Below are 461,373 nucleotides of genomic sequence, written 5' to 3'. Positions count from 1 at the left end.
CGCAGGGGAACCCGTACGGTCAGCAGCCCGGCCCGTACGGCCAGCCGCAAGGCTTCCCCGGTGCCCCGGTGCCGCCGCCGGCCCCGCGTCGCTCCAAGCTCAAGAAGATTCGCATGATCGGTCTGCCGGTCGTCTTCGTCATCATCGCGGTGGGCGGCTACATAGCCTCGCGTGACGACGCGGATACCGCAGCCGTCGGTGACTGCGTCATGAACTCCGGCACCACCACCAAGCCGGACGTCGAGGTCGTCGACTGCAAGGACGCCAAGGCGAAGTACAAGGTCATCAAGAAGGTCGACGGGGCGAAGTCGGCCATGGCCACCTGCTCCTCCGTGGAAGGCGCCACGGGCGGCTACGAGCAGTCGCGCGGTAGCGACTCCTTCGTTCTGTGCTTCAGCGACAACAAGGAAGCCGGCACCAAGTAGCCGGATACGACGGAGCCGGGTGATGTTTCACGTGAAACGTCACCCGGCTCCGTCATGTTTCACGTGAAACATGTGCCGCCGCTCAGGCCTCCTGTGCGGCCCACCACTCCTTGAGCGCCGCGGCAGCCGCGTCGTGTCCCATCGGGCCGTGCTCCAGGCGCAGCTCCAGCAGGTGCTTGTACGCCTTGCCGACCTGCGGGCCGGGGCCGACGGCGAGGATCTCCATGATCTCGTTGCCGTCGAGGTCCGGCCGGATCGAGTCCAGCTCTTCCTGCTCCTGCAGCCGGGCGATGCGCTCCTCGAGCCCGTCGTAGGCGCGCGAAAGCGCATTCGCCTTCCGCTTGTTCCGCGTCGTGCAGTCGGATCGCGTCAGCTTGTGCAGCCGGTCCAGCATCGGGCCGGCGTCGCGGACATAGCGGCGCACGGCCGAGTCGGTCCACTCGCCCGTGCCGTAGCCGTGGAAGCGCAGGTGCAGCTCGACGAGCTGGGAGACGTCCTTGATCAGCTCATTGGAGTACTTGAGCTTCGTCATCCGCGCCTTGGTCATCTTCGCGCCCACCACCTCGTGGTGGTGGAAGGAGACCCGGCCGTCCTTCTCGAAGCGACGCGTCCTCGGCTTGCCGATGTCATGCAGCAGCGCGGCGAGGCGCAGCACGAGGTCGGGACCGTTCTCTTCGAGGTCGATGGCCTGTTCCAGGACGGTCAGCGAGTGCTCGTAGACGTCCTTGTGCCGGTGGTGCTCGTCGCTCTCCAGACGCAGGGCCGGCAGTTCCGGCAGCACGAGGTCGGCCATGCCGGTGTCGACCAGCAGCCGCAGGCCCTTCCGGGGGTTCTCGGAGAGGAGCAGCTTGTTCAGCTCGTCACGGACCCGCTCGGCCGAGACGATCTGCAGACGGTCGGCCATGGCCGTCATCGCCTCGACGACCTCGGGCGCAACCTCGAAGTCCAGCTGCGCGGCGAAGCGCGCGGCCCGCATCATGCGCAGCGGGTCGTCGGAGAAGGACTCCTCCGGGGTGCCCGGGGTGCGCAGGACGCGCGCGGCCAGGTCCTCCAGGCCGTTGTGCGGGTCGATGAACTCCTTCTCCGGGAGTGCCACGGCCATCGCGTTGACGGTGAAGTCACGGCGGACGAGGTCCTGCTCGATGGAGTCGCCGTAGGAGACCTCGGGCTTTCGCGACGTCCGGTCGTACGCTTCCGACCGGTATGTCGTGATCTCAATCTCAAAGTCTGATTTGCGGCAGCCCACGGTCCCGAAGGCGATGCCCACCTCCCAGACCGCGTCGGCCCAGGGGCGGACGATCTTCAGCACATCGTCCGGGCGGGCGTCCGTCGTGAAATCCAGGTCATTGCCGAGCCGGCCGAGCAGCGCGTCCCGCACCGATCCGCCGACCAGGGCAAGAGTGAACCCGGCCTCCTGAAATCGGCGGGCGAGGTCGTCGGCTACGGGGGATACCCGCAGGAGCTCACTCACGGCACGTCGCTGCACCTGGCTGAGCTCGTTCGTCGACGGCGGGGTGAGGCTGTCATTGTTGGCATTCGACACAACAGAAGAGGGTACGTGGCCGCGCGCGCGAGGGCCTCTTCGTTCCCGGGCACCGGCCTTCGGCCCCCGCAAACCAGGCGCAGCCAGGACATCGGGCCATGACAGCGATCTTGTACAGCGGTCCGCAGCACTTCGTCACAGCGGGCCTCGTTACCATTCGTGGACGCACAACCGACGACCACTGACGACGACGAGGGACGGGCGAGCGCGTGGCCGAGGCGGCAGAGTTCCAGGGGACGAGGTCCGCTCCTGCCTGCCGGTGGTTCCGGCACACCGCGACACTGCTCCTGGGAGTGCTGCTGGTCCTCGGGCTCGTACAGCTGCCGGCGGCCCCCGCCGCGCACGCGGACAACGGCGGTTCCCGCACGGTCGACGTGGCCGTGGACTCGATGACTCCGGTGGTCCCGAAGCAGGGCGACACGCTCACCATCTCCGGCACGGTCACCAACCACGGCAAGTCCACGATCTTCGGCGCCCATGTGGCCCTGCGGGTGGGCCCGCAGATCAGCGGACGCAGCGACATCGACGATCTCGGCCAGCGGACCGGGTACTCACCGGGCACCGACGGCAACGAGGTCGGCGGCAACCACCGGCAGAAGATCGACAAGCTGTCCCCTGGGGTCAGCCGGGACTTCACCCTCTCCGTGCCGGTGAAGGATCTGGACCTCAGCCGCGACGGCGTCTACCAGCTCGGTGTCTCCCTCTCCGGCCAGTCCAGCGACCAGCCGTACGAGCGGGTGCTGGGAATACAGCGGACCGTGCTGCCCTGGCAGCCGTCCGCCACCGAGGGCAAGAAGACGCAGGTCACCTTCATGTGGCCGCTCATCTCCGCCACCCGTCTGACCGCGCGGACCGAGTCGGACCAGCAGCAGACCCCCATCTTCCCCAACGACGACCTCGCCGCGGAGCTGGCGCCGGGCGGCCGGCTGTACCAGCTCGTCACACTGGGCAAGAGCCTGCCGATCACCTGGGTGATCGACCCGGATCTGCTCGCCACGGTCGAGGCCATGACGAAGAACTACGAGATCGACGCTCCGGAGGGCAAGAGCACCCCCGGCAAGGGGCAGGCGGTCGCCAAGCAGTGGCTCAACAAGCTCCAGGACGCCGTGGCGGGCCACCAGGTGGTGGCGCTGCCCTTCGGTGACCCGGACCTGGCCTCGCTCGCCCACCGCGGCAAGGACGTCTCGGGCATCCTGAGCCATCTCCAGTCCGCCACCGAGCTGGCCTCGACCACCGTGGAGACCATCCTCGGCGTGAAGCCGCGCACGGACTTCGCCTGGCCCGTGGACGGCGCGGTCGACACCTCGATCGTCGACGTCGCCACCTCGGCCGGTGCCCACAACGTCATCGCCCGCAGCGACAGCCTCCGCGACCCCGCCGGTACTCCCTACACCCCCTCGGCCGCCCGGCAGATCGGCAGCGGCAACACGGCCGTCGTCGCGGACGCGCGGCTCTCCACCGTCTTCCAGGGCGACATGCTCCGGGCCCACGACGCCTCGCTCGCCGTGCAGCGGTTCCTCGCCCAGAGCCTTCTGATCAACAAGCAGGCCCCGGACGACGAGCGCAGCATCGTCGTGGCGCCGCAGCGGATGCCCACGACCAGCCAGGCACAGGCGATGGCCACCGCGATCGGCGCGCTGTCGGACGGCCGCTGGACACAGCCCCGTGACCTCGGGGACGCCGCGAAGGCCAAGCCGGACGCGTCCGCGAACCAGCAGGTGCCCGGCCCCGGCTCGTACCCGGGCTCGCTGCGCTCGCAGGAGCTGACCACCGAGGCGTTCCAGGAGATCCAGCGGACCCAGAACGCCTTGGACAGCTTCAAGGTGATCCTGACGTCCCAGGACCGGGTGGTCACCCCGTTCGGCAGCGCGATCATGCGGGAGATGTCCACGTCCTGGCGCGGCGACCGCCGGGGTGCCGCGGACTTCCGCAACGCCGTGCAGTCCTATCTGGCCCAGCTGACCCGCACGGTCAACCTCATCAGCAAGTCCGACATGACCCTCTCCGGACGCAGCGCGACGATCCCGGTGTCGGTCCACAACGGTCTGCTGCAACGGATCGACGGCCTGAACCTGGTCCTGAAGTCCAGCCAGCCCAATCGCCTCAAGGTCGACGAGTCCCAGGACGTCAAGATCGAGGGCGGGCGCAGCCAGACCGTCAAATTCGAGACCCGTGCGAACGCCAACGGTCCCGTCCAGGTCACCGCCCAGCTCTACACGGACGACGGTGAGCCCTACGGCGACCCGGTGAAGTTCACTGTGCATGTCACGTCCATCACCCCTATGGTGCTCCTGGTCATCGCCGGTGGTGTGCTCCTTCTGGTTCTCGCCGGGCTCCGTATCTACCTCCAGCGCCGCAAGCGGTCCGCCGCTCGCGGCGGCGAGGGCGACGGACCGGACGGTGACGCGGGAGACACCGGGGACAGCGGGCCGGACGACGGCCGTCCCGAGCAGCCGGGTGACCCGGACCCGGACACCGGATCGCAGAACAGTGACCCATCCGGCTCAGGTGAGAAAGTGGACCGTTGACGTGTAGTGGGGCCGGACGGCCGCGGACGATGAGGTGGGGTAGCGATGAACGCGCCGTACGACGGTGACCGCGGTCAGGGCGCGGGTGGTGAGCAGCGGGACCCGTACCCGCCGCGCCAGCCTGCCCCGGGCCGCCAGGGGCGGCCGTACGCCCAGGACCCCTACCTCCAGGACGCGTACTCCTCCAACCCCTACCCGGAGCACGACCCGGCCGCGCAGGACCCGGTGACCGACGCGCTCTACGACCGGGCCGCGAACCCGCCGGCGCCCGGCCCCTACCAGCCGACCCAGCCGCTCTACCCGCAGCCGCCCGCGTCCCAGCAGGGCCCCGACCCCCGGCAGTGGGCGCCGGCGCCCCCGCACCAGCCGGAGGCTCCGGCGCGGCCGTACGGCGGCGAGCCCACCACCCAATTCGCCGGAGTGGGCGGCCTCGTCGGCCAGGCCTCGGACGAGCGCCCCGAGCGCGACGCCTTCGCGCACCTGTACCGCGACCAGCAGCAGCCGTACGAGCCGCCGCGCCCGTCCGGCCAGCAGATCCCCGCCCCCGGCCAGTGCACGCCCGCGGCGGCGCAGCTCCCCACCCCGGACCCCGAGCCGGAGCCGACGGCCCCGCCCGCGGCGAAGCCCAAGGGCGGCGGCAAGGCCTCCAGCCTGCTGAAGTCGAGCGCCCTGATGGCGGCGGGCAGCCTGGTCTCCCGCATCCTCGGCTTCGTCCGCAACCTCGTCATGGCGGCCGCGATCGGCGTGGCCACCCTCAGCGACACCTACCAGGTCGCCAACACCCTGCCGACGATGATCTACATCCTCGTCGGCGGCGGCGCGCTGAACGCGGTCTTCATCCCGCAGCTCGTGCGGGCGATGAAGAACGACGAGGACGGCGGCGAGGCCTACGCCAACCGTCTCCTCACCCTGGTCGTGGTCCTCCTGGGTGCCGTGACCACCGTCTGTGTCCTCGGCGCACCGCTCTTCATCCGGATGATGTCGCCGAGCATCGCGTCCCACCCGGACCAGATGGACGTCGCCGTGGCGTTCGCCCGCTACTGCCTGCCGACCATGTTCTTCATGGGCCTGCATGTGGTCCTGGGCCAGATCCTCAACGCGCGCGGACACTTCGGCGCGATGATGTGGACCCCGGTCCTCAACAACATCGTCATCATCGCCATCTTCGGATCCTTCATCTGGGTCTTCGGCACCGCCTCCGCCAGCGGCATCGGCACCGCCTCCATCACCCCCGAGGCCGTCCGGCTGATCGGCATCGGCACGCTGCTGGGCCTCGCCGTCCAGGCCCTGGCGATGATCCCGTACCTGCGTGACGCGGGCTTCCGGATCCGGCCCCGCTTCGACTGGCGCGGCCACGGCCTCGGCAAGGCCGCGGGTCTCGCCAAGTGGACGTTCTTCTTCGTCCTCGCCAACCAGCTCGGCATGGTCGTCGTCACCCAGCTCGCCACCCGCGCCGGTGACATCGCCGACAAGGCCGGCCACCCCGGCACCGGCATCACCGCGTACAACTTCGCCCTGCAGCTCTGGCAGATGCCGCAGGCCATCATCACGGTCTCGGTGATGACCGCGGTCCTGCCCCGGATCTCCCGCGCCGCCCACGACGGAGAGGTCAGCGCCGTCCGCGACGACATCTCCTACGGGCTGCGCACCTCGGCCGTCGCCATCGTGCCCTGCGCGTTCGCGTTCCTCGCGCTCGGCCTCCCCATGGCCACGCTGATGTTCTCCGGCTCCGGATCGGACGGCGCCACCAACATCGGCTACGTGCTGATGGCCTTCGGCCTCGGGCTCATCCCGTACTCGATCCAGTACGTGATCCTGCGCGGCTTCTACGCCTACGAGGACACCCGGACCCCCTTCTACAACACGGTGATCGTCGCCGCCGTCAACGCCGCGGCCTCGACCCTCGCCTACTTCGCCCTGCCCGCCCGCTGGGCCGTGGCCGGCATGGCCGCGTCCTACGGCCTGGGGTACGCCATCGGTGTCGGTGTCGCCTGGCGCCGGCTGCGTACCCGCCTGGGCGGCGACCTGGACGGCTCGCACGTCGTCCGTACCTACGCCCGCCTGATCGGCGCGTGCATCCCCGCCGCTCTCATCGGCGGAGCCGTCGCGTACGGAATCGGTCAGGTTCTCGGCAGCGGTGCTCTCGGATCGCTCGCCGCCTTGGCCGGTGGTGGTCTCATCCTGATCATCGTGTTCTACATCGCCGCGAAGCGGATGCGCATCGAGGAGCTGACTGCCATGGTCGGTATGGTCCGTGGACGGCTCGGCCGCTGACGGGAGCACAACCATCGCCCGCCGCCGCGTGTCGTGCATAGCGCCGGACTGTGGGCACAATTGTCGTGGCTGTGGACGGCGTGCAACGGATGGGGAGGCAGGAACGACGGTGGCGGAACGGAGCACGGCTGCCGTCGACGTGGCTGACAACAGCGGCGACAAGCCGCTGACCGCCAAGGCGGACCAGGCCACGACCGACGGGGTGGAGGCCGAGAACAAGGTCGGCACACACAAGGACACCGAGCGCGCGGAGCCCGAAAGCCCCGCGCGCGCCGCACAACCGCCCGAGCTGCACAGCGGTCACAAGCTCGCCAAGCGGTACCGCCTGGAGGAGTGCGTCACCCGTCTGGAGGGATTCAGCAGCTGGCGTGCGGTCGACGAGAAGCTGCGCCGCGCCGTCGGCGTCCACCTGCTGCCGGCGGACCACCCGCGAGCCCGCCCGGTGCTCGCCGCGGCCCGCTCGGCCGCACTGCTCGGCGACCCGCGCTTCGTGCAGGTCCTCGACGCCGTCGAGGAGAACGACCTCGTCTACGTCGTCCACGAGTGGCTGCCCGACGCCACCGAACTGACCCCCCTCCTCGCCGCGGGCCCGATGGAGCCGCACGACGCCTACCAGCTCGTCAGCCAGGTGTCCCAGGCCATGGCGGCCGCCCACCGCGAGGGCCTCGCCCATCTGCGTCTCCACCCCGGCTCCGTACTGCGTACCGAGTCCGGGCAGTACCGGATCCGCGGCCTCGCCGTCATGGCCGCCCTCCGGGGGATCACCTCCGAGCACCCCCAGCGCACCGACACCGAGGCCATCGGCGCACTGCTCTACGCCGCCCTCACCCAGCGCTGGCCCTACGAGAGCAACGCCCACGGGCTGTCCGGGCTGCCCAAGGGCGTCGGCCTCATCGCCCCCGACCAGGTCCGCGCCGGCGTCCACCGCGGCCTCTCCGAGCTCGCGATGCGCGCACTCGTCAATGACGGGGCCACCGCGTCACGGCAGGAACAGCCGTGCACGACTCCGGAAGAACTGGCCAAGGCGGTGGCCGCGATGCCGCGCATCCGGCCGCCGGAATCGGCCTTCGCCACTCCTCCGGCGTATCAGCGCACGAACTATCAGCGCGGCACGTACGGTCAGCCGCCGCAGCACCACGGCCGCGCCACCCAGCCCGTACCCGTCCCCCCGCCCCCGCTCCAGAGCCGCACGGGCAGGGCGCTCAAATGGAGCGTCTCGGCCCTCCTCATCGCGGCCCTCGGTCTCGGCAGCTGGCAGCTCGCGGACACGCTCCTGAAGGACGGGAGCGAGTCGAAGGACGACCAGCATTCGCGGTCGACCGGTGACGGTCTGCCCAAGAAGGGTCCGCTCAAGCGGCTTCCGATCGCGGCCGGCACGGAGTTCTCGCCCCTGACGGCTCCGTTCGCCGGGGGCAAGGCGCCCATGGCTGTGGACAAGGACCCCAACACCGCTTGGGTCACGGGCGCTTTCTACGGTCACGCAAACTTCGGCAACCTGGACAACCGCGCGGACGGCAGCGGCATCGTCGTCGACCTCGGTAGCGTCAAGGACGTCTCGCGCATCGAGGTGGCCATGTACCGGCAGGGCCAGACCGCGGAGATTCTCGCAGCCGACCCCTCGTCGGACTCGGCTCCGACCACCCTCAGCGGCTTCCCGCAGCGTGTGACCAAGCTCGACCGGGTCGACCAAGAAATCAAGGTAGACATCAAGAAGCCCTTGAAGACACGCTACGTATTGATTCACATCACCGAGCTGCCCCCGGACATCAACGGCAACGGGTACCGCGGCGGCATTTCGGAGATCAAGGTTTCCGGCTAGCGCATCCCGGGGTCAGGGGGAGGGACTCGACGTTGGACGACGTCACACGTGGCGGTGCGAGCGACGCCGATCTCCTCACCATGCACGTCAAAGGCGACCCCGACGCGTTCAGCGAGATAGTGCGGCGCCACCGCGACCGGCTCTGGGCGGTGGCGCTGCGTACGCTCGGCGACCGGGAAGAGGCCGCCGACGCCGTGCAGGACGCACTGGTCTCCGCCTACCGGGCCGCGCACACCTTCCGTGGGCAGTCCGCCGTGACCACCTGGCTGCACCGCATCACCGTCAACGCCTGCCTGGACCGGGCCCGCAAGGCCGCCTCGCGACGTACCGCGCCGCTCGCCGAGACCGAGCGGCTCGAGCAACTCCTCGAACCCCATGAGTCCGCGGCCGCCCCCGCCGAGCGCGGCGATCTCCACCGCGAACTGCTGCAAGCCCTGGCCACGCTGCCCCCCGAGCAGCGTGCCGCTCTCGTTCTCGTCGATATGCAGGGCTATCCCGTCGCCGAGGCGGCGAAGGTCCTGGACGTCCCCACCGGCACGGTGAAGAGCAGATGCGCTCGGGGGCGGGCCCGGTTGTTGCCGATGCTCACCCATCTGCGCCCCGATGGCAGGGGTAGCCCACCTGTCGAGGGGGGAAGGAACCGGTCGCAGGGGACGTCCGTCCCACCACCGGCAGGACAGAACGACGCGGATCCAGTGAAGGGCGGAGGTGGGCGAGCGTGACTTCAACGACCGGCACGGATGAGCACCCGGAGGTCGCGGAGATCTCCGCACTCGCCGAGGGTGTCCTCTCCCCCTCACGGACCGCTGACGTGCGGGAGCACTTGGCCGACTGCGAGCTGTGCGACGACGTACGGAACTCGCTGGACGAGATCCGCGGGCTGCTCGGGACCCTTCCCGGCCCGCTCCGGATGCCGACGGATATCGCCGGCCGGATCGACGCGGCACTCGCGGCCGAAGCGCTTCTCTCGGCCACCGCTCCCGCGACCACGTCCGCCGCGCAGGGCGCGGCAGTCGCGGAAGCCGCGGCGAACGCGGAAAGCGCGGCGAGCCTCGTTTCACGTGAAACCGTGATGAGTGGTCGTCCCGTGTCCGTTGATCCCGTGGCCGTTTCACGTGAAACGGGCGATCGACCCCCGGCCCGGCCTCGCGCCACCACCGGGCCCGGTCGGCAGACGCCCTCGTCTTCCGGGCCGCGCGGCCGTCGGGCCCGCCGCTGGCCGAGGGTGCTGCTCGGCTCCGCCTGTGCGGCGGCCGTGCTCGGTGCGGGCAGCTTCCTTCTGCTGAACAGTGGCAGCGACGATCAAGCGGACACTCCCCGGGCCGCGCCGTCCCCGACGGCGATCGTCCTCGGCTCCGGTGAACTGAAGACACGCGTTCATGAGCTGCTGGAGAAGCAGAAGGGCGCCGAGAACGCCGAGACGCGGGGGATGAGCGCTCCGAACTCCCCCAACGCGACGCTGTTCGGTTCAGGCACCACCGCCCCCGCCTGTGTCCAGCAGGGCACCAAGCGCTCGGAGGCGATCCTCGCCGCGCATCCGGAGCAGTACAAGGGTGAGGAGGCGTACGTCGTCGTCCTCCCGCACCCCGGGAACGAGGCGCTCGTCGACGCTTATGTGGTCTCCGCCACCTGCGTCACCGCCTCGCCATCGTCACCCGGAAAGGTACTGGCGGACCAGACCGTGCCGCGTGGTTGAGCCGTCTCTCCATGTGAGCTGTCGCCTGTCGGGAATGCTCGCCCCGTAGGATCCGTTGGGTGGGGTGAACCCCATCAGGACCCCAGACAGCAGTCGGCAGAGACAAGGAAGACACCCGTGAGCGACGTCCGCAACGTGATCATCATCGGTTCCGGGCCTGCGGGCTATACGGCCGCGCTCTACACCGCCCGTGCCTCTCTGAAGCCGCTGGTCTTCGAGGGCGCCGTGACAGCCGGTGGCGCGCTGATGAACACGACCGATGTGGAGAACTTCCCCGGCTTCCGTGACGGCATCATGGGTCCCGACCTGATGGACAACATGCGGGCCCAGGCCGAGCGCTTCGGTGCCGAGCTGATCCCGGACGACGTCATCGCGGTCGACCTCAGTGACGAGATCAAGACGGTCACCGACTCCGCCGGCACCGTCCACCGTGCCAAGGCCGTGATCGTCACCACCGGCTCCCAGCACCGCAAGCTCGGTCTGCCCCGCGAGGACGAGCTGTCCGGCCGCGGTGTCTCCTGGTGCGCCACCTGTGACGGGTTCTTCTTCAAGGACCAGGACATCGCCGTCATCGGCGGCGGCGACACGGCGATGGAGGAGGCCACCTTCCTCTCCCGCTTCGCCAAGTCCGTCACCGTCGTGCACCGCCGAGACACCCTGCGCGCCAGCAAGGCCATGCAGGAGCGTGCCTTCGCCGACCCCAAGATCTCCTTCGTCTGGGACAGCGAGGTCGCGGAGATCCACGGCGAGAACAAGCTCTCCGGCCTCACCCTGCGCAACCTCAAGACCGGTGAGACCTCCGAGCTGCCGGTGACCGGTTTGTTCATCGCGATCGGCCACGACCCGCGCACCGAGCTGTTCAAGGGCCAGCTGGACCTGGACGACGAGGGCTACCTCAAGGTCTCGGCCCCCTCGACCCGCACGAACCTCACCGGCGTCTTCGCCGCGGGTGACGTCGTGGACCACACCTACCGCCAGGCGATCACCGCTGCCGGCACGGGCTGCTCCTCCGCCCTGGACGCCGAGCGCTACCTCGCCTCCCTCTCGGACAGCGACAGCGTCCGGGAGCCCGAGCAGACCGCCTGACCCACTCTCTTCCCCCTCCCCCCGCCCCACGCAGAAAAGACGTAAGGAGACCTCCGTGGCTCTCAAGACCGTTACCGACGCCACCTTCGACGAGGACGTCCTCAAGAGCGACAAGCCCGTTCTCGTGGACTTCTGGGCCGAGTGGTGCGGCCCGTGCCGTCAGATCGCCCCGTCCCTGGAGGCGATTGCCGCCGAGCACGGTGACGACATCGAGATCGTCAAGCTGAACATCGACGAGAACCCGGGCACGGCCGCGAAGTACGGCGTCATGTCGATCCCGACCCTCAACGTCTACCAGGGCGGCGAGGTCGTCCAGACGATCGTCGGTGCCAAGCCGAAGGTCGCCCTCCTGCGCGAGCTCGACGCTTTCATCAGCGCCAAGTAAGCAGCCCTGTTTCACGTGCCCGCTGTTTCACGTGAAACGGGCCGCAGCACGCCGATGGGCCCGCATCTCCCTCGAGGTGCGGGCCCATCGGCGTCTTCGCCGACTTGAGCGATCAGCTCTAGAGCGGCCGCAGTGCGGGTTCCTTCTGCACCGCCCCGAGCAGCCGGTCCAGGGCCAGCTCGACGTCCTCCTTCCAGGAGAGCGCCGTTCGTAGCTCCAGCCGCAGCCGGGGGTAGCGCGGGTGCGGCCGTACCGTCTTGAAGCCCACGGCCAGCAGATGGTCGGCAGGCAGCACACAGGCCGGCTCCGACCAGTGGGCGTCACCGAAGGCCTCGATCGCCTTGAAGCCACGCCTCAGCGCGTCCTTGGCGGCAGTCTGCACCATCACCCGGCCCAGGCCCTGCCCCTGGTAACCCGGCATCAGCCACGCGGTCATCAACTGCACGGCGTCCGCAGAGACCGGACTCGTGGGGAAGGCGGTCGACCGGGGCACATAGGCCGGCGGTGCGTAGAGGACAAAGCCCACGGCCACATCGTCGACGTACACCACCCGACCGCAGGAGCCCCACTCCAGCAGCACGGCGGAGATCCAGGCCTCTTTCTCCAGCTCCGGACGTCCGGCCCTCAGCGCGGCTTCGCCGCTGACAGGGTCCAACTCCCAGAAGACACAGGCGCGACAGCGCTTGGGGAGATCCGGGAGATTGTCCAGCGTGAGCGGTACGAGCCGACGCCCCATGGAGCCAGAACCTCACTTCCTTCGCGAGCCATACCCCGGGCTGCGTGCAACGCAATGCGTTCCCAGAGGAAGCTGCCGACGAAGCCGCCGACTGCCCCCAGGCCCAACCCTGTTGCCACCAGTCCGGCCCGGTTCACCGTTCGCATGGCGCCGTCCCTCCGTGAACTGTGTCCAACGTGGATGTGCCATACCTCAACGCATGGTATCCGCGCGGCGATTGACCGGATAGCCGGACATGGCAAAGGGCGGGTCGTGTTCCACGTGAAACACGACCCGCCCCTGAAACGATCGTCGAAGCGACGCCCGCGAAACGGCCCTACTCCGCGTCGTCCTCTTCCGCGCCCGTGAGCTTCTGCTCCAGGACGCGCCCCTCACCGGGGGCCAGCGTGCCGAGGATCCGCTCCAGATCGTCCATCGAGGCGAACTCGACGACGATCTTTCCCTTCTTCTGCCCGAGGTCCACCTTCACCCGGGTCTCGAAGCGGTCCGACAGCCGCGAGGCCAGATCGGTCAGCGCCGGGGAAACCCGGCCCCCCGCCCGGGGTCCCTTCGCCTTGGTGGAGCTCTTCGACCGAGAGCCCATCAGCGTCACGATCTCCTCGACCGCGCGGACCGACAGTCCTTCGGCGACGATGCGGTGGGCGAGCCGGTCCTGCTCCTCCGAGTCATCGACCGAGAGGAGCGCCCGGGCATGTCCGGCCGACAGCACCCCGGCCGCGACCCGACGCTGCACGGCCGGCGACAGCCGCAGCAGTCGCAGCGTGTTGGAGACCTGCGGACGTGAGCGACCGATCCGGTCCGCCAGCTGGTCATGGGTGCAGTTGAAGTCCTTGAGCAGCTGGTCGTAGGCGGCGGCCTCTTCCAGCGGGTTCAGCTGGGCCCGGTGCAGATTCTCCAGGAGTGCATCGAGCAGCAGCTTCTCGTCGTCGGTCGCCCGGATGATGGCGGGGATCTTCTCCAGCCCGGCTTCCCGGCACGCCCGCCATCTGCGCTCACCCATGATGAGCTCATAGCGCTCCGGGGCCAGCTGCCGCACGACAACCGGCTGAAGAAGCCCGACCTCACGGATCGAGGTGACCAGTTCAGCGAGCGCGTCCTCGTCGAAGACCTCCCTGGGCTGCCGAGGGTTCGGCGTGATGGAGTCGAGGGGAAGCTCGGCGAAGTGCGCCCCGGCCGCCTCCTCCACCGTGGGCACCTCGGCTGCCGCAGGGGCCCGATTCTCCGTTTCACGTGAAACGGACGCACCCCTCGGTGACCCGCCGGAGACCTCGTCCATCGGAAGCGTGGTCACCTTCGCGGCGGCCACCCCCCGCTCGGCCGTCAGCACCGGCACCGCGGTCGGCGACGTCGTGCCGGGCACCACGGCCGGACCGCCGTTGTCCGATCCCTTCGGCGCCGGCGGAATCAAGGCACCGAGCCCTCTGCCCAGTCCCCTACGTCGCTCACTCACTGAAGCCCCTCCGACATGCTGTGCTGGTCTTGCTGATGTTGGCGGCCCACCAGATGGGCCCTGCTGCCGTCGTAGTGCACGCCGATCCCCCGCAGCGCGATCTCCCGGGCCGCCTCCAGATAGGACAGCGCACCACTGGAACCCGGGTCATACGTAAGAACCGTCTGCCCATAGCTGGGCGCCTCGGAGATACGGACCGAGCGCGGGATGCTCGTCCGCAGCACCTCCTTGCCGAAGTGGGTCCGCACCTCGTCGGCCACCTGCGAGGCAAGCCTCGTCCGGCCGTCGTACATGGTGAGCAGAATCGTCGACACATGGAGCTTGGGGTTGAGATGCCCCCGCACCAGCTCGACGTTCCGCAGCAGCTGGCCCAGGCCCTCCAGCGCGTAGTACTCGCACTGGATCGGGATGAGTACCTCGGCTCCGGCGACCAGCGCGTTGACCGTCAGCAGACCCAGCGAGGGCGGGCAGTCGATAAGGATGTAGTCCAGCGGCTGCTCATAGGCCTTGATCGCCCGGTCCAGCCGGCTCTCCCGGGCGACGAGCGAGACAAGCTCGATCTCGGCGCCGGCGAGGTCGATCGTGGCGGGCGCGCAGAACAGGCCCTCCACATCGGCGACCGGCTGCACCACATCGGAGAGTGCCTTGCTGTCCACGAGAACGTCGTAGATCGAGGGCACATCGGCATGGTGGTCGATCCCCAGCGCCGTGGAGGCATTGCCCTGGGGGTCGAGGTCGACGACCAGCACCCGGTTGCCGTGCAGCGCCAGGGAGGCCGCCAGATTGACGGTGGTGGTGGTCTTGCCCACCCCGCCCTTCTGGTTGGCGACCACCATCACCCGGGTCTGCTCCGGCCTGGGCATCGGGGGAGGTGGCGTTTCACGTGAAACGACCTCCCCGGCAGTCAGGGGACCGGTGGCAGCCCCTGGCTCGGAGTCGGCGGGGCGGGGACCGGGGACCGGGTCGGCCATCGGCCCCGCGATGTTGGCGTCGGACCGCAAGGATTCACTCTCCTCGACATCAGGCTCGCAATGAACAGAGCCTGCCATGCTTTCGGGGTCGTGAACCAGCGAGGCCCGTTCTCCTGTGGATGAATCCACGTCTCCTGTGGACAAACCCGCGTCGTGGGCCGGATGGCGGTCGCGCGGTGCGGCCGCACGGCCCCGGCCGATGATTCCTTTGAGCAGGGAGCGGCGTTTCACGTGAAACACGATGCACCGCACGAAGCGCCACCCCGCGACGACACTCCGTTATGCGTAGTTTTGGCAGCTTGTATGGAGCATTGCCCGGGTCACCGCACGGCGACCCGGGCAACCGACTGCCCTCCGATCAGAGAGACCAGAGAGGGTCAGCGACGGCGCCGCGTCCGGCTGACCCGCGCCGCCTTGGCACGCTTGGCCGCGAAGCGCACACCGCCCGGGCTCTCCCCGACCTCGACCCGCACCACGGTGGACAGCGGATCCACGATGCCCTCACCGACCTGCAGCACCGACGTACGGACCACGCCGAGCTTGCTCAGCGCCGCACGGGCGCCCTTGAGCTCCTCCTCGGCCGTATCGCCCTTGAGGGCGAGCATCTCGCCGTAGGGGCGCAGCAGCGGCACTCCCCAGCCGGCCAGCCGGTCCAGCGGGGCCACGGCCCGCGCCGTCACCACATGCACCGGCTGCACCTTGCCGAGCATCTCCTCGGCCCGGCCCCGCACGACCGTGACATGGTCCAGGCCCAGCAGCTCGACGACCTCCTGGAGGAAGGTCGTACGACGCAGCAGCGGCTCCAGCAGCGTGATCTGGAGGTCGGGGCGGACCAGCGCCAGGGGAATGCCCGGCAGCCCGGCGCCCGAGCCCACGTCGCACACCGAGACACCGTCCGGCACGGCCTCGGAGAGCACCGCGCAGTTCAGCAGGTGCCGCTCCCAGAGCCGCGGGACCTCACGGGGGCCGATCAAGCCGCGCTTCACGCCCGCGTCGGCAAGCAGTTCCGCGTAGCGGACGGCCTCCGGGAAGCGGTCGCCGAATACCGCCTGCGCCTCGGGGGGCGCGGGGGGGAGCTCCGCTGCCTCTTCCACGGGGAACCGTCCTTCCGTACGACGTTGTCTAAGGGGCCCCGCACACGGTCGGGAAGCCCCTGCACACCAAAAGCTGCTGCACACCCATGATGGGTGCGCAGCGAAAGTCTCTGAAGATCAGTGTCTGACGTGACGACCAGAGTCCGACTATCAGCCTGACAAGGATCGGCCCCGCCTGCGAGCAGACGGGGCCGTACACACCTGGAAGTGGGACCTGGTCAGGCCGGGAGTACGACCACTCGGCGCTGGGGCTCCTCGCCCTCGGACTCGCTGCGCAGTCCGGCGGCGGCCACGGCGTCGTGGACGACCTTGCGCTCGAAGGGAGTCATCGGGTCGAGCTTGACCGGCTGACCGGTGCTCTTGGCCTCGTCGGCGGCCTTGGCGCCCAGCGCGGAGAGTTCCTCGCGCTTACGGGCGCGGAAGCCCCCGATGTCGAGCATGAGACGGCTGCGGTCACCGGTCTCCCGGTTCACCGCGAGCCGGGTCAGCTCCTGGAGCGCCTCCAGCACCTCACCGTCACGGCCCACCAGCTTCTGGAGGTCACGGCTGGTCGAGTCGCTGATGATCGACACCGAGGCGCGATCGGCCTCGACGTCCATGTCGATGTCACCGTCGAGGTCGGCGATGTCCAGCAGACCCTCGAGGTAATCGGCCGCGATCTCGCCTTCCTGCTCCAGGCGGGACAAGGTGTCGGTGCCCTCAGCAGCGGCCGCACCGGTCTCACGCTGTGTGTCCGTCACAGTGGACTCCTTCATCACTTCTTGGTCGGGTGCTTGGGCCGCTGCGGGCCGCCCTTGCGCTGCCCGGACTTGGCGCTGCGCGAGCCGCCGGCCGGCTTGGGCTTGGTGCCCTCGGGCTGCTTCTTCTCCAGCGAAGTCTTCTCGGCTCCGGTGGACGTCTGCGTACCGGTCTGGCCCGCGAGCTGGCGCTTGGCCTTCGGCTGCCGCTTGGGCTGCTGACGGTTGGCGCGCGCGGCCTCGGCGGCCTTCTTCGCCTCGATCTCCTCCGGGGCCTCAACGATCTTGCCCTTGGCCCGCAGCCGCTCCTGGCGCTGGGTGAAGGCGATGCTGCCCGGGGTGGGGTTACGGCGGATGATGAACATCTGCTGGCCCAGGGTCCACACGTTGGTGGTCAGCCAGTAGACCAGGACACCGACGGGGAAGTTGATACCGAAGACGGCGAACATGATCGGGAAGACGTACATCAGCATCTTCTGCTGCTGCATGAACGGCGTCTTCACCGTGAGGTCGACGTTCTTCGTCATCAGCTGGCGCTGGGTGAAGAACTGCGAGGCCGACATCAGCACGATCATGATGACCGTGACCACGCGGACATCGGTCAGGGAGGCACCGAGGGCCTCGACCTTGCTCGCGCTGTCCATGAACTTCACGGAGAGCGGGGCACCGAAGATGTGCGCGTTACGGGCGCTCTCCAGCAGGTCGGCGTTGATGACACCGACGACCTTGCCCTGTGCGATGTGGTTCAGCACCTGGTACAGCGCGATGAAGAAGGGCGACTGGGCCAGAATCGGGAGACAGCTCGAGAGCGGGTTGGTGCCCGTCTCCTTGTAGAGCTTCATCATCTCTTCGGACTGGCGCTGCTTGTCGCTCTTGTAGCGCTCCTGGATCGCCTTCATCTTCGGCTGGAGCGCCTGCATGTTCCGCGTCGCCTTGATCTGCTTCACGAAGAGCGGGATCAGGCAGATACGGATCAGTACCACCAGCGAGACGATGGACAGACCCCACGCCCAGCCGCTGTCCTTGTCGAAGACAAGGCTGTACAGCGAGTGGAACTGGACGATGATCCAGGAAACAACGTAATAAAGAGGACCGAGGATCGTGTCCAACATTCAGGCTCCTTGGGCGTTGGGCTGAGTCTCGGGCTGTGCGGCGGGATCCACAGCGGGATGCCCACCCAGGCGGCCCCTCAGCCGCTGATGCCAGACCGGACGCTTCCGGGGAGGGACGTGGTCGACGCCACCGAGCGACCACGGGTTGCAGCGCAGGATGCGCCAGGCCGTCAGCACCGTCCCTTTGACCGCGCCATGCACGTCGATGGCCGTGTAGCCGTAGTGCGAGCACGATGGGTAGTACTTGCAGACCGGGCCCAGCAGGGGGCTGATGGTCCACTGGTAAATCTTGATCAACCAGAGCAGCGGGTACTTCACTGTGCGCTCCCTCCCGGTTCGGATCCGGGGCTCCGGGGGTCGCCCCCCGGGGGATTGCTTCGCGGTGCCCCTCCCAGCAGCCGCTGCAGCGCAGTGTCGAGATCACGGGCCAATTGGCTGTGGTCCGCTTCACCCGCACCTGGCAGAGCCCGCACCACCACCAGGCTACCGGCGGGCAAAAGATCCAGCCGGTCACGCATGAGGTGGCGCAGGCGCCGCTTGACCAGATTGCGGACGACGGCACCGCCGACGGCCTTGCTCACGACGAAACCCGCACGCGCCTGAGGAGCATTCTCCCCAGGCGGGTGCGGGTCCGTTGTACCGCTACGAAGGTGGACGACGAGGAGCGGGCGCCCGGCCCTGCGTCCTCGGCGAACCGCGGTCGCAAAGTCCTCGCGCCGCCTCAGCCGAGACTCGGAAGGCAGCACGTCATGGACCTTGACGTCAGGCTGATCAGGCCGACAGGCTTGCGCGACCCTTGCCACGGCGAGCCGCGAGGATCGCGCGGCCGGCACGGGTACGCATGCGCAGGCGGAAACCGTGGGTCTTCGCGCGGCGGCGGTTGTTCGGCTGGAAGGTGCGCTTGCTCACTCGGGGGCTCCAGAAATGAATCGTGTGATGGCGGGACACCGCCTGGCTGTCACCGTGCGCCCACGAGAAGCTCGCAATACGCCCAAGTGCACCGCTTCATGACCACGATCCCGATAAGAACGCGGCCCTTGCCCATCGGAGGCAGGCGGCAGCAGCCATCGACAACTCGACCTGGTCACGGTACGCGCGGTTACGCCATCCGGTCAAACCGGCAGCGCACCAGGGATACACCGTAGCCTCCCGCGAGCCGGAAGCTCGCCAGGCAGGCCTCATGCCGCGCGAGGCCCCTCCTCATGGCACATTTGTACACACCCTGTGGACAACGACTTGAACCACGCACCTCGCCCTGACTACCGTGACTGAACTCCGAATCCTTCCCGCCCGTCCCGAGAACCACACATTCGTGGGACTCCAGGGGCGCCCCCAGTGACTGAGAGAGCGTGCCCTGTGGCTGACCTGCCTGCCGATCTTGCCGCAGTGTGGCCGCGCGTGCTCGAACAGCTCCTCGGTGAGGGGCGGGGCCAGGGCGGCCAGGGAAGCGTGGAGAGCAAGGACGAGCACTGGATCAAGCGGTGTCAGCCGCTCGCGCTGGTTGCCGACACGGCGCTGCTCGCCGTCCCCAATGAATTCGCCAAGGGCGTCCTCGAGGGACGGCTCGCCCCGATCGTCAGCGAAACCCTCAGCCGCGAGTGCGGCCGCCCCATCCGGATCGCGATCACCGTCGACGACTCCGCCGGCGAGCCGCCCGCCCAGGCACCGGCCCCCCAACAGCACCAGCAGCATCAGGACCGGCAGGACCGGCAGCAGTCGCGCTACGACGACTCCGCGGACCGCGTCCGCGACGCGTACGACGGGCGGGACGGGCGTGACAGCCGCGACGGTCGGGACAGCCGGGACAGCCGTGACGGGCGCGATTCCTACGAGAACTACGACAACCACGGCGGCTACGACGGTCGGGAGAGCTACGGCCGCCAGTCCCCCGCCGACGAGCTGCCGTCCGTCCGGCCCGCCTACCCGGACTACCAGCAGCAGCGGAGCGACCCGGGCGCCTGGCCGCGCCACTCGGCCCCGCCCGGCCCGCCGGCGCAGGACCGCGGCGACTACGGCTGGCAGCAGCCGCGGCTCGGCGGTTTCCAGGAGGCCGAGCGCGATCCGTACGCCTCGCAGCACGGCCAGCAGCACTCCCCGTCCCCCTACGAGCAGCAGCAGTCGTCGTACGAGCAGCAGTCGGACTACCGTTCCGCCGCGCCCGAGCGCCCGTACGAGCCGCAGCGCCGTGAGCTGCCCGACAGCCACTCCCGCGGCGGCGGCCAGGGCGGCCCGCCCAAGCCCGGTCCGCTCTCCGCCCAGCCCGCGCCCGCGACGGGCCCCGGCGAGCCGACCGCGCGACTGAATCCGAAGTACCTCTTCGACACCTTCGTCATCGGCGCGTCCAACCGCTTCGCGCACGCGGCCGCGGTGGCCGTGGCCGAGGCGCCGGCCAAGGCGTACAACCCCCTGTTCATCTACGGGGAGTCCGGGCTGGGCAAGACCCACCTGCTGCACGCCATCGGGCACTACGCCCGCAGCCTCTACCCGGGCACGCGGGTGCGCTATGTGAGCTCGGAGGAGTTCACCAACGAGTTCATCAACTCCATCCGCGACGGCAAGGCGGACGCGTTCCGCAAGCGCTACCGCGACATGGACATCCTGCTGGTCGACGACATCCAGTTCCTCGCGAGCAAGGAGTCGACGCAGGAGGAGTTCTTCCACACCTTCAACACCCTCCACAACGCCAACAAGCAGATCGTGCTGTCCTCGGACCGCCCGCCCAAGCAGCTGGTGACCCTGGAGGACCGGCTCCGCAACCGCTTCGAGTGGGGCCTGATCACCGACGTCCAGCCCCCCGAGCTGGAGACCCGGATCGCGATCCTCCGCAAGAAGGCCGTGCAGGAGCAGCTGAACGCCCCGCCGGAGGTGCTGGAGTTCATCGCCTCCCGGATCTCGCGCAACATCCGGGAGCTGGAGGGGGCGCTGATCCGCGTCACCGCCTTCGCGAGCCTCAACCGGCAGCCCGTCGACCTCGGCCTCACCGAGATCGTCCTCAAGGACCTGATCCCGGGCGGCGAGGACGCCTCGCCGGAGATCACGGCCCCCGCCATCATGGCCGCGACCGCCGATTACTTCGGGCACACGGTCGAGGATCTGTGCGGAGCCTCGCGCAGCCGGGTGCTGGTGACGGCACGGCAGATCGCGATGTACCTCTGCCGGGAGCTGACGGACCTGTCGCTGCCGAAGATCGGCGCGCAGTTCGGCGGCCGTGACCACACGACCGTGATGCACGCGGACCGCAAGATCCGCGCGCTCATGGCCGAGCGGCGCTCGATCTACAACCAGGTCACCGAGCTGACCAACCGCATCAAGAACGGCTGACCGACAGCCACAGCCGCAACGAGGGCCCGCTGACGCGCCCGTAGGCATCTACGGGGGCGTCAGCGGGCCCTTCGCGCTGTCGCGGGCAGTCGGGAGCGGGAAGGGCGGCCGTGCCGGGCGATGCCGAACGGTGAATGTTCTGTGGGGAAGTGCGGTGAGGAGTTCTGTCAGACGCCCTCAGCCGAACGCCGGCGCACCCGGAAAAGGGCGCCGAAGACGCCGTCGGGGAGGTCCGAAAGCGCCGTTCCGCCGTGCCGGAAGCCCTCCGGAGGCCCTCGGGAAGCCTTGTGGAAGCCGTCCGGAGGCAGCCCGCGCCCCTCGATCTGTTCGATTACGTGCCCCTGAGTGCCGGTTCTCCACAGATTCGCCCCCGACCCGGCGTCCACACCCTGGGGACTCATGAGTTATCCAGATCATGTCCACAGGCAGCCCTGTTGATAGGCCATCAGGGGAGGTCAGAGGGTTGTGGATTTGTGGCCGACGGGATTCCACAGCCTGTGGACGACGGGATCACCCACAGGGGGCCGGTTCGTTGTCCACCGGCCACCCACAGGAAGATCAATGTTGTACACAGGGTTTCCACACCCCTGTCCACTGTTCGGCAACGAAACGCCCGAGGTCACCGCGCCGAGTGAAAGGCGTCACACCAAGGTGCCGGGTTGGGCTGTGGGGAACGTGGGTAAAACTGGGGACGGCCCTGGGGAGAAGTGGGCCCTGCCTGTGCACCGGGTGTGCAGAACTTTCCGCGGTCCACAGACGACCCTGTTTATCCACCGCCTCCACCCACAGGCCCGGTGGACAAAAAATCCGGTCTGACCTGCGCAAAGGCAGTTTTCCACCGTTTCCACAGCCCCTACTACTACGACCACAGAGATCTAGCGGGGGAATGGTTTCGAAGTGGGTCCTGTGCACAACTCGGCCGCGGACCGTGGCACGGCCCTCGGCTCGACTTGACCCCGAGCCGCACCGACTGTCGGTGGCGTGCGTCAGACTGGTCTCCGGCAACTCAGCCGACGAACGACGCCAGCAGGGCGAGCCAGCAACAAGCAGGAGGCGGTTCCGGTGAAGATCCGGGTGGAGCGCGATGTACTCGCGGAGGCAGTGGCCTGGGCGGCCCGCAGCCTCCCGGCCCGTCCGCCGGTGCCCGTCCTCGCGGGCCTGCTGCTGAAGGCGGAGGAGGGCTCCCTGAGCCTCTCCGGCTTCGACTACGAGGTCTCGGCCCGCGTCTCGGTCGAGGCGGATGTGGAGGAGGACGGCACCGTCCTCGTCTCCGGCCGGCTGCTCGCCGACATCTGCCGCGCACTTCCCAACAGGCCTGTGGAGATCTCCACCGACGGCGTGCGGGTCACCGTCGTCTGCGGCTCCTCGCGATTCACACTCCACACACTGCCTGTGGAGGAATACCCGGCGCTGCCGCAGATGCCGACCGCCACGGGCACCGTCCCGGGTGAGGTCTTCGCCTCCGCCGCCGCCCAGGTCGCCATCGCGGCCGGCCGTGACGACACCCTGCCGGTGCTCACGGGTGTGCGGATCGAGATCGAGGGCGACACCGTCACGCTGGCCTCCACCGACCGCTACCGCTTCGCGGTCCGCGAGTTCATGTGGAAGCCCGAGACCCCGGACATCTCCGCTGTCGCCCTGGTGCCCGCCAAGACGCTGCTCGACACCGCCAAGTCCCTCAGCGGCGGCGACACGGTCTCGATCGCCCTGTCGGGCTCCGGCGCGGGCGAGGGCCTCATCGGCTTCGAGGGCGCCGGTCGCCGTACGACCACGCGTCTGCTCGAGGGCGACCTGCCGAAGTACCGCACGCTCTTCCCGACCGAGTTCAACTCCGTCGCGGTGATCGAGACGGCCCCCTTCGTCGAGGCCGTCAAGCGTGTGGCCCTCGTCGCCGAGCGGAACACCCCGGTGCGGCTCAGCTTCGAGCAGGGCGTGCTGATCCTGGAAGCCGGTTCCAGCGACGACGCACAGGCTGTGGAGCGCGTCGACGCGCAGCTCGACGGCGACGACATCTCGATCGCCTTCAACCCGGGCTTCCTGCTCGAAGGCCTGTCCGCGATCGACTCGCCGGTCGCCCAGCTGTCCTTCACCACCTCCACCAAGCCGGCGCTGCTCAGCGGCAAGCCCGCGCTGGATGCCGAGGCGGACGAGGCGTACAAGTACCTGATCATGCCGGTGCGGCTTTCCGGCTGAGTCGGATCAGCCGGCTGACGGGCCCGGCCCGGATGCCTGTCGGCCGGGAGCGCGAGGGTCGCCCCTCGCAACGGCGCAGTATGCCGGTGCGGCTTTCCGGCTGAGTCGGATCAGCCGGCTGACGGGCCCGGCCCGGATGTTTTTCGGGCCGGTGGTGACGGGGTCTGCCGTCGCCACCGGCCCGCTTCATCCGGTGAGCGGCTGAGCCCACAGGTGTGCACGGACCCTCGGGCGTAGGCTCGGGCTCAGGTCAGGTACGAAACGCAACGACTACGGCATAGAGGATCATGATGGAGCTCGGTCTCGTCGGTCTCGGCAAGATGGGCGGCAACATGCGCGAGCGCATTCGCCGTGCAGGCCACACCGTCATCGGATACGACCGCAACGCGGACCTCGCGGATGTCCACAGCCTCAAGGAGCTTGTGGATTCGCTGAAGGGTCCGCGCGTCGTCTGGGTCATGGTTCCGGCCGGTGCCGCGACCCAGTCCACCATCGATGAGCTCGGCGAGCTGCTGTCGCCCGGCGACGTCGTCATCGACGGCGGGAACTCCCGCTGGACGGACGACGAGAAGCACGCCGAGGAGCTGCGCGCCAAGGGCATCGGCTTCCTGGACTGCGGTGTCTCCGGCGGCGTCTGGGGTCTGGAGAACGGCTACGCCCTGATGTACGGCGGCGACGCCGAGGACGTGGCGAAGGCTCAGCCGATCTTCGACGCGCTCAAGCCGGCGGGCGACCTCGGCGCGGTCCACGCGGGCAAGGTCGGCGCTGGCCACTTCGCCAAGATGGTCCACAACGGCATCGAGTACGCGATGATGCAGGCCTTCGCCGAGGGCTGGGAGCTGCTGGAGGCGGTGGACTCCGTCACCGACGTGCGCGAGGTCTTCCGCAACTGGCAGGAGGGCACGGTCATCCGCTCCTGGCTGCTCGACCTGGCCGTCCGCGCCCTGGACGACGACGAGCACCTGGACCAGCTGCGCGGCTTCGCGCAGGACTCCGGCGAGGGCCGCTGGACGGTGGAGGCCGCGATCGACAACGCGGTGCCGCTGCCCGCGATCACCGCGTCGCTCTTCGCCCGTTTCGCGTCCCGCCAGGACGACTCCCCGCAGATGAAGATGATCGCCGCGCTGCGCAACCAGTTCGGCGGCCACGCGGTCGAGAACAAGAAGTAAGCGGTAGCCGGGGGAGGTCGGCTCGCAACCATGCACGTATCGCATCTGTCGCTGGCCGACTTCCGCTCGTACGCCCGGGTCGAGGTCCCGCTCGACCCGGGCGTCACCGCTTTCGTGGGGCCCAACGGCCAGGGCAAGACGAATCTCGTCGAGGCCGTCGGCTATCTGGCGACCCTCGGCAGTCACCGGGTCTCCTCCGACGCGCCGCTGGTGCGGATGGGGGCCGAGCGGGCCATCATCCGGGCCGCCGTCACCCAGGGCGAGCGGCAGCAGCTGATCGAGCTGGAGCTGAACCCGGGCAAGGCCAACCGGGCCCGAATCAATCGATCCTCGCAGGTGAGACCCCGTGACGTGCTCGGCATCGTGCGCACGGTGCTGTTCGCGCCCGAAGACCTCGCCCTCGTCAAGGGCGACCCCGGCGAGCGCCGCCGCTTCCTCGACGAGCTGATCACCGCGCGCTCCCCCCGCATGGCGGGCGTGCGCTCCGACTACGAGCGCGTCCTGAAGCAGCGCAACACCCTGCTGAAGTCCGCGGCCATGGCCCGCCGGCACGGCGGCCGCGGGCTGGACCTCTCCACGCTCGACATCTGGGACCAGCACCTCGCCCGGGTCGGCGGGGAGCTGCTGGCACAGCGGCTCGACCTGATCACCACCCTGCGCCCGCTCGCCGACAAGGCGTACGAGCAGCTGGCGCCCGGCGGCGGCCCGGTCGCGTTCGACTACCGCGGCCCGGCCGGCGGCGAGGGCGCGCACACCCGCGAGGAGCTCTACGAGGTGCTGCTCGCCGCGCTCGCCGAGTCCCGCAAGCAGGAGATCGAGCGCGGGGTGACGCTCGTCGGCCCGCACCGCGACGATCTGCTGCTGCGCCTGGGGCAGCTGCCCGCCAAGGGATACGCGAGCCACGGCGAGTCCTGGTCGTACGCGCTGGCGCTGCGGCTGGCCTCGTACGAGCTGCTGCGCGCCGAGGGCAATGAGCCCATCCTGGTACTGGACGACGTCTTCGCGGAGCTGGACGCCAGACGCCGGGAGCGGCTGGCCGAGCTGGTCGCTCAGGGCGAGCAGGTGCTGGTGACGGCCGCGGTGGACGACGACGTGCCGGGTGTCCTGGTGGGCGCGCGGTACGCGGTCTCGGAAGGTTCGGTCGAGCGGGTATGAGCGAGCAGCGGCCCCAGGCGCCGGGGGAAGGGGCACCGGGGCAGCCGAAGACACCGGAGCACTCCGGCGTCGATCTGGCGCGGGTGGCGCTGCGCGCCGCCAAGGAGCAGGCACGGGCCCGGGGCAACGCGGCCCAGCAGAAGAAGCAGGCGCGCCGTGGGGGCCTGCGCTCCGGCGCCCGCGCCGACGGCCGGGACCCGCTGTCACTGGGTGCCGCCATCAACCGGCTGATCACCGAGCGCGGCTGGGAGACGCCCGCGGCGGTGGGCGGGGTGATGGGCCGCTGGCCGCAGATGGTGGGCCCGGAGGTGGCACTGCACTGCGAGCCGCAGAAGTACGACGAGGACGCCCGGGTGCTGACCGTGCAGTGCGACTCGACGGCGTGGGCGACGCAGCTGCGGCTGCTGGCCCCGCAGCTGGTGGCCCGGCTCAACGCCGATCTCGGGCAGGGCACGGTCAAAATGATCAAGGTGCTGGGGCCGGGCGGCCCCACTCGCCGGTACGGGCCGCTGCGCGCCCCCGGGAGCACCGGCCCGGGCGACACGTACGGCTGACGGGCCCCCGGGACCACTGCCGGACCCGCGGTATTCAGCCGCCGGCCGCCACCGCCCGGACGGGTGGGGCGGCGAGCCGCATTGACGTTCGCGTTGACGCTTGAGGCCCCTGATATCGGGCGGGACGAGCGGTGCCCGGGGGATGCCGTCGCCGCCCGTCCGCGGCCGAACCGCCGCACCCCGCCCTGAGACTGCGCTCACGGTAGCGGGTGGTTGACACTCGGAAGCGCTGAGTGCCGCTGTGAGCCTCTTGGAGCCCCAGGGCCCATATAGGGAGTCGGCTGATGCCGGTTCAGGGCGGCACATGCGGACTCAGGCACCGCCAAACCCCCATTCATGTCAGCGCTACCGGTAGACTGGTAGCAATCCCGCCGGCTCGCGGGACATGCCGACCAACGCAGAACGACGCAGCCTCTCCTGCCTGCCCAGGGTGGGGTCTCCCCGCCGTAGGCAGGGGAAGCCTGTGCTGTGCCAGAAAGGGCGCTTCGTGGCCGATTCCGGCAACCCCAACGAGAACACCACCCCTTCTCAGAGCGAGGGCGCCCCAGCGGGCGCCCCCGGCGGTGAGACGGTGTCGTACGACGCCAGCGCGATCACCGTCCTGGAAGGCCTGGACGCGGTCCGCAAGCGGCCCGGTATGTACATCGGCTCGACCGGTGAGCGCGGCCTGCACCACCTTGTGTACGAGGTAGTGGACAACTCCGTCGACGAGGCGCTGGCCGGTCACGCGGACACCATCGACGTGACGATCCTGCCCGACGGCGGTGTGCGCGTCGTGGACAACGGCCGAGGCATCCCGGTGGGCATCGTCCCCTCCGAGGGCAAGCCCGCCGTCGAGGTCGTGCTGACCGTGCTGCACGCGGGCGGCAAGTTCGGCGGCGGCGGCTACGCCGTCTCCGGTGGTCTGCACGGCGTCGGCGTCTCGGTCGTCAACGCCCTGTCGACGCGTGTCGCGGTCGAGGTCAAGACCGACGGCTACCGCTGGACGCAGGACTACAAGCTCGGCGTCCCCACGGCCCCCCTCCAGAAGAACGAGGCGACCGACGAGACGGGCACCTCCGTCACGTTCTGGGCCGACGGCGACATCTTCGAGACCACCGAGTACTCCTTCGAGACGCTGTCGCGGCGCTTCCAGGAGATGGCGTTCCTCAACAAGGGTCTGCGGATCGCGCTGACGGACACCCGCGCCGATCACGTCGACGAAGAGGGCAAGCCCCTCATGGTGGACTACCACTACGAGGGCGGCATCGTCGACTTCGTGAAGTACCTCAACTCGCGCAAGGGCGAGCTGATCCACCCCACCGTCATCGACATCGAGGCCGAGGACAAGGAGCGCATGCTCTCGGTCGAGATCGCGATGCAGTGGAACAGCCAGTACAGCGAAGGTGTCTACAGCTTCGCCAACACCATCCACACCCACGAGGGCGGTACCCACGAGGAGGGCTTCCGCGCGGCCCTGACCGGTCTGATCAACCGGTACGCCCGCGACAAGAAGCTGCTCCGCGAGAAGGACGACAACCTCACGGGTGAGGACATCCGCGAGGGTCTGACCGCGATCATCTCCGTCAAGCTCGGCGAGCCGCAGTTCGAGGGCCAGACGAAGACGAAGCTCGGCAACACCGAGGCGAAGACCTTCGTCCAGAAGGTCGCCCACGAGCACCTCACGGACTGGCTCGACCGCAACCCCAACGAGGCCGCGGACATCATCCGCAAGTCGATCCAGGCCGCGACCGCCCGTGTGGCGGCCCGCAAGGCCCGCGATCTGACCCGCCGCAAGGGGCTGCTGGAGTCGGCGTCGCTGCCGGGCAAGCTCAGCGACTGCCAGTCCAACGACCCGACCAAGTGCGAGATCTTCATCGTCGAGGGTGACTCCGCCGGCGGCTCGGCCAAGTCCGGCCGCAACCCGCAGTACCAGGCGATCCTCCCGATCCGCGGCAAGATCCTCAACGTGGAGAAGGCGCGGATCGACAAGATCCTGCAGAACACCGAGGTCCAGGCGCTGATCTCCGCCTTCGGCACCGGTGTGCACGAGGACTTCGACATCTCGAAGCTCCGCTATCACAAGATCATCCTGATGGCGGACGCCGATGTCGACGGCCAGCACATCAACACCCTGCTGCTCACCTTCCTCTTCCGCTTTATGCGGCCGCTGGTCGAGGCCGGGCACGTCTATCTCTCGCGCCCCCCGCTGTACAAGATCAAGTGGGGCCGGGACGACTTCGAGTACGCCTACTCCGACCGCGAGCGCGACGCGCTCATCCAGCTCGGCCGGGAGAACGGCAAGCGGATCAAGGACGACTCGGTCCAGCGCTTCAAGGGTCTCGGCGAGATGAACGCCGAGGAGCTGCGCATCACCACCATGGACGTCGACCACCGTGTGCTCGGCCAGGTCACCCTGGACGACGCGGCCCAGGCGGACGACCTGTTCTCGGTGCTCATGGGCGAGGACGTCGAGGCACGGCGCTCCTTCATCCAGCGCAACGCCAAGGACGTCCGCTTCCTCGACATCTGAGCCTGTCGGCCCACGAGAAACAGCCGCAGCGCGAAAGGACTTTGAACAGCAATGGCCGACGAGACTCCCGATACCCCTGCCTCCCCCGCCCCCGCTCCCGTGATCCCCGAGGTGACGCCCGAGGGCGCGCCCGCCCCGCTCGAGGGCGTGGGGATGCGCGTCGAGCCCGTCGGGCTCGAGACGGAGATGCAGCGCTCGTACCTCGACTACGCGATGAGCGTGATCGTCTCGCGTGCGCTCCCCGATGTGCGGGACGGCCTCAAGCCGGTCCACCGCCGGGTGCTCTACGCGATGTACGACGGTGGCTACCGGCCCGAGAAGGGCTTCTACAAGTGCGCCCGCGTCGTCGGTGACGTCATGGGTACGTACCACCCGCACGGCGACTCCTCGATCTACGACGCCCTCGTGCGCCTCGCCCAGCACTGGTCGATGCGCATGCCGCTGGTGGACTCCAACGGCAACTTCGGTTCCCCGGGCAACGACCCGGCCGCCGCCATGCGGTACACCGAGTGCAAGATGATGCCGCTGTCGATGGAGATGCTCCGGGACATCGACGAGGAGACCGTCGACTTCCAGGACAACTACGACGGCCGTAACCAGGAGCCGACGGTCCTGCCGGCCCGCTTCCCGAACCTGCTGATCAACGGCTCGGCGGGCATCGCGGTCGGTATGGCCACCAACATCCCGCCGCACAACCTGCGCGAGGTGGCCGAGGGCGCCCAGTGGTTCCTGGCGAACCCCGAGGCGTCCTCCGAGGAGCTGCTCGAGGCGCTCATCGAGCGGATCAAGGGCCCCGACTTCCCGACCGGCGCCCTCGTGGTCGGCCGCAAGGGCATCGAGGAGGCCTACCGCACCGGCCGTGGCTCGATCACCATGCGCGCGGTCGTCGCCGTCGAGGAGATCCAGGGCCGTCAGTGCCTGGTCGTCACCGAGCTGCCCTACCAGGTCAACCCGGACAACCTCGCGCAGAAGATCGCCGACTTGGTGAAGGACGGCAAGGTCGGCGGCATCGCCGACGTCCGCGACGAGACCTCCTCCCGGACCGGCCAGCGCCTGGTCGTCGTGCTCAAGCGCGACGCCGTCGCCAAGGTCGTGCTCAACAACCTCTACAAGCACACCGACCTCCAGACGAACTTCGGCGCGAACATGCTGGCGCTCGTCGACGGGGTGCCGCGCACCCTCTCGATCGACGCCTTCATCCGCAACTGGGTCACCCACCAGGTCGAGGTCATCGTCCGGCGCACCCGCTTCCGGCTGCGCAAGGCCGAGGAGCGCGCCCACATCCTGCGCGGTCTGCTCAAGGCGCTGGACGCGATCGACGAGGTCATCGCGCTGATCCGGCGGAGCAACACGGTCGAGATCGCGCGCGAGGGCCTGATGGGCCTGCTGGAGATCGACGAGATCCAGGCGAACGCGATCCTGGAGATGCAGCTGCGTCGCCTGGCCGCCCTGGAGCACCAGAAGATCACCGCCGAGCACGACGAGCTCCAGGCGAAGATCAACGAGTACAACGCGATCCTCGCCTCGCCCGAGCGGCAGCGGATGATCATCAGCGAGGAACTCAACGCGATTGTCGAGAAGTTCGGCGACGACCGGCGCTCCAAGCTGATCCCCTTCGACGGTGACATGTCCATCGAGGACCTGATCGCCGAGGAGGACATCGTCGTCACCATCACCAACGGTGGCTACGTCAAGCGCACCAAGACCGAGGACTACCGCTCGCAGAAGCGCGGCGGCAAGGGCGTCCGGGGCACGAAGCTGAAGCAGGACGACATCGTCGACCACTTCTTCGTCTCCACCACGCACCACTGGCTGCTCTTCTTCACCAACAAGGGCCGGGTCTACCGCGCCAAGGCGTACGAGCTGCCGGACGCCGGCCGGGACGCGCGCGGTCAGCACGTGGCGAACCTGCTGGCCTTCCAGCCGGACGAGAAGATCGCCCAGATCCTCGCCGTCCGCGACTACGACGTCGCGCCGTACCTGGTGCTGGCCACCAAGTCCGGTCTGGTGAAGAAGACCCCGCTCAAGGACTACGACTCGCCCCGCTCCGGCGGTGTCATCGCGATCAACCTCCGGGAGACGGACAGCGGTGCCGAGGACGAGCTGATCGGCGCGGAGCTGGTCTCCGCCGAGGACGATCTGCTGCTGGTCAGCAAGAAGGCCCAGTCGATCCGCTTCACCGCCACGGACGAGGCGCTCCGCCCGATGGGCCGCGCCACCTCCGGCGTCAAGGGCATGAGCTTCCGCGAGGGTGACGAGCTGCTCTCGATGAATGTCGTCCGGGCCGGTACTTTCGTCTTCACCGCCACCGACGGTGGATACGCGAAGCGGACGAACGTCGACGAGTACCGCGTTCAGGGTCGAGGTGGCCTCGGTATCAAGGCCGCCAAGATCGTGGAGGATCGTGGCTCGCTGGTGGGTGCCCTGGTGGTCGAGGAGACCGACGAGATCCTGGCCATCACGCTCGGGGGCGGTGTCATCCGCACCCGGGTCAACGAGGTCAGGGAAACGGGCCGTGACACCATGGGCGTCCAGCTGATCAACTTGGGCAAGCGCGATGCCGTCGTGGGTATCGCGAGGAACGCCGAGGCCGGTCGCGAGGCTGAAGAGGTCGAAGAGTTGGCCGACGCAGCCGCAGGCGACGGGCCCGAGGTGGCCGAGGGCACGGAGCCCCCGGCCGAGGACACCGAGGAGTAATTCGTGAGTCGAGCCACGGGCGCCGCGGCAGGCGGTGCGGGTGCCAAGCGGCGCAGTCCCGCCGGACCCGCAACCGATAAAGCCGGCGCCCGTGGCTCCGGCGTATCCGCGGAAACCTCCGGGGCCAAGGGCAAGGCCGTCCCCGCCCCCAAGGGCGCGGACACCGCTGCCAAGAGCACCACTGCCAAGGACACCGCCTCCAAGGACGCGGGTACCGCGGCCAAGGGTGCCGACACCGCTGACACCGCTGGCAAGGCCGCTGACACCACCGCCGACACCGCTGCCACGGACGTCGGCACCGCCGAGGCCGGGGAGACACCTGCTGCCGAGGGCGGCACCATCGCCGAGGCCGAGGGGGGCCCTGTGACGGACACCAAGGAGCCGAAGCCCTACCACCCGCCGAAGGCCTACGAGCCTCCCGCGGAGCGTGCTGCTTCTGCTTCCGTTTCGGCTTCCGCTTCTGCCTCGGGCGCCGCTGCGGGCTCCGAAGGGGCCTCGCCGGCCCCCAAGGGCTCCGTTTCTCGGGGCGCCGCCCCCAAGAGCGCCGGCAAGGCCGCCATGAACCCCGCCAAGGCCGCCGTGAAGGCCGAGCGGCCCGCCGGGCCGCAGCCCGGCGCCTCGGTGCCGCAGCAGCGCTCCGCGCCCCGTCCGGCGCCGCGTACGCGCAAGGCACGGCTGCGGGTGGCCAAGGCCGATCCGTGGTCGGTGATGAAGGTCAGCTTCCTGCTGTCGATCGCGCTGGGCATCTGCACGATCGTCGCGGCCGGGGTGCTGTGGGGCGTCATGGACGCCATGGGCGTCTTCTCGGCCGTCGGCGGCACGATCAGCGACGCCACGGACTCCAGCGAGGGCGGCGGCTTCGACCTCCAGTCCTTCCTGTCGCTGCCGCGCGTCCTGCTCTTCACCTCCGTGATCGCTGTCATCAACGTGGTGCTGGCGACCGCCCTGGCGACGCTGGGCGCCTTCATCTACAACCTCTCCGCCGGCTTCGTCGGCGGCGTGGAGCTGACGCTCGCCGACGACGAATAACGTCCACCCGGACCTGGGCCCGGCCGATTTTGGGACTGGGCCCAAGGTGCGCTAATCTTTCGGTGCAGCGCGGGGCTATAGCTCAGACGGTTAGAGCGCTTCCCTGATAAGGAAGAGGCCACAGGTTCAAGTCCTGTTAGCCCCACCGGCACGATCGGCCCGGACGGAGAATTCTCCGCCCGGGCCGATCTGTTTTCCCCGGAGGGGGAGTTGAGGCCGTCCGGCCCTGGTACCGGCGATGGTGTTTCAGGTCACAACGGACCCGACAAGGCTTCGGCACAGGTAACCGATCGGTATCGGCCGGTGTGTATCATCGGCCCCCAGAGGTCCCCTCACGTCAAGGAAAGACGAGGTCGCGCGGTGAAGAAGCTGCTCCTGGTCGCACTGGCCGCCATCGGCGGACTCCTCGTGTACCGCCAGATCCAGGCGGATCGCGCCGAGCAGGATCTGTGGACGGAGGCGACCGACTCCGTGCCCGCAGGTTCGGGTGTGTGAGACAAAAGAGTCCTCAACGGGGCCCGGCCGCTTCAGCGGCCGGGCCCCGTTGTTTTATTCGCTAACGCAAATAAAATGATTGCGAAAGTGAATCAGCTGACGGTGAGTGCCCAGATGCCGACCGCCAGACACAGCAGCGCGAAGAGCAGGACCGGGACCGCCACCTTCGGGGGCGGTCCCGGTCGCTTCGACGGCCCCGGCGGTGGCGCGGGGGCGGTCCCGCCGCCGGAACGGCCGGAAGGCCGGGTGACGGGCCGCGGGAGCTGCTGCGGGGCGGTGTAGGGCCGGGTCGGGGGGTAGGCGGGCGGAGGGGGCGCCAGGGCCGCGGGACGTGGCTCCGGGCGGGGCTGCGGCCGGGATTCCGTAACGGGGCGTACGCCGGATTCCGCACCGGATTCCGGATCGGTCTCCGCGGGGGCCGCCGCGGGGGCTTTGCCGTCCGCGTCGGGCGCCGGATCCTCCACCGGGCAGGGCCCGTTCGGGCCGAAGCCCGGCGGCAGCGGGCCGAGCTGGTCGAAGACCTCGATGGGCTCCTCGTCGGCGGCGGGCTCGGGGAGCATCTCCACTGCGGACGCGAGGGCCTTGCGGGCGCCCGTGGCCGTGCGGAAGCGCGCGTACGGATCGGGTTGCAGCAGATTCGCGATCACCTGCCAGAGCGGCTCCGGGACGTCCTCGGGGGCGTTCGGCGTGCCGTGCTCGGTGAAGCGGCGTACGAGCGCCTCGGCGTCGGGTTTGCGGCCCGTGATGAGATACAGCGTCACCAGGCCGACGGCGAAGAGATCGGCCGGGAAATCGGGCTCCTCGCCCAGCATTTGCTCCGGGGCGAAGTAACCGGGCGTGCCCATCACATAGTTGGTGTCCGTCAGCCGCGGCTCACCCTTGCGCATGGCGATCCCGAAATCGGAGAGCCGCAAATGCGGACGCCCCGTCCCGGTCGCCTCCAGGAGGATATTGGCCGGTTTGATGTCCCGGTGCACCACGCCCTCCGCGTGCACCGCCGTCAGCCCGGACAGCAATTGGTCGAGCAGTACGCAGACGAACCGGGGCGGCAACGGCCCGTAGTCACCGATGAGATGGGCGAGCGAGCCACCGCTCACCACGTCCATGGTGAACAGCACCTTGTCGTCGTCCGCCGCCCAGCTCATCGGCGCCAGCACATGGGGATGGTCGATCCGCAGCGCCTGTTCCCGGACGAATCTCAGCAGCGTGTGGGCGTCGCTCTGCTGGAGCACCTTCGCCGCCACATACCGCCGGCGGCGCTGGTCCCACGCCCGCCACACGGCCCCCACGCCGCCGCGTCCGATCGGGTCCACCAGCTCGTACCGACCGGCGAAGACCTCACCCATCGCGCCGTTTCGCCCCCGCCCCACCAGCCCCGATCGGTCCCACCCCCGGCACGGTCAGCTCTGGTGCGCCTCGTAGTGGGCGACGGCTTCGGCGGTCCGTCCCGCGCCGTAGACACGGAGGAACTCGGCGAGTTCGGGGTGGGTGGGGGCGAGCGTTCCGGCGGCGTCGATGATGTCCCCGGCGCCGGCCACGGACCGCAGCAGCGACTGGATCTCGCGCACCACCCGGCGGACGGTCGGCGCACCGCTGCTGGCCGTCGTCTGGGTGGAGTTGAGGACCGAACCGCCGGAGGTCTTCTTGACCTCCTCCATGCGCTCGGCGGCCTCGGCGGCGCTCACACTGCCGTCCGCGACCTGGCTGGAGAGCTCCTGCAGCGCCTGCACCCGCTGGACCACCGCGGGGTTGCCGATCTTCGCCCGCTGACCGCTCATCAGCTGGGAGAGCATGGGCGCGGACAGGCCGAGGACGGACGCGAGACGGGCCTGGTTCAGGCCGAGATCGTCGATGAGACGGCGGAAGAGCGCCCCCAAAGGCTCCCCGTACCAGCTGCGCTGTAGCTCCCGTGCACGGGCGGTGGCTTCCTGCTGTGCTGCGTCCATCTGCGCTCTCCCCTTCGCTTCGCTGCCGCGAATCTTGCGGTGCATCCTACGGAGAGTGGTAGGCCCCGGCGATACCCGGTCGGGAAAGAGCGCCGGTACCGGGTATCCTGATCGGCGAAGGGGCCTTAGCTCAGTTGGTAGAGCGCCGTCTTTGCATGGCGGATGTCAGGAGTTCGACTCTCCTAGGCTCCACTCGACAAACCCCCTGGCCTGCGGAAACGCGGCCAGGGGGTCTTTTTGTGCCGTTTTCCGGGTTTTCTGGGCCCATCGGTGGGCCCATCGATGGGCCACCGATCCCCATGGAGCCGCCGACGTGACGCAGCGCCCCGCGGCCCGCTCACCGGCCGGGGCCGCGCGCCTCGCGCCCGGATAGCGGTCGGATAGCCGGCCGGGCAGGGCTCGATAGACGGCCCGGGAAGAGTGGTTCTCGCCAGGCAACCCCGTTGGAATGGTGAGGACTCGAAATGATCACAGCTCGTTCGCGCCCGGTGTCCGAGGAGGTGACGTCCCCGGATGCCGTCCGGCTCAGCTCGGTCGTGAAGCGGTTCACCGATGCCAAGGGGGAACGTTTCAGCGCCGTCGACGGCATCGATCTGCGCATCCGGCGCGGCGAGGTCGTGGCGTTCCTCGGACCGAACGGCGCCGGCAAGACGACCACCATCGACATGCTGCTCGGACTGACCCGGCCCGACGAGGGCTCGGTCGAGCTGTTCGGACGCGAGCCCCAGCAGGCGGTGCGCTCCGGACAGGTCGCCGCGGTGCTCCAGACGGGCGGGCTGCTGCCCGATCTGACCGTCGAGGCCACCGTGCGGATGCTCGGCTCGCTGCACCCGGGCTCCGACGCGGACGCGGTGCTGGCGCGGGCGGGACTCGACGGGCTGCGGAGCCGCCGCGTCGTGGAGTGCTCCGGCGGCGAGCAGCAGCGGCTGCGGTTCGCCCTCGCCCTGCTCTCCGGGCCCGAGCTGCTGGTCCTCGACGAGCCGACGGCCGGCATGGACGTCGTCGCCCGCCGGGACTTCTGGGCCACGGTCCGCGAGGACGCCGAGCGCGGCATGACGGTCATGTTCGCCACGCACTACATGGAGGAGGCGGACCGGTTCGCGGACCGGGTGGTGATGATCGACCGCGGTCGTGTCGTCGCCGACGGATCGGTGTCCGAGGTGCGGTCCGCGCTGAGCGGGCGCACCGTTTCGGCGCGGATCGACGAGCCGACCGCCGCCGCTCTCGCCCAGTCCCCGCTGGTGCGGTCGTGCGCGCTGCGCGGCGGCCGGTACCACTTCGACACCACCGACTCCGACGCGCTGCTGCGCCTGCTGGTCGAGCGGACCTCCGCCGCCGAGATCGAGGTCACCCCGCGCAGCCTCGAAGAGGCCTTCATGACCATCACCCACCAGGGCCGTACCGTCGAGGAGGGCACCCGATGAGCGCCGCCTCCACCACCCACGGGGGACGGACCTCGCCGTTCAGCGGCGTCAACCCCGTCTTCATCGGCTACGAACTGCGCCGCCGCTTCAACCGGCAGACCACGATCTTCACGCTGCTGCTGCCGGCCGTGCTGTACCTGGCGCTGTTCCGCACCGCGCCCGACAAGGCCACGCTGCCGCACGGCAATTTCGCGGCCTGGATGATGACCGGCATCGCCGTGTACGGAGCGGCGACCGCGGCCGTCAGCTCCGCGGCCACCATCTCCGTGGAGAAGGCGTCCGGCTGGATGCGCACGATGGCGCTCACCCCGCTCGCGCCGCCCGGCTACCTCTTCGTCAAGGTGCTGTGCTCCGTGCTGATGGCGGCGGTGCCCGTGAGCATCGTCGGCGTGCTCGGCGCGTTCACCGGCGTGGAGGCCACTGCCACGGTGTGGGTGACGTCGCTGCTGGTGGCGTGGCTCGGCGCGGCCGTCTTCGCCGCGCTCGGCATCACGCTGGGGCTCGCCCTCAAGCCCGAGACCGTGATGCACATGCCGGGCCTGACCATGACGGCGCTCGCGTTCCTCGGCAATCTCTTCATCCCGCTGTCCGGCACGATGCTGGAGATCTCCCGCTACTCGCCGATGTTCGGCGTCTCGACGCTCGCCCGCTACAGCCTGACCGAGGGCTACTCCTTCAGCGGCGAGCACTCCAGCCTCGCGATGGCGGTGGTCAACACCGTTGCCTGGTTCGCGGCCTTCTCCTTCATGGCCGTACGCCGGTTCCGCAAGAGCACCGGCCGCAACTAGCGCCTCGCCCCTCCGGCGGATCCTCGCGGCTTCCCGCGCGGATCCGCCGGAGAGACCCGGTCGCCTCTCTTCACCCCTTCCCGTTCCCCGACACCGGGCCCCGCACCGGTCGATGACACCTGACACAAGGAGGTTCGAACTCATGTACGCATTCGTGGTGCCGGGGCAGGGTTCCCAGACCCCGGGCATGCTGAGCGGCTGGCTGCGCGACCCGGTGCACGCCGAGCGGCTGCGGGCCTGGTCCGAGGCCGCCGATGTGGATCTCGCGCATCTGGGCAGCAAGGCGCCGGCCGCCGAGATCGCCCGTACCGAACACGCACAACCGCTGCTGGTCGCCGCCGGGCTCCTCGCCCACGCGGCGCTCAGCTCGGCCGAGCCCGGGGGGCCGGTGGTGGCCGCCGGGCACTCGGTCGGGGAGCTGACCGCGGCGGTCTACGCCGGAGCGCTCGACCCCGCCGACGCCGTACGCCTCGCCGCGGTGCGCGGCCGGGCCATGGCCGCCGCCTGCGCCGAGGCTCCCACCTCGATGGCGGCCGTGGTCGGCGGCGACGAGACGGTAGTCCTCGAGCGCATCGCCGAACTGGGCCTGTACGCGGCCACGTTCAACGGCCCCGGCCAGATCGTCGCGGCCGGAGCCGTGACGGACCTGGAACGGCTCGCCGCCGCCCCGCCGGCCTCCGCCACGGTCAAGCCGCTCCCGGTCGCGGGCGCCTTCCACACCCCCTACATGGAGTCCGCGCGGCAGGCCGTCGCGGTGGCGGCCGAGCGGACCCCGTTCCTGCGGCCGACCGGGGTGCTGCTGTCCAACGCCGACGGCACCGTCGTCAGCGAGCCGGACGACATCCGCCGCCGCCTCGTCGAGCAGGTGGTCAGGCCGGTGCGCTGGGACCTGTGCCTGGAGACGCTCGGCCGGATCGCGCCCGAGGTGACGGTCTGTCTGCCGCCCGCCCGCACCCTCGCGGGCATCCTCAAGCGCCAACTGCCCCAGCTCGCCGTCGTCTGCGTCACCGCGCCCCGCGACCTCGACAAGGCGCGCGCCCGGCTCGACGCCGCCGCCCCCCGGAAGGAGGACCTCGCCCATGCCGGTGTCTGACCTCTTCGCACGGGCCCGTGCCGAGCGCCCCGGGCACACCGCCCTCATCGACGCCGAAGGGCCGCTGACCTACGCCGAGCTGGGCGACCAGGCCGACCGCGCGGCCGGCTGGCTGCGCCGCCAGGGGGTGGGCGCGGGGGACCGGATCGTCCACGCGGGCCCCGGCGACCGCACCTTCCTCGCCCTGCTGTGGGCCGCGTTCCGGATCGGGGCCGTCTTCGTCCCCGTCCACCCCGACCTGACGGACGACCAGATAGCGCACATCGTGGGGGACTGCACGGCCGCCCTCGCGATCTGCCCGCCCGCCGCGGGCACGGCCGCCCGGGCCACCGTCGAGGTGGAACGGGCCGCGCGGGAGATACCGCAGGCACCGGCCGACCTCTTCGCCGCCGAGCCGGCGGACGACGCGGTCGCCCTGCTGATCTACACCTCCGGCACCACCGGCCGCCCCAAGGGTGTCGTCTGCCCCCACCGGCAGATCCTCGCCGCCGTCCGCGCCGTCAACGACCGCCTCGGCTACCGCGCCGACGACGTGGTGCTCTGCCGGCTGCCCCTCTCCTTCGACTACGGGCTCTACCAGGCCCTGCTGTGCGCGCTCACCGGTTCCACCCTGGTCCTCGCCGACCGGGGCGGCGACCTCGCGCTGATGCGGGCCGTCGACCGCCACGGCGTCACCGTCATCCCGCTCGTGCCCTCGCTCGCGCAGATCCTCACGCTGCTCCAGAAGAAGCTGCGCCGCCCCACGAAGGTCCGGCTGTTCACCAACACCGGCGCCCGGCCCAGCCACGCCGTGATGGGCGAACTGCTCGACGCCTTCCCCGGCTCGGTCTTCGCCTCCATGTACGGCATGACCGAGTGCAAGCGGATCTCGGTCCTCGACCCCGCCCTGTACGCGGACCACCCCGACTCGGTGGGCAGGGCCATCCCCGGGGACCACATACGGATCGTCGGCCCGGACCGGCGGACCCTGCCACCGGGCGAGGTCGGCGAGATCGTCGTGTGGGGCGAGACCGTGATGGCCGGGTACTGGGGGATCCCGCTGGAGCGGCAGAGCCGGTACGTGCGCCGCGCCGACGGTTCGCTGGAACTGCACACCGGCGACCAGGGGCGGCTCGACGCCGACGGACTGCTGTACTTCGTCGGCCGCGACGACGACATGATCAAGCGGCGCGGCGTACGGATGGGCCTGTCCGAGATCGAGCACGCCGCCGAGCGCGTCCCCGGCGTGTACGCCGCCGTCGCCCCCCGCCCCGCCGACGAGGGCGAACCGCTGCTGCTCGCCGTGCAGACGGCCCTCACCCCGCACGAGGTCCGTACCGCCCTCGCCCGCCACCTGGACCCGGCCCGCCTCCCCGACCGGATCGTCCCGCTGGAGACCGTGCCGCTGACGGCCAACGGCAAGCCCGACCGCGCGGCCGTCGCCCGGCTGCTCATGGCCGAGGCCGCCGCCGCCCAGGCCACCGACACCACCGCACTCACGAGGAACACCCATGAACCAGTCGCAGTTTGACCAGCTCGTCGAAGAGATCTGCGCCGTGCGGGTCATCGACTCCGAAGCGCCGCTCGTGGACCTCGGCGTGGACTCGCTGCACACCGTCGCCCTGGTGATGGCCGTCGAGGACCGGTTCGGCATCGAGCTGGACCCCGACGCGCTCGCCGACCTCTCGCTCGCCTCGTCGGCCGGTCTGCTGAAGATCGTGAACGAGCACCTGTCGGACAAGGCGTCCGACACGTCGGGGAGTTGACGGCCATGTGGACCGACGTCAGACCCGCGGCCGAGATGCCGCAGCTCTTCGAGCGGGGCGGTGACCTGATCTCCTTCGCCGGCGGCCTGCCGGACCTGGACCTGCTGCCCCTGAAGGAGATCTCCGAGCAGATGGGCCGGCTGACCCGGCTCGGCGGACGGATCGCGCTCCAGTACAGCACCCCGCACGTGGCCAAGGCCCTCGTCCCCGCGATCACCGACCTGATGGCCCGCGAGGGCGGCCGCACCGACGCGGAGAACCTGGTGCCGACCGCGGGCTCCCAGATGGGGCTGCTCGCCATCGGCCTCGGTGTCGCCGCACCGGGTGAGACCGTGCTCTGCCAGACCCCCGCCTACCCCGGCGCGGCCGCCGCCTTCCGCACGGCCGGACTGCGGCTGCACGGCGCCCCCGAGGACGCCGAGGGGCTCGACCCGCAGGCGCTGCGCGCGACCGTGGCACGGCTGCGGGCCGAAGGGCAGCGGGTGCGGATGCTGTACTGCAACCCGACCTTCCAGAACCCCACCGGCGCCACGCTGTCCGACACGCGCCGTCACCAGCTCCTCGACGCCGCACGGGAATCGGACCTGCTGATCGTCGAGGACAACCCGTACGGGCTGCTCGGCTTCGACGGGCGTACCGCCCGGACCCTCCAGGGCCTCGACCCGGAGAACGTCCTGTACCTCGGGACCTTCTCCAAGGTCTTCGCGCCCGGTCTGCGCTGCGGCTGGATCGCCGCGCCCGCGACGCTCGCCGAGCGACTGCGCCGCACGACCGAGGTCATGGCGCTGTCCCCGTCGGCGTTCACCCAGGCCGCGCTCGCCGCTTTCCACGCCCGCAGCGGCTGGGACGCGCTGATCGACGCCTACCGGGAGCGCTACCGGGAGCGGTGCGGCCTGATGGCCGACGCGCTCGAGGACGAGCTGGGCACGGACGGACCCTGGCAGTGGCAGCGGCCGGACGGCGGCTTCTACCTGTGGCTGCGGCACACGGCCGGCGCCGACACCCGGCGCCTGGCACTCGCCGCCGCGGAACAGGGCGTCTCCTTCGTGCCCGGCAGCCACTTCGGACTCGACGGGGAGAACGAGGACGCGCTCCGGCTCGCCTTCAGCAACGTCCCCCGCGGTCGCATCGCCGAAGGCGTCTCCCGCCTCGCAGCCGTGCTGCGCGGCGCGGACGCGGACATCGAGAGGCGGCCCTCGTGACCGGCACCCGGGCAGCGCTGCGCGCGCACGACTGGGCCGACTTCCGGCCCACCCGTCGCCTCGGTGACAGCGAGTGGCACATGTGGGGCATCGGGCTGCTGCGCAGCGCCGGCTTCCCCGCCTCCGGTCTCGCCCTGCTCGGCGGGCCGGACGCCGCCGCAGCAGCCGACCGCGGGGACCGCGACGCCTTCGCCGCCGCCTACCGCGCCGACAGCGAGGCCGAGGCACGCCGCCTGGCCGTCCTCGCCCGCGACGAGAAGGTCCGTACGGCCATCGCCTGGCAGAACCGGACCGTCTACCGGATCCTCGACGCCCTCGCCCTGGGCACCGGCAAGGAGTCCAAGCGCAAGCAGCGCGAACGCACCCTCGCCATGTACTGGCTGCGCTACTGCGCCAAGGCCGAGACGATCGGCTTCTTCGGGCCGGCCGCCTGGATGTCCGTCGGCCGCACCCCCGAGGCGCTCGCGGTGGACCACGGCGAGCGGCTCGTCGCCCGGAGCCGTACGTTCTTCGAGCGCTGGGCGCTGGCCGCCCTCGCGGACTGGATGGTCTCCCGGCCCGGTGCCCGCTGGTGGTTCCCCCCGCTGCCGCGCCCCGACGTCCACCTCGACGGCGACCGGCTGCTGCTGCCGGGCGGCCGCGTCATGCGGCTGCGCCCGGAGGACCGCCAGGTCCTTGCGTACGCGGACGGCGAGCGCAACGGCGCGGCGATCACCGAGGCCCTCGTACGCGAGGACGGCTGGCCGGCGGACGAGGCGCGGGCCCGCGTCGAGAAGATCCTGACGCGGCTGCTCAAGCAGCGCGTGCTGACCTGGGACGCCAACATCCCGGTCGACGTGCGGGCCGAGCGGATCCTGCGGCGGCGCGTGGCCGCCGTCGCCGACCCCGAGCTGTCCGTCCGCTTCCAGGCGGTCCTCACCGACCTCGACCGGCACCGCGACGCCGTCGACGCGGCGGACTCCGCCGACGAGCTCGCCCTGCGCCTGGACGAGTTGGACACCTTCTTCGTCCGGACGACCGGACTCGACGCGTCCCGCGACGAGGGCAAGGCCTACGCGGGCCGCACCCTCTGCTACCAGGACGCGGAGCGCGACTGCCGGGTCGAGGTCGGCACCGACTTCCTGGACGCCGTCGCCCGCCCGCTCGCCCTGGTGGCGGACGCGGCGGACTGGTTCGGCAACCGGCTCGTGGAGCTGGTCGAGACGGAGATCGCCGCGCTCGTCCGGGCCGCCGCCGCGCGGCGCTCCGGTGTCACGCTCGCCGACGTGTGGCCGCAGGTGCTCGGCATGTTCTGGGGTGACGGCGCCGCACCGGTGCACACCGCGACCCGGGAACTGGCCGAGAAGTGGCGCGAGGTGCTGGACCCGGTCGGTGCGGAGCGCGTCGACCTCAAGGTCGAGGACATCGAGGAGAGGGCGCGCGTCGCCTTCGCCACCGGACCGGTCCGCTCGCCCCATCTCGCCCTGCACAGCCCGGATCTGCAAGTGGCCCGGGAGGCGGACGGGAGCCTGACCGTCGTGCTCGGCGAGCTGCACGCCTGCCTCGCCACCTGTGACCTGCCGTTCCTCGACTGGACCGGCGACACGGGCTCCCTGCGCGACAAGGTGAACGCCGCGATCGACGCCCCGCGCCTGGTGCCGCTGCTCCCGGTCGACTGGAAGCGCAACAGCGGCCGCATGGTGCCCGCGCCCATCGGCGCGGGTGACCGGCTCATCGGCTTCACCCGGGCGCCCTTCGACGACCGCTCCCGGATCGACGCGGCCGTCGCGATCACCCTGGCCGACCGGGACGGCACGGTCACCGCCACCACGCCCGACGGGCGCGAGTGGAGCATGGCCGAGCTGCTCGCCGTCCCGGTGTCGATCATCGCCGCGGACGCCTTCAAGATCGGGCTCGACCGGGCGCACGCCCCGCGCGTCACCCTCGACGGGCTGGTGCTGTTCCGGGAGACCTGGCGGGTGCCGGCCGGGGAGATCCCGCTCGCCGCCAAGCCCGACCGGGAGGGCGACTACCTGGCCGTACGGCGATGGCTGCGCGAGCGCGGGCTGCCCGACCAGGCGTTCGTGAAGTTCCCGCAGGAGACGAAGCCGTCCCTGGTCGACTTCACCAGCCCCACCCTCGTGCTCTCCTTCGCCAACCTCGTCCGCCGCGCCCGGCGCCTCGACGCGGCCGCCACCGTGATCCTCAGCGAGCCGCTGCCCCACCCGGAGGACTCCTGGCTGACGGACGCCGACGGCGAGCGCTACGTCAGCGAACTCCGGGTCCAGATCAGCAGAAAGGTACCGGCATGACCGTGGTCTCCTCCGCCGCGGCGATCGGCGCCGTCCCCGCGGCCCGCCCCCGCGATCCGGACATCCTCGCGACGATCGGCGCCACTCCGCTGGTCGCCCTCGACCGTCTGTTCCCGCCGACGAGTTTCCAGGTGTGGGGCAAGTGCGAGCGGTTCAACCCGGGCGGTTCCATCAAGGACCGCGCCGCCCGCTCCATGATCGAACGTGCCCTGTCCACAGGGGAGCTGGTGCCCGGCGTCTCCACCGTCGTGGAGTCCTCCTCCGGGAACCTCGGCATCGCCCTCGCCCAGCTGTGCAACTTCTACCGGCTCCGACTGATCTGTGTCGTCGACCCGCGGACCACCACCCAGAACGCCGCGATCATGCGGGCGTACGGGGCGACGGTCGAGGTCGTGGACCGTGATCCGGAGACCGGCGAGTACCTGCCCTCCCGGCTCCGGCGGGTGCGCGAACTCCTGCGCACGGTGCCCGACGCCTACTGGCCCGACCAGTACGGCAACGAGTACAACGCCCGTGCCCACCACCACACCATGCGCGAGATCCACGAGGCGCTCCCGCACGCCCCCGACTACCTCTTCGTCGCCGCCGGAACCACCGGCACGCTGCGCGGCTGCGCCGAGTACATCGCCGCCGAGGGCCTGCCCACCCGGCTGGTGGCGGTGGACGCGGTGGGCAGCGTGATCTTCGGCCCGCCCGAGCCCTGGGAGCGCGCACACCGCCGCACCATCCCCGGGCACGGCGCGGCCGTGGTCCCGCCGCTGCTGCGCCCCGGTCTCGCGGACCGGGTGGTGAAGGTGACCGACCTGGACTGCGTACGCGGCTGCCGCAGCCTCCTGGCGAAGGAGTCGATCCTCGCCGGCGGCTCGTCCGGCGCGGTCACGGCGGCCCTGCTGGACGCCGGGTCCTGGATCGAACCCGGCGCCACCTGCGTCGCGATCCTTCCCGACGGCGGCGACCGCTACCTCGACACGATCTACAGCGACGCCTGGGTCAAGTCCCGCCTCGGCTGACCGCCGCCCTCCCCCGCGCCGCACCCACTCACTCTTCGTACGAAGGAATCGACCAGTCATGAGAATCCTCGGTCGCGAGGACGTCGCCGCCGCGCTCACCGGCCTCGACGCCACCGTGCTCGACGCGGTCCGCACCGCGTATGTGCTGCACGGCCAGGGCAGCTCGGAGGTGCCGTTCTCCGGCTTCCTGCGCCCGCCCGGCACCTCCGGTTCCCGCGTGATCTCCCTGCCCGCCTACCTGGGCGGATCCGAGCCCGTCATGGGCCTGAAGTGGATCTCGTCCTTCCCCGCCAACGTCGAGCGTGGTCTTCAGCGCGCCTCGTCGGTGCAGATCCTCAACGACCTCGACACCGGCTATCCGACCGCCGTCCTGGAGGCCAGCCAGATCTCGGCGTCCCGCACCGCGGCCTCGGCGGCGCTCGCCAGCCGGGCGCTGCACCGTGACCGCCCGGTCACCACCCTCGGTCTGATCGGCTGCGGCACCATCAACCGGCGCGTCCTGGACTTCCTCGCGCTGATCCACCCCGAGCTGCGGACCGTCACCCTCCAGGACGCGGTGCCCGGCCGCGCCGAGACCCTCGCCGCCCAGCTCTCGGCCGAGCGGCCGGCGCTGGACTTCACGGCCGGTGACCTGGACGACGCGCTGCGCGCCGACACGGTCTCCATCGCCACCACCGACTCCACGTACTGGCTCGACCTCGCCGCCCACCCCGACCGGCCCGGGCACCAGGTGATCCTGCACCTGTCGCTGCGCGACCTCAGCACGGCCTCCGTCCTGAACGCGTACAACGTGGTCGACGACATCGAGCACGTGATGCGCGAGCAGACCTCGCTGCACCGTGCCGAGCAGGAGACCGGGCACCGCCGCTTCGTGGACGCCGAGATCGCGGCCGTCCTCGGCAGCGGTGAGGCCCCGGTGACGGAAAGGACCGTCGTCTTCTCGCCGTTCGGCCTCGGCATCCTCGACCTCGCCGTCGCCCAGGCGGTCCTGGAGGCCGCCACCCGCCACGGCATCGGCAGCGAGGCCGCGGGCTTCGACCCCGGCCGGCACCAGGTCACCGCGGCCATGGCGGGAGGCGCGGCATGAGCTTCCTGTTCCCCGAGGGCACCCGGGCCCTGGTCACCGGGGCCTCGCGCGGCATCGGCGCGGCCACCGCGCTCGCGCTCGCCGAGCACGGCTGCGACGTCGCCCTCAACTACCGGTCCGGCGCCGCCAAGGCGGAACAGGTCGCGGAGCGGATCCGCGCCCTGGGCCGCCAGGCGCTCCTCGTCCAGGCCGATGTGGCGGACGAGGAGCAGGTCAGCGGCATGTTCAAGCGGATCCGCACCGAATGGGGGCCGGTCCAGGTCGCCGTCCTCAACTCCGGGGTGACCGCCGACGGCCATCTCGCCGCCATGAGCAGCGGCAAGTGGCAGGAGGTCATCAACACCAACCTCACCGGTGCCTTCCTCACCGCCCGCGAGGCCACCAAGCAGATGTACACGGACGGCGGCTCCATCGTCATGATCGCCTCCACCAGCGGCATCGCCGGGCGGGCCGGGCAGGCCAATTACGCCGCCAGCAAGGGCGGCGTGATCTCGCTGGCCAAGACCCTCTCGCTCGAAGTGGCGCCGCGCGGCATCCGGGTCAATGTCGTGGCCCCCGGCTTCATCGACACCGACATGGTCAAGAAGGTCCCCCCGGCCCGGCTGAAGGAAGCACTCCAGGCGATCCCCCTCGGCCGCACCGGGACCCCCGCCGAGGTCGCCCAAGCCACCGTCTTCATGGCCTCTCCCGCCGCCTCGTACATCACCGGGAAGGTGCTCACCGTCGACGGCGGAATGATCCCCAACTGAGCCCTTTTATCAAGCCACTTAGGAGAACACCCTTATGTCCACCGCCACCTTCGAGGACGTCCGCACCCGGGGCGAGGCCCGTCTCGCCAAGAACATGAAGATCAAGTCGATGATCATCGACCGGCTCGGGCTCGATGTCGAGCCGGCCGTCGTCTCCGACAACCAGCCGCTGTTCGGCCGGGGCCTGGAGATGGACTCGCTGGACACGCTGGAGATCGTCGTCATGGTCAACAACGAGTACGACGTGCTGATCAGCGACGACGACTTCGAGGCCTTCGGCTCCATCAACGCCCTGGTCGACTTCATCGAGGACCGCGAGGCCGCCGCGTGAGCCCCGCCCCCGGCCTCCTCGACGCCCCGGACAAGGCGCGCAAGGGCCTGAGCTACTCGTCCGACGACATCAAGCGGATGCTGCCGCACCGCTGGCCGATGCTGATGATCGACCGCGCCTACGACGTCGTACCGGGCGTCTCGGGACGCGGCGTCAAAAGCGTCTCCGTCAACGAGCCGTTCTTCGCCGGGCACTACCCCGACCACTCGATCATGCCGGGCGTGCTGATCGTCGAGGCGATGGCCCAGCTCGTCGCCGTCGTCTACGTCGCGGAAATCCTCGAGAACACCGAGAGCGACCCGGGCACCGACGGCACCGCGGAATCCGACGCCTCGCGGAGCGTCGGCTACCTCGGCTCGATCAGCAACATGAAGTTCTCCCGGCTCGTCGTCCCCGGCGACCAGCTCACCCTCGAGGCCAGGCTCGGGCAGCGGCTCGGCGGCCTGCGCCAGGTGAAGGTGCGGGCGAGCGTCGGCTCCGAACTCGCCGCCGCCGGAACCCTCGTCGTCACCACCGGCCGCAAGGGCTGAACCCCACCGCACCTGAGACAGAAGGAGGTGTGTCCATGACTCTCACGATCCGCCCGTACCAGGAGGGCGACGCCCACGTCATCGCGGAGCTCTACAACCGCCACCGCGACAACCCCAACCCGGTCGCCGGGGGCATCGGCGGCGCCGAGCTCGCCCGGGAACTGGCCGAGCGGGAGACGGCGATGTTCCTCGTGGCCGTGGACGGCGAGCGGCTCGTGGGTACGTTCGGCCTGTTCCACAACACCGGCCGGCGCTCGGCCCGGGCCGGCGAACTCATCGCGGACATGTTCTTCGTCCACCCCGCCCACCGGGGCGGCATGGTCACGGGACGGCTGTTCACCGAGGCCGTCGAGTGGATGATGCGCTCCGGCTGCCTGGTGCTGCGGCTGACCGTCAACCCGGCGAACACCGTGGCGTTCCGGCTCTACCGGCGCGTCGGCTGCGTCTCGGTGGGCCGGGCCGTCCCCGGCGAGGACGGCAACGTCGAACTGCACAACTACATCCCGCTCGTCCTGCGCAGCGTCTTCGCCGACCTGGGGGAGCGGGCCACGGCGGCCCTCGGCAGCCTGACCAGCTTCGCCTCCGTCAGCGAGTCCCGCGACGACGAGCTCAGCTCCGACGTTCGGGTGGTGGACGGGGTCCGCACCATCGACTACTGCCTGGCGCTCGGCGAGTTCCGGCTCGACGCCACCGTGGACGTCGGCCGGGGGGCCGTGCGCGAGGCTCGCCTGACCGAGCCCGGCGGCGAGGTGCGCGCGCTGCGGATCACGCGGCCGCCGTACCGGGTGCGGGACGTGCGCGGCATCGCGCCGTACCGGTTCACCCAGGGCGCCCTCACCTGTGAGGTGGACGGCGAGGACGGCACGGTGCGCGTCCTGGCCGACGGGCACCTGGGCCCGGTGTTCGTCTCGACCTGGCCCAGTTGCCGCGCCGACCGCCCGGCCGGCTGGCGCGAGGGCGAGCCGCGCGACCTCACCCTGGAGCCCGTCGAGGGCGGCGTCCGGGTCACCGAGCGGCACGGCGACGACACGGTCACCGGCACCTTCACCCTCGACGGCACGGCCCTGGTCCAGGAGTTCACCCGCACCGGCTCCGCCACCGGGCGCGTCTTCCAGACCGTCGGCCTGCGCCAGGGCGTCTTCACCGACGCCGAAGGTCAGACGTACCCGATCGGGCTCGGCCTGGGGGTGCGCGACGCCTCCGAGGTCGTCGCCGCGTCCCATGTCGTCCCCGACGGCGGCGTGCTGACGTGGCAGGGGAACGACGTACGCCTCTCGCTGCCGGTCGACGGCCGGGTCCGGCTCGTCCACGGCACGCTCCTGGAGCGCGGCCTGACCCCCGGCCCGGACGGCGTCGCCCGGATGCGCACCGAGATCCGTCCGTGCCGTGCGGTCCCCGCGCGCACGCTGGAGCTGCGCGCCGAAGCGGGGGGCGTCACCGCCTGGCAGGAGAGCACCACCAAGGTGCTGCGCAGCCCGTACCCCCGGACCCGCTCCTACGGCTACCACCCCCACTGGTCCGCGGGCCTGTGGGTCACCCGTGAGAACAGCCGCCACGACCGGGCCGCCGGACTCGGCTGGGGGGTGCCGGACACCGGCGCCTGGGAGGAGAAGCACCCGCTCGGGCTGTACGCCCCGGGCACCGGCCTCGGCTGGGAGATCACCCCCGCCGACGACGGCATCCGCGTCGACGTCCGCGCACCCGGCACGGACCGCGAGAGCGTCCTGTGGCTCACCCCGTACGCCCCCCTGAGGACGCCCGTCGTCCTCGAATCGGCCGGGGAGCGCTGGGAGGTCACCTCCGCCGACTTCCGCCAGGTGTGGGCGCGGCGGGCCTCGGTCCGGCTCTCCGACGGGCGCTGGCTGCACTGCGCGCCCGCCGCGTCCACGGGCGACGAACTCGTGCTGCGCGCCACATCGTCCGGCCTGCTCGTCGGCGGGGTCTCCGCCGCGGAGGAGAGTGCCTGGCTGCTCTCCGTGCACGACGGGCCCCTTTCTTCCTGAATCGTTCATCCGAAAGGCAATACAGATCATGACCGCCACCACCATCGCCCCGGCCGACCGCACCGCCACCGACGACTACGCCACCCTGCGCACCGCCGTCGGCGCCTACCGCGTCACCGCCCCGCTGGTCCGGCTGACCGGTGACGACCGGCTGACCTTCCTGGACGGCTTCCTCGCCAAGTCCGCCGACTACGTGGAGCCGGACACGGTCCGCGAGGTGCTGGCGCTGAACGCCGACGGGACGCCCTTCGCGATCCTGCTGCACTTCGAGATCGGCGACGAGTCGTGGCTGCTGCCGCGCACCGCCGTGACGGCCGACGAACTCGGCGGCTACCTGGCACAGTTCGAGGCGTCCGGTGTCACCGTCGAGGTCTCCCCCGAGGGCTGGGGCGCCACCGCCTTCGAGGGCCCCGTCGCCTGGTCGGTCGCGGCCGGCTTCGTGGACTTCGACATCTCCGGCCTGACCCTGCACGCCGTCACCGAGTCCACCCCGGACGTCCCCGGCGCCACCGCCCACCTGGCCCGCGTCGGCTCGACCGGTGAGTACGGCTACCTGCTGCTGTCCGACGCCCCGCAGGCCCTCCACGAGGCGGTGCTCGCCGCCGTCGCCGAGAAGGGCGGTGCCGAGGTCGGCACCGAAGCCCTGGCCCGGATGCAGGCCGAGGCCGGGATGGGTCTGTACGGCGCCGGGTTCGGTGCGCTGACCGTCGGCCAGGCCGATGTGGCCTGGATGATCGACTGGAACCGGATCGGCGAGTTCCATGGCTCCGACGACCTGACCGCGCCGACCGAGGCCGACGCCCGCCTGACCGCGCTGGTCGCCCCCGTCGGCAGCCGTTTCGCCGCGGGCACGCCGCTGACCGCGGGCGATCAGCAGGTCGGCACCGTCCTGCACCAGGCGCCCGCCGCCAACCCGGAGGAGGAGCTGGTCCTGGCGCTGCTCGACGCCCCCTTCTGGGTGCCCGGCCTGGAGCTGACGGCCACGGACGAGCCGGGCGACGCCCGCCCGCTGCGCACCGCGACGCTGCCCCGGGTCATCGCCCGCTCCCTCACCAGCAAGATCGCCTGAGAGGCGGCCATGACACCACCGCGTATCGCCCTGACGGGGCTCGGGCTGATCACCGGAGCCGGTGACGACCTGGAGAAGGGCTGGTCGTCCATCGCGGCCGGTACCACCGGCATCCGCACCAACACCCTCTTCGACACCTCCGAGCTGCTCACCGACTGGGCGGGCATGGTCACCGCCGAGCAGCCCGCCGACCTGGACCGCTGCTACGCCCTCGCGGCCACCGCGATCCGCGAGGCCCTGCACGGCAGCGGCCTCGACCTCGACACCGTGGACCGCGACCGGGTGGCCGTGGTGGTGGGCTCCAGCCTCGGCGCCATGCCGACCCTGGAGGCCACCCACCGCACCTTCGTCCAGGAAGGGCGGCTGGACGCCGCACAGGCGGTGGCCTCCCAACTGCCGTGCGTCGGCGACTACATCGCGGCCGAGTTCGATCTGCGCGGCCCGCGCGTGGTTCTCTCCAACGCCTGCGCGGCCAGCGCCGTGGCGCTCGGCTACGCCGCCGAGCTGCTGTGGAAGGGCGACGTCGACCTTGTCGTCTGCGGCGGCGTCGACCCCCTGGCGGAGCTGTCCGCGTACGGCTTCAGCGCACTCGGCGCCCTGGACGCCGAACCCTGCTCGCCGCTGTCCGCCTCCACCGGCCTCACCCTCGGTGAGGGCGCCGGGTTCATGGTCCTGGAGTCGGTGGAGCGGGCCGCCGCGCGCGGCGCCCGCGTCCTCGCGGAGCTGGGCGGATACGGCCTGTCCTGCGACGGCTACCACCAGACCGCGCCCGACCCCAGCGGCAAGGGCGCCAGCGCCGCCATGGCCCAGGCCCTCGACACGGCGGGCCTCACCCCGGGCGACGTGGACTACCTCAATCTGCACGGCACCGGTACCCCCGCCAACGACGCCTCCGAACCGAAGGCGCTCAAGCACCTGTTCGGCCAGGAGATCCCGCCGGCCAGTTCCACCAAGTCGATCCTCGGCCACACCCTCGGCGCGGCCGGTGCGGTGGAGGCCGTGGTGAGCACCCTCGCCATCGACCGGGGCACGCTGCCGCCCACCATCAACACCCGCGGTGTCGGCTCCCCTTCCGGCCTGGACGTCATCCCGGACACCGGCCGCGAGGCGCACCCCGACGTGGTGGTGTCGAACTCCTTCGCCTTCGGCGGCAACAACGCCTCCGTCGTCCTCAACCGGTCCGGCCTCACCGGCTCCCGGCCCCCGCGCCGTGAGGCCGTCCGGGAGGTCGTCGTCACCGGGATCGCGGGCCTGGCCGGGTCGGCGGGCGGCACCGACGCGCTCACCGCGGCCTTCACCGAGGGGCGGCCCTGCTTCGAGACGTACGAGGAGATCGCGGGCATCGGGCGGGTGCCCGTCGGCCGGGTCGACATCAAGGCGGCCGCACGCGGTACTAACCCCAGCCGCGCCCGTCGCATGGACCCGCTGAGCCTGCTCGCCGCGTCCGCCGTGGGCGACCTGTACGCACGCCACGGCAAGCCGTCGCGGGCCGAGGCCGAGGCGACCGGCATCGTCTTCGCCACCGGGTACGGCCCGGTGACCTCGGTCCTCCAGTTCCACGAGGGTGTGGTGCGGTCGGGCATCACCGGGGCCAATCCGTCCCTGTTCGCCAACACCGTGGTCAACGCCGCCGCCGGCCACGTCGCGATGCTGCACCGCTACCGCGGCTACACCGCGACCATCGCCAACGGCGGCACCAGCTCCGTGCTCGCGCTCCAGCTCGCCACCCGGGTCATCGCCCGCGGGGCCGCCGAGCGGATCATGGTCGTGATCGCCGACGAGTTCCCCGAGCAGGCCCTGGCCACCCAGGCCGCGCTGCCCGGCTACGCCCGGTCCGCGCGCATCGTGCCCGGCGGGCGCACGGGCACCGTCCTCAGTGAGGGCGCCGCCGCGATCCTGCTGGAGAGCCGGGACGCGGCCCGGGCCCGCGGCGCCGACGTCCTGGCGCGGGTCCGCGGCTTCGGCGCCAGTGGCGAGGCGGCGGGCATCGGCCGGATCGCCCGGGACGGCGCGGCCTGGGGTCGCTCGCTGCGCGGCGCGCTCGCCGACGCGGAGCTCGACCCGGCGGGCATCGCCACGGTCGTCTCGGCCGCGTCCGGTCACCCGCTGGTCGACCTGGCACAGCAGGCGGCCCTGCGCCTCTCCGGCCTCACGGACCGCCCGGTCCTCGCCCCGAAGGCCCTGCTCGGCGAGACCTACGGCAGCGCGGGCGCCCTCGGCCTGGTCGCCGCCCTCACCGGCGCGCACACCCCCGGACCCGTCCTGCTGTCCAGCTTCGCGTACGGCGGGAGCTACGCGGCGGCCGTTCTCGACACGGAGGCGTGATGGGCGCCTCGATGGGCCTGCTCCTCGACCCGGGCCTGACCGGGTACACGCTGACGCCCGACGGCCCCGCGGCGCCGGGAGAGACGGTGAACGTCCTGATCTCCCGGCACCGCCGGCTGCCCCGCGACCGGATGGGGCAGCGGCTCAGCGCCTCGGGCCGCTCCCTGATCGTCCAGGCGCTCGCCACGACCTACGGGGCCGAGGTCACCCCCGGTGACCTGGCCCGGGACGCCCACAAACGCTGGTCGGTGCCCGCCCTGGAGCTGACCGCGTCGGTCACGCACTGCGGCGAGCACAGCGCCGTGGCCTTCGCGCCCGCCGGCCGCGCGATCGGCGTGGACCTCCAGGACGAGCGCGACCGGCCGCACGCGCTGCGCTGGCTCGGCGATCTGCTGGGCCGCCAGGAGCAGGCGACCATCAGGGACTTCGCCGAGTGCGAGGCGCTCATCAAGGCCTCGCACCTGACCAAGGAAACCTTCGCCGGAACCCGGCTGCCCGAGTGGCGGCCGGGCTGGCGGCCCACCGGCACCGGCACCTACCAGGTGCGCTCCCTCGTCCTGCGGGCCGAGGACACCCCGCCCCTGCACCTCGCCCTCGCCTGCGACACACCCTCCCCGGTGCGCTTCCACCTCCTGGAGCAGGAATGACCACCACCGCCGTACGGCCGTACACCCGCCGCATCTCCCCGATCGAACGCGGCTATCTCAACGCCGCCGCCACCGGCACCCCCCAGCTGATCCAGATGGTGCTCGAGGGGGAGGGCACGCTGGAGGCGGACGCGCTGCGGCAGGCGGCGCGCGCGGCGACCCTGGCGAGCCCCGGTCTCGCGGTCCGCCGCAGCGGTTCCTTCTGGCGTGCCACGGGCACCGTTCCCGAGGTCGTGGAACTGCCCGCCGGCACCGGCCCGGACGACCCGTTCTTCCACCGTGACCTGTCCGTGGTCACCGGCCCCGTCTGCGAAGTGGGCCTGATCCCGGGCGAGCGGCCCCAGCTGATCGTCCGGGCCAGCCACATCGTCACCGACGGGCGCGGTCTGCGTCAGTGGATCGCGGACCTCTTCCGGGCGCTGCGCGGCGAGGACCCGGTCGGCTGCCCGGACACGGTGGACGACACTCACTTCCGCGCGGCGGCGGGCGAGGTGCCCCCGTCCCCCGGGGCCACCCGGCTCACCGGACTGCCCACGATCATCGGCCGGGGCCCCGCGGGGGCGCGTCCCCTGTGGCTGCGCCGCCGGGTGCCCGCCGGCCCGTCCGGCGTCACGGCCCGCGCCGCCGCCGCGCTCTCCCGCCACCTCGCCACGGACACCGGCCGTCTGATCGTCCCCGTGGACCTGCGCCGCCACGACCCGGCGGTGCGCTCCACCGCCAACCTCACCTCGCAGATGGTGCTGGACCTGCGGCGCGACGACAGCTGGAAACGCGTCCACTCCACGCTGGTCCGCGCCCTGATCACCAAGGCCGAGGTCGCCGTCCTCGACCGGGACTTCCTGCGCGACAACCCCTTCGCCAACAACCTGAGCGAGGCCCGGGAACTCGACGGCACCCGCTTCCCCTGCACGGCGATCATCACCGACCACGGCGAGGTGGACCCGGAGACGTACTCGACGCCCGCCTTCCGTCTCACCTCCTTCTCCACGCTGCCGATGCTGGTCCCGTACGCCGAGATGTTCCTGAGCGCCTGCCGCGTCGGCGACTCCACGGAACTGACCCTCTCCTGCCGCGACCGCCCCGGCGCACGCGAGACGGCCGACTCCCTCCTGACCGACGTCGCCGAGGCACTCAGGTCCCGCTAGGGCCTGTCCGGCGGATCCTCGCGGGCTCCCGACGCCGCTTGCCGATCCACGAAGGTCCGCCGGACGGGCCCTGGGCGGGCCGAGATCCCGGGCGCACCACCAACACCGCCAGGGGCGCGCGGCCGGGTCGGCACGCGGCCACGGCCGCGTGCGCGCGAGCGACCACGACACCCCCCGCACCGGGCCCGACCAGCGCCGACACCCCGACGGCGCCACCCACCCGAAGGACGACCCCGCATGACCCTGACCCAGCAGACCGAGCCCCCGGCCCCGCCGGCCGGCCCCACCCCCGCGGCGGCGAAAGCCACCCGCACAGCCGTTCTCACCATCGCCGTGTCCATCGGCGGGGCCTTCCTCGCCCAGCTGGACACCACCATCGTCAACGTCTCCCTGGCCGACACATCCGCCCGTTTCGGTGCCTTCACCCAGGTCCAGTGGGTCGTCACGGCCTATCTGCTGGCCCTGGTCGCCCTGATGCCCGCCGCGGGCCGGCTGGCCTCCCGCTTCGGCCCCCGCCGCACGTTCATCGCGTCCCTCGCCGTGTTCACCGTCGGCTCGGCGGCCTGCGCCGTCAGCCGGACGCTCCCCGAACTGATCGCCGCGCGCGGCCTGTCCGGCGCGGCCGCGGGTGTGCTCACCCCTGTCGCCACGATCCTGCTCACCAGCGGCATGCCGCGCGAACGCCTGGGCCAGGTCCAGGCGCTGAACGGCAGCGTCATGCTGATCAGCCCGCTGCTCGGCCCCACCGTCGGCGGACTCCTCGTCAACGCCTGGGGCTGGTGGGCCGTCTACGCCGTCAACCTCCCGCTGTGCGCCGTGCTGCTCCTGGCCGCCGTCCTCCGCGTCCGCAAGGACACCCCGGGCGGGGAGCCGTCCGGTGCCCGCTCCTTCGACTTCCTGGGCCTGGTGACCGCCGCCGCCTGCACGGTCTGCGTCGTGCTCGCCGTGCACGCCTTCGCCGACACCGGCCTGTCCGCCCACCCCGCGTTGCTGGTGCCGCTGGTCCTGGCCGTGCTGAGCGGCGTCGTGTTCGTACGGCACCAGCTCCGCACCACCGCACCGCTGCTGGACCTGCGCCTGTTCACGCACCGCGTCTACCGCACGGCCGCGACCAACATCTTCTGCCTCGGCTTCGTCCTCTTCTCGCCGATGATGCTGATCCCGCTGTACTTCCAGTCGGCCCGCGGCGAGAGCGCGGTCACCACGGGCCTGCTGATGTCGGCCGGCGGCATCGGCGTCGTCGTCGCGGGCCTGGCCTGCCGCCCGATCATGAAGAAGATCGGCGGCGGCACCACCGTCGTCATCGGCATCGTCCTCACGATGCTGGCGACCGTGCCGCTGACGATGCTCTCGTCCACCACGCCGTACCCGCTGCTCTGCGCCGGACTCGCCGTCCGGGGCCTGGGCACGGGCCTGACCATCGTGCCGGCCATGACCCGGGCCTTCGAGTCGATCGAGCCGCGCTCCATCCCGGACGCCTCGGCGCAGCTCAACCTGATCCAGCGGATCGGCGGCACCGTCGCCCTCGCCGTGGTCACGGTCGTCCTCGACCGGGCCGCAAAGGCCCACCACGGGCTCGTCCCGGCCGCGTTCGCCGACTCCTTCGGCTGGCTGCTCGCCGTCTACGCGCTCACCCTCGTCCCGGCGATCGCCCTGCTGGTCGCCGACCGCCGCGAACGCGCCGCCCGGGCGGCAGCGGCTCAGTAGCGGCGCGGCGGGTGCATCCGGTTGACCGCGTCGAGCCGGGACGTGGCGCCGAGCTTGTCGAAGATGTTCCGCAGATGGCGCTTGACCGTGCCCTCGGTGATGCCGAGGCGGCTGCCGATCTGCCGGTTGCTCAGTCCCTGCGCGACCAGCTCCATCAGCTCCCGCTCGCGGAGGGTGAGGGCATCGGCGGGGTCCGGTTCCCGGTCCCGGTCCGGCCCGGAGCCCGACGTACGCGGCAGGAACATCATCGTGCCGCCCGCCATGGCGCTGCGGATCGCGGCGACGAGGACCTCCCGGTCGGTCTCCTTGTGCAGATAGCCCATCGCCCCCGCGGACAGCAGCGAGTCGATGAGCCGGCGGTCGTCGTGCATCGTCAGCATGATGATCCGGGCGTCGGGCGCCGCCTGCCGGATCCCCCGCAGGTTGGCGAGCGGGCCGGGGCCCGGCATCTCCACGTCGAGCAGCACCACGTCCGGCCGGTGCAGGCCCGCCATGCGGACCCCGCCGGGCCCGTCGTCGGCCTGGGCGACCACGGTCAGCCCCTCGTACAGCTCCAGGAGCTCGCACAGTGCCTCGCGCAGCAGCCGGTGGTCGTCCACGGCCAGGATCCGGATGTCGCCGCCGACGGGCGCTCCCGCGCTCATCGTCCGCCCGCCTCGGCCCCGTCGAGCGGGATGCGCAGCCGCACCCGGGTCCCCCGGCCGGGCTCGCCGACCAGCTCCAGCGTCCCGCCGAGGGCGGCCGCCCGCTGTCGCATGGCCCTCAGGCCGGTGCCCTCACCGTCGCGCCGGTCCGGCAGCCCGACCCCGTCGTCGGTGACCGTGGCGTGCACGGCGTCGGGGTGGATCCGCACGGCGACGTCGATCCGGTCCGCCCGCGCGTGCGTGAACGCGTTGCGCAGGGCTTCCCGCACGATGAGGAACAGCTCCTGGCGGGTCCGCTCGGGCAGCCACGACTCGTCGCCGTCGATACGGGAGCGGACCTCCGCGGGGCGGTCGGAGGAGGCGGCGCTGTAGGCGTCGATCTCCTCCTTGAGACCGTCGTGCAGTTCGTTGACCCGCAGTCCGCTGACCATGGAGCGGGTGAAGCCGAAGACGTCGCGCAGCGCCTGCCGCGCGTCTGCGAGCCGGTCGCGCGGCGGGGCGGCCCCGCTCGCCTGCTCCATGGCGTAGAGGTCGAGGCAGCGCAGCGCCAGGCTGATGCTGCTGCCGATGTGGTCGTGCAGATCGCGGGCGATCCGGTGGCGGCTCGCGGTGCTGGCCTGCCCCACATCGCGCAGGGTCGCCGACTCGTAGCCGATGGCGGCGGCGCTGACCCGCGTGAAGATCGCCTCGTGCAGCATCCGTACGGCGGTCAGGCTCCGGGCCAGGGCGATGTCGGCGGGAAGGCGCGCGGCGGCCTCGGTCAGCGTCCCGACCGCCACGTCGAACAGCACTCGTGCCGCCTGGACCGAGTCGATCGGCGGGACCTTCTCGAAGGAGCGCTGCACGCCGAGCGCCATCGAGGCGAGCTCGGCCTCCTCGGCGACCTGCACCTGGGTGCCGTGCAGGGTGTCGATGCACTCGCCGAGGATCTGCCGGGCCTGTCTCTCGCAGGTCAGCCACAGCTCCGGGCGGAGCGCGAGCGCGTTGCCGGCCTCCCGCAAGCCGTCGGCATAGCGGGCGACAGCGGCTTCAATGAGACAGGACCGATCGGTCGCCGAGTCAGCGGAATGTCCCACAGCGTGCCCCCACGTGGGGAAAAGTCGAGACCGGGGCGGCGTGATTCCCCACACTCACCCGCTCTGCGGATCATAACAACGCGCTTCGAATATGCCATCGAACGGACAAGGTGGCCCATAGCGGATGGCGGGCTCACGCCCACGCGAGCGCGGCCAGCGCGGCCAGATGGACGGCGTACTGGGTGACCATCCAGGCCCGGTACGGGGCCCGGGGCCGCTCCCGCTCCTCGCGGACGGGCAGACAGCGCGCGGCCACGCACAGGGCGCCCACGGCGAAGACGGCGGCGGCCGCCTCCAGCGGCAGCTGATGCACCCACACGGCACCGGCCGTGATGGCCAGGGTCAGAGCCACCCCGGCCGTGGCGCAGAACCGCCGGGCGCTGCGTTCGCCGCGGACGACGGCCAGGGTGCGGCGGCCCGCGAGGGCGTCACCCCGGGTGCTGCCCAGGTCCTTGGCGACGGCGGCGATCAGACCCACGCCGAGCGAGAGCACCACGGCGAAGACGGCGGCCTCGGCGGTGAGCCCGCTGCCGGAGGCCGATACTCCGGCGAAGTACGTCGCTCCCGCGGCGGCGCAGGTGACCGCGGAGGCGGACCAGGAGCGGCACTTCGCCGCGATCGACGGCGCCGAGTAGGCGTACCCCAGGGCGAGGAAGACGGCGGTGGACTCGGCCACCTCCCAGCCCGCGGCGCAGCCGAACAGCAGCCCGGCCAGGGCGGTCACGGCCACGGCCCGCCGGGCCGCCGACTCGGTCAACCGGCCGCTGGCGAGCGGCCGCCGGGATTTGTTGGCGCGGTCCTCGCACAGGTCGCTCACCCCGTTGAAGACGTAGACACTGACGGTCGCCGCCCACCAGGCGAGGGCGCCGAGCAGCAGATGCGGGGCGTTCGGCCGGTGGTGCGCGGCGGAGGCCGTCAGCAGCGCCCCTGTGACGAATCGCAGTACGAACATGACCTGCACGAGCGGGCGCGCCTCGCGCAGGCAATTCCCGACGGTGCGCGCGGTGGAACGAATAACGGAATTCGGTCCGTCGAAAACCGCGGTGGCAGGATGGGGCGAATCGGGGAGAGGCGCAAGAGCCAGGGTCATGTTGCGAACCTATGGCTGGAATACGCGGTTCCGGTGTGTGTCTTTGGAGGTACGGCATGTCCCGTCAGGAGTACGCGCGTTGAATACGTACACCCCCCGCACCTAGCGTCAGCAGCATCGTCATCACGCTGCACAGTGCGGAACGTCGGGGGTGAGGGGCAATGGAGTTTCTGGTTCTGGGCCCGCTGGAGGTACGCGAGTCAGGAATACCGTCCCGACTCAGAGGAATGCGTCAACGGCGACTTCTGGCCCTTCTTCTGCTCAACGCCCGGCGTACGGTGGCGATGGACACCCTGGTGGACGAGTTGTGGCAGGACCCGCCTGCCTCCGCCCGCCATCAGGTGCACAACGCGATCCGTGATCTGCGTGCCTCCCTCGCCCCCTCCGAGGGCGGCGGTCTGGTCACCACGGACGTCGGCTACCGCCTGGACGTACCGGCCGACGTCGTCGACGCGCACCGCTTCACCGCGTGGACCCGCGCCGCACGCGCCGCCCGCCGCGAGGGCCGTGACGCCGAGGCGATGCGGCTGTTCCAGTCGGCGGTGGACCTGTGGCGCGGCGACGCCTTCACGGGCATCGACTGCCCGGCGGTGACCGCCGCCGCGGCGGGGCTGGACGAGCAACGGCTCACCGCGGTCGAGGAGCTGATGGAGCTGCGCCTCGCGGCGGGTGAGGCCGCGTCCCTGGTGGCCGAGCTGTCCGCGCTGAGCGCCGCGCACCCGCTGCGCGACGCGCTGCGCGGCAGCCTGATGCTCGCCCTGTACCGCAGCGGACGGCAGGCCGACGCGCTCGCGGTCTACGACGAGGGCCGCCGCCTGCTCGACGACGAACTGGGCCTGGAGCCCGGCCCCCGGCTGCGGCGCCTGCACAGCGAGATCCTCGCGGACGCACCGCAGGCTCAGCGCGAGGAGCCCCGGCCCGAACGGCCTGTCAGCTTCCGCCCCGGCCAGGGCAATTACCTTCCGCGCGACCTGCCCGACTTCACCGGCCGCACCGCCGAACTCGCCCTGCTGGACCGGGCCGCCGATGACCGGCACCCCGGCTCTCCCCGCACGGTCACGATCGACGGCATGGGCGGCATCGGCAAGACCGCCCTCGCCGTCCACTTCGCCCACCGCCGCACCGCGGACCACCCGGACGGCCAGTACTACATCGACCTGCACGGCTTCAGCACGACCCGCGCGCCGCTCGACCCCGAGGAGGCGCTGGGCGTCCTGCTGCGCTCCGACGGCACGGCCCCCGAGGCCATCCCGACAGGCCTGGCCGAACGCAGCGCGGTCTGGCGCTCCCGCCTCGCGGGCCGCCGCGCCCTGCTGGTCCTCGACAACGCGGCCGACGCGGCCCAGGTGGCCCCGCTCCTGCCCGGCACCGGCGACACCCTCACCCTGATCACCGCCCGCGGCAAGACGACCGCCCCGGACGGCGCCCGCTCATTGCCGCTGGGAGCGCTGGCCCCCGCGGACGCGGAAACGCTGTTCCGCCGCGTCGCGGGCGACGCCTGCGCGGGCTCACCCCTGACCCAGACGGTCACCCTGTGCGGCCATCACCCGCTCGCTCTGCGCCTCGCGGCGACCCGGCTGCGCGACCGCCCCTCGTGGACGGTGCCGGACGTGACGGCGCGCCTGCTCACGACCGCCGGCCGGGCCGCGTTCCTGCGCACGGCGGACCGCGACCTGATGTCCGTCCTGGCCCTGTCCCACGCGCAGTTGCCGCTCGACGTACAGCAGTTCAACCGCACCCTCGCCCGCCACCCGGCGACCACCTACGACGTCCCCCAGGCCTGCGCCGCCACCGGCCTCGCTCCCACGGAGGTGGAGCGGCTCTTCGACACCCTCCTCGACCACAACCTCGCCCACGAACCGAGCCCCGCCCACCTCACGATCCCCCTGCTCCTGCGGGACTGCGTGCACGCCCTCACGCCCCCGGCCCCCGACGTCGTCCGCCACCTGACAGCGGTGGCCTGAGGCCCCGGGCCCACCGCAACAAGCCGCGAGGCGGAAGACCGTAGGGTCTTCCGCCTCGCGGCTTGTGAGTGATCGGGCGGGCAGGTCAGTGCTGGTCGCCGCGCTCCTCGGACGGGCCGTTGCCCGCCTCGGCCTCGGCCTGCTTGGCCTGCACCTCGGGGTCCAGGGCCGCGCCGCTGCCGTCGACGGAGCTCAGCGGGGCGCGGTCGGCGATCTCGGTGGGAGCCGGGGGCTCGACCAGCCAGTCGGGGTTGGCCTGCTTGTCCCACCACTTCCATACGGCGAAGGCGCCACCCGCGAGCAGCCCGAGCACCGCCAGCCGCTTGGCCGCCCGGCCCATCCGGCAGCGCCGGTCGCGCCGCCGCACGAGCCGCTCGACCTCGGCCGCCGAGACCTGGCCGCGCAGCGCGGCGAGGGTGGCCGCGCCACGGGAGACCGCTTCCTCCCGGACCGGCTCGGCGGCGGCGCGGGCGCGCACGGCGGCCTGGTCCACCTTCGGCGGGAGGGAGCCACGGGCATGTTCGAGCCGCGGTGCCAGGTGGGCGTGGTACTGCTCACCGGCGCTGATCCTGGCCTGCCGGGCGGCGGCCTCCATCTTCGGCGCGAGCTGGGCACGAGCTTCGTGCGCGAAGTGCACGGCCGCGTCCTTGGCCGTGCCGGCGTAGGGCGCCACCACCTCCGCGGCGTGCCGCACGCTGTCCTTCGCCGTGCTGGTCGCGGCGAGCACGCTGTCCTTGCGGGTCACGAGAACCTCCTCCTCGGTGGCGTACGGTTTTCCGCCTTTCCACCCAGTGGAAAATCATGCCTGGCCATGCGTGGTCCGGCATGTGAGGGCGGGCATTCGGGTCATGGGGGAGCTTCGTTCGACAATGCCACCTTTCGGCGCCGCGCGCGGCCCTTTGGTGGCTACTCGCCGCGATCCCGTCCGTGCGAGGATCGGTGGCTGTCAGCGAAGCCTATGGAAGGTAGATCGTGGCCGAGCAGCTCTACGCCACCCTGAAGACCAACAACGGGGACATCGAGGTCCGGCTCCTGCCGAACCACGCCCCGAAGACGGTCAAGAACTTCGTCGAGCTCGCCCAGGGCGAGCGCGAGTGGGTGAACCCGGAGACGGGTCAGAAGACCACGGACAAGCTGTACGACGGCACCGTCTTCCACCGGGTCATCGAGGGCTTCATGATCCAGGGCGGTGACCCGCTCGGCAACGGCACCGGCGGCCCCGGCTACAAGTTCGCCGACGAGTTCCACCCCGACCTGGCCTTCACCAAGCCGTACCTGCTGGCCATGGCCAATGCCGGTCCGGGCACCAACGGCTCGCAGTTCTTCATCACCGTCTCGCCCACCACGTGGCTGACCGGCAAGCACACCATCTTCGGCGAGGTCACCAGCGACGCCAGCAAGAAGGTCGTGGACGCGATCGCCACCGCCCAGACCAACCCGCGCACCGACCGCCCGGTCAACGACGTCGTCATCGAGTCGGTCGTGATCGAGACCCGCGAGGGCTAGGAGCGACGACGCGCTCCCGTACGGGAACCCCGTGTCCCGCCCGTCCGTATGACGGGCGGGGCCGCGTCTCGCATACCGGTCCGCCGACCGGGGCAAGGGGAGAGCATGAACGACCAGGTTGTCGGTTGTTACCGGCATCCGGACCGGGAGACCGGTATCCGCTGCACCCGCTGTGAGCGGCCGATCTGCCCGGAGTGCATGGTCAGCGCCTCGGTCGGGTTCCAGTGCCCGGAGTGCGTGGCCAGTGGTTCCGGCACCGGCCACCACCCGCGGGCGACGGCACCGCGCACGATCGCCGGCGGCACGCACGTCGCCGATCCGCGCCTGGTGACCAAGATCCTGCTGGGGATGAACGTCGCCCTGTGGATCGTGGTGCTGGCCGTCGGCGACCGGGTCGTCGACGACCTGGAGCTCTTCGGCCGGGCGGCGCTCACCCCCTTCACCCCGTTGGAAGGGGTCGCCGAGGGGCAGTGGTACCGCCTGCTGACGGCGACGTTCCTGCACCAGGAACCGATGCACCTCGCCTTCAACATGCTCTCGCTGTGGTTCCTCGGCCCGCCGCTGGAGGCCGCGCTCGGCCGGATCCGCTACCTGGCGCTCTACGTACTGTCCGGTCTGGGCGGCAGCGCGCTGGCCTACTTCGTCGCCGCGCCGAACCAGCCCTCGCTGGGTGCCTCGGGTGCGATCTTCGGCCTGCTGGGCGCGACGGCCGTGCTGCTGCGGCGGCTGAACTACGACATGCGCCCGGTCGTCGCGCTGCTGGTGCTCAACCTGATCTTCACCTTCACCTGGTCGAACATCTCCTGGGAGGCGCACGTCGGCGGCCTGGTGGTGGGTACCGCGGTGGCCTTCGGCCTGGTGCACGCCCCCCGGCACAAACGGGCGCTGGTGCAGTACGTGACCTGTGGAGCGGCGCTGCTGGTGATCGTCGCGGCGGTGGCCGTACGGACGCTCCAGCTCGCGAGCTGAGCGGGCCGGCGCCACCCGGAAGGGGCCGTGGCCTCACAGATGAGCGACGGTTGTCCACAGCGAGCGCCGGATCTTGTGCACGATGTGGGGAACGCGTGTTCCCCACTGCCCCGGGCCGCGTTTCCGCTGGAAGACGCCGGTGCGACGGCGATACGCAGTGCTTGCGATCAGTCACACCGGCGTCAACGCCGAGGAAGTTATCCACAGATCTTCTGAGTTTTTCCCCACTGTGGACGAGGGTGTGGATAACTCGCTGGAAGGCTCAGGGGAGGGCTTGCGCCAGGGCGTCCCGAAGGGTCACGCCACGGGCTCCCCCAGGAAGCCGGTCCGGCGCTACTTCCACTGCGTGGAGACCACGAACCCCGCCGCGATGAAGCCGAAGCCCACCACGATGTTCCAGTTGCGCAGCGACTCGATGGGCATGTCGCCGCTCGTCACGTAGAAGAGCACGATCCAGGCCAGCCCGATCAGGAACATGGCCAGCATCAGGGGGGCCACCCAGCCGCGTCCGCTGGTGCCCAGCTTCAGATTCTGTGTCTTCACCGGCGGTGGAGTGAAGTCGTCCTTCTTGCGGATCCGTGACTTCGGCACGAGGAACTCTCCTGTCGATGCGCTGCGTAACCGCGCTGGGGATACAAGGCTGGCTGCCGGGGCGGGAGCGACGGGAGCTCTTCGTTCCCCCGGGCGTCCGTTAGCGTAGTGCTTCCGCGGCGTCGGAGAGGATAAGGGTACGTTGAGTAATTCTGCGGACTCCACCAGCACGCCTTCCCGGCGTTTCCGACCCGTGCGGCTGCTGACCGCCGGAGTCTTCGCGCTGGCCGGTCTTCTCTTCTTCACCAGCTTCAACACCGCCCGTGGCACCGACATCCGCACCGACGACTCGATGCTGCGGCTCTCCGACCTCATCCAGGAACGCAGCCGCAAGAACGCCGACCTCGACGAGAGCGCCGCGGGCATGCGGTCCAAGGTCGACGCGCTCGCCCGGCGCGACAACGGCAACACCGCCGCCCAGGACAAGAAGCTCAATGCCCTGGCGCGGGCCGCCGGCACCACCGAGCTCAGCGGTACGGGCCTGACGGTGACGCTCACCGACGCGCCGCCCAACGCCACGGCCCGGATCCCCGGCATCCCCCAGCCCCAGCCCAATGACCTGGTGATCCATCAGCAGGACCTGCAGGCCGTCGTCAACGCCCTGTGGCGCGGGGGCGCCAAGGGCATCGAGGTCATGGACCAGCGGCTGATCTCCACCAGCGCGGTCCGCTGCGTCGGCAACACCCTCATCCTCCAGGGTCGCGTCTACTCCCCGCCGTACAAGGTGACGGCCGTCGGCGACCGCGGTCTGCTGCGCAAGGCGCTCGACACCTCCCCCACGATCCAGAACTACCTCCAGTACGTGAACGCCTACGGGCTCGGCTGGAAAGTCGACCAGCACGACGCGGTGACTCTTCCCGGCTACTCGGGCACAGTGGATCTCCACTACGCGAAGCCCATGGGGTGACCCGGGAGGGGGCCGGCCGGTGAGGACACGCCTGGTCGTCCGCACGCTCAGCGAGCTCTGCGTCACCGTCGGCACGGTGATCGTCCTCTTCGTCGTCTACGTCCTGTACTGGACCGGCGTCCGCGCCGACAGCGCCATGAAGGACGAGATCGGCCGGCTCCAGGACGAGTGGTCCACGGGGCCGGTCACCGGGCCCGGGGGCGAAGCCGCCGCCGGAGCGTCCCCGCCCCCGGCGAAGGCCCGCCCGCCCGGCACGTCCTTCGCCGTCATGTACGTCCCGCGCTTCGGCGCCGGCTGGGCCAAGCCCGTCCTGGAGGGCACCGGGCCCGAGCTGCTCAAGAAGGGGCTCGGGCACTACGCGGGTACCGCGCGCCTGGGCGCGACGGGCAACTTCGCCGTCGCCGGCCACCGCCGCACCCACGGCGACCCCTTCAAGGACGTCCCCCGGCTGCGCCCCGGCGACGCGGTGGTGCTCAACGACGGGACCACCTGGTTCACCTATCGCGTCGACCGCCCCCCGTACCGCACCCGGCCCGACGACCTCGGCGTCATCGACCCGGTCCCGGCGAAGGCCGGCTACCGCGGACCGGGCCGCTATCTGACCCTCACCACCTGTGAACCCGAGTGGGGACACAGCCACCGGCTGATCGTCTGGGCGCACTTGGACGCCACCTCGCCCGTCGCCGACGGCAGGCCCGCGGCTTTGTCCGGCTGACCACCCACCGGCGGTGCGGCCCTTTAGTCTGGTGCTGCAATCGACTCGTCATCGGCAAGTAGGGACAGCATGTACGTCTGGATCTGGCGTCATCTGCCGGGCAACGCATGGGTGCGGGCGCTGATCTCGCTGCTCCTCGTGCTGGCGATCGTGTACGTCCTCTTCCAGTACGTCTTCCCCTGGGCGGAACCGCTGCTGCCGTTCAACGATGTGACGGTCGACAACGGAATGGCGGTGAACCGATGAGCGCGCGCATCCTCGTCGTGGACAACTACGACAGCTTCGTCTTCAACCTCGTCCAGTACCTCTATCAACTGGGCGCCGAATGCGAGGTGCTGCGCAACGACGAGGTCGAGCTGCGCCACGCGCAGGACGGCTTCGACGGGGTGCTGCTGTCCCCCGGCCCGGGCGCGCCGGAGCAGGCGGGCGTCTGCATCGACATGGTGCGGCACTGCGCGGAGACCGGGGTGCCGGTCTTCGGGGTGTGCCTGGGGATGCAGTCGATGGCGGTCGCGTACGGCGGCGTGGTCGGCCGGGCCCCCGAGCTGCTGCACGGCAAGACCTCCCTGGTGACCCACGAGGGCACGGGCGTCTTCCGGGGGCTGCCGACGCCGTTCACCGCCACCCGCTATCACTCCCTCGCGGTCGAGCGGGAGACCTGGCCGGACGAGCTGGAGATCACCGCCTGGACCGAGAGCGGGGTCGCGATGGGGCTCAGACACCGCGAGCTGCCGGTCGAAGGGGTGCAGTTCCACCCCGAGTCGGTGCTCACCGAGTGGGGGCACCGGATGCTCGCCAACTGGCTGGTCGCCTGTGGTGACGCGGGGGCGGTGGACCGCTCGGCGGGGCTCGCCCCGGTGGTGGGCAAGGCCGGGGCGTGACCTCGCTCCGCCCCGAGCGGGACCCGTGGCGGACACCACAAGGCTCCGAGCAGAGCCCCTGGCTGACGCCACAACAGCACCAGGAGCCTTCCTGGTACCCAGCAAAGCCCCTGGGCCCCACGGAGCCCGTAGCGGCCACGGAGGGCCCCGCACGGGTGGTTTCCCAGCCACTGCCCCCCGAGGACCACGCGACGTTAACGCTGCGCCGGGTCCGGGAGCCGACCGCGGGGCCGCCCACCGGGGGGCGTGCGGAGCGGCGCAGAGCGGCCCGACGGGCGCAGCGGGCGCGCAAGGACAGCGTCGGGGTGATCGTGAGCCGGCTGACGGGCGAGCTGTTCATCACCGTGGGCGCGCTGATGCTGCTGTTCGTCGCCTACCAGCTCTGGTGGACGAATGTGATCGCCCAGCGCCAGGCGGGCGGGGCCGCGAACAGCCTCCAGCACGCGTGGGAGGAGAGCGGCGGCGAGGACCGGGCCGCCGGGGCGTTCTCCCCCGGCCAGGGCTTCGCGATCCTCTACATCCCGAAGCTGGATGTGAAGGCGCCCGTCGCCGAGGGCATCGGCAAACAGAAGGTGCTGGACCGGGGCATGGTCGGGCACTACGCCGAGGGCCCGCTCAAGACCGCGATGCCGTGGGACGCGCAGGGCAATTTCTCGCTCGCCGGTCACCGCAACACCCACGGAGAGCCGTTCCGCTACGTCAACCGGCTGCGTCCCGGCGACAAGATCGTTGTGGAGACCAGCAGTACCTTCTACACGTATGAAATGACGAGCCGCCTGGACCAGACATCGCCGGCGAACGTCGGGGTCATCGCCCCCGTGCCGGTCGGATCGGGCTTCACGGGGCCGGGCCGCTACGTCACTCTCACCACCTGCACTCCGGAATTCACCAGTACGTATCGAATGATCGTCTGGGGCAAGATGGTCGACGAGCGGCCCCGGAGCAAGGGAAAGCCGGACGCCCTCGTCGAGTGAGACAGCAGAGCGAAACGGGGTACGACGCGGTGGCACGGATCGACGACGACGGGCCCGGCCGCCCGGCCCGCCCACGGGGGAGGATCGCCGCCGCCGTCAGTCTCTTCGGTGAACTGCTGATCACGGCGGGCGTCCTGATGGCCCTGTTCGTCGTCTACTCCCTGTGGTGGACGAACGTGCTGGCCGACCGCGAGGCGAAGAAGCAGGGCAACCACGTGCGCCAGAACTGGGCCAAGGGCCCGGGCGCCCTGGACACCAAGGACGGCATCGGCTTTTTGCACGTGCCGTCCATGAGGAACGGCGAGGTGCTCGTCAGGAGCGGCACGAGCAGCTCTGTCCTCAACGAGGGCGTGGCCGGGTTCTACCGCGCGCCGGTGAAGTCCGCGATGCCGTGGGACGCGAAGGGCAACTTCACGCTGGCCGCCCACCGGGACGGCCACGGCGCGAAGTTCCACAACATCCACAAGGTCAAGGTCGGTGACGCGGTCGTCTTCGAGACCCGCGACACCTGGTACGTCTACAAGGTCTACTCGGAGCTGAAGGAGACCTCGAAGTACAACGTCGAGGTCCTGGACCCGCTGCCGAAGGAGTCCGGCGCGAAGAAGCCCGGCCGCTTCCTCACCCTCACGACCTGCACGCCCGTCTACACCTCCGACTACCGCTACATCGTCTGGGCGGAGCTGCAACGCACGGAGAAGGTCGACAGCGAGCGCACTCGCCCGAGGGAATTGCGTTAGCTCTGTCCTCAATCGCCGGACGGGCTGCAAATGCAGCCCGTCCGGCGATTGAGGACGCGCCCGCAGGGCGCCCGCCGCCGCAGGCGGCAGGACAAGCCCGCGGAGCGTCTAGTGACGCCGGCCGAAGGGGCCGCCGAAGAGGCCGCCTCCGTTGTCACCGCCGGTGGAACCGGGGGTCCCGGTCGTGCCCGGGGTGCCGGTGTCACCGGGGACACCGGCGATGGTGGTGAGGTTGACGGGCGTGTCCTTCGGGACCTGCGTGCCGCCCACCGGGTCGGAGACCATCACCATGGCGTTGTCGTCCTGCGGGCCGGCGATGTTGCCGACCTTCAGACCCGCGTCCGTCAGCGTCTTCTTGACGTCCTTGAGCTTCTGGCCGACCACACCCGGCACGCTGATCTTCTGGCCCGCCTTGGCGACGAAGAGGGTGACCGTGGAGTTCGGCTGCGCGGTGGTGTTGCCGTCGGGGCTCTGCCGGACGACGTTGCCGGGCGGCTGGTCCGACTCCTCCTCGTCCTTCACGACCTTGAAGCCGAGGTCGGTGAGCTGCTTCTTCGCTGCGTCGAAGGGCTGACCGACGACGGACGGGACGGTCTTGGAGGCGGGGGTCGAGGCCACGGAGAGGGTGATCTCGGTGCCCTTCTCGGCCTTCGTGCTGCCCTTGGGGTCCTGGTCGATCACGATGCCGGCGGTCCGGTCGGACTCCACCTGCTTCTGCCGGACGGTGAAGCCCTTGGCCTTGAGCTCCGCCTCGGCCTCTTCGAACTTGGATCCCCGGACATCCGGCACGGAGACCTTCTCCGCGCCCTTGGACAGCACGACCTTGACCTCGGAGCCGCGGTCCACCTTGGCGTTGGCCTTGGGGTTCTGGTCGCAGACCTTGCCCTTGGGCTGGTCGCAGAAGGTCTCGCCGTCCTGGGTGACCTTGAAGTCGCCGTTCTCGCCCATCTTCTGGGCGGAGGCCAGCGTCTCGCCGGTCAGCGTCGGCACGGTCACCTGGTCGTTGTTGCCGCTGCCGCCGAAGAGCGACTTGCCGATGAAGATCGCCCCGACGAGCACCAGAATGCCCGCGACGACCAGCAGGATCGTCGAGAGATTGCTCTTCTTGGCACCGCCGCGCCGACCGTCGCGGTCGTCGTAGCCGTAACCGCCGTCGTCGTCGCGCACCGGCGGCATCATGGAGGTCGCCGGGTCCTGCGGGCGCAGCATCGTGGTCGGCTGGTCCTCGCCGTAGCCGCCGGGGGCGCCGTAGCCACCCGCGGCGTGCGAGGCCGTGGCGGCCACGGGCTGGCCGTCGAGGGCCGCCTCGATGTCGGCGCGCATCTCGTCGGCCGACTGGTAGCGGTAGTCCGGGTCCTTGGTCAGCGCCTTGAGGACGATGGCGTCCATCTCGGGCGTGATCTCGGGGTCGTGGACGCTCGGCGGGTTCGGCTCTTCCCGGACGTGCTGATAGGCGACCGCCACGGGCGAGTCGCCGACGAAGGGGGGCCGGACCGTGAGCAGCTCGTACAGCAGACAGCCGGTGGAGTACAGGTCGGACCGCGCGTCGACCTGCTCGCCCTTGGCCTGCTCGGGGGAGAGGTACTGGGCGGTGCCGATGACGGCCGCGGTCTGCGTCATGGTCATGCCGGAGTCGCCCATCGCCCGGGCGATGCCGAAGTCCATGACCTTGACCTGGCCGGTGCGCGTCAGCATGACGTTCGCCGGCTTGATGTCGCGGTGGACGATGCCGGCGCGGTGGGAGTACTCGAGCGCCTGGAGGACGCCGATGGTCATCTCCAGCGAGCGCTCGGGCAGCAGCTTCCGGCCCGAGTGCAGCAGCTCGCGCAGCGTGGACCCGTCCACGTACTCCATGACGATGTACGGGATCGAGACCCCGTCGACGTAGTCCTCGCCGGTGTCGTAGACGGCGACGATCGACGGGTGGTTGAGCGAGGCGGCCGACTGGGCCTCACGGCGGAACCGGGCCTGGAAGGACGGGTCCCGGGCGAGGTCCACCCGGAGCGTCTTCACGGCGACGGTGCGGCCGAGCCGGGTGTCGTGGGCGAGATAGACCTCGGCCATGCCACCACGGCCGAGCACCGAGCCCAGCTCGTACCGGCCGCCGAGGCGACGCGGCTCTTCCATAGCTCCAGCCCTTCCGTTTTCCTGACCGCACCGGCGTGGGTCCGGCGGTGTGCTGTCCGGGCATACCGTACCCGGAGCACCGTGCGCCTCCTGGGCGCCACCGTCACCTGATATACGACCGGTACCGTCGCGGGAGCCGGACGGCCACGGAGGTGAGCGGTGTCACTTCTCCGTGCTGAGTACCGCCTCCATGACGCCCTTCGCGACCGGCGCGGCGAGCTTGCCGCCCGCGATGTCGTCACGGGTGGTCTCCGAGCCCTCGATGACGACGGCCACGGCGACCGGCGAGCCGTCCTTCCCCTTGGCGTAGGAGATGAACCACGCGTACGGGTTGCCGCTGTTGTCGACGCCGTGCTGGGCGGTACCGGTCTTGCCGCCGACGGTGACGCCGTCGATCTGGGCGTTGGTTCCGGTGCCCTTCTCGACCACGGTCTCCATGATCGACTGGAGCTTCTGCGCGTTGTCGGAGCTGAGCGGCTGGCTCAGCTGCTTCGGCTGGTGCGTCTCGATCACATTGAGGTTCGGGGCGCGCAGCTTGTCGACCATGTACGGCTCCATGAGCTTGCCGTTGTTGGCGACCGCGGCGGCGACCATGGCCATCTGCAGCGGCGTGGCGCGGTTGGAGGCCTGGCCGATGCCCGCCATGGCGTTCTGCGGGCGGTTGTCCTTGGGATAGACGCTTTCGGCGGCGCGGACGGGCGTGTCGAGCTTCGGGTTGTTGAAGCCGAACTTCTCCGCCTGCTCGATCATCTTCTTGTTGCCGAGGTCGGCGCTGACCTTGCCGAAGACCGTGTTGCAGGAGTACTGGAGGGCGACCCGCAGCGAGGCTTCCTTGCAGGGGATGTTGCCCTCGTTCTGGAGCTGTACCCGGGTGTCCGGCAGCGTCCAGGGCAGCGGCGAGTCGGTCTTGGAGTCGACGTCCTTGTACAGACCGTTCTGCAGCGCGGCCGCGGCCGTGACGACCTTGAAGGTGGAGCCCGGCGGGTAGGTCTGCTTGAGCGCGCGGTTCAGCATCGGCTGGTTCTTGTCGCTCGTCAGCTCCTTCCACGCCTTCTCGTCGTCGCTGCCCGCGATGCGCGAGGGGTCGTACGAGGGCGTGGAGGCGAGAGCGAGGATCTTGCCGGTGCGCGGGTCGAGCGCGGCGACGGCACCGCGCTTGTTGCCCAGGCCCTTGAAGGCGGCCTCCTGGGCCTTGGCGTTCAGGGTGGTGATCACGTCACCGCCCTTCTTGCCCTTGCCGGTGATCATGTCGACCGTGCGGTTGAAGAACAGCCGGTCGTCGTCGCCGGTCAGCACCGGGTCGTCGAGCTTCTCCAGCTGGTTCGCGCCGTAGACCTGCGAGGCGTAGCCCGTGACCGGCGCCCACATCTCGCCGTTCTTGTACGTGCGCTTGTACTTGAAGTCGGTGTTGTCCGTCTCCTTGGACCCGGTGACCGTCTGGCCGTCGACGATGATGTTGCCGCGCGGCTGGCTGTAGCGGGCGATCAGGACCCGGCGGTTGTTCTCGTGGGTCTTGAGCTCCTCGGCCTGGACGAACTGGATCCAGTTGTCGCGCATCATCAGGGCGAGGACGAGAAGGCCACAGAAGATCGCGATCCGGCGCACGGGCTTGTTCACGGGCGGACCACCTGGGTCATCTCGGCGTCGGGGGACGGTGCGGGGGCCGGGGCCGGGCGGCGCGCGGTGTCGCTGATCTTGACGAGGATGGCGACGAGGGCCCAGTTGGCGAGGACGGACGAACCACCCTGCGCCATGAACGGCATGGTCATACCGGTCAGCGGGATCAGACCCATGACACCGCCGGCGACGACGAAGACCTGGATGCCGAAGGCGGCGGACAGACCACAGGCCAGCAGCTTGCCGAACGGGTCACGGGCGGCGAGGGCGGTGCGCAGACCGCGCTCCACGATCAGCCCGTAGATCAGCAGTATGGCCATGACGCCCGCCAGACCCAGCTCCTCGCCGACGGTGGCGAGGATGAAGTCGGAGTTGGCGGCGAAGCCGATGAGGTCGGAGTGGCCCTGGCCCCAGCCGGTGCCGAAGACGCCACCGGAGCCGAAGGCCATCAGCGCCTGGGCGATCTGGTCGGAGGAGCCGTCCTTGAACGCGTCGAACGGGTGCAGCCAGGCGTCGACGCGCTGCTGGACGTGCGGCTCGAAGGTGTTCACGAAGACCGCGCCGCCGGCCGACATCAGCAGACCGAAGACGATCCAGCTGGTGCGCTCGGTCGCGACGTAGAGCATCACGACGAACATGCCGAAGAACAGCAGCGAGGTACCGAGGTCGGTCTCGAAGACGAGGATCAGGATGCTGACCGCCCAGACGACCAGGATGGGACCGAGGTCCCGGCCGCGCGGCAGATAGAGCCCCATGAAGCGACGACTGGCCAGGGCCAGGGCGTCACGTTTCACCATGAGATAGCCGGCGAAGAAGATCGCCAAGATGATTTTCGCGAACTCACCCGGCTGCAGCGAGCCCAGACCCGGGATCGTGATCCAGATGCGCGCACCGAACTTCGCGGGGAAGAACATCGGCGCGACGAGCAGGATCAGCGCCACGACCATCGAGATATAGGTGTAGCGCTGCAGGATGCGGTGGTCCTTGAGGAAGATCAGGACTGCCACGAAGAGAGCGATACCGAGGGCCGAGAACAGCAGCTGGTTGGGCGCGCTGGGGTGGAAGAACTTCTTCGCCATCAGCCGTGGCGCCTGGTCCAGCCGCCAGATGATGACCAGCCCGATCCCGTTGAGGAGGGTGGCCAGCGGCAGCAGCAGCGGATCGGCGTAGCGGGCGAACTTCCGCACCACCACATGGCCGACACCGGCCAGCAGGCCGAGGCCGAGGCCGTAGCCGAGCATGCCGGAGGGCATCTCGCCGTCGAGGGCGAGACCGACGTTGGCGTACGCGAAGCACGGGATGAGCACCGAGAAGGCGAGCAGCGCCAGCTCGGTGTTGCGCCGGCTCGGCGGACCCGCGGTGCTGATCGTCGTCGTGTTGGTGGTGCTCGACGACATGGATGGCATGGATGGCATTGATGGCATGGCTTTGATGGCCCCCTACGGCTTTACTGCTGAGCGCTGCTGCACTGCGGGACCAACTTCTGCTCTTCCTCGCTGAGGGTGGGACCCGGGGACGGTACCGGGGTGGCCCGGACGTCGGCCCGCTCCCCTGTCTTCGGATCCTTCGGGGCCTTCGGGTCGTCCTGGGCGGCACCGGGCGCGTTGCCCGTCTTGTCGCCGTTCTGCTTCTCGGTCTCCCGCTGCTGCTGCTCGGCCTTGCGCCGCTCGTCCGCCTTCTTGCAGGCGCCGGCGAGCGTGCCGAGGTCCTTGACCTTCTGCCGGGCCTGATCGAGGCTGCCGACCGCGATCGTGTCCTCGACACGGGTGCGCTGGTCCACGGGGAGGTACTTGAGTTCGATCTCGCGGTGGTCCTCGTAGACCTTGCTGAGGCCCACCCACGCCAGATCCTGGTTGATGCCCTGGTAGACGGCCACGTGGTCGTTGTCCTTGGCGCCCACGTAGTACTGCGTCTGGGTCCATTCGTAGCCGGCGTAGAGACCGCCGCCGACGATGCCGAGCACCACGGCGATGATCAGCGACCGCTTGAGCCACCTGCCGCCGCGGGGCGGCTTGACGAAGTCCTCGTCGGAGAACGAGCCGAAGGCACCGTCCGGCGCGCCGCCTATGGCCGGGTCACCGCTGCCGGGCGGGCCGAAGCCGCCCGCGGCCGCCCCGGGGCCCTGCGGCGGCACGGGCCGGTTGGCGCGGCCCAGCTCCGCGGCACGGCCGGCCGGGGTCTGCATGGCGCCGTCGTCACCGAGCTGGAGCTGGTTCTCGGCGACCGCGCCCACGATCACCGGGGTGTCGTTGAGCTGTGCCGTGAGGGTGTCGCCGCCGTCGATCTCCAGCACGTCCGCGACGATGCAGGTGATGTTGTCGGGACCGCCGCCGCGCAGCGCGAGCTGGATCAGGTCCTGGATGGTCTCGTGCGGGCCCTGGTAGCTGGCGAGCGTCTCCTCCATCGTCTGATGGCTGACGACGCCGGAGAGCCCGTCGGAGCAGATGAGGTAGCGGTCGCCCGCCCGGACCTCGCGGATCGACAGATCGGGCTCCACGTGGTCACCACTGCCCAGCGCGCGCATCAGCAGGGAGCGCTGCGGGTGGGTGGTGGCCTCCTCCTCGGTGATCCGGCCCTCGTCGACGAGCCGCTGCACCCAGGTGTGGTCCTGTGTGATCTGGGTGAGCACGCCGTCGCGCAGCAGATACGCGCGCGAGTCGCCGACGTGCACGAGACCGAGCCGCTGACCGGTCCACAGCAGCGCGGTCAGGGTGGTGCCCATGCCCTCGAGCTGCGGGTCCTCCTCGACCATGGCGCGCAGCTGGTCGTTCGCGCGCTGCACGGCGGTGCCGAGGGAGGTCAGGATGTCCGAGCCGGGGACGTCGTCGTCCAGCGACACGAGGGTGGAGATCACCTCGGAGCTGGCGACCTCGCCCGCGGCCTGGCCGCCCATGCCGTCGGCGATGGCGAGCAGCCGGGGGCCGGCGTAACCGGAGTCCTCGTTGCCCTCCCGGATCATCCCCTTGTGAGATCCGGCGGCGAAGCGCAGTGACAGACTCATGCGCACCTCGCCCGACGGCTCCGGGTACATCCGCACGGTGCCCACCCTCCGGTCGTCATGGTCCTACTACTTCCGCAGCTCGATGACGGTCTTGCCGATGCGGATCGGCGCGCCGAGCGGGATCGGTGTCGGGGTGGTCAGCCGGGTCCGGTCGAGATAGGTGCCGTTGGTGGACCCCAGGTCCTCGACGATCCACTGGCCGTCGCGGTCGGGGTAGATCCTGGCATGCCGGCTGGAGGCGTAGTCGTCGTCCAGCACGATCGTCGAGTCATGGGCGCGGCCCAGGGAGATGGTCTGGCCCTGGAGGGCGACCGTGGTCCCGGTGAGGGTGCCCTCGGAGACCACCAGCTTGGTGGGGGCGCCGCGTCGGCCGCGCTCCGCACGTCGACCGCCGGACTGTTGCTGCTGTCGCTGCTGCGGCGGCGCGGTCTGCTGCGCACGCTGCGGCTGGCGGTCCTGGCCACCGCGGCGTGAGCCGCGCTGCGTGACACGCGTGCCGAACAGGTCGCTGCGAATGACCTGGACGGCCACGATGACGAACAGCCACAGTACGGCGAGGAAACCCAACCGCATGACCGTGAGGGTCAGCTCTGACATTGCCCCCGCTTCACCCTTCGGCTTGCCGATAAACGATGGTGGTGCTGCCCACGACGACGCGCGAGCCGTCGCGGAGCGTAGCGCGCGTGGTGTGCTGCCCGTCCACCACGATGCCGTTTGTCGAACCCAGGTCCTGGATGGTCGCGGGGGTTCCGACCCGGATTTCGCAGTGCCGGCGGGATACGCCGGGGTCGTCGATCCGTACGTCCGCTTCGGTGCTGCGGCCCAGTACGAGGGTGGGCCGGGAAATCTGGTGACGTGTGCCGTTGATCTCGATCCAACGGCGGGTCTGGGTGCCGGGGACGGCGCCCGGCCCGGGGCCGCCCGCACGGGGCGCGGGGCGGCCGGGAGCGCCGGGCGGCGGGGAGGTGGGCATCGGCGGCGGACCGGCCGGCTGAGCCGGATAGCCCGCGCCGTGCGTGACCTGGCCACCGGCCGCGCCGCGGGGTGCGGCGGGCTGCTGGCCCTGCGGGTCCTGCGATTCGCTGGAGGCGAGGGTGCGGCTGCGCACCCGGTACAGCCCGGTGTCGAGGTCGTCGGCCTTCTCCAGATGGACCTTGATGGTCCCCATGAAGGTGTACCGCTGCTGCTTGGCGTAGTCGCGGACCATGCCGGAGAGCTCGTCCCCGAGCTGCCCGGAGTACGGGCTGAGCCGCTCGAAGTCCGGGGCGCTCAGCTCGACGATGAAGTCGTTCGGGACGACGGTCCGGTCACGGTTCCAGATGGTGGCGTTGTTGTCGCACTCGCGCTGGAGTGCGCCCGCGATCTCGACAGGCTGCACCTCGGACTTGAACACCTTGGCGAAGGTGCCGTTCACGAGACCCTCGAGTCGCTGCTCGAAGCGCTTCAGTACTCCCACGGGGCACCTCCTTCCCTCAGTGACGTTCCTGATGCTCAGTGTCGTTCCTGATACTGCTTACTGATCGTATCCACGCGTCGGGAAAACGGCTGGTTCCCCTTCGGCGCCAGGAGTGACGAGTGTCGCCTTCACCGCCGCCCACTGCGCGCTCCACTAGGGATCGTAGAGGCGGCCGTGAGCCAGTGTCCCGCAACCGGTGCGGTCCCCGCCGGACCGACGGACCGGGCGGCAGGGAAGTGGTGTGAAGGCACCCTCCACAGCGTGCTAATGTTCTGCATGTCGAAAGGCGAACGCACAAGACCCGGGCGGACAGTCCGAAGAAAGTGCGAGAGTCCAAGACAGCACCCATGCGCGGGTGGCGGAATAGGCAGACGCGCTGGATTCAGGTTCCAGTGCCCGAAAGGGCGTGGGGGTTCAACTCCCCCCTCGCGCACAGAGCGGGAACGGGTCTCTCCCGGTGATGAGAATCACCGGGAGGGGCCCGTTTCTCGTTGTCCGGAAGCATGTTCTGCAGCACGGTCCGGCGACGTGACATGCGGCACCACGACGGATGCGCCGGGCATGCGCCGCGGATGCGGCACGGGTACGACGTCGGGCCCGGCGTGAGGCGTCCGGGCCCGAGGATCGCGCGCAGTGCGCCGTGGGAGCGGTGTCAGCCGGCGAGACGGGCGACCAGGGCCTTGGCCTTGGCGGCGGCTTCCTCATTGGCCTTGGCCCGGGAGGCCTCGGACTTGCCGACCAGCTCGGCCATGGCGGGCACGGTGGCGGCCAGGGTCAGCTCGGGGACGATGAAGTCGACCTCCAGGCCGAGCATGCCGGTCAGCACCTTCTCCAGGTAGTTCGTCACGAACTCGAAGGACTCACGCGGCGTCCCCGGCGCGTACGAGCCGCCACGGCTGGCGACGACGGTGACCGGGGTGCCGGCGGCGGAGGGCTTCTCGCCCGCCGTGCGACCCATGATGATCACCTGGTCCAGCCACGCCTTGAGGCTGGAGGGGATCGTGAAGTTGTACATCGGGGTGCCGATCAGCACCGCGTCCGCCCGCTCCAGCTCCTCCGCCAGCTCGACGCGCAGATCGTGGGCGGCGCGCTGCTCGGCGGTGAACTCGGCCGGGTCGACGGAGCCCACGCTGAGCGCGGTGGCGGTTATGTGCGGCAGCGGGTTCGCGGCGAGGTCGCGGTAGACGACCGTGCCCTCGGGGTGCTGCTCCTCCCAGGTCTTACGGAAGACGGCGGTGACATCGCGGGAGGCGGAGCCCTGGGGGAGGGCGGACGAGTCGAGGTGCAGCAGCGTGGCCATGGGGTCTCCAAACAACGGGCTGTAGTGCCGACGTCGCCGACGGCGAACAGAGGTGTAGTTCTGTATGCAACTAGTATTAGCACAGTCACTTACTTTTTCGCAGCACCTAAGAGGAACGCAGTACTCTGGTCTCATGGCGGACCACAGCGAGCAGGCGTGCAAGAAGGCGGACGAGGGCATGACGCGCGTCTTCGAGCTGTTCGGCAAGCGTTGGACGGGTCTGATCGTGGCGACCCTGCTGCCGGGGCGGGCGCACTTCGCCGACCTGCGACGGGCCATCCCGGGGATCAGTGAGCGGATGCTCTCCGACCGCCTCACGGAGCTGGCCGCGGCCGGTCTGCTCGTACGGGAAGTGGAATCAGGGCCTCCGCTTCGTGTCTCCTACCGGCTGACCGAGGCGGGGCTGGCGATGGAGCCCGCACTCAAGGAGCTGGGACGGTGGGCGCAGCGCTACCTGGGAGACAGCGCGCAGTGCCCACGAGAGTTCAGCTGACCCCCTGGCCACCACCGCCGGTGGGTGTCCTGTGGAGAAATACCGGGACGTCCCTCGCCGTCGACACCGCGCTGTACGGTCAGGGCAGTTGACGCTTGCCGCTTGACGCCGCGTGACGCTGCGCCATGGGTGGAGGGGGAGGTGGCGCGCGATGACGCGACTGCCGCACGTGCCGGGTTTCGCGCGATCGGTGACGGGTGGGGCCAGGGGTTCGGGAGGTGCGGGAGCCGGTGAGGCGTCCGCCCCCGGACCTTCGCCGAAGGCCGCCGGGAAGGCGCTGCGGGCGCGGGTGCCGCGTTCCGCGCACGCCGAGTGGGAGGCCGGTGCGGGGCGGCCCGGCGCGGTGGAGACGGTCGAGGCGGCCAACGCGGGACGGCTGCCCGAGCTCACACCGATCCGCGTCGGCCGGATGGCGGCCTCGCCCTTCGCCTTCCTGCGCGGCTCGGCCGGACTCATGGGCTACGACCTGGTGGGCACCGCCGTGACCGGGGTGGGCGCGCAGATCTGCGGCGACGCGCACGCCGCGAACTTCGGCCTCTACGGCGACGCCCGCGGCGGCCTCGTCATCGACATGAACGACTTCGACGAGACCCTCCACGCGCCCTGGGAGTGGGACGTCAAGCGGCTCGCCGCCTCGCTGGTGCTGGCGGGCCGGGAGACGGGTGCGGACGAGGACACCTGCCGGGAGGCGGCCCGGGACGCGGTGGGCGCCTACCGCCGCACGATGCGGCTGCTGGCCAGGATGCCGGCGATAGAGGCGTGGAACGCGATCGCCGACGAACGGCTCGTCTCGCACGCGGACGCCAAGGACCTGCTGGGCACGCTGGAGCGGGTGGCGGAGAAGGCCCGGCGGAACACGAGCGCGCGCTTCGCGGCGAAGGCGACCGAGCGGACCGACGACGGCGGTCTGCGCTTCGTGGACGCGCCTCCGGTCCTGCGGCGGGTGCCGCACGACGAGGCCGCGTCGGTCGCCCTGGCCCTCGGCGCGTATCTCCGGACGCTGCCGGAGGACATGGTCCCGCTGCTCGCGCGCTACGAGGTGCAGGACGTGGCGTTCCGGGTGGTGGGCACGGGGAGCGTGGGGCTGCGCTCGTACGTGGTGCTGCTGCTCGACCACCGTGGCGAGCCGCTGGTGCTCCAGGTGAAGGAGGCCCGCCCCTCGGCCCTGCTGCCCCACGCGGCGAAGGCCGGCTTCGCGGCGCCGGAGACCCGTCACGAGGGGCAGCGCGTGGTCCTGGGGCAGAAGCGGATGCAGGTCGTCAGTGATGTGCTGCTCGGCTGGGCGACGGTCGACGGGCGGCCCTACCAGGTGCGGCAGTTCCGCAACCGCAAGGGGAGCGTCGACCCCGCGGCACTGGCCCCGGGCGAGCTGGACGACTACGGGCGGATGACGGGCGCGCTGCTCGCGCGGGCGCACGCGCACAGCGCCGATCCGCGGCTGATCGCCGGGTACTGCGGCAAGGGGGACGAGCTGGACGACGCGGTCGTGCGGTTCGCGGTGGCCTACGCGGACCGCACGGAGGCCGACCACGCGGAGCTGGTGGCGGCGGTGCGGGGCGGCCGGGTGGCGGCGGAGACGGGGATATAGCCGGGCTCAGGGGCACGGAAGGGGCGGGGGACAGACCCTCGGGCATGCGGGGGCCCGCGGGGCGGGTGGGAACTCGTAGGCTGGGCTGGTGACGAATCCGGAAGCCGAGCAGAGTCAGAACACCGAGCAGCCGGACACCCGGCGCCTGGAACAAGCCGTGCGGACGGCCGAGCAGGCGCTGATCGAATTCGAGATCGCGGTGGAGACCTTCCGGGTGGAGGTGGAGAACTTCTCCCGGCTGCACCACCAGCGGCTCGGCCCGATGTACGCGCGGCTCGACGAGCTGGACGCGCGGATCGCGGAGGCCGTCGCGGCCCGGACCGGCGACGCCGAGGACCTGCGGCGGGCCCGGGAGGCGCGGGCGCTGGTGCAGCCGATGCCCGGTGTGGAGGAGCTGTTCGGCGGCTGGCTGGACTCCGAGGGGCTCTCCCCCGAGGCGTCGGCGATGCTCACGGAGAAGCCCGTGCAGCCCCCGAAGCGGGTGCGCCCGAGTGACGAGGCGCGGCGCGCCTTCCGTGAGCTGGTCCGCAAGGCGCACCCCGATCTGGCGCGGGACGAGTCGGACCGGCAGCGGCGCGAGGCGTTCATCGTGCGGGTCAACGCCGCGTACGCCGACGGCAACGCCGCGCTGCTGACCGAGCTGGCCGCGGAGTGGGCAGCCGGGCCGGTGCCGGAGGAGCCGCTGCCGAGCCCGAGCGAGGAGCTGTACGCGCGGCTGGAATGGCTGGCCCGGCGCAAGGAGCTGCTGTCGGTCGTGGCCGGAGAGCTGGAGTCCTCCGCGATCGGCGCGATGATCAAAATGGCGCCGGACGACCCGGACCAGCTGCTGGAGGAGATCGCCGAGCAGCTGCTCGCCCAGGTCTCCGAGCGTGAGGCATACCTGGCCACGCTGGTCGGGTAGCGTCGGGGACATGCATTTCGGTTCTGGGGTACCCACGGTCGGCGTCGACGCGCTCTCGTCCGACGATTTCCTGCTGGACGTCCGTGAGAGCGACGAGTGGGCGGCCGGGCACGCGGAAGGCGCGCTGCACATCCCGTTGAGCGACTTCGTCGCCCGGTTCGGCGAGCTGACGGAGAAGGCCCCCGACGGCGGCCGCATCAACGTCATCTGCCGCTCCGGCGGGCGCTCCGCGCAGGTCACCACCTACCTCGTCCAGCAGGGCCTGGACGCGGTGAACGTCGACGGCGGCATGCAGGTCTGGGAGGCCGCCGGCCGCCCGGTCGTGGACGGAAACGGCGGCCCCGGCACGGTCATCTAGCCGGTCGCGCGTCAGTCTCGCGCGACTGTCCGGCTCCACGGCGCTCGGCCGAGGGGCCCGGCGGCGTTCTCACAGGACGGCCTTCTCACAGGACGGTGTCCTCACCCGAGGGGATGGGCGGCCAGCAGGTCGCCCAGCGCCTCCTCATGAGCGGCGGCGGGGCCCAGGGAGAGCTCCAGCTGCTTGGCCCAGGCGTGATAGCGGTGCAGGGGGTAGTCGGTGTCCGCGCCCAGGCCCCCGTGCAGATGCTGCGCGGTCTGCACGACGCGGCGGACCCCCTCCGAGGCCCAGACCTTCGCGACGGCGATGTCCGCCGCGGCCGGGAGCGCCGCGTCCGCCCCCGACTCGATGCGCCAGGCCGCCTGCCACAGCGTGGCCTCCATCGCGCGCAGATCGATATAGCGGTCGGCTGCCTGGACGGCGACCGCCTGGAACGTGGCGATGGGGTGGCCGAACTGCACCCGCTTCCCCGTGTACTCACTCGTCATGCGGGCCACCGCCTCCCCGAGGCCGAGCGCGAGTGCGCAGGTGCCGGAGGTGAGCAGCCCGCGCAGCCACTCCCACGCGCCCTCGGCCGTGATGACCTCGTCGTCCTCGACCCGCACACCGTCGAGACGCACCTCCGCGTACCGCTCGCCGTTGGTGGAGACCTGGTCGGCGAGCGTCACACCGGGCCGGTCCCGGGGGACGAGCGCGAGGACGGTGCGGCCCTCGCCGGTGTGGGCGGGTATCAGGATCAGGTCGGCGCCCGGCGCCCAGGGCACGGCTGTCTGTACGCCGTCGAGGGACCACTGGTGTCCGCCGGTGCCCTCGGGCCGTGCGGTGACGGCCAGTTCGGCCCGGTCATGTCCGGTGCGGCCGTTGGCGGCCACGGTGACCACGGTCTCGCCGCGGCCGATCAGCGGCAGCAACCGGTCCGCCGCGGCGCCGCCGTACCTGCCGAGGACGAGCGCCACCCCACCCGCCTCCAGCAGGGGCACCCGGGCCAGCACCCGCGCGGACTCGCGCAGCACCAGGCACAGGGCGATCGGCCCGAGCCCCGCACCGCCGTGCTCAGGGGCGACGGTCAGGCTCAGCAGATCGGCGTCGGCGAGCCTGCGCCACAGCGCGCGGTCGAAGTCCTCGGCCACCGCGCCCCGGGTGAGCGCCGGGCTGGGCACGCTGTCGGGGGTGACCCCGGCGAAGACCGCCCGGGCCGCTTCGACGGCGGCCTGCTGCTCCTCGGTGAAGGTGAAGTCCACTGCCGGTCCTCCCACACGCCGCTGACACCTGAAGACGCGGTTGGCGATGCGCCTGGATGCGCATCCGCTTGGAGACGTGTCTGCGGGGAGACGCGTCTGATGGGGCGTCAAGGTAGAACAGGTTGCAGGAATTGGGAACCGGTAGGGAAGGGTGAGAGGGGGGGACCGGGGGGCCGGTGGGCCGGTCGTCAGCGGTCGAAGTCCAACTCCACCTCCTCGGTGGCCGGATGCGACTGGCAAGCCAGCACGTACCCCGCGGCCAGCTCCTCCGGCTCCAGCGCGAAATTCCGGTCCATCCGCACCTCGCCCGTGACCAGGAAGGCCCGGCACGTCCCGCAGACGCCGCCCTTGCAGGCGTAGGGCGCGTCGGCGCGGTTGCGCAGCACCGTCTCCAGCAGGGACTCCCCCTCGCGTACCGGCCAGCTGCCGCTGCGGCCGTCCAGCTTCGCGGTCACCGTGCTGTCCGACGCCCGGGCCGCCGTGGCGACGGCCGCGGTACCCCGCTCCGCCACGCCCGTTCTTTCATCCGCTTCCTCGTCCACATGGAAGATCTCCTGGTGGACGCGGTCGCGGCCGACCCCGAGCCCGTGCAGGGCCCGCTCGGCGCCCCGCACCAGCCCGTACGGGCCGCACAGGAACCAGCCGTCGACGGTGTCCACCGGGAGCAGCGCCGGCAGCAGCCGGGACAGCCGCTCCTTGTCCAGCCGCCCGGACGGCAGACCCGCCTGCTGCTCCTCGCGGGAGAGGGCGTGCACGAGCTGGAAGCGCGTCGGATAGCGGTCCTTGAGGTCGGCGACCTCCTCCAGGAACATCGTGGAAGACGCGGTGCGGTCGCTGCGGATCAGGCAGAAGCGGGCGGCGGGCTCGCGCGCGAGCACAGCCGAGACCATGCTCAGCACGGGGGTGATGCCGCTGCCGCCGACGATCGCGGCGAAGTGCCCGGGGCGCGGCTCCAGCACGAACCGGCCGGCCGGTGCCATCACCTCCACCGTGTCCCCGACCGTCAGTTCCTTGAGCGCGTAGGTGGAGAACGCGCCGCCGTCCACCAGCCGGACCCCCACCTTCAGCGCCGCCGGCCCGTCCGGGCCGGGCACCTGGCCGCAGATGGAGTAGGTGCGGCGTATCTCGGCGCCGTCCACCATCCGGCGGAAGGCGAGGTGCTGGCCGGGGGTGTAGCGGAAGACCGGGCGCAGCTCGGGGGGCACGGCGAAGGTCACGGCGACCGCGTCGTCGGTGAGCGGGTCGACGGCCGTCACCCGTAGCGGGTGGAAGGCGCCGTGGCGGGCCGCTGCCATCTACAACTCCTTGAAGTGGTCGAACGGTTCGCGGCACGCTTCGCAGCGGCGCAGAGCCTTGCAGGCGGTGGAGGAGAAGCGGCTCAGCAGGGTGGTGTCGGTGGAGCCGCAGTGCGGGCAGCGAATGGCGAGCTGCACGAGCACCGGGCCACCGGGGCGGTCCGCTGGCCGGGCGGCAGTGGGCCGTGGCGGCGCCACCCCGAACTCCTCCAGCTTGCGGCGGCCTTCGGCGCTGATCGCGTCCGTGGTCCAGGGCGGGGAGAGGACCGTACGGACCTCCACCTCGGCTATGCCGTGGTCGTGCAGGACCCGCTCGATGTCCGCCGACATGGCCTCTATGGCCGGGCAGCCGGTGTAGGTGGGGGTCAGCTCCACCTCCACCCGGCCGGGGCCGACGAGGTGCAGCCCGCGCAGGACGCCCAGCTCGGCCAGCGTCACGACGGGGAGCTCCGGGTCGGGCACGGAACCGGCCAGGGCGCGGAGCTCTTCCTCGAGCGGGGTCGCGGTCACCATGTCGCCCCCGGGTGGCTGCGGTGCAGATGCTGCATCTCGGCGATCAGCCGCCCGAACGGCTCGGTGTGGACGCCCTGGCGGCCGGCGCCGGCCGTCCACGCGCCGAACTGGGGGCCGGTGGGCAGGGCCAGAGTGGCCTGCTCCACGGTCTTGGTGACGAGGGTCAGCCAGCCGTCGCGCAGGGCGGTCCAGTCGATGTCCAGCCCGTCGACCGGCTGGAAGAGCTCGCCCGTGAACCGCCACAGGTCGTCGAGGCCCGTGCGCATCCGCCGGTGGCTCTCCTCGGTGCCGTCCCCGAGGCGCAGGGTCCAGTGCTCGGCGTGGTCACGGTGGTAGGAGACCTCCTTGACCGCCTTCGCCGCCAGCGGGGCGAAGGGACCGTCCCCGGCCGCCAACTGCCCGTACAGCAGCTCCTGGTAGGTGGCGAAATAGAGCTGGCGGGCGATGGTGTGGGCGAAGTCGCCGTTCGGCTGCTCGACCAGCTGGACGTTGCGGAAGGCGCGCTCTTCGCGGAGATAGGCCAGCTCGTCCTCGTCGCCGGCGAGGGAGAGGAGGGTCCGGGCCTGGCCGAGCAGGTCCAGCGCGATATTGGCGAGCGCGACCTCCTCCTCCAGGACGGGTGCGTGCCCGGCCCACTCCCCCAGCCGGTGGGAGAGCACGAGGGCGTCGTCGCCGAGGGCCAGGGCGGCGCTCAGCGGCACGGTGCTCGCGGGTGCCCCGGTCATAGGTGCCGCACCCCTTCCGGGATGTCGTAGAAGGTCGGGTGGCGGTAGGCCTTGTCGGCCGCCGGCTCGAAGAAGGGGTCCTTCTCGTCCGGGGAGGAGGCGGTGATCCCGGCGGAGGGCACCACCCAGATCGACACACCCTCCGAGCGCCGTGTGTAGAGGTCGCGGGCGTTGCGCAGCGCCATCTCCGCGTCCGGTGCGTGCAGGCTGCCGGCGTGGGTGTGCGCCAGGCCGCGCCTGCTGCGCACGAACACCTCCCACAGTGGCCAATCAGCGCTGGTCATGCCCGTGCCTCCCGGTGTGCGTCGGTGTGCTTGCCCGCGTACGCGGCGGCGGCCTCGCGTACCCAGGCGCCTTCTTCGTGGGCCCGCCGGCGTTGGTTGATCCGCTGGTCGTTGCACGGGCCGTTGCCCCGCAGGACCTCGTGGAACTCGTCCCAGTCGATGGCGCCGAAGTCGTGGTGACCGCGCTCCTCGTTCCACCGGAGGTCCGGGTCGGGGAGGGCCAGCCCGAGCGACTCGGCCTGGGGGACGCAGATATCGACGAAGCGCTGGCGCAGCTCGTCGTTGGAGTGGCGCTTGATCTTCCAGGCCATGGACTGGGCGGAGTGCGCGGACTCCTCGTCGGGCGGGCCGAACATCATCAGGGACGGCCACCACCAGCGGTCCACCGCGTCCTGGGCCATCGCGTGCTGGGCCTCGGTGCCACGGCTGAGGGCGAGCAGCAGCTCGTACCCCTGGCGCTGGTGGAAGGACTCCTCCTTGCAGATGCGGACCATGGCCCGGGCGTACGGCCCGTAGGAGCAGCGGCAGAGCGGGACCTGGTTGGTGATCGCGGCGCCGTCCACGAGCCAGCCGATGGCGCCCACGTCCGCCCAGGTCAGGGTGGGGTAGTTGAAGATCGAGGAGTATCGCTGGCGCCCCGCGTGGAGCTTGTCGAGCAGCTCCTCGCGCCCGGTGCCCAACGTCTCGGCGGCGCTGTAGAGATACAGGCCGTGGCCCGCCTCGTCCTGCACCTTGGCCATGAGGATCGCCTTGCGCCGCAGCGAGGGCGCCCGGGTGATCCAGTTTGCCTCGGGCTGCATGCCGATGATCTCGGAGTGGGCGTGCTGCGCGATCTGCCGGACGAGCGTGGCGCGATAGGCGTCCGGCATCCAGTCCCGTGGCTCGATGCGCTCATCGGCGGCCACGGTGGCGTCGAAAACCGCCTCGTACGCCCCCGCTTCCGGCGCCGTCGTCGTCATGCCGTGCCCCCTCGATCTCTGGAACTCCCTACCGACCGATCGTTCGGTTCAATGGTGTGCCGAGGTCTCGGAAGGTGTCAAGCCTGTGGATAACTCCGCGTCCGCTGTGCCTGGTGGGGCGGCGTGGGTACCGTTCGGGTGCACAGCAACGGGTGGCGGCCGGAATCGGGGCGGGACATGGAGCGGGACGACGGGCACGAACGGACGGCCGGCATCGCCGGGCTGTCCCTCCCCTCACGCATCGCCGTCGCCGTCGGCGTGGCGGGCGTGGCGGTCGCGGTCGCGGTGCATGTGTCGATGATGTTCCTGCACGTCGCACCGTCGAACACGATCAGCAAGCAGCACGGATCGGCCATCGACGACTACGTGTACCCGGAGTTCGAACAGAACTGGAAGTTCTTCGCGCCCAACCCGCTGCAGCAGAACGTCGCCGTTCAGGCACGCGCCGAACTGCGCGGCCCCGACGGCCGGGCCGTGGTCACGTCCTGGACCGATCTGTCGGCCCAGGACGGCGCCGCGCTGCGCCACAACTTTCTCCCCAGCCACACACAGCAGAACGAACTCCGCCGTGCCTGGGACTTCTACGCGGGCACGCACGACGCGCGGGAGCAGCCCAACGGGATGCGCGGCCGGCTCGCCGAGGAGTACATCCGGCGCATCGCCGTGCTCCGTCTGGGGGGTGAACAGGGCGGGCGGACGCTTCAGCGCGTGCAGGTACGGGCCGTGACCACTGCCATAACCCCACCGCCCTGGAGTGACGAGAAGGTCGACACGCGACCCGTCCACCGCATGCTGGGCTGGTGGCCGGTCACCACCGCCGATCTCCCGGAGGCGAAGAACCGGTGAGCTCCCCCCAGAACCCGGCCCAGGACAGGAAGCGGGACGTGCCGGCCGACGCCGGGCTCGCGGCCCGTGTCGACAGCGCGCTCGGCCGCGGCGTCGCGCGCGTGACCGGCTCCGCCCTCGGTACGTACCAGACGGCCGTGCTGCGGATCGGTCTCTCCTTCACCTGGCTGTTCTTCCTGCTCCGCGAGTGGCCCAACCGCCATGAGCTGTACGGGCCCGACGGCCCGTGGAGCTGGGACATGGCCCGTCGGCTGACCGACGACAACCGCGCCTTCACCGCCCTGATGTGGTCCGACAGCGGCGTCTGGTTCGAGACCGTCTACGTCCTGGCGATCGTCTCCAGCGCCCTGCTGATGCTGGGGTGGCGCACGCGGACCATGTCGGTCCTCGCCATGATCGGGGTGTTGTCGCTCCAGAACCGCAGCATCTTCGTCGGGGACGGCGGCGACAACGTCCTGCATCTGATGGCGCTGTACATGGTCTTCACCCGCTGCGGGCGGGTGTGGTCCCTCGACGCGCGCCGGGCCGCCCGCCGGGAGAAGGTCCCCGGGGCCGGCTCCGGGGACGGCGACCGGGACATGACCGGCATCGTGCTGTGGACGCTCTGCGGCCTCGCCCTCGTCGTGGCCCAGGCGGTCGGCGACACCCGGCTGGAGTGGACGAGCGACGGCCCGGTGCCGGGCATCGGGTGGGCCACGGTCCTGTGGGGTCTGTGGGCAGCCCAGGGGCTGTGGTGGCTCGCGCGGCACCACGCTCCCGGGGAGCCGCGCACCGTCCTGGACGCCTTCGCGAATCTGGCGCACAACGGCGCGCTGCTCGTGATCATGGCGGAGGTCTGTCTGATCTACGCCACGGCGGGCTGGTACAAGATCCAGGGCTCCCGCTGGCAGGACGGCACCGCGCTCTTCTACCCGATGCACATCGACTACTTCTCGCCCTGGCCCGCGCTGTCCCACGCGCTCGCGAGCAGCGGGACCGTCGTACTGCTCCTCAGCTACGGCACCGTGGCCGTGCAGGTCGCCTTCCCCTTCACCCTGCTGAACCGGCGGGTGAAGAACGTCCTGCTCGCCGTGATGATGGCCGAGCATCTCGGCATCGCCGTCACCCTCGGCCTCCCGTTCTTCTCCCTCGCGATGATCGTCGCGGACGCGGTCTTCCTGCCCACCTCCTTCCTGCGCCGCCTGGGCGCCCTCGTCGGCCGTGCCGGTGACCGCCTGCCCCTCGTCCGCAGGGGCGCGGTCCCGGCCCCACGGGAGAGCGAGGACGGGGCGGCCGGCACTCGCACACTGGTGGGCTGAGCCAGGGGCAGCGGGCGGAATCCGGCCCGTAGGCTGAGGGCATGATCGAGGACGAGGCCGGAAACGCCCTGCGGCTCTGGGGCGAGGCGACCGCCGCGGACGCCGTGCTGCTCGACGGCTTCCACGCCCTGAAGCACGCCCTGCGCTTCGGCGCCGATGTGCGGGTGGCGGTCACCGCCGACAAGACCTCCGCCCTGGAGCTCGCGGCCGAGCTGGCCCCGGATCTGACCGAGGTGCTGGACGAGCGCCTGGCCGAGATCCCGGTGCGGACCCTGCGGGAGCTGCTGCCCAGGGTCCACCCCACCCAGGTGGCCGCGCTGGCGGTCAGGCCCGACCGCCGGGCGAACCTCGACGCCATGTCGCGGGCTCCCCGGCAGGCACCGGTCGTCGTCCTCGACAACCCCCGCAATCTCGGCAACGTGGGGGCCGTGATCCGGCTCGCCGCCGGATTCGGGGCCACGGGCGTGGTCACCACCGGCGACATCGACCCCTGGCACCCGAACGCCGTACGGGCGGGCGCGGGCCTGCACTACGCCACCGCCGTGGAGCGCCTGCCGCTCCCCGAGCTGCCGCCCGGCCCGCTGTACGCGCTGGACCCGGAGGGGGACGACATCAGGTCCATCCCCCTGCCGGACGACGCGCTGATCGCCTTCGGCTCCGAGCGGCACGGCATCTCCCCCGGGCTGCGGGAACGGGCGACCCGGCTGGTCGCCCTCCCCATGCGGCCACAGGTCTCCAGCTACAACCTCGCGACCAGCGTCGCCATGGCGCTCTTCCACTGGGGAGGGCCGGACCCGGCCCAGCGGGCCTGAACCCGCCGGGCCACGCGGCTAGGACGGGCGGCGCACCTCGACCGTGCGGAAACGCGTCGCGACGAACGCGCTGTCGCACAGCACCGCGTTGGCCGCGGGGTTGCCGCCCGAGCCGTGGAAGTCGGAGAAGGCGGCCGTCTGGTTGACGTACACCCCACCGGTGAGGTTCAAGGAGAGCTGGGCGCACTCCTCCAGGCAGGCCTCCTCGACGAGCCGCTCGACCTCGGGCGACGTGGTGTACGCGCCGACCGTCATCGCGCCCTTCTCCCGGATGGTGCGCCGCAGCAGCTCCACCGCGTCCTGGGCGGAGTCGACGGCCACGGCGAACGCCACCGGGCCGAAGCACTCCGACAGATAGGCCGCCTCGGCGTCGGGCTTGGCGCCGTCCAGTTTCACGATCACCGGAGTGCGGACCGTGGCCTGGGGGAAGTCGGGGTTGGTCACCGCACGGGAGGCGAGGGCGACCTCGCCGAGCTGCGCGGCCGCCCCGATGCGCTCCTTGACCTGGTCGTTCACGAGGGCGCCCAGCAGCGCGTTCGCCCGGGCGTCATCACCGAGCAGGGCCTCGACCGCGCCCGCCAGGTCGGTGACCACCTCGTCGTAGGACTTGGGCCCGGCGTCGGTGGTGATGCCCTCGCGCGGGATGAGGAAGTTCTGCGGGGTGGTGCACATCTGGCCGCTGTAGAGGGACAGCGAGAAGGCGAGATTGCCCAGCAGGCCCTTGTAGTCGTCGGTGGAGTCGATGACGACGGTGTTGACCCCGGCCTTCTCCGTGAAGACCTGCGCCTGGCGGGCGTTGGCCTCCAGCCAGTCGCCGAAGGCGGTGGAGCCGGTGTAGTCGATGATGCGGATCTCCGGGCGGGTGGCCAGCGCCTTGGCGATCCCCTCGCCGTCCCGCTCGGCGGCCAGCGTGACCAGGTCGGGGGAAAACCCGGCGTCGTTCAGCACGTCGCGGGCGATCCGCACGGTGAGGGCCAGGGGCAGCACCGCGCGCGGATGCGGCTTGACCAGGACCGCGTTGCCGGTGGCGAGGGAGGCGAACAGCCCGGGGTAGCCGTTCCAGGTGGGGAAGGTGTTGCAGCCGATGAGCAGCGAGACACCGCGCGGCACGGCGGTGAACTGCTTGCTCAGCGCCAGGGGGTCACGCTTGCCCTGCGGCTTGGACCACTCGGCCGCGCCCGGCGTACGGACCTGCTCGGCGTAGGCGTACGCGACGGCCTCCAGGCCACGGTCCTGCGCGTGCGGCCCACCGGCCTGGAACGCCATCATGAACGCCTGGCCGCTGGTGTGCATGACCGCGTGCGCGAATTCGTGGGTGCGGGCGTTGATCCGGGCCAGGATCTCCAGACAGACCGCGGCCCGGACCTCCGGGCCCGCCTCGCGCCACTCCGGCATCGCCGCGCGCATGGCCGGCAGCAGCCGCTCGACATCGGGATGCGGATACTCGACGCCCAGCTCCAGCCCGTACGGGGAGATTTCGGCCCCCGTCCACCCCTGTGCCCCCGGCTGGTCGAGCTCGAAGCGCTTGCCGCGCAGGGCCTCGAAGGCCGCCTGGCCCTCGGCCGCGCTCAGGCTGCCGGGCACGGCGCCCTCCGCCCCGTACGCCTTCGGGTGCTCGGGGTAGGGGGACCAATAGGCGCGCGTGCGGATGGCGTCCAGAGCCTGGTCGAGAGTGGGGCGGTGCTTCTCGATCAACTGGGCGGTGGTGGATCCGGCGGTCACGGCTGACCAACTCCTTGTCGAGCTGGGCTCGGAGAGGCGACAGGCTTCGGGCAACTTCGGAAACAAGGTCGGGCGAAGACTTCGGGGGCCCGGGAACATCCCCCGGTAGATACAGTAACCGAACGATCGGTCGGGACAAGGGGGCCCGGCGAAGCTGTGGACAACTCATCGGGGAGGATCACCGACATGACCGCAATCGAGCCGGACCACGCCGTCGCCGTCGTCGGCACCGGCACCATGGGCCAGGGAATCGCCCAGGTCGCCCTGGTCGCCGGCCACCCGGTGCGGCTGTACGACGCCGTGCCCGGCCGCGCCGCCGAGGCCGCCCGGAGCATCACCGCGCGTCTCGACCGCCTGGTGGAGAAGGGCCGGCTCGCGGCGGCCGACCGCGACGCGGCCCGCGACCGGCTGAGCCCGGCGACGCGGGTGGACGAACTTGCCGACTCCTCGCTCGTCATCGAGGCGATTGTGGAGCAACTGGCGGCCAAGCAGAAGCTGTTCACGGACCTGGAATCGGTCATTCCCGACGACTGTCTGCTCGCCACCAACACCTCGTCCCTGTCGGTGACCGCGATCGCCGGCGCCCTGCGGCTGCCCGGCCGCTTCGTCGGCCTGCACTTCTTCAACCCCGCTCCGCTGCTGCCGCTGGTGGAGGTGGTCCGCGGCGCCGCCACGGACGAGGCGGCGGCGGACCGCGCCTACGCCACGGTGGCCGCCTGGGGGAAGCGGCCGGTGCGCTGCGCCGACACCCCGGGGTTCATCGTCAACCGCCTCGCCCGCCCCTTCTACGCCGAGGCCTTCCGCGTCCACGAGGAGGGCTTCGCCGACCCCGCGACGATCGACGCCGTGCTGCGCGAGAGCGGCGGATTCGCCATGGGCCCCTTCGAGCTGACCGACCTCATCGGCCAGGATGTGAACGAAGCCGTCACCCGTTCGGTCTACGAGGCCTTCTTCCACGATCCGAAATTCACGCCGTCGCTCGCGCAGCGACGCCTCGTGGAGGCGGGGAGCATCGGCCGGAAGTCGGGACGTGGCTGGTTCGCGTACGAGGAGGGCGCGCGGAAGCCCGAGCCGCGTACGGCGGAGCCGTGCGACGCGCCGGCCGAGGTCGTCCTGCACGGCAGCTTGCAGGGGCCTTCCGCCGTGCTGCACGAGCTGATCGTGGAAGCGGGCATCAAGGTCACCCCGGCCCCCGCCCCGGACGGGGGCCACGGGTTCATCGCCCTGCCCGACGGGGCGCGGCTCTCCCTGACCGACGGCAGCCCCGCCACCACGGACGTCCACGGGATCGCCATCCGCTTCGACCTGGCCCTCGACTACCGCACCTGCACCCGGATCGCCCTCGCGCCCTCCGAGCTCGCCTCCCCCGAGGACGTCCGGGCCGCGATCGGCCTGTTCCAGGCCCTCGGCAAGAAGGTCAGCGTCATCGGCGACGCCCCGGGCCTGATCGTCGCCCGTACGGTCGCGATGCTCGTCGACCTCGCTTTCGACGCGGTCGGCCGGGGCGTGGCGAGCCCCGAGGACATCGACATCGCCATGCGGCAGGGCGTGAACTACCCCCGCGGCCCGCTGGAGTGGGGCCGTGCGCTGGGCGCGGACCGGACGGACCGGCTGCTGCGTTCCCTGCACAACGAATATCCGGGCGGCCGCTACGCCGCCTGTCAGTCCCTGCGCCGCCGTGCGGCCGTCGAAGAGAGCCTGCTCTAATCATGACCATGGCCAAGCGCGACACCTACACGCCCGAATCGCTGCTCGCGGTCGCCGTCCAGGTGTTCAACGAGCGGGGCTACGACGGCACGTCCATGGAGCATCTCTCCAAGGCGGCCGGTATTTCCAAGTCCTCGATCTACCACCACGTCAAGGGCAAGGAAGAACTGCTGCGGCTCGCGATAAGCCGTGCGCTGGACGAGCTCTTCGCCGTCCTCCGGGAGCCGGGCGCCGAGGAGGGCCGGGCGATCGACCGGCTGGAGTACGTCACCCGGCGCACCGTGGAAGTGCTGATGAGCGAGCTGCCGTATGTGACGCTGCTGCTGCGCGTCCGGGGCAATACGGACACCGAGCGCTGGGCCATGGAACGCCGCCGCGAGTTCGATCACGAGGTCGCCGAGCTGCTCAAGCGGGCCGCGGCCGACGGCGATCTCCGGGCCGACGTGGAGGTGCGGCTGGCGACCCGGCTGCTCTTCGGAATGATCAATTCCGTGGTGGAGTGGTACCGCCCCGAGCGCGGTGGCGCCGCGACGAGCGACGAGGTCGCCGACGCCGTGATCGCCACGGCCTTCGCGGGGCTGCGGACGTACCGCTGAGGCCCTGACGGTGGTGGTCCGGCCACCGGACCACCACCGTTACCGTCCGGCCGGTCGCGCTAGCCGCCCCCGCCCTCCTGGAGATCGGTCTCCTCGAAGACCAGCAGCGTGCGCGTGCTCAACACCTCGTCCATGGCCTGGATGCGGGTGAGCACCAGCTCGCGCAAGGCGCGGTTGTCCTTGGTGTGCACGAGCAGCAGCACATCGAAATCCCCGCTGACCAGGGCGATGTGCGCGGCACCGGGCAGCGCGTGGAGCTTTTCCCGCACGGTGCGCCAGGAATTCTGGACGATCTTCAGCGTGATGTACGCCGATGCGCCCTGCCCGGCCCGTTCCTGGTCGATCAGCGCGCTGAACCCGCGTATGACGCCGTCGTCGATGAGGCGGTTGATACGCGCGTAAGCGTTGGCGCGCGAGACGTGCACCCGCTCGGCCACGGACCGGATCGAGGCGCGGCCGTCGGACTGGAGCATGTACAGGATGGAACGGTCGATGTCGTCGAGCGGGCGCGCGGGCGCCCTCGCTCCCGACGTGGCCATCTGTTCCTCCGGCATACCGTCCCGCCTCCCCTTCATGGACGCCCTGTCCATATCTCAGGCTGTGGAGAACCGTTTGTCCACAGGCTCGGGTCGCCTGTAGCCAAAATGCGCCGACGACCGAACAATCGGTAGGGAGAGCGCGGGTTTCCTTCGGTAACGCGTTCCGGTCAAGCTCGTCCTTGAGGAGGTGCTCGTCATGACGGTCCTGGAGCAGCCCGGTTCGTACCGGCCCACCCCGCCCCCTGCCTGGCAGCCTCGCACCGACCCCACGCCGCTGCTGCCCGACCCGGAGCCGTTCCGACTGCTGGGCACCGACGCCGCCGCGGACCTGGACCCGGAGCTGCTGCGGCGGCTGTACGGGCAGCTCGTGCGCGGCCGCCGCTACAACACCCAGGCCACCGCGCTCACCCGCCAGGGCAGGCTGGCCGTGTATCCCTCCTCCACCGGTCAGGAGGCCTGCGAGGTCGCCGCCGCGCTCGTCCTGCAGGAGCAGGACTGGCTCTTTCCCAGCTATCGCGACACGCTCGCCGCCGTCGCCCGCGGCCTGGACCCCGTCCAGGCGCTCACGCTGCTGCGCGGTGACTGGCACACCGGCTACGACCCGCACGAGCACCGGGTGGCACCCCTGTGCACCCCGCTGGCCACCCAACTCCCGCACGCGGTCGGCCTCGCGCACGCCGCGCGCCTGAAGGGGGACGACGTCGTCGCGCTCGCGATGGTCGGCGACGGGGGCACCAGCGAGGGCGATTTCCACGAGGCGCTCAACTTCGCCGCGGTCTGGCAGGCGCCGGTCGTCTTCCTCGTGCAGAACAACGGCTTCGCGATCTCCGTGCCCCTGGCGAAGCAGACCGCCGCCCCCTCCCTCGCCCACAAGGCCGTCGGCTACGGCATGCCCGGCCGCCTGGTCGACGGCAATGACGCGGCAGCCGTCCACCAGGTCCTGTCCGAGGCCATGCGACGTGCCCGCAGCGGTGGCGGCCCCACCCTCGTCGAGGCCGTCACCTACCGCATCGACGCCCACACCAACGCGGACGACGCCACGCGCTACCGTCCCGACGCCGAGGTCGAGATGTGGCGCGCCCACGACCCGATCCTGCTGCTGGAGCGCGAGTTGACCAGCAGGAAGCTGCTGGACGAGGCCGGCATGGAGGCCGAGCGGCAGGCCGCCGAGCGGATGGCCGCCGACCTGCGCGAGCGGATGAACCAGGACCCCTCGCTCGACCCGATGGATCTCTTCACCCATGTTTACGCCGAGCAGACCGGCCAACTGCGCGAGCAGGCCGACCGGCTGCGGGCCGAGCTGGCCGCCGCCGAGGAGCTCTCCCCCGGCCACCAGGAAGGAACGCAGCGATGACCGCCGCGGCCGTCGACACCGCCCGTAAACCCGTCTCGATGGCGCAGGCGCTGGGCCGGGCGCTGCGCGACGCCATGGCCGACGATCCGTCCGTCCATGTCCTCGGCGAGGACGTCGGCGCGCTGGGCGGCGTCTTCCGGGTCACCGATGGCCTGACGAAGGAATTCGGCGAGGACCGCTGCACGGACACACCACTGGCCGAGGCGGGCATTCTCGGCGCGGCCGTGGGCATGGCGATGTACGGGCTGCGGCCGGTGGTCGAGATGCAGTTCGACGCCTTCGCCTATCCCGCCTTCGAGCAGCTCATCAGCCATGTCTCCCGCATGCGGAACCGGACGCGCGGCGCGATGCCGATGCCGATCACCGTGCGGGTGCCCTACGGCGGCGGGATCGGGGGCGTCGAGCACCACAGCGACTCCTCCGAGGCGTACTACATGGCGACCCCGGGGCTCCATGTGGTCGCGCCGGCGACCGTCGCCGACGCTTACGGGCTGCTGCGGGCCGCGATCGCCTCCGACGACCCGGTGATCTTCCTGGAGCCCAAGCGGCTCTACTGGTCGAAGGCCGACTGGTCGCCGGACCGGCCCGAGGAGGTGCCGGGCATCGGGCGGGCGGTCGTGCGACGGGCGGGCACGTCGGCGACGCTCATCACCTACGGGCCCTCCCTGCCGGTCTGTCTGGAGGCCGCGCAAGCGGCCACCGCCGAGGGCTGGGACCTGGAGGTCGTGGACCTGCGGTCGCTGGTCCCCTTCGACGAGGAGACGGTCTGCGCGTCGGTGCGCCGCACCGGGCGGGCCGTGATGGTCCACGAATCGACCGGATTCGGCGGCCCGGGCGGGGAGATCGCGGCCCGGATCACCGAGCGGTGCTTCCACCACTTGGAGGCGCCGGTGCTGCGGGTCGCCGGGTTCGACATCCCGTATCCGCCCCCGATGCTCGAACGGCACCACCTCCCCGGCGTGGACCGGGTGCTGGACGCGGTCGCGCGGTTGCAGTGGGAGTCGGAGTGGACCGCGGGTTCCGAGGGGGGTACGCGCTGATGGCCGTGGTGCGTGAGTTCACGCTGCCCGACCTGGGGGAGGGCCTCACCGAAGCGGAGGTCGTCCGCTGGCTCGTGGATGTGGGCGACGTGGTCGCCGTCGACCAACCGGTGGTCGAGGTCGAGACGGCGAAGGCGATGGTGGAGGTCCCCTGCCCCTACGGCGGCGTGGTGACGGCCCGCTTCGGGGACGAGGGCACGGAGCTGCCCGTGGGCGCCCCCCTGCTGACCGTCGCGGTCGGCGACCCGGCCCACTCGGACCTTGCCCCGGCTTCCCCTGCCGATCCCCCCACCGCCAAGGAATCCGCCGAGGCCGAGGGCTCGGGGAACGTACTGGTCGGGTACGGCACACAGGCCCCCGCGGCACGCCGGCGCCGGGTCCGCCCCGAGGCGGCCGGCTCCCGTACGAACCCGGGCCCGGCCGGCCGGGCCACGGCGCCGTCCCTGCCGACGGCCTCGCAGGCGCCCTCGCACACGGATGCCTCGGCAGCCACCGCCGTGGCGGTGATATCGCCGCTCGTACGGCGGCTCGCCCGCGAACACGGCGTGGACCTGCGGCAGGTGCGGGGCACCGGCCCCGACGGGCTGATCCTCCGGGCGGACGTCGAGGGCGCGGCGCGCGCCCTGGAACAGCGCGCTCAGAACGAAGTGCGGCCGGCACCCCATGCCGCCCCGCGCGCCCACGCGATGCGAACGGCCGTGGCGGAGCCCGGGGCTGAGCGCGTCCCGCTGCGCGGAGTGCGGGGTGCGGTCGCGGAGAAGCTGAGCAGGAGCCGACGGGAGATCCCGGACGCCACCTGCTGGGTGGACGCGGACGCGACGGAGCTGATGGCCGCCCGCCGGGCGATGAACGCCGGTGGGGGCGAGAAGGTATCGCTGCTGGCCCTGCTGGCGCGCATCTGCACGGCCGCGTTGGCGAAGTACCCGGAGCTCAACGCGACCGTGGACACCGAGGCGCGGGAGATCGTACGGCTGCCGGGGGTCCATCTGGGGTTCGCCGCCCAGACCGAGCGCGGGTTGGTCGTCCCCGTGGTGCGCGATGCCCATACGCGGGACGCGGTCGGGCTGTCCCTGGAGATGGCACGGCTCACGGAGGCCGCGCGGACGGGGACGCTCGCCCCGGCGCAGCTGACGGGCGGCACGTTCACCCTGAACAACTACGGGGTGTTCGGGGTCGACGGCTCGACGCCGATCCTCAACCACCCCGAGGCCGCGATGCTCGGTGTCGGCCGCATCGTGCCGAAACCATGGGTGCATGACGGGGAGTTGGCGGTGCGACAGGTGGTGCAGCTGTCCTTCACCTTCGACCATCGGGTCTGCGACGGCGGTACGGCGGGCGGCTTCCTGCGGTACGTGGCCGACTGCGTCGAACAGCCGGCGGTGCTGCTGCGGTCCCTCTGACGGAACGCCCCACCGGCCCGGTGCTTCCGGGAGCGCCATACTCGTCGGATGACTGGTTACGACGCGGTGGTGCTCGCCGGAGGTGCGGCGCGCAGGCTCGGCGGGGCCGACAAGCCCGCTGTGCGCGTGGGCGGGCGCACGCTGCTGGACCGGGTGCTCGGCGCGTGCGCGGACGCCGGGGAGACCGTCGTGGTGGGGCCGCGCCGGCCGACCGCGCGAAGCGTCCGGTGGGCGCGCGAGGAGCCGCCCGGCGGCGGCCCGCTCGCCGCGCTCGCCGCCGGGCTCGGGCACACCGCCGCGCCCACCACGCTCGTCGTCTCCGCCGATCTCCCCTTCCTGCGGGCCGACACCGTACGGGCCCTGCTCGCGGCGGCCACCACCGGAGAGGCCGAAGGAGTGCTGCTCTGCGACGCCGACGGACGCGAACAGCCTCTCGTCGCGGTCTACCGGACCGAACCGCTCCGTCGCGAGCTGGCGCTCCTCGCCACCGAGTACGGCAGCCTCGTCGGACTGCCGCTGCGACTGCTCACGGCCGAGCTGTCACTCGACCGGCTTCCGCACCCCACCGCCTCTTTCGATTGCGACACCTGGGAGGACGTTGCCGTCGCCCGCGCGCGCATCAGGGACGATGGGAGCGTGCTGGATGAATGGATCTCCGCGGCCAAGGCCGAGCTGGGCATCGAACTGGATGTCGACGTGACCGCCCTCCTCGATCTCGCGCGCGACGCCGCGCACGGTGTGGCCCGCCCCGCCGCGCCCTTGACGACGTTCCTCGTCGGTTATGCCGCGGCCCAGCGAGGCGGTGGGGCCGAGGCCGTCGCCGACGCGGCCCGCAAGGCCGCGGCCCTCGCCGCGAGATGGGCCGAAGAGGCTCAAGGGGCCGATGAGGCCGGGCAAGCGGACAAGGCAGGGGGCTCGGCGTGACGGACCGGGACGCGGACGCCGCGCTGGACCGTGCGGCCGAAGAGGCGCTGGCGCTGTTCGCCGACGACCGGAGGACGGCGGGCGATCGGCGGGAGAACCTCGTCCGCCGTCCACAACGTGCCTCGGACCTCGCGGAAACGGTGCGCTGGAACGTGGCCGACTGGGCCGCCGAGGACTGGGGAGGGCCGGCGCCCCATGACGCCCACGATGGCGCCTCCGGCAGCAGTTCCGATATCAGCAGTTCTGAAAGCAGCAGTGCCGACGGACCTTCCAAGGGCTCCTCGTTCAACGATGAGTTGTTCAACAGCGACCCCTTCAGCGAAGAGCCGCCGGCTGACAGGCCTGACTCCTCCACCAAGTCGACGCGGCCCACCAAGCCGACCCGGCCCACCGAGCCCGACCAGCCCGCCGTCGGGCCGAACGAAGCCCCCGAGGCCCGCGCGCACGCCACCCCCTGGCACGCCGCCCGTACCGCCGCCGCCCGCGCCGCCCAGCCGCTCCCGTCGGTCGTGCGCCCGCTCGGCGACGCGCTGGGCCAGGCCCTCGCCGAGCCCCTCGCCGCGCTCACCGACCTGCCGTCCTTCGACACCTCCGCCATGGACGGCTGGGCCGTCGCGGGCCCCGGACCCTGGCGGCTCCCCTCGGAGGACGCCACCCCCGAAGGCACCGGCAGGGGCACGGCGGCCGGCATCCTCGCCGGTCACGCCGAAGCCGCACCCCTCAGCGACGGCGACGCCGTCCGGATCGCCACCGGCGCCCGCGTGCCCCCCGGTGCCACCGCCGTCCTGCGCAGCGAGCACGGCAAGGTGCGCGGCGAGGGCCGCGAGCTCTACGCCAGCCGACACATCACCCAGGGCCAGGACATCCGGCCCCGCGGCCAGGAGTGCCGCCGAGGCGACGCGCTGCTGCCCGCCGGCGCCCTCGTCACCCCCGTCGTGCTCGGACTCGCCGCAGCCGCTGGCTACGACGAACTGACCGTCACTTCCCGCCCCCGGGTGGAGGTCCTCGTCCTCGGCGACGAGCTGCTCCGCGCGGGGCTGCCCCACGACGGCCGGATCCGGGACGCGCTCGGCCCCCTGCTCGGCCCCTGGCTGCGCGCGCTCGGCGCGGAAGTCGTGGCGATTCGCCACGTGGGCGACGACCCGGAGGCGCTGCACACCGCTGTCTCCGCATCGACCGCCGATGTCGTCGTCACCACCGGCGGCACGGCCGCCGGGCCCGTCGACCACGTCCACCCCACCCTCCGCCGCCTCGGCGCCGAACAGCTCGTCGACGGTGTGGAGGTACGACCGGGCCATCCGATGCTGCTCGCCCGCCTCGCGCCCGGCCGGTATCTGGTCGGGCTCCCCGGCAACCCCCTCGCCGCCGTCTCCGGGCTGCTCACCCTCGCCGAGCCCCTGCTCCGCACGCTCTCCGCCCGCCCGGCCCCGTCCCCCTACCGGGCACGGCTGACCGAGGCGGTCCAGGGCCACCCCGTCGACACCCGCCTGATCCCGGTGGTCTACCAGCACGGTGACCGGGCACGCCCCCTCCGTTTCCACGGCCCCGCCATGCTGCGCGGCATCGCCGCCGCCGACGCGCTGGCCGTCGTGCCGCCCGGCGGTGCGGACCAGGGCACCGAGGCCGAGATCCTCGATCTGCCGTGGACGGCCGACGGGATCGGCATCAGCGCCGGCACCACCACCGGCACCGGAGGTGCGCCGTGAAGCTGCCCGACCACGACGCCACCGACCGTTCCACGCACCCGGACCCGACCGTTCCGCCGGCCGGTCACCACGGCGTCTCCCCGGCGGACCGTGCCGGTCAGCACGACACCGAGCACCGGATCATGCTGCCCCGCTACACGGCGGGCCCGCTCCGCCAAGTGGCCCGGCGGCTGCTCATGGCGCTGTTGGTCATGGTCGCGACGGTCCTCATCGTCTACTCGGACAGCGCCGGTTACCACGACAACTCCGACGGCAAGGTCGACTTCCTCGACGCCGTCTATTACTCCACCGTCACCCTGTCCACCACCGGATACGGCGACATCGTCCCGTACAGCGACAGCGCCCGGCTGAGCAATGTGCTGCTCGTGACGCCGCTGCGCGTTCTGTTCCTGATCATTCTGGTCGGCACCACCCTCGAGGTCCTCACCGAGCGGACCCGTGAGCAGTGGCGTCTGACCCGCTGGAGGTCCGCCTTGCGCGAGCACACCGTCGTCATCGGCTTCGGGACGAAGGGCAGGTCGGCCGTGCAGACCCTCACCGCGACCGGGCTGGCCAACGAGCGGGTCGTGGTCGTCGACCCGAACCCCAAGGTCGTCGAGTCGGCGACCGCGCACGGATACGCGGGCGTCGTCGGTGACGCGACCCGCAGCGACGTGCTGCTGCGTGCCGAGATCCAGAAGGCCCGTCAGATCATCATCGCCACCCAGCGCGACGACACCGCCGTGCTCGTCACCCTCACCGCGCGCCAGCTCAACCGCGGCGCGAAGATCGTCGCGGCCGTACGGGAAGAGGAGAACGCCCCGCTGCTGCGGCAGTCCGGCGCGGACGCGGTGATCACGAGCGCGAGCGCGGCGGGCCGACTGCTCGGGCTGTCCGTGCTCAGCCCCAGCGCGGGCACGGTCATGGAGGATCTGATCCAGCAGGGCAGCGGCCTCGACCTCGTCGAGCGGCCGGTGGTCAAGTCCGAGGTGGGGCGCGGCGTGCGGGACACGGACGACCTGGTGGTCTCCGTACTGCGCGGGCACCGGCTGATCGGCTACGACGACCCCGAGGCGAGCCCGCTGAAGACGACGGACCGCCTGATCACGATCGTCCGGGCGCGGCCCAACGGGTCCGTCGAGTAACGCGCCCCTGGCCCTCCGCGCCAACCCCCGCCCCGGACAAGGAAAACGGCAAGGGAAACAGGCCCACGCGTCGCGTGTGCCCCGCAGGCCCCGGGAGTAGCCTCGCGACCATGCATGCGATCACCATTCCCGAACCCGGCGGACCCGACGCCCTCGTCTGGGCCGAGGTCCCCGACCCGGTACCCGACGCGGGAGAGGTCCTGGTCGAGGTCGTGGCCAGCGGCGTCAACCGCGCCGATCTGATGCAGCGGCAGGGGTTCTACGACCCGCCGCCCGGTGCCTCCCCGTATCCGGGCCTGGAGTGTTCCGGCCGGATCGCGGCGCTCGGGCCCGGCGTGAGCGGCTGGGCGGTCGGCGACGAGGTCTGCGCGCTGCTGTCCGGCGGCGGCTACGCGGAGAAGGTCTGCGTGCCGGTGGGCCAGCTGCTGCCCGTGCCCGACGGCGTGGACCTCGTCACCGCCGCCGCGCTGCCCGAGGTGACGGCCACGGTCTGGTCGAACGTGTTCCTCGTCGCCCAGCTGCGCCCCGGCGAGACCTTCCTCGTGCACGGCGGCGGCAGTGGCATCGGCACCATGGCCGTGCAGTTGGCGAAGGCCGTGGGCGCGCGCGTCGCGGTCACGGCGGGCGGGCCGGAGAAGCTCGAACGCTGTCGTGAGCTGGGTGCGGACATCCTCATCGACTACCGCGAGCAGGACTTCGTCGAGGAGCTGGACAAGGTCACGGGCGGCGTCGGCGCGGACGTCATCCTCGACATCGTCGGCGCGAAGTACCTCCAGCGGAACGTGGACGCCCTCGCCGTCAGCGGCCGGCTGGCGATCATCGGTCTCCAGGGCGGCCGCAAGGGCGAGCTGGACCTGGGCACGCTGCTCATGAAGCGGGCGGCCGTGACGGCGACCTCGCTGCGCGCACGGCCGCCGGCGGAGAAGGCCACGATCGTGGCGGCGGTCCGGGAGCACGTCTGGCCGATGATCGCCGGTGGGCGGGTACGGGCGGTGGTCGACCGGACGATGCCGATGCGGGAGGCCGCCGCCGCGCACCGCGTGCTGGAGGAGAGCTCGCACGTGGGCAAGGTGCTCCTCACGACGTGAAGGCCACATGACGGGAAGGCCATGACGTGAGGGATCAGATGTGAAGGATCGCGCGATGTGACGCGTACGGCCGGTGCCGATGGGCACCGGCCGTACCCGTTTCGCCCGCACCTGTGCCGCCTCTCCCACCCCACCCGTAAGCCGTCGATACCCACCTCCCTCCCGTCACTCCTGGTCAACCATTCGGACCGTGTCACCCACCTGGCCGTTCAGCGGGCAGGGGGCCCGGGGGCGTGTGAGGCTTGGTGTGTCGGGAGGGGGTGGCTCCTGCGAAGGGTGGCGCCGTGGGTGGTGGAGTACGGACGATGTCCGGGACCGGGACACAGGCAGGAACACAGACCGGGACACAGACCGGGACACAGACCGGGACACAGAAGACGACACAGGCCGGGACCCGGACGAGAACACAGACCGGGCCACCGACCGCATGGCCGTTGGCCACAGCGGGACTGGTCTTCACGGCCCTCCTGCTCATAGCCCCCGGCGCGCGCGCCGAGGAGAAGGCCGTCCCCAGCGCGCCGCCGTCCGCGCCCCCCGCCTCCGCCCCTCCCGCCCCGCTCCGCGCGATCCCCTCCGCGCCCCCGTCGCCCTCCCTGCTCACCGAGCGGCTCGCCGGGAGCGCGGCCGGCGAGGGCCGCACTCACCCCGGCCGGGCCACGTCCTCGCCCGACGGCCCCGCCGACAGCCCCGGCGCGTCCGCCGTGCCCTCCGGCGCCCCCGCGGCCTCACAGCCGCCCGCCGAGAGCCCGGAACCGGCCCGTGAGCCCGCGGCGGCGCCCAGGCCGCTCTTCAACACCCCGCCGCCCCATGCCCGCCTCGAAGCCGCGCAGCCGTACGTCCCCGGGCCCGCCCCACGGACGTACGAGCCGAGTGCGGGCCCCTGGGACGCCTTGGACGCGACAGGCTCCGAGCGCGCCGAGGAGTCGTCCGACCCCGTCATGCGCGTCCTGCCACTCGGTACCGGCATGACCCTCACCGGCCTGGGCCTGGGGTTCCTCGGTCTGCGGCTGCGCCGCGGCTGATTCGGCACCTCACGTTTGATCCGCCCCTCGCGCTTGACGGGCGGCGCGCCAGGGCTGCGCATGGGCCGTGCATCGGTTCTGTCCTCCGAACGGGTGCAGGAGGTATACATAGGGCCCAGCCACGGCCCGCCGACCGGCCCACCCAAGGGGAAGCACCGCACCATGACCGGTTCAGCGCCGCAGGCCAGGACGCCCCTGCCCGGGCGGCCCGTGCTGGAGCTCAGGAACCTGACCCGCACCCATGGCACCGGGCCCGCCGAGGTGCACGCCCTGTGCGGCATCGACATGGCCGTGCAGCCGGGGGAGCTGGTGGCGGTCATGGGCCCGTCGGGATCCGGGAAGTCGACGCTGCTGACGCTCGCGGGCGGCCTGGACGTACCCACGTCCGGGCAGGTGATCGTGGAGGGCCGGGACATCGCGACGCTGAGCCGCCGCGCGCTGGCGGCCATGCGGCGCCGGTCGATCGGCTATGTGTTCCAGGACTACAACCTCGTGCCCGCCCTCACCGCCGCCGAGAACATCGCCCTGCCCCGTGAGCTGGACGGCGTGCCCACCCGCAAGGCCCGCGGCGAGGCGATGGAGGCGCTGGCCGAGCTGGACCTCACCGGTGTCGCCAAGCGCTTCCCCGACGAGATGTCCGGCGGCCAGCAGCAGCGCGTGGCCATCGCCCGCGCCCTCGTCGGCGACCGTCGTCTCGTGCTCGCCGACGAGCCGACCGGCGCCCTGGACTCCCGGACCGGCGAGGCGATCCTCGCGCTGCTGCGGGCGCGCTGCGACGCGGGTGCGGCGGGCGTGATGGTCACGCACGAGCCGCGGTACGCGGCCTGGGCCGACCGCGTGGTCTTCCTGCGCGACGGCACGATGGTCGACCAGACGCTGACCGCGCGCGCCGAGGCGCAGCTCGCGGCCGGGGAGTCCCGGTGAAGCGGGTGTCCGGCATACGTGTGCCGCGCGTGACGGGCATCCCCGCCTGGCGTGCGGCCCTGCGGATCGCCCGTCGTGACGCGCTGCGTGCCAAGGCCCGCAGCGCGCTCGTCGTCGTCATGATCGCGCTGCCGGTGCTGGCCGTGACGGTGGCGGACGTGACGTACCACAGCGCTGGTCCGACCCGGGCGCAGGAGGTCACCCGGGAACTGGGTGCGGCGGACGCGCAGTTCAGCGACGCCGGGTACGGCCCGGGGCCGGTCGTGCAGATGCCCGACGCGAGCCGCGTGGGGACACCGCGCGGCAGCGCCGACGAGACGGAGAACGACGGCGCTGCGGGCCGGCCCGTCGACGTCGCCGCCGTCCTCGCGGCCCTGCTGCCCAAGGGCACCCGCACGGTCACCTCCGAGGACGTCGACGGGATGGTCCGCACGGCCCGCGGGCTGCGGCGCGTCACCGTCCGGGAGATGCCCGCCGCCGACGCCCTGCTGCGGGGCAAGGTCGACGTCCGCCGTGGCGTCCTGCCCGACGAGCCCCACGAACTGGCCGCCACCACCGCCTTCCTGGAGTCCTCCGGGCTGCACGTCGGCTCGCACACCCGCGTCAAGGGCCTGGCCCGGGAGTTCCGGATCACCGCGGCCGTGGAGCTGCCGGGCGATCTGAACGGCGAGTACCTCATCGCCCGGCCGCACGCCGTGATCGAGCCGTGGCGGGCCCAGGCCGAGCGCGACAAACGGGCCGCGCCCCCGCATCCGATGCCCAAGGAGTACTACGTCGCCGCCAAGGACGGCGGTGTGACCTGGCAGGACGTACGGGCCGCCAACGAGCGCGGCGTGCTCGTCCGCTCCCGCGCCGTGCTGCGCGACCCGCCGCCGGACGCGGCCGTACCGGCCGCCCGGACGCCGGGCGTCGGCATCGGACCCGGCTCCGCCACCGACACCGGCATGGGCTCCCGCCGGGCGACCGTGGCGCTGGCGACCGTCGCCGCGATGGCGGTCCTGGAGATCGTGCTGCTCGCGGGTCCGGCCTTCGCCGTCGGGGCCCGCCGCGCCCGCCGTCAGCTCGGGCTGATCGGCATCTGCGGCGCCGACCGCGGGCAGCTCCGGGCGGTGGTCCTGGCGGGCGGCGTGGTGCTCGGCACCGCCGGCGCCGTCCTCGGGGTCCTCCTCGGGCTCGGGCTCAGCGTGCTGTGCCGACCGGTGTTCGAGGAATGGGACGGGCAGCGCTTCGGGCCCGTCACCGCCGTTCCGTCGCACCTGCTGACCATCGTCGGCCTCGGGGTGCTCACGGGCGTGCTGGCCGCGCTCGTCCCCGCGCTCGTCGCGGGGCGCCAGTCGGTGCTCCAGTCGCTGGCCGGCCGCCGCGGGGTGCGGCACAGCTCCCGAGTGCTGCCCGGGCTCGGCCTCGCGGCGATCCTGCTGGGCGGCGGCCTCGCCCTGGTCGGCGGGGCGACGGGCAGCGGCTGGGCGGTCGTCGCCGTGGGCTCGGTCGTCGCCGAACTCGGCATGCTGGCGTGTGTCCCCGTGCTGGTCGGCGCCTGCGCCCGGTTCGGCGGCCGGCTGCCGCTCGCCGCCCGGTTCGCGCTGCGCGACGCGGCCCGCAACCGCGGGCGCACCGCCCCCGCCGTCGCCGCCGTGACCGCCGCGGTGGCCGGGACGGTCGCGGTGGCGACGTACACGGTCAGCCTGGTCGCCGAGGACCGCTTCGGGTACGAGCCGCTGCTGCGGCCCGGCACGGTCGCGCTGCTGGTCGACTCGTACGCGAACGAGGGCGGGCACCCGGAGAAGGCACTGCCCGCCCTGCGCCGGGCCATGGAGCACGCCCTCCCGGTCACCGGTGAGCGCGCCGACGTCGACCGGGTCTGGGCGGGCGCCGACTGCTACACCCGCGCCGCCGGGGACGACTGCGGCGAGATCGAGCTCGTCCGCCCCGACACCCACCGCTGCCCGCTGGAGGGCCCGACCGGCCGGGACCTCGCCGAGCGCCTCAGCGCGGACGAACACCGGCGGCTGCGGCGCGGCCCCGAGTGCGTGGACGCCGGTGGTTTCTCCTCCATCGGCGACGCCGGGGAGAAGGTCCTGGTCGGCGACGCCCGGCTGCTGCGCACCTACGTCGGGCTGCGCGACCCGGCGGCGGAGCGGGCGCTGGCCGAGGGCAAACCGGTGCTGCTGAACAGCGCCTACGCGCAGGACGGCCGCGTCCAGCTGAAGATCACCGCGACGGGTGAGCCGCTCACGACGGGCGGCACCCCGGGCCCGCACAGCGCTCCCGGCACGGCCGGGCAGGGCGACCGGGCCGGCGGATTCAGCCGTAACACCGGTCAAAGGGGCCCTGTGGCCCCCACCCGCCCCGCACCCCCCGACCCGTCCCGCAAGGTCTTCCTCGACGCCTACGTCGCCCCCGAGGCCTATGCCGCCACGCCCGGCGTGCGGCTGATCCTGCCCGCCGTCCTCGCGCACCGGCTGAATCTGCACACCGCCCCGGCGGGGTCCTTCTACGCCGTGCGCCACACCCCGGGCAAGGCCGAGGAGGAACGGGCGAACGCGGTCCTCGACCGGGGGGACGCGGCGACCAGCCTCTACATCGAGCGCGGGCCCGAGACCGAGGAGGACGACTTCTTCCTGATGGTCCTCGCCGTCTTCGCGGGCCTGGTGACCATAGGGGCCGCCGTCGTCACCACCGGTCTGGCCAAGGCGGACGCGGAGGCCGATCTGACCACGCTCAGCGCGGTGGGCGCACCGCCGGGCGTGCGGCGCGGCTTCGCCGGCTTCCAGTGCGCGGGCGTCGCGGGGCTCGGCGTGCTGCTGGGCTCCGTCGCCGGAGTGGTGCCCGCCGTGGCGCTGCGGCTGGTCGACGGGCGCGACGCGCTGGCGGCCATGCGCCGCGATCCGCTGGTCCCCGCCCATACCCCGATCGAGCTGCCCTGGCCCACGCTGACGGTGCTCGCGGTGGGTGTCCCGGTGCTCGCCGGCCTGCTCGCGGCCTGCTCCACGCGGTCTCGGACGCCACTGCCCCGGCGCGCGGGATAGACCTCCGCGCGCCGGAGTACGACCCGGGGCGTGCGAGGAAGGTGGATCAGGCGTGTACGGGGGCATCAACCGGGGGAAACCACGGGTGCGAGAGAATGGCGGCATGGAGATGCCGAGGAATGAACGGTCGCAGGAGAGCCCCCAGGTCCTGGTCGTAGGCCCGGACGGCATGGCTCTCGGCAACGCCAACCCCGGCGGCGGGGTGGGTGACGACGAGTCGCGCGAGGTCCCGGTGACGGAGATGGTCGAACAGCCGGCGAAGGTCATGCGCATCGGCAGCATGATCAAGCAGCTGCTGGAGGAGGTCCGGGCAGCTCCTTTGGACGAGGCGAGCCGGGTCCGGCTCAAGGACATTCACCACAGCTCCGTCAAGGAGCTGGAGGACGGCCTGGCGCCGGAGTTGGTGGAGGAGCTGGAGCGCCTGTCGCTCCCGTTCACCGATGACGCCATTCCGACCGAGGCCGAACTGCGCATCGCGCAGGCGCAGTTGGTCGGCTGGCTGGAGGGTCTTTTCCACGGTATCCAGACCGCGCTGTTCGCCCAGCAGATGGCGGCGCGCGCCCAGTTGGAGCAGATGCGCAGGGCTCTGCCGCCCGGTGTGATGGGTGAGGACGACGACGAGGGCCACCACGGCGGCGCCCGCTCGGGTCCGTACCTGTAAGCCCGTCAGGGTTCGGCGGTTCCGCCGGAAGCCACAGAGCAGTTCGTGCCCGGTGCGTCTCGTGAGACGCACCGGGCACGCGTGTGTGTGCGGGTCCTGCCAGGGGTCGCCCTACGAGGGGTCGCCCGTCGAGACGGTGAGCACGAACTGCGCGCTCGGCGACTTCGGGTCGAACGGGTCACCCGGGGCAGGCACCTGGTTGAGCACCGTGCCCTTGCCCCAGGTGTTCTCGGGCGCGACGTCGACCCGGTACTTCCAGCCGGCGGCCTGGAGGCACTCCTTCACCGAGTCGATGTAGATGTACTTGAAGTCGGGCGCGGACTTCTTCGTCTTGTCGTTGTAGACGTCGTAGGCCTTGCTGCACTTCTCGGGGGCGATGGTCTTGGACTTGTCGCCGTCCTTGTGGCTGCTCTGCGGCGCGGCGCCACCGGTGCCGCCGCCCGTCGTCGTGCCCGCCACGGGCGACTGCGAGGACGTGGTCCCCCCGGCCTCTTCCTTCTTGCCCCCGTCGCCGTTCAGCGAGATGGCGGCGATCACGCCGACGACCGCCAGGACCGCGACGACGCCCGAGCCGATCAGCACGCCCTTGTTGCTCTTGCCGCCGCTGCCGCCCGCGCCGCCGCCGTGCGCGGCCGGGGCCGGGGACGGGTTGATCGTGTACGGGGGCGGGGTGTGCGCGGCCGGGCCGGGCTGCTGGTAGGGCTGGGCGGGGGTCTGGTAGCCCTGGTTGGCCGGCGCCGGGGTCCCGGGACCGTAGCTGTTGTACGGGCTGTGCGCGGTCGGCTGGTAGGGCGTCTGCACGCTTTGCGGACCGGGTGCCGGGGCCTGCTGGTCGACGGGCGGGAAGACGGCCGAGCCGACGCCCGCGCCGCTGCGGGCCGGCGGACCGCCCGAGATGATGATCGGCGAGGGCGCGGCCTGTGCCGTGCCCGCCACCCGCGCGCATTCGTCCCGCATGGACTCGGCGCTGGGGAAGCGCTCGTTCGGGTTCTTCTTCAGCGCCCGGGCGACCAGTGCGTCGACGGCCGGCGGGATCGAGCTGTTGATCGTCGACGGTGCGACCGGCTCCTCCTGGACATGCGCGTAGGCGATGGCCAGCGGGGAGTCCGCGTCGAAGGGCAGTCGGCCGGTCAGCAGCTCGAAGAGCATGATGCCCGTCGAGTACAGGTCGGAGCGGGCGTCGACGCCGCGGCCGAGGGCCTGCTCGGGGGAGAGGTACTGCGGGGTGCCGACGACCATGCCGGTCTGGGTCATCGAGGTGACGCCGGACTGCATGGCGCGCGCGATGCCGAAGTCCATGACCTTGACCACGTTGCGCTTGGTCATCATCACGTTGCCGGGCTTGATGTCGCGGTGGACGAGGCCCATCTCGTGGCTGACCTCGAGCGCCGCCAGCACATCGGCGGTGATCTTCAGCGCCTTCTCGGTGGGCATCGCGCCGTACTGGCGGACGTCCGCGTCGAGCACGGACCGCAGCGGCTGGCCCTCGACGTACTCCATGACGATGTACGGCATGGTCGAACCGTCGAGGTCGTCCTCGCCCGTATCGAATACCGAGACGATGTTCGTGTGTGTGAGTTTGGCGACGGACTGCGCCTCGCGGCGGAAGCGCTCACGGAAGGACGCCTCACGGCCCAGCTCGGTGTGCAGGGTCTTGATAGCGACCTGGCGGTCGAGGACACTGTCGTAGGCCAGGTGTACGGAGGCCATGCCGCCTTCGCCGAGCAGATCACGCAGCTGGTAGCGGCCGCCGCCGACGGAACGTCCTGTGTAGCGGCCTTGTGCGCCGTCCTGGCTCATGGTGTTGCTTCCCCCTCGGCACACGGCCTGGCGTACTGACTGGCGTACTGATCCGGCGTACCGGTCCACCTGATCGACATATCTCGGCCAAGTCTGCCCGAGGGCGCGGGCACGTCAAGCCGCGTGCCCGTTCCGTGACCGGATGCGCGACAAGCCGTCACGAGATTTGCCTTGGTTCGCCCTGTACAGGTTTCATAGCCGGTCCATCCCGGACCGGCGCGCCTCGCGGAGCCTGTAGCGTGCCTTAGCGGAAGACAGCTTTCATCGAGTTTCCCCGCGCATTCGCCTCCCACGCGAAGCGGCCACACACGACGGCGAGGACTGATGGCACAGACGCAGAGCGCCCAGGGTCCGTCCGACCCTGACGCCAACGGGGGCGGAATGCCCGATGTGCCTGAAATGTGGGGCAATGGCGGCCTGGTCGGCGACGGACGCTACCGCCTCACACACAGACTCGGCCGCGGCGGCATGGCCGAGGTCTTCGCCGCCGAGGACGTACGCCTCGGCCGCACCGTCGCGGTCAAGCTGCTGCGCGCGGATCTCGCCGAGGACCCGGTGTCCAAGGCGCGCTTCACCCGCGAGGCACAGTCCGTCGCCGGTCTGAACCACCACGCGGTGGTCGCCGTCTACGACTCGGGCGAGGATCACGTCGGCCGCAACGTCGTGCCGTACATCGTCATGGAGTTGGTTGAAGGCCGCACTATCCGCGACCTGTTGCTCGGCGCCGAGGCACCGCCCGTCGAGCAGGCCCTGATCATCGTCTCGGGCGTGCTCGAGGCGCTGGCCTACAGCCACCAGCACGGCATCGTGCACCGTGACATCAAGCCCGCCAACGTGATCATCACGCACAACGGCGCCGTCAAGGTCATGGACTTCGGCATCGCCCGCGCCCTGCACGGCGCGGCCTCCACCATGACCCAGACCGGCATGGTCATGGGCACCCCGCAGTACCTCTCTCCCGAACAGGCCCTCGGCAAGACCGTCGACGCCCGCTCGGACCTCTACGCCACCGGCTGTCTGCTCTACGAACTGCTCGCGCTGCGCCCGCCCTTCACCGGCGAGACCCCGCTCTCGGTGGTCTACCAGCACGTCCAGGACACTCCCGTGGCGCCGTCGCAGGTGCTGGAGTCGGTTCCGCCGGAGCTCGACGGGCTCGTCATGCGCTCCCTCGCCAAGGACCCGGACGACCGGTTCCAGAGCGCGGAGGAAATGCGCGGTCTGGTCCAGTACTCGCTGCAGATGCTGCACGACTCCGGCAGCCACACGGGCGCCTGGAACACCGGCCCGGTCGCGCACACCGGTGCCGCCACCACGGCCATGGGCATGGCGAACACCACCGCCCTGCCGCACCCGCCGCACGGCGACACCTCGCAGCAGCCGATCGTCCCGTCCCGCAACGGCGGCGGTGACGACGGCGGCTACGGCGGCGGTCACGGCGGTCGCAACGGCGGCGGCAAGGGCAAGATGTGGCTGGTCGCCGCCCTCGCGGTGATAGCGATCGCGGTGGGCGTGGTCTTCGCGGTGAACCAGGGCAGCAAGACGACCGGCGACACCCAGAAGAAGAAGCCGGACAAGACCACCTCCGCGCCCAGCTCGCCGAGCCCCGGCACTTCCAAGAGCCCCGAGAAGCACTCGCCCTCCGCCGAGCCGGGCGGCACCACGGGCAACACGGGCGAGGACGAGCCGGATCCCGAGTGGACCCCGGACACGGGCAACCGTCCGACCAAGGACCCGACCAAGGACCCGACGACCGGGCCCACGACCGGCCCGACGACCGGACCGACGGCCCCGGTCACCCAGGACCCGACGACGGGCCCGACGGACGACCCCAAGCCGCCCACGAACCCCCCGGGCGATTCGGGCGGCACGCAGGGCGGCACCATCCAGGGCGCCACCGGCTGAGCGACGACAGCCGAGAAGCAGTGAGGCCGGGCCCGTCCCGGCCCGCCCCGGTCCACCAAGGACCCGGAGCGGGCCCGGGACGGGCCTGTAGCCGTTTCTGAGGGCCTTACGCGCCGCGCGCCCGGAAATCCCTCACCCGCCCCCGCTCAGTCCGTGAAAGCCTCGCGTACGGCCTCGTACTCGCGCGTCCACCACACCGACAGCGCCGCCGACGCGGGGAAGCCGGGGTCGGCGCGGCGGTCGCCGAGCTGATAGCGCCAGCGCAGCATCCAGAAGTCGTTGAGCCGCTCCCACCACACCCGGTGCACGGCGGCGGCCAGTTCGGCCTCGCTCGCCCCGGTCGCGCCCCGGTACGCGCGCGCGTACGGGCGTACCTTCGCGAGGTCCAGCGTGCCGCCGGGGCGCAGGAAGAAGATCACGGCGGCCCGTACGGCCTCCTCCGCGCGCGGCTGGACGCCCAGGCGGTCCCAGTCGACGATCGCGGCGGGCTCGGCGCCCCGGTAGAGCAGGTTGAGCGGGTGGAAGTCGCCGTGCACCCAGCCCCGGGCGGGGGTGGCGCAGGGCGTCGGCCGGCGGTGGGCGTGTGCCTCCAGCAGGGCGCGGCGCTCGACGAGTCGGTGTTCGGCCAGTTCGTCGAAGGGGTCGCGGGGGCGGCCGCCCTTGCGGCGGACCAGCGTCAGGAGCTCCTCGATGAGGGCGTAGGTGTCCTCGGGGTCGGCCGCGGCGTCCGGGGCGGGCCCGGAGCCCTCACAGGCCCCTTCCGGGCCCTCCATGACCTGCTCCAGGCAGGTGTGGACGTGGCCGAGCAGGGTGCCGAGGCGGCGGGACTGTGCGGCGGTGAGCTCCTCGCCGTCGCGGTGCCGGCCGTCGACCCAGGGGTGCAGGGCGTAGCAGCGGCCGCCGAGGACGGTGACCGTGGAGCCCTCGGCGTCGGCGACGGGAGGGGCGACGGGCAGGCCGAGCGCGCCCAGCCGGAGCGTCACATGGTGCTGGCGGGCGATGGCGGCCTGGTCGCCGTCGAGGTGATGCTTGAGGAAGAAGCGGCCGCGGGTGGTGGAGAGGCGGTAACCGCGGTTGAGGAGGCCCTCGGTCAGCGGTTCGCAGGAGACGGGCTCACCGTCGAGTCCGTAGCGGCCCAGCAGGGTGCGCAGGGTGCCGCCGTCGGGCCCCTGACTTCCGGCGTGAACAGGTCCGGCGTGAACAGGGGAGACAAGTGAGCGCGGCACGTGTCAAATGTTAGATCACGGGGAGTGCGTGAACTGTCGCGCGGGGACGCCTTCCAGGTGATGCAGGCTGATGAACTGCGGTTCGATGCACAGGTATTCGGGGTGGAAGGGGACTCCGTCCGCTGTGCGCGGGGGGCGGCCGAACAGCTCGATCTCGGCGGCGCTGGGGGTGAAGAGCCGTGCCATGCCCACGAATTGGACGGTCCACACGTCCTCGTCGCCCTCCTGTCGGCCGCTGAGGTTGTCGGCGCTGTACGCGACGACGCTGCCGTCGCACGCCTGGGCGTAGCCGAAGCCGCCGTGCAGGCGGAGCAGGACGCGGGACGAAGACGATGACGGTGACGAGGACGGCGCGGGGGCGTCGACCACGATGTGGCGGGCGACCGTGACGAAGGGGAGGGCGCGCATGCTGACCGAGGCCCGGCCGTAGGGGGTGCGGGCGAGCAGGTCGAGCGCCCGGCGCTCGTCGGTCGCCTCCAGGCGGTCCGTCGCCTGGGACGGTCCGGTCGGCCGGGGGGAGCCGGGCAGGTGGGCAAGCCCGGGAAGCTCAGAAAGCATGGTCACCACTGTGCCCGCTGGGGGTGGTGCGGAGGAAGGGGACACCCGCCCCTTTCGCCGCGGGACGTTGGTCCCGATTCCCCGCTTTTCGCCGACCGGCCGACCCGGGCCGACCGGGCCGGCGGATCAGCGGGACTTCTCCGCCTGGAGCCGGGCCACGTAGGCGGCGGCCTGGGAGCGGCGCTCCATGCCCAGCTTGGAGAGCAGGCTGGAGACATAGTTCTTGATCGTCTTCTCGGCGAGGTGCAGCCGCTCGCCGATGACGCGGTTGGTCAGGCCCTCGCCGATCAGGTCCAGGATCCGGCGCTCCTGGTCGGTGAGGTTCGCGAGCCGGTCGTCGCCCTTGGGGTCCTTGCCGTCGCGCAGCCGCTCCAGCACCCGGGCGGTCGCGACCGGGTCCAGCAGGGATTTCCCGGCGGCCACGTCGCGCACCGCCGAGAGCAGTTCATTGCCCCGGATGGCTTTCAGGACATAGCCCGACGCACCTGCCATGATCGCGTCAAACAGCGCTTCGTCGTCCGCGAACGACGTGAGCATCAAACATTTGATGTTTTCGTCCTGAGAACGGATCTCGCGGCATACTTCTACTCCGCTGCCATCCGGAAGGCGCACGTCCAGAACGGCCACATCCGGCCTGGTGGCGGGAATGCGCACGAGTGCGTCGGCGACCGTCCCGGCCTCGCCCACGACCTCGATGTCCTCCTCCACGGAGAGCATCTCGTGGACGCCCCGACGGACGACCTCATGGTCGTCGAGCAGAAATACCGTGATTTTTCGTTGTTCGGGCACACGATCAGTCTCACACATCGACTCTTCCCCTGCTCTTGTCCTCCGGGATAACGTGCGGTCGTTCCGGCAGCTCGCAGGGCTGTGCTCACAAGGCTGTGACCAGTAGCGGAACCCCGCTTTGCGTATTTACTTGGAAATCCAAGCAAAATCGCAGGTCAGTAGGGGTTTCGCAGGAATGCGGCCTTCTGGGTAACGTGCTTATTGCAGGCCTTTAGCCGGGGCGCCTGTCACGCCCGGTTCCGGCCTCGGCACACCCACCCCGTGTGCCGTCGGGGATCGAGCGAGCCTTCCCCTGTCTCACGGCGGGGGGACCCCCTCTGGCCGCCGGCGACCCCGGGGGCCGGACAGACGGAGGAGCACACGTGACCGTGGACAGCACTGCCGCGCGCAAGCCGCGACGCAGCAGCAGCAAGCGCGCCGGGAAGCCGGCCGCCTCGCCGGGACAGCCGGAGCTCGTGCAACTGCTGACGCCCGAAGGCGTACGGGTCGAGCACCCGGATTACTCCATCGACCTGACGCCCGAGGAACTGCGCGGCCTGTACCGGGACATGGTGCTGACCCGCAGGTTCGACGCCGAGGCCACCACCTTGCAGCGGCAGGGCGAGCTGGGTCTGTGGGCCTCGCTGCTCGGCCAGGAGGCCGCGCAGATCGGCTCCGGCCGTGCCACCCGCCCCGACGACTACGTCTTCCCCACCTACCGTGAGCACGGCGTCGCCTGGTGCCGCGGGGTCGACCCGACCAATCTGCTGGGGATGTTCCGCGGGGTGAACCACGGCGGCTGGGACCCCAACGAGAACAACTTCCACCTCTACACCATCGTCATCGGCTCGCAGGCGCTGCACGCGACCGGTTACGCCATGGGCGTGGCCAAGGACGGCGCCGACTCCGCCGTGATCGCCTACTTCGGCGACGGCGCGTCCAGCCAGGGCGACGTCGCCGAGGCGTTCACCTTCTCGGCCGTCTACAACGCCCCGGTCGTCTTCTTCTGCCAGAACAACCAGTGGGCCATCTCCGAGCCCACCGAGCGGCAGACCCGCGTCCCGCTCTACCAGCGCGCCCAGGGCTACGGCTTCCCCGGCGTCCGCGTCGACGGCAATGACGTCCTCGCCGTCCTGGCCGTCACCAAGGCCGCCCTCGAGCGCGCCCGCACCGGCCAGGGCCCGATGCTCATCGAGGCCTTCACCTACCGCATGGGCGCCCACACCACCTCCGACGACCCGACGAAGTACCGCCGGGACGAGGAGCGCGAGCAGTGGGAGGCCAAGGACCCGATCCTGCGACTGCGCGCCTACCTCGAGAGCGAGGGCAACGCCGACGAAACGTTCTTCGCCGGGCTGGAGACCGAGGCCGACGCCCTCGCCAAGCGGGTGCGCGACGCCGTCCGGACCATGCCGGACCCCGACAACATGGCCATCTTCGAGAACATCTACGCCGACGGCCACGCCCTCGTCGACGAAGAGCGCGCCCAATTCGCCGCATACCAGGCGTCCTTCGCAGAGGAGAGCAACTGATCATGGCTGCCGAGAAGCTCTCCATCGTCAAGGCCATCAACGCCTCGCTGCGCACCGCCCTGGAGACCGACCCCAAGGTCCTGATCATGGGTGAGGACGTCGGCAAGCTCGGCGGCGTCTTCCGGGTCACCGACGGTCTGCAGAAGGACTTCGGCGAGGACCGGGTGATCGACACCCCGCTCGCCGAGTCCGGCATCGTCGGCACCGCGATCGGCCTGGCGCTGCGCGGCTACCGCCCCGTGGTGGAGATCCAGTTCGACGGGTTCGTCTTCCCCGCGTACGACCAGATCGTCACCCAGCTCGCCAAGATGCACGCCCGCGCGCTCGGCAAGATCAAGCTGCCGGTCGTCATCCGCATCCCCTACGGCGGCGCGATCGGTGCCGTCGAGCACCACAGCGAATCCCCCGAGGCGCTCTTCGCGCACGTCCCGGGCCTCAAGTGCGTCTCCCCGTCGAACGCCGCCGACGCGTACTGGATGCTCCAGCAGGCCATCCAGAGCGACGACCCGGTCATCTTCTTCGAGCCCAAGCGCCGCTACCACGACCGTTCCGAGGTCGACACGGAGGCGATCCCCGGTCCGCTGCACGCGGCCCGCACGGCCCGCCCGGGCACGGACCTCACCCTCGCCGCCTACGGGCCGATGGTGAAGACCTGTCTGGAGGCCGCCGCGGCGGCCGAGGAGGAGGGCAAGTCCCTGGAGGTCCTGGACCTGCGCTCGATGTCGCCCATCGACTTCGACGCGATCCAGGCATCCGTGGAGAAGACCCGCCGACTGGTGATCGTGCACGAGGCCCCGGTCTTCCTGGGCACCGGCTCCGAGATCGCCGCTCGGATCACCGAGCGCTGCTTCTACCACCTGGAGGCCCCCGTCCTGCGGGTCGGCGGCTACCACGCTCCCTATCCGCCGTCGCGTCTCGAGGACGAGTACCTTCCGGGTCTGGACCGGGTACTCGACGCCGTAGACCGCGCGTTGGCGTACTGAGGGGCCGAGGAGAGTCGTGACGATGACTGCAAGCACTGCCAACGACCAGCGCTTCCGCGAGTTCAAGATGCCCGACGTGGGCGAGGGGCTCACCGAGGCCGAGATCCTCAAGTGGTACGTGGCCGTCGGGGACACCGTCTCCGACGGGCAGGTGGTCTGTGAGGTCGAGACCGCCAAGGCCGCCGTCGAGCTGCCGATCCCCTTCGACGGCGTGGTGCACGAGCTGCGCTTCGGCGAGGGCGTGACGGTGGACGTCGGCACCGCGATCATTTCGGTCGACACCCAGCCCGGCGCGGGGCCGGCCGAGGCCGCCGCCCCGGCGGAGCCCGCCGCGGCGCCCGCGGCCGAAGCCGAGCCGGAGCCGCAGGGCCGCCAGGCCGTGCTCGTCGGCTACGGCGCCGCGCCGTCCTCGACCAAGCGCCGTGCCCGCAAGGCGCAGCCCGCGCCGGTGCAGCAGCACATGGCCGCCGCGATCCAGGCGGAGATGAACGGCCACGCGGCCCCGGCCGCCCCGGCCCCGGCGCCCGCGCCCGCCGCGCCTGCCGCACCCGTGGAGCCCGTCGGCCGGCCCCTGGCCAAGCCGCCGGTCCGCAAGCTCGCCAAGGACCTCGGCGTCGACCTCGCGACGGTCGTCCCGACCGGCACGGACGGCATCGTGACCCGCGAGGACGTCCACGCGGCCGTGGCCGCGCGCACGGCACCGGCCCCGGTCACGGAGGAGCCGGCGGCCCCCGCCGCGCCCGCGCCGTCCACCGCGCCCGCCGCTCCGGCCGACCTCGCCGCCCGCGAGACGCGGATCCCGGTCAAGGGCGTACGGAAGGCCACCGCCCAGGCGATGGTCGCGAGCGCCTTCACCGCGCCGCACGTCACGGAGTTCGTCACCGTCGACGTCACCCGCACGATGAAGCTCGTCCAGCAGCTCAAGACCGACCCCGACATGGCCGGGCTGCGCGTCAACCCGCTGCTGCTCGTCGCGAAGGCGCTGCTCGTCGCGATCAAGCGCAACCCGGACGTCAACGCGTCCTGGGACGAGGCCAACCAGGAGATCGTCCGCAAGGACTACGTGAACCTCGGCATCGCCGCGGCCACGCCGCGCGGTCTGATCGTCCCGAACATCAAGGACGCCGGGGCGAAGACCCTTCCCGAGCTGTCCGCGGCGCTCGGCGAGCTGATCGCCACGGCCCGTGAGGGGAAGACGAGCCCGGCGGACATGTCCGGCGGCACGGTCACCATCACCAACGTCGGCGTCTTCGGCGTCGACACCGGCACGCCCATCCTCAACCCGGGCGAGTCCGCGATCCTGGCGTTCGGCGCGGTCAAGCTCCAGCCCTGGGTCCACAAGGGCAAGGTCAAGCCCCGCCAGGTCACCACCTTGGCGCTGTCCTTCGACCACCGCCTGGTCGACGGGGAGCTCGGCTCCAAGGTCCTCGCGGACGTGGCCGCCGTGCTGGAGAACCCCAAGCGCCTGATCACCTGGGGCTGACACAGGACGAAGGGCCCGGACGCTCCCTCCTCACCCCCCTCCAGCGAGGAGAGAGCAGCGTCCGGGCCCTCTGCCCGTGTGCGGAGCGGCCTCGGGATACCACCCCTGGCAGAGGGTGGAATGGCCCGTGCTGCGCAATTTACTTAAGATTGACCAACACTTGCAGTGTCGGATTTTGGAGGGCGCGTGAACCGCGTCGACGGCGAGTCCATCAGCCGCCTGCTGCGCGCCTGGCGGTCCCGCGTCGACGCCCGGACCGTCCCCGAACTGCGCGGCCTGTACCCCCGCCCCGGCCGCCGGCTCTCCCAGGCGCACGTGGCCCGGATGACCGGGGTGAGCGAAGGCTGGTACCGCGCCCTGGAGGCGGGCCGCCGCCAGGACTTCTCCGAGAGCTTCCTGCTGCGCGTCGCGCAGGCGCTGCGCCTGAGCGAAGCCGAGACCCTGACCCTCTTCCTCGCCGTCTGCGGCCGCCGCCCGCCCGGTCTGCTCGCCCCCGACCCGACGGACCTCCCCCGCGGTGTCCAGGCACTGCTCGAACAGCAGGTCTCCTACCCCGCCTACCTCTCCGACGTCGCCTGGAACGTCGTCGCCGCCAACCCCCTGATGGGCGAGTGGTTCCCCTGGGTCCTGCGCCCCGGCGCGAACCTCATGCGCTGGACCCTGCTGGACCCCGAGGCCCGCGAGCAGATGCTCGACTGGGAGGACAGCTGCGCCCGCATCTACCTCGCCATGCTCCGCGTGGCCGCCAACAGCAACCCCGACAACGCCGAACTGCGCACCCTGGTCCGCGACATCCTCGAAGCCGACGCCGACTGCCGCCGCATATGGTCCGAGGAATCCGACGTCGTCGAGCACCGCGACGGCCACGTCTTCCGGCTGCGCCTGCCGTACCACGGCAACGCGGAAATCCGCGTCACCACCCACGTCCTCCTCCCCATACAACGCCCGGACCTGCGCTTCGTCTTCATCACCCCCATGGACGGCTGGGCGGGGGTGTAAGCGGCGTCGGGTAGCCATGCGGCTGTCCGCATCGCGAAACGCCACTCCCCGCGCATACCTGTTGTATCTATGCTGTGCGCATGTCAGCCACCGCCACTGCCAAGCGTCCTGCCGCCGACCGCGTGTACGCGCATGTGAAGGACGCCGTGCTGCAGCGGCGGTACGAGGGCGGGACGCTGCTGACCGAGGGGGACCTGGCCGGTGAGGTGGGGGTTTCGCGGACTCCGGTGCGGGAGGCGTTGCTCAGACTCGAGGGCGAGGGGTTGCTCAAGCTCTACCCGAAGAAGGGGGCGTTGGTGCTGGCCGTGTCCGCGCAGGAGATCGCGGACGTGGTGGAGACCCGGCTGCTGGTGGAGAAGCACGCGGCCGGGAAGGCCGTGCCCGCCTCGCCCGCGCTGCTCGCCCGGCTGGAGGAGCTCGTCGAGGACATGCGGCGGCAGGCCGCGGCCGGGGACCTCGCCGCCGTGTCCGTCAGCGACCGCGCCTTCCACGCCGAGATCGTGCGCAGCGCGGGCAATCAGATCCTCTCGCGGCTGTACGACCAGCTCCGCGACCGGCAGTTGCGGATGGGCGTCGCCGTGATGCACGCCCACCCCGACCGGATCGCGAAGAACATCGCCGAGCACACCGAGATCCTCGAAGCGCTGCGCGCCGGGGACGCGGAGGCGGCCATCGGCATCGTCGACCAGCACGTCAGCTGGGTGCGGAACCTGGCACAGGGCCACGAACGATGACAGGGGGAGAGGCGATGAGCGGGGGTTCCACCGGGCTGCCCGGCGACCCACCCGGCGGGCGGCGGGCGATGGCCGTCTGGGGGCTGGGCGTCGGGGTCTACTTCGTCGCGATCGTCTTCCGCACCAGCCTCGGTGTGGCCGGCATCGACGCCGCCGAACGGTTCCACATCAACGCGTCCGCCCTGTCGACGTTCTCCATACTCCAGCTGCTGGTCTACGCCGGCATGCAGATACCCGTCGGCCTGATGGTCGACCGGCTCGGCACCAAGAAGGTGCTGGCGCTCGGCGTCGTGCTCTTCACCGCCGGGCAGTTCGCGTTCGCGCTCTCCCACTCGTACGGCATGGCCCTCGCCAGCCGTGGGCTGCTCGGGTGCGGTGACGCGATGACGTTCATCAGCGTGCTGCGGCTCGGCGCGCGATGGCTGCCCGCCCGGCACGGGCCGATGGTCGCGCAGGTCGCGGCGCTGTTCGGGATGGCGGGCAATCTGATCTCGACGCTGCTGCTCGCGCGGCTGCTGCACAGCGCGGGCTGGACGACGACGTTCGCGGGCAGCGCGACGGCGGGCGTGGTCGTCCTCGTCCTGCTGCTGCTCTTCCTCCAGGACCACCCCGAGGGGTACGCGCCCGTGCCCCCCTCCCACACGGGCAGCGGGTTCGTGCGGCAGCAGATCGTCCGCGCCTGGCGGGAGCCGGGGACGCGGCTGGGGATGTGGGTGCACTTCACCACCGGCTTCCCCGCGATGGTCTTCCTGCTGCTGTGGGGGATGCCCTATCTCGTCGAGGCGCAGGGCCTGAGCCGGGGGACCGCGGGGGCCCTGCTCACCCTCGTCGTGCTGTCGAACATGGCCATCGGCCTCGTCTACGGCCAGGTCATCGGCCGGCACCGGGCCGCCCGGCTGCCGCTCGTCCTCGGCACCGTCGCCGCGACCGCCCTGCTGTGGGCGTCGACCGTCGGCTGGCCCGGCTCGCACGCCCCGATGTGGCTGCTGATCGCGGAGTGCGTCGTCCTCGGCGCCTGCGGACCGGCCTCGATGATCGGCTTCGACTTCGCCCGCCCCGCCAACCCGCCCGAGCGCCAGGGCACGGCCTCGGGCATCGTGAACATGGGCGGGTTCGTCGCCTGCATGACCACCCTGCTGGCCGTGGGCCTGCTGCTGGACGCCACCGGCGACAACTACCGCGTCGCGTTCGCGTCGGTGTTCGTGCTGGAGGCGCTCGGCCTGTCCCAGATCCTGCGGCTGCGCACGAGGGCGCAGCGGCGGGAGCGGGAGCGCGTGGTGGCGTCGCGGGTGGAGACGGTCCACGTGCCGGTCTGACGGGCACGGGCCGGCGGCGGGATCACCGCGTGCGGACTCACGGCGTGACGGCGAACTCCCGGAGGATCGCCGTCGCCAGCCCCAGCTCACCCTCGATCTTCACCCGGTCCGCCACCGCGTCCGGACGGACCCGGCCGCACGCCAGCCGGGCGTAGGTCTCCCAGTCCAGGGCGAGCGTCGCCGTCGGCCCCAGCGACACGCTGCTGTCGATCGCCCCCCTGCCCTGCGCGTCGATCCGCACCGTCCGCAGGAACTCCAGCGGCCCGTGCACATCGAAGACGACCGCCGACCCCGCCGGGGCGCCCGCGTCCATCGCGACGACCTTGGGCAGGGCGAGGAGCAGGAAGTCACGGGTGAGGGCCGCGCCCGGGGAGTCGAGGTTGCCGGGCTTGCCCAGGGCGCGCCGCAGGTCCTGCTCGTGCGTCCACACGTCGAAGGCCCTTATCGTGAGCGCCCGTTCCAGCGTCTGCTCGTTGCCGCTGCCCAGCGGCCAGCGGACCGGTGCCTGCGGGGAACGCGTCTCGTTGCGCAGCTGCCGCGAGCGCCGGATGATCGTGTACTCCAGCTCGGACGTCATCTCCAGGGCCGTGTGGCAGCGCCGCACATCGACCTGCACCTCGATGTACCGCGAGAACTCGTCGGTCACGTGGTAGAGATCGCGAGGCAGCGTGTGCATCGGCCGTGGCTCGCCCAGCATTTCGCACTCGACGCCGATGACGTGCGAGACCACGTCGCGCACGGACCACCCGGGGCATTCGGTGGCCCGGTTCCATTCGCTCTCCGCGAGCGGTCTCACCAACTCGTTGATGGCCTCGATGGAATGGGTCCAGGCGTCGATGGCGGGCTGGAGGCTTGGGTGGACGGTCACGGGACCCCTCGGGCGGTGCGGTACGTACGCGGACTGACTGCTCGGATGGGCTGCGCTGCTACTGCCGTGCTGCTACTGGAGTTCGGTTAAGTGCTGTATGGGTTCTATGCAGTTAAGTTACGCTGCGCACGGGCGCCCCGGCAGGGCTTTCGACGACGAACGCGTGCCGCGCCGACGGTTCGAATGCTGAGAGTGGTGGTACTGTGCGCGCCTCTTTGATCCAGATCGGTGTGGACCCGGACGAGCCGGTCGCCGAGCGCCGGACGCGAGTGGCGTCCCTCGTGCGCGAGCAGCGCGGCAGTGACCTCGTGGTGCTGCCCGAGCTGTGGACGGTGGGCGCCTTCGCGTACGAGTCCTTCGCCGAGGAGGCCGAACCGCTGGACGGCCCCACGGCCGAGGCCATGGCGGCCGCCGCCTGGGACACCGGCGTCTGGCTGCACGCGGGCTCGATCGTCGAGCGGGACCCGGACGGTCCGCTCTACAACACCTCCCTCGTCTTCTCGCCCAACGGCGACCTCGTCCGCACCTACCGCAAGATCCACCGCTTCGGCTTCGACAAGGGCGAGGCCGTCATGATGGCCCCCGGCTCCGAGGTCGTCACCGTGCCGCTGCCGCAGACCACCCTGGGCCTCGCGACCTGCTACGACCTGCGCTTCCCCGAGCTGTTCCGCGCACTCGTCGACGCGGGCGCGCAGACGCTCGTCGTCCCCGCGGGCTGGCCGGCGCGACGCCGCGAGCACTGGACGCTGTTCGCCAAGGCGCGGGCCGTGGAGAACCAGTCGTACGTCCTCGCCTGCGACACCGCGGGCACCCACGCGGGCGTCGAGCAGGCCGGGCACAGCATCGTGGTCGACCCCTGGGGCGAGGTCCTGGCCGAGGCGGGCGCGGGCGAGGAGGTCCTCACCGTGGATCTGGACACCGCCCGCGTCGCCAGGATCCGCGACGACTTCCCGGCCCTGAAGGACCGGGTCCTGGGCCGGAAGTAGCCCGGCCGGGCCCGCCCGGCCCGGCTGGAATACCCGCACCGACCGGTGATGTTGGATAGGGGCATGGCCCCACACGCACGCGTCCGCGCCCCCGAACTCATCGGAAAGGGCGGCTGGCTGAACACCGGCGGTAGCGCCCTCACCCTGGCTGACCTGCGAGGACGCATTGTCATCCTCGACTTCTGGACGTTTTGCTGTGTGAACTGCCTGCACGTCCTCGACGAGCTGCGGGAGCTGGAGGAGAAGCACCGCGACACCGTCGTGATCATCGGTGTGCACTCGCCGAAGTTCGTCCACGAGGCCGAGCACCAGGCCGTCGTCGACGCCGTCGAGCGGTACGAGGTGCACCACCCCGTCCTGGACGACCCCGAGCTCGCCACCTGGAAGCAGTACGCCGTGCGGGCCTGGCCCACGCTCGTCGTCATCGACCCCGAGGGCTACGTCGTCGCCCAGCACGCGGGCGAGGGCCACGCCCACGCCCTGGAGCAGCTCGTCGGCGAGCTGGAGGCCGAGCACGCGGCCAAGGGCACCCTGCGGCGCGGCGACGGCCCGTACGTCGCCCCCGAGCCCGTCGCGACCGATCTGCGCTTCCCCGGCAAGGCCGTGCTGCTGCCCGGCGGCACCTTCCTCGTCTCGGACTCCACCCGGCACCAGCTCGTCGAGCTGGCCGCGGACGGCGAGAGCGTCCTGCGGCGCGTCGGCTCCGGCGAGCGCGGCTTCGGCCCCGACGGCTTCAGCGAGCCGCAGGGCCTGGCGCTGCTCCCTGACGGCACGGTCGCCGTCGCCGACACGGTCAACCACGCCCTGCGCGCGTACGACCCCGCCACCGGCGCCGTCACCACCCTCGCGGGGACCGGCCGTCAGTGGATGCAGGGCCGTCCCACCTCCGGCCCCGCCACCGAGGTGGATCTGTCCTCCCCCTGGGACGTGGCCTGGTTCGCGGACCGGCTGTGGATCGCCATGGCGGGAGTGCACCAGCTGTGGACGTACGACCCGGCCACCGGCACCGTCGAGGTCGCCGCCGGTACGACGAACGAGGGGCTGGTCGACGGACCGGCGCCCGAGGCTTGGTTCGCGCAGCCGTCCGGGCTGGCCGCGACCGAGGACCGGCTGTGGGTCGCGGACTCGGAGACCAGCGCCCTGCGCTACGTCGAGCGGGACGGCGCGGGCTTCGCGGTCCGCACGGCCGTCGGCACGGGGCTCTTCGACTTCGGCCACCGCGACGGGGAGGCTGGTCAGGCCCTCTTCCAGCACCCGCTCGGGGTGACCGCCCTGCCCGACGGCTCGGTGGCCGTCTCCGACACGTACAACCACGCCCTGCGCCGCTACGACCCGGCGACCGGCGAGGTCACCACCCTCGCGACGGACCTGCGGGAGCCGTCGGACGCGGTCCTCGTCGGCGACGACATCGTGGTCGTGGAGTCCGCCCGGCACCGGCTGACGCGGCTGCGGTTGCCGGAGGAGGCCGTTCGGGTGGAGTCCGTCGCGCACCGCACCCAGCGGGCGGCGACCGACGTCGCGCCCGGGCGGCTGCGGCTGGACGTCGTCTTCCAGGCCCCGACGGGCCAGAAGCTGGACACCCGCTACGGGCCCTCGACCCGCCTCCTGGTGAGCTCGACCCCGCCGGAGCTCCTGGCGGAGGGCTCGGGCACCGGTACGGACCTGGGCCGTGACCTGGTGCTGGCGGACGGCGTGACCGAGGGCGTGCTGCACGTCTCCGCGATGGCCGCGTCCTGCGACGACGACCCGGAGAACGAGTACCCCGCCTGCCACATGCACCAGCAGGACTGGGGGGTACCGGTGCGCGTCGTGCCCGGCGGCGCTGAACGGCTGCCGCTGGTGCTGGCGGGCCTGGACGCGTGAGCGGCCCGACAGCAGTGAGAGAGCGCCGGGATCAGCGCGTGTAGCGGTGTTCCTCCTCGACGACCGGCGCGGCCGGGGCCGGCGGCTGCGTCCTGCGTCGCTGGAAGATGCTGACGTAGGCGCAGACGCCGAGGATGCCGACGGCCATCAGGATCAGGCCGAGCAGGGTGACGTTCACGCCGTCCATGTGCCAGTCCACGGCGAAGGTGAGGATGGCCCCCACCGCGATCAGACCGATGCAGCCGCCCATACCCATGGCTAACGCCTCCGATGTCGATTGGCCGTTCCGGTTCGCATGGGTTGCGGTTACCCCGGACCGGGCCGGCCAATCAACGCCGGGCCGCTACCACTTGAGCGCGGCGGCCTGACTGCTCTGCCAGTACGTCCCCTGGGCCTGGTCGTCGACGTGGACGGAACCGCCCGGCAGCGGGGCGTCCACCTTGTCGCCGACGCTGCTGCCGTCGCCCGGTCCCTGGAAGGAGACGGCGAGCTTCTTGGCCTTGCGGCCGGTGCCGCCCGAACCGTCGGCGGCGGAGGTGACGATGCCCGCGTAGGCGGACTTGCCCGGGGCGAGGGTGACGGGAGCCTGGGGGCGGCTCTTGTCGATCACGGGGGTGGTGGCCTGGTCCTGGTCGAAGCGCAGGAACGGGTAGCCGTGCGCGGTGCAGGCCGACTTCGAGGTGTTGGTGGCCACCAGCAGAAGGTGGTTGACGGGCGAGCTGACGGCCTTGACCTCGACCTTGACGGTCCCGGAGGCACAGACACCGGGTGCGGCGCTCTTGCCCTTGTCGCTGCTGCCGGCCGCGGAGCCGCTCTGACCGTCCGTGGCCGCCGCTTCCTCGTCCTTGGCGGGCGACGCCGTGCCGACCGGGCCGGACGAGCCGGCCTTGTCGGCCTTGTCCGACGCGGAGTCGTCTCCGCCGCCACAGGCGGTGAGGGTGAGGGCGGCCGCGGCGGTGAGCGCGGCGGCCGCGATACGCAGGGTGCGGGAGCGGCGGGCGGTGGCTCTGGCGGGCATGGTGGTTTCTCCCGATGGGACGTTGACGGGCCGGTACGGCCCGATCTTCCCACCATGGGGGTGCACCACCGCTGCGCGGCGGTGTCCTCAAGCGCCGGACGGGCTGCTGTGCTGTGTCCTCAAGCGCCGGACGGGCTGGATTTGGCTGAGCTCAGCCAAATCCAGCCCGCCCGCCGCCGCAGGCGGCACAGACGGCCTCAGCCCTCCAGGAAAGCGGTCAGCACGCCCGCCAGCAGATGCGGGTCCTCCGCGCCGCACAGCTCGCGCGCCGAGTGCATGGAGAGGATGGCGACGCCGATGTCGACCGTGGTGATGCCGTGCCGGGCGGCCGTGATGGGCCCGATGGTGGTGCCGCAGGGCATGGAGTTGTTGGAGACGAAGTGCTGCCAGGGCACGCCCGCCCGCTCGGCCGCGGCGGCGAAGACGGCCCGGCCGCTGCCGTCGGTCGCGTACCGCTGATTGACGTTGACCTTCAGGATCGGGCCGCCGTTGGGCATCGGGTGGTGGCCCGGGTCGTGGCGCTCGGAGTAGTTGGGGTGCACGGCGTGGCCGGTGTCGGAGGACAGACAGACCGTGCCGGCGAAGGCGCGCGACTTGTCCTCGAAGGAACCGCCGCGGGCGAAGACGGACCGCTCCAGGACATTGCCCAGCAGGGGGCCCTCGGCGCCGGTGTCGGACTGGCTGCCGTTCTCCTCGTGGTCGAACGCGGCGAGCACGGGGATGTACGGCAGGCTCGCGGACGCGCACGCCGCGGTCAGCGCGGCGATGCCGGCGTGCACGGACAGCAGATTGTCCATGCGCGGGCCGGCGAGCAGCTCCTGGTCGCGCCCGAGGTAGGCGGGGGCCTCGACGCTGTGGACCATCAGGTCCCAGCCGGTGACGTCCCCGGCCGCGACGCCCGCCTCCTCGGCGACGAAGCGGATGAGGTCGCCCTCGTCCGGGTCGCCCAGACCCCAGATCGGCATCATGTGGCGCTGCTTGTCGAGCTTGAGGCCCTCGGAGTTCACCGAACGGTCGAGGTGCACGGCGAGCTGCGGCACGCGCAGCAACGGCCGGTCCACGTTGACGAGGTGGTGGCTGCCGTCCCGCAGGGTGATCCGGCCGGAGAGGCCCAGGTCGCGGTCGAGCCAGGTGTTGAGCAGCGTCCCGCCGTAGAGCTCCACGGCGATCTGCCGCCAGCCGTGCGAGCCGGTGTCCGGCAGCGGCTTGACGCGCAGGTTCGGCGAGTCGGTGTGCGCGCCGATGATGCGGAAGGGGGTGGCCGTGGTCGCCCCGTCCGGCACGTACCAGGCGATGATCGCCCCGCCGCGCGTCACGTACTTGCCGCCGGTCGACGCGTCCCACGCGTCCGTCTCCGCGACCTGACGGAAGCCCGCCTTCTCCAGCCGCTCGGCGGTGTTGGCCACCGCGTGGTACGGCGAGGGGCTCGCCGCGAGGAAGGTCATCAGGTCGTCGGTGTGGCCGCGGTCGAAGCGGTGCGCAGAGCTCATGGCCTCAGGATAAGGATCAGGGCAAGTGATCGGGGGGTCTTGCGCGGTTGACGCGTGACGATGCGAAAGGCCCGCCTCCCAAGGGGAAGTGGGCCTCGCACATGACAGGGATCAATCCCCGGAAGGGACCTCAGAACGCGGCCTCGTCCAGCTCCATCAGGGAGTTGTCGACGGACTCGGCGAGCGAGCGCTCGACGGAGACGCCGGGCAGGACGTTGTGGGCGAAGAACTTCGCCGCCGCGATCTTGCCCTCGTAGAAGGCCTTGTCCTTCGAGGAGGCGGAGCCGAGCTTCTCGGCGGCCACCGCGGCACCCTTGAGCAGCAGGTAGCCGATGACGACGTCACCGGAGGCCATCAGCAGGCGGGTGGAGTTGAGGCCGACCTTGTAGATGGACTTGACGTCCTTCTCGGTCGCGGCGAGGTCGGTCAGCATCGCGCCGACGATCCCCTCCAGGTCGACCGCGGCCTTGGCGAGCTGGTCGCGGGCGGCGGCCAGGTCCTCGCCGCCGGCGGCCTCGGCGAGGAACTTCTTGATCTCCTCGGAGAGGGTGGTCAGCGCCTGGCCCTGGTCGCGGACGATCTTCCGGAAGAAGAAGTCCTGGCCCTGGATGGCCGTGGTGCCCTCGTACAGCGTGTCGATCTTGGCGTCACGGATGTACTGCTCGATCGGGTACTCCTGGAGGTACCCGGAACCGCCGAACGTCTGGAGCGACTGCGCCAGCTGCTCGTAGGACTTCTCCGAGCCGTAGCCCTTGACGATGGGCAGCAGCAGGTCGTTGAGACCGTGCAGCGCCTTGGCCTCCTTCAGGGAGGCCTCGTCGCCCGCGTGCTCCTTGATCAGGATCTCGTCCTGGACGGCGGCGGTGTAGAGGACGAGGGCGCGCATGCCCTCGACGTACGCCTTCTGCGTCATCAGCGAGCGGCGGACATCGGGGTGGTGCGTGATGGTGACCTTGGGCGCGGCCTTGTCCATGAAGTTGGCCAGGTCCGGACCCTGCACGCGCTCCTTGGCGTACTCCAGCGCGTTGAGGTAGCCGGTGGAGAGGGTGGCGATGGCCTTCGTGCCGACCATCATCCGGGCGAACTCGATGATCATGAACATCTGGCGGATGCCGTCGTGCTTCTCGCCGACGAGCCAGCCCTTGGCGGGGTGCTTGTCGCCGAAGGTCATCTCGCAGGTGTTGGACGCCTTGAGGCCCATCTTGTGCTCGACGTTGGTGGCGTAGACGCCGTTGCGCGCGCCCAGCTCACCGGTCTCGAAGTCGAACTCGAACTTCGGCACGAGGAAGAGCGACAGACCCTTGGTGCCCGGGCCGTGGCCCTCGGGGCGGGCCAGCACGTAGTGGAAGATGTTCTCCGCCATGTCGTGCTCACCGGAGGTGATGAAGCGCTTCACACCCTCGATGTGCCAGGAGCCGTCCTCCTGCTTGACGGCCTTGGTGCGGCCGGCACCGACGTCCGAACCGGCGTCCGGCTCGGTCAGCACCATGGTGGAGCCCCACTGCTTGTCCACCGCGAGCTTGGCGATGCGCTTCTGCTCCTCGGTGCCCTCCTCGTAGAGCACGCCCGCGAACGCGGGGCCGGAGGAGTACATCCAGATCGCCGGGTTGGCACCCAGGATGGTCTCGGCGAAGCCCCAGAGCAGGGAGCGCGGCGCGGTGGTGCCGCCGATGCCCTCCGGGATGCCGAGACGCCACCACTCGGCGTCCATGTAGGCCTGGTAGCTCTTCTTGAAACTGGCCGGAACCGGGGCGGTGTTGGTCTCCGGGTCGAAGACCGGCGGGTTGCGGTCGGCGTCCACGAAGGAATCGGCCAGCTCGTTCTCCGAGAGGCGCGCGATCTCCGACAGGACGCTCTTGGCGGTCTCGACGTCCATCTCCGCGAACGGGCCGGTGCCGTACAGCTTGTCGCGGCCGAGAACCTCGAAGAGGTTGAACTCGATGTCGCGGAGATTCGACTTGTAGTGGCCCATGACAACGGCTCCGTAAGGGTGGGAGGTGGATCCTCAACAACTACCGGGCAGTAATTTCCATGATGCTACCGGTCGGTAATAAGACGCAACCCCTGATCGCCCAACTGTGACTGAGTACGCTTTGGGCCATGTACGGCTACGACCAGAACGTGGGCACACAGGGCTACGCCCCGCCGCAGCAGTCCGGCGGCTACGGCGAGCAGCCGCTTTACCCCGAGCCGTCCCCGCCGTCGCTGGCCGACGCGGTGCGGGCCTTCACCACGGGCTCGATGTCCGCCGAGGACTTCCAGATCATCTTCTCGACCTCGAAGGTCTACTGCCCGCGCGGTGACACGCCGGGCTTCCTCGCCCTGCACAACACCCAGCAGCCGGTGATCCCGATGTTCACCTCGCTCAAGGAGCTGCGGCGGTACGCGGGCAAGGAGTCCAAGTACTTCGTGATCACAGGCGCCGAGGTCATCGATCTGCTGCCCACGGGCTACGGCTTCGTGCTGGACATGGAGGGCGACCACCGGATGGTCTTCGACGCCAAGGCCGTCGAGCAGATGGTCGACTTCGCGATGCGCCGCATGTACGGGTGACCTGCCGGCCTGCTGTGCTGTGTCCTCAGCGGGCCGTTGCGGCGGCTATCCCGTCGCCCGGCGGTAGAGCTTCTCGATGGCGTCGCCGAAGTACGAGCTGTACGACGTCTCGTCGTCGCCGCCGCCCTGGAAGCCGCCCAGGACGCCGTTGACCGTGCCCAGGCCCGTGGCCGGGTCGATGTCGGTGAGGACGGGGCCGCCGCTGGTGCCGTTGGGCAGGCCGTGGCACTCGAAGCGCAGCTGGGTGGGGCCGCGGGTGCCGGTGGTGTTCTGGCAGGCGAGGGGGCGCTCCTCGCCGATGGGGTAGCCGATCACCCGGGCCGGGCGGTTCGGCTCGGGGCGGAAGCGGATGCGCTCGGCGCCGGTGACCCGCTCGATGGGGGTGTCGTCGTCGACCCGGCGGACCCGCAGGAACGCCACGTCGTGGTCCTGGTCGCCGCCCGCCGCCCACTCGGGGGCGATGTCGATGGAGGTGGGCACCCAGACGCCGTAGGGGGCCCGGCCGTCGTGGTAGCCGGGGACGAAGGCGATGTCGGTGCGGAATTCGCGCTGGTACACGCAGTGGGCGGCGGTGGCGATCAGATCGCCCCGGGGGCTGTGGACGACGCTGGCACTGCAGCTGTGGTCCGGTTCGCCCTCGCCCGTGTAGAACAGCGGGCCCACGGCCGGCGAGGGGTCGCTCTCGCGGGCCTCCAGCGGCTTCGAGGCGGGCAGCGGGTCGCTGCCGGAGCCGACGGGCGCGGGTGCGGGCACGGGGGGCTTCGCCGGGGTGCGGACCACCGACCGCATCGCCTCGGCGCTCTTGTCGCCCAGGGCCCTCGGCTGCTCGTAGTGACCGTCGGCGTCGCCCTCGGCCAGGGGGGCGTCCGAGGCCTGGCCACGGCTCGCCATCAACAGCCCGATCACGATCAGGGCCAGGACGGTGGCGATCAGAGCGGCTGTCCCGGCGGGACCCGAGGCGTAGCCGCGGTCGGTGGCTTTCAGGCGCATTCACCCAGTGTCCACGTTCGAATGATGTTCGCGCCGGAGGCGCGCGCCCGGCGTGTGGCCGGGAGTGCGGCCCTCGGGCGGTCCGGGAATGGGGGCGCCCTTGCTGGTTGTTCACTCTTCAACTAACTTGGAGGCGTCGCAACCGAGGAGGCTGTCATGCCCGCAGTAACCGTAGAGAACCCGCTGACCCTGCCCCGCGTGGCCGCCCCGGCCGACGGCCGGCAGCGGCCGGTGCTGCACGTCGCGACCGCGCCGAGCGGTTTCGAGGGCGAGGGCTTCCCCGTCCGGAAGGCCTTCGCGGGGATCAACTACAAGTACCTCGACCCGTTCATCATGATGGACCAGATGGGTGAGGTGGACTACGGGCCGGGTGAGCCGAAGGGCACGCCTTGGCACCCCCACCGCGGCTTCGAGACGGTCACCTATCTGATCGACGGCACCTTCGTGCACCAGGACTCGCACGGTGGCGGCGGCACGATCAACGACGGCGACACCCAGTGGATGACCGCCGGGTCCGGCCTGCTGCACATCGAGGCCCCGCCGGAGTCCCTCGTCGTCAGCGGCGGGCTCTTCCACGGCCTCCAGCTGTGGGTGAACCTGCCGAAGGCCGACAAGATGATGGCCCCCCGCTACCAGGACATCGGCGGCGGCAAGGTCAAGCTGCTCACCTCGGCCGACGGCGGCGCGCTGCTGCGGCTGATCGCGGGCCGCATCGACGGCCACGAGGGCCCGGGCATCACCCACACGCCGATCACGATGACGCACATCTCCCTCAACCCGGGCGCGGAGCTCACCCTGCCCTGGCGGCCGGACTTCAACGCCCTCGCCTACGCGCTCTCCGGGAGCGGTACGGCGGGCGCCGAGCGGCGGCCGTTCGGGACGGGGCAGTCCGTGGTCTTCGGCAACGGCGACTCGATCACGGTCCGGGCGAACGACAAGCAGGACACCCGTGGTCCGAACTTCGAGTTCGTCCTGCTCGGCGGGCAGCCGATCCGGGAGCCGATGATGCACTACGGCCCGTTCGTCATGAACACCCACGCGGAGCTGGCGCAGGCCTTCGAGGACTACCAGGCGGGCCGCCTCGGCACGGTGCCGGCTGACGCCGTGTAGTCGGCCGACCCGCCGCTTTGTCCTCAATCGCCGGACGGGTTCGTTTTCGAGCCCGTCCGGCGATTGAGGACACCGCCGCGCAGCGGAGGTGCACACCCTGCGGCACCACCCCTCACCCACCCGGACCCGACCACCGAGCTCTCAGCGCATCCCCATGATGCGCTGAGCCCGTGCCGACCGAATCGGAGCTGAAGCCGCTGCTGCCCCGTGCCGTGCGCAAGCTGGCGGCCTGGTGTCTGGTCCTGCTGCTGGTCGCCGGGGTCGCCGCCGTCGGCGTGTGGCTGTGCGTCCAGCTCAAGGCGGCGGTCACGCCCGTGCTGCTGGCGCTGCTCGGCACGGCGCTGCTCCGGCCCGTGCACCGGCGGCTGCTCGCGACGGGTGTGCGGCGCTCCCTCGCGGCGGCGCTGACCTGCCTGCTGCTGCTCGCGGTCGTCGGTGGCACCGGTTACGTCGTGGCCGCCGCGCTGATCGACACCGGGGACCAGATCATCGCCTCGGTCAGGGAAGCCGCCCGGAAGCTCGCGGACCACTTCGGCGCCGCCGGGAACTCGCTCGACGAGCTGGCGAGCAACGGCAAGGAACTGCTGGGCAGGTTCGGCAGCACGGCCGCCTCCGGCGTGCTGTCCGGGCTCAGCGTCGTCGGGGAGATGATCGCCCTCGCCGTGCTGGCCCTCTTCCTGACCTTCTTCTTCCTGCGCGACTCCGACAAGGCGGCGGCCACGGTGCACGCCCTCGCCCCGGGGAACTCCGGCCCCCGCCTGGAGGCGATGGGACGGCGCGGGTACCGGGCGATCGAGGGGTTCATGCGCGGCACCACGCTCATCGCGCTGATCGACGCGGCGTGCATCATGGCCGGGCTGCTGATCCTGCGGGTGCCGGGCGCGGCGGGCCTCGGCGCGCTGGTCTTCGTCACCGCGTACATCCCCTACCTCGGCGCGTTCCTGTCCGGCGCGGTCGCGGTCCTGGTGGCCCTGGCCGAGCGGGGCCTCGGCACGGCCGTGTGGGTGCTGGGCGTGGTGCTGGCCGTACAGGTGCTGGAGGGGCACGTGCTCCAGCCGATGATCCAGAGCCGTACGGTGCAAATGCATCCGGCGACGGTCATGCTGACGATCACGGCGGGCGCAAGCGTCGCGGGGATCCTCGGCATGCTGCTCGCCGTGCCGCTGACGGCGGCGGCCTTCGGCGTCGTCTCGGAGCTGCGCGCGCACTATGCCCCGGTCAGCGGTCCGGCGGGCGGTACGGAGGTCCGGGACGGGTAGCCGCGCCCCACACCCTCACGTCACCTCCGCCAGCCCCTCCGGCGTCAGCAGCGTGCCGTGCGTTCCCGAGGCTCCGGCCGCCTCGAACAGCTCGAACCAGATGTTCTTGCCCTCGCCCCGGGGGTCGACGCCCCACGCGCTCGCGAGCAGCTCCATCAGCACCAGACCGCGCCCGGAGGACGCCATCTCGCCCGGGTGGCGGCGGTGCGGCAGCTCGTCGCTGCCGTCCTCGACCTCGACGCGCAGACAGCGCTCGCCCTGCTCGCCCGTTATCTCCGCGACCAGCAGCGCGTCCCCGTCCGTGTGGACCAGGACGTTGGTGACCATCTCGGAGACCATCAGCACCGCCGAGTCGATCTGGTCCGCGTCGCGCCAGTCGTGCATGAGCTCGCCGAGCTGGTGCCGGCACTCCGCGATGCGTTCCGGTTCGGCCTGGGCGATGGTCAGGACCATGCGGCGGGCCGGGTGCGGGAGCGTGACGAGGCCGGTCCCGACGGGGGCGGGGGCCTCCCGGGAGAGCAGGAGCACGGCGATGTCGTCCTCGCGCCGGTCGACCAGGGGGCCGGTGGTGTAGTGGGAGGGCGGGCCGTGGACGGCCTGGACGAGGGCGTCGGCGAGCTGTTCCAGATCACCGGCACCCTCGTTCCGGCCGTCCAGCGGATAGCCCTCGATGACCTCGCGCAGCCTGCTCCAGCCGGTCTCCAGATCGTGGCCGCCGGTCTCGATGAGCCCGTCCGTGCAGACCATCATCGTCTCGCCGGGTTCGAGGACGAGCCGGGTGGTGGGGTAGTCCGTGTCGGGGACGATGCCGAGCGGCAGGCCGCCCGCCGTGGGCCGGACGAGCACCGTGCCGTCGCTGAGACGGATCGCGGGCTCGGGATGCCCGGCGCGGGCGATGTCGAGGAGCCCGGTGGCGGGGTCGACCTCGATGTAGAGGCAGGTGGCGAAGCGCGGGTCGGTGTCCTCGGACTCGGTGTCGTTGACGCCCGAGAGGAAGCGCGAGGCCCGGGAGAGGACCGCGTCCGGGTGGTGGCCCTCGGAGGCGTACGCGCGCAGCGCGATCCGCAGCTGCCCCATCAGCCCCGCGGCCCGTACGTCGTGCCCCTGGACGTCCCCGATGACCAGGGCGATCCGCCCCGAGGGCAGCGGGATCATGTCGTACCAGTCGCCGCCCACCTCCAGGCCGCCGCCGGTCGGCACGTACCGGGCGGCCACCTTCATACCGGGGATGTCCGGCTGGACGGTCGGCATCATCGAGCGCTGGAGGCCGACGGTCAGCTCGCGCTCCGACTCGTGGAGGCTGGCCCGGCTGAGGGCCTGGGCGAGCATCCGGGCGACGGTGGTGAGCACGGACCGCTCGTCGGGGGTGAAGCTGACCGGGATGGAGAACCCGGCCATCCAGGCGCCGATCGAGTGACCCGCGTTGATCAGCGGCAGGAAGGCCCAGGACTGGCGGCCGAAGTGCGCGACCTGCTTCCAGGCCTCGGGGAAGCGGCGCTCGTAGTCGTCGGGGCTGGGCAGATAGATCGCGCGGCCGGTGCGGATGACCTCGGCGGCCGGGTAGGCCGCGTCCATCGGCAGATCCAGGAAGGGCTCCGCCTCGCCCGGGCCGTAGCCCTGGTGGCCGATGACCTTCACCCGGTTGCCCTCGGCGCTGAAGACCGCCAGTCCCGACGGTACGAAGCCGGGCATCGACAGGCCCGCCGCCACCCGCAGCACCTCGGCCGTCGACCGGGCCTCGGCCAGGGCCCGGCCCGCGTCCAGCAGGAAGGCCTCGCGGTTGCGCCGCCAGTCTCCCGTCACCTGGGCCCGGACGGCGGAGGTGCCGGGCTGGGCCTCGGGGACCTCCTGAACGGTCCCGACCAGCATGTAGTCCTTCTCGCCCGCCACCGGCCGGGAGCGGCTGCGCACCGTCCGCAGCACCCGCCCCACGTCGTCGACCACGCGCAGCCGGGCCTCGGCGAGGGTGCCCTCGGCCACGGCCAGATTGATGATGCCCATGATCTCGACCCAGTCCACGGCGTGGAACCGGGCGCGGGCCGCCGACTCGGTCAGCTCGACGCGCTCCGCCGGCAGGCCCAGCAGACGGGCGGCCTCGGCGTCGAAGGTGGCGATGCGCGAGGCGTTGTCCCAGTGCCACAGGCCGGTCGCCACGGCTGCCAGTACGTCCTCGGTGCGCATTGCCCCACTTTAAGCGGGTCCGCCAGCTTTATGCAGGTCTGAGAATGGACGACGACCGAGGGCAGGTGGGGCAGTACCCTTGCACACGTGCTGTGTGCACGCTAACCCAGTGCAACGCCAGCTTCGATCAACCCCCTCGACCAACGACTTGGATGAACGATGCATCGGTACCGGTCCCACACCTGCGGCGAGCTCCGTGCGGCTGACGTCGACACCGACGTGCGACTGAGCGGCTGGCTGCACAATCGGCGCGACCTGGGCGGCATCCTCTTCATCGATCTGCGCGACCACCACGGTCTGGTGCAGCTCGTCGCCCGTCCGGGCACCGCGGCGAACGAGGCCCTGAGCCACCTCACCAAGGAGACCGTCGTCCGCATCGACGGCAAGGTCGTCGGCCGTGGCGCGGACAACGTCAACCCCGAGCTGCCCACCGGTGAGATCGAGGTCGAGGTCGCGGCGGTCGAGGTGCTGGGCACCGCCGAGCCGCTGCCCTTCACGATCAACACCGACGACGGGGTGAACGAGGAGCGGCGCCTGGAGTACCGCTTCCTGGACCTCCGCCGTGAGCGCATGCACCGCAACATCATGCTGCGCTCCGCCGTCATCGCCTCGATGCGCCAGAAGATGACCGCCCTCGGCTTCAACGAGATGGCGACCCCGATCCTGTCCGCCACCTCCCCCGAGGGCGCGCGCGACTTCCTGGTCCCCTCCCGGCTGCACGCCGGCAAGTTCTACGCCCTGCCGCAGGCGCCCCAGCAGTTCAAGCAGCTGCTGATGATCGCGGGCTTCGACCGCTACTTCCAGATCGCGCCCTGCTTCCGCGACGAGGACGCCCGCGCGGACCGCTCGCCGGGCGAGTTCTACCAGCTCGACGTCGAGATGTCCTTCGTCGAGCAGGAGGACGTCTTCCAGGTCATCGAGAAGGTCATGACCGACCTCTTCGAGGAGTTCGGCAACGGCCGCCACGTCACCTCCCCCTTCCCGCGGATCCCCTTCCGCGAGGCGATGCTGAAGTACGGCTCCGACAAGCCGGACCTGCGCGCCAAGCTGGAGCTGGTCGACGTCTCCGGTGTCTTTGCCGACAGCGGCTTCAAGGCCTTCGCCGGCAAGCACGTCCGCGCGCTGGCCGTGCCGGACACCGCGGGCCAGTCCCGCAAGTTCTTCGACGGCCTCGGCGAGTACGCCGTCGAGCAGGGCGCCAAGGGCCTGGCCTGGGTCCGGGTGGGCGGAGACGCCGGAAAGCTGGACCTGTCCGGTCCGATCGCCAAGTTCCTCACCGAGGACGACATCAAGGCCCTCACCGAGGCCCTGGACCTGGCCCCCGGCCACGCCGTCTTCTTCGGCGCGGGCGAGTTCGACGAGGTCTCCAAGATCATGGGCGCGGTCCGCGTCGAGGCCGCCAAGCGCGCCGGCCACTTCGAGGAGAACGTCTTCCGCTTCTGCTGGATCGTCGACTTCCCGATGTTCGAGAAGAACGAGGACACCGGCGCGATCGAGTTCTCGCACAACCCGTTCTCCATGCCGCAGGGTGGCCTGGAGGCGCTGAACACGATGGACCCGCTGGACATCCTGGCCTGGCAGTACGACATCGTCTGCAACGGCACCGAGCTGTCCTCCGGCGCCATCCGCAACCACGAGCCCGAGGTCATGTACAAGGCCTTCGAGATCGCCGGTTACTCGAACGAGGACGTCGAGCGCGAGTTCGGCGGCATGCTGCGCGCGTTCAAGTTCGGCGCCCCGCCGCACGGCGGCATCGCCCCGGGCGTCGACCGCATCGTGATGCTGCTGGCCGACGAGCCCAACATCCGCGAGACCATCGCCTTCCCGCTCAACGGCAACGCCCAGGACCTGCTCATGGGCGCCCCGAGCGAGGTGGACGAGTCCCGTATGAAGGAGCTCCACCTGTCGCTGCGCAAGCCGCAGGTGAAGGACGCGAAGTAGCCGCTCCGACCGGGTGACCGGACAGGCACACACGAGGGGCCCGGAACCGCCGATGTGGTTCCGGGCCCCTCGTCTGTGCCCGGAGGGCCGGGTGGAGGCCGGTCCTCCGGACGCTCTTCGGTTCTTACCAGCCGGTCGTGCCGTCGACGCGTTCGCGCAGCAGATCGGCGTGTCCGTTGTGGCGCGCGTACTCCTCGATCATGTGCAGATAGATCCAGCGCAGCGACACGGGGGCCCCGGACAGCTCGCCGGCGACGGGGACCCAGGGGAAGGTGCAGGTGGCGTCCAGGGAGAGCGGCGCGCAGTTGGCCCTGGCCAGCTCGATCTCGGCCTGCCAATCGGCGAGCGCCCCGGCGAGCGTGGCGTCCTCGGCGACCTCGAGGGCGACGTCACGTACCTCGCCGAGGTCCTCGGGGCCCAGGGGGGTGTCGTCGGTGCCGTAGGCCCTCGCCACCTTCTCCCCGGTGAGTATGCGGCGGAACCACGTCCGCTCCACCTCGGCCATGTGCTGGACGAGGCCGGTCAGGGTCAGTTCGGAGGGTCGGACCGAGGCCTCGCGGGCCTGCTCGTCGGTCAGTCCGGCGCATTTGTGGGCGAGGGTGGCTCGGTGGAAGTCGAGCCAGCCCTCCAGCGTGGAGCGTTCGTCGGCGTTCAGCGGCGGGATGGGCCTGGTGGAGATCGACATGACGATCAGACTCACACAAGTGCGGTGAGGACCGGGAGGCGCGGGCAGCATCCTGCCGCGTTGTGCACGGCCCGCGAGAGCCGCCCCGCCGTCAGCCGCTCGCCCCACAGCACGGACGCCACCCCGTACTCGGCGATCGCCATCAGCTCCGTCTCGCCCAGCTCCTCGGCGACGACCACGACCGGTGCCCGCCCGTCCCGGGTCAGCCGGTGCAGCTCAGCGCCCGCGCTCTCCTCGTCGCGGCCCAGGAACAGGATGTCGACCTCGCCGCCCTCGCGGACCACGTCGACCCCGGGCAGCGGGCGGAGCCGTCGGGCGAGGCGGGCGCGGGTCAGCTCGTCGCCGGCATGGACGTTCACGGTGATGCGTTTCTCGTACAACACGGTTCTTCCTCGTCTCCCCCGCGAATCCAACGCCTTCAGCTTCCCGGGGCGCGCTGAACAAACGATTGCCGATCGATCAACGCGGCCGCGCCGTGGACGCACGAGGGGCCCGGGACCGTGCGGAAGCACGGTCCCGGGCCCCTCGAAGCGGCTCAGGCTGCGCTGTCGTCCCCGCCGCCGAAGCGCTCACGGTAGGACTCCAGGTCCTCCTCCGTGATCTTCGCGAACAGCACCGGCGGCACCGTGAACGGCGTACCCACCGGGACGGACGACAGGGACGCCGCCTCGTCGCGCGAGACCCACGTGGCCGTGTCATCGGTCAGCGCGAACGCGCTCCGCATGGCGGCGGCCGAGGCCGGGATGAACGGCTCGGAGACGATCGAGTACAGGTGGATCAGGTTCATCGCCGTGCGCAGCGTCAGAGCCGCGGCGTCCGGGTCGGTCTTGATCTCCAGCCAGGGGGCCTTGGTCTCCAGGTAGGAGTTGCCCGCGCTCCACAGGGCACGCAGCGCCTGCGCCGCCTTGCGGAACTGCATGGCCTCCATGTGCTCCTCGTACTCCTGGAGCAGCTGGGCGATCTCCCGGCCCAGGGTGGCCTCGGCCTCGCCCGCCTCGGCACCGGCCGGGACCTCCTCGCCGAAGCGCTTCTTCGAGAAGGACAGGACGCGGTTGACGAAGTTGCCCAGGACGTCGGCGAGGTCCTTGTTCACGGTGGCCGAGAACAGCTCCCAGGTGAACGACGTGTCGTCCGACTCGGGGGCGTTGGCCATCATGAAGTAGCGCCAGTAGTCGGCGGGCAGCAGCTCCAGGGCGTCGTGCGTGAAGACGCCGCGCTTCTGGGACGTGGAGAACTTGCCGCCGTAGTAGTTCAGCCAGTTGAAGGCCTTGACGTAGTCGACCTTCTTCCACGGCTCGCGGGTGCCGAGCTGGGTGGCCGGGAACATCACCGTGTGGAAGGGGACGTTGTCCTTGCCCATGAACTGGGTGTAGCGGACGTCCGTCGCCTCGTACCACCAGGACTTCCAGTCGCGGTTCTCCGGGTCCTGGTCCGCCCACTCCTTCGTCGCGCCGATGTACTCGATCGGGGCGTCGAACCAGACGTAGAAGACCTTGCCCTCGGCCGCCAGCTCCGGCCAGGTGTCGGCCGGGACCGGGACGCCCCAGTCCAGGTCACGGGTGATCGCGCGGTCGTTCAGGCCCTCGGTCAGCCACTTGCGGGCGATCGAGGAGGCCAGGATCGGCCAGTCCTTGCCGTGCTCGTCGATCCACGCCTCGACCTCGCCCTGGAGCTTGGACTGCAGGAGGAAGAGGTGCTTGGTCTCCCGGACCTCCAGCTCGCTGCTGCCGCTGATCGCCGAACGGGCGTCGATCAGGTCCGTGGGGTCCAGGACCCGGGTGCAGTTCTCGCACTGGTCGCCGCGGGCCTTGTCGTAGCCGCAGTGCGGGCAGGTGCCGACGATGTAGCGGTCGGGCAGGAAGCGGCCGTCGGCCAGGGAGTAGACCTGGCGGATCGAGCGCTCCTCGATGAACCCGTTCTTCTGCAGCTGACGCGCGAAGTGCTGGGTGATCTCCCGGTTCTCCGGGGAGGAGCTGCGGCCGAAGTAGTCGAAGGACAGCCCGAAGCCCTCGTAGATCGCCTTCTGCGCGTCGTGCTGCTGGGCGCAGAAGGCGTCCACGGGCAGGCCGAGCTCCTTGGCGCCCAGCTCGGCCGGGGTCCCGTGCTCGTCGGTGGCGCAGATGTACAGCGTCTCGCGGCCGGTCTGGCGGAGGAACCGTGCGTACACGTCCGCCGGGAGCATGGACCCCACCATGTTGCCCAGGTGCTTGATCCCGTTGATATACGGAAGGGCGCTGGTGATGAGGTGTCGAGCCATTGCCGGCTGCTCCCTGGTCGATGCGGCTGATGCTGTTTTTACGGGCACCTTTAGCGTATCCGAGTGCCAGGGGGCAGCCGCGCGGCATTTATGTCGGCTCTGTGTCGGGCGTTCTTCCTGGGTACGCCGGGTGCTCAGGCCCCGGGGGGCCGTGCCATCCAGGCCCGCCAGGGCCTGACGATCATCTCCCGGTAGGTGTGGTGCGACGGATTCCGTCCCGCGTGCCGGAACGTCCAGCCCTGCGCCTCGCCGACGTCCTCACCGGGCTCCGAGCTCTCCTCGCACACCGCGCACTGCATGGCGTAGGTGACGGGCTCCGCGTCCGGCTCCATGTCCGGCTGCAGGGTCCAGTCCCCGAATGTGAAGACGCTGCGTGTGCTCAAAGCCCCCACCTGCTTTCCGTCTTGCGGTCCGGTGTCCGTGTCGCGGTACGGGTCCGCCGCACCTCCACCTCGGAGGCGGGCCGGGCGCACTCGGGCGGGCAGTCCCACTCGAGCCCGCCTTGGGGAGGACGTAGCTGTAGGTGGCCGGCGTGCCGGTCCATGACCTGGCCGAGACGGTCGGTGCGGGTGTCCACGACGTAGGTGACGGGAGTGGGAGCGGTGACGGGCGGGGGGTTCTCATTGCTCACGCCCTTATAGATGCCCACTGAGACGGGGCCTGATCAGTGACGAAGGGGGTACGCGGCGTTGGTGCGGGGGACGGGGCCGGTCGGCAACCCGTCGCGCGACGTGGTGAGTTGTCGCCGCGGGGGTGTGGGTCCAGCCCTTCCCTGTCACGTCAGGTGCTGTTGAAGATACAATGAGTCACCATTTCCGGTGAGGGAAGGTGGTGAAGCGTGGCGACAGCGGAGAAGCCCGGCTTTCCGGAGGCCCCCCTCCCGCCGGTCAACTCGCACAACGAGTGGGACCCGCTGGAGGAGATCATCGTCGGGCGTCTGGAAGGCGCGACGATCCCCTCGGACCATCCGGTCGTCGCCTGCAATCTCCCGCCCTGGGGGGCGCGACTGCAGGGGCTCGCCGCCGGGTTCACCTATCCGCGCGTGATGGTCGAACGGGCGCAGCAGGAGCTGGACCAGTTCATCGCGCTCCTGGAGTCCCTCGACGTCACGGTCAGGCGCCCGGACGTGGTCGACCACCGGCGCCGCTTCGGCACCCCCGACTGGTCCTCGCGCGGTTTCTGCAACTCCTGCCCGCGCGACAGCATGCTCGTGATCGGTGACGAGATCATCGAGACCCCGATGGCATGGCCGTGCCGGTATTTCGAGACCCACTCCTACCGCGAGGTCCTCAAGGACTACTTCCGGCGCGGAGCACGCTGGACGGCGGCGCCCAGGCCCCAGCTCACCGACGCCCTGTTCGAGAAGGATTTCCGTATCCCCGGGGCCGATGAGCCCATGCGCTACATCCTCACCGAGTTCGAGCCGGTGTTCGACGCCGCGGATTTCGTGCGCGCGGGCCGCGATCTGTTCGTGACGAGAAGCAATGTCACCAATCGCATGGGCATCGAGTGGCTGCGCCGCCATCTCGGGCCGGGCTACCGCATCCACGAGGTCGAGAGCCGCTGCCGCACGCCCATGCACATCGACACGACGTTCCTCCTGCTCGCGCCCGGCAAGGTGCTGGTCAACCCCGAGTACATCGACGTCGACCGCCTGCCCGACGTGCTGCGCTCATGGGACGTCCTGATCGCCCCCGAGCCCGAGCCGCTCGACGGGCATCTGCTGAAAGCCACCTCGATGTGCGGCAAGTGGCTCAACATGAACGTGCTGATGATCGACGAACGACGGGTGATCGCGGAGCGGCATCACACCGGCATGCTGCGCGCGCTCGAAGGATGGGGCTTCGAGCCGATCCCGTGCGACCTGCTGCACTACGCGCCGTTCGGCGGCTCGTTCCACTGCGCGACGCTCGATGTCCGACGGCGCGGCACGCTGGAGTCGTACGTCGACTGACCGGCCCGCCGGTCGTCGTCGTCCGAGCGGTGGCGCGGCCTCGCCGCCGATGCGACAGGGCCGCCACCGTCCGGCGGGCGTCTAGTCGACGATCCCGGCTGCCCGGGCCTCGATCAGCCACTCCGGGAACTCGACCATGAGCTCCTTGTAGAGACCCGCGTCCGTCAGGGCGCGGGGGTCGCGGCCCGCGTGGAAGAAGCCCGCGTTGTCGATGACGCGCTTCTCCGGGACGGCCAGGTCGTCCAGCTTGCGGAGGAAGTCGAAGCCGCGGGCCTCGGGGTCGCCGAAGCCGACGAACTGCCAGAAGATCGGGAGCTTCGCCGCCGCGCACAGGGCGCGTTCGGCGGCGGCCTTGCTGGTGGGGGCGCCGTCGGTCTGGAAGATGACGAAGGCGGGGTCCTTGGCGCCGGACTTCTCGTAGTGCGCGACCACGGCCTCGATGGCCCAGTGGTAGTTCGTACGGCCCATGTGGCCGAGGCCGTCGTGCAATTCCTGCACCCGGCCCGCGTAGTTGGTGAGGTCGAGGTCGGCCGTGCCGTCGACGTCGGTGGAGAAGAAGACGACGGGGACCGTGCCGTCGTCGTCGAGGTTCGCGGAGAGGCCGAGGGCCTGCTCGGCGAGGTGCTGGACCGTGCCGTCCTTGTAGTAGTTCCGCATGGAGCCGGAGCGGTCGAGGACCAGGTAGACGGCCGCCCGCTGGCCGGTGAGGCCCTGCTTCTCCAGGGAGGCGGACGCCGCCTTGTAGAGGCTGACCAGCCCGGGCGCGGACTGCTGGATCTTCTCCAGGGAGATGGCCGGGGCGGCGGCCGGCTCCGACGTCGGAGCCGGCGCGGGAGCTGTCACGGGAGCCGTCGTCAGAGCCGTCGTCAATGCCGGTGCGGGCTCCGGTGTCGGGCCGGGGGCCGGTTCCGGGGTGGGCGTCGGCTCCGGGCCCGGGGCGGGCTCGGGCATCGGGTCGGGCTCCGGGGTGGGGACCGGCTCCGGCTGCGGGATCGGCTTGGGCGACGGCATCGGAGTCGGTTGGGGCTCCGGCTGCGGGCGCGGGTCGGGCGTGGGAACCGGGCCCGGGATCGGATCGAGCGGCCCCGGGTCGGGAACGCGCTCGGCCGTGACGGGGGACGCGACGGGCTCAGCGACAACTGCCTCAGCGGCGAGCGGCTCAGCGGCGGCCGTTTCCGCGGTGATCGGCTCGGCCTCGACCGTCTCCCCGACGACGGGCTCGGCCTCGACCGTCTCCGCGACGACCGGCTCCCTCTTCACCGGCTGCGCCGGAAGCGGCTGCGTCGGCAGTACCGGGGGCGTGGCCGCCGGGTGGAACTCCTCGGTCGCCCCGATCTCCTCCGTGGAGACCCGCGGCTTCGCGATCGTGTCCGCCACCGGCGCCTGTGCCGGGTTCACCTCGGCCGCCGGTGCGGGCACGGTGGCGGATACGGACTCGGCGGCCCCGGCACTGTCGACGGTGTCCGGCCCCGCGTTCTGCTGGGGCAGGCTCGGTTCGTCGCGATCGGCCTTCCTGGACCGGCCGAACGCGTTCCTCAGCAGACTCCGAATGCCCATGTGGAGAAGTCCTTCACGTGTCTCGGGTGCGATGAAATGTCCGTAGTGGGGTGATAAGTCCCAGGGCGGGACGGCTACGTAAGGCTAGCCGTCAAGCCCTGCCCGGCGTGTTCGACCCTCGCGAGCCGTTTCGTGCGCCACCCTCAGGGAGCGCATCTGCTACGTCCCAGTGGTCTCAAAGGTCGTTACCCGTCGCTTCCGCACTCATACCGTCAGGCGGTCCGACCACCACATCATCGGTGCATCACACCGCGTCCGGGATCCAGTTGCCGTGCAGCCCGAGCGGCACCCGCACCGGCAGATGGATCCGGGCCACCGGCCCCGCCGCGATGTCCTGGGCGGCCAGCACGACCAGGTCCGTGGCGCCGCGCTCCGCGTCGAAGGCGTAGGACATCAGCCAGCCGTCGTCCTCCGCCGCCCCCGGCCGCGACGGTACGAACACGGCCTCGCCGATGTCGCCGCCCGGGGCGACGCGGTACTCCTCGCTCGTGCCGCGCTCCAGGTCGTACTTGACCAGCCCGGCCGGCACGCCGTACCCCGCCGCCTCCGCCACGGCGTAGCCGAAGCGGTGGCGGGCCGTGAGGCGGCGCGGGTCGACGCGCGGGAACTCCACCGCGCGGTCGTCGATCCGCAGCCGCCGGACCCGGCCGGCCACCGGGTCGACGGTCCAGCGCTCCAGATACGCGGGCCGCTCGCCCGGGCCCGGCCGGGGCCCGTCGAAGAGGCGGTCGTAGCGGACGAGGTGGAGGGTGATGATGCCGTCGCGCTCGTAGGCGTTCATGGGGTGCAGGACGAAGCAGGGGTCGATCTCCAGCCAGCGGACGTCCGCCGGCCCGCCGTCGCGGGGGAGCACACCCAGCCGGGCGGCGCGGCCGGGGTCCCAGGCGTACGGGAAACCGGCGGCCGGCCGGCCCGTGTGGGGGGTGAAGACGACCGGCAGGTCGTACAGCACGACGTGCCGTTCGGTGAGGGAGAAGTCGTGCATCATCGGGCGGCCCGGCACCGGGATGTCGACCCGGCGGCGGACGCAGCCGTCGACCCCGGCCACGAGGTACTGCACATACGGCCAGGCCCAGCAGTAGGCCACCGCGTGCAGCTCGCCGGTGGCCGGTTCGACGACGGCGTGCGCGGCGAGGCCGCCGGGCAGGGTGCCGTGGAAGTCGAACGGGCCGATCGTGAACAGCTCGTCGTCCAGCTCGTACGGCAGCGCGCCGCCCTCGACGAGCGCGAGGTAGTGCCCGGCGAAGTTCAGGATGTGGGTGTTGGGCGCGAAGTCCATGTCCAGATGGCGCGGCCCGTGCAGCAGCTTCTCGCCGAGCCGCCCGGCGACCGCGTCGGAGCGCACCCAGCGGTTGCGGTACCACTCGGCACGGCCGTCACGCAGCCGCACGCCGTGCACCATGCCCTCGCCGCTGAACCAGTAATGGGCGGCCGGCCGCTCGACGCTCAGCGGATTGGGGCCGTTGCGGAGATACCGGCCGCGCAGGGACTCCGGGATGCGGCCGGTCACCGGCAGGTCGACAGCGATGATCTCATCGTGGACGGGTGCGAAGTGGCCGCTGAGATACGGATTGCCGAGGGCGTCCTGGGCGACCCTTCGCAAGGAACCCCCCGTCGCGCTTCCGGTGTCGCCCTCGCCCTTGCGTGCTGTGCTTTTACGGCCCTTGGCCCCGCGCTCGTCGGTCATGCCGCCCTCCAACGGCCCGCCCCCGCGCGGCCGTTCTTCCACCATCCAGCGGAAGGGCCGGTTCGGCCAGTCTCCTCACCCTGATCCCGTCATCTGACGCTATCGGCGGTCATGCATTGTCATCTGCCGCCATACGGTGTCACCGGCGCAGGGGGCGCGTGACCACCAACAGCTCGGGCTCCGGCGCGGGCGGCCGGATCCGCCCGACGGCCTGCCAGCCCCAGGCGCGGCAGGCCGCCCGCGCCGCCTCCGTGCCCGGCGCGAGGAACCCGGCGGCCAGCGCCGCGCCCGTCCCCGACAGCAACCGGTCGTGCAGCCGCTTGCCGATGCCGCGGCGCCGGCGCCGCGGCAGGACCATCAGCTCGGCGACGGCGAAGACCCGGCCGGCGGCCGTCAGCTCCTCCAGCTCCTCGGGGACGGGTCCCACGAATCCCCGCCAGTGGGCTCCGTCCCGCGTCACCGGGAATCCGTACGCGCAGCCGACCGGCCCGCCGTCGTCGGCGACGACGAGGTCGAAACCCGGCAGCGCGGCGTGCTCCGCCAGCCGGTCCATGAACCGGGAGCGGCCGTCGAACGCCTCGCCCGGGGGTTCGTCGTACGCCGAGCCGTGCAGATCCGCGAGCTGCTCGCGGTACTGATCGGCCTGCCAGCGGCTCAACCTGCGCAAGAAGACGTCGCCCATGCGACCTTCCTGCCCAGTGCGGCCCACGGCCACCCGCGCGGGGACCGGGGTAACCGGGTGTGGCGGGCTGTCGTTTTCCGTGGCGGCGCAGGGAACGGCATGGGTCGGGCAGACCACGGGCAGGACAAGAGCTGGGTAAGAAATGGGTGCAGGGCAACCTTTTCCACCCGTTCCCGCCTCTTCTTCGGTGAACATGGCTCGACCGAACATGAGTACCCACCACGGGGGCAGGGAGTTGAGGGGCACATGGGCCTGACCAGTCGGTCGCTCTTGTATGCGGTGGCGTTCGCGGCCGTGTTGTGTGTGGCGCTGATGGTCTGGCTGTGGCCCCGGCTCGCCGGGCGCGGACCGCTGCCGGTGCTGGGGCGGCTCGGCGCCATCGTGCTGACGCAGCTGTCGCTCACGGCCGTGCTGGCCCTCGCGGTGAACATCAGCATGGGGCCCTTCTACTCCTCGTGGAACCAGCTGCTCGGGCGGGTCGACAAGTCGCCCGTGAACGTCACCGGCTTCAGCAAGAACGGCGGGTACGGCACGGTCGGGGCCACCAAGGGCGGGCTGGTGCAGCCCACCGGCCCGAACGGGCTGGACAAGGTGCACGGGCTCCCGAAGGGCCCCGAGGACCAGGTCGGCAAGGTGCAGTCCGTGCGCATCATCGGCCGCCGGTCGAACGTGATCAACCCGGCCTTCGTCTATCTGCCGCCGCAGTACTTCCAGAAGCAGTACGAGCGCCAGCGCTTCCCCGTGATGGTGGCCATCAGCGGCTACCCCGGTGGCACCGTGAGTCTCGCCCAGCACCTCCAAGTGCCGCAGACCGCGGCCAAGTTGCAGGCGGAGAAGCAGCTCCAGCCGACCGTGATCGTGATGGTCTCGCCGACCATCGCGCCGCCGCGCGACACCGAGTGCGTGGATGTGCCGGACGGTCCGCAGGCCGAGACGTTCTTCACCAAGGATCTGCCCGAGGCCCTGCGCAGCAGCTACCGGGTCGGCCGTGACGCCAGCGCCTGGGGCGCGCTCGGCTATTCCTCGGGCGGCACCTGCGCCCTGGAGCTGGCGATGCGGGCGCCGGATGTCTATCCGACGGCGGCGGCGCTCTCCCCCGACTACAGGATCAAGAACGATCCCACCACCGGCAATCTCTTCGGCAGCGGTGAGAAGGGCAAGCAGCGTCAGCGCGAGCACGATCTGATCTGGCGGCTGGAGAACATGCCGATTCCGCGTGCGTCGGTGCTCGTGGCCAGCAGTGAGAAGGGCGAGAAGAACTTCAAGGACACCAAGAAGTTCCTCGAAGCGATCAGGCCGCCCATGACCAAGGCGAGCATCATCCTGCCGGAGGGCAGCCATCACTTCACGACCTGGCGGCGGGAGATCCAGCCGGCGATGAAGTGGATGGGCGAGCAGCTGACCTTCCCGCAGGACGTCGTCGACAACCGCAAGCCGTCGGACCGGCGCGACCCCGTCAAGAAGGACTCCGACAAGAAGGACCCGGCGCCGGTCACGCAGGACGACGCCAAGAGGAACGAGGACGAGCAGGAGTAGGAAGCAAGGGGGCGACAGGGGAGGGGCGGCGCTCGGCCCGCCTCAGTTCAGCGACACGGTCTGCGGTATCGGTTCCTCGGTTCTCGCGTCCTCCCGCGGTATCGCCGTCTGCGCCGCTGCCGCCGTCGTGATGGCGCAGGTGAACAGCAGCTCGTCGTCCTGGTGGCCGCTGACGTGGGTGACGGTGGAGCCCGCGGCGTCCGCCTCGCCGCGCTCGGCCGCGATCCAGCAGGGGCTGCTCAGCTCGGCGTAGCGGTGGAAGGCGCTGGTGAGGGCCGTGGGGCTGACGGCCGAGCCGGGGTCGAGGGCCATGGCCGCCTGGCGGGCCGCTTCCAGCAGGACCATGCCCGGGATGTGGTCGACGGGGTGGTCGAAGAGGATCGGGTGCCGTATGTCGGCGCGCAATTGCCAGCGGCCGGAGCGGCGGGGCCCCGCGCGCAGGGGCTCGACGGGCCGTCCGCAGCTTCCGCAGCCGTCCGCGTCGGCGGCCGAGAGGACGACGTCGAAGGCCGATGCCCGGCCGACGTGCTGGGGGAAGACGGGTGAGCCCAGGGTGGTGGGGGGCCCGGGCAGCCGGGGCCCCCGCAGTCTGCGGTAGACCTCGGGCGAGGTGCAGGTGAAGCCGGCGCCGCCGGTCGCGGCGAGCAGGCCGTCCCGGCGTAAGACCACGTCGTAGCGCATTCCGGCGAACGCCCCGCCCCGACGGCGCACTTGGGAGCACGTCACGTCCAACTCCAGCTCCGCCGGAGCGAATCCGACCCCGAGCCGCTCGGGGCGGGCCGTGTAGTCCAGGCTCCACATGAGGAACTGGTGCCCGAGGGGGACGTCGAACTCCGCGTGCGCGAGCAGTGATCCGATCTGCCGGACCGTCTCCGCGATGAGCATCGGGTCGTGCCGCGCACCGTGCCGGGTGTCATGGACGGGGGTGAAGAAGCTGTGCCCGCGCGGCCATTGGGCCGAGACCTGGAACCGCAGCTCGTCCACCCGGCGCCAGCCCGTCAGCAGCACCTCCGCGACGGCCGCCCGGTGGACGAACTCCCGTGGCACCGTGGTGGTCAACCGCGGCTCGCTCGGCGTGATCGGTGCGGGTACGGAGGTCTGGGACATGGCTCCCCCTGGATCAAGTGCTGCGCGGCCGAGTGGCCTCGGAACGGGAACGGAAGGAATGGGAAGATACGTACTGGCCGGTTTTATTTCCACCTGCTCGCTTCTCTACCATACGAGGTAGTTGAGGATCCCTCAGCTCCCGTGTGACCTAGCTCTCGCTTGTTTACATTCGTACTGGACGGTTTTATTCGGGCCGGTCAGCCCCCTCGCCGTCCACTTCCGGAGGACCCCATGACCCGTACAGCCGAACCGCTGCGTCACTTAAGGCTGGCCGCCGTCAATATCGACGGCGTCCTGCTCAACGACACCTTCAGCCCGGTGATCCATCAGTTCGTCACCAGCCGGGGCGGGCGCTACACCGCCGATGTCGAGAGTGCCGTGTTCTCCCAGCCCCGTCTCGTCGCCGCGCGGGCGTTGGGTGCGATGGCGGGTGTGCCGTGGACCCCGGAGAAGGTCCTGGAGGTCTATTTCGAGGAGCGGGCCGCCTACCTCGAACAGCATCCGCTCCACCTCCTCGACGGGGCCGTGGACTTGCTGCGGCGGCTGCGCGCCCTCGGGCTGCGCACCGTCTGCTACGGCGGCCTCGACGCCGGTCATTTCCAGCGCCACCTCGGGGAGTTCGCCGATCTGTTCGACGGCCCCGGCTATGTCTGTACGAACGACTTCCGGCCAGGCGTCCACGAGATCGTCACCGACGTCTTCGGGCTCGAACACGACGAGGCGCTGTTCATCGACGACGTGGCCCGCGTCGCGGAGGCGGCACGCTCGCTCGGCACGGCCTTCATCGGCCACCCGCCCCACTTCGCCCACGGCTTCCAGGGCGAGTTGATGCGCGCGGCGGGGGTCCGGCACATCGTCGACTCCCTCCCGGCCATCGACGAGCCGCTGCTGCGCGCTCTCGACACCGAGGCCGCCGCCGGGACGCTCTGGACGTCGCCGGCCACCACCACACACGAGACGGAAGGGCTCCCGCGATGACCGGTGACCACAGGACGGACGGGGCCGGCGGGCTCCTGCGCGGCAAGGTCGCGCTGATCACGGGCGCCAGCAGCGGCATCGGGGCCGCGGCGGCACGGGTGTTCGCCCGGGAGGGCGCCACGGTCGTGCTGACCGCCCGCCGCGAGGAGCGGCTCCGCGACCTCGCGGCCGAGCTGCGCGCGCAGGGCGCCGAGGCCGCCCATGTGGCGGCGGACGTGACCCGCCGCGCGGAGACCTTGCGGGCCGTCGCGTTCGCCGTCGAGCGCTACGGACGGCTGGACGTGGCCTTCAACAACGCCGGCTACGGCGAGGGGCGCACGCCCCTGCACCTCATGGACGACGACGTCTACGACCGCATCATGGACATCAACGTGCGCGGCGTGTGGAACTTCCTCCGCGACGAGATCGCCGTCATGCTCGACGCCGGCACCGGTGGCGCCATCGTCAACACCAGCAGCGTCGGCGGTCTGCTGGCCACCCCGGTGGCCGCCCCGTACGTGGCCTCCAAGCACGCCGTGATCGGTCTGACCAAGGCCGCCGCCGCGGAGTACGCGGCCTCCGGCATCCGGGTGAACGCGGTGGCCCCGGGCACCACGCGCAGCGAGGTCGTCGAGGACTGGTTCGCGAAGAACCCGGGGATGGAGGAGGCCCTGCACGCGGCGACGCCACAGCCCCGGACCGCCGCGCCGGAGGAGGTCGCCGAGGCGGCCGCCTGGCTCCTCAGCGACCGGGCCTCTTTCGTGACCGGTGCGACCATGCCGGTGGACGGGGGCTTCACAATGGTGTGAGTCTGGTGCGTCCCCGCTCGCTCGCTCGGCCCGGTCGTGGCCCCGGAGTTGATAGCATTACGTACTTGCCGGTTTGGTTTTCAGGGGGGCGATGAGCGGCATGCGGGACACGCGTCTCGCCCCACACCGCCGGGACGCGGTGCGGGCGACTTACTGATTCGGAGGCACACCGTGGCAAAGCAGGACCGTGCGATCAGGACTCGGCAGAACATCCTGGAAGCGGCCGCGGTGGTGTTCGACCAGAAGGGCTACGACGCAGCCACGATCACGGAGATCCTGGCGCGGGCCGAGGTCACCAAGGGCGCGCTGTACTTCCACTTCACCTCGAAGGAAGAGCTGGCCCTCGCCGTCATCGACGCGCAGGTGACCCAGGCCCCGCCCATGCCCGACCTGCCCGGCAAGTCCAAGATGCAGGAGATGGTGGACATGGGCATGCTCTTCGCCCACCGGCTGGCCGATGACGCGCTGCTGCGCGGCAGCGTCCGCCTCACCCTGGAGCACGGCTCGACGAGCCTGAACCGCAGCGGCCCGTTCAACGGCTGGACGCAGTTGCACACCCAGGTGCTGGTCGAGGGCCTGGAGCGGGGCGAGGTGCTGCCGCACGTGGTGCCCGCCGATACCGCCGAGTTGATCGTCGGGGCGTACGCCGGCATAAACACGATGTCGCAGGCGATCAACAACCGCGCCGATCTCGAGCGCCGGGCCAGCGTGCTCTACGAGCACGTGATGCCCAGCGTGGTGGTGCCCTCGGTGCTGGCCCGGCTCGACATGGCCCCGGGGCGCGGTGCCCGTGCCCTGGCCGAGGCCGAGCGGCTGCGCGAGGCCAAGGTGCGCGAGGCGGCCGCGGAGGCCGCCGAGGCCGAGCGGACGGCCACCCCGGTCGGCGTCGCCTGAGCGGCACCGCGGCCGGGGCGCCCGCCGGCGGGCGGGTGCCCGGACAGGCCCTAGAGCCCGCCCGCCCGGGGCAGGTCGTAGGGCGACGCGGGGACCCGGCAGGGGCCCAGCGTGCCCGTCGGGCGGAGCCCGCCGGGCGCCGCCACCCCGGGGAGCACGAGCTGCCAGAACTGCGCGAGCCAGTCGCGGCCGGTGTCGCGGGGGCCGTCCGCCGAGCAGGGCGCGTCCGGGCCGGGTGGGGTGCGGACCAGCAGTTCGGTGCCGGTGGCCATGGTCAGGGCCAGGGCCGTGAGGGTGCGCGGGTCATGGCCCGGGGCCAGGGCGTGATCACCCTCCGCCCGGCGCAGCACGTCCTCCAGCAACTCCCGCCACAGCACGGTGCAGTCGTAGGCGGCGTCCGGTGCGTAGTCGAGCTCGCGGGAGAGCCGGATACCGGCCCGGACGACCACATGGTGTTCGAGCAGATGCGCCAGGACGTGCGTCATGTCGATCACGGTCTGGAGCGTCGGCGGGCAGGCGTGGTCGAGGGCGGTCAGTGCCTCGCGGGACGAGGAACAGGCTGTCGACTGCACCGCGCGGGCCAGGTCCGCCTTGGTGGCGAAGTGGAAGGACAGCGCTCCCTTGGTCACCCCCGCCGCCTCGCTGATCGCGTTGAGCGACGCGCGCTCGTATCCGACGTGATCGAACACGTCCGCCGCCGCGGTCAGTAACGCGCCGCGGGTTCGTTCGGCCCTCTCCTGCTTTGCCACGTGCTACCTCTGCCGGGTCGTCAGGGACGGCCGGACGACGAAGGCGGTCCGGCCGCGAACAGTGAACTCCAAAACCAACCTGTCGGTATTGTAATGCGCCCTCGATCACCGGCGAAGCGCCTTTGCCTCAGGGGCACGGGCGGGCGCAAGCCGACACCCTTGCCCGGCGGGCAGGTTGAGGGGTTTCCCTCGCCTTTACGGACGTGTCGCCGAGGCTCCCGCCGAGCAGGTGGCGGTTTGTTAGCGTCCGCCGTGGGGCGCCCCGGTGCCGGGGCGCACCGGCCCGTACCGAGGTATCAGGGAGTCACCGCATGCCGTCGCACCGCGCCGAGCCGCCCACCGACCGCTTCCGGCTGCGGCCGCGGCGGGATGCCGCGCTGCCGGACCGGCTCGCCCGCTCGGCCGCGACGACCGAGGGCGCGCGGCTGCGCACCGAGGACTTCGCCGGCTGGCTTGCCGGTCGAGGCCGGGCCCACGCCTTCCAGGTCGACCGGATCCCCTTCGCGGACCTGGACGGCTGGTCGTTCCAGGACGGCACCGGAAACCTCACCCATCGCAGCGGCCGGTTCTTCACCGTCGAGGGGCTGAAGGTCACCGGCGGCCCGAGCCCCTACGGGAGCTGGCAGCAGCCGGTCATCCGGCAGCCCGAGGTGGGCATCCTGGGCATCCTCGCCAAGGAGTTCGACGGGGTCCTGCACTTCCTGATGCAGGCCAAGATGGAGCCCGGCAACCGCGAGCTGCTCCAGCTCTCGCCGACCGTGCAGGCGACCCGCAGCAACTACACCAAGGTCCACCGAGGCGCGGACGTGAAGTACATCGACTACTTCGTCCGACCCGACCGGGGCCGGGTGCTGGCCGACGCCCTCCAGTCCGAGCACGGCGCGTGGTTCTTCCGGAAGTCCAACCGCAACGTGATCGTCGAAGCGGTCGGCGAGGTGGAACTGCTGGACGACTTCTGCTGGCTCACCCTCGGCCAGATCGCCGAGCTGCTCCACCGGGACAACGTCGTCAACATGGATTCCCGCACGGTCCTCGCCTGCCTCCCGTTCGCCGACCGCCACGCCGGGGCCCTGCACTCCGACAGCGAGCTGCTGTCCTGGTTCACCACCGAGCGCTCCCGGCACGACGTGGTCGCCGCGACGGTGCCGCTGAACACCGTCCCCGGCTGGACCCGCGGCGAGAGCGCCATCGAGCACGACGAGGGGCGCTTCTTCCGCGTCGTCGCCGTGTCCGTCCAGGCCGGCAGCCGTGAGGTGAGCCGCTGGACCCAACCACTGTTCGAACCCGTCGGGCTCGGCGTGACGGCGTTCGTGACCCGCACCTTCGGCGGGGTGCCGCACGTGCTCGCCCACGCGCGCGTGGAGGGCGGTTTCCTCGACACCGTCGAACTCGCCCCCACCGTGCAGTGCACCCCCGGCAACTACGCGCACCTGGCGGAGCAGGACCGGCCGCCCTTCCTCGACCTCGTCCTGAACGCCGACCCCGCCCGGATCCGCTACGAGGCCATTCACTCCGAGGAGGGCGGCCGCTTCCTCAACGCCGAGAGCCGCTACCTCCTCGTCGAGGCCGACGAGCGGGAGGCGCCGCGGGAGGCCCCGCCGGGCTACCTCTGGGTCACCCCCGGCCAGCTCACCTCGCTCGTCCGGCACGGCCACTACGTGAACGTCCAGGCCCGCACCCTGCTCGCCTGTCTCAACGCGGGAGCCCTGCCGACGGCGGTGGGTGCCTGATGACCCCGCTGCGCTTCGGCACCCTGGGCTGCGCCGAATTCGCCCGCCGCAGGATGCTGCCCGCCATGGCCGCCGGCCCCGACACCGAGGTGGCCGCGGTCGCCAGCCGGGACGCGGCCAAGGCGGCGGAGACGGCCGCCAGGTTCGGCGGCACCGCCGTCCACGGCTACGCCGAGCTCCTCGAACGGGACGACGTCGACGCCGTCTACGTACCGCTGCCGCCCGCCCTGCACGCCGAGTGGGCCGAGAAGGCGCTGCTGGCGGGCAAGCACGTGCTCGCGGAGAAGCCGCTGACCACGGACGCCGCCCGGACCGGGGAGCTGTTCGACCTCGCCCGTGACCGTGGGCTGGTCCTGATGGAGAACGTCATGTTCGTCCATCACTCCCAGCACACGGTCGTGGCACGGCTGGTGCGCGACGGCGCGATCGGGGAACTGCGGGCCCTGCACGCCACGTTCACCGTCCCCCGGCTGCCCGAGGACGACATCCGCTACCGCCGCGACCTCGGCGGCGGGGCCCTGTGGGACATCGGGATCTATCCGGTGCGCGCGGCCCTGCACCTGCTGGGCGACCGTCTGGAGCTCATCGGCGCCCAGCTCACCACGGGCGCCGGGCGCGAGGTGGACACCGCCGGAACCGCGCTGCTGGCCACCCCGGAGGGGGTCGCCGCACAGCTGACCTTCGGCATGGACCACTCCTACCGCAACACCTACGAGCTGGCGGGCAGCGAGGGCCGGATCATCGTCGACCGGGCCTTCACCCCGCCCGCGGACCACAGCCCGCTGCTGCGCGTCGAGCGGGCCACCGGTACCGAGGAGCGACGCCTGGAGGCGGAGGACCAAGTGGCGGCCACCCTCGCCGCGTTCGTCGCCGCGGTGCGCACGGGGAGCCCGGGACCGGACCGCGCGTGCCGGGCGCAGGCCGCGCTGCTGGACGCGATCCGCGCGTCAGCCGTCGTCGCGGGTTGAGTCCAGGATCTCCAGGCCGACGTCGAGCAGGGCCTTGCGCTTGGTCTCGGCGTCGCCCTCCAGCCTGGCCGTGGTGAACGCCCCGAAGTGGACCGTCAACAGCGCGCTGGAAAGGCGCACCTGATGAGCGAGGGGGGCGTCACCCGCGTGCATCAACTGGGAGATGGTGATCACCCGTTCGGTGAGCTTGCGGCCCACGCCCAGTTCGCGCAGCGCCGCCTGGTTCTCCTGCAGGATGCTGTAGAGCGGGGCGGCCTCGCGCAGGGCCGAGCTGTAGCGGGCGAGCAGCTCCCGCTTGGTCTCCAGGGTGGGGGGTTGGGCCTTGCCCCAGGCGATGAGCTCGTCGACCGGGCGGCCGAGCTCGTCGGAGATCGCGGTGAGGATGTCCTCCTTCGTCTTGAAGTGGTAGTACAGCGCGGCCTTGGTGACGCTGAGCGCCTCGGCGATCTCGCGTAGCGAGGTCTTCTCGTACCCCTGCGAAACGAAGAGTTCCAGGGCCGTGCTCTGGATGCGCTCGCGGGTGTCGCTCCTGCGCGCCTGGGGGGTGCTGCCCATGGGCTCTCTCTCCTGCGTTCGTCGGACCTATCTAGCCCGTCGGCCAGCAAGTAACCGGGCCGGGCGCTTGGCATGCGTGCTGTGGAGAGATCATGGCGCAGGAACCGGCCCCCGCGGAGGCGCGGAGCTCACCACCACCGTCCCGGGGTACCTATGGAGCGGTCGGCTCCGGGTTCGGCACGGCGACTGACGCGGCGTCGCGTGTTGACGCCCGGGGATCCGAGGGGGACGTGGCCTCCGAAGGGTCCGTGGGGTAGGCGGCGGCGAGCAGTTCGGTGGCGCCGGCGAGCAGGGCCAGCCGCTTCTCCTCGGGGTCGCCCTCGATGTGCTGGATGGCGAACGTGCCGTAGTGCAGGGTGAGCAGCGCGGTGACGCAGCGGACCTTGGCGGCGACGCTGCTGTCCGGCTCCTGGAGCAGCTCGGAGAGCGCGGTCACCCGGTCCTTGAAGTCCTGTCCGACGCTCAGGTCGCTGAGCGTCGCCTGGTTCGCGTTGAGGACGTTGAACAGCGGTGCGGCACCGCTGAAGATCACGCTGCTGCGGTCCAGCAACTCCCGCTTGACGGCCAGTGATCGCGGCTGCTGACGGCCCCAGAAGATCAGCTCGTCGAGTGCGATGCCGACATCGGAAAACAGACTGACAAGTATGTCCTCCTTGGTGCGGAAGTGGTAGTACAGCGCTGCCTTGGTGACGCCCAGCTCGTCCGCGATCTCCCGCAGGGAGGTCTTCTCGTACCCCCGCTCCATGAAGAAGTCGCGGGCCACCTCCTGGATGTGCTGGCGGGTGTTGCTACGGCGAGGTCGTGGTGTGCTCCCCATCGGCTGTTCCCTTCGCTCGGGCGGGTCCGGGGACCGCGATCTTGCTGGTGGCAAGACGAGGAGAATAACGTACTTGACGCCCGGTTAGTGGCTGTCTAATCTTCCGAATATGCGCACCAACCCGGCGGCAAGTAAGTCAACGGCCGGTGCGCAGGGGGGCGTCGGCGGACCGGCCGACGCGGTTGGCTCGCTCACTCATCACCCATGCGTACTCATGCGAGGAGACGCCCGTGTCCGGTAGCCCGACCGATGGCCCATTGCGGTTAGCCGTCATCATCGGCAGCGTGCGCGAGGGCCGGCTCGGCCCGACCATCGCCGACTGGTTCGCGGACCGTGCACGTCGACGGCCCGAGTTCGACGTCGACCTGATCGACCTCGCGGAGGTGGCGCTGGGCGCCGCGGCCCCGTGCCCGAGCCCGCCGCCGGAGACCATCGAGGCGCTCGGCAGGCTGACCCCGCGGCTGGACGCGGCGGACGCCTTCGTCGTCGTGACGCCCGAGTACAACCACAGCTACCCCGCGGCCCTGAAGAACGCGATCGACTGGCACAACCCCCAGTTCCACGCGAAACCGGTCGCCTTCGTCTCCTACGGCGGCCTCGCGGGCGGGCTGCGCGCGGTGGAGCACCTGCGGTTGGTCTTCGCCGAGCTGCACGCGGTCACCACCCGCGACACGGTCAGCTTCCACAACGCGTGGGACCTCTTCGACGACAACGGCCGCCTCAAGGACCCCGAAGGCCCGGGCGCCGCCGCCACCGTCCTGCTCGACCAACTGACCTGGTGGGCCCACGCCCTGCGGCACGCCAAGTCCGAGCGCCCGTACGACATCTGAGTCGCCGCGGCGGCCGGCCCGTATCCACCGGAGCCCGCGCCCGCGCCGCAGTACGCGAATCCGTACACGCATGAGCCCGTACACACCTGAGTCGTACGGCATCTGAGAACAACACTTCTGACCGAGGGGACGGTGCGAGTCCGCATGGCACGACACCTTGCCGCCGCACAGTACGACTACAGCCGGTACGACTACGCCCTGGACGAGCCCGTCCCCCATGTCTTCGACGGTTTGAGCGTCCCGGTGCGGACGGCCGCGTCCATGCTCGGCCTCTCCCCGTGGACGGTGTCGCACCTGGTCGACCGGGGCGAGCTGCGCAGTGAGCGCGGCGGGCAGTACCGCTATGTGACGCTGTCCAGCATATTTGCCTATCGTCGGCGTACCCGATGATTCAGCGGGCCCGATCATCCGGTTAGACCGATGATTTCGGCCCTATTTTTCCGCCGTCGGGCCGACAGATATCGGCCGGCGGTGCGATCTGTAGTGATCTGAATGGCGCGAATGAGTGAAAGCCCGGAACCTCCGGGAAAGAGCGCAGTTATTCAGAACGCTTTCCCAGTGGGGGCGCTACACGATCGAAAGGCATAGACGTGCTCAAGAAGGTTCTCGCCACGGCCGCGGTGACGGCTTCCGCCGTCGGCGCCATGACCAGCCCCGCGATGGCGATCGGCGACGATCGTGGTGACGTCGCCAACGGCAACGCTGCGAAGACCGGTTACGGCAACACCAAGACCGGGGGCAAGGAAAGCCCGCAGATGAGCCTGATCCAGGGCACGCTCAACAAGCCGTGCCTCGGCATCGGCAAGATCGGTGTCCAGTCGATCCTCGCGCTGATCAACATCGGCGTCCAGGACATCCCGATCCTCACCTCGCAGCAGCAGCAGCAGTGCACCGACAACTCGACGATCAGCGACGGCGACGACCAGCTCTCGCACCTCATCAGCGAGATCCCGGTGCTCTCGGGCAACGGCTCGGCGAACGGTCACTGACCGACGTACCGAGAGTGGTGAAATCCCCCTGCGGCGGGTGTGCGGGCCCCGCCGCAGGGGGCTTTTCCTGTGCCGGAAATCGGCTCGGCCGAACGGGTGAAGTGGAATAACCTCCCCGCCTTTTCACGAGTTGCACAGGTAGCTGTCGTAATTCGTGGACCAGAGCGAAGGAATAAACGTGATCAAGAAGGTAGTGGCCACGGCCGCGATGTCGGTTTCAGCGGTCGGTACCCTGGCCGGCCCCGCGATGGCGATCGGCAACGACGGCCAGGATGTCGCCAACGCCAACGGCGCCGCGCAGATGTACGGCAACACCTACACGGGCGGCTACATGAGCCCGCAGATGGGCCTGATCAACGGCTCCCTCAACAAGCCCTGCATCGGTATCGGGAAGCTGGGCGCCCAGTCGCTCATCGGCCTGCTCAACATCGGCCTCCAGGACATCCCGATCCTGTCCTCGCAGCAGCAGCAGATGTGCACCGAGAACTCCACGATCAACGACGGCGACGACCCGCTGTCGCACATCCTGGACGAGCTCCCGATCCTCTCGGGCAACGGTTCCGGCAACCGCGCCGACCACCACGACCACCACGAGGGACGCGGCAAGCACCGCGGCGAGCGTCACCCCGACGAGCACGGCCACCACTGACCTTCCTGACATCACCGGCACCTCGCGGAGCCGCCCCCGGGTTCACCCGGGGGCGGCTCCGTCGTGTGTGCGGGCCCGGCCTGCTGCGCGGTCCGGGGTCGACGAGGAAATTGACCCATGATTCTGGCAGTGAAATGCACCATGGGGCCGGTCGCCTTGGGGCCTAGATTCGTAGTCGTGAAGCCGCGGACAGCAAGCGAGCGGCGAACCCCACGCACGATTCCCCCTGAGGAGCACCCCCCATGAGCGGCACCGAGTTCCCCCGCCCCGACGACGTCGTCCTCGTCCGGGAGGCCGACGCGGAGGTCACCGCCGACGCCCCCGGCAGCCTGATCACCCTCATCGCCGACTCCGACCGCACCGGCGGCGCGGTGACCACCAACCGCACCATCCTCGACGAGGGCGTCGCGGGCGCGCCCCCGCACTTCCACACCCGGGCCACCGAGATGTTCTTCGTCCTCGACGGCGCCCTCCAGGTCCTCATCGACGACCGCGTCGTCGTCCTGGAGAAGAACGACTTCCTCGCCGTCCCCCCGGGCACGCCCCACGCCTTCGCCCCCGCCCCCGGCTCCTCCGCCGACGCCCTGCTCGTCTTCACCCCGGGCATGGACCGCTTCGAGTACTACCGGCTGCTCGACCGGGTCAACAAGGGCGAGGCGAGCGTCGAGGAGATCAAGGCGTCCTCGGAGCGCTTCGACAACCACTACGTCGACAGCCCCCTCTGGCGCGAGACCCGTGCCGCGGGTACCCGCTAGATCCCCCGGCAATCACCGCCGAGGCGCTGGGAGGCCTGTTCTACCTGGGGTGTTACGGTCGCAGCGGTCCGGCGGGGGGATCGCTTCGCACGCTTCGGGCGCGCTTCGTACCGCTTCACAGGCTTTGTGCGTCAGACCTCGCTCCGCCGGCCGGGCACAACGGCAGCGGATGGGGGAACAGGTGGAAGACAGCCAGGAGTCGCTCCGCGAGGAGGTGGACCGACTGCGCCAGGAAGTCGCCCGCCTCCGCCCGTGGCAGGAGAGCGTGGTCGAGGAGATCAAGAAGTTCGCGCTCTCCGTCAAGCACGACTACGGCGAGGTCGAAGGCGCGCTGATCGGCGTCATCGACCGGGTGACCGACCTGGAGGGCGGCGCGACCGCCGACCGGGGCGGCCAACTCCCCTGGTCCCTGCGCGCGTCCGCGCGCGACTGGCAGGACCTGACCGCATGGGTCGACTGGCTCCGGGCGCACTACGTCACCCAGCCCCACCTCCACATCGCCCCCTGCTGGCCCGCCCACGGCGGGGTCGTGGAAGAGCTCGCCGCCCTCTGGTCGTCATGGCGCGCGGCGGCACAGCGGGACGCCGACCCGGCGCGCGTGGGCAACGATCTCACCCACTGGCACCAGAACCTGCTCTGGCCGACGATCGAGCGCATCCGCCTCAACTACCCCATCGCCGAGTGCGAAGCGGACCACATAGCCGATCCCCCGGCACCGCCCACGGACTCCGACGCGCTCACCGCCGTCATGGCCGAGGCGGCGGCCGGGCGACGACGGTGGGAGAACCGGCGCTTCACCTACGGCCTGGAGGCCGACGCCCCGTACACCCCCGGGCGGCCGGGCGCCCTGTGGCGGCGGCTGGGCGAGGACTGGGAATACCTGTCGCTGCTGGACTGGCAGTGGCACGCCGTCGAGAAGCACGGCACCGTCCACCCGCCGAAGGAGACGGACCTGCACCCGGTGACCGGCGAACGGGCCGCAGAGCTGGAGGCGGACCGGCAGATATGGGTGCGGTACTGGGCGCACTACGCGGACGAGGCCGACCACCGGGCGGGCGAGGAGCCCACGACGGTGGTGCGCCGCCGCCGCAGCCCGGAGCGGACCTACGACGAGGCGTTCACCGCCGCCAACGTCTGGGCCCCGACCACGGCCGTCTTCGACTTCCTCGACCCGCGCCCGTCCCACCCTCCCCACCTCGTGGAGATCGACCGCGACGAGGCCGAGCGGCTGCTGTACCGCGTGTGCGGAGTGCTGGGGGCGACCGAGCTGTGACGACCGGGACGAACACCCCCACCCTCACCGGCACCGGCGCCTGGCGCTGCCGGCCCTCGGACTTCGGCGAGCACCTGGAGCTGACCGCGGACCAGAACGCCTCCCTCAGCGCCCGCTGGGAACAGGCCCGTTCGGATGTCGGCACCCTCGACGACGTCATGGCGGAGGTCCTGCGGCGGACCGCCGAGTGCGGTGGCACGCTGCGGGAGCCGGAGCACCGCCTCAAGGCGTTGCAGGCCTTCCGCGTCCGCGGCGCCGGACAACTGGCCGCGCGGGTGCCGCTGGGAAAGATCACGGCGCGGGTCGTCGACCTCAACCGCTACACGCTGACCCTCCGGTCGGAGCACCTCACCAAAGGCATCGAGCGGGCGTACGCGCTGCTGCGGGCGAAGGGCTTCGTACTCGTCCCCGGCTCGGAGCGGGACACCTGGACCGATCCGCTCCACAAGGCGCTGTACACGGCCTGGCAGTGGGGTGACGAGGGATCGTCGCGGAGGTTCGAGATCCAGTTCCACACGCCCGGGAGCTACTGGGCCAGGTCCAAGAACCACGACGACTACGCGCGGTACCGGACCAGCCGGTACCGGCGGATCGGAGCGGACGGCAGGGACCTGCCGAGCCGCCAGGAGGAACGGGCCGAGGCCTGCCAGCGCGAGCGGTACCACCACCTCCCGGTACGGGATGTGGAAGCGCAGCTGCCGTCGAAGCCGGAACCGGAACCCCCGGTGGCCGACGAGGCCGTGCGCTTCTGGGCGCTGTACTCCAACGACTACACCTGGAGCAGGGGCAAGCCCCCCAGGACGGTCTTCCGGCAGCGCCGCACCGCGGAACACCAGGACGACACGGAGTTCTCGCCCTCCGGCCATTGGACGGGCAGCAGAGCCATGTTCAGGTCCCGCGACGCGCGGGACGACGATCCCCCGCGCCTGGTGGAGATCAGCGTGGAGGACGCGGAGCGGCTGCTGCAGGAGCTGCGCGGCGTGACGGGGGCGACCCATTGGTGAGCACGCCGGGTCCCGCTCCCGGGCGCGGTCGTGCGGAATAATCCCGCCCATGCCGTCTGACCTCACGTTCTCGGATGATCGCTCCTACGGGAGCCCGTGTGCTGCCCGACCGGCGCACGCCCGCTCGCGCACCGAGCCCGCCGCGTGAGGCTCTCCGGGCCGCACCGGCTGCTGCTGCCCGACGTGCTGGAGGTGGGCGCCCCGTACGCGCTCGTCCTCGGCGGCGGCTACGCCCTGCAGGCGCACGGACTGGTGGACCGCCCGAGCCGCACGCTCGACCTCGTCACCGAGACGCCGACGCCGATGGCCGACGTGGCCGCCGCCCTGCGGGCGGGCCTGGAGGCGAGGGGCTGGCAGGTGGCGGACCTGACGGCCGAGCCGCTGTCGGCCCGCCTCGCGGTACGGGGCCCGGATCCCGACGCCATGGACGGGCCGAGTGACGCGTGCGCGGTGGACGTCGTCAAGGAGACGCTGTGGCGGCCTCCGGTACCGGGGGAGTACGGACCCGTCCTCGCCGTCGAGGACGCGGTCGGTCTGAAGGTGCGGGCGCTGGCGGACCTCGGGCTCGCCCGGGACCTCGTCGACGTGTGGTCCGGGTCCGACGGCTGGTCCTACGCCGAGCTGGAGGAGTGGGGCCGCCGCCACGGGCGGGACGCGTTCGACCCGGCCGATCTGCAGGCACGGCTCGAACGGTCGGAGTGGATCGACGACCGGGAGTTCGCCGCGTACGGGCTCGACGACACCGCCACGGCCGCACTGCGCCGCTGGGCCCAGCTGTGGGCGGATGACATCGCCGAGCGGCTCATGGAGGAAGCCCCGGTGGAGGACGAGCTGTGAACGGACTCCGTCAGCCCGGTGGGAGCGCCCGGCACAGCGCGTCCAGCGCGGCGCCGTAGGCGTGGTCGGGCGGGGTGCCGAAACCGACCACCAGGCCGTCGGCCCGGGGTGACGTGGCCTCCGGGTGCCGGAATTCGGCCAGGCCGTCCACGGCGAGCCCCTGCCAGGTGGCCGCCTTGAGCGTCGACTGCTCGGTGCCGGGCGGCAGTTCCAGTACGGCGTGCAGACCGGCCGCGACACCGGTGGCCCGGATGTGCGGGGCGCGCTCGGCGAGGGTGGCGACGAGCCGGTCGCGGCGGTCGCGGTAGCGCTGCCGCATCCGGCGGAGGTGACGGTCGTACGCCCCGGAGTCGATGAAGTCCGCGAGGGTGAGCTGGTCCAGCACCCCGGCCCAGGCCTCCCGTTCGCCCTTGACGGCCAGCACCGGGTCGACGAGGTGGTCCGGGAGCACCATCCAGCCGAGCCGGATCGCGGGGGACAGGCTCTTGCTGACCGACCCGATGTAGACGACCCGTTCGGGGTCCAGGCCCTGCACGGCGCCGACGGGTTGCCGGTCGTAGCGGAACTCCCCGTCGTAGTCGTCCTCCAGCACCAGAGCGCCCCGGGCCCGCGCCCAGTCGACGACCTCCGCGCGCCGCTCGGGGTGCAGCGGGCCGCCGGTCGGGAACTGATGGGCGGGCGTGAGCAGCGCGGCCCGTACCTGCTTGTGCGCGGCCAACTCCTGGGTGCGCGCACCGTGTTCGTCGACGCCGATCGGCACCGTACGCACCGAGGCGGCGGCCAGCAGCTCGCGGTGGAAGCCGAGCCCGTAGGACTCCACGGCCAACGGGCCGCGCAGCACACCCCCGAACAGCAGCCGCAGCGCGGGCGCGAAGCCCGAGCAGACCACGATCCGCTCGGGGTCGGTCCGCACGCCCCGGGACCGCGCCAGATAGTCGGCCAGGGCCCGCCGCAGTTCGTGCCGGCCGCGTGGATCGCCGGGCCCGAAGGCGTCGTTGGGCGCGGCGTTCAGCGCACGACGGCCGGCGGTGAGCCAGGCGCCACGGGGGAACGAGGCGGCGTCGGGCTGGCCCTGCCGCAGATTGTGCGTGGGCCGTGGCGGGCCCGCCGGGGCCTTCTTCGGTGCCCGTACGGGCCTCGGTGGCGCGGCCCGCCGGGCCACCCGGGTGCCGGAGCCCTGCCGGGCGGTGAGCCAGCCCTCGGCGACCAGTTCGGCGTAGGCGTCGGCGACGGTGTTCCGGGCGAGCCCGAGGTCGGCGGCGAGCGAACGGTAGGGCGGCAGCCGGGTGTCCGGCGCCAGTTGCCCCGAGCGGACGGCATCGCGCAGCGCCCGGATGAGGACCGCGCGGCGGCTGCCCGGCCCGGACAGCTCCAGATGCAGGTCGCGGCCGATCCGCTCCGCCCAATTGACCCAGTTCTCCGCCATGGAAATGCACCTTACCGCCGGTCGATCAAGCCCGTACATTCATGATCATGACGACGGATGCCCGCACCCCCGCCCCTGCCCGGCCTGCCCGGATCGACTTCGCGCGCTCGGCCCCGAAGGCGTTCAAGTCCCTGATCGGCTTCGACGCCGCCGCCCGCGAGGGCATGGACCCGGCCCTGGTCGAGCTGGTCCAGATCCGCGCCTCGCAGCTCAACGGCTGCGCGTACTGCCTGCACATGCACACCTCGGACGCCCGCAAGGCGGGTGAGAGCGAGGAGCGCCTCCATATGGTGGCCGTCTGGCGGGACGCGGCGCAGTTCTTCACCGCCCGCGAACGCGCGGCCCTCGCCCTGACGGAGTCCGTCACGCTGCTCCCGGCCGGCGGCGTCCCGGACGACGTCTACGCCGAGGCGGCGTCCCACTTCGATGCCGAGGAGCTGGCCCGGTTGCTGGCCCTGATCTTCGCCATCAACACGTGGAACCGCATCGCGATCGCCACGGCGAAGATCCCGGGCACGGACGACCGCGCCTGACGATGTGATGCGGGGCAGCCCCAGGCCGTTGGCCTGGGGCTTTCGTGGTTTTCGCGGCGCGCCCGGTGTCGCTTCCGCCCGGGCGCGTTCCGGGCTGCCTGGTGCCACCGTGGCGCCATGAGCGCCAGGTGTGTGCCACGCCTTCTTGCGGTGGTGCCATCGCGGTGCCATGATGGCATCACGGAGCTCGGCCCGTAGTGCGGGCTCGACCCCGAGTTCTTGGGCACCGCCGGGCTGCACGGGCGGGGTCCGCCGGCTTCCGTCGGCCCACGAACCACCGGCACCACAGCACTTCCTCTTCACCCGCCCCACCGGCGGGAACTCACACCGGAGCCATGAGGACGGGACAGCCATGCCCACGTGCGGCACCCCCCGCTCCTGACGCTCCTGACCGGATGACAGGCCGCCCACCAGCCACACAGGAGGACACTCATGCAGCGCGAATCGTCGACGCACCCCCCGGAGAAGGCCACCCCAGAGGAAACGACGTTACCGACCCGGCGCCCCCAGGGCTGCCCCTTCGACTCGCCCGCCGAGCTGGCGGACCTGCGCGAGCGGCAGCCGCTCACCCGGCTGCGCTACCCCGACGGCCACCTGGGCTGGCTGGCCACCGGCCACTCCACAGTCCGGGCGATCTCCGCCGACACCCGTTTCAGCTCCCGCTACGAGCTCATGCACTACCCCTTCCCGGGCATGGAAGGCATGGAGATCCCCCCGGCCACGGTCGGTGACCTCACCGGGATGGACCAGCCCGAGCACACCCGCTACCGGCGGCTGCTCGCCGGCAAGTTCACGGTCCGCCGGATGCGCGCCCTCACCGAACGCGTCGAGCAGATCACCGCCGAACACCTCGATGCCATGGAGCGCCAAGGCCCGAGCGTGGACCTGGTCCAAGCCTTCGCCTACCCCGTGCCGGCGCTGATGATCTGCGAACTCCTCGGCGTGCCCGGAGCCGTACGCCGGACCTTCATGGAGCGCGCGGCGGCGATCAGCGCTCCGGAGGCGACGCCCGACGAGCAGACCGCCGCGCTGACCGGGCTCGGGGTCTTCTTCCGGGAACTGGTCGAGGACAAGCGCGCCCAACCCACCGACGACGTGCTCAGCGATCTGACCACCAGCGAGCTCACCGACGAGGAACTCGCCGGAATCGCCGCCTTTCTGCTCGCCGCCGGCCTCGACACCACGGCCAACATGATCGGGCTCGGCACCTTCGCCCTGCTGGCCCACCCCGAACAGGCCGCGGCCCTGCGCGCCGACCCCGGCCTCGCCGACCAGGCGGTCGAGGAGCTCCTGCGCTATCTGACCATCACCCACACCGGCGTCAGGACCGCGCTCGAGGACGTCGAACTCGACGGACAGCTGATCAGGCTCGGCGAGTCGGTCACCATCTCCAACCAGGCCGCCAACCGCGACCCGGCCCGTTTCGAGGACCCCGACACCCTCGACCTCCACCGGAAGGCCACCGGCCATCTGGCCTTCGGCCACGGCATCCACCAGTGCCTGGGACAGCAGTTGGCCCGCGTCGAAATGCGGGTCGCCCTCCCGGCCCTGTTCACCCGCTTCCCGACGTTGCGCCTGGCGGTACCGCACGAGGAGGTGCCGCTGCGCACCGACATGAACATCTACGGGGTGCACCGGCTCCCCGTCACCTGGGGCGAGGAGTAGGCCGATGGAGATCAGTGTCGACCGTGGGCGCTGCCTGGGCGCCGGGATGTGCGCACTGACCGCCCCCGAGGTGTTCGATCAGGACTTCGAGGGCGGCCGGGTCCTCCTCCTGACCGCCGAGCCGCCCGCCGACCGCGCCACCGCGATCCGCAGGGCCGCCTACGTGTGCCCCTCCGGAGCCATCAGGGTCACGGACTCCGGGGCGTAGGCGCCAGGGCTCGCTTCCCGGTGGCAGTGCGATCGCCGGGCTCCTCGGTCACCACATCAGGGCGTCGGAGACGTTCGTCTGCCAGTAGGTGACCGCCGCGCTGTCGTCGACCCACGTGCCCTTCGGGAAGGCGATCGAGTCGGGCCCGCCCTCGGAGCCCTCACCGCTGTCGAGGAAGACGTGCAGGGTGCGGACGTAACGCCCGTTCTCCCCGGAACCGTCGGCGGACGACAGCCGGATGCCCGCGTAGGCGGACTGGCCCGGCTTGAGCGTCACGACCGACTGCGGTGCGGACTCCTCCACCGCCTGGGCACCGACGGACTGGTCGTTGTCGAAGCCCAGAAGCGGGGCCTTGAGAAGGGTGCAGGTCTTGGAGCCGGTGTTGGTGACGGTCAGCAGCTGGTGGTTGATCGGCCGGCTCACGTTCCGCACGGTGAAGTCGGCGGAGGTGGTGGAGCAGAGCGCCCCGACCCGGCCGCGGTCCGCCTGTGGGGCGGCCTGGGCGGGAACGGCCGCGGTCGCCAGGACAGCGGCGCCGGAGAGGACGGCGGAGGCGATGAGACGTGCGAAGCGCATGATGGCTCCTCCTGATGAGGTGTCAGTGGGCGTTGACCGCCTCGGCGTTCCCCGAGGCCTGATCAGCGTGCGGGGCCGCCCACCACCCCATCAAGGCCTGCCGGGGTTTCCGGGAAGCCAGAACGCTTGAGTACGGCCTGACCTGCGGAAAGGCCAGGGCCGTGGAACGCTCCGGTGGGATGCTCCCGCGGAATGCGAACGGTCAGCCCACCGGGGCGGGCGACCACCGCGTATCGCCCGGCGGCTGCTGGTACGAGGGCCTGCCCGCGGCACCGCTGGTGCGGAAGGGCCTGCCCTGGTCGTCGATCCGGAGCGTCCCGTGCCGGCCGCCGCTGGACCACTGGAGCTCCAGGTGCCACCGCACGTCGTGCTGTCCGACGTCGGCCTTGACGTAGAAGACCTCGGCGTCGGTGCGGCTCACCTTGTACGGGAAGTCGCGCTGACCGCCCACCGGGGTGAGGGTGGGTGACCCGGCCCCGAGGTCGACACCGAAGGACCGCGTCGCCACGTCGCCACCACAGCCGACCCCGGTGGCGTACGCGTTCCAGGCGAGCGGCACCTGGGTGCTGTCCACCCGGACGTGCAGCCCTTCGAGCACGACCGCGTCCTTGCCGGTGCCCTGCAAAGTGATTTTGACGAACTGCTGGTCGGCGCTGACGGCGCCGAGCTCGGACACCCAGGCGGGCGCGTCCTGCTCGAAGGGGGGTTTGGGCATCTCACCGGGTTTCCGGTTGACCAGGAAGCGCTGGGAACAGGGGCTCTCGTAGGCGTAGGGCCGGGTGTGGGCCGTCAGGGGAGCGTCACCCCTGACGCTGTCGCTGTCCTCCTGCTGACCGGGTGCCGAGGGGGAGGCGGTGTCGTCCGCGCTGGCGGATGCGGCGGGCTCTTTCTCTTCCCCCTCCTTCCCGTCCTTCTCCTCCTTCGGAGAGGAGGACGGGGTGCCGGACGGGTGCTGTCCGGACTTCCCCGGCTTCCCGGGCGCGGTCGCCGCGGCTCTGTTCGAAGAGGAGGCCGCGGCGGTCTGCGCCTTCCCGTCGTCATCGGTGCCGTTACTGACGAGGCTGACGGCGAGCGCGGCGGAGCCCATCACACAGGTGACGGCCAGGGCGGCCAGTACGGCTCTCCGAGTGCGCCGATCCCGCGGTGGGCGGCTGTCCGACGAGACCGGGGGAGCGGGACGGGGAGGAGCGGGCGCCACTTCCGGTACCGGAGCCGTCGTCGCCTCCTCCGCCGGAGCCGCGACTTCCGCCGGTGCGGCGTCGGTTGACGCCCCGTCCGCCGACGGCTTCCGGCCGCGCGCCGCGTCCGCGAGGATCCACTGCCGGTGGACCTGGATCAATTCTTCCGGAGTGGCCTTGCACAGGCGGGCCAGCCGCTCCACCGGAGCGAACTCCGTCGGCACGGTGGACCCATTGCAGTACCGGTGCAAGGTCGACGTACTGACGTGCAGCCGCTTGGCCAGCACCCCGTAACTCAGGCCGGACCGCTCCTTCAGCGATCGCAGCAACTCCGCGAGATCGCTTGCCCCCACGCCACTCCTCCGTCCCATGTCCCCGTTCCAGAGAACACCCATTCCCCCAGGTCAGAGCCGGTGACAACGTTCCAGCGTCCCTAACCGTCCCGTGGTGCTGGCGCCCGGGACGCGGCGTCGCACAAGCTTTCGTCATCCAAGCATGCCGCTCCCGGATCCGGTCGAGCGGCGCTCCGCTGCCTGCCCCATGAAGAAAGAGATCCGCCATGCGCGCCTCCGTCCGCCGGCCCCGTCTGCTCGCCGCCGCCTCTCTCGCGCTCGCCGCGTTCGCCCTGACGGCGTGTGACAAGGGAGAGGGAGTCCGCGAGGAGGGCGCCGCCTCCCAGGCCGCCGAGCCCGCGCAGTCGCCGGCCCCGGAGAAGCCGGCCACGACGCCTGACGCGCCGGCCGCCTCCAAGGCCCCCGGTCAGAAGGGGACGGGCGGCACGGGCACCGGCAAGGGAAGCAGCCGCGCGTCGGCGCCCGCCACGCCCGCCGACCCCAACGCCCCGGCGAACCGCGTGCCCTGCACCGCTGACAACACCCGAATCACCGCCGCACCGGTCTCCCGCCCGCTCAACCACATGCTGCTCACGATCACCAACACGGGTTCCAAGATGTGTGACTTGACGGGCTACCCGATCGTCAAGTTCGAGGGCGCCCAGTCCGTCCCCCCGGTCATGGAGGCGACCAAGCCGCAGGCGGTCACCTCGCTGGCGCCGGGCAAGCAGGGCTACGCGGCCGTGATCCTCTCCGCGGGCGACGGCAGCGGCGGCGAGGGCCGCACGGCCCAGAGCCTGGAGATCGGCTTCCAGGGCAGCGACAAGATGGCCGAAGCCGCCCTCCAGGCCAAGGGCGTGCACATCGACGACTCGCTACGCGTCTCGTACTGGGTGACCACGGTCGAGGACGCCCTCTCCTGACCTCGAACGGACCCGGACGAGCCCCGGGCAACAAAGAAGCCCCGGGCCGGGGGCCTGGGGCTTTCTGAATGGAGCGGGTGACGAGAATCGAACTCGCGCTCTGAGCCGCGGGGCAGCCTTCAATGCTCGTCTTCCCGCTCGACGCAGTGAAGCCGTCCCGCGATGTCATCGGCCCAGATCTGAGCCCACCGGCGCAGTTCGGTGATCCGGTCGTCGTCGAGTCCGTAGGCGGCGAACTCGGTGTCGTCGATCCAGTCCGCGCCGACGAGCCGGGCCTGGAGATCGGAGAGGTCGAAGGCGTCGCGGCCGTGACGGCGGCCGAGCTCTTCGAGTTCTGTGTGGCTCCAGCGGTCGGCCGCCGCTCGGACGTCGATCAGGTCCCGGGCCAGGCCACGGTCGGCCAGTGCGCGAACCTTCGTGCCGACCACGTCCTCCAGCGACAGCACCAGACCGTGTTCGGTCCTCACCGGAGGACGCCACAGTGCCTCCTTGAGGACATCGACCTCGCATTCCTCGCCGGTGGTGTCGGTGACGATCAGTCGTGCGGACAGCGGATCGGTCTCCCATGTCCGGACGCGCCAGCCCCGTTCCTCCAGTCCGGCACGCACTGTCTCGGCGATCTTCTCCATCGGCTCCGGGTTCTCGGTGGCGACATCGAGATCCTGGCTGACTCGGCTGACCAGCCCGTGTGCCTGGACGGCGTAGCCACCCGTGAGCACAAGCGGGTAGACGTCGCCGACCGCGAGAACGTCCGTCAGGAGGCGGCGATGCAGGTCCGTGAGGTTCACGCGACGGCCTGGGCGCCGGGAGTCAGCTCGGTGAAGGCGTTCTCCCAGACGCCGCGGAGGTCCTGGCTGATCAGCGTGCGCAGGACCGGCCACAGGCCGATGAGTACGTCGCGGTTGAGATACCGGATCAGGTCATCGTGCTGTCCCTCGGCGAGGACGATCCGATAGCAGCTCATCCGCAACCGGGGCTGGTCGAGATCGAAGCGGGACAGGCCGGACCACGCGAGATGCAACGGCAGACTGACGGTGCCGTGGGCGGGCCCGTCGAGCTCCGACAGCTCGCCTGGGAGCCGTCGGGCGAACTTGGCGCGGCGGAGCTCGGAGAGGCTGGGCGTGGCTGCCATGCCCTCGATTATTCCGCAGAGGGGCGGGGGCGGCTTGGTGATTCCCGCATACGCAGTGCCGGGCAACAAAGAAGCCCCGGGCCGGGGGCCTGGGGCTTTCTGAATGGAGCGGGTGACGAGAATCGAACTCGCGCTCTGAGCTTGGGAAGCTCATGTTCTACCATTAAACTACACCCGCAAGGGCGCCTGTTTTCAAGGCGTCGCATCGTCGCACACTCTACCCCATCGAGACCCCCCGGTGCATAGACCGTGGGGTCTTCTCGTTGTGGGCGGGGCCCGGGGGGGCTTCGGGGGGCCAGGGTGGGGATGCGGGCGCGGGGGGCGGGAGTTGGGGCGTACCGTGGGGGCGCCGGAAGTCATGGCACGGGCACGGGAGTGCCGCGTGCCAGCCCGCCCCTTAGATCCCCTAATGTGGCTTTTGTCTTTCGTGTTGTGCGGGGGCACGCAGTGAGTGCCGCCATGGGGAAAGGGAGCTCGATGGAGCGCACCGTCGTTCGTTGTGCCGAAGGGCACGTGTTCAGCACCGCTTCGTTCCCGATGCAGAACCTCGGTCCCGGCCGGCTCGGCCCCGCGCGGCTGCTGCGCTGCCCGCGCTGTGCCCGGCTCCGGCATTCCGTACCGGTGGGAGTCCAGAAGGGGTGAGGCGGCGCGCGGGCCCGGTCCGGATCGGACCGGGCCCGCGTTGCCCGGCTTCTCCGCGTATCCTCGACCCGTGCTTCTCTCAGACAAGGACATCCGGACCGAGATCGACGCAGGCCGGGTGCGGATCGACCCATTCGACGAATCGATGGTGCAGCCGTCGAGCATCGACGTGCGTCTGGACCGCTACTTCCGGGTGTTCGAGAACCACCGGTACCCGCACATCGACCCCGCGGTCGAGCAGGCGGACCTCACGCGTGAGGTGGTGCCGGAGGGCGACGAGGCGTTCATCCTGCACCCGGGTGAGTTCGTGCTCGCCTCGACGTACGAGGTCATCACGCTCCCCGACGACGTGGCCTCCCGCCTGGAGGGCAAGTCCAGCCTCGGCCGGCTCGGCCTGCTGACGCACTCCACGGCCGGCTTCATCGACCCCGGTTTCTCCGGGCACGTGACGCTGGAGCTGTCGAACATGGCCACGCTGCCGATCAAGCTGTGGCCGGGGATGAAGATCGGGCAGCTGTGCATGTTCCGGCTGACGTCACCCGTGGAGCACCCGTACGGGTCCGCCAAGCACGGCTCCCGCTACCAGGGCCAGCGCGGGCCGACGCCCTCGCGGTCCTTCCAGAACTTCCATCGCACCCAGGTCTGACGCAGAACAAGGCGAAGAGCAAACAGTGAGTGACATCCGCGAGAACCTGACCTACCCGATCTTCGGGGAGGCCATCCGTGAGCTGGCGCAGACCATCGCGGACGACGGCTACGAGCCGGACATAATCCTCTCCATTGCGCGCGGCGGTGTCTTCGTCGCGGGTGGGCTGGCGTACGCGCTGGACTGCAAGAACATCCACCTGGTGAACGTCGAGTTCTACACCGGTGTGGGTGCCACGCTCGAGATGCCGGTCATGCTCGCCCCGGTGCCCAACGCGATCGACTTCTCCAACAAGAAGGTGCTGATCGCGGACGACGTCGCCGACACCGGCAAGACGCTGAAGCTGGTGCACGACTTCTGCCTCGACCACGTCGCCGAGGTCCGCAGCGCCGTGATCTACGAGAAGGCGCACTCGCTGGTGAAGTGCGAGTACGTGTGGAAGCGCACCGACGAGTGGATCAACTTCCCGTGGAGCGTCGAGCCCCCGGTGGTCCGCCGTGAGGGCCAGGTCCTCGACGCGTAAGCGGCACTCCTTGACGACAAGGGCCCCGGCCCGCGCTCGCAGCGCGGGCCGGGGCCCTTGTCGTTGAGTACGCGGCCGGGCTACAGCGTGCCCAGCTTGATGATCGACAGCAGGGCGATCAGCTGGATCGCCGACGCGCCCAGCGCCTTCGGCCACGGCAGGTCGTGCGACTTGCTCACCATCGAGGTGAACAGCGCGCCGGCCACCAGCCAGGTCGCCCAGCCCACCACCTGGACGAACGGGCTGTCGCCGCCCAGGAACATCGCGAAGAGCAGTCGCGGGGCGTCCGTGATCGACATGAGCAGCATCGACAGACCGATGGTCGGCTGCCACTCGCCGTCGCCGCCGAGCTGGCGGGCGAGGGTGTGGGTGACCGCGCCGAGGATCATGCCGGAGACCACCACGACGACGCCGGTGATCAGGACCCACGGGATGCTGTTGGAGAGTGTGGCGTTCAACACGTCCGCGCGGGCCTTGTCGAAGCCGAAGACCGCGAGCAGGCCGTAGACGAACGTGACGATCAGGGCCGGGGCCCACATGGCATGGTCGCGCATCTGCCAGAAGGTGGCGGACGGGCGCAGGACTATGCCCGTCAGCAGCTCCTTCCAGTGCAGCCGCGGGCCGACGGGCGGGGCGGGCGCCTGCCCGGCGCGGTAGGTCGCGCCGTCGTCGTAGGAGCCGTTGTCGTACGAGCCGTCGCCGTAGCCGTCGTCACCGTACGGGCTGTACGGGGCCTGGCGGCCGTACGCGTCCGCCTCGCCGACGCTGAACTGCTGGGTGTGGCCGGGATGGTCGGCCGTCGGGCCCGGCTGGGGGGCCTGCTGCCCGTAGTACGGGTCCTGGGGGGCCTGCCGGCCGTACGGGTCGTACTGACCGTACGGGCCGCCCTGCTGGCCACCACCGCCCCCGAAGTACTCCGGCTCACCGTGCCCGCCGTGCTGCTGCCACTGCTGCCCGCCGGGTGCGCCCGTACCGCCCCCGGGCATGCCGCCGGGGGCGCCGTACGGGGCCTGCTGCCCGGGGCGCTGTCCTTGCTGCGCGGGGCGGGTGCCGTGCGCGTCCCGTCCGCGTCCCATCCTGAATCCAGCCACGCTTCGAACGTACCCGCTCCGGAGAGCCCGTGGAGCCGGGCCCGGGTGAACGGGGCGGTCTTTGCGGCCGAGCTGTGACATCCCTTAGGGGAAAGCTTAGGGACGGCTGGGACGGCGGGAGGGTTTCGTCGCCCGGTGCGGTACCTGTGGCCTACGTCGTGAGGACTGCGAGGGCTGCGAGCACCGCGGCGGACTGACCGTCAGGAGCTGTACGGCAACGGCCGGTCCCCCGCACACCGCGGGGGACCGGCCGTTCACACAAGGGCCGCACAAGGGCCGCACAAGGACCGGGCGGCTACTTCGCCGGTTCCGGCTCCGGCTCGGAGACGGGCTCGCCGTCGTCGGCCGGCTCCTCCGGGGTCTTCACCGACTCCAGCAGCAGCTGGGCGACGTCGACGACCTGGATCGACTCCTTCGCCTTGCCGTCGTTCTTCTTGCCGTTGACCGAGTCGGTCAGCATGACGAGGCAGAAGGGGCAGGCGGTGGAGACGATGTCCGGGTTGAGGGACAGCGCCTCGTCGACACGCTCGTTGTTGATGCGCTTGCCGATGCGCTCTTCCATCCACATGCGCGCACCACCGGCGCCACAGCAGAAGCCGCGCTCCTTGTGGCGGTGCATCTCCTCGTTGCGCAGGCCCGGCACCTTGGCGATGATCTCGCGCGGCGGTGTGTAGACCTTGTTGTGCCGGCCCAGGTAGCAGGGGTCGTGGTAGGTGATCAGACCCTCGACCGGGGTGACCGGGACCAGCTTGCCCTCGTCGATGAGGTGCTGGAGCAGCTGCGTGTGGTGGATGACCTCGAACTCGCCGCCCAGCTGGGGGTACTCGTTCGCGATCGTGTTGAAGCAGTGCGGGCAGGTCGCGACGATCCGCTTCTTGTTCTTCGGCTTCTTCGTCGACTCGTCGTCGCTGTCCTCGCCGAAGGCCATGTTCAGCATCTCGACGTTCTGCTGGCCGAGCTGCTGGAAGAGGAACTCGTTGCCCAGACGGCGGGCCGAGTCACCGGTGCAGGCCTCGTCGCCGCCCATGATCGCGAACTTCACGCCCGCGATGTGCAGCAGCTCCGCGAAGGCCTTGGTGGTCTTCTTGGCGCGGTCCTCCAGGGCACCGGCGCAGCCGACCCAGTAGAGGTAGTCGACCTCGGTGAGGTCCTCGATGTCCTTGCCGACGACCGGGACCTCGAAGTCGACCTCCTTCGTCCAGGCCAGTCGCTGCTTCTTGGCCAGGCCCCAGGGGTTGCCCTTCTTCTCCAGGTTCTTGAGCATCGTGCCCGCCTCGGACGGGAAGGAGCTCTCGATCATCACCTGGTAGCGGCGCATGTCGACGATGTGGTCGACGTGCTCGATGTCGACCGGGCACTGCTCGACACAGGCGCCGCAGGTGGTGCAGGACCACAGGACGTCCGGGTCGATGACGCCGTTCTCCTCGAGGGTGCCGATCAGCGGGCGCTCGGCCTCCGCCAGCGCGGCGGCCGGAACGTCCTTCAGCTGCTCCTCGGTGGCCTTCTCCTCGCCCTCGGCGGTCTTGCCGCCGCCCGCGAGCAGATAGGGCGCCTTGGCGTGCGAGTGGTCGCGCAGCGCCATGATCAGCAGCTTCGGCGACAGCGGCTTGCCGGTGTTCCAGGCGGGGCACTGCGACTGGCAGCGGCCGCACTCGGTGCAGGTGGAGAAGTCGAGGAGGCCCTTCCAGGAGAAGTGCTCGACCTGGGAGACGCCGAACTGGTCGTCCTCGCCCGGGTCCTCGAAGTCGATCGGCTTGCCGTCGCTGACCATCGGCAGCAGCGCGCCGAGGGCGACGTCGCCGCTCGCCTCGCGCTTGAACCAGATGTTGGGGAAGGCGAGGAAGCGGTGCCAGGCCACGCCCATGTCGATGTTCAGCGAGACCGTGATCATCCAGATGAACGACGTCGCGATCTTGAGCATCGCGAAGAAGTACGTCAGGTTCTGCACGGTGGTCAGGCTCAGGTCCTGGAAGGCCATGACCAGCGGGTACGAGGCGAAGTACCCGGCGTCGTAGCTGTCCACGCCGTGCTGGACGCCTTCCAGGGCGTGCAGCGTCATGATGCAGACGCCGACGATGAGGATGACGGCCTCGACGAAGTACGCCTGGCGGAAGTTGGAGCCGGCGAAGCGGGACTTGCGGCCGGCCTTGCCGGGCTTGCTCAGCTGCCGGATGACGATCAGGGCGAGGATGCCCAGCGTCGTCATCAGGCCGAGGAACTCGACGAAGATCTCCCACGGCAGCCAGTCGCCGATGATCGGGATCAGCCAGTCGGCCTGGAAGAGCTGGCCGATGGCGTTGACGATCGTCAGCAGCAGCGAGAAGAAGCCGACGGCCACGAACCAGTGCGCGACGCCGACGACGCCCCACTTGTTCATACGGGTGTGGCCGAGGAATTCCTTGGCCACGGTGACCGTGCGGGTGACCGGCTCGTCGGTGCGGGTCCCGGCGGGGACCGGTGCGCCGAGCCGGAAGTATCGGACGAACTGCGCGACGGCGCGGCCGAGCAGCGCAACACCGACCGCGATTAGGACCAGCGACACGATGATCGCGGCGAGTTGCATGGGTGGCTCCTCGAACCTGCCAGAGCTTGTGGGAGAGCGAATTACTAAGCAGTAACTTATCCAGTCCCAGCCGAGATTACCCAGGATTCGGCCGCGCATGAACCTGACGTGCCGGTGATCTGTATCGCCCAGGCAACCCTTCCCCGCCCCCTCGCGTCTCCTCCCCGCCCGCGAGTGACGGTAAGCCTGACATAAAAGTTGAGTGGGGCCGACTCAGGTCCGTTGACAGGTTTGCCGTCGTGTTGCACTCTTGAGTCTGTTCCACTCAAGTCAGCTGGAGGAATGACATGGCACGTGCGGTCGGCATCGACCTGGGTACGACGAACTCCGTCGTCAGTGTTCTCGAAGGCGGTGAGCCCACCGTCATCACCAACGCCGAGGGCGCCAGGACCACGCCGTCCGTCGTCGCCTTCGCGAAGAACGGTGAGGTGCTGGTCGGCGAGGTCGCCAAGCGCCAGGCCGTCACCAACGTCGACAGGACCATCCGGTCGGTCAAGCGCCACATGGGCACCGACTGGAAGATCAACATCGACGGCAAGGACTTCAACCCGCAGCAGATGAGCGCCTTCATCCTGCAGAAGCTGAAGCGTGACGCCGAGGCTTACCTGGGTGAGAAGGTCGTCGACGCGGTCATCACCGTCCCGGCCTACTTCAACGACTCCGAGCGTCAGGCGACCAAGGAGGCCGGTGAGATCGCGGGCCTCAACGTCCTGCGTATTGTCAACGAGCCGACCGCCGCCGCCCTGGCCTACGGCCTCGACAAGGACGACCAGACCATTCTGGTCTTCGACCTCGGTGGCGGCACCTTCGACGTCTCGCTGCTCGAGATCGGCGACGGCGTCGTCGAGGTGAAGGCCACCAACGGTGACAACCACCTCGGTGGTGACGACTGGGACCAGCGCGTCGTCGACTACCTGGTCAAGCAGTTCGCCAACGGCCACGGCGTCGACCTGTCCAAGGACAAGATGGCCCTCCAGCGCCTCCGCGAGGCCGCTGAGAAGGCGAAGATCGAGCTGTCCTCGTCCACCGAGACCTCGATCAACCTGCCCTACATCACGGCGTCCGCCGAGGGCCCGCTGCACCTGGACGAGAAGCTCACCCGCGCCCAGTTCCAGCAGCTGACCGCGGACCTGCTCGACCGCTGCAAGACCCCGTTCCACAACGTCATCAAGGACGCCGGCATCGCGCTGTCCGAGATCGACCACGTGGTCCTCGTCGGCGGATCGACCCGTATGCCGGCCGTCGCCGAGCTCGTCAAGGAGCTGACCGGCGGTCAGGACGCCAACAAGGGCGTCAACCCGGACGAGGTCGTCGCCATCGGCGCGGCCCTCCAGGCCGGTGTCCTCAAGGGCGAGGTCAAGGACGTCCTGCTGCTCGACGTCACCCCGCTGTCGCTTGGTATCGAGACCAAGGGCGGCATCATGACGAAGCTCATCGAGCGCAACACCACGATCCCGACCAAGCGCTCCGAGATCTTCACGACGGCCGAGGACAACCAGCCGTCCGTGCAGATCCAGGTCTACCAGGGCGAGCGCGAGATCGCGGCGTACAACAAGAAGCTCGGCATGTTCGAGCTCACCGGCCTGCCGCCGGCCCCGCGTGGCGTCCCGCAGATCGAGGTCACCTTCGACATCGACGCCAACGGCATCATGCACGTGACCGCGAAGGACCTCGGCACGGGCAAGGAGCAGAAGATGACCGTCACCGGCGGCTCCTCGCTCGCCAAGGACGAGGTCGACCGGATGCGCCAGGAGGCCGAGCAGTACGCGGAGGAGGACCACCGCCGCCGCGAGGCCGCCGAGACCCGCAACCAGGCCGAGCAGCTCGTCTACCAGACCGAGAAGTTCCTCAAGGACAACGAGGAGAAGGTCCCGGGCGAGGTCAAGACCGAGGTCGAGACCGCCGTCGGCGAGCTGAAGGAGAAGCTCAAGGGCGAGGACACGGCCGAGATCCGCACCGCGACCGAGAAGGTCGCCGCGGTCAGCCAGAAGCTCGGCCAGGCCATGTACGCCGACGCCCAGGCCGCGGGCGGCGCCGAGGGTGCCGCCGGTGCCGACGCCGGTCAGGCCAAGCCCGAGGACGACGTCGTCGACGCCGAGATCGTGGACGACGAGAAGCCCAAGAAGGACGGTGCCGCGTGACGGAGGAGACCCCGGGCTTCGAGGAGAAGCCCGACGTCCCCTCCGACGCCGCAGCCCCCGACGATGCGGCGCAGGCCGCCGGGTCCGCCGACAAGGCGGGCCCGGAGGCCCCGGCTGGGGACGCACCGACCGAAGGACAGGACGCTCAGGCCGCCCAGGAGGGCGCTGACGTGGCCCTGACCGCGCAGCTGGACCAGGCCCGTTCCGCGCTCGCCGAGCGCACCGCGGACCTCCAGCGGCTCCAGGCCGAGTACCAGAACTACCGTCGCCGGGTGGAGCGGGACCGGGTCACGGTCAAGGAGATCGCCGTCGCGAACCTCCTGTCCGAGCTCCTTCCCACGCTCGACGACATCGGCCGCGCCCGTGATCACGGCGAGCTGGTCGGCGGCTTCAAGTCCGTCGCCGAATCGCTGGAGACGGTCGTCGCCAAGATGGGCCTGCAGCAGTTCGGCAAGGAGGGCGAGCCCTTCGACCCGCTGGTGCACGAGGCCTTGATGCACAGCTACGCGCCGGACGTCACCGAGACCACGTGCGTGCAGATCCTGCAGCCGGGGTATCGGATCGGCGAGCGGACGATCCGCCCCGCGCGGGTCGCCGTGGCCGAGCCGCAGCCCGGTGCCCAGAAGGGCGAGGGCGACGAGGACGCGGCCGAGGAGAGCGGTGGCCCTGACAAGGGCTGACGTGCCTGACGTGACGACGGACAGCGGGGACCGGAAGGAGGGACGCCGGGGATGAGCACGAAGGACTTCGTCGAGAAGGACTACTACAAGGTCCTCGGCGTGCCCAAGGACGCCACCGAGGCCGAGATCAAGAAGGCGTACCGGAAGCTCGCCCGCGAGTACCACCCGGACGCCAACAAGGGCGACGCCAAGGCCGAGGAGCGCTTCAAGGAGATCTCCGAGGCGAACGACGTCCTCGCCGACCCCAAGCGCCGCAAGGAGTACGACGAGGCCCGCGCCCTGTTCGGCAACGGCGGCTACCGCCCGGGTCCGGGCGGCGCGGGCGGCGGCTCCTTCAACTTCGACCTGGGCGACCTCTTCGGGGGCGCCCAGGGCGGAGCGGGCGCCGGCGGCTTCGGCGGCGGCGGTGGCCTCGGTGATGTCTTCGGCGGCCTCTTCAACCGCGGCGGTTCGGGCACCCGGACCCAGCCGCGGCGCGGTCAGGACATCGAGTCCGAGGTGACGCTCAGCTTCACCGAGGCGGTGGACGGGGCCACGGTCCCGCTGCGGATGTCCTCCTCGGCCGCCTGCAAGGCGTGCTCCGGCACGGGCGACAAGAACGGTACGCCGCGGGTCTGCCCGACCTGCGTCGGCACCGGACAGGTCTCGCACGGCACGGGCGGCGGCTTCTCGCTGACCGACCCCTGCCCCGACTGCAAGGGCCGCGGGCTGATCCCCGAGAACCCCTGCGACGTGTGCAAGGGCAGCGGGCGGGCCAAGTCCTCCCGCACCATGCAGGTCCGCATTCCCTCGGGAGTCTCCGACGGGCAGCGGATCCGGCTGCGCGGCAAGGGCGCCCCGGGCGAGCGCGGCGGACCCAATGGCGATCTGTACGTCGTGGTGCACGTCGGCACGCACCCGGTCTTCGGGCGCAAGGACGACAACCTCACCGTCACGGTGCCGGTCTCCTACGTGGAGGCGACACTCGGCGGCGAGGTGAAGGTCCCCACCCTCGGGGGCCCTCCGGTCACCCTCAAGCTGCCGGCCGGCACACCCAACGGCCGGACGATGCGCGCCCGTGGCAAGGGCGCGGTGCGCAAGGACGGCACCCGCGGCGACCTGCTGGTCACCGTCGAGGTCGCCGTGCCCAAGGACCTCGACGACAAGGCGCGGGAGGCCCTGGAGGCCTACCGCGACGCGACGGCCGACGAGGATCCGCGGGCGGAGCTGTTCCAGGCCGCGAAGGGAGCATGAGATGGACGGCCGCCGCCGACGCTTCGAACCAGCACAGCCGTATCAGCTGACCGACGAGTCGCCGGTCTACGTCATCTCCGTCGCGGCTCAGCTCTCGGGCCTCCACCCGCAGACACTGCGCCAGTACGACCGCCTCGGCCTGGTCTCCCCGGACCGCACGGCCGGGCGCGGCCGGCGCTACTCGGCGCGCGACATCGAGCTGCTGCGCCAGGTGCAGCAGCTCAGCCAGGACGAGGGCATCAACCTGGCGGGCATCAAGCGCATCATCGAGCTGGAGAACCAGGTGGCGGCGCTCAAGGCGCGCGCCGCCGAGCTCCAGGCGATGGTCGAGGGCGCGGCCTCGGCCATGCAGCAGCGCGAGGCCGCGGTGCACGCCTCCTACCGCCGTGACCTGGTCCCGTACCAGGACGTGCAGCAGACCAGCGCGCTGGTCGTCTGGCGGCCGCGGCGGCAGGGCTCGGACTGAGACATCACCCCCGGGACGCCGGGCGGACGCGTACGAGGGCCGGCGGAACGATCTGTTCCGTCGGCCCTCGCGCGTATCCGGTGCCGACCGCGGGGGTCAGGCCCGGCCCATGGCCCGGGTGACCGTGATCTCGATGACGACACGGTCGGGGTTCGGGCTCGGCGTGCGGCCGTAGCGCTCGGCGTAGCGGGCGACGGCGTCGGCGACGACCTCGGCCTCGGTCCGCACCACCGCCCGTCCCTCCAGCGTCGCCCAGCGCCCCCGGTCCAGCTGGCAGACCGCGACGTACGCCCCGTCGGGACCGCCCGCCTGGACGTTGGCGACCTTGGTGCTGGTCTTCCGGGTGATGACCCGGGCCACGCCGGCCTCGGGGTCGTACGTGACGCCCACCGGGACGACGTGCGGTGTGCCGTCCGGGCGGTGGGTGGTGAGCGTGCAGAGGTGGTACTCGCGCCAGAAGTCGAGGTACGCGGGGGAGAGGTTCCGGAGGTCGTGGGCCATGCGGGAAGCGTAGTTCGTGGACCTCTGACGTCGTCGGCCGTCTCCAGGACGCAGGCGTCGGCTCGTCATGCCGCCCCCCGTTGTGGTCGGAGGCCAGGGTGGCCCGCCACCGCGTGGGCGTGTGGCGGACCACCGAGGGGGCACTCGGAAGAGCGTGCCGGGGGTCGTCAGTTCGCCGGGGGCCGGCTCGCTGTCGGTCCGCTCGGGGTCGGTCCGGGTGTGGGCGGGCGGGTCGCGCTCGGCGTGGGCCGCGTCGTCGGCCCGGCCGTCGGCCCGGCCGTCGGGACGCTGGTCGGTACCGGGCTGCTCGTCGGCCGGCTCGTCGGTCGGCATGTCGGTCCGGCCGTGGGTACGGCCGTGGGTACGGCCGTGGGTATGGCGGTAGGTAGAGCGGTCGGTACTGCGGTCGGTATCGGCGTCGGGCGGGTTGTGGGCGCCACGGTCGGGCCGGTCGTCGGCACGGGCGTCGGGCCCGGCGTCGGGCGGGTCGTGGGGCCGGTGGTCGGGCCGGCTGTCGGGCCCCACGTCGGCACAGGCGTGGGGCGGGACGTAGGCAGCACTGTCGGGACCGTCGTCGGGACGACCGTCGGGCCCACCGTCGGGTCCGGCCACGACGTCGCCGGTGCCGCCAGGAACGTCGGCCGGGGTGTCGCTCCCGTCGTCGGGGCGGTGGTTTGAGTCGGTCGCGGTGCCGTCGTCGGAACGGACGTCGTCGGAACGGACGTCGGTCCGGGCGTCGGCCGGGCCGTCGGGAGGCAGGGGGCCGGTGCGGTGCCGGGGGACGCCGATGCCGTCGGCAGCGACAGGCCCAGGCCCACCGTCGTGGCGAGTGTCAGTAAGGCCGCGCCGGTGGTCGCGCGGGTGAAGGGGCGGGCCGCCCCCAGGGGTCGGAGCATGGGAAGAGTCCTTGCTGTCCGGCGGTGGCGCAGGGGGTGGGGGGAACGCCTGAGCAAGATCCTGCATCACCGGGGCCGGGCGCGGAAGCCCCGGACCGGGCGGGGCCTTTTCGGGTGGCCGCCTGGCACAATCAAGGTTGAGTGGAATAGGCTCAACTTATTGCACGTTTCCTCAGGCAGGATCGACAGCATCGCACCAAGGAGGAGCCCGAGTCGTGGATGCCGAGCTGACCAACAGGAGCCAGGAGGCGCTCAGCCGCGCCCATGAGCGCGCCGTGACCGCCGGCCACGCGGACATGACGCCCGCGCACCTGCTGCTCGCGCTGCTCGCGGGCGAGGACAACGAGAACATCATGGACCTGCTCGTCGCCGTCGAGGCCGACGCTGCGGCGCTGCGGTCCGGGGCGGAGCGGCAGCTCGGCGCCCTGCCGAGCGTGCAGGGGGCCACCGTGTCGCCGCCGCAGCCCGACCGGGAGCTGTTGTCCGTGATCGCGGACGCCTCGCAGCGCGCCCGCGAGCTGGGCGACGCGTACATCTCCACCGAACACCTGCTCATCGGGCTCGCCGCCAAGGGCGGCCGGACCGGTGGGCTGCTGGAAGAGCAGGGCGCCACGGCCAAGAGGCTGCTGGACGCGTTCGAGACCGCGAGGGGCGGACAGCGAGTGACGACTCCGGACCCGGAGGGCACGTACAAGGCACTGGAGAAGTTCGGTACGGACTTCACGGCGGCCGCGCGCGAGGGCAAGCTCGACCCGGTGATCGGCCGGGACCAGGAGATCCGCCGCGTGGTCCAGGTGCTCTCGCGCCGGACGAAGAACAACCCGGTGCTCATCGGCGAGCCCGGCGTCGGCAAGACCGCCGTCGTGGAGGGCCTCGCGCAGCGGATAGTGAAGGGCGACGTGCCCGAGTCGCTGAAGAACAAGCGACTCGTCTCGCTCGACCTCGGTGCGATGGTCGCGGGCGCGAAGTACCGCGGCGAGTTCGAGGAGCGGCTGAAGACCGTCCTCGCCGAGATCAAGTCCAGCGACGGCCAGATCATCACCTTCATCGACGAGCTGCACACCGTCGTCGGCGCGGGCGCGGGCGGCGACTCCGCCATGGACGCGGGCAACATGCTCAAGCCCATGCTGGCCCGCGGCGAGCTGCGGATGGTCGGTGCGACGACGCTCGACGAGTACCGCGAGCGCATCGAGAAGGACGCGGCGCTGGAGCGCCGCTTCCAGCAGGTGCTGGTCGCCGAGCCGTCCGTCGAGGACTCCATCGCGATCCTGCGCGGACTCAAGGGCCGGTACGAGGCGCACCACAAGGTGCAGATCGCGGACTCCGCCCTGGTCGCCGCGGCCACCCTCTCCGACCGCTACATCACCTCCCGCTTCCTGCCCGACAAGGCCATCGACCTGGTCGACGAGGCCGCGTCCCGGCTGCGCATGGAGATCGACTCCTCGCCCCTGGAGATCGACGAGCTGCAGCGCGCGGTCGACCGGCTGAAGATGGAGGAGCTGGCGATCGACAACGAGACCGACCCCGGCTCCCTGCAGCGGCTGGAGAAGTTGCGCCGCGACCTCGCCGACAAGGAGGAGGAGTTGCGCGGCCTCACCGCGCGCTGGGAGAAGGAGAAGCAGTCCCTCAACCGCGTCGGTGAGCTGAAGGAGCGCCTGGACGATCTGCGCGGCCAGGCCGAGCGCGCCCAGCGCGACGGCGACTTCGACGCCGCCTCCAAGCTGCTGTACGGCGAGATCCCCGCCGTCGAGCGCGAGCTGGAGGAGGCCGCCGAGGCCGAAGCGGAGGCGGAACAGGAAGCGGCCGCCAAGGACCTCATGGTGAAGGAGGAGGTCGGCCCGGACGACATCGCCGACGTCGTCGCCTCCTGGACGGGCATTCCGGCGGGCCGGCTGCTGGAGGGCGAGACACAGAAGCTGCTGCGCATGGAGGAGGAGCTCGGCCGTCGGCTGATCGGCCAGAGCGAGGCCGTCCGGGCCGTCTCCGACGCCGTGCGCCGTGCGCGGGCCGGTATCGCCGACCCCGACCGGCCGACCGGCTCGTTCCTCTTCCTCGGTCCGACCGGCGTCGGCAAGACCGAGCTGGCCAAGGCCCTCGCGGACTTCCTCTTCGACGACGAGCGGGCCATGACCCGCATCGACATGAGCGAGTACGGCGAGAAGCACTCCGTCGCCCGGCTGGTCGGCGCGCCGCCCGGCTACGTGGGCTACGAGGAAGGCGGCCAGCTCACCGAGGCGGTGCGCCGGCGCCCCTACACGGTCGTGCTCCTGGACGAGGTGGAGAAGGCCCACCACGAGGTCTTCGACGTCCTGCTCCAGGTCCTCGACGACGGACGGCTCACCGACGGGCAGGGCCGGACGGTCGACTTCCGGAACACCATCCTGATCCTGACCTCCAACCTCGGTTCCTCCTATCTGGTGGATCCGCTGCTCAAGGACGACCAGAAGAAGACGAAGGTCCTGGAGACGGTCCGGTCCTCCTTCCGGCCGGAGTTCCTCAACCGCCTCGACGACCTGGTGGTCTTCCACACCCTGGGGACGGACGAGCTGGAGCGGATCGCCCGCCTCCAGATCGGTCTTCTCCAGCGTCGTCTCACCGACCGGCGACTTACCCTGGACGTGACCGACGCCGCGCTGCGCTGGCTCGCCGCCCTCGGGCACGACCCGGCCGCGCCGGACGCCGCCGCGCCCGATCCGAGCTACGGCGCCCGCCCGCTGCGGCGCCTGATCCAGACCGCCATCGGTGACCGGCTCGCCCGGGCGATCCTCGCCGGGGACGTCCGCGACGGCGACACCGTCCGGGTCGACCTCGCTCCGGACGGCTCCTCGCTGACCGTCACCTCGGCCGCCACGACAGGATCGGGGGGCTGACGGGGTTGCGGTGACGGGGCGGGTGTGGGGGAGGATGGCAAGAACCGTACGAAGGGAAATTCACGGTGAGCATCGACCCGTCCTCGATTCCGAATTTCGGGGGCCAGCCCGAACCGCAGGAGGCGGGCCCGACTGGCCCCGTCATCCCCGACCAGGACCTGGTCAAGCAGCTCCTCGAGCAGATGGAGCTGAAGTACGTCGTCGACGACGAGGGCGACCTCGCCGCGCCGTGGGAGCAGTTCCGCACGTACTTCATGTTCCGTGGCGAGGAGGAGCAGCAGGTCTTCTCGGTCCGGACCTTCTACGACCGGCCGCACGGCATCGAGGAGAAGGCCCAGCTCCTCGAGGTCATCGACGACTGGAACCGCCGCACCCTGTGGCCGAAGGTGTACACGCACACCAACGACGACGGCGGCGTCCGCCTCATCGGCGAGGCGCAGATGCTGATCGGCGTCGGTGTGTCGCTGGAGCACTTCGTCTCCAGCACGGTCAGCTGGGTGCGGGCCTCGATCGAGTTCGACAAGTGGCTCATCGAGGCGCTCGGCCTGGAGGCCGACGTCGAGTCCGGTGACGAGAAGCCGGGCGACGACGAGGCCTGAGCCGGCCGGTGACCCCGACGCGCGCCGCGCGTCACATGGGAATGCGGGCGACCGTCAGCAGATAGGTCCCGTAGAAGAACGAGAGCCCGGCCAGCGCGCCGATCGTCACGACGACGGTGCGCGGCCGGGCTCTGGCCATCGCCACCGCCGCCGGGAGCAGCAGCGGGAACGCGGGCAGCAGGAAGCGCGGCTTGGAGGCGAAGTAGCTGGAGCCGCCGACCGCGATGACGACGAGCACCAGCGCGTAGACGAGCACCGCCGTCGGCGGCCGGTCCAGGGCCAGCAGGACCAGCGCGATCAGGGCCACCGCGAGGACCGCCACGGTCACGTAGTACGCCATGTAGTCCCGGGCGACGAACAGGTGCCGGATGAACCGCCACGCGTCCGCCCCGAAGTCGAAGCGCGACCCCCACAGCCGCTGCACCTCGAAGTAGCCGAACGGCCCGCCCCCGAAGCGCCACCCCGCCCAGCTGACATAGCCGCACCAGCCCAGCGGGGCGAGCGCCGCGCCCGCCCACACCCGCCAGTCCGCACGGGCCCGCGGGTCCCGGCACACCGCGAGCACCGCCGTCAGGGCGACGGCGGCGGCCACCGCGATGGCGTTGGGCCGCGACAGCCCGGCCAGCAGGGCGAGCGCCCCGGCCCACAGCGGCCGGCCGGTGATCGCCGCGAACAGCGCCCACGCGGCGAACGCGGTCATCAGCGTCTCGGTGTACGCCATCGACTGCACGATCGCGTGCGGCAGCAGCCCCCACAGCAGGACGAGCAGCGTGCCGACCCGCTGCCCGTGCAGCCGCTCCCCGACCGCGTAGATGCCCCAGGCCGCGACCCCGGCCGCGGCCCAGGCGACGATCAGCCCGGCACTGACGACCCCGACCGGCAGCAGGGCCGCCACCAGCCGGACGAGACCGGGGAAGAGCGGGAAGAACGCCAGGTCGTTGAAGACCACCCCGGGGCTGTGGGAGGAGGGGACGGACAGGCCGTAGCCGTTGCGGGCGATGGCGGCGTACCAGATGCCGTCCCAGGAGTGGCCGAGCAGCCCGCGCGGATGCCGCCCGGTCCACCACGCCCAGCCGGCCATCACCGACATCCCGGTCAGCCGGGCGGCGGCGTAGAGGGCGAGCGCGGGTGCGGCCCGGCGCAGCGCGGCCCGCACCCGTTCGAGCAGGCGGGTACGGCCGTCGCGGGCGGCGGGGCGCGGCTGCTGGCCTCGTACGGGCACGGCGGTGTCGGCGGACACGGGGGCACCTCCGGTGCGGGCGCGGCGGGGGTGAGCATGCCGGACGACAGGCGTCCCGGCATACCGACCATGCGTCCCGCGTCTCGCGCGGGCGAGACGGAACGCCCGTACGCGGTGTGCCTTCCACCCGCTCGGCGGCACGGCTGCGTGTCGGCACGGCCCCGGGACCGGACCTGTGCTGGGCGCCGGTGCGCCCCGCGGGGCCCGCGCCTATCGTGAGCCCCGCACCACCCGCGGCCCCGGCCCCGGCGCCTCAACTGGGCGGTGCCACAACGGAACAGACGGTACGACGGACCTCTTGAACAATTGTCGACGGACTCGGGAAAGCGGGAACGCATGCATACGGACTGGAACCCGGCGGCTCGGGTGCGGGACATGGGCACGTCGGTCTTCACGGAGATGACCGAGCTGGCGCGGGCCACGGGCGCGGTCAACCTCGGCCAGGGCGTCCCCGAGCTGGACAGCCCGGCCCTCCTGCTGAAGGAGGTCGCGGCGGCGGTCCTCGCGGGCAGCAACCAGTACCCGCCCGCGGCCGGCTTCCCGGCGCTGCGCGAGGCGGTCGCCGAGCACCAGCGCGCGCGGTACGGGCTGGAGTACCGCCCCGCGGGCGAGGTGCTGGTCACCACCGGTGCCACGGAGGCACTCGCGGCGGCGCTGCTCGCGCTGTGCGACCCGGGCGACGAGATCCTCGCCTTCGATCCCTGCTACGACGCCTACCCGGCCGGCGCGCGGCTGGCGGGCGCCCGTCTGGTGCCCGTACCGCTGGAGCTGTCCGGCGACACCTTCGTCCTGGACCCGGCCGCGCTGCGCGCCGCCGTCACCCCGCGCTCGCGGGTGCTGCTGCTCAACACCCCGCACAACCCGACCGGCAAGGTCTTCACCACCGACGAACTGGCCGCCATCGCCGATGTCTGCCGGGAGCACGACCTGACGGTGGTGACCGACGAGGTCTACGAACACCTCGTCTACGGCGACGCCCGGCACCACACCCTCGCCGCGCTGCCCGGCATGCGCGAGCGGACCCTCACGATCTCCTCCGCGGGCAAGACCTTCAACGTCACGGGCTGGAAGATCGGCTGGGTCTGCGGACCGGCCCACCTGGTGGCGGCGGTCGGTGCCGCGAAGCAGTTCCTCACCTACGCCTCCGGGACGCCCTACCAGGAGGCGCTCGCACGGATGCTGGGCGGTGTGGAGGAGTGGGCGGCCGGGCTGCGCGGGACGCTGCGCCGCAACCGTGATCTGCTGACCGAGGGGCTGGACCGCGCGGGTCTGCGCCCCTATCGAGCGGACGCCGGCTATTTCGTACAGGCCGACGTACGGGGGTGGGGGTACACGGACGGCGTGCGTTTCTGCCGTGAACTCCCGTCGCGCGCCGGGGTGGTGGCAATTCCGACGTCCGCCTTCTATGTGCGCCCCAATGCGCCGTCCTATCTGGTGCGTTTCTCCTTCTGCAAGCGAGAGGAATCGGTACGCACCGCGATGGAGAAGCTACTTAGTGCAGCGTAACTGCCGTTTAATCGGCCACATATCCAAGTGGCCAGCGCTTGACCGCATATGCGCCCGGCGGATCTGCATGGCCCGCCGGGTGCAATAGTGGTGAACAGGTGAACTGCCCGGCCCTCTCATGGATGGAAATCATGATGAGATGGGTAAAAAGGCTGTGGGCGCAGCTCATTTCATGATTCCCTCTCTTTCAGAGACACGTCCTGAGACGACTCCTCGGAATCATCGGAATCACTGTCCTCGGACCCCATGAACCTCCAATGTGGGCATGAGCCGGCGCGCCACGACCCTGGACCTCGCTCTGGGCGGGCCGGCCCACCCTCCACTGCGTGCTATGCGGAGCCGACCCATGCTCACCACCCTCAAGACCACCTACACCGATACCCGTGCCGCCGATCTCGCCTGGTGCCTGGGGAAGGGTCCCCTTCCCGCGCTGGCCGTGCTCGATCTGCGGCTCGCCGACTCCGCCGTCCAATTGCGCCTGCTCGGCGCCTCCCACCAGGTCCTGCTCGAAGAGGAAGCCGGTTCGTGCTCGGAGACCGTCGCCTGCATGCCGGGCAGCAGCACTCCGCTGCCGCTGGGCGTCGCCAAGCGGGTCGGAGCGTGGGAGTACGAATTCGCCGCACGGGTCGAGACGCTTTCGCAGGGGTCCTTCGCGGGGCGCGCGCAGGAGTTGCTGGCGCTCGTCGCCGAGCATCCGCACGGTCTGGCCGGAACGTTTCCGGGCAGCCCGCACGCCTTCACCGCGCTGCTCGCCCAGCGGCAGAACGGCCAGATCAGCTGGCGCACCTGGCACGCCTATCCGCAGGAGGGCCGACTGGTCGCCACCCGGACCCGGGTGGGCCTGCGCGTGGGCGCGCCGCTCTGAGCGCCGACGGCCTTCCCGCCCGGCCGGATGGCCGGTCCGGCGCGGGAGCGGAACGCCGGTCCGGGCCCCGGGCGGAATGCTGGCGTCCGCAGGCCGGTCTGTCGGCAGGTCACGCGAATACACTCGTGTGGGTGACGAAGGGTTGTGAGATCGTGACGTAGCGTTCCCGTCATGATCTACCGCCCGGTGCCCGCGCGACTGCCCGTACCGGCCGGGCTCGGCCGTTTCTCCGTCCTGACCACCGTCTTCGTCTGCGCTGCCTGCGGCTTGGTGTACGAGCTGGAACTGGTCGCCCTGGCCTCGTATTTGATCGGGGACTCCGTCACCCAGGCGTCCGTCGTGCTCTCGGTGATGGTCTTCGCGATGGGCATCGGCTCGCTGCTGGCCAAACGGCTGCGGCCGCGCGCCGCGCTGGGCTTCGCGGCCGTCGAGGCGGGTCTCGCGCTGACCGGCGGGTTGTCGGCCATGGCGCTGTACGCGTGCTTCGCCTGGTACGGCCAGACCCGGGTGCCGCTGGTGGGCTTCTCGCTCGTCATCGGGATCCTGATCGGCGCCGAGGTGCCCCTGCTGATGACCCTCATCCAGCGCATCCGTCGGCAGGACGCGGGCGGCGCGGTCGCCGACCTCTTCGCCGCGGACTACGTGGGGGCCCTCGTCGGCGGGCTGGCCTTCCCGTTCCTGCTACTGCCCATGCTGGGGCAGCTGACGGGCGCGCTGCTGACCGGCGGGGTCAACGCGGTCGCGGGCGGGGCGCTGGTGCTGTGGCTCTTCCGCCGGGATCTGAGCCGCCGTTCCCGCTGGGCGCTCGTCGCCCTCAACGGCCTCGTGCTGGTGCTGCTGGCGGCCTGCTCGATGCTCACCGGCCCGTTCGAGCGGGCCGCCCGGCACGCCGTGTACGGCACGGACATACGGGTCGCGGTGCGGACACCGGTCCAGGAGGTCGTGCTCACGGGCGGCGGCCGGAGCGGCCGGCCGCTCTCGCTCTTCATGGACGGACGGCTGCGGGTCAGCGGCTGTGACGAACTCCGCTACCACGAAGGGCTGGTGCACCCCGCGATGGACGGGCCGCACCGGCACGTGCTCATCCTCGGCGGCGGCGACGGCCTCGCCCTGCGCGAGGTCCTGCGCTACCCCGGCGTCACCTCGGTGACGGTCGTCGAGCTCGACGGCGACGTGGTCCGGCTGGCCCGCACCGACCGCGACCTCGCCGCCCTCAACCGGTCCGCCTTCCGCGACCCCCGGGTGCGGGTCGTCGTCGCCGACGCCTTCGGCTGGCTGCGCGGCGGCCACGGCGACCGGGGCCCCTACGACGTGCTGATCTCCGATCTGCCCGACCCCGCCTTCACGCCCAGCACCAAGCTGTACTCCCAGGAGTTCTACGGCCTCGCGGCCCGCCGGCTGGCGCCCGGTGGCCGGCTCGCGATCCACGCCGGCCCGATCGAGGGCCGCCCCCGCGTCTTCTGGACGGTGGACGCCACGGTCCGTTCGGTGGGGCTGGAGACCGCGGCCTACCGGGTCCGCGGCAAGGGCGGCGGCCCCTCCGGAGTCCTGGACCGCAGCACCGCCCGCCGGCCGCCCGGGCAGGGCGAGGCGGCGGACGGGCGGCCGAAGGCCTGGGGCTTCCTGCTCGCCTCCCGGGAGAGCGTGCGGCTGCGACTGCCGGCCGACCGCCCCCGGGTGCGGACCCTGACCCCGGCGACGCTGACCGCCGCGGGCCGCGCGGCCGGGCACGGTCCCGAGCCGGGGCTCCTGCCGTCGACGCTGATGCACCCGCGCTACACGGACTGAGCGCGCCCCGCCGGCGGGCGCAGTGCCGCGCGGAAGGCGCCGGGGGAGAGACCGGCCCGGTGCTGGAAGAACTTGGAGAAGTTCGCGGCGTCGTCGAAGCCGAGCCGCCCGGCGATCCGGGCCGCCGGCAGCTCGCTGTGCGCGAGCAGCCGCTTGGCCTCCAGCATCACCCGCCGGTCGATGAACTCCTTGGCCCCCACCCCCGCGGCGGCCAGCGTCGCGCGCGACAGGGTGCGGGTGGAGTAGCCGAGCGTACGGGCGTAGTCGGCGACCCGGTGGCGGTCGGCGAAGTCCCGCTCGACGGCCGCGCGGAAGCGCAGGAAGGCGTCGCCCGGGGCGGGCACTCCGCTGCCCACCGGGGTCGTCAGATGCGCCAGCCGCAGCACGAGGACCGACAGCAGATGCCGCAGCACATCGGTGTGGACGTCGGCGGGCAGCGCCCCGCCGGTGCGGAAGTCGGCCGCGAGATGCCCCACCGCCCGGAAGACCGCCTCGTGGTCCTCGCCGACGGGCCGCCACAGCACCGGGCGGAAGGGATCGTCGGCCACCGCGGCGACGGCCGTGCCGGGGGAGAGGAAGCCGGGCTGGACGAGGACGACATCGCCCTCGATGCCGGTCACCTCGCCGAACTGCTGCACCTGCCCGGGGCGCACCCACAGCACCGAGCCCGCCTCCAGCCAGTGGCCGGTGAAGTCCACGGTGTGCCCGGCGGAGCCCGAGCGCACGACGACGATCTGATGGAAGTCCAGCCGCTGCGGCAGGGCCAGCAGCCCCTCGGGGGCACGGGCGCGCAGCTCGGCGAGGGTCATCACCTCCACCCCGGCGGGGGTGCCGGGCGGGGCCCGGTAGGTCAGCTCGACCACGGCCGGGGGGTCACCGGCACCGTCGTAGGGCTGGGAGCAATCGTGTCGCTTTTTCACCATGAGGAGTCCCGAGCGTACCTGGTTGGGGCCGTTTGCCGCCTTTAGCGTGGTTGCTACGTACAACGACGGACGGTACGTACAAACAACGGACGGCTTGAGGAAAAGACATGCGACGGCAGCTGGTCACCTACGCCTTCGACGCCTACTGCGGCTGGTGTTACGGCTTCGGCCCGACCGTGCGCGCGTTCGCCGAGACGAACGCCGACCGGATCGAGGTACGGGTGCTCAGCGGTGGGCTGTTCACCGGGCCCCGCGCCAAGCCCGTCGGCGAGTACCCCTACATCCCGCAGGCGGACGCCCGGATCGGGGAGCTCACCGGAGCGGTGTTCGGCGAGGGCTACGCCAAGGCGTTCGCCGAGGGCACCGCCGTGCTCGACTCGGCCGACGCCGCGACGGCCCTCGCCGCGCTGACCCGGCAGGCACCCGAGCGGGCCCTGGAGTTCGCGGGCGCGCTCCAGCGTGCCTGGTACGTCGACGGACGGAGCCTGTCCGACCCGGCCACGCTGCACGCGGTCGCGACCGGACAGGGCGGCGTCGACCCCGACGCGGTCCTCGCCGCGTACGCCGACCCGGGCACCCGCCGGGCGGCGCGCGAAGGGTTCCGTGAAGTCCGCAGGCTGGGCGTGGAGAGTTTCCCCAGCCTCCTGCTGCACACCCCCGACGGAGTGCGGCGGCTCGGCGGCCCGATGACCACGGCACAGGAACTCACCCACGCCATCGACGCCCGCTGATCCCCTGCCTCTCCTTTTTGACCCCCTCCACTGATCACCATCACCTCTGAGGAGCCCCCCATGGCCAAGATCGCTCTTTTCGGCGCCAACGGAACCATCGGCAGCCGCGTCCTGCGCGAAGCGCTGGACCGCGGTCACCAGGTCACGGCAGTCGTCCGTGACCCCGCGAAGCTCACCGAGCAGCACCCCGCCCTGACCGTCGCCACCGGTGACGTCCTCGACCCGGCCTCCGTCACGGCGGTCGCGGCCGGTCAGGACGTCGTCGTCAGCGCCGTCGGCGGCGGTGACGGCCCCGGCCATGTCGCGACCATCGCGCCCGCCGCGAAGTCCCTGGTCGAAGGGGTGCGCGCGGTCGGCGACGCGGCCCCCCGGCTGATCACGGTCGGCGGCGCCGGTTCGCTGCGGACCGCCGACGGCGCGCAGGTCTGGGACGCGGAGGGGCTCCCGGAGTTCCTGCTCCAGATCATGCACGCGCACGGTGACGCGCTGGACTACTTCCGCACGGTCACCGACGTCCGCTGGACCAACATCAGCCCCGCCGCGAAGATCGAGCCCGGCGAGCGCAGCGGCACGTACCGCACCGCCCTGGAGGACCTCGTCACGGACGCCGACGGCAACAGCCGGATCTCCGCCGAGGACTACGCGGTCGCGCTCGTCGACGAGATCGAGCAGCCGCGGCACGTGGGTGAACGCTTCACGGTCGCCGACTGACGGATACCGACCGGTGTCGGCCACCGGCGGTGCCACCGGCGGAAACTTCGGCCGGGGAGGGCCTGGTGAGGGGCCTGATGGGTAGGCTCGCTTGTTATGGAGCATGAGGTGTTCGTTCCGTTCCCCGTCGGCGATGTCCGACGGGTCCTCTCCGACCCCGCGCGCGTCGCCCGCTGTGTCCCCGGCCTCCAGCAGGACGCCGCGGACGCCTCCGACGCCACCGTCGCCGGCCGGCTCCGGCTGCGCATCGGCGGCTCCACCATCACCTACCGGGGCTCGCTGCGGCTGACCGAGCGGGACGGCTCCTTCGAGCTGTCGGGCGAGGGCGCGGAGGTGCGCGGCAACGGCACGGTGACGCTCGCGCTCACCGCGCTGGCGGAGGCCGTGCCGGGCGGCACGCGGCTGACCTGCGCGGCGCGGGTCGACTGCGGGGGACGGCTGGCGGAGTTCGACGCGAAGACCACCCAGACCACGGCCCGCAGGCTGCTGGAGCGGGTCGCGGTGGCCCTCGCGGAGGAACTGCGGAGGGACGCGGACGGCGCCCCGGACGGCGACACCGCCGAAGCGGGCCCGCAGGTGCCCCTGCGGGAAGAGCCCGGTGACGGCCGGGACCCGGGCGCCATCGAGGCGATCGACGCCATGGACGAGCTCGACGACGAGGACGAAGAGGACGACGACGAGGACGACGCGCCGCCCGCCGAGGCCGCGCACGCCCGCCGCACGATGATCGGCCGCAGCGCGGAGGAGGTCGACCACGCCCCGCCGCGCGGTCGCTACGCCCCCGTCCCCGCCCCCGAGGCGGCGTCCGCCACGGCGGCGGCCCTCCGCTGGGCCGGACCCGCCGCGGCCGTGGCCCTGGCCTCGGCGGTGGTGGTCGGCCGGGTGCTGCGCCGCCGCCGCTGAGCGGATGCCGCGGCCCGCGGTCCGTTCGACGCGGGCACAGACGGCCCCGGACGTGGCGGGGAGTTGCCCCCGTCCCCGCCGACGGTCCGCGAAAGCCTCTAATGTCGGGGTTGTGAGCAACCATCAGACGAGCAAGACGCTGTTGAAGGCCGGGGACGCCGAGCTGACCGTGGACCCGCGGAACGGATGCCGGCTCACCAGCCTGCGTTTCCGCGGCACCGAACTCCTGCGGCAGGGCGACAAGTACGGCGCCTTCCCCATGGTGCCGTGGTGCGGCCGCATCGAGCTGGGGCAGTTCCGCAACGGCGGCGAGCGCCACCAGATGCCGCTCAACGCCGGGCCGCACGCCATCCACGGCACCGGCCGGGACACCGCCTGGCGCACGGTCCGCACGGAGGAGCGCTCCGCCGCCTTCACCTACGACCTCGCCGAGCCCTGGCCGTACACCGGCCGGGTCACCCAGCTCGTGGAGCTGGCACCGGACTCGCTGACGCTGACGATGGGCGTCGAGACCTACGACAACTCCTTCCCGGCACAGGCCGGCTGGCACCCGTGGTTCCTGCGGAACCTCGGCGCGGGCAAGGACGTCGAGATCGACTTCCACCCCTCCTGGCAGGAGGAGCGCGGCGAGGACCATCTGCCGACGGGCCGCCGCACGGATCCCCTGCCCGGCCCCTGGGACGACTGCTTCGGCATGCCCGACGGCGTGGACGTCACCCTCACCTGGCCCGGACTGCTGGAGATGAAGGTCGCCAGCCGCGCCGAATGGGTCGTCGTCTACGACGAGCAGGACGAGGCCGTCTGCGTCGAGCCGCAGTCCGGGCCCCCGAACGGGCTCAACACCCTGCCCCGTCTGGTCACCCCGATCGACCCCCTGGAGATCTCCACGACGTGGAGCTGGCGCTCACTCGCCTAGGGCTGTCCTAAGCTCGTGCGCATGAGCGATGCGCGTGACGCCCTGCTGCAGCAGATCAAGGACAAGGCCGTGGTCCACGGCAAGGTGACCCTCTCCTCCGGCAAGGAGGCCGACTACTACATCGACCTGCGCCGGATCACCCTGGACGCCGAGGCGGCGCCGCTGGTCGGCCAGGTGATGCTGGACGCCACGGCGGACCTCGACTACGACGCCGTCGGTGGGCTCACCCTCGGCGCGGACCCGGTCGCCACCTCGATGCTGCACGCCGCCGCCGCGCGCGGCCGCAAGCTCGACGCCTTCGTCGTGCGCAAGGCGCAGAAGGCGCACGGCATGCAGCGCCGCATCGAGGGACCGGACATCAAGGGCCGCCGGGTGCTGGTCGTCGAGGACACCTCCACCACCGGTGGCTCGCCGCTGACCGCGGTCGAGGCCGCGCGCGAGGCGGGCGCGGAGGTCGTCGCGGTGGCGACGATCGTCGACCGCGGTGCCGCCTCCGCGATCGAAGGCGCCGGTCTGCGGTATGTCACCGGTTATGCCCTCGGTGACCTCGACCTGGGCTGACCTGCGAATTCTTCTGATTGATGCGCGAAGGGCGCGAGGTTTCACGTGAAACCTCGCGCCCTTCGCGCATCAATGGCCTGTCCACCGTGTGGAGCGAATCGGGGAGTCTGGGAAGATGGGGGCGACGATGAACGTCGCCCCCTAAGGCCGAGCCACCCACGCCACCGCACATCACAAGGAGTGGACAGATGCCCATCGCAACCCCCGAGGTCTACAACGAGATGCTCGACCGGGCGAAGGCAGGCAAGTTCGCCTACCCGGCCATCAATGTGACCTCGACGCAGACGCTGCACGCCGCGCTGCGCGGTTTCGCCGAGGCGGAGAGCGACGGCATCATCCAGATCTCCACCGGTGGTGCGGAGTTCCTGGGCGGCCAGTACAGCAAGGACATGGTCTCCGGCGCGGTCGCGCTCGCCGAGTTCGCGCACGTCGTCGCCAAGAAGTACCCGGTGAACATCGCGCTGCACACCGACCACTGCCCGAAGGACAAGCTCGACGGCTACGTCCGTCCGCTGCTCGCCATCTCGCAGGAGCGCGTCGCCGCCGGCCAGAACCCGCTCTTCCAGTCCCACATGTGGGACGGCTCCGCCGAGAAGCTCGACGAGAACCTCGCCATCGCGCAGGAGCTGCTCGCCGAGGCCGTCAAGGCGAAGATCATCCTCGAGGTCGAGATCACCCCGACCGGTGGCGAGGAGGACGGCGTCTCGCACGAGATCAACGACGAGCTCTACACCACCGTCGCCGACGTCGAGCGCACCGCCGAGGCCCTCGGCCTGGGCGAGAAGGGCCGCTATCTGCTGGCCGCCTCCTTCGGCAACGTCCACGGTGTCTACAAGCCGGGCAACGTCGTGCTCCGCCCCGAGCTGCTCCGTGACCTCCAGGACGGCATCGCCGCCAAGTCCGGCAAGAGCGACCCGTTCGACTTCGTCTTCCACGGCGGCTCCGGCTCCACCGAGGAGGAGATCCGCACCGCGCTGGAGAACGGCGTCGTGAAGATGAACCTCGACACGGACACGCAGTACGCCTTCACCCGCCCGGTCGCGGACCACATGTTCCGCAACTACGACGCGGTGCTGAAGGTCGACGGCGAGGTCGGCACCAAGTCGAAGTACGACCCGCGCACCTGGGGCAAGCTCGCCGAGGCCGGCATGGCCGAGCGCGTCACCAAGGCCTGCGCCGACCTGCGCGCCACGGGCACGAAGCTGAAGTAAGGCTCCGAGGCCCCGGCGCCACGGACGCCACGGACAGGGCCCGGTCCCCCGCTCACGCGGTGGGGACGGGCCCTGTCCCGTTCCCCCGCCGCGCTGGCCGGGTGCCCGTTGTGCGGGGATGATTCCGGTATGAGCGACCCTTCGCGGGAGCCGGTGACCGACCCGGACACCGTCCCGCAGGAGCCCGCCGCCGACGACGCCGTACGTCTGGGTACCCCCGCCGGCCGCTGGGTGCTGCTGACCGCCGTCCTCGGCTCGGGGATGGCGCTGCTGGACAGCACCGTCGTCAATGTGGCCCTGCCCCGCATCGGCGCCGACCTCGACGCGGACCTGCCCGTCCTCCAGTGGACCGTCAACGGCTACATGCTCACCCTCGCCTCCCTGATCCTGCTGGGCGGCGCCCTGGGGGACCGGTTCGGGCGGCGGCGGGTGTTCGTGATCGGCGTGGTGTGGTTCGCCCTCGCCTCCCTGCTGTGCGGGCTGGCGCCGGACGCCGGGGTGCTGATCGCGGCGCGGGCGCTCCAGGGCATCGGCGGGGCGCTGCTCACCCCTGGCTCCCTGGCGCTGATCCAGGCGGTCTTCCACCCCGACGACCGGGCCGGGGCGGTCGGCGCGTGGTCCGGGCTGGGCGGGGTGGCCGCGGCGGTCGGCCCCTTCGTCGGCGGCTATCTGGTGGACGGGCCGGGCTGGCGCTGGGTGTTCCTGATCAATCTGCCGCTGGCCGCCGTGTGTGTTCCGGTCGCCCTGAAGCACGTGCCCGAGACCCGCGCACCCGGCGCGCACGGCCGCTTCGACGTGCTCGGCGCGACGCTCGGCGCGCTGGCCCTCGGCGCGGTGACCTACGCGCTGATCGCCGCCCCCGAGCAGGGCGCGTCGCCGTGGGTGATCGGCCCGGCGGTCGCCGGGGTGCTGCTGGGCGCGGCGTTCGTCCACGTCGAGGCGCACCGCCCCGACCCGATGCTGCCGCCGGGGATCTTCTCCAGCCGGATGTTCTCGGCCGTCAACGCGGTCACGGTGTGCGTGTACGCGGCCTTCGGCGGTTTCTTCTTCCTCTCGGTCCTCCAGCTCCAGGTCGTGGTCGGCTGGTCCGCGCTCGCCGCGGGGACCGCGCTGCTGCCCACGACGGTGCTGATGCTGCTGCTGTCGGCCCGCTCCGGCCGGATCGCGACCCGCATCGGACCTCGCATCCCGCTGACCCTCGGGCCGCTACTGTGCGCGGCGGGCATGCTGCTCATGACCCGTGCCGGGCCGGACGCGGTGTACTGGCGGGACGTGCTGCCCGCCCTCGTCGTCCTCGGCCTGGGCATGGTGGTCCTGGTCGCGCCGCTCACCGCGACGGTTCTCGCCTCGGTCGACGTCGCCCGCGCGGGCCTGGCCAGTGGCATCAACAACGCCGCCGCCCGCGCGGCGGGCCTCATCGCCGTCGCCGCGCTACCGCTGCTCGCGGGCATGGGCCCGGACGTCTACCGCGACCCCGCGGGCTTCGAGGACACGTTCCGACGGGCGATGTTCTGGTGCGCGGGCACGCTGGTGGCGGGCGCGGGCCTGGCATGGTGGACGGTCGGCACCCGGACCCGCGCGCTGCCTGGCCGGAAGTGCTGCCACCCGGAGACGACGTACCACTGCGGGGTGTCCTCGCCCCCGCTGGACCCGGGAGACGCGGCGACTGCCTCCGGCGGCGCGTCCTGACGCGGACGGCCGGAACGCCTCGCCCGAAGGCGAGGCGTTCCGGCCGATGCGCTGTGGGGCTGCCGCGTCAGCCCAGGGTGTTGGCGGCCGTCGGCGAGCTGTCCCGCAGGAACGTCGAGCAGCGCTCGTGCTCCTCGTGCTCGCCGATGGCACCCGCCGCGCGGGCGAGGGCGTGCAGGGCACGCAGGAAGCCGCGGTTCGGCTCGTGCTCGAAGGGCACTGGGCCGTGGCCCTTCCAGCCGCTGCGCCGCAGCGCGTCGAGGCCGCGGTGGTAGCCGGTACGGGCGTACGCGTACGACTCCACGACCCGGCCACCGTCGAACGCCTCGTCGGCGAGCTGCGCCCACGCGAGCGAGGACGCCGGGTACTTCGCGGCGACCTCGGCGGGGGCCGCCCCGGAGGCGAGCAGCTCACGCGGCTCCGGGTCGTCGGGCAGATGGGTCGGGGGCGGTCCCCCGAGCAGGTTCTCGTGAATCGACATGACCCCCAGTCTGCCTTGTCACCACCCCACCCGGACCCGCCGAACGCCGGCCCGCACGCACCCACGGCCCCGGCCCGGGACGACGCCCCGCACGGCGGGCTCCGGAACCCGCAACGCCACCCCTTGCAGGGAACCGCACCCGGGACGCATGATGCGCGCAGGGGACCGGGGCTCCGATGCCGACAGGAAGGGGCGGACCGCTACCCGGAGTACGTTTTGCCGAGGAGACAGCGATGTCGCAGCCGCAACCGTCCCGCCCCCACGCCCCCCAGGGCCCTGGCGACAAAATCGAGCCGGAGCCCCCGGCGGCCCCGAATCTCGACTTCGAGGGATCCACCCCGTACGAGGACTACGTCCGGGCGTCCGTCCTCACCCACCTCCAGAAGCCGCTCTCCGACGACCCCGGCGAGATGGTCTTCCTCGTCACCACGCAGGTCATGGAGCTGTGGTTCACGGTCATCGTGCACGAGTGGGAGACCGCCGCGAAGGCGCTGCGCGAGGACGACCTGCCGACCGCCATGGCCGCGCTCAAGCGCTCCACCTACGAGCTCGAATCGCTCAACGCCTCCTGGAAGCCGCTCGCGCACCTGACGCCGGTGCAGTTCAACGGCTTCCGTGCCGCGCTCGGCGACGGCTCGGGCTTCCAGTCCGCGATGTACCGCCGGCTGGAGTTCCTGCTCGGGGACAAGGCCGCGTCCATGCTGGTCCCGCACCAGGGCACGCCAAGGGTCCACGCCGAGCTGGAGAAGGCGCTGCACGAGCCGAGCCTGTACGACGAGGTGCTGCGCTACCTCGGGCGGCTCGGCCACGCGATCCCCGACAGCGTCCACGACCGTGACGTCTCCGAGCGGTACGTCCCCGACCCGGCGGTCGAGGAGGTCTGGCAGCGCGTCTACGCGGGCGACCAGAACAGCGAGGCCTGCCGACTGGGCGAGGCCCTGACCGAGGTCGCGGAGCTGGTCTGGCGCTGGCGCAACGACCATCTCGTCGCCACCCGGCGGGCCATGGGCTCGAAGGTGGGAACGGGCGGTTCGGCGGGGGTGGCCTGGCTGGAGCGGCGCGCGACGAAGAACGTCTTCCCCGAGCTGTGGACGGCGCGCAGCCATGTCTGACCTCGACGCAATATCGAGCGAAGCGGCCACGCTCGACGCCGCCGACGAACTCCGCGCCAAGCGCGACGCGTTCGCCCTCGACGACCTCGCCGAGGGCGCCTACCTCGACGGGAACTCCCTCGGCGCCCTGCCCCGCGCCGTCGCCGGCCGGCTCGCCGACGTCGTCGAGCGCGAGTGGGGGCGGCTGCGCATCCGCTCCTGGGACGAGTCGGGGTGGTGGACCGCCCCAGAGCGGGTCGGGGACCGGATCGGCCGGCTCGTCGGGGCCGCACCCGGCCAGGTCGTCGTGGGCGATTCGACGAGCGTCAACGTCCTCAAGGCCGTCGTCGCCGCCGTCCGCATGGCCGGCGAGGAGCGCGACGAGATCCTCGTGGACGAGGCGACGTTTCCCACCGACGGCTACATCGCCGAGTCCGCGGCCCGGCTGACGGGCCGTACGCTGCGGCCCGTCGCGGCGGGCGACCTGCCCGCCGCCCTCGGCCCGCGCACCGCCGTCGCGCTCGTCAACCACGTCGACTACCGCACCGGCCGCCTGCACGACCTGCCCGGTACGACGGCCGCCGCGCACGCCGCCGGGGCGCTCGTCGTCTGGGACCTGTGCCACAGCGCGGGCGCGCTGCCCGTCGGGCTCGACGCGCACGGCGCGGACCTCGCCGTCGGCTGCACGTACAAGTACCTCAACGGCGGCCCCGGCTCACCCGCGTACCTCTATGTGCGGCGCGAGCTGCAGGACCGCTTCGACTCGCCGCTGCCCGGCTGGAACTCCCACGCCGACCCCTTCGCCATGGCCCCCGCCTACGCCCCCGCCGAGGGCGCCGCCCGGGGCCGGGTCGGCACCCCCGACATCCTGTCCCTCCTCGCCCTCGAAGCGGCCCTGGACGTGTGGGACGACGTGAGCATCGAGGCCGTACGGGCCAAGAGCCTCGCCCTCACGGACTTCTTCCTGCGCCGCGTGGAGGAGTACGTGCCGAAGGGCCGCCTGGAGTGCCTCACCCCCACCCCGCACGGCGAACGCGGCAGCCAGGTGTCGCTGCGCTGCCCCGACGCGGGCGAGATGATGGCCGAACTCGTCCGCCGCGGCATTGTCGGCGACTTTCGCCGTCCGGACGTCCTGCGCTTCGGCTTCACCCCGCTCTACACCTCCTTCGCCGACGCGGAGCGGGCGGCGCGGGTGCTCGCCGAGGTCCTGGCCGAGGTGCCGACGCCATGACCGAGGACCTCGACGACATCGAGTTCGCCGCGCTGTGCGGCCTTCCCGACGTCACCCCGGACGAGACCGTCGCGTACGGCGACCACCCCAGCCAGGTGGTCGCCCACTACGCGGCGGCCCGGCCGACGGGCACCCGGGTGACGCTCCTGCACGGCGGCTTCTGGCGCGAGATCTACGACCGGTGGCACCTCTCGCCGCTGGCCGCCGAGCTGGCCCGGCAGGGCGTGGACGTGGCGCTCGTGGAGTACCGCCGGCTCGGCGGGGACGGCGGCACGCCGCAGACCTTCGACGACGTCCTGGCTGCCCTGCGGGCCCTGGAGGCGCGGGAGAGGCGGTCCCGTCGGCCCGCCGCCCGGCATCTGCTCGCCGGCCACTCGGCGGGCGGCCACCTCGCCCTCTGGGCGGCGTCCGCGTCCGGCCGGGCCGCCGCCGCCCCGGCCGTGGACGGGGTCGTCGCCGTGGCGGCCGTCACGGACCTGGAGTGGGCACGGGAGCTGCGGCTCGGCGAGGGCATCGTCGAGGAACTGCTCGGCGGGGCCGACGGGCGGGACGTCGACCCCGTGCGGTGCCTGCCCGCCCGCGCGCCCGTGACGCTCCTGCACGGGGCCGCGGACCTGGTCGTGCCCGTCGAGTTCGCCCACCGCTACGCCGCCGCCGCCCGCGCGGCGGCCGGCGTGGCGGAGGTCCGTGCCCTCGGTGGTGTCGGTCACTTCGCGCCTGTGACTCCCGGCACAGCCGCGTGCGCGGCGCTGGTGGCCGCCCTCACCGGACAACCGCACGTCACAGCCGTGCCGTAGCCACGTAGTACTTGAGACGGACCCCCACAGATCCGCATCCGTGCGGACGCTTTCCGCGAACCCCTTGCCTACGGTTGTTGACGTGACCGACACCTATGAGACCGCCCCGCGCAATGAGCTGCGGATGGCGAAAGGCGCCCTGAGCGGGCTCCGCGAGGACCTGTTCACCGACGCCTTCGCCTTCCGCCCGCTGCCGCCGCTCGCTGCGGACCACGTCCTGGTCCGCAGGCTGCCGCGGCGTGCCGGGCGCTACACACGGTGGTTGCCGCACGCGGCACTCGTCGGTTTCACCTTCGTCGTCATGATGGGGACCGCCGAACGCGAGGGCAGCTCCTTCGGGCTCTTCGCGGCGATGATGGTCGGCGTGCCGATGGTCATGACCCTTTTCCGGCCGGTCGGGGCGTGGTGGCTGTCGATCGGCTCGATGGTCTTCACCGGCGTGTTCCTGGGCACGTACAGCTTCGGGCCGTGGTCCCCGGGCGGCTTCTTCTCCCACCTCGCCGTGATGCTGGTCGTGGCACTGCGCACGCGCCCGCGCACCGCGGCCGAGATGTGGCTGCTCACCGGTGCCATAGGCGTCTTCTTCGCCGTGTTCCTGCGCACGGTCCAGCCCTACGGTGACGGCTACGTCCTCTCCGACATGTTCCAGATGATGGTCTTCTCCGGGTTCGTGCTCTTCGTCGTCCTCGCCGTGCGCGGGCTGCGCGAGACCAAGCAGCAGGTCGTCGCGCAGGTGGCCGTCACCGAGGTCGAGCGGTCCCGGCGGACCGTGCTGGAGGAGCGCACGACCATCGCCCGCGAGCTGCACGACGTGGTCGCGCACCACATGTCCGTCGTCGCCATCCAGGCCGAGGCCGCCCCCTACCGGGTCCAGGACACCCCGCCCGAGCTGGCCGCCGCGTTCCAGACGATCCGGGAGAACGCCGTCGCCGCGCTGACCGAGCTGCGCCGCGTGCTCGGCGTCGTACGGTCGGAGAACCCCGATGCCTTCGCCGACCCCGAGGCCCCGCAGCCCACCCTCGCGGCCCTGGACGGGCTGCTGGACAACGTCCGCTCGGCCGGACTGGACGTCGAGAGGGTCACGACGGGCTCGGTGCGGCCCCTGCCGCAGGGCGTGGAGCTCTCCGCGTACCGCATCGTCCAGGAGGCGCTCAGCAACGTGCTGCGCCACGCCCCCGGCGCGCAGGCGCGGGTGGAGATCTCCTACGTCCTCGGCGGCCTCGGCCTGCGGGTCGTCAACGGCCCGCCGAACCGGCTGGCCAAACCCTCCCCGGGCGCCGGGCACGGGGTGCTCGGCATGCGCGAACGCGTCACCATGCTCGGCGGCGAGATGGCGGCGGAGGCCACCGACGAGGGCGGCTACGAGATCGCCGCGTTCCTGCCCGTCGCGGTCGGCGAGGCAACGGCATGACCATCCGTGTGCTGATCGTGGACGACCAGATGATGGTCCGTGAGGGCTTCTCCGTCCTGCTGAACGCCCAGCCCGACATCGAGGTCGTCGGCGAGGCCGTGGACGGCCGGCAGGCCGTCGAGCAGGTCGCGGCGCTGCGCCCCGACGTCGTTCTGATGGACATCCGCATGCCCGTGCTCAACGGACTGGAGGCGACCCGCGAGATCGTCGCCGCCGACGAGGGGGCGAAGGTGCTGGTGCTCACCACCTTCGACCTCGACGAGTACGTCTACCAGGCACTGCGGGCCGGAGCCAGCGGCTTCCTGCTCAAGGACGCCTCGGCCCGCCAGCTCGCCGACGGCGTGCGCGTCGTCGCCGACGGCGAGGCGCTCCTCGCGCCCACCGTCACCAAGCGGCTCATCCAGGAGTTCTCCCGCCTCGGCACGCCCAAGCCGCCCAGCCAGGAGCGGATCGCCGATCTCACCGAGCGCGAGACCGAGGTCCTGGTCCTGGTCGCCCAGGGCCGCTCCAACTCCGAGATCGCCACCCGTCTCGTCGTGGCCGAGTCCACCGTCAAGACGCACGTCAGCCGCATCCTGGTGAAGCTGGGGCTGCGCGACCGCACCCAGGCGGCGGTCTTCGCCTACGAGGCCGGCCTGGTGACGCCGGGCGGCTGACAGCAGGCTGCCGGAGGGAAGAGAGCCTCAGCGCGGCAGCGTCAGCCGCCACGCCCCCGGCCGGACCGTCCAGGTGCGGCTGCGGACCGGGCCCGCGCCCACCTCGTCGGCGCGATAGCGGAAGTCCGGCCCGGAGACCGTGACCGCGCGGGCCCGGGCCCGCACCGGGCGGTCCGCGGAGCGGTGGTGGACCACCACCTCCGCGCGGCCGTCCACGACCGACACCGTCACCCGCTCCACCAGCTGGTCCAGATCCGCCAGCAGCACCCCGTCCGCCTCCACCCGCAGCCGGGTGCAGGACGGCAGCGAATGGCGCGCAGCGGGGCCCGTGAGCAGCGCCAGGGCCGTACGGGCGGTCCGGGCGGCCGGGGACCACCAGCTCTGGTGCCCGCCCGCCGTCAGGGCCTGCCGCCGGGACACGGCCGGCCCGGCGGGACCGACGGGGCCGACCGGCCCGTCCAGGCCCTCCGGCACGCCGTCCGGGTGCCGGGGGCCCTCCGGCCCGTCCCCGGCCGCCCCCGCCGCGTACGGGGCCGCTCCCGGGACGTATCCGTCCGGCACGCACACCTCGCCCAGCACCACCCCGTCGCTGTCGTCGACCAGCAGGTCCAGCGGATGCGGCGCGCCGTCCAGCACCGCCCGGGCGGCCGCCACGGGCCCGCGCGGCACGCCGAGCGCGTGCGCCAGCGCGACCGTGTGCGGCGCGCCGACCGGGACCACCGACAGAGTGGATTCGGCCAATTCCCGCCGTCGGTGCAGCAGGCCCACGACCCGCAGCAGCGCACGGTCGTCGCCGATCACGACCGGACGTCGGCCACGTCGCGACAGGGCCCTGGAAACATCCTCCGGGCCGTCCGTGAGACAGATTTTCGCCACCGCCCCGGCGCACAGGACATCCCTCGCGATCCGCACGGACTCGCCGTCCGCACGCCGTGCGACCGGGTCGATGATCACGAGCAGAGGCTGCCCGGTCGGGTCTGGAGCCGACACCTCGGTCCTTCCTCAGGTAATCTCTCGGTGCAAGAGCCCCTGTCGCTGTTGCGCCAGGGGCTTCGTCTATCCGGGGCACCGGTTCGACGGCTCTAGCGATGGTGCACCCCCGCACAAGGCGGGATTACGCCACCACGCACGTTGGACATGCCCCGCCCGGAAGGGGTGTACGCCTGTGCCCGCACTTGTGCTGCTCGGTGCTCAGTGGGGTGACGAGGGCAAGGGAAAGGCCACCGACCTCCTCGGTGGATCCGTGGACTATGTGGTGCGCTACCAAGGTGGCAACAACGCCGGCCACACGGTCGTCGTAGGCGACCAGAAATACGCGCTGCATCTCCTCCCCTCCGGAATCCTCTCGCCGGGGTGTACCCCGGTGATCGGCAACGGTGTCGTCGTCGACCCGGCGGTCCTGCTCTCCGAGCTGAGCGGACTCAACGAGCGCGGCGTGGACACGTCCAAGCTGCTGCTCAGCGGTAACGCGCATCTGATCACGCCGTACCACACGACCGTCGACAAGGTGACGGAACGCTTCCTCGGCTCGCGGAAGATCGGCACCACGGGCCGCGGTATCGGCCCGACCTACGCGGACAAGATCAACCGCGTCGGCATCCGGGTCCAGGACCTCTACGACGAGTCGATCCTGACCCAGAAGGTCGAGGCTGCCCTCGACTTCAAGAACCAGATCCTCGCGAAGCTCTACAACCGCCGGGCCATCGAGGCCGGCGCGATCGTCGAGGAGCTGCTCACCTACGCCGAGCAGATCAAGCCGTACGTGGCCGACACGACGCTGATCCTGAACAACGCCATCGACGAGGGCAAGGTCGTCCTCTTCGAGGGCGGCCAGGGCACGCTGCTCGACGTCGACCACGGCACGTACCCCTTCGTGACCTCGTCGAACCCGACCGCGGGCGGCGCCTGCACGGGTGCCGGCGTCGGCCCCACGAAGATCAGCCGGGTCATCGGCATCCTCAAGGCGTACACCACGCGCGTCGGTGCCGGCCCGTTCCCGACCGAGCTGTTCGACAAGGACGGCGAGGCGCTGCGGACCATCGGTGGCGAGCGCGGTGTGACCACCGGCCGTGACCGCCGCTGTGGCTGGTTCGACGCGGTCATCGCCCGCTACGCGACCCGCGTCAACGGCCTGACGGACTTCTTCCTCACCAAGCTCGACGTGCTGACGGGCTGGGAGCAGATCCCGGTCTGCGTCGCGTACGAGATCGACGGCAAGCGCGTCGAGGAGCTGCCCTACAGCCAGAGCGACTTCCACCACGCGAAGCCGATCTACGAGATGCTGCCGGGCTGGTCCGAGGACATCACCAAGGCGAAGACCTTCGCCGACCTGCCGAAGAACGCGCAGGCGTACGTGAAGGCGCTGGAGGAGATGTCCGGCGCGCCGATCTCCGCGATCGGCGTCGGCCCGGGCCGCACCGAGACGATCGAGATCAACTCGTTCCTCTCGTAAGGCACGGCTCGTCAGGCACTGCTCGTCAGGGCCTTCGCTGTGACAGCGCCCCGGTGGTTCCGCCACCGGGGCGCTCGGCGTTTTCCGTCAGCTCCGCTTGGTGTAGGTCAGCGGTTCCTTGTCGGTGCCGATGAACCGCCGGCTCAGACTGCCGTCCGGCAGCAGGGTCAGCTCGGTGGCCTCGCCCGGCTGGCAGGAGGTGGTGGGCTCGGCGACGGTGACCCGGGACGGACCGAGCCGCAGCGGTCCGCCGGCGGGCGCGGCCGCGCTCAGGTCGGCGACCCAGGCGCAGCGGTAGACGGTGCCGTACTCGTTCGTGCCGTGGCCGCTGATGTCGGCCACGGTCGTGCCGACGGGCCCCTGCCGCAGGACGATCCGGCGGGTGTTGGCGCCGCCGGCCGTCCGGAAATCGGACTCCCAGGTGCCGATGAACGCCTGGGGGACCGGGCCGGAGGAGGGGGTGACCTTGGCCTGGCCGGGCGTCGAGGCCCCGGCGGAGGCCGAGGGCCCGGCGGTCGAGGGCCCGGACGTCCCGCCCGTGGCGCCGGGCGTCGTGGTCGGCGAGGTGACCGGGCCGGGGCCGCCGCGCCCCTCGTTGTTCGTCTCCCGGTTCAGCAGGTACACCGTCCCGCCGCCCGCGAGCAGCCCGGCGGTCACCACCGCCGCCAGCACGAAGGGCGCCATGGACCGGCGCCGCTCGGGCGGGGCCGGCGTGGTGTACACCCCGGAGTCGTAGGGGCCGGGGCCGTACGGGCCCGGGTGCGGGTGGCTCTGGAAGGCGGGGGCCACGGGCGGGGCGGGGTTGGCCGGGGGCAGCGGCTGGGCGGCCGGTCCGGCGGTCACGGTCGGCAGGTCCACCGGACGCCCGTCGGGGCGCGGGTCCACCTGGGTCAGCGGGTTCGCGGCGGCGGGGTCCTCGACGTCGAGCAGCCGGACCGCGTGCCGCCCCAGCTGGGCGACGATGCCGCCGGGCAGCCAGGGCTCGGCCGAGCGCAGGTCCGTCAGCAGGTCCCGCACGCCTGTACGCTCCAGGGCCTGCTCGGGCGTGGGGCGGTCGGCGGGGTCCTTGGCGAGGAAGTCGGCTATCAGCGGCCGCAGCGGCTCGGGCACGCCGGTGAGATCCGGCTCCTCCTGGGCGATGCGGTAGAGCAGGGCGTGGACGCCGCTGTCCGCCGTGCCGAAGGGCATCCGGCCGGTCGCGGCGTAGGCCAGCACCGCGCCGAGGCAGAAGACGTCGCTGGCGGCCGTGACCTTGGCGCCGCGCACCTGCTCGGGCGACATGAAGCCGGGCGAGCCGACGGCCGCGCCGGTGCGGGTGAGGTTGTTGTCGGTGACGGTCTCCAGGGCGCGGGCGATGCCGAAGTCGATGACGCGCGGGCCGTCCAGGGTGATCAGGACGTTCGACGGCTTGAGGTCGCGGTGGACGATGCCGGCGGCGTGGACGGCCTGGAGGGCGCGCGCGAGCCCGGCGCCGAGGATGCGGACGGTCCGCTCGGGCAGCGGCCCGTAGTCGCGGTCGACGACCTGCCGCAGGGACGGTCCGGCGATGTAGCCGGTGGCGACCCACGGGATGTCCGCCTCGGTGTCCGCGTCGAGGACCGGCGCGGTCCACTCGCCGCCGACCTGCCGGGCCGACCGCACCTCCTGTCGGAAGCGCCTGCGGAACTCCTCCTGGCCGGCCAGCTCCCGCTGGACGAGCTTGACCGCGACCGTACGGCCCCGGTCCGAGCGGGCCAGATAGACCCGGCCCATGCCGCCCGCGCCCAGCCGGCCGAGCAGCCGGTACGCGCCGAGACTGTGTGGATCTCCTGGCTGCAGACTGTCCATGATGTCGCCTTCCCCCGGTTCCCCCGATGACCCCCCGGTGTCGTCCGGGGCGCCCTGCCGAGGCCCTTGCTTCGAGACTGCCGCACGCAGCCCTCGCGGGAGAATAGCCGGACACCAAAGAGCCGGGGCCCGCACCGTGAAAGTGCGGGCCCCGGCCCCGGTCTCGCCCTGGGATCAGGCGGGAACGATGTTCTCCGCCTGCGGGCCCTTCTGGCCCTGCGTGACGTCGAAGGAGACCTTCTGGCCCTCCTGCAGCTCGCGGAAGCCCTGGGTGGCGATGTTCGAGTAGTGGGCGAACACGTCCGGGCCGCCACCCTCCTGCTCGATGAAGCCGAAGCCCTTTTCCGAGTTGAACCACTTCACGGTGCCGTTAGCCACGACGATCTCCTTATAGATCCCGGTGCCGGAATTCCGCACGGTGCGCAATTCCGTGTCGCGTTGATGTCCCCGTCCGGGCCTATGGCCGTAAACAACAGAGCGCCTGAGGTCACAGACCGTCAGGCGCACACGTTATATGGGTACCAAAACTGCAACTGGAAAGGACCGTAGCACGCCCCCGGCCGCCGCAGGGGATTTCCGTAAGAGTAATTCTCGGGCGTCGCGGCGGGCCGGTGAACCCGCCGCGAACGGCCGGTGTCCACAACCCGGCAGTATGTCCACGGGCGGCCCGAGAGCCCTACACAGTGCCGGTATCCGCCGCCGTGCCGCGCTTTCTACGCTGGCGGCCCCCGCGTCCCCACCTCTGTGAGGCAATCAGCGTGAGCACTCTTCCCGACCCCTCCGCCGGCGCCGAGGTCAAGGCCGCCGACCGCGCGCACGTCTTCCACTCCTGGTCCGCCCAGGGCCTCATCGACCCGCCGGCCGTGGCCGGTGCCGAGGGCGCGTACTTCTGGGACTACGACGGAAACCGCTACCTCGACTTCTCCTCCCAGCTCGTCAACACCAACATCGGCCACCAGCACCCCAAGGTCGTCGCCGCGATCCAGGAGCAGGCGGGCCGGCTGTGCACGATCGCGCCGGGCTTCGCCGTGGACGTACGGTCCGAGGCCGCGCGACTGGTGGCCGGGCGCACCCCCGGCGACCTCGACAAGATCTTCTTCACCAACGGGGGCGCCGAGGCGGTCGAGAACGCCGTCCGGATGGCCCGGCTGCACACCGGCCGCCCCAAGCTGCTGAGCGCCTACCGCTCGTACCACGGGGCGACCGCCGCGGCGATCAATCTGACCGGCGACCCGCGCCGCTGGCCGTCCGACACGGCCTCGGCGGGCGTCGTGCACTTCTGGGGCCCGTACCTCTACCGCTCGCCGTTCCACGCGACGAGCGAGGAGGAGGAGTGCGCGCGGGCCCTCGCGCACCTCGAGGACACCATCGTCTTCGAGGGCCCGGGGACCATCGCGGCGATCATCCTGGAGAGCGTCGTCGGCACCGCCGGCATCCTCGTGCCGCCCGCCGGCTATCTCGCGGGGGTGCGGGAGCTCTGCGACCGCCACGGCATCGTCTTCATCCTGGACGAGGTCATGTCGGGCTTCGGGCGCACGGGCCGCTGGTTCGCCGCCGACCACTTCGGCGTCACGCCCGACCTGCTGACCTTCGCCAAGGGCGTCAACTCCGGCTACGTCCCGCTCGGCGGCGTCGCGATCTCCGCCGAGATCGCCGCGACCTTCGACCGCCACCCCTACCCCGGCGGCCTCACCTACTCCGGCCACCCGCTCGCCTGCGCCTCCGCCGTCGCCACGATCGACGCGATGGCCGAGGAGGGCATCGTGGAGAACGCGGACCGCCTCGGGGAGCACGTCCTCGGCCCCGGGCTGCGCGCGCTCGCCGAGCGCCACCGGAGCGTCGGCGAGGTGCGCGGCATGGGCGTCTTCTGGGCGCTGGAGCTGGTCAAGGACCGCACCACCCGGGAACCGCTGGTGCCCTACAACGCGGCGGGCGAGGCGGCGGCCCCCATGAACGCCTTCGCCGCGGCCTGCAAGAAGTCGGGTTTGTGGCCGTTCGTGAATATGAACCGCACCCATGTCGTCCCGCCCTGCACCCTCACCGAGGACGAGGCACGGGAAGGACTCGCGATTCTGGACGAGGCACTCACGGTGGCCGATACCCACACGGTCTGAGGACGCCGTCTGATCCCGATGGTCACCGGTGTGTACCGTTCGTCCTTCCCGCGCGCACATTCGTACGTTCCGCGACGGCCCTCGCCTATCTTGTTGCGAGGGCCGTTCGCACGCGGGCGCGCGGTCAGGGAAGGGGAAACGGACACGATGCCCGGCAGCGATGCTGTCAAACGGACGACGCTGCGCTCACAGATCGCCGACGCCCTGCGCGACGAGGTGATCGCGGGGCGGCTCCCGGCCGGCCGGCAGTTCACCGTCAAGGAGATAGCCGAGCAGTACGGCGTCTCGGCGACCCCTGTGCGCGAGGCGCTGCTCGACCTCTGCTCCCAGGGGCTGCTCGACGTGGAGCTGCACCGGAGCTACCGCGTGCGCGAATTCACCTACGCGGACTTCCGCGACATGATCGAGGCGCGCACGCTGATCATCGAGGGCATCTTCCGGCGCTCCGCCCAGCAGGCGGTGGACTCCGCGACCCCCGAGGCGCTGGCCTCGGTGCGGCGCCGGGCGGAGGAGGCCGGGCGGGCGGCCGCGGCCGGGGACCTCGACATCCTCATCGGCTACGACCTGAGGTTCTGGCGGGAGCTGTGCTGCCTCGTCGGCAACCCGTACATCTCGGATTTCCTGGACCGGGTCCGGGTGCAGGGCTGGATCTTCACCGTGCCGCTGCTGCGGCGGCTGCCGGAGCTGCGCGGGCGGCTGTGGCAGGGCCACGGCGAGCTGGTGGCGGCCGTCACCAGCCGCGACGTGGCGGAGGCCCAGCGGCTCATAGCGGCGTACAACGCTCATTCCCTGAACTTGATCGAGCAGCTGACCGAATAAGGTCGAAGGCGCTCGATCGGGACCAGCCACAAACGGAACAGGATCCGGAATGAAGATAACGCCGAACTTGCACCCTGCAACCGTCTGAGGACACAGGTCTCGCGATGTCAAAGACTCAGCCGTCGGACGCGTCCGGCCCCACGGAATCCGGCACGGACGCGCCCCCGGACGGGTCCGCCGCTACGCCGTCCGTCACCCAGCCCGGCTCCGGCGCCATCCCGGCCCAGCCGACCGGCGCACCGCCCGTCGACCTCTCGGTGATCGTCCCGGCGTACAACGAGGAAGGCCGGCTCGCCCCCAGCCTGGAAGCGATCCGCACCCACCTCGGCACCCTCACCACCGGGAGTGGCCGCCGCCTCCGCTGGGAGCTGATCGTCGTCGACGACGGCTCGACGGACGCCACCGCCGAGGTCATCGAGGAGGCCTCGGCCACCGAGGCGCGCATCCGCCTCCTGCGCACCCCCGCCAACCGCGGCAAGGGCCACGCCGTACGCACCGGCGTGCTCGCCTCGCGCGGCCGCCGCGTCCTGGTCACCGACGCCGACCTGGCCACCCCCATCGAGGACCTGGACCTCCTCCAGCACCGTCTCGACGAGGGCGCCACCGCCGCCGTGGGCTCCCGCGCGCTGCCCGGGTCCCGGATCGCCGTGCGCCAGCACGCGCTGCGCGAGCTCCTCGGCGGTGCGGGCGCCCGGCTGATACGGGCCGCCGCGGTGCCCGGCATACGGGACACCCAGTGCGGCTTCAAGCTCTTCGACGGCGACAAGGTCCGCGCCGCCTTCACCCGCTCCCGCCTGGACGGCTGGAGCTACGACGTCGAGATCCTGCGCCACTTCCACGAGCGCGGCTGGCCGGTCGCCGAGGTCCCCGTCCGCTGGGCGCACCAGCCCGGCTCCAAGGTCCGCCCGCTCGCCTACCCGACCGTCCTCGCCGACCTCGTACGGCTGCGCTGGCGCGCGGTCCGCCCGGTGCAGATCATCGTCCCCGCGCTCTACCTCTTCTTCGCCTTCGTGCTCTACGGCGGGCTGTGGGGCAACCTCGGCAGCGGCTATCTGGCGGACTCCGGCTCGGACCAGACGCAGTGGGAATGGTTCTTCGCCGTCACCGCCGACAACGTGGCGAACCTCCACAACCCCTTCTTCACCGACCTGCAGAACTTCCCCCTCGGTGTGAACCTCATGGCGAACACCACCATGCTGGGCCTCTCCGCCCCCCTCACGCCCGTCACCCTGGCCTTCGGCGCGCATGTGACCTGGGCGATCGTGCTGACCGGCGGGCTCGCCGCGACCGCCATCGCCTGGTACTGGCTGATCGCCAAGCGCTTCGTGCGCTCCCGCTGGGCGGCCGCGCTCGGCGGAGCCTTCTGCGCCTTCGCGCCGCCGATGATCTCGCACGGCAACGCGCACCCCAACTTCGTCGTCTTCTTCATGTTCCCGCTGATCATCGACCGGCTGCTGCGACTGTGCGAAGGCAAACGCACGACGCGGGACGGGGTGGTCCTCGGGCTGTTCCTCACCTACCAGATCTTCCTCGGCGAGGAGGCGCTGCTGCTGGCCGTCTGCGGTCTCGTGCTCTTCGCCGTCGGCTACGCCATCGCCTCCCCGGACGTGGCGAAGGCTGTCGCACCGCCCCTGCTGCGCGGCCTCGGGATCGCCGCCCTCGTCTGCCTGCCCCTGCTGATCTACCCGCTGAGCTGGCAGTTCTTCGGCACGCAGAGCTACCACAGCGTGCTGCACGGCCAGGTCGGCAACCACCCGATGGCGCTGCTGGAATTCGCCACACGCTCGCTGGCCGGTGACGAGAAGGTGGCCGCCTCGCTGTCGCTGAACCGGACCGAGGAGAACGCGTTCTTCGGCTGGCCCCTCGTCGCCCTCACCGTCGTCCTCGTCGTCCACCTGCGCAACCAGCCGCGCGTGCTCGCCCTGGGCGGGACCGCGCTGGGCGCCGTCGTCCTCTCGCTCGGCCAGAACATCCCGCTGCTCGGCACCGACCGGACGCTGCCCGGCCCCTGGCGGCTGCTGGCGCAGATGCCGCTCTTCGAGTCGGTCATCGAGTCCCGGGTGGCCATGGTCGCCGTGCCCGCCATCGGCATCCTGCTCGCCCTCGGCTGCGACCGGCTGGCGGTCACCCGGCTGCGCAGCGAGCGCGAGACCTCGCACCGGCTGCTCGGCTGGGCAGCTCTCGCGGTGGCGCTGCTGCCGCTGGTGCCCACCCCGTACCGGACCGTCGAGCGCGACCCCACCCCCGCGTTCCTCGCCGACGGCACCTGGCGCACGTACGTACGCCCCGGCCACTCGCTGGTGCCCGTCCCCGTGCCGAGCCCCTCCGACACCGCAGCCCTGCACTGGCAGGTGGACGCCGACCTCGGCTTCGCCTTCCCCGGCGGCTACTTCAACGGCCCCTGGGGCCCGGACCGCATCGGCATCTACGGACCCGAACCGCGCGCCACCGGTGAACTGCTCCGCAAGATCCGCGAGACCGGCAAGGTGCCGGCCCTCGGCGCCCGGGAGCGCCGCGACTTCCGCACCGACCTCGGCTTCTGGCGCGCGGACGCCCTGGTCCTCGCCCCGCAGGACAACGTGCTCCCGTTGCGCACGGCCGTGACACGGCTGACCGGCGAGGAGCCGAAGCGGATCGGCGACACCTGGGTGTGGGACGTGCGCGACGACAGATGAGCCGTGGGGCCGCGAGGCCATGACGCGCGGCGGACGGCCGGATGAAGTCCGGGAGACGGCGGATCGTTGTCTCCCGGACTGTGTAACAGACGGCTGAGCGGCACTACTCTGGCCCGACCATCGCATCAACGCGAACGAGAGTGAGTTCACGTGGCCTGTGACCTCTGGCTTGTCCCCCTCGTCGATGTGCTGTGCCACAGCCCCGACAACCCCTTCGCCGAGGAGATCGCCGCGTACGACAAGGCGCTCGGCGAGGCCGGGCTGCCGCCGGTGCCCGTCTTCGGCTATATGCCGGGCCTGTCCGGGGACGTGGCCCCGGTCGCGGGCTTCGACTACGACGCGCTGCACTTCCTGCGCCGCGCCCATCTGCTGAACCTGTGCGGCCTCGCCGTCACCCCCGTCGACGAACTCGGCGGTGACTACGAGCAGTTGCTGGAGATGTTCGAGACCACGGCCCAGCAGTCGCACCTGGTCTGGCACTACGACCACGCCGGGGCCTATGTGCCCGTGGACTTCACCCATCCGCTGTCCAACGACGAACTGCTCGAAGGCGGCGGCCCCTTGGGCTCCAGCCACGGGCTGCTGCGCGAACTCCACGCCGTGGCACCGGTCCTGGGCATAGACCCCGCCAATCCGCCCGCCGCGCCCGCCGCGCCGGACCACCCGACGGGGCTGGAGGAGCCCGCCGCGCCGGGCCCGCACGACGACAGCCCCTTCGCGCGCGAGCGGCACGTCTGGCTCGGGCTGCACGCCGCGGCGACGCGGAGCCTGGGCCAGGGTTCGATGATCGTCTTCAGCTGAACGAGCCGCGTCACACGGCCCGTTCGGACGGCGGACCGCGCGTTTCCGGCCGTGTTCCCACGTCGGCCGGAAACGCGCGGTCGATGCCGGGCGCCGTGCCGGCCGCTACCGGGGCGACTCCGGCGGGCGCTGGCGGGGCATGTTCGGCCGGCTGCCCGGGGGCATCGGGAACCGGGTGACCGTGGCGCCGCCCTCCGACCGCGGGCCCCAGGACACCAGCGACTGCGTCAGCAGCGGCGCCGGCCCGGCCCGGAATTCCACCATCCAGTCCGCGGTCTCCGCCCGCACCAGCTCAGAGACGTCCTCGGAGAAGCGCCGCAGCACGCTCAGACACCGCTCGGCGGCCTCACTGGCCGTGCCCTCGGTCGGGCCGAGCACCTCGCGCACACACTCCGACGCCCAGTCGAACTGCAACGCCTCCAGCCTGCGCTGCACCGCCTGGGCCGTGGCCACCGCCCGCATCCAGCCCGTCGTCAGCCCGAAATAGCGGTCGCAGGCCACACAGGCCGCGGCGCCGAGCAGCGCCAGGAACCCCCAGGCGGAACCGGTGCGCACCACCTTCGTCAGCTCCAGCAGCGGCAGCGCGGCACCCACCACCGCGCACAGCGCGGCGCTGACCCGCAGTCCCCGGGCCCAGCGGCGCTTCCAGGCGCGGTCGGCCAGATACCAGTCGGCCAGATACAGCGCGCCGTCCTCCACCCACCGGTAGAGCTCATCGAGCCGCTCCGCGGGTTCCCCCCAGTTGCCGAGCGGGAAGGTCCGGCCTCTGAGATCGCCCCGGTCCCTCCCGCCGAGCTCTCGAGGGGGCCCCTCGGGCTGCATCTCCGGCTGGCTCACCCGTGCACTCCCTCTCGCCGCTGCGTGGTCGCAACCCCCTTCCTACCGCCGAACGGTTGGCCTTGGGGGCAAGATCCAGGCTTTTCCGGCCGAAGGTGCAGCGGAATCCGGTATAGGGCACTCGCGGCACTCACCCGAAAGAGTGCATGCCGTGGGCTGTCGTGACAGCGACCTAGCGCCAAGTCGACTTAGGGCAGCCACATCGAGCCCGTCCGGCGATTGAGGACGCGCCCGCAGGGCGCTCGCCGCCGCAGGCGGCAAAAGACGGCCCGCAGCCGAAGACGCGCTGTCCAAGCGGACCGCGCCGACAGTGATCGTCCGCCCAGGCAATAGGGTGACCGGTGTGAAGGTCCTCGTCATCGGCGGCGGCGCCCGCGAACACGCCCTGTGCCGCTCACTCTCCCTCGATCCCGACGTCACCGCGCTGCACTGCGCCCCCGGCAACGCCGGGATCGCCGAGGTCGCCGAGTTGCACGCGGTGGACGCCCTCGACGGCGCGGCCGTCGCGGAGCTCGCCGCCTCGCTGCGCGCGGACCTCGTCGTCGTCGGCCCGGAGGCCCCGCTCGTCGCGGGTGTCGCCGACGCCGTCCGCGAGCGCGGTATCCCCGCCTTCGGCCCGTCCGCGCAGGCCGCGCAGCTGGAGGGGTCCAAGGCGTTCGCCAAGGACGTCATGGCCGCCGCGGGCGTCCCCACGGCCCGCGCCTATGTCTGCACCACGCCCGCGGAGATCGACGAGGCCCTCGACGCGTTCGGTGCCCCGTACGTCGTCAAGGACGACGGTCTCGCCGCCGGCAAGGGCGTCGTCGTCACCAGTGACCTCGCCGTCGCCCGCGAGCACGCCCTGGCGTGCGAAAGGGTGGTCATCGAGGAGTTCCTCGACGGCCCCGAGGTCTCCCTCTTCGCCATCACCGACGGCGAGACGGTGCTGCCGCTGTCGCCCGCCCAGGACTTCAAGCGGGCGCTCGACGGCGACGAAGGCCCGAACACCGGCGGCATGGGCGCCTACTCCCCGCTCCCGTGGGCCGACCCGAAGCTGGTCGACGAGGTCATGGAGACCGTGCTGCGGCCCACCGTCGACGAGCTGCGCCGCCGGGGCACGCCCTTCTCCGGGCTGCTCTACGCCGGGCTCGCGATCACCTCGCGCGGTGTGCGGGTCATCGAGTTCAACGCCCGCTTCGGCGACCCCGAGACGCAGGTCGTCCTCGCCCGCCTCAAGACGCCGCTGGCGAGTGTCCTGCTCAACGCCTCCACCGGCAACCTGGCCGCCGAGCCGCCGCTGCGCTGGAGCGACGGCGCCGCCGTCACGGTCGTCATCGCCTCCCACAACTACCCCGGCACCCCGCGCACGGGCGACGTCATCGAGGGCCTGCCCGAGGCACCCGAGGCGGGTGCCGCCGAGAAGGGCGCGCAGAAGGCCTACGTGCTGCACGCGGGCACCGCGCTCGACGCCGACGGCCGCGTGGTCAGCGCCGGCGGCCGGGTGCTGTCCGTGACCGCGACCGGCGCCGACCTGGCCACCGCCCGCGGCCGCGCCTACGAGCTGGTCTCCCGGATCCGGCTGGACGGCTCCCACCACCGCACCGACATCGCCGCGAAGGCCGCTTCCAGCTGAGCCCGGTCCGGCCGGCCTGACCGGTTCGTCATGACATCGGGGGTCCCCCGCTTCGGCGGGGGACCCCCGACGGCGTTACCCGCCCGTACGGATGTGCGTTTCGGGGGCGGCTTTACCCAAAGCCATTCCATCGAGTGACCACTTGGCCAACCGGCTGACGTGCGCGGCGCCCCCAACTAGGGTGCGGCGCAAGCAAGCTGCCGCACGTCCGGCAACTGGCCCACCGGCATTGCGATGTCAGCACCCGGTGCCACAGTGGGGGTAGGCAACGCGGAAGGGCGTTGGGCCCGCTGTCGCACTCCTCGGCAGCACACACCAAGGGAAGCAAGGGGGTGAACGGTCTCGTGGCAGGTCCCGAAGCAGGCGCGCAAGCCGCGCGCGCCCGAGCCCTCGCCGTGCTGCGCATCCGCGGCACCGCGCTGGCCGTCGCCCTGCTGCCCGCCGCGGCCGCCGTCGTGCTGCTGGCGGGCACCGCCATGGGCCGCATCCCGGACGGGGGCGGCTGGGACACCGCCCGCTGGGCGCTGACCGGCGCCGGCGCCCTGGTGCTGCTGCTGGCCGCGGTCGTCACCCTCGTGGTCGTCCGGGCCCGCCCCGCCCTCAGCCCCACCGTCCCCATCCCGGAGGAGACGGCCCCCGACCTCTACCGCCTGGTCCGTGACCTCGCCGAGCGGCTCGACGTGCCCGCCCCCTCCGCGATAGCCCTGACGCCCGACTGCGACAGCTGGCTCGAGGACCGCACCCACCCCGCGCACGACCCACCGCGCGAGCGGCCGCTCACCCGGCGGCGCTCCGGCGCCACGCCCGTCCTGGTCATCGGCTCGCCGTTCCTGTGGTGGATGCGCGTCGCCGAGCTGCGGGCCCTGCTCGCGCCCGTCGTCGCGGGCACCGGTCCGTCCGCCAACCCCGACATAGCCGCGGCCCGCCGCTTCGTGCGGGGCCTGGACGCGGCCGTGGCGGTGGCCGCGGCCCGCCCCGCCCTCGCCTTCGTCGGCTGGGCCGCCCGGACGCTGCTGCGCTCCTGCCGGGACCACGCCGCCGAGATGGAACGCGGCGTGGCCGCCGCCGCCTCCGAGCGCTCCCAGACCGTCGACTACGGTCTGCGCATCGTCGCCCAGGAGCAGGTCGGCCTCGCCTACGCCGGCTGGGACCGGCTGCTGAACCGCGTGGCGCTGCCCGCCTGGCGGATGGGCCGCTGGCCCTCCCGGCTCGACGCGGGCGTGGTCTCCGCGCTCACCGAGCTCTCCCGCCGCGACCGCCTCGCGGAGGGCTTCACCTCCCGGCTGGGCGAGCGGCCCGCCTGCGATCTGCTGGAGGAGCCCGGCGTCATCGACGAGGCCGCCTCCCTGCTGGCCGCCCGCCTCTTCCACGGCGGCCCGCCCGAGACCGGCCCCGACTGGTCGCCGGTCGCCTGGAGCCAGTACCCCGAGGAGGTCGTGGACCGCACCTGGCGGCTGGAGGCCGCCCGGCTGCACCGCGTCCTCGACGACATCCCCGCCACCGGCGCCGTGCCGGGCGTCCGCCCCGGCCCCGCCGCCGCCCCCACCGTGGCCCGCGTCCTCGACCGGCTGGCGGGCCCCGCCCGCGCCGGGACCGGCGAGCAGCTGGCGGCCCGCCTCAGCGCCGAAGTGGCCCGCGAGGCGGCCCGGGAGGAGGGCGCCGGCGAGCGGGGCGCGTTCACCGCCACGGGCGACCCCTGGGTCGACGGCCTCGCGCCGCTGTTCCCGCTGCAACCACCACGCAGCGGCAGGGAGCTGCTCACCGACCATGTGACGGCCATGGTGTGCTGCGCCGCCGTGGACACCGCGGGCGCCCTCCCCGGCCTGGACTGGCTGGACGGCCCCGCCCTGCTCGTCGGCGGGGTGCGCCGCGCCGACCTGGCCCATTCGGTGCTGAGCCTGATCGAGGACGGCGACGGCGAGCCCCTGCGCGCCTGGCTGGGGGAGGTCGGGGTCCGCCCCGAGAAGCCCGTCCGTCTGGTGTGACGCGCGCTCCCCCGGAGCCGCCCACCGTGACGCTGCGTGAGTGTTCGGCCCGGCGCTTTCCGGGGAATTTCACGACGACCAGTGACGAGCCGGGCGCGTTATGTGATGTGCTGGGGTTCGCTGCCCGGGGCAACCGTCCGCGTGGAGCGTCAGTCCGGCCGTACGGAGACCCCGACCGGCCGGGCGCGAGCCGTCTCCCACGTGCCGGGCGGCGACGAACCGGACAGCGATGACCTGGTACGCGTCGGGGGCGCAGGGGAGGGAGCGCACATGGGGATGGAGCAGATCCGCCGCTGGGAGTCCGGGGCACTCGCGCACGGCGTCGCGGACCCCTTCGGCCAGGGCCCGCTGCCCTGGCTGCGCGGCGGCGAGTTCTACTTCGACGGCACCGGCCGGATCGTCCCGTGGTACGTGGACCCGGTGCCCGTCCCGGCCGGCGGCCGGGTGCCCGCGCCCCGGCACGCGGGCCCGCGCAGCGCCGACGACGTCCGGCGCCAGATCAAGGGCTTCACCTCCACCGGCGCCGTCGCCCCCGGCGAGGCGCTGGACTTCCGCATCACCGTCGATCCGCCGCAGCAGTTCGGCGTGGACATCTACCGCATCGGTCACTACGCGGGCGACGGCGCCTCGAAGATCACCACCAGTCCCCGGCTGTCCGGCATCGTCCAGCCGCCGCCGCTGACCGTCGACCGCACGGTCTCCTGCCACCACTGGTGGCTGTCCTGGCGGCTCCAGATCCCCACGTACTGGAGCCTCGGCGCGTACGTGGCGGTACTGACCACCGCCGACGGCTACCGCAGCCACATTCCCTTCGTCGTGCGCGACAACCACCCCGCCGACCTGCTGCTCGTCCTCCCGGACATCACCTGGCAGGCCTACAACCTCTACCCCGAGGACGGGCGCACCGGCGCGAGCCTCTACCACGCCTGGGACGAGGAGGGCCGGCTGCTCGGCGAGAGCGAGGCGGCGACCACCGTCTCCTTCGACCGCCCCTTCGCCGGCGCGGGCCTGCCGCTGCACGTGGGCCACGCCTACGACTTCATCCGCTGGGCCGAGCGGTACGGCTACGACCTCGCCTACGCCGACACCCGCGATCTGCACGCGGGCCGGATCGACCCCTCCCGCTACCGCGGTCTGGTCTTCCCCGGCCACGACGAGTACTGGACGACCGCCATGCGCGGCGCCGCCGAGCTGGCCCGCGACACCGGTACGTCACTGGTGTTCCTCTCCGCCAACACCATGTACTGGCAGTCCGAGCTGGCCCCCTCGCCCGCGGGCCCCGACCGGCTGCTGACCTGCCGCAAACGCCGCGGCCCCGGCCGGGCCGCCCGGTGGCGGGACGTCGGCCCGCCCGAGCAGCAGCTGCTGGGCATCCAGTACGCGGGCCGGGTGCCCGAGCCCGCCCCGATGGTCGTCCGCAACGCCGACCACTGGCTGTGGGACGCCACGGGCGCGGGCGAGGGCGATGAACTGCCGGGCCTCGTCGCGGGCGAGGCCGACCGCTACTACCCCCGGACGGCCCTGCCCGAGCACACCCGCCGCATCCTGCTCTCGCACTCCCCGTACGCGGATACCGAGGGCACCAAGCGGCATCAGGAGACCTCCCTCTACCGCGCCCCCAGCGGCGCCCTGGTCTTCGCGGCGGGCACCTTCGCCTGGTCCCCGGCCCTGGACCGGCCCGGCCATGTGGACAGCCGGATCCAGCGGGCCACGGCCAATCTCCTCGACCGCATCTGCAAGCGCGACTGACCCGCACCGGCCCCCGGCCGCGGCGTACGGCAGAATCGTGCTGCTTGGACAAACCACCAGGAGGACGCGTGTCCGGATTCGTAGAGAAGCCCGAACCGGTCGAGGTACCGGGTCTCGTGCACGTGCACACGGGCAAGGTCCGCGACCTCTACCGCGATGAGAACGGCGATCTGGTCATGGTCGCCACCGACCGGATGTCCGCCTACGACTGGGTGCTGCCCACCGAGATCCCCGACAAGGGCCGGATCCTCACCCAGCTCTCCCTGTGGTGGTTCGACCGGCTCACCGACCTCGTCCCGCACCACGTCCTGTCCGCCGAGCCGCCCGCCGGCGCCCCCGCCGACTGGGCGGGGCGCACCCTGGTCTGCCGCGCCCTGGACATGGTCCCGGTCGAGTGCGTGGCCCGCGGCTATCTGACCGGCTCCGGTCTCGCGGAGTACGAGCAGACCCGTACGGTCTGCGGCCTGGCCCTCCCCGAGGGCCTGGTCGACGGCTCCGAGCTGCCCTCCCCGATCTTCACCCCGGCCACGAAGGCCGCGGTCGGCGAGCACGACGAGAACGTCAGCTACGAGGAAGTGGCCCGGCAGGTGAGCGCGGAGACCGCCGCCCAGCTCCGCCAGACCACCCTCGCCGTCTACGGCCGTGCCCGCGACATCGCCCGCGACCGGGGCATCGTGCTGGCCGACACGAAGTTCGAGTTCGGCTTCGCGGGCGAGGAGCTGGTCCTCGCCGACGAGGTGCTGACCCCGGACTCGTCCCGCTTCTGGCCCGCCGACGAGTGGCAGCCGGGCCGCCCGCAGGCGTCCTTCGACAAGCAGTTCGTCCGCGACTGGCTGTCGTCCCCGGCCTCCGGCTGGGACCGCAACGGCGAACTGCCCCCGCCGGAGCTGCCGCAGGACATCGTGGAGCGGACCCGGGCGAAGTACGTGGAGGCCTACGAACGCCTGACGGGAATGAGCTGGGGGTAGAACCCCGTCCGGCAGCCGAGGACGACCTGGGCCCCGGCAGGGGCCGGGCTCACACCTGGTAGCGATCCGCGGCGAACAGCCGCAGATTCTCCCGGACCCAGTCCGAGGTGCGGGCCAGCCCCTCCTCCAGCGAGACCTCCGGCCGCCACCCGGCCCACTCCTGCGCCCGGGAGTTATCCGACAGCAACCGCTCGACCTCGCTGCCGGCGGGCCGGAGCCGGGCGGGATCCACGACGACCTTCGCGTCCCGCCCCGAGGCCCGGATCAGGGACTCCGCGAGGTCCCCGACGGAGATCTCGCGGCCCGTGCCGAGGTTGACCGCGTGTCCCACCGCCCGGTCGCACTCCGCGAGCGCCAGGAACCCCTCGGCGGTGTCGGTCACATACGTGAAGTCGCGGGTCGGGGTCGTCGACCCGAGCCGGATCTCCGCCGTGCCGGAGTGCAGCTGCGCGAGGATCGTGGGGATCACGGCCCGCGCGGACTGCCGGGGCCCGTAGGTGTTGAAGGGCCGTACGACCGTGACCGGCAGATCGAAGGAATGCGCGTAGGACAGCGCCAGCATGTCCGCGCCGATCTTCGACGCGGAGTACGGCGACTGCGGCTGCAGCGGGTGGTCCTCGCTGATCGGGGCCGTCAGCGCCGTCCCGTACACCTCGCTGGTCGAGGTGTGCACCATGCGCCGCACGCCGTGGCGGCGGCAGGCGGCGGCCACGTTCTCCGTACCCGCCACATTGGTCTGCACATACGCCTCGGGCGACGCGTAGCTGTACGGAATGCCGATCAGGGCCGCCAGATGGAAGACGGTGTCGCACCCGGCGACCGCGTCCATGACCCGGCCCGCGTCGCGGACGTCACCGGCGAGCGTCTCCACGGGGGAGTCCGGGCCGAGATAGCGGGCGAGGTGACCGCGCTCGGCGTACGGCTTGTAGTGCACGAGCACGCGCACCCGGGCACCGCGCTCGACCAGCAGATCGACCAGGGTCGACCCGATGAAGCCTTCGGCACCGGTGACCAGGACGGTACGGCCGTGCCAGTTGTTCGTGCGCATGGGAGTTCCTCTCGGAGAGTGTGCAGGGGGAGGGGAGGGGGGACAGTGAACGGCCGTCAGCGGCCCGCGAGTCGCAGCACCCAGGCCGCCATCAGGTCGGCGGCCACCGCGTGCGTGCCCGGGTCGGCCACCGCGCTCATCGCGGCCAGCCGGGCCGGGTCGGCCAGCAGCGGTTCGATCAGCTCCGCCAGTCGGCCGCCGGTCGTCTCGCCGTCGGGCAGCAGCAGGCCCGCGCCCGGGTCGGACAGGACCCGCGCGTTGTGCGTCTGGTGGTCGTGCGGCGCGTGCGGATACGGCACCAGCACCGCCGGCATCCGGATGCTCGCCAGCTCCGCCACGGTCGCCGAACCCGCCCGGCACACCACCAGGTCGGCGGCCGCGTAGGCGAGATCCATCCGGTCCAGATAGCCGACCGCCGTCGCCACCCGCCCGCAGCCCTCGGCCGCCAGCCGGGCTCGGACCTCCGCCAGTGGCTTCGGACCGGTCTTGATCAGCAGATGCACGTCCGGCCGTGCGCGCCACCGCCGGGCCAGGCCCAGCGCCGCCTCCGTCAGCCGCGCCGCGCCCAGGCTGCCGCCGTTGAACAGCACCAGCCGGGCGTCCTTGGGCACCCCGTACGACCGCCGTGCCTCCGCCCGCAGCGCCGCTCGGTCCAGCCCGGCCACCGCACCCACCAGCGGCATGCCCACCGTCTCGGCACGCGCCCCGGACCGGGCCGACAGATGCTCACGGCTGCGGTCGAAGGCGAGCGCCACATGCGGGGTGAGGGTGCTCGCGAACCGGTTCGCCCGGCCCGGTACGGCATTGGACTCGTGGACGAGCGCGGGCCGCCCGGCCAGCCGGGCGCCGAGCACGGCGGGCGCGCTCGGGTAGCCGCCCATGCCGACGACCACCTGCGCGCCCTGCTCCTCGATCACCCGCCGCGCCTGTGCGCCGGAGCGCAGCAGATCGGCGGGGAGCAGGAAGCGGCGCGAGCCGAGCGAACGGTCGAAGGGGATCATGTCGACCGTGTGCAGCCGGTAGCCCGCCTCGGGGATCAGCCGCGTCTCCAGGCCGCGCTCGGTCCCGATGAAACTGATGACCGCGTCCGGCACGGCTCTGCGGACGGCGTCCGCGACCGCCAGCCCGGGATAGATATGGCCGCCGGTACCGCCCGCTCCGACGACCACCGAAAGGGTGTCGTGTGCTGTAGCCATGTCGGCAGCGTGGCGACGCGCTCTAAGAGCGCTTTAAGACTCCCTCTGCCAAGGTGTGCGAAGAAAACCGGACCTTGATCGGCAACCCTGGTCCCACACTGATCATCCGCGCGAGAGGCCCTTTCGTATGCCCGATGCCGCCCCGGCCGTACTCGTCGTGGACGACGACCCCGATGTACGGGCGGCCGTCGTCGACGGCCTCAGCGTCGAGGGGTACACCGTGCGGTCCGCCGCCGACGGCCTCGAAGCCCTCTCCGCCGTCGCCGCCGCCCCGCCCGCCGCGATCGTCCTCGACCTCGCCATGCCCGTCCTCGACGGCCTCGCCGTCTGCCGCCGGCTGCGCGACCTCGGCGACCGGACGCCCGTCCTCGTCCTGACCGCCCGCGACGCCGTCTCCGACCGGGTCGCGGGCCTCGACGCGGGCGCCGACGACTACCTCGTCAAACCCTTCGCCCTCGACGAACTCCTCGCCCGGCTGCGGGCCCTGCTGCGCCGCGCCGCCCCCGTGGAGGCCGCCGCCGAACAACCCGAGCTGGCCTTCGCCGACCTCCGCGTCGACCCGGCCACCCGCACCGGCGTCCGCGGCGACGTCCCCCTGGAGTTCACCCGCACCGAATTCGCCCTGCTGGAGGTGTTCCTGCTGCACCCCGGGCAGGTGCTGCCCCGCGAGGTGATCCAGGAGCGCGTCTGGGGCACCGACTTCGGGCCCGACTCCAATTCGCTGGCCGTCTACATCGGCTATCTGCGCCGCAAGCTGGAGGCGGAGGGCGCGCCCCGCCTCGTCCACACCGTGCACGGCATCGGCTACCGGCTGGCGGAGCGATGAGGTCCCTGCGCCGCCGGCTGTTCGGCAGCCGACCGCTGCGCGCCCGGCTGGCCCTCGTCACCTCCGCCGCCGTCGCCCTCGTCGCGCTCGGTGTGCTGGCCGCCGCCTTCGTCGTCATCCGCTACGAACTCGGCCGCCAGCTCGACCTCCAGCTCAAACAGCAGGCCGCCCTCATCGTCCAGCAGGGCCGCGCCCACGACACCGGCACCCTTCTCGGGGAGTGCACCTGGCTCGTCGCCCCCGCCTGCGCCCAGCTCGTCGGCGCCGACCCGGCGGCTCCGGCCCCGCGCGGCGACCGGGCCCTGGTGCTGCCCGTCACCGGCGCCACCCGCCGCGTCGCCGCCCGCACCCTCGGCGCGTACTACAGCGACATCACCCACGACGGGCGCCCGATGCGGATGCTCACCACCCCCGCCAGGAACAACCGCGCCCTCCAGGTGGCGATCCGCTCCGACACCGTCGACCAGGGCGTCGAACAGGCGGGGCTGCTGCTCGGTGCGGTCGGCGGCGTGGGGGTCCTCCTCGCGGCCGGCCTCGGCTACTTCGCCTCCCGCACGTCCCTGCGCCCGGTGACCCGCCTCACGGCCACCGCCGAACACATCGCCGCCACCCGCGACCCCGCGCACCGCATCGAGCTGCCCCCGTACGAGGCACGCCGCCAGGACGAGATCACCCGCCTCGCGACCAGCTTCAACACGATGCTGGGCGAGCTGGAGGAGGCGGTCGCCGCCCAGCGCCGCTTGGTCGCCGACGCCTCCCACGAACTGCGCACCCCGCTCACCGCGCTGCGCACCAACGCCGAGCTGCTCGCCCGCGCCGACCGGCTCTCCGACGCCCAGCGCGACCGGGCCGCCACCGCGCTGGGCCGTCAGCTGCGCGAGGTGACGGGCATGGTCAACGACCTCATCGAGCTGGCCCGCGACGAGGAGCCGCAGCAGCTGGTGGAACAGGTCCGGCTGGACGCGCTGGCCGAGCGCTGCGTGGCCGACGCCCGGGGCCACTGGCCGAACACGTTCTTCACGGCCGACCTGGACCCGGCGACCGTGGTGGGGGTGCCCGCCCGCCTGGCCCGGCTGCTGTCCAACCTGCTCGACAACGCCGCCAAGTTCAGCCCGCCCGGCGCCACGGTCGAGGTGCGTCTCGCGGTGACCGACCGGACCCTCGACCTGACCGTCCGCGATCACGGCCGTGGCATCTCCGCCGAGGACCTGCCCTACGTCTTCGACCGCTTCTACCGCTCCCGCCAGGCCCGTGCCCTCCCCGGCTCCGGCCTGGGCCTGGCCATGGCCCGCCAGATCGCCCGCGCCCACGGCGCGGAGCTGACCGCCGAACAGGCCGAGGGCGGCGGTGCCCGCTTCCGCCTGAGCTTCCCGGCCGCCTGACGCGCCCGCGGGGCGCTCGCCACAACGCCGAAGGCCCCGGTCAAAGATGACCGGGGCCTTCGTATCGGAGCGGACGACGAGACTCGAACTCGCGACATCCACCTTGGCAAGGTGGTGCTCTACCAACTGAGCTACGTCCGCATGCCCCGCGCTTTCGTGCGGTGCGGGAACCACTATAGCCAACCTTGGGCGCGTGCGATGCGCGCCGCCGCGTGACGGTTCTCCGCACCCAGCTTCGCGGCGGCGGCCGAGAGGTAGTTGCGGACCGTTCCCGGCGTCAGCGCCGCCCGCTCCGCGATCTCCGCGATGGGCGCGCCGTCCTCCGCCAGCTCCAGCAGTTCCGCCTCCCGCGCGGTCAGCGGCGAGTCCCCCGCGCTGATCGCGTCGGCCGCCAACTCCGGGTCCACATAGCGGCTTCCGCCGTGCACGGTACGGATGATCTCGGCGAGCCGCTGTGCCGAAACGGTCTTCGGCACGAACCCCCGCACCCCTGCTTCGAGTGCCCGTTTCAGATGCCCGGGACGGCCGTGACCGGTCACGATCATGCTCCGGCACAGGGGCAGTTCGGCCCGCAGGGATGTGGCGACCGTCACGCCGTCGACCCCTGGCATTTGAAGATCGAGCACCGCGACGTCCGGCCGGTGCGCCCGCGCCATGGCGAGCGCCTCGGTCCCCGTGGCGGCCTCCGCGACCACCTGAAGGTCGTCCTCCAGCCCGAGCAGCGCGACGAGCGCACCCCGGATGAGGTGCTCGTCGTCGGCGAGCATGACGCGTATCGGCTGGCCGCCGGGTGCCCGGTCGATCATGCCGCGCCCCCACGGGTGACGGCCCGCTCGGCCCCGGCTCCGGAAGACGTGCCGCCGACGCCGGCCGGCACGTGGCCGACAGCAGACGGCCCCTCGCGGCCGACGCCGCCAGCCGACGCGGTCCGGGAGCCGGGTGGTGCCGCCGCGCGCCCGGCAGGAGCCGGCTCGCCATCGGCGTCCGCCGACTCCGTCCCCGTCGGCACGTGGCCGACGGGAGACGTCCCCTGGCGGCCGACGCCTCCGGCCGACGCGGCCCGGGAGCCGGACGGCACCGGCTCCGGGGTGTCGACGACGGGCGCGGCCGCGCCCGTCGTGTCGCCACGCGATGTGCCCACCGAGGGCACCGGGACGCCCGGCCGCGCAGCGCCCGCACCGGCGGGAGCCGCCGGGGACTCCGCCGGCAGCGGGCTACCGAGGTCAGCGCCAAGCGTGCCCGCCCGCGCCAGCGGAACCCGTGCCGTCAGGCGGAACGCGGCGGGCGGGCGGCGTTCCGCCGCGAGCGTGCCGCCCAGGGCGGCGAGGCGCTCGCGCAGGCCCGCGAGGCCCGAGCCGCCGACGGAGCCGGGCGGCCGGGACGGCCCGGGGGAGACGCCGTCGTTCTCCATCACGAGCACCGCCACCCCCTCCGTCACCCGCATCCGTACGGCACAGCGCCCGGCGTCCGCGTGGCGCAGCACATTGGTCGTGGCCTCGCGGACCACCCAGGCCAGCGCCGACTGCGCGGCGGCCGGCAGTTCCTCGCCCGCCTTGTCGTCGATGCGGCAGTCGATGCCCGCGGCGGCCAGCACGCTCCGGGCGCCCGCCAGTTCGGTGTGCAGGTCGGCCCCGCGGTAGCCGCGGACCACGTCCCGCACCTCCCGCTGGGACTCCTGTGCGATCCGCTGGACCTCGGTCATCTCGTCGATCGCGGCCGGGGAACCGCGCCCGGCGAGCCGCACCGCCAGCTCGCTCTTCAGCGCGATCACCGCGAGATTGCGGCCGAGGACATCGTGCATGTCCCGCCCGAACCGCAGCCGTTCCTCCGCGACCGCCAGCCGCGCCTGCGCGCCCCGCGCCGCGTCCAGCTCCCACATCACGGCGAGCACCCAGGCCGAGGTGCGCACGACGGAGACGCTCCACAGGGAGAGGAAGGCCGTGGCCGCCAGGACCGTCGGCAGGCACACCCACGCGCCCGAGACCAGGGCCATCGCGCCCCCCACCACCGCTCCGGCGCCCAGAGTGACCGCCGTGTACGGGCCGAGCCGGGTCAGCAGGCTGTACGAGCCGAGGACGGACAGCGCGCTGCCCATCAGGATCCACGTGGCCATCGGGAACCGGCCGTATCCCTGCTCGGCGACCCGGGCACCGATCACCCCCACCGTCGCCAGGAAAACCACGCCGCCCCAGGCCAGCCATCGCCAGGGCGCGGGCCCCCGGCCCAGCCGGTGGTCGAAGGCCCGCCGGGCCAGCGGGGGGTTCAGCAGGCACTGCGTGATCCCGAGGGCGACCAGCGCCACGTCGAGCGCCGTGTCCCCGCCGTTCCCGCCGTTCCCGAGCACCACGGGGATGTCCAGGACGACCAGCAGCCAGGGCGTCACGTACACCGTCCAGCGTGTGTAGCTGTCCACCCGGGCGATCCCGCTCCGCCCCCGCCAGCCCCACACCCGCTTCCGCATTCCCACGCGTCCGCCCCCCCGTCGCGCCCATCGGCCCCGCCCTTACCGCCGCGGTTCCCAGCGGAACCACCGTCGTACAGCAAACACGGACAGTGCCGTCCAGGCCAAGGCGATGGCCAGTGACCGCAGGGCCTCGGCCGTGTCCGTCCCGCCGAGCCAGCCACCGCGCACCAGCTCGACCACCGGCGACAGCGGCAGCAGCCGGCACACATCGGCGACCGTGTCGGGGAAGATCTCCAGCGGTACGACCAGACCCGAGCCCATCAGGGAGAGCAGCAGCAGGGGAGTGGTCACCAACTGGGCGCTCTCCACCGTCTTCGCGATCACCGTGGTGACGGCGGCCAGGGCGATGGACATGACGATCCCCAGCACCAGCCCGGCCAGCAGCAGATCGGGCCGGGCGACCGCCCGCAGGTCCAGCCAGGCGATGCCCGCCACCAGCAGCACCACGCACTGCGCCAGCGCCACGGCCACCGACGGCAGCGCCGTCCCGGCGAGGATCTCCACGTCATTGGCCTCACCGGTGCGCAAGCGCTTGAGGACGAGCTCCTCGCGGCGGGCCACCAGCGCACTCACCAGGTTCTGGTAGACGACGAAGAGGAGGATGTAACCGAAGGCCCCCGTCATCGCGATCTCGTTGACGGACATCCCCGCGTCCTCGGGGTCGATCTTGCTGATGCCGTTGCGCATCGCCCACGCCATGAAGGCGGGCAGCAGCAGCGCCACGTACAGCGCCATCTTGTTCCGGCTCAGCAGGAGCAGTTCCGCCCGCCCCATCGCCAGCATCCGCGTCGTCATCGCCCGCCCCGCCCCACCTTCGTACCGGTAGCCCCGTCAGCCTCAGCAGCCCCGGCCATCCCGTTCGCACCCGCTATCGCCAGGAACGCCTCCTCCAGCGAGGCGGTCCGCGCGTCCAGCCCGTCCAGCTCCAGGTCCTTGTCCCGCGCCCACACCAGCAGCCCGGTCAGGGTCCGCTGCAACTCGTGGGTCTGGAGCTCTATCCGTCCGTCGGTCTCCTCGTGCCGGATCACCCCGAGCTCGCCCAGCGGCGGCAGATCCCCGACGAACCAGCCCGGCGGCATCGTGAAGCGGATCCGCGCCGGGTACGCCCCGATGACCTCGGCCGGCGAGCCCGTGACCACGATCTGCCCCTCGCGCATGATCGCGAGGCGGTCGGCCAGTGCCTCGGCCTCCTCCAGATAGTGCGTGGTCAGCAGCACTGTCGTGCCCTCGGCGCGCAGCCGGCGCACCAGCTCCCAGGTGTCGTGCCGGGCCTCGGGGTCGAGTCCGGTCGTCGGTTCGTCGAGGAAGAGCACCTCGGGCCGGCCGAGCAGCGCGAGCGCGAGGTCCAGGCGCCGCCGCTCACCACCGGAGAGCTGCTTGACGCGCACGTCCCGCCGCTTCGCGAGCTTGACCAGACCGAGCGCCTCGTCGACGGGCCGTGCGCCGGTCGTGCAGCCGGCCCACATCCGTACCGTCTCGGCCGCCGTCAGATCGGAGGGGAAGCCGCCCTCCTGGAGCATCACCCCGACCCGGGGCCGCACCGCGCGGCGTTCCGCGTAGGGATCGTGGCCCAGCACCCGCACCTGGCCGCCGGTCGGCCGCGCGAGCCCCTCCAGCAGTTCGACCGTGGAGGTCTTCCCCGCACCGTTCGTCCCCAGCAGCGCGAACAACTCGCCCCGCCCCACGGTGAAGGAGACGTCCCGCACCGCCTCGAATCCCTTGTCCCCGGCGGGCCCGTACCGGCGCCGCAGCCCGGTGACGTCGATCACACTGTCCCCGATGTCCATGCTTCAAGGCTCCCGGCGGATCCGGCCCGGAAGCAGTGCGGGCTGTCATGACTTCGGATGACGAATGTCATCGGGCGCCGGCGCCCACCGCTGTCGGGACAGCCGGGGAGCACGAAGAAGGCCCCGGTCGTGATGACCGGGGCCTTCTTACTGCTGAGCGGACGACGAGACTCGAACTCGCGACATCCACCTTGGCAAGGTGGTGCTCTACCAACTGAGCTACGTCCGCATGCCTCCGCTCGGCTTTCACCGGCGGCGCGAACATCACTCTACCTGATCCACTCGCGTGGTCGGTAAGCGATGAGAGCGGGTGACAGGAATCGCACACTGCGCCTTCTCCCTGGAAGGGAGACGCTCTACTACTGAGCTACACCCGCATGCCTCCGAACACCGGCCCCGAGGGGCCGCCGATCGGCGGAGCATCACCGTACCCGACCACTTGCGTGGCCGGAAGGCGATGAGAGCGGGTGACAGGAATCGCACACTGCGCCTCCCCCCTGGAAGGGGGGCGCTCTACTACTGAGCTACACCCGCGTGACTCCGAAGTTCGGGCCCGTTTCCCGGCCTTGCCCCTCGGCGTGATCCAGACTCTAGCTGATCATCCGGGGTGTTTGGCAAGTCGGCTCAGTCGACGGCGTTGAAGGCCTCGTAGACCCTCTTGGGGATCCGGCCGCGCGGCGGCACCTCCATGCCGTTCGAGCGGGCCCAGGCGCGGACGGCCGCCGGGTCGGGCGCGACGGCGGTGCGCCGGTAGACCTTGCCGGAGCGGGACTGCTTGCGGCCCGCCTCCACGTAGGGGGCGAGCGCGACGCGCAGTTTCTTTGCATTGGCGGTGTTGAGGTCGATCTCGTACGACCTGCCGTCGAGGCCGAAGGAGACGGTTTCCGCCGCGTCCCCGCCGTCGATGTCGTCGGAGAGTGTGACCACTACGCGCTGCGCCACGAAAATCGGTCCTTTCGGTCGGCACCGTCCGCATTGACCTGCGGTGATGCCTGGGTTCCGGTGGTTTGGAATCAATGCTTATTCATTTGTACAACAAAAGGCATTGAGTGGTGAAGCCCAGTTAATTCTGTCCGCGCGCCCCGCCGCAATGCAGGCCATGCGTTTTTCCCGGAATTTTCCGTGGGCGGCCCCCTTGCCGATGCGAAAGCGAGACGGAACCCCCAGGATATCTATGCGCGTAGATTTTTCGGGACTGTACTCTGACATCACCGCTTCAGCTCACGCACCACACACCGGGAGTGCCAGTGGCACGCGTCGTAGTCGACGTCATGCTCAAGCCGGAGATCCTCGACCCGCAGGGCCAGGCGGTGCAGCGCGCACTGCCACGCCTGGGTTTTGAGGGGATCGCCGACGTCCGTCAGGGCAAGCGCTTTGAACTCGAGGTGGAGGGACCGGTCGACGAGGCCGCCCTCGCCCGCATCCACGAGTTGGCGGAAACGTTTCTCGCCAACACCGTGATCGAGGACTTCACCGTGAAGGTCGACGGAGAAGCACGGTGACCGCTCGCGTAGGGGTCATCACCTTCCCCGGCACCCTGGACGACCGCGACACCCAGCGGGCCGTCCGGATCGCCGGGCTCGAACCCGTCCCGCTCTGGCACCGCGACAAGGATCTCCAGCAGGTCGACGCCGTGGTGCTGCCGGGCGGCTTCTCCTACGGCGACTACCTGCGCGCGGGCGCCATTTCGCGCTTCTCGCCGGTCATGGAGAAGGTCATCGAGGGCGCCCGCGAGGGCATGCCCGTCCTCGGTATCTGCAACGGCTTCCAGGTGCTCACCGAGACGCACCTGCTGCCCGGCGCGATGCTCCGCAACAACCACCTGCACTTCATCTGCCGCGATCAGAAGCTGCGGGTGGAGAACACGGACACCGCCTGGACGTCCGACTACGAGGCGGGACAGGAGATCTCCGTCCCGCTGAAGAACATCGACGGCCGGTACGTCGCCGACGAGCGCACCCTCGACATGCTCGAGGCCGAGGGCCGGGTCGCGTTCCGCTACGTGGACGTGAACCCCAACGGCTCGCTGCGTGACATCGCCGGCATCACCAATGAGGCGGGCAATGTCGTCGGCCTCATGCCGCACCCCGAGCACGCCGTGGAGCCGCTGGTCGGCACCGGCGGCACGGACGGGCTCGGATTCTTCACCTCGATCCTCAAGAAGCTGGTCTCCGTATGAGCGACGCACGCGCGGCCACTCAGCCGCGGACGAACATGACACCCGCACCTCTGCGCCGCGCGGGCGGAGAAGCGAATGATGAGGGCGCAGCATGACTCTCGACACGGTCAAGCACGCCAACGAGACGCCCGACACCGACCAGCCGTGGGCCGAACTCGGCCTGAAGCCGGACGAGTACGCGCGCATCCGCGAGATCCTCGGCCGCCGCCCGACCGGCGCCGAGCTCGCCATGTACTCCGTCATGTGGTCCGAGCACTGCTCGTACAAGAGCAGCAAGGTCCATCTGCGGCAGTTCGGCGAGAAGGTCCCCGCCAACGACGCCATGCTCGTCGGCATCGGCGAGAACGCGGGCGTCGTCGACGTCGGCCAGGGCTATGCGGTCACCTTCAAGGTCGAGTCGCACAACCACCCGTCGTACATCGAGCCCTACCAGGGCGCGGCCACCGGCATCGGCGGCATCGTCCGCGACATCCTGGCCATGGGCGCCCGCCCGGTCGCCGTCATGGACCCGCTGCGCTTCGGCGCGGCCGACCACCCCGACACCAAGCGCGTCCTGCCGGGTGTCGTCGCGGGCATCGGCGGCTACGGCAACTGCCTGGGCCTGCCCAACATCGGCGGTGAGGTCGTCTTCGACGCCTGCTACCAGGGCAACCCGCTGGTCAACGCCCTGTGCGTCGGTGTGATGAAGCACGAGGACATCCACCTCGCCAAGGCCTCCGGCGCCGGCAACAAGGTCATCCTCTACGGCGCCCGCACGGGCGGCGACGGCATCGGTGGCGTGTCCGTCCTCGCCTCGGAGACCTTCGACTCCACCGGCCCGGCCAAGCGCCCCGCCGTCCAGGTCGGCGACCCCTTCCAGGAGAAGCTCCTCATCGAGTGCACCCTGGAGATCTTCCGCGAGGACCTCGTCGACGGCATCCAGGACCTCGGCGGTGCCGGTCTGTCCTGCGCCACCAGCGAGCTGGCCAGCGCCGGTTCGGGCGGTATGCGCGTCGAGCTGGACACCGTGCCGCTGCGCGACTCCTCCCTCTCGCCCGAGGAAATCCTCATGAGCGAGTCGCAGGAGCGCATGTGCGCGGTCGTGGAGCCCGGCAAGGTCGAGCGCTTCATGGAGATCTGCGAGAAGTGGGACGTCATCGCCACCGTCATCGGTGAAGTCACCGACGGCGAGCGGCTGGAGATCTTCTGGCACGGCGAGCAGATCGTGGACGTCCCGCCGCGCACGGTCGCGCACGAGGGCCCGGTCTACGAGCGCCCGTACGCCCGTCCCGACTGGCAGGACGCCCTGCAGGCCGACGACGCGAACAAGCTTCCCCGGCCGGCTTCGGGCGAGGAGCTGCGCGCGCAGGTCCTGAAGGTCGTCGCCTCCCCGAACCAGGCGTCGAAGTCCTGGATCACCGACCAGTACGACCGCTTCGTCCAGGGCAACACGATCCTGTCGCAGCCCGAGGACTCGGGCATGGTCCGGATCGACGAGGACACCAACCTCGGTGTCGCCGTCGCCACGGACGGCAACGGCCGCTACACCAAGCTCGACCCGTACACGGGCGCGCAGCTGGCGCTGGCCGAGTCGTACCGCAACGTCGCCGCCTCCGGTGCCCGGCCGCTGGCCATCTCCAACTGCTTGAACTTCGGTTCGCCCGAGGACCCGGCCGTCATGTGGCAGTTCGCCGAGGCCACCCGCGGTCTGGCGGACGGCTGCCTGGAGCTCGGCACCCCGGTGACCGGCGGAAACGTCTCGCTGTACAACCAGACCGGCGAGACCGCCATCCACCCCACCCCGGTGGTCGCGGTGCTCGGTGTCATCGACGATGTCGAGCGCCGTACGCCGATCGCCTTCGCCGAAGAGGGACAGCTGCTCTATCTGCTGGGTGACACGGCGGAGGAACTGGGCGGTTCCGCCTGGTCCCAGGTGATCCACGACCACCTCGGCGGGCTGCCGCCCAAGGTCGACCTGGGCCGCGAGAAGCTGCTGGGCGAGATCCTCATCTCCGCTTCCCGCGACGGCATGGCCGACGCGGCGCACGACCTGTCCGACGGCGGGCTGATCCAGGCCCTCGTCGAGTCGTGCCTGCGCGGCGGCAAGGGTGCCCGGATCGTCGTCCCCGACGGCATGGACCCCTTCGTCTTCCTCTTCTCCGAGTCGGCCGGCCGCGCGCTGGTGTCCGTGCCGCGCAGCGAGGAACTGCGGTTCACCGACATGTGCGGTGCGCGCGGGCTGCCCGCCACCCGCGTGGGTGTCGTCGACGGTGAAGTCATCGACGTACAGGGCCAGTTCAGCATTCCGCTGGCCGAGCTGCGCGAGGCGCACGAGGCGACGATCCCGGCTCTGCTCGTCTGATCCGGCACGTTCCCCGGCGCCACGGAAGGCGGCCCGCTCCCCACGGAGCGGGCCGCCTTCGGTTCGATCCGCCACTCGTTCCACCACCACGGATTAGGGTCGGAGCATGTCTTCCGCCCCGCGCAAACCCCGTGCCCGAAGCTACGATCCCGCCAAGACCCGCGCCGCCGTCCTCGCGCAGTTCCGAAACGTGCGCGAAGTGGTGGCGGGGCTGAGTGCCGAGCAGCTGGCGCTGCCCACCCGGCTCGGCGACTGGACGGTCCGCGAGCTGGCCGCGCACATCGCGAGCGTCACCGACAACGTCAGCCGCAGTATCGAGGCGCCCGCGCCCGCGAAGCACGAAGTCGCCCTGGTCGACTGGGCGTTCGCCACCCGCGCGTTCGCGGGGAAGGTCGACGAGGCGGCCCACGAGGCGGCCGCCGGCGCCGAGCCGCTCGAACTCCTCGACCGCGCCGCCGCCCGTTTCACCGACATCACCCTCCCGGCCCCCGGCGACCGGCTCGTCGCGGCGCGGGTCGGCGCGATGCGCCTGGACGACCTGATCGTCACCCGATGTGTCGAACTGATCGTGCACACCGACGATCTGGCCGCCGCGCTGGGCACCCAAATCCCGTACGACCGGCAGGCCCTGGCCACCTGTGTCCGGCTGCTGGCGGACGGGCTCGCCACCAAGGCACCGGGCGGTTCGGTGGAAGTCCGGATTCCGCCTTTCGCGGTGGTCCAGTGTGTGGCAGGCCCCAAGCACACCCGGGGCACCCCGCCCAACGTCGTGGAGACCGATCCCCTCACCTGGGTCCGCCTCGCGACCGGCCGTACGGACTGGGCCACGGCCCTCGACCGGGCGGCCGTTTCCGCGAGCGGGGAGCGCGCGGACATCTCCGCGCAACTGCCCTTGCTGGGCTGATCCCGGCGCCCTTGCCGGGGCCGCCGGGGGAAAGCGAGGGAATGTGGGTGAAAGTGGGGGAGGGGCCCCGGAAAAACACCCGGAAAACCATGCCGGGAATCGCAAGAAAAGGCGCTTGATCGGTCATCGCGCGTACCCGCCGAGTGGCTGTGCGTGGTGTGAGCCATTACCCGTCGTCCCCGGTTCGGATGAACCTCGTACCTGCAATAGACTTACCTTGTGCCTCGTGGTGACGGACGACTCAGCCACGACCTGCTCCCCGGTGAGAAGGGCCCCCAGGACGCTTGTGGCGTCTTCGGTGTCTGGGCTCCGGGTGAAGAGGTCGCCAAACTCACCTATTTCGGACTGTATGCATTGCAGCACCGTGGACAGGAGTCCGCGGGTATCGCTGTGAGCAACGGCTCCCAGATCCTCGTTTTCAAGGACATGGGACTTGTCTCCCAAGTCTTCGACGAGACCTCCCTCGGCTCCCTCCAGGGCCATATCGCGGTCGGACATGCCCGCTACTCCACCACCGGTGCCTCGGTGTGGGAGAACGCGCAGCCGACCTTCCGTGCGACCGCCAACGGCTCCATCGCCCTCGGTCACAACGGCAATCTGGTCAATACCGCCCAGCTGGCCGAGATGGTCGCCGCCCTCCCCCGGGAGAACGGCCGGGCCACCCAGGTCGCGGCGACCAATGACACGGACCTGGTCACCGCGCTCCTCGCGGGCCAGACCGACGCCGACGGCAAGCCGCTGACCATCGAGGAAGCGGCCGCCAAGGTCCTCCCCGATGTGCAGGGCGCCTTCTCCCTCGTCTTCATGGACGAGCACACGCTGTACGCGGCCCGTGATCCGCAGGGCATCCGCCCGCTGGTCCTCGGCCGACTGGAGCGCGGCTGGGTGGTGGCCTCCGAGACCGCCGCCCTCGACATCTGCGGCGCCTCCTTCGTACGCGAGGTCGAGCCCGGCGAAATGGTCGCCATCGACGAGAACGGCGTACGGACCTCCCGGTTCGCGGAAGCCCGGCCCAAGGGCTGCGTCTTCGAGTACGTCTACCTCGCGCGCCCCGACACCGACATCGCGGGCCGCAACGTCTACCTCTCCCGGGTCGAGATGGGCCGCAAGCTCGCGGCCGAGGCCCCGGTCGAAGCCGACCTGGTGATACCGACCCCGGAGTCCGGCACCCCGGCCGCCGTGGGTTACGCGGAGGCCAGCGGCATTCCGTACGGCACGGGCCTGGTCAAGAACTCCTACGTCGGCCGGACCTTCATCCAGCCGAGCCAGACCATCCGCCAGCTCGGTATCCGGCTCAAGCTCAACCCGCTCAAGGAAGTCATCCGCGGCAAGCGCCTCGTGGTCGTCGACGACTCCATCGTCCGCGGCAACACCCAGCGCGCCCTGGTCCGGATGCTCCGCGAGGCCGGTGCCGCCGAGGTGCACATCCGGATCAGCTCGCCCCCGGTGAAGTGGCCGTGCTTCTTCGGCATCGACTTCGCCACCCGCGCCGAGCTGATCGCCAACGGCATGACGGTCGAGGAGATCGGCAAGTCGCTGGGCGCGGACTCGCTCGCGTACATCTCCATCGACGGCATGATCGAGGCGACCACCATCGCCAAGCCGAACCTCTGCCGTGCCTGCTTCGACGGCGAGTACCCGATGCCGCTGCCCGACCCCGAGCTGCTGGGAAAGCAGCTGCTGGAGTCGGAGCTGGCCGGTGGCACCGACGCCGCCGACGCGCTCCGTCGCCCGTAATCGCCTCCGTAGTACCGAACGCGACACGAAAGTTCCCAGCTATGCCTGAGACCACTGGTGCCAGCTACGCAAGCGCGGGCGTCGACATCGAAGCCGGCGATCTCGCCGTCGAGCTCATGAAGAAGTGGGTGAAGAAGGCCACCCGCCCGGAGGTCGTCGGCGGCCTCGGCGGATTCGCCGGTCTCTTCGACGCCAGCGCCCTCAAGCGCTACGAGCGCCCGCTGCTCGCCTCCGCGACCGACGGCGTCGGCACGAAGGTCGACATCGCCCGGCGGATGGGGGTCTACGACACCATCGGCCACGACCTGGTCGGCATGGTCGTGGACGACCTCGTGGTGTGCGGCGCCGAGCCGCTCTTCATGACCGACTACATCTGCGTCGGCAAGGTCTACCCCGAGCGGGTCGCGGCCATCGTCAAGGGCATCGCCGAGGGCTGTGTCCTCGCGGGCTGTGCCCTCGTCGGCGGCGAGACGGCCGAGCACCCGGGGCTGCTGGGCGCCGATGACTTCGATGTGGCCGGCGCCGGCACGGGCGTGGTCGAGGCCGACCGGGTCCTGGGCGCCGACCTCATTCGAAAGGGTGACGTCGTCATCGCGATGGCGTCGTCCGGACTTCACTCGAACGGGTACTCACTGGTCCGCCATGTGCTCTTCGACCGGGCCGGCTGGGAGCTGGACCGCGAGGTTCCGGAGTTCGGCCGCACCCTCGGCGAGGAGCTGCTGGAGCCCACCAAGATCTACTCGCTGGACTGTCTCGCCCTCACCCGCACGGCCGAGGTGCACGCCTTCTCGCACATCACCGGCGGCGGCCTCGCCAACAACCTGGCCCGGGTCATCCCGGCCGGGCTGCACGCGAGCGTCGACCGGTCGACCTGGGCACCGGGCGCGGTCTTCGACCTCGTGGGACAGCTCGGCGGCGTGGAGCGGCTGGAGCTGGAGAAGACCCTGAACATGGGCGTCGGCATGATGGCCGTCGTGCCGCAGGAGTCCGTGGACGTGGCCCTGGCGACGTTCGCCGACCGGGGCGTGGAGTCCTGGGTCGCGGGAGAGATCACCGAGCGCGGCGACCACGCCGAGCCGGTGGCGCTGACCGGGGACTACGCGAGCTGATCGGCTCGCCGAGCGGGCGGGGCCACGGCCCCGCCCCCGGCCCGTCGCCGGTCTCGCTACCGGTGCGTTACCGGTTCCGAGCAGCACAGAACCCGGTCCGGGGCATGCCCTGGACCGGGTCGGTGGGAGTTACAGCGTCAAGCGCGGCGACGATAGGTCTCGGGCGATTGCTCGTCCTCGTCCTCTTCGTCGTTGTAACGATCCGCGTACTGAGCGTACGGATCGTCGTCCAGCTCATCGTCCTTTTCGAGCGGCTCGCTTGGCAGCGGCTGCTTCGCCGGCGATGCGCCCAGCTCATTGGCCAGACGTGAGAGGTCGGTCCCGCCGCTGTTGTACTTCAGCTGGCGGGCGACCTTTGTCTGCTTGGCCTTGGCCCGGCCGCGCCCCATGGCTCGACCCCCTCAGTGACGGGGCTCGACGGCCCCAGAGTCAACGCGTTCACGTTCATGAGTCAGAGCGGACTCCCGCTGGGAAGTCCGGCCTGTAGGGCTTCAACGGTACCTGCTTCCGCGGCCATACGGTACGTCGCCCGCATGACGTGGCACGGAGCACAACCCGCAGGGAGCCCCGTCCCCGCTGGTCAGCTGCGATTTTAACGTGTCTTGTGCGCCGACCCGCCGAGGGGTGGTGAGAGATCTCTCCCTCACCACCTCCGAACGGCGGGTCTGTGGGGACCGCTGTACGGGCGCCGACAGCCTGTCCGGCCGATCTTGGTCGGCGCCCGGACGGGCTACGGGGCGGTCCGCCCCGTGACGGCGGCGCGGGCGTCCGCCATCCGCTGCTCGGCGAGCCGGTCCGCGGCCGCGGCCGGCGGGATGCCGTCCGCCTTGGCCCGGTCGAATATGGCCAGCGTCGTGTCGAAGATCTTGGTCGCCTTGGCCTTCGCCCGGTCGAAGTCGAAGCCGTGCAGCTCGTCCGCGACCTGGATCACGCCGCCCGCGTTCACCACGTAATCCGGGGCGTAGAGGACGCCGCGGTCCGCAAGGTCCTTCTCCACCCCCGGGTGGGCGAGCTGGTTGTTGGCCGCGCCGCAGACGACGGTGGCGGTGAGGGCGGCCACCGTGTCGTCGTTCAGCGCGCCGCCGAGTGCGCAGGGCGCGTAGACGTCGAGCGGCGTACGGATCAGTACGTCGGCGTCGACGACGGCGGTGACCTGGGGGTGCCGGGCGGTGATCCGCTCCACGGCCTCCGCGCGGACGTCCGTGATCACGACCTCCGCGCCGTCCTCCACCAGATGCTCGACGAGGTGGTGGCCGACCTTCCCGACGCCCGCGACGCCGACCCGGCGGCCGCGCAGCGTCGGCTCGCCCCACTGGGACTGCGCGGCGGCCCGCATGCCCTGGAAGACACCGAAGGCGGTGAGGACGGAGGAGTCGCCGGCGCCGCCGTTCTCGGGGGAGCGGCCGGTGGTCCAGCGGTTCTCGCGGGCGACCACGTCCATGTCCTGGACGTAGGTGCCGACATCGCAAGCCGTGACATACCGCCCACCGAGGGAGGCCACGAACCGGCCGTAGGCGAGCAGGAGTTGTTCGGTCTTGATCAGATCGGGGTCACCGATGATCACTGCCTTACCGCCACCGTGATCGAGCCCCGCCAGCGCGTTCTTGTACGACATGCCGCGCGACAGATTGAGCGCGTCCCGCACCGCCTCCTCCTCGGAGGCGTACGGGTAGAAGCGGGTGCCGCCGAGGGCCGGGCCCAAGGCGGTGGAGTGCAGGGCGATGACGGCCTTCAGGCCGCTCTCGCGGTCCTGGCACAGCACAACCTGCTCGTGGCCGCCCTGGTCCGAGTGGAACAGGGTGTGCAGTACGCCTTCGGCGCCGGAGGTGGGACGTACGTCAGTCACTGTGGTGACTCCATATGTCGCGGAGGTCGCCCTCCGAGGGGTGGGGGAGGGCCGGTTGGCAAGAGAGTAAGACCTCCCGGCCCGGCTGATCGGTGTGGTGCGGAGGATCACTCTCCCGGGCTGCGACGACATGGGACGATCTGGACAGTACGGGGAGGTCACCGGCGCTCCCCGGGTGTCCTTCGGCTTGAGGGAGCGAGCGTTGCGACTGGCGTCATCGGTGACTGTCCCGTACGCGGCCTACCTACGGGTCTACGAACCGCTCGGCGCGTTCCCCGAGCCGGAGCGTACGCACTGGGTGCGGTACGCACGGCGCGGGAAGCTTCCCGGCGCCCAGGACGAACTGCGCCGGTCGCTGGCCGACTTGCTGCCCACCCCGCCCGTGCCCGTTCCGGTGCACGAGAGCGGCGAGGCCTTCATCGCCCTGCAGGACGGCGTGCTGTGCGTCTGCCCCTGGCGGACCCGGCTACGCGGCTGGCTGGCGCTGGAGGAGCTGGCCGAGCGATTCCCCGCCCCCGTCCTGGACGCCGTGCTGCCGCCGGTGGTCCGCAGGCAGGCGGAGGCGGACTACGAGCGCTGGCAGGAGCACAACCCGGACGCCCGGCCGTGGATCAAGACGGCGACCTGGCAGGTGCCGCTGCGCTGGTTCGTGCTCTTCGCGGACGAGGAGCGCGAGTACGCCAAGGGCGAGCCCGGCCCCCCGGCGGGGCCGGCTCCGGTCCTGCGCTACCGCACGCCCATGGTGCAGGCCCGGCGGCGGGTCGCACGGGCCCTGCGGACGCTCAAGGACGCCATCGAGGAAGGGCCGCTGATCGACGGCCTGGTGGAAGTGGGGCGCTGGCTGGAGGAGTTCCATCCGCGCTCGCTGGTGGAGCTCGACTACGGCGGTCTGGTCCATCTGGTGCCCGAGCCGTGTCTCGCCGACGATCACTCCGCCGCCGACACGGCGGAAGGCCTGGCGGCGTTGCGTGACGGGGACGGCGCGCGGGCGGGCGCGGCGTACGAGCGGCTCACTGAGCGCTGGCGCGCCGTGCGGGACCGGCAATACGCCAACTGAGATTTCCGGAAGCGGGAACTGCCGGGGCTGCTGGGGCGTCTGGAGATCGCTGGGGCCGATGCGGCAGGACCTAGGTCCCGATCCGGGCCATTGCGGCAACCGTGACCTAACGCACTTACGTCAGGTCTTGCGCCCATCGCCCACCCTCGTGGCAAAATAGGACAAGGAGTCCGGGAAGGACTCCTTCCGTCCAAGTATGGGCGGATAGCTCGGTATTGCCCCCATTGGCGGGTCTGGTGACCCCTGATCCCGCTGTGACTGATCGTCACGGTGACGTGACTGTCCGCTATGACATGGTCCATCGGCTTCCGTCGAGGTTGAACACCTGAGAGGGCAATTCCATCGGTTTGGCCGACGTGGCTGGACAGATGGTGTAGTTGTAGTGCCGAGGACAAGCCGTTCGTCCTATAACCGACTCGGCCCGCGTCCGCCATTTCGGGCAACGCGGGTCAAGGTGCAGAATTTAGAGGAAAGAACCGACGTGATGGTTCGGTTCTCCCGAGGAGGCCGCTCATGACCGCTCGCACCCCTGATGCCGAGCCGCTGCTGACCCCGGCTGAGGTTGCCACGATGTTCCGCGTGGACCCGAAGACGGTCACGCGCTGGGCCAAGGCAGGCAAGCTCACGTCCATCCGCACGCTCGGAGGACACCGGCGATACCGCGAAGCGGAGGTCCGCGCGCTGCTGGCGGGCATTCCGCAGCAGCGTAGCGAGGCCTGAACAAAGGCATAACCGGGCGTTTTCCGGGGCCCCCAACCCGGCTTTCGCCCAAGCACCACCTGGCTACAAACGACTGGACGCCTGCCCCAACAGGCTCCATGCCCACCGACTTGGGTGCGTCGTCGATCGCGCTGGACTCCGCCGGGTCCAGCGCGATCTTTTTTATGCTCTCCGCCGGGCCCGTCCGCCTGCCGTCGGGAGGGTGGGGCCGTAGAGGCGCACAGGGGCGTCGTAGCGGGCCCACAGAGGGATCACAGCAGGTTCGGGGTGAACCCCTGACGGAACGCCCGGGAGAAGCGCGACTCTTTCGGGGGGTGGTGCAATTGCACATATTAAATTGACCCGGTGTAGGTGGGGGGTAAGTTCCCTCACTCCGGAAACTCCTTCGGTGACTCCCGTCACATCGCGACGTGCTTGTCACTCCCCGTACCGCTGCGGTAGAGAAACCCGGCTTCCACCCTGGCATTCGACTGCCGTCGCGGCAGCCGCCGTTGGTCACCGGAAAGAGGGACTTTCGTCCCCGGCCGACCGGCCCGTCACCCCCCGGCGCCGGCCGCGCCCTCGGCATCACGCTCGGTGTCGCGCTGGGTGTCGTGCTCGGCGACGCCCTCGGCCCGTGCGCAGGGCTCGTCGCCCGCGCCGCTGCCGGCCTCCTGGGCGAGCCTCAGGAGCCGGTGGCACACGGGGCAGTGTCTGGTCAGGTGGCGGTACCCCGAGGCGGCCGAGAGGTGGGCACGCAGCAGCGCCCTCGTCTCATGCCTGATGCGCTCGGTCCGCTCGGATCCGGTCCGGGTCTTCGTCATGGAGTGCGGCACCTCCTCCACTGCTACGGGTACCCCTGGCACGTGTCGCAGTCAAGGTCGAACGCAAGAAGGCCCGGATCCTTAGGGGGATCTGGGCCACGCGCCGATGAGGTCCTCCGGCGGGGCCCGCCCCCACTCTAGGGACACGCGCCTTGCCGCGATGCGGTCCTGACGGGATTGGCCGCTCGATGGTCTGCCGGGCCCGCACAAGCAGTAAGGCCCGCACTCCGTGAAGAGTGCGGGCCTTACCTTGATGCGGTCCTGACGGGATTTGAACCCGCGGCCTCCACCTTGACAGGGTGGCGAGCACTCCAAACTGCTCCACAGGACCTTGCTTTGCTTTCCCGCCTTCGCGGTGCTGCGAAACAGACTCTACAGCAGGTCAGGGGGTGCGGTCGAACCCGATCCGGGGTGAATCCGCGGACCCGGTCCGAAGTGCCGTCCCCGGGGCCCCCGACGGACTTCCGAAGGGGGCCCCGGACCGGCTTCCCGGCACACCGGCGCCTACGGCGCCAGCGCGTCGATGGCCTTCACGATCCGCTTGTCCGACACCGGATGAGCCGTGCCCAGCGCGTGTGCGAAGTAGCTGACCCGCAGCTCCTCGATCATCCAGCGGATGTCCCGCGCCTCCTGCGGCACGGGCCGGCCCTTGGGGAACTGCTCCAGGAGCCAGAGGTACTCGTCGCGCATCTCGTGCACCTTCGCCATCCGGGTGCGGTCCCGCTCGGCGTTGGTGGGCAGTTGCGTCAGCCGCCGGTCGACCGCCACCAGATACCGGAGCAGATCCGGCAGCCGGCGGACGCCGTGGGCGGTCACGAAGCCGGGCCGCACGAGATCGGCCAGCTGCTCCTTGACGTCGGCGACGGACGGGACCAGCACGAGCGACTTGGTGTCCTTCAGCCGGCGCTCGCACGCCTGCCAGGCGGCCAGCACCTCCCGGACCTTGCGGATGGCGTCCAGCGTCGCGTCGACGATGTCCGCCCGCACGGCGTCGAAGAGCTTGCGGAAGGACTCCTCGTCCCACGCGGGCCCGCCGTGCGCCGCGATCAGCTTGTCGGCGGCACCGGACACACAGTCGTCGAAAAGGGCCTGGATGGAACCGTGCGGATTCCGCGACAGGGCGAGCTTCTGCTGGTTGTTCAGCTTGTCCTGGGCGAATTTCGCGGGGTTGGACGGCAGATTGAGCAGGATGAGCCGACGGGTGCCGGCCCACATCGCCTCGCGCTGCTCCGGCTCGGTGTCGAAGAGTCGCACCGCCACCGACGTGCCCTCGTCCACCAGCGCCGGATACGCCTTCACCGGCTGACCCGCCCGCCGGGTCTCGAAGGTGCGCGGCAGCGTCCCGATCGTCCACTGGGTCAGCCCCGAGCGCTGCTCCGGGCCGCGCGAGCCGCCCGCGTCGCCCGACGTGGTCACGGAGGCCTGCTCGAAGGCCTTGGTGATCGCGGCCTGCGTCTTCGGCTTGAGCCGGATCCGCAGCGCCTCGAGGTCCTTGTCCTCCGCGATCTTCCGCTTGCGCTCGTCAATGATCCGGAAGGTGATCTTCAGGTGGTCGGGGACCTTGCCGAAGTCGAAGTCCTCCGGCTCCATCCGTACGCCCACCATCCGCTGCAGCTCCCGCGTCAGCGTCGTGGCCAGCGGCTCCTGCAGGGGCACGGCCCGGTCCAGGAACGCCTTGGCGTAGTTCGGCGCCGGGACGTAGTTCCGCCGGATCGGCTTCGGGAGGGAGCGGATCAGCTCGGTCACCAGATCCTCGCGGAGGCCGGGGATCTGCCAGTCGAAGCCCTCGGCCGAGACCTGGTTGAGCACCTGGAGCGGCACATGGACGGTCACACCGTCCGCGTCCGCGCCCGGCTCGAACTGATACGTGACCTTGAACTTCAGCCGGCCCTGCCGCCAGGAATCCGGATAGTCGTCCTTGGTGACCGCCTCGGCGTTCTCATTGATGAGCATGGAGTGCTCGAAATTGAGCAGCTCCGGCTCCTCGCGCCGCTTGTGCTTCCACCAGGAGTCGAAATGCGCACCCGAGACTACGTGCTCGGGCAGCCGCTGGTCGTAGAAGTCGAAGAGCGTCTCGTCGTCGACCATGATGTCGCGACGCCGGGCGCGGTGCTCCAACTCCTCGACCTCGCCGAGCAGTTTGCGGTTGTCGTGGAAGAACTGGTGATGGGTTCGCCAGTCGCCCTCGACCAGGGCGTTGCGGATGAAGAGATCACGGCTGGTCTCCGGGTCGATCCGCCCGTAGTTCACCTTCCGCTGGGCCACGATCGGCACGCCGTACAGCGTCACCCGCTCGTAGGCCATCACGGCCGCCTGCTTCTGCTCCCAGTGCGGCTCGCTGTACGTGCGCTTCACCAGGTGCTGGGCGAGCGGCTCGATCCATTCAGGCTCGATCTTCGCGTTGACCCGCGCCCACAGCCGCGAGGTCTCCACCAGCTCCGCCGACATGATCCAGCGCGGCGGCTTCTTGAACAGCGCCGAGCCCGGGAACGCCGCGAACTTCGCGCTGCGGGCACCGAGGTATTCGTTCTTCTCGGTGTCCTTGAGGCCGATGTGGGACAGCAGACCCACCAGCAGCGACTGATGGATGTGGTCGGGCGCCGCGTCGCCCTCCGCGAACTGGATGCCCATCGTCTTCGCGACCGTACGCAGCTGGCTGTAGATGTCCTGCCACTCACGTATCCGCAGATAGTTCAGGAACTCCGACTTGCACATCCGGCGGAAGGCCGAGGACGACAGCGTCTTCTGCTGCTCGCGCACATAGCGCCACAGGTTCAGGAAGGCGAGGAAGTCGCTCGTCTCGTCCTTGAACCGGGCGTGCTGCTGGTCCGCCTGCTGCTGCTTCTCTGAGGGCCGCTCGCGCGGATCCTGGATGGACAGCGCGGCGGCGATGACCATGACCTCGCGCGCACAGCCGTTGCGGTCGGCCTCCAGGACCATCCGGGCCAGCCGGGGGTCCAGCGGCAGCTGCGAGAGCTTGCGGCCGAGCGGGGTGAGCCGCTTCTTGTGGTCCTTCTCCTTGGGGTCGATCGCCCCCAGCTCCTGGAGGAGGTCGACACCGTCCTTGATGTTGCGCCGGTCCGGCGGGTCGATGAACGGGAACTTCTCGATGTCCCCGAGGCCGGCGGCGGTCATCTGGAGGATGACGGAGGCCAGATTCGTCCGCAGGATCTCCGCGTCGGTGAACTCCGGCCGGGAGAGGAAGTCGTCCTCGGAATAGAGCCGGATACAGATGCCGTCCGACGTACGGCCGCAGCGGCCCTTGCGCTGATTGGCGCTCGCCTGGCTGACCGGCTCGATCGGCAGCCGCTGCACCTTGGTGCGATGGCTGTAGCGCGAGATACGGGCCGAGCCCGGGTCGATGACGTACCGGATGCCCGGCACGGTCAGCGACGTCTCCGCCACGTTCGTCGCGAGGACGATGCGACGGCCGCTGTGGCGCTGGAAGACCCGGTGCTGCTCGGCGTGCGACAGCCGCGCGTACAGCGGCAGCACCTCCGTGAACCTCAGTTTCTTCTTCTCCAGCGCGTCGGCGGTGTCCCGGATCTCCCGCTCGCCGGAGAGGAAGACGAGGATGTCGCCGTCGCCCTCGCGCTGGAGCTCGTCGACGGCGTCGCAGATCGCGGTGATCTGATCGCGGTCGGGGTCGCTGGAGTCCTCCTCCAGCAGCGGCCGGTAGCGCACCTCGACGGGGTACGTACGCCCGCTGACCTCCACGATCGGGGCGTCCCCGAAGTGGCGGGAGAAGCGCTCCGGGTCGATCGTCGCCGAGGTGATGACGACCTTGAGGTCGGGGCGACGGGGCAGCAGCTGGGCGAGGTAGCCCAGGATGAAGTCGATGTTGAGGCTGCGCTCGTGCGCCTCGTCGATGATGATCGTGTCGTACTGGCGCAGCTCGCGGTCCGTCTGGATCTCGGCGAGCAGGATGCCGTCGGTCATCAGCTTCACGAGCGTCTCGCCACCGACCTGGTCGGTGAAGCGGACCTTCCAGCCCACCGCCTCGCCGAGCGGGGTGCGCAGCTCCTCGGCGACCCGCTCCGCCACGGTGCGCGCGGCGATCCGGCGGGGCTGGGTGTGGCCGATGAGGCCCTTGACCCCGCGGCCGAGCTCCAGACAGATCTTCGGGATCTGGGTGGTCTTGCCGGAGCCGGTCTCGCCCGCGACGATCACGACCTGGTGGTCGCGGATCGCTTCGAGAATCTCGTCCTTCTTCTGGCTGACCGGCAGCTGTTCGGGGTAGGTGATCTCGGGCACGGCCGCGCGGCGGTTGGCGACGCGCAGTTCGGCGGTGTCGAGATCGGCCGCGATCTCGGCCAGTACGGCCGTTCGGGCTTCGGGCTTACGGATGCGGCGCGCGCCGTCGAGCCGGCGGCCCAGCCGCTGCTGATCGCGCAGCGTCAGCTCGGGCAGGCGGGCGGCGAGGCCGGCGGCGGTGGCGGGGGCAGGCTGCGTAGACATACGAAGTCCAGGATCGCACCAGCGGTCGCGAAGCGGCGAACGCATTTAGGCGGGGAAAGTTCTTTGCCTGGTGCGCGCCGGAGCTCGCGCCGCGCACGGGGACCGGGGCCGGCCCCGAAGGTCCGGGGAAGATCCCGGAAAAGACTGAGGCCCCCGTCGAAGACGGGGGCCTCACCGTGGCTGGGGCCGGGGTCGAACCGGCGACCTATCGCTTTTCAGGCGATCGCTCGTACCAACTGAGCTACCCAGCCACGCAGCTCTTACGAGCCGCAGCGGTCCTGACGGGATTTGAACCCGCGGCCTCCACCTTGACAGGGTGGCGAGCACTCCAAACTGCTCCACAGGACCTTGCAATGTGCGAGCACTAGTCTCGCACACGGTATTGCGTGCCCCCAACGGGATTCGAACCCGTGCTACCGCCTTGAAAGGGCGGCGTCCTGGGCCACTAGACGATGAGGGCTGATGGCCCACCTGGGCGCTTTGCAGCGCGTCGGGGACGTGAGAAGCATATGGGATGGAGGGAGGGAACGCCAAAACGGTTTCCCTGAGCCTTCGCGGCGGGGCCGGGCCGGGGGTGCGGCGCGGCCGGAAGATCCCCGGAAGTGCCCGCCGAGGTACAGCGCCCGGCGCACCGTTGGCGGACAATGGCGAGCGTGCTGGAGATGACGCGCGAGGAGTTCGAGGAACTGGTCGCCGAAGCCCTGGACCGCATCCCGCCGGAGCTGACGCGGCTGATGGACAACGTCGCGGTGTTCGTGGAGGACGAGCCGCCGGCGGAGGACCCGGAGCTGCTCGGCCTCTACGAGGGGACGCCGCTGACCGAGCGCGGTGAGTGGTACGCGGGAGTGCTGCCGGACCGCATCACGATCTACCGGGGGCCGACGCTGCGGATGTGCGAGACCCGGGAAGAGGCCGTGGAGGAGACGGAAGTGACTGTTGTTCACGAGGTGGCGCACCACTTCGGGATCGACGACGAGCGGCTGCACGCCCTCGGCTACGGCTGACGGGGACGGGTGCCGGGCGCGCTACGCCGGTCGGGTGGCGGCGCGCCGCGCGTGTCCTGGGCGGGGCGGGGCCAGTTGGGCAGGGGGCCTGTCCCCCCGCGACCCGAAGGCGGTCCCGCTCATGCCCGCAAAGCCAGCCCTGGCGTCAGCCGTGACGTTCACCCGTATCGCCGCCGTGACCGTCGCGGCGCTGGCCCTCGGCGGCTGCATGAGCGTGAGCGACCCGGACCGGGCGACGCCCTCGGGCTCGGGCAAGCAGCGCGAGGTGGGGACCCGGCCGGACGGCGGGTTGCCGGCGGTGGACGGTCGGCCGGGCAGGCCGGGCGCGAAGGTGCCGCACGGCGCGAGCGGGAGCCCCGCGGCCAAGGGGGCGTCCGCGGCGTCCTCCTCCCCTTCCCCGTCCGCCGGGTCGGCCGGGGCGTCGCCGCCCGCGGGGAAGCCGGGCAAGCCGGGGGAGCGGTCGAAACCGCCGGGTGGCCCGGGGCCGGGCACGGAACCGCACCCCGGGCGGCCGTCGGCGCCGTCCCAGCCGGCTTCGCAGCCGCCGAGCAGCCCGCCCTCGCCGCCCGCGCCGACGCCTCCCGCGGAGACGACCCCGCCCGCTCCGCAGCCGGCTCCGCAGGCGGGTCCGGTCGCCTCGTAGCCGCCTCGTAGCCGCCTCGCAGTCGTAGGCGCGGATGCTGATGCGGGGATGAAATGGCAGGTCAGGAGGGGTGCACGCCATCGCTTCGAATGCCCATTCGAGGTATCCCGCCGGAGGGGACTTGCGCGATGTGGTGGTGGGTGCGTATGGTGGTAGATCGTTTGATCCCATTTGCCCGGCGCCTGATAGAAGCGCGCCGTGTGGCGCGTTCCTTACCTTGCCGTGGCTGACCGCATCGAGGCGGTCATTTGTGAAGCCGACACGGAGCTTGGGCGCGTGCCGAAACTCCGGAAGGTTTCGCATTTCGCATGTCCATTTCCACTGAGCAGACCGTCATGCCCGAGAACGACGAGATCGTTGTCGAGGCTGCCGCTGACACCACCCCCGACACCCTCACCGACGCCCCCGTCATCGACGCTGTCGCCGATGTCGACACCGACGTCGCCGCCGACTCCGACGACGCGGACGCCGAGCCGACGGTCACCTTCGCCGACCTCGGTCTGGACGAGGCCATCGTCCGCAAGCTCGCGCAGAACGGCGTGACCACGCCCTTCCCGATCCAGGCCGCGACCATCCCGGACGCCCTGGCCGGCAAGGACATCCTCGGCCGTGGCCGCACCGGCTCCGGCAAGACCCTCTCCTTCGGTCTGCCGCTGCTGACGGTCCTCTCCGGTGGCCACACCGAGAAGAAGAGCCCCCGCGGTCTGATCCTCACCCCGACCCGCGAGCTGGCGATGCAGGTCGCCGACGCCCTCCAGCCGTACGGTGACGTGCTCGGCCTGAAGATGAAGGTCGTCTGCGGCGGTACGTCGATGGGGAACCAGATCTACGCCCTGGAGCGCGGCGTCGACATCCTCGTCGCCACCCCGGGCCGTCTGCGCGACATCATCAACCGCGGTGCCGCCAAGCTCGACAAGGTCCAGGTCGCCGTCCTCGACGAGGCCGACCAGATGGCCGACATGGGCTTCCTGCCCGAGGTCACCGAGATCCTCGACCAGGTCCCGTCCGGTGGTCAGCGTCTGCTGTTCTCCGCGACGCTGGAGAACGAGATCGACACCCTCGTCAAGCGCTACCTGGTCAACCCCGTCACCCACGAGGTGGACGCGGCCCAGGGCGCGGTCACCACGATGACGCACCACGTCCTCGTCGTGAAGCCGAAGGACAAGGCGCCGGTCACGGCCGCCATCGCCGCCCGCAAGGGCCGCACGATCATCTTCGTCCGTACCCAGCTGGGTGCCGACCGCGTGGCCGAGCAGCTGCTCGACTCCGGTGTCCGCGCCGACGCGCTGCACGGCGGCATGACCCAGGGCGCGCGTACCCGCGTGCTGGAGGACTTCAAGGGCGGCCACGTCAACGTCCTCGTCGCCACCGACGTCGCCGCGCGCGGCATCCACGTCGACGGCATCGACCTCGTGCTGAACGTCGACCCCGCCGGTGACCACAAGGACTACCTGCACCGCTCCGGCCGTACGGCCCGCGCCGGCAAGTCCGGCACGGTCGTCTCCCTGGCCCTGCCGCACCAGCGCAAGCAGATCTTCCGTCTGATGGAGGACGCGGGCGTCGACGCCTCGCGCCACATCGTCGGTGGCGCCGGCGCCTTCGACGAGGACGTCGCCAAGATCACCGGTGCGCGTTCGCTCACCGAGGTCCAGGCCGACTCCGCGGCCAACGCCGCCAAGCAGGCCGAGCGCGAGCTCCAGGACCTCAACCGCCAGGTGGAGCGCGTCCAGCGCCGTGCCACCGAGCTCCGCGAGGAGGCCGACCGCCTCGTGGCGCGCGCCGCCCGTGAGCGTGGCGAGGACCCGGAGGCCGCCGTGGCCGCCGCGGCCGAGGCCGCTGCCAACGAGGCCAAGGCCGAAGAGGCCGCCGCCGCCGTGCCCGCGCAGTCCGCGTCGACCCCGCGTGACGAGCGTGGCAACTACGAGCGCCGTGACGACCGTTCCTCGGGCGGCTTCCGCCGTGACGACCGTCGTGACGACCGCTCCGGCGGGTTCCGCCGCGACGACCGCCGCGACGACCGCTCTTCGGGTGGCTTCCGTCGCGACGACCGTCCGTCCGGTGGCTTCCGCCGTGACGACCGTCCGTCCGGTGGTTTCCGTTCCGGTGGCGACCGTCCGTCGGGTGGGTTCCGTCGTGACGAGCGTCGTGACGAGCGTCCCGCCGGTGGTGGCTTCCGTCGCGACGACCGTCGTGACGACCGCTCCGGTGGCGGCTTCCGCCGCGATGACCGCCCCTCCGGTGGTTTCCGTTCCGGTGGCGACCGTCCGTCGGGTGGGTTCCGTCGTGACGAGCGTCGTGACGAGCGTCCCGCCGGTGGTGGCTTCCGTCGCGACGACCGTCGTGACGACCGCTCCGGTGGCGGCTTCCGCCGTGACGACCGCCCCTCCGGTGGCTTCCGCTCCGGTGGCGACCGCCCGGCCTCCGGCGGCGGCTTCCGCTCCGGCGGCGGCGACCGCCCGTTCAACCGCGACCGTCGTGACGACCGCCCCTCGACCGGCGGCTACCGCTCCGGTGGCGACCGTCCGGCCGGCCGTCGTGACGACCACCGTGGTGGCGGCACCGCCACCGGCTCCTTCGGCCGCCGGGACGACAAGCCCCGCTGGAAGCGCAACGGCTGATAACCGCAGCTGATCTGAGGGCCCGTACGACACATTTGTGCCGTACGGGCCCTTCTGCGTACGCCCCCTTCGACATCCGTGACGCGGCCCCGGCGAATACGACTCGGGCTCCGGCGGTCGGCCGGGCTATGCTGCGGGGTGCGGGCCGTTAGCTCAATTGGCAGAGCAGTGGACTTTTAATCCATTGGTTGTGGGTTCGAGTCCCACACGGCCTACCGCACGCGGGTCGGGGTGACGCCCCCTGACCTGCGGTCGAGCGCCTCGTCCGGCTCCTGCCGGGCGGGGCGCTCCGTCGTTCCCGGGGCCGTGCGCGGCCGTCGCGCGGCCACCGGGGGCGTTCGACGGGCTGCGGCGCGCTCGACGCGGGAGCCATGGGCCCCGGCCCGGCCTCGCGGGCTCCGAGGGCGGCGACCAGGGGAGTTTCCTGACGGACGGCCGGGTTCCCGCGTGACTGCCTGTGTATGGCGGGGAGTTGTGGCGAGAGGGTGGCGCGACCTGGCGGTCGGCCCGGGCGTACGTCCCCTTCCCGGACATTCTTCCCTTATTCCCGTCCGAAACCCCGTTGAACCGCGCTCAGTTAGTGAAATTCCCGCCCCCGAGGCGTGTTCGCGCCGCTACGGTAAGTGCGCGGGGTGGGTGAGGCGAGGGTCGGGAGGCGGAGACGTGGAGCATTCGCGAGCGGGTGAGGGCGAGGGCGAGACGCGGGCCGGGGTGGGCGGCGGCGAGCCGACGCCCGCCGACCAGGTGGAGGAGCTGCTGAAGCGGGCGCAGAACGGGTTCGAGCTCGACGAGCCGCTGCTCGACCGGCTGCGGACCGCGCTCATGCACCAGTCGGAGCTGCGCTCGTACCGCCAGCGCAATGACGAGCCGCGGCCGCTGCGCTGCAACACCTACCGGCATGTCTTCCTGCTCTCCGACGGCAGCAGCCGGCTGCTGTACGAGCTGGAGCACGACACCGGGCCGGACGACCGCTTCCTCTACGAGGTGTACGCCCGGGAGGAGGCACTGGACCAGGCCGAGCGCCGGGTGCACGAGCGGATCGGCGGCGGCATCGGCCCCGGCACCGAGGCCGAGGAGCTGCCCGCCTGGCTGGCGGAGGAGCTGCTGCTCGCGATGGGGCCGACGCGCCCCCACCGGGAGTACGTCTGCGACGCCTCGCCCGACCACGCCCGCCGCCTGCTGCGCCGCGCGGAGAACGCGGACGGGCCCGGCGAGGTGGTGCGCGAGCTGCTCCAGGGGGCGCTCGGACACCACATCGCGCTGATCACCAAGCCGCGCCGGCGGGGTGCCGGGCGGGACGCGACGTGGTGCCGCTTCTATGAGCACGCGTTCCTGCTGGAGGGCGGCGGCGAGGTCAGCCTCTGGGAGCTGGAGCACAATCTGACGGCCGACGGCCGGCTGGTGTGCGAGGTCTACCTCGACGAGGCGGAGGCCGAGGTGGCGGCGGACCGGCACGCCCGCGCGCAGGGCGTGGAGCTGTAGCCGGGCGGCCCGCGGCGGGACCCCGGGAAACCGGGGCGGCGGTGGGGGTTACGGGGGGCCGCCTGTGTGTGCTATGGTCTTTCAAGTTGCAGTTGTGGTACCCATGAACTCGTGTGCGCCTGACGGTTTTGTAACCGAAGGCGCATTTTTGTTTTTGCCGGTCTATTCCGGTGTGGGGCCCATCCCATTCACAAGGAGATAGACATGGCTACTGGCACCGTGAAGTGGTTCAACGCTGAAAAGGGCTTCGGCTTCATCGAGCAGGACGGCGGCGGCCCGGACGTCTTCGCCCACTACTCGAACATCGCCTCCTCCGGCTTCCGTGAGCTGCTCGAGGGCCAGAAGGTTTCCTTCGACGTCACGCAGGGCCAGAAGGGCCTGCAGGCCGAGAACATCGTCGCTGCCTGACGATCGGATGCCCGCCCGGTCGATGGAAAGGCCTTTCGGCCCGATGACTCGACCGGGTATCGCATAGAGCATTAACGCAATGGGGCCCGCACCACTGGGTGCGGGCCCCATTGTTGCCCCCGCACCAGCGCGCCCAGGCTTTTCCGCCGCTGTCCGTCCCGGACGGCCTCGCGATGCGAAGTCCTTGATCTCGGGCGTGCCACCCCATTGAGGGAAGGTCCCCGAATGACCCGCTCAGCCCGCCCTGCCCGCTCGTCCTCCGCCGACGGCGGCTCCGCCCGCCCGTCGCGCGCGCGTGGCCCGCAGTCCTCCCGTGGCGGTCAGCCCCGTGGCGGCCAGTCCAAGGGCCGCAAGCCCGCCGCCGCTCCCCTCCAGGGCGAGTTCGAGATGCCGGTCAGCACCACCCCCGCGCTGCCGCCCGTCGAGACCTTCGACGCGCTGGACATGCCGAACGGCCTGCTCGCCACGCTGACCCGCGAAGGCGTCACCGAGCCGTTCCCGATCCAGGCCGCGACGCTGCCCAACGCGCTCGCCGGCCGCGATGTCCTCGGCCGCGGCCGCACGGGCTCCGGCAAGACCCTGGCCTTCGGCCTGGCGCTGCTCGCCCGTACCGCGGGCCGCCGGGCGGAGCCCAAGCGCCCGCTCGCCATGGTCCTCGTCCCCACCCGTGAGCTGGCCCAGCAGGTCACCGACTCGCTCAGCCCGTACGCGACCGCCGTGAACCTGCGGATCGCCACGGTCGTCGGCGGCATGTCCATCGGCCGCCAGGCGCAGACCCTCGCGCGCGGCGCCGAGGTGCTCGTCGCGACCCCCGGCCGCCTCGCCGACCTCATCCAGCGCGGTGACGCCAAGCTCGGCGACGTGCGGATCACGGTCCTGGACGAGGCCGACCAGATGGCCGACATGGGCTTCCTGCCGCAGGTCACCAAGCTGCTCGACCAGGTCGACCCGGACGGCCAGCGCATGCTGTTCTCCGCGACCCTCGACCGCAACGTCGACCGGCTCGTCCGCCGCTTCCTCACCGACCCGGTGACGCACTCCGTCGACGCCTCCGTCGGCGCGGTCTCCACGATGGACCACCACCTGTTCCACGTGACGGACCAGGACAAGAAGGACTCCGTCACCCGGGTCGCCGCCCGCGCCGGGCGCGTGATCATGTTCGTGGACACCAAGCGCGGCGCCGACCGCCTGGTGAAGAAGCTGCTGTCCGAGGGCGTCCGGGCCGCCGCGCTGCACGGTGGCAAGAGCCAGCCGCAGCGCAACCGCACGCTGGACCAGTTCCGCACCGACCAGGTCACCGCCCTGGTCGCGACGAACGTCGCCGCGCGCGGCATCCACATCGACGGCCTCGACCTCGTCGTGAACATCGACCCGCCGACCGACCACAAGGACTACCTGCACCGCGGTGGCCGCACCGCGCGCGCCGGCGAGTCCGGCACGGTCGTCACGTTCGTGCTGCCCGAGCAGCGCCGTGAGATGTCCCGGATGATGACCACGGCCCAGATCACGCCGAACGTCATCAAGACGTACCCGACCGACCCGGAGCTCGCCCGCATCACCGGCGCCCGCGAGCCCAGCGGTGTCCCGGTCGTCATCACGCCCCCGGCCCCGGCCCAGCCGCAGAGCACCGGCAAGTCGTCGAGCTCGCGCGGCAGCCGCGGTGGCCGCGGCCGCACCCGCACGGACGCCTCCGGCTCCAACGCGGGCGGCTCGGGCAACAGCGGCAGCCGTCCGTTCCGTGGCTTCGGCAACGGCACGGAGGGCTCCCGCCGCTCCGGCACCCGCCCGGGCAACGCGGTCGGCCGTGGCCGTCGCAGCGGCGGCGGTGGTGGCGGCACGGGCGGCGGCGGCCGTCGCCCGTCCGCGGCGTGACGCGTACGGAGTGACCTGACGGTCTTTGACGCCGGACGGGCTGGATGTGGCTGAGCTCAGCCACATCCAGCCCGTCCGGCGTTTGTGGACGCGCCCGCGGCCCCCGGAATCCGGGCCCCGCCCCACTCCGACGGCGGATCCCCGCTCGCCTGCCCTTCCGGCACGCGCGAGGCTGAGGGGATACGCGCGGGACGGCCGGTCGTCAGGAGAGAACACGGTGGGGAAGCGAGGCGAGCCCGGGTCGGCTTCGACGCGCGACCCGGCACGTGAGGCGGCCTGCGGCCCGGCCCGCGATCCGGCCCGAGGCCCGGCATCGAACCCCCCGTGGAACCCGCCGCAGCGGAACGGCGGGGAGTCCCACTGGACAGTTGCCCGCCGCGCAGCGAGATGGCTCCCGGCCCTCCTGATCGTCGGCGGCGCCGCCTTCGACTACTTCACCCCTCCCCGCTTCACCTACGCCCCCTTCTTCTGCTCCGCCCCCCTCGTCGCGGCGGCCCTGCTGTCCCTGCGCGCCACCGTGACGACCGCCCTGGCGGCCGTGGGCGCGGCCATCACCCTCGCGGTGTACCACCGCGTCCACGACACCGCCGAGTCCGCGACCGAGGTCGTCACGGTCACGGCCGTCTCCCTCCTCGCCCTCGGTCTCAACCGCATCGTGCGCCACGGCGACCAGCAGCTCGCCTCCGCGCGCGGCATCGCCGAGGCCGCCCAGCGCGCGGTCCTGCCGACGCCGCCCGCCCGCATCGCCGGGCTGCGCGTCGCCGCGCGCTATGTGGCGGCCCAGGCCGACGCCCGGATCGGCGGCGACCTCTACGCCGTCCAGGACACCCCGCACGGCGTGCGCGTGATCGTCGGCGACGTGCGCGGCAAGGGACTGGGCGCGGTGGAGGCCGTCGCGGTGGTGATCGGCGCCTTCCGGGAGGCCGCCGAGCAGGAGCGCACGCTCGAGGCGCTCGCGGCCCGGCTGGAGCACGCGTTGTGGCGGGAGGGCAGACGGCGCGCCAACCTGGACCAGTCCGAGGGCTTCACCACCGCGGTACTTGCGGAGGTGCCGCCCGGGGCGAACACACTGCGCCTGGTGAACCGCGGCCACCCGCCCCCGCTGCTGCTGCACGCGGACGGGCGGGTGGCCGAGACGTACCCGGAGGTGCCCGCGCTGCCGCTCGGCATGGGGGACCTGGGTGGGTGGCCGGACCGGGCGGAGGAGCGGGAGTTCCCGGCGGGTTCGACGCTGCTGCTGTTCACCGACGGGGTGACGGAGGCCCGGGACGCGGACGGCGTCTTCTACGTCCCGCAGGACCGGTTGCGCGGCAGGCAGTTCCGGAGCCCGGACGCGCTCCTCGACGTCCTCGCCGCGGACGTGGCCCACCACTCGGGCGGGCACACGGCTGACGACATGGCCCTTCTGGCGATCCGGCGCGGTGACGGCTTCCACCATCCCGTGGCCGTCGCGCGCGGCACTCTCACCGCGACCGTGACGTCCACGCGGACGCACACTTCCCCGCACGGATCTGCTGCCGGTTCTCCCGCCGGTTCCTCCGACGACCGTAATTGATCTTGAATCGGCGCGGGCCGTCGATATGGCCTGACGAGGGATCAACTCCGTGGTGTTCCGGTAGCGCGCAGTAACTCGCCTCCGGGGAAACCCGCGTGTCCTGTGAAGTAGGCCCCGAAAGCCGGTGGGTTCGGGCGTTCGGCTTGGAATCCGCCAGCCATGTCTATTAACGTTCGATAACGCAGCGCGGTCGTCACAGCCGCCGCAAGAGGCGGCACCGTGCGCCTTCGCCGAATCCCGCGGGCACAGCACCATCTGCACCACCAGCGACAACCGGGAACCGGGGAACCACCAAACTTGGGGTGAATCGGGCCGTACTCCGGCCCGTAGGAGACCTTCCTGTTCCGAACCCGTCAGCTAACCCGGTAGGCGAGAAGGAAGGAAAGGAGTCGCCCTCGTGGCGTCCAACAAGCCTGCCCCCGGCGATGGTTCCTACGGGTCGTACGGGCCGTACGGGTCGTACGAGCAGCCGGAGCCGTCCGAGCCGTACGGGTCCTACGCGCCGGAGCCTTCGATCGTGCCCGCGTACATGACTCCTCTGACGCCCGCGGCCGAGCCCGCCGTCGCCGTCGAGCCCACCGTGAACCCCATGGCCGCCGCAGAGCCGGCCGCGGAGCCCGGGGAGGTGTGGAACCCCACCGCGGAGTCCGTCGCCCCGGTCCGTGGCAGACACCGCGTCGTCAAGCAGCGCGGCGGCACGATGGCCCGCAGTGGCGCGGTCCTCGGCGTCGGCGTGATCGCGGCGGTCGGCGCGGGCGGCATGGCGACCGCCCAGGACCGCCCGGCGGCGCCGATATCCGTGCCCGACGTGGCCCAGAGCATCCCCGGCTTCGGCGCGCTGCTGGCGGATGACGACGACAAGAAGAAGGACGCCGCTTCCGGCCCCGCCGCGGCGCAGGCACCCGGTGCCGATCAGCCGCTGACCCAGGCGGGACTGTCCGCCGAGGAGGCGGCCCGCGGCACGTCCGACGCCGGCGAGGCGCTACGCGCCCGCATCCTCCAGCAGGCCGAGCACCAGCAGAACCTCGGCGACGAGGAGGCCCGCGAGGCCGAGGCGAAGAAGGCCGCCGAGGCCCACCGGAAGGCGGCGGCCGAGAAGGCGGAGCAGGCCGCGGCCGAGAAGGAGAAGGCGGAAGCCGAGGCGGCGGCCGAGAAGAAGAAGGCGGAAGCGGAAAAGGCGGCCGAGAAGGCCGCAGAGAAGTCTTCGAACGAATCTTCTGACGAATCTTCGAGCGAACCCGGGGGCGGCGGGTCGGAGTCCTCGGGCGGTGGCAGCGGCCACAGCTCGGGCTCTTACTCCCTCCCCGTCGGCTCGTACACGCTGACCGCGGGCTTCGGCCAGGCCGGCGACATGTGGTCCGCGAACCACACCGGCGCGGACTTCGCCGCCCCGACCGGCACCCCGGTCAAGGCGGTCGACGGCGGAACGATCACCAGCGCGGGGTGGGCGGGCGCGTACGGCTACCGCGTCGTGCTGACGCTGAACGACGGCACCCAGATCTGGTACTGCCACCTCTCCTCGATGGTGGTCACCTCCGGCCAGGTCTCGGCGGGCGACGTGATCGGCCGGGTCGGCGCGACCGGCAACGTCACGGGCCCCCACCTGCACCTGGAGACCCGGCCGGGCGGCGGCTCGCCGGTCGACCCGCTGTCGTGGCTGCGCGGCCGGGGCCTGCAGCCGTAAGGGGCCCTGCAGCCGCAAGGGGCGCGGAGCGTTTCGTAAGGGGCATGGGCGGGGAAAGGCTCGTACGAACGTAGAAGCCCTACGCCCACTGCCTGTCCCGCACGACGCCGATAATCGGTCCCGATAACCACACCTTTGCCACGAATGCTTCAGGTTCAGGTGGGAACTCGGGGTGTGTGACGAATGCGACGATCACCACCTCAGTGCCTGCCCGCCTCGACCGGCTGCCCTGGTCCCGGTGGCACTGGACGGTGGTGATCGGCCTCGGCACCGTCTGGATCCTGGACGGGCTGGAGGTCACGGTCGTCGGCAATATCGCCGGCCGTCTGTCCGAGAAGGACAGCGGCCTGTCCATCACCTCGGGGCAGGTCACGGGCCTGGCGGCGGCGCTGTACGTGGCTGGTGCCTGCGTCGGAGCGCTCTTCTTCGGGCGGCTGACCGATCTCTTCGGCCGTAAAAAGCTTTTCATGATCACGCTCGCCGTCTATCTGGCGGCGACCGCGATGACGGCGTTCTCCTTCTCCACGTGGTGGTTCTTCCTCTTCCGCTTCCTGACGGGCTTCGGTATCGGCGGTGAGTACGCGGCCATCAACTCCGCCATCGACGAGCTGATCCCCGCCACCTACCGCGGCCGGGTGGATCTGATCATCAACGGCAGCTTCTGGCTCGGCGCGATCGGCGGCTCGCTGCTGTCGATCCTGATGCTGGACACGAACATCTTCCCGGCCGACCTCGGCTGGCGGATCACCTTCGGCTTCGGCGTCGTTCTGGGCCTGGCCATCCTGCTCGTACGGCGCCATGTGCCGGAAAGTCCACGCTGGCTCTTCATCCATGGCCGCGGCGAAGAGGCAGAAGTGCTGGTGGCCTCCATCGAGCAACGCATCGAGATGGAGAAGGGCGAGGTCCTGCCGCCACCCACGCGGCAGATCACGATCCACCAGCGCAAGAGCATCGGCTTCGGCACGATCGCCCGCACGGTCTTCTCCCAGTACCGGCGACGGGCGGTTCTCGGCCTCGCGCTCTTCATCGGCCAGGCGTTTCTCTACAACGCGATCACCTTCGGCTTCGGGGCCATTCTCACCACCTTCTACGACGTGTCCACGTCCCGCACCGGCTACTTCTTCGCGGTGATAGCGGTCGGCAACTTCCTCGGCCCGCTGTTCCTCGGCAGGCTTTTCGACACCGTCGGCCGCCGCATCATGATCTCGTCGACCTATTTGCTGTCCGGCGTGCTCCTCTTCGGCACGGCCGCGCTCTTCGACGGCGGACATCTGAGCGCCAATACCCTCACCGCCTGCTGGGCCGTCGTCCTCTTCTTCGCCTCGGCGGGCGCGAGCAGCGCCTACCTCACGGTGTCGGAGGTCTTCCCGATGGAGACCCGGGCCATGGCGATCGCCTTCTTCTACGCCCTGGGCACGGCGGCCGGCGGCATCAGCGGCCCGCTGCTCTTCGCCTCGCTGACCGGGAGCGGAGTCGTCGGCGACACGGTCCTGGCCTTCCAGATCGGCGCGGCGCTGATGTGCCTGGCCGGGCTGGTGGCGGCGTTCCTGGCCGTCCCGGCGGAGGGCCGCTCGCTGGAGGACATCGCGGAGCCGCTGTCGACGGCGAAGAAGCCGTCGACGCCGGACCCGCCGACCCCGGAGGCGGGGGCGGTGACGGCCGAGGCTTGAAAGAATCGGCGAGGGCGCGCACCGGCTCCGGAATCGGAACCGGACGGAATACGAGCTTCTGCCCGGGCGTTGTGTGTCCCCATGGCTGACATTCACAAGAAGATCGGCAACCTTTCCGTCCACCCGCTCGCCCTCGGCGGCAATGTCTTCGGGTGGACGGCCGACGAGGCGGAGTCCTTCGCCGTCCTCGACGCGTACGCCGCGGCGGGCGGCAATTTCATCGACACCGCGGACATCTACTCCGTGTGGGCCCCGGGCAACGAGGGCGGCGAATCCGAGACCGTCATCGGCAATTGGTTCGCCTCCCGCGGCAACCGCGCCGACATCGTCCTCGCCACCAAGGTCGGCGGCGGCCAACCCGAGAAGCGCGGGCTGTCGGCGAACGCCATCAAGTCGGGCGTCGAGGAATCGCTGCGGCGACTGCGCACGGACTACATCGACCTCTACTACACGCACTTCGACGACCCGTCGGTGCCGGTGGAGGAGTTCATCACGGTCCTCGACTCCCTGGTGAAGGAGGGCAAGGTCCGCGAGATCGCCGCCTCGAACATCACCGCGGACCGGCTGGCCGAGGCCCTCGCCTTCTCCGACGAATCCGGGCTCGCGAAGTACGCCGCGATCCAGCCCCACTACAACCTGGTCTCGCGCGACACGTACGAGGGCGACCTGGCCGACGTCGCCGCCCGCCACGGCCTGGCGGCCGTCCCGTACTTCGCCTTGGCCTCGGGCTTCCTCACCGGCAAGTACCGTCCGGGCCGGACCGTGGACAGCGCACGGGCGGAGGGCGCCGGCAAGCACCTGGAGTCCGAGCGCGGCCGCCGCGTCCTCGCGGCCCTGGACGAGGTGGCCGCGGCTCATGACGCCGAGGTCGCCACGGTGGCCCTGGCTTGGCTGAACGCCCAGCCGACGGTCGCGTCCCCGCTGGCGAGCGCGCGCACGGTGGAGCAGCTGCCGGCGCTGCTGGCGGTGGCGGACGTGACGCTGACGGAGGCGGAGCTGAAGCGTCTGACGGAGGCGTCGGCGTAAGGGGGGACGGTTACGGGCCGGGGTAGCCGGCCCGTAACCGTGGGTCGCTGGTCAGGCCTTGCGCTCGACGGCCCAGGAGGCGAGGGCGACCCCACCGGCGACGGCGAAGACGGACGGCCAGGCGCCGACCTTCTTGGCGAGTGGATGGGACCCGGCGAACGCGGCGACGTACAGCCCGCTCAGCGCGGCGGCCTTCCCCGCCCCGGCCGACCGCGCCCACTGCCGCGCGGCCACGGCCCCGGCGGCGGCCAGCGCCACACCGCCGAGCGGCCGCTGCTTGGTCCAGCGGGCAACGCCATAACCACCCACAAGCCCGCTCGCGGCTACAACAGACGTCGGAATCCGACCCATAAGGCACCTCCTGGCTAAGGAAAAGCTCGGTCCCAAGAGGCTATCCCCGCGTAGATTCAATACTTGAGGGAGGCTTCGACCCGAGGAGCGCACAGGTGATCTGGTACGGGCCTAATGTCCTGAGATTGGCTGATGCGCTGGTCGAGGCGTACGCCGAGGTCTTCACGGCACCACCGTGGAACGAGGACGAGGAATCCGTTCGTCACTTCCGCACCCGCCTCACCACTGATGCACAGCGACTCGGCTTCCGGGCGGCGGTCTCCCAGTCCGCGGCGGGCATCGAGGGCTTCGCCACGGGCTGGCTGACCCAGCACCCGTTCCCGACGACACGGGCGTACGGCAAGGTCACCGCTCAGCTGGGCCCGGAGCGCGTCACCGACCTCCTGATGGGCGCCCTGGAGGTCGACGAACTGGCCGTCCGCCGCCGCTCCCGGGCCAACGGCCTGGGCCGCCGCCTCCTCACCGAACTCACGACGGACGCCCCCGCGGCCCGCTCCTGGCTTCTCACCGCCCGCAAGGCCACGGCCACCATGGCGACGTACCACCGCCTGGGCTGGCACGAACTACGCCCGCTACCGGGCACGGAGAACGACATAGCGGTCTTCCTGGCCCCCACCCACCCAGGCGCCACCGCCGGCGGCCAACGCCCTCAGCCGAACCGCCCCATCCGTATGGCCCCGACGAAGTCGGCCCAGGCGCTGTGAGGGAAGGAGATGGTGGCGCGGTCGGGGTCTTTGGAGTCGCGGATGGTGGTGTGGCGCGCGCGGAAGGCGGTCTCGACACACTCCGTCGTACCGGCCCCGCTGTACGAGGACTTGAACCATGCGTCTGTGGCTATCGTGGAAGGTCCGTCGTGCATCACATCTCCCTGAGGGCGCGCTCGATAAGGGCGGAGGTCGCCGCCATATCCAACGCTTGGGCACGCAGGTAGTCGAACGCAAGTCGGTATCGCTCCAACTCCTCGTCCCTCTCCATGAAGAGCGAGCCGACGTGAATGTCCACGTACACGACGTCCAGGGATGGCTCAGTGGACCCGAGGATCACGAAGCTGCCCATGGCTGCTGAGTGAGCCCCCTTGGCGAAGGGCAGCACCTGCAAGGTGATGTGGGGCGATTCGTTGGCCTGAAGCAAATGATTCAGCTGCTCGCTCATCACCTCACGCGAGCCGACCACCCGTCGGACGACTGATTCATCGAGGATGGCCCACAGGTGAGGCGGTTTGGTGCGGCTGAGGATCTCCTGCCGCTTCATGCGGATGTCGACGAGCCGCTCGATCTCCTCCGGAGACAGCCGCATCTCGGAAGCATTCTGTACGGCCTCTGTGTAACCGCGGGTCTGCAGGAGGCCTGGTACGTACAGGCAGGCGAAGTGGTCTTCGCGGACTGCCTCGTCCTCCAGAGTGAGCAGCAGATTCATGCTCTCCGGGATGGAGTCGGCGAAGGAGTTCCACCAGCCTTGCTGCTTCGCGTCCTTGGCCAGAGCGACAAGGGCTAACCGCTCCGCCTCGCTGGCTCCGTACTCCCGGCAAAGCGCATCGACCACCGGCCACTTCACGGGACCTTGCTGGGTCTCGTATCGGCTGACGGTGGCCTTCGATACCTGGACGAGGCGACCGGCCTCTTCCAGAGTCATGCCCTTGCGCGAGCGCAGCTTGCGCAGTGTCGCTCCAAGCTGGCGGCGGCGGGTTGTGGCCCTCGCTGGCATGCCGACTACCTCCCTTTTCACTGCTGTCACTCTCGTGTTCAGCGTCAACCAGGCTATGGCGCAGGGAAGTTGCCGTACTAGCGAATTCACCCTTCGGGGTTGCGTGAGAAGTTACATGGCGAGACTTCTCAGTGCCATACTCGCGGGCGACCCGATTACACAGCGCGCCCAAGGCGTCGTATCGGAGGGACCGATCCACATGAACGTGCGCCCATGCCCCGCGTCCTGTCAGGAGTGGGAGCTCCCCTTTCTGGCCGAGCCCGAGCGAGTAGCCCCACTCCGTCGGGCTGTCCGGCTGAACTTGACCCTCTGGGGCCTACCCGCACTGATCGACACGGCGCAGCTCTGCCTCACCGAGCTCGTCACCAACGTCATCACTCATGTGGGCGTGAAGACGCCGACGTGGGTCGCTGTCTCGCTGAAGGGGACACACCTTCGTATCGAGGTCAGAGACCCCGACGCCGGCACGCTGCCCAAGCCTCACCGCGCTTCACCGACGAAGGAGAACGGCCGAGGCCTGAGCCTGGTCGCCGCGGTGGCGGACCGCTGGGGCGTGAGTCCCCATGACCACGGCAAGACGACGTGGTGCGAACTGGCAACCGGCTTCGCCGAACCCCAGGCCCGCTTGGGGGACCCGAGGGACATGCGTGCCGATGCGCTACTCACTCTCTACGGCTCCCGCCCACTCCCCGCGCCCCGCACGTCCAGGCTCAACCGCGCCACCGCGGAGGAGGCCGCAATCGGATTGATCGCGGACCTCCTCCGCTGGCTCAGCACCCATGACGGCGACCCCGACTACGCCCTCGATCTGGCGCAGGTGCGCTTCGAAGCAGAAGCTGGAGCTGCCGGGTAGGGGGCTCGCATTCTCCGCCTTAGCCAGCGGCAATGGCGGAGTACGTCCAGACGTCAGCAGGCATCTCGTGCTCGAGCTTCCACTCGATGCCCATGGGGTTGCTGCCCTTGTGCTTGATGTAGTCGGCGGGCCCAAGGAGCATCCACGGCTGGGGGCCGCCTATGTCCGTCTTCTTGTATCGGCGGACGAAGAGAAGGACGCTGGTGCCCTTCTCCCGATGAGTTTGGTAGCGCAAGCCCGTCGGGGAGGTGCTGGACGTTTGATTCTGCGATTCCCAGTGGAAGATCTCCGGGCTCATCGCATAGTCCTTGTACCGGGTCTCGGGGGAGAAGTCCTTGGCGTCCTTCTCGAGAGTGATGAGGAGAGCGTCGATCTTTACGCTTTCGCACCACTTCACACCTTCTCGGAAGTGTCCGGGGAGGAAGCCGTCGACGCTTGCTTGCTCCAGCGCGGGAAGGATCTCTTCTCGGCTGTAGGCGGCGTGAACCGTCAGCGGGATGTTCGCGTGGTCACCGACGAGCGCGACGGGCAGGTGCTCTGTGTGCTCCAGGTTGTAGCTGAGGACCTGGAGCAGCTCGCTGCGGAATGCTGACTGCTCACCCAGCGCCTTGAAGCCCTCGCCATATGAGGCGAAGCCTCCTCCGAGTGGCCACAGAGAGAAGAACAGCATGCGGGCGTAGGCCTGACCCTGGCTGTCGAGAGACTCGTAGGTCGGGGGTTCGTCCACCAACATGCGGCTGTAAGCCGCCACCCGCGCAGGGTCATCGACGTGGAGGAAGGCAGAGACGCGCTTGAGTAGTGCATCTTCACCCTCGGGGGCAGGCCCGCCCAGCAGATTGGCTCTGCGCAGCAAGCGTGTCCAGGAGTTGTTGGAGCGGTAGAGCTCCTTGAGCTCGCGCTGGCTCTCCCGGAGGTAGTCGGCCAGTCGGGGCTGGGCGTAGGAGGCAACCTCGCGGGTCAACTGGGTCACGTTGACGTTGATCTGGCTCTTGATGTTTTCGAGGATGCGTTCCTTCGACTTCCGGTCGAGGACGATCTGGCATCCGGACGGCAGCAGCGGGAAGTCCTGCTCGACGTTGTCGGCCAGACGCTTGCGGGTGAGGTTGGTAAGTGCGCGGAATTGCTCTTCGAAGCGGAACTCTTTGCGGTGCTGTCCGATGAAGTCGAGCACGGTGAGCACGGCCTTATCGGGGGTGCGCCGAAGGCCTCGGCCGAGCTGCTGGAGGAAGACCGTAGCGCTGGACGTGGGGCGGAGCAGGAGGAGCGTATCCACGTCAGGGATATCCAGACCCTCGTTGAACAGGTCAACGGAGAAGAGAACCTGCACCTTGCCATCTCGGAGCTCGGTCAGGGCCTGCGCTCGCTCGGCAGCGGGAGTGGTGCCGTCGAGTGCTTTGGCACTGAGCCCAGCCTGGCGGAAGAAATCTGCCATGAACCGAGCGTGGGCGACGGACACGCAGAACCCCAGTGCCCGCATGGTTCCTGGGTCGGTCACCTTGTCCTGCACTGCTTTGACGACCAGACGCGCCCGGGCGTGGTTTCCGGTGAAGAGCTTGTCGAGCTCGCCCGTGTCGTAGGCGCCTCGTTTCCACGTCAGGCCTTCCAAGTCCACATTGTCGGCAATACCGAAGTAGTGGAACGGGCTGAGCAGGTCGTTCTCCAGCGCTTCCCAGAGACGCATCTCGGCAGCGATATGGCCGTCAAAGAACTCGTCCTGAACGTTGAGCCCGTCCATCCTCTCCGGGGTGGCCGTAAGACCGAGGAGCTCGATCGGCTGGAAGTGATCGATGATCCGCCGATAGGTCGGGGAGACACCATGGTGGAACTCGTCGATGACGATGACGTCGAAGTGATCTGGGGCGAACCGTTCGAGCGAGCGGGCGTTCAGGGACTGGACGCTGGCGAACACGTGCGTCCAGTTGTCCGGGACCTCACCGCCGACTGAAAGCTCGCCGAAGTTCGGATCGATCAGCACGTCCTGGTAGGTGCGCAAGGACTGCTTCAAGATTTCTTGGCGGTGAGCGACAAAGAGGAGCTTGAGGTCACGTCCCTGGTGCTTCCTCTTGAGTGCCTTGTAATCGAGGGCGGCCATCACGGTCTTGCCCGTGCCGGTGGCGGCGACGAGGAGGTTTCGATGCCGGCCGTGGAGATCGCGCTCGATCTCCAACCGCTCCAGCATGTCCTTCTGGTGCGGGTACGGCCTGACCTCGAGCCCAGAGAGACTAATGGACGTGGTGTCGCCTCGCTGCTTACCACTGGCCTGCGCGAGGGCCGCCATCAATCGCTCGGCGTCCTTATCGGGGTCGTAAGGCTCAAAGGCGGGCTCGCTCCAGTAGGAGTCGAACGTGGCCTCAAATTTCCTGAGCACCGCAGGCGTCGCTACGGAGGACAGCCGGACGTTCCACTCCAGACCGTCGAGAAGCGCTGCTCGAGAGAGGTTGGAACTGCCGACGTAGGCGGTGTCGTAGCCACTGTTCCTGCGGAAGAGCCAGGCCTTCGCGTGGAGCCGGGTCGAGCGCAGCTCGTAGTTGACTTTGACCTCGGCGCCGAAGTCCTTAACCAGGCGGTCCAGAGCAGCGCGCTCAGTGGCGCCGATGTACGTGGTGGTGATGACCCTGATCGGCACGCCTCGTGCTGCGGCAGCCTTGAGCGGTTCCTCGAGCACGCGCAGGCCATGCCACTTCACGAAAGCGCACAAGAGGTCCACGCGGTCGGCGGTGGCCAGCTCGGCTCGGAGCTCAAACCCGAGATTGGGATCTTCGGGGGAGTTCGTGATCAGGGCCGTCTCGGACAGTGGGGTGGCGGGCCGCAGGGTGTAGACGCCCGGCGCCTCCTGCTCCGCGATGGAGAGCAACTGTCGTGGGCCAGCCGCGATGTACTCGACCAGTTCCTGTGCGCCATCGCGAGTGTTCAGGGTCTCCAAGATGCGGTTGGCTTCCTCGACGCGCTCGTCGGGAGGCAAGGAGACGAGGACCTGCCGGACTGTGTCAGCGACGTGTCGAGCAAGGACGTGGGGCGAGGATTGGTCGCCCACCTTCTGCTCGGCAGTACGCCAACCGCTCGCATGGAGCGCTTGAATGTGCTGTTCAAGCCGCGAGGTGATCAGGCTCTCGTAGAGGCCGGGCGGAGGGGTAACACCGTGCTCGAAGGGCGTGCTCACAACAGCGTCTCCTCGCCTCGTCGGATGCTGCTGCCTGTTCTATCAGCGACCACCGACAGACCGGCCCGGAACGATCAGGGGGAAGATCACATGTAGGCGCCAAGGTGGTTGAGTTGGACTCCACTCGGGCAACCTCGGTCGCATTTGCGTACTGTCTGCGCATGGGGATCAGGGATGCACTCGTCGAGATAGCCGCGAACTACGACGCGAACGCGGACACCTCCAAGGGCGTCTATGCCCAGGACCTCCTCCGTGCGGCTGGCCAGACGCTGGCGCCGTTCCTCCCTGGAGAGCTTCAGGCAAAGGGGAACGGAGGAAGCGGCGGTCCCAGTCGGACGCCTTGGATCGGGGTGTACGACCCCGAGATCACTAGTGATCCCAAGCGTGGCTTGTATCTGGCGTACATCTTCTCTGCCGACCTCAAGACGGTGTCGCTCACACTCCAGCAGGGCGTGACGAGCCTGGAGAAGAAGCTGGGGCGGGGCGCAAAGCGTCGGGCTTTCCTGAAGGAAAGAGCACAGCGCCTGCGGGCGGGGCTTCCTGAGGGCCTGATAGCGGGCTGGGACAACCCGTTGGTGCTGAACTGCACGGTCGACAGGGCCCTGTCGTATGAGGCAGGGAGTGTCGGTGCCCGCTGCTACGCGACGTCCAACATGCCGTCGGAGATGAGCATCCGCGGCGACCTCTGGCACATGGCGGACGTCTTGCAACAGGCGGCCCTCGTTGAGCCGCAACTCATCGAAGAGGAAGGCCCGAACGGTCTCCAGGTGGGGTACGTGCCAGCGCCGCATGGCCAGGCCACGGGCCTCGATCTCTTCCGCCCGAAGAATGCCAGCGACTACCTGGCGCACATTCCTGAGCGCACCCTTACGAAGAAGCGAATCCACGAGAGCCTTGTAGAGGCCTTCGGCCCGTACGCGCTTGAGCGCGGCTTCGTTCCCATCACGGAGATGGTGCACCCCAGGGACCTGGTCCTGCGGCAGAACGGCGTCGAGTGGTTGGTGGAAGCCAAGACCATCAAGCGCGGAAACCCCACCACAGCGGTTCGAGAAGCGGTAGGGCAACTCCTCGAGTACAGGTACTTCTGGTACGAGCTCCAGGGGCAAGCCAAGCCCCATCTCCTGGCTCTCTTCACTGAGGACATCCACGTCTACGCGGAGTACCTCGAACAGCACGGGATCGCAGCCGTCTGGAGGACCCTCGACGGCTGGGCCGGTTCGGCCTCTGCCGTCTCGTGGGGTCTGGTCGACTGACAGAAACGATCCTGCGCCTACTGTTCATAGGCGGGGGAGGCCAAGCCGCTAGCGATACTGCCCCGGCTGCTGCGGGTACCCCGGGTACCCGCCCACCCACGGGCTCGGCGGAGGCACGAACGGCATCGGGACCGTTGTCGCCGCGCTCGCCAGTGCCGGTTGGGCCACGTGCTTGCGCTGCCAGAGGTGGTGGAGGAGTTCCTGCTCGCGGGCGGTGAAGTCCGGGCCTGCCGTGCCGCGGTAGGCGCGTTGGCGGAGGAAGGCCAGGGACGTCGCGAAGGAGATGTACTCCGCGACCGCGTGGGCCGCGGGCTTGCCGCCGTGGCGGCGGGCGACGTCGCGGGCTATGCCTCGGGCGCGCATCGAGGACAGGGCTATGGGCTCGGGCGGGGTGAGCCAGCCGGCGGCCTGGTAGGCCGGGAGGTGGGCGCGGACGGTGCGCAGCTCGTTCTGGCGGGACCAGATCGTCAGCCAGGTCAGGACGCCGAAGACCGGGACCATGAAGAGGGCGTAGACCGCGAGGAAGGCGAGGCCGCCGAGGGTGGCCGAGCCGTTCCAGACGCCGTGCAGGACCATCGCGGTCAGCAGTGCGGCGATGGGGATGACGACGCGCAGGACGGGGCGGCGGGGACCGAAGGTCGCGGCTATGCCGAAGCCGAGGCCCGTCATCGACGTGAAGAGCGGGTGGGCGAACGGCGACATCAGTACGCGCATGAAGAACGTCGCCACCGTCGTCGAGCCCAGCCCGGAGTGCCCGAAGCTCTGGTCGGAGGCGAAGGCGTTGCCGAGGTAGAGGATGTTCTCGGTGAAGGCGAAGCCGGTGGCGGTGAGGCCGGCGATCACGACCCCGTCGACGATGCCGTTGAAGTCGCGGCGCCGGAAGACGAAGAGCAGCAGGATCGCCGCCGCCTTGGCGCTCTCCTCCACCACCGGTGCGACGAAGGTGGCGCCCCAGGCGTCCGCGCGCTGGGAGACGTCGATGGTGCTCACGAGCCACTTCGTGGCGAAGGTGTTCGCCAGCAGGGCGACGAGGGTGGCCGCGCACGCGCCCCAGGCGAAGGCGAAGATCAGGTTCCGCCAAGGCTTGGGTTCGACGCGGTCCATCCAGCGGAACGCGGCTATGAGCAGGGGGACGGGCAGCACGGCGAGGCCGAGGCCCACCAGGAAGCCCTCGGTGCCGGTCTGCTCGCGCACGAGCGCCAGGATGATCAGGCCGCACAGCGCGAGCAGCAGCATCACCGCCCCCGCGCGTACCGCCTTGTTGTCCCACAGGGCGCGGCGCGGCTTGTAGCGCCAGCGCGCCGGGGCGGGTACGGCGGCGAAGCTCGGCTGCTGTTCGTAGGCCGGCACCGGCCGGGCGTACGACTGCTGCCCGTAGGCCGGCATGGGCCCGGGAAGCGACTGCTGTGGGGACGGGGACTCGTGCACTCGATGACCCTAACGAAGGGGTGGAGTGGGGAGCGGACGGTTTTCCGCCCGTCCGACGGCATGATCGTCTCGATCGTGCCGTTCCGTACCGTTTGGTGTTCGTGCAGGTCAGGACTGCAGGGCTGCCTGGTGCGCCGACGCCGGCCCGGCAGCCCCGCCTGTACTCAAGACGTCTTGCGGCGGAACAGCAGGTCGTGCACGACGTGGCCCTTGTCCAGGCCCTGGCCCTCGAACCGCGTCAGCGGACGGAACTCGGGGCGAGGGGCGAAGCCGCCGTCGGGCTGGGTGTTCTCGAAGTCGGGGCTGGCGGTGAGGACCTCCAGCATCTGCTCGGCGTACGGCTCCCAGTCGGTCGCGCAGTGCAGCAGCGCACCCGGCGCCAGACGGGTCGCGGCGAGCGCGAGGAACTCCGGCTGGATCAGGCGGCGCTTGTGGTGCCGCGCCTTCGGCCACGGGTCCGGGAAGTACACGCGGATGCCTGCGAGGGAGTCGGGGGCGAGCATCTCGCGGAGCAGGATGATCGCGTCGCCGTTCGCGACGCGGACGTTGTCCAGGCCGTTCCGCTCGGCCAGGCCGAGCAGGTTGCCCTGGCCTGGGGTGTGCACATCGCAGGCCAGGATGCCGGTGCCGGGGTCGGCCGCCGCCATCTGGGCCGTGGCCTCGCCCATGCCGAAGCCGATCTCCAGGACGACCGGCAGGTTCGGGTCGCCGAACAGCTCGCCGAGGTCGAGGGGGCGCAGGCCGTCGATGTCCAGGCCCCACCGTGACCACAGGCGGCGCAGCGCGTCGCCCTGGCCGGTGGTCACCCGGCTGCGGCGCGGCTGGAACGAGCGGATGCGACGTTCGTGGTGCGAGCCCGCCGGGTCGGCGGCGGGGCCGCCGGGGAACATCGGCTCGCGCCGGTCACGACCGGGCTGGGCGTCGGCTTCTGGGGAGGTGAGGTTCTCGGACACAGTGGTTCGATTCTACGGGGGGTGGGGCGGACGGCGGAAAGGGTGAGGACAGGGAGCAGGCAGGGGCTGGTGGGGCCCACGGCTCTCGCTGCGCCCCCGACCCGGCGGGCACACTGACGATCAGCCCGACGAGCCCCCTCACCCCATCGCCGCCAGCGCCCTCCGCGCCACCTCCCGGCCGATCGGCAGCGACGCCGTCGCCGCCGGTGAGGGCGCGTTCAGCACGTGCACCATCCGGTGCGACTCCGCGAACAGGAAGTCGTCCACCAGCGTGCCGTCCCGCAGGACCGCCTGGGCCCGCACCCCCGCCGGGGCCGGTATCAGGTCGGCCTCGGTCACGTCCGGCAGCAGCCTGCGCACCTCGTTCGCGAACGCGCGCTTCGACAGCGAGCGCCGCACCTCGCCCGCGCCGTACCGCCAGTGGCGGCGGGCTATGCGCCAGGAGCCGGGGTAGGCCAGCGTCCCCGCCAGCTCGCCGGGGTGCACGGTCCCCCGCGCGTAACCCTCGCGGGCCAGGGCGGGGACCGCGTTCGGCCCCAGGTGGACGGTGCCGTCGATGCCGCGGGTGAGATGGACGCCGAGGAAGGGGAACGCAGGGTCCGGGACGGGATAGACCAGACCGCGCACCAGATCGGCGCGGGACGGGGCCAGCTCGAAGTACTCCCCACGGAAGGGGACGATCCGCATCCCTGGGTCGTCGCCCGCCAGCCGGGCCACCCGGTCGCTGTACAGGCCCGCGCAATTGACCAGCACCCGGGCGCGCAGCACCTCGCCCCCGGCCGTACGCACCGCGACCGCCCCGGGGCGCCGCCCGACGACCCGCACCTCGGCCCCGTAACGCACCGACGCCCCCGCGTCCTCCGCCAGGCCGGCCAGCCGGGCGGCCACCGCGCCGTAGTCGCACACGCCGGTGGTGCCGACGTGGATGGCGCCGATGCCGCGCACCCACGGCTCGTACTCCGCTATCTGGGCGCGGCCCAGCTCCCGCACGGGAATGCCGTTCTCCCGGCCGCGCTGGGCCAGGGCGTGCAACCTCGGCAGCTCCGCGTGGTCCGTGGCGACGATCAGCTTGCCCGTCACCTCGTGCGGCAGGTCGTACTCCGCGCAGAACTTCACCATCTCCGTCGCGCCCTGCACCGCGAACCGCGCCTTGAACGACCCCGGGCGGTAATAGATCCCGCTGTGGATCACCCCGCTGTTGCGCCCGGTCTGGTGGCGCGCGGGCCCGGGCTCCTTCTCCAGCACGACGACGCGCGTGCCGGGCGCGGCCCGCGTGATCGCGTACGCCGTGGAGAGCCCCACGATCCCGCCCCCGACCACCAGCACATCGCAGTCGTACGCCGTCACCACGTCACCTCCCCGCGCTCCCCGGAACCGCCGGCACGCTCCCCGGAACCGCCGGCACCGGAACACTCGGCACCCCTCAGCGCCTCACCCACGGTCCCCATCATGACCTGCGCCACTGACAACGGCCCGAAACCCGAGCGGATGGGGGGCTTCACCAGCGGGGATTGCCAGGAATGCCCTTGCCTGTCCGGCAGATCTCCGGCTGCGGGCCGTGGTGCCGCCTGCGGGCACCCTGCGGGCGCGTCCTCAATCGCCGGACGGGCTTGATCGGGCTGGGCTCAGCCGTTCAGCCCGCCCGGAGGACACCACCGCGCAGCGGGGAGCGGACCACAGAGCCCGGACCGTCACCGTCACGCCGGCGCCACCAGCAGCGGCCGTGCCCGCTCCCGCAGCTCGACGACGCGCGGCTCGTCCCCGTACGGCTCCAGCCGGTGCAGCAGGTCCCGTACGTACTCGGTCGTCCGCGCCGAGGAGATCCGCCCCGCGACCTCCACCGCCCGCGTCCCCGCCGCGCACGCCGCGTCCAGATTGCCCGACTCCAGCTCCGCGACCGCCGAGACCACCAGCCGCAGCCCGTGCGAGCGCACGAACTCCTCCGTCGGCCGGGCCAGCGCCTGCTCGGTGAAGCGCTGGACCTGCCGGGGCATTCGCAGATCGCGGTAGCACTCGGCGGCGTCGGCCGCGAAGCGCTCCTCGGAGTGGAAGCCCAGCCAGGGCGGGTCGGCGTCGCCCGAGCGCGCCCGCTCCAGCCACCCCTCGGCGGCCTTGAGCGCCGCCGCACAGGCCTGGGCGTCCCCCGCCTTCGCCTGGGCGCGCGCCTCGACCAGCCGGAAGAAGCTCATCGTGCGCGCGGTGGCCAGGCCGCGGTTGCGCTCCAGGGCCGCCTGGGCGAGGTCCACGCCCTCGTCGGCGAAGCCGCGGTACGTGGCCTGGAGGCTCATCGAGGCCAGCACATAGCCGCCCAGCGGTACGTCGGCGGCCGCGCGGGCCAGCCGCAGTGCCTGAATGTAGTAGCGCTGCGCGGCCTCCTGCTGGCCCGTGTCGAAGGCCATCCACCCGGCGAGCCGGGTCAGCTCGGCGGTGGCCCCGAACAGGGCGCGCCCCACCTCGTCGCTGTACGAACCGAGCAGCAGGGGCGCCGCGTCCACCCGCAGGCACTCCGGAACCATCGACGAACGCCAGTCACCGCCCCCGTACTTGGAGTCCCAGCGACGGGCGTCGTCCGCCGCCTCCCGCAGCTTGGCCACGTCGCTGTGGCCCACCCGCTGCGGTAAGCCGTTGTCCGTACTGCCGCCGACGTGGCTGCCGCCCCCCGAGGTGCCGTTGCTGCCGTTGGTACCTCCGGTGCCGTTCGTGGACGTGGACGCCTCACCGTCCTTGGTCCCAGCCGCCGCCGCGGCAGGGGCCTCGCGGGCGACCGAGGCGTCGGTGGGGGATATCAGCCAGCGGGACGCGGGCGTGGCGTACGCGCTGACGGCGAACGATCCCGCCAGGCTCTGCCAGATACCGCCGCCACCCCGCCGACCGGCGAGATCCAGCCTGTAGAGCTCCGTGGCGGAGCGCACCGCCTGGCCGACATCGCGCGGAAAGGAGAGCCCGACCTCGGGCGCGGGATCGGCGTCCGCGAGCCCGATCTCGTGCAGCGGCACCGGTCGGCCGAGCTTGCCGGCGATCGCGGCGGCGATCAGGTGCGGCGCGGCGCCCTGCGGCACCATTCCCTTGGAAACCCACCTGGCGACCGACGTCTTGTCGTAGCGAAGCGTCAATCCCCGCTGCGCACCGAGGTCGTTGACCCTGCGCGCGAGACCGGCGTTGCTGATCCCTGCGAGGGCGAGGACGGTGCCCAGCTTCTCGTTCGGCCCGCGTGGCTCCCTGGACATGCGCACCCCTCGACAACAGTGACGCCCGCCCCGGCATAGGCACGGGGCATTCGTAAACCCAGCGTAGTTCCCCGCATCCCGACCGTTAAGGGGCGTTGTCCCGGATGGCGAGATTCTGGTCCGCATGTACGTGCATTGAGGGGCACGTGCTCCGGTTGTGTGTGGCCGTGCGCCCACCCGTGCGCTCTGGTCCGGGCCATTGCGGGAGCGCTTCCATGGAACATGCGTGGGTTGGCCCGCTGTACTGGATCCAGTGGGCTGGGGGAAGCCGCCGCCTCATTCCCCGCGGGCGGCGGAACGGTCCGGGAGGCGGTCAGCGCCTCCCGGACTGTGACGTTCAGGGACGTACGGGCGGAAGCACTGCGCGAGTGCGCCCCCTTGAAGCGGACGCCCGGAGTTTGGCCTGATTCGAGCGTATGCCCGGCCGTTGAGGCTTCCGTGGACGCGCCTGATGCCTCCGGAGCGGTGTACGCGCCATGTCGCTCACGCGACCCGAGCCCCCGCCAACTCCACGCACGTCCCTCGTTAACTCCACGCGCGCGTAAGGCCGTTCCCTGCGTCCACGCGCGCGTGCCGGATGTGGTCCAACGTCCGGGACGTCGATCCCCGCCGGTGTCGGTCACCCATGGCAGCATGAATCCGCATGCACGCCACGAGCGAGACGAAGCCGCCACTTCACCCCGCTATCAGGCGAGTTGGGGGACGGAACGCAACGCATGTGTTGCCTGTTTCGATGTCGCAACCAGTGGCTCACTGTGCATGATGACTGCTGTCGATTGGTTGTCCACAGCCTGTGGAGGCGGCAATGCGCTGGTTGGTGGGGTGGAGCAGCACCGCCGCCGGGACCGGGCCGCGCACCGCCGCGTACTCCGGCATCGACTCCCCGGACCTTGATCATCCCAGCCGCCACGACCACCCCGACGACCCGGGTGCTCCCATGGTCCACCCCGTCGGCGCCCAGCTGCTGTGGGGCGACCCCGGCCCCCTGTGGGCCGTCGGCGACTGGAGACCCGACGAGGTGCGCGTCGTCCGGGACGACAGCGCCACCCGCCTCGCCGTCCTCGGCCGCTGCGGCGCGAGCGACGAGGAACTGCGCGTGGGCCTGCTCGCCGCCCGCGGCGGCGCCCTGAGACACCTCACCGCCTGGCCCGGCAGCTACACCGCCGTCGCCCAGGTCGGCCGGCGCGTCACCATCGCCGGGGACCTGGCCGGTGCCCGGCCCGTCTTCCACACCGCCTGGGCCGGCGGCACCGCCTACGCCACCGCCGCCCTGCCCCTCGCCGACCTCATCGAGGCACAGCTCGACGTCGGCCACCTCGCCGCCCTGCTCGCCCTCCCCGACTCACCGGAGGCCCTGGGCGACAGCACCCCCTACAAGGGAGTACGCCGCGTGCCGCCCGGCCACGCGCTGATCCTGCGCGACGGATCCCGCGACATCTCCGGCTACGAACCCATGGCCTCACTCGCCATCGCCGCGCCCCAACTCGCCCCGGACCGAGCCGTCGAGGGCGTACGGGAGGCCCTCGTCGAAGCCGTACGGACCCGGCTCGCCGCCCCCCGCCACGCACCCGAGCACGGCTTCGGAGACCTCGACCCCGGCCCCGTACCCGGCATGGGACCGGCACAGCGCCGCGCCGCACGCGGCGCCCCGGCCGCCGGAATCGGCGCCGACCTCTCCGGCGGCAGCGCCTCCGCGACACTGGCGCTGCTGGCCGCCGGACTGCCCGGCATGCCCGGCACACCCCCGGGCCTCGGCGCGGGCGCGGGCGAGCGGCTCCTCGCCGTCACCTTCAACGACCTCGCCGCGGAGGCCGGGCGGCCACGCGAGGCCGAGCTCGCCCGCGCCCACGCCATCGCCGCCAACCCCCGGCTCCGCCACGTCGTCGTCGCGGCGGGCCCGGAAGCCCTCCCGTACGCCGACCTGAGCAGCGGCCCGCTCACCGACGAACCCGGTCCCGCCCTCGTCACCGCCGAGCGGCACCGGCACCGGCTGGCCGCGGGCAGCGCGGACCACCTCGTCGGCAACGGCGCCCGCCAAGTGCTGGACGCGCACCCCGCCCGCCTGGCCGACCTGCTGATGGACCGGCGGCGGCGCCACCTCCTGAGACCCGTCTCGGCCCTGGCCCGCGCCGACGGGGCCACCGCGCAGTCCCTCTTCGTCCCCTTCACCGTCTACCGCGCCGCCCGCCGACTGGCCCGCACGTCCTACCGCGAAGGCCTGGAGGAGCTCGCCGGCCGACTGCTCCGCCCCGGCTTCGCCGCCTCGCACCAGGCCGACGAGGCGGTCACGAGCGGCGCCGCCGGTGCCGTCGACGCCTCACTCGCCGCCCTCACCTGGTGCCGGCCCGGGCCCGCCGCGCGCTGGCTCACGGGCGAGGCGCTCGCCGAAGTATCGGTTCGCCTCCAGGCCGCCGCGGTCCGGCCGACAGGACTCATGCAACGCCCCGGCGAACGCCGCGCCGCCGCCGCACTCGCCCGCCACGCGGCCGACCACCGCGTCTTCGAACAGGCCGCGGAGATCCGCAGCCAGCGCCTCCACGCCCCCTTCCTCGACAACCAGGTCGTACGGGCCTGCCGCGCGCTCCCCGAGGCCCTCCGAGTGCAGCCGGGGGCGCGCGCCTCGGTCCTGCGCGCCGTCCTCGCCGGCTCCGGCATCCGCGAACTGCCCCCCGGCTGGGGCGCCACCTCGCACGCCGCCCACGCGGCGGCGGCACGGGCGGGACTGCGGGCATCCGTGGAGCCGCTCATGGAACTCTTCGCCGCGCCCCTGCTCGCCGACGCCGGGCTCATCGACGCCAGGGTCGTACGGGCCGCACTCCAGGCGGCGGCCGAGGGCGGAACACTGCCGCTGGACGGCCTCGCGGAGCTGGTCTCGACGGAGATCTGGCTGCGCCGCCTGCTCGCGCGGCGCGGCACCTGCTGGACGGGCTCGGCGGCGCCCCGGCAGCGGGCGGTGGCGGGCGGGGTGGTGCCGAGACCGAGCCTGTGAGGCGTGGGCCCGGCGGACGGGGCGAACCCAGCGGGCGGGCCCGGCGGGGGCCGGGTGATCGTGCTGGCACGGGCCGCCTGCCGTGGACACCCGCCCCCGCGGCTACGAGCAGCTGATACCGGCCTGCGCCCAGTCCGCGACCGCCACCCGGTCGGCGGGGGACTGCGGTTGGACGACCAACCGGATGGTCCGGTGGCCCGAGAGCGGCGCGTGGACCGGCACCGCCGCCTCCCCGCCCCGCACCACGCCCGAACTCCACAGCCGCAGGCCGTCCGCGTAGACCGAGAACCGGACCGCGCCGAGGCCGAGCGTCATGTCGTCCACGCCCACCATGGCGTCGTAGGACGTACAGGACCGGTTCAGGTCGATGGTCACCGACGAGGCCGCGTGCACGCTCACGCCGTGGCGGTACGTCGTGCCGCCGATCCGCAGCCCGTAGCGCTGCCACAGCCAGCCGCTCTCCAGAAGCCGCACCTCCGGCTTCGTACCGTCGCCGATACCGCGGTAGGTGAGCTGATTGACCTGGTAGACGGCCGGGGGGAGGGGCGCGGGGGCACTGGGCGTCGGCGGCGGGGTGGGGGAGGGCCGCGGCGGAGGACTGGGTACCGGAACCGGCTGCTTCGGCTCCGGCGACGGTGATGGCGACGGTGGCGGAGCCGAGGACGGCGTCGGCGTGGGGGCCGGGGGCTTGGGGGAGGCGGCCAGCGGCTTCGGGTCCGGCGGGGGAGGCGAGGACGGGGAAGGCGACGGGGTCGGTGTCGGCTGTGGAGCGGGCAACGCCGGGGCGGACGCCTTGGCGCGGGGTTTCTCCGGTGGCGTGGGGGAGCTGCCCGTCAGGGCGTACGCGACCACGGCACCCGCCGCGGCCACCGCGCCGGCGGCGATGCCGATCTTCGCGGGCACCCCCAGCCCCTCGCTCGCGGCCGCGCCTCCGGCGCCGCCGCCCGAGCCGGAACCCGCCGCGCCCCCGCTCGCGGCGGTCGCGACCCCCGCGCCCGCGGCCGTACCGGCCCCGGCGGCACCCACCGCCAGCCCGGCGACGGCCTTGACCGTGTACCCGGCGGCGAACCATCCGATGACCGCGACCGGCAGCAGCGTGCGCAGCCGTTCGTTGACGTCCGCGACCTCCAGCGCCGCCGTACGGCAGTTCGCGCAGTCCTCCAGGTGTTTGCGCAGACCCCGCTCGGCCCGCAGCCGGAGGCCTCCGCGGGCGTACGCGCCGAGCCGGTCGGCGTACCGGGCGCAGTCGCCGCCCGAGGTCAGCTGCGTGCTCACATGGGCCTGCAGATAGGCCTGCTTCAGGCCCTCGCGTGCCCGGTGGGCGAGCACCGCCGTCGCGTTGGCGGTCAGCCCGAGGAGCGGGGCGACCTGGCTCGGCGACTCCTCCTCGACCGTGGTGTGCCACAGCACCGTCTGCCAGCGTGCCGGCAGGCTGCGGAACGCCTGCACGGCCATGGACTCCTCGGCCTCCTGCATGGCCCGCACGTCCGCGCCCAGGTCGAGCGTGTCGTCGTCCGCCACCCTGGACGCCCGGGCCGCCGACGAGGCGAAGACCGCGAAGTCCTCGACCAACTGCTCCCGCTTGGCGGTCTTCCCCCAGGCCGCGGCGACGCGACGGACGGTGGTCAGCAGATACGCGCGCACCGCCGTGTCCGGCCCCGCGCCGCCCCGGACCGCCTGCAACGTACTGGTGAAGACCTCATTGGTGAGGTCCTCGGCGGTGTGGTCGTCACGGCAGCAACTGCGGGCGTACCGGCGGATCGTGTCCGCGTGCCTGCGGTACAGCTCCTCGTACGCGCCACTGTCACCGGCGCGCATCCGCGCCACCAACTCGGTGTCCGACAGCGGGGCGGCACCCTCGCCGTCCGACGCGCCGAGCTCGTCGCAACCTCCCCCGGAGCCGCCACCGGGACCTCGCCCGGAACTCTCACCCGGACCGACGCCGCCCGAAGAGGCGTCACGACGACCGCCACCGAGCCCAGGAACGCCACGCGAGGGCGCCCGGTGCGAGGGCCCTCCACGAGACCGGCCGCGTGAGGAGCGACCGCCAGGCCGCCCGTCCGAGCCGACGCCCTCCGAGCCGACAGCGTCCGGACCGGTGGCGTTCAATCCGGGAACGGACCGGCCGACAGCGGAGGGGCCGCGTTGGCTGGGCACATGACGCGCCGGAAGCGCACCCGCACGCTCGTCCTCGAGAGGATCATCCCGCCCGTCAACGCCCATAGCGGAGGCTCCCGTACACGCAGGCACACCCGGACATCGGGCCAGCGTGGCACACAGCACACCGCAGCGACCCCACCCGGACCAGCAACCACTCGTCCGGGGCGAGTTCGCACACAGGACCACTGGACGTCACCCGAACGAGGAAGCCTGTCCGAACGCCCCCCACATGTTCGGGCGTGTGTCCGAATCCAAGGTCCGCAGGAGGCGTGGAAGCCGCGAGAACCGGACGGCGGCCCGAACGGACTGCCCGTCCTTCGCCGCCATGACCCGACCGAGGCCGGACCTATCCATCCTCGGCCGGTACTACCGGGAACGACCGGTCCCGGGCCGGCCCGACAGGCACCGACCCGGAATCAGAAGAACCACCCGGAGAACTAGCCGACGGTCGGACGGGAACGGAGCCCCTCCAGCAGGATGTCCAGCAGTCGCGAGGACGCCGCGGCCTGCTGCGCCGCGTCCGGCAGCGAAGGGGCCGCCGTGGCTATGACCAGCAGGACGTCCGCGACCGTCACATCCGCCCGCAGCTCACCCGCCGCCCGCGCCCGGTCGACCAGTCGGCCGACGACCTCCAGCAGCGCCGCCGCACCCGCGTCCTCCCGCTCCTCGACCACGACCGACCGCTGTTCAACCAGCCGCAGTTCGTGCAACTGACCGCCCGTGGCGCCCGGCTGACGCTGATGCGGGACCCGCGCCGTCGGCTCCTCGGCGTCCACGTCGACGCCGACCCGCAGCACCTGCGGCGGCAGCAGCCGCCCGGCGCCCGAGGCCACCGACGTGCGCAGGAACCGGGACAGCGCCGACCACGGCTCGTCCTCCTGGCCCAGCGCCGTCCGCGCCTGCTCGGTCAGCCGCGCCGTCTCCTCCTCGGCTATCCGCCGAACGAGGACGTCCTTGCTGGGGAACCGGCGGTAGACCGTCCCCACACCCACCCGGGCCCGGCGCGCCACGTCCTCCATCGGCGCCCCGTACCCCAGCTCGCCGAAGACCTCGCGAGCCGCCCGCAGAACATGTTCGAGATTGCGCTGAGCATCCACACGCAACGGCGTGTTGCGGCCACCATTGCCGTCCGGCGTCGCGACAGCAGCCGACCAATGAGAGCTCTGAATGTGCATAAGACTTCCCCCGGTTATGACGTCTCCCCCCGGAGACTCCCCGCCCTGACTGCCGGGGCACGTCTCGACACCCCGACGGAGTACGAACATAGTTGAGCCCCGGTCAAGAAAGAAGGGGGTAGTTCCGCACAGGCCACCCCCATTTGGAGTACGGCCCCCATCCCCGACGATTCTGCACCACTGCGGCACCCCACCGCATCCCCCCTGACCTGGGCACTTTCCCCACGGAATACGTCACTCCTCCTGGAGGGATCAGCTCCGCGGCCGGTCACACAATCCGCCGGGCCTGTGGACAAACGCCCGTCGGCAGTGCGTCATGGGAAGGAGCTGTGCTCGGCCGGGGGCACCCGGCACCCCGGCCGGACGACCCTCGGGCCGGGCCACACGCGAGGAGGGGCCTTGGTGAAGGAACCGGCGCGCATTCTGGTTGTCGGCGGCGGCTACGTAGGGATGTACACCGCGCTGCGCCTCCAGCGGAAGCTCAAACGGGACGAGGCGACGATCATGGTGATCGACCCCGAGCCCTACATGACCTACCAGCCGTTCCTCCCCGAAGCCGCGGCCGGCTCCATCTCGCCGCGCCACGTCGTGGTCCCCCTCCGCCGCACCCTGGCCAAATGCCAGGTCGTCGTCGGCGAGGCCACTGCCATCGACCACGCCAAGCGCACCGCGACCGTCAAGACGCTGGCCACCCACGAGGAGGGCACCGGCGCCGTCGAATTCCACTACGACGAGCTGGTCCTCGCCCCGGGCTCCGTCTCCCGCACCCTCCCGGTCCCCGGCCTCGCCGAGTTCGGCATCGGCTTCAAGACCGTCGAAGAGGCCATCGGCCTGCGCAACCACGTGCTCGAACAGCTGGACATCGCCTCCTCCACCCGCGACCCCGCCGTCCGCGACGCCGCCCTGACCTTCGTCTTCGTCGGCGGCGGCTACGCGGGCGTGGAAGCACTCGCCGAGCTGGAGGACATGGCCCGCTACGCCGCCCGGTACTACCACAACCTCGAGCCCGACGATCTGAAGTTCATCCTGGTCGAGGCCACCGGCCGGATCCTCCCCGAAGTCGGCGAGGAAATGGGCAAATACGCCGTCCGCGAGCTACGCGCCCGCAACATCGACGTACGCCTCGACACCCGTCTCGACTCCTGCGAGCACCGCGTCGCCCAGCTCAGCGACGGCTCCCGCTTCCCCACCCGCACGCTCGTGTGGACCGCCGGCGTCAAGCCGCACCCGATCCTCGCCGCCACCGACCTGCCCCTCACCGAGCGCGGCCGCCTCAAGTGCACCGCCGCCCTCCAGGTGGACGGCGCCGAGCACGCCTGGGCCGCGGGCGACGCGGCCGCCGTCCCGGACCTCACCGCCGAGAAATCCGGCACCGAATGCGCGCCCAACGCCCAGCACGCCGTCCGCCAGGCCAAGGTCCTCGCCCGCAACGTGCTCGCCTCCCTGCGCGGCGAACCGCTCCTGGAATACCGGCACAAGTACGTCGGCTCCGTGGCCTCCCTGGGCCTCCACAAGGGCGTCGCCCACGTCTACGGCAAGAAGCTCAAGGGCTACCCCGCCTGGTTCATGCACCGCGCCTACCACCTCAGCCGGGTCCCCACCTTCAACCGCAAGGCGCGTGTCCTCGCCGAATGGACCCTCGCGGGCCTCTTCAAACGTGAGATCGTCTCGCTCGGCTCGCTGGAACACCCCCGTGCCGAATTCGAACTCGCCGCGGGCACCGGACGCCATCCGGAGGCGAGTTGAGGCGCGCCGTACGGCCCGGCACGGAGCCGGGAACTCCCCCTCGGGGCGCGACGTCTCACGGATGTCAGTCCGGTCGGCCACACTGGTCATGTGACCATGGGTGGGCTCGTACCTGCGAAGAGTGACAAGCATGAGGATTCGGACGTTTGCTGCCTTACCTCGGGGGCCGGCCCCCGCACCGCCAACCGCAGCCCCGTGCCGGGCGCGCGGCTCAGCCAGCGGCTGAGCCGCAGGACGCCGCCGAGCCGGCCGAGCTGGTCCGGAACGACTCCGCGAGGTAATCCTCAGTGAACTTCACCCGCTGGAGCGCCCGGCTCCCCGGAACGCAGCGCCGAGCCGCCGCGCGCACCGACCGCACCGCCGCCCCCGCGTCGACCACGGCCGCCCCGACCGGCGCCGGCGGCGCCGTGCCCGCCGCCCGCGCCGAGACCACCCCGGCCGGCACACCCGCGCCCGACAGCCCCGTCCCCACCCTCGACGGGCTCTCCGTCCACGACATCCTCGGCCAGGTCCCGGCCCTCGTCGCCCTCGTGCACGGCCCCGACCACCGCATCGCCTACGTCAACGCCGCCTACGCAGCCCTCTTCGGCCCCCGCGCCACGGGCGCACCCGCCCGCGAGGCCCTCCCCGAGCTGGCCGAACTCGGCCTGCTCCCCCTCATGGACCAAGTCCTGCGCAGCGGCAAACCCCGTACGGTCAAGTCCCGCCGCGTCTCCGCCGACGGCACCGTCAACCCCGCCGCCGACACGCCCACGCCCACCGGCACCGACCCGGATTCCGACACCCGCCCCCGGCACGGCTACTACACCTTCACCTGCTCCCCGATCGAAATCGGCACCCGCGACGCCACTCACGGGCCCGACGGCACGGAAGCCACCCAGCCGGGCGTCCTCGTCTTCGCCGCCGACGTCACCGACCAGGTGGAAGCCGCCGAGCGGCTGCGCGCCAGCGAGCGCCGGCAGCGCGAAGCCGCCGTCACCCTCCAGCGCAGCCTGCTCCCCCAAGAGCTCGAACAGCCCGACGACCTCCGCGTCGCCGCCACGTACCAACCCGGCGGCAAGGACGCCGCCGTCGGCGGTGACTGGTACGACGTCATCACCCTCGGCGCCGGGCGCACCGCCCTCGTCATCGGGGACGTCATGGGCCGCGGCGTCCGCGCCGCCGCCGTCATGGGCCAGCTCCGCACGGCCGTCCGGGCCTACGCCCGCCTCGACCTGCCACCCCACGAGGTCCTGCAGCTGCTCGACGGCCTCGCCACCGAGATCGACCCCACCCAGATCGCCACCTGCGTCTACGCCGTCCACGACCCCAACGAGGGCCGTCTCGTCTACGCCTCCGCCGGGCACCTCCCCATCCTCGTCCGCGACCCCGACGGCACCGTTCGCCGCGCCGCCGAGCCCACCGGCCCCCCACTGGGCACCGGCGGCTGGCTGCACACCTCGGGCACCGTGCCCCTCGGCCCCGGCTCCAGCGCCGTCCTCTATACGGACGGCCTCGTCGAGCGGCGCGACGAGGACATCTACGACGGCGTCGAAGCCCTGGAGCGCGCCTTCTCCGGCGCCACCGGCTCACCCCAGGTCATGTGCGACCGGCTCATCCGTGCCCTCGGGGTGACCGCCGACCACGACGACGACGTGGCCGTCCTCGTCCTCCAGCACCCCGCCCGGACGGGCCACGACGCCGAGCTGTTCCACAACGCCGCCCTGGAGCTGCTCGGCGGGGTCGAGGCCGCGCCACGCGCGCGTGCCTTCGCGTCGGGCGTCCTGGCCAGCTGGCGCTTCCCCACCGAGCTGCGCGACCTGGGCGTCCTGGCCGCGAGCGAGCTCGTCGCCAATTCCCTCCAGCACGGCACACCACCGATGCGGCTGCGCATGCGCCGCACCGACCGCCGGCTGATCATCGAGGTCACCGACGGCGACGACCACCTCCCGCGGCGCCGTCGGGCCGAGCCCGCCGACGAAGCGGGCCGCGGGATCTCGATCGTCGCCACCATCGCCTCCTCCTGGGGCTCCCGCCGCACACCCGGGGGCGGAAAGGCCGTCTGGTGCGAGTTCGCCCTCCCCGCTGGACACACCTCATGACCGACAGCGGGGCATGACAAAGCGCCTGTGGCCCCTGGAACGGTCAGGTTCCGGGGCCACAGGCGCTGTGCGAGCGATGAAGCCCTACGCGGAGACGGCCACCCGCTCCGGAGCGTCGGTGCCCTTGGCGACCTCGCCGGTCGCAGCACCCTCGGGTGCCTTGGAGCGCGCGACGATGGTCCCCCGCAAGGGGTTGTCCTGCGCCGGGGTGAGCCGACGGCCCATCCGCAGCGCCAGGGCGCTGATGCCCAGCGAGCACACGACCAGCATCGCTATATAGGTGACGTACATCCCCGCACCGGCCATCAGACCGCCGACGGCCGGGCCCACCGCCAGCGCCAACTGCTTCACCAGCGCGAAGGCCGAGTTGTACTGACCGACCAGCCGCCCCGGCGCCAGGTCCGCCACCAGCGGAGCCATCGTCGGCGCCAGCATCGACTCACCGATGCCGAAGAGCGCGTACGTCGAGATCAGCAGCGCGGTGGCGACACCGTGCGCCCCGGGTACGAGCCCGGAGACCCCGGCCATGACCCAGGCCACGGTCCAGATGACACCGACCAGCGCGATGACCCGGCTGCGGCGCTTCCCCTCGACCATCTTGAGCACGACGAACTGCGCGAGCACGATGGCCGCCGTGTTCGCCGCGAGGGCGATGCCCAGCGTCGCCGGCGAGATCCGGGTGACCTCCACCGCGAAGGCGGCGAGTCCCGACTCGAACTGTCCGTAGCAGGCGAAGAACATCACGAAGCCCAGCACACACAGCTGGACCATCGCCCGGTCCTTGAGAAGGATCCGCCAGCCGCCCTTGGCCGAGGCGTCGGTCGGCACGGCGTCCTCGACCTTGGGCGACTTCGGCAGCCGCACGGTCGCAACCACGGCACCCAGCACCAGGAACATCACCGACTCGATCGCGAAGAGCCGCACAAAGCTCGACGGGTCGGACGTGTCCACGAGCTGCCCGCCCAGCAGACCACCGACACCGAGGCCGAGGTTGTTCAGGAAGAACTGCGTCGCGAAGGCCCGCGACCGGGTCGTCGGCGTCGAGCACCAGACGATCATGGTGGCCAGCGCGGGCTGGATCGCCGCGATGCCCGCACCGAGCGCGGCGGCAGCGGCGATGACGAGCGGCTCACTGCCCGCGAGCCCGAGGCCCATCGATCCGACGGCGGCGGAGACCGTACCGGCGACGACCACAGGCAGCGGACCCCGTCGGTCGATGATCCGACCGACGAAGGGCAGCACGACAAGCGCGGCCACGGCGAACGTCGCGAGCACGATGCCGGCCGTGCTCGCGCCGAGGTTCCGCACCTGAGACACATAGATGAACAGGAACGGGACGGTAAAGCCGCTGCCGAACGCGCTCAACGCGTTTCCCAGCTGGATCCGGCGCAGAGCAGCGCCCATCGCGGTGGTCACACTCACCTACCTAGGTCGAGAGAACGGAAGCCCCGTGGGAGCAGCCCACGGGGTCCGAAGGAGTAAGGGGTTCAAGCGGTACTGACTGGTTCTGCCGAAGCAGAGGAGTCCGAGGGAGGAGCCCGGGACGGAGCCGAGGCGGAGAGTCCAGCCCTGAAGACTTCAACTCTAAACTTCGAAGCTAAACAGTACACATCAAAGGGCTTTAACAGCAAGCCCTCGTGTCATACTGCGGCTCATGCCTGACACCGCCGGCGCCCCCGAGCCGAGCCTCGACGAACAGATCGCCGCCTACCAGCGCGAGTACCAGGACCTGGATCCGCAGGTGGAGAAGGTCGTCTCCGCCCTCTCCCGCCTCAACCGGCGCATGAGCGTCGCGTACGGGCGGCAGACCGCCGAGCTCGGCATCAGCAACGCCGAGTGGGAGGTCCTCAAGGCCCTCGTGCTCGCCGGTGACCCCTACCGCATGGGTCCTGGAGAGCTCGCGAAGCGCCTCGGCCTCACCCCGGCCGCGATGACCCACCGGATCGACCGGATGGTCTCGGAAGGCCTTGTCACCCGTGAGCGTGACGAGAACAACCGCGTCCGCGTCATCGTCGGCATAACGGAAGAGGGTCGCGGCAAGTGGCTGGAGGCCATGCGGAAGGCCACCGTCTTCGAGGAGGATCTGCTTCAGGACCTCTCCGGTGAGGAGCGCGGTCAGCTCGGCGAGGTGCTGACCCGACTGCTCCGCCGCGTGGAGGAGGCCCAGCCGGACGCCGGCGGCCGCCTCAGCGACCTCGACTGAACCTCGATCGAACCTTGGCTGAGAGGCCCGACGGGAGGCGCCCGGACCGGGGTTGACACGGGTCAGGGCGATACGTAATGTTCTCCGGGTTGCCGCGGGGCCGTAACGGTTCTGCGACAGCCACTCACGCCGCACCGGCGGCAATCTCTACTGCACGGCCCTTGAACGGGAACGATTTCGGCATGCCGAAATTCGTGACTCGGCTCCGATTAGGAGCCGCGGGGGAAATCCGCTAAAGTAGTGATCACGCCGGAAGGCGCGAAACACCCCGCTCCAACAGGGGGCCGGAAACGAAAATCCGAACCGGAAACGGAACGGAAAACGGATCTGGTAAGGTTGGAAACACGAAATACCGAAGGGAAGCGCCCGGAGGAAAGCCCGAGAGGGTGAGTACAAAGGAAGCGTCCGTTCCTTGAGAACTCAACAGCGTGCCAAAAGTCAACGCCAGACTATAAAATACCCCGTCTCCGATCGCTTCTGTGATCGGGACGCGGTTCCTTTGAAAGTCCTGCCGGTCCCCTTGTGGGTCTGGTGGGCAACAACACAGCGAGGACGCTGTGCACGACCGGACTTATTCCGTCTGGTTGTGCCGCTCAACGCGAGTGTCACCGGATAACCGGTAAACATTCACGGAGAGTTTGATCCTGGCTCAGGACGAACGCTGGCGGCGTGCTTAACACATGCAAGTCGAACGATGAAGCCTTTCGGGGTGGATTAGTGGCGAACGGGTGAGTAACACGTGGGCAATCTGCCCTTCACTCTGGGACAAGCCCTGGAAACGGGGTCTAATACCGGATATGACCTGCCTCCGCATGGGGGTGGGTGGAAAGCTCCGGCGGTGAAGGATGAGCCCGCGGCCTATCAGCTTGTTGGTGGGGTAATGGCCTACCAAGGCGACGACGGGTAGCCGGCCTGAGAGGGCGACCGGCCACACTGGGACTGAGACACGGCCCAGACTCCTACGGGAGGCAGCAGTGGGGAATATTGCACAATGGGCGAAAGCCTGATGCAGCGACGCCGCGTGAGGGATGACGGCCTTCGGGTTGTAAACCTCTTTCAGCAGGGAAGAAGCGAGAGTGACGGTACCTGCAGAAGAAGCGCCGGCTAACTACGTGCCAGCAGCCGCGGTAATACGTAGGGCGCAAGCGTTGTCCGGAATTATTGGGCGTAAAGAGCTCGTAGGCGGCTTGTTGCGTCGGATGTGAAAGCCCGGGGCTTAACCCCGGGTCTGCATTCGATACGGGCAGGCTAGAGTGTGGTAGGGGAGATCGGAATTCCTGGTGTAGCGGTGAAATGCGCAGATATCAGGAGGAACACCGGTGGCGAAGGCGGATCTCTGGGCCATTACTGACGCTGAGGAGCGAAAGCGTGGGGAGCGAACAGGATTAGATACCCTGGTAGTCCACGCCGTAAACGTTGGGAACTAGGTGTTGGCGACATTCCACGTCGTCGGTGCCGCAGCTAACGCATTAAGTTCCCCGCCTGGGGAGTACGGCCGCAAGGCTAAAACTCAAAGGAATTGACGGGGGCCCGCACAAGCAGCGGAGCATGTGGCTTAATTCGACGCAACGCGAAGAACCTTACCAAGGCTTGACATATACCGGAAACGGCCAGAGATGGTCGCCCCCTTGTGGTCGGTATACAGGTGGTGCATGGCTGTCGTCAGCTCGTGTCGTGAGATGTTGGGTTAAGTCCCGCAACGAGCGCAACCCTTGTTCTGTGTTGCCAGCATGCCTTTCGGGGTGATGGGGACTCACAGGAGACTGCCGGGGTCAACTCGGAGGAAGGTGGGGACGACGTCAAGTCATCATGCCCCTTATGTCTTGGGCTGCACACGTGCTACAATGGCCGGTACAATGAGCTGCGATACCGTGAGGTGGAGCGAATCTCAAAAAGCCGGTCTCAGTTCGGATTGGGGTCTGCAACTCGACCCCATGAAGTTGGAGTTGCTAGTAATCGCAGATCAGCATTGCTGCGGTGAATACGTTCCCGGGCCTTGTACACACCGCCCGTCACGTCACGAAAGTCGGTAACACCCGAAGCCGGTGGCCCAACCCTTGTGGAGGGAGCCGTCGAAGGTGGGACTGGCGATTGGGACGAAGTCGTAACAAGGTAGCCGTACCGGAAGGTGCGGCTGGATCACCTCCTTTCTAAGGAGCACATAGCCGACTGCAGACAAATGTTCTGCACGGTTGCTCATGGGTGGAACGTTGACTATTCGGCACGATTGGTTTGGGTCACTAGTACTGCTTCGGCGTGGAACGTGAATCTCGGATCGGTCGGGTCGGGCACGCTGTTGGGTATCTGAGGGTACGGAACGTAAGTTTCGAACCTTCGCGATGCCGGCCCCAGTGAACTCGACACCTTGGTGTTGGGGTGGTGGGTGGCTGGTCGTTGCTTGAGAACTGCACAGTGGACGCGAGCATCTGTGGCCAAGTTTTTAAGGGCGCACGGTGGATGCCTTGGCACCAGGAACCGATGAAGGACGTGGGAGGCCACGATAGGCCCCGGGGAGCTGTCAACCGAGCTTTGATCCGGGGGTGTCCGAATGGGGAAACCCGGCAGTCGTCATGGGCTGTCACCCGCTGCTGAACACATAGGCAGTGTGGAGGGAACGCGGGGAAGTGAAACATCTCAGTACCCGCAGGAAGAGAAAACAACCGTGATTCCGGGAGTAGTGGCGAGCGAAACCGGATGAGGCCAAACCGTATGCGTGTGATACCCGGCAGGGGTTGCGTGTGCGGGGTTGTGGGAGTTCTCTTGATCAGTCTGCCGGCTGGTCGGCGAGTCAGAAACCGTACAGGTAGGCGAAGGACATGCGAAAGGTCCGGCGTAGAGGGTAAGACCCCCGTAGCTGAAATCTGTACGGCTCGCTTGAGAACCACCCAAGTAGCACGGGGCCCGAGAAATCCCGTGTGAATCTGGCGGGACCACCCGTTAAGCCTAAATATTCCCTGGTGACCGATAGCGGATAGTACCGTGAGGGAATGGTGAAAAGTACCGCGGGAGCGGAGTGAAATAGTACCTGAAACCGTGTGCCTACAAGCCGTGGGAGCGTCGCGCATCAAGCTTGCTTGGTGCGTCGTGACTGCGTGCCTTTTGAAGAATGAGCCTGCGAGTTTGCGGTGTGTTGCGAGGTTAACCCGTGTGGGGAAGCCGTAGCGAAAGCGAGTCCGAATAGGGCGATTGAGTAGCGCGCCCAAGACCCGAAGCGGAGTGATCTAGCCATGGGCAGGTTGAAGCGGAGGTAAGACTTCGTGGAGGACCGAACCCACCAGGGTTGAAAACCTGGGGGATGACCTGTGGTTAGGGGTGAAAGGCCAATCAAACTCCGTGATAGCTGGTTCTCCCCGAAATGCATTTAGGTGCAGCGTCGTGTGTTTCTTGCCGGAGGTAGAGCACTGGATAGGCGATGGGCCCTACCGGGTTACTGACCTTAGCCAAACTCCGAATGCCGGTAAGTGAGAGCGCGGCAGTGAGACTGTGGGGGATAAGCTCCATGGTCGAGAGGGAAACAGCCCAGAGCATCGACTAAGGCCCCTAAGCGTACGCTAAGTGGGAAAGGATGTGGAGTCGCAGAGACAACCAGGAGGTTGGCTTAGAAGCAGCCACCCTTGAAAGAGTGCGTAATAGCTCACTGGTCAAGTGATTCCGCGCCGACAATGTAGCGGGGCTCAAGCGTACCGCCGAAGTCGTGTCATTCATACAATAGGTCCAACGACCGTGTGGATGGGTAGGGGAGCGTCGTGTGCCGGGTGAAGCAGCCGCGGAAGCGAGTTGTGGACGGTTCACGAGTGAGAATGCAGGCATGAGTAGCGATACACACGTGGGAAACGTGTGCGCCGATTGACTAAGGGTTCCTGGGTCAAGCTGATCTGCCCAGGGTAAGTCGGGACCTAAGGCGAGGCCGACAGGCGTAGTCGATGGACAACCGGTTGATATTCCGGTACCCGCTTTGAAACGCCCAATATCGAATCCATTGATGCTAAGGCCGTGAAGCCGTTCCGGACCCTTCGGGGAAAGGAAAGTGGTGGAGCCGCCGATCCAAGGTGGTAGTAGGTAAGCGATGGGGTGACGCAGGAAGGTAGTCCAGCCCGGGCGGTGGTAGTCCCGGGGTAAGGGTGTAGGCCGTGTGATAGGCAAATCCGTCACACGTTAAGGCTGAGACCTGATGCCGAGCCGATTGTGGTGAAGTGGATGATCCTATGCTGTCGAGAAAAGCCTCTAGCGAGTTTCATGGCGGCCCGTACCCTAAACCGACTCAGGTGGTCAGGTAGAGAATACCGAGGCGTTCGGGTGAACTATGGTTAAGGAACTCGGCAAAATGCCCCCGTAACTTCGGGAGAAGGGGGGCCATGTCTGGTGATGAGGTTTACCCTCTGAGCTGGGTGTGGCCGCAGAGACCAGCGAGAAGCGACTGTTTACTAAAAACACAGGTCCGTGCGAAGCCGTAAGGCGATGTATACGGACTGACGCCTGCCCGGTGCTGGAACGTTAAGGGGACCGGTTAGCTTGGATTCGTCCAGGCGAAGCTGAGAACTTAAGCGCCAGTAAACGGCGGTGGTAACTATAACCATCCTAAGGTAGCGAAATTCCTTGTCGGGTAAGTTCCGACCTGCACGAATGGCGTAACGACTTCTCGACTGTCTCAACCATAGGCCCGGTGAAATTGCACTACGAGTAAAGATGCTCGTTTCGCGCAGCAGGACGGAAAGACCCCGGGACCTTTACTATAGCTTGATATTGGTGTTCGGTTCGGCTTGTGTAGGATAGGTGGGAGACTGTGAAGCATGCACGCCAGTGTGTGTGGAGTCGTCGTTGAAATACCACTCTGGTCGTGCTGGATGTCTAACCTGGGTCCGTGATCCGGATCAGGGACAGTGTCTGGTGGGTAGTTTAACTGGGGCGGTTGCCTCCTAAAGAGTAACGGAGGCGCCCAAAGGTTCCCTCAGCCTGGTTGGCAATCAGGTGTTGAGTGTAAGTGCACAAGGGAGCTTGACTGTGAGACCGACGGGTCGAGCAGGGACGAAAGTCGGGACTAGTGATCCGGCGGTGGCTTGTGGAAGCGCCGTCGCTCAACGGATAAAAGGTACCCCGGGGATAACAGGCTGATCTTCCCCAAGAGTCCATATCGACGGGATGGTTTGGCACCTCGATGTCGGCTCGTCGCATCCTGGGGCTGGAGTCGGTCCCAAGGGTTGGGCTGTTCGCCCATTAAAGCGGTACGCGAGCTGGGTTTAGAACGTCGTGAGACAGTTCGGTCCCTATCCGCTGTGCGCGTAGGAATATTGAGAAGGGCTGTCCCTAGTACGAGAGGACCGGGACGGACGAACCTCTGGTGTGCCAGTTGTCCTGCCAAGGGCATGGCTGGTTGGCTACGTTCGGGAGGGATAACCGCTGAAAGCATCTAAGCGGGAAGCCTGCTTCGAGATGAGTATTCCCACCCCCTTTGAGGGGTTAAGGCTCCCAGTAGACGACTGGGTTGATAGGCCAGGTGTGGAAGACCGGTAACGGTTGGAGCTGACTGGTACTAATAGGCCGAGGGCTTGTCCTCAGTTGCTCGCGTCCACTGTGTAGGTTCTGAAGTAACGACCGTGTTGTGTTCCGGTTGGTTAATTTCATAGAGTTTCGGTGGTCATTGCGTTAGGGAAACGCCCGGTTACATTCCGAACCCGGAAGCTAAGCCTTTCAGCGCCGATGGTACTGCATGGGGGACCGTGTGGGAGAGTAGGACGCCGCCGAACAATTTTTGAGAGTAGCCCCTGTGGGAGCCATTTGGTTCCTGCGGGGGCTATTCTGCGTTTCCGGACAAATTCCCGGAACCGGAACCGGAATCGGGGCCGGGGCGGGAATACCTGCGGCTGAATCCCCGGAGACGGCCTGCTCTCACGCAAACGTTCGACAGGCCCTGCCGTGCGAAGATGACCGGGCACGGACCGTTCGGCCCGGTCAGGCCCGTACGGTCCGCACGACCCTGAAGCCCAGCGCAGCGAAGTGGTGAGCCCCGTGCCTCAGAAAGTCGCCGTCCTCGGCACCGGAAAGATCGGCGAGGCGCTCCTCAGCGGCATGATCCGCGCCGGCTGGTCGACCGCCGATCTGCTGATCACCGCCCGTCGCCCCGAGCGTGCCGAAGCGCTCCACGCCCGCTACGGCGTCGAGGTCGTCAGCAACATCGAGGCCGCCAAGAACGCGGACACGCTCATCCTGGCGGTCAAGCCACAGGACATGACGACTCTCCTCGAGGAGCTGGCTCCCCATCTCCCCGCCGACCGCCTGGTCATCAGTGCCGCGGCCGGTGTGCCGACCGCCCTCTTCGAGGAGCGGCTCCCGGCAGGCACCCCCGTCGTGCGTGTCATGCCGAACACCCCGGTCCTGGTCGACGAGGGAATGTCCGTCATCTCCGGCGGCTCCCACGCGACCGAGGAGCATCTCCTCCGTACCGAGGAGATCTTCAAGCCGGTCGGCAAGACACTCCGCGTCCCGGAGACCCAGCAGGACGCGGCCACCGCGCTCTCCGGATCCGGCCCCGCCTACTTCTACTTCCTCGTCGAAGCCATGACCGACGCGGGCATCCTGCTCGGCCTGCCTCGCGACAAGGCCCACGACCTGATCGTCCAGGCCGCCATCGGCGCGGCCGTCATGCTCCGCGACAGCGGCGAGCACCCCGTCAAGCTCCGCGAAGCGGTCACCTCTCCCGCCGGGACGACGATCAGCGCGATCCGCGAGCTTGAGCGCCACGGCGTACGAGCAGCACTGATTGCCGCCCTCGAGGCAGCCCGCGACCGTAGCCGCGAACTGGCCTCCGGGCACGCCTGACGGTCCGGACCGATTCCGTGTGCGCCCCGCAATGCTGGGCGCACACGCCAGGCGCCTTCTGTATTCACACGGGAAGCATCAACCCCACAGCGGCGTAGGCGGCGTCGACGGTCGGCCGCGCCAGCCCCCGCGCCCGCTCGGCACCTTCCCGCAGGACTCCGTCCACATATCCCGGGTCGGCGCACAGCTCCGCGTGCCGCCGGCGCACCGGCCGCAGCAGTTCCACCACCGCGTCCGCTGTGTCTTTCTTCAACGCCCCATATGCCGTGTACTCCTCGGCCAGCTCCGCCGGCTTACCACCCGTGCAGGCCGCCAGCATCTCCAGCAGATTTGCGACGCCGGGTTGCGCCTCCCGGTCGTAGGTGACGTCACTCCCGCTGTCGGTCACCGCACGCATGACCTTCTTGCGCACGACCTCGGCCTCGTCGAGCAAATAGACGATTCCCGCCGTCTCCGCGTGCGACTTCCCCATCTTCGACGTCGGGTCCTGGAGATCCATGACGCGGGCGGCCACGGCAGGGCGCACGGCCTTCGGCACGGTGAACGTCCGTCCGTAGCGCTGGTTGAACCGCACCGCCAGGTCCCGTGTCAGCTCCACGTGCTGGACCTGGTCGTCACCCACCGGCACCTCGTGCGCCCCGTACGCCAGGATGTCCGCCGCCATCAGCGCCGGGTAGGTCAGCAGCGACAGTCGTACGCTGCCGCCGGTGGCCCGTTCCCGCGCGGACTTCTCCTTGTACTGGATCATCCGCCGCATCTCGCCGTCCGTGGCTGTGCACTCCAGGAGATAGGACAGCCGAGTGTGCTCGTCCACATGACTCTGTACGAACACGGTGCAGCGCGCCGGCTCCAGGCCGGCTGCCAGCAGCAGCGTCGCTGCCTGACGGCTGAGCCTTCGTACGCGAGCCGGTTCGTGGTCCACGGTCAGCGCGTGCAGGTCGACGACGGAGAAGAGGGCGTCCGCCTGGTGCTGGTCCACCTCGACCCACTGGCGGACGGCCCCGAGGTAGTTCCCCAGGGTGAGGTGGCCGGTCGGTTTGATGCCGCTGAAGATGCGTCGCATCGGTGCTGTCTCCCTAGTGGAGGGACCACCGCCAGGACAGCAAAAACGGCCGCCGAGGCGGCGGCCGTTGGGTGCATGCGCTGATCGGCCGCCGGTCAGGCGGCCCACCACTGCTGGGTGTGCGCATGCTTGGTCATGGGACGACGCTACCGCCACCAAAACCCCTTGCGCCACGGGTTTGATGCGTCGTACCGGGCTCGTGTAGAGTTCTTCGAGTTGCCACGGCGTCCGCGAGGACGGTGCGGCGGCACTTCACGCCTCACTGGCGGCAATCTCTACTGCACGGCCCTTGAACGGGATCGATTTCGGCATGCCGGAATTCGGGACCGGGTTCCGATTAGGAACCGCCGGGGGAATCCGGTAAAGTAGTGATCACGCCGAAAGGCGCGAAACAAATCCCCGCCGACGGGGAATCGGAAACGAATTCGAGCCGGGAACGGCACGGAAAAGGATCTGATAGAGTCGGAACCGCCGGAAAGCGAAAGCGAAACGGTGGGACCCCGCTCCAGCAGGGGGGCCAGGGCCGGAAACGGATCTGGTAAGGTTGGAAACACGAAATACCGAAGGGAAGCGCCCGGAGGAAAGCCCGAGAGGGTGAGTACAAAGGAAGCGTCCGTTCCTTGAGAACTCAACAGCGTGCCAAAAGTCAACGCCAGACTATAAAATACCCCGTCTCCGATCGCTTCTGCGATCGGGACGCGGTTCCTTTGAAAGTCCTGTCGGTCCCTTCGGGGTCTGGTGGGCAACAACACAGCGAGGACGCTGTGCACGACCGGACTTATTCCGTCTGGTTGTGCCGCTCAACGCGAGTGTCACCGGATAACCGGTAAACATTCACGGAGAGTTTGATCCTGGCTCAGGACGAACGCTGGCGGCGTGCTTAACACATGCAAGTCGAACGATGAAGCCTTTCGGGGTGGATTAGTGGCGAACGGGTGAGTAACACGTGGGCAATCTGCCCTTCACTCTGGGACAAGCCCTGGAAACGGGGTCTAATACCGGATACGACCTGCCTCCGCATGGGGGTGGGTGGAAAGCTCCGGCGGTGAAGGATGAGCCCGCGGCCTATCAGCTTGTTGGTGGGGTAATGGCCTACCAAGGCGACGACGGGTAGCCGGCCTGAGAGGGCGACCGGCCACACTGGGACTGAGACACGGCCCAGACTCCTACGGGAGGCAGCAGTGGGGAATATTGCACAATGGGCGAAAGCCTGATGCAGCGACGCCGCGTGAGGGATGACGGCCTTCGGGTTGTAAACCTCTTTCAGCAGGGAAGAAGCGAGAGTGACGGTACCTGCAGAAGAAGCGCCGGCTAACTACGTGCCAGCAGCCGCGGTAATACGTAGGGCGCAAGCGTTGTCCGGAATTATTGGGCGTAAAGAGCTCGTAGGCGGCTTGTTGCGTCGGATGTGAAAGCCCGGGGCTTAACCCCGGGTCTGCATTCGATACGGGCAGGCTAGAGTGTGGTAGGGGAGATCGGAATTCCTGGTGTAGCGGTGAAATGCGCAGATATCAGGAGGAACACCGGTGGCGAAGGCGGATCTCTGGGCCATTACTGACGCTGAGGAGCGAAAGCGTGGGGAGCGAACAGGATTAGATACCCTGGTAGTCCACGCCGTAAACGTTGGGAACTAGGTGTTGGCGACATTCCACGTCGTCGGTGCCGCAGCTAACGCATTAAGTTCCCCGCCTGGGGAGTACGGCCGCAAGGCTAAAACTCAAAGGAATTGACGGGGGCCCGCACAAGCAGCGGAGCATGTGGCTTAATTCGACGCAACGCGAAGAACCTTACCAAGGCTTGACATATACCGGAAACGGCCAGAGATGGTCGCCCCCTTGTGGTCGGTATACAGGTGGTGCATGGCTGTCGTCAGCTCGTGTCGTGAGATGTTGGGTTAAGTCCCGCAACGAGCGCAACCCTTGTTCTGTGTTGCCAGCATGCCTTTCGGGGTGATGGGGACTCACAGGAGACTGCCGGGGTCAACTCGGAGGAAGGTGGGGACGACGTCAAGTCATCATGCCCCTTATGTCTTGGGCTGCACACGTGCTACAATGGCCGGTACAATGAGCTGCGATACCGTGAGGTGGAGCGAATCTCAAAAAGCCGGTCTCAGTTCGGATTGGGGTCTGCAACTCGACCCCATGAAGTTGGAGTTGCTAGTAATCGCAGATCAGCATTGCTGCGGTGAATACGTTCCCGGGCCTTGTACACACCGCCCGTCACGTCACGAAAGTCGGTAACACCCGAAGCCGGTGGCCCAACCCTTGTGGAGGGAGCCGTCGAAGGTGGGACTGGCGATTGGGACGAAGTCGTAACAAGGTAGCCGTACCGGAAGGTGCGGCTGGATCACCTCCTTTCTAAGGAGCACATAGCCGACTGCAGACAAATGTTCTGCACGGTTGCTCATGGGTGGAACGTTGACTATTCGGCACGATTGGTTTGGGTCACTAGTACTGCTTCGGCGTGGAACGTGAATCTCGGATCGGTCGGGTCGGGCACGCTGTTGGGTATCTGAGGGTACGGAACGTAAGTTTCGAACCTTCGCGATGCCGGCCCCAGTGAACTCGACACCTTGGTGTTGGGGTGGTGGGTGGCTGGTCGTTGCTTGAGAACTGCACAGTGGACGCGAGCATCTGTGGCCAAGTTTTTAAGGGCGCACGGTGGATGCCTTGGCACCAGGAACCGATGAAGGACGTGGGAGGCCACGATAGGCCCCGGGGAGCTGTCAACCGAGCTTTGATCCGGGGGTGTCCGAATGGGGAAACCCGGCAGTCGTCATGGGCTGTCACCCGCTGCTGAACACATAGGCAGTGTGGAGGGAACGCGGGGAAGTGAAACATCTCAGTACCCGCAGGAAGAGAAAACAACCGTGATTCCGGGAGTAGTGGCGAGCGAAACCGGATGAGGCCAAACCGTATGCGTGTGATACCCGGCAGGGGTTGCGTGTGCGGGGTTGTGGGAGTTCTCTTGATCAGTCTGCCGGCTGGTCGGCGAGTCAGAAACCGTACAGGTAGGCGAAGGACATGCGAAAGGTCCGGCGTAGAGGGTAAGACCCCCGTAGCTGAAATCTGTACGGCTCGCTTGAGAACCACCCAAGTAGCACGGGGCCCGAGAAATCCCGTGTGAATCTGGCGGGACCACCCGTTAAGCCTAAATATTCCCTGGTGACCGATAGCGGATAGTACCGTGAGGGAATGGTGAAAAGTACCGCGGGAGCGGAGTGAAATAGTACCTGAAACCGTGTGCCTACAAGCCGTGGGAGCGTCGCGCATCAAGCTTGCTTGGTGCGTCGTGACTGCGTGCCTTTTGAAGAATGAGCCTGCGAGTTTGCGGTGTGTTGCGAGGTTAACCCGTGTGGGGAAGCCGTAGCGAAAGCGAGTCCGAATAGGGCGATTGAGTAGCGCGCCCAAGACCCGAAGCGGAGTGATCTAGCCATGGGCAGGTTGAAGCGGAGGTAAGACTTCGTGGAGGACCGAACCCACCAGGGTTGAAAACCTGGGGGATGACCTGTGGTTAGGGGTGAAAGGCCAATCAAACTCCGTGATAGCTGGTTCTCCCCGAAATGCATTTAGGTGCAGCGTCGTGTGTTTCTTGCCGGAGGTAGAGCACTGGATAGGCGATGGGCCCTACCGGGTTACTGACCTTAGCCAAACTCCGAATGCCGGTAAGTGAGAGCGCGGCAGTGAGACTGTGGGGGATAAGCTCCATGGTCGAGAGGGAAACAGCCCAGAGCATCGACTAAGGCCCCTAAGCGTACGCTAAGTGGGAAAGGATGTGGAGTCGCAGAGACAACCAGGAGGTTGGCTTAGAAGCAGCCACCCTTGAAAGAGTGCGTAATAGCTCACTGGTCAAGTGATTCCGCGCCGACAATGTAGCGGGGCTCAAGCGTACCGCCGAAGTCGTGTCATTCATACAATAGGTCCAACGACCGTGTGGATGGGTAGGGGAGCGTCGTGTGCCGGGTGAAGCAGCCGCGGAAGCGAGTTGTGGACGGTTCACGAGTGAGAATGCAGGCATGAGTAGCGATACACACGTGGGAAACGTGTGCGCCGATTGACTAAGGGTTCCTGGGTCAAGCTGATCTGCCCAGGGTAAGTCGGGACCTAAGGCGAGGCCGACAGGCGTAGTCGATGGACAACCGGTTGATATTCCGGTACCCGCTTTGAAACGCCCAATATCGAATCCATTGATGCTAAGGCCGTGAAGCCGTTCCGGACCCTTCGGGGAAAGGAAAGTGGTGGAGCCGCCGATCCAAGGTGGTAGTAGGTAAGCGATGGGGTGACGCAGGAAGGTAGTCCAGCCCGGGCGGTGGTAGTCCCGGGGTAAGGGTGTAGGCCGTGTGATAGGCAAATCCGTCACACGTTAAGGCTGAGACCTGATGCCGAGCCGATTGTGGTGAAGTGGATGATCCTATGCTGTCGAGAAAAGCCTCTAGCGAGTTTCATGGCGGCCCGTACCCTAAACCGACTCAGGTGGTCAGGTAGAGAATACCGAGGCGTTCGGGTGAACTATGGTTAAGGAACTCGGCAAAATGCCCCCGTAACTTCGGGAGAAGGGGGGCCATGTCTGGTGATGAGGTTTACCCTCTGAGCTGGGTGTGGCCGCAGAGACCAGCGAGAAGCGACTGTTTACTAAAAACACAGGTCCGTGCGAAGCCGTAAGGCGATGTATACGGACTGACGCCTGCCCGGTGCTGGAACGTTAAGGGGACCGGTTAGCTTGGATTCGTCCAGGCGAAGCTGAGAACTTAAGCGCCAGTAAACGGCGGTGGTAACTATAACCATCCTAAGGTAGCGAAATTCCTTGTCGGGTAAGTTCCGACCTGCACGAATGGCGTAACGACTTCTCGACTGTCTCAACCATAGGCCCGGTGAAATTGCACTACGAGTAAAGATGCTCGTTTCGCGCAGCAGGACGGAAAGACCCCGGGACCTTTACTATAGCTTGATATTGGTGTTCGGTTCGGCTTGTGTAGGATAGGTGGGAGACTGTGAAGCATGCACGCCAGTGTGTGTGGAGTCGTCGTTGAAATACCACTCTGGTCGTGCTGGATGTCTAACCTGGGTCCGTGATCCGGATCAGGGACAGTGTCTGGTGGGTAGTTTAACTGGGGCGGTTGCCTCCTAAAGAGTAACGGAGGCGCCCAAAGGTTCCCTCAGCCTGGTTGGCAATCAGGTGTTGAGTGTAAGTGCACAAGGGAGCTTGACTGTGAGACCGACGGGTCGAGCAGGGACGAAAGTCGGGACTAGTGATCCGGCGGTGGCTTGTGGAAGCGCCGTCGCTCAACGGATAAAAGGTACCCCGGGGATAACAGGCTGATCTTCCCCAAGAGTCCATATCGACGGGATGGTTTGGCACCTCGATGTCGGCTCGTCGCATCCTGGGGCTGGAGTCGGTCCCAAGGGTTGGGCTGTTCGCCCATTAAAGCGGTACGCGAGCTGGGTTTAGAACGTCGTGAGACAGTTCGGTCCCTATCCGCTGTGCGCGTAGGAATATTGAGAAGGGCTGTCCCTAGTACGAGAGGACCGGGACGGACGAACCTCTGGTGTGCCAGTTGTCCTGCCAAGGGCATGGCTGGTTGGCTACGTTCGGGAGGGATAACCGCTGAAAGCATCTAAGCGGGAAGCCTGCTTCGAGATGAGTATTCCCACCCCCTTTGAGGGGTTAAGGCTCCCAGTAGACGACTGGGTTGATAGGCCAGGTGTGGAAGACCGGTAACGGTTGGAGCTGACTGGTACTAATAGGCCGAGGGCTTGTCCTCAGTTGCTCGCGTCCACTGTGTAGGTTCTGAAGTAACGACCGTGTTGTGTTCCGGTTGGTTAATTTCATAGAGTTTCGGTGGTCATTGCGTTAGGGAAACGCCCGGTTACATTCCGAACCCGGAAGCTAAGCCTTTCAGCGCCGATGGTACTGCATGGGGGACCGTGTGGGAGAGTAGGACGCCGCCGAACAATTTTTCAGCCTCAGGCCCCGAGTTTTCACTCGGGGCCTGAGGCATTTTTGCGTTTAGGGTGACGTCATGCGCTATGACCTCGTCATCTTCGACAACGACGGAGTACTCGTCGACAGCGAGCCGATCGCCAACACGGTCCTCGCCGCCTACCTCTCCGAGCTGGGGCACCCCACCAGCTATGAGGACTCCCTGCGGGACTACATGGGAGGCGCCGTCCACCGTGTGCACGACCTCGTGCTCGAGCGGACCGGACAGAAGCTTCCCGTGGACTTCGACGAGACGCTGCATTCCCGCACCTTCGCCGCGTTCGAGCAGGAGCTCCAGCCGATGAAGGGCGTCACCGAGGTACTGGAATGGCTCGTCGCCGAGGGCGTCGCATACTGCGTCGCCTCCTCCGGAACCCACGAGAAGATCCGCGTCGGACACCGGCGGACGGGCCTGGACGAGTGGTTCGAGGACGAGTGGATCTTCAGCTCGGAGGATGTCGGCCATGGGAAGCCGGCGCCCGACCTGTTCCTGCACGCCGCCCGCTCGATGGGCGTCGAGCCCGAGCGCTGCGTCGTCATCGAGGACACCCCCCTCGGCATCCAGGCCGCGAATGCCGCGGGAATGGACGTCTACGGGTTCACGTCGATGACGCCCGCCGACCGGCTGTCCGGCGCCAAGGGGTACTTCGGCGAACTGACGGAACTGCCGCGACTGCTCGCCTGACAACGGCTGGGCTCGGCAGGAAGCCGCCGGTGCACGAATCCCCGGTGGGACGGGCGACTCGCCGCAAGAACGATTCACCCATGTGGACGGGTGCGTTCGTGTGATTGCTCTGTCCACTCGGCACGCGTGGTCATACCCTCCCGGGCCATGACGGACGCGCGCTTGCGGCATGGCCGAATATCCCTCGCCATCAGCTTTTTCGTCCAAGGCGTGGTGTTCGCCCTCCTCGTGACCCGAATACCCGCGGTCCAGGACCGGTACGGGATATCCGACGGGCTGTTACCCGCCTTCCTCGCAGCCGTCCCGATACTCGCCGGAGCCGGCAGCATCGGTACCGAGCGCCTGGTGAAGAGGGTCCGGCCCGGTGCCGTACTGCGCTGGGCGCAGCCCGTCGTCTGTCTCGCGCTGCTCGCGGTGGGCGTCGGTGACGGCTTGGGGCAGGTGGCGGTCGCGCTCGCCGTCTTCGGCCTGGCGGTCGGGGCGCTGGACGCGTCGATGAACATGCTCGGCGTGAGCCTGCAGCGTGCGTACGGGCGCAGCATCATGCTCGGCTTCCACGCCGCGTACAGCCTGGGCGGGATCGTGGGGGCGTCGCTCGCGTGGGTGGGGGCCCGCTGGGGACTGTCGCTGATCGTGCTCTACGGGCCGCTCATGGCCGTTCTCGCCCCGGCCGCCCTCCTCGCCAGCCGTTGGTACGCAGATCATGCCGACCGTGCTGGCCAGACCGACCCTGCGGACCGTGTGGATCAGCGGAAGCCGCGGGCCCAGGCCGGCGACGCTGCCCCTCCTCCCACCCCGGGCATGAGGTTTCTGCTTCCCCTGTGCCTGGTGATGGCCTTCGTCTGTATAGGGGACTCGACGGTGGCGAACTGGAGTGCCAAATATCTGCGGGACGTCCTGGGGAGTTCCGAGCAGCTGTCCACTGTGCCCTACAACGTGTATGTGGCAATGACTCTGCTCGGCCGTGCTGTGGGGGATGTGGGGGTGCGGCGCTTCGGGCCGGTCGCGGTCGTGCGGGCCGGGGCGGTGATCGCGGCCGGGGGTTTCGGGGTGGTGGCCGTGGCGCCGGGGGCGTGGGTGGGGACAGCGGGGTTCACGGTGCTGGGGCTCGGGCTGTGTGTGATCGTGCCGCAGACCTTCGCCGCGGGCGGCCGGCTCGCCTTCGAGCGTCTCGGTCCGGAGGGCTCGGACGCCGCCGTCGCGCGGCTGAATATCTTCAACTATGTGGGTTTTCTGGTGGGTTCGCCGCTTGTGGGAGCGCTCGGGGAGGTCTGGAGCCCCCGCGGAGCCATGCTCGTACCGCTGCTGCTCGTGCTTGTGACCGTGCCGTATGCCCGCGCCTTCGGCCCCGCGGCCCGCCCTATACCGTGTCGCCATGAGCGGCCGCGCACAACTGATGTGGGACGAGGCAGTAACGGGCTATGACTTCGGGCCCGGGCATCCGATGGATCCGGTGCGGCTCGCGCTGACCATGCGGTTGGTGGAGGCGTACGGGCTGGACCGCGCGGTCCGCCTGGCGGCGGCCAAGCCCGCGGGGGAGTCGACGCTGCGGCTGGTGCACCGGCCGGACTATGTGGCGGCGGTGCGGCGGGCGTCGGCCGATCCGGGGTCGGCCGACGGCTCGTACGGCCTGGGTACCGAGGACGATCCGGCGTTCCCGGGGATGCACGAGGCGTCGGCGCTGATCGCCGGGCAGTCCGTGGGCGCGGCCGAGGCGGTGTGGCGCGGTGACGCGCTGCACGCGGTGAACTTCGCGGGCGGACTGCACCATGCCATGCCGGGGTCGGCCGCGGGTTTCTGCGTGTACAACGACGCCTCTCTGGCGGTGGCGCGGCTGCTGGAGCTGGGGGCCGAGCGGGTCGCGTACGTGGATGTGGACGTCCACCACGGGGACGGGGTCCAGGCGGCGTTCTGGGAGGACCCGCGGGTGCTCACGATCTCGCTGCACGAGCACCCCCGGACGCTCTTCCCGGGGACCGGGTGGCCGGAGGAGGCCGGCGGGCCGGGGGCCGAGGGCGGCGCGGTGAACCTCGCACTGCCGGCGGGCACCGGGGACGCGGGGTGGCTGCGGTCCTTCCACGCCGTGGTGCCGGAGCTGCTGGCGGAGTTCCGGCCGCAGGTGCTGGTGACCCAGCACGGCGCGGACACCCACTTCGACGATCCGCTGGCGCATCTCGCGGTGTCGCTGGACGCCCAGCGGCTGGTGATGGAGGCGTGTCACGAGCTGGCGTACGAGCACGCGGACGGGCGGTGGGTCGCGCTGGGCGGTGGGGGATACGCGGTGGTGGACGTGGTGCCGCGGTCGTGGACCCATCTCGTCGCGATCGCCGCGGGACAGCCGGTGGACCCCGAGGCGGCGGTGCCGCAGGAGTGGCGGGACGAGGTGTACGCCCGTACCCGGCAGCTGGCGCCGCAGCGGATGACGGACGGGCTGCGGCCCCAGTGGCGGGACTTCGGGGCGTCCGGGTACGACCCCGCGGACCGGCTCGACCAGGCGATCCTGGCGACGCGCCGTGCGGTGTTCCCGGCACACGGCCTGCTGCCCTAGCCGGTCCTTCGGGCGGCGCGGCGGCCATGGTGGTCGGGGCCGGCCTTCCGGTGCGGTGAGAGGCGTCCCGGGCCCGCCCTCGTTAGCCCACGCGTGGGACGCCGGGGGTGAATCGTGGTGGGGTGCGGGGCGGTCCGCCAGCATCGGGAGCGTGTTGAGCCCCCGCGCCCTGCGCGCGCATCTGCTCGTCGCCCGACTGGCCGGCACGGTGGCCACGACCCGCGAGCGGAGTCTGAGCCGGTACCGGATGTTCGCGGCCCGTGATCCACGGGCGTTGATCGGGTTGGAGCCCGAATACGACTGGTGTTTCGATGAGTTGTTACAGCTGATGGGTCAAAAGTGCGGAGTTTCGGCCGATCCCGCGCGCACTTCAGGGCAGGATGTGATCGACCCTGACCGTACGATCGCGGCACTCGATGCCTTCGCCGACCGCCTCGCGACGGTGGCCGCGACAGGCGCTCCGGTGCTGATCGGCACCGGCCACCCCCACCGGCTCCTCGGTTTCTACGCCGCGTTGGCCGCCGGTCTCTCGGCGGCCGGATGCGGTGTCCTCACCCCGGCGCAGGGTCGAAGTGTCGACATAACGACCCGGTTCGGCGTACGCACATACAACCTCGACTACGTCAGGGGAGTCGCGCTGATGCGTGAACCCGGCGCGCGAGCGCCCCGGAGTGAGCCGGGCGCGCATACCCATTCCCCGCTCCCGGTTCGGGTCGCTCTGGGGGCCGCGGCGGACTCCGGCGGACCTCTTCCGGCCCTGGTCATCGGGGACCACGGATGGGTCTGCGCGGCAGGTCAGCTGGGTTTTGAGGCCATCGGCCTGGCCGACTCCGACGACCCGGCGCCCTTCGTCGGGGAGGCCGAGGGACGGGTGTCCGTGGTCGTTCCGCTTGATGACGCTGTGCGGTCTGATTACTACCGACCGCTTACTCGCTATGTACTCAATCGAGCGTGTCTGTCACAGTAGGCGGCCGATGGCTGCTCCTCTTCCCCACTCGCATCACACGCCCCTAATCTGGGGAGTGAGCGCGCAGCGACGAGGAGTCACCGGAGGGGAAGCCGGTGCGCGTCATGTGCGGAAGGTTCAGGTGTGTCATGGCTGCTGGCGAAAGGCCTCTCAACGAGGTCGTGTTCCTGACCGTGGCGGAAGTCGCCGCGGTGATGCGAGTGTCCAAGATGACCGTGTACCGCTTGGTGCACAGTGGTCATCTGCCGGCGATCCGGGTGGGTAGGTCGTTCCGGGTCCCAGAGCAGGCGGTGCACGAGTACCTCCGTGAGTCCTATGTGGGGGTGGAAACCGCCTAACGAGGACCTCGGATTACGCTGTTCGCCCGGTGCCGGGTAGGCTGGCCCGATGTAGGTCGTGTGGGCTCGGACGCCCCGCACCGAGTGAATCGATGTAAGCGAGGGTAGTCGTGGGCTCTGTTATCAAGAAGCGGCGCAAGCGGATGGCCAAGAAGAAGCACCGCAAGCTGCTCAAGCGCACGCGCGTTCAGCGTCGCAACAAGAAGTAAGCAGCGCCGCTGTGATCGTCCCGCAGCCCTTCCACCGGTCCACGGTGGGAGGGCTGCGGTGCTTTCCGGGCCCGGCCGGGCCCGCCTTACGTTGCGGTAAGTAAAGCCATCGCTACGGCTTGAAATATCGCCCGGGGGATCGGGTGGTCATCACAGCGCAACAACGAGCCGCTACGGTTGCCGCCAAGCACCGCTCGTCGCGTAAGGGTGGGAAGGGAAGGCGCTGATCTTGGGCAAGGTCGTGCTCGTCACCGGGGTCGCACGGCAACTGGGCGGACGGTTCGTCCGCAGGATCCAGCGCGAACCCGACGTCGACCGGGTCATCGGGGTGGACGCGGTGCCACCCGAGCACCATCTCGGCGGGGCCGAATTCCTACGGGCGGACATCCGCCACCCCGCGATCGCCCGGGTCCTCGCGGAACACGCCGTCGACACGGTCGTCCACATGGACGTCAACGGCACCCCGCTCGGCAAGAGCGGCAGCCGGGCCACGGTCAAGGAGACCAACGTCATCGGCACCATGCAGCTGCTCGGTGCCTGCCAGAAGACCCCGTCCGTCAGACGGCTGGTCGTGAAGTCCAGTACGAACGTCTACGGGTCCGCGCCCCGCGATCCCGCGATCTTCACCGAGAGCACGCCCCCCAAATCGCTGCCCAGCGGCGGCTTCGCGAAGGACGCCGTCGAGGTCGAGGGCTATGTGCGCGGCTTCGCCCGCCGCAGGCCCGACGTGGCCGTGTGCGTGCTGCGGTTCGCCAACATCCTCGGGCCCTGTGCCGACTCGCCGCTCGCCGAGTACTTCTCGCTGCCCGTCCTGCCCACCGTCCTCGGCTTCGACCCCAGGCTCCAGTTCGTGCACGAGGACGACGCGATCGAGGTCCTGCGGATCGCCGCCGGGGAGCCGCGCCGCGGCACGCTCAACAGCGGCACGTTCAATGTCGCGGGCGACGGCGTGCTGCTGCTCTCACAGGCCGCCAGGCGCCTCGGGCGCCCCACGCTCCCCTTCTTCCTGCCGACCGTCACCTGGGTCGGCTCAGCGCTGCGCTCGGTCGGCGTCCTGGACTTCTCGCCCGAGCAGATCCGGCTGCTCACCCACGGGCGGGTCGTCCAGACCGCCCAGATGCGCGAGACACTGGGCTTCCACCCCCGCTACACGACCGCTGAGGCCTTCGCGGACTTCGCGCGCAGCCGCGGCAAGGGGCTGCTGCCGCCCGAGACCCTCGCCCGTACCGTCGACCGGATCGCCGCGGTCCTGCCTGCTGGCCGCGGCCAGAACTGAGGAGCGCAGCCACCATGGCGGATGCGAAGGTCATCCCGTTCGGCGAGGAGCCACGGTCGAAGCGGAAGGGCAAGCGGGTGGGCCACGCCCGGACGAACCAGTCTCCGGTGCCGCTCGCGCCCGTACCGCCGCAACGTGACGAACCCTCGGGGACGGCCGAGCGGGCGGAGCCGGCCGACGGCCCCCGCGAGCCGGACGGCGGCTGGGACCGGAAGCTGGCCAACGGGCTGAGCTTCCTGCGCCGCCGCGTCACGGGCGAGTACGAGGTCGACGACTTCGGCTACGACCAGGAGCTGACCGACCAGGTCCTGATGTCGGCGCTGCGCCCGTTCTACGAGAAGTACTTCCGCGTCGAGGTGAAGGGCATCGAGAACATCCCGGAGAAGGGGGCGGCGCTGATCGTCGCCAACCACTCCGGGACGGTCGCCGTCGACGGTCTGATGCTCCAGATGGCGATCCACGACCAGCACCCGGCCAACCGCAATGTGCGGATGCTCGCGGCGGACCTCGTCTTCATGCTGCCGGTCGTCAACGAGCTGGCCCGTAAGTTCGGGCACACCCTCGCGTGCGTCGAGGACGCGCAGAAGCTGCTGGAGCGCGGCGAGCTGGTGGGCGTGATGCCGGAGGGCTTCAAGGGGGTCGGGAAGCCGTTCTCGGAGCGGTACAAGCTGCAGCGCTTCGGGCGGGGCGGCTTCGTCTCCACCGCGCTGCGGGCCGGGGCGCCGATCGTGCCGTGCTCGATCGTCGGGGCGGAGGAGATCTACCCGATGGTCGGCAACGCGAAGACGCTGGCGCGGCTGCTGGGCATTCCGTACTTCCCGCTGACGCCGACGTTTCCCTGGCTCGGACCGCTCGGCATGGTGCCGCTGCCGACGAAGTGGACGATCCAGTTCGGCGAGCCGATCCCGACGGACGGCTATGCGCCGGAGGCGGCGGACGACCCCATGGTCATGTTCAACCTGACGGACCAGGTGCGCGAAACGATTCAGCACACGCTGTACAAGTTGCTGGTGCAGCGGCGGTCGGTCTTCTTCTAGACGGAAGCGAGCCTTGCCCGGGGGCGGCGGACGGAGTCCGACGCGGTCGGCCGAAGCCTGTGAGGCCCCCTGGGCCGAGCAGTGCGAGGGCGGCCATTCAGGAGGGGCCGCTGTACAAACTGCTGGTGCAGCGGCGGTCGGTCTTCTTCTAGTGCAAGCAGAGGCGGTCGGTGTTCTTCTGAGGCGTTGTCCACGCCTCTGTCCGAGTGAAGAACACCGACCGCCTGTTTCCGCCGTCTAGCTCGCGTCCTCGCCGTGGATGCCGAGGCCCGGGAGGATGTCCGGGAGGAGGGGCGGGATGGTGATGTCCGGCTGCTTGGACGGCTTGCCGTCCTTGCCGTGCTGGGGCTGCTTGGCCGATCCCGAGCTGTCGGAGCTGGGCTGGGGCTGGAGCAGGCCCGTGCCGCCGAGGAGGCCCTGACGGTCGTCGTGGCCGCCGGGGGACGCCGAGCGGGGCTTGCCGCCCGAGCGCTTGCCGTCGGACGTGGACGATGCCTGGGGCGGCTGCGCGGAGTGGCCCCCGCGTCCCGGGGTGCCGTGCTTGGGCGCGTGCGGGGCACCCGGCGCGTCGTGCTTGCCCCCCGGGGTGGTGGGCAGCAGTGAGCGCAGCGGTCCGACCTCGTCGTCTATGGCGGCGAAGACCGAGCTGACCTGGTCGCCCACGTCGTGCAGCTGGAGGGGCAGCTTGTCGCGCAGCTGGCTCCAGCCCTCGCGGTGCGAGGAGGTGAACGAGGACAGCCGCTGGATCGCGCCGAGCGAGCCGTCCCGTTCGTAGGCCTTGTGGAGCAGGCGGTGGCCCTCCGAGGCGTCGTGGGTCATGCCGGAGAGGGTCTTGCGGATCTCGCCCAGGGACTCGTGGTCGAGGTGGCCTACCCGGCCGCGCTCCATGAGGCGGCGGGCCTCGAACAGCCGGGTCGAGGCCCGGTCGAGGAACAGGCTGCCGCGGTCGGCCTCGTTGTCGGTCAGACCGAGCTTGAGATCCTCCATGCCGCGCTTGAGCCCGTAGAGCGAATCGCCGGGCAGGGCGTTGGAACTCGCGGCGGCCACGCCGCCGAACGCGCCCGCCGCCACACCCACCGTGAGCCCGCCGGCCGCGAGCCCCTTGGACCAGCGGGAGCGTGGCTTGAGCCGGCTCAGTGGACCGGCCCGGTGGGTGCCCTTGCCCGCGGTCCGGCCGCCCGCCGCGCCCGTGCGGGGCTCGGGGACCGTGGCCGGCTCACCGGCGAAGTGGGACTCCATGGCAGCGATCAACTGCGCCCGCTGCACGGTCCTGACCTCGGGATCCAACTCGGGTGCGGGCAGCTCTCCGAGCCCGCTCGCCAAGGCCAGCAACTTCCCCTGCTCGGTGTCGTCCACCGATGGGCCGGGCTGTGCGGCCGCCGCGCCCTGGAGTTCCTGGTCCTCCAGGGCCTGGGCGAAGGCGTTCGCCCGCCGGTGCGCCGAAACGTTCGCGATCACAGGCGGCACCTCCTCTCGTCATGACGGTCGACTCCCCTGAAACCTGGAGGGTTGCACGCCTTGAGCGCATCCACTCGATCGAGTGAGTTGCTACGGGCATGGCGCGACGGCAGGGAGTCTGCATCCCGCACAACGAGCGGTTCCGCAGTCGGGTTACGCGATCGGGGCGATGTGACCGCTGGTGAGTGAACGGGTGCACAGGGTCAGCGCGCGTCGTCCGGGAGGAGTCGGGCCAAAGTGCGCACGGCCCGGTACTGGAGGGTCTTGATCGCGCCCTCGTTCTTCCCCATCACACGGGCGGTCTCGGCGACGGACAGGCCCTGGAGGAAGCGCAGGGTGACGCACTCCTGCTGCTGTGGGTTGAGCTTGCGCACCGCCTCCAGGAGGGCGGCGTTGGAGAGGGACTCCAGGACGGAGTCCTCGGGGCTGCGCTCGACCTCGTTGGCGTCGAGCATCTCGCCGGTGGTCACCTCGAGCCGGAAGCGCGACGACTTGAAGTGGTCGGCGACCAGATTGCGGGCGATGGTCACCAGCCAGGCCCCGAAGTCGCGGCCCTGCCAGGTGAACGTGCCGATGCGGCGCAGGGCGCGCAGGAACGTCTCACTGGTGAGGTCCTCGGCCGTGGCCCGGCCGCCCACGCGGTAGTAGATGTAGCGGTAGACGGTGTCGGCGTACTGGTCGTAGAGACGGCCGAAGGCTTCGGCCTCGCCGGCCTGGGCGCGCTCGACCAGGTCGAGCATGCGGGCGCTGTCGCTGTCGGCACTCGGGCGGCGGGTCGTAGTGGACGTACCGGCGCCGGCGCCGCGGCGGGCGCGTCTGCCGACCGCCGCACTGCCCTCGGCGAGGGCGTAGCAGGGGCCGGCGGGGACGGGTGTGGCGAAGGCGGGGACGGCGTACGCGGTGGGGACGAAGCCGCGCAGACGGTCGATGACCGTTGCGCGCAGCGTAGCCAGGCCCGAGGCGTCAACCCCGACGTGTGGGTACACGGGACTCCCAGAGGCAGAGCTTCCATCACGTGCAGTGCGGGACCGTTCACTCGTCGTAGGGACAAGGGGGTACCGGTTTGCGTCTGAGGAGAATAACGCTTCGTACAGGCAGCGCTACACCGAGTTGCTCAAATCATCGTTTCCGTTCGATCTCTTACTGATTGACGCTCGATCAAATATCGAACTGTGAACGGAAGTTGACGTAATGGGGCGCATGTGTGGCCGATTGGGCAGCGTGTTGTGGCAATCCGGACACGGAAGGACTGTCGGGGGCCGTGTGGGGGTATGACAACAGGATTGCCTGTGGGTCACCTTCGGTTACGCCCTGTTGCCGCCCGTTCGACACAGGTGGCCGAATACGGGCCGGCAACGGCAGCGGGGGGTGACACCCGCCCGGGGGAAGCCTGCGCGGGGAGCGGTCCCCGATCGGTCAGGGACCGGTCCGTCGTGATCCTGGGACCGGCCTGCGACCGGATGGCGGCCGGGCGCGTCAGTGGCGGCGGCGGTGCAGGGCGACGGCCGCGGCCGCGCCGCCCGCCAGGGCGCCCGCGGCGGCCGCGGCCGGGATGCCGACCTTGGCCGCCTTGCGGCCCGTCCGGTAGTCGCGCAGCCGCCAGCCGCGCTCCCGCGCGTGCTTGCGCAGCCGGCTGTCCGGGTTCACGGCGTAGGGGTAGCCGACGATCGACAGCATCGGGATGTCGTTGGCGGAGTCGCTGTACGCCGCGCAGCGGGAGAGGTCCAGGCCCTCGGCGGCGGCCAGTGCCCGTACCGCCTCGGCCTTCGCCGGGCCGTGCAGCGGCTCGCCGACGAGCTTGCCCGTATAGACGCCGCCGACGGACTCGGCGACCGTGCCGAGCGCGCCGGTCAGGCCCAGCCTGCGGGCGATGATGGTCGCGGTCTCGACCGGCGCGGCGGTCACCAGCCACACCTTCTGGCCCGCGTCGAGATGGGCCTGGGCCAGCGCCCGGGTGCCCGGCCAGATGCGCTCGGCCATGTACTCGTCGTAGATCTCCTCGCCGATGGACATCAGCTCCGAGACCCGGTGGCCCTTGACGATGGACAGGGCGCTGTCGCGCGCGTCCTGCATGTGCTCGGGGTCCTCGACGCCCGCCAGCCGGAACCACGCCTGCTGCCAGGCGAAGCGGGCCAGCTCGCGCTTCTGGAAGAAGTGCCGTTTATAGAGGCCGCGGCCGAAGTGGAAGAGGGCGGCGCCCTGCATGACGGTGTTGTCGAGGTCGAAGAAAGCCGCGGCCCGTACATCGCCGGCGACGGGGAATTCGGGCTCGGCGGGCTTCTCCGGGACGGGTGGCCGCTGCTCGGCCTGCGCGGCGGTCTCTTCCGCGTTCTCCTGCGCGGACTTGCGGGCTGCCTCCGCCGCGGCCTCGCCCGCCAGCACGCTGCGTGCCGTGGCGGAGCGCCTGCGCGGAGTGATCCATCCCAGTGCGGCCATGTCGGGAGCATAGCCAGTTTGTTCGGGGTAACCGGAGTCGGAACGATTCAGTGACGTGAACTTCACGAGACGTGTTCGTTACTCTCCGCGCGGGGCCCGGCCGCGAGGCCTTGCGCGCGCCGGGGTCAGCCGCCGAGGGCCTTCCGCAGGCGCGCCGGATTCACCCGCCAGAAGTCGTGCTGCGCGCCGTCGACGAGGATCACCGGAATCTGCTCCCAGTACTTGCGGTACAGCTCCTCGTCCTCGGTGATGTCCTTCTTCTCCCAGCGGGCGCCCAGTTCGCCGCAGATCTCGGCGATCACCGCCTCGGCGTCGTCGCACAGGTGGCAGCCGGGCTTGCCGATCAGCGTCACCGTGCTGTCGGCGGGATTCTTACGGGCGTTTCGGCGCAGCAGCGGGCTCATGCAGGCCATTGTGCCCCCAGGGCGCCCGAGCTCGGCGGCTCGTTTGGGTGCCTGAGTCGACTACCATCATGTGGCGATTTGTTGGTGTCCGGGGGTATGGCGATGAGGAGTGAGCGCGCGTGTCCCCGTCGGCGCACCCTTGGTACGGGAGTGATCGGTGTGGCGGTCGCGATGGTGCGGGCAATGGTTCCCGGACCGGGCCGAAACACCGCGTGACGCCGGTCACTTTGCCCGGACAAAGCGGACACCATCTTTGTGCACGCGTTCACAAAGGCATAGCCTGCGTTCGACGGGGCGGTCCTGGGACAAGGCGCCGCCCGCAGCCCCGCTCTACCCGCAGGAGCACCGTGGCAACTGGCCGAACTCACCGACCGGCGACCCGAAGCCGAGGGATTCCCGAGGCCACCGTCGCCCGGCTTCCGCTGTATCTGCGTGCGCTGACCGCGCTCTCCGAGCGTTCGGTCCCCACGGTCTCCTCCGAGGAGCTCGCGACCGCGGCGGGGGTCAACTCCGCCAAGCTGCGCAAGGACTTCAGCTACCTCGGCTCGTACGGCACCCGCGGTGTCGGCTACGACGTCGAGTACCTCGTCTACCAGATCTCGCGGGAACTCGGCCTCACCCAGGACTGGCCGGTCGTCATCGTCGGCATCGGAAACCTCGGCGCCGCCCTGGCCAACTACGGCGGCTTCGCCTCCCGCGGCTTCCGTGTCGCGGCGCTGATCGACGCGGACCCGGCCATGGCCGGCAAGCCGGTCGCCGGGCTGCCCGTGCGGCACACCGACGAACTCGAAGCGATCATCACGGACAACGGCGTCTCCATCGGCGTCATCGCCACCCCCGCGGGTGCCGCGCAGCAGGTCTGCGACCGGCTCGTCGCGGCCGGGGTCACGTCCATCCTCAACTTCGCGCCCACGGTCCTCTCCGTGCCCGAGGGCGTGGACGTCCGCAAGGTCGACCTCTCCATCGAGCTGCAGATCCTCGCCTTCCACGAGCAGCGCAAGGCCGGCGAGGACGCCGCGCAGACCGCCGTCGCCACACCGCCCCGCGTGCCGCGCACGGCCGGCGGCGGCCGAAAGGGACCGGACGGGGATGTCCCCGCCGTGATGCCGGCATGAGCGAGCGGATCAACGAAAGGCGCGTCCGGGACGCAGGCCTGCCCGAGCGAAGCGAGGGTGGAGCATGAGCCTGCTCGTCGTCGGCCTGAGCCACCGCAGCGCGCCGGTCAGCGTGCTGGAGCGCGCCGCCCTCACGGCGGACGCCCAGGCCAAGCTGTTGCACGACACGCTGGCGGCGGAGCCCGCCACCGAGGCGACCGTGCTCGCCACGTGCAACCGCATCGAGCTGTACGCCGACGTGGACAAGTTCCACGCCGGTGTCGCCGAGCTGTCCACGCTGCTCGCCCGGCACACGGGCGTCGGCCTGGACGACCTGACCCCGCACCTCTACGTGCACTACGAGGACCGGGCCGTCCACCACCTCTTCTCGGTGGCCTGCGGGCTGGACTCGATGGTCGTCGGCGAGGGGCAGATCCTCGGCCAGATCAAGGACGCCCTCGCCCTCGGCCAGGAGCTGCACACCGCGGGCCGCCTGCTCAACGACCTGTTCCAGCAGGCCCTGCGCGTCGGCAAGCGCGCCCACAGCGAGACCGGCATCGACAAGGCCGGCCAGTCGCTGGTGACCTTCGGCCTGGAGCAGCTCGCCCGCGACACGCCCGTCGCCGACTGGGCCGCGGGCAAGCGCGCCCTCGTCATCGGCGCCGGCTCCATGTCCTCCCTCGCCGCCGCGACCCTCGCGCGCGCGGGCGTGGCCCACGTGGCCGTCGCCAACCGCACGGTCGAGCGGGCGCGGCGCCTCGCCGCGATCCTCACCGAGCCCGCGGGCCCCGCCGCGCGCGGCGGGTTCACGGCCTCCGCCGTGGAGATGACCGCCGTGGCGGACGAGCTGTCCCGCGCGGACGTCGTCGTCTCCTGCACCGGTGCGACGGGCCTGGTGCTGACGGCCGACGCCATACGCCTGGCCCTCGCCGCCCGCACGGACGCCGGTCGCGCGGACGCGCTCTGCGCCGTCGACGAGACCTGCCAGGACGGCCCGGACGCCCCCGGTGACGGAGTCGTCCTCGCGCTCCTCGATCTCGCGATGCCCCGCGACATCGACGCCGCCGCGCACGCGGTCGCCGGTGTGCGGCTCGTCGACATCGAGTCGCTCGCCGAGGCCTCCGCCGACGCGCCCATGGCCGCCGACGTCGACCAGGTGCGGTCCATCGTCTCCGACGAGGTCGCCGCCTTCGGCGCCGCCCAGCGGGCCGCGCACATCACGCCCACCGTGGTCGCCCTGCGCACCATGGCCGCGGACGTCGTCGCGGGCGAGATCGCCCGGCTCGACGGCCGCCTGCCCGACCTCGACGACAAGCAGCGCGCGGAGATCACGCAGACCGTGCGGCGCGTCGTCGACAAGCTCCTCCACGCGCCCACCGTGCGGGTCAAGGAGCTGGCCTCGACCCCCGGTGGCGCCGGCTACGCCGACGCCCTGCGGGAACTCTTCGATCTCGACCCGCAGGCGGTCGCCGCCGTCAGCCGGGCCGACACGCGTGACCCCGGACGGGAGCCGGCATGAACGACACCCCCTCCACGGCCGCCTGGGGCAAGGCCGCGGCCGGTGCGCACAGCACCGTCGGCGCGCCCGGCCCGCACGGCGCCGTGTCCGACCAGCGGCCGCTGCGCCTCGGCACCCGCCGCAGCAAGCTCGCCATGGCCCAGTCCGGCCAGGTGGCACAGGCGGTCCACCAGCTCACCGGGCGACCGGTCGAGCTGGTCGAGATCACGACGTACGGCGATGTCTCGCGGGAGCACCTCGCGCAGATCGGCGGCACCGGAGTCTTCGTCTCCGCGCTGCGTGACGCGCTGCTCTCCCACGAGATCGACTTCGCCGTGCATTCCCTCAAGGACCTGCCGACCGCGCAGCCGGACGACCTCGTCCTGGCCGCGATCCCGGCCCGCGAGGACCCCCGGGACGTCCTGGTCGCCCGTGACGGGCTGACCCTCGAGACCCTCCCGGCGTCCTCCCGGAACGGGGTGGCCCGGATCGGCACCGGATCGCCGCGCCGCATGGCGCAGCTCAACGCGTGGGCGCGGTCGCACGGACTCGAGATCGAGACCGTGCCGATCCGCGGCAACATCGACACCCGCGTCGGTTTTGTCACCGATGGTGAGCTCGACGCAGTCGTGCTCGCCGCCGCCGGTCTCACCCGTATCGGCCGGATCGGGGAGGCGACCCAGTTCCTGGACGCCGACGCGGTCCTGCCCGCCCCCGGTCAGGGGGCGCTGGCCATCGAGTGCCTCGCCGAGCACCAGGTGCTCGGCACGGCCCTCGCGGCACAGCTCGCCGAGCTCGACGACCCGTACACCCGGGTCGCCGTGACCGCCGAGCGTTCCCTGCTCGCCGCCCTGGAGGCCGGCTGCTCCGCACCTGTGGGTGCGCTGGCCGACCTGTTGGCCGACGGGCAGATTGTCACTGAAATGCGCCTGCGCGGCGTCGTCGGCTCGACCGACGGCACGACGTTGGTGCAGCTGTCCACCACTGGTCCCGTACCGTCGTCCAGCGAAGAAGCCGTGGCCCTCGGGCGCGAACTCGCCGCCGAGATGCTCGACAAGGGTGCGGCCGGTCTTATGGGGGAGCGAGCACTTTGAACCCCACCGCCCCGATCCACCCCGTGCACGGGCACGTCACCTTCCTCGGTGCCGGACCCGGAGACCCGGGACTGCTGACGCTGCGCGCCGTGGAGGCACTTGCGACCGCTGACGTCCTGATCGCCGATCCGCAGGTGCTCGACGTGGTGCGTGCGCATGCGCGCGCCCATGTGGACATGCCTGCCCAGACGGTTACTGATGAGGCATCAAAAACCGCCGACATCCCCGTCCTTAGGGACACCGCCAATCTTGTCATGACGGCCGCGCGCGGCGGCAAGCGGGTCGTCCGTGCCGTCCTCGGCGACCCGGGCCTCGATGGCAACGCGGCCGACGAGATGCTGGCCTGCGCGAACGAGGGCATCACCTTCGAGGTGGTGCCGGGCGTCGCCACGGCCGTCGGCGTGCCCGCCTACGCCGGTGTTCCGCTGCGCGACGGCAAGGGCGCCGACGTGCGGTTCCTCGACGCCCGTACCGCCTCGGACACCTGCTGGTCCGAGGTCGGTGCGAGCGAGGTGACCGCCGTCGTCTCCACCACCCTCGACTCGGTCGTCGCGGCCGCCGGTGAGCTGGTCTCCGCCGGGCGCAAGCCCGACACCCCGCTCACCGTCACCGTCGCCGGCACGACCACCCGCCAGCGCACCTGGACCGCGACCCTCGGGTCCCTGGCGCAGGTGCTCAAGGCCGCCAAGGTGCTGCCGTCCCCGGACGGCGGCCAGCCGGTCATAGCCGTGGTCGGTGAGCGCAGCGCGGCCGCGCAGCGCGACCGGCTCTCGTGGTTCGAGTCCAAGCCGCTCTTCGGCTGGAACGTTCTCGTCCCGCGGACCAAGGAGCAGGCCGCCTCGCTCTCCGACCAGCTCCGTTCGTACGGCGCCGTGCCCAGCGAGGTCCCGACCATCGCGGTCGAGCCGCCGCGTACTCCGCAGCAGATGGAGCGCGCGGTCAAGGGCCTGGTCACCGGCCGCTACGAGTGGATCGCCTTCACTTCCGTCAACGCCGTCAAGGCGGTGCGGGAGAAGTTCGAGGAGTACGGGCTCGACGCGCGTGCCTTCGCCGGCATCAAGGTCGCGGCCGTCGGCGAGCAGACCGCCAAGTCGCTGATCGAGTTCGGTGTGAAGCCCGATCTCGTGCCCAGCGGCGAGCAGTCGGCCGCCGGTCTGCTGGAGGACTGGCCGCCCTACGACCCGGTCTTCGACCCGATCGACCGCGTCTTCCTGCCGCGCGCCGACATCGCCACCGAGACCCTGGTGGCGGGCCTGATCGAGCTGGGCTGGGAGGTCGACGACGTCACCGCCTACCGGACCGTGCGGGCTTCCCCGCCGCCGGCCGAGACCCGCGAGGCGATCAAGGGCGGCGGCTTCGACGCCGTGCTGTTCACCTCCTCCAGCACCGTGCGGAACTTGGTCGGCATCGCCGGCAAGCCGCACAATGTCACCGTCATCGCCTGCATCGGCCCCGCCACCGCGAAGACCGCGGAGGAGCACGGCCTGCGGGTGGACGTGCTGTCGCCCGAGCCCTCGGTGCACAAGCTGGCCGAGGCGCTCGCGGACTTCGGTGCGGCCCGGCGCGACGCGGCCCTGGAGGCCGGCGACCCGGTCACCCGCCCGAGCGAGCGGCGGCCCGGATCGCGTAGAAGGGCACGGAGTTGAGCACGTACGGAACCTTCCCCGGGGCTCGCCCCCGGCGGCTGCGGACCACCCCGGCCATGCGCCGCATGGTCGCGGAGACCCGGCTGCACCCGGCAGACCTGATCCTTCCCGCCTTCGTGCGGGAGGGCATCGGCGAGCCGGTGCCGATCTCCGCCATGCCGGGCGTCGTCCAGCACACCCGCGACACCCTGCGGAAGGCGGCCGTCGAGGCACGTGAGGCCGGCGTCGCCGGGATCATGCTCTTCGGCGTGCCCGAGGACGCCAAGAAGGACGCGGCCGGTACCGCCGGCACCGACCCCGACGGCATCCTCCAGGTCGCCATCCGCGATGTGCGGGCCGAGGTCGGCGACGAGCTCGTCATCATGTCCGACCTGTGCCTCGACGAGTACACCGACCACGGCCACTGCGGGGTCCTCGACTCCGAGGGCCGCGTGGACAACGACGCGACGCTGGAGCGCTACGCCGAGATGGCGCAGGTCCAGGCCGACGCGGGAGTCCATGTGGTCGGTCCCAGCGGCATGATGGACGGCCAGGTCGGCGTCATCCGCGACGCGCTGGACCAGACCGGCCACGAGGACGTCTCGGTCCTCGCCTACACCGCGAAGTACGCCTCCGCGTTCTACGGCCCCTTCCGGGAGGCCGTCGGCTCCTCGCTCCAGGGCGACCGCAAGACGTACCAGCAGGACCCGGCCAACGTCCGGGAGTCGCTGCGCGAGCTGGAGCTCGACCTCGCCGAGGGCGCCGACATGGTCATGGTCAAGCCGGCCCTGCCCTACCTCGACATCCTCGCCAAGGTCGCCGAGTCGGTGGACGTCCCCGTCGCCGCCTACCAGATCAGCGGTGAGTACGCGATGGTCGAGGCCGCCGCGGCCAACGGCTGGATCGACCGCGACCGGGCCATCATGGAGTCGCTCACCGGCATCAAGCGGGCGGGCGCGAACATGATCCTCACGTACTGGGCCACCGAGGTCGCCCGGCAGCTGTAGCCCGGCTGCCGTCCGTACGCGCACACACCGATGGCGGCGTCCCCCCAAGGGGGACGCCGCCATCGTCGTTCCCGGATTCGGGGGCGTTCACGCATTCCCGCCTGGAAAGCGGGGCACTGCCTTCCTTACGGTGTGTAGCACATCGCTTACTGTCCGGAGGCGTGCATGAGTACCGATCCCGAACTCACCGACGACTGGGAGTACACGCTCCAGGTGCCCGCCGACCCCATGGCGCCCTGCATCGCCCGCCGTACGCTCCGCACGATCTTCGAGGAACACGGCTTCCCGGAACTGGCCGACACCGCCGAACTGCTGACCTCGGAACTGGTCACCAACGCCTACCGCTACTCCGACGGCCCCGCGTCGGTGCGGGTCAAGCAGGACGGCGACCGGGTGCGGGTGGCCGTGTGGGACACCAACCCCCGGCTTCCCCGGCTGGATCTGGCGGCGCTGCCCGAGGTGGACGCCGAGCAGGGGCGGGGGCTGGGGCTCGTCCGCATGTGTGCCGACAGCTGGGGCGGATTCGAGCTGCGGGACCAACCACAGGGGCTGTCGGGCAAGTTGATCTGGTTCGAACTGGGAGCGGGGTAGGGCTCACTTCCGCGAATTCCCGTGACGTACGGGACGTCCGCGAAAGGGGCCCCACCCCGCGTCCGACTACAGCTGCTCGGGCGTCCGGATGCCCAGGAGCGACATGCCCTGCCGCAGGGTGCGCGCGGTCAGGTCGCAGAGGAACAGACGGTTCTCGACCTGCTGCGGGGTGTCGGCCTTGAGGACCGGGCACTCGGCGTAGAACGTCGTGTAGAGCGAGGCCAGCTGGTAGAGGTACCCGGCCAGCTTGTGCGGCTCGTAGGAGGCCGTGACCTCCGCGAGGTTCTCCCCGAACTGGTCCAGGTGCATGCCCAGGGCGCGCTCGGCCGGGGCCAGCGCCAGCTCCGGGTGGGCCACCGGACGGGCCTCGCCCGCCTTGCGGAGGATCGACTGGATCCGCGCGAAGGCGTACTGGAGATAGACGCTCGTGTCGCCGTTGAGCGACACCATCTGGTCCAGGTCGAACTTGTAGTCCCGGGAGACCGACGTCGACAGGTCCGCGTACTTCACCGCGCCGATGCCGACCTGGGCACCCCGCTCGGCGATCTGCTCCTCGGTCAGGTCCTGGGCCTTCTCCCGGACGACGGCCGTCGCGCGGTCGATCGCCTCGTCGAGCAGGTCGACCAGCCGGACCGTCTCGCCCTCACGGGTCTTGAACGGCTTGCCGTCCTTGCCGAGCACCGTGCCGAAACCGAGCTGGACGGCCTTGGTGCCCTCGGTCAGCCAGCCCGCCCGGCGGGCGGTCTCGAAGACCATCTTGAAGTGCAGGGACTGCCGGGCGTCCACCACGTACAGCAGGGTGTCGGCCTGGAGGTTGCCCACCCGGTCGCGGATCGCGGACAGGTCCGTGGCCGCGTAACCGAAGCCGCCGTCGGACTTCTGGACGATCAGCGGCGAGGGCTTGCCGTCCGGGCCCTTGACGTCGTCGAAGAAGACGCACAGCGCGCCGTTGGAACGGACAGCGACACCGGACTCCTCCAGCAGCCGGCAGGTCTCGGCGAGCATGTCGTTGTAACCGGACTCGCCGACGATGTCCTCGTCGCGGATCTCCACGTCGAGCTTGTCGAAGACCGAGTAGAAGTAGATCTTCGACTCGTCGACGAACCGCTGCCACAGCGCGAGGGTCTCCTCGTCACCGGCCTGGAGGTCGACCACCCGGCGCCGGGCGCGGGCCTTGAACTCCTCGTCGGAGTCGAAGAGCGTCCGCGACGCCTTGTACAGCCGGTTGAGCGACGACATGGCCTCCTCGCCGGAGACCTCGCCCCCCTTGTGGTCCAGCTCGTGCGGGTGCTCGATCAGGTACTGGATGAGCATGCCGAACTGGGTGCCCCAGTCGCCGATGTGGTGCCGGCGCACGACCTTCTCGCCGGAGAACTCCAGGATCCGCACGACCGCGTCACCGATCACCGAATTGCGCAGGTGGCCGACGTGCATCTCCTTGGCCACGTTCGGCTGGGCGTAGTCGATGACCGTGGTGCCCGGGTGCTCCGCGAACGGCACGCCGAGACGGTCGTCGGCGGCGCGCTCGGCGAGCGTCCTCACGATCGCCTCGTCCGTGATCGTGATGTTCAGGAAGCCGGGGCCCGAGACCTCGACGTCCTTGATCAGCTCACCGGCCGGCAGCTGCTCGACGACCTTCGCCGCGAGCTCGCGCGGGTTGCCCTTCAGCTTCTTGGCGAGCGCCAGCATCCCGTTGGCCTGGAAGTCGGCCCGGTCGCTTCGTCGCAGCAGCGGGTCGGCGGCACCGGCCTCCGGCAGTGCTGCCGAAAGGGCGTCCGCGATGCGCCGGTCGAGCGAGGAAGCGAGGGAAGGAACCGATGCCATGGGGTGGGTGCCGTTCCGGTAGAGGGCATTTTCGATACGACCGAGTATCCCACGCGCCCCTCGCGGACCGGGATGGTATTTCGCCCGGCCGCGAGCAACCCCGGAGCGCCCCCTTCCGTCTGGGACAATGGTCATGCCAGGACCACAAGGAAGGAAGTGCCGCACGTGGCTCAGAGCACCGAGGCCGACTGGGTCTCCCGTTTCGCCGACGAGGTCATTGCCGAGGGTGAGCGCCGCGCCCCGGGCAAACCGATCGTCGTCGCCTCGGGCCTCAGCCCCTCCGGCCCGATCCACCTGGGCAACCTCCGCGAGGTCATGACCCCGCACCTCGTCGCGGACGAGATCCGCCGCCGCGGCCACGAGGTCCGGCACCTGATCTCCTGGGACGACTACGACCGCTACCGCAAGGTGCCCAACGGCGTCCCCGGTATCGACGACTCCTGGGCCGAGCACATCGGCAAGCCCCTGACCTCGGTGCCCGCCCCGGCCGGATCCGCGTACCCGAACTGGGCCGAGCACTTCAAGGCCGCCATGGTCGAGGCCCTGGCCGAGCTCGGCGTCGATTACGACCCGATCAGCCAGACCGAGCAGTACACCTCCGGTGTCTACCGCGAGCAGATCCTGCACGCGATGAAGCACCGCGGTGACATCGACGCCGTCCTCGACCAGTACCGGACGAAGAAGGACCCCGCCGCGGCCGCCAAGAAGCCGCAGCAGAAGCAGCAGAAGCCGGTCGACGAGGCCGAGCTGGAGGCCGCCGAGGGCTCCGGCGCGGCCGCCGAGGACGACGGCAGCGGCTCCGGCGCGGGCTACTTCCCGTACAAGCCGTACTGCGGCGCGTGCGAGAAGGACCTCACCACCGTCACCGCGTACGACGACGAGACCACCGAGCTCGCCTACACCTGTGTGTGCGGGCACTCCGAGACCGTCCTGCTCAGCGAGTTCAACCGCGGCAAGCTGGTCTGGAAGGTCGACTGGCCGATGCGCTGGGCCTACGAAGGCGTGATCTTCGAGCCCTCCGGCGTCGACCACTCCTCGCCCGGCTCCTCCTTCGTCGTCGGCGGCCAGATCGTCCGCAAGGTCTTCGGCGGCGAGCAGCCCATCGGCCCCATGTACGCCTTCGTCGGCATCAGCGGCATGGCCAAGATGTCCTCCTCCAAGGGCGGCGTCCCCACCCCGGGCGACGCGCTGCGGATCATGGAGGCCCCGCTGCTGCGCTGGCTGTACGCGCGCCGCAAGCCCAACCAGTCCTTCAAGATCGCCTTCGACCAGGAGATCCAGCGGCTCTACGACGAGTGGGACAAGCTGGCCTCCAAGGTCGCCGACGGCACCGTGCTGCCCGCCGACGCCGCCGCGTACAGCCGCGCCGTCCGCACCGCCGCCGGTGACCTGCCGACGACCCCGCGCCCGCTGCCGTACCGCACGCTCGCCTCAGTCGTCGACATCACCGGCGGCCACGACGAGCAGACCCTGCGGATCCTCAGCGACCTCGACCCCGCGAACCCGGTCACCTCGCTGGACGAGACCCGCCCCCGGCTCGACCGGGCCGAGCACTGGATCAACACCCAGGTCCCGGCAGAGTCCCGCACGATCGTCCGCGACGAGCCCGACACCGAGACCCTCGCCGCCCTGGACGACCAGGCCCGTGAGTCGCTGCGGCTGCTGATCGCCGGACTGGACGACCACTGGTCGCTCGACGGGCTCACCACGCTCGTCTACGGCGTGCCGAAGATCCAGGCCGGCCTGGAGCCGGACGCCAAGCCCACGCCGGAGCTCAAGGTCGCGCAGCGCTCGTTCTTCGCGCTGCTCTACCAGCTGCTCGTGAGCCGTGACACCGGCCCGCGCCTGCCCACGCTGCTGCTCGCGGTGGGGGCGGACCGGGTGCGCAAGCTGCTCGGGGCGTAACCCCCACGACGGCCGAAGGGCCGCCGCCCGGTTTCCACCGGGCGGCGGCCCTTCGCCGTATGCGCCTGCCGCGTGCGCGCTACTTCTTGTTCGCGTCGGCGACCGCGGCGACGGCCTCCTTGGTCGCGCCCTGCGCGTCCTTCGTCATGTCGCCCGCGTCGGGCGACTTCGCGCCCTCGTAGCCGGCGCCGCTGTACTTCACGGTGACCACGACATTGGCGGTCCGGGCGATGACGGTGACGTTCTTGAAGTCGTTGTCGTCCTTCTTGGAGTCCGAGGTGACCGTGGACGCCTCGTCACCGATCCCGCCGGCCTTCTCGGTCTTGGCGTTCTTCGCCCCGTCGGACGTGGTCGCCTTGGTCGCCTGCTGCGCCAGGAACGCCTGGGCGCGCTTCTCGCCGGAGCCGAGCGTCGGGTCGGAGGCGAAGCGCTTGAGGGAGACGGTCAGGGAGCGGTACTGCAGGTCCTTGACGTCCTCGTCGTCCAGACCGCTGTAGAAGCAGCTGGCCGAGTCATTGGTGTCGCTGGCGGGAAGGGCCTTGCCCTCCTTGGGGTCCGCCTTGGCCACCAGCTTCTCGACCGTCTTCGCCGGGACGGCCTTGCAGGCCTCGGGCAGCTTGGCGAACGCCGCGGGCTTGAGCGTGGGCGTCGCGTTGGCGGTCGGCGCCTTGGTGGGCGTCGTCTCCTTCTTGTCGTCGTCCGACGAGCAGCCGGTGGCGACGAGCATCACCGGTACTGCGGCGCAGGCGAGGATTCGGGCGAGTCGCGGGGCTGTTCGTCGGTGCATGGGTCCTTCGCTCGTTCGGTGTCGAGGGCTTCGAGTTGCTCGTGGGGCGGGTTGTGCTCCGCCCGTGTCCAGACGGCACGGTACGCGGCCGACGCGGGGCGGCGGCAGAAATGTGGCGGTACTCGCCGGGCTAATTGCCGAAGTGCCCCGCGTCGAGCTCGCGGGCCAGGGCATGGGCCTTGCCCTGCAGGTCCGCGCTGCTGGGGATGTGTGCCTTGTCCGTCGACCACTGGTCGTACGTGATGGTCACGAGGACGTTGGAGGACCGGAAGACGACCTTGATGTCACGGTGTACACCGGTGCCGGTGGTGGCCAGCTCGTCGTCGACGAACGCGTCGTCGCCGAGGTCGTCGAGGACGCGCGGCGCGAGTTCGGTGTCGGTCCCCTTGCCGGCGGAACCGCCCGGGGCGGTGGAGCCGGTGGTGGACGACGGTGTGGGTGCCCCGGAGACGGGGGCGCTCTGCTTCTGGGCGCCGGCCCCGCCCTGGGGCTTGGCGCCCGCCGACGCGGCGGCGCTCGGGCTCGTGCCCGTCGACGGCGAGGCGGAGGCGGCGGCCGGGATGTTCGCGGCCGTGGCCAGCCGCGCGTACAGCTGCCGCGCCCGGTCCTCGTCGCTGACGTCGGTCTGGTACGACACGACCCGCTCGAAGTCGACCGTCAGATGCCGGGTCCCCTCGGGGGTCTCCAGCTTCCAGCGGCAGCCGACGCGGCGGTCGGTGTCGTAGGTGATGGTGGCCTGGCCGCGGTAGCGCCGCTCGGCCTCCTCCTCGCTCTCGTCCTCGGCGCCGGGCAGCATGCGCCGCAGCGTGGCGGGGCTGACGTAGCCGCAGGGCTCGGGGAGGGAGTGGTACTTCCCCGGCGCGCCGCCGGAGGCGGAGGCGCCGAGCTGACCGGGCTTGGAGTCATCGCCGCCGGGACCGGAAGCGGAATCCCCGCTGCACCCGGCGAGCGCCGTGGTGAGCACCGCCGCGGCCAGTGCGGCGGCTGGTGCGTACGCCCTTCGCTGCACTGTCCGTGGCTCCCTTCACCGGAAAACTGGTTGCCGCCACAAGGTGGCGGCCGGACACAATGTGTACCGCACGCGCCGCCGCGTCCGCCGGTTCCCTGTCAAGAATCAGGTGATACGTCCGGCTTTTGCGTTTACTGTGTTTTACGGGGGAATGAGGAGAATCATGACGTACACCGAGGTGCCCGGCGCCCGGGTACCGATCCGCATGTGGGCCGACCCGGCCGCGGTCGAGGACGTCGCCATGCAGCAGCTGCGCAACGTCTCCACCCTGCCGTGGATCAAGGGCCTCGCGGTGATGCCGGATGTGCACTTCGGCAAGGGGGCGACGGTCGGCTCGGTGATCGCGATGCAGGGCGCGGTGTGCCCGGCGGCGGTCGGCGTGGACATCGGCTGCGGAATGTCGGCGGTCAAGACGTCGCTGACGGCGAACGACCTGCCGGGGGACCTGTCGCGGCTGCGGTCGAAGATCGAGCAGGCGATTCCGGTGGGCCGGGGCATGCACGACTCCCCGGTGGACCCGGGGCGGCTGCACGGCTTCGCGACGGCGGGCTGGGACGACTTCTGGGGCCGTTTCGACGGCGTCGCGGACGCGGTCAAGTTCCGTCAGGACCGCGCCACCAAGCAGATGGGAACGCTCGGAAGCGGCAACCACTTCATTGAGTTCTGCCTCGACGAGTCGGGCTCGGTCTGGCTGATGCTGCACTCCGGCTCCCGGAACATCGGCAAGGAGCTCGCCGAGTACCACATCGGACAGGCCCAGAAGCTGCCGCACAACCAGGGCCTGATCGACCGGGACCTCGCCGTCTTCGTCGCGGACACCCCGCAGATGGCGGCCTACCGGCACGACCTGTTCTGGGCGCAGGAGTACGCGAAGCACAACCGCGAGATCATGATGGGCCTCTTCCAGGACGTCGTCCGCAGGGAGTTCAAGAAGGCCAAGGTGACCTTCGAGCCCGTCATCTCCTGCCACCACAACTACGTGGCCGAGGAGCGCTACGAGGGCATGGACCTGCTCGTCACCCGCAAGGGCGCGATCCGCGCGGGCAGCGGCGAGTTCGGCATCATCCCGGGCTCGATGGGCACCGGCTCGTACATCGTGAAGGGCCTCGGCAACGCCGACTCCTTCAACTCCGCCTCGCACGGCGCCGGCCGCCGGATGAGCCGCAACGCCGCGAAGAAGCGCTTCTCGACGCGGGACCTGGAGGAGCAGACACGGGGCGTGGAGTGCCGCAAGGACTCCGGCGTCGTGGACGAGATCCCGGCCGCCTACAAGCCGATCGAGCAGGTCATCGACCAGCAGCGGGACCTGGTCGCGGTCGTCGCCAAGCTCAAGCAGATCATCTGCGTCAAGGGCTGAGACGCCGGGAGGGGGTGCCGGGCCCGGACCGGGCCCGGCACCCCCTCCTCCGCGTCAGGCGTCCTGCGGGTACCAGCGGAGTTCGACGGTGTTGCCGTCCGGGTCGAGGACGTAGAGGGACTCGCCGTCGCCACGGGCGCCGAAGCGGGAACCCGGGCCGTCGACGACCGTGAAGACGCCGGAGTCGACGACCTCCTGCCAGTCCAGGGGCTCGACGACGAGGCAGATGTGGTCGACGTTGGACTCGCCCCGGGGGCGTTCGAAGAGGTCGATGATGGTGCCCTCGGCGACGCGGACCGAGGGGAACGAGACCTTCCCCGCGCGCCATTCCTCCACGCGGACCGGCTCCAGCCCGAGCGGGCCGAGGTAGAAGGCCAGGGACCGCTCGATGTCCGAGACGTTGAGCACCAGGTGGTCGAAGCCGATGACGCGCAAGATGAGGCCTTTCATGCTCGGTGGGCGGGTGCCTGACGGCTGCCCGGTACGCAGAACGTTATCCGGTAGTTGATCTTGGGTCATCGGCTGCGGGCCGTCTTTGCCGCCTGCGGCGGCGAGCGCCCTGCGGGCGCGTCCTCAATCGCCGGACGGGCTTGAACCGGCCGCCGCCCACGGCCTAGAGCTCGCGGTGGACCTTGTAGTTGGAGGCCTGGGCGCGCGGGCGGACCACCAGCAGATCGATGTTCACGTGGGACGGACGGGTGACGGCCCAGGCGATGGTCTCGGCGACGTCGTCGGCGGTCAGCGGCTCGGCGACGCCCGCGTAGACGGCGGCGGCCTTCTCCTCGTCGCCGCGGAAGCGGGTGACCGCGAACTCGTCGGTCTTCACCATGCCGGGGGCGACCTCGATGACGCGCACCGGCGACCCGCACAGCTCCAGGCGCAGGGTCTCGGCGATGACGTGCGCGCCGTGCTTGGCCGCGACGTACCCGCCGCCGCCCTCGTAGGTGGCGAGACCGGCGGTGGAGGACAGGACGACGACGGTGCCGTCACCGCTCCCGGTCAGCGCGGGCAGCAGGGCCTGGGTCACATTCAGCGTGCCGAGGACGTTGACCTCGTACATCGTGCGCCAGTCGGCCGGGTCGGCGGTGGCGACGGTTTCACTGCCGAGGGCGCCGCCGGCGTTGTTGACCAGCACCTCGACGGAGTCGCCCACGGTCGCGGCGAAGGCGTCGACGGCCGCGCGGTCGGTGACGTCGAGCGCGTGGGCCACCGCGTCGTGGCCCGCCTCGGTCAGTTCGGCGGCGAGGGCCTCGATGCGGTCCGTGCGGCGGGCGGTGAGGAGGACGCGGTAGCCGGCGGCGGCCAGGTGCCGGGCGGTCGCGGCACCGATGCCGCTGCTCGCTCCGGTGACGACTGCGGTACGGGTGCTCATGCTGGGCCTCCTGGGGCGCGGTGGGCAGGCGTGATCCATTCGCAGCCGCAGGATATGTGTCGGGGCTCGGCGGGCCCCCGCCCGGAAGGTCGTGGCCCCGGCCTCAGCGGCCGCGCGGCGCGTACATGATCACCGCGACCCCGGCCAGACAGACGAGCGCGCCCACCACGTCGTAGCGGTCGGGGCGGTAGCCGTCCAGGGCCATGCCCCAGGCGAGCGAGCCGGCGACGAAGACACCGCCGTACGCGGCGAGGATCCGGCCGAAGTCCGCGTCGGGCTGGAGGGTGGCGACGAAGCCGTACGCGCCGAGGGCGAGGATCCCCGCGCCGATCCACGCCCAGCCGCGCCCCTGTCCCGCATCGCCGCTGCCGCGTACGCCCTGCCAGACCAGCCAGGCGCCGCCGATCTCCAGGAGGGCGGCGAGGAGGAAGAGGGCGATGGAGCGGACGACGAGCATGGGCGCCAGGCTACGGGCCGGGTCGGGGCCCATATGCCGTCCGGGTGCCGGCCGGTGCTCCACCCTCCCCTGGTGGGGGCACCGGCCGGTCCGTTCTCGACCGCGCGGGCACCGGCAGGGCGGGAGGCATCCGGCGCGTCGGCGGGAGACGGCGGCCGGGGGCCTGGGCCACGGGCGTCACCCTAGGGCGTCGGCGGGCCCCGTGGAAGACGGCGGGGGAACGCTCGGCTCCGGAGGGTGAGGTCTCGGCCATGGACGGCCGGACAGGGACAGAGGCCCCCGAGTTAAGCACCGATTGCCGGGTCTGCGGGGTTGAATCTGGCGATTTTCATACCTTCGGGGGCTTGAATCCGCCCTGAGCCTTGAGTGAAGTCTGTGGGACATACCTTCGCAGTAGCCACCCCGGACCCTGATGGCGACGGTGCGCGCGGGCCGGAGACCCCGCCCCGTCCCATGCGGTCCGAGCCGGGGAGCAGACGTGACGCAGTGGCAGGGTGAAGCCCGCATCCGAGTGGTGGGCCGGTGGGGCGTGCTCGAGCTGGCCGGTGAGGTCGACATCGCGGCCGTGCCGGAGATAGAGGAACTGCTCATGCGCCTGATGGCGCTGGGCAAGCCCGTCGTCGTGGTCGATCTGCGCGCGGTCACCTTCTTCGACTGCGCCATCCTCGGCGTGCTCTACCGGGCCCGGGCCGGACTGCTCGCGACAGGCGGCGGCTTCGAGGTGCTCTGCACCCGGCCGTGGGCCCTGAAAGTCATGCGCATGGCCGGCCTGCTGGACGTCTTCCGGCCCGTCGCCTCGCTGACGGATGTGGCTGATCTCGACGCCCTCGACGGCACCCGCCACGGGAGCGCGAAGGCGTAGGGTGAAGACGGCGGGTCACCCACTCCGGGCGACACGTGGCGGGTCGGCCCGGGAAAGCGGGTGTCATCGGTGGCGACCAGCACGGGCATGGCCCGCATGCTGCGCGACCTCTCCTCCGGATCGGGCCCCGGCCTGATCAGCGGGGACCCCCTGGAGTGCGCCCGCATCCTCGGCGTCGACGGGGTGGCGGTGTCCCTCGCCACCGGCGGCGCGCTCAGCGAGCTGGTGTGGTCCTCCCCGGGCGCCAGCGAGCGCCTCGAGGACGAGCAGTACACCCTCGGTGAAGGCCCGGGGGTGGACGCCATGGGCTCCTGCTCGGTGGTCGTCGAACCGGACCTGGCCCGGGTCCGCCCGGACCGCTGGCCGGTGCTGCTGCCGACGCTGAACGGGCTCGGGGTGGACGCCCTCTTCTGTTTCCCGCTGCGCATCGGTGGCGTGTGCCTGGGCGTGCTGACCGCGCAGCGGTCCACCGTGGGCCCGCTGTCGGCGGCCGCGATGGACGACGCCCTGATCCTGGCCGCGGCGCTGACCGCGGTGGTGCTGGACGGTGGGGAGCGGATGGCGCTGTTCGCCTCGGCCGAGTCCACCGCCCATCTGCACCGGGCCGCGGTCCACCAGGCCAGCGGCATGATCAGCATCCAGGCGGGGGTGTCCGTCGCCCAGGCCCTGGTGCTGCTGCGCGCCCACGCCTACCGCCATGAAATTCCGCTGCTGCGGGCCGCGGAGGACGTGGTTGCCCGTCGTCTGCGCTTTCGAGACATTGGTGACGGGCCGGACCCGTCTTTTGAGAGAAGGGGATGATGGCCATGGCTAGCCAGCAACGCACGCTGGAGATCCTGGTCGAGGCCGTGGATTCACTGATCGACGACTTCGATCTGATCGACTTCCTGCACCGGCTCGCCAGTCGCTGTGTCGAACTGCTCGACGTCGATGCGGTGGGCGTCATGATCGTCGACCCTCACGGTGAGCTGCAGGTCATCGCCGCCTCGGACGAACACACCCGGCTGCTGGAGCTCTTCGCTCTCCAGCACGAGCAGGGACCCTGCGTGGAGTGCTACCACAGCGGACAGGCGCAATTGAATATCGACCTGGAATCCCCGCAGGTCACAGCGGCTTTCGGGCCCTTCGCCGCGCATGCTCGCGAGGCCGGGTTCCGCACCACGCACGCCATCCCCATGCGGCTGCGCCACCAGGTCATCGGTGCGCTGAACCTCTTCCACTCCCGCACCGCGCGGATCAGCGAGCCCGACACCCAGCTGGCCCAGGCCCTGGCGGACGTGGCCACGATCGCCATCCTCCAGCAGCGCACGATCGAGCAGGGCAATGTCGACAAGGCGCAGTTGCAGGCCGCGCTGCACAGCCGGGTGGTCATCGAACAGGCCAAGGGCGTGCTGGCCGAGCGCTGGCAGGTCGGGCTGGACGAGGCGTTCGAGAGCCTGCGGAGCTATGCCCGTCCCCGCCGGCTGCGGCTGGCCGATCTCGCCCAGCAGGTGGTCCAGGGCACCTTGGACACGGCGGTGCTCGCGCAGCGCTGACCGCGGCCGCGCCGGGCGGAACTCAGGGCCAGACCAGGCAGTACGGCTGGTGGCCGGCCTCGTGCAGCCGGTGGGAGAAGTCCTGCCATTCGTGGAGCAGCTGGTAGACCGTGAAGGCGTCGCGCGGGCCGCCGCGGTCGGGAACCGTGGACCAGATGAACGCGGCGGCGCCCACCGATTCCTCGCCGATTCCGCGCAACGGGTCGACCACGGTCATGGGGAGCTTGACGACCGCGTAGTCGGGGTGGAGAACGACCAGCTCAAGCGGGGGGACCTTGTGCAGGGGTATGCCTTCGATGCCCGTGAGGACCATCGCGGCCACCGTCTCCGGCTTGATCTTGGTGAACATGCCACCCATGCCGAGCTCGTCACCGCCGAGCTCCTCCGGGCGCATCGAGATCGGCACCCGGGCAGCGGTCGCCCCGTTCGGTGCCCCGAAGTATTTGTAGGTCACCCCCACGCGGCCACTCCTGCTCCCAGCGCCTTCTTCCTCGCGCCGGTGGCGCCCCCTGTGGGCCCTCTGCGCTCGCTCGGGGCCCAGGTCATCAGTGCCCTCACCCAGTCCGCCACCGCGATGCATATCTTCCACCCGACTGCTTTTTAGGTGGCACAGCCCCCGCCGCGCAACCCGATCATCGTCTCAGAGACCTCCCCCGTGGGCGGCGGACGAAACGCCCGGACGCGACTGCCCGTGAGGCTCTGAGACCATGGCTAGCGTGAGCTACCCATATGAAGCCCCAGTCTCGCAGGTTCTGTTCGACCGGGCGGCGGTCGTGACGCCCGGTGGCGTGAATTCTCCCGTCCGCGCGTTCCGCGCCGTGGGCGGTACGCCCAGGTTCATGGTGTCCGGTACCGGTCCGTACCTGACGGACGCGGACGGCCGGGAGTATGTGGACCTCGTGTGCTCGTGGGGCCCGATGATCCTCGGTCACGCGCACCCCGAGGTGATCGCGGCCGTTCAGGACGCCGTCGCCCGCGGCACGTCGTTCGGCACGCCCGGTGAGGGCGAGGTCGCGCTCGCGGAGGAGATCGTCGCCCGCGTCGAGCCCGTCGAGCAGGTGCGGTTGGTGTCGTCCGGCACCGAGGCGACGATGTCGGCGATCCGGCTCGCGCGCGGTTTCACCGGCCGCGCCAAGGTGATCAAGTTCGCCGGCTGCTACCACGGGCACGTGGACGCGCTGCTGGCCGCGGCCGGGTCGGGGCTGGCGACGTTCGGGCTGCCGGACACGCCCGGGGTGACGGGCGCGCAGGCCGGGGACACCATCGTGCTGCCGTACAACGATCTGGAGTCGGTGCACGCCGCCTTCCACGCCCACCCGGGTGAGATCGCGTGTGTGATCACCGAGGCGTCGCCGGGCAACATGGGCGTGGTGCCGCCGCAGCCGGGCTTCAACGCGGGGCTCAAGGCGGCCTGTGAGAAGAACGGCGCGCTGTTCATCTCCGACGAGGTCATGACGGGCTTCCGGACGAGCAAGGCCGGCTGGTACGGCATCGACGGCGTCAAGCCTGACCTGCTGACCTTCGGCAAGGTTATGGGCGGCGGCTTCCCGGCGGCGGCGTTCGGCGGCCGCGCCGATGTGATGGCGCACCTGGCCCCGGCGGGCCCGGTCTACCAGGCGGGCACGCTCTCGGGTAACCCGGTGGCGACGGCGGCGGGTCTCGCGCAGCTGCGGCTGCTGGACGACGCGGCGTACGAGAAGGTCGACGCGGTCTCGGCCGAGATCCGTGGCCTGGTGGGTGCGGCGCTCACGAAGGAGGGGGTCGCGCACCGCCTTCAGGTCGCCGGGAACATGTTCTCGGTGTTCTTCACGGACCGCGAGGTCAGGGACTACGACGGGGCGAAGGCGCAGGAGTCCTTCCGCTTCACGGCCTTCTTCCACTCGCTGCTGTCGCAGGGTGTGTATCTGCCGCCGTCGGCGTTCGAGTCGTGGTTCGTCTCGACGGCTCTCGACAGTGCGGCGATCGAGAAGGTCGCGGCGGCGCTGCCGGCCGCTGCGCGGGCGGCAGCCGAGGCGACGGAATGATGGGTGGCATGACCAGCGACATGACGAGTGGCCCGGCGAAGAGCGACGACGACATCACCGTCGTCCACGTGATGCGGCACGGCGAGGTCCACAACCCGGACGGCGTGCTCTACGGGCGCCGGGCGGGCTATCACCTGTCGGAGCTCGGTCGGCAGATGGCCGACCGGGTGGCCGAGCACCTGGCCGAGCGGGATGTGACGCACGTCGTCGCCTCGCCGCTGGAGCGGGCGCAGGAGACGGCGATGCCCGTCGCCAAGGCGCACGGTCTGGACCTGGCGACGGACGAGCGGCTGATCGAGGCGGCGAACGTCTTCGAGGGGAAGACGTTCGGCGTGGGTGACGGCGCGCTGCGCAAGCCCGCCAATTGGCGGCATCTGACGAACCCCTTCAAGCCGTCCTGGGGCGAGCCGTACATCGAGCAGGTCGTGCGGATGATGGGCGCGCTGGACGCCGCGCGGGACGCGGCGCGCGGCCATGAGGCCGTGTGCGTGAGCCATCAGCTGCCGATCTGGATCCTGCGGAGTTTCGTGGAGCGGCGGCGGCTGTGGCACGACCCGCGGAAGCGGCAGTGCACGCTGGCGAGCCTGACGACGTTCACCTATAGGGGGGACAAAATCGTTTCGGTGGGTTACAGCGAGCCCGCCCGGGATTTGGTGCCGGCACACCTGTTGGCGGGTGCCAAACCGGTCAAGGGCGGGGCAAAGGCGTTCGGCGCCTGAGCTCCGACGCCGCCTGGTCAACCGGCGCTTGACGATCTCAAAGCGCGGCAAAGCCAAGTAAAGGGTCGTAAAGACCGGCGAATTCGCGCAACCGCCGTACTCGACGCGCTCTCTCACTCAATGTCGTTTTATATGGACGACAGGTGGGTGAAGCACGGCGAGTACGGACGGAGACGACATGCGCGACATCAGCCGACGAGGTCTCCTCGGAATGGGGGTGGGAGCAGCGGCCGCGCTGGGCGCGGTCAGTTGCTCAGCACCCCCGGGCTCCGACCAGGCGCAGGACCCCGCGGCCAAAGCGAGCGAGCAGGCCAAGGCCAAACCCATCGGTGACGGTTCGACCGCCGACGCCGGTCAGCAGCCGAACCAGCCGCCCAAGCCCGAACCGCTGGAGCGGGGCCAGAAGCCCCCGCAGTTCGTGATCTTCTCCTGGGACGGTGCCGGTGAGGTCGGCAACGGGCTGTTCCCCCGCTTCCGAAAGATCGCCCGCGACCACGGTGCGCGGATGACGTTCTTCCTCTCCGGCATCTATCTCCTGCCCGAGTCGAAAAAACGCCTCTACAAGCCCCCCAACAACCCGGTCGGCGCATCGGACATCGGCTATCTCACCGACGACCACATCAAGTCGACGCTGCACAACCTGCGTGAGGCGTGGTTCGAGGGGCACGAGGTCGGCACCCACTTCAACGGGCACTTCTGCCAGGGCTCCGGCTCGGTGGGTAATTGGACGCCTTCGGACTGGCGCTCCGAGATCGAACAGGCGATCTCATTCGTCACCGAATGGCGGACGAACAGCGGATTCACCGATGTGGAACCGCTGCCGTTCGACTACCGCAAGGAACTCGTCGGCGGCCGCACCCCGTGTCTGCTCGGCCAGGACAATATGCTGCCGGTCGCCCGCAAGCTGGGCTGGCGTTATGACGCGAGTTCACCGGGCGGGCTGCAGATGTGGCCGAAGAAAAGGCAGGGGGTATGGGATCTGCCGTTGCAGCAGATGCCCTTTCCCGGTCATTCGTTCGAGGTCCTCTCCATGGACTACAACATCCTCGCCAATCAGTCGAAGAACACCACCCGGGGCCGCCGGTCCAACTATCCGTACTGGCGCAAGCAGGCGACGGAGTCCTACATCCAGGGATTCCAGCGCGCCTACGAGACGAACCGGGCGCCGTTCTTCGTCGGCAACCACTTCGAGCAGTGGAACGGCGGCATCTACATGGACGCCGTCGAGGAGGCGATCAAGCACATCGCCGACGAGCGGCACAAGGACGTCCACCTGGTCTCCTTCCGGCAGTTCGTCGACTGGCTGGACGTCCAGGACCCGAAGATCCTCGCGGACCTGCGCACCCTGCGGGTCGGGGAGAAGTGGACGGCGTCGCTCTAGTGACGGGGCGGGCTCACGGTCACGGCCCGTAGGCCTGTACGTCCATAGGCCCGTAGGCCCGTACGAGGGGCCCGGGAACCCGTACGAGGGGCCCCGGAGGGGGGCGCGGAAGATCCCCAAATGGACCATGCGAAACTTTTCACATGAGTGCCTGCCGCGCCCCTCGACGCCCTGTCCCACGCCGGCGTACCACCCTGCCGGTCATGTTCGCCGCCCTCGCGGCACTGTCCCTGACCGCGTGCGGCACGGGCGACAAGCCCAAGAGCGGTGGCGGTACCCAGTTCGTGCAGGGCACGGGCGGGGTGAGCGTGGTCAAGGACCGGGCCGACCGTCAGAGCGCGCCCGGCCTCGACGGCAAGACCCTCGACGGCAAGCAGCTCGACATCGCCAAGGACTACAAGGGCAAGATCATCGTCCTTAACGTCTGGGGCTCGTGGTGCTCGCCCTGCCGGGCCGAGGCCAAGAACCTCGTGAAGGTCTCCAAGGACTACCAGGACAAGGGTGTGCAGTTCGTGGGCATCAACTCCCGCGACCCCAACCCCGCCCCGGCCATCCGCTTCGAGAAGGAGTACGAGGTTCCGTACCCGAGCCTGCACGACTCCTCGGGCAAGCTCCTGCTGCGCTTCCCCAAGGGCAGCCTCAACCCGCAGGCGCTTCCCTCGACCCTCTTCATCGACCGCGACGGCAAGATCGCGGCACGTGCGCTCAAGGCGCTGACCGAGGACGAGCTGCGCAAGACGCTCGAGCCGCTGGTCGCGGAGAAGTGACCCCGTGACCGCCGTCACCACCCTCGCCGCCGTCGGCGACCTGAACCAGACCGTCCTGACCGGGGCGCTGCTGCTGGCCCTGCCCGTCGCCGTGCTCGGCGGGCTGGTCTCCTTCTTCTCCCCGTGCGTGCTGCCGCTCGTACCGGGCTATCTCTCCTACGTCACCGGGGTCACCGGCGCGGACATGGCCGAGGCCAAGCGCGGCCGGATGGTCGCCGGGGCCTCGCTCTTCGTCCTTGGCTTCAGTGCCGTCTTCGTCTCCATGGGAGCCTTCTTCGGCTTCTTCGGCGAGACCCTGATGGAGTACAAGAGCACGATCTCCACGGTGCTCGGAGCCTTCACGATCGTCCTGGGCCTCGCCTTCATGGGCGCCCTGAACCTCTTCGGGCAGCGCGAGTTCCGCTTCCACACCAGGCCCGCCATGGGGCTCGCCGGGGCGCCGCTGCTCGGCGTCCTCTTCGGGGTCGGCTGGACGCCGTGCATCGGCCCGACGCTCGGCTCCGTCATGGCCCTGTCCCAGAACCAGGCGAGCGCCGGACGGGGGGCGGTGCTGACGGCGGCCTACTGCGTCGGCCTCGGCCTGCCGTTCATACTCGCCGCGGTGGCCTTCCGGCGCGCTCTCGGTGCGTTCGGCTGGGTCAAGCGGCACTATGCCTGGGTCATGCGGATCGGCGGCCTCATGCTGGTCGTGGTCGGTGTCCTCCTCGTCACGGGTATGTGGGACCGCTTGGTCACCGAGCTCCAGACGTGGTCCAGTTCCTACGTTCCCGAGGTCTGATCAGATGGCCAAGTCGCAGACAAGCACCGTCCAGGAAGACAAGGACATCGGTGACGCCGGCTCACAGCTGTCCACGGCCCCGGCCGAGGAGAGCGGGCAGTCGCACCCCGGTTCCTTCGGCGGCGTCCGCGCGCCCGGTGCGCTCGGCGCGCTGGCCTGGACGTGGCGCGAGACCACCGGCTGGGTGCGCTGGTTCTGGCGTCAGCTGACCTCCATGCGGGTCGCGCTGATCCTGCTGTTCATGCTCTCGCTCGGCACGATCCCCGGCTCGCTCATCCCGCAGACGAGCGTCGACGCGGTGAAGGCCGAGAACTGGAAGAAGGCGCACGAGACCCTCGCGCCGCTCTACGACAAGCTCGGGCTCTTCGACGTCTACAGCTCGGTGTGGTTCTCGGCGATCTACATCCTGCTGTTCACCTCCCTCATCGGCTGCATCGTGCCGCGCACCTGGCAGTTCGTCGGCCAGCTCCGCGGCCGGCCGCCGGTCGCCCCGCGCCGGCTGGCGAAGCTGCCCGCGTACACCACCTGGCGCACCGGGGCCGAGCCGGAGCAGGTGCTGGCGGCGGCGGAGAAGCTGCTCAAGCGGCGGCGGTTCCGCACCCGGGTGTCCGGTGACGCGGTGGGCTCCGAGAAGGGCTATCTCCGCGAGGCCGGCAACCTCCTCTTCCACATCGCGCTGATCGTGATGCTGGTGGCCTTCGCCTCCGGGCAGCTGTGGAAGTCCGAGGGCCAGAAGCTGATCGTCGCGGGCGACGGCTTCGCCAACACCATCACCCAGTACGACGACTTCAAGTCCGGCTCCCTCTTCAAGATCGACGACCTCGATCCCTTCAGCTTCACGCTGGACGACTTCGAGGGCACCTACGAGCGCTCCGGGCCGCAGCGCGGCACCCCCCGTACGTACGAGGCGCACGTCACCTACCGGGAGGGCGTGGACGGCGCCCCCCGCAAGAAGACGATCAAGGTGAACGAGCCGCTGGAGGCGGCCGGCTCGAAGGTCTATCTGATCGGGCACGGCTACGCGCCGGTCGTCACCGTCCGCGACGGCCAGGGGAACATCTCCCACCAGGGCGCGGTGCCCTCGCTGCCGCTGGACGGCAATGTCACCGAGTCCACCGTGCTCAAGGTCGGCGACTACCGGGACAAGGACGGCAAGAAGGACCAGCTCGGTTTCAAGGGCAACTTCGTGCCGACGCTGGACCTGCGGACCGGCACGATGATGTCCCAGTTCCCCGCCCTGGACAATCCGCGGCTCGTCCTGACCGCGTACCGCGGCAGCCTCGGTATCGACTCGGGCATGCCGCAGAGCGTCTACCAGCTCGACGTGTCCAAGATGAAGCAGTTCAAGGACAAGGACGGCAGCCCGTTCGCGAAGGTCCTCAAGGTCGGCGACACCATGACGCTGCCCGACGGCGCGGGGACGCTGCACTTCGACGGCATCAAGCCGTGGGCCACCTTCCAGATCTCCCAGAAGCCCGGCAACACCACCGCCCTCGCCGGAGCGGTCGCCGCACTGATCGGCGTGGCCGGCTCGCTGTTCATCCAGCGACGCCGGGTCTGGGTGCGGGCCGTCCGGGACGCCGACGGGCACACCGTCGTCGAGCTGGCCGGCCTGGGCCGCAGCGAGTCCGCGAAGCTCCCCGAGGAGCTCACCGACCTCGCCGTCGCCCTGCAGCCCGAAGCGCCGCCCCTTCCCACCGACCCCGCAGATTCCGCCGATTCCTCCGAAGGAGCGCGCGCGTGACCTCGATCGCTGCCGCAGCCAACGAGAACATGGCCGAGATCAGCAATGTGCTGATCTATTCGGCCATGGCCGTCTACACCTTGGCCTTCCTCGCGCACATCGCCGAATGGGTGCTCGGCAGCCGTAGCGCGGTCGGCCGCACGGCCGCGGCGCTCACCGCCCCCCAGGCCGCCGCGGCGGCCTCCGCCGCCACGGCGGAGCGGCAGGGCGGCGGCACGGCCGTGCTGGAGCGTCCCAAGGTCGTCACCCGCTCCGGCGCGGGCACCCGCGACGTCCCCGACGGTCCGGGCGCGGCGGGCACCAGCGAGAAGGGCGACGTCTACGGACGGATCGCCATCTCCCTGACCGTGCTCGCGTTCGTCCTGCACGCCGGTTCGGTCCTCACCCGCGCGCTGTCGGTGAACCGTGCCCCCTGGGGCAACATGTACGAGTTCTCCACGACCTTCGGCATGACGGTGGTCGCGGTCTACCTCGGGCTGCTCGTCGCCAAGAAGAACGTGCGCTGGCTCGGTCTGCCCCTGGTCACCACCATCCTGCTCGACCTGGGCCTCGCCCTGTCGGTGCTCTACACCGACAGCGACCAGCTGGTGCCGGCGCTCCACTCCTACTGGCTGTGGATCCACGTCTCCTGCGCGATCATCTCCGGCGCGGCCCTGTGGGTGGGTGCCTGTTCCACCCTGATGTACCTCTTCCGTGACGGCTACGAGTCGCGGCTGGAGAGCGGCTGGACCGGCCGCGGGCTGGAGCGGCTGCTGGCCGAGCTGCCGTCGAACCGGCGGATGGCGCGCTTCAAGGCGCACCTGGCCAAGTACACCGACACGTTCGTGATGCGGCTGCCGTCGGCGGCGTCGCTCGACAAGTTCGCGTACCGCATCAACGCGACGGTCTTCCCGCTGTGGACCTTCACGATCATCGCGGGTGCCATCTGGGCCGAGGCCGCGTGGGGCCGCTACTGGGGCTGGGACCCCAAGGAGGTCTGGTCCTTCATCACCTGGGTCGCCTACGCCACCTATCTGCACGCCCGCGCCACCGCCGGATGGAAGGGCCGCAAGGCCGCGTACATCGCGCTGGCCGCCTTCGGGTGCTACATCTTCAACTACTACGGCGTGAACATCTTCGTCACCGGCAAGCACTCCTACGCCGGCGTCTGAGCCCCGCTCGGACAGCCGCGTACAGACGCGAAGGCCCGCCCCTCGTCCGAGGGGCGGGCCTTCGCGTGTCTGTGCTCGGGGTCAGCCCTTCGGGCCCTTGCCGTCCTGGTCCGGGTCCTCGTCCTTCTTCAGCGACTTGAGGAACTCCGGGTTGTCGTCCGGGGCCACCCACTGCCCGCCGCGCCCGCGGCCGTAGGCACGTCCGCCGCCGGCGGCGGTGCGGCGCGGGCGGCCGGCGAAGAGCCAGGCGACGGGGCCGATGAGGACCTCGCCGAAGAGCAGGATGATGAACACCCAGGCGATCTTCGGCAGTCCGCGCACCTCGTTCTCCGGGGTGTTGAGACAGTCGATGAAGGCATAGATCCACAACGCCAGGATCAGCAGGAACGGCAGATACCTGAGCATGGTGCGGACCCCCGGAGAGCGGTGTGCGGGCCGCCCGGCGGCCCCCGTGACCGCTCCAGGGTAGTGCGTGCTTGATACTGGATCGCATGGCTTATGACGATCTCCGCTCGTTCCTCCGGGCGCTGGAGCGCGACGGTGACCTCAAGCGCATCAAGGCCGAAGTCGACCCGTACCTGGAAATCGGGGAGATCGTCGACCGAGTGAACAAGGCGGGGGGTCCCGCGTTGCTCTTCGAGAACGTCAAGGGCGCCTCGATGCCGCTCGCGATGAACGTCTTCGGCACCGACCGCCGGCTCCTCAAGGCGCTCGGCCTGAAGTCCTACGACGAGATCAGCGACAAGATCGGCGGGCTGCTCAAGCCCGAGCTGCCGCAGGGTTTCGTCGGGATGCGGGAGGCGTTCGGCAAGCTGGGCGCGATGGCGCACGTGCCGCCGCGCAAGGTCAAGGACGCCCCGGTCCAGGAAGTCGTGCTGACCGGCGACGACGTGGACCTGGACCAGCTCCCGGCGCTGTTCACCTGGCCCGAGGACGGCGGCTCCTTCTTCAACCTGGGGCTCACGCACACCAAGCACCCCGAGACGGGCGTGCGCAACCTCGGCCTCTACCGCCTCCAGCGCCATGACAAGCGCACCATCGGCATGCACTGGCAGATCCACAAGGACAGCCGCAACCACTACCAGGTGGCGGCCAAGCGCGGCGAGAAGCTGCCCGTCGCGATCGCCTTCGGCGCCCCGCCGGCCGTGACGTACGCCTCGACCGCACCGCTGCCGGGCGACATCGACGAGTACCTCTTCGCGGGCTTCGTCCAGGGCAAGCGGATCGAGATGGTCGACTGCAAGACCGTCCCGCTGCAGGTCCCGGCCAACGCCGAGGTCGTCATCGAGGGCTGGCTGGAGCCGGGCGAGATGCTGCCCGAGGGCCCCTTCGGCGACCACACCGGCTTCTACACGCCGCAGGAGCCGTTCCCGGCGCTGACCATCGACTGTGTGACGATGCGTCGGCGCCCGCTGCTCCAGTCGATCGTGGTGGGCCGGCCGCCGACCGAGGACGGTCCGCTGGGGCGGGCGACGGAGCGGTTCTTCCTGCCGCTGCTCAAGATCATCATTCCGGACATCGTGGACTACCACCTGCCGGAGTCGGGCGGCTTCCACAACTGCGCGATCGTCTCGATCGACAAGAAGTACCCCAAGCACGCCCAGAAGGTCATGCACGCCATCTGGGGCGCGCACATGATGTCGCTGACCAAGCTGATCATCGTGGTCGACGCGGACTGCGATGTGCACAACCTGCACGAGGTGTCCTGGCGGGCGCTCGGCAACACCGACTACGCCCGTGACCTCACCGTCGTCGAGGGCCCGGTCGACCACCTCGACCACGCCTCGTACCAGCAGTTCTGGGGCGGCAAGGCGGGCATCGACGCGACCGCGAAGTGGCCCGAGGAGGGCTACACCCGCGACGGCGGCTGGCCGCACATGGTCGAGTCGGACCCGGAAGTCGCCGATCGGGTGACCAAGCGCTGGAAGGAGTACGGGCTGTGATCCGTATGCCGATGATGGTGGAAGGTGCGCGGCCGGGGTTTCCCCGCCACCGCGGGGATGAACCGGGGTACGGGCTGTGACCTCCGCCGCCGAAGGGGTTCTCGGCCCCGGCCCCGCGCCGTCCACCGGCAAGGTGAAGGCGTTCCTTCGCCTGGTGCTCATCGAGCACTCCGTCTTCGCGCTGCCCTTCGCGTACATCGCCTCCCTGACCGCGATGCACCAGTGGGACGAGAACATCCACTGGGTCCGGCTGCTGCTGGTCACCGTCGCCATGGTCGGGCTGCGCACCTTCGCGATGGCCTGCAACCGGATCATCGACCGCGAGCTCGACGCCCGTAACCCGCGCACCGCCAATCGCGAGCTGGTCACCGGCGCCGTCTCCGTGCGCTCCGCGTGGACGGGCGCGCTGATCGCCGTCGCCGTCTTCCTGGGCGCCGCCGCGCTGCTCAACCCGCTCTGTCTGGCGCTCGCGCCGCTCGCCGTGATCCCGATGGTGGTCTATCCGTACGGCAAGCGGTTCACGAACTTCCCGCACGCGATCCTCGGTCTCGCCCAGGCCATCGGCCCGGTCGGCGCCTGGCTGGCGATCACCGGCGAGTGGTCCTGGGACGCGGTCATCCTCGGTCTCGCGGTCGGCGTGTGGATCGGCGGCTTCGACCTGATCTTCGGTTCCCAGGACGTGCTGGCGGACCGGGCGGAGGGCGTGAAGTCCGTTCCGGCCCGCTTCGGTGTCCCGGCCGCGCTGTACGGCGCGCGGGCCTGCCACGTCGTCACGACGGGCCTGCTGGTCTGGTACGCGGTGGCCACGGACGCCGGGGCGTTCTTCTGGGCCGGGCTGGTCGTGGTGGCCGGGGCGTTCCTCTACGAGCACTCGATCGTGAAGCCGCACGACCTGTCGCGGCTGAACAGGGCGTTCTTCACCGTCAACGGGTTCATCGGCATTGCCCTTTTCGTGTGTGCGTTGCTCGATCTGCTGGTGCGCGGCCTGACCGTGTGAGTAGCCTCGACGCCCGGTCGTCCGTGGTTCCGGGCGGTTGATCCCCGGTCGCCGCAGGTGACCGGCGGGCTTCCGCTGTGCTGCGGATAGGCTCGGGACGTGGAGCCGTACGAACACACAACGCAACGCCGGCCCTGGGTGGTCGGGGTGTCCGGCGCGTCCGGGACGCCGTATGCCGCGTCCGTGCTGCGCGGGCTGCTGGCCGCGGGCGAGGACGTGGACCTGGTGGTCAGCCGCGCGTCGAGACTGACGCTGCTGGACGAGACCGGGATCGCGTTCCGGGACGCGCACTGGCGCGAGGATCTGCGGGACTGGCTGGCGCTGGGCGCCGACGGCAAGCCCGGCACCTTCGAGGTCGACCTCGCCCGGGTGCGCTACTGGCCGGCCGGGGACCTCGCGGCCGGGCCGTCCTCCGGCAGTTACGCCGTCAAGGGGATGCTGATCGTCCCGGCGAGCACGGCCTGTGTGGCCGGGGTGGCGCTGGGGCTGTCGAAGGACCTGCTGCAGCGGGTCGCGAGCGTGACGCTCAAGGAGCGGCGCCGGCTGGTGGTCGCGGTGCGGGAGACGCCGCTGAGCGGTCAGACACTCAAGCAGCTCGTGGCGCTGGACGAGGCGGGCGCCGTGGTGCTGCCCGCCTCTCCGGCGTTCTACGCGGGGGCGACGCACATCCAGGATCTGGTGGACTTCGTCGCCGGGCGGGTGCTGGACGCGGCGGGGGTGCCGCACCAGCTCTACCGCCGGTGGAAGGGAGAGCTCGGTGCCGCGCGCTCCCCGGCTGAGGACTAGCGCTTCTTGGCGCGGCGGGCCTTGGCCTCGGCGCGGCGCTGGTCGGTGGTCTGGTGGGCACGCGAGCGGTTGGCCAGGTCCTGCAGCTCGCGCATCCGGGCGTAGGCCATCTCGATCGAGTACACGGGAAGCTCACTCCTGAAGGATCAACGTCGATCTGGTGAAAGATTTACAGGGCGTCACCCCTGTATGCCTTAGATTCTACACGTAAACCGGCGACTTCGCTGATTATTGAAAGGTGCCAGCCAATGGACGCGGTGGACAGGCAGCTCATCCAGGCCCTGCGGGAGAACGGCCGGGCCTCGTACGCGGAGCTGGGCAGGCTCGTGGGCCTGTCCGGGCCGAGCGTCACGGACCGGATCAACCGCCTGGAGGCGGCGGGCGTCATCACGGGCTACCGCGCGACCGTCGACTCCGCGTCGCTCGGCCTCGGGGTCACGGCGCTGATCGGCATCCAGCTCTCCGACGCCGCCGACCACGAGGACGTGGCGCGCCGGCTGCGCGACCTGGCGGAGATCGAGGACTGCTGGTTCATCGCCGGCGACGACTCGTACATGCTCAAGGTGCGCGTCGGTGACGTGGACGGCCTGGAGCGCACGATCCGGCGGCTGTCCGGGACCAGGGGCGTCGCCCGCACCCGGACGACGATCGTTCTGTCGACCAAGTGGGAGAACCGGGTGGGGGAGCTGCCTGAGGAGGCGTAAGCCTCCTTTGGCAGGTGTTCGCTTGGCCCTGCGGGCCGTGGCGTGTGGGCTGAGCTCAGCCCTGACCAGCCCGTCCGGCGATTGAGGACGCGCCCGCAGGGCGCTCGCCGCCGCAGGCGGCCCGGCCCGCAGCCGGCGGCGAAATCGCAAGGAGTAGGCTCGACGAAGTGGCAAAAGCGGATGTTTGGAGAGGCGGGCGCATGGACGCGGGGCTCAAGCGCGAGCTGGAGGAGAAGGTCCACGCCGGGGAGCGGCTGACCCGCGAGGACGGCATCGCCCTCTACGAGTCCGACGACCTGGCCTGGCTGGGCGGTCTGGCCCACGAGGTGCGCACGCGCAAGAACGGTGACGTCGTCCACTTCAACGTCAACCGGCACCTCAACATGACGAACGTGTGCACCGCGTCGTGCGCGTACTGCTCGTTCCAGCGGAAGCCGGGCGAGAAGGACGCGTACACGATGCGCATCGAGGAGGCCGTCCGCCTCGCCAAGGCGATGGAGAACGAGAACCTCACCGAGCTGCACATCGTCAACGGCCTGCACCCCACGCTGCCCTGGCGCTACTACCCGCGCTCGCTGAAGGCCCTCAAGGAGGCGCTGCCGAACGTCTCCCTCAAGGCCTTCACCGCCACCGAGATCCAGCACTTCGAGAAGATCTCCGGCATGCCCGCCTCGGAGATCCTCGACGAGCTGATCGACGCCGGTCTGGAGTCGCTGACCGGCGGCGGCGCGGAGATCTTCGACTGGGAGGTCCGCCAGCACATCGTCGACCACGACACCCACTGGGAGGACTGGTCGCGCATCCACCGTCTGGTGCACGAGAAGGGGCTCAAGACCCCGTCCACGATGCTCTACGGGCACATCGAGGAGCCGCGCCACCGGGTGGACCACGTGCTGCGGCTGCGTGAGCTGCAGGACGAGACCGGCGGCTTCCAGGTCTTCATCCCGCTGCGCTACCAGCACGACTTCGTGGACATGAAGGACGGCAAGGTCCGCAACCGGCTCCAGGCGCGGACGTCCATGGCGACCGGTGCCGAGGCGCTCAAGACCTTCGCCGTCTCCCGGCTGCTCTTCGACAACGTCCCGCACGTGAAGGTCTTCTGGGTCATGCACGGCGTGCAGACCGCGCAGCTCGCGCTGCAGCACGGCGCGGACGACATGGACGGCTCGGTCGTCGAGTACAAGATCACGCACGACGCCGACAACTACGGCACGCCGAACAAGCTCGGCCGTGAGGACCTGCTGGACCTCATCCGTGACGCCGGCTTCCGCCCGGTGGAGCGCAACACCCGCTACGAGATCATCCGCGAGTACCCCGGCCCGGACGCCGCGCGCCGTGAGTCGCCGCAGCCGATGCGGATCTGACGTCCCGGAGCCGCGTTCCGGTTGCAGGAGAAGCCCTGGTGGACACGTCCGCCGGGGCTTCTGCCGTGTCTGCCCGCCGGTCCGCCCGGGCTGGTACGCAGGGCCATTGCACTCTGATCTTCGTAATGGTTGCATGGCTTCTATGACCCTTACGTTCGTCCGTGATCCCCAGCTCACCCCCGCACTCCGCGAGGAGCTCGCCGCCCTCTGGCTCGATGTCTCGCAGGCCGGTGGCGCCGTCGGCTTCGTGCCACCCGTCACCGCAGGGGACATCGCGCCCGTCATGCAGCGGCAGCTGGACGACGTGACCGCCGGAGGGGCGCGGATGCTCGGTGCCTACGAAGGGGTGGAAGGGGTCGAAGGGGTCGAAGGGGATGGAGGCGGTCGGCTGATCGGCACGGCCTTCCTCAAGCTCAACTCGCACCGCCTGATGACCCACTGGTGCACCCTCGTCACGGTCATGGTCCACCCGTCGCTCCAGGGCGGCGGCCGGGGCAAGGCGATGATGCGCGAGGCGATAGAGATGGCCCGCGACCTGGACTTCCATGCCGTGCGGCTGGGCGTGCGGGGCGGCGAGGGCACCGAGCGCTTCTATGAGACCGTCGGCTTCAAGGAGGTGGGCCGGGTGCCCGCCGCGATTCGCGTCGCGCCGGACGATCATCGCGACGACATCACGATGTGGCTCCCCCTGGTCTGATCCACAGCGGTCCGTGCTTGACTGGTCGGTGACCCTTTCGGTTGCCGTTGAGAAGAAGGTCCCGTCCGTGAGTAGCCAGAAGTTCGCCTCGCTCCGCTACACCGCTCTGCGTGTCGGCCTGCTCATCGCCTGCTTCGGTGTCGTCTACGGGCTCTGCTGGGTGGGTGCCGTCCCGATCGCCGCGCGCGGCTCGAACCTCGTCTGGATGATCCTGCTCGCGCTCGTCATCTCCGCCCCGCTCAGCTGGGTGCTGCTGCGCAAGCAGCGCGACGCCATGTCCGAGCAGATCGTCGAGCGCGTGGACCGCGCGAAGCAGAAGCTGGCCGCCAACAGCGGCCAGGAGGACGCGGCAGTCTGAATCGCCCCAAGCAGGCTCAACCCGGACCATAGGGTGTAATCCTGCTCACAACGCATCGACGCCCCCTCGCAGAGCGACCGCTCCGCGAGGGGGCGTCCGGCGTATTCCGGCCGTACGCGTGTGCTTGAACTCAAAGGAGAGCTTTGAGTTGCCCAAAGGCCGAGTGTTAACGTATTCGACATGAAGACAGCAGCAGCGCACCGATCAGCCGTGAGCCCCGTGCTCGTGGCGCGCCTGCACGTCGATCTTTGCCGCTGCGTGTCCGCGGCCTGTTGCCGCCGCTGACGTCACGCCCGCCGCGGCCGGAGATCCCGTCTCTACGGACCTCCTGGCGCCTGAACGCCCTTTTTCTTACTTCCGTCCCCGGAGATCCCCGTGCCTTCGACACCCGCGTCCGCCGCCACGGCCACCCGCCGGCGCATACCCAAGGTCCCGTTCTGGGCCCAGATCCTGCTCGGCCTCGTGCTGGGCGCCCTGCTCGGCTGGGCCGCCCAGAGCGGTGACATCCACTGGCTCGAGGTCACCCTCGGCAAGATCGGCGACATCTTCGTCCAGCTGCTGATGGTCGTGATCGCCCCGCTGGTCTTCTTCGCCATCCTGGTGTCGATCACCAATCTGCGGAACGTCTCGAACGCCGCCCGGCTGGCCACCCGCACCCTGCTCTGGTTCATGATCACGTCGCTGATCGCGGTGGTCATCGGCCTGGCGATCGGGCTGCTCACCAACCCCGGCTCCGGCACCGGCCTCACCCCGGCCGACGGCGCCGAGCCCAAGAAGCACGGCTCGTGGCTGGACTTCCTGACCGGGATCATCCCGACCGACGTGATCACGCCGTTCACCGAGCTGAACGTGCTCCAGATCGTCTTCATGGCCGCCGCCGCGGGTATCGCCATCCTCCAGATCGGCGACAAGGCCAAGCCCGTCCTCGATCTCAGCCAGTCCGCGCTGGACCTGCTCCAGAAGGTCCTGTGGTGGGTCATCCGGCTCGCCCCGCTCGGCAGCCTCGGCCTGGTCGGCACGGCCATCGCCACCTACGGCTGGAACCTGATCGGCAAGTACGCGACGTTCACCGCCGACATCTACGTCGGCTGCGCCATCGTGCTCTTCGGCGTCTACCCGGTGCTGCTCGCCACTGTCGGCAAGGTCAACCCGCTGCAGTTCTACAAGGGCGCCTGGCCGGCCATCCAGCTGGCCTTCGTCTCCCGCTCCTCCGTCGGCACCATGCCGCTGACGCAGAAGGTCACCGAGCGCCTGGGCGTGCCGAAGGAGTACGCCTCCTTCGCCGTGCCGTTCGGCTCGACGACCAAGATGGACGGCTGCGCCTCGATCTACCCCGCCATCGCCGCGATCTTCGTCGCGCAGGTCTTCGACGTGCCGCTGGAGATCCGCGACTACGTCCTGATCGCCTTCGTCTCCGTCATCGGTTCGGCCGCCACGGCCGGTCTGACCGGCGCGACCGTCATGCTGACCCTCACGCTGTCGACGCTGGGCCTGCCGATGGCCGGTGTCGGTCTGCTGCTGGCCATCGACCCGATCGTGGACATGATGCGCACCGCGACGAACGTCGCCGGCCAGTCGGTGGTTCCGATCCTCGTCGCCTCCCGGGAGAAGATCCTCGACCGCGCGGCGTACGACTCGGCCGACGGGTCCAAGCTCGACGACGCCCCGGGCGCGGAGCCGCAGCCGGCCGCGGCGTGATCCGTACGGCGTGAACTGCGCGGCGTGATCCTTACGGCTTGATCCGCACCCTCGACGACATCCCTCCTCCCCGTAAAATTACCAGCCGGTAACGTGACGGGGGCGGAGGGATGTTTGTTGTGAAAACCGCACAGACTGCACAGACCGACGCTGCTCAGGTCGGGGTCGGCGTCAGGACCGGCGCCGGGATCAGGACCAAGGTCAAGGCCAAGCGGATGCCGCGCGAGGTGCGCGAGCGCCAGATGCTCGACGCGGCGGTGGAGATCTTCGCGCGACGCGGCTACGCCGCGGCGTCCATGGACGAGATCGCCGAACTGGCGGGGGCCTCGAAGCCGCTGGTCTATCTCTATCTGAACTCGAAGGAAGACCTCTTCAGCGCCTGCATACGGCGCGAGTCCGAGGCGCTGGTGACCGCGGTGCGGTCCGGCATCGACCCGGAGGCATCCCCCGACGGACGGCTGTGGAGCGGGCTGCTCGGCTTCTTCGCGCACACCGCGGCCCACCCCGACGCCTGGGCGGTGCTGCACTGCCAGGCCCGGACCCACGGTGAGCCGTTCGCCTCGGCCGTCTGCGCGATGCGGCAGGAGATCGTCGATGTGGTCACCCAGCTGATCGCCGCGACGGCCCGGGAGGCCGCCTGCGCCGCCGAACCCGCCGAGCGGGAGATCTCCGGCCTGGCGCACGCGCTCGTGGGCGCCGCCGAGTCGCTCGCCGCGTGGGCCAACACCGGTGGCGACGCCGCCCCCTCGGAGAAGGAGACGGCGGCGACGCTGATGAACCTCGTCTGGGCGGGCCTGGGCAATCTCATGAACGGCCGGTGCTGGTCGGCGACGCGCCCCTGACCCCTGGCCTGCCCCTCCGCGGTGACCGGCCGGCGTCCTCTCCGGCGCGACAGTGTCCGCCGTCGCGCCGAGAGGCGCGGTCACACCCCGGGGATCACCCGCAATTGCCGCCGGTCGGCCGGCCCGCGAAGCGGGCCGCCAGCCAGTCGGCCGCCGGTATCGACTCGGTGATCACGCCCAGGACGTGCTCGCCGAGCGGCAGCGCCTTCCACTGCACGGTCGCGCCCTTGGCGCACCAGTCCGCGCGCAGCTTCTTGCCGACCTCGTACGGGATCAGCTCGTCGATGACGCCGTGGTAGAGGTACACGGGCCGGTCGGGGGCGCGGGTGCCGAGGTCGGAGGAGCGCAGGGCACGCTGCCAGTCCGGTTCGTAGAGGGGGTTCTTGACGGTGACGTCGGAGATCTTCCGGAAGAGGCCCGCCACCGCGTCGATCGCCACGCAGTGCTTCTTCATGAAGTCGACGTAGCCGCGGCCCTTGTCGTTCAGGTAGCGGTCCAGGTCCAGCTCCGGGAAGGCCGCGTTCTGGCCCGTGGCGGCCATCAGGACGAGACCGGCGCCGATGCCGCCGTTGTTGAAGTCGGCGGTTTTGAGGAGGTCGGCCGGGACACCGCCGGTGGCCGTGCCCCTGAGGTCCAGCTCGGGTGCGTAGCGCTCGTGCAGTTCGGCGGCCCAGCTCGATGCCTGCCCGCCCTGCGAATAGCCCATGATCCCGACGGGGGAGTCCTTGAGGCCCGCTTCCGGCAGCCGCTGCGCGGCACGGGCCGCGTCGAGCACGGCATGGCCCTCGGCGCGGCCGACCGCGTACGTGTGCTCGCCGGGCGTGCCGAGGCCCTCGTAGTCGGTGACGGCGACGGCCCAGCCGCGCAGGGTCAGCTGCTGGATGAGATTGGCCTCCAGGGTGGTCCCGTACGGGAAGCCTGCCGAGGGGGCGCACGCGTCACCGAGGCCGACGGTCCCGACGGCGTACGTGATCAGCGGCCGCGGTCCCTTCCGGCCGTCCCGGGGGACGATCACGGTGCCCGAGACGACGTTCGGGGTGCCCTTGGCGGTGGTGGAGCGGTAGGTGATGTGCCAGGCCCGGGTGTTCGTGGGCTGGCCGGGCAGGGGGTGGAAGGACGTGGACGCGGAACTGACGACGTCGCCGGGGGCCCCGCCGTCCCGGCCCGGCTGCCCGGCCGAGGCGGGGCCCGCCAGGCCGAACGCGGCCGCCAGTGCGGCGAGGGCGGTGAGGGCTGTGGTGCGCAAGTGCATGCGACTCTCCCAACTGTCCAGTGATGCTGAATCAGTTGGGGAGACCGTAGTGACCGGCGGGTCACCCGGGAGCTGACCGGGACGCTCAGCTTTGCTGACCCCGTCGCACCGTCCCGTGCCATTCGCCGCTCTCGGTGCCCAGCAGCCGGTACGCGCCCGGTGTGGTGCCCGTCCAGCGCCGGAACGCCCGGTGGAAGGCGGTGTCCTCGGAGAACCCCAGCCGGGCCGCGAGCTCGGCGATCGGCTCCCGGCCCGCCGCGAGTCCGCTGATCGCCGCGTCCCGCAGCACCCCGTCCCGCAGCAGCCGGTAGGAGGTGCCCTCCTCCTGGAGCCGGCGCCGGAGCGTCGCCGGGCTCATCGCGAGCCGTGCCGCGACCTCGGCCACCTCCGGCAGCCGGGCCGGCCGCCGCCCCTCGCGCAGCGCGGTGACGAACGCCCTTCGCACCTGCTCGGCGACCGTCGTGCCGTACTCGCGGCGGCTGAGCAGATCGGCGGGCGCCCGCCGCAGCAGCTCCGCGAGGCCCGCCTCGTCGCGGACCACGGGCGCGGCCAGCCAGTGCGCGTCGAACCCGGCCCCCGTGCGCCGCGCCCCGAACCGCACGGGGCAGCCGAAGAGCAGCCCGTACTCGCCCGCGTACGGCGGGGCGGGGAAGGCGAACTCGGCCCAGCGCAGGGTGATCCGCCGCCCGATCAGCCAGCTCGCCAGCCGGTGCCAGACGATGACCACGCACTCGGCGAGGAAGCGGCCCTCGGCATAGCCGCGCAGGTCGTTGCGGACGGTGAACACCGCCTCGGCGCCCCGGGGTTCGAGCGCGAGATCGGGGCCGCCGGGGAAGAGCCCGTAGAAGCGGACGCCCCGCTCCAGCGCCGCGCCCAGATCGCGGCAGCCGAGGCACGCGGAGCACATCATGGCGAAGGTGCCGTTCCTGCTGGGCGTGGGCCCGAGCCCCAGGAACTCGTCCCGTGTCGCCCGGTGCAGCGCCTTCACCAGCGAGGTGAACTGCTCGGGCGTCACCCGCGCCCGGTCGTCCGCGAGCAGCAGCGGCGGGATCCGCGCGGTCTGCAGCAGTGGCACGGTGTCGATGCCGAGCCGCCGGGCGCCGCCGAGCGCGGCCCGTACGTGGTGCACGGTGATCGTCCGCCTGCCCATGCCTGCACGGTAGCCCCGATGAGCGCCGGGGTCAGCGGCGCTGACGCTTCCGGTCATCCCCGGCGTGGGGCCGCGCTTCGTAGCGTCGGGTGTACGGATCCGAGGGAGGCGTCATGCGCGACGGTCGGCACGTACCGGGCACGCTCGCGGAGTTCGTGGAGGAGGCGGCGCGGCGGTACGGGGAACGGCCCGCCCTGCGCTTCAGGTCCGCCGGCGGCGCTTGGACGGAGGTCGGCTACGACGGGCTGCGGGAGACCGTACGGTCCGTCGGGCGCGGCCTCGTGGCCCTCGGCGTGCGCCCGGACGACCGGGTGGCGATCCTGGCTGAGACCCGCCCGGAGTGGACGTACGCCCACTTCGCGGTCCTGGCCGCCGGCGCGGTCGTCGTCCCCGTCTATCCGACGGCGGGTGAGGACGAACTCGCCTGGGTGCTCGGGGACTCGGCGGCGACGGTGGTGATCTGCGAGGACACGACCCAGGCGGACCGGGTCGAGGCCCTGCGGGCGAAGCTGCCGGGGCTACGGCACATGGTGCGGATGGAAGGCGCCGCTACCGTGCCGCTTCTGCGGACGCTGCCCCGGGCACCCTTGGCCGACCTCCTCGCGCGGAGCGCCCAGCGCACCGGAGACGACCTCTGCGCCATCGTCTACACCTCCGGCACCACCGGCCTCCCCAAGGGCTGCCGGCTCACGCACGGCAATTTCGCGGCCGTCCAGGACGCCACCGCCGATCTCATCGACGGCGGTCCCGGCGACACCACCTATCTCTATCTCCCCCTCGCCCACCTCCTCGCCCAGCTCATCCAGCTCACCTCGCTGAGCCAGGGCGGCACGCTGTGCTATTTCGGCGGCCGGATCGAGAACGTCGTCGCCGAGCTCGCGGAGGTCCGGCCCACGCATCTGCCGTCCGTGCCCCGGCTCTTCGAGAAGGTGCACGCCACCGTCGCCTCGCTCGCCGAGTCACGGGGCGAGGGCGGCCGGGACCGCTTCGAGAGCGCCGTACGGACCGGGGTTGAGGTCGCCGAGCTGCGCGCGCGGGGCGAGGAGCCCACCGGTCCGCTCCGCGCGGCCTGGCAGGCGGCGGACGAGAGCCTGTTCTCCCTCGTCCGGGCGGCGTTCGGCGGGCGGCTGCGCTGGGCGCTCACCGGCGGCGCCCCCATCGCGCCACAGACCATGGACTTCCTGCGGGCCTGCGGCATCCGGGTCTTCGAGGGCTACGGCATGACCGAGTCGGCCGGGGTGATCTCCCTCAACCACCCGGGGGCGGTCCGCTACGGGACGGTCGGCCGGCCGGTGCGCGGCTGCGAGGTGCGGATCGCGGCGGACGGCGAGGTGCTCGCCCGGGGGCCCGGGGTCTTCTCCGGCTATCACGCCGATCCGGCCGCGACCGAGCAGGTGCTGGACCCGGACGGCTGGCTGCGCACCGGCGATCTCGGCAGCCTCGACGCGGACGGCTTCCTCCGCATCACCGGCCGCAAGAAGGACCTGATCATCACGTCGGGCGGCAAGAACCTCACCCCCTCGCTCGTGGAGGCGGCCATCCAGCAGTCCCGCTGGGTCTCGCGCGCCGTGATGATCGGCGACGCCCGTCCGTACCCCGTCGCGCTGATCACCCTCGACGCGGAGGAGATCGCGGCCTGGGCCCGGCGCGAGGGGCTGGACCCGGGCCGGGGGTACGCCGGGCACCCGGTCGTACGGGCCCGCTGCCAGGAGGCCGTCGACGCCGCGAACACCCAGGTGGCCCGGCCCGCCCGGATCCGGGCGTTCACGATTCTGGACGAGGACTTCACGGTCGGCGGCGGGGAGCTGACCCCCACCCTGAAACTGCGGCGCTCCACGATCGCGAACCGTTACGCGGCAGAAATCGATGCGTTGTACGAGCGATAGCGGAAAAGGATGATCCGGTTAGCGGCGAAAGGCGTACGGGCTCTGTGCGTCATGAGTTCAACAAGGTTCGACAGAGCCGTGAGATCCGGATGAGCCGGGAGTCATGAGAAAAGGCAGGAGCCCTGCCCCTCCGCCGAAGCGGGGGAGCAGGGCTCCTTGGGTACAGCACGTCGACCGCGATCGGTCGAGCCGTCGCACCGGAGGGATCCGAGGATCAGACCGGGGTGACGTTCTCCGCCTGCGGGCCCTTCGGGCCCTGCGTGACGTCGAAGTTGACCTGCTGGTTCTCCTCGAGGGAGCGGAAGCCAGAGGCGTTGATCGCGGAGTAGTGGACGAAGACGTCGGGGCCCCCGCCGTCCTGGGCAATGAAGCCAAAGCCCTTTTCAGCGTTGAACCACTTCACGGTTCCGGTAGCCATAAAGCCCTCCTTGGGCCCAAAGGGTTGCCCTGCTCCAGAACCTGCGAGAAGTCTGAAAACTACAAAAGCCTGCGGGGTCACATGCTCCGCAGGCTCTGTACTGCAAGGGAAACCAAACTGCAACTTGCGGCGAGCGTAGCACGCTGGGTTCGCACTGGGAAAGAGTCGAAGATCACGCTGTTCACAGGTTTTCCGGGCCTCCCGCGCGGAAAAGATCGACGATCGGGCCCGGCGCGGCGCGACCCCCCGCCCCCGCCTTCCCGGCGGCCCGGGGCTAGCCTCCGGATGTGGACATTTCAGCCTCGGACCCAGCGATCCCCGCCACCCGCGACGGCCTGCCGGAGCGGCTGCGCAGCCGCCCCCGCGTCGGACACATCCAGTTTCTCAACTGTCTGCCGCTCTACTGGGGCCTCGCGCGCACCGGCACGCTGCTCGACCTGGACCTGACCAAGGACACCCCCGAGAAGCTCAGCGAGCAGCTCGTCCGGGGCGAGCTGGACATCGCCCCGATCACCCTCGTCGAGTTCCTGAAGAACGCCGACGACCTCGTCGCGCTGCCGGACATCGCCGTCGGCTGCGACGGCCCGGTCATGTCCTGTGTGATCGTCTCCCAGCTGCCGCTGGACCAGCTCGACGGGGCCCGGGTCGCCCTCGGCTCCACCTCGCGGACGTCCGTGCGCCTGGCGCAGCTGCTGCTCGCCGACCGCCACGGGGTGCGGCCGGAGTACTACACCTGCCCGCCCGACCTCGGTCTGATGATGCGGGAGGCGGACGCCGCCGTGCTGATCGGGGACGCCGCGCTGCGGGCCTCGCTGCACGACGCCCCGCGGCTCGGCCTGCAGGTCCACGACCTCGGGCAGATGTGGAAGGAGTGGACGGGACTGCCGTTCGTCTTCGCCGTCTGGGCCGCCCGCCGCGACTACCTGGCCCGTGAGCCGCGCATCGTCTCCAAGGTGCACGAGGCGTTCCTCGCCTCCCGCGATCTGTCCCTGGAGGAGGTCGGGAAGGTCGCCGAGCAGGCGGCGCGCTGGGAGTCCTTCGACGCGGAACTGCTGGAGCGCTACTTCACGACCCTCGACTTCCGCTTCGGGCCGGACCAGCTCGCCGGGGTCGCCGAGTTCGCCCGGCGCACGGGTCCGACGACCGGCTTCCCGGCCGATGTGCGGGTGGAACTGCTGAAGTCCTGACCCCCGGGCGGGGATCAGGACTTCAGGTGGTGCGAGCTGTGGGGGCGGGGCGGCGGGCCCGGGATCGGATCACCGGGCCGCCGGGCCCCGGGCTCAGGAGGCCGGCGTCGGGCCTTCCATGTTCTTGCTGATGTACTGGATCAGGCCCTCGCCCATGCTCGGCACGTAGGTGTGCGCGTTGTGCGAGCCGCCCGGGATCTCCCGGAGCATGGTGTGGACCGGGCCCTTGCCGTACGTCGCCATGAACTTCTTGACGTTCTGCATGACGATCGGGGGTTCCTTGGTGCCGACCTGGAAGGCCAGGTAGACGTCCGGGCCCTTCCTGTTGATCAGCTCCTGGGCCAGCTTCTCCGGGTTGTTCTCCTGCTTCTCCTTGTCGTGACCGGCCCACAGCGGGGAGTCCGGCACGATGTCCGGGCCGGAGGCGATCACGGCCTTGAAGCGGTCCGGGTACTTCATGACGGCCTTCAGGCCGGCGAAGCCGCCGGAGGAGGAGCCCATGAACGCCCAGCCGTCACGCGACTTCAGGGTCCGGAAGTTCTGCTTGACCAGGTCCGGGACGTCCTCGGTCAGCCAGGTGCCCATCTTCGCCTGGCCGGGGATGTCACTGCCGTCGTAGTAGTACTTCTCGTCCGGGTTCAGGACCGGCATGGCCAGGATGAAGGGCAGGCTCTTGCCTTCCTTCGACCACTTGGCGATGGAGGACTGGAGCTTGAGGTCCGTGCCCATCCAGTAGTTGTTCGGGTAACCGGGACCGCCGGGCAGGGCGATCATGACCGGGAAGCCGCTCTTCTTGTACTGCGGGTCGTTGTACTGCGGCGGGGCCCAGACCCACACCTTGCCCTTGAAGCCGGACTTCTTGCCGTCCAGCGTCACGACGCCGATCTTCGTGCCGTCGCCCAGGGAGTTGGCTATTCGGAAGTCCGCCTTGGGTCCGGTCGGCATGAGGACCTTGGAGTCCGCGGGCTGCGCGCCGTTCTGGCCGCCGGCCTGGCCGCCCGTGCCACCGGTGGCGGGCTCGTCGTTGCCGAAGCTGACGGGCTTGCCCTTGTCGGTGAACGGGGGGATCTCGAAGTAGCTCATGACGGGCCAGGCGATCAGCCCGAGCACGGCTATCGACGCCACAACGATGATCCATCGTTTGGCGCGAGAGGCCCGGTGGTGGCCCTGGGACCGGTAGGCCCCCTCGTGTGAGTGCGGCATCGCGTCGCTCCGGATGATCCTGCTGCCCCGAAGGACATGACGGTTTGTTCCGACCTTGCAGATGGGCAAACCAGGCTGCGGGGTTCCTGCCGGGCGTCGTGAATTGAGTCATAGGCTGATTTCCGGGGTCGTACCGGCCCCCAGCAGGGGGAGACGGGGAGCCCGATGCAACCACTTCAGTCCGAGGATCCGCAGGTCATCGGCGCGTACCGGCTGCTGGGCCGGCTCGGGGCGGGCGGCATGGGCCGGGTGTACCTGGGCCGCAGCGCGGGCGGCCGCACGGTGGCGGTGAAGGTCGTCCACCCCCACTTCGCCGTCGACGACCAGTTCCGGGCCCGCTTCCGGCGCGAGGTGGAGGCCGCCCGGCGGGTCGGCGGCGCGTGGACGGCCCCGGTGCTGGACGCCGATCCGGACGCCGCCGTGCCGTGGGTGGCCACGGGCTATGTGGCCGGCCCCGCGCTCTCCCAGGCCGTGACGGAGACGGGCCCGCTGCCGGAGCCGACCGTGCGGGTGCTGGGCGCGGGCCTCGCGGAGGCCCTGACGGCGGTGCACGCGCTGGGCCTGGTGCACCGGGACGTCAAGCCCTCGAACGTCCTGCTGGCCCTCGACGGCCCCCGGCTGATCGACTTCGGCATCGCCCGCGCGACGGACGGCACCGCCTCCCTGACCGCGACGGGCGTCTCCATCGGCTCGCCCGGCTATATGTCGCCCGAGCAGATCCTCGGCGAGGAGGTGACGGGGGCGGCCGACGTCTTCTCCCTCGGCGCGGTCCTCGCCTACGCGGCCACGGGCGAGCCGCCCTTCTCCGGCGACAACTCCGCCTCCCTCCTCTACAAGGTCGTCCACGAGCCCGCGGAGCTCGGCCCGCGCCTCACCGGCGATCTGCGCGCGCTGGTCGCCGACTGCCTGGCCAAGTCCCCCGCCGACCGCCCCACCCCCGGCGACATCGTTCGCCGGCTCGCGACGGCGGCCGGTCCGCTGCCCCGCGTACGGTCCGGCTGGCTGCCCGCCCCGCTGGTCGAGCAGGTGAGCCTGCGGGCGGTGGAACTCCTCGACCTGGAGCCCGCCGCGGCGAGCGGCGGCTTCGGGCCGCCCGATCCGTCGTACGGCAGGGGCGTGGCGGACGCCCGCCCGCAGGCCCACGCGCTGACGCAGCCCTCGTACCCGCCGCTGCCGCCGCAGCGGGTGCCCGGGCCGGAGGACGAGACGGCCGGGCACAAGGGAGACAAGAAGATCGCGCTGTCCCTCGGCGCGAGCGGCCGCGAGCGGGAGCCGGGCAGACCACGGCGGGTGAGCTGCACGCTCGTGCTGTCGGTGGCCGGTGCGCTGGCCGCCGCGACGACGGCGGCGTTCGTCTTCGACCTGCTGCCGGGGTCCGGCAAGGGCGCCCACAAGGACGCGGCGGGGAAGCCGTCCGCGACCGTCTCGTCCTCGCCGGGGACGGCCGACGTGCCGCAGGCCTTCCGCGGCACCTGGACCGGCAACGTCCTGCAGTCCAACGGCACCCCCAACGGCACGATGACCAGCGTCATCACGGGCGGCGCCAAGGGCACGTACGTGATCCGGACGAAGTACTCCGTGCTCAACGTCGTGGAGTGCCGCAGCAAGGCCAAGCTGATCTCCGCCACCGACCGGAAGCTCACGCTGGAGGAGGTCACCGACGGGGAGCGGAGCCCGCTCTGCACGGGCGAGACGTCCACGGTCACCTACACCCTCGAAGCGGACGGCAGGCTGTCGTTCACCTCCGACGACCCCAAGGGTGGCAAACCCAGGTCCTCGCTCACCAGGAACGCCCGCTGACCGCCCCCACACCGCCCTGACCCACCGGTCTGTCAAGGCCCTGGCGTAGGGTGAATCGTCGTACACAACCCCTCCGAAGGGACGCCCGGTGACCGAGACCGCCGACCTCACGTCCGTCAATCTCGCAGCCGTCCTCGACCGGGCCGCCGCGGGTGGCCGGATCACCCCGGAGGAGGCGCTCGACCTGTACCGGTACGCGCCGCTGCACGCGCTGGGCTCGGCGGCCGACGCCGTGCGCCGCAAGCGCTACGCGGGTACCGAGCACATCGCGACGTACATCATCGAGCGCAACATCAACTACACGAACGCATGCGTCACCGCGTGCAAGTTCTGTGCCTTCTACGCCGCGCCGAAGAGCGACAAGGTGTGGACCCGCGACCTCGAGGACATCCTGCGCCGCTGCGAGGAGACCGTCGCGCTGGGCGGCACGCAGATCATGTTCCAGGGCGGACACCACCCGGACTACGGCGTCGAGTACTACGAGAAGCACTTCTCGGCGATCAAGAAGGCGTATCCGCAGCTCGTCATCCACTCCCTCGGCGCCTCCGAGATCGAGCACATGTCCCGGATCTCGGGCGTCACCGCCGAGGAGGCCATCCGCCGTATCCACGCCGCGGGCCTCGACTCCTTCGCGGGCGCGGGCGCCGAGCTGCTCCCGGAGCGGCCGCGCAAGGCGATCGCGCCGCTGAAGGAGTCCGGCGAGCGCTGGCTGGAGATCATGGAGCTGGCCCACAACCTGGGTGTCGAGTCGACCTCCACCATGCTGATGGGCACCGGCGAGACGAACGCCGAGCGGATCGAGCACCTGCGGATGATCCGCGACGTGCAGGACCGCACGGGCGGGTTCCGCGCCTTCATCCCGTACACCTACCAGCCCGAGAACAACCACCTGAAGGGCCAGACGCAGGCCACGCTCTTCGAGTACCTGCGCATGATCGCCATCGCGCGGCTCTTCCTGGACAACGTCGCCCACATCCAGGGCTCGTGGCTGACCACCGGCAAGGAGGTCGGCCAGCTCTCCCTGCACTACGGTGCGGACGACCTCGGCTCGATCATGCTGGAGGAGAACGTGGTCTCCTCGGCCGGTGCGAAGCACCGCTCCAACCGCATGGAGATCATCGACCTCATCCGCAAGGCGGGCCGCGTCCCGGCGCAGCGCGCCACGACGTACGAGCACCTGGTGGTGCACGACGACCCGGCGAACGACCCGGTGGACGACAGGGTCGTCTCGCACCTGTCCTCGACGGCGATCGAGGGCGGCACGGCGCATCCCGAGCTGAAGCTCGTCGCCTCCGACTGAGGGCCGCGCGGTGCTGACGCTTCACACGGCGCCCTTCGTGCGCCGCACCTGGGACGAGGAGCCGATCGTCGACGGCGGTGTCGCCGTCGACGGCGACCGGATCGCGGCGGTCGGCCCGCTCCAGGACCTGCTGGAGCGGTTCCCGGGCGCCCGGGTCCGGCAGTGGCCCGGCACGCTCGGCCCGGCGCTGGTGCACGAGGGCCCGCTGCCGGACGCGCCCAGCCCGCGCGAGCGGGTGCACGAGGTGCTGAAGCGGGGCGGCGGGGCCGTGACGGCCGAGCACGTGACGGATCCTGAGCTGCGGGCTGCCGCGGGGCGGGTCGGGGTGGCCGTTCCAGGGCGGGTACGACCGGTGGCGATCGCCGAGACCGGGCGCGCGGATCTGGCCGTCTTCACGGAGGACGGCCGGTGCGTCGCGACGGTGCTGGGCGGGCGGCTGGTGCACCGTCGGGCCTGACGGCCTGCGGCCGGGCGTCGTCAGTGATCCGTAAGGACGCCGTCGCCGCACGTCAGAGCCGCATTAAGGGGAACGGTTTATACCGCTTCCACCCACCAGGATGGGAACCGCGGGGACGGCCGCTCAGGCCGCTTCGCGATGCGCCCTGTGGAGGGCCCGGGCAATCATGCGTACTGCCGGGCCGTAAGGACGCGCACGCCGGAGGAAGCGTCGGCCGTCGAGGGGGCGGTCGGGCAGGGGAGCCGGCGGTCCCGGGAAGCGGGGGTTTCCGGGGCGGCGCAGTCGGCATCGCGAGGCGGCGGCCCGCCAAGGGGGGCGGTCCGTCCTCGACCAAGCGGACGGCGCCGAAGCGCGCTCCGTCCGGCGCGAACCGCACCGCCCGGCCCCCTGCTCCACCGCGCCGGACGCGCACCGTGAACAATGGGGGCGTGACCCGAGCATCCCTGGACAAGCAGCCGCACGAAGTCGCCGCGATGTTCGACGACGTGGCGGCGAAATACGACCTGACCAACGACGTGCTGTCGCTCGGCCAGGCCCGCCTGTGGCGCAAGGCGGTGGCCCGCGCGGTGGCCGCGCGCCCGGGGGAGAAGGTGCTGGACCTCGCGGCCGGCACGGGCACCTCCTCGATGCCCTTCACCGCCGACGGCGCCTACGTCGTGCCGTGCGACTTCTCCGTCGGCATGCTGCGCGAGGGCAAGAAGCGCCACCCGTGGCTGCCGCTCACCGCCGGTGACGCCACCCGGCTTCCCTTCGCGGACGACGTGTTCGACGCCGTCACCATCTCCTTCGGGCTGCGCAACGTGCAGGAGACCGACACCGCGCTGCGCGAGCTGCTGCGGGTGACGAAGCCCGGCGGGCGCGTGGTGATCTGCGAGTTCAGCCACCCCACGTGGGCGCCGTTCCGCACGGTCTACACCGAGTATCTGATGCGGGCCCTGCCGCCGGTCGCGACGGCCGTCAGCAGCAACCCCGACGCGTACGTCTACCTCGCCGAGTCGATCCGCGCCTGGCCCGACCAGGCCGCGCTCGCGGCACGGCTCCAGCAGGCCGGCTGGTCGAAGGTCGCCTGGCGCAATCTGACGGGCGGAGTCGTGGCGCTGCACCGGGGGATCAAGCACGCCGGGTAACCCTTGGGCAGGGCATATCCCGCAATTAGGGCGGATGTTGACGGTTTGTCATGGGCAGGGTGTGTGATCTGTACGATCATCCGCACCCCCCATCCGAACCGCCCGCCCGAATACGGGAGCACCATTGCCGTCGTTCTGTCCTGCCTGTGGTTCCGCGTTCGTCCAGGACGCGCGTTTCTGCATGAAGTGTGGCCGGGAGCGTCCGCAGGAGGCGGGTGCGGTTGCCTCGGCGACCCCGGCCGCCGTCCCGGCGACCCCGGCCGCGCCGCCCGCAGTACCGCCGGCCGCGCCGCCCGCGGCGCCGCCACTGCCACCGCCGCCCTTGTCACCCGCGCCCCCCGCCTACGCGCCGCAGGGCGGCTACGCGCAGCCCGGCCCCGGCGCGCTGTTCCTGCGCCGGACGTTCACCGGCGACTGGCTCGGCTCGGCCAAGGCCGTCCTGTGGCCGACCGCCCTCCTGCTCGTCCTCGCGCTGGCGGTCTCCCTCCCCTCCTCGGACGACTACGAGGAAGCGGACTTCGCTCATTGGAGTGACCGCTTCCAGGTCGTCATCGCGGTGCTGATGCAGGGCCTCGGCGGCACCTTCGAGGTGGAGACCAGCCGCGGCGGCAGCCTCATCACCATGTTCGTGCAGGGCAGCGGCTCGCTGTCCGTATGGCTGCTGACGTTCACGCTCGCCTGGGCGGGCGCCGTGGGCCTCGGAGCGCGTCTGCTGCGCCGCTCGCGGCCGCAGGGTGCGAGCGGCGGCGCGGAGGCCGCGCTGCGGATCGGGCTGCTGTCGGGCGCGGTCGTGCTGGTGCTCGGCCTGTACGGGCAGCCGGACGTGAAGGTCTTCACGGTCGACACCTCCCCGGTGCTCGCCGCGCTGTTCACGTGCGCGCTGTCGGGCGCGGTGAGCGCGAGCGTGCTGTGCCGCGAGGAGCTCCTCGCGCGGTGCGGTGCGGGCGCGTTGATGGCCGTACGGGCGTGGGGCACCGCCCTGCGCGCCCTCGGGCTGACGGTCGCGCTCTGCGCCGTCGTCGTGTTCGTGGTCGTCGCGTCGAATGCGAGCGACGTCTCCGGCTGGGGTGTGGTGGCCTCGCTGCTGGTCCTCGTCAATCTGGCGCTCATGGCGCTCGGACTGTCGTGGGGCGCGAGCGTGGAGGCGTCGGCCGCCAAGGGCCGCGGCGGCGAGGAGGGCGGCACCTTCGGGCTCTCCCAAATCGGTGACACCTACGGCGGCTGGGCGCAGACCGGCGCGCTGGCGTTGGGCGTCGTGTGCGCGGTGATCCTGGCCCTCCTGCTGGCACGGCGCTCGGCCGACCGGCGCGAACAGGCCCTCTCCGGGGCCTTCTTCCTCGGGGCGTTCTGGCTGCTGTCCCTCGTCTCCGGCGCGGAGATGGAGATGTCGGCGGGCACGAGCTTCGGCTACGGCTCCCAGTCCGGCGAGGGCCGGCTGGGGCCCGACGTAGGTGAGTCGCTGCTGTTCGGCCTGCTGTGGACGGCGGGAGCGGTGCTCCTGGCCGCGTTCCTGACCCGTACCGGCCGTACGACACCGGGCATTCCGCCGGGCTACCCGGCGCCGCCGGTGGCGTGGCCGGCCCCCGCGGCCCCCGCAGCGCCCGTGGCACCCGCCGCGCCTCCCGCGGCGCCCGCACAGCCGCCGGTCGCCCCGGCGGTAGCGGTGACCCCCGCGGCCCCTGCCGCACCGGCGGCCCCCGCCGCCCCCGAGGTGCCGACGGCCGTCACGGACGTCACCCCGGCAGTCCCGGCGGCCCCCGCGACAACTCCGCCGCGCCGCACCGGCCGTAGCCGGATCTTCATGTGGGTGGCCGTCGGTCTCGCCGCCTTCGTGGTGGGCGGCGCCGCCGCGGGCGGTGTGCTGCTGATGAACAAGAAGAACGACGAGAAGAGCGGCGGCGGCAACGGGACCGCCCAGGCGAACAGGCCCGCCGCGAGCCCGGCCGACGGTGCGAAGGCGAGCGGCGGCCCGGCGACCGCCCAGCCGCCCGTCTCGCCCTCCACCTCCCCGGCCCCGTTCCACGACGCGCCCGTCCCGGAGAAGGACCTGCCCAGCGGCTACTCGACGACGATCGCCCCCGAGGGCTTCTCGATCGTGCTGCCCGACGGCTGGCACCGCATGGACAAGGGCAGCGGCCAGATCGACTTCGTGGGCTCCACGGGCTTCCGTCACGTGCGGGTCGGCATCGTCAGGGACCTCGGGAAGTCCGCGCACGACCACTTCCTGGAGCTGGAGAAGGTGGTCTCCCGGCAGGACGGCTACCAGCGGGTCCAGCTGACGGCCAACACGTTCCAGGGCAAGCAGGGCGCGCTGTGGGAGTGGACGTACAAGGAGAAGGGCTCCGGCCGTCTCGTGCGCTCCATCGACCAGGCGTACATCGACGACACCGGTACCGAGTACGCCATCCAGTACGAGGACTACGACGAGAACTGGACCACGACGCGGACCGTCTTCGACAACGCGGTGCGGTACTGGAGGGTCGCCCCGCTCGACATCGACTAGCGGGGGCCGGTCCGCGCGGGCGGGGTACGGGGTGGCCACTGGCCGCCCGTACCCGTCCGGCTCATAGACTCGGGCGTGACCAGCCCCCTCGCCGAACGGGAGAGCCGACCTTGACCGACTCAGAGCGCAGCGCCGATGTGATCGTGGTCGGGGCGGGTCCCGCCGGCTCGACCACCGCGTACTACCTGGCCAAGGCGGGGCTCGATGTCCTCCTGCTGGAGAAGACGGCGTTCCCGCGCGAGAAGGTGTGCGGTGACGGCCTGACCCCGCGGGCCACCAAGCAGCTCGTCTCCATGGGGATCGACATCTCCGAGGAGGCGGGCTGGCTGCGCAACAAGGGCCTGCGCATCATCGGCGGCGGCGTCCGCCTCCAGCTCGACTGGCCGGACCTCGCCTCCTTCCCCGACTACGGCCTGGTCCGTAAGCGCGACGACTTCGACGAGCAGCTCGCCCGCCAGGCCCAGAAAGCCGGCGCCCGGCTGTACGAGCGCTGCAACGTGGGCGCGCCCGTCATCGACGACCGCACGGGCCGCATCACGGGCGTGCACGCCAAGCTCGGCGAGGAGAAGACCCCGGTCACCTTCCACGCCCCCCTGGTGGTCGCCGCCGACGGCAACTCCACCCGGCTCTCCCTCGCGATGGGCCTGCACCGCCGCGAGGACCGCCCGATGGGCGTGGCCGTCCGGACGTACTTCACCTCCCCGCGCCACGACGACGACTACCTGGAGTCGTGGCTGGAGCTGTGGGACCGGCGCGGCGCCACCGACCGGCTGCTGCCCGGCTACGGCTGGATCTTCGGCATGGGCGACGGCACGTCCAACGTCGGCCTCGGCGTCCTGAACACCTCCAGCTCCTTCAAGGAGCTGGACTGGCGCGAGATCCTCAAGGCGTGGTGCGCCTCGATGCCGGAGGACTGGGGCTACACCCCGGACAACATGACGACGCCGATCCGCGGCGCCGCGCTTCCGATGGCCTTCAACCGCCAACCCCACTACACGCGCGGCCTGTTGCTCGTCGGCGACGCGGGCGGCCTGGTCAATCCGTTCAACGGCGAGGGCATCGCCTACGCCATGGAGTCCGGCCAGCTCGCCGCGGACGTCATCGTCCAGGCCCACGCCCGCTCCTCCTACGCCCAGCGCGAGCTGGCCCTGCAGCGCTACCCGAAGGTCCTCAAGGACACCTACGGCGGCTACTACACGCTGGGCCGCGCGTTCGTGAAGCTCATCGGCAACCCGAAGGTCATGCAGATCGCGACGCAGCGCGGCCTGACGCACCCGCTGCTGATGAAGTTCACGCTCAAGATGCTGGCGAACCTCACGGACCCGACGGGCGGCGACGCGATGGACCGCATCATCAACGGGCTGAGCAAGGTGGCCCCGCGCTCCTGACGGTGGCCGGCGCGCGTCGTACGGCGCGCGCCTACGCCGGCCCGTCCGCGAAGCGCCTCACGTAGCGCCGCTGCCAGGGGGTTTCGACGGCGTGCGGGTCGTAATGCTCGCGGACGAAGGCCACCGCCCGGTTGGCCGGCACCCCGTCGAGCACGGCGATGCAGGCCAGAGCCGTGCCGGTGCGCCCCCGGCCGCCACCGCAGGCCACCTCGACCCGGTCGCCGGCGGCCCGCTCCCAGGCCTCGCCCAGCACCCCCCGGGCGTCCGTGCCCCGGGCGGGCAGCCGGAAGTCCGGCCACCGCAACCACCGTGCCTCCCAGGGCACTTCGGGCGGCTGCTTGCCGAGCAGATACACGGCGAAGGCGGGCGTGACCCCGGCCGGCAGGCCCCGCCGCAGCCCCCGCCCCCGCACGAGCCGCCCGGACGGCAGCCTCAGCACACCGGCGGCGTTCGGATCCCAGGTCTCGGTCACGCCCGCCACGATAATCGGCGTGGCGGTGAGGTGGCGACCGCTACCAGGGCCCCCGCAGGGCCTCGGGTCAGGCCGGCTTGCGGGCCTCGATCAGGAAGCGGGTCGAGTGCGCGACGAAGGAGCCCTCGGCCCGGATGTGTTCGTCGAGCTCGCGCAGCCGGTCGCGGTACCGGTCGACGGTGAAGCCGGGGACCATCCAGATCACCTTCCGCAGGAAGTAGATCACCGCGCCGATGTCGAAGAACTCGGTCCGCAGGGACTCCAGCCGCAGGTCGAGGATCTGAAGGCCGGCCGCCTCCGCCTCCCGCCGCTCGTCGTCGGGGTGGCGCCTGCGCCGGATCTCCTCGGGCTGCGGGCCGAGGAAGTACTCGACCAGTTCGAAGACGCTGGCCGGGCCGACGTGCTGGGCGAGATAGGTGCCGCCGGGGCGGAGCACCCGGGCGATCTCCGACCACCACACCGTCGCCGGGTGACGGCTGGTCACCAGGTCGAAGGCCGCGTCGGCGAACGGCAGGGGCGGTTCGTCGGGGTCCGCGACGACGACCGCGCCGAGCGGGTGCAGCAGCTCGGTCGCCTTCGCGACGTTCGGCGGCCAGGACTCCGTGGCCACCATCAGGGCGGGCAGCTTCGGTACCCCGGCGAGGACCTCACCGCCGCCCGTCTGGATGTCGAGAGCGGCGGACGCGCGGGCCAGGTGCTCGCCCATCGTGCGCTGGTAGCCCCAGGAGGGGCGCTGCTCGGTGGCCCGGCCGTCCAGCCAGGAGAAGTCCCAGCCGTCGACCGGGACGGTCTCGGCCTCGGCCACCAGTTCCTCAAAGGTTCGTGCCATACCAGGATTGTTGCGGCAAATCACTCGGCGGCCAAGCGAATTCTTCCGCGCCCGGGGCGCCGCCGCACACGCCGAAGGCCGCCGTCCCGAGCGGAGGGGAACGGCGGCCTTCGAAGGATGCTGGGGGTACCCGCGTCACATGACGCGAACGGCACCCGTCGGCGGGGAGTAGCTCATCGAGCGCTCGACGACACCCGTGCTCGGGTTCTGCGCGCCGATGAACTTGCCGTCACCGATGTACACGCCCACGTGGTAAGCGCTGCCGGCGGAGCCCCAGTAGAGGATGTCGCCGACCTGGAGGTTGTCGAGGGACACCGCGGTGCCCGCCGTCGACTGGTCCTGCGAGATGCGGGGGAGGTCGATGCCGATCTGGCTGTAGGCCGACATGACCAGACCCGAGCAGTCGAACGAGGAGGGGCCGGTGGAGCCCATCACGTACGCCTTGCCGACCTGCGCCTTGAGGTAGGAGACCAGCGTCGCGGCCGAGCCCGTGGCGGAGGAACCGGCGGTGGAGCCGGAGCCCGCGGTCTCGGTGCCCTCGGAGGAGTCGGCGGAAGCGGACTTGGTGCCCAGCTCCGAACGGTCGGAGGTGCGGGAGGCGCGGGCCTGCGCGGCTTCCTTCTCCTTGGCCTCGGCGACCTTCTTCTCGGCCTCGGCCTTGCGGTCGGCCTCGTCCTTGACCTTCTTGGCCTCGGCGCGGGCCTCGCCCTCGGCCTTCTCCTGCTGCGCCTGGACCTCGTAGTCGAAGGCGGCCTGGTGCGTGGAGGCGGCGCTCTGCGTGATGGAGGCGGCGAGGGCGGCGTTGATCGCCGGCATCTCCATCGTCGACTCGACGGGCTTCTCGGCGGCGTTGGCGGCCGCCGCCCCGGTCACCGCGAGGGTGCCGAGGACACCGCCTGCAACGCCGGTGCGGACCACCCAGGACTGCGTCGCACGGCGGGGCTTCCGGTGGCTGGTTATCTGCGCGTTCGGGGACATGGAACAACGGCTATCAGTCCCCGTAGGTTGAGATCAACAAAAGTGGCGTGCGCCACAATCGCCGTGCGCGCGCCTGGAATTCGGACTTTTCGCCCCCGGGGTCGTCGCGACCGTGACCTGCCCGTGACCCGCGATCATGTGCCTCAGCATGGCATTTGGCCATCCGCGCCGCCCATTGGACGGCCTATCACTTTTATGGCTCGCCCGTCGAGGCTTCCCCTCGAATCCGCACAGGAAACCTGTCGTCGCGTGGCGGACGTCACGCCACTCCCGCCCCGTGCGCCCTTCCCGGGCCGGGGGGCGAATCGGAGCGCACCCCGCGATCGGGGAGCAGTGGGTGCCGACGGATGACCGCCGTCGTCCCACCGAGTGGCACTCCCTTATCAGTTGACGGGTGGCATTGCCAATTTGCCTGCACCGGCCATGGCTTGATAATGGCTCACCCCTTCCCACCAGCGTGAACGCCCCTGAATGTCACCTCTCGTGATCACTCGGCCGCTTCGCGTATGAAGATCACTGCTCATCCGACTTGATGATCGTTCGTCAGGTGGCGTAGATCACAAACACCGGCGCGTACCCCGTGTCGCAGATCACAGACCGGCGGGCATAGGATGCAGGCGACCCGGGCTTGTGAACTGCCTCACATGGGGGTGATCTTCGTGGCGACGCCACGGCCCCCGGATCTGAGCGCGGTGCGCCCGCCGGGTCCGGTCAGCCAGCAGTCAGCGTCGACTGGAAGGAGCGAGGAGCGGTGAACGCCTACGCGCCCATCCTCGTACTGGGAGCCCTCGGAGCAGGCTTCGCGATCTTCTCCGTGGTCATGGCCTCGCTCATCGGGCCCAAGAGGTACAACCGCGCCAAGCTCGAGGCCTATGAATGCGGCGTCCAACCGACCCCGCAGCCGGCCGGTGGCGGGCGCTTCCCGATCAAGTACTACCTGACGGCGATGCTCTTCATCGTCTTCGACATCGAGATCGTCTTCCTCTATCCCTGGGCCGTCACCTTCGACGCCCTGGGGTTGTTCGGGCTCGTGGAGATGCTGCTCTTCGTGCTCACCGTCTTCGTCGCCTACGCCTATGTCTGGCGGCGCGGCGGCCTGGAATGGGACTAGGGGGCACCAACCGTGGGACTCGAAGAGAAGCTGCCCAGCGGCTTCGCGCTGACCACCGTCGAGCAGGCCGCCGGCTGGGTCCGCAAGTCGTCCGTCTTCCCGGCCACCTTCGGCCTGGCCTGCTGCGCCATCGAGGTGATGTCGACCGGCGCCGGGCGCTACGACCTCGCCCGCTTCGGCATGGAGATCTTCCGCGGCTCGCCCCGCCAGGCCGATCTGATGATCGTGGCCGGGCGGGTCAGCCAGAAGATGGCGCCGGTGCTGCGCCAGATCTACGACCAGATGCCGAACCCCAAGTGGGTGATCTCCATGGGGGTCTGCGCCTCCAGCGGCGGCATGTTCAACAACTACGCCATCGTGCAGGGCGTCGACCACATCGTGCCGGTCGACATCTATCTGCCCGGCTGCCCGCCCCGCCCCGAGATGCTGATGGACGCGATCCTGAAGCTGCACCGGAAGATCCAGGGCGAGAAGCTCGGCGCGCACCGCGAGGAAGCGGAGCGTGAGGCGGAGCAAACGGCGCTCAAGGCCCTGCCGTTGATCGAGATGAAGGGTCTGCTGCGGTGAGCGAGCAGGAACAGGCACCGGACGAGCGGCTCCCGGGCCAGCGCGGCGAGCAGGGCGAGGCCATTCGCGTCCAGCGCGGCATGTTCGGCGTCGGGAACGGCGGCGACACCAGCGGCTACGGCGGCCTGGTGCGGACCGTACGGCTGCCGGGAGCGTCGAGCCGCCCGTACGGCGGCTGGTTCGACGAGGTGGCCGACGAGCTGGAGGGCGCCCTCGAGGAGCAGGGGCTCGTCCCGGAGAACGCGATCGAGAAGACCGTCGTCGACCGCGGCGAGATCACCTTCCACATCGCCCGCGAACACCTGCCGCGCGTCGCCCGCACCCTGCGCGACGACCCGGCGCTCCGCTTCGAGCTGTGCACCGGCGTGAGCGGAGTGCACTTCGAGGGCGACAAGGGACGCGAGCTGCACGCGGTCTACCACCTGCGCTCGATCACCCACAACCGGCTGATCCGGCTGGAGGTCAGCGCCCCCGACAGCGATCCGCACGTGCCGTCGATCGTCGACGTCTACCCGACCAACGACTGGCACGAGCGCGAGACCTACGACTTCTTCGGCCTGATCTTCGACGGCCACCCGGCGCTCACGCGGATCTTCATGCCGGCCGACTGGCAGGGCCACCCGCAGCGCAAGGACTACCCCCTCGGCGGCATTCCCGTCGAGTACAAGGGCGCCCAGATCCCGGCTCCGGACCAGCGGAGGTCGTACACCTGATGAGCACTCCCCGAGCCAGTGCCCGCGACACCACCGAGGGCCCCGTCTACACCGTCACCGGTGGCGACTGGGACGAGATCGCGGCGGCGGCCAAGCGGGCCGACGACGAGCGGATCATCGTCAACATGGGCCCCCAGCACCCCTCCACCCACGGGGTGCTCCGCCTGATCCTGGAGATCGACGGCGAGACGGTCACCGAGGCCCGCTGCGGCATCGGCTATCTCCACACCGGCATCGAGAAGAACCTCGAATACCGCAACTGGACGCAGGGCACCACCTTCGTCACGCGCATGGACTACCTCACCTCGTTCTACAACGAGACGGCGTACTGCATGGGCGTGGAGCGGCTGCTCGGCATCGAGGACCAGGTCCCGGACCGGGCCACGATCGTCCGCGTGATGCTGATGGAGCTGAACCGCATCTCCTCGCACCTGGTGTGCATCGCCACCGGCGGCATGGAGCTCGGCGCCACCACGATCATGATCTACGGCATCCGGGACCGCGAGATGATCCTGGACCTGTACGAGCTGATCACCGGGCTGCGGCTGAACCACGCGTACATCCGGCCCGGCGGGCTCGCCCAGGACCTGCCCCCGGGCGCGGTGGACGCGGTGCGCGAATTCGTGAAGAAGATGCGCAAGAACTTCCCCGAGTACGACAAGCTCGCCACCGGCAACCCGATCTTCAAGGGCCGGTTGCAGGACGTCGGTTATCTGGACCTCGCCGGCTGCATGGCCCTCGGCGCGACGGGCCCGATCCTGCGCGCCGCCGGCCTCCCGCACGACCTGCGCAAGTCCCAGCCCTACTGCGGCTACGAGACGTACGACTTCGACGTCCCGACCGCCGACACCTGCGACGCCTACGGGCGCTTCCTCATCCGGCTGGAGGAGATGCGCCAGTCGCTGCGGATCGTCGAGCAGTGCCTGGACCGGCTGGAGCCGGGCCCGGTCATGGTGGCCGACAAGAAGATCGCCTGGCCCGCCCAGCTGGCGCTCGGCCCGGACGGCCTCGGCAACTCCCTCGACCACATCAAGAAGATCATGGGCACCTCGATGGAGGCCCTGATCCACCACTTCAAGCTGGTGACGGAAGGCTTCCGGGTACCGCCCGGGCAGGTGTACGTGGCGGTGGAATCCCCCAAGGGCGAGCTGGGCGTGCACGTGGTCAGCGACGGCGGCACCCGCCCCTACCGCGTCCACTTCCGCGATCCCTCCTTCACCAACCTCCAGTCCATGGCGGCGATGTGCGAGGGCGGCCAGGTGGCCGACGTCATCGTCGCCGTCGCGTCCATCGACCCCGTGATGGGAGGCGTCGACCGGTGAGTGCCACATCGAGCAGTCAAGGGGTGCAGCTGGGGATGCCGCAGCTCCCCGCCCCCGACTACCCCGCAGAGGTCCGCGCCCGGCTCGACGCGGACGCGAAGGAGGTGATCGCCCGCTACCCCGACAGCCGCAGCGCGCTGCTGCCGCTGCTGCACCTCGTCCAGGCCGAGGAGGGGCACGTCACCCGCACCGGCGTCCGCTTCTGCGCCGAGCAGCTCGGCCTGACCACCGCCGAGGTCACCGCGGTCTCGACCTTCTACACCATGTACCGCCGCCGGCCCAGCGGCGACTACCAGGTGGGGGTCTGCACCAACACCCTGTGCGCGGTGCTCGGCGGCGACGCCATCTTCGACGCCCTGAAACAGCACCTGGGCGTCGGCAACGAGGAGACGACCCCCGACGGCAAGGTCACCCTCGAACACATCGAGTGCAACGCCGCCTGCGACTTCGCGCCCGTCGTGATGGTCAACTGGGAGTTCTTCGACAACCAGACCGTCGAGAGCGCCAAGCGGCTCGTCGACGACCTGCGCGCGGGCCGCACGGTCGAGCCCACGCGCGGCGCCCCCCTGTGCACGTACAAGGAGACGGCCCGCATCCTGGCCGGCTTCCCCGACGAGCGGCCGGGCGCCGTCGCGGCGACCGGTGGTGCCGGGCACGCCTCACTGGCGGGACTCCGGCTGGCCCGGGGCGAGAGCGGACCGGCCCGGGTCGGCCCCCCGCGCGGCGGCGTACCGCAGCAGGACACCCCTCCGCACCACGACGAACAGCCGCCCCAGCGGCACCCCAGCTCGCACGACGCACCCCAGAAGACGTCCGACTCCGACCCGGACTTCCCGGCCGGGCCGATCGCCGAGGAGGGGGAGGGATGACCGTGGCAGCCGCTCTCAACGAAACCAGTCCCGAGAAGCTGCTCGCACCCGTGCTGAGCGCCTTCTGGGACCAGCCGGAGTCCTGGACGCTGGAGACCTACCGGCGCCACGACGGCTATCAGGGCCTGCGCAAGGCACTCGCGATGTCCCCCGACGAAGTGATCGCCTACGTCAAGGACTCCGGGCTGCGCGGCAGGGGCGGCGCGGGCTTCCCCACCGGGATGAAATGGCAGTTCATCCCGCAGGGCGACGGCAAACCGCACTACCTCGTCGTCAACGCGGACGAGTCCGAGCCGGGCACCTGCAAGGACATCCCGCTGCTCTTCGCCAATCCACACTCCCTCATCGAGGGCATGCTGATCGCCTGTTACGCGATCCGCTCGGAACACGCCTTCATCTATCTGCGCGGCGAGACCGTCCCCGTACTGCGCCGGCTGCACGAGGCCGTGCGGGAGGCCCGCGCGGCGGGCTACCTCGGCCGGAACATCCTGGGCAGCGGACTCGACCTCGAGATCACCGTGCACGCGGGTGCGGGGGCGTACATCTGCGGCGAGGAAACGGCACTCCTCGACTCGCTCGAAGGCCGCCGCGGCCAGCCCCGGCTCCGGCCCCCCTTCCCCGCGGTCGCCGGCCTCTACGCCTGCCCCACCGTGGTGAACAACGTCGAGTCCATCGCCTCGGTTCCCGCGATCCTGAACCGCGGTAAGGACTGGTTCCGTTCGATGGGCAGCGAGAAGTCCCCGGGCTTCACGCTCTACTCCCTCAGCGGCCATGTCGCGGGCCCCGGCCAGTACGAGGCGCCGCTGGGGATCACGCTGCGCCAGCTGCTGGAGATGAGCGGCGGCATGCGCCCCGGCCACCGGCTCAAGTTCTGGACGCCGGGTGGCTCGTCCACCCCGATGTTCACCGACGAGCACCTCGACGTGCCGCTCGACTACGAGGCGGTGGGCGCCGCCGGATCGATGCTCGGCACCAAGGCCCTGCAGTGCTTCGACGAGACGACCTGTGTCGTGCGGGCCGTCACCCGCTGGACCGAGTTCTACGCCCACGAGTCCTGCGGCAAGTGCACACCCTGCCGCGAAGGCACGTACTGGCTGGTGCAGTTGCTCCGCGACATCGAAGCCGGCAAGGGGCGCATGGCCGACCTCGACAAGATCAACGACATCGCCGACAACATCAACGGCAAGTCCTTCTGCGCACTCGGCGACGGCGCCGCGAGCCCGATCTTCTCCTCGCTGAAGTACTTCCGCGAGGAGTACGAACGGCACATCACCGGCAAGGGCTGCCCCTTCGACCCGGCCGCGTCGACGGTGTGGGCCGACGACACCAGGACGTCGCACCCGGAGGTGCACGCATGACCGTCACCACGTCCGCCCCCTCCGGAGGAGAGGCGGCGCCGCCGCCGGACGATCTCGTCTCCGTCACCATCGACGGCATCGCCCTCTCCGTGCCCAAGGGCACGCTCGTCATCCGGGCCGCCGAACTGCTCGGCATCGAGATCCCCCGGTTCTGCGACCACCCGCTGCTCGACCCCGCCGGTGCCTGCCGCCAGTGCATCGTCGAGGTCGAGGGCCAGCGCAAGCCGATGGCGTCCTGCACGATCACCTGCACCGACGGCATGGTGGTCAGGACCCAGCTCACCTCGCCCGTCGCCGAGAAGGCCCAGCGCGGGGTGATGGAGCTGCTGCTCATCAACCACCCGCTCGACTGCCCGGTCTGCGACAAGGGCGGCGAATGCCCCCTGCAGAACCAGGCGATGACCGCCGGGCAGTCCGACACCCGCTTCGAGGGCCACAAGCGCACCTTCGAGAAGCCGGTGCCGCTCTCCCCCCAGGTGCTGCTGGACCGCGAGCGGTGCGTGCTGTGCGCGCGCTGCACCCGCTTCTCCCAGCAGATCGCGGGCGACCCGATGATCGAGCTCCTGGAGCGCGGCGCGCTCCAGCAGGTCGGCACGGGCGAGGGCGACCCCTTCGAGTCGTACTTCTCGGGCAACACCATCCAGATCTGCCCGGTGGGGGCGCTCACCTCGGCGGCGTACCGCTTCCGCGCCCGGCCCTTCGACCTGGTCTCCTCGCCGACGGTCTGCGAGCACTGCGCGGGCGGCTGCGCGACGCGCACCGACCACCGGCGCGGCAAGGTCATGCGCCGCCTCGCCGCCGACGACCCCGAGGTCAACGAGGAATGGGTGTGCGACAAGGGCCGCTTCGCGTTCCGCTACGCGCAGCGGCCGGACCGGCTGACGCACCCGCTCGTGCGGAACGCCGACGGCGTGCTGGAGCCGGCGAGCTGGCCCGAGGCGCTCGACGCCGCGGCCCGCGGGCTGTCCGCCGCGCGCGGCCGGGCCGGGGTGCTGACGGGCGGCCGGCTGACCGTCGAGGACGCCTACGCCTACGCCAAGTTCGCCCGCGTCGCCCTCGACACCCATGACATCGACTTCCGCGCCCGCGTGCACAGCGCAGAGGAGACCGACTTCCTCGCGGCCCGGATCGCCGGGCGCGGCCGGGACGTCGACGGCGGCGGGCTGACGTACGCGGCGCTGGAGAAGGCCCCGGCGGTGCTGCTCGTCGGATTCGAGGCGGAGGAGGAGGCGCCCGGGGTGTTCCTGCGGCTGCGCAAGGCGCACCGCAAGCACGGGCAGCGTCTCTTCGCCCTCGCCACGCACGCCACGCGCGGGCTGGTGAAGGCCGGCGGCACGCTGCTGCCCGCCGCCCCCGGCACCGAGACCGAGTGGCTGCGGGCGCTGGCGGACACCGCCGGTCTCTCCGGCGGGCTCGACACGGGCGGCCGGGCCGCGGCCGACGCGCTGCGCGCCCCCGGTTCGGTGATCATCGTGGGGGAGCGGACGGCGGCCGTGCCGGGCGCCCTGACCGCCGCCGTGGCGGCCGCCACGGCGACCGGGGCGAGCCTGGTGTGGATCCCGCGCCGGGCGGGCGAGCGGGGCGCGCTGGAGGCGGGCGCCCTGCCGGGCCTGCTGCCGGGCGGCCGTCCGGCCACCGACCCGCGCGCGCGGGAGGAGACCGCCGCCGCGTGGGGCACGGCCGAACTGCCCCGCAGCCCCGGCCGGGACACCGGCCAGATCATCGAGGCGGCCGCCACGGGCGAGCTGGGTGCCCTGGTGGTGGCCGGGGTGGAGGTCGCGGACCTGCCCGACCCGGCACGCGCGCGTGCCGCGCTGGACGCCATCGGCTTCCTCGTCAGCCTGGAACAGCGGCCGAGCGAGGTGACGGACCGGGCGGACGTGGTGCTGCCGGTCGCCGCGGTGGCGGAGAAGTCGGGCACGTTCCTCAACTGGGAGGGCCGGGCCCGTCCGTTCGAGGTCGCGATCAAACCGGACCAGGTGACGCGGCGCCATCTCATGCCGGACATCCGGGTGCTGCACATGCTCGCGGACGCCATGGGCGCGGCCCTCGCGCTGCCGGACGTCCCGGCCGCACGGGCGGAAATGGCCCGGCTCGGCACCTGGACCGGTGCCCACGCGGCGGACCCGGCCGAGTCCGCCCGTCCGCTGCCCGTCCCCCGGCCCGGCGAGGCGGTCCTCGCGGGCCACCGGCTGCTGCTCGACGAGGGACGGCTGCAGGACGGCGACGAAGCGCTGGCCGGCACCCGGCACGCGGCCCTCGCCCGGCTCTCCGCCGCCACGGCGGCGGAGGCGGGAGTGCGCGACGGCGAGTCGCTGGCCGTCACCGGCCCGGCCGGGACGGTGCGGCTGCCGCTCGCCGTCACGGCCATGCCGGACCGGGTGGTGTGGCTGCCGCTGAACTCCGTCGGCGGCTCGGTCGCCGACGCTGTGGGCGTGAGCCCGGGCGCGCTCGTACGGATCGGCCCGGACACCTCCGGAGCGGATACGGCCGGCACCGGCGCGCGGGAGGTCCGGCTGTGATGACGAACCTTCCCCCGCTCCACGAACTGGCCGCCGAGGACCTGTCGATGTTCGGCCGGGACCCCTGGTGGCTGATCGCCCTCAAGGCGGTCTTCTGCTTCGCGTTCGTCATGGTGACCGTGCTGCTCTCGATCGTCTTCGAGCGCAAGATCGTCGCCTGGATGCAGTTGCGCATCGGCCCCAACCGGCACGGCCCGTGGGGCATGCTGCAGTCCCTCGCGGACGGCATCAAGCTGATGCTCAAAGAGGACGTGATCGTCAAGCGCGCCGACAAGGCGGTCTATCTCCTCGCCCCGGTCGTCGCCGCCGTCCCGGCCTTCATGGCGATCGCGGTGATCCCCTTCGGCCCGGCCGGCAACGAGGTCTCCATCTTCGGCCAGCGCACGACGATGCAGCTCACCGATCTGCCGATCGCGGTGCTCTACATCCTCGCCACCGCCTCCATCGGCATCTACGGCATCGTGCTCGCGGGCTGGTCCTCCGGCTCGACCTACCCGCTGCTCGGCGGACTGCGCTCCTGCGCGCAGATGATCTCCTACGAGATCGCGATGGGTGTCTCCTTCGCCGCCGTCTTCCTCTACTCCGGGTCCATGTCGACGTCGACGATCGTCGACGCGCAGCAGGACCGCTGGTACGTGCTGCTGCTGCCGGTCTCCTTCCTCATCTACATCGTGTCGATGGTCGGCGAGACCAACCGGGCGCCGTTCGACCTGCCCGAGTCCGAGGGCGACCTGGTCGGCGGCTTCAACACCGAGTACTCCTCGATCAAGTTCGCGATGTTCATGCTGGCCGAGTACGTCAACATGGTCACCGTCTCGGCGGTCGCGGTGACGCTCTTCCTGGGCGGCTGGCGGGCCCCGTACCCGGTCTCGGCCTTCTGGGAGGGCGCGAACCACGGCTGGTGGCCGATGCTCTGGTTCGTCATCAAGCTCCAGCTGCTGCTGTTCTTCTTCATCTGGCTGCGCGGCACGCTGCCGCGGCTGCGCTACGACCAGTTCATGAAGCTGGGGTGGAAGGTTCTCATCCCCGTCTCGATGGTCTGGCTGATGCTCGTCGCCACGGTGCGGGCACTGCGCAACGAGCGGTACGACTTCCAGGAGATCGTGCTCTACGTCGGCGGCGCGGTCGTCGCGATCCTGCTGGTCTCCTTCGTGTTCGACATCTTCCGCGACCGGGGCGGGCAGCGGGACGGCGCCGACGGCGTACCCGCCGAGCCCGGGCCCGGCTTCGACCCGATGGCGGGCGGCTTCCCCGTGCCGCCGCTGCCCGGGCAGACCCTGCCGCCGGTGCCACGGCGCCGGTCGCGCCAGGACCGCGAGCTGATTGTCAGTGGTGGCGTCGATACTCTCAGTGACGAATCCCGTGACGGAAAGGAGGCCGGTGGTGCCTGCTGAGCCCTCCCGGGGGGACACCCCCCGGACCCCCTTCCAGAACCCCGTGGCCGGCTTCGGCGTGACCTTCAAGGCCATGTTCAAGAAGCGGCTCACCGAGCAGTACCCGGAGGAGAAAAAGCTCACCGCCCCCCGCTTCCACGGCCGTCACCAGCTCAACCGCCACCCCGACGGCCTGGAGAAGTGCGTCGGCTGCGAGCTGTGCGCGTGGGCCTGCCCGGCGGACGCGATCTATGTGGAGGGCGCGGACAACACCGACGAGGAGCGTTACTCCCCGGGTGAGCGCTACGGCCGCGTCTACCAGATCAACTACCTGCGCTGCATCCTCTGCGGGCTGTGCGTCGAGGCGTGCCCCACCCGGGCGCTGACGATGACCAATGAGTACGAGCTGGCCAACACCACCCGCGCCTCCCTCATCTACACCAAGGAGGAGCTGCTGGCGGGGCTCGACGACCGGATGGTCGACACCCCTCACGCGATCTTCCCCGGCATGACCGAGCAGGACTACTACCGCGGTCTGGTGACCGGCGCCGCGCCCGGGACCGTCCAGCAGACCGCGGTCTCCAAGGGGGGCAAGCCGCAGGAGGGTTCCTCCGACTTCGGCCCCGGGGAGCCCGCCGCACGGAAGGTGGCCGGGAAATGAGTGCCGGTACGTTCGCCTTCGCCGCCGCTTCCACCGCCTCGACGGGTGAGGCGGTCCAGTTCTGGGTGCTGGGCACCGTCGCCGTGCTCGGCGCGCTCGCCACCGTGTTGATGAAGAAGGCCGTGCACAGCGCCCTGTCGCTGGCCGCCACCATGATCATCCTGGCGGTCTTCTACCTCGCCAACGGCGCGTACTTCCTCGGCATCGTCCAGATCGTCGTCTACACCGGCGCGATCATGATGCTGTTCCTCTTCGTCGTCATGCTGGTCGGCGTCACCGCCGCCGACTCCCTCAAGGAGACGATCAGGGGCCAGCGCTGGCTCGCCGCCGCCTGCGGGCTGGGCTTCGGGATCCTGCTCATCGCCGGCATCGGCAACGCCTCGCTCCGCCAGTTCAACGGACTCGGCCAGGCCAACTCCGGCGGCAACGTCCAGGGCCTCGCGGCCCTCATCTTCACCAAGTACGTCTTCGCCTTCGAGCTCACCGGCGCCCTGCTGATCACCGCAGCCGTCGGCGCGATGGTGCTCACCCACCGCGAGCGCGCCGAGCGCGCCGCGACCCAGCGCGAGCGGTCCGAGGCGCGCGTCCGAGAAGGCAAGCAGCTGCCGCCGCTGCCCGCACCCGGCGTCTACGCCCGGCACAACGCCGTCGACATCCCCGGCCTGCTGCCCGACGGCACACCCTCCGAGCTCACCGTCAGCCCGACGCTCCGCGCCCGGGGCCAGATCCGTGACGTCTCCGGCCAGGCGCTCGCCGAGCTGGCCGCCCTGGAGCAGCGCTCCGGGGACTGGCTGGAGCGCGGCCACAGCGAGGACACGAAGGGGGCCGCGAAGTGAGCCCGGTCAACTACCTCTATCTGGCGGCTCTGTTGTTCACCATCGGAGCGGCCGGCGTGCTGATCCGGCGGAACGCGATCGTCGTCTTCATGTGCGTCGAGCTGATGCTGAACGCCTGCAATCTGGCGTTCGTCGCCTTCTCCCGGATGCACGGCAATCTCGACGGCCAGATCATCGCCTTCTTCACGATGGTCGTGGCCGCCGCCGAAGTCGTCGTCGGCCTGGCGATCATCATGACGATCTTCCGCTCCCGCCACTCGGCCTCGGTCGACGACGCCAGCCTGCTGAAGCTGTAAGGGGACGCTGACGTGGAGAACCTCATCGGATTGCTCGTCGCGGCACCGCTGCTGGGCGCGGCCCTGCTGCTGTGCGGCGGGCGGCGGCTGGACAAGAGCGGCCATTGGATCGGCACCCTGCTCGCGGCCGTGTCGTTCGTCATCGGCGTGGTGCTCTTCGCCGACATGCTGGGCCGCGACGGCGAGCGGCGCGCCCTGCACACCACGGTGTTCAGCTGGGTGCCGGTCGGCGGCTTCCGGGCGGACGTCGGCTTCCAGCTCGACCAGCTGTCGATGACCTTCGTCCTGCTGATCACGGGCGTGGGCACGCTGATCCACCTCTACTCGGTCGGCTACATGGAGCACGACGAGAAGCGGCGGCGCTTCTTCGGCTATCTGAATCTGTTCCTCGCCGCGATGCTGCTGCTCGTCGTCGCCGACAACTACCTCCTGCTGTACGTGGGCTGGGAGGGCGTCGGCCTCGCCTCGTTCCTGCTGATCGGCTTCTGGCAGCACAAGCCCAGCGCGGCCACCGCCGCGAAGAAGGCGTTCATCGTCAACCGCGTCGGAGACGTCGGCCTCTCGATCGCGATCATGCTGATGTTCACCACCTTCGGCACCTTCGCCTTCGGGCCCGTCCTGGAGAGCGCGGGCGAGGCGGGCCAGGGCAAGCTGACGGCCGTCGCGCTGATGCTGCTGCTCGCCGCCTGCGGCAAGTCCGCCCAGGTGCCGCTGCAGTCCTGGCTCGGTGACGCGATGGAGGGCCCGACCCCGGTCTCGGCCCTCATCCACGCGGCGACGATGGTGACCGCCGGGGTGTATCTGATCACCCGCTCCGGAGCGATCTTCAACGGCGCCCCCGACGCCCAGTTGGCGGTCGTCACGGTCGGCGCGGTCACGCTGCTCTTCGGTGCGATCGTCGGTTGTGCGAAGGACGACATCAAGAAGGCCCTGGCGGGCTCGACCATGTCCCAGATCGGGTACATGATCCTCGCCGCCGGGCTCGGCCCGATCGGCTATGTCTTCGCCATCATGCACCTGGTGACCCACGGCTTCTTCAAGGCCGGCCTCTTCCTCGGGGCAGGATCGGTCATGCACGGCATGAACGACGAGGTCGACATGCGGCGCTACGGCGGCCTGCGGAAGTACATGCCGGTCACGTTCGTCACCTTCGGCCTCGGCTATCTCGCGATCATCGGCTTCCCCGGTCTGTCCGGCTTCTTCTCCAAGGACAAGATCATCGAAGCCGCCTTCGCCAAGGGCGGCACGGAGGGCTGGATCCTCGGCGGGGTGGCGCTGCTCGGCGCGGCCATCACGGCGTACTACATGACCCGCGTCATGATCATGACCTTCTTCGGCGAGAAGCGCTGGCAGCCCGATGCCGAGGGCAACGCCCCGCATCCGCACGAGTCGCCGAGGACGATGACGATCCCGATGGTCGTCCTGGCCTTCGGATCGGTCTTCGCCGGCGGGCTGTTCAGCCTCAACGACGCCTTCCTGAAGTGGCTGGAGCCCGTCACCGGGCACGCGCACGGGCATTCGCCGGTCAGCGCCCTGACGGTGACGGCCGCGACCGTGGTGGTGCTCGTCGTCGGCGTCGCGCTCGCCTGGTTCCAGTACGGGCGCCGGCCCGTTCCGGTCACCGCGCCGCGCGGCAGCCTGCTGACCCGGGCCGCCCGCCGCGATCTGCTCCAGGACGACTTCAACCACGTGGTGCTGGTCCGCGGCGGCGAGCACCTCACCCGCAGCCTGGTCTACGTCGACCACAGCCTGGTCGACGGCGTCGTCAACGGCACCGCCGCCTCCGTCGGCGGGCTCTCGGGCCGGATCGCCAAGCTGCAGAACGGTTACGCGCGCAGTTACGCGGTCTCGATGTTCGGCGGTGCGGCGGTGCTCATCGTCGCCACCCTGCTGATGAGGGCGGTCTGATCCATGTCATTTCCCCTGCTGACGGCCACGGCCGTGGTCCCCGCGCTCGGCGCGGTCCTCACCGCCGCCGTCCCGGCCGCGCGGCGCTCGGCCGCCAAGTGGCTCGCGCTGGTCTTCTCGCTGGCGACCCTGGCGCTCGCCGCCGTTCAGCTCGTGCGGTTCGACCCGGGCGCCGAGGGACCGTTCCAGCTCACCGAATCCCACGCCTGGATCAAGGACTTCGGGGTCCGCTACGAGCTGGGCGTGGACGGCATCGCGGTCGTGCTGATCGCCCTGACCGCCCTGCTGATCCCCTTCGTGATCCTGGCCGGCTGGCACGACGCCGACCCCCTGGAGACGACGTCGACGCGCTGGCGGCCCACCCAGGGCTTCTTCGCGCTGATCCTCATGGTCGAGGCGATGGTGGTGATCTCCTTCGAGGCCACCGACGTCTTCCTCTTCTACATCTTCTTCGAAGCCATGCTGATCCCGATGTACTTCCTCATCGGCGGCTTCGGTGACCGGGCCGGCGGGCGCGGCGCGGAGGAGACGGCGGCCCAGCGGTCGTACGCGGCCGTGAAGTTCCTGCTCTACAACCTGGCCGGCGGGCTGATCATGCTGGCCGCCGTCATCGGGCTGTACGTGGTCACCGCCGACCAGCTCGGCGCCGGTACCTTCTCCCTCCAGGAGATCGTCCAGGCCCGGGCCGACGGCAAGCTGGACATCGCCACCGGTACCGAACGGGCGCTGTTCCTCGGCTTCTTCTTCGCCTTCGCGGTGAAGGCGCCGCTGTGGCCGCTGCACACCTGGCTGCCCAATGCCATGGGCGAGGCCACCGCCCCCGTCGCCGTGCTGATCACCGCCGTGGTGGACAAGGTCGGCACCTTCGCGATGCTGCGCTTCTGCCTCCAGCTCTTCCCGGAGGCGTCCAAGTGGGCGACGCCCGTGATCCTGGTGCTCGCGCTCGTCAGCATCCTCTACGGCGCGCTCCTCGCGGTCGGCCAGCGGGACATCAAGCGGCTGGTCGCCTACGCCTCGATCTCGCACTTCGGCTTCATCATCCTCGGCATCTTCGCGATGACCACCCAGGGCCAGGGCGGCGCGACGCTCTACATGGTCAACCACGGCATCTCCACCGCCGCGCTGATGCTCGTCGCGGGCTTCCTGATCTCGCGGCGCGGCTCCCGGCTCATCGCCGACTACGGCGGCGTCCAGAAGGTCGCCCCCGTGCTCGCGGGGACCTTCCTCGTCGGCGGGCTGGCCACCTTGTCGCTGCCGGGGCTCGCGCCCTTCGTCTCCGAATTCCTGGTCCTGACCGGCACGTTCAGCCGCTATCCGGTCATCGGGGCCATCGCGACCTTCGGCATCGTGCTCGCCGCGCTGTACGTCCTCGTGCTGTACCAGCGCACCATGACCGGCCCGGTGAAGGACTCCGTCCGGGGCATGCCGGACCTGCGGGTGCGTGAGCTGGTCGTCGTCGCCCCCCTGATCGCCCTGCTGATCTTCCTCGGCGTCTACCCGAAGCCGGTGACCGAGATCGTCGACCCGGCCGTCGAGCACACGATGACCCAGGTGGACAAGGTCGACCCCAAGCCCGATCTGCCCGTGACCGATGTGGAGGCCGCGAAGTGAGCCACGCAGCACCCGTCCACAGCCTGTGGACACTGGCGGCCGACCCCCCGAGGGAGATCCCCGCGCCGCACATCGAGTACGCCCAGCTGGCGCCGACGCTGATCGTGCTCGGCGTCGCCGTCCTGGGCATTCTCGTCGAGGCGTTCCTGCCGCGCCGCGCCCGGTACCACGCACAGCTCCTGCTGTCCGTCGTCGGCCTCGCCGCCGCCTTCGCCGCCGTCGTCGCCCTGGCGGCGGGCGGCCACGCGGGCGAGAAGGCACGCATCGCCGCCATGGGGGCCGTCGCCGTCGACGGCCCGGCGCTGTTCCTCCAGGGCACCATTCTCCTCGTCTCACTGATCGCCGTCTTCACCTTCGCCGAGCGCCGGCTCGACCCCGCGGCGCACGGCAACCGGGTCGACTCCTTCGCCGCGCAGGGCTCCGCGGTCCCGGGCGGTGAGGCCGAACAGGCCGCGGTGAAGGCCGGGTTCACCACCACCGAGGTCTTCCCGCTCGCGCTCTTCGCGGTCGGGGGCATGCTGGTCTTCCCCGCGGCGAACGACCTGTTGACGCTCTTCGTCGCGCTGGAGGTCTTCTCCCTCCCGCTGTACGTGCTGTGCGCGCTGGCCCGCCGCCAGCGGCTGCTCTCGCAGGAGTCGGCGGTCAAGTACTTCCTCCTCGGCGCCTTCTCCTCCGCCTTCCTGCTCTTCGGCGTGGCCCTCCTCTACGGCTACGCGGGCACCGTCACCTACTCCGGCATCGCCGAGGTGGTGAGCGGCACCACCCGCACGGTCGATCCCGCCCTGGCCTCGACCATGGGCAATGACGCGCTGCTGCTGATCGGCGGGGCGCTGGTGCTGATGGGCCTGCTGTTCAAGGTCGGCGCGGTGCCGTTCCACATGTGGACCCCCGACGTCTACCAAGGCGCCCCGACGCCCGTCACCGGCTTCATGGCGGCCGCGACGAAGGTCGCCGGCTTCGGTGCCCTGCTGCGGTTGCTGTACGTGGTCCTGCCGGGGATGCGCTGGGACTGGCGGCCGGTCATGTGGGGCGTCGCGATCGTCACGATGCTGCTCGGCGCGATCGTGGCCGTGACGCAGACGGACGTGAAGCGGCTGCTGGCCTACTCCTCCATCGCCCACGCGGGGTTCATCCTCGCCGGTGTCATCGCGGCCAGCCCGGACGGCGTCTCGTCCGTGCTGTTCTACCTCGCCGCGTACTCCTTCGTGACGCTCGGCGCCTTCTCGGTCGTGACGCTGGTGCGCGACGCGGGCGGCGAGGCCACACACCTGTCGAAGTGGGCCGGTCTCGGGCGGCGTTCGCCCCTGGTCGCGGCCGTCTTCGCGGTCTTCCTGCTGGCCTTCGCGGGCATTCCGCTCACGAGCGGCTTCGCCGGGAAGTTCGCCGTCTTCAAGGCGGCGGCGCAGGGCGGTGCGGGGACGCTGGTCATCGTGGGTGTGCTGTCCTCGGCGATCGCCGCGTTCTTCTACGTCCGGGTGATCGTGCTGATGTTCTTCAGCGAGCCGAAGGCCGACGGCCCGACGGTGGCCGTGCCCAGCGCGCTCACCTCCACGGCCATCGCCGTCGGCGTCGCCGTCACCGTGGTCCTCGGGGCGGCCCCGCAGTACTTCCTGGATCTGGCGGGCCAGGCGGGGACGTTCGTGCGCTAGGGCCCGGTACGGACGTCACGCCGCTGCCCGGCACCCACGGGGGTGCCGGGCAGCGGCGTGTCCGGGTGCCGGAGCCGTCAGCCCGCCGGGATCGACGGGGTGTCGATCTTCGGCATCTCGATCTTCGGCATCTCGACCTTGATGGGGTCCTTGGTGAAGTCCTCGGTCGGGCCGTTGTCCCAGCTGACCGTGAGCTTCTTGCCGTCGGCCGACAGGGTGGCGGTGCCCTTGGCGCGGGTGTTGTCGCTCGTGTTGCACTTCAGGTCGAGCTTCACCGTGGTGCCGGACTTCGTCGCCGGGCCGTTGCACACCGCACCGGCGGAGGCGGAGATGGCCGTGGTGTTCATGAGGGTCACCCGGACGATGTCGTTGCCCTTCTGGCGGTTCCACATGCCGTCCAGCTTGGCGGGGTCCCCGGCGCCGGGCTTGGCGGATTCCCCGCCCGCGCCCGGCTTGTCGGACGCCGGGGCCGTGGCCCCGGTCTCCTTGTCCTTCTTCTTGCCGTCGTCGCTTCCGCTGCCACAACCGGTCATCAGCACAGCGGCGATGAGCGCCGCCCCCGTGAACTGCGCTGCCTTGCGCACGTACTACTCCTCAGCCGTCGAACAGGACATGCCAAGTTAGCAGCCCGGTTCCGGTGGGCCCGGGGCGTTCAGTCGCCCCCGCCGCCGCCCCCGCCATCGCCTCCGCCGTCACCGCCGAAGCCACCGGAACCGCTGGACTTGTCGGCCTGGATGTTGCGCCGCACCGCCTTGGCGGTCCATGAATGGTCCAGGACGTCCCGCATGGCCGAGCGTTGGTGCCGCGCGCCCCAGCCGGGGTAGAGCACGCCGCCGACGCCTATCGCGAACACCAGGGCGGCGAGCGCCCGGGAGCGCGGGTCGGGCCAGCCCGCCGCCCGCGCCGCCTCGAACCGCCGCCGGGTCTCGCTGGTCAGGTCGACCGGCCCGACGGGATACCTCGTGTACGGGAAGAGGCCGAGGGCCCGCCGCCGCTCCGCGCGCACGGCCCGCCGCTCCACCAGCCCGGTGAGATAGGGCTCCTCCATGTGCCGGGCGGCGGTCCGCACCCAGCGGTGTGTCTTCGGCGCCTTGGCGCCGGGCTCGCCGAGGCTCCGCAGGGCCCCGGCCAGCCGCCGGTCGGCCGGCGGCGCGCCGGGGAGCACCACCGGGCGCACGCGGTCCTCGCCGATGTGCCCGCCGAGCTGCAGTTCGGCCAGTACGGCCCCGGCCATGCCGTATCCCAGATACCGGGCGCTGCACAGCCTGTTGCCCTTCTCCGGGTGGAGGGCGAGCAGCAGCAGCTCTTCCGGCAGCGTGAGGCCCGGCGCGCCGTGGTTCATGGCGCGCTGGTGCCGTGCGCGGGGACGATACGGCCGGTGACCTCGCCGAGCCCGATCCGGGCGCCGTCCGGACCCGGTGCCCAGGCCGTCAGGGTGACCTCGTCGCCGTCCGCCAGATACGGGCCCTTGCCCTCGGTGAGTTCGAGGAGGCAGCCGCGCTGGTCGGGCTCGGGGCCGCTGACCGTGCCGGAGGCGTAGAAGTCGCCGGTGCGCAACGAGGCGCCGTTGACGGTCATATGGGCCAGCTGCTGTGCCGCCGTCCAGTACATGGCGGCGAACGGCGGCCGGGCGACCGTCTCGCCGTTGATGCGCACCTCGATGCGCAGGTCGATGCCGCCCGGCTCGCTGTCGGCGTCGTCGAGGTAGGGCAGCAGCGGGTGGGTGCGCTCCGGCGGCGCGGTGCGGGCCTCGTCGAAGGCGTCGAGCGGGGTGATCCACGCGGAGACGGAGGTCGCGAAGGACTTGCCGAGGAACGGGCCGAGCGGCACGTACTCCCAGGCCTGGATGTCGCGCGCCGACCAGTCGTTGACGAGGCAGACGCCGAAGACGTGCTCGCGGAAGCCGTCGAGGCCGACCGGGGTGTTCGCCGGGGCCGGGGTGCCGACGACGAAGCCCACCTCGGCCTCGATGTCGAGCCGCACGGACGGTCCGAAGACGGGGGTGGCGTCGGCGGGGGTCTTGCGCTGGCCCTGGGGGCGTACGACGTCGGTGCCGGAGACCACGATCGTCCCGGCGCGGCCGTGGTAGCCGATGGGCAGGTGCTTCCAGTTGGGCGTGAGCGGCTCGCCGTCGGGCCGGAAGATCTTGCCGACGTTGGTGGCGTGGTGCTCGCTCGCATAGAAGTCGACGTAGTCGGCGACCTCGAAGGGCAGCCGCAGCGTCACCTCGGCGAGCGGGTGGAAGTGCTCCCCGGTGAGCCAGGTGCGGACCTCGGCGCGCACGGCCTGCCACACGGGGCGTCCGGCGGCGAGCAGGGGGTTGAGCGTCGGCTGGTCCAGCAGCGCGGCGTGCGCGGAGCCGTGGGCGGCCGCGGCGGCCGCCGCGTCGAGCACGAAGTCGCCGTAACGGACACCGACCCGGGGGTGGTCCGGGGCGTCGGGCGTCGTGAACACGCCGTAGGGGAGGGTGGCCGCGCCGAAGGGGTCGCCTTCGGACAGTTCGCGGGGGCGGTGCTCGGGCATGGGACGCTGCCTCGCTTTCTCCGGGACGCTCCTGGAGGCCGGTGGGAACTGGGCACCACATTACGTGCTGGTCGCCTTTTGCGGCTGGGGGCCGTCCTGGCCGTCCGCGGCGGCGCCCTGCGGGCGCGTCCTCAATCGCCGGACGGGCTCGATGTGGCTGAGCCCAGCCGGACCAGCCCACCACCCACACGGGTCGAACGGTTGCGCAAGCGCTGGTCGCGCGCCGTCCGAACGCTCGCCAAAGAGCTGGCAATGTCCCGGATTTCCTTGCTGGAGGCGGCAGTTCCGAAGTAGCGTCCTGTGTCGAGTCACACACAGTGGGGGGCCGCTGCGGGTGAGTGGCCGAGGGGGGTGCTGGTGGCGAGCAGAAGCACGCCCATCGCGGCGGACCGGTCGGTGCCCGGGCTGATTGTGAAGATCGGCGGCTATCCCCTGCACCACGGCGGTGTCGGCGCGATCCGCAGTCTCGGCCGGCTCGGGATCCCGATGTACGCCATCACCGAGGACCGCTGGACCCCCGCCGCGCTCTCCCGCTATCTGGACCGTGCCTTCGTCTGGCCCACCACCGGCACCGAGCGCTCCGAGGAGCTGGTCGACGGGCTGCTGACGATCGGGCGGTCCATCGGGCGCCCCACGGTCCTGGTGCCGACCGACGAAGAGGCGGCGGTGCTCATCGCCGAGCACGCCGAGGCGCTGTCCGGGCCGTTCCTCTTCCCGCCGGTGGACCGGGGCTTACCCCGCAGACTCGCCAGCAAGCAGGGGCTGTACGAGCTGTGCGTGGAGCACGGGGTGCCCGCTCCGGCGTCCCTCTTCCCCGCCTCCTACGAGGAGATCGAGAAGTATGCGACGACCGCCCGTTTCCCCCTGGTGGCCAAGAACCGGGAGGCGTTCGAGCGCCGTCGGCAGCCCGCCGTGCACGGTACGACGCGGATAGGCGGCCCCCGTGAGCTGCTGGAGCTGGCGCGCGGCTGGGGGCAGGTGCCGGGGGTGATCCTCCAGGAGTACCTGCCGCGCGAGGACGCCGAGGACTGGATCGTCCACGCGTACTTCGACGCGGAGAGCGCGCCGCTGGCGATGTTCACCGGGGTCAAGGTGCGCTCCTGGCCGCCGCACGCGGGCATGACGGCCAACGCGTACGTCGTCGACAACCCCGAACTCGCCTCGATGGCCGCCCAGTTCATCAAGCAGATCGGCTTCAGCGGCATCATCGACCTGGACTGGCGCTACGACCGCCGCGACGGCCGCTACAAACTCCTGGACTTCAACCCCCGCATGGGCGCGCAGTTCCGGCTCTTCGAGAGCGCGGCGGGCATCGACGTCGTCCGCGCCCAGCACCTGGACCTCACCGGCCGTGAGGTCCCCGAGGGGGAGCAGCGCGCGGGCCGCCGCTTCGTCGTGGAGAACATCGACCTGCCCGCGCTCGCCGCCTACCGCCGCAGCGGCTACACCACCCCCCACGCACCCGCCCGGGCCAGCGGCACCGAGCTGGCCTGGGCCGCGGCGGACGACATGAAGCCGTTCTTCACCATGCTCGTCCGGTTCATACGACCGGGCGCGCGGCACCTGTGGCAGCTGTGGCGATCCCGTCGCCGTGCCGCTGCCGTCGTCGAGTAACGCCCTGGGAGGGGACTCGTGACACATCCGGTAGCAGTCATCGGGGCCGGTCCATATGGTCTCTCGACCGCCGCCCACCTGCGGGCACGCGGTATTCCCGTGCGCGTCCTGGGCTCGCCGATGGTGAGCTGGCGCGCGCACATGCCCGCCGGGATGCTGCTGAAATCCACGCCCGACGCCTCCAACATCGACGCCCCGCAGCCCGGGCACACCCTCCTCGACTTCTGCCGCGCGACGGGGGAGCGGCGCTACGAATCGGACTGGGACCCCATCCCGGTCGAGACCTTCGCCCGCTACGGGCTGTGGTTCCAGGAGCGGCTGGTGCCGGGGCTGGAGCAGGTGCGGGTGGTCTCGGTCGACCGGCGCGGCGCCCGGCCGGGCTTCGAGCTGAAGCTCGACTCCGGGGAGCAGTTCACCGCCCGCGCCGTCGTCGTCGCCACCGGGCTGAGCGGCTTCGCCCACCTGCCGCCCCAGCTGGCCACCGCCGTCCCCGACGGCCCCTCCCCGAGCGGCCCGGTGTCGCACAGCTCGCAGCACCGTGACTTCGCCCGCTACAGCGGCCAGGACGTCGTCGTCGTCGGCGCCGGGCAGTCGGCGCTGGAGAGCGCGGTGCTGCTCGCCGACGCCGGGGCCGCCTCCGTGCGCGTCCTCGCCCGCACCCGGGGCGCGGTGCGCTTCGGGGCCGCACCGGACGGACAGCCTCCGCTGCGTCCCTCGTCCCCCTTCGGGCGGGCCTGGTCGCTGTACGCGTTCTCCTACTACGCGGACGCTTTCCGCCATCTTCCGGCCCCGGCCCGCCGGTTCCTGGTGGGGCGGGTGCTGGGGCCGCTCGGTGCCTGGTGGCTGCGCGAGCGCTTCGTCGGCCGGGTGCAGGTCACCGAGGGCAAGCGGATCGCGCGGGCCCGGGTGGAGGCGGGGCGCCCGGTGCTGACCCTCGTCGGCGACGGCGGCGCGGCCGGTGAGCTGGCCGCCGATCACGTCGTGGCCGCGACGGGCTACCGGGTGGACCTCGCCGCCCTGGACTTCCTGGGCCACGGCCTGCGCGCGAAGCTCGCGGTCGGCGCGGGCGGCCCGCGGCTGGGCCCCGGCTACCACTCGTCCGTGCCCGGTCTGTTCTTCACCGGACTGCCGTCCGCCGCCAGCTACGGCCCGGTGATGCGCTTCGTCTGCGGCACCGAGTACGCCTCCCCCCGGCTGGCCAGGGCGGTGGCGGCGCTCTAGGCCTGCCGGCCGGTCTTCGCGGGTGCCTTCGCCCTGCGGGCCGGGGCATGTGCACCTCCGCTGCGCGGCGGTGTCCTCAATCGCCGGACGGGCTGCTGTGCTGTGTCCTCAAGCGCCGGACGGGCTGCTGTGCTGTGTCCTCAATCGCCGGACGGGCTGATCTTCAAGCCCGTCCGGCGCTTGAGGACGCGCCCGCAGGGCGCTCGCCGCCGCAGGCGGCAGGACAAACCGGGCGCGGGGCCCGGACACAAAGAAATCCGTACTGGCCGGTCTGCCACGGGTGGCGGAGCCGGCCAGTACGTCTGTGCGGTGACAACCGGGTGATCAAGGACACGGCGGGGCAGACGTCGAGCAGTGTGACGGCGGAGTCCGACGCGTGTTCCAAGGCGGCCGGGGAGCCCCGGGAGAGTGCCAGCCGGGCAGGCGCCCACGGTGATCCACAGTCGACCGGATACGCTGACTTTTGGTGGAGACAGCGACACATCGACAATCCCCGTGTTCGCAGGCAGACAGGAGTACCCCTCGTGACCGTCGTCGGGCCTTTCGGGCTGAGCGTGCGGGACCAGGCTCTTGAAGCCGATGTCCAGGCCGGGTTGGCCGCCGTCGAGGAGGGCCTCCTGGAGGCCACCAAGAGCGGTGTGCCCTTCATCACCGAGGCCGCCCAGCACCTCGTCCGGGCCGGAGGCAAGCGGTTCCGGCCGTTGCTGGTGATGCTCGCCGCCCAGTTCGGCGACCCCTACGCCCCGGGCATCGTGCCGTCGGCCGTCGTCGTCGAGCTGACGCACCTGGCCACGCTCTACCACGACGACGTCATGGACGAGGCCGATGTGCGCCGCGGCGTGGACAGCGCCAACGCCCGCTGGGGCAACTCCGTGGCCGTCCTGACCGGCGACTTCCTCTTCTCCCGGGCCTCGCACATACTGGCCGACCTCGGCCCCGAGGCCGTGCGGATCCAGGCCGAGGCGTTCGAGCGTCTGGTCACCGGCCAGATCCTGGAGACCGCGGGCCCGCGCGACGGCCGCGACCCCATCGAGCACTACCTCGACGTCATCGCCGGCAAGACCGGCTCGCTGATCGCCGTCGCCGGACGGTACGGCGCGATGATGTCCGGTGCCGACGAGCGCACCGTCGAGATCCTCACCCACTACGGCGAGCGGCTCGGCACGGCCTTCCAGCTCGCCGACGACGTCCTCGACATCGCCAGCGACTCCCACGAGTCGGGCAAGACCCCCGGCACCGACCTGCGCGAGGGCATCCCCACCCTGCCCGTGCTCCACCTGCGCGCGCAGGCCGCGGCCAGCGGTTCGGCCGACGACCGCCGGCTGTGCGAACTCCTCGACGGCGACCTCACCGACGACGCCCGGCACGCCGAGGTGCTGCGCCTGCTGCGCGCCCACCCGGCCCTGGAGCAGGCGCGCCGCGACACCGTCCGCTACGCGCAGGAGGCCCGCGCGATCCTCGCGCCGCTGCCCGCGTGCGACGCGAAGTCCGCGCTCGAGGACCTCTGCGACGCGGTCGTGCACCGGGCGGGCTGAGCCCGCCGCGCCGGGGCCCACGCGCCCCGGCCCATCCCCCGAGGGACCGCTCGGTCTCGGCCGATTCCCCTGTGGTGGTACGGCCCTTAAGGGGTGTCATCCCCGAGAACTACGGGAAAGTGATCCCGTCGGCTGACGACGTCGCGTGGCCGGTTTGGTGGAATTGACAGTGTCGTTCCCCGGGGGAAACCCCGGACTCCCGCGCCACCACCGAGCGGTCGGGCCACAATGAGCCTAGGGGTGGGCGAGTGCACGACGCGTATGACCGCCGCCGACGACGGAGGTAGAGCAGATGGCACGGATCCAACCGACCCAGGGCGCCGACGAGGCCGGGACGCCCGGCACGGGCCGCCGCAAGGCCGCCCGTTACGTGGTGCCGGTCGCGGTGGCCGGGGTCGCGGCGGCGACGATCGGGTTCGTCGTACCGGCGCTGGCGAGCACCGGAGACCCGGACCTGCCGAAGATCAGTGCGCAGGACCTGATAGCCAAGATGGCGAAGTCGGATGTGCAGCAGGCCTCCGGCACCGTCAAGATCTCCACCGACCTCGGGCTGCCGTCGCTGCCCTCGGGCTTCTCGCTCGGTGACGCCGGCAAGGGCTCGGGCGGCGGGAAGGGCGGGGACGCCGCCGACCCGCAGGCCAAGCTGACCGAGCTGCTGTCCGGCTCGCACACCCTGCGGATAGCCGTCGACGGCCCCGACAAGCAGCGGCTCTCCATAGTCGAGCGCGCCGCCGAGTACTCCGTGATCCGCAACGGCGACGACGTCTGGGCGTACGACAGCGCGAGCAATGCCGCCCACCACGCCAAGGCTCCGAAGCAGCAGGGCGGCGACGGACACGAGGTGCCGAAGGACCTGGCCGGTGTCTCGCCGCAGGAGCTGGCCAAGCGGGCCCTGGCCGCCGTGGACGACACCACCTCGGTGACTGTCGACGGCACCGCCAAGGTGGCCGGCCGGGACGCGTACCAGCTGGTGATCAAGCCGAAGGGCGGCGACTCCACCGTCGGTGCCGTCCGGATCGCGGTCGACGCGAAGAACGGCGTGCCGCTGAAGTTCACCCTGGCCCCCAAGAGCGGCAAGGCCATCGTCGACGCGGGCTTCACCAAGGTCGACTTCTCCAAGCCGGCCGCGAAGAACTTCACCTTCACCCCGTCGAAGGGCACCAAGGTCACCGAGGACTCGGGGAAGCCGGGCAAGGGTGACGACGCCGAGAAGCTCAAGGGCAAGCTGCCCGGTGCCGGGGAACTGCCGGGCCTGACCGGCCTGCCCGGGCTGGACGGCGCCTCCGACGCGTCCGGCATGAAGGTCATCGGCAAGGGCTGGTCCTCGATCGCCGAGATCAAGGGCCCCAAGGACGCGGTCGGCAAGCTGAGCGAGGACGCCAAGGGCAAGGGCAAGGGCAAGGGCGGCGACGCCGCGGCCCTGCTGGACAGCTTCGGCAAGAAGGTCTCGGGCGACTTCGGCTCCGGCCGGGTGTTCAGCACCCGCATCGTCAACGTCCTCATGACGGACGACGGCAGGGTCTACGCGGGCGCGGTCACCAAGGACGCGCTGGTCAAGGCCGCCAACAGCGCGAAGTAGGCAGGCTGCCCCTGCTGCTCGGCCCGCTCGGCCCCGCTGCCCGGCGGCACCACGGTGCCGTCGGGCAGCGGGTTTGGCGCAGGGCGCGGGACGGGGGCAGGGGACGACGAAAGGGGAACCGGTGGAGGAGGAGCGGATCGCCTCCGGCGGGGGTCGGATGACCACGCCGCCCGTCGGGCCGGCCAAGGCCCCCGGCCCCCCGGGCGCGCCCGCAGCATCTGCGGCTCGCGCCGCGCCCCTCCCCTCAGACGCTCCCGCGCCCGCCGGGGCCGCCGTGCACCCCGAGCCGGAACCGTCCGGCGAACCCGCCGACCCGGACCCCGCCGACAACGCCGCGTCCGTCGCGTCCGCCGCCACGGGCCCCGCCGTCGCCGTGATCGAGACGCGGGGGCTCACCAAGCGGTATCGCGGTGGTCAGCTCGCCGTCGACGGCTTGGACCTCACCGTCCCGCGCGGCAGTGTCTTCGGTTTCCTCGGGCCCAACGGGTCCGGCAAGACCACCACCATCCGCATGCTCATGGGCCTGATCGAGCCGAGCTCCGGCACCGCCCACGTCCTCGGCGAGCCCATGCCGCGCGCCGCGCGGCGGGTGCTGCCCCGGGTGGGGGCGCTCATCGAGGGCCCCGCCCTCTACGGCTTCCTCACCGGCCGCGACAACCTCGTGCGCTACGACGCCGCCGATCCCACCGCCGACCCCCGCACCCGCGCGGCCCGGGTCGCCGCCGCGCTGGACCGGGTGGGTCTCGCCGCCGCCGCGGGCAAGAAGGCCCGCGCGTACTCCCTCGGCATGAAGCAGCGCCTCGGCCTCGCCGCGGCTCTCCTCCAGCCCCGCGAGCTGCTCGTGCTGGACGAGCCGACCAACGGCCTCGACCCGCAGGGCATGCGCGAGATCCGTACCCTCGTGCGCGAGCTCGCCGCCGACGGCACCACCGTCTTCCTCTCCTCCCACCTCCTCGACGAGATCGAGCAGGTCTGCACGCACGCCGCGGTCATGGCCCAGGGGCGGCTGCTCACCCAGGGCACGGTCGGCGAGCTGGCCTCCTCCACCCGCGGCCGGCTGGCCGTCACCACCCCCGACCCCGCGGACGCCGCCCGCGTCCTCAAGGAGCACGGCGTGACCGATCTCGTCGTCCTGGAAACGGGCGTCACCGGAGAGCTGCCCCCACCCCCACTCTCCGGCCCCTCCGAACCCCTCGACCTCGCCGACCTCAACGCAGCCCTGGTCCGGGCGGACGTGCGGGTGCGGTCCTTCGGCGTCGAACGGGCCTCGCTGGAGGACGCCTTCGTCGCGCTCACCGGGGAGGGCTTCGATGTCGCGGGCTGACGTGGCGGAGGGCCGGGGCACAGGGACGGCCCCGAGCCCCCTGTGGCAGCTGTCCCTCTTCCGCAGCGAGATCACCACCGTGCTGCGCCGGTGGCGGACGCTCGCGCTGCTCGGTGTCCTCGCGGCGGTCCCCGTGCTGGTCGGCATCGCCGTGAAGATGGAGACGGGCGACGGCGGCTCGTCCGGCGGCGACGGTCACGGCCCGGCGTTCATCAGCCAGATCAGCAACAACGGCCTGTTCCTGGTCTTCGCGTCCCTCGCCGCGACGCTGCCGTTCTTCCTGCCGATGGCCGTCGGTGTGGTCGCGGGCGACGCCGTGGCGGGCGAGGCCGGCTCCGGCACGCTGCGCTATCTCCTCGTCGCGCCCGCCGGGCGGACCCGGCTGCTGCTCGCCAAATACACCTCGACGCTGGTCTTCTGCCTCACCGCCACCCTGGTCGTGGCCGTCTCGGCGCTGACGGTGGGGATGCTGCTCTTCCCCGTCGGGGACGTCACGCTGATCAGCGGCACGCAGATCTCCTTCGGCGAGGGGCTGCTGCGCGCGGTGGCGATCGCGGGCGTGGTCGCCGCGTCCCTGGTCGGGGTGGCGGCGGTGGGGCTGTTCGTCTCGACGCTCACCAACAGCGGTATCGCGGCGATGGCCACCACCGTGGGGTTGTTGATCACGGCGCAGATCCTGGACCAGTTCCCGCAGCTGCACGCCGTCCAGCCGTATCTCTTCCCGCACTACTGGCTGAGCTTCGCCGACCTGCTGCGCGAGCCGGTCTACTGGGAGCAGCTGCAGCGCAATCTCGGCCTCCAGGCGCTCTACGCGGCGGTCTTCGGCTCGGCCGCGTGGGCCCGGTTCACCACGAAGGACATCACCGTCTGAGGAGTACGCACGGTGTGGCCGGCCCCCGTCCCGCACGGCGGGGGCCGGCCACGTCACCATGGCCTCACCGGGGTGGCAGCGCTCAGAACGTGATCTTCCAGCTGTCGATGTAGCCGGTGTCCTGCGCGGCCGTGTCCTGGACGCGGAGCTTCCAGGTGCCGTTCGCCGTCTCGGCCGAGGCGTCGACGGCGAAGGTCGCGACGATGTTGTCGGCCGAGTCGTTGCCGCTGGCGCTCTTCAGCCGGTACGCCCGCCCGCTCGGTCCGACCAGGTCGACGGAGACGTCACCGCGCCAGGTGTGCTTGATGTCGACCCCGACCTGGAGGGACGAGGGCGCGTTCCCCGTGATCCCGGTGACGGCGATCGGGGAGTCGACCGGCGATCCCGCGTCGGGGATCGTCACGTCGGTGGTGCTCTCGAAGGTGCGCCCGGGCGGGTTGGTGGCGCCCGCGCTCAGCGTCCAGACGGCGGTGGCGATGGCGTCGCTGTTGTTGTCCAGCGCCGTCTCGTTGATGTTCGCCGTGGTGTCGCAGGCCGAGTGGTAGCAGCGGTCGAAGGCCTGGCCCGCCGTGCCGCCCCACTTGGCGGCCTGGGCCGCGGTCTTGCGGCTGCTGGCACCGGTGAACAGACCGCCGACCCGCACGCCCGCGCTCTTGAAGGAGGCGTGGTCGCTACGGCCGTCGCCCTCGGTCTCGATCTCGGTCGAGATGTTCTTCGCCGCGAAGAAGTCCTTGAAGACCTTCTCCAGCTGGGTGTCGTCGTCGTAGACGAAGTAGCCCGGGTTCGGCGAGCCGATCATGTCGAAGTTCAGATAGGCGTCGATCTTCGCGCGCTCGGTGCCGGGGAGGTTGTTGACGTAGTGCCTCGACCCGACCAGACCCAGCTCCTCGGCCCCCCACCAGGCGAACCGCAGGTGCTTGTCGGGCTTGTAGCCCTCGCGGGCGACGGTGAGCGCGGTCTCCAGCACGGCGGCCGAGCCGGAGCCGTTGTCGTTGATGCCGGGGCCGGAGCCCACCGAGTCGAGGTGCGAGCCGGCGAAGATCACGTGGTTGGCGTCGCCTCCGGGCCAGTCGGCCACGAGGTTGTAGCCGGTCGCGCCGCCGGAGGTGAACTGCTGGATGCTGGTCGTGTAGCCGACGGCGTCCAGCTTGGCCTTCACATAGTCGATCGAGGCCTTGTAACCGGCGCGGCCGTGCGCGCGGTTGCCGCCGTTGGCGGTGGCTATCGACTGCAGCTGGTTCAGATGACCCTTGACGTTGGCGACGGATATATCGGGCGCGCCGGCGGCGACGGTGGGAGTCGCGTTCGCCGCGCCCGAGAAGGCGCCGAGCAGGGTGGCCGTGAGGGCCGCGCCGGTGGCCAGCAGCGCGGTGGCACGGGATCTTCGGGGCAGGGTGGGTCCGTTGAGTCCAAGCATGGGGGGCTCCCAACTCCATTTGACGTGGCCATGATGTTGAGGGCGCCCTGATGGTGCGTCAAGGGCGGATTTCGGACACCGAGCACCGCTTTCCGGATATCGGGCAGCGGAAAACCACGCTGATCTGTGGTTTCAGGGACCGCTGCGCTCTTTGTTATTTCTGTGTTTCGTGGGGCGCGACGCCTAAGTCGTGGCTTTTGTCGGCGTGTCCGTGATGCTCTCCGACACGACCGGGGCCCCACCTTCCACAGCCGCCTCCGCCGCCTTGGCCCGCGCGTTCCGCAGCTCCGTCCGCGAGATCCGCGCGGCCCGCAGCGCGTCCCAGGTGAGCACCGCCAGTGCCAGCCAGACGAGCGCGAAGCCCGCCCAGCGCTCGGCCGGCATCGCCTCGTGGAAGACCAGCAACCCGAGGGCGAACTGGAAGATCGGCGCCAGGTACTGGAGCATCCCGATCACCGACAGCGGCAGCCGGACCGCCGCCGCGCCGAAGGAGATCAGTGGCAGCGCGGTGATGGCCCCGGTGCCCATCAGGAGCAGCAGATGAACGCTGCCCTCCGAGGTGAAGGTGGACTCGCCGCGCGAGCCGAGGAAGAGCAGCACGGCGAGCGCGGGCAGGAACTGCACGGCCGTCTCGGCGGCCATCGACTCCAGGCCGCCCAGCCCGACCTTCTTCTTGACCAGGCTGTACGTGCTGAAGGTGGCCGCGATCGCGAGCGCGATCCACGGCGGCTTGCCGTATCCGACGGCCAGCACGATCACGGCGGTCACGCTGACCCCCACGGCCACCCACTGCGCGGGACGCAGCCGCTCGCGCAGCACGAGGACGCCGAGGGCGATGGTGGCCAGGGGGTTGATGAAGTATCCGAGGGAGGTCTCGACGACGTGCCCGGAGTTCACGGCCCAGATGTAGACCCCCCAGTTCAGGGAGATGACGGTCGCGCCGACCGCGATCATCCCCAGGCGCTTGGGCTGCCGCAGCAGCGGGCGTATCCAGTCCCAGCGCCGGGTCACGGCCAGCACGACGGCGACGGCGGCCAGGGACCACACCATGCGGTGGGCGAGGATCTCGACCGCGCCCGTCGGCTCCAACAGCGGCCAGTAGAGGGGGAAGAGCCCCCAGATCCCGTAGGCGAGGACGCCGCACAACATCCCGGTGCGGGTCTCGGTCTTGGACTCGTGCGACTCCACGGGGCTCCTTCCGGAGGTTTCGATGCATGAACCTTCGGAAGGTAGCGCCGCCGGGGCCCGACTGTCATGCGCGTATCGCATGATGGTCCTGACAGGCGCCCGGCTGGCTCTTCGGCTGAGCTCAGCCCCAACAAGCCCGTCCGGCGATTGAGGACGCGCCCGCAGGGCGCTCGCCGCAGCAGGCGGCACGGACGGCCCGCAGTCGAACTAGCGCACCCGCGCGGAGCGCAAGCGCTCGACGGCCCGGGCGACATCGAACGGCAGGATCGTCACGGCGACATCCGGCAAGTGCTCCAGAGCCTTCGCCAACTCGTCGCCCGTGCCCCGGTGCAGCAGCCGTCCGAGCGGCGGCGGGTAGGCGCGGCGCGGGATCAGCAGGGTCAGGGCGGTGGTGCCGTCGGCGGTCGTCCGGGCCGCGAGGGCGACGAGCGTGTGCCGCAGCCGTCGGTCGGGGCAGTCGATCAGCTCCAGCGGCACGGTCGTGGCGGGTGACCGCTCCCAGCGCTCCACCAGCCGGTGCGCGCGGGCCTCGTCGACCACGACGTGCAGGGCCCGCACCTCGTCCGGCCGCAGCTCGTGCGCGTAGGCCAGTGCCTTGAGGGTGGCCAGATCGAAGCCGTCGACGAGGACGTGCACCAGGTGCCGCCGCCAGCGCGGGCGGTCCGTGGTGAAGGGGGGCATGATCTCCAGGGCCTCCGCCTCGGCCCGGTACTGATCGTTGACGCGGATCAGCGCCCACACCCCGAGCGGGAACACCGCGACGACGAGCCACGCGCCCTCGGTGAACTTGGTGACCGCGAAGACCACCACGACCAGCGCGGAGACCACGGCGGCGGAGATGTTGACGGTGAGCTTCCAGTGGCGGTTCGGCTCGCCGGGCCGCCGCCAGTAGTGGGCGGTCAGCCCGGCGGCGGCCATGGTGAAGCCGGTGAAGACGCCGATGGCGTAGAGGGCGACGAGCTCGTCGACGTTGGCGCGCGTCACCAGCAGCAGTACGAGGGAGACGACGGCGAGGCAGACGATGCCGTTGGAGAAGGCGAGCCGGTGCCCGCGCCGCGTCAGTTGGCGCGGCAGGAAGCTGTCCCCGGCGACGAAGCTGGCGAGGAACGGGAAGCCGGTGAAGGGCGTGTTGGCACCCGTATAGAGGATCAGCGCCGTCGCGAGCTGCACGAAGACGAGTCCGGCCGTCCCCAGCGGGCTGTCACCGAAGACGAGCCGCGCCTCCTGCGCGATCACCGTCGGGTTGCCGTCGGCGTAGGGGATCGCGTGGGTGTAGTGGGCGAGGACGGAGACGCCGAGGACCATGCCGCCCAGAAGGCAGCTCATGACGGTGAGGGTGCGGCGGGCGTTGGGGCCCTGGGGGCGGCGGAAGGCGGAGACGCTGTTGGAGATCGCCTCCAGGCCGGTGAGCGAGGAACCGCCGTTGGCGAAGGCCCGCAGCACCATGAACAGCGAGGCGCCGTACAGCCAGCCGTCACCCGCCTCGCCGAGCGGCACCGCCCCCGCCGCGTGCACGTCCGCGTGCGGAAGGCCCCCGGTCAGGGCCCGGACGAGCCCGCAGAGCAGCATCAGCGCCACGGCCAGGACGAAGAGGTACGCGGGCGCGGCGAAGGCCCGCCCGGCCTCGCGGATGCCGCGCAGATTCCCGTACGCCAGCAGCACCACCATGCCCACGGACAGCGGGACCTTGAGATGGTCGATGCCCGTGTAGCCCTCCCCGACGAGATGGGCGAGGGAGATCAGGGCATCGGTCCCGGCGGCGGTCTGTACGGCGACGGTGACGATGTAGTCGACGAGCAGGGCGACCGCCGCGATCTGCGCGACGCGCGGCCCGAAGTTCTCCCGGGCGACGACGTAACTGCCGCCGGCGCGGGTGTAGACCATGACGACGTCACGGTAGGAGAGCGTCAGCATCAGCAGGACCAGCAGGATCGCCCCGGTCACCGGCAGCAGCAGGGTGAAAGCGGCGACCCCCACGACCGGCACCAGGATGCGCAGCATCTCCTCGCTGCCGTACGCGGTCGACGACATGCAGTCGGAGGCGAGGACGCCGAGTGCCATCGGGTTCGACAGCTTCTCGCGCGCGAGCTGCTCGGTGACCAGCGGCGGGCCGAGCAGACGGCGCTTGAGCCGGTAGCCGAGCGGATCACGGGGAACGAGGGCGGCTTCGGTGTCGGCCATGGGCCCCATGAGAGCGGGTGCCCGGCCGGGGCGTCGGGCGGCGCCCCGGCCGGGCACCCGTCTGTGCCCGTACGTACCAGTACGACGAGCCAGGGCGTGTCTGGTGGGTCCTGCCGGGCTCCGGCCTGACCCACCAGACACGCCCTATCCGACGACCGTCCAGGTGTCGTTGCCGGCGAGCAGGGCGGACAGGTCGCCCTTGCCCTTCTGCTCGATGGCGGCTTCGAGCTGGTCGGACATCTGGGTGTCGTAGACCTGCCGGTCGACGCTGCGCAGCACACCGATGGGGGTGTGGTGGAGGGTGTCGGGGTCGGCGAGGCGGGAGAGGGCGAACGCGGTGGTCGGGGAGGTGGCGTGCGCGTCGTGGATCAGCACGTCGGCCTCGTTCTCCGGTGTCACCGCGACGACCTTGAGGTCGCCGGTGGCCCGGTCGCGGACGACGCCCTTGTTCTGGTCGGTGCCGAAGCGGATGGGCTTGCCGTGCTCCAGACGGATCACGGCCTCTTCCGCCTGCTGCTTGTCCTTGAGGACTTCGAAGGCGCCGTCGTTGAAGATGTTGCAGTTCTGGTAGATCTCCACCAGTGCGGTGCCGGGGTGGGCGGCCGCCTGGCGCAGCACCTCGGTGAGGTGCTTGCGGTCGGAGTCCACGGTGCGGGCCACGAAGGAGGCTTCGGCGCCGATGGCCAGCGAGACGGGGTTGAAGGGCGCGTCCAGTGACCCCATCGGCGTGGACTTGGTGACCTTGCCGATCTCCGAGGTGGGGGAGTACTGGCCCTTGGTGAGCCCGTAGATCCGGTTGTTGAACAGCAGGATCTTGAGGTTGACGTTGCGGCGGAGGGCGTGGATGAGGTGGTTGCCGCCGATGGACAGGGCGTCGCCGTCGCCGGTGACGACCCAGACCGACAGATCACGCCGCGAGGTGGCGAGTCCGGTGGCGATGGCGGGTGCGCGTCCGTGGATGGAGTGCATCCCGTAGGTGTTCATGTAGTAGGGGAAGCGGGAGGAGCAGCCGATTCCGGAGACGAAGACGATGTTTTCCTTCGCGAGGCCGAGTTCGGGCATGAAGCCCTGGACGGCGGCGAGGATGGCGTAGTCACCGCAGCCGGGACACCAGCGCACTTCCTGATCGGACTTGAAGTCCTTCATGGACTGCTTGGCGTCGGCCTTCGGCACCAGGGAGAGCGCCTCGATCGAGGAAAAGCCCCCCGAGATCGTCTCAGTCATTGATGGCCTCCTTGAACACATCGGCGAGCTGCTCGGCCTTGAACGGCATTCCGCTCACCTGGGTGTAGGAGCGGATGTCGGTCAGGAACTTCGCTCGCAGCAGGGTCGCGAGCTGACCGAGGTTCATCTCCGGTACGACCACCTTGTCGTAACGCCTCAGCGTTTCCCCGAGATTCCCGGGGAAGGGGTTGAGGTGACGCAGGTGGGCTTGGGCGATGTGGTGGCCCTCGGCGCGGGTGCGCCGCACGGCCGCGGTGATGGGTCCGTAGGTCGAACCCCAGCCGAGGACGAGGGTGTCGGCCTCGCCGCTGGGGTCCTCCACCTCCAGGTCGGGGACGGTGATGCCGTCGATCTTGGCCTGGCGGGTGCGGACCATGAAGTCGTGGTTGGCGGGGTCGTAGGAGATGTTTCCCGTGCCGTCCTGCTTCTCGATGCCGCCGATGCGGTGCTCGAGTCCGGGGGTGCCGGGCACCGCCCACGGCCGGGCCAGGGTCTCCGGATCGCGCTTGTACGGCCAGAAGACCTCGGTCCCGTCGGCCAGCTCGTGGTTCGGCCCGGAGGCGAACCGCACCCGCAGATCGGGGAGTTCGTCGACCTCCGGGACCCGCCAGGGCTCGGAGCCGTTGGCCAGATAGCCGTCCGACAGCAGGAACACCGGCGTCCGGTACGTCAGCGCGATGCGCGCCGCGTCGATCGCCGCGTCAAAACAGTCCGCCGCGGTCCGGGGCGCCACGATCGGCACCGGGGCCTCGCCGTTGCGTCCGTACATCGCCTGGAGCAGGTCGGCCTGCTCGGTCTTGGTGGGCAGGCCGGTGGAGGGACCGCCACGCTGGATGTCGACGACGAGCAGCGGCAGTTCGAGGCTGACGGCCAGTCCGATGGTCTCGGACTTGAGGGCGACGCCGGGGCCGGAGGTGGTGGTGACGGCGAGGGCGCCGCCGAAGGCCGCGCCGAGGGCGGCACCGATGCCGGCGATCTCGTCCTCGGCCTGGAAGGTCCGCACACCGAAGTTCTTGTGCTTCGACAGCTCGTGCAGGATGTCCGAGGCCGGGGTGATCGGGTACGAGCCCAGGTAGAGCGGCAGGTCGGCCTGGCGGGCGGCGGCGATGAGCCCGTAGGACAGCGCCAGGTTCCCGGAGATGTTGCGGTAGGTGCCGGCGGGGAAGGCGGACGTCGCGGGGGCGACCTCGTAGGAGACGGCGAAGTCCTCGGTCGTCTCGCCGAAGTTCCACCCCGCCCGGAAGGCGGCGACGTTGGCCTCCGCGATCTGCGGCTTCTTCGCGAACTTCGCCCGGAGGAACTTCTCGGTGTTCTCCGTCGGCCGGTGGTACATCCACGACAGCAGACCGAGCGCGAACATGTTCTTGCTGCGCTCCGCCTCCTTCCGCGACAGCCCGAAGTCCTTCAGCGCCTCGATCGTGAGCGTCGTCAGCGGGACCGGGTGGACGTTGTAGGCGTCCAGCGAACCGTCCTCCAGCGGGCTCGTGGCGAAGCCGACCTTCGCCATCGGGCGCTTGGTGAACTCATCGGTGTTGACGATGATCTCCGCGCCGCGCGGCACGTCCGCCAGATTCGCCTTCAACGCCGCCGGATTCATCGCCACCAGAACGTCCGGCGCGTCACCGGGGGTCAGGATGTCGTGATCGGCGAAATGCAGCTGGAACGACGAAACCCCCGGCAGGGTGCCTGCGGGGGCTCGGATCTCGGCGGGGAAGTTCGGCAGCGTCGACAGGTCATTGCCGAACGACGCGGTCTCGGAGGTGAACCGATCACCCGTGAGCTGCATACCGTCACCGGAGTCACCCGCGAAACGGATGATCACCCGGTCCAGTCGGCGCACCTCCTTGGCGCCGCCCGGGCCCCCGGAGGGGCTGCGCTGTCCGGCGAGGTGTGACGGCTCGCCTCGCTGCTCGGCTGGATCGGCCTGCTCGGCCGGGCTACTGACCTGGCTGGTCACTGCTTCGGACCTCCCTCATGGCGGCGGTCCGCACATGGTGGTGCCGACCGGCGTTCCCACGGCCATCGTACGTGGGGAAGGGTTTCCTCCTCCGGAGGTACCACAGGATGAACCCACGGATCTGGCCCCCTTATGCCCTTGTATGTCATGGTCATCGGCCGCTGCGCCCTCGTATTTACGAGGGGTACTGCTAGGACTTCGGTTCCAGGACCACGTATCCGACACGGCCCGCGCCGCGCCCCCGACCGGAGTACGGCGGGGGTGCGACCGGGCCGCGCCGGACGGATGACAGCACGTCAGAACGGTGAGGCGGGTCGGAGTGAGGGAATCCGGATGAAATGCGGACGACAGCGGCGCGCGCCGGTCAGGACCGCAGATAGGTCAGGACGGCGAGAACCCGACGGTGATCCCCGTCACTCGGCGACAGCCCGAGCTTCGCGAAGATGTTGCTGACGTGCTTCTCGACCGCCCCGTCGCTCACCACCAGCTGCTTGGCGACCGCGGAATTCGTCCTTCCCTCGGCCATCAGACCGAGGACCTCCCGCTCGCGGGGGGTCAGCCCGGCCAGCACGTCCTGCTTGCGGCTGCGGCCCAGCAGCTGCGCGACGACCTCGGGGTCCAGCGCGGTGCCGCCGCGGGCGACCCGCACCACCGCGTCCACGAACTCGCGCACCTCGGCGACGCGGTCCTTGAGCAGATAGCCCACGCCCCGGCTGCTGCCGGCCAGCAGCTCCGTCGCGTACTGCTCCTCCACGTACTGCGACAGCACCAGCACCCCCAGCCCCGGGTGGTCCCGGCGCAGCCGCACCGCCGCCCGGACGCCCTCGTCGGTGTGGGTGGGCGGCATCCGGACGTCCGCGACGACCACGTCCGGCAGGGCATCCTCGGCGGCGAGCTCCGTGATGGTCTTGATCAGCGCCTCGGCGTCGCCGACGCCGGCCACGACATCGTGCCCCCGGTCGGTCAGCAGCCGGGTCAGGCCCTCCCGGAGCAGCACCGAATCCTCGGCGATGACCACCCGCACCCTGTCCTCCACGATTTACGGCCCCCCAGGCCCGGCGCGCACGCCGGGCGGTTTCACGCTGTAGGCAATTGACACCGCCCAGCATGTCAGCATTCGGGCCGCGAGCGGGCGCGCTGCCACGTGGCAGCACGTCGCCCCGCCGGACGACCGGCGGGGCGACGTGGTCGGGCGGGTGCGGGTCAGCCGCGCCAGGGCAGCTCCGCGGTGATCGTCGTCGGACCGCCCACGGGGGAGTGCACCACCAGCAGCCCGTCCACCGCGTCCAGCCGCTCGGCCAGCCCCGCGAGGCCGCTGCCGCCGGCCGTCGACGCGCCGCCGCGGCCGTCGTCGGAGACCTGGAGCATCAGCCGGTTCGCCGACCGCCACACGTCGACGCGGGCCGTACGGGCGGCGCTGTGCTTGCTGATGTTCTGCAGCAGCTCGGAGACGATGAAGTAGGCCGTGCCCTCGATCGCGGCGGCCGGGCGGAGGGACAAGTCCACATCGACCTGTACGGGCACGGTGCACCGCGCGGCCAGCGCCGACAGCGCCGGGCCGAGCCCGCGGTCGGTGAGGATCGCCGGGTGGATGCCGCGGGCGAGGTCCCGCAGCTCCTGGAGGGCGAGCTTCACCTCGCCGTGCGCCTCGTCCACCATCCTGGCGGCGGCCTCCGGGTCCTCCTCCAGCTTCTCCTTCGCGAGGCCCAGGTCCATGGCGAGGGCGACGAGCCGGGCCTGGGCGCCGTCGTGCAGATCGCGCTCGATGCGGCGCAGATCGGCGGCGGCGGTGTCGACGACGACCCCGCGGTCCTCCTCCAGCTCCCACACCCGGCTCGCCAGCCGGGACGGCCCGAGCAGCCCCGCCACCATCAGCCGGTCCACCTGCGTCAGCCCCCGGATGATCCACGGGTTGACCAGCACCAGGAGCAGCCCGGCGGCGCAGGTGACACCGATCTCGAAGGGGTTGTCGAGGTAGACGGCCGTGCCGTCGGAGTCGCCGTACAGCTGCATCCCCGGCTGGTCCCAGTACTTCGGGTAGACCCACGCGTACGCCGGGTACAGCAGCAGCGCCCAGCCGACGATCGTCAGCGTCAGCGACACGCAGAACGCGCCGACCGCCCACGGGAAGTGCAGCACCCCGTACAGCAGGTGCCGCCAGGACGCCCCGCTCTTGAGGACCGCCCCCATCCAGGCCATCGGCCCGTGGTGGCCCTTCCGCGGCCGGATCGGCTCCGGGTCGGCGATCTCCAGATCCAGCAGCCCCCGGGCCCGGGTCCGCTCGACCGCGCCCAGCGCCCGCGCCCCGAGGAGCGCGCCGGCCAGCACGGGCACCCCGACGAAGGTGACCAGCAGACCGGCGCCGAGGCTGGTCATGGTGATCGCGTACGAGAAGAAGAGGACCGCCATCGGGAGGCTGAGCATCAGATAGAGGAACTCGCGCCACGTGCGGCCCGCCAACGGCGCGTGCAGCACGGCGGGCACGCGGTGGGGCCGGGGGGCCGACTGCCGTCCGTAATCGATGGCCATCTCTCTTCCGATCTCCGAGTCTCCGGGGGTTCGCCTGATGACTCAAGACTCCGGGAACGGGGTCCCGGGGACCATGTGGTGAGTGGGTGTCTTGGGGGTGGGGCCAGCCCTACCCCTCCGGGGCGGGCGGGTCGGCGACGGGCGGGCCCGGCCGTGGTCCGCCCGTCGCACGGGCGACGGCAGCCGCGGGATGTGCCGCTGTTCAGCCATGACGACCGCCGGACCGGCTCGCGGTGAAGCGCGCGTGCCCGCCGGGAGGGCGGACGTCAGCCCGCCGAGCGGTCGCGCCAGGGCAGCTCCGCCGTGACGACCGTCGGACCGCCGACGGGGGAGTCCACGACGAACAGCCCGTCCACCGACCCCAGGCGCTCGGCCAGCCCCGCCAGCCCGCTCCCGGTCGCCGTCGAGGCGCCGCCGCGGCCGTCGTCGCGCACCTGGATCAGCAGCCGGTCCTTCGTCCGCCACAGCTCGACGCCGGCCGTGCGGGCCCCGCTGTGCTTGCTGATGTTCTGCAGCAGCTCGGAGACGGTGAAGTACGCGATGCCCTCGATCGCCGGCGCCGGGCGGGCGTCCAGCTCCACGGACACGCTCACCGGCACGGTGCAGCGCGCCGCCACCGACGACAGCGCCGCGTCCAGACCCCGGTCCGTCAGCACCGCCGGGTGGATGCCGCGGGCGAGGTCCCGCAGCTCCTGGAGGGCGAGCTTCACCTCGCCGTGCGCCTCGTCGACCATCTGCGCGGCGGCCGCCGGATCCTCCAGCACCTTCTCCTTCGCCAGCCCGAGCCCCATGGCGAGGGCGACGAGCCGGGCCTGGGCGCCGTCGTGCAGATCGCGCTCGATGCGGCGCAGATCGGCCGCGGCGGTGTCGACGACGACCCCGCGGTCCGACTCCAGCTCGGCGACCCGCCGCTCCAGCTCGTCGGACGGGCTCAGCAGCCCGCGCACCATCGCCCGGTCGACATTGGTCATGGCGCGTGCCAGATAACCGAGAACCGGCCACAGCACGAAGAGCGAACAGAGCGTGACCGCGAAAGTGAGAACGCCCCATGGCAGTCTGATGAACGAATACAGGGTGCTCCGCCACCCCACCGGGTCCTTCAGCGTCGTCCACAGCCAGGGGAAGAATCCGGCGGTCCCGCGGCTGCCCCGCCGCAGCGGGCTCGGCTCCTCGATCCGCACGCCCAGCAGCCTGCGCGCCCGCATCCGCTCGAAACGGCCCACGTACCGGGCACCCATCAGCCCGAGCGCCAGCAGCGGCAGCCCGATCACGGTGACCGACAGACCGACGCCCACATACAGCCATACCGAGACATAGACGAAGCCCACGATGCCCTCGGGCAGGTTCAGCAGGAGATGCGCGATCTCCCGCCACGTCTGCCCGCCGAAGGCCGGGCGGGCGGGCGGAAGCCGCTCGCCCGACCCGCCGTCGGGGTCGTCGTGGGTGTCGTGGGCGGCGAAACCGGACCGACGGGAGGTGTCCGGGGCGGCCTCGCGGGCCGTACTGCTGGCGTTCATAGGGCAAAGACTGCCGGGCGGCCGGGCACGACGCCATGGGGGCCGTGGGTGCGAAGGTGTAGGGATAACCCCACCACAGGCCGGTAGCGCTGCTCACTCCTGGCGCGGCAGGGCCTAGACTCCCGTGCGTACAGATCGTCGAACGCGGGTGACCGGGACAAACCGGAAGAACAGCCGCACAGGGAGCGAGGGGCGGACGTGCCGGAGGCGACCGTGCGCATCGCGAGTGCCGACGTCCGGCTCGCGGCCGACTACTTCGATGGCTACGCGACGGTCGGCCTGCTGGCCGTCGTCGGCGTGCTGTTCGTCGCTGTGTCCTTCGTGGCCGGGCGACTGCTGCGGCCCGTGGTGCCCACCCCCGAGAAGCTGCTGACCTACGAATGCGGCGTGGACCCGGTCGGCGAGGGCTGGGCGCACACCCAGGTGCGCTACTACGTCTACGCCTTCCTCTACGTCATCTTCGCGGTGGACTCGATCTTCCTGTTCCCCTGGGCGACGGTCTTCGCCGCGCCGGGCTTCGGTGGCGCGACGCTCGTCGAGATGTTCATCTTCCTCGGCTTCCTCGCCGTGGGCTTGTTGTACGCATGGAAGAAGGGCGTCCTCGAATGGACGTGACACCCCCGGTTGACCTTCCCGAGCCGCGCCGGCTCGGGGTGCTGTCCCGCCTCGCGCCCGAACCCATGAAGGTGGTCCTGAACTGGGGCCGCCGCTACAGCCTGTGGGTCTTCAACTTCGGCCTCGCCTGCTGCGCGATCGAGTTCATCGCCGCGTCGATGGCCCGGCACGACTTCATCCGCCTCGGCGTCATCCCCTTCGCCCCGGGCCCCCGCCAGGCAGACCTCATGATCGTCTCCGGCACGGTGACGGACAAGATGGCCCCGGCCGTGAAGCGGCTGTACGAGCAGATGCCCGAACCGAAGTACGTGATCTCCTTCGGTGCCTGCTCCAACTGCGGCGGCCCCTACTGGGACTCGTACTCCGTCACGAAGGGCGTTGACCAGATCATCCCGGTCGACGTCTACGTACCGGGCTGCCCGCCCCGGCCGGAAGCGCTGCTGCAGGGCATCCTCAAGCTTCAGGAGAAGATCGCGAAGGAGTCGCTGAGCGACCGGTACGGGTCCGCCTCCGGCGCGGGTGCGTCCGTCGCGGCGCTGCGCAGCGATCTGGTGACGCCGCCGCCGACGCCGGGCACGGGCGCCTCCGGCGGCTCGGAGGAGACGGACCGATGACGACCGATCCGACGAACCCGGCGGAGAACCCTGGCGGGGCTCCCGGCGAGGGCGCCGCGTCCGCCGAGCCGCCGGAGGCACCCGCTCCCGAGCCCGTCGTCGGGTGGCTGCCCAGTGGCGCCTCCGAGCTGTTCGGTGAGGGGGCGAGTGCCGAGGAGTCGTACGGGCTGCTCACCGTGGACGTGCTCGCCGCCGCGTGGATCGCCGCGCTGGAGACCGCGCGGGACACCCTCGGCTGCACCTACTTCGACTGGCTGAGCGCGGTCGACGAGCCCGGCACGGGCTTCCGCGTCTGCGCGCACGTCGTCGCACTGCCCACCGGCCCCGGTGCGGCCGGTGCCGTGCGACGGCTCGTCGTACGGACCACCGTGCCGCACGACGCCCCCGCGCTGCCCAGCGCGATCGGCGTCTACGCCGGAGCGGCGTGGCACGAACGCGAGACGTTCGAGATGTTCGGCGTCGACTTCACCGGTCACCCGCACCTGGTGCCGCTGCTGCTGCCCGAGGGCTTCGAGGGGCACCCGCTGCGCAAGGACTTCGTGCTCGCGGCGCGGGTCGCGAAGGCGTGGCCCGGGGCCAAGGAACCGGGCGAGACCGAGGGCGGCGGCCCCAAGCGCCGCCAGATGCTCCCGCCGGGCGTCCCCGATCCCAACGAGTGGGGCCCCCTCAAGGGCCAGCTCCCGCCCGCCCCCGCCCGTCCGGCCCGTGGCCCCCGCGCCGCGGGTGCCGCAGCCGCCGACCGTCCGGCCCGGCGCACCCGCAGCGTGGCCGCCGGCTCGGCGAGCCAGACGGAACCGGCGGCCGGCACCCCGGCAGCGGCTCCCGAGCGGCCCGCCCGCCGTAGCCGCAGCGTGAGCGAGGGCTCGGCGAGCCAGGCCGCTCCCGCGGCCGAGGCGGCCGGTGCGGAAGGCTCTGTGAGCCAGCAGGCGGAACCGACGGCCGGAACTCCCGACACCGCCACCGCGGCCGGTACGCCCGCCCGTCGCAGCCGCAGCGCGAGCGAAGGCTCCGCGAGCCAGGCCACGCCGCCTGCCGAGGCCGGGACGCCCGCCGCCGAACGCCCGCGCCCGACGCCGCGCTCGGCCGACGCCCCGTGGCACCACGCCCGCCCCGCGTTCGACGAGACACCGAACCAGACACCGGGGGAGCCCGGCCCCGAGGCCGGAGCCCCCAAGGACGCCACGCCGCAGGCTGAGCCTGCGGCTGAGCCGACCCCGGAGGCCGAGCCCGGCGCCGCCGAACCGCCGCCGGGCGAAGCCGACCGCCCCGAGCCCGGCGCAGCCGACCCGCCGAAGGGCGACGGCGACCGCGACCGCGACACCCGAGACGACGACCCGGCAGGAGGCCACCCCGCGTGAGCGACATCCTCGACGTGGCCGTCCGCCTGGCCGCCGTGTTCGTCGCCTTCCTCGTGCTGCCGCTCGTCCTCGGGCAGACCGAGCACAAGGTGATGGCCCACATGCAGGGCCGGCTCGGGCCGATGTACGCCGGTGGGTTCCACGGGTGGGCGCAGCTCATGGCGGACGCCGTGAAGTTCGCGCAGAAGGAAGACGTCGTGCCCGCGGGCGCGGACCGGCGGATCTTCCAGCTCGCGCCGGCCGTCGCCCTGCTGCCCTACCTCCTCGTACTGGTCGTGATCCCGGTCGGGCCGGGCGACGCCGTCGGTGAGTTCATCGACGCCGGGATCTTCTTCGTCCTCGCCGTCCTGGGCATCGGCGTGCTCGGCTCGCTGATGGCCGGCTGGGCGTCGGCCAACAAGTTCTCCCTGCTCGGCGGTCTGCGGACCGCCGCGCAGCTGATGGCGTACGAGCTGCCGATGCTGCTCGCCGCGGCCTCCGTCGCGATGGCGGCCGGGACGCTGTCGCTGCCCGGCATCCTGGAGGCCTTCCACTGGTGGTGGGTGCCCTGGCAGATCGTCGGCGGCGTCGTCTTCTTCACCGCCGGGCTCGCCGAACTCCAGCGGCCCCCGTTCGACATGCCGGTCGCCGACTCCGAGATCATCTTCGGTGCGTACACCGAGTACACCGGCCTGCGCTTCGCGCTCTTCCTGTTCGCGGAGTTCGTGGGCATCGTCGTGCTCTGCGCGCTGACGACCGTCCTCTTCCTCGGCGGCTGGCACGGGCCCTTCGGGGCCGACGGCCTCGGCCCCGTGTGGACCCTGCTCAAGACGGCGCTGCTCGCCTTCGTCGTCATCTGGCTACGGGTCAGCTATCCCCGGCTCCGTGAGGACCAGCTGCAGAAGCTGGCCTGGACCGTACTCATTCCGCTCGCTCTCGCGCAGATCGCGCTGACCGGCGTGATCAAGGTGGTGATCCAGTAATGGGGATTCCCGGTTCCGGCCTCGCCAAGGGCCTCGCCGTCACCCTGCGCACGATGACGCGGCGCTCGATCACCGACCAGTACCCGGACGTACAGCCCGAGCTGCCGCCCCGCACCCGCGGGGTGATCGGCCTGTTCGAGGAGAACTGCACGGTCTGCATGCTGTGCGCCCGTGAGTGCCCCGACTGGTGCATCTACATCGACTCCCACAAGGAGACCGTGCCCCCGGCCGCGCCGGGCGGGCGGGAGCGCAGCCGCAATGTGCTCGACCGCTTCGCGATCGACTTCTCGCTCTGCATGTACTGCGGCATCTGCATCGAGGTGTGCCCCTTCGACGCGCTGTTCTGGTCGCCGGAGTTCGAGTACGCCGAGACCGACATCCACGAACTGACCCATGAGCGCGACAAGCTCCGCGAATGGATGTGGACCGTGCCGGAGCCGCCCGCGCTCGACCCGGCGGCCGAGGAGCCGAAGGAGCTCGCGGCGGCCCGGAAGACGGCCGAGAAGCTGGCCGCGCAACAAGCCGCCGAGGCGGAGAAGCAGCAGGAGGACGAGGCATGACCGGCACCGCCGACGTCACCGCGCTCGCCGCGGACGCCCACGGCTTCCTCTCCCCGACCGGCGTCGAGATCCTCTTCGTGCTCGTCGGCATCGTGACCCTCGGCGCCGCCGTCGTCACCGTCACCACCAAGCAGCTGGTGCACGCCGCCCTGTGGCTGGTGGCGGCGCTCGGCGGGCTCGCCGTGGAGTACCTGCTGCTCACGGCGGAGTTCATCGCCTGGGTGCAGGTGCTGATCTACGTCGGCTCCGTCGTCGTCCTCCTCCTCTTCGGGCTGATGCTCACCAAGGCCCCCATCGGCCGCTCCCCGGACGCGGACTCCGGCAACCGCTGGACCGCCCTCGCGGTCGCCCTCGCCGCGGCCGCCGCGCTCGTCTGGGTGGTCGTGGACGCCTTCCGCGCCACCTGGATCGATCTCGACGGCGCCGTGCAGGGCTCCACCAAGGTCTCCGGCGAGAGCCTCTTCCGGTACTGGGTGCTGCCCTTCGAGGCGCTGTCCGTGCTGCTGCTCGCCGCCCTCGTCGGCGCGATCGTGCTCTCCCGCCGCGACATCGACGGCGGCTCGGACAAGCAGCCCGGCAAGGGGGGCGAGCGCTGATGCATCTCGTCTACCCCGCCGTCCTCGCCGCCCTCCTCTTCGCCGTCGGCCTCTACGGCGTGCTCGCCCGGCGCAACGCGATCCTCGTCCTGATGTCCGTCGAGCTGATGCTCAACGCCGTCAACCTCAACCTCGTCGCCTTCGACGTGTGGCTGCGCGACACGCTCCACGCCGGACAGGCGCTCACCCTCTTCACCATCGCCATCGCCGCCGCCGAGATCGGCATCGGTCTCGCGATCGTGCTGCTCGTGTACCGCAACCGTGGCACCGCCGACGTCGACCGGCTCCGCGACCTCAACGAGGGCGAGGACGCCGAGCGCTACGCGGCCGACACGGACGCCGCCGTGGACGCGGCCGGCCCCGGCGACCGGCCGAACGGCCCCGACAAGAAGGCAGAGGCCGTCGCGTGACGACCACGACCACCGCCGTCCTCGTCCCGCTGCTGCCCTTCCTCGGTGCCGTCGCCGGCATCCTGCTCGGCCGCTGCGCCCCCGGCTTCGTACGACCGCTGGCCGTCCTGCCGACCCTCGCCGCGGCCGTGCTCGCCGTCGTCGTCGCCTGGCAGCAGGGCGGCGGCGAGGACATCGACGCCGCCACCCGGCTCACCCCGACCGGGTCCGTGCCCATCGACCTCGCCCTGCACCTCGACGGCTTCGCCGTGCTCGTCGCGGTCCTCGTCGGCGTCGTCGCGTCCTGCGTACAGCTCTACTCGACCGCCTACCTGCGCGACGACCCCCGCTACCCCTCCTACGCGGCCCTGGTCTCCCTCTTCACCGCCGCGATGCTGCTCGTCGTCTACTCCGGCGACCTGATGGTGCTGCTGGTCGGCTGGGAGATCATGGGCGTCTGCTCGTACTTCCTCGTCGGCCACTACTGGGAGACCGAGGCCGCCCGCGCCGCCTCCCTCAAGGCCTTCCTGGTCACCAAGCTCGGCGACGTCCCCTTCCTGATCGGCATCCTCGCGCTGGCCGCCGACGCCGGAACGTTCCGCATCAACGGCATCCTGACCGCCGCCGTCTCCGGTGACGGGCTCGACCACCCCACCCTCATCGCGCTGCTGCTCCTCGCCGGAGTCGCGGGCAAGTCCGCGCAGTTCCCGCTGCACACCTGGCTGCCCGACGCGATGGCCGGCCCCACGCCCGTCTCCGCGCTGATCCACGCCGCGACGATGGTCGCCGCCGGTGTCTACTTCATCGCCCGGCTCCTGCCCGTCTTCGCCGCCTCCACCGCGGCGCTGGTCGTGCTCGCCGCGATGGCCGCGATCACCATGATCGGCTCGGCGCTCGCCGCCCTCGCCCAGGACGACATCAAACGCGTCCTCGCCTACTCGACCGTCGGCCAGCTCGGCTACATGACCGGCGCCCTCGCCGTCGGCGACCGCGGTGCCGCCGTCTTCCACCTGATCACCCATGGTGCGTTCAAGGCGCTCCTCTTCCTCGGGGCAGGCGTGATCATCCACGCCGCCGGCACGAACTCGCTGGCCGCGATGGCACGCATGGGCCACCTCACCAAGCGCATCCCCGACGCCTACTGGACGATGACCGTCGCCCTCCTCGCCCTCGCCGCGATCCCCCCGTTCAGCGGCTTCTTCTCCAAGGAAGCCGTCCTCGGCGCGGCCGAGCACGCCGCCACCGGGGACGCCAGTGGCATCCCGGGCGCGGTGGGCTGGATCGTCCTGATCGCCGGACTGCTCACCGCCCTCCTCACCGCGGGCTACGCCACCCGGCTGTGGCTGCTGGCCTTCCACGGCCGCGGCACCGAGGCCGCCGACCACGGCAAGCAGCCCGTCGTCATGAACGCCACCCTCTGGGTCCTGTTCGTCCCCGCCCTCGCGCTCGGCCTCGCCGCCTGGAAGCTCCCCGACTGGTTCGACGGGCACTCCCTCACCCCGACCCTCACCACCTCCGTCCTCGGCACCGGCTGCGCCCTCGTCGGCGCGCTCGCCGTCTGGGCGGCCTGGCGGCGGACCGCCGCGCTCGCCGCCGGCACGCCCATGGGCGCCGTAGCCGCCGACCCGGACGCCGCCCCCGCGGTCTCCGAGGAGGAGGCCGTCGCCAGCCACACGGCCGCCTACGGAAACATCGCCTCCGCCCAGGACCCGGCCGACCCCGGCCGGCTCCTCCTCGGCCCCCTGCACCGCCACGCCGCCGTCGGCTTCCACCTGGACGCCGCGTACAGCGCCCTGTTCGTCCGGCCCGTGCGCGCCGGCGCCCGCCTCGCGCACTTCCTCGACCGCGAGGTCGTCGACACGTACGTACGCGGCGCGGGCGCGGCCCCCGGCCTGCTGGGCTGGGCCGTCCGCCGGGCCCAGACCGGCAATGTGCAGACCTATCTCGGCGCCCTGCTCGCCGGCTCCGTCGTCCTGGCCGTCGCCGCCGTTCTCGTAGCCACCGGAGCCTGACCGTGAGTCATACCGTCATGCAGATCCTCCTCGCTGCGATCGTCGTCCTCCCCCTCCTCGGAGCCGTCGCCGCCCTGCTCCCGGCCCCTCCCGGCCTCAAGGGCAAGAGCCCCGACCAGGCCGTGCTCCGGCACGGCGTCACCGTCACGGGCGCCGTGCTCGCGCTGTCCGTCGCCCTGGCCGCCGGCTTCGACCACGACGACCCCGCCAGGATGCAGGCGACCACCGACATCAGCTGGATCCCGGCCCTCGGCATCCGGATCCACCTCGGCGTGGACGGCGTCTCGCTCCCCCTCCTCGTGCTGACCGCGCTGCTGACCTTCCTCAGCGCGCTCTACAGCTACGTCAAAATGCCCGACGGCCCGTCACCGAAGGCATTCGTCGCACTGATCCTCGTCCTCGAGTCCGGCACCCTCGCGTCCTTCGCCGTCCTCGACCTGATGCTGTTCTTCCTCGCCTTCGAGATGGTGCTCATCCCGATGTACTTCCTCATCGCCCGCTGGGGCGGTGACGGCCGCGAGCGCGCGGCCTGGCGGTTCATCCTCTACACCCTGCTCGGCTCCGTCGTGATGCTGCTCGGCCTCCTCCTCATCGGCATCAAGGGCGGCACGTTCGACATGGTGGCACTCGCCACTGACAACGGCTCCGGGCTCAGCCACACCACCCAGCTCGTCGCGGTGCTCGCCATCGGCGTCGGCCTCGCCGTCAAGGCCCCCATGTGGCCCCTGCACAGCTGGCTCCCCGACGCCCACACCGCCGCCCCCACCGTCGGCTCGGTGCTCCTCGCGGGCGTCCTGCTGAAGATGGGCACGTACGGCTTCGTCCGCATCCTGCTGCCCATCACCCCCGACGGCGTGCACACCTTCGCGCCCTACCTCGCCGCCTTCGCGGTCGTCGGCATCATCTACGGCTCCCTGGTCTGCCTCGCCCTCGCCCGCAGCGGCGCCGGCGGCGACCTCAAGCGCCTGATCGCCTACTCCTCCGTCGGCCACATGGGCTTCGTGCTCCTCGGTATCGCCACCCTCACGCCCACCGGTGTGAACGGCGCGCTGTTCGCCAACATCGCCCACGGCCTCATCACCGGCCTGCTGTTCTTCCTCGTCGGCGCCGTCAAGGACCGCTACGGCACCAGCGACCTCGACCGGCTCTCCGGCGCGAGCGGCGCCGCGCTCTACGGCAAGGCACCCCGCCTCGGCGGGCTCCTCGCCTTCGGCGCCGTCGCCTCGCTCGGCCTGCCCGGCCTCGCCGGGTTCTGGGGCGAGATGCTCGCGATGTTCGGCTCCTTCGAGCCCGCCGAGGGCCTCAGCCGCCCCGCCTACCTCACCTTCATGGCCATCGCCGGCTTCGGCACCCTGCTGACCGCCGCGTACATGCTGATCGTCGTGCGCCGGGTCTGCATGGGAGGCGACGGCGAGAGCGGCGGCCACACCGGTGGCCACGGTGGCGGTTCCGCACCGGCACCGACGTCGCTCCCCGACGTCCAGACGTACGAGTTCGCCGCCTGGACCCCGCTCGTCGTCCTCACCGTCCTCGCCGGACTCTGGCCCGCGGCCCTCCTCGGCCTCACCGACCCGGCCGTTCAGCAGCTCCTCGGAGGAGGCAACTGATGGGCTCCCTGGTCCAGTCCGTCGACTGGCTCGCCATCGCCCCGCCCACCATCACCGCGGTGGTGGCGCTCGTCATCCTGGTCGCCGACCTCTTCCTCCCCCAGGAGCACAAGCCCCTCCTCGGCGGGATCGCGATCGGCGGACTGCTGCTGGCCGGGCTCTCCCTGCTGCCCCTGCACGACGGTGACCGCTCCACCTTCTGCCTGAGCACCGGCACGCGCGCGTGCAGCTACACGGCGGACCACTTCACCCTCGTCATCCAGTTCCTGGTGCTCGGCGGCGCCCTGCTGACGGCGCTGCTGTCCGTCAGTACGCTCACCGACTTCAAACTCCCCTCCGGCGAGTACTGGTTCCTGCTGCTGTCCTCCGCCGCCGGCGCCGCCCTGCTGCCCGCCTCCCGGGACCTCGCGACCCTCGTCGTGGCCCTCGAAGTCGCCTCGCTGCCCGCCTTCGCCCTCGTCGGCCTGCGCCGCGACGACCGCCGCTCCTCGGAGGCGGCGCTCAAGTTCTTCCTCTCCTCGGTCACCGCGACCGCCGTCATGCTGCTCGGCGTCAGCTTCGTCTACGCGGCCACCGGCACCCTGCACCTCACCGAGGTGGCCCAGGCCCTCACCGACGTCGACCCGCGCCTGGAGACCCTCGCCCAGGCGGGCGTGGCCCTCACCCTCGTCGGCTTCGCCTTCAAGACCGCGGCCGTGCCCTTCCACTTCTGGGTACCCGACACCTACGTGGGCGCCCCGCTGCCCATCGCCGCCTATCTGTCGGTCATCGGCAAGGCCGTCGGCTTCACCGGCCTCATCCTCGTGACCGTCGTCGGCTTCCCCTCGTACTCCGACATCTGGGGCCCGGCCCTCGCCGTCCTCGCCGCCGTCACCATGACCGTGGGCAACGCCGCCGCGCTGCGCCAGCGCGCGGACCGCGCCCACAGCGCCGTGCGCCTGCTGGCCTGGTCCTCCGTCGGCCAGGCGGGCTACCTGCTGGTGCCGATCGCCGCCGCCGCGTACACCGACGACCCGGCCCACGCCATCGGCTCCACCGTCGCGTACGCGCTGATGTACGCCGTCGTGAACCTCGGTGCCTTCGCCGTGGCCGCGCTCGTCGCCCGTACGCGCCCCGCCAACCGCGTCACCGACTACCGGGGCCTCTACGCCCGCCGCCCGCTCGCCGCCCTGGCCATGGGCTTCTTCCTGCTCTGCCTGGCCGGACTGCCGCCGGGGATCATCGGCCTGTTCGCCAAGGTCACCGTATTCTCGGCGGCCGTCGACGCGGGCCTGGGCTGGCTGGCGGTCGTCATGGCGATCAACGTCGTGGTCGCCCTCTACTACTACCTCCAGTGGACGGCGGTCCTCTTCCGCGCGCCGGACGAGGTCGCCTCGCCGGACGAGGCGGAGGCCGCCGAGGGCCGTCAGCGGCTGCGCGTCCCGGCCCCCCTGGCCACGGCGATCGCCCTCGCCGCCGTCCTCGGCATCGCCCTCTCCGGCGCCCCGCAGCTCGTCCTGCGCTTCGCCTCCGGCACCCTGCTGTAACGCGGCTCGGAACCGCCCGTAGGCCCTCCGCACGGTCACCCGTACGGCCCTACGGGCGGCCGGCGCGCCACCCGGTGCACGGCCGGTGCGCGCGCGGCGTGCGCAGGGGAACCAGCCACCTTCATCTGGCGTTGACCAGTTCGGAAGGTTCCACTGGAACGTGGAAGCGCAAGGTGGCAGCACCGAGCAAAGGGTTCCCCTGCCGCACCATTTGGAGGGCGTACCGTGCACCGCCGGCACAACGGGTTGAAGACCGCCGTACTCCTCGGTGGGCTGTCCGCACTCATCATCGTCATCGGCAGCCTCTTCGGACGTACGGGCCTGATCGTCGCCGTCCTCGTGGCGCTCGGCACCAATGCCTACGCCTACTGGAACAGCGACAAGCTCGCCCTGCGCGCGATGCGCGCCCGGCCGGTCAGCGAGTTCGAGGCCCCGCAGCTCTACCGCATGGTCCGCGAGCTCTCCACCGCCGCCCGCCAGCCGATGCCCCGCCTCTACATCTCCCCGACCGAGGCCCCCAACGCCTTCGCCACCGGCCGCAACCCGCGCAACGCCGCCGTCTGCTGCACCGACGGCATCCTGCGCCTCCTCGACGAGCGCGAGCTGCGCGGCGTCATCGGCCATGAACTCAGCCACGTCTACAACCGCGACATCCTCATCTCCTCGGTGGCCGGCGCGCTCGCCTCGGTCGTGATGTTCCTGGTCAACTTCGCCTGGCTGATCCCCTTCGGCCGCTCGGACGACGACGAGGGCCCCGGCCTCATCGGCATGGTCATGATCATGCTGCTGGGCCCGATCGCCGCGTCCGTCATCCAGCTCGCCGTCAGCCGCTCCCGCGAATACGAGGCCGACGCCTCCGGCGCCCGCCTCACCGGCGACCCCCTCGCCCTCGCCGACGCCCTCCGCAAACTCGACGCCGGCACGAAGCGGCTGCCCCTGCCGCCCGAGCCCCGCCTGGAGACCGCGAGCCACATGATGATCGCGAACCCGTTCCGCGCGGGCGGGGGCATGTCCAAGCTGTTCTCCACCCACCCGCCGATGGCGGAGCGCATCAGCCGCCTGGAGCGGATGGCGGGCCACCGGGGGTAGTGCCGACGGCCCCCGGCCGACGGACCACGCGCGCGTGACGCGGGGCGCAGCCAGTGCGTAAGGCCGCCGCCCGCGGGTAGCGGCAACCACGGGCCGGCGCCCAGGCGTCTCAGTGGCCAAGGAGCCAGTTGCGTGGAAGGCTGTTGAATATGAAGTTTGTCCTGAATGTCATCTGGCTGGTTCTCTGTGGCCTCTGGATGGCACTCGCCTATGTCCTCGCGGGCCTGATCTGCTGCGTCCTGATCATCACCATCCCCTGGGGCATCGCCTCGTTCCGCATCGCCGCTTTCGCCCTGTGGCCCTTCGGCCGTACGACGGTCGAACGACGCGATGCCGGCGCGGGGTCATTGATCGGCAACGTCATCTGGTTCGTCTTCGCGGGCTGGTGGCTGGCGCTCGGCCACATCGTCACGGGTATCGCCCTGTGCGTCACGATCATCGGCATCCCGCTGGGCATCGCCAACTTCAAGCTGATCCCCATCTCGTTGATGCCGCTCGGCCGCGAAATCGTCCCCACGGACCGGCCGTTCGCGTCGCGCTGACGAGGCAGGTGAAGTCTTAGGCGCCGGCCGACGGCTTGTGGAAGGGTCGTGCCTGTTCGATCGGTACGGCTCAGGGGGGCCGCGGTGCCCAAGAAGAAGAACGCTCGGAAGAAGGCGGCTGCCCGGGACGAGGCACGCTGGGCCGAGCGCCGTCGACTCGTGCGGCAAGAGGCGCTGCGCAAGGTGCAAAAGGGGCGCTCCGGGCCGGGCGGGGAGGAGGGGCACGCGATATCCCGGACACTGGAAGACCGACTGGCTGCCTTCCGGGAGAGATTCCAGGAACCGGTGCGTGTCACCGGGCAGGACTGCGGGGACGTGGGCGCCGCCGCCGAGGCCCCGCTGGACGTCGCCCCGCTTGCTGAGGCCGCGGACCTTCTGGAGCCGCTTGTCGGCTCGATCGTCGAGTGCCAGGACCCGCGCATGGCCCTGCGCGTGCACGTCGGCCTGGAACGCATCAGCGACCTGGAAGGTCCAGAGGCGGCGGGCTACTTCGGGGCGACCTTCGTGGCCGTCGTCTTCGGCTGGCTCGTCGGCGCGCGCGAGGCCGGGCTCGCGCCACGGGAAGCCGGGCGTGCCGTGGAATGGATCCGGGACGCATTCGGTGCCGACGCCGAGCGGGCGGTGCTGGTGCTGGCCGGTCTCATCGGCCACGCCGACGCCCCAGGCGGCACGGTCGACGACGCCATGGACGAGTTGGGGGACGCGTTCCTCCCCGCGGCCATCTGGCTGGTCGCCGGCGTCGTGGCCACAGCCGGCGGCGGGGACACGGCCTGGCTGCGACAGTTCGACCCTGCCCCGGCCGGCTGAGGGGCCGAGGTGACGACACACAACGAGTTCGGCGGGCGCGCCGAGCAGGTGATCCAGGGCCGGGACATCGGCGTCACGTTCAGCCTTCCGGACCGGCCTTCGCCGGCGCTCGCGGGGCTGCCTCCGTGTTCCACCACCTTTGTGGGACGTGACCGGCAAGTCCACGACCTCGTCGAGGGTTTGGCCCCGTCCACGGAAGACCGGGTGCCGGTGGCGGTCGTGACGGGGCCGGCCGGCGTCGGCAAGACCGAGCTGGTGCTCCAGGCCGCGGGGCATGCCCTGCGGCAACCCGGCTGGTTTCCCGGTGGGGTCCTGTTCGTCGACCTCTTCGGATACGACAGCGCGCGGCGGGTCGCGCCGTCCCAGGCGCTCGTCACCCTGTTGCACGCCCTCGGGGTGCCGAGCGAACACGTTCCACCCGAGCTGCCCGAACGCTCACAGCTCTTCCGTACCGTCCTCGCCGCACGGGCCGAAGCCGGTCGACGAGTGCTGATGGTGCTGGACAACGCGTCGAGCGAAGAGGACGTACGGCACCTCCTGCCGAGCGACAAAGGCACCGCCGTCCTCATCTCGTCACGCCACACGCTGGCCGGGCTGGACGCCCGACCGCACAGGCTCGGGCTGCTTCCCGCCGACGCCGGCGTCACGCTGCTCCGGGACGTCCTCCGGCAGGCCTGTGAACGCGATACGAGGGTGGGTGACGCACCGCAGGACGCCAGGCGGCTCACCGAGCTCTGTGACGGTCTGCCCTTGGCGTTGCGCATCGTGGCCTCGCTCCTCGTGGACAGGCCCAACCGGCCGTTGTCGTCCATTCGCGAGGCCCTGGAGGACGGTCGCTCGCGGCTGGACACTCTGAGCCGCGAGGAGCGTGCCGTACGGGCGGCCTTCGACCTCTCCTACGCACAGCTCTCCCCGGGCCAGGCCCGGTTGTTCCGGTTGCTCTGTCTGAACCCCGGCCCGGACTTCTCGACAGAGGCCGCGGCCCAGTTGAACGGTTCCGGCATCCCGGAGGCCGAGCGGCTCCTGGACGACCTCGCCCGCATGCACTTGGTCGCGCTCGGCCGCACGGACGGTCGCTGGCGCCTGCACGACCTTGTCCGCTTGTACGCCGCCGATTGCCTTGGGGCGGAGGGCGGTGACAGTGATGGGGGTGACAGTCTGCATCGTCTCTGGCTCCACTACTGCGGGGTCAGTCTCGACGCGAAAGACCGCGCGTTCGTCAACGGGGATGACGTGCAGCCTGCGGAGAGCCGCTTCAAGGGCCGTGCCGATGCGTTGGATTGGCTGGAGACCGAGCGCCATTCGCTCATGGCCGTGGCGCTGACGACACACCGGGGCGGTGACCACGTGGTGTGCGTGGCGATCGCCCTGCACATCTCGCCGTTCCTGCGGGACTTCCGCTACCTTGACGACGCCGTCGCCCTCCTCGCCGCCGCTGTCAGGTCGAGCCGGGAACTCAAGGAGCCGGGCGATGAGGCCATCCTCCTGACCAGGCTCGGACTCGTTTACCGCGACCTGAGGAAGCTCAAGAAATCCGTGCGCGCGCATGCCAGGGCGATCACGTTGTCCCGGAAGCGCAAAGACCCGCGCGGCCGGGCCAGTGCCCTGAACAATCTCGGCCTGACGCTGTACGACCTGCGGCGTTTCGAGGAGGCGGTCGACGCCCACGCGAAAGCCGAGAAGATTTTTCGGCGACTGGGTGACGAGCACGGGGCCGCGCAGGCACTGTCGAACATCGGGGAAACGCTGACCGCGATGGGAAGAGCGGGGGAAGCGGCCGCGATCCACCGTCGCGCGGCGAAGATCTACCGCACTTCGGGTGACCGGCTCGGCTATGCCCAGGCGCTGGGCGGCCTGGGGATGGCGCTGCGCGACGACGGAAAGCTGAAGAAGGCTGTCGCCGCCCACACCGAGGCGGTCTCCCTCATGCGGCAGCTGGATGCCCCGCATCCGCTGGCGATCGAGCTGGGCAACCTCGGGGTCGGGCTCTTCATGGTCGGGAAGTACGGAAAGTCGCGCGCTTCCCAGGAGGCGGCCCTGGAGATATTCGAGCGCATGGGTGACCGCCACGGCCAGGCGAAGGTCAAGGGAAACATCGGCCTGGTCCGGCAGAAGCAGGAGAAGTGGACCAAGGCCGCCGAGGCCCACACCGAGGCGGCCGAGCTGTTCGCGGAGACCGGGGACGACCATGGGCTGGCCATGGAACTGGAGCATTTGGCCCAGGCGTTGGCCCACCAAGGCCTGCTGGACGAGGCGTTCGAGAACTTCCTGCTGGCCGCGGGCCTGTTCGAGCAGGTAGGGGATGCGGGGGCGGCGCGAACGGCCGCCAAATGGGCGGAAGTCATCTGGCAGGTCGCCGAAGAGCTGTCCACGGCCCCCGACTGAGGCTTCCGCCGCGAAGGCCCGTCGGACGGACCCTGGTTGGCCGCACGGCCCGTCAGCCCCCGCCTGGTCGCCTCCGCCTTCTGCGTCAGGACCAGCGGGCCCTGGCCCGTCGTCCACACCGCCTGGACGGCCAGGCGACGGAAGCGCCACCCCTGGCCCGTCGTCCGCACCCCCGTCGACGCCGCGGGCGTCAGAAGACGCTCGCGAAAAAGGCACGGACCTCGCCGGCGAGGTTGCGCATGTCCTCGCCCGCCGCGTGCACCGTGGTGGTCTCGAAACTCCACTCCTCGGCGGGGGGCCGGGAGTGCAGTCCCCATGTCAGACGGACGTACCCTCCAGGGCCATGCGTGGCCGAGAGCGTCAGTTCGTGCTCAAGGGATCGCCACGTACGCGCTCCGTCCCATCCGCGGGAGTCCTCGGCCAGTTCGTCGAGGAAGGCGCCGAGGCCGTCACCCCGCAACGTACGGACGGACACTTCGGCGCTCACCCGCTCACCTCGCGCTCGCGCGAGGAAGTCGAGCACCGGATCGTCTTCGTACTCCGGGAAGGGGCGGCTGGGTTCGCAGAAACGCAGCAGGATCGAACTCGGGCCGGTAGCCCCCGCGTTCACGACGATGCCGCTCGGCTCTTCTTGGTCGATCATCTGCGCAGATTAAGACGCAGACCCGGCGCCAGCGCCGACGCACGTGAAGACCGAAGGGGCGGGGCGGCCGGATTCGAACCGACGTCCTCCTCCATGACGTGTAGGCGCACTACCTCTGTGCTACGACCCCGCCTTGCGGTGATCATAACCATGGACACGCGTACGTCCCGTCGCGCGAGGGAGGACACCACCAGGGCGGTCGTCGAGACGGACCCGACGACGCCCCTCGCTGTGCCCTCCCCGACGACAGCGTCCCCGCGGGCCGGAGCCCGCATCGAGGCGGCCTGAACTGCCGTGTACTTACCGGTAGTTCACGAACTGGATCGCGAAGTCCAGGTCCTTGCCCTTGAGGAGCGCCTGGACGGCCTGGAGGTCGTCACGGCTCTTGGAGCTGACGCGCAGCTCGTCGCCCTGGACCTGCGCCTTGACGCCCTTCGGGCCCTCATCGCGGATGATCTTGGCGACCTTCTTCGCGTTCTCCTGCGAGATCCCCTCCTCGATCGAGGCGAAGATCTTGTACTCCTTGCCGGAGGCCTGCGGCTCGCCCGCGTCCAGCGACTTCAGCGAGATACCGCGCTTGACCAGCTTGGTCTCGAAGATGTCGAGAACCGCCTTGACCCGCTCCTCGGCGTTGGCGCGCATCTCGATCTTCTCGCCGGACCAGGCGATCGAGGCGCCGACGCCCTTGAAGTCGTAGCGCTGCGAGATCTCCTTGGCGGCCTGGTTGAGGGCGTTGTCGACCTCCTGCCGCTCGACCTTCGAGACGATGTCGAAACTGGAGTCGGCCATATTGAGTTGGCTCCTCGTACGTAGATCCATCAGGGGTACGGCCCCGGAGGGCCGCTGCCAGCCTAGCCACCCGGGGCCCGATCGAGGGGCCGCGAATCGAGTGGCGGACCACCCCTGGTCATCGGGTATGGTTTACGTCGTTGCCACGGACAACCGCCGCGAGGTGGGAATCCAGGCAGCGACCCTTGGCGGTGTGCCCGAGTGGCCAAAGGGAGCAGACTGTAAATCTGCCGGCTCAGCCTACCCAGGTTCGAACCCTGGCGCCGCCACGGAACGAGACCCCCGACCTTCTGGTCGGGGGTCCTTTCGTTTTCCGGCGGCGGCGAATCGGCGGCAGCCGGCCCGCTACCCCGCCGCGACCGCCTTGACCGCCTGCTCCACCGGGATGTCGCCACCGATCAGCTCCAGCGTGCGGCCCGCCGTGTCCGGCTCGGCGAGGAGCGCGGCCAGGACCGCCGCCACGTCGTCGCGGGTCACCTCGCCCCGGCCCGTCGACTCCGCCAGCGTCACCCGGCCCGTACCGGGGTCGTCCGTGAGCCGGCCCGGGCGCAGGACGGTCCAGTCCAGGCCGGCCCGGGAACGCACGTCGTCGTCCGCCGCGCCCTTCGCCCGCAGATAGGCCGCGAAGACCGGGTCCGTGCCCTCGGGCGGCTCGCGGTCCGCGCCCATGGACGAGACGATCACGTAGCGGCGGACCCCGGCCGCCTCCGCCGCGTCGGCGAAGAGGGAGGCCGCGGCCCGGTCCACGGTGTCCTTGCGCTCGATGCCGCTGCCCGGCCCCGCCCCGGCCGCGAAGACGGCGGCGTCCGCGCCCTCCAGATGCCGGACGAGCTCCTCCACCGTCGCCGACTCCAGATCGCACACGACCGGCTCGGCACCCGCCGCGAGGAGCGCGCCCGCCTGCCCCGGCTTGCGGATCACACCCGCTACCTCGTCACCGCGCCCGGCGAGCAAACGCTCCAGCCGTAGCGCGATCTGACCATGTCCACCAGCGATGACAATGCGCATGTCTCCGACCGTACGCCGTACGCCCCGGGCCGCCATCGGACGCACGGGCAAGATCGGCCACTTCACCCGGGGCGACCGCTCAGCCCGGCTCGCCACCGCCCCGCGAGGACTGCCGGGGCAGGTCCAGGGCCACCATCGCCCGCGAGTCCCGGAACTCCCGAACCGCGCTCGTACGGGCCACCACCCGCCCCTCGTGGACCACCAGGCGGCTGTAGGCGAGCGAGAGCATCCCCGCGACGCCGCCGCCCCGCACGGCCAGCAGCTCGGCGGGGAAGCCCGCCTCCACCCGCACCTCCGGCAGCCCCATCGCCGCCCGCGCCCGGTCGCTGACCGCCGCGTACGCCTCCTCGGGACGCAGCTCGCCGCGCGAGGCCAGCAGGAACGCGGCCTCGATGGGGTCACCCCGCCCCACCGGGTTGGCCGCGTCCCGCAGCGCACCGCTGCCCGCCGCCACCTCGACGCCCGCCGCCCGCAGCAGCCGCACCGGCGCGCAGGTCGAGACCCGGCCCCGGTGCGGCCCCGACGCGCAGCAGTCGCCCTGGGGCAGGCAGACCACGGTCACGCCCGCCGCCGCGAGCTGTTCGGCCGCCCGCAGCGCCGGCTCACGGGGCAGCCGGGCCAGGCCGCCGCACGGACCGAGGGTGACACCGGGCCGCAGGCCCCCGGCCATGGCGGCCAGCCGGGCCAGCCGGACCGGGTCGTCACCGTCCGTGTGCAGGTCGACGGCGCAGCCGTGCTCGGCGGCGATGTCCAGGACGGCCTCGGCGTAGCCCGTCGGATCGGGGTCGAGGTCGGGGCAGCCGCCGACGACGGACGCTCCCATCTTCACGGCGTCCCGCAGCATGGCCAGCCCGTCGGCCCCGGCGGCGCCGGTCAGCAGCCGGGGCACCGCGACGGCGGTCAGGTCGGTGAGGCCGCGCAGCGCCCGGCGCGCCTGGAGCACCGCCTCCAGCGACCGCAGCCCCTGGACGTCGCCGATCCGGACGTGGGAGCGCAGCGCGGTCGCGCCGTGGCCGAGTTGCAGCAGCGCGGCCTCCGTGGTGCGCCGCTGGACGTCCTCGACGGCGTACGAGACGGGGCCGCCGATGTCGGCGGTCAGCGCGGTGTCGCAGTGCGCGTGGGGCTCGGCGGGGGCGGGCAGCAGCAGATAGCCGCCGAGGTCGACGCGGGGCCCGGGCACGAGGCTGCCGGCCGTTCCGACGGCCTCGATGCGGCCGTTGCTGAGCCGGACGTCCACGGTGCGGCCGTCGGCGAGCCGGGCGCCGCAGAGCACCAAGGCACCCCCGCCCTGCGGGGGCGGGCCGACGGCGTCGCCGTCGGGCTTCCTCGGCGGCTGCGGCTGGCTGTCGGGCATGGCGCTCCTCCGGGCCGGTGGCGAGGCATGATCACGCAGCTGGACCGAGCCTAGGGCGCAGGTGGGGCGGCTTCGAGGAGGCGGCCAATAGTCGTACTGGTGTGGCCCCTGAGGCCCTCGGGGAGGGGGTCGGCGAGAGCCGTGAGAAGGCCCTGCGTACGGCGGTCCGATACGGATTTCACCTTCGGCCGCAGACCGTGTAATGTCTTCCTCGCTCGCCCCAATAGCTCAGTCGGCAGAGCGTCTCCATGGTAAGGAGAAGGTCTACGGTTCGATTCCGTATTGGGGCTCTGGTGTGTGAGGTTCCTCGCCTGTGAGGGCGAGGATCTCTCTCGCATCAAAGCGGTGTAGCTCAGTCGGTAGAGCAAGCGGCTCATAATCGCTGTGTCACCGGTTCAAGTCCGGTCACCGCTACACACAGTAGCCGATTGTGGGGTCGGTCCTCCGATCGGCTACTCTTTTATGCGTTCATCCGTCCATTCCGTCAAGGAGCACTCACGTGGCTGCCACCGACGTCCGCCCGAAGATCACGCTGGCCTGCGTGGAGTGCAAGGAGCGGAACTACATCACCAAGAAGAACCGGCGTAACGACCCGGACCGACTGGAGATGAAGAAGCACTGCCCGCGTTGCAAGGCGCACACCGCGCACCGCGAAACGCGATAACACTCAGGCTCGTTCGTGAGGCCGTCCCCATTTCTTGGGGGCGGCCTCACGGCGTATCCCCACCCAGTCCACTCTGGAGGTGCCGAGCCGATGGCGCTCGACCAGTCCTTCGTCGGACGGACCTATCCGGCCACCGACCCGTATGAGGTCGGCCGGGAGAAGATCCGCGAATTCGCCGAGGCCGTCGGCGATGCCAATCCGGTGTACCGCGACCCCGAGGCCGCCAAGGCGCTCGGTCATTCGGACGTGATCGCCCCGCCGACTTTCGTGTTTGCGATCACATTCAAGGCGGCCGGGCAGGTCATCCAGGACCCGCAGCTGGGCCTGGACTACGACCGCGTGGTGCACGGCGACCAGAAGTTCGCCTATACCCGCCCTGTCCGCGCCGGTGACCGGCTGTCGGTCACCTCCACGATCGAGTCGATCAAGTCCCTGGCGGGCAACGACGTGCTGTCGGTGCGTGGCGAGGTCCACGACGCGAGCGGCGAGCACGTGGTGACCGCGCACACGATGCTGGTGGCCCGCGCCGCCGAGGAGGCGTGATGACCGCCCGGATTTCCTACGACGAGGTGGCGGTCGGCACCGAGCTGCCCGCCCAGTCCTTCCCGGTGACGCGCGCCATGCTCGTGCAGTACGCGGGCGCCTCCGGCGACTTCAACCCGATCCACTGGAACGAGAAGTTCGCCAAGGAGGTCGGACTGCCGGACGTCATCGCGCACGGCATGTTCACCATGGCCGAGGCGATCCGCGTGGTGACCGACTGGGCCGGCGACCCGGCCTCCGTGGTCGAGTACGGCGTGCGCTTCACCAAGCCGGTCGTCGTGCCGAACGACGACAAGGGCGCGGTCATCGAGGTCAGCGCCAAGGTCGCGGCCAAGGACGACGAGGCCCGCACGGTCCGCGTCGACCTCGTGGCCAAGAGCGACGGCCAGAAGGTGCTGGGCATGTCCCGCGCCACGGTCCGCCTCGCCTGAGCACGTAACGACGCGTAAGGGGCACCCGCCAACGCGGGTGCCCCTTACGCGTACCCACTACGGACGGTGACGGGATCGCAGGCTGCGTCCAACCCACCGCACCCCGCAAGCCCAGCGCAGCGCCCCCGTACTCTTGTGCTCGTGCAGGAACTCCACGACGCCCCCCTCGCCCCCCTGACCACCTTCCGTCTCGGCGGCCCCGCGACCCGCCTTGTCACGGCCACCACCGACGACGAGGTCATCGCGGTCGTCCGCGAGGCCGACGCGAGCGGCACCCCGCTGCTGATCATCGGCGGCGGCAGCAACCTGGTCATCTCCGACAAGGGCTTCGAGGGCACAGCCCTGCGCATCGCCACCACCGGCTTCCGCCTCGACGGCACCCGCCTCGAGCTGGCCGCCGGCGAGAACTGGTCCGACGCCGTGGCCCGCACCGTCGAGGCCGGTCTGGCCGGCATCGAGTGCATGGCCGGCGTGCCGGGCTCCGCCGGTGCCACCCCGATCCAGAACGTCGGCGCCTACGGGCAGGAGGTCTCGGCGACCATCACCGAGGTCGTCGCCTACGACCGCCGTGCCGACGAGGTCGTCACCATCCCCAACGCCGACTGCGGCTTCTCCTACCGCCACAGCCGCTTCAAGCAGGACCCCACGCGCCACGTCGTGCTGCGCGTCCGCTTCGAGCTGGAGGACGCGGGCGGGCTGTCCGCGCCCCTGAAGTACCCCGAGACCGCCCGGGCCCTCGGTGTCGAGGCCGGCGAGCGCGTACCCGCCGCCACGGCCCGCGAGACGGTGCTGAAGCTGCGCGCGGGCAAGGGCATGGTCCTCGACGCCGAGGACCACGACACCTGGTCCGCCGGGTCCTTCTTCACCAACCCGATACTCACCGAGGCCGAGCACGCGGCCTTCCTGGCCCGCGTCGCGGAGCGGCTGGGTCCGGACGTCACGCCGCCCGCCTACCCGGCGGGCGACGGCTTCACCAAGACGTCGGCGGCGTGGCTGATCGACAAGGCGGGCTTCACGAAGGGGTACGGGGCCGGCCCGGCCCGGATCTCGACGAAGCACACGCTCGCGCTGACGAACCGGGGCGGGGCCACGACCGAGGACCTGCTCGCGCTCGCGCGGGAGGTCCGGGACGGGGTGTTCGCGGCGTTCGGCGTGACGCTGGTGAACGAGCCGGTCACGGTGGGCGTCAGCCTGTAGGGACGCTTTCCCCTACCCGCCGCCCCTTCCCGTGACCGGGGGCTCCGCCCCCGGGCCCCCGGGCCTCAGACGCCGGCCGGGCCGGGTGCAGCCAGCCACTCGTCCACCTCCGCGAGCAGCTTCTCCCGCACACCCGTCGGCGCGGCCGACCCCCGCACCGACTGCCTCGCCAGCTCCGCCAGCTCCGCGTCCGTGAAGCCGTGGTGCTCGCGGGCCAGCTCGTACTGGGCGGCCAGGCGGGAGCCGAAGAGCAGCGGGTCGTCCGCGCCCAGCGCTATCGGCACGCCCGCCTCGTACAGGGTCCGCAGCGGCACGTCCCCCGGCTTCTCGTAGACGCCCAGGGCCACGTTCGACGAGGGGCAGACCTCGCACGTCACACCGCGCTCGGCGAGCTTGCGCAGCAGGCGCGGGTCCTCGGCGGCGCGGACGCCGTGGCCCACGCGGCCCGCGTGCAGGTCGTCCAGGCAGTCGCGCACACTGCTGGGCCCCGACAGCTCGCCGCCGTGCGGGGCGGCCAGCAGACCGCCCTCGCGGGCGATCTCGAAGGCCCGGTCGAAGTCGCGGGCGAGACCGCGCCGCTCGTCGTTGGAGAGCCCGAAGCCGACCACGCCCCGGTCGGCGTAGCGCACCGCGAGGCGGGCGAGGGTGCGGGCGTCCAGCGGGTGCTTCATGCGGTTCGCGGCGACGAGCACCCGCATGCCCAGCCCGGTCTCCCGCGAGGCGCTGTCCACCGCGTCCAGGATGATCTCCAGGGCGGGGATCAGCCCGCCCAGCCGCGGTGCGTACGACGTGGGGTCGACCTGGATCTCCAGCCAGCGCGAGCCGTCGCGGACGTCCTCCTCGGCGGCCTCGTGCACCAGGCGCCGGATGTCGTCGGGGGAGCGCAGACAGGACCGGGCGATGTCGTACAGCCGCTGGAAGCGGAACCAGCCGCGCTCGTCGGTGGCGCGCAGCCGGGGCGGCTCGCCGCCGCTCAGGGCCTCGGGCAGGTGCACGCCGTACTTGTCCGCCAGCTCGATCAGGGTCGAGGGGCGCATCGAGCCCGTGAAGTGCAGATGCAGATGGGCCTTCGGCAGCAAACGGACGTCACGGACGGATTCGCTGGGGTACGGGGGCTGCTCCCCGGAAGACTGCCGCATCCCAGGATCTTGCCGTATACGTGTGACAAGCGGTAGGGGAATTACCTGAACGAGCGCTGAGGCGAATGCAAAGCCGAAGGCGCGGCCGAAACGTCAGGCCGGAAACCGGAACGCGGGCCCCCGGCCGCAGCCGGAGACCCGCGTTCCGCACACACGGCGCCGGGCGTTACGCCTTCGCCTCGGCCAGCAGCTTCTGGATCCGCGAGACGCCCTCGATCAGGTCCTCGTCGCCCAGGGCGTAGGAAAGGCGCAGGTAGCCCGGCGTCCCGAAGGCCTCACCGGGGACGACCGCGACCTCGGCCTCGTCGAGGATCAGGGCGGCCAGCTCCACCGACGTGGTGGGCCGCTTGCCACGGATCTCCTTGCCGAGCAGCGCCTTCACGGACGGGTAGGCGTAGAACGCGCCCTCCGGCTCGGGACACAGCACGCCGTCGATCTCGTTGAGCATCCGGACGATCGTGCGGCGGCGGCGGTCGAAGGAGACCTTCATCTCCTCGACGGCCGTCAGATCGCCCGAGACGGCGGCCAGGGCAGCCATCTGCGCCACGTTGGAGACGTTGGACGTGGCGTGCGACTGGAGGTTCGTGGCGGCCTTCACGACGTCCTTCGGGCCGACGATCCACCCCACGCGCCAGCCGGTCATCGCGTACGTCTTCGCGACACCGTTGACCACGACGCACTTGTCGCGCAGCTCCGGCACCACGACAGGCAGCGAGCAGAACTCGGCGTCGCCGTAGACCAGGTGCTCGTAGATCTCGTCGGTCAGCACCCACAGGCCGTGCTCGGCGGCCCAGCGGCCGATCTCCTCGACCTGGGCCCGGGTGTACACCGCGCCGGTCGGGTTCGACGGGGAGACGAAGAGCAGCACCTTCGTGTTCGGCGTACGGGCCGCCTCGAGCTGCTCGACCGAGACGCGGTAGCCGGTCGTCTCGTCCGCGACGACGTCCACCGGGACACCGCCCGCGAGGCGGATCGACTCGGGGTAGGTGGTCCAGTACGGGGCCGGGACGATGACCTCGTCGCCCGGGTCGAGGATCGCGGCGAAGGCCTCGTAGATGGCCTGCTTGCCGCCGTTGGTGACGAGCACCTGGGAGGCGTCGATCTCGTAACCCGAGTCGCGCAGCGTCTTCGCGGCGATCGCGGCCTTGAGCTCGGGGAGCCCGCCGGCCGGGGTGTAGCGGTGGAACTTCGGGTTGCGGCAGGCCTGAACCGCGGCCTCGACGATGTAGTCGGGCGTGGGGAAGTCGGGCTCGCCCGCGCCGAAGCCGATCACCGGACGCCCGGCGGCCTTGAGGGCCTTCGCCTTGGCGTCCACGGCGAGGGTCGCGGACTCGGAGATCGACCCGATGCGGGCCGACACCCGACGGTCGGTGGGGGACTGTGCGGGAGGAGTGGCAGCGGTCATGAGGGCATCGTCCCAGACCCGGAACGAACCGGGCGCACGGGTTTCACGGACGGCTGCGGCGACGGACTGGACCCCCCTCTCACGTCCCTCTCACGGCTGCATCCAGGCGCCTCGCACCCCGGCTGTTCGACGCTGGGCCCCGGAGCACGTACACTCATGCGTCGTTGGCCCCTCACAGGCGACTCCACTGTGCACACACCGTGCACCCGAGTGGATGCGGTACGTTGGGGGAACCACAAAGGGTCGTAGCTCAATTGGTAGAGCACTGGTCTCCAAAACCAGCGGTTGGGGGTTCAAGTCCCTTCGGCCCTGCTACACGCATCGTCACCAGGGTGCGTGCATGCGTACGTACTGAAATGCACCGCCGTGCGGCTCAACCGGGCGCGGCACGGCCACGACCCGGATTCAGGTGAGGACGTAGTGACGGAAGCCCTTGGCTCCACCGCGACGCCTGAGAGCGGTCGTCCCGAGGACGAGGTGGCCGCCAAGAAGGGCCGCCGCGGCGGGAAGCGCGGGAAGAAGGGCCCCATCGGGCGCCTCGCACTCTTTTACCGCCAGGTAGTCGCGGAACTCCGCAAGGTCGTCTGGCCCACCAGGAGCCAGCTCTCGACGTACACCACCGTGGTGATCGTCTTTGTCCTCATCGTCATTGGTCTGGTGACCGTGATTGACTATGGGTTCGAGAACGCCGTCAAGTACGTCTTCGGCTGAACCCGCGCGTAGGGCGGCTGCTCTCAGGAGAGCCGCCCCTTCGCACGTTCCACCCCTTGAAGCCAGGAAGAAGCAGCCACGTGTCTGACCCGAACCTGAACGACGCCGTCGAGCCCGTCGAGGCGGCAACGGCCGACGTGGACGCGCCGGCTGCCTCGGACGAGGTCGGCGACGACACCGAGCTTCAGATCGTCGAGAACGCCGACGGCGTCGACGAGCTCGACGCCGAGGACGACGCCGCCGGTGAGCCGGCCGAGCAGAGCGCCATCCACGTCGAGGACGAGAACGCCGAGCTCTCCGACGAGTCCGCCGAGGACGCCGCCGAAGCCGCCCCGGCCGAGGCCGAGGAAGAGACCGAGGAGCCCGCCGAGGAGCAGGCCCCCGTCGACCCGGTCGCCGCCCTCCGCGACGAGCTGCGCGGTCTGCCCGGCGAGTGGTACGTCATCCACACCTACGCGGGTTACGAGAACCGCGTGAAGACCAACCTCGAGCAGCGAGCCGTCTCGCTCAACGTCGAGGACTACATCTTCCAGGCCGAGGTGCCGCAGGAAGAGGTCGTCCAGATCAAGAACGGCGACCGCCGCACCGTCCGCCAGAACAAGCTCCCCGGCTACGTGCTGGTGCGCATGGACCTGACGAACGAGTCCTGGGGCGTCGTCCGCAATACCCCCGGCGTCACCGGCTTCGTGGGCAACGCCTACGACCCGTACCCGCTGACCCTGGACGAGATCGTCAAGATGCTCGCCCCGGAGGCCGAGGAGAAGGCCGCCCGCGAGGCCGCAGAGGCCGAGGGCAAGCCGGCTCCGTCCCGCAAGGTCGAGGTCCAGGTGCTGGACTTCGAGGTGGGCGACTCGGTCACCGTCACCGACGGCCCGTTCGCGACGCTGCAGGCGACGATCAACGAGATCAACGCCGACTCGAAGAAGGTCAAGGGCCTCGTCGAGATCTTCGGTCGCGAGACCCCGGTCGAGCTCAGCTTCGACCAGATCCAGAAGAACTAGTTTCTTCCGGTACACAAGCCTCCGAACAGGTCAGATTGGCTGCTTGCAGCCGGTCTGACCTGCTCGGTTTTTGGCCGAGCCATGTTACCCGTTATCGTGGTGCGGTATGTCTGCGCGCTCTGTGCGCAGGCAAAAAAACTCTCACTAGGACCCGGAGAGAGCAATGCCTCCCAAGAAGAAGAAGATCACGGGGCTTATCAAGCTCCAGATCAGCGCCGGTGCCGCGAACCCGGCCCCGCCGGTCGGCCCCGCGCTGGGCCAGCACGGCGTCAACATCATGGAGTTCTGCAAGGCCTACAACGCCGCGACCGAGTCGCAGCGTGGCATGGTCGTGCCGGTGGAGATCACGGTCTACGAAGACCGCTCCTTCACCTTCGTGACGAAGACCCCGCCGGCCGCGAAGCTGATCCTCAAGGCCGCGGGCGTGGAGAAGGGCTCCGGCGAGCCGCACGTCAAGAAGGTCGCCAAGATCACCCGCGACCAGGTTCGTGACATCGCCACCACGAAGATGCCCGACCTGAACGCCAACGACCTGGACGCCGCCGAGAAGATCATCGCCGGCACCGCCCGTTCCATGGGCATCACGGTCGAGGGCTGACGAGCGAGTTCGCGCAGTGGCCGGCCGAGCGCAGCGAGGTCGACCGCGTAGCGAGTGAGTGAGAAAGCCCGAGCGAAGACGCGCGGGCTGATCAGTCTCCACCCCCCGGCAGTACCCGTGGGAGGACCAGCGCTGGTCCGCACCACGACTCCATAACCACTGAGGAGAAGCAGTGAAGCGCAGCAAGACTCTCCGCGCTGCGGACGCCAAGGTCGAGGCGGAGCGCCTGTACGCCCCCCTCGAGGCCGTCCGTCTCGCGAAGGACACCTCCGCCACCAAGTTCGACGGCACCGTCGAGGTCGCCATGCGTCTGGGCGTTGACCCGCGCAAGGCCGACCAGATGGTCCGTGGCACCGTGAACCTTCCGCACGGCACCGGTAAGACCGCCCGGGTCCTGGTCTTCGCGACCGGTGACCGTGCTGCGGCCGCGGAAGCCGCCGGCGCCGACATCGTCGGCTCCGACGAACTGATCGACGAGGTTGCGAAGGGCCGTCTGGACTTCGACGCCGTCGTCGCCACCCCGGACCTCATGGGCAAGGTCGGCCGCCTCGGCCGCGTGCTCGGTCCGCGTGGTCTGATGCCGAACCCGAAGACCGGCACGGTCACCCCGGACGTGGCGAAGGCTGTCACGGACATCAAGGGCGGCAAGATCGAGTTCCGCGTCGACAAGCACTCGAACCTGCACTTCATCATCGGCAAGGTCTCCTTCGACGAGACGAAGCTGGTCGAGAACTACGCCGCGGCGCTGGACGAGATCCTTCGTCTGAAGCCGTCCGCCGCCAAGGGCCGCTACATCAAGAAGGCGACCCTCACCACGACGATGGGCCCCGGCATCCCGCTGGACTCCAACCGCACCCGCAACCTCCTCGCGGAGGACGAGACCGTCTGATAGACGCGTTCTCGTAGCGAGCGATCGTTACCGGGCCGGGCCCCGCACCCTTTCGAGGGTGCGGGGCCCGGTCTTTTCGTGTGCCCGCCCACAGGCGCCTGGCGGGCCTTCTGGACGCCTTGTGGCGCCGGGCCGCCCGGAAGGAAGGGCCGTCGGCCGGAGGCCCTCACACCCCCGCCGAGCAGCGCTCAAACCACCCCGCAGGAGGCGATTTGCTTCCGGGCGCCCCCTTCACGTACCTTGAGCCAGAAGCCAAAGACCGCTGGTCGTTGCTGTGCCTTCGCAAGAAGGTGTGGTGGCCGAAGGATCCGCTAGCTGCGGGCGACCTGCGCAGGTGATTTGAGGATGAACTCCCGTGAGGACTTCTGGTCCGGACGGTCGAGTACACGCCCCGAGCGCCTGCGCCGGGGCGTTTCGTTTTGCCCAGGTCCCTTCGCGTGTCTATGCGGTCCGAATCACCCGGAAGGAGGCCGAGGCTCATGGCGAGGCCCGACAAGTCTGCCGCGGTTGCCGAGCTGACGGACCAGTTCCGCAGCTCGAACGCCGCCGTGCTGACCGAGTACCGCGGTCTCACCGTGGCACAGCTCAAGGAGCTGCGCCGTTCGCTCGGTGAGAACGCCCAGTACGCCGTGGTGAAGAACACGCTGACCAAGATTGCGGCCAACGAGGCCGGGATCACCACGCTCGACGACCACTTCACTGGTCCGACGGCGGTTGCCTTCATCACCGGTGACCCGGTGGAGTCGGCGAAGGGTCTTCGTGACTTCGCCAAGGAGAACCCGAACCTGATCATCAAGGGCGGTGTCCTTGACGGTAAGGCACTGTCCGCCGATGAGATCAAGAAGCTTGCGGACCTCGAGTCCCGCGAGGTTCTGCTCGCCAAGCTGGCGGGTGCCATGAAGGGCAAGCAGTCCCAGGCTGCCGCGCTCTTCCAGGCCCTGCCGTCGAAGTTCGTCCGCACTGCGGAGGCGCTTCGCGCGAAGGTCGAGCAGGGCGGTGCCGGTACGCCGGCTCCCGTCGAGGCCGAGGCCGCCGAGTAATCACGCGCAAGCGTGTGACCTCGCGTCCGTCACGGTCGCAGCGGGCCCGTAGTACGCCCGCCGAAATGTACATCCGGCACCAGCCGATTTAGTGGAAGGACCGCCATCATGGCGAAGCTCAGCCAGGACGACCTGCTCGCCCAGTTCGAGGAGATGACCCTCATCGAGCTCTCCGAGTTCGTGAAGGCCTTCGAGGAGAAGTTCGACGTCACCGCCGCCGCCCCGGTCGCCGTTGCCGCCGCCGGTGGTGCCGCTGGTGGCGCCGCCGAGGCCGTCGAGGAGCAGGACGAGTTCGACGTCATCCTCACCGCCGCCGGTGACAAGAAGATCCAGGTCATCAAGGTCGTGCGTGAGCTGACCTCCCTGGGCCTGAAGGAGGCCAAGGACCTCGTCGACGGCACCCCGAAGCCGGTCCTCGAGAAGGTCGCCAAGGACGCCGCGGAGAAGGCCGCCGAGGCCCTCAAGGGCGCCGGCGCCTCCGTCGAGGTCAAGTGACACTGCTGACTCTCCTGTGCCGTCGGACACGTTCCGGTAGCGCGAACTCAAGGGCGATCACCCATGCGGGTGGTCGCCCTTGGGCGTTCCCCCGGCAGGTGCCTTGCCCTGTGGCCGGGGGCGAGTATGGTGATCTTCGTTGTCCCCGTCGTGCGGTCCACAGGTGGCCGCTCAGAGGGGTCGCGGGGGGCTGCTGAGGGGCTTCCACGGGGCCGCCCGGTGCCGAGGGGCCTTGACGAACGGCACGTCGCGCGCAATTCTCAGGACGCGCGTCACATCGATCCAAAGGCCGAGGCATGGATCGAAGACGAAGAGGGAAGCCTTGCGTCAGGCGATGTGCCAGACGCGAGGAACAACAGGATCCCGGAGGGAGAGATTGGTATCGCACCGGTCTCCGGAAATCCGCTCTGGACATCAGTGGGCCAAGTGGCTACACTGACCCTTTGCGCTGCCTGTTAGCTGCTCCCTGCCCGTCACCAGGGGCATGCCCGCTGTCGAGCACTGCTGATGGAAACCCACTGAGCTGGGATTTCTCTCGTATGCACGGAGCGGGACCGGTACGCGCGTAGTGAGTCCGAGCCCTCGGAAGGACCCCCTCTTGGCCGCCTCGCGCAACGCCTCGACTGCCAATACGAACAACGGCGCCAGCACCGCCCCGCTGCGCATCTCTTTTGCGAAGATCAAGGAGCCCCTCGAGGTTCCGAACCTCCTTGCGCTGCAGACCGAGAGCTTCGACTGGCTGCTCGGCAACGCCGCCTGGAAGGCTCGCGTCGAGGCTGCGCTGGACAGTGGTCAAGACGTCCCCACCAAGTCCGGTCTGGAGGAGATCTTCGAAGAGATCTCCCCGATCGAGGACTTCTCCGGGTCGATGTCGCTGACCTTCCGCGACCACCGTTTCGAGCCGCCGAAGAACTCCATCGACGAGTGCAAGGAGCGCGACTTCACGTACGCGGCCCCGCTCTTCGTCACCGCGGAGTTCACCAACAACGAGACCGGTGAGATCAAGTCTCAGACGGTCTTCATGGGCGACTTCCCGCTCATGACCAACAAGGGCACCTTCTGCATCAACGGCACCGAGCGTGTCGTCGTGTCGCAGCTGGTCCGCTCGCCGGGTGTCTACTTCGACTCCTCCATCGACAAGACGTCCGACAAGGACATCTTCTCCGCCCGGGTGATCCCCTCCCGTGGTGCCTGGCTGGAGCTCGAGGTCGACAAGCGCGACCTGGTCGGTGTCCGCATCGACCGCAAGCGCAAGCAGTCCGTGACCGTTCTCCTGAAGGCTCTCGGTTGGACGACCGAGCAGATCCTCGAGGAGTTCGGCGAGTACGAGTCGATGCGCGCCACCCTGGAGAAGGACCACACCCAGGGCCAGGACGACGCGCTGCTCGACATCTACCGCAAGCTGCGTCCGGGCGAGCCGCCGACCCGTGAGGCCGCGCAGACGCTGCTCGAGAACCTCTACTTCAACCCCAAGCGCTACGACCTCGCGAAGGTCGGCCGCTACAAGGCCAACAAGAAGCTCGGTGCGGACCAGCCGCTCGATGCCGGTGTGCTGACCGTCGACGACATCATCGCGACGATCAAGTACCTGGTGAAGCTGCACGCCGGCGAGACGGAGACCGTGGGCCAGAACGGCACCACGATCGTCGTCGAGACCGACGACATCGACCACTTCGGCAACCGTCGTCTGCGCAACGTCGGCGAGCTCATCCAGAACCAGGTCCGCACGGGTCTGGCTCGTATGGAGCGCGTCGTCCGCGAGCGGATGACCACCCAGGACGTCGAGGCGATCACGCCGCAGACCCTGATCAACATCCGGCCGGTCGTCGCCTCCATCAAGGAGTTCTTCGGCACCAGCCAGCTGTCCCAGTTCATGGACCAGACGAACCCGCTGTCGGGCCTGACCCACAAGCGTCGTCTGTCCGCGCTGGGCCCCGGTGGTCTGTCCCGTGAGCGGGCCGGCTTCGAGGTCCGAGACGTTCACCCGTCGCACTACGGCCGCATGTGCCCGATCGAGACGCCCGAAGGCCCGAACATCGGTCTGATCGGCTCGCTCGCCTCGTACGGCCGCGTCAACGCGTTCGGTTTCGTCGAGACCCCGTACCGCAAGGTCGTCGACGGTGTCGTCACCGACCAGGTGGACTTCCTCACCGCCGACGAGGAGGACCGCTTCGTCATCGCGCAGGCGAACGCCCCGCTGACGGACGAGAACACCTACGCCGAGGACCGCGTCCTGGTCCGCCGTCGTGGCGGCGAGATCGACTACGTGCCCGGCACGGACATCGACTACATGGACGTCTCCCCGCGCCAGATGGTGTCGGTCGCGACCGCCATGATCCCGTTCCTCGAGCACGACGACGCCAACCGCGCGCTCATGGGATCGAACATGATGCGCCAGGCCGTTCCGCTGATCAAGGCGGAGGCCCCGCTGGTCGGCACCGGCATGGAGTACCGCTGTGCGGTCGACGCCGGTGACGTCATCAAGGCCGAGAAGGACGGTGTGGTCCAGGAGGTCTCCGCGGACTACGTCACCGTCGCCAACGACGACGGCACGTACAACACGTACCGGGTCGCGAAGTTCTCCCGCTCGAACCAGGGCACGTCCTTCAACCAGAAGGTCGTCGTGGACGAGGGCGCCCGCGTGATCACCGGCCAGGTGCTCGCCGACGGCCCGTCCACGGACGAGGGCGAGATGGCGCTCGGCAAGAACCTCCTCGTGGCGTTCATGCCGTGGGAAGGCCACAACTACGAGGACGCGATCATCCTGTCGCAGCGCCTCGTGCAGGACGACGTCCTCTCCTCGATCCACATCGAGGAGCACGAGGTCGACGCCCGTGACACCAAGCTGGGCCCCGAGGAGATCACCCGGGACATCCCGAACGTCTCCGAGGAGGTCCTCGCCGACCTCGACGAGCGCGGCATCATCCGCATCGGTGCCGAGGTCGTCGCCGGCGACATCCTCGTCGGCAAGGTCACGCCCAAGGGTGAGACCGAGCTGACCCCGGAGGAGCGCCTGCTCCGCGCGATCTTCGGTGAGAAGGCCCGTGAGGTCCGTGACACCTCGCTGAAGGTCCCGCACGGCGAGATCGGCAAGGTCATCGGCGTCCGCGTCTTCGACCGCGAAGAGGGCGACGAGCTGCCCCCGGGCGTGAACCAGCTGGTCCGCGTCTACGTGGCGCAGAAGCGCAAGATCACCGATGGTGACAAGCTCGCCGGCCGTCACGGCAACAAGGGCGTCATCTCGAAGATCCTGCCCGTCGAGGACATGCCGTTCCTCGAGGACGGCACCCCGGTCGACATCATCCTCAACCCGCTCGGTGTCCCGTCCCGAATGAACCCGGGACAGGTCCTCGAGATCCACCTCGGCTGGCTCGCCAGCCGCGGCTGGAAGGTCGAGGGCGACGAGGACTGGATGAAGCGTCTGCAGGCGATCGGCGCCGACGATGTCGCCGCCGGCACCAACGTCGCGACCCCGGTCTTCGACGGCGCCCGCGAGGACGAGATCGCCGGTCTCTTCGAGTCCACGATCCCCAACCGTGACGGTGACCGTCTGGTCCTGCCCTCGGGCAAGGCCCGGATGTTCGACGGCCGCTCCGGCGAGCCGTTCCCGGACCCGATCTCGGTCGGGTACATGTACATCCTCAAGCTGCACCACCTGGTCGACGACAAGCTGCACGCCCGTTCGACCGGTCCGTACTCGATGATCACCCAGCAGCCGCTGGGTGGTAAGGCTCAGTTCGGTGGCCAGCGCTTCGGTGAGATGGAGGTGTGGGCGCTGGAGGCATACGGCGCCGCATACGCCCTCCAGGAGCTGCTGACCATCAAGTCCGACGACGTCACCGGCCGCGTGAAGGTCTACGAGGCCATCGTCAAGGGCGAGAACATCCCCGAGCCCGGCATTCCCGAGTCCTTCAAGGTGCTCATCAAGGAAATGCAGTCCCTGTGCCTCAACGTGGAGGTGCTGTCCTCGGACGGCATGTCCATCGAGATGCGCGACACGGACGAGGACGTCTTCCGCGCTGCGGAAGAGCTCGGTATCGACCTGTCCCGGCGCGAGCCGAGCAGCGTCGAAGAGGTCTGACGGGTCTGGTCGGGGCTCTCTAGCAGAGCCCCGGCCGTCCCCGGACCCCCAGACCATGATGTAGAGCCCACTAACTCGCTGGCGCGAGGGGGCACAAACCCTGAAAGAGGGATTGACGAACAGTGCTCGACGTCAACTTCTTCGACGAGCTGCGGATCGGCCTGGCGACCGCGGACGACATCCGAACCTGGTCCCACGGCGAGGTCAAGAAGCCGGAGACCATCAACTACCGCACCCTGAAGCCCGAAAAGGACGGACTCTTCTGCGAGAAGATCTTCGGTCCGACCCGGGACTGGGAGTGCTACTGCGGCAAGTACAAGCGTGTCCGCTTCAAGGGCATCATCTGTGAGCGCTGCGGCGTCGAGGTCACTCGCGCCAAGGTGCGTCGTGAGCGGATGGGCCACATCGAGCTTGCCGCTCCCGTGACCCACATCTGGTACTTCAAGGGCGTTCCGTCGCGGCTGGGCTACCTGCTCGACCTCGCCCCGAAGGACCTCGAGAAGGTCATCTACTTCGCCGCCTACATGATCACGTGGGTGGACGAGGAGCGCCGTACGCGCGACCTGCCCTCGCTGGAGGCCCACGTCTCCGTCGAGCGTCAGCAGATCGAGCAGCGTCGTGACGCCGACCTCGAGGCCCGCGCCAAGAAGCTCGAGTCCGACCTGGCCGAGCTCGAGGCCGAGGGTGCCAAGGCCGACGTGCGCCGCAAGGTGCGCGAGGGCGCCGAGCGTGAGATGAAGCAGCTGCGCGACCGCGCGCAGCGCGAGATCGACCGCCTCGACGAGGTGTGGAGCCGCTTCAAGAACCTCAAGGTCCAGGACCTCGAGGGCGACGAGCTGCTCTACCGCGAGCTGCGCGACCGCTTCGGCACCTACTTCATGGGTGCGATGGGCGCCGCCGCGCTGCAGAAGCGCCTGGAGTCCTTCGACCTCGACGAGGAGGCCGAGCGCCTCCGCGAGATCATCCGGACCGGCAAGGGCCAGAAGAAGACCCGTGCGCTCAAGCGCCTCAAGGTCGTCTCCGCCTTCCTGCAGACCCGCAACAGCCCCAGCGGCATGGTGCTCGACTGCATCCCCGTGATCCCGCCGGACCTGCGTCCGATGGTGCAGCTGGACGGTGGCCGCTTCGCGACCTCCGACCTGAACGACCTGTACCGCCGTGTGATCAACCGCAACAACCGCCTCAAGCGTCTCCTTGACCTCGGTGCCCCCGAGATCATCGTGAACAACGAGAAGCGGATGCTGCAGGAGGCCGTCGACGCGCTGTTCGACAACGGCCGCCGTGGCCGTCCGGTCACCGGTCCGGGCAACCGCCCGCTGAAGTCCCTGAGCGACATGCTCAAGGGCAAGCAGGGTCGTTTCCGTCAGAACCTGCTCGGTAAGCGTGTGGACTACTCCGCGCGTTCCGTCATCGTCGTCGGTCCGCAGCTGAAGCTGCACCAGTGTGGTCTGCCCAAGGCCATGGCGCTGGAGCTCTTCAAGCCGTTCGTGATGAAGCGCCTGGTCGACCTGAACCACGCGCAGAACATCAAGTCGGCGAAGCGCATGGTCGAGCGCGGCCGCACGGTCGTGTACGACGTGCTCGAAGAGGTCATCGCCGAGCACCCGGTGCTGCTGAACCGTGCGCCCACGCTGCACCGCCTCGGCATCCAGGCCTTCGAGCCGCAGCTGGTCGAGGGCAAGGCCATCCAGATCCACCCGCTCGTCTGCACCGCGTTCAACGCGGACTTCGACGGTGACCAGATGGCCGTGCACCTGCCGCTCTCCGCGGAGGCGCAGGCCGAGGCCCGCATCCTGATGCTGTCCTCGAACAACATCCTCAAGCCGGCCGACGGCCGTCCGGTCACCATGCCGACCCAGGACATGGTGCTGGGTCTGTTCTTCCTCACCACCGACGAGGAAGAGCGCAAGGTCATCGGCGAGGGCCGGTCCTTCGGCTCGGTCGCCGAGGCGATCATGGCGTTCGACGCCCGGGAGCTCTCGCTCCAGGCGAAGGTCGACATCCGCTTCCCGATCGGCACCGTCCCGCCGCGTGGCTGGACCCCGCCGGTCGCCGAGGAGGGTGAGCCGGAGTGGCAGCAGGGGGACACCTTCCGCCTGCGCACCACCCTGGGCCGCGCGCTCTTCAACGAGCTGCTGCCCGAGGACTACCCGTTCGTCGACTACTCGGTGGGCAAGAAGCAGCTCTCCGAGATCGTCAACGACCTGGCCGAGCGCTACCCCAAGGTCATCGTGGCGGCGACGCTCGACAACCTGAAGGCTGCGGGCTTCCACTGGGCGACCCGTTCCGGCGTCACCGTCGCCGTCACGGACATCGTCGTCCCGGAGGCCAAGAAGGCCATCGTCAAGGGCTACGAGGCCCAGGACGAGAAGGTCCAGAAGCAGTACGAGCGCGGTCTGATCACCAAGGACGAGCGCACGCAGGAGCTCATCGCGATCTGGACCAAGGCGACCAACGAGGTTGCCGAGGCGATGAACGCGAACTTCCCCAAGACGAACCCCATCTTCATGATGGTTGACTCGGGTGCCCGAGGAAACATGATGCAGATGCGACAGATCGCCGGTATGCGTGGTCTGGTGTCGAACGCGAAGAACGAGACCATCCCGCGACCCATTAAGGCGTCGTTCCGTGAGGGTCTCTCCGTGCTGGAGTACTTCATCTCCACCCACGGTGCCCGTAAGGGTCTCGCGGACACCGCGCTCCGTACCGCCGACTCGGGTTACCTGACCCGTCGTCTCGTGGACGTCTCGCAGGACGTGATCATCCGCGAGGAGGACTGCGGCACCGAGCGCGGCCTCAAGCTGGCGATCGCGACCAAGGGCACCGACGGTGTCCTGCGCAAGACGGACGACGTCGAGACCAGCGTGTACGCCCGTATGCTCGCCGAGGACGTCGTCGTCGACGGCAAGGTCATCGCGCCTGCCAACGTCGACCTCGGTGACGTGCTCATCGAGCAGCTCGTCGCGCACGGCGTGGAGACGGTCAAGACCCGCTCGGTCCTGACCTGTGAGTCCGCGGTCGGCACCTGTGCCTTCTGCTACGGCCGCTCCCTGGCGACCGGCAAGCTCGTCGACATCGGTGAGGCCGTCGGTATCATCGCGGCCCAGTCGATCGGTGAGCCCGGTACCCAGCTGACGATGCGTACCTTCCACACCGGTGGTGTGGCCGGTGACGACATCACCCAGGGTCTGCCCCGTGTCGTCGAGCTCTTCGAAGCCCGTACGCCCAAGGGTGTCGCCCCGATCTCGGAGGCGGCCGGCCGCATCCGTATCGAGGAGACCGAGAAGACCAAGAAGATCGTCGTCACCCCGGACGACGGCAGCGACGAGACGGCGTTCCCGATCTCGAAGCGTGCCCGTCTGCTGGTCAGCGAGGGCGAGCACGTCGAGGTGGGCCAGAAGCTCACCGTGGGTGCCACCAACCCGCACGACGTGCTGCGCATCCTCGGCCAGCGCGCGGTCCAGGTCCACCTGGTCGGCGAAGTCCAGAAGGTCTACAACTCGCAGGGCGTGTCGATCCACGACAAGCACATCGAGATCATCATCCGGCAGATGCTGCGCCGCGTGACGATCATCGAGTCCGGCGACGCGGAGCTGCTGCCGGGCGAGCTCGTGGAGCGCACGCGCTTCGAGGGTGAGAACCGTCGTGTGGTCACCGAGGGCGGTCACCCCGCCTCCGGCCGTCCGCAGCTGATGGGTATCACCAAGGCCTCGCTCGCCACCGAGTCCTGGCTGTCGGCGGCGTCCTTCCAGGAGACGACCCGGGTGCTGACCGACGCGGCGATCAACGCCAAGTCGGACTCCCTGATCGGCCTCAAGGAGAACGTCATCATCGGTAAGCTCATCCCGGCCGGTACGGGTCTCTCCCGCTACCGCAACATCCGGGTGGAGCCGACCGAGGAAGCCAAGGCCGCGATGTACTCGGCCGTCGGCTACGACGACATCGACTACTCGCCCTTCGGGACGGGTTCGGGTCAGGCCGTGCCGCTGGAGGACTACGACTACGGTCCGTACAACCAGTAAGTCGGTACAACACGCTCGCAGGGCGGTCACCTCGCAAGAGGTGGCCGCCCTGCGGCGTTCCCTGCCGGGACGGTCACGTCGGGCTGCTGCGTGCCGTGGTGTTGCCGATTGCTAACGGGCGGCCAGCCCCCACGCGGAGAGCACCAGCCCGGCGAGGGCCGTGAGCGCGGCGATGCTGGCCAGCGGCCAGCGGGCCCGCTCCAGGGCGTAGAGCCGGGACTCGTGGTCGGCGAGCTGCTTGTCGGTCTGGTCACTGCGCTGGACGAGCAGCGCGAGCGCGCCGTCGACCCGGGCGAACCCGGCCTCCATCGTGCCGCGCAGCCGTTCCAGCTCCAGGGCGACGGTGGCGGTGGTGCCGGACGCTTCCGTGCCGGGGTCGTTCATGCGCGGCCCCGGTCGTCCTCGGCGGCGAGGGCGCGCAGGGCGGCGTCGCCGTTCGGGGGCGGCGTGCCCTCGGTGCGGAGCCATGCGGGAAGCAGGGCCTGTACGGCCGGCAGCGCCATGACGCGGGCGAGGCCGCCCGCGGCGGCCAGCGCCCCCGCGACCCAGGGGAGGGTCGCGGGGACGCCGGAGGCGTCGACGATCGCGGGCAGGACGACCGCGAGGCCGACGGCGGTCTGGAGAACGGTGCGGAGGGTCCGCTTGGTGGCGTCGGACAAGGGACGGCCTTTCCGGGTTTTCAGGTGTGGGGCGGGGACGATCAGGAGGAGCGCGGGACCTTGAGGGCGTCCCAGGAGTTCCGCCCCGGCCAGCCGTCGGCGTCGGAGCCGCTGAAGCCGAGCTTGCGCTGCCACTTCGCGTAGGAGTTCCGGTCGGCGTCGGTCCACCGGGAGCCGGGGCCCTCGGCGTACGCGGAGCAGCCCTCGGCGACGAGACGGCGGCCCATGGCGGTCACGACGGGGGAGTCGGGCTCGCCCTTGAAGAAGTCGGCGCCGGGGAAGGGCTCGTGGTCGTTGCCCGCGGCGGGGACCTTCAGCTCCTGGCCGGGGTGCAGGACATCGGGGTCCTTGATGCTGTTGAGGCTCACGAGGCGGGGGACGTTCGTGGCATGGGACTCGGCGATGCCGGTGAGGGTGTCGCCCGCCTGGACCGTGTACGGCTGGGTGCCCTTGGAGGGGTTGCCCTCGGTCGGCTTGCCCGGCGCGGAGCCGAGACGGCCCGCGATCTTTCCGCGCATGCCGTCCATGGAGAAGCCGACCGGGTCGATCTTGTCGTTGGTCCACTCCTTGTGCCCGATGACGGACGCGGAGCTCCAGCCGTGCGCGCGGCAGAGGGCGGCGGACACCCGCTCGATGGCCTCCAACTGCGCGGCGGGCCACGGGTCGTCGCCGTCACCGAGGTTGATGCACTCGAAGCCGTAGAAGCGCGCGTTGCCGTCGGTGTCCATCGCCGTGGGGCGGGGCAGGGCGGACTCGGCGACGACGGCGCCGAGGACATCGCTGTCGCCGCTGCCGGCGTGGTTGGTGCGGCCGTTGCCGACGAGGTGGACGGTGCCGGCCTTGTCGATGACACCGTGGCAGAGCGGGCCGGGCAGCTCGTCGTAGCCCTCGTAGCAGAGATCGACGCTGCCCTGGGTGCCGCTGGTGACGGTGTGATGGATGATCACACCGTTGACCGGCCCCCAGGCGCCCTTGTGATTGCGGTTGTGCTCACGCCAGTTGCCGACCTCGACGACGTTCACCCCCTCGGCACGGAGGGCGGCGACGAACTGGTCGGCGGAGAGGGGAGTAGCCATGCGGATTCACTCCGGTGTGGGTAGGGGGACTGCTGCTGAGTGGTGTCCTCAAGCGCCGGACGGGCTGAAAACCAGGCCCGGGTGAGGACGCGCCCGCAGGCGGAACTCCGCGGGACGAGCCCAGGGCTTGTCCCGCGGTCGCTGCGGGGCTGTGTCGTAGGCACCACCGCTGCGCGGCGGTGTCCTCAAGCGCCGGACGGGCTGTCATCGGCTGGGCTCAGCCGACATCAAGCCCGTCCGGCGCTTGAGGACGCGCCCGGAGGGCGCTCGCCGCCGCAGGCGGCAAAGACGGCTCGCGGCTAGGCGACCGCGGCCCAGATGGCGTTGGCGTCGTCGATGACGGACGACGGGGTGAAGGAGGCGGGCAGCGCGGTCTGGCCGGTCGCGGGGAGGCGGCCGTGGCGTACGAACTCTCCCGGCATGCGGGCGGCGCAGGACGGGCGGAGGCCGAAGTTGGACCCCACGGCGAAGCCCGGTCCGTCGGTCTTGGTGGCCGGCCCGTTGAAGACGAAGGCGACCCAGTACTTTCCGGGCTGCGCGACGTACGGCGCGGTGAGGGGGAAGGCGACGGTGGAGCCCTCGTGCACCGCCGGGAAGATGTCCTTCAGCGACGGGGTCACGGCCACCCGGTTGCCGGCCGCGTTGTACAGGCCCGCGTACGACGCGGCGCTGAGGGTGTTGCCCACATAGCCATGGCAGAAGAACGCCAGCTTGCTGATGTCCGTGGGGGTGTGGAAGACGACCCCCATCAGGTACACGTTGCCGGTGGAGCAGTACTGCGGTGCCTGGTTCTTGTCGGTGGACGTCGACATCGACGACGAGGCCGGGTCGAACGTCCACGCCTTGAAGCCGAGGTCCGTCGGCCCCCAGGTGCCGGGGCTGGACACCAGGTCCACGTAGTCCTTGCGGACCAGGTGACCACCATTGGTCGGCGCGCCCATCGACATCGGCGGTGCCATGAAGGTCTTCGTCCCGTCGATCGTCTGCGAGCCGCTCAGCAGCACCGCCGTGTCCACCGGGACGGCGTTCACGTCGCCGGCCGACAGGACGACCTTGCCCGTGGCGCCGTTGACGGACTGGACGGGGAAGTCCGCGGGCTTCGCGTACCGCAGGTCGCCCGCCGCCTGGTCGAGGGCGCCGACGTCGGCGGCGGTCAGGACGACCGTGCCCTTCTTGCCGTTGACGGACGACACCGGGGCGACCGCGCCCGGCGGCAGCTGGGCGGCCGGGACCTTGCCCGTGGCGTCGAGGCTCGCGACACCGCTCGCCACGCCGACCGACGCGGCCGGGACCGCCTTCACGTCGGAGGCCGCGAGCGTGATGTCCGCGGCGCTCTTGCCGTTGACGGACCGGACGAGACCCGGTGCGCCCGCCGGACCCGCCGGGCCCGGGGTGCCGGCCGGGCCGGCCGGGCCCGGGACGGCGACGTACTCGGGGGCCTCGGGGTTGACCGGGGCGATGTCGGCGAGGTCGACGGTCGCCTGGGAGGCCGGGAGCACGATGTTGTACGTGCGGTTCACCGGCAGCCCGGACAACTGCTCGGTCACGGTGTACTGCCACTTCGCCGGGTTCATGCCCGGGGCGTCCGTGGCGGGCAGGGCGGCCTTGATCCGGCCGTCCGCGTCGAGCTGGGCGACGATCGGGCCGCCGAGGATGACGTCGCTGCCGGTGTGCGTCAGCAGCGTCGGCGCCTGGAAGATGACATTGCCGGTGAGGGCGAGGCCGTCCGGGGTGAGGTAGCGGGCGGTGACGGTCACCGTGGGGATGGTGTCGGGCAACACGTGGGTGGCTCCAAGGGTGTTGAGGAGAAGGTCAGGACTGGACGCCGTACAGCGCACGCGGCGTGCAGGAGACGGCGCCGCCCGCGGCGGTCGCACGGGCCTGGACCTGGAAGGTCACACGGCTGTCGAACGCGGCCCCGATGGGCGCGGTGAACTCCAGCGGCCCCGGTCCGGCCGGACCGACCTGGGCGTCGTTGACCAGCAGCCGGACCTCGCCGCCGGCCGTGGCGGCGATCAGGCAGTAGAGGTTCGGGTGCTGGGCGATGGCTTCGCCGCTGTAGAGAGTCGTCCACTGCGTGGAGTCGGTGGACTCCCAGCGGCCGGTGTTCTCCGGTGTCGGCATCGGATACGGGATGTACGGCCGGGCGAGCCCTTCCCCCGTGGTGTCGTCCGCGAAGAGGGCGTTGCCCTTGCGGTCGAAGACCTTCACCGACTGGCTCGGCTGGAGGTCGGGGGCCTCGGCGTGCACGGTGAGCGCCTTCGAGCCGTCATCGCGGCGGACGAAGAAGCCCTGCTGCTCCCCGTCGGGCCGGGCGGGGGAGACCTGGCCGATGTAGAGGAGCTCCGCGCCCTTCTGCTCGTCGCGGTTGCGGACGGCCAGCTGGCCGCCGTCGCTGATGACGACGTTGCCGCCGCTGACCCGGTCCATGGCGGGGCGGGTGTTCGCGCTGCCCATGAGCGCCCGTACCTGCCGCTCCAGGGAGCGGATGCGGTCGAGGAGATCGGTGGGGATCGCGGCCATCTATGCCTCTTCCAGATAGAGCTTCGCGGTCTCGCTCTTGCCGCGCGCGGGCGGGGTGACGGTCAGGCCCACGACGCGGTAGCGCAGGTCCGGGCCGTCCACGTGCCAGCCGTCGCGGATGCGCAGCCGGACGGACGCGCCGATGAGCGCGGGGGTGATCCGCCCGTCCACGCGGATGGTCACCTCGGGGATGATCTGCGGCCGGCGGGCCCGGGACAGCTCGGCCCGCGCCGCGCTGTTCAGGACCGCCTGATCCGAGACACCGCTGTGGTCCGAGGAGTTCTCCAGGCGCGGCCAGCCCGCGTCGAGGTCCTCGGCCGCGACGGCGGGCACGGACATCTCCGGGAGCGAGTCGGAGGCCTGGTTGCGGTTGGAGGTCTCGCCCCGGGCGACCCAGACGTTGGCCTGCACGGTCGAGTCCGCCGGCAGGCTGTAGGTGAGGACCTGGCCGGGCCGGTCGAGCACGATGTCCGCGTCACCGGTCGTGATCTTCGGATGGCCGAGCTGGAGCTTCTTGACCCGTGCGCCCGTCTCGGGATCGCGGAAACACTGGATTCGCCATTCGAAACCGTCCTGCATGGCGGCCAGTTGGTCGATGAGCTCCCGTACCCGCGCGAGATCCGTGTAGGCGTAACGGCGGTTCCACACCACGCCGGAGAAGTCGTCCCCGTAGGTGATGCCGATGTCGCCGCCCGGCTGTGACTGGACGTGCCGGACGAGGGCACGGACGATCTCGAACTGGTCGACGGTAGAGAACCCCCGGTCCTTCGCCAGGATGCGGTGGTCGAGGTAGGAGTCGAAGGTGCCCGCCTGGATCTGTACGCTCAGCCGGCCCCGCTCGTCACCCGCCGGGGTGCACGTCCACAGGATGCCGCCCCACCAGATGTCGGAGCCGCGCTCCAGCCAGACCGCGGTGCGGCCGGGCTGGAGCGCGGTACGGGCCCGCTGAGCGAGGGCCGTGTCGGGGAGCGGGACCGTGGCGCGCAGCTGCCCCGGCTTGCCGATGAAGTCGTCGAACTCGACCTCGGTGAGGGGCAGGGAGTCGATGACCCGGTCGGTGCGGAGATCGCAGAAGAGGGCACGGTACGTGACGTCCGCCGTCGGCGTCATCCGCCTCATGCGTTGACCTCGTAGGTGCCCCAGACCTCGTACCAGGACTTGTCGGGGGTCGGCACGGCCGGGTGGTCGGCGTCCACCCACGCGCCGGAGGGGCGGCCGTTCGAGTCGTTGCAGCACCAGCCGCGGGCCACGCCCGTACCGTCCGCGACGCCGCTGATCCGGTTGTTCGGGTCCGACCGGTAGATCTGGCAGCCGCCGAAGTAGTAGACGCCGTCACCGGGGCCTATACGGCCGCGGAAGTGCGCGGCGATGGGGACCGCCGGGGGGATGGGCAGGGTCAGGTACCAGTTGCCGTTGTGACCGGCGCCGCCCCAGTTGCTGGTGGTGCCGATGGAGAGCGAGGCGTAGAAACGGACCTCGTTGCCGACCTTGATGTACCGGCCGGTCACGGAGCCGTTGCCGGTCTTGGGCTGCGGGCCGTTCTCCGCGCCCCACTTCGGGGTGTAGGACTGCCACGACGGGATCGGGTCCGGGTACGGCTTCCACACCGAGCCGTCCCAGCGCTCCAGGCCCACCCCGGTGTCGCGGTACTGGCCGGGGTAGGCGCCGTTGAAGCCCAGCCCCCAGCCGCGCGGGATGATGCCGCCGACGGCGACGGTCACCCGGCGCCGGTCCTTGACGGCGGACTTCCAGTTGATGCCGCCGGCGCCCGTCGACGCACCCGCCGGGACCGTCACCTCGGCCAGGGCGAGCGAACCCGACGGCGTCGGCGGGGCGGTCGGGCTGGCCGAGGGGGTGCCCTGGACGATCTCGATGGCGGCGGCCGTCTTGTTGGAGGCGTCCTGGTCGTTGTCGTAGATGCGCACGACGACGAGGTCCACGCGCGGGTTGCCGGGGTCGCCGTCCGCGAAGGTGATGCTCGTGAACTCCGGTACGTACACCGGGTAGGCGCCGGCGACCTCGGTGCTCTGGACGACCGCACGGCCCGGGGAGACCTTCGCGCTCATGCCCGTGGCGCCACCGGTGACCTGGAGGCCGGAGACCGTCTCGTCTCCGTTCGGGGAGCCCGGGATCACGCCGTCGCGCGACATCAGCGGGCCGGAGGGGGTCATGGTGCCGAGGGGGGCGAGCCGGGTGTCGATGCGGGACTGGCCGCCGTTGCCGTCGGGGGTGCTGTTGAGCAGCCAAGCGCTGCGGATGTTCATACCGTTCTCCAGGGTGGTGTGCGGGTGCGGTGCGGGTGCGGGTGTGGACCGCGTGCTGTCGCCGGGTGCGCGTCGGCGCGGTGCGGGCCGCGCTCTGTCGCCGGCCGGCGCGGTCTACCAGTGCGCGTTGCGCCAGGTGACGGACACCGAGGGCTGCGGCTTGTCGACATCGCTGTCGAAGGAGCCGGGCTCGCAGCGGAACGCGAAGGACGAGTCACCCGGGTCGAGTTGGAAGAGCAGCTCGGGCGTCGACCAGGCGGTGGCGGTGTGGATGCGGGACGTGGTGCCGTTGAGGACGACCGTGCCCGCGCCGGTGTCGACGGTCAGGACGTCCGAGGGGGCGAGCGCGATGTCGTACTCGATCCGCAGACCGTCGCTCAGCCGGGTCAGCGACGGGCGGCGCACGGGCCCGCGGAACTCGATCACCGGGTTCGCCGGGGCGTCACCGGCGTTGAAGGCGGTGACCAGGCCGGTCGACCCGGGCGCGCCCCAGTCGAGCGGCCAGCTGAGACCGTCGGCCTTCCAGCTCAGGCCCTTCTCCGGGGTCGGCAGTCCCGTCGATACGGTCTGCTCCTCGATGGCGAAGCGGCGTGGATCGGCGCAGACCCACTGCACGGTGGCCTTCGCCGCGCCGTGCGTGACGAACATCCGGTCCTGGGGGATGGACCGCTGGTTGACCCGGGCCCGGCAGGCGAGGGTCTCGCCGTGCAGCCGCACGGCCAGCCATTGCTCGCCGCTGTGCACGGCGGTGGCGGCCCGGAACTGCGCGGCGACGGCCGCGGCCTGGGACGGCTGGTCGGGCAGCAGCCAGACGGGCGCGGTGACGGTACGGGCCTGTGACCACTGGGAGCCCGGCCAGGCGCCGTGCTGGTCGGGGCGCAGGACGTCGCCGCTGTCGAGGCCGGGCAGATCGGCCCAGCCGGTGATCCCGCTGTCGGCGATCTCGTAGTCGGTACCGGGGCCCAAAAGCAGTCCGGCCCACTGGATCTGCCCATCGAGGGTGATCAGTGAGCCGGGGGGTGCGGTGGCCGTGTTCATTTGTGTCGGGGGCATGGGTGGAGCGGCCCTCACCTTCTCGTTTACGTCGTGTGCTGCGGCGCGTGCTGCGTGGTGTGTGCCAGGAACAGCAGGTCCTCGGCGATGCCGTGGGAGCCGCGGTTCCCGGGCTCGTAGTAGTTCTCGATGCGCCTGGGTGCCGGGCGGGCACCGGGTACCGAGCGGGCGGCCTCGGCGGTGCGGGCGAGCAGCCGGTCGAGCGCCGACAGCGGCAGAACGGCCTCGGCCTCGCCGGCCTCGGCGAGGATCACGGGCACACCGCCGTCGCGAGGGGTGACCACACCGCCCTGGGCGAGCATCGGGATCTTCGACAGGTGCACCCCGAACTTCTTGCCGAAGAGGCTGAAGCTGAGGCTGTTGAGGCCCTCGATCACCCAGTTGGCGAAGGCGATGAGCCCGTTGAGGGGCCCCTTGACGACGCCGACGACCATCTGGAACCCGGTCTGGAGGAAGTCGCCCATGCCGTGGAGGGCCTTCTCCATCGCGGAGTTGACCTCGTGGAACCCGTCGGGGACGGACTTGGTGACCCATTTGACGACGGGCTTGATGACGTTGCCGACCGCGTCCCAGACGCCCTTGATCACCGTGACATAGGCGGTGACGACCGGGACGATCACGGTCAGCGCCGTGTTGATCAGCTCGCCGACGGTGCTGAAGACCGTCTCCATCAGCTGCTGACCCAGCTCCGAGTCCATCGCGAACTCGACGAGCTGGACGGCGAACGGGGCGAGGAGCGTCGCGACGAGGACGAAGGGGTTGGTCTTCATGACGAGGTTGACCGCCGTCATGACCTTGGAGGCGATGTTCAGTTTGCCGCCGAGAACGCCCGTGATGCGCCCGATGATGCCCGCGCCCTTGCCCTGAAGGGTGATGGACTTGGTGGCGCCGTCGGACTGCCGCTTGATGTTCTTCAGCAGCCGCGTCGACTGCTGCGCCCCGGTCTTCGACTTGAGGATGCCGGTATGGGCGGTGCCTGCCTGCTTGCCGAGCGCGGTGGCCGCGCGCCCGGCGGCGGTGGCTCCGGTGCCGAACTGCTTGACGTCCTTGCCGGCCTGGCCGGTGGAGGTCTTGATGCGATCGGCGGCGCGGGTGGCGTTGCGGATGCCGGTCTGGCTCGTACGGATCGCACGGCTGGCCTGGCTGAGCGCGGTGCCGAAGTTACGGAAGGCTCCGGCGGAGTTGGCGAGTGGATTGCGCGGGACGCGGGCGATGGCCATCGCTGCCGCCATGGTGGGTTTTCCTCCCCTCGGGAGCGGGGTCTGCTGATCCGGCTGCGGTCATCCCCGTGCCTTGGCGAGGAACATCAGCGCCATGGCGGTGTCCTTGGGATCGCTGGACGACGTGGCGTAGTAGTTCTCGATGTGGAAGCCGTTGCCTTGCGTGCCGTTGCCAAGTGCGCCGGCGGAGGCGAGGCGGGACTGCACGGCGGTACGGGTCAGCAGCCGGTCGAGCTTCGACAGCGGCATGACGGCCTCGGACTCACCGGCCTCGGCGACGATCGCGGGCACGCCGCCGCTGCGCGGCGCGACGATGCCGCCCTCGGCGAGCATCGGGATCCGGGGAATGCTGACGCCGAAGGTCTTGCCGCCGACGAGGGGCACCCAGCCGGGGATGGAGACCTTGATGCCGTTCAGCGCGCCGATGGCGCTGTTGATCAGGCTGATCACACCGTTGAGCGGTGACTTCACCGCCGACATGATCCCGTCGAAGACACCGCCCGCGAAGCGGGACAGCCCGCTCCAGGCGCTGGACAGCGCGTCCTTCACGGTGTTGAACGCACCGGGGACGGCGGTCCCGATCCACAGGGCGATGGGCAGGATCGCGGCCTTGATGCCCTTCCACACACCGGAGATGACCTTGCCGGTGGCCCTCATGATGGGCCCGATGGCCTTCATGACGGTCGAGACGACCTTGCCGATGACGTCGAACGCCACCTTCATGACCTTCTGCATCGCCTTCGACTTGGACGCCATGGTGACGACCTTCTCGATGAGCGGTGCGAAGAGTTCGAGCAGCGTCCCGATGACGTTGCCCTTCATGGACTTGTTGAGCCCCTTGAACCCACCGTCGGCCTTCTTGAGCCCGCCCTGGAACTTGCCCATGGACTGCCCGCCCTTGCCGGCTTCCTTGCCGACCTTGGCAACCGACTTGGCCGCCTGGTCGGCGGCGGTCTTCATGCCCTTGAGCTCACGGGTGGACTGCTTGGCGGAGTTCTTGATTTTGCCGACGTTGGTGTTGGCGGTGCCGGCTTGTTTGCCGAGGGTGCCGGCGGAGCGGCCGGCGGCGTCTACGTTGGTTTTGAAGGTTCGGGCGGAGCCGCCGGCTCTGCCGAGGGATTGCACTAGGGACATGTTCTACCCCATTCAGTTGGTCATCCGGGCGACTCGGTGGGTAACTGGTTAACCCAGTGCGCGCACCAGGTTCGTGACACGCAGTTCGAGGTCGCGGATTCGGGCAGCCTCATTTCCGCCGACAGGCGCCGGACGCCGTTGCGCCCGGTCGCCGGTGCTCACTTGATTGCGGCTTTCGGTCCGACGCCTTTCGATTCCGTCGATGCGCAGATGGATATTTCGATCGGCGCCCTGAAGTAGACGTATGTTGGTGGTGTTTCTGCGTACTTCGGGTTCCAGTGCGTCTAGACGGAGGATCTGTGCGTCCAGAAGGTTTTCGGGCTTTTTCCAAAGAAAGCCCCATTTGTTGCGTTCGAGGTTGAACCGTTTCTCGATCGCGGTGTCGATGTTGAAGAGCTTGGGGAGGCCGAGCGTGAATATCGCCGTTATCTTGGTGACGACGATTATCTCGACCCACTTGCTCCAGTTTACTTTCCAGTCGGTCCAGTTTACGGATGGTGCTTCATTCTTTATGCCGGCTGGCTTGTCTGTCTTCTTCGCCAGATCGCTTTCGACTTTACTGAGTCGATCCTCGATCGTTGGTGTTGTCATGACTGGAGCGTTCACTCCTTTCGGCATTCTGAAGTCATGCGGGTGCACATTGGGTTGACGGGTGGTCAGGTCAGGCTCTAGTGTTGGCGAACATATGCCCGATTTCTGCTGTTCGCGAGGCAAGGAAAACCGCAAGTGAGAGCTGAAGCGCTCGAAGGTCCTCTGTCGGCTGCCGTCTGGTTGATATTTGCGTTCGGATGCGCGTGGCTATTGTTCGGGGCGGTGCTGGCTTTCGCCGACACCCTCGCATACCGCAGGAGGGTGACGGTCCCCGCTGATTGTCATGCGCTGAACGATGAGCCCGGTGGAGTGGTGCGGCACCTGCTGAGTCGAAGCCCTGTAGCCGGCGAGGATCGAAAGGTTCTGCTACGCGCCAAGGGTGTAGTCGCCGAAGTAGGCTCCACGGTTCTGATTTCCTATGACCCGAAGAGGCCGCACCATGTCTTTCTCGCCTCTCGCCATCCTCGTTTCGAGCATTTGAGGGGTGAAATACTCGCAGGAGTGATCGGCGCCCTGCCCATCTTGTACGTACTCACCAGGTGGGTAATGTCTTAACGGGCGGAATGCGAGGGGCAGTAGGACGCTGATCCCGTCAATCTGGTTCTCAGGCGAAGAATCGTGCCAGATCCGCAGGCGTCGGCAGCGTGGCGGATTCGAGCCCTTCTTCGTCGCTGAGTGAATCCGTTTCCGGGTTCGATTCTTCGAGGCTGGGCCTCGGCACGGGATCCGGGTATTCCATGGGCTCGGAGTCCTCGCCGCTGTTGATCGTGGCCGTGATCCAGTTGGCCACAGCCAGATGGTCCACCGCAGCCGCGAGCAAATGCGTAGACGAGTCCCATTCCACGGCTTCCCCGTGCAAATTACGATTCACAGCGCTATCACGTGGCATGTGCTTGACCAGCACCGAAAGCCGTCGCGTCGACAGCGACCCCCGGTGCCAGTCCAGCAAGTCCACGCCGTAATGCCGCAGCAGATCGGCTTCGAGAGCCTCGGCGTGTTCTTCTACGAACGCGTCGAGGCTCAGTCTTCCCCCAGGCCGAGCCCGGTCTCCTTGCCGTACGCCTCAAGGATCGCGGCGATGTCCTGCATCGTCACGTCGTGCTCGACGAAGAGCTTGAACTGCTTCTCGCCCAGCAGCAGCCCCAGCAGCCCGTCGACGTCGTTGTCGTCGAGGTCGCGCAGAGCGCGCGCCGTGCGGTGGCCGATCTCGGTGGGGAGTTCGAAGGTGTCGCCGTCGAGCTGGAACGACCACGACTTGCCGTGGGCCTCCATGCGCTGGGCGCGGGCCGCGTTGACGTCGAATCCGGACATGGTGCTGCTCCTTGGTAGAAGAAGAGTTGAAAGGCGGCGCCGCCCCGGGCTGGATGGAGCTCGGGGCGGCGCCCTATTGAGGTGGCCCGATGGAAGGGGCCGGCTTCGGCCTTACACGGCCGAGTACGCCGAGTCCTTCATCAGCCAAGTCGCCAGCGGCGCACCGTAGCTGCTGGCCATCGCCGTGAAGGTGACACCCAGCTTCACCGCGCCCTTGCGGTTGAGGTCCATGTCATCGCTGACGGTGACCAGGCCGCGCGGGACGACGAAGCGGTAACGGACGTCGGTGCCGTCGGTGAACTCAAGGCCGAGCGCGCGCTCGTCCTCACCCTGGTCGCTCTGGATCTCGTACTTGTAGATCTTCGAGTTCGGGGCCGTCTCGGCGACCTTGCCACCGCCGAAGAAGAACGGCAGCGTGTCCTCGTTGAGCTGGAGCATGCCGAACTTCAGGGTCAGCTCGCGCTCGGTGTAGATCGTGCGGGCCGGGGTCAGGGACTGCCAGGTGTCGATGTTGGCGGTCTTGCCCTTGCGGCCGAACTTCACACCGTCGGTGCTGGTGTAGCCGAGGTCGTGCCAGGCGTCGCTCCACGCGGTGTCGGTGTCGGCCGGAGCGGACGTGCCGACCTTGGCGACGAGGATGCGGCCGGTGCCGGCAACGCGGATCTCGCTCGGGTTCATACCGGGCATGGGGTTCTCCTTGATGAGAGTGATGTGTGAGGTGGTGCGGGGTATGACAAAGGCCCCGCCGGTAGGGGCGAGGCCTGGGGAAGAGCGTGCGGGTGCCGTCCGGACTTACGCCGGGCGGAGTGAGAACCGCACCGTGGTGAGGTAGCGATTGCCGGCGGGCCGGTTGTAGTCCGGCAGCCAGCGCACGGCCTCGGTCTCGACGACGTCGGTGACGACCGCGGTCCCGTAGACGGTGCCGCGGAGCTGGAGGAGTGCGGCGCGGACGGACAGCGACACGGTGTGTGCCGTCGTCTTGTCCGGTCCGTAGACCTCCAACTCGACGAGGGGCTGGTCGAGATGGAGATCGTCGACCCAGGCGCCGCCGGTCCGGGAGACCAGCACCACCTTCTGCGTACCGTCGAAGCCGTTGGGCGGACGGTTGTCGACAACCACCCCGGCCAGTTCCGGCCGGTACTTCAGGTTCTCGACGATGAGGCGCTCCACATCGGGGAACGAGAGCAGGGCCTCATTCACATGCGGTCTCCTTTCGTGCGGGCGGCGGGTGCGTGGGGCGGCCGGCGCGTGCGGCGCGGCGCGGTGGCGAGCGGTTGCGGTAGGGAGAGCGGGCTGCCGTATGCGGCCCGTACGTTCCGGCCGCCCCACGCGAAGCGGCGGTAGCCGCCGCCCTGTTGTGGGCGCAGCTCCGCCGCTGCACTTATTGTGAACGAGATCGTGCGGGCGCGCAACTAGAAGTTTCGAGCTCGCAATCATGGGTGCCGTGGGGCACGGCTACGGGTCGCTGGTCATTGCTTCCAGCGCGCGGCGCGTGTTCGGACCGTAGACGCCCGAAGGGTCGCCCTCGATGCCGTTGTCCCGCTGGAAGTCCGCCACGGCGTGGCGGTCCTCGCCGCTGTAGTGGCCGTCCTCCCGGACGACATCCGGAGCCAGGAGCCAGCCGCCCTCCTCGTTCAGCCGCTGCTGCATCTCCAGGACTTCCGAGCCCCGCATGCCTTGTTTCAGCGTGGCTGCCGTGTTGTCCGCCGGCGGGGCAGTGCGGGCCGTGGCACCCGGCGGTGTCGAGCCGCCGCTTGAGGCGTCGACACGAACGGGCGTCCGCGCCGAGGCCGGGTGGGCTCCCGAGGCCGAGGGTGACGCGCTCGACCTCGCGTCGGCGCTTTTGCCCGGCGACGGCGACGCGGAAGGCGATGCCTTCGTGGTTGCCCGGGAGGCCGAGCCCGACGGCGTCGGGTCGTCGGTGGCGTCCCCGGTGGAGGCGGTCGCCGTGGGGCCGCCCGCAAGGTCGTTCGGCCGTGCCTGATCGCGTTCGTCATCGCCACCGAGTAGGCCGGCGGCGAGCAGGCCGCCGCAGACGGCGACCACCGCCACCGTCGCCCCGACCACGGCGGCCAGGGGGCGCTTCCGGCCCCGTCGCCGTCCGCGCGGGCTGTCGACGCGCTGCGGCCCGTTCTCGCCGGGGGCGGGGTGGGCGAACAGGCCCAGGTCCTCCGGGGCGGCGCCGACCTCGTGGTCCGTTGTGACGCTCACTGCCGTGGCGACGGGCGCCGTGCGAGGACCGTCCCCGTACGGCCCGGCCTCCGGCTGGGCGACGTACGGCCGGATCCGCAACGGATCGAAGCCCCCGGTCACGGCGTCCGCGCCCGCGTTCGTGCCCGCGCGCAGCGCGCACCCGCAGCCGGAGCCGCCGTCCGCGTCCCGCTCCGTACCGCAGTCGGGGCAGCGCTGTGCCGTCACCGTCGTCCCTCCGTCGAATGGCAGCGATTATGCAGACCGGATTCCGATCTGCACAGGCCTGACCTGCGCTGAAGCGATTTCGATGCCTTCTGCGGCGGGCCGTAACCCTGCAAACCCCCCAAGACCGGGCGGTCGGCGGTGCGCCCCAGATCTCGCGTGGCCCCGCCGTCAGGATCAGACTGGAAGAAGGAAGGCTTCTCGGGCCCCTCAGGGCCGGGAAGGGAGGAGCGATGACGTCGACAACACGCGAAGACGCCCCTGTCGGCTTTGCAGGCGACGGCGTGGAACTGCGTATGCAGGATCTGGGCGGTGACATGGGTGCCGCGTTCATCCGGTTCCCCAAGGGAACGGACATGGCACCGGCCCTGAAGGGCCTGCCGGACGACCTCTGCCAGTGCCCCCACTGGGGCTACATGTTCAAGGGACGTCTAAAGCTGAAGACGAAGCACGGGGACGAGATCTACGAGGCGGGCCAGGCCTTCTACTGGGCGGCCGGTCATGCGCCGGAGGCGCTTGAGGACTGCGAGTTCGTGGACTTCTCGCCGACGCAGAAGTTCAACGAGGTGATCGACCACGTGAAGTCACAGATGAGCTGAGCCCAGAGCTCGGTGGTCTCGCCGCCGGGGCGGCGAGACCTGAGTGGAGAACGGCGTCCTTGGGCCTGGTCGGCAGATCGTGATCTCGTAACGCAGTCGCTGACGATGTGCGGGCATGGTCATCATGTCGACCTGAAACGGCCGCTGCAGGCTGTCGAGCGTGAGCCGCGTCAGACGCAGAACCGGTTCGTCCCCCGCTGTCTGGAGCAGTTCCCGCTCTTCGTCGCTCGGCATCCCGGCGATCACGTCCTCGCGGACCGTCGCACCCACGTACCCGAGTTCGGCGAGCAGGGTGATTGCTCCGCCGGGAATCTTGGCCGTCTGCGCGAGACGAGTGCCGCGGGCGATGTCGGCCGGGTAGTAAGTGTCCGTCAGCTCGTTCGGCCGGTCGTCGAGAAACATGATCCGGCGGCGTACGACGACGGGATCCCCGTCGGGCAGTCCGAGCAACTCGGCGACATCCGGTGGTGCCGCCACCTCCCCGGCGTGGACGATGCGCTGGCTCCCGCGTCGGCCCTGAGCTGCGGCTTCGGCCCTCCAGGCGTCGCCTCCGCCGGTGCCGCGCGGCGTCAGATACGGCATCGAGCTGCTGATCCACCCGCTGTTGCTCACGCTGTCCGCCCTCCGGCCGCCGAGCTTCCCACCCTTGCCGCTTCACACGGTATGCGACCAGCCTGAAATGGCTGTACCAGCCCATCGAGCGCACCTCAATGAGGTGACTGCCCACGTGAAGTCGCGACTGTGCTGGCCCTGTTGGGCCTCTGCCGCATCCGCTGCGCTGGCTCTTCGGCCCAAGCGGCCGGCGCTCGCCTGCCGATCTCACACCAGACCGCCTTCGCCTTGACGCCGAAGGGGCCGTTGTCCAGCGGGAAGTAGTCCCACCTGTCGGCGAGCGAGCGGACGAGGGCCAGACCTCGTCCACTTTCGTGGTTCTCGAGAGCCGGTAGCGCGTTCGGTGGCTTCGGGCTCGTGTCCCACACGGTCATGCGCAGGGTCTCCCGCGCCCAGGTCAGACGCAGGTCCGCAGGGCCGTATGTGTGCACGATGGCGTTCGTCAGCAGCTCGCTGACCAGCAGCTCGGCCCGGTCGATGAGTTCGGGCAGTTCGTGGGCCGAGAGTGTCGAGCGAAGCGACGCTCTCGCGACGCCGACCGCGCGGGGGTCGTGGGGAATCTGCAAGCAGTACTCGAACGGCGCGATCGCGGGTACGGCGGGACGCGGCAGCATGTCGGCCTCCTGCGGTGAGGTTGTGTCGGCTCGGCCGGTGTCAATGCCGTCATGCGGGCATGTCGGTGCGCTTCCGGTAGCCGAATAGGCACGCTCTGTGAGCGGTGCAAGGCTCACGCTGGCAGGCGCCGAACCTAAAGTGCAACCTGCACTTGAGAAGTCACCCCTACGGGTGAGGAGGCTGGTTTCCGGGTCGATGCCGGGGCCAGACTGTGGCGCCTACAAGAGGAGGTGCGGTGTGCCCGCAGACCACAGTCCAACGGTTCGGCGCCGACGTCTCGGTGCGGAATTGCGAAGGCTCCGCGAGCAGGCAGGTCTGACCGCAGAGCAGGTGGGCGAGCAACTGACCTGCCACGCCTCGAAGGTCGGCCGCATCGAGAACGGCCGTAGCGGGGTACGGATCCTCGACCTGCGAACGATGCTCGACTTGTACGAGGTCGGTGACAGCCGGGTGCGGGAAGCCCTCACCGCGCTCGCGAAGGAGGGCAAGAAACGCGGCTGGTGGCAGCAGTACTCCGACGTTCTGTCGACTGCGGCCGCCGAGTACGTCAGCTTGGAAGCGGCAGCCTCGCACATCAAGGACTTCCAGCCGATCCTCGTACCTGGCCTGCTCCAGACGGAGGACTACGTCCAGGCGCTCATGAACGGGGGCCGCCCTGACGACACTCCGGAGCAGATCTCCATGCGGGTCCGGCTCCGGATGGAGAGGCAGAGCATTCTGTCCGGCGAAGCGCCACCCCTGTTGTGGGCAGTCGTCGGGGAGGCGGCCCTGCGCAACCAAGTAGGTGGGCCGGCAACCATGCGCCATCAGATCAAGGCGCTGCTGGAGGTGTCCGACAAGCCCAATGTGACGCTGCAGGTTCTGCCGTTCACCGCTGGGGCACATCCTGGGGTGGATGGAGCTTTCACCGTCCTGTCGATGCCTGAGCAGGATGAGCAGGAGGTGATCCTCGTCGAGGCCATGACCAGCTCGCTCTACTTGGAGACCGAGCAACAGGTGAGCCGGTACAAGTTTGCCTTCAATCACATCAGGGCTGCTGCCGCCAGCCCTTCGCAGTCGAGGGATCTGTTGCGCCGCGCCCTCTACGACTACCGAGACTTAGGAGACTGACCAGCCGTGATACCTGCCGTTGATCTGAGGTGCGCTCTTTGGTTCAAGAGCACTTACAGCGGGACCGACTCCAACTGCGTCGAGGTTGCTCACGCCCCGGGCGTGATCGGTGTCCGGGACTCGAAGAACCCGTGCGGGCCCGTCCTTGTCTTCGGAGCGGTGGCGTGGAATGCCTTCCTGGCGGGACGGGAAGTGGCGAGGAGCGGCGTGCGCCAAAGACGGTGAACCGGCTCGGAGAAGGCGCACGTTGGCCGGGTATGCAGACGTCACCCCGGCCGGACGTGTGAGGCAGGCGTGGCAGAAGCAAGCCGAGCCTCACACCGAGACTTCCCACGGGCCCAGTGATTCGATGCGCAGGTATCCAGGGCCGGGGATCTTGATTTTCCCTCGGAACGTTCCGAACTCCATGACCCTGGTGACGGTCCTTCCGTCCGGCGCCATGTGGATGATCTCCGAACCGCCGGCGGTCTTCCGATCAAATGCGAAGTCGACGGTTCGTAGCCCTGCCGGACACCGCAGGACGTCGTTCGTGCGGCCGCGGACGATTCCGGAGACCTCCCGAGCGGCTTCGAGCGGCAGCACACGTAGTCGCCAGCGAGCGAATCCCCCGCCACTGCTCGAGGACGAGAGGCGTTCAATGTGTACGTGGGTGTACTTCCGCCCGAGGAGAAGGCGCTGTGGCCTCCTCCCTATCGCCAGCGCTGCTACGGGACCGCGCACCCCGCGTTCCGGAGTGTTCACGACTCCGTGCGCCATGAACGTGCTGGACCAGCCCATCGAGCGCACTTCCAGAAGCGTCGGCGCCCCCGGGGTTCGCGGTATCTCGACTTCGCGGTTCCGCCAGCCCTTGTACGAGGCGAGGTCTTCCAACGTCGGTCCCTTCTGTTGGCGTTCGCCTACTGTCCTGCCGTGGCGCATGCTCAGTACGCCGACCGCGGCACGGCGTCGCGGATCTCCGCGATCTCCCTCTCCACGTCGCGGTACCAGTCGGTGACCTTGCGGTCGGCCTCGACCTCTATGTGGCCCGCGTCCAAGGCGCGCAGGCGGTCGCCGACCGCGTTGAGCCTCGCCTCCAGTGCGAAGCGGCCCTGGGCGGCCGGGCCGGCCCAGGCGAGTTCGTCGGCGGCTGCCGCCATCGCCGCGTGGACGCGTGTCCTGATCGGGGCCACCTTGTCGCGCAACCCCAGAAGCGTGTCCCGTAGGCCGATGAAGGAGTCGGTGGCGCCCTCCAGGTCCGGCACCACGGAGGCGCAGTTCTGGCTGTACTCCGTGAAGAACTCGGCGGCAGACTTGATCGCCTCGAAGTCGGCGTCTGCCAAGTCGCACCACGTGGCGCGCATGTCCTCGTACGTGGCGATCATCGAGTCCACGCTGTCCCACGTGGCCTGGCTCTGTGCCAGCTGGGTGCGCACC

At 70.6% G+C, this 461,373-nt stretch carries 398 protein-coding genes, 18 tRNA genes, 6 rRNA genes, 1 pseudogene and 1 riboswitch (2 of these 424 running past the window's edge); of the genes and pseudogenes, 263 read left to right on the top strand and 160 right to left on the bottom strand.

Annotation, left to right across the window (positions count from 1 at the left end):
- Nucleotides 1–425, top strand: the 3' portion of a protein-coding gene (locus AB8O64_RS18250; RefSeq protein WP_365210252.1) for a hypothetical protein. Its footprint begins 94 nt before the window's first position; the window shows 425 of its 519 coding nt (coding positions 95–519); its start codon lies beyond the left edge, outside the window; its stop codon occupies nt 423–425.
- A gap of 82 nt (nt 426–507) precedes the next feature.
- Here the strand turns inward: AB8O64_RS18250 and AB8O64_RS18245 are convergent, their stop codons facing one another.
- Entirely contained in the window at nt 508–1,968 is a 1,461-nt protein-coding gene (locus AB8O64_RS18245) for a CCA tRNA nucleotidyltransferase (RefSeq protein ID WP_370420031.1), read from the bottom strand.
- Between the two features lie 209 nt (nt 1,969–2,177).
- Between AB8O64_RS18245 and AB8O64_RS18240 the strand changes: the two genes are divergently transcribed.
- The 7 genes from AB8O64_RS18240 to trxA all read left to right on the top strand — a co-directional run bounded on the left by AB8O64_RS18240 (nt 2,178) and on the right by trxA (nt 11,756).
- Nucleotides 2,178–4,496, top strand: coding sequence for a DUF6049 family protein (locus tag AB8O64_RS18240; RefSeq protein WP_370420030.1), 2,319 nt, complete (start codon nt 2,178–2,180; stop codon nt 4,494–4,496).
- A 45-nt stretch (nt 4,497–4,541) separates the two neighbouring features.
- On the top strand, nt 4,542–6,770 hold the full coding sequence (gene murJ / locus AB8O64_RS18235) for a murein biosynthesis integral membrane protein MurJ (protein ID WP_370420029.1): 2,229 nt from the start codon (nt 4,542–4,544) through the stop codon (nt 6,768–6,770).
- A gap of 109 nt (nt 6,771–6,879) precedes the next feature.
- The gene (locus AB8O64_RS18230; protein ID WP_370420028.1) at nt 6,880–8,589 is read left to right on the top strand and encodes a protein kinase family protein; all 1,710 of its coding nucleotides are present in this window, start codon (nt 6,880–6,882) and stop codon (nt 8,587–8,589) included.
- 32 nt (nt 8,590–8,621) lie between these two features.
- Nucleotides 8,622–9,311 (top strand): RNA polymerase sigma factor SigM, encoded by a 690-nt coding sequence (gene sigM, locus AB8O64_RS18225; RefSeq protein ID WP_370420027.1) that lies wholly within the window; start codon nt 8,622–8,624, stop codon nt 9,309–9,311.
- Nucleotides 9,308–10,285: a zf-HC2 domain-containing protein gene (locus AB8O64_RS18220; RefSeq protein WP_370420026.1), complete on the top strand. Its 978-nt coding sequence runs from the start codon at nt 9,308–9,310 to the stop codon at nt 10,283–10,285. The genes sigM and AB8O64_RS18220 overlap by 4 nt, the downstream gene beginning before the upstream one ends.
- A 117-nt stretch (nt 10,286–10,402) precedes the next feature.
- Complete coding sequence (gene trxB, locus AB8O64_RS18215) at nt 10,403–11,371, top strand: thioredoxin-disulfide reductase (protein WP_365371490.1); 969 nt, start codon at nt 10,403–10,405, stop codon at nt 11,369–11,371.
- A 55-nt stretch (nt 11,372–11,426) separates the two neighbouring features.
- The gene (gene trxA, locus AB8O64_RS18210; RefSeq protein ID WP_365210272.1) at nt 11,427–11,756 is read left to right on the top strand and encodes a thioredoxin; all 330 of its coding nucleotides are present in this window, start codon (nt 11,427–11,429) and stop codon (nt 11,754–11,756) included.
- Between the two features lie 118 nt (nt 11,757–11,874).
- Here the strand turns inward: trxA and AB8O64_RS18205 are convergent, their stop codons facing one another.
- From AB8O64_RS18205 to rpmH, 9 genes and pseudogenes are all read right to left on the bottom strand, one after another.
- Nucleotides 11,875–12,492 carry a GNAT family N-acetyltransferase gene (locus AB8O64_RS18205; protein ID WP_356451110.1) on the bottom strand — a complete coding sequence of 206 codons (618 nt, stop codon included), beginning with the start codon at nt 12,490–12,492 and terminating at the stop codon, nt 11,875–11,877.
- A gap of 316 nt (nt 12,493–12,808) precedes the next feature.
- Nucleotides 12,809–13,942, bottom strand: coding sequence for a ParB/RepB/Spo0J family partition protein (locus AB8O64_RS18200; protein ID WP_370420025.1), 1,134 nt, complete (start codon nt 13,940–13,942; stop codon nt 12,809–12,811).
- Nucleotides 13,939–14,991, bottom strand: coding sequence for a ParA family protein (locus tag AB8O64_RS18195; RefSeq protein WP_356451114.1), 1,053 nt, complete (start codon nt 14,989–14,991; stop codon nt 13,939–13,941). The genes AB8O64_RS18200 and AB8O64_RS18195 overlap by 4 nt, the downstream gene beginning before the upstream one ends.
- Nucleotides 14,992–15,290: 299 nt before the next feature.
- The gene (gene rsmG / locus AB8O64_RS18190) at nt 15,291–16,007 is read right to left on the bottom strand and encodes a 16S rRNA (guanine(527)-N(7))-methyltransferase RsmG (RefSeq protein ID WP_130878583.1); all 717 of its coding nucleotides are present in this window, start codon (nt 16,005–16,007) and stop codon (nt 15,291–15,293) included.
- A 218-nt stretch (nt 16,008–16,225) separates the two neighbouring features.
- Nucleotides 16,226–16,747, bottom strand: a complete 522-nt coding sequence (locus AB8O64_RS18185) for a R3H domain-containing nucleic acid-binding protein (RefSeq protein WP_356451116.1) — start codon at nt 16,745–16,747, stop codon at nt 16,226–16,228.
- 14 nt (nt 16,748–16,761) lie between these two features.
- A complete protein-coding gene (gene yidC, locus AB8O64_RS18180) occupies nt 16,762–17,853 on the bottom strand; it encodes a membrane protein insertase YidC (RefSeq protein ID WP_356451256.1) in 1,092 nt (363 codons plus the stop codon).
- Nucleotides 17,854–17,856: 3 nt separating this feature from the next.
- Nucleotides 17,857–18,174, bottom strand: coding sequence for a membrane protein insertion efficiency factor YidD (gene yidD / locus AB8O64_RS18175; RefSeq protein WP_184734772.1), 318 nt, complete (start codon nt 18,172–18,174; stop codon nt 17,857–17,859).
- A 59-nt stretch (nt 18,175–18,233) separates the two neighbouring features.
- A pseudogene (gene rnpA, locus AB8O64_RS18170) lies at nt 18,234–18,602 on the bottom strand (ribonuclease P protein component); the annotation flags it as partial.
- Between the two features lie 25 nt (nt 18,603–18,627).
- The gene (gene rpmH, locus AB8O64_RS18165; protein ID WP_030059672.1) at nt 18,628–18,765 is read right to left on the bottom strand and encodes a 50S ribosomal protein L34; all 138 of its coding nucleotides are present in this window, start codon (nt 18,763–18,765) and stop codon (nt 18,628–18,630) included.
- Nucleotides 18,766–19,212: 447 nt separating this feature from the next.
- On the opposite strand from rpmH, the gene dnaA reads away from it, so the two are divergent.
- The 10 genes from dnaA (at nt 19,213) to AB8O64_RS18115 (ending at nt 32,981) form a co-directional block, all read left to right on the top strand.
- On the top strand, nt 19,213–21,177 hold the full coding sequence (dnaA, locus tag AB8O64_RS18160) for a chromosomal replication initiator protein DnaA (RefSeq protein ID WP_370420024.1): 1,965 nt from the start codon (nt 19,213–19,215) through the stop codon (nt 21,175–21,177).
- A 1,062-nt stretch (nt 21,178–22,239) separates the two neighbouring features.
- Nucleotides 22,240–23,370, top strand: coding sequence for a DNA polymerase III subunit beta (gene dnaN / locus AB8O64_RS18155; RefSeq protein WP_130878588.1), 1,131 nt, complete (start codon nt 22,240–22,242; stop codon nt 23,368–23,370).
- A gap of 290 nt (nt 23,371–23,660) precedes the next feature.
- Nucleotides 23,661–24,539: a phosphogluconate dehydrogenase (NAD(+)-dependent, decarboxylating) gene (gnd, locus tag AB8O64_RS18150; protein WP_209518731.1), complete on the top strand. Its 879-nt coding sequence runs from the start codon at nt 23,661–23,663 to the stop codon at nt 24,537–24,539.
- A gap of 30 nt (nt 24,540–24,569) precedes the next feature.
- Entirely contained in the window at nt 24,570–25,694 is a 1,125-nt protein-coding gene (gene recF, locus AB8O64_RS18145) for a DNA replication/repair protein RecF (RefSeq protein ID WP_370420023.1), read from the top strand.
- Entirely contained in the window at nt 25,691–26,248 is a 558-nt protein-coding gene (locus AB8O64_RS18140; protein ID WP_370420022.1) for a DUF721 domain-containing protein, read from the top strand. Before recF ends, AB8O64_RS18140 begins: the two co-directional genes overlap by 4 nt.
- Nucleotides 26,249–26,711: 463 nt before the next feature.
- On the top strand, nt 26,712–28,760 hold the full coding sequence (gyrB, locus tag AB8O64_RS18135; protein WP_356451124.1) for a DNA topoisomerase (ATP-hydrolyzing) subunit B: 2,049 nt from the start codon (nt 26,712–26,714) through the stop codon (nt 28,758–28,760).
- A 51-nt stretch (nt 28,761–28,811) separates the two neighbouring features.
- Complete coding sequence (gene gyrA / locus AB8O64_RS18130) at nt 28,812–31,457, top strand: DNA gyrase subunit A (protein ID WP_365184019.1); 2,646 nt, start codon at nt 28,812–28,814, stop codon at nt 31,455–31,457.
- Nucleotides 31,458–31,796: 339 nt separating this feature from the next.
- Entirely contained in the window at nt 31,797–32,486 is a 690-nt protein-coding gene (locus AB8O64_RS18125) for a DUF3566 domain-containing protein (RefSeq protein ID WP_370423894.1), read from the top strand.
- 71 nt (nt 32,487–32,557) lie between these two features.
- A tRNA-Ile gene (locus AB8O64_RS18120) sits at nt 32,558–32,631 on the top strand.
- Nucleotides 32,632–32,846: 215 nt separating this feature from the next.
- Nucleotides 32,847–32,981, top strand: coding sequence for a DLW-39 family protein (locus AB8O64_RS18115; protein ID WP_003958712.1), 135 nt, complete (start codon nt 32,847–32,849; stop codon nt 32,979–32,981).
- A gap of 92 nt (nt 32,982–33,073) precedes the next feature.
- Here the strand turns inward: AB8O64_RS18115 and AB8O64_RS18110 are convergent, their stop codons facing one another.
- Both AB8O64_RS18110 and AB8O64_RS18105 read right to left on the bottom strand, forming a co-directional pair.
- A complete protein-coding gene (locus AB8O64_RS18110) occupies nt 33,074–34,327 on the bottom strand; it encodes a serine/threonine-protein kinase (protein WP_370420021.1) in 1,254 nt (417 codons plus the stop codon).
- A gap of 54 nt (nt 34,328–34,381) precedes the next feature.
- The gene (locus tag AB8O64_RS18105) at nt 34,382–34,927 is read right to left on the bottom strand and encodes a DNA-binding protein (RefSeq protein ID WP_130878594.1); all 546 of its coding nucleotides are present in this window, start codon (nt 34,925–34,927) and stop codon (nt 34,382–34,384) included.
- A gap of 119 nt (nt 34,928–35,046) precedes the next feature.
- Between AB8O64_RS18105 and AB8O64_RS18100 the strand changes: the two genes are divergently transcribed.
- From AB8O64_RS18100 to AB8O64_RS18010, 19 genes are all read left to right on the top strand, one after another.
- Nucleotides 35,047–35,119, top strand: a tRNA-Ala gene (locus tag AB8O64_RS18100).
- A 272-nt stretch (nt 35,120–35,391) separates the two neighbouring features.
- Nucleotides 35,392–36,351: an ATP-binding cassette domain-containing protein gene (locus AB8O64_RS18095; RefSeq protein WP_370420020.1), complete on the top strand. Its 960-nt coding sequence runs from the start codon at nt 35,392–35,394 to the stop codon at nt 36,349–36,351.
- Nucleotides 36,348–37,139, top strand: a complete 792-nt coding sequence (locus tag AB8O64_RS18090; protein WP_370420019.1) for an ABC transporter permease — start codon at nt 36,348–36,350, stop codon at nt 37,137–37,139. Before AB8O64_RS18095 ends, AB8O64_RS18090 begins: the two co-directional genes overlap by 4 nt.
- Nucleotides 37,140–37,281: 142 nt before the next feature.
- The gene (locus AB8O64_RS18085; protein WP_370420018.1) at nt 37,282–38,232 is read left to right on the top strand and encodes an ACP S-malonyltransferase; all 951 of its coding nucleotides are present in this window, start codon (nt 37,282–37,284) and stop codon (nt 38,230–38,232) included.
- On the top strand, nt 38,219–39,742 hold the full coding sequence (locus AB8O64_RS18080; RefSeq protein WP_370420017.1) for a class I adenylate-forming enzyme family protein: 1,524 nt from the start codon (nt 38,219–38,221) through the stop codon (nt 39,740–39,742). The genes AB8O64_RS18085 and AB8O64_RS18080 overlap by 14 nt, the downstream gene beginning before the upstream one ends.
- Nucleotides 39,723–39,977 (top strand): acyl carrier protein, encoded by a 255-nt coding sequence (locus AB8O64_RS18075; RefSeq protein ID WP_365206108.1) that lies wholly within the window; start codon nt 39,723–39,725, stop codon nt 39,975–39,977. Before AB8O64_RS18080 ends, AB8O64_RS18075 begins: the two co-directional genes overlap by 20 nt.
- Before the next feature lie 5 nt (nt 39,978–39,982).
- Nucleotides 39,983–41,179, top strand: coding sequence for a PLP-dependent aminotransferase family protein (locus AB8O64_RS18070; RefSeq protein ID WP_370420016.1), 1,197 nt, complete (start codon nt 39,983–39,985; stop codon nt 41,177–41,179).
- Nucleotides 41,176–43,470 (top strand): lantibiotic dehydratase, encoded by a 2,295-nt coding sequence (locus AB8O64_RS18065; RefSeq protein ID WP_370420015.1) that lies wholly within the window; start codon nt 41,176–41,178, stop codon nt 43,468–43,470. Before AB8O64_RS18070 ends, AB8O64_RS18065 begins: the two co-directional genes overlap by 4 nt.
- Nucleotides 43,467–44,480: a 2,3-diaminopropionate biosynthesis protein SbnA gene (gene sbnA / locus AB8O64_RS18060; protein ID WP_370420014.1), complete on the top strand. Its 1,014-nt coding sequence runs from the start codon at nt 43,467–43,469 to the stop codon at nt 44,478–44,480. Before AB8O64_RS18065 ends, sbnA begins: the two co-directional genes overlap by 4 nt.
- Nucleotides 44,481–44,538: 58 nt before the next feature.
- Nucleotides 44,539–45,567 (top strand): 2,3-diaminopropionate biosynthesis protein SbnB, encoded by a 1,029-nt coding sequence (gene sbnB, locus AB8O64_RS18055; RefSeq protein ID WP_370420013.1) that lies wholly within the window; start codon nt 44,539–44,541, stop codon nt 45,565–45,567.
- Entirely contained in the window at nt 45,564–46,316 is a 753-nt protein-coding gene (gene fabG / locus AB8O64_RS18050; RefSeq protein ID WP_370420012.1) for a 3-oxoacyl-ACP reductase FabG, read from the top strand. Before sbnB ends, fabG begins: the two co-directional genes overlap by 4 nt.
- A 34-nt stretch (nt 46,317–46,350) precedes the next feature.
- Nucleotides 46,351–46,647, top strand: a complete 297-nt coding sequence (locus tag AB8O64_RS18045; protein ID WP_130878604.1) for an acyl carrier protein — start codon at nt 46,351–46,353, stop codon at nt 46,645–46,647.
- Nucleotides 46,644–47,177: a 3-hydroxyacyl-ACP dehydratase FabZ gene (gene fabZ, locus AB8O64_RS18040; protein WP_370420011.1), complete on the top strand. Its 534-nt coding sequence runs from the start codon at nt 46,644–46,646 to the stop codon at nt 47,175–47,177. Before AB8O64_RS18045 ends, fabZ begins: the two co-directional genes overlap by 4 nt.
- A gap of 35 nt (nt 47,178–47,212) precedes the next feature.
- A complete protein-coding gene (locus AB8O64_RS18035) occupies nt 47,213–49,180 on the top strand; it encodes an N-acetyltransferase family protein (RefSeq protein ID WP_370420010.1) in 1,968 nt (655 codons plus the stop codon).
- A gap of 28 nt (nt 49,181–49,208) precedes the next feature.
- On the top strand, nt 49,209–50,249 hold the full coding sequence (locus tag AB8O64_RS18030) for an aminomethyl transferase family protein (RefSeq protein ID WP_370420009.1): 1,041 nt from the start codon (nt 49,209–49,211) through the stop codon (nt 50,247–50,249).
- Nucleotides 50,250–50,258: 9 nt separating this feature from the next.
- Nucleotides 50,259–52,574 (top strand): beta-ketoacyl synthase N-terminal-like domain-containing protein, encoded by a 2,316-nt coding sequence (locus tag AB8O64_RS18025; RefSeq protein ID WP_370420008.1) that lies wholly within the window; start codon nt 50,259–50,261, stop codon nt 52,572–52,574.
- The gene (locus tag AB8O64_RS18020) at nt 52,574–53,221 is read left to right on the top strand and encodes a hypothetical protein (RefSeq protein WP_370420007.1); all 648 of its coding nucleotides are present in this window, start codon (nt 52,574–52,576) and stop codon (nt 53,219–53,221) included. Before AB8O64_RS18025 ends, AB8O64_RS18020 begins: the two co-directional genes overlap by 1 nt.
- The gene (locus AB8O64_RS18015; RefSeq protein WP_370420006.1) at nt 53,218–54,366 is read left to right on the top strand and encodes a hypothetical protein; all 1,149 of its coding nucleotides are present in this window, start codon (nt 53,218–53,220) and stop codon (nt 54,364–54,366) included. The genes AB8O64_RS18020 and AB8O64_RS18015 overlap by 4 nt, the downstream gene beginning before the upstream one ends.
- 237 nt (nt 54,367–54,603) lie before the next feature.
- A complete protein-coding gene (locus AB8O64_RS18010; RefSeq protein WP_370420005.1) occupies nt 54,604–56,073 on the top strand; it encodes a DHA2 family efflux MFS transporter permease subunit in 1,470 nt (489 codons plus the stop codon).
- Here the strand turns inward: AB8O64_RS18010 and AB8O64_RS18005 are convergent.
- The 3 genes from AB8O64_RS18005 to AB8O64_RS17995 all read right to left on the bottom strand — a co-directional run bounded on the left by AB8O64_RS18005 (nt 56,067) and on the right by AB8O64_RS17995 (nt 58,745).
- Nucleotides 56,067–56,717, bottom strand: a complete 651-nt coding sequence (locus AB8O64_RS18005) for a response regulator transcription factor (RefSeq protein ID WP_356451160.1) — start codon at nt 56,715–56,717, stop codon at nt 56,067–56,069. The two genes, AB8O64_RS18010 and AB8O64_RS18005, sit on opposite strands and share 7 nt — an antisense overlap.
- Entirely contained in the window at nt 56,714–57,718 is a 1,005-nt protein-coding gene (locus AB8O64_RS18000; protein ID WP_370420004.1) for a sensor histidine kinase, read from the bottom strand. Before AB8O64_RS18000 ends, AB8O64_RS18005 begins: the two co-directional genes overlap by 4 nt.
- A gap of 208 nt (nt 57,719–57,926) precedes the next feature.
- A complete protein-coding gene (locus tag AB8O64_RS17995) occupies nt 57,927–58,745 on the bottom strand; it encodes a UbiA family prenyltransferase (protein ID WP_370420003.1) in 819 nt (272 codons plus the stop codon).
- Nucleotides 58,746–59,110: 365 nt separating this feature from the next.
- Here AB8O64_RS17995 and AB8O64_RS17990 point away from each other — a divergent pair, with 365 nt between their 5' ends.
- Complete coding sequence (locus AB8O64_RS17990; protein WP_370420002.1) at nt 59,111–60,847, top strand: BTAD domain-containing putative transcriptional regulator; 1,737 nt, start codon at nt 59,111–59,113, stop codon at nt 60,845–60,847.
- A gap of 85 nt (nt 60,848–60,932) precedes the next feature.
- Here AB8O64_RS17990 and AB8O64_RS17985 read toward each other — a convergent pair whose 3' ends face one another.
- On the bottom strand, nt 60,933–61,592 hold the full coding sequence (locus AB8O64_RS17985) for a DUF5324 family protein (protein WP_370420001.1): 660 nt from the start codon (nt 61,590–61,592) through the stop codon (nt 60,933–60,935).
- 227 nt (nt 61,593–61,819) lie between these two features.
- On the opposite strand from AB8O64_RS17985, the gene AB8O64_RS17980 reads away from it, so the two are divergent.
- Together AB8O64_RS17980 and AB8O64_RS17975 are read left to right on the top strand one after the other, a co-directional pair.
- A complete protein-coding gene (locus AB8O64_RS17980) occupies nt 61,820–62,353 on the top strand; it encodes a peptidylprolyl isomerase (RefSeq protein ID WP_370420000.1) in 534 nt (177 codons plus the stop codon).
- A 105-nt stretch (nt 62,354–62,458) separates the two neighbouring features.
- The gene (locus AB8O64_RS17975) at nt 62,459–63,322 is read left to right on the top strand and encodes a rhomboid family intramembrane serine protease (protein ID WP_370419999.1); all 864 of its coding nucleotides are present in this window, start codon (nt 62,459–62,461) and stop codon (nt 63,320–63,322) included.
- 333 nt (nt 63,323–63,655) lie between these two features.
- On the opposite strand, the gene crgA is transcribed toward AB8O64_RS17975, so the two are convergent.
- Nucleotides 63,656–63,913: a cell division protein CrgA gene (gene crgA, locus AB8O64_RS17970; RefSeq protein WP_130878619.1), complete on the bottom strand. Its 258-nt coding sequence runs from the start codon at nt 63,911–63,913 to the stop codon at nt 63,656–63,658.
- A gap of 142 nt (nt 63,914–64,055) precedes the next feature.
- Here crgA and AB8O64_RS17965 point away from each other — a divergent pair, with 142 nt between their 5' ends.
- The 6 genes from AB8O64_RS17965 to AB8O64_RS17940 all read left to right on the top strand — a co-directional run bounded on the left by AB8O64_RS17965 (nt 64,056) and on the right by AB8O64_RS17940 (nt 68,127).
- The gene (locus tag AB8O64_RS17965; protein ID WP_370419998.1) at nt 64,056–64,820 is read left to right on the top strand and encodes a DUF881 domain-containing protein; all 765 of its coding nucleotides are present in this window, start codon (nt 64,056–64,058) and stop codon (nt 64,818–64,820) included.
- A 19-nt stretch (nt 64,821–64,839) separates the two neighbouring features.
- The gene (locus AB8O64_RS17960) at nt 64,840–65,535 is read left to right on the top strand and encodes a class E sortase (RefSeq protein ID WP_370419997.1); all 696 of its coding nucleotides are present in this window, start codon (nt 64,840–64,842) and stop codon (nt 65,533–65,535) included.
- Between the two features lie 69 nt (nt 65,536–65,604).
- Entirely contained in the window at nt 65,605–65,781 is a 177-nt protein-coding gene (locus AB8O64_RS17955; RefSeq protein ID WP_165451561.1) for a hypothetical protein, read from the top strand.
- Nucleotides 65,778–66,416 carry an aminodeoxychorismate/anthranilate synthase component II gene (locus AB8O64_RS17950; protein WP_356451177.1) on the top strand — a complete coding sequence of 213 codons (639 nt, stop codon included), beginning with the start codon at nt 65,778–65,780 and terminating at the stop codon, nt 66,414–66,416. Before AB8O64_RS17955 ends, AB8O64_RS17950 begins: the two co-directional genes overlap by 4 nt.
- A 305-nt stretch (nt 66,417–66,721) precedes the next feature.
- The gene (locus AB8O64_RS17945) at nt 66,722–67,390 is read left to right on the top strand and encodes a class E sortase (RefSeq protein ID WP_370419996.1); all 669 of its coding nucleotides are present in this window, start codon (nt 66,722–66,724) and stop codon (nt 67,388–67,390) included.
- Nucleotides 67,391–67,419: 29 nt separating this feature from the next.
- The gene (locus AB8O64_RS17940; RefSeq protein WP_370423893.1) at nt 67,420–68,127 is read left to right on the top strand and encodes a class E sortase; all 708 of its coding nucleotides are present in this window, start codon (nt 67,420–67,422) and stop codon (nt 68,125–68,127) included.
- A gap of 108 nt (nt 68,128–68,235) precedes the next feature.
- Here the strand turns inward: AB8O64_RS17940 and pknB are convergent, their stop codons facing one another.
- The 6 genes from pknB to AB8O64_RS17910 all read right to left on the bottom strand — a co-directional run bounded on the left by pknB (nt 68,236) and on the right by AB8O64_RS17910 (nt 76,328).
- On the bottom strand, nt 68,236–70,254 hold the full coding sequence (gene pknB, locus AB8O64_RS17935) for a Stk1 family PASTA domain-containing Ser/Thr kinase (protein ID WP_370419995.1): 2,019 nt from the start codon (nt 70,252–70,254) through the stop codon (nt 68,236–68,238).
- 162 nt (nt 70,255–70,416) lie between these two features.
- Complete coding sequence (locus tag AB8O64_RS17930) at nt 70,417–71,871, bottom strand: penicillin-binding transpeptidase domain-containing protein (RefSeq protein WP_370419994.1); 1,455 nt, start codon at nt 71,869–71,871, stop codon at nt 70,417–70,419.
- Nucleotides 71,868–73,268 (bottom strand): FtsW/RodA/SpoVE family cell cycle protein, encoded by a 1,401-nt coding sequence (locus AB8O64_RS17925; RefSeq protein WP_130878626.1) that lies wholly within the window; start codon nt 73,266–73,268, stop codon nt 71,868–71,870. Before AB8O64_RS17925 ends, AB8O64_RS17930 begins: the two co-directional genes overlap by 4 nt.
- Before the next feature lie 50 nt (nt 73,269–73,318).
- A complete protein-coding gene (locus AB8O64_RS17920) occupies nt 73,319–74,872 on the bottom strand; it encodes a PP2C family serine/threonine-protein phosphatase (protein ID WP_370419993.1) in 1,554 nt (517 codons plus the stop codon).
- Nucleotides 74,873–74,938: 66 nt separating this feature from the next.
- Nucleotides 74,939–75,469 carry an FHA domain-containing protein gene (locus tag AB8O64_RS17915; RefSeq protein ID WP_130878628.1) on the bottom strand — a complete coding sequence of 177 codons (531 nt, stop codon included), beginning with the start codon at nt 75,467–75,469 and terminating at the stop codon, nt 74,939–74,941.
- A gap of 10 nt (nt 75,470–75,479) precedes the next feature.
- Complete coding sequence (locus AB8O64_RS17910; RefSeq protein ID WP_356451186.1) at nt 75,480–76,328, bottom strand: DUF3662 and FHA domain-containing protein; 849 nt, start codon at nt 76,326–76,328, stop codon at nt 75,480–75,482.
- Between the two features lie 349 nt (nt 76,329–76,677).
- Here AB8O64_RS17910 and AB8O64_RS17905 point away from each other — a divergent pair.
- Nucleotides 76,678–76,761 (top strand) — tRNA-Leu (locus tag AB8O64_RS17905).
- A gap of 219 nt (nt 76,762–76,980) precedes the next feature.
- Here AB8O64_RS17905 and AB8O64_RS17900 read toward each other — a convergent pair.
- Nucleotides 76,981–77,628 carry an FMN-dependent NADH-azoreductase gene (locus tag AB8O64_RS17900; protein ID WP_370419992.1) on the bottom strand — a complete coding sequence of 216 codons (648 nt, stop codon included), beginning with the start codon at nt 77,626–77,628 and terminating at the stop codon, nt 76,981–76,983.
- A 133-nt stretch (nt 77,629–77,761) separates the two neighbouring features.
- On the opposite strand from AB8O64_RS17900, the gene AB8O64_RS17895 reads away from it, so the two are divergent.
- The 4 genes from AB8O64_RS17895 (at nt 77,762) to AB8O64_RS17880 (ending at nt 80,968) form a co-directional block, all read left to right on the top strand.
- Entirely contained in the window at nt 77,762–78,121 is a 360-nt protein-coding gene (locus AB8O64_RS17895) for a winged helix-turn-helix transcriptional regulator (protein WP_370419991.1), read from the top strand.
- Between the two features lie 151 nt (nt 78,122–78,272).
- The gene (locus AB8O64_RS17890) at nt 78,273–79,709 is read left to right on the top strand and encodes a DUF2252 domain-containing protein (protein ID WP_370419990.1); all 1,437 of its coding nucleotides are present in this window, start codon (nt 78,273–78,275) and stop codon (nt 79,707–79,709) included.
- Nucleotides 79,710–79,797: 88 nt separating this feature from the next.
- Nucleotides 79,798–80,610, top strand: a complete 813-nt coding sequence (locus AB8O64_RS17885; RefSeq protein ID WP_370419989.1) for a hypothetical protein — start codon at nt 79,798–79,800, stop codon at nt 80,608–80,610.
- Nucleotides 80,611–80,620: 10 nt separating this feature from the next.
- The gene (locus tag AB8O64_RS17880) at nt 80,621–80,968 is read left to right on the top strand and encodes a rhodanese-like domain-containing protein (protein ID WP_370419988.1); all 348 of its coding nucleotides are present in this window, start codon (nt 80,621–80,623) and stop codon (nt 80,966–80,968) included.
- A 101-nt stretch (nt 80,969–81,069) separates the two neighbouring features.
- Here AB8O64_RS17880 and AB8O64_RS17875 read toward each other — a convergent pair whose 3' ends face one another.
- The 6 genes from AB8O64_RS17875 to paaA all read right to left on the bottom strand — a co-directional run bounded on the left by AB8O64_RS17875 (nt 81,070) and on the right by paaA (nt 85,985).
- A complete protein-coding gene (locus AB8O64_RS17875; RefSeq protein ID WP_370419987.1) occupies nt 81,070–82,209 on the bottom strand; it encodes an acyl-CoA dehydrogenase family protein in 1,140 nt (379 codons plus the stop codon).
- A gap of 188 nt (nt 82,210–82,397) precedes the next feature.
- The gene (locus AB8O64_RS17870; RefSeq protein WP_370419986.1) at nt 82,398–83,504 is read right to left on the bottom strand and encodes a 2Fe-2S iron-sulfur cluster-binding protein; all 1,107 of its coding nucleotides are present in this window, start codon (nt 83,502–83,504) and stop codon (nt 82,398–82,400) included.
- A complete protein-coding gene (paaD, locus tag AB8O64_RS17865; protein ID WP_356451199.1) occupies nt 83,505–84,017 on the bottom strand; it encodes a 1,2-phenylacetyl-CoA epoxidase subunit PaaD in 513 nt (170 codons plus the stop codon).
- Nucleotides 84,011–84,712: a 1,2-phenylacetyl-CoA epoxidase subunit PaaC gene (gene paaC, locus AB8O64_RS17860; protein ID WP_370423892.1), complete on the bottom strand. Its 702-nt coding sequence runs from the start codon at nt 84,710–84,712 to the stop codon at nt 84,011–84,013. The genes paaD and paaC overlap by 7 nt, the downstream gene beginning before the upstream one ends.
- A 26-nt stretch (nt 84,713–84,738) precedes the next feature.
- Nucleotides 84,739–85,026 (bottom strand): 1,2-phenylacetyl-CoA epoxidase subunit PaaB, encoded by a 288-nt coding sequence (gene paaB / locus AB8O64_RS17855; protein WP_370419985.1) that lies wholly within the window; start codon nt 85,024–85,026, stop codon nt 84,739–84,741.
- Nucleotides 85,023–85,985, bottom strand: coding sequence for a 1,2-phenylacetyl-CoA epoxidase subunit PaaA (gene paaA / locus AB8O64_RS17850; RefSeq protein ID WP_370419984.1), 963 nt, complete (start codon nt 85,983–85,985; stop codon nt 85,023–85,025). The genes paaB and paaA overlap by 4 nt, the downstream gene beginning before the upstream one ends.
- A gap of 123 nt (nt 85,986–86,108) precedes the next feature.
- Here paaA and AB8O64_RS17845 point away from each other — a divergent pair, with 123 nt between their 5' ends.
- The 3 genes from AB8O64_RS17845 to AB8O64_RS17835 are packed head-to-tail and all read left to right on the top strand — an operon-like array spanning nt 86,109 to nt 88,941.
- Nucleotides 86,109–86,831: a DUF5819 family protein gene (locus AB8O64_RS17845; protein WP_370419983.1), complete on the top strand. Its 723-nt coding sequence runs from the start codon at nt 86,109–86,111 to the stop codon at nt 86,829–86,831.
- A gap of 38 nt (nt 86,832–86,869) precedes the next feature.
- A complete protein-coding gene (locus tag AB8O64_RS17840; protein WP_370423890.1) occupies nt 86,870–88,129 on the top strand; it encodes an HTTM domain-containing protein in 1,260 nt (419 codons plus the stop codon).
- Between the two features lie 41 nt (nt 88,130–88,170).
- The gene (locus AB8O64_RS17835; protein WP_370419982.1) at nt 88,171–88,941 is read left to right on the top strand and encodes a TrmH family RNA methyltransferase; all 771 of its coding nucleotides are present in this window, start codon (nt 88,171–88,173) and stop codon (nt 88,939–88,941) included.
- Between the two features lie 18 nt (nt 88,942–88,959).
- Here the strand turns inward: AB8O64_RS17835 and paaN are convergent, their stop codons facing one another.
- Nucleotides 88,960–90,663, bottom strand: a complete 1,704-nt coding sequence (paaN, locus tag AB8O64_RS17830; protein WP_370419981.1) for a phenylacetic acid degradation protein PaaN — start codon at nt 90,661–90,663, stop codon at nt 88,960–88,962.
- A 186-nt stretch (nt 90,664–90,849) separates the two neighbouring features.
- On the opposite strand from paaN, the gene AB8O64_RS17825 reads away from it, so the two are divergent.
- Together AB8O64_RS17825 and AB8O64_RS17820 are read left to right on the top strand one after the other, a co-directional pair.
- A complete protein-coding gene (locus AB8O64_RS17825; protein ID WP_370419980.1) occupies nt 90,850–92,370 on the top strand; it encodes a 3-hydroxyacyl-CoA dehydrogenase in 1,521 nt (506 codons plus the stop codon).
- A gap of 2 nt (nt 92,371–92,372) precedes the next feature.
- Nucleotides 92,373–92,966 carry a TetR/AcrR family transcriptional regulator gene (locus AB8O64_RS17820; RefSeq protein ID WP_184734704.1) on the top strand — a complete coding sequence of 198 codons (594 nt, stop codon included), beginning with the start codon at nt 92,373–92,375 and terminating at the stop codon, nt 92,964–92,966.
- 59 nt (nt 92,967–93,025) lie between these two features.
- Here the strand turns inward: AB8O64_RS17820 and AB8O64_RS17815 are convergent, their stop codons facing one another.
- Nucleotides 93,026–93,520, bottom strand: coding sequence for an Lrp/AsnC family transcriptional regulator (locus tag AB8O64_RS17815; RefSeq protein ID WP_184734702.1), 495 nt, complete (start codon nt 93,518–93,520; stop codon nt 93,026–93,028).
- 181 nt (nt 93,521–93,701) lie between these two features.
- On the opposite strand from AB8O64_RS17815, the gene pdhA (AB8O64_RS17810) reads away from it, so the two are divergent.
- From pdhA (AB8O64_RS17810) to AB8O64_RS17760, 11 genes are all read left to right on the top strand, one after another.
- The gene (gene pdhA / locus AB8O64_RS17810) at nt 93,702–94,859 is read left to right on the top strand and encodes a pyruvate dehydrogenase (acetyl-transferring) E1 component subunit alpha (RefSeq protein WP_370419979.1); all 1,158 of its coding nucleotides are present in this window, start codon (nt 93,702–93,704) and stop codon (nt 94,857–94,859) included.
- On the top strand, nt 94,856–95,899 hold the full coding sequence (locus AB8O64_RS17805) for an alpha-ketoacid dehydrogenase subunit beta (protein ID WP_370419978.1): 1,044 nt from the start codon (nt 94,856–94,858) through the stop codon (nt 95,897–95,899). Before pdhA (AB8O64_RS17810) ends, AB8O64_RS17805 begins: the two co-directional genes overlap by 4 nt.
- Nucleotides 95,899–97,299: a dihydrolipoamide acetyltransferase family protein gene (locus tag AB8O64_RS17800; RefSeq protein WP_370419977.1), complete on the top strand. Its 1,401-nt coding sequence runs from the start codon at nt 95,899–95,901 to the stop codon at nt 97,297–97,299. The genes AB8O64_RS17805 and AB8O64_RS17800 overlap by 1 nt, the downstream gene beginning before the upstream one ends.
- 48 nt (nt 97,300–97,347) lie before the next feature.
- Nucleotides 97,348–98,223 carry an NTP transferase domain-containing protein gene (locus AB8O64_RS17795; RefSeq protein WP_370419976.1) on the top strand — a complete coding sequence of 292 codons (876 nt, stop codon included), beginning with the start codon at nt 97,348–97,350 and terminating at the stop codon, nt 98,221–98,223.
- A 296-nt stretch (nt 98,224–98,519) separates the two neighbouring features.
- Nucleotides 98,520–99,929, top strand: coding sequence for a molybdopterin molybdotransferase MoeA (locus AB8O64_RS17790; RefSeq protein ID WP_370423889.1), 1,410 nt, complete (start codon nt 98,520–98,522; stop codon nt 99,927–99,929).
- The gene (locus tag AB8O64_RS17785) at nt 99,926–101,053 is read left to right on the top strand and encodes a TrkA family potassium uptake protein (RefSeq protein ID WP_370419975.1); all 1,128 of its coding nucleotides are present in this window, start codon (nt 99,926–99,928) and stop codon (nt 101,051–101,053) included. The genes AB8O64_RS17790 and AB8O64_RS17785 overlap by 4 nt, the downstream gene beginning before the upstream one ends.
- Before the next feature lie 110 nt (nt 101,054–101,163).
- Nucleotides 101,164–102,141, top strand: a complete 978-nt coding sequence (locus tag AB8O64_RS17780; protein WP_370419974.1) for an NAD(P)H-quinone oxidoreductase — start codon at nt 101,164–101,166, stop codon at nt 102,139–102,141.
- Between the two features lie 434 nt (nt 102,142–102,575).
- Nucleotides 102,576–103,163 carry a hypothetical protein gene (locus tag AB8O64_RS17775; RefSeq protein WP_370419973.1) on the top strand — a complete coding sequence of 196 codons (588 nt, stop codon included), beginning with the start codon at nt 102,576–102,578 and terminating at the stop codon, nt 103,161–103,163.
- Nucleotides 103,164–103,325: 162 nt separating this feature from the next.
- A complete protein-coding gene (locus AB8O64_RS17770) occupies nt 103,326–104,087 on the top strand; it encodes an ABC transporter ATP-binding protein (RefSeq protein ID WP_370419972.1) in 762 nt (253 codons plus the stop codon).
- Nucleotides 104,088–104,116: 29 nt separating this feature from the next.
- A complete protein-coding gene (locus AB8O64_RS17765; RefSeq protein ID WP_370423888.1) occupies nt 104,117–107,116 on the top strand; it encodes an FtsX-like permease family protein in 3,000 nt (999 codons plus the stop codon).
- A gap of 103 nt (nt 107,117–107,219) precedes the next feature.
- Nucleotides 107,220–107,777: a bacterial proteasome activator family protein gene (locus tag AB8O64_RS17760; RefSeq protein WP_130878653.1), complete on the top strand. Its 558-nt coding sequence runs from the start codon at nt 107,220–107,222 to the stop codon at nt 107,775–107,777.
- Between the two features lie 111 nt (nt 107,778–107,888).
- Here AB8O64_RS17760 and AB8O64_RS17755 read toward each other — a convergent pair whose 3' ends face one another.
- Entirely contained in the window at nt 107,889–109,577 is a 1,689-nt protein-coding gene (locus AB8O64_RS17755; RefSeq protein WP_370419971.1) for a protein kinase, read from the bottom strand.
- 324 nt (nt 109,578–109,901) lie between these two features.
- Here AB8O64_RS17755 and AB8O64_RS17750 point away from each other — a divergent pair, with 324 nt between their 5' ends.
- On the top strand, nt 109,902–111,479 hold the full coding sequence (locus tag AB8O64_RS17750; protein WP_370419970.1) for a protein kinase: 1,578 nt from the start codon (nt 109,902–109,904) through the stop codon (nt 111,477–111,479).
- A gap of 146 nt (nt 111,480–111,625) precedes the next feature.
- On the opposite strand, the gene AB8O64_RS17745 is transcribed toward AB8O64_RS17750, so the two are convergent.
- The 3 genes from AB8O64_RS17745 to AB8O64_RS17735 all read right to left on the bottom strand — a co-directional run bounded on the left by AB8O64_RS17745 (nt 111,626) and on the right by AB8O64_RS17735 (nt 114,052).
- Nucleotides 111,626–112,705: a phosphotransferase gene (locus AB8O64_RS17745; protein ID WP_370419969.1), complete on the bottom strand. Its 1,080-nt coding sequence runs from the start codon at nt 112,703–112,705 to the stop codon at nt 111,626–111,628.
- Between the two features lie 15 nt (nt 112,706–112,720).
- Complete coding sequence (locus tag AB8O64_RS17740) at nt 112,721–113,263, bottom strand: pyridoxamine 5'-phosphate oxidase family protein (RefSeq protein ID WP_370419968.1); 543 nt, start codon at nt 113,261–113,263, stop codon at nt 112,721–112,723.
- 126 nt (nt 113,264–113,389) lie between these two features.
- Nucleotides 113,390–114,052 (bottom strand): response regulator transcription factor, encoded by a 663-nt coding sequence (locus tag AB8O64_RS17735; protein ID WP_130878657.1) that lies wholly within the window; start codon nt 114,050–114,052, stop codon nt 113,390–113,392.
- A gap of 362 nt (nt 114,053–114,414) precedes the next feature.
- Here AB8O64_RS17735 and pdhA (AB8O64_RS17730) point away from each other — a divergent pair, with 362 nt between their 5' ends.
- The 6 genes from pdhA (AB8O64_RS17730) (at nt 114,415) to AB8O64_RS17705 (ending at nt 121,078) form a co-directional block, all read left to right on the top strand.
- Nucleotides 114,415–115,563 (top strand): pyruvate dehydrogenase (acetyl-transferring) E1 component subunit alpha, encoded by a 1,149-nt coding sequence (gene pdhA, locus AB8O64_RS17730; protein WP_356451235.1) that lies wholly within the window; start codon nt 114,415–114,417, stop codon nt 115,561–115,563.
- A 2-nt stretch (nt 115,564–115,565) separates the two neighbouring features.
- A complete protein-coding gene (locus AB8O64_RS17725) occupies nt 115,566–116,546 on the top strand; it encodes an alpha-ketoacid dehydrogenase subunit beta (RefSeq protein WP_130878659.1) in 981 nt (326 codons plus the stop codon).
- 22 nt (nt 116,547–116,568) lie between these two features.
- A complete protein-coding gene (locus AB8O64_RS17720) occupies nt 116,569–118,029 on the top strand; it encodes a dihydrolipoamide acetyltransferase family protein (RefSeq protein ID WP_370419967.1) in 1,461 nt (486 codons plus the stop codon).
- Nucleotides 118,030–118,215: 186 nt separating this feature from the next.
- Nucleotides 118,216–119,028 carry a helix-turn-helix transcriptional regulator gene (locus AB8O64_RS17715; protein ID WP_165451562.1) on the top strand — a complete coding sequence of 271 codons (813 nt, stop codon included), beginning with the start codon at nt 118,216–118,218 and terminating at the stop codon, nt 119,026–119,028.
- An 80-nt stretch (nt 119,029–119,108) separates the two neighbouring features.
- On the top strand, nt 119,109–119,762 hold the full coding sequence (locus tag AB8O64_RS17710; RefSeq protein ID WP_184734670.1) for a GntR family transcriptional regulator: 654 nt from the start codon (nt 119,109–119,111) through the stop codon (nt 119,760–119,762).
- Nucleotides 119,763–119,776: 14 nt separating this feature from the next.
- Nucleotides 119,777–121,078, top strand: a complete 1,302-nt coding sequence (locus tag AB8O64_RS17705; RefSeq protein WP_365206020.1) for an MFS transporter — start codon at nt 119,777–119,779, stop codon at nt 121,076–121,078.
- Nucleotides 121,079–121,115: 37 nt separating this feature from the next.
- Here AB8O64_RS17705 and AB8O64_RS17700 read toward each other — a convergent pair whose 3' ends face one another.
- Nucleotides 121,116–121,946 carry a maleylpyruvate isomerase family mycothiol-dependent enzyme gene (locus tag AB8O64_RS17700; protein ID WP_356451243.1) on the bottom strand — a complete coding sequence of 277 codons (831 nt, stop codon included), beginning with the start codon at nt 121,944–121,946 and terminating at the stop codon, nt 121,116–121,118.
- A 203-nt stretch (nt 121,947–122,149) separates the two neighbouring features.
- Here AB8O64_RS17700 and AB8O64_RS17695 point away from each other — a divergent pair, with 203 nt between their 5' ends.
- On the top strand, nt 122,150–122,932 hold the full coding sequence (locus AB8O64_RS17695; RefSeq protein ID WP_356451245.1) for a carbon-nitrogen family hydrolase: 783 nt from the start codon (nt 122,150–122,152) through the stop codon (nt 122,930–122,932).
- A 63-nt stretch (nt 122,933–122,995) separates the two neighbouring features.
- A complete protein-coding gene (locus AB8O64_RS17690) occupies nt 122,996–124,795 on the top strand; it encodes an NHL domain-containing thioredoxin family protein (protein WP_370419966.1) in 1,800 nt (599 codons plus the stop codon).
- A 31-nt stretch (nt 124,796–124,826) separates the two neighbouring features.
- On the opposite strand, the gene AB8O64_RS17685 is transcribed toward AB8O64_RS17690, so the two are convergent.
- The 4 genes from AB8O64_RS17685 to AB8O64_RS17670 all read right to left on the bottom strand — a co-directional run bounded on the left by AB8O64_RS17685 (nt 124,827) and on the right by AB8O64_RS17670 (nt 129,275).
- On the bottom strand, nt 124,827–125,051 hold the full coding sequence (locus tag AB8O64_RS17685) for a DUF6458 family protein (protein ID WP_356451248.1): 225 nt from the start codon (nt 125,049–125,051) through the stop codon (nt 124,827–124,829).
- A gap of 87 nt (nt 125,052–125,138) precedes the next feature.
- Nucleotides 125,139–125,813: a DUF4232 domain-containing protein gene (locus AB8O64_RS17680; protein ID WP_370419965.1), complete on the bottom strand. Its 675-nt coding sequence runs from the start codon at nt 125,811–125,813 to the stop codon at nt 125,139–125,141.
- 197 nt (nt 125,814–126,010) lie between these two features.
- A complete protein-coding gene (locus AB8O64_RS17675; protein WP_370419964.1) occupies nt 126,011–127,303 on the bottom strand; it encodes a M18 family aminopeptidase in 1,293 nt (430 codons plus the stop codon).
- Between the two features lie 130 nt (nt 127,304–127,433).
- On the bottom strand, nt 127,434–129,275 hold the full coding sequence (locus AB8O64_RS17670; RefSeq protein WP_370419963.1) for an acyl-CoA dehydrogenase: 1,842 nt from the start codon (nt 129,273–129,275) through the stop codon (nt 127,434–127,436).
- A gap of 128 nt (nt 129,276–129,403) precedes the next feature.
- Between AB8O64_RS17670 and AB8O64_RS17665 the strand changes: the two genes are divergently transcribed.
- Entirely contained in the window at nt 129,404–129,856 is a 453-nt protein-coding gene (locus AB8O64_RS17665; RefSeq protein WP_130878671.1) for an SseB family protein, read from the top strand.
- A gap of 45 nt (nt 129,857–129,901) precedes the next feature.
- Here AB8O64_RS17665 and AB8O64_RS17660 read toward each other — a convergent pair whose 3' ends face one another.
- On the bottom strand, nt 129,902–130,846 hold the full coding sequence (locus tag AB8O64_RS17660) for a serine protease (protein WP_370419962.1): 945 nt from the start codon (nt 130,844–130,846) through the stop codon (nt 129,902–129,904).
- 156 nt (nt 130,847–131,002) lie between these two features.
- On the opposite strand from AB8O64_RS17660, the gene AB8O64_RS17655 reads away from it, so the two are divergent.
- Both AB8O64_RS17655 and AB8O64_RS17650 read left to right on the top strand, forming a co-directional pair.
- On the top strand, nt 131,003–131,956 hold the full coding sequence (locus AB8O64_RS17655; protein WP_370419961.1) for a pirin family protein: 954 nt from the start codon (nt 131,003–131,005) through the stop codon (nt 131,954–131,956).
- 170 nt (nt 131,957–132,126) lie between these two features.
- Nucleotides 132,127–133,215 carry an AI-2E family transporter gene (locus tag AB8O64_RS17650; RefSeq protein ID WP_370419960.1) on the top strand — a complete coding sequence of 363 codons (1,089 nt, stop codon included), beginning with the start codon at nt 132,127–132,129 and terminating at the stop codon, nt 133,213–133,215.
- A 15-nt stretch (nt 133,216–133,230) separates the two neighbouring features.
- Here the strand turns inward: AB8O64_RS17650 and AB8O64_RS17645 are convergent, their stop codons facing one another.
- A complete protein-coding gene (locus tag AB8O64_RS17645; RefSeq protein ID WP_356459034.1) occupies nt 133,231–135,396 on the bottom strand; it encodes a SpoIIE family protein phosphatase in 2,166 nt (721 codons plus the stop codon).
- A gap of 159 nt (nt 135,397–135,555) precedes the next feature.
- Between AB8O64_RS17645 and aspS the strand changes: the two genes are divergently transcribed.
- The gene (aspS, locus tag AB8O64_RS17640) at nt 135,556–137,337 is read left to right on the top strand and encodes an aspartate--tRNA ligase (protein ID WP_370419959.1); all 1,782 of its coding nucleotides are present in this window, start codon (nt 135,556–135,558) and stop codon (nt 137,335–137,337) included.
- 124 nt (nt 137,338–137,461) lie between these two features.
- Here aspS and AB8O64_RS17635 read toward each other — a convergent pair whose 3' ends face one another.
- The 5 genes from AB8O64_RS17635 to AB8O64_RS17615 form a co-directional block, all read right to left on the bottom strand.
- Nucleotides 137,462–138,022, bottom strand: a complete 561-nt coding sequence (locus tag AB8O64_RS17635) for a DinB family protein (RefSeq protein WP_370419958.1) — start codon at nt 138,020–138,022, stop codon at nt 137,462–137,464.
- Between the two features lie 11 nt (nt 138,023–138,033).
- Entirely contained in the window at nt 138,034–138,405 is a 372-nt protein-coding gene (locus tag AB8O64_RS17630) for a DNA-binding response regulator (RefSeq protein ID WP_370419957.1), read from the bottom strand.
- Between the two features lie 152 nt (nt 138,406–138,557).
- Nucleotides 138,558–140,279, bottom strand: coding sequence for a methionine--tRNA ligase (metG, locus tag AB8O64_RS17625; protein WP_365377646.1), 1,722 nt, complete (start codon nt 140,277–140,279; stop codon nt 138,558–138,560).
- Between the two features lie 134 nt (nt 140,280–140,413).
- Entirely contained in the window at nt 140,414–140,671 is a 258-nt protein-coding gene (locus AB8O64_RS17620; protein ID WP_356455973.1) for a hypothetical protein, read from the bottom strand.
- Complete coding sequence (locus AB8O64_RS17615) at nt 140,659–140,910, bottom strand: hypothetical protein (RefSeq protein WP_365392876.1); 252 nt, start codon at nt 140,908–140,910, stop codon at nt 140,659–140,661. Before AB8O64_RS17615 ends, AB8O64_RS17620 begins: the two co-directional genes overlap by 13 nt.
- Nucleotides 140,911–141,117: 207 nt before the next feature.
- Here AB8O64_RS17615 and AB8O64_RS17610 point away from each other — a divergent pair, with 207 nt between their 5' ends.
- A complete protein-coding gene (locus AB8O64_RS17610; protein WP_370419956.1) occupies nt 141,118–142,233 on the top strand; it encodes an amidinotransferase in 1,116 nt (371 codons plus the stop codon).
- Nucleotides 142,234–142,314: 81 nt separating this feature from the next.
- On the opposite strand, the gene AB8O64_RS17605 is transcribed toward AB8O64_RS17610, so the two are convergent.
- The 3 genes from AB8O64_RS17605 to AB8O64_RS17595 all read right to left on the bottom strand — a co-directional run bounded on the left by AB8O64_RS17605 (nt 142,315) and on the right by AB8O64_RS17595 (nt 146,159).
- Nucleotides 142,315–143,790, bottom strand: coding sequence for a VWA domain-containing protein (locus AB8O64_RS17605; protein WP_370419955.1), 1,476 nt, complete (start codon nt 143,788–143,790; stop codon nt 142,315–142,317).
- 244 nt (nt 143,791–144,034) lie between these two features.
- Nucleotides 144,035–145,477, bottom strand: a complete 1,443-nt coding sequence (locus AB8O64_RS17600) for a carotenoid oxygenase family protein (protein ID WP_370419954.1) — start codon at nt 145,475–145,477, stop codon at nt 144,035–144,037.
- Between the two features lie 139 nt (nt 145,478–145,616).
- The gene (locus AB8O64_RS17595) at nt 145,617–146,159 is read right to left on the bottom strand and encodes a GNAT family N-acetyltransferase (protein ID WP_370419953.1); all 543 of its coding nucleotides are present in this window, start codon (nt 146,157–146,159) and stop codon (nt 145,617–145,619) included.
- A 246-nt stretch (nt 146,160–146,405) separates the two neighbouring features.
- Between AB8O64_RS17595 and AB8O64_RS17590 the strand changes: the two genes are divergently transcribed.
- Entirely contained in the window at nt 146,406–147,695 is a 1,290-nt protein-coding gene (locus AB8O64_RS17590; RefSeq protein ID WP_370419952.1) for an alpha/beta hydrolase, read from the top strand.
- Nucleotides 147,696–147,737: 42 nt separating this feature from the next.
- On the opposite strand, the gene AB8O64_RS17585 is transcribed toward AB8O64_RS17590, so the two are convergent.
- Nucleotides 147,738–148,802 carry a ScbA/BarX family gamma-butyrolactone biosynthesis protein gene (locus AB8O64_RS17585; protein ID WP_370419951.1) on the bottom strand — a complete coding sequence of 355 codons (1,065 nt, stop codon included), beginning with the start codon at nt 148,800–148,802 and terminating at the stop codon, nt 147,738–147,740.
- 231 nt (nt 148,803–149,033) lie between these two features.
- On the opposite strand from AB8O64_RS17585, the gene AB8O64_RS17580 reads away from it, so the two are divergent.
- The 3 genes from AB8O64_RS17580 to AB8O64_RS17570 all read left to right on the top strand — a co-directional run bounded on the left by AB8O64_RS17580 (nt 149,034) and on the right by AB8O64_RS17570 (nt 151,462).
- Nucleotides 149,034–149,780: an HAD family phosphatase gene (locus AB8O64_RS17580; protein WP_370419950.1), complete on the top strand. Its 747-nt coding sequence runs from the start codon at nt 149,034–149,036 to the stop codon at nt 149,778–149,780.
- Nucleotides 149,777–150,568 carry an SDR family NAD(P)-dependent oxidoreductase gene (locus tag AB8O64_RS17575; protein WP_370419949.1) on the top strand — a complete coding sequence of 264 codons (792 nt, stop codon included), beginning with the start codon at nt 149,777–149,779 and terminating at the stop codon, nt 150,566–150,568. Before AB8O64_RS17580 ends, AB8O64_RS17575 begins: the two co-directional genes overlap by 4 nt.
- 171 nt (nt 150,569–150,739) lie before the next feature.
- On the top strand, nt 150,740–151,462 hold the full coding sequence (locus AB8O64_RS17570) for a ScbR family autoregulator-binding transcription factor (protein WP_370419948.1): 723 nt from the start codon (nt 150,740–150,742) through the stop codon (nt 151,460–151,462).
- Between the two features lie 50 nt (nt 151,463–151,512).
- On the opposite strand, the gene AB8O64_RS17565 is transcribed toward AB8O64_RS17570, so the two are convergent.
- Nucleotides 151,513–152,211, bottom strand: a complete 699-nt coding sequence (locus tag AB8O64_RS17565; RefSeq protein ID WP_370419947.1) for a ScbR family autoregulator-binding transcription factor — start codon at nt 152,209–152,211, stop codon at nt 151,513–151,515.
- A gap of 311 nt (nt 152,212–152,522) precedes the next feature.
- Between AB8O64_RS17565 and AB8O64_RS17560 the strand changes: the two genes are divergently transcribed.
- Nucleotides 152,523–153,941 carry an NDP-hexose 2,3-dehydratase family protein gene (locus AB8O64_RS17560; RefSeq protein WP_370419946.1) on the top strand — a complete coding sequence of 473 codons (1,419 nt, stop codon included), beginning with the start codon at nt 152,523–152,525 and terminating at the stop codon, nt 153,939–153,941.
- Nucleotides 153,941–154,909, top strand: a complete 969-nt coding sequence (locus tag AB8O64_RS17555; RefSeq protein WP_370419945.1) for a Gfo/Idh/MocA family protein — start codon at nt 153,941–153,943, stop codon at nt 154,907–154,909. Before AB8O64_RS17560 ends, AB8O64_RS17555 begins: the two co-directional genes overlap by 1 nt.
- On the opposite strand, the gene AB8O64_RS17550 is transcribed toward AB8O64_RS17555, so the two are convergent.
- A complete protein-coding gene (locus tag AB8O64_RS17550) occupies nt 154,889–155,464 on the bottom strand; it encodes a TetR/AcrR family transcriptional regulator (protein WP_370419944.1) in 576 nt (191 codons plus the stop codon). The two genes, AB8O64_RS17555 and AB8O64_RS17550, sit on opposite strands and share 21 nt — an antisense overlap.
- 151 nt (nt 155,465–155,615) lie before the next feature.
- On the bottom strand, nt 155,616–156,281 hold the full coding sequence (locus AB8O64_RS17545; protein ID WP_370419943.1) for a TetR/AcrR family transcriptional regulator: 666 nt from the start codon (nt 156,279–156,281) through the stop codon (nt 155,616–155,618).
- A gap of 230 nt (nt 156,282–156,511) precedes the next feature.
- Here AB8O64_RS17545 and AB8O64_RS17540 point away from each other — a divergent pair, with 230 nt between their 5' ends.
- The 8 genes from AB8O64_RS17540 (at nt 156,512) to AB8O64_RS17505 (ending at nt 162,618) form a co-directional block, all read left to right on the top strand.
- Nucleotides 156,512–157,111, top strand: coding sequence for an NADPH-dependent FMN reductase (locus tag AB8O64_RS17540; protein ID WP_370419942.1), 600 nt, complete (start codon nt 156,512–156,514; stop codon nt 157,109–157,111).
- A gap of 144 nt (nt 157,112–157,255) precedes the next feature.
- Entirely contained in the window at nt 157,256–157,501 is a 246-nt protein-coding gene (locus AB8O64_RS17535) for a hypothetical protein (protein ID WP_356456005.1), read from the top strand.
- 200 nt (nt 157,502–157,701) lie between these two features.
- Complete coding sequence (locus tag AB8O64_RS17530) at nt 157,702–158,100, top strand: rodlin (RefSeq protein WP_130878697.1); 399 nt, start codon at nt 157,702–157,704, stop codon at nt 158,098–158,100.
- 178 nt (nt 158,101–158,278) lie between these two features.
- Complete coding sequence (locus AB8O64_RS17525) at nt 158,279–158,749, top strand: rodlin (protein ID WP_370419941.1); 471 nt, start codon at nt 158,279–158,281, stop codon at nt 158,747–158,749.
- Nucleotides 158,750–158,991: 242 nt separating this feature from the next.
- Nucleotides 158,992–159,504: a cupin domain-containing protein gene (locus AB8O64_RS17520; RefSeq protein ID WP_370419940.1), complete on the top strand. Its 513-nt coding sequence runs from the start codon at nt 158,992–158,994 to the stop codon at nt 159,502–159,504.
- A 181-nt stretch (nt 159,505–159,685) separates the two neighbouring features.
- The gene (locus AB8O64_RS17515) at nt 159,686–160,777 is read left to right on the top strand and encodes a hypothetical protein (protein WP_370419939.1); all 1,092 of its coding nucleotides are present in this window, start codon (nt 159,686–159,688) and stop codon (nt 160,775–160,777) included.
- Complete coding sequence (locus tag AB8O64_RS17510; RefSeq protein WP_370419938.1) at nt 160,774–161,781, top strand: hypothetical protein; 1,008 nt, start codon at nt 160,774–160,776, stop codon at nt 161,779–161,781. The genes AB8O64_RS17515 and AB8O64_RS17510 overlap by 4 nt, the downstream gene beginning before the upstream one ends.
- 144 nt (nt 161,782–161,925) lie before the next feature.
- Nucleotides 161,926–162,618: a nucleotidyl transferase AbiEii/AbiGii toxin family protein gene (locus tag AB8O64_RS17505; RefSeq protein WP_370419937.1), complete on the top strand. Its 693-nt coding sequence runs from the start codon at nt 161,926–161,928 to the stop codon at nt 162,616–162,618.
- 10 nt (nt 162,619–162,628) lie between these two features.
- Here AB8O64_RS17505 and AB8O64_RS17500 read toward each other — a convergent pair whose 3' ends face one another.
- Complete coding sequence (locus tag AB8O64_RS17500; RefSeq protein ID WP_370419936.1) at nt 162,629–164,044, bottom strand: PLP-dependent aminotransferase family protein; 1,416 nt, start codon at nt 164,042–164,044, stop codon at nt 162,629–162,631.
- Nucleotides 164,045–164,085: 41 nt separating this feature from the next.
- Between AB8O64_RS17500 and AB8O64_RS17495 the strand changes: the two genes are divergently transcribed.
- The 3 genes from AB8O64_RS17495 (at nt 164,086) to AB8O64_RS17485 (ending at nt 166,450) form a co-directional block, all read left to right on the top strand.
- Nucleotides 164,086–164,577: a carboxymuconolactone decarboxylase family protein gene (locus AB8O64_RS17495; RefSeq protein WP_370419935.1), complete on the top strand. Its 492-nt coding sequence runs from the start codon at nt 164,086–164,088 to the stop codon at nt 164,575–164,577.
- 432 nt (nt 164,578–165,009) lie between these two features.
- Nucleotides 165,010–166,242: a cytochrome P450 gene (locus tag AB8O64_RS17490; protein WP_370419934.1), complete on the top strand. Its 1,233-nt coding sequence runs from the start codon at nt 165,010–165,012 to the stop codon at nt 166,240–166,242.
- A 4-nt stretch (nt 166,243–166,246) separates the two neighbouring features.
- Nucleotides 166,247–166,450, top strand: coding sequence for a ferredoxin (locus AB8O64_RS17485; RefSeq protein ID WP_370419933.1), 204 nt, complete (start codon nt 166,247–166,249; stop codon nt 166,448–166,450).
- A gap of 48 nt (nt 166,451–166,498) precedes the next feature.
- Here the strand turns inward: AB8O64_RS17485 and AB8O64_RS17480 are convergent, their stop codons facing one another.
- Together AB8O64_RS17480 and AB8O64_RS17475 are read right to left on the bottom strand one after the other, a co-directional pair.
- Nucleotides 166,499–167,026 carry a DUF4232 domain-containing protein gene (locus AB8O64_RS17480; RefSeq protein ID WP_370419932.1) on the bottom strand — a complete coding sequence of 176 codons (528 nt, stop codon included), beginning with the start codon at nt 167,024–167,026 and terminating at the stop codon, nt 166,499–166,501.
- Between the two features lie 202 nt (nt 167,027–167,228).
- Entirely contained in the window at nt 167,229–168,557 is a 1,329-nt protein-coding gene (locus tag AB8O64_RS17475) for a helix-turn-helix domain-containing protein (RefSeq protein ID WP_370419931.1), read from the bottom strand.
- 206 nt (nt 168,558–168,763) lie between these two features.
- Between AB8O64_RS17475 and AB8O64_RS17470 the strand changes: the two genes are divergently transcribed.
- Entirely contained in the window at nt 168,764–169,459 is a 696-nt protein-coding gene (locus AB8O64_RS17470; protein ID WP_370419930.1) for a DUF4232 domain-containing protein, read from the top strand.
- 119 nt (nt 169,460–169,578) lie between these two features.
- Here AB8O64_RS17470 and AB8O64_RS17465 read toward each other — a convergent pair whose 3' ends face one another.
- From AB8O64_RS17465 to AB8O64_RS17455, 3 genes are all read right to left on the bottom strand, one after another.
- Nucleotides 169,579–170,247: a nucleotidyl transferase AbiEii/AbiGii toxin family protein gene (locus AB8O64_RS17465; protein WP_370419929.1), complete on the bottom strand. Its 669-nt coding sequence runs from the start codon at nt 170,245–170,247 to the stop codon at nt 169,579–169,581.
- Nucleotides 170,244–170,591 (bottom strand): transcriptional regulator, encoded by a 348-nt coding sequence (locus AB8O64_RS17460; RefSeq protein WP_370419928.1) that lies wholly within the window; start codon nt 170,589–170,591, stop codon nt 170,244–170,246. The genes AB8O64_RS17465 and AB8O64_RS17460 overlap by 4 nt, the downstream gene beginning before the upstream one ends.
- Nucleotides 170,592–170,695: 104 nt before the next feature.
- Nucleotides 170,696–170,769 (bottom strand) — tRNA-Gly (locus tag AB8O64_RS17455).
- Between the two features lie 534 nt (nt 170,770–171,303).
- Between AB8O64_RS17455 and dcd the strand changes: the two genes are divergently transcribed.
- Together dcd and AB8O64_RS17445 are read left to right on the top strand one after the other, a co-directional pair.
- Complete coding sequence (gene dcd, locus AB8O64_RS17450) at nt 171,304–171,879, top strand: dCTP deaminase (RefSeq protein ID WP_030366976.1); 576 nt, start codon at nt 171,304–171,306, stop codon at nt 171,877–171,879.
- Nucleotides 171,880–171,904: 25 nt separating this feature from the next.
- Complete coding sequence (locus AB8O64_RS17445) at nt 171,905–172,402, top strand: phosphoribosyltransferase (RefSeq protein WP_130878710.1); 498 nt, start codon at nt 171,905–171,907, stop codon at nt 172,400–172,402.
- Between the two features lie 80 nt (nt 172,403–172,482).
- Here the strand turns inward: AB8O64_RS17445 and AB8O64_RS17440 are convergent, their stop codons facing one another.
- Both AB8O64_RS17440 and AB8O64_RS17435 read right to left on the bottom strand, forming a co-directional pair.
- Entirely contained in the window at nt 172,483–173,574 is a 1,092-nt protein-coding gene (locus tag AB8O64_RS17440) for a Yip1 family protein (RefSeq protein WP_361927419.1), read from the bottom strand.
- Nucleotides 173,575–173,788: 214 nt separating this feature from the next.
- Nucleotides 173,789–176,056: a (Fe-S)-binding protein gene (locus tag AB8O64_RS17435; protein WP_370419927.1), complete on the bottom strand. Its 2,268-nt coding sequence runs from the start codon at nt 176,054–176,056 to the stop codon at nt 173,789–173,791.
- Between the two features lie 287 nt (nt 176,057–176,343).
- On the opposite strand from AB8O64_RS17435, the gene dnaK reads away from it, so the two are divergent.
- From dnaK to AB8O64_RS17415, 4 genes are read left to right on the top strand one after another with little or no spacing between them, the layout of a single operon-like run.
- On the top strand, nt 176,344–178,197 hold the full coding sequence (gene dnaK / locus AB8O64_RS17430) for a molecular chaperone DnaK (protein WP_356456030.1): 1,854 nt from the start codon (nt 176,344–176,346) through the stop codon (nt 178,195–178,197).
- Complete coding sequence (grpE, locus tag AB8O64_RS17425) at nt 178,194–178,877, top strand: nucleotide exchange factor GrpE (protein WP_370419926.1); 684 nt, start codon at nt 178,194–178,196, stop codon at nt 178,875–178,877. Before dnaK ends, grpE begins: the two co-directional genes overlap by 4 nt.
- Nucleotides 178,878–178,928: 51 nt before the next feature.
- On the top strand, nt 178,929–180,110 hold the full coding sequence (dnaJ, locus tag AB8O64_RS17420) for a molecular chaperone DnaJ (RefSeq protein ID WP_370419925.1): 1,182 nt from the start codon (nt 178,929–178,931) through the stop codon (nt 180,108–180,110).
- A 1-nt stretch (nt 180,111) separates the two neighbouring features.
- Nucleotides 180,112–180,576, top strand: a complete 465-nt coding sequence (locus tag AB8O64_RS17415) for a heat shock protein transcriptional repressor HspR (protein WP_356456034.1) — start codon at nt 180,112–180,114, stop codon at nt 180,574–180,576.
- Between the two features lie 96 nt (nt 180,577–180,672).
- Here the strand turns inward: AB8O64_RS17415 and AB8O64_RS17410 are convergent, their stop codons facing one another.
- A complete protein-coding gene (locus AB8O64_RS17410; protein WP_356456036.1) occupies nt 180,673–181,077 on the bottom strand; it encodes a TIGR03618 family F420-dependent PPOX class oxidoreductase in 405 nt (134 codons plus the stop codon).
- A 1,111-nt stretch (nt 181,078–182,188) separates the two neighbouring features.
- Between AB8O64_RS17410 and clpB the strand changes: the two genes are divergently transcribed.
- Together clpB and AB8O64_RS17400 are read left to right on the top strand one after the other, a co-directional pair.
- Nucleotides 182,189–184,843: an ATP-dependent chaperone ClpB gene (gene clpB / locus AB8O64_RS17405; protein ID WP_365209888.1), complete on the top strand. Its 2,655-nt coding sequence runs from the start codon at nt 182,189–182,191 to the stop codon at nt 184,841–184,843.
- A 65-nt stretch (nt 184,844–184,908) separates the two neighbouring features.
- On the top strand, nt 184,909–185,442 hold the full coding sequence (locus AB8O64_RS17400) for a YbjN domain-containing protein (RefSeq protein WP_130878721.1): 534 nt from the start codon (nt 184,909–184,911) through the stop codon (nt 185,440–185,442).
- 31 nt (nt 185,443–185,473) lie between these two features.
- On the opposite strand, the gene AB8O64_RS17395 is transcribed toward AB8O64_RS17400, so the two are convergent.
- Nucleotides 185,474–186,682: a hypothetical protein gene (locus tag AB8O64_RS17395; protein ID WP_370419924.1), complete on the bottom strand. Its 1,209-nt coding sequence runs from the start codon at nt 186,680–186,682 to the stop codon at nt 185,474–185,476.
- Nucleotides 186,683–187,018: 336 nt separating this feature from the next.
- Between AB8O64_RS17395 and AB8O64_RS17390 the strand changes: the two genes are divergently transcribed.
- The 3 genes from AB8O64_RS17390 (at nt 187,019) to AB8O64_RS17380 (ending at nt 190,841) form a co-directional block, all read left to right on the top strand.
- Complete coding sequence (locus AB8O64_RS17390) at nt 187,019–188,188, top strand: aminotransferase class I/II-fold pyridoxal phosphate-dependent enzyme (RefSeq protein ID WP_370419923.1); 1,170 nt, start codon at nt 187,019–187,021, stop codon at nt 188,186–188,188.
- 346 nt (nt 188,189–188,534) lie between these two features.
- Entirely contained in the window at nt 188,535–189,053 is a 519-nt protein-coding gene (locus AB8O64_RS17385) for a DUF2617 family protein (protein ID WP_362219190.1), read from the top strand.
- Nucleotides 189,054–189,224: 171 nt separating this feature from the next.
- Nucleotides 189,225–190,841, top strand: a complete 1,617-nt coding sequence (locus AB8O64_RS17380) for a polyamine aminopropyltransferase (protein WP_370419922.1) — start codon at nt 189,225–189,227, stop codon at nt 190,839–190,841.
- Here the strand turns inward: AB8O64_RS17380 and AB8O64_RS17375 are convergent.
- Nucleotides 190,829–191,764 carry a helix-turn-helix domain-containing protein gene (locus tag AB8O64_RS17375; RefSeq protein ID WP_370419921.1) on the bottom strand — a complete coding sequence of 312 codons (936 nt, stop codon included), beginning with the start codon at nt 191,762–191,764 and terminating at the stop codon, nt 190,829–190,831. The genes AB8O64_RS17380 and AB8O64_RS17375 overlap by 13 nt on opposite strands.
- Before the next feature lie 107 nt (nt 191,765–191,871).
- On the opposite strand from AB8O64_RS17375, the gene AB8O64_RS17370 reads away from it, so the two are divergent.
- The 7 genes from AB8O64_RS17370 to AB8O64_RS17340 all read left to right on the top strand — a co-directional run bounded on the left by AB8O64_RS17370 (nt 191,872) and on the right by AB8O64_RS17340 (nt 198,486).
- On the top strand, nt 191,872–192,495 hold the full coding sequence (locus tag AB8O64_RS17370) for a DsbA family protein (protein ID WP_370419920.1): 624 nt from the start codon (nt 191,872–191,874) through the stop codon (nt 192,493–192,495).
- 60 nt (nt 192,496–192,555) lie between these two features.
- Entirely contained in the window at nt 192,556–193,206 is a 651-nt protein-coding gene (locus AB8O64_RS17365) for an NAD(P)-dependent oxidoreductase (RefSeq protein ID WP_370419919.1), read from the top strand.
- A 96-nt stretch (nt 193,207–193,302) separates the two neighbouring features.
- Complete coding sequence (locus tag AB8O64_RS17360) at nt 193,303–194,109, top strand: SRPBCC domain-containing protein (RefSeq protein WP_370419918.1); 807 nt, start codon at nt 193,303–193,305, stop codon at nt 194,107–194,109.
- Between the two features lie 112 nt (nt 194,110–194,221).
- Complete coding sequence (locus AB8O64_RS17355; RefSeq protein WP_370419917.1) at nt 194,222–195,025, top strand: aldose 1-epimerase; 804 nt, start codon at nt 194,222–194,224, stop codon at nt 195,023–195,025.
- 21 nt (nt 195,026–195,046) lie between these two features.
- Entirely contained in the window at nt 195,047–195,586 is a 540-nt protein-coding gene (gene pyrE / locus AB8O64_RS17350; protein ID WP_130878728.1) for an orotate phosphoribosyltransferase, read from the top strand.
- Nucleotides 195,587–195,774: 188 nt separating this feature from the next.
- On the top strand, nt 195,775–196,797 hold the full coding sequence (gene fbaA / locus AB8O64_RS17345; RefSeq protein ID WP_356458266.1) for a class II fructose-bisphosphate aldolase: 1,023 nt from the start codon (nt 195,775–195,777) through the stop codon (nt 196,795–196,797).
- A 129-nt stretch (nt 196,798–196,926) separates the two neighbouring features.
- Nucleotides 196,927–198,486 (top strand): MFS transporter, encoded by a 1,560-nt coding sequence (locus AB8O64_RS17340; protein ID WP_370419916.1) that lies wholly within the window; start codon nt 196,927–196,929, stop codon nt 198,484–198,486.
- 67 nt (nt 198,487–198,553) lie between these two features.
- On the opposite strand, the gene AB8O64_RS17335 is transcribed toward AB8O64_RS17340, so the two are convergent.
- Nucleotides 198,554–198,967 carry a DUF3151 domain-containing protein gene (locus tag AB8O64_RS17335; protein WP_356458270.1) on the bottom strand — a complete coding sequence of 138 codons (414 nt, stop codon included), beginning with the start codon at nt 198,965–198,967 and terminating at the stop codon, nt 198,554–198,556.
- Between the two features lie 233 nt (nt 198,968–199,200).
- On the opposite strand from AB8O64_RS17335, the gene AB8O64_RS17330 reads away from it, so the two are divergent.
- The 5 genes from AB8O64_RS17330 (at nt 199,201) to AB8O64_RS17310 (ending at nt 204,153) form a co-directional block, all read left to right on the top strand.
- Nucleotides 199,201–200,079, top strand: a complete 879-nt coding sequence (locus AB8O64_RS17330; protein WP_370419915.1) for a tryptophan 2,3-dioxygenase family protein — start codon at nt 199,201–199,203, stop codon at nt 200,077–200,079.
- On the top strand, nt 200,072–201,289 hold the full coding sequence (kynU, locus tag AB8O64_RS17325; RefSeq protein WP_370419914.1) for a kynureninase: 1,218 nt from the start codon (nt 200,072–200,074) through the stop codon (nt 201,287–201,289). The genes AB8O64_RS17330 and kynU overlap by 8 nt, the downstream gene beginning before the upstream one ends.
- Nucleotides 201,286–202,086 carry an alpha/beta hydrolase gene (locus AB8O64_RS17320; protein ID WP_370419913.1) on the top strand — a complete coding sequence of 267 codons (801 nt, stop codon included), beginning with the start codon at nt 201,286–201,288 and terminating at the stop codon, nt 202,084–202,086. The genes kynU and AB8O64_RS17320 overlap by 4 nt, the downstream gene beginning before the upstream one ends.
- Nucleotides 202,087–202,168: 82 nt before the next feature.
- The gene (locus tag AB8O64_RS17315) at nt 202,169–203,497 is read left to right on the top strand and encodes a sensor histidine kinase (RefSeq protein WP_370419912.1); all 1,329 of its coding nucleotides are present in this window, start codon (nt 202,169–202,171) and stop codon (nt 203,495–203,497) included.
- Nucleotides 203,494–204,153, top strand: coding sequence for a response regulator transcription factor (locus tag AB8O64_RS17310; RefSeq protein WP_130878734.1), 660 nt, complete (start codon nt 203,494–203,496; stop codon nt 204,151–204,153). The genes AB8O64_RS17315 and AB8O64_RS17310 overlap by 4 nt, the downstream gene beginning before the upstream one ends.
- A 27-nt stretch (nt 204,154–204,180) precedes the next feature.
- Here AB8O64_RS17310 and AB8O64_RS17305 read toward each other — a convergent pair whose 3' ends face one another.
- A complete protein-coding gene (locus AB8O64_RS17305; RefSeq protein WP_370419911.1) occupies nt 204,181–205,143 on the bottom strand; it encodes a hypothetical protein in 963 nt (320 codons plus the stop codon).
- A 175-nt stretch (nt 205,144–205,318) separates the two neighbouring features.
- On the opposite strand from AB8O64_RS17305, the gene AB8O64_RS17300 reads away from it, so the two are divergent.
- Entirely contained in the window at nt 205,319–206,605 is a 1,287-nt protein-coding gene (locus AB8O64_RS17300; protein ID WP_130878736.1) for an adenylosuccinate synthase, read from the top strand.
- Between the two features lie 87 nt (nt 206,606–206,692).
- Here the strand turns inward: AB8O64_RS17300 and AB8O64_RS17295 are convergent, their stop codons facing one another.
- Together AB8O64_RS17295 and AB8O64_RS17290 are read right to left on the bottom strand one after the other, a co-directional pair.
- Entirely contained in the window at nt 206,693–208,432 is a 1,740-nt protein-coding gene (locus AB8O64_RS17295; protein WP_370419910.1) for a serine/threonine-protein kinase, read from the bottom strand.
- A 174-nt stretch (nt 208,433–208,606) separates the two neighbouring features.
- The gene (locus tag AB8O64_RS17290; protein WP_356458284.1) at nt 208,607–208,810 is read right to left on the bottom strand and encodes a cold-shock protein; all 204 of its coding nucleotides are present in this window, start codon (nt 208,808–208,810) and stop codon (nt 208,607–208,609) included.
- A gap of 380 nt (nt 208,811–209,190) precedes the next feature.
- Here AB8O64_RS17290 and AB8O64_RS17285 point away from each other — a divergent pair, with 380 nt between their 5' ends.
- From AB8O64_RS17285 to AB8O64_RS17270, 4 genes are all read left to right on the top strand, one after another.
- Nucleotides 209,191–210,546 (top strand): aspartate aminotransferase family protein, encoded by a 1,356-nt coding sequence (locus AB8O64_RS17285; protein WP_370419909.1) that lies wholly within the window; start codon nt 209,191–209,193, stop codon nt 210,544–210,546.
- A gap of 147 nt (nt 210,547–210,693) precedes the next feature.
- On the top strand, nt 210,694–211,365 hold the full coding sequence (locus AB8O64_RS17280; RefSeq protein ID WP_130878740.1) for a GntR family transcriptional regulator: 672 nt from the start codon (nt 210,694–210,696) through the stop codon (nt 211,363–211,365).
- A 104-nt stretch (nt 211,366–211,469) separates the two neighbouring features.
- Nucleotides 211,470–214,040, top strand: a complete 2,571-nt coding sequence (locus AB8O64_RS17275; protein WP_370419908.1) for a glycosyltransferase — start codon at nt 211,470–211,472, stop codon at nt 214,038–214,040.
- A gap of 150 nt (nt 214,041–214,190) precedes the next feature.
- Nucleotides 214,191–214,841: a hypothetical protein gene (locus AB8O64_RS17270; RefSeq protein WP_130878742.1), complete on the top strand. Its 651-nt coding sequence runs from the start codon at nt 214,191–214,193 to the stop codon at nt 214,839–214,841.
- Between the two features lie 105 nt (nt 214,842–214,946).
- Here AB8O64_RS17270 and AB8O64_RS17265 read toward each other — a convergent pair whose 3' ends face one another.
- A complete protein-coding gene (locus AB8O64_RS17265; RefSeq protein ID WP_130878835.1) occupies nt 214,947–215,663 on the bottom strand; it encodes an SLATT domain-containing protein in 717 nt (238 codons plus the stop codon).
- Between the two features lie 358 nt (nt 215,664–216,021).
- Here AB8O64_RS17265 and purD point away from each other — a divergent pair, with 358 nt between their 5' ends.
- From purD to AB8O64_RS17245, 4 genes are all read left to right on the top strand, one after another.
- Complete coding sequence (gene purD / locus AB8O64_RS17260) at nt 216,022–217,290, top strand: phosphoribosylamine--glycine ligase (RefSeq protein WP_370419907.1); 1,269 nt, start codon at nt 216,022–216,024, stop codon at nt 217,288–217,290.
- 332 nt (nt 217,291–217,622) lie between these two features.
- Nucleotides 217,623–219,275 carry a hypothetical protein gene (locus AB8O64_RS17255; RefSeq protein WP_370419906.1) on the top strand — a complete coding sequence of 551 codons (1,653 nt, stop codon included), beginning with the start codon at nt 217,623–217,625 and terminating at the stop codon, nt 219,273–219,275.
- A gap of 270 nt (nt 219,276–219,545) precedes the next feature.
- Nucleotides 219,546–221,024, top strand: a complete 1,479-nt coding sequence (locus tag AB8O64_RS17250; protein WP_370419905.1) for a N,N-dimethylformamidase beta subunit family domain-containing protein — start codon at nt 219,546–219,548, stop codon at nt 221,022–221,024.
- 68 nt (nt 221,025–221,092) lie between these two features.
- A complete protein-coding gene (locus tag AB8O64_RS17245) occupies nt 221,093–221,992 on the top strand; it encodes a phosphoribosylaminoimidazolesuccinocarboxamide synthase (protein WP_370419904.1) in 900 nt (299 codons plus the stop codon).
- A 49-nt stretch (nt 221,993–222,041) separates the two neighbouring features.
- On the opposite strand, the gene AB8O64_RS17240 is transcribed toward AB8O64_RS17245, so the two are convergent.
- Nucleotides 222,042–223,040, bottom strand: a complete 999-nt coding sequence (locus AB8O64_RS17240; protein ID WP_370419903.1) for an SDR family NAD(P)-dependent oxidoreductase — start codon at nt 223,038–223,040, stop codon at nt 222,042–222,044.
- Between the two features lie 56 nt (nt 223,041–223,096).
- Nucleotides 223,097–224,236 (bottom strand): glycosyltransferase, encoded by a 1,140-nt coding sequence (locus AB8O64_RS17235; protein WP_370419902.1) that lies wholly within the window; start codon nt 224,234–224,236, stop codon nt 223,097–223,099.
- A 127-nt stretch (nt 224,237–224,363) separates the two neighbouring features.
- Between AB8O64_RS17235 and AB8O64_RS17230 the strand changes: the two genes are divergently transcribed.
- Nucleotides 224,364–225,062 carry a response regulator transcription factor gene (locus tag AB8O64_RS17230; RefSeq protein ID WP_370419901.1) on the top strand — a complete coding sequence of 233 codons (699 nt, stop codon included), beginning with the start codon at nt 224,364–224,366 and terminating at the stop codon, nt 225,060–225,062.
- Nucleotides 225,059–226,444 carry a sensor histidine kinase gene (locus AB8O64_RS17225; protein WP_370419900.1) on the top strand — a complete coding sequence of 462 codons (1,386 nt, stop codon included), beginning with the start codon at nt 225,059–225,061 and terminating at the stop codon, nt 226,442–226,444. Before AB8O64_RS17230 ends, AB8O64_RS17225 begins: the two co-directional genes overlap by 4 nt.
- Before the next feature lie 68 nt (nt 226,445–226,512).
- On the opposite strand, the gene AB8O64_RS17220 is transcribed toward AB8O64_RS17225, so the two are convergent.
- The 9 genes from AB8O64_RS17220 to AB8O64_RS17180 all read right to left on the bottom strand — a co-directional run bounded on the left by AB8O64_RS17220 (nt 226,513) and on the right by AB8O64_RS17180 (nt 231,637).
- Nucleotides 226,513–226,585: transfer RNA gene (locus AB8O64_RS17220), tRNA-Gly, on the bottom strand.
- A gap of 32 nt (nt 226,586–226,617) precedes the next feature.
- On the bottom strand, nt 226,618–227,250 hold the full coding sequence (locus tag AB8O64_RS17215) for a response regulator transcription factor (RefSeq protein WP_370419899.1): 633 nt from the start codon (nt 227,248–227,250) through the stop codon (nt 226,618–226,620).
- Nucleotides 227,247–228,857, bottom strand: coding sequence for a sensor histidine kinase (locus tag AB8O64_RS17210; RefSeq protein WP_370419898.1), 1,611 nt, complete (start codon nt 228,855–228,857; stop codon nt 227,247–227,249). The genes AB8O64_RS17215 and AB8O64_RS17210 overlap by 4 nt, the downstream gene beginning before the upstream one ends.
- 90 nt (nt 228,858–228,947) lie before the next feature.
- Nucleotides 228,948–229,703, bottom strand: coding sequence for an ABC transporter permease (locus AB8O64_RS17205; protein ID WP_370419897.1), 756 nt, complete (start codon nt 229,701–229,703; stop codon nt 228,948–228,950).
- The gene (locus tag AB8O64_RS17200; protein ID WP_370419896.1) at nt 229,700–230,695 is read right to left on the bottom strand and encodes an ABC transporter ATP-binding protein; all 996 of its coding nucleotides are present in this window, start codon (nt 230,693–230,695) and stop codon (nt 229,700–229,702) included. The genes AB8O64_RS17205 and AB8O64_RS17200 overlap by 4 nt, the downstream gene beginning before the upstream one ends.
- A gap of 156 nt (nt 230,696–230,851) precedes the next feature.
- A tRNA-Gly gene (locus AB8O64_RS17195) sits at nt 230,852–230,924 on the bottom strand.
- A 76-nt stretch (nt 230,925–231,000) separates the two neighbouring features.
- A tRNA-Gly gene (locus AB8O64_RS17190) sits at nt 231,001–231,072 on the bottom strand.
- A gap of 85 nt (nt 231,073–231,157) precedes the next feature.
- Nucleotides 231,158–231,229: transfer RNA gene (locus AB8O64_RS17185), tRNA-Gly, on the bottom strand.
- A 90-nt stretch (nt 231,230–231,319) separates the two neighbouring features.
- Nucleotides 231,320–231,637 carry an Lsr2 family protein gene (locus AB8O64_RS17180; RefSeq protein ID WP_130878753.1) on the bottom strand — a complete coding sequence of 106 codons (318 nt, stop codon included), beginning with the start codon at nt 231,635–231,637 and terminating at the stop codon, nt 231,320–231,322.
- Nucleotides 231,638–231,942: 305 nt separating this feature from the next.
- Between AB8O64_RS17180 and purS the strand changes: the two genes are divergently transcribed.
- The 6 genes from purS (at nt 231,943) to purM (ending at nt 238,965) form a co-directional block, all read left to right on the top strand.
- Entirely contained in the window at nt 231,943–232,197 is a 255-nt protein-coding gene (gene purS / locus AB8O64_RS17175) for a phosphoribosylformylglycinamidine synthase subunit PurS (RefSeq protein ID WP_356457412.1), read from the top strand.
- Entirely contained in the window at nt 232,194–232,874 is a 681-nt protein-coding gene (gene purQ, locus AB8O64_RS17170; protein WP_370419895.1) for a phosphoribosylformylglycinamidine synthase subunit PurQ, read from the top strand. Before purS ends, purQ begins: the two co-directional genes overlap by 4 nt.
- A gap of 91 nt (nt 232,875–232,965) precedes the next feature.
- Nucleotides 232,966–235,215 carry a phosphoribosylformylglycinamidine synthase subunit PurL gene (gene purL, locus AB8O64_RS17165; RefSeq protein WP_370419894.1) on the top strand — a complete coding sequence of 750 codons (2,250 nt, stop codon included), beginning with the start codon at nt 232,966–232,968 and terminating at the stop codon, nt 235,213–235,215.
- A gap of 106 nt (nt 235,216–235,321) precedes the next feature.
- Complete coding sequence (locus AB8O64_RS17160) at nt 235,322–236,119, top strand: sterol carrier family protein (protein ID WP_370419893.1); 798 nt, start codon at nt 235,322–235,324, stop codon at nt 236,117–236,119.
- A gap of 219 nt (nt 236,120–236,338) precedes the next feature.
- Nucleotides 236,339–237,856: an amidophosphoribosyltransferase gene (gene purF / locus AB8O64_RS17155; protein WP_356457404.1), complete on the top strand. Its 1,518-nt coding sequence runs from the start codon at nt 236,339–236,341 to the stop codon at nt 237,854–237,856.
- Nucleotides 237,857–237,897: 41 nt separating this feature from the next.
- Nucleotides 237,898–238,965 carry a phosphoribosylformylglycinamidine cyclo-ligase gene (gene purM / locus AB8O64_RS17150; RefSeq protein WP_370419892.1) on the top strand — a complete coding sequence of 356 codons (1,068 nt, stop codon included), beginning with the start codon at nt 237,898–237,900 and terminating at the stop codon, nt 238,963–238,965.
- Between the two features lie 137 nt (nt 238,966–239,102).
- Here the strand turns inward: purM and AB8O64_RS17145 are convergent, their stop codons facing one another.
- Complete coding sequence (locus AB8O64_RS17145; RefSeq protein ID WP_130878760.1) at nt 239,103–239,354, bottom strand: DUF3073 domain-containing protein; 252 nt, start codon at nt 239,352–239,354, stop codon at nt 239,103–239,105.
- Between the two features lie 341 nt (nt 239,355–239,695).
- Entirely contained in the window at nt 239,696–240,811 is a 1,116-nt protein-coding gene (locus AB8O64_RS17140) for a Leu/Phe/Val dehydrogenase (protein WP_370419891.1), read from the bottom strand.
- A 202-nt stretch (nt 240,812–241,013) separates the two neighbouring features.
- Here AB8O64_RS17140 and AB8O64_RS17135 point away from each other — a divergent pair, with 202 nt between their 5' ends.
- Nucleotides 241,014–241,868 carry a hypothetical protein gene (locus AB8O64_RS17135; RefSeq protein WP_356457399.1) on the top strand — a complete coding sequence of 285 codons (855 nt, stop codon included), beginning with the start codon at nt 241,014–241,016 and terminating at the stop codon, nt 241,866–241,868.
- A gap of 513 nt (nt 241,869–242,381) precedes the next feature.
- Complete coding sequence (bldC, locus tag AB8O64_RS17130; protein ID WP_003949541.1) at nt 242,382–242,588, top strand: developmental transcriptional regulator BldC; 207 nt, start codon at nt 242,382–242,384, stop codon at nt 242,586–242,588.
- Nucleotides 242,589–243,124: 536 nt separating this feature from the next.
- Here bldC and AB8O64_RS17125 read toward each other — a convergent pair.
- The 6 genes from AB8O64_RS17125 to AB8O64_RS17100 all read right to left on the bottom strand — a co-directional run bounded on the left by AB8O64_RS17125 (nt 243,125) and on the right by AB8O64_RS17100 (nt 248,309).
- Nucleotides 243,125–243,391, bottom strand: a complete 267-nt coding sequence (locus AB8O64_RS17125) for a DUF6274 family protein (RefSeq protein WP_370419890.1) — start codon at nt 243,389–243,391, stop codon at nt 243,125–243,127.
- Between the two features lie 256 nt (nt 243,392–243,647).
- Nucleotides 243,648–243,722: transfer RNA gene (locus AB8O64_RS17120), tRNA-Asp, on the bottom strand.
- Between the two features lie 173 nt (nt 243,723–243,895).
- Nucleotides 243,896–247,849 (bottom strand): ATP-dependent RNA helicase HrpA, encoded by a 3,954-nt coding sequence (gene hrpA, locus AB8O64_RS17115; protein WP_370419889.1) that lies wholly within the window; start codon nt 247,847–247,849, stop codon nt 243,896–243,898.
- Between the two features lie 177 nt (nt 247,850–248,026).
- Nucleotides 248,027–248,100, bottom strand: a tRNA-Phe gene (locus AB8O64_RS17110).
- A 22-nt stretch (nt 248,101–248,122) separates the two neighbouring features.
- Nucleotides 248,123–248,197: transfer RNA gene (locus tag AB8O64_RS17105), tRNA-Asp, on the bottom strand.
- Between the two features lie 39 nt (nt 248,198–248,236).
- Nucleotides 248,237–248,309 (bottom strand) — tRNA-Glu (locus AB8O64_RS17100).
- A 193-nt stretch (nt 248,310–248,502) separates the two neighbouring features.
- On the opposite strand from AB8O64_RS17100, the gene AB8O64_RS17095 reads away from it, so the two are divergent.
- From AB8O64_RS17095 to AB8O64_RS17045, 11 genes are all read left to right on the top strand, one after another.
- Nucleotides 248,503–248,853 (top strand): metallopeptidase family protein, encoded by a 351-nt coding sequence (locus tag AB8O64_RS17095; protein ID WP_184734542.1) that lies wholly within the window; start codon nt 248,503–248,505, stop codon nt 248,851–248,853.
- 121 nt (nt 248,854–248,974) lie between these two features.
- Nucleotides 248,975–249,496 carry a hypothetical protein gene (locus AB8O64_RS17090; protein WP_370419888.1) on the top strand — a complete coding sequence of 174 codons (522 nt, stop codon included), beginning with the start codon at nt 248,975–248,977 and terminating at the stop codon, nt 249,494–249,496.
- Nucleotides 249,497–249,804: 308 nt separating this feature from the next.
- A complete protein-coding gene (locus tag AB8O64_RS17085) occupies nt 249,805–252,114 on the top strand; it encodes a DEAD/DEAH box helicase (protein WP_370419887.1) in 2,310 nt (769 codons plus the stop codon).
- 142 nt (nt 252,115–252,256) lie between these two features.
- Nucleotides 252,257–252,329 (top strand) — tRNA-Lys (locus tag AB8O64_RS17080).
- 448 nt (nt 252,330–252,777) lie between these two features.
- Complete coding sequence (locus tag AB8O64_RS17075; protein WP_242626128.1) at nt 252,778–253,596, top strand: DUF6227 family protein; 819 nt, start codon at nt 252,778–252,780, stop codon at nt 253,594–253,596.
- Nucleotides 253,597–253,800: 204 nt separating this feature from the next.
- Nucleotides 253,801–254,004 (top strand): cold-shock protein, encoded by a 204-nt coding sequence (locus AB8O64_RS17070; RefSeq protein ID WP_130878768.1) that lies wholly within the window; start codon nt 253,801–253,803, stop codon nt 254,002–254,004.
- Between the two features lie 225 nt (nt 254,005–254,229).
- On the top strand, nt 254,230–255,876 hold the full coding sequence (locus tag AB8O64_RS17065) for a DEAD/DEAH box helicase (protein WP_370419886.1): 1,647 nt from the start codon (nt 254,230–254,232) through the stop codon (nt 255,874–255,876).
- 403 nt (nt 255,877–256,279) lie between these two features.
- A complete protein-coding gene (locus AB8O64_RS17060; protein ID WP_370423887.1) occupies nt 256,280–257,431 on the top strand; it encodes a PP2C family protein-serine/threonine phosphatase in 1,152 nt (383 codons plus the stop codon).
- A 218-nt stretch (nt 257,432–257,649) separates the two neighbouring features.
- A riboswitch (cyclic di-AMP (ydaO/yuaA leader) is annotated at nt 257,650–257,818 on the top strand.
- A gap of 10 nt (nt 257,819–257,828) precedes the next feature.
- Nucleotides 257,829–259,115 carry a M23 family metallopeptidase gene (locus AB8O64_RS17055; RefSeq protein ID WP_370419885.1) on the top strand — a complete coding sequence of 429 codons (1,287 nt, stop codon included), beginning with the start codon at nt 257,829–257,831 and terminating at the stop codon, nt 259,113–259,115.
- Nucleotides 259,116–259,291: 176 nt separating this feature from the next.
- Nucleotides 259,292–260,785, top strand: coding sequence for an MFS transporter (locus AB8O64_RS17050; protein ID WP_365377825.1), 1,494 nt, complete (start codon nt 259,292–259,294; stop codon nt 260,783–260,785).
- Nucleotides 260,786–260,866: 81 nt separating this feature from the next.
- Entirely contained in the window at nt 260,867–261,811 is a 945-nt protein-coding gene (locus tag AB8O64_RS17045) for an aldo/keto reductase (RefSeq protein WP_370419884.1), read from the top strand.
- Nucleotides 261,812–261,862: 51 nt separating this feature from the next.
- Here the strand turns inward: AB8O64_RS17045 and AB8O64_RS17040 are convergent, their stop codons facing one another.
- Nucleotides 261,863–262,162, bottom strand: a complete 300-nt coding sequence (locus AB8O64_RS17040; RefSeq protein ID WP_362220835.1) for a hypothetical protein — start codon at nt 262,160–262,162, stop codon at nt 261,863–261,865.
- A 125-nt stretch (nt 262,163–262,287) separates the two neighbouring features.
- Here AB8O64_RS17040 and AB8O64_RS17035 point away from each other — a divergent pair, with 125 nt between their 5' ends.
- Nucleotides 262,288–262,866 carry an acetyl-CoA sensor PanZ family protein gene (locus AB8O64_RS17035; RefSeq protein WP_370419883.1) on the top strand — a complete coding sequence of 193 codons (579 nt, stop codon included), beginning with the start codon at nt 262,288–262,290 and terminating at the stop codon, nt 262,864–262,866.
- Here AB8O64_RS17035 and AB8O64_RS17030 read toward each other — a convergent pair.
- Both AB8O64_RS17030 and AB8O64_RS17025 read right to left on the bottom strand, forming a co-directional pair.
- Entirely contained in the window at nt 262,812–263,021 is a 210-nt protein-coding gene (locus tag AB8O64_RS17030; RefSeq protein WP_370419882.1) for a DUF397 domain-containing protein, read from the bottom strand. The genes AB8O64_RS17035 and AB8O64_RS17030 overlap by 55 nt on opposite strands.
- Nucleotides 263,021–263,866, bottom strand: a complete 846-nt coding sequence (locus tag AB8O64_RS17025) for a helix-turn-helix domain-containing protein (protein WP_370419881.1) — start codon at nt 263,864–263,866, stop codon at nt 263,021–263,023. The genes AB8O64_RS17030 and AB8O64_RS17025 overlap by 1 nt, the downstream gene beginning before the upstream one ends.
- Before the next feature lie 199 nt (nt 263,867–264,065).
- On the opposite strand from AB8O64_RS17025, the gene AB8O64_RS17020 reads away from it, so the two are divergent.
- The gene (locus tag AB8O64_RS17020; RefSeq protein WP_370419880.1) at nt 264,066–264,719 is read left to right on the top strand and encodes an ATP-binding protein; all 654 of its coding nucleotides are present in this window, start codon (nt 264,066–264,068) and stop codon (nt 264,717–264,719) included.
- A 19-nt stretch (nt 264,720–264,738) separates the two neighbouring features.
- Here the strand turns inward: AB8O64_RS17020 and AB8O64_RS17015 are convergent, their stop codons facing one another.
- Nucleotides 264,739–267,879, bottom strand: a complete 3,141-nt coding sequence (locus tag AB8O64_RS17015; RefSeq protein ID WP_370419879.1) for a DUF3427 domain-containing protein — start codon at nt 267,877–267,879, stop codon at nt 264,739–264,741.
- 161 nt (nt 267,880–268,040) lie between these two features.
- Here AB8O64_RS17015 and AB8O64_RS17010 point away from each other — a divergent pair, with 161 nt between their 5' ends.
- Complete coding sequence (locus tag AB8O64_RS17010; protein WP_370419878.1) at nt 268,041–269,132, top strand: MrcB family domain-containing protein; 1,092 nt, start codon at nt 268,041–268,043, stop codon at nt 269,130–269,132.
- A 48-nt stretch (nt 269,133–269,180) separates the two neighbouring features.
- Here AB8O64_RS17010 and AB8O64_RS17005 read toward each other — a convergent pair whose 3' ends face one another.
- The 4 genes from AB8O64_RS17005 to AB8O64_RS16990 form a co-directional block, all read right to left on the bottom strand.
- Nucleotides 269,181–270,518: a PrsW family intramembrane metalloprotease gene (locus tag AB8O64_RS17005; RefSeq protein ID WP_370423886.1), complete on the bottom strand. Its 1,338-nt coding sequence runs from the start codon at nt 270,516–270,518 to the stop codon at nt 269,181–269,183.
- A 206-nt stretch (nt 270,519–270,724) separates the two neighbouring features.
- Nucleotides 270,725–271,513: a tRNA (guanosine(46)-N7)-methyltransferase TrmB gene (trmB, locus tag AB8O64_RS17000; protein WP_370419877.1), complete on the bottom strand. Its 789-nt coding sequence runs from the start codon at nt 271,511–271,513 to the stop codon at nt 270,725–270,727.
- Nucleotides 271,514–271,651: 138 nt separating this feature from the next.
- The gene (lhgO, locus tag AB8O64_RS16995; protein ID WP_370419876.1) at nt 271,652–272,860 is read right to left on the bottom strand and encodes an L-2-hydroxyglutarate oxidase; all 1,209 of its coding nucleotides are present in this window, start codon (nt 272,858–272,860) and stop codon (nt 271,652–271,654) included.
- A 350-nt stretch (nt 272,861–273,210) separates the two neighbouring features.
- Entirely contained in the window at nt 273,211–274,740 is a 1,530-nt protein-coding gene (locus tag AB8O64_RS16990; protein ID WP_370419875.1) for an MFS transporter, read from the bottom strand.
- Between the two features lie 937 nt (nt 274,741–275,677).
- Here AB8O64_RS16990 and AB8O64_RS16985 point away from each other — a divergent pair.
- On the top strand, nt 275,678–277,729 hold the full coding sequence (locus AB8O64_RS16985; RefSeq protein WP_370423885.1) for an asparagine synthase-related protein: 2,052 nt from the start codon (nt 275,678–275,680) through the stop codon (nt 277,727–277,729).
- A gap of 102 nt (nt 277,730–277,831) precedes the next feature.
- Here the strand turns inward: AB8O64_RS16985 and AB8O64_RS16980 are convergent, their stop codons facing one another.
- Together AB8O64_RS16980 and AB8O64_RS16975 are read right to left on the bottom strand one after the other, a co-directional pair.
- Complete coding sequence (locus AB8O64_RS16980) at nt 277,832–279,952, bottom strand: sigma-70 family RNA polymerase sigma factor (protein ID WP_370419874.1); 2,121 nt, start codon at nt 279,950–279,952, stop codon at nt 277,832–277,834.
- A gap of 374 nt (nt 279,953–280,326) precedes the next feature.
- Nucleotides 280,327–281,064, bottom strand: a complete 738-nt coding sequence (locus AB8O64_RS16975; RefSeq protein ID WP_370419873.1) for a TetR/AcrR family transcriptional regulator — start codon at nt 281,062–281,064, stop codon at nt 280,327–280,329.
- A 402-nt stretch (nt 281,065–281,466) separates the two neighbouring features.
- Between AB8O64_RS16975 and AB8O64_RS16970 the strand changes: the two genes are divergently transcribed.
- Nucleotides 281,467–282,810, top strand: coding sequence for an NAD(P)/FAD-dependent oxidoreductase (locus tag AB8O64_RS16970; RefSeq protein ID WP_370423884.1), 1,344 nt, complete (start codon nt 281,467–281,469; stop codon nt 282,808–282,810).
- A gap of 287 nt (nt 282,811–283,097) precedes the next feature.
- Nucleotides 283,098–284,891: a SpoIIE family protein phosphatase gene (locus AB8O64_RS16965; RefSeq protein ID WP_370419872.1), complete on the top strand. Its 1,794-nt coding sequence runs from the start codon at nt 283,098–283,100 to the stop codon at nt 284,889–284,891.
- Between the two features lie 84 nt (nt 284,892–284,975).
- Here the strand turns inward: AB8O64_RS16965 and AB8O64_RS16960 are convergent, their stop codons facing one another.
- Entirely contained in the window at nt 284,976–286,307 is a 1,332-nt protein-coding gene (locus AB8O64_RS16960; RefSeq protein ID WP_370419871.1) for an MFS transporter, read from the bottom strand.
- 238 nt (nt 286,308–286,545) lie between these two features.
- Here AB8O64_RS16960 and AB8O64_RS16955 point away from each other — a divergent pair, with 238 nt between their 5' ends.
- The 5 genes from AB8O64_RS16955 (at nt 286,546) to proC (ending at nt 293,910) form a co-directional block, all read left to right on the top strand.
- The gene (locus AB8O64_RS16955) at nt 286,546–287,094 is read left to right on the top strand and encodes a MarR family winged helix-turn-helix transcriptional regulator (RefSeq protein ID WP_370419870.1); all 549 of its coding nucleotides are present in this window, start codon (nt 286,546–286,548) and stop codon (nt 287,092–287,094) included.
- Nucleotides 287,095–287,720: 626 nt separating this feature from the next.
- Nucleotides 287,721–289,244, top strand: a 16S ribosomal RNA gene (locus AB8O64_RS16950).
- A 280-nt stretch (nt 289,245–289,524) separates the two neighbouring features.
- A 23S ribosomal RNA gene (locus AB8O64_RS16945) occupies nt 289,525–292,648 on the top strand.
- 73 nt (nt 292,649–292,721) lie between these two features.
- A 5S ribosomal RNA gene (rrf, locus tag AB8O64_RS16940) occupies nt 292,722–292,838 on the top strand.
- The 16S, 23S and 5S rRNA genes sit together here, the layout of an rRNA operon.
- 262 nt (nt 292,839–293,100) lie before the next feature.
- A complete protein-coding gene (gene proC / locus AB8O64_RS16935) occupies nt 293,101–293,910 on the top strand; it encodes a pyrroline-5-carboxylate reductase (protein ID WP_209515451.1) in 810 nt (269 codons plus the stop codon).
- A 64-nt stretch (nt 293,911–293,974) separates the two neighbouring features.
- Here the strand turns inward: proC and trpS are convergent, their stop codons facing one another.
- Nucleotides 293,975–294,973 (bottom strand): tryptophan--tRNA ligase, encoded by a 999-nt coding sequence (trpS, locus tag AB8O64_RS16930; RefSeq protein ID WP_370419869.1) that lies wholly within the window; start codon nt 294,971–294,973, stop codon nt 293,975–293,977.
- An 833-nt stretch (nt 294,974–295,806) separates the two neighbouring features.
- Between trpS and AB8O64_RS16925 the strand changes: the two genes are divergently transcribed.
- The 11 genes from AB8O64_RS16925 to AB8O64_RS16875 all read left to right on the top strand — a co-directional run bounded on the left by AB8O64_RS16925 (nt 295,807) and on the right by AB8O64_RS16875 (nt 308,012).
- A 16S ribosomal RNA gene (locus AB8O64_RS16925) occupies nt 295,807–297,330 on the top strand.
- 280 nt (nt 297,331–297,610) lie between these two features.
- Nucleotides 297,611–300,734: ribosomal RNA gene (locus tag AB8O64_RS16920) — 23S ribosomal RNA — on the top strand.
- 73 nt (nt 300,735–300,807) lie between these two features.
- A 5S ribosomal RNA gene (gene rrf / locus AB8O64_RS16915) occupies nt 300,808–300,924 on the top strand.
- A gap of 68 nt (nt 300,925–300,992) precedes the next feature.
- Complete coding sequence (locus AB8O64_RS16910) at nt 300,993–301,637, top strand: HAD family hydrolase (RefSeq protein WP_370419868.1); 645 nt, start codon at nt 300,993–300,995, stop codon at nt 301,635–301,637.
- 147 nt (nt 301,638–301,784) lie between these two features.
- Nucleotides 301,785–303,062 (top strand): MFS transporter, encoded by a 1,278-nt coding sequence (locus AB8O64_RS16905; RefSeq protein WP_370419867.1) that lies wholly within the window; start codon nt 301,785–301,787, stop codon nt 303,060–303,062.
- Nucleotides 303,013–304,185, top strand: coding sequence for an acetoin utilization protein AcuC (locus AB8O64_RS16900; RefSeq protein ID WP_370419866.1), 1,173 nt, complete (start codon nt 303,013–303,015; stop codon nt 304,183–304,185). Before AB8O64_RS16905 ends, AB8O64_RS16900 begins: the two co-directional genes overlap by 50 nt.
- 151 nt (nt 304,186–304,336) lie before the next feature.
- Nucleotides 304,337–305,152: a phosphatase gene (locus AB8O64_RS16895; RefSeq protein ID WP_130878850.1), complete on the top strand. Its 816-nt coding sequence runs from the start codon at nt 304,337–304,339 to the stop codon at nt 305,150–305,152.
- A 128-nt stretch (nt 305,153–305,280) separates the two neighbouring features.
- Entirely contained in the window at nt 305,281–305,490 is a 210-nt protein-coding gene (locus AB8O64_RS16890; RefSeq protein ID WP_067299677.1) for a helix-turn-helix domain-containing protein, read from the top strand.
- Nucleotides 305,491–305,600: 110 nt separating this feature from the next.
- Nucleotides 305,601–305,699, top strand: a complete 99-nt coding sequence (locus tag AB8O64_RS16885) for a 30S ribosomal protein bS22 (RefSeq protein ID WP_003948845.1) — start codon at nt 305,601–305,603, stop codon at nt 305,697–305,699.
- 229 nt (nt 305,700–305,928) lie between these two features.
- Nucleotides 305,929–306,975, top strand: coding sequence for an NAD-dependent epimerase/dehydratase family protein (locus tag AB8O64_RS16880; RefSeq protein WP_370419865.1), 1,047 nt, complete (start codon nt 305,929–305,931; stop codon nt 306,973–306,975).
- A 14-nt stretch (nt 306,976–306,989) separates the two neighbouring features.
- Nucleotides 306,990–308,012 carry a lysophospholipid acyltransferase family protein gene (locus AB8O64_RS16875; protein ID WP_370419864.1) on the top strand — a complete coding sequence of 341 codons (1,023 nt, stop codon included), beginning with the start codon at nt 306,990–306,992 and terminating at the stop codon, nt 308,010–308,012.
- A gap of 237 nt (nt 308,013–308,249) precedes the next feature.
- Here AB8O64_RS16875 and AB8O64_RS16870 read toward each other — a convergent pair whose 3' ends face one another.
- From AB8O64_RS16870 to AB8O64_RS16855, 4 genes are all read right to left on the bottom strand, one after another.
- Nucleotides 308,250–309,470 carry a DUF5667 domain-containing protein gene (locus AB8O64_RS16870; RefSeq protein WP_370419863.1) on the bottom strand — a complete coding sequence of 407 codons (1,221 nt, stop codon included), beginning with the start codon at nt 309,468–309,470 and terminating at the stop codon, nt 308,250–308,252.
- Nucleotides 309,471–309,673: 203 nt separating this feature from the next.
- Nucleotides 309,674–310,456, bottom strand: coding sequence for an ECF subfamily RNA polymerase sigma factor, BldN family (locus AB8O64_RS16865; protein WP_130878854.1), 783 nt, complete (start codon nt 310,454–310,456; stop codon nt 309,674–309,676).
- Nucleotides 310,457–310,946: 490 nt separating this feature from the next.
- Entirely contained in the window at nt 310,947–311,906 is a 960-nt protein-coding gene (locus AB8O64_RS16860; protein WP_356448838.1) for an HAD-IB family hydrolase, read from the bottom strand.
- A 125-nt stretch (nt 311,907–312,031) separates the two neighbouring features.
- On the bottom strand, nt 312,032–312,310 hold the full coding sequence (locus AB8O64_RS16855; protein ID WP_130878856.1) for a glutaredoxin family protein: 279 nt from the start codon (nt 312,308–312,310) through the stop codon (nt 312,032–312,034).
- A 347-nt stretch (nt 312,311–312,657) separates the two neighbouring features.
- Between AB8O64_RS16855 and AB8O64_RS16850 the strand changes: the two genes are divergently transcribed.
- The 6 genes from AB8O64_RS16850 (at nt 312,658) to AB8O64_RS16825 (ending at nt 319,219) form a co-directional block, all read left to right on the top strand.
- On the top strand, nt 312,658–313,425 hold the full coding sequence (locus tag AB8O64_RS16850; protein WP_370419862.1) for a redox-sensing transcriptional repressor Rex: 768 nt from the start codon (nt 312,658–312,660) through the stop codon (nt 313,423–313,425).
- 64 nt (nt 313,426–313,489) lie between these two features.
- The gene (locus AB8O64_RS16845; RefSeq protein WP_370419861.1) at nt 313,490–314,923 is read left to right on the top strand and encodes a glutamyl-tRNA reductase; all 1,434 of its coding nucleotides are present in this window, start codon (nt 313,490–313,492) and stop codon (nt 314,921–314,923) included.
- Nucleotides 314,924–315,006: 83 nt separating this feature from the next.
- Nucleotides 315,007–315,996, top strand: a complete 990-nt coding sequence (hemC, locus tag AB8O64_RS16840) for a hydroxymethylbilane synthase (RefSeq protein WP_370423883.1) — start codon at nt 315,007–315,009, stop codon at nt 315,994–315,996.
- Nucleotides 315,993–317,642 (top strand): uroporphyrinogen-III synthase, encoded by a 1,650-nt coding sequence (locus AB8O64_RS16835; RefSeq protein ID WP_184740388.1) that lies wholly within the window; start codon nt 315,993–315,995, stop codon nt 317,640–317,642. Before hemC ends, AB8O64_RS16835 begins: the two co-directional genes overlap by 4 nt.
- A complete protein-coding gene (hemB, locus tag AB8O64_RS16830) occupies nt 317,639–318,628 on the top strand; it encodes a porphobilinogen synthase (RefSeq protein ID WP_370419860.1) in 990 nt (329 codons plus the stop codon). The genes AB8O64_RS16835 and hemB overlap by 4 nt, the downstream gene beginning before the upstream one ends.
- Before the next feature lie 165 nt (nt 318,629–318,793).
- Entirely contained in the window at nt 318,794–319,219 is a 426-nt protein-coding gene (locus AB8O64_RS16825) for an ATP-binding protein (RefSeq protein ID WP_130878862.1), read from the top strand.
- A gap of 66 nt (nt 319,220–319,285) precedes the next feature.
- On the opposite strand, the gene argS is transcribed toward AB8O64_RS16825, so the two are convergent.
- The gene (gene argS, locus AB8O64_RS16820) at nt 319,286–321,043 is read right to left on the bottom strand and encodes an arginine--tRNA ligase (protein WP_370419859.1); all 1,758 of its coding nucleotides are present in this window, start codon (nt 321,041–321,043) and stop codon (nt 319,286–319,288) included.
- 156 nt (nt 321,044–321,199) lie between these two features.
- On the opposite strand from argS, the gene lysS reads away from it, so the two are divergent.
- Nucleotides 321,200–322,948, top strand: coding sequence for a lysine--tRNA ligase (gene lysS / locus AB8O64_RS16815; RefSeq protein WP_370419858.1), 1,749 nt, complete (start codon nt 321,200–321,202; stop codon nt 322,946–322,948).
- Between the two features lie 79 nt (nt 322,949–323,027).
- Here lysS and AB8O64_RS16810 read toward each other — a convergent pair whose 3' ends face one another.
- Both AB8O64_RS16810 and AB8O64_RS16805 read right to left on the bottom strand, forming a co-directional pair.
- A complete protein-coding gene (locus tag AB8O64_RS16810) occupies nt 323,028–323,735 on the bottom strand; it encodes a hypothetical protein (RefSeq protein ID WP_370419857.1) in 708 nt (235 codons plus the stop codon).
- Nucleotides 323,736–323,865: 130 nt separating this feature from the next.
- Nucleotides 323,866–324,744, bottom strand: a complete 879-nt coding sequence (locus AB8O64_RS16805) for a hypothetical protein (protein ID WP_370419856.1) — start codon at nt 324,742–324,744, stop codon at nt 323,866–323,868.
- 163 nt (nt 324,745–324,907) lie between these two features.
- On the opposite strand from AB8O64_RS16805, the gene AB8O64_RS16800 reads away from it, so the two are divergent.
- Nucleotides 324,908–326,101: an RtcB family protein gene (locus tag AB8O64_RS16800; RefSeq protein WP_370419855.1), complete on the top strand. Its 1,194-nt coding sequence runs from the start codon at nt 324,908–324,910 to the stop codon at nt 326,099–326,101.
- A 54-nt stretch (nt 326,102–326,155) separates the two neighbouring features.
- Here the strand turns inward: AB8O64_RS16800 and AB8O64_RS16795 are convergent, their stop codons facing one another.
- From AB8O64_RS16795 to AB8O64_RS16785, 3 genes are all read right to left on the bottom strand, one after another.
- A complete protein-coding gene (locus AB8O64_RS16795) occupies nt 326,156–326,551 on the bottom strand; it encodes a VOC family protein (RefSeq protein WP_365187146.1) in 396 nt (131 codons plus the stop codon).
- Nucleotides 326,552–326,714: 163 nt separating this feature from the next.
- Complete coding sequence (locus AB8O64_RS16790; protein WP_370419854.1) at nt 326,715–327,473, bottom strand: SDR family NAD(P)-dependent oxidoreductase; 759 nt, start codon at nt 327,471–327,473, stop codon at nt 326,715–326,717.
- 103 nt (nt 327,474–327,576) lie between these two features.
- A complete protein-coding gene (locus AB8O64_RS16785; protein WP_370419853.1) occupies nt 327,577–327,930 on the bottom strand; it encodes a YnfA family protein in 354 nt (117 codons plus the stop codon).
- Between the two features lie 478 nt (nt 327,931–328,408).
- On the opposite strand from AB8O64_RS16785, the gene AB8O64_RS16780 reads away from it, so the two are divergent.
- The 3 genes from AB8O64_RS16780 (at nt 328,409) to AB8O64_RS16770 (ending at nt 330,327) form a co-directional block, all read left to right on the top strand.
- A complete protein-coding gene (locus AB8O64_RS16780) occupies nt 328,409–328,792 on the top strand; it encodes an anti-sigma factor antagonist (RefSeq protein WP_370419852.1) in 384 nt (127 codons plus the stop codon).
- Nucleotides 328,793–328,861: 69 nt separating this feature from the next.
- The gene (locus tag AB8O64_RS16775) at nt 328,862–329,593 is read left to right on the top strand and encodes an ANTAR domain-containing protein (RefSeq protein WP_370419851.1); all 732 of its coding nucleotides are present in this window, start codon (nt 328,862–328,864) and stop codon (nt 329,591–329,593) included.
- 5 nt (nt 329,594–329,598) lie between these two features.
- A complete protein-coding gene (locus tag AB8O64_RS16770) occupies nt 329,599–330,327 on the top strand; it encodes an ANTAR domain-containing protein (protein ID WP_370419850.1) in 729 nt (242 codons plus the stop codon).
- Nucleotides 330,328–330,349: 22 nt separating this feature from the next.
- On the opposite strand, the gene AB8O64_RS16765 is transcribed toward AB8O64_RS16770, so the two are convergent.
- Entirely contained in the window at nt 330,350–330,907 is a 558-nt protein-coding gene (locus tag AB8O64_RS16765; RefSeq protein WP_370423882.1) for a hypothetical protein, read from the bottom strand.
- Between the two features lie 127 nt (nt 330,908–331,034).
- On the opposite strand from AB8O64_RS16765, the gene hemL reads away from it, so the two are divergent.
- From hemL to ccsB, 7 genes are all read left to right on the top strand, one after another.
- Nucleotides 331,035–332,351: a glutamate-1-semialdehyde 2,1-aminomutase gene (gene hemL / locus AB8O64_RS16760; RefSeq protein WP_370419849.1), complete on the top strand. Its 1,317-nt coding sequence runs from the start codon at nt 331,035–331,037 to the stop codon at nt 332,349–332,351.
- A gap of 8 nt (nt 332,352–332,359) precedes the next feature.
- On the top strand, nt 332,360–333,070 hold the full coding sequence (locus tag AB8O64_RS16755; RefSeq protein WP_356448874.1) for a histidine phosphatase family protein: 711 nt from the start codon (nt 332,360–332,362) through the stop codon (nt 333,068–333,070).
- A gap of 178 nt (nt 333,071–333,248) precedes the next feature.
- Nucleotides 333,249–334,451, top strand: a complete 1,203-nt coding sequence (locus AB8O64_RS16750) for a hypothetical protein (protein ID WP_370419848.1) — start codon at nt 333,249–333,251, stop codon at nt 334,449–334,451.
- A gap of 143 nt (nt 334,452–334,594) precedes the next feature.
- Complete coding sequence (locus AB8O64_RS16745) at nt 334,595–335,218, top strand: TlpA family protein disulfide reductase (RefSeq protein WP_370419847.1); 624 nt, start codon at nt 334,595–334,597, stop codon at nt 335,216–335,218.
- A 4-nt stretch (nt 335,219–335,222) separates the two neighbouring features.
- A complete protein-coding gene (locus AB8O64_RS16740) occupies nt 335,223–335,996 on the top strand; it encodes a cytochrome c biogenesis CcdA family protein (protein WP_370419846.1) in 774 nt (257 codons plus the stop codon).
- A gap of 4 nt (nt 335,997–336,000) precedes the next feature.
- Nucleotides 336,001–337,740: a cytochrome c biogenesis protein ResB gene (locus tag AB8O64_RS16735; protein ID WP_370419845.1), complete on the top strand. Its 1,740-nt coding sequence runs from the start codon at nt 336,001–336,003 to the stop codon at nt 337,738–337,740.
- Between the two features lie 29 nt (nt 337,741–337,769).
- On the top strand, nt 337,770–338,891 hold the full coding sequence (gene ccsB / locus AB8O64_RS16730; RefSeq protein ID WP_370423881.1) for a c-type cytochrome biogenesis protein CcsB: 1,122 nt from the start codon (nt 337,770–337,772) through the stop codon (nt 338,889–338,891).
- An 81-nt stretch (nt 338,892–338,972) separates the two neighbouring features.
- Here ccsB and AB8O64_RS16725 read toward each other — a convergent pair whose 3' ends face one another.
- Nucleotides 338,973–339,296 carry a PLD nuclease N-terminal domain-containing protein gene (locus tag AB8O64_RS16725; RefSeq protein ID WP_356448884.1) on the bottom strand — a complete coding sequence of 108 codons (324 nt, stop codon included), beginning with the start codon at nt 339,294–339,296 and terminating at the stop codon, nt 338,973–338,975.
- An 86-nt stretch (nt 339,297–339,382) separates the two neighbouring features.
- Between AB8O64_RS16725 and AB8O64_RS16720 the strand changes: the two genes are divergently transcribed.
- From AB8O64_RS16720 to AB8O64_RS16710, 3 genes are all read left to right on the top strand, one after another.
- Complete coding sequence (locus AB8O64_RS16720) at nt 339,383–340,834, top strand: menaquinone biosynthesis decarboxylase (protein WP_356448886.1); 1,452 nt, start codon at nt 339,383–339,385, stop codon at nt 340,832–340,834.
- A gap of 76 nt (nt 340,835–340,910) precedes the next feature.
- Nucleotides 340,911–341,831, top strand: coding sequence for a menaquinone biosynthesis prenyltransferase MqnP (gene mqnP, locus AB8O64_RS16715; RefSeq protein ID WP_370419844.1), 921 nt, complete (start codon nt 340,911–340,913; stop codon nt 341,829–341,831).
- A 99-nt stretch (nt 341,832–341,930) separates the two neighbouring features.
- Nucleotides 341,931–342,617, top strand: a complete 687-nt coding sequence (locus tag AB8O64_RS16710; RefSeq protein ID WP_370419843.1) for a UbiX family flavin prenyltransferase — start codon at nt 341,931–341,933, stop codon at nt 342,615–342,617.
- Here the strand turns inward: AB8O64_RS16710 and AB8O64_RS16705 are convergent.
- On the bottom strand, nt 342,614–342,742 hold the full coding sequence (locus AB8O64_RS16705) for a hypothetical protein (RefSeq protein WP_370419842.1): 129 nt from the start codon (nt 342,740–342,742) through the stop codon (nt 342,614–342,616). The two genes, AB8O64_RS16710 and AB8O64_RS16705, sit on opposite strands and share 4 nt — an antisense overlap.
- 123 nt (nt 342,743–342,865) lie before the next feature.
- Between AB8O64_RS16705 and AB8O64_RS16700 the strand changes: the two genes are divergently transcribed.
- The 6 genes from AB8O64_RS16700 (at nt 342,866) to AB8O64_RS16675 (ending at nt 348,280) form a co-directional block, all read left to right on the top strand.
- On the top strand, nt 342,866–343,321 hold the full coding sequence (locus AB8O64_RS16700; protein WP_356448891.1) for an Lrp/AsnC family transcriptional regulator: 456 nt from the start codon (nt 342,866–342,868) through the stop codon (nt 343,319–343,321).
- 200 nt (nt 343,322–343,521) lie between these two features.
- Entirely contained in the window at nt 343,522–344,685 is a 1,164-nt protein-coding gene (gene mqnE / locus AB8O64_RS16695; protein WP_356448893.1) for an aminofutalosine synthase MqnE, read from the top strand.
- A gap of 142 nt (nt 344,686–344,827) precedes the next feature.
- The gene (locus tag AB8O64_RS16690) at nt 344,828–345,382 is read left to right on the top strand and encodes an N-acetyltransferase family protein (RefSeq protein WP_370419841.1); all 555 of its coding nucleotides are present in this window, start codon (nt 344,828–344,830) and stop codon (nt 345,380–345,382) included.
- A 67-nt stretch (nt 345,383–345,449) separates the two neighbouring features.
- Nucleotides 345,450–345,740: a DUF4229 domain-containing protein gene (locus AB8O64_RS16685; RefSeq protein WP_370419840.1), complete on the top strand. Its 291-nt coding sequence runs from the start codon at nt 345,450–345,452 to the stop codon at nt 345,738–345,740.
- 375 nt (nt 345,741–346,115) lie between these two features.
- A complete protein-coding gene (locus AB8O64_RS16680; RefSeq protein ID WP_370419839.1) occupies nt 346,116–347,438 on the top strand; it encodes a dicarboxylate/amino acid:cation symporter in 1,323 nt (440 codons plus the stop codon).
- A gap of 215 nt (nt 347,439–347,653) precedes the next feature.
- The gene (locus AB8O64_RS16675; RefSeq protein ID WP_370423880.1) at nt 347,654–348,280 is read left to right on the top strand and encodes a TetR/AcrR family transcriptional regulator; all 627 of its coding nucleotides are present in this window, start codon (nt 347,654–347,656) and stop codon (nt 348,278–348,280) included.
- Between the two features lie 94 nt (nt 348,281–348,374).
- Here AB8O64_RS16675 and AB8O64_RS16670 read toward each other — a convergent pair whose 3' ends face one another.
- Both AB8O64_RS16670 and AB8O64_RS16665 read right to left on the bottom strand, forming a co-directional pair.
- Complete coding sequence (locus AB8O64_RS16670; protein ID WP_370419838.1) at nt 348,375–349,532, bottom strand: lipase family protein; 1,158 nt, start codon at nt 349,530–349,532, stop codon at nt 348,375–348,377.
- A gap of 85 nt (nt 349,533–349,617) precedes the next feature.
- Nucleotides 349,618–350,682: an AraC family transcriptional regulator gene (locus tag AB8O64_RS16665; RefSeq protein ID WP_370419837.1), complete on the bottom strand. Its 1,065-nt coding sequence runs from the start codon at nt 350,680–350,682 to the stop codon at nt 349,618–349,620.
- A gap of 113 nt (nt 350,683–350,795) precedes the next feature.
- On the opposite strand from AB8O64_RS16665, the gene AB8O64_RS16660 reads away from it, so the two are divergent.
- Nucleotides 350,796–352,568, top strand: coding sequence for a long-chain fatty acid--CoA ligase (locus AB8O64_RS16660; RefSeq protein WP_370419836.1), 1,773 nt, complete (start codon nt 350,796–350,798; stop codon nt 352,566–352,568).
- Nucleotides 352,569–352,782: 214 nt separating this feature from the next.
- Here AB8O64_RS16660 and AB8O64_RS16655 read toward each other — a convergent pair whose 3' ends face one another.
- Nucleotides 352,783–352,986 carry a cold-shock protein gene (locus tag AB8O64_RS16655; RefSeq protein WP_003984261.1) on the bottom strand — a complete coding sequence of 68 codons (204 nt, stop codon included), beginning with the start codon at nt 352,984–352,986 and terminating at the stop codon, nt 352,783–352,785.
- Between the two features lie 293 nt (nt 352,987–353,279).
- Here AB8O64_RS16655 and AB8O64_RS16650 point away from each other — a divergent pair, with 293 nt between their 5' ends.
- A complete protein-coding gene (locus AB8O64_RS16650; protein ID WP_370423879.1) occupies nt 353,280–354,173 on the top strand; it encodes a menaquinone biosynthetic enzyme MqnA/MqnD family protein in 894 nt (297 codons plus the stop codon).
- A 93-nt stretch (nt 354,174–354,266) separates the two neighbouring features.
- Here AB8O64_RS16650 and AB8O64_RS16645 read toward each other — a convergent pair whose 3' ends face one another.
- Nucleotides 354,267–355,307 (bottom strand): alpha/beta hydrolase, encoded by a 1,041-nt coding sequence (locus tag AB8O64_RS16645; protein WP_370423878.1) that lies wholly within the window; start codon nt 355,305–355,307, stop codon nt 354,267–354,269.
- 234 nt (nt 355,308–355,541) lie between these two features.
- Here AB8O64_RS16645 and AB8O64_RS16640 point away from each other — a divergent pair, with 234 nt between their 5' ends.
- From AB8O64_RS16640 to AB8O64_RS16615, 6 genes are all read left to right on the top strand, one after another.
- Nucleotides 355,542–357,176: a serine/threonine-protein kinase gene (locus AB8O64_RS16640; RefSeq protein ID WP_370419835.1), complete on the top strand. Its 1,635-nt coding sequence runs from the start codon at nt 355,542–355,544 to the stop codon at nt 357,174–357,176.
- 88 nt (nt 357,177–357,264) lie between these two features.
- On the top strand, nt 357,265–358,476 hold the full coding sequence (gene mqnC / locus AB8O64_RS16635; RefSeq protein ID WP_356448908.1) for a cyclic dehypoxanthinyl futalosine synthase: 1,212 nt from the start codon (nt 357,265–357,267) through the stop codon (nt 358,474–358,476).
- A 10-nt stretch (nt 358,477–358,486) separates the two neighbouring features.
- Nucleotides 358,487–358,933, top strand: coding sequence for a hypothetical protein (locus AB8O64_RS16630; protein WP_370419834.1), 447 nt, complete (start codon nt 358,487–358,489; stop codon nt 358,931–358,933).
- Nucleotides 358,934–359,361: 428 nt separating this feature from the next.
- On the top strand, nt 359,362–360,060 hold the full coding sequence (locus AB8O64_RS16625) for a demethylmenaquinone methyltransferase (protein WP_130878895.1): 699 nt from the start codon (nt 359,362–359,364) through the stop codon (nt 360,058–360,060).
- A gap of 322 nt (nt 360,061–360,382) precedes the next feature.
- The gene (locus AB8O64_RS16620) at nt 360,383–362,563 is read left to right on the top strand and encodes a hypothetical protein (RefSeq protein WP_370419833.1); all 2,181 of its coding nucleotides are present in this window, start codon (nt 360,383–360,385) and stop codon (nt 362,561–362,563) included.
- Between the two features lie 110 nt (nt 362,564–362,673).
- Nucleotides 362,674–363,951, top strand: a complete 1,278-nt coding sequence (locus AB8O64_RS16615; protein WP_370419832.1) for a geranylgeranyl reductase family protein — start codon at nt 362,674–362,676, stop codon at nt 363,949–363,951.
- 31 nt (nt 363,952–363,982) lie between these two features.
- Here the strand turns inward: AB8O64_RS16615 and AB8O64_RS16610 are convergent, their stop codons facing one another.
- From AB8O64_RS16610 to AB8O64_RS16600, 3 genes are all read right to left on the bottom strand, one after another.
- On the bottom strand, nt 363,983–364,423 hold the full coding sequence (locus AB8O64_RS16610) for a protein phosphatase (RefSeq protein ID WP_370419831.1): 441 nt from the start codon (nt 364,421–364,423) through the stop codon (nt 363,983–363,985).
- A 67-nt stretch (nt 364,424–364,490) separates the two neighbouring features.
- The gene (locus tag AB8O64_RS16605; RefSeq protein WP_370419830.1) at nt 364,491–365,252 is read right to left on the bottom strand and encodes a class I SAM-dependent methyltransferase; all 762 of its coding nucleotides are present in this window, start codon (nt 365,250–365,252) and stop codon (nt 364,491–364,493) included.
- A 135-nt stretch (nt 365,253–365,387) separates the two neighbouring features.
- Nucleotides 365,388–366,230, bottom strand: coding sequence for an NlpC/P60 family protein (locus AB8O64_RS16600; protein ID WP_366687720.1), 843 nt, complete (start codon nt 366,228–366,230; stop codon nt 365,388–365,390).
- A gap of 751 nt (nt 366,231–366,981) precedes the next feature.
- Here AB8O64_RS16600 and AB8O64_RS16595 point away from each other — a divergent pair.
- The 14 genes from AB8O64_RS16595 to nuoN are packed head-to-tail and all read left to right on the top strand — an operon-like array spanning nt 366,982 to nt 383,026.
- Nucleotides 366,982–367,341 (top strand): NADH-quinone oxidoreductase subunit A, encoded by a 360-nt coding sequence (locus AB8O64_RS16595; RefSeq protein ID WP_130878901.1) that lies wholly within the window; start codon nt 366,982–366,984, stop codon nt 367,339–367,341.
- A 12-nt stretch (nt 367,342–367,353) separates the two neighbouring features.
- Nucleotides 367,354–367,908, top strand: a complete 555-nt coding sequence (locus AB8O64_RS16590) for an NADH-quinone oxidoreductase subunit B family protein (RefSeq protein WP_130878902.1) — start codon at nt 367,354–367,356, stop codon at nt 367,906–367,908.
- The gene (locus AB8O64_RS16585) at nt 367,905–368,621 is read left to right on the top strand and encodes an NADH-quinone oxidoreductase subunit C (protein WP_370419829.1); all 717 of its coding nucleotides are present in this window, start codon (nt 367,905–367,907) and stop codon (nt 368,619–368,621) included. Before AB8O64_RS16590 ends, AB8O64_RS16585 begins: the two co-directional genes overlap by 4 nt.
- On the top strand, nt 368,621–369,943 hold the full coding sequence (locus tag AB8O64_RS16580; protein ID WP_365211381.1) for an NADH-quinone oxidoreductase subunit D: 1,323 nt from the start codon (nt 368,621–368,623) through the stop codon (nt 369,941–369,943). Before AB8O64_RS16585 ends, AB8O64_RS16580 begins: the two co-directional genes overlap by 1 nt.
- Nucleotides 369,944–369,978: 35 nt before the next feature.
- Nucleotides 369,979–370,812 (top strand): NADH-quinone oxidoreductase subunit NuoE, encoded by an 834-nt coding sequence (gene nuoE / locus AB8O64_RS16575; RefSeq protein ID WP_370419828.1) that lies wholly within the window; start codon nt 369,979–369,981, stop codon nt 370,810–370,812.
- Nucleotides 370,809–372,170, top strand: coding sequence for an NADH-quinone oxidoreductase subunit NuoF (nuoF, locus tag AB8O64_RS16570; protein ID WP_130878906.1), 1,362 nt, complete (start codon nt 370,809–370,811; stop codon nt 372,168–372,170). Before nuoE ends, nuoF begins: the two co-directional genes overlap by 4 nt.
- On the top strand, nt 372,167–374,692 hold the full coding sequence (locus AB8O64_RS16565) for an NADH-quinone oxidoreductase subunit G (RefSeq protein ID WP_370419827.1): 2,526 nt from the start codon (nt 372,167–372,169) through the stop codon (nt 374,690–374,692). The genes nuoF and AB8O64_RS16565 overlap by 4 nt, the downstream gene beginning before the upstream one ends.
- Nucleotides 374,692–376,086, top strand: a complete 1,395-nt coding sequence (gene nuoH, locus AB8O64_RS16560) for an NADH-quinone oxidoreductase subunit NuoH (protein WP_370419826.1) — start codon at nt 374,692–374,694, stop codon at nt 376,084–376,086. Before AB8O64_RS16565 ends, nuoH begins: the two co-directional genes overlap by 1 nt.
- Nucleotides 376,076–376,726, top strand: a complete 651-nt coding sequence (nuoI, locus tag AB8O64_RS16555; protein WP_370419825.1) for an NADH-quinone oxidoreductase subunit NuoI — start codon at nt 376,076–376,078, stop codon at nt 376,724–376,726. Before nuoH ends, nuoI begins: the two co-directional genes overlap by 11 nt.
- Nucleotides 376,723–377,562 carry an NADH-quinone oxidoreductase subunit J gene (locus tag AB8O64_RS16550; protein WP_370419824.1) on the top strand — a complete coding sequence of 280 codons (840 nt, stop codon included), beginning with the start codon at nt 376,723–376,725 and terminating at the stop codon, nt 377,560–377,562. The genes nuoI and AB8O64_RS16550 overlap by 4 nt, the downstream gene beginning before the upstream one ends.
- Entirely contained in the window at nt 377,559–377,858 is a 300-nt protein-coding gene (gene nuoK, locus AB8O64_RS16545; protein WP_130878910.1) for an NADH-quinone oxidoreductase subunit NuoK, read from the top strand. Before AB8O64_RS16550 ends, nuoK (AB8O64_RS16545) begins: the two co-directional genes overlap by 4 nt.
- A gap of 12 nt (nt 377,859–377,870) precedes the next feature.
- Nucleotides 377,871–379,766, top strand: coding sequence for an NADH-quinone oxidoreductase subunit L (gene nuoL, locus AB8O64_RS16540; protein WP_370419823.1), 1,896 nt, complete (start codon nt 377,871–377,873; stop codon nt 379,764–379,766).
- A 3-nt stretch (nt 379,767–379,769) separates the two neighbouring features.
- The gene (locus tag AB8O64_RS16535; protein WP_370419822.1) at nt 379,770–381,377 is read left to right on the top strand and encodes an NADH-quinone oxidoreductase subunit M; all 1,608 of its coding nucleotides are present in this window, start codon (nt 379,770–379,772) and stop codon (nt 381,375–381,377) included.
- Nucleotides 381,374–383,026 carry an NADH-quinone oxidoreductase subunit NuoN gene (nuoN, locus tag AB8O64_RS16530; protein ID WP_370419821.1) on the top strand — a complete coding sequence of 551 codons (1,653 nt, stop codon included), beginning with the start codon at nt 381,374–381,376 and terminating at the stop codon, nt 383,024–383,026. The genes AB8O64_RS16535 and nuoN overlap by 4 nt, the downstream gene beginning before the upstream one ends.
- 77 nt (nt 383,027–383,103) lie before the next feature.
- On the opposite strand, the gene AB8O64_RS16525 is transcribed toward nuoN, so the two are convergent.
- The 3 genes from AB8O64_RS16525 to fahA all read right to left on the bottom strand — a co-directional run bounded on the left by AB8O64_RS16525 (nt 383,104) and on the right by fahA (nt 385,549).
- Nucleotides 383,104–383,610, bottom strand: a complete 507-nt coding sequence (locus tag AB8O64_RS16525; protein ID WP_370419820.1) for a hypothetical protein — start codon at nt 383,608–383,610, stop codon at nt 383,104–383,106.
- Nucleotides 383,611–383,678: 68 nt separating this feature from the next.
- Nucleotides 383,679–384,368: a GPP34 family phosphoprotein gene (locus AB8O64_RS16520; RefSeq protein WP_370419819.1), complete on the bottom strand. Its 690-nt coding sequence runs from the start codon at nt 384,366–384,368 to the stop codon at nt 383,679–383,681.
- Entirely contained in the window at nt 384,365–385,549 is a 1,185-nt protein-coding gene (gene fahA, locus AB8O64_RS16515) for a fumarylacetoacetase (RefSeq protein WP_370419818.1), read from the bottom strand. The genes AB8O64_RS16520 and fahA overlap by 4 nt, the downstream gene beginning before the upstream one ends.
- Before the next feature lie 357 nt (nt 385,550–385,906).
- On the opposite strand from fahA, the gene AB8O64_RS16510 reads away from it, so the two are divergent.
- From AB8O64_RS16510 to AB8O64_RS16485, 6 genes are all read left to right on the top strand, one after another.
- Nucleotides 385,907–387,163, top strand: coding sequence for an ATP-grasp domain-containing protein (locus AB8O64_RS16510; protein WP_370419817.1), 1,257 nt, complete (start codon nt 385,907–385,909; stop codon nt 387,161–387,163).
- Between the two features lie 18 nt (nt 387,164–387,181).
- On the top strand, nt 387,182–388,384 hold the full coding sequence (locus AB8O64_RS16505; protein ID WP_370419816.1) for an NAD(P)-binding domain-containing protein: 1,203 nt from the start codon (nt 387,182–387,184) through the stop codon (nt 388,382–388,384).
- 524 nt (nt 388,385–388,908) lie between these two features.
- Nucleotides 388,909–389,919 carry a polyprenyl synthetase family protein gene (locus AB8O64_RS16500; RefSeq protein ID WP_356448950.1) on the top strand — a complete coding sequence of 337 codons (1,011 nt, stop codon included), beginning with the start codon at nt 388,909–388,911 and terminating at the stop codon, nt 389,917–389,919.
- A gap of 292 nt (nt 389,920–390,211) precedes the next feature.
- Entirely contained in the window at nt 390,212–391,498 is a 1,287-nt protein-coding gene (locus AB8O64_RS16495) for an outer membrane lipoprotein carrier protein LolA (RefSeq protein ID WP_370419815.1), read from the top strand.
- A gap of 274 nt (nt 391,499–391,772) precedes the next feature.
- Nucleotides 391,773–392,822, top strand: a complete 1,050-nt coding sequence (locus AB8O64_RS16490) for an ABC transporter ATP-binding protein (RefSeq protein ID WP_370419814.1) — start codon at nt 391,773–391,775, stop codon at nt 392,820–392,822.
- Nucleotides 392,809–393,693, top strand: coding sequence for an ABC transporter permease (locus tag AB8O64_RS16485; RefSeq protein ID WP_370419813.1), 885 nt, complete (start codon nt 392,809–392,811; stop codon nt 393,691–393,693). Before AB8O64_RS16490 ends, AB8O64_RS16485 begins: the two co-directional genes overlap by 14 nt.
- 82 nt (nt 393,694–393,775) lie before the next feature.
- On the opposite strand, the gene AB8O64_RS16480 is transcribed toward AB8O64_RS16485, so the two are convergent.
- The 8 genes from AB8O64_RS16480 to AB8O64_RS16445 form a co-directional block, all read right to left on the bottom strand.
- Nucleotides 393,776–395,110 carry a M28 family metallopeptidase gene (locus AB8O64_RS16480; protein ID WP_370419812.1) on the bottom strand — a complete coding sequence of 445 codons (1,335 nt, stop codon included), beginning with the start codon at nt 395,108–395,110 and terminating at the stop codon, nt 393,776–393,778.
- A 183-nt stretch (nt 395,111–395,293) separates the two neighbouring features.
- Nucleotides 395,294–396,259 carry an EamA family transporter RarD gene (gene rarD, locus AB8O64_RS16475; RefSeq protein WP_370423877.1) on the bottom strand — a complete coding sequence of 322 codons (966 nt, stop codon included), beginning with the start codon at nt 396,257–396,259 and terminating at the stop codon, nt 395,294–395,296.
- Nucleotides 396,260–396,505: 246 nt separating this feature from the next.
- A complete protein-coding gene (locus AB8O64_RS16470; protein ID WP_370419811.1) occupies nt 396,506–398,479 on the bottom strand; it encodes an APC family permease in 1,974 nt (657 codons plus the stop codon).
- Nucleotides 398,480–398,623: 144 nt separating this feature from the next.
- Nucleotides 398,624–399,703 (bottom strand): 2-oxoacid:ferredoxin oxidoreductase subunit beta, encoded by a 1,080-nt coding sequence (locus AB8O64_RS16465; protein ID WP_370419810.1) that lies wholly within the window; start codon nt 399,701–399,703, stop codon nt 398,624–398,626.
- Nucleotides 399,696–401,660 (bottom strand): 2-oxoacid:acceptor oxidoreductase subunit alpha, encoded by a 1,965-nt coding sequence (locus tag AB8O64_RS16460; RefSeq protein ID WP_370419809.1) that lies wholly within the window; start codon nt 401,658–401,660, stop codon nt 399,696–399,698. The genes AB8O64_RS16465 and AB8O64_RS16460 overlap by 8 nt, the downstream gene beginning before the upstream one ends.
- Before the next feature lie 364 nt (nt 401,661–402,024).
- Nucleotides 402,025–402,684: a response regulator transcription factor gene (locus AB8O64_RS16455; RefSeq protein WP_307842211.1), complete on the bottom strand. Its 660-nt coding sequence runs from the start codon at nt 402,682–402,684 to the stop codon at nt 402,025–402,027.
- 179 nt (nt 402,685–402,863) lie between these two features.
- Nucleotides 402,864–404,189: a sensor histidine kinase gene (locus AB8O64_RS16450; protein ID WP_370419808.1), complete on the bottom strand. Its 1,326-nt coding sequence runs from the start codon at nt 404,187–404,189 to the stop codon at nt 402,864–402,866.
- Nucleotides 404,190–404,455: 266 nt separating this feature from the next.
- Complete coding sequence (locus tag AB8O64_RS16445; protein ID WP_370419807.1) at nt 404,456–405,706, bottom strand: sensor histidine kinase; 1,251 nt, start codon at nt 405,704–405,706, stop codon at nt 404,456–404,458.
- A gap of 198 nt (nt 405,707–405,904) precedes the next feature.
- Here AB8O64_RS16445 and AB8O64_RS16440 point away from each other — a divergent pair, with 198 nt between their 5' ends.
- The 14 genes from AB8O64_RS16440 (at nt 405,905) to AB8O64_RS16375 (ending at nt 420,768) form a co-directional block, all read left to right on the top strand.
- Nucleotides 405,905–406,321 carry an NADH-quinone oxidoreductase subunit A gene (locus tag AB8O64_RS16440; RefSeq protein ID WP_356448968.1) on the top strand — a complete coding sequence of 139 codons (417 nt, stop codon included), beginning with the start codon at nt 405,905–405,907 and terminating at the stop codon, nt 406,319–406,321.
- A complete protein-coding gene (locus tag AB8O64_RS16435; protein WP_356448970.1) occupies nt 406,312–406,935 on the top strand; it encodes an NADH-quinone oxidoreductase subunit B family protein in 624 nt (207 codons plus the stop codon). The genes AB8O64_RS16440 and AB8O64_RS16435 overlap by 10 nt, the downstream gene beginning before the upstream one ends.
- Nucleotides 406,932–408,293, top strand: a complete 1,362-nt coding sequence (locus tag AB8O64_RS16430) for an NADH-quinone oxidoreductase subunit C (protein WP_370419806.1) — start codon at nt 406,932–406,934, stop codon at nt 408,291–408,293. Before AB8O64_RS16435 ends, AB8O64_RS16430 begins: the two co-directional genes overlap by 4 nt.
- A complete protein-coding gene (locus AB8O64_RS16425; protein ID WP_370419805.1) occupies nt 408,290–409,255 on the top strand; it encodes an NADH-quinone oxidoreductase subunit H in 966 nt (321 codons plus the stop codon). The genes AB8O64_RS16430 and AB8O64_RS16425 overlap by 4 nt, the downstream gene beginning before the upstream one ends.
- Complete coding sequence (locus AB8O64_RS16420; protein ID WP_370419804.1) at nt 409,255–409,815, top strand: NADH-quinone oxidoreductase subunit I; 561 nt, start codon at nt 409,255–409,257, stop codon at nt 409,813–409,815. Before AB8O64_RS16425 ends, AB8O64_RS16420 begins: the two co-directional genes overlap by 1 nt.
- A complete protein-coding gene (locus AB8O64_RS16415) occupies nt 409,812–410,411 on the top strand; it encodes an NADH-quinone oxidoreductase subunit J (RefSeq protein WP_370419803.1) in 600 nt (199 codons plus the stop codon). The genes AB8O64_RS16420 and AB8O64_RS16415 overlap by 4 nt, the downstream gene beginning before the upstream one ends.
- Nucleotides 410,411–410,821, top strand: a complete 411-nt coding sequence (nuoK, locus tag AB8O64_RS16410) for an NADH-quinone oxidoreductase subunit NuoK (RefSeq protein ID WP_370419802.1) — start codon at nt 410,411–410,413, stop codon at nt 410,819–410,821. The genes AB8O64_RS16415 and nuoK (AB8O64_RS16410) overlap by 1 nt, the downstream gene beginning before the upstream one ends.
- Nucleotides 410,818–412,812 carry an NADH-quinone oxidoreductase subunit L gene (locus tag AB8O64_RS16405; protein ID WP_370419801.1) on the top strand — a complete coding sequence of 665 codons (1,995 nt, stop codon included), beginning with the start codon at nt 410,818–410,820 and terminating at the stop codon, nt 412,810–412,812. Before nuoK (AB8O64_RS16410) ends, AB8O64_RS16405 begins: the two co-directional genes overlap by 4 nt.
- A 17-nt stretch (nt 412,813–412,829) precedes the next feature.
- Entirely contained in the window at nt 412,830–414,419 is a 1,590-nt protein-coding gene (locus tag AB8O64_RS16400; RefSeq protein ID WP_370423876.1) for a NuoM family protein, read from the top strand.
- A complete protein-coding gene (locus AB8O64_RS16395; RefSeq protein WP_370419800.1) occupies nt 414,419–415,945 on the top strand; it encodes an NADH-quinone oxidoreductase subunit N in 1,527 nt (508 codons plus the stop codon). The genes AB8O64_RS16400 and AB8O64_RS16395 overlap by 1 nt, the downstream gene beginning before the upstream one ends.
- Nucleotides 415,946–416,170: 225 nt before the next feature.
- The gene (htpX, locus tag AB8O64_RS16390) at nt 416,171–417,034 is read left to right on the top strand and encodes a zinc metalloprotease HtpX (RefSeq protein WP_130878938.1); all 864 of its coding nucleotides are present in this window, start codon (nt 416,171–416,173) and stop codon (nt 417,032–417,034) included.
- A gap of 149 nt (nt 417,035–417,183) precedes the next feature.
- Nucleotides 417,184–417,576 carry a YccF domain-containing protein gene (locus AB8O64_RS16385; RefSeq protein ID WP_370419799.1) on the top strand — a complete coding sequence of 131 codons (393 nt, stop codon included), beginning with the start codon at nt 417,184–417,186 and terminating at the stop codon, nt 417,574–417,576.
- Between the two features lie 84 nt (nt 417,577–417,660).
- Nucleotides 417,661–418,383, top strand: a complete 723-nt coding sequence (locus tag AB8O64_RS16380) for a hypothetical protein (protein WP_370419798.1) — start codon at nt 417,661–417,663, stop codon at nt 418,381–418,383.
- A gap of 9 nt (nt 418,384–418,392) precedes the next feature.
- Nucleotides 418,393–420,768 carry a tetratricopeptide repeat protein gene (locus AB8O64_RS16375; protein WP_370419797.1) on the top strand — a complete coding sequence of 792 codons (2,376 nt, stop codon included), beginning with the start codon at nt 418,393–418,395 and terminating at the stop codon, nt 420,766–420,768.
- Between the two features lie 190 nt (nt 420,769–420,958).
- Here AB8O64_RS16375 and AB8O64_RS16370 read toward each other — a convergent pair whose 3' ends face one another.
- Nucleotides 420,959–421,411, bottom strand: coding sequence for a DUF6228 family protein (locus tag AB8O64_RS16370; protein WP_370419796.1), 453 nt, complete (start codon nt 421,409–421,411; stop codon nt 420,959–420,961).
- 57 nt (nt 421,412–421,468) lie between these two features.
- A tRNA-Asp gene (locus AB8O64_RS16365) sits at nt 421,469–421,543 on the bottom strand.
- 18 nt (nt 421,544–421,561) lie between these two features.
- Here AB8O64_RS16365 and AB8O64_RS16360 point away from each other — a divergent pair.
- Nucleotides 421,562–421,699, top strand: a complete 138-nt coding sequence (locus tag AB8O64_RS16360; RefSeq protein WP_370419795.1) for a hypothetical protein — start codon at nt 421,562–421,564, stop codon at nt 421,697–421,699.
- A gap of 12 nt (nt 421,700–421,711) precedes the next feature.
- Here the strand turns inward: AB8O64_RS16360 and AB8O64_RS16355 are convergent, their stop codons facing one another.
- The gene (locus AB8O64_RS16355) at nt 421,712–422,200 is read right to left on the bottom strand and encodes a YajQ family cyclic di-GMP-binding protein (RefSeq protein WP_030368439.1); all 489 of its coding nucleotides are present in this window, start codon (nt 422,198–422,200) and stop codon (nt 421,712–421,714) included.
- Between the two features lie 187 nt (nt 422,201–422,387).
- Between AB8O64_RS16355 and AB8O64_RS16350 the strand changes: the two genes are divergently transcribed.
- Nucleotides 422,388–422,469: transfer RNA gene (locus tag AB8O64_RS16350), tRNA-Tyr, on the top strand.
- Between the two features lie 76 nt (nt 422,470–422,545).
- Here the strand turns inward: AB8O64_RS16350 and AB8O64_RS16345 are convergent.
- Entirely contained in the window at nt 422,546–423,208 is a 663-nt protein-coding gene (locus AB8O64_RS16345) for an NAD(P)H-binding protein (RefSeq protein ID WP_370419794.1), read from the bottom strand.
- A gap of 79 nt (nt 423,209–423,287) precedes the next feature.
- Complete coding sequence (locus tag AB8O64_RS16340) at nt 423,288–424,562, bottom strand: amidohydrolase family protein (protein ID WP_370419793.1); 1,275 nt, start codon at nt 424,560–424,562, stop codon at nt 423,288–423,290.
- Between the two features lie 217 nt (nt 424,563–424,779).
- Between AB8O64_RS16340 and AB8O64_RS16335 the strand changes: the two genes are divergently transcribed.
- The 6 genes from AB8O64_RS16335 to AB8O64_RS16310 all read left to right on the top strand — a co-directional run bounded on the left by AB8O64_RS16335 (nt 424,780) and on the right by AB8O64_RS16310 (nt 427,397).
- Nucleotides 424,780–424,852: transfer RNA gene (locus AB8O64_RS16335), tRNA-Thr, on the top strand.
- Between the two features lie 51 nt (nt 424,853–424,903).
- Nucleotides 424,904–424,976 (top strand) — tRNA-Met (locus tag AB8O64_RS16330).
- An 85-nt stretch (nt 424,977–425,061) separates the two neighbouring features.
- A complete protein-coding gene (gene rpmG, locus AB8O64_RS16325) occupies nt 425,062–425,226 on the top strand; it encodes a 50S ribosomal protein L33 (RefSeq protein WP_087927546.1) in 165 nt (54 codons plus the stop codon).
- A 90-nt stretch (nt 425,227–425,316) separates the two neighbouring features.
- On the top strand, nt 425,317–425,769 hold the full coding sequence (locus AB8O64_RS16320) for a MaoC family dehydratase N-terminal domain-containing protein (RefSeq protein ID WP_370419792.1): 453 nt from the start codon (nt 425,317–425,319) through the stop codon (nt 425,767–425,769).
- Nucleotides 425,769–426,200 carry a MaoC family dehydratase gene (locus AB8O64_RS16315; protein WP_184733866.1) on the top strand — a complete coding sequence of 144 codons (432 nt, stop codon included), beginning with the start codon at nt 425,769–425,771 and terminating at the stop codon, nt 426,198–426,200. Before AB8O64_RS16320 ends, AB8O64_RS16315 begins: the two co-directional genes overlap by 1 nt.
- Before the next feature lie 141 nt (nt 426,201–426,341).
- Nucleotides 426,342–427,397, top strand: a complete 1,056-nt coding sequence (locus AB8O64_RS16310; RefSeq protein ID WP_370419791.1) for a UDP-N-acetylmuramate dehydrogenase — start codon at nt 426,342–426,344, stop codon at nt 427,395–427,397.
- A gap of 65 nt (nt 427,398–427,462) precedes the next feature.
- On the opposite strand, the gene AB8O64_RS16305 is transcribed toward AB8O64_RS16310, so the two are convergent.
- Together AB8O64_RS16305 and AB8O64_RS16300 are read right to left on the bottom strand one after the other, a co-directional pair.
- Nucleotides 427,463–428,536 carry an adenosine deaminase gene (locus AB8O64_RS16305; RefSeq protein ID WP_370419790.1) on the bottom strand — a complete coding sequence of 358 codons (1,074 nt, stop codon included), beginning with the start codon at nt 428,534–428,536 and terminating at the stop codon, nt 427,463–427,465.
- Between the two features lie 166 nt (nt 428,537–428,702).
- Nucleotides 428,703–429,941 carry a pyridoxal phosphate-dependent aminotransferase gene (locus AB8O64_RS16300; protein ID WP_370419789.1) on the bottom strand — a complete coding sequence of 413 codons (1,239 nt, stop codon included), beginning with the start codon at nt 429,939–429,941 and terminating at the stop codon, nt 428,703–428,705.
- Between the two features lie 239 nt (nt 429,942–430,180).
- Here AB8O64_RS16300 and AB8O64_RS16295 point away from each other — a divergent pair.
- The 9 genes from AB8O64_RS16295 to AB8O64_RS16255 all read left to right on the top strand — a co-directional run bounded on the left by AB8O64_RS16295 (nt 430,181) and on the right by AB8O64_RS16255 (nt 442,778).
- Nucleotides 430,181–430,253 (top strand) — tRNA-Trp (locus AB8O64_RS16295).
- A gap of 108 nt (nt 430,254–430,361) precedes the next feature.
- Nucleotides 430,362–430,652 (top strand): preprotein translocase subunit SecE, encoded by a 291-nt coding sequence (gene secE, locus AB8O64_RS16290; protein ID WP_130879202.1) that lies wholly within the window; start codon nt 430,362–430,364, stop codon nt 430,650–430,652.
- Between the two features lie 80 nt (nt 430,653–430,732).
- Nucleotides 430,733–431,653, top strand: a complete 921-nt coding sequence (nusG, locus tag AB8O64_RS16285; RefSeq protein WP_365184796.1) for a transcription termination/antitermination protein NusG — start codon at nt 430,733–430,735, stop codon at nt 431,651–431,653.
- 163 nt (nt 431,654–431,816) lie between these two features.
- Nucleotides 431,817–432,251, top strand: a complete 435-nt coding sequence (gene rplK / locus AB8O64_RS16280) for a 50S ribosomal protein L11 (protein WP_130878950.1) — start codon at nt 431,817–431,819, stop codon at nt 432,249–432,251.
- Nucleotides 432,252–432,423: 172 nt separating this feature from the next.
- On the top strand, nt 432,424–433,140 hold the full coding sequence (rplA, locus tag AB8O64_RS16275) for a 50S ribosomal protein L1 (protein ID WP_130878951.1): 717 nt from the start codon (nt 432,424–432,426) through the stop codon (nt 433,138–433,140).
- A gap of 479 nt (nt 433,141–433,619) precedes the next feature.
- Nucleotides 433,620–434,180, top strand: a complete 561-nt coding sequence (gene rplJ / locus AB8O64_RS16270; RefSeq protein WP_130878952.1) for a 50S ribosomal protein L10 — start codon at nt 433,620–433,622, stop codon at nt 434,178–434,180.
- Nucleotides 434,181–434,288: 108 nt separating this feature from the next.
- On the top strand, nt 434,289–434,675 hold the full coding sequence (gene rplL / locus AB8O64_RS16265) for a 50S ribosomal protein L7/L12 (protein ID WP_356449001.1): 387 nt from the start codon (nt 434,289–434,291) through the stop codon (nt 434,673–434,675).
- A 598-nt stretch (nt 434,676–435,273) separates the two neighbouring features.
- The gene (gene rpoB / locus AB8O64_RS16260) at nt 435,274–438,756 is read left to right on the top strand and encodes a DNA-directed RNA polymerase subunit beta (protein ID WP_130878954.1); all 3,483 of its coding nucleotides are present in this window, start codon (nt 435,274–435,276) and stop codon (nt 438,754–438,756) included.
- A gap of 122 nt (nt 438,757–438,878) precedes the next feature.
- On the top strand, nt 438,879–442,778 hold the full coding sequence (locus AB8O64_RS16255; protein WP_370419788.1) for a DNA-directed RNA polymerase subunit beta': 3,900 nt from the start codon (nt 438,879–438,881) through the stop codon (nt 442,776–442,778).
- 111 nt (nt 442,779–442,889) lie between these two features.
- On the opposite strand, the gene AB8O64_RS16250 is transcribed toward AB8O64_RS16255, so the two are convergent.
- The 16 genes from AB8O64_RS16250 to AB8O64_RS16175 all read right to left on the bottom strand — a co-directional run bounded on the left by AB8O64_RS16250 (nt 442,890) and on the right by AB8O64_RS16175 (nt 457,027).
- The gene (locus AB8O64_RS16250; RefSeq protein ID WP_130878956.1) at nt 442,890–443,162 is read right to left on the bottom strand and encodes a hypothetical protein; all 273 of its coding nucleotides are present in this window, start codon (nt 443,160–443,162) and stop codon (nt 442,890–442,892) included.
- Nucleotides 443,159–443,437, bottom strand: a complete 279-nt coding sequence (locus tag AB8O64_RS16245; protein ID WP_361926697.1) for a hypothetical protein — start codon at nt 443,435–443,437, stop codon at nt 443,159–443,161. The genes AB8O64_RS16250 and AB8O64_RS16245 overlap by 4 nt, the downstream gene beginning before the upstream one ends.
- A 41-nt stretch (nt 443,438–443,478) precedes the next feature.
- Entirely contained in the window at nt 443,479–444,513 is a 1,035-nt protein-coding gene (locus tag AB8O64_RS16240) for a peptidoglycan-binding protein (RefSeq protein WP_361926694.1), read from the bottom strand.
- Between the two features lie 299 nt (nt 444,514–444,812).
- A complete protein-coding gene (locus tag AB8O64_RS16235; RefSeq protein ID WP_370419787.1) occupies nt 444,813–446,294 on the bottom strand; it encodes a phage tail protein in 1,482 nt (493 codons plus the stop codon).
- A 31-nt stretch (nt 446,295–446,325) separates the two neighbouring features.
- Nucleotides 446,326–447,036: a hypothetical protein gene (locus AB8O64_RS16230; RefSeq protein WP_370419786.1), complete on the bottom strand. Its 711-nt coding sequence runs from the start codon at nt 447,034–447,036 to the stop codon at nt 446,326–446,328.
- Entirely contained in the window at nt 447,037–448,146 is a 1,110-nt protein-coding gene (locus AB8O64_RS16225; RefSeq protein ID WP_370423875.1) for a hypothetical protein, read from the bottom strand.
- Between the two features lie 5 nt (nt 448,147–448,151).
- Nucleotides 448,152–449,300, bottom strand: coding sequence for a hypothetical protein (locus AB8O64_RS16220; RefSeq protein ID WP_370419785.1), 1,149 nt, complete (start codon nt 449,298–449,300; stop codon nt 448,152–448,154).
- Between the two features lie 114 nt (nt 449,301–449,414).
- Complete coding sequence (locus tag AB8O64_RS16215) at nt 449,415–450,353, bottom strand: phage tail protein (RefSeq protein WP_370419784.1); 939 nt, start codon at nt 450,351–450,353, stop codon at nt 449,415–449,417.
- A 26-nt stretch (nt 450,354–450,379) separates the two neighbouring features.
- On the bottom strand, nt 450,380–451,585 hold the full coding sequence (locus AB8O64_RS16210; RefSeq protein ID WP_370419783.1) for a hypothetical protein: 1,206 nt from the start codon (nt 451,583–451,585) through the stop codon (nt 450,380–450,382).
- Between the two features lie 48 nt (nt 451,586–451,633).
- Nucleotides 451,634–452,707 carry a phage tail protein gene (locus AB8O64_RS16205; RefSeq protein WP_370419782.1) on the bottom strand — a complete coding sequence of 358 codons (1,074 nt, stop codon included), beginning with the start codon at nt 452,705–452,707 and terminating at the stop codon, nt 451,634–451,636.
- Between the two features lie 48 nt (nt 452,708–452,755).
- Nucleotides 452,756–453,298, bottom strand: coding sequence for a hypothetical protein (locus AB8O64_RS16200; RefSeq protein WP_370419781.1), 543 nt, complete (start codon nt 453,296–453,298; stop codon nt 452,756–452,758).
- A 604-nt stretch (nt 453,299–453,902) separates the two neighbouring features.
- The gene (locus AB8O64_RS16195) at nt 453,903–454,253 is read right to left on the bottom strand and encodes a hypothetical protein (RefSeq protein ID WP_370419780.1); all 351 of its coding nucleotides are present in this window, start codon (nt 454,251–454,253) and stop codon (nt 453,903–453,905) included.
- A gap of 65 nt (nt 454,254–454,318) precedes the next feature.
- Nucleotides 454,319–454,609, bottom strand: coding sequence for a hypothetical protein (locus tag AB8O64_RS16190; protein ID WP_130878967.1), 291 nt, complete (start codon nt 454,607–454,609; stop codon nt 454,319–454,321).
- 111 nt (nt 454,610–454,720) lie between these two features.
- The gene (locus tag AB8O64_RS16185; protein ID WP_184733886.1) at nt 454,721–455,296 is read right to left on the bottom strand and encodes a phage tail protein; all 576 of its coding nucleotides are present in this window, start codon (nt 455,294–455,296) and stop codon (nt 454,721–454,723) included.
- A 105-nt stretch (nt 455,297–455,401) separates the two neighbouring features.
- On the bottom strand, nt 455,402–455,809 hold the full coding sequence (locus AB8O64_RS16180; RefSeq protein WP_130878969.1) for a hypothetical protein: 408 nt from the start codon (nt 455,807–455,809) through the stop codon (nt 455,402–455,404).
- Between the two features lie 255 nt (nt 455,810–456,064).
- On the bottom strand, nt 456,065–457,027 hold the full coding sequence (locus tag AB8O64_RS16175; protein ID WP_370419779.1) for a peptidoglycan-binding protein: 963 nt from the start codon (nt 457,025–457,027) through the stop codon (nt 456,065–456,067).
- Nucleotides 457,028–457,257: 230 nt separating this feature from the next.
- Between AB8O64_RS16175 and AB8O64_RS16170 the strand changes: the two genes are divergently transcribed.
- Nucleotides 457,258–457,623: a hypothetical protein gene (locus AB8O64_RS16170; protein WP_366683813.1), complete on the top strand. Its 366-nt coding sequence runs from the start codon at nt 457,258–457,260 to the stop codon at nt 457,621–457,623.
- Here AB8O64_RS16170 and AB8O64_RS16165 read toward each other — a convergent pair.
- Nucleotides 457,609–458,235 carry a GntR family transcriptional regulator gene (locus AB8O64_RS16165; protein WP_370419778.1) on the bottom strand — a complete coding sequence of 209 codons (627 nt, stop codon included), beginning with the start codon at nt 458,233–458,235 and terminating at the stop codon, nt 457,609–457,611. The genes AB8O64_RS16170 and AB8O64_RS16165 overlap by 15 nt on opposite strands.
- Nucleotides 458,236–458,330: 95 nt before the next feature.
- Complete coding sequence (locus tag AB8O64_RS16160; RefSeq protein WP_370419777.1) at nt 458,331–458,849, bottom strand: ATP-binding protein; 519 nt, start codon at nt 458,847–458,849, stop codon at nt 458,331–458,333.
- Nucleotides 458,850–459,087: 238 nt separating this feature from the next.
- On the opposite strand from AB8O64_RS16160, the gene AB8O64_RS16155 reads away from it, so the two are divergent.
- Nucleotides 459,088–459,960, top strand: a complete 873-nt coding sequence (locus AB8O64_RS16155) for a helix-turn-helix domain-containing protein (protein WP_370419776.1) — start codon at nt 459,088–459,090, stop codon at nt 459,958–459,960.
- Nucleotides 459,961–459,966: 6 nt separating this feature from the next.
- Complete coding sequence (locus tag AB8O64_RS16150) at nt 459,967–460,185, top strand: DUF397 domain-containing protein (RefSeq protein WP_370419775.1); 219 nt, start codon at nt 459,967–459,969, stop codon at nt 460,183–460,185.
- A gap of 90 nt (nt 460,186–460,275) precedes the next feature.
- Here AB8O64_RS16150 and AB8O64_RS16145 read toward each other — a convergent pair whose 3' ends face one another.
- On the bottom strand, nt 460,276–460,830 hold the full coding sequence (locus tag AB8O64_RS16145) for a hypothetical protein (protein ID WP_370419774.1): 555 nt from the start codon (nt 460,828–460,830) through the stop codon (nt 460,276–460,278).
- A gap of 50 nt (nt 460,831–460,880) precedes the next feature.
- On the bottom strand, nt 460,881–461,373 hold the 3' portion of the coding sequence (locus AB8O64_RS16140; RefSeq protein WP_370419773.1) for a hypothetical protein. It continues 185 nt past the right edge of the window; only the last 493 of its 678 coding nucleotides appear in the window; the start codon falls outside the window, past its right edge; its stop codon occupies nt 460,881–460,883.

It is taken from the genome of Streptomyces sp. QH1-20, from assembly GCF_041283565.1.
In the GTDB taxonomy this organism is placed as follows: domain Bacteria; phylum Actinomycetota; class Actinomycetes; order Streptomycetales; family Streptomycetaceae; genus Streptomyces; species Streptomyces syringius.
This window is presented reverse-complemented; position numbering and strand designations above follow the sequence as displayed.

Bases quoted from the DNA above. Each gene is read 5' to 3' on its own strand.
- murJ (WP_370420029.1), top strand. From the start codon at position 4,542: ATGAACGCGCCGTACGACGGTGACCGCGGTCAGGGCGCGGGTGGTGAG.
- AB8O64_RS18205 (WP_356451110.1), bottom strand. From the start codon at position 12,492: ATGGGGCGTCGGCTCGTACCGCTCACGCTGGACAATCTCCCGGATCTC.
- AB8O64_RS18195 (WP_356451114.1), bottom strand. From the start codon at position 14,991: ATGGCAGGCTCTGTTCATTGCGAGCCTGATGTCGAGGAGAGTGAATCC.
- gnd (WP_209518731.1), top strand. From the start codon at position 23,661: ATGGAGCTCGGTCTCGTCGGTCTCGGCAAGATGGGCGGCAACATGCGC.
- recF (WP_370420023.1), top strand. From the start codon at position 24,570: ATGCACGTATCGCATCTGTCGCTGGCCGACTTCCGCTCGTACGCCCGG.
- AB8O64_RS18140 (WP_370420022.1), top strand. From the start codon at position 25,691: ATGAGCGAGCAGCGGCCCCAGGCGCCGGGGGAAGGGGCACCGGGGCAG.
- gyrA (WP_365184019.1), top strand. From the start codon at position 28,812: ATGGCCGACGAGACTCCCGATACCCCTGCCTCCCCCGCCCCCGCTCCC.
- AB8O64_RS18110 (WP_370420021.1), bottom strand. From the start codon at position 34,327: ATGGGTGAGGTCTTCGCCGGTCGGTACGAGCTGGTGGACCCGATCGGA.
- AB8O64_RS18105 (WP_130878594.1), bottom strand. From the start codon at position 34,927: ATGGACGCAGCACAGCAGGAAGCCACCGCCCGTGCACGGGAGCTACAG.
- AB8O64_RS18095 (WP_370420020.1), top strand. From the start codon at position 35,392: ATGATCACAGCTCGTTCGCGCCCGGTGTCCGAGGAGGTGACGTCCCCG.
- AB8O64_RS18090 (WP_370420019.1), top strand. From the start codon at position 36,348: ATGAGCGCCGCCTCCACCACCCACGGGGGACGGACCTCGCCGTTCAGC.
- AB8O64_RS18085 (WP_370420018.1), top strand. From the start codon at position 37,282: ATGTACGCATTCGTGGTGCCGGGGCAGGGTTCCCAGACCCCGGGCATG.
- AB8O64_RS18080 (WP_370420017.1), top strand. From the start codon at position 38,219: ATGCCGGTGTCTGACCTCTTCGCACGGGCCCGTGCCGAGCGCCCCGGG.
- AB8O64_RS18075 (WP_365206108.1), top strand. From the start codon at position 39,723: ATGAACCAGTCGCAGTTTGACCAGCTCGTCGAAGAGATCTGCGCCGTG.
- AB8O64_RS18070 (WP_370420016.1), top strand. From the start codon at position 39,983: ATGTGGACCGACGTCAGACCCGCGGCCGAGATGCCGCAGCTCTTCGAG.
- sbnA (WP_370420014.1), top strand. From the start codon at position 43,467: ATGACCGTGGTCTCCTCCGCCGCGGCGATCGGCGCCGTCCCCGCGGCC.
- sbnB (WP_370420013.1), top strand. From the start codon at position 44,539: ATGAGAATCCTCGGTCGCGAGGACGTCGCCGCCGCGCTCACCGGCCTC.
- fabG (WP_370420012.1), top strand. From the start codon at position 45,564: ATGAGCTTCCTGTTCCCCGAGGGCACCCGGGCCCTGGTCACCGGGGCC.
- AB8O64_RS18045 (WP_130878604.1), top strand. From the start codon at position 46,351: ATGTCCACCGCCACCTTCGAGGACGTCCGCACCCGGGGCGAGGCCCGT.
- AB8O64_RS18035 (WP_370420010.1), top strand. From the start codon at position 47,213: ATGACTCTCACGATCCGCCCGTACCAGGAGGGCGACGCCCACGTCATC.
- AB8O64_RS18030 (WP_370420009.1), top strand. From the start codon at position 49,209: ATGACCGCCACCACCATCGCCCCGGCCGACCGCACCGCCACCGACGAC.
- AB8O64_RS18025 (WP_370420008.1), top strand. From the start codon at position 50,259: ATGACACCACCGCGTATCGCCCTGACGGGGCTCGGGCTGATCACCGGA.
- AB8O64_RS18020 (WP_370420007.1), top strand. From the start codon at position 52,574: ATGGGCGCCTCGATGGGCCTGCTCCTCGACCCGGGCCTGACCGGGTAC.
- AB8O64_RS18015 (WP_370420006.1), top strand. From the start codon at position 53,218: ATGACCACCACCGCCGTACGGCCGTACACCCGCCGCATCTCCCCGATC.
- AB8O64_RS18010 (WP_370420005.1), top strand. From the start codon at position 54,604: ATGACCCTGACCCAGCAGACCGAGCCCCCGGCCCCGCCGGCCGGCCCC.
- AB8O64_RS18005 (WP_356451160.1), bottom strand. From the start codon at position 56,717: ATGAGCGCGGGAGCGCCCGTCGGCGGCGACATCCGGATCCTGGCCGTG.
- AB8O64_RS17995 (WP_370420003.1), bottom strand. From the start codon at position 58,745: ATGTTCGTACTGCGATTCGTCACAGGGGCGCTGCTGACGGCCTCCGCC.
- AB8O64_RS17990 (WP_370420002.1), top strand. From the start codon at position 59,111: ATGCGTCAACGGCGACTTCTGGCCCTTCTTCTGCTCAACGCCCGGCGT.
- AB8O64_RS17975 (WP_370419999.1), top strand. From the start codon at position 62,459: ATGAACGACCAGGTTGTCGGTTGTTACCGGCATCCGGACCGGGAGACC.
- AB8O64_RS17955 (WP_165451561.1), top strand. From the start codon at position 65,605: ATGTACGTCTGGATCTGGCGTCATCTGCCGGGCAACGCATGGGTGCGG.
- AB8O64_RS17950 (WP_356451177.1), top strand. From the start codon at position 65,778: ATGAGCGCGCGCATCCTCGTCGTGGACAACTACGACAGCTTCGTCTTC.
- pknB (WP_370419995.1), bottom strand. From the start codon at position 70,254: ATGGAAGAGCCGCGTCGCCTCGGCGGCCGGTACGAGCTGGGCTCGGTG.
- AB8O64_RS17925 (WP_130878626.1), bottom strand. From the start codon at position 73,268: ATGTCGTCGAGCACCACCAACACGACGACGATCAGCACCGCGGGTCCG.
- AB8O64_RS17920 (WP_370419993.1), bottom strand. From the start codon at position 74,872: ATGAGTCTGTCACTGCGCTTCGCCGCCGGATCTCACAAGGGGATGATC.
- AB8O64_RS17915 (WP_130878628.1), bottom strand. From the start codon at position 75,469: ATGTCAGAGCTGACCCTCACGGTCATGCGGTTGGGTTTCCTCGCCGTA.
- AB8O64_RS17900 (WP_370419992.1), bottom strand. From the start codon at position 77,628: ATGGCCACGCTGCTGCACCTCGACTCGTCCGCCCTCCCCCAGGGCTCC.
- AB8O64_RS17895 (WP_370419991.1), top strand. From the start codon at position 77,762: ATGGCGGACCACAGCGAGCAGGCGTGCAAGAAGGCGGACGAGGGCATG.
- AB8O64_RS17890 (WP_370419990.1), top strand. From the start codon at position 78,273: ATGACGCGACTGCCGCACGTGCCGGGTTTCGCGCGATCGGTGACGGGT.
- AB8O64_RS17880 (WP_370419988.1), top strand. From the start codon at position 80,621: ATGCATTTCGGTTCTGGGGTACCCACGGTCGGCGTCGACGCGCTCTCG.
- AB8O64_RS17870 (WP_370419986.1), bottom strand. From the start codon at position 83,504: ATGGCAGCGGCCCGCCACGGCGCCTTCCACCCGCTACGGGTGACGGCC.
- paaD (WP_356451199.1), bottom strand. From the start codon at position 84,017: ATGGTGACCGCGACCCCGCTCGAGGAAGAGCTCCGCGCCCTGGCCGGT.
- paaB (WP_370419985.1), bottom strand. From the start codon at position 85,026: ATGACCAGCGCTGATTGGCCACTGTGGGAGGTGTTCGTGCGCAGCAGG.
- paaA (WP_370419984.1), bottom strand. From the start codon at position 85,985: ATGACGACGACGGCGCCGGAAGCGGGGGCGTACGAGGCGGTTTTCGAC.
- AB8O64_RS17835 (WP_370419982.1), top strand. From the start codon at position 88,171: ATGATCGAGGACGAGGCCGGAAACGCCCTGCGGCTCTGGGGCGAGGCG.
- AB8O64_RS17825 (WP_370419980.1), top strand. From the start codon at position 90,850: ATGACCGCAATCGAGCCGGACCACGCCGTCGCCGTCGTCGGCACCGGC.
- AB8O64_RS17820 (WP_184734704.1), top strand. From the start codon at position 92,373: ATGACCATGGCCAAGCGCGACACCTACACGCCCGAATCGCTGCTCGCG.
- AB8O64_RS17815 (WP_184734702.1), bottom strand. From the start codon at position 93,520: ATGCCGGAGGAACAGATGGCCACGTCGGGAGCGAGGGCGCCCGCGCGC.
- pdhA (WP_370419979.1), top strand. From the start codon at position 93,702: ATGACGGTCCTGGAGCAGCCCGGTTCGTACCGGCCCACCCCGCCCCCT.
- AB8O64_RS17805 (WP_370419978.1), top strand. From the start codon at position 94,856: ATGACCGCCGCGGCCGTCGACACCGCCCGTAAACCCGTCTCGATGGCG.
- AB8O64_RS17800 (WP_370419977.1), top strand. From the start codon at position 95,899: ATGGCCGTGGTGCGTGAGTTCACGCTGCCCGACCTGGGGGAGGGCCTC.
- AB8O64_RS17795 (WP_370419976.1), top strand. From the start codon at position 97,348: ATGACTGGTTACGACGCGGTGGTGCTCGCCGGAGGTGCGGCGCGCAGG.
- AB8O64_RS17780 (WP_370419974.1), top strand. From the start codon at position 101,164: ATGCATGCGATCACCATTCCCGAACCCGGCGGACCCGACGCCCTCGTC.
- AB8O64_RS17770 (WP_370419972.1), top strand. From the start codon at position 103,326: ATGACCGGTTCAGCGCCGCAGGCCAGGACGCCCCTGCCCGGGCGGCCC.
- AB8O64_RS17760 (WP_130878653.1), top strand. From the start codon at position 107,220: ATGGAGATGCCGAGGAATGAACGGTCGCAGGAGAGCCCCCAGGTCCTG.
- AB8O64_RS17755 (WP_370419971.1), bottom strand. From the start codon at position 109,577: ATGAGCCAGGACGGCGCACAAGGCCGCTACACAGGACGTTCCGTCGGC.
- AB8O64_RS17750 (WP_370419970.1), top strand. From the start codon at position 109,902: ATGGCACAGACGCAGAGCGCCCAGGGTCCGTCCGACCCTGACGCCAAC.
- AB8O64_RS17740 (WP_370419968.1), bottom strand. From the start codon at position 113,263: ATGCTTTCTGAGCTTCCCGGGCTTGCCCACCTGCCCGGCTCCCCCCGG.
- AB8O64_RS17725 (WP_130878659.1), top strand. From the start codon at position 115,566: ATGGCTGCCGAGAAGCTCTCCATCGTCAAGGCCATCAACGCCTCGCTG.
- AB8O64_RS17720 (WP_370419967.1), top strand. From the start codon at position 116,569: ATGACTGCAAGCACTGCCAACGACCAGCGCTTCCGCGAGTTCAAGATG.
- AB8O64_RS17710 (WP_184734670.1), top strand. From the start codon at position 119,109: ATGTCAGCCACCGCCACTGCCAAGCGTCCTGCCGCCGACCGCGTGTAC.
- AB8O64_RS17705 (WP_365206020.1), top strand. From the start codon at position 119,777: ATGAGCGGGGGTTCCACCGGGCTGCCCGGCGACCCACCCGGCGGGCGG.
- AB8O64_RS17690 (WP_370419966.1), top strand. From the start codon at position 122,996: ATGGCCCCACACGCACGCGTCCGCGCCCCCGAACTCATCGGAAAGGGC.
- AB8O64_RS17685 (WP_356451248.1), bottom strand. From the start codon at position 125,051: ATGGGTATGGGCGGCTGCATCGGTCTGATCGCGGTGGGGGCCATCCTC.
- AB8O64_RS17680 (WP_370419965.1), bottom strand. From the start codon at position 125,813: ATGCCCGCCAGAGCCACCGCCCGCCGCTCCCGCACCCTGCGTATCGCG.
- AB8O64_RS17675 (WP_370419964.1), bottom strand. From the start codon at position 127,303: ATGAGCTCTGCGCACCGCTTCGACCGCGGCCACACCGACGACCTGATG.
- AB8O64_RS17670 (WP_370419963.1), bottom strand. From the start codon at position 129,275: ATGGGCCACTACAAGTCGAATCTCCGCGACATCGAGTTCAACCTCTTC.
- AB8O64_RS17665 (WP_130878671.1), top strand. From the start codon at position 129,404: ATGTACGGCTACGACCAGAACGTGGGCACACAGGGCTACGCCCCGCCG.
- AB8O64_RS17660 (WP_370419962.1), bottom strand. From the start codon at position 130,846: ATGCGCCTGAAAGCCACCGACCGCGGCTACGCCTCGGGTCCCGCCGGG.
- AB8O64_RS17655 (WP_370419961.1), top strand. From the start codon at position 131,003: ATGCCCGCAGTAACCGTAGAGAACCCGCTGACCCTGCCCCGCGTGGCC.
- AB8O64_RS17645 (WP_356459034.1), bottom strand. From the start codon at position 135,396: ATGCGCACCGAGGACGTACTGGCAGCCGTGGCGACCGGCCTGTGGCAC.
- aspS (WP_370419959.1), top strand. From the start codon at position 135,556: ATGCATCGGTACCGGTCCCACACCTGCGGCGAGCTCCGTGCGGCTGAC.
- AB8O64_RS17635 (WP_370419958.1), bottom strand. From the start codon at position 138,022: ATGTCGATCTCCACCAGGCCCATCCCGCCGCTGAACGCCGACGAACGC.
- metG (WP_365377646.1), bottom strand. From the start codon at position 140,279: ATGGCTCGACACCTCATCACCAGCGCCCTTCCGTATATCAACGGGATC.
- AB8O64_RS17605 (WP_370419955.1), bottom strand. From the start codon at position 143,790: ATGGGCATTCGGAGTCTGCTGAGGAACGCGTTCGGCCGGTCCAGGAAG.
- AB8O64_RS17600 (WP_370419954.1), bottom strand. From the start codon at position 145,477: ATGACCGACGAGCGCGGGGCCAAGGGCCGTAAAAGCACAGCACGCAAG.
- AB8O64_RS17595 (WP_370419953.1), bottom strand. From the start codon at position 146,159: ATGGGCGACGTCTTCTTGCGCAGGTTGAGCCGCTGGCAGGCCGATCAG.
- AB8O64_RS17590 (WP_370419952.1), top strand. From the start codon at position 146,406: ATGGGCCTGACCAGTCGGTCGCTCTTGTATGCGGTGGCGTTCGCGGCC.
- AB8O64_RS17585 (WP_370419951.1), bottom strand. From the start codon at position 148,802: ATGTCCCAGACCTCCGTACCCGCACCGATCACGCCGAGCGAGCCGCGG.
- AB8O64_RS17580 (WP_370419950.1), top strand. From the start codon at position 149,034: ATGACCCGTACAGCCGAACCGCTGCGTCACTTAAGGCTGGCCGCCGTC.
- AB8O64_RS17575 (WP_370419949.1), top strand. From the start codon at position 149,777: ATGACCGGTGACCACAGGACGGACGGGGCCGGCGGGCTCCTGCGCGGC.
- AB8O64_RS17560 (WP_370419946.1), top strand. From the start codon at position 152,523: ATGCCGTCGCACCGCGCCGAGCCGCCCACCGACCGCTTCCGGCTGCGG.
- AB8O64_RS17555 (WP_370419945.1), top strand. From the start codon at position 153,941: ATGACCCCGCTGCGCTTCGGCACCCTGGGCTGCGCCGAATTCGCCCGC.
- AB8O64_RS17550 (WP_370419944.1), bottom strand. From the start codon at position 155,464: ATGGGCAGCACCCCCCAGGCGCGCAGGAGCGACACCCGCGAGCGCATC.
- AB8O64_RS17545 (WP_370419943.1), bottom strand. From the start codon at position 156,281: ATGGGGAGCACACCACGACCTCGCCGTAGCAACACCCGCCAGCACATC.
- AB8O64_RS17535 (WP_356456005.1), top strand. From the start codon at position 157,256: ATGGCACGACACCTTGCCGCCGCACAGTACGACTACAGCCGGTACGAC.
- AB8O64_RS17520 (WP_370419940.1), top strand. From the start codon at position 158,992: ATGAGCGGCACCGAGTTCCCCCGCCCCGACGACGTCGTCCTCGTCCGG.
- AB8O64_RS17500 (WP_370419936.1), bottom strand. From the start codon at position 164,044: ATGGCGGAGAACTGGGTCAATTGGGCGGAGCGGATCGGCCGCGACCTG.
- AB8O64_RS17495 (WP_370419935.1), top strand. From the start codon at position 164,086: ATGATCATGACGACGGATGCCCGCACCCCCGCCCCTGCCCGGCCTGCC.
- AB8O64_RS17490 (WP_370419934.1), top strand. From the start codon at position 165,010: ATGCAGCGCGAATCGTCGACGCACCCCCCGGAGAAGGCCACCCCAGAG.
- AB8O64_RS17485 (WP_370419933.1), top strand. From the start codon at position 166,247: ATGGAGATCAGTGTCGACCGTGGGCGCTGCCTGGGCGCCGGGATGTGC.
- AB8O64_RS17480 (WP_370419932.1), bottom strand. From the start codon at position 167,026: ATGCGCTTCGCACGTCTCATCGCCTCCGCCGTCCTCTCCGGCGCCGCT.
- AB8O64_RS17470 (WP_370419930.1), top strand. From the start codon at position 168,764: ATGCGCGCCTCCGTCCGCCGGCCCCGTCTGCTCGCCGCCGCCTCTCTC.
- AB8O64_RS17460 (WP_370419928.1), bottom strand. From the start codon at position 170,591: ATGGCAGCCACGCCCAGCCTCTCCGAGCTCCGCCGCGCCAAGTTCGCC.
- AB8O64_RS17440 (WP_361927419.1), bottom strand. From the start codon at position 173,574: ATGTCACAGCTCGGCCGCAAAGACCGCCCCGTTCACCCGGGCCCGGCT.
- AB8O64_RS17435 (WP_370419927.1), bottom strand. From the start codon at position 176,056: ATGCAACTCGCCGCGATCATCGTGTCGCTGGTCCTAATCGCGGTCGGT.
- dnaK (WP_356456030.1), top strand. From the start codon at position 176,344: ATGGCACGTGCGGTCGGCATCGACCTGGGTACGACGAACTCCGTCGTC.
- dnaJ (WP_370419925.1), top strand. From the start codon at position 178,929: ATGAGCACGAAGGACTTCGTCGAGAAGGACTACTACAAGGTCCTCGGC.
- AB8O64_RS17415 (WP_356456034.1), top strand. From the start codon at position 180,112: ATGGACGGCCGCCGCCGACGCTTCGAACCAGCACAGCCGTATCAGCTG.
- AB8O64_RS17410 (WP_356456036.1), bottom strand. From the start codon at position 181,077: ATGGCCCACGACCTCCGGAACCTCTCCCCCGCGTACCTCGACTTCTGG.
- AB8O64_RS17390 (WP_370419923.1), top strand. From the start codon at position 187,019: ATGCATACGGACTGGAACCCGGCGGCTCGGGTGCGGGACATGGGCACG.
- AB8O64_RS17385 (WP_362219190.1), top strand. From the start codon at position 188,535: ATGCTCACCACCCTCAAGACCACCTACACCGATACCCGTGCCGCCGAT.
- AB8O64_RS17380 (WP_370419922.1), top strand. From the start codon at position 189,225: ATGATCTACCGCCCGGTGCCCGCGCGACTGCCCGTACCGGCCGGGCTC.
- AB8O64_RS17375 (WP_370419921.1), bottom strand. From the start codon at position 191,764: ATGGTGAAAAAGCGACACGATTGCTCCCAGCCCTACGACGGTGCCGGT.
- AB8O64_RS17370 (WP_370419920.1), top strand. From the start codon at position 191,872: ATGCGACGGCAGCTGGTCACCTACGCCTTCGACGCCTACTGCGGCTGG.
- AB8O64_RS17365 (WP_370419919.1), top strand. From the start codon at position 192,556: ATGGCCAAGATCGCTCTTTTCGGCGCCAACGGAACCATCGGCAGCCGC.
- AB8O64_RS17360 (WP_370419918.1), top strand. From the start codon at position 193,303: ATGGAGCATGAGGTGTTCGTTCCGTTCCCCGTCGGCGATGTCCGACGG.
- pyrE (WP_130878728.1), top strand. From the start codon at position 195,047: ATGAGCGATGCGCGTGACGCCCTGCTGCAGCAGATCAAGGACAAGGCC.
- fbaA (WP_356458266.1), top strand. From the start codon at position 195,775: ATGCCCATCGCAACCCCCGAGGTCTACAACGAGATGCTCGACCGGGCG.
- AB8O64_RS17340 (WP_370419916.1), top strand. From the start codon at position 196,927: ATGAGCGACCCTTCGCGGGAGCCGGTGACCGACCCGGACACCGTCCCG.
- AB8O64_RS17335 (WP_356458270.1), bottom strand. From the start codon at position 198,967: ATGTCGATTCACGAGAACCTGCTCGGGGGACCGCCCCCGACCCATCTG.
- AB8O64_RS17330 (WP_370419915.1), top strand. From the start codon at position 199,201: ATGTCGCAGCCGCAACCGTCCCGCCCCCACGCCCCCCAGGGCCCTGGC.
- kynU (WP_370419914.1), top strand. From the start codon at position 200,072: ATGTCTGACCTCGACGCAATATCGAGCGAAGCGGCCACGCTCGACGCC.
- AB8O64_RS17320 (WP_370419913.1), top strand. From the start codon at position 201,286: ATGACCGAGGACCTCGACGACATCGAGTTCGCCGCGCTGTGCGGCCTT.
- AB8O64_RS17310 (WP_130878734.1), top strand. From the start codon at position 203,494: ATGACCATCCGTGTGCTGATCGTGGACGACCAGATGATGGTCCGTGAG.
- AB8O64_RS17295 (WP_370419910.1), bottom strand. From the start codon at position 208,432: ATGGACAGTCTGCAGCCAGGAGATCCACACAGTCTCGGCGCGTACCGG.
- AB8O64_RS17280 (WP_130878740.1), top strand. From the start codon at position 210,694: ATGCCCGGCAGCGATGCTGTCAAACGGACGACGCTGCGCTCACAGATC.
- AB8O64_RS17275 (WP_370419908.1), top strand. From the start codon at position 211,470: ATGTCAAAGACTCAGCCGTCGGACGCGTCCGGCCCCACGGAATCCGGC.
- AB8O64_RS17265 (WP_130878835.1), bottom strand. From the start codon at position 215,663: ATGCAGCCCGAGGGGCCCCCTCGAGAGCTCGGCGGGAGGGACCGGGGC.
- AB8O64_RS17250 (WP_370419905.1), top strand. From the start codon at position 219,546: ATGGGGATGGAGCAGATCCGCCGCTGGGAGTCCGGGGCACTCGCGCAC.
- AB8O64_RS17240 (WP_370419903.1), bottom strand. From the start codon at position 223,040: ATGCGCACGAACAACTGGCACGGCCGTACCGTCCTGGTCACCGGTGCC.
- AB8O64_RS17235 (WP_370419902.1), bottom strand. From the start codon at position 224,236: ATGGCTACAGCACACGACACCCTTTCGGTGGTCGTCGGAGCGGGCGGT.
- AB8O64_RS17230 (WP_370419901.1), top strand. From the start codon at position 224,364: ATGCCCGATGCCGCCCCGGCCGTACTCGTCGTGGACGACGACCCCGAT.
- AB8O64_RS17225 (WP_370419900.1), top strand. From the start codon at position 225,059: ATGAGGTCCCTGCGCCGCCGGCTGTTCGGCAGCCGACCGCTGCGCGCC.
- AB8O64_RS17215 (WP_370419899.1), bottom strand. From the start codon at position 227,250: ATGATCGACCGGGCACCCGGCGGCCAGCCGATACGCGTCATGCTCGCC.
- AB8O64_RS17205 (WP_370419897.1), bottom strand. From the start codon at position 229,703: ATGACGACGCGGATGCTGGCGATGGGGCGGGCGGAACTGCTCCTGCTG.
- AB8O64_RS17200 (WP_370419896.1), bottom strand. From the start codon at position 230,695: ATGGACATCGGGGACAGTGTGATCGACGTCACCGGGCTGCGGCGCCGG.
- purL (WP_370419894.1), top strand. From the start codon at position 232,966: ATGACTCTCGACACGGTCAAGCACGCCAACGAGACGCCCGACACCGAC.
- AB8O64_RS17160 (WP_370419893.1), top strand. From the start codon at position 235,322: ATGTCTTCCGCCCCGCGCAAACCCCGTGCCCGAAGCTACGATCCCGCC.
- purM (WP_370419892.1), top strand. From the start codon at position 237,898: ATGCCTGAGACCACTGGTGCCAGCTACGCAAGCGCGGGCGTCGACATC.
- AB8O64_RS17145 (WP_130878760.1), bottom strand. From the start codon at position 239,354: ATGGGGCGCGGCCGGGCCAAGGCCAAGCAGACAAAGGTCGCCCGCCAG.
- bldC (WP_003949541.1), top strand. From the start codon at position 242,382: ATGACCGCTCGCACCCCTGATGCCGAGCCGCTGCTGACCCCGGCTGAG.
- AB8O64_RS17125 (WP_370419890.1), bottom strand. From the start codon at position 243,391: ATGACGAAGACCCGGACCGGATCCGAGCGGACCGAGCGCATCAGGCAT.
- hrpA (WP_370419889.1), bottom strand. From the start codon at position 247,849: ATGTCTACGCAGCCTGCCCCCGCCACCGCCGCCGGCCTCGCCGCCCGC.
- AB8O64_RS17090 (WP_370419888.1), top strand. From the start codon at position 248,975: ATGCCCGCAAAGCCAGCCCTGGCGTCAGCCGTGACGTTCACCCGTATC.
- AB8O64_RS17085 (WP_370419887.1), top strand. From the start codon at position 249,805: ATGTCCATTTCCACTGAGCAGACCGTCATGCCCGAGAACGACGAGATC.
- AB8O64_RS17070 (WP_130878768.1), top strand. From the start codon at position 253,801: ATGGCTACTGGCACCGTGAAGTGGTTCAACGCTGAAAAGGGCTTCGGC.
- AB8O64_RS17065 (WP_370419886.1), top strand. From the start codon at position 254,230: ATGACCCGCTCAGCCCGCCCTGCCCGCTCGTCCTCCGCCGACGGCGGC.
- AB8O64_RS17045 (WP_370419884.1), top strand. From the start codon at position 260,867: ATGGCTGACATTCACAAGAAGATCGGCAACCTTTCCGTCCACCCGCTC.
- AB8O64_RS17040 (WP_362220835.1), bottom strand. From the start codon at position 262,162: ATGGGTCGGATTCCGACGTCTGTTGTAGCCGCGAGCGGGCTTGTGGGT.
- AB8O64_RS17030 (WP_370419882.1), bottom strand. From the start codon at position 263,021: ATGCACGACGGACCTTCCACGATAGCCACAGACGCATGGTTCAAGTCC.
- AB8O64_RS17025 (WP_370419881.1), bottom strand. From the start codon at position 263,866: ATGCCAGCGAGGGCCACAACCCGCCGCCGCCAGCTTGGAGCGACACTG.
- AB8O64_RS17020 (WP_370419880.1), top strand. From the start codon at position 264,066: ATGAACGTGCGCCCATGCCCCGCGTCCTGTCAGGAGTGGGAGCTCCCC.
- AB8O64_RS17010 (WP_370419878.1), top strand. From the start codon at position 268,041: ATGGGGATCAGGGATGCACTCGTCGAGATAGCCGCGAACTACGACGCG.
- AB8O64_RS17005 (WP_370423886.1), bottom strand. From the start codon at position 270,518: ATGCCGGCCTACGGGCAGCAGTCGTACGCCCGGCCGGTGCCGGCCTAC.
- AB8O64_RS16990 (WP_370419875.1), bottom strand. From the start codon at position 274,740: ATGTCCAGGGAGCCACGCGGGCCGAACGAGAAGCTGGGCACCGTCCTC.
- AB8O64_RS16985 (WP_370423885.1), top strand. From the start codon at position 275,678: ATGGTCCACCCCGTCGGCGCCCAGCTGCTGTGGGGCGACCCCGGCCCC.
- AB8O64_RS16980 (WP_370419874.1), bottom strand. From the start codon at position 279,952: ATGGGCGTTGACGGGCGGGATGATCCTCTCGAGGACGAGCGTGCGGGT.
- AB8O64_RS16975 (WP_370419873.1), bottom strand. From the start codon at position 281,064: ATGCACATTCAGAGCTCTCATTGGTCGGCTGCTGTCGCGACGCCGGAC.
- AB8O64_RS16955 (WP_370419870.1), top strand. From the start codon at position 286,546: ATGCCTGACACCGCCGGCGCCCCCGAGCCGAGCCTCGACGAACAGATC.
- trpS (WP_370419869.1), bottom strand. From the start codon at position 294,973: ATGCGACGCATCTTCAGCGGCATCAAACCGACCGGCCACCTCACCCTG.
- AB8O64_RS16910 (WP_370419868.1), top strand. From the start codon at position 300,993: ATGCGCTATGACCTCGTCATCTTCGACAACGACGGAGTACTCGTCGAC.
- AB8O64_RS16905 (WP_370419867.1), top strand. From the start codon at position 301,785: ATGACGGACGCGCGCTTGCGGCATGGCCGAATATCCCTCGCCATCAGC.
- AB8O64_RS16900 (WP_370419866.1), top strand. From the start codon at position 303,013: ATGAGCGGCCGCGCACAACTGATGTGGGACGAGGCAGTAACGGGCTAT.
- AB8O64_RS16890 (WP_067299677.1), top strand. From the start codon at position 305,281: ATGGCTGCTGGCGAAAGGCCTCTCAACGAGGTCGTGTTCCTGACCGTG.
- AB8O64_RS16875 (WP_370419864.1), top strand. From the start codon at position 306,990: ATGGCGGATGCGAAGGTCATCCCGTTCGGCGAGGAGCCACGGTCGAAG.
- AB8O64_RS16860 (WP_356448838.1), bottom strand. From the start codon at position 311,906: ATGGCCGCACTGGGATGGATCACTCCGCGCAGGCGCTCCGCCACGGCA.
- AB8O64_RS16855 (WP_130878856.1), bottom strand. From the start codon at position 312,310: ATGAGCCCGCTGCTGCGCCGAAACGCCCGTAAGAATCCCGCCGACAGC.
- AB8O64_RS16845 (WP_370419861.1), top strand. From the start codon at position 313,490: ATGAGCCTGCTCGTCGTCGGCCTGAGCCACCGCAGCGCGCCGGTCAGC.
- AB8O64_RS16825 (WP_130878862.1), top strand. From the start codon at position 318,794: ATGAGTACCGATCCCGAACTCACCGACGACTGGGAGTACACGCTCCAG.
- argS (WP_370419859.1), bottom strand. From the start codon at position 321,043: ATGGCATCGGTTCCTTCCCTCGCTTCCTCGCTCGACCGGCGCATCGCG.
- AB8O64_RS16810 (WP_370419857.1), bottom strand. From the start codon at position 323,735: ATGCACCGACGAACAGCCCCGCGACTCGCCCGAATCCTCGCCTGCGCC.
- AB8O64_RS16800 (WP_370419855.1), top strand. From the start codon at position 324,908: ATGACGTACACCGAGGTGCCCGGCGCCCGGGTACCGATCCGCATGTGG.
- AB8O64_RS16795 (WP_365187146.1), bottom strand. From the start codon at position 326,551: ATGAAAGGCCTCATCTTGCGCGTCATCGGCTTCGACCACCTGGTGCTC.
- AB8O64_RS16790 (WP_370419854.1), bottom strand. From the start codon at position 327,473: ATGAGCACCCGTACCGCAGTCGTCACCGGAGCGAGCAGCGGCATCGGT.
- AB8O64_RS16785 (WP_370419853.1), bottom strand. From the start codon at position 327,930: ATGCTCGTCGTCCGCTCCATCGCCCTCTTCCTCCTCGCCGCCCTCCTG.
- AB8O64_RS16770 (WP_370419850.1), top strand. From the start codon at position 329,599: ATGGCTAGCCAGCAACGCACGCTGGAGATCCTGGTCGAGGCCGTGGAT.
- AB8O64_RS16765 (WP_370423882.1), bottom strand. From the start codon at position 330,907: ATGCATCGCGGTGGCGGACTGGGTGAGGGCACTGATGACCTGGGCCCC.
- hemL (WP_370419849.1), top strand. From the start codon at position 331,035: ATGGCTAGCGTGAGCTACCCATATGAAGCCCCAGTCTCGCAGGTTCTG.
- AB8O64_RS16755 (WP_356448874.1), top strand. From the start codon at position 332,360: ATGACCAGCGACATGACGAGTGGCCCGGCGAAGAGCGACGACGACATC.
- AB8O64_RS16750 (WP_370419848.1), top strand. From the start codon at position 333,249: ATGCGCGACATCAGCCGACGAGGTCTCCTCGGAATGGGGGTGGGAGCA.
- AB8O64_RS16745 (WP_370419847.1), top strand. From the start codon at position 334,595: ATGAGTGCCTGCCGCGCCCCTCGACGCCCTGTCCCACGCCGGCGTACC.
- AB8O64_RS16735 (WP_370419845.1), top strand. From the start codon at position 336,001: ATGGCCAAGTCGCAGACAAGCACCGTCCAGGAAGACAAGGACATCGGT.
- ccsB (WP_370423881.1), top strand. From the start codon at position 337,770: ATGGCCGAGATCAGCAATGTGCTGATCTATTCGGCCATGGCCGTCTAC.
- AB8O64_RS16725 (WP_356448884.1), bottom strand. From the start codon at position 339,296: ATGCTCAGGTATCTGCCGTTCCTGCTGATCCTGGCGTTGTGGATCTAT.
- AB8O64_RS16720 (WP_356448886.1), top strand. From the start codon at position 339,383: ATGGCTTATGACGATCTCCGCTCGTTCCTCCGGGCGCTGGAGCGCGAC.
- AB8O64_RS16700 (WP_356448891.1), top strand. From the start codon at position 342,866: ATGGACGCGGTGGACAGGCAGCTCATCCAGGCCCTGCGGGAGAACGGC.
- mqnE (WP_356448893.1), top strand. From the start codon at position 343,522: ATGGACGCGGGGCTCAAGCGCGAGCTGGAGGAGAAGGTCCACGCCGGG.
- AB8O64_RS16690 (WP_370419841.1), top strand. From the start codon at position 344,828: ATGACCCTTACGTTCGTCCGTGATCCCCAGCTCACCCCCGCACTCCGC.
- AB8O64_RS16675 (WP_370423880.1), top strand. From the start codon at position 347,654: ATGCCGCGCGAGGTGCGCGAGCGCCAGATGCTCGACGCGGCGGTGGAG.
- AB8O64_RS16670 (WP_370419838.1), bottom strand. From the start codon at position 349,532: ATGCACTTGCGCACCACAGCCCTCACCGCCCTCGCCGCACTGGCGGCC.
- AB8O64_RS16665 (WP_370419837.1), bottom strand. From the start codon at position 350,682: ATGGGCAGGCGGACGATCACCGTGCACCACGTACGGGCCGCGCTCGGC.
- AB8O64_RS16660 (WP_370419836.1), top strand. From the start codon at position 350,796: ATGCGCGACGGTCGGCACGTACCGGGCACGCTCGCGGAGTTCGTGGAG.
- AB8O64_RS16655 (WP_003984261.1), bottom strand. From the start codon at position 352,986: ATGGCTACCGGAACCGTGAAGTGGTTCAACGCTGAAAAGGGCTTTGGC.
- AB8O64_RS16640 (WP_370419835.1), top strand. From the start codon at position 355,542: ATGCAACCACTTCAGTCCGAGGATCCGCAGGTCATCGGCGCGTACCGG.
- AB8O64_RS16605 (WP_370419830.1), bottom strand. From the start codon at position 365,252: ATGGCACGAACCTTTGAGGAACTGGTGGCCGAGGCCGAGACCGTCCCG.
- AB8O64_RS16600 (WP_366687720.1), bottom strand. From the start codon at position 366,230: ATGTCCCCGAACGCGCAGATAACCAGCCACCGGAAGCCCCGCCGTGCG.
- AB8O64_RS16580 (WP_365211381.1), top strand. From the start codon at position 368,621: ATGAGCACTCCCCGAGCCAGTGCCCGCGACACCACCGAGGGCCCCGTC.
- nuoE (WP_370419828.1), top strand. From the start codon at position 369,979: ATGCCGCAGCTCCCCGCCCCCGACTACCCCGCAGAGGTCCGCGCCCGG.
- nuoF (WP_130878906.1), top strand. From the start codon at position 370,809: ATGACCGTGGCAGCCGCTCTCAACGAAACCAGTCCCGAGAAGCTGCTC.
- AB8O64_RS16565 (WP_370419827.1), top strand. From the start codon at position 372,167: ATGACCGTCACCACGTCCGCCCCCTCCGGAGGAGAGGCGGCGCCGCCG.
- nuoH (WP_370419826.1), top strand. From the start codon at position 374,692: ATGACGAACCTTCCCCCGCTCCACGAACTGGCCGCCGAGGACCTGTCG.
- AB8O64_RS16550 (WP_370419824.1), top strand. From the start codon at position 376,723: ATGAGTGCCGGTACGTTCGCCTTCGCCGCCGCTTCCACCGCCTCGACG.
- AB8O64_RS16535 (WP_370419822.1), top strand. From the start codon at position 379,770: ATGTCATTTCCCCTGCTGACGGCCACGGCCGTGGTCCCCGCGCTCGGC.
- AB8O64_RS16520 (WP_370419819.1), bottom strand. From the start codon at position 384,368: ATGAACCACGGCGCGCCGGGCCTCACGCTGCCGGAAGAGCTGCTGCTG.
- fahA (WP_370419818.1), bottom strand. From the start codon at position 385,549: ATGCCCGAGCACCGCCCCCGCGAACTGTCCGAAGGCGACCCCTTCGGC.
- AB8O64_RS16495 (WP_370419815.1), top strand. From the start codon at position 390,212: ATGGCACGGATCCAACCGACCCAGGGCGCCGACGAGGCCGGGACGCCC.
- AB8O64_RS16485 (WP_370419813.1), top strand. From the start codon at position 392,809: ATGTCGCGGGCTGACGTGGCGGAGGGCCGGGGCACAGGGACGGCCCCG.
- AB8O64_RS16480 (WP_370419812.1), bottom strand. From the start codon at position 395,110: ATGCTTGGACTCAACGGACCCACCCTGCCCCGAAGATCCCGTGCCACC.
- rarD (WP_370423877.1), bottom strand. From the start codon at position 396,259: ATGTTGTGCGGCGTCCTCGCCTACGGGATCTGGGGGCTCTTCCCCCTC.
- AB8O64_RS16470 (WP_370419811.1), bottom strand. From the start codon at position 398,479: ATGGCCGACACCGAAGCCGCCCTCGTTCCCCGTGATCCGCTCGGCTAC.
- AB8O64_RS16465 (WP_370419810.1), bottom strand. From the start codon at position 399,703: ATGACTGAGACGATCTCGGGGGGCTTTTCCTCGATCGAGGCGCTCTCC.
- AB8O64_RS16450 (WP_370419808.1), bottom strand. From the start codon at position 404,189: ATGGCCATCGATTACGGACGGCAGTCGGCCCCCCGGCCCCACCGCGTG.
- AB8O64_RS16445 (WP_370419807.1), bottom strand. From the start codon at position 405,706: ATGAACGCCAGCAGTACGGCCCGCGAGGCCGCCCCGGACACCTCCCGT.
- AB8O64_RS16435 (WP_356448970.1), top strand. From the start codon at position 406,312: ATGGACGTGACACCCCCGGTTGACCTTCCCGAGCCGCGCCGGCTCGGG.
- AB8O64_RS16430 (WP_370419806.1), top strand. From the start codon at position 406,932: ATGACGACCGATCCGACGAACCCGGCGGAGAACCCTGGCGGGGCTCCC.
- AB8O64_RS16420 (WP_370419804.1), top strand. From the start codon at position 409,255: ATGGGGATTCCCGGTTCCGGCCTCGCCAAGGGCCTCGCCGTCACCCTG.
- AB8O64_RS16415 (WP_370419803.1), top strand. From the start codon at position 409,812: ATGACCGGCACCGCCGACGTCACCGCGCTCGCCGCGGACGCCCACGGC.
- nuoK (WP_370419802.1), top strand. From the start codon at position 410,411: ATGCATCTCGTCTACCCCGCCGTCCTCGCCGCCCTCCTCTTCGCCGTC.
- AB8O64_RS16400 (WP_370423876.1), top strand. From the start codon at position 412,830: ATGCAGATCCTCCTCGCTGCGATCGTCGTCCTCCCCCTCCTCGGAGCC.
- AB8O64_RS16395 (WP_370419800.1), top strand. From the start codon at position 414,419: ATGGGCTCCCTGGTCCAGTCCGTCGACTGGCTCGCCATCGCCCCGCCC.
- AB8O64_RS16385 (WP_370419799.1), top strand. From the start codon at position 417,184: ATGAAGTTTGTCCTGAATGTCATCTGGCTGGTTCTCTGTGGCCTCTGG.
- AB8O64_RS16370 (WP_370419796.1), bottom strand. From the start codon at position 421,411: ATGATCGACCAAGAAGAGCCGAGCGGCATCGTCGTGAACGCGGGGGCT.
- AB8O64_RS16360 (WP_370419795.1), top strand. From the start codon at position 421,562: ATGGACACGCGTACGTCCCGTCGCGCGAGGGAGGACACCACCAGGGCG.
- AB8O64_RS16355 (WP_030368439.1), bottom strand. From the start codon at position 422,200: ATGGCCGACTCCAGTTTCGACATCGTCTCGAAGGTCGAGCGGCAGGAG.
- AB8O64_RS16345 (WP_370419794.1), bottom strand. From the start codon at position 423,208: ATGCGCATTGTCATCGCTGGTGGACATGGTCAGATCGCGCTACGGCTG.
- AB8O64_RS16340 (WP_370419793.1), bottom strand. From the start codon at position 424,562: ATGCCCGACAGCCAGCCGCAGCCGCCGAGGAAGCCCGACGGCGACGCC.
- AB8O64_RS16320 (WP_370419792.1), top strand. From the start codon at position 425,317: ATGGCGCTCGACCAGTCCTTCGTCGGACGGACCTATCCGGCCACCGAC.
- AB8O64_RS16315 (WP_184733866.1), top strand. From the start codon at position 425,769: ATGACCGCCCGGATTTCCTACGACGAGGTGGCGGTCGGCACCGAGCTG.
- AB8O64_RS16305 (WP_370419790.1), bottom strand. From the start codon at position 428,536: ATGCGGCAGTCTTCCGGGGAGCAGCCCCCGTACCCCAGCGAATCCGTC.
- AB8O64_RS16300 (WP_370419789.1), bottom strand. From the start codon at position 429,941: ATGACCGCTGCCACTCCTCCCGCACAGTCCCCCACCGACCGTCGGGTG.
- rplK (WP_130878950.1), top strand. From the start codon at position 431,817: ATGCCTCCCAAGAAGAAGAAGATCACGGGGCTTATCAAGCTCCAGATC.
- rplJ (WP_130878952.1), top strand. From the start codon at position 433,620: ATGGCGAGGCCCGACAAGTCTGCCGCGGTTGCCGAGCTGACGGACCAG.
- rplL (WP_356449001.1), top strand. From the start codon at position 434,289: ATGGCGAAGCTCAGCCAGGACGACCTGCTCGCCCAGTTCGAGGAGATG.
- AB8O64_RS16250 (WP_130878956.1), bottom strand. From the start codon at position 443,162: ATGAACGACCCCGGCACGGAAGCGTCCGGCACCACCGCCACCGTCGCC.
- AB8O64_RS16240 (WP_361926694.1), bottom strand. From the start codon at position 444,513: ATGGCTACTCCCCTCTCCGCCGACCAGTTCGTCGCCGCCCTCCGTGCC.
- AB8O64_RS16230 (WP_370419786.1), bottom strand. From the start codon at position 447,036: ATGGCCGCGATCCCCACCGATCTCCTCGACCGCATCCGCTCCCTGGAG.
- AB8O64_RS16225 (WP_370423875.1), bottom strand. From the start codon at position 448,146: ATGACGCCGACGGCGGACGTCACGTACCGTGCCCTCTTCTGCGATCTC.
- AB8O64_RS16220 (WP_370419785.1), bottom strand. From the start codon at position 449,300: ATGAACATCCGCAGCGCTTGGCTGCTCAACAGCACCCCCGACGGCAAC.
- AB8O64_RS16215 (WP_370419784.1), bottom strand. From the start codon at position 450,353: ATGCCCCCGACACAAATGAACACGGCCACCGCACCCCCCGGCTCACTG.
- AB8O64_RS16210 (WP_370419783.1), bottom strand. From the start codon at position 451,585: ATGGCGGCAGCGATGGCCATCGCCCGCGTCCCGCGCAATCCACTCGCC.
- AB8O64_RS16205 (WP_370419782.1), bottom strand. From the start codon at position 452,707: ATGTCCCTAGTGCAATCCCTCGGCAGAGCCGGCGGCTCCGCCCGAACC.
- AB8O64_RS16200 (WP_370419781.1), bottom strand. From the start codon at position 453,298: ATGACAACACCAACGATCGAGGATCGACTCAGTAAAGTCGAAAGCGAT.
- AB8O64_RS16190 (WP_130878967.1), bottom strand. From the start codon at position 454,609: ATGTCCGGATTCGACGTCAACGCGGCCCGCGCCCAGCGCATGGAGGCC.
- AB8O64_RS16185 (WP_184733886.1), bottom strand. From the start codon at position 455,296: ATGCCCGGTATGAACCCGAGCGAGATCCGCGTTGCCGGCACCGGCCGC.
- AB8O64_RS16170 (WP_366683813.1), top strand. From the start codon at position 457,258: ATGACGTCGACAACACGCGAAGACGCCCCTGTCGGCTTTGCAGGCGAC.
- AB8O64_RS16160 (WP_370419777.1), bottom strand. From the start codon at position 458,849: ATGCTGCCGCGTCCCGCCGTACCCGCGATCGCGCCGTTCGAGTACTGC.